This is a genomic window from Streptomyces sp. CA-249302, assembly GCF_050936785.1.
GTDB lineage: Bacteria > Actinomycetota > Actinomycetes > Streptomycetales > Streptomycetaceae > Streptomyces.
Genome location: NZ_JBNJMG010000001.1, coordinates 5,231,892 through 5,685,760, shown reverse-complemented (window position 1 = coordinate 5,685,760; position 453,869 = coordinate 5,231,892). Strand labels below are relative to the sequence as shown.

The 453,869-nt window shown below is 70.8% G+C and carries 396 protein-coding genes, 17 tRNA genes, 1 other RNA gene and 13 pseudogenes (2 of these 427 cut by a window edge); 198 read left to right on the top strand and 229 right to left on the bottom strand.

What is annotated here, in order from left to right:
- From ACQEWB_RS25590 to ACQEWB_RS25575, 4 genes are all read left to right on the top strand, one after another.
- On the top strand, positions 1–156 hold the 3' portion of the coding sequence (locus ACQEWB_RS25590; protein WP_432844009.1) for a zf-HC2 domain-containing protein. The gene continues 693 nt to the left of window position 1, outside the view; 156 of the gene's 849 nt are visible here — the last part of the coding sequence; its start codon lies beyond the left edge, outside the window; its stop codon occupies positions 154–156.
- A gap of 80 nt (positions 157–236) precedes the next feature.
- The gene (locus ACQEWB_RS25585) at positions 237–1,046 is read left to right on the top strand and encodes an ABC transporter ATP-binding protein (RefSeq protein WP_432834796.1); all 810 of its coding nucleotides are present in this window, start codon (positions 237–239) and stop codon (positions 1,044–1,046) included.
- Entirely contained in the window at positions 1,043–2,479 is a 1,437-nt protein-coding gene (locus tag ACQEWB_RS25580; protein WP_432834795.1) for a hypothetical protein, read from the top strand. The genes ACQEWB_RS25585 and ACQEWB_RS25580 overlap by 4 nt, the downstream gene beginning before the upstream one ends.
- 160 nt (positions 2,480–2,639) lie before the next feature.
- A complete protein-coding gene (locus ACQEWB_RS25575) occupies positions 2,640–3,242 on the top strand; it encodes a hypothetical protein (RefSeq protein WP_432834794.1) in 603 nt (200 codons plus the stop codon).
- 15 nt (positions 3,243–3,257) lie between these two features.
- Here ACQEWB_RS25575 and ACQEWB_RS25570 read toward each other — a convergent pair whose 3' ends face one another.
- Together ACQEWB_RS25570 and ACQEWB_RS25565 are read right to left on the bottom strand one after the other, a co-directional pair.
- Complete coding sequence (locus ACQEWB_RS25570) at positions 3,258–4,052, bottom strand: CAP domain-containing protein (RefSeq protein ID WP_432834793.1); 795 nt, start codon at positions 4,050–4,052, stop codon at positions 3,258–3,260.
- Between the two features lie 499 nt (positions 4,053–4,551).
- The gene (locus tag ACQEWB_RS25565; protein ID WP_432834792.1) at positions 4,552–5,046 is read right to left on the bottom strand and encodes a hypothetical protein; all 495 of its coding nucleotides are present in this window, start codon (positions 5,044–5,046) and stop codon (positions 4,552–4,554) included.
- A 267-nt stretch (positions 5,047–5,313) separates the two neighbouring features.
- On the opposite strand from ACQEWB_RS25565, the gene ACQEWB_RS25560 reads away from it, so the two are divergent.
- The 4 genes from ACQEWB_RS25560 to ACQEWB_RS25545 all read left to right on the top strand — a co-directional run bounded on the left by ACQEWB_RS25560 (position 5,314) and on the right by ACQEWB_RS25545 (position 9,815).
- Positions 5,314–5,631, top strand: coding sequence for a hypothetical protein (locus ACQEWB_RS25560; RefSeq protein WP_432834790.1), 318 nt, complete (start codon positions 5,314–5,316; stop codon positions 5,629–5,631).
- Positions 5,632–5,728: 97 nt separating this feature from the next.
- A complete protein-coding gene (locus ACQEWB_RS25555; RefSeq protein WP_432834789.1) occupies positions 5,729–6,433 on the top strand; it encodes a hypothetical protein in 705 nt (234 codons plus the stop codon).
- Between the two features lie 132 nt (positions 6,434–6,565).
- Positions 6,566–8,710, top strand: a complete 2,145-nt coding sequence (locus tag ACQEWB_RS25550; RefSeq protein WP_432834788.1) for a protein kinase domain-containing protein — start codon at positions 6,566–6,568, stop codon at positions 8,708–8,710.
- 82 nt (positions 8,711–8,792) lie between these two features.
- The gene (locus tag ACQEWB_RS25545) at positions 8,793–9,815 is read left to right on the top strand and encodes a PucR family transcriptional regulator (RefSeq protein ID WP_432834787.1); all 1,023 of its coding nucleotides are present in this window, start codon (positions 8,793–8,795) and stop codon (positions 9,813–9,815) included.
- Here the strand turns inward: ACQEWB_RS25545 and ACQEWB_RS25540 are convergent.
- From ACQEWB_RS25540 to ACQEWB_RS25495, 10 genes and pseudogenes are all read right to left on the bottom strand, one after another.
- On the bottom strand, positions 9,755–14,479 hold the full coding sequence (locus ACQEWB_RS25540) for a DNA repair ATPase (RefSeq protein ID WP_432834786.1): 4,725 nt from the start codon (positions 14,477–14,479) through the stop codon (positions 9,755–9,757). The two genes, ACQEWB_RS25545 and ACQEWB_RS25540, sit on opposite strands and share 61 nt — an antisense overlap.
- A gap of 109 nt (positions 14,480–14,588) precedes the next feature.
- Positions 14,589–16,601, bottom strand: coding sequence for a flotillin family protein (locus ACQEWB_RS25535; RefSeq protein ID WP_432834785.1), 2,013 nt, complete (start codon positions 16,599–16,601; stop codon positions 14,589–14,591).
- A gap of 66 nt (positions 16,602–16,667) precedes the next feature.
- A complete protein-coding gene (locus ACQEWB_RS25530; RefSeq protein WP_432834784.1) occupies positions 16,668–17,357 on the bottom strand; it encodes a hypothetical protein in 690 nt (229 codons plus the stop codon).
- A gap of 229 nt (positions 17,358–17,586) precedes the next feature.
- On the bottom strand, positions 17,587–18,531 hold the full coding sequence (locus ACQEWB_RS25525; protein ID WP_432834783.1) for an SGNH/GDSL hydrolase family protein: 945 nt from the start codon (positions 18,529–18,531) through the stop codon (positions 17,587–17,589).
- A 198-nt stretch (positions 18,532–18,729) separates the two neighbouring features.
- Positions 18,730–18,864 (bottom strand): hypothetical protein, encoded by a 135-nt coding sequence (locus ACQEWB_RS25520; RefSeq protein WP_432834781.1) that lies wholly within the window; start codon positions 18,862–18,864, stop codon positions 18,730–18,732.
- 36 nt (positions 18,865–18,900) lie between these two features.
- Positions 18,901–19,626, bottom strand: coding sequence for a DUF4232 domain-containing protein (locus tag ACQEWB_RS25515; protein WP_432834779.1), 726 nt, complete (start codon positions 19,624–19,626; stop codon positions 18,901–18,903).
- 190 nt (positions 19,627–19,816) lie between these two features.
- Positions 19,817–19,969 (bottom strand): annotated as a pseudogene (locus ACQEWB_RS25510) (VapC toxin family PIN domain ribonuclease); the annotation flags it as partial.
- 131 nt (positions 19,970–20,100) lie between these two features.
- Entirely contained in the window at positions 20,101–20,538 is a 438-nt protein-coding gene (locus ACQEWB_RS25505; protein WP_432834777.1) for an arsenate reductase ArsC, read from the bottom strand.
- A gap of 41 nt (positions 20,539–20,579) precedes the next feature.
- Positions 20,580–21,329, bottom strand: coding sequence for an aquaporin (locus ACQEWB_RS25500; RefSeq protein WP_432834775.1), 750 nt, complete (start codon positions 21,327–21,329; stop codon positions 20,580–20,582).
- Positions 21,326–21,706, bottom strand: coding sequence for an ArsR/SmtB family transcription factor (locus tag ACQEWB_RS25495; protein WP_432834773.1), 381 nt, complete (start codon positions 21,704–21,706; stop codon positions 21,326–21,328). The genes ACQEWB_RS25500 and ACQEWB_RS25495 overlap by 4 nt, the downstream gene beginning before the upstream one ends.
- A gap of 108 nt (positions 21,707–21,814) precedes the next feature.
- On the opposite strand from ACQEWB_RS25495, the gene arsM reads away from it, so the two are divergent.
- Together arsM and ACQEWB_RS25485 are read left to right on the top strand one after the other, a co-directional pair.
- Complete coding sequence (gene arsM / locus ACQEWB_RS25490; protein ID WP_432834771.1) at positions 21,815–22,513, top strand: arsenite methyltransferase; 699 nt, start codon at positions 21,815–21,817, stop codon at positions 22,511–22,513.
- Positions 22,514–22,658: 145 nt separating this feature from the next.
- Positions 22,659–23,315 carry a DUF1326 domain-containing protein gene (locus ACQEWB_RS25485; protein ID WP_432834769.1) on the top strand — a complete coding sequence of 219 codons (657 nt, stop codon included), beginning with the start codon at positions 22,659–22,661 and terminating at the stop codon, positions 23,313–23,315.
- A gap of 50 nt (positions 23,316–23,365) precedes the next feature.
- On the opposite strand, the gene ACQEWB_RS25480 is transcribed toward ACQEWB_RS25485, so the two are convergent.
- The 5 genes from ACQEWB_RS25480 to ACQEWB_RS25460 form a co-directional block, all read right to left on the bottom strand.
- On the bottom strand, positions 23,366–24,202 hold the full coding sequence (locus ACQEWB_RS25480; protein WP_432834767.1) for a DUF2182 domain-containing protein: 837 nt from the start codon (positions 24,200–24,202) through the stop codon (positions 23,366–23,368).
- A 96-nt stretch (positions 24,203–24,298) separates the two neighbouring features.
- Positions 24,299–24,772: a hypothetical protein gene (locus ACQEWB_RS25475; RefSeq protein WP_432834765.1), complete on the bottom strand. Its 474-nt coding sequence runs from the start codon at positions 24,770–24,772 to the stop codon at positions 24,299–24,301.
- A gap of 98 nt (positions 24,773–24,870) precedes the next feature.
- Positions 24,871–27,420, bottom strand: a complete 2,550-nt coding sequence (locus ACQEWB_RS25470; RefSeq protein WP_432834763.1) for an FtsX-like permease family protein — start codon at positions 27,418–27,420, stop codon at positions 24,871–24,873.
- 3 nt (positions 27,421–27,423) lie between these two features.
- Complete coding sequence (locus ACQEWB_RS25465) at positions 27,424–28,143, bottom strand: ABC transporter ATP-binding protein (RefSeq protein WP_432834760.1); 720 nt, start codon at positions 28,141–28,143, stop codon at positions 27,424–27,426.
- Complete coding sequence (locus ACQEWB_RS25460; protein WP_432834758.1) at positions 28,140–28,340, bottom strand: hypothetical protein; 201 nt, start codon at positions 28,338–28,340, stop codon at positions 28,140–28,142. Before ACQEWB_RS25460 ends, ACQEWB_RS25465 begins: the two co-directional genes overlap by 4 nt.
- Before the next feature lie 180 nt (positions 28,341–28,520).
- Here ACQEWB_RS25460 and ACQEWB_RS25455 point away from each other — a divergent pair, with 180 nt between their 5' ends.
- The gene (locus tag ACQEWB_RS25455; RefSeq protein WP_432834756.1) at positions 28,521–29,807 is read left to right on the top strand and encodes a sensor histidine kinase; all 1,287 of its coding nucleotides are present in this window, start codon (positions 28,521–28,523) and stop codon (positions 29,805–29,807) included.
- 28 nt (positions 29,808–29,835) lie between these two features.
- Complete coding sequence (locus tag ACQEWB_RS25450) at positions 29,836–30,495, top strand: response regulator transcription factor (protein WP_432834754.1); 660 nt, start codon at positions 29,836–29,838, stop codon at positions 30,493–30,495.
- A gap of 11 nt (positions 30,496–30,506) precedes the next feature.
- Here the strand turns inward: ACQEWB_RS25450 and ACQEWB_RS25445 are convergent, their stop codons facing one another.
- From ACQEWB_RS25445 to ACQEWB_RS25425, 5 genes are all read right to left on the bottom strand, one after another.
- Complete coding sequence (locus tag ACQEWB_RS25445; RefSeq protein ID WP_432834752.1) at positions 30,507–31,397, bottom strand: CU044_5270 family protein; 891 nt, start codon at positions 31,395–31,397, stop codon at positions 30,507–30,509.
- A complete protein-coding gene (locus ACQEWB_RS25440) occupies positions 31,394–32,023 on the bottom strand; it encodes an RNA polymerase sigma factor (protein ID WP_432834750.1) in 630 nt (209 codons plus the stop codon). The genes ACQEWB_RS25445 and ACQEWB_RS25440 overlap by 4 nt, the downstream gene beginning before the upstream one ends.
- An 82-nt stretch (positions 32,024–32,105) precedes the next feature.
- Complete coding sequence (locus ACQEWB_RS25435; protein WP_432834748.1) at positions 32,106–33,125, bottom strand: TAXI family TRAP transporter solute-binding subunit; 1,020 nt, start codon at positions 33,123–33,125, stop codon at positions 32,106–32,108.
- Positions 33,126–33,297: 172 nt separating this feature from the next.
- A complete protein-coding gene (locus tag ACQEWB_RS25430; protein WP_432834745.1) occupies positions 33,298–34,701 on the bottom strand; it encodes a sensor histidine kinase in 1,404 nt (467 codons plus the stop codon).
- 18 nt (positions 34,702–34,719) lie between these two features.
- Positions 34,720–35,391, bottom strand: a complete 672-nt coding sequence (locus tag ACQEWB_RS25425) for a response regulator transcription factor (RefSeq protein WP_432834743.1) — start codon at positions 35,389–35,391, stop codon at positions 34,720–34,722.
- A gap of 248 nt (positions 35,392–35,639) precedes the next feature.
- Between ACQEWB_RS25425 and ACQEWB_RS25420 the strand changes: the two genes are divergently transcribed.
- The 6 genes and pseudogenes from ACQEWB_RS25420 (at position 35,640) to ACQEWB_RS25395 (ending at position 40,749) form a co-directional block, all read left to right on the top strand.
- Positions 35,640–36,932, top strand: coding sequence for an MFS transporter (locus ACQEWB_RS25420; RefSeq protein ID WP_432844007.1), 1,293 nt, complete (start codon positions 35,640–35,642; stop codon positions 36,930–36,932).
- Positions 36,933–36,969: 37 nt separating this feature from the next.
- A pseudogene (locus ACQEWB_RS25415) lies at positions 36,970–37,086 on the top strand (amidohydrolase family protein); the annotation flags it as partial.
- A gap of 132 nt (positions 37,087–37,218) precedes the next feature.
- The gene (locus ACQEWB_RS25410; protein ID WP_432834741.1) at positions 37,219–37,740 is read left to right on the top strand and encodes a nuclear transport factor 2 family protein; all 522 of its coding nucleotides are present in this window, start codon (positions 37,219–37,221) and stop codon (positions 37,738–37,740) included.
- A 108-nt stretch (positions 37,741–37,848) separates the two neighbouring features.
- Positions 37,849–38,958, top strand: coding sequence for a hypothetical protein (locus ACQEWB_RS25405; RefSeq protein ID WP_432834739.1), 1,110 nt, complete (start codon positions 37,849–37,851; stop codon positions 38,956–38,958).
- 12 nt (positions 38,959–38,970) lie between these two features.
- Positions 38,971–39,909 (top strand): DUF3592 domain-containing protein, encoded by a 939-nt coding sequence (locus ACQEWB_RS25400; RefSeq protein ID WP_432834737.1) that lies wholly within the window; start codon positions 38,971–38,973, stop codon positions 39,907–39,909.
- A gap of 75 nt (positions 39,910–39,984) precedes the next feature.
- Entirely contained in the window at positions 39,985–40,749 is a 765-nt protein-coding gene (locus ACQEWB_RS25395; RefSeq protein ID WP_432844005.1) for a polysaccharide deacetylase family protein, read from the top strand.
- Here ACQEWB_RS25395 and ACQEWB_RS25390 read toward each other — a convergent pair.
- Positions 40,732–41,124, bottom strand: a pseudogene (locus ACQEWB_RS25390) (GtrA family protein); the annotation flags it as partial. The gene ACQEWB_RS25395 and the pseudogene ACQEWB_RS25390 overlap by 18 nt on opposite strands.
- Positions 41,125–41,394: 270 nt before the next feature.
- Here ACQEWB_RS25390 and ACQEWB_RS25385 point away from each other — a divergent pair.
- Positions 41,395–42,717, top strand: a complete 1,323-nt coding sequence (locus ACQEWB_RS25385; RefSeq protein ID WP_432834735.1) for a helix-turn-helix domain-containing protein — start codon at positions 41,395–41,397, stop codon at positions 42,715–42,717.
- Between the two features lie 119 nt (positions 42,718–42,836).
- Positions 42,837–44,189 carry a S53 family peptidase gene (locus ACQEWB_RS25380; protein WP_432834733.1) on the top strand — a complete coding sequence of 451 codons (1,353 nt, stop codon included), beginning with the start codon at positions 42,837–42,839 and terminating at the stop codon, positions 44,187–44,189.
- Positions 44,190–44,240: 51 nt separating this feature from the next.
- On the opposite strand, the gene ACQEWB_RS25375 is transcribed toward ACQEWB_RS25380, so the two are convergent.
- The 4 genes from ACQEWB_RS25375 to ACQEWB_RS25360 all read right to left on the bottom strand — a co-directional run bounded on the left by ACQEWB_RS25375 (position 44,241) and on the right by ACQEWB_RS25360 (position 49,357).
- Positions 44,241–45,437, bottom strand: coding sequence for an NAD(P)/FAD-dependent oxidoreductase (locus tag ACQEWB_RS25375; RefSeq protein WP_432834731.1), 1,197 nt, complete (start codon positions 45,435–45,437; stop codon positions 44,241–44,243).
- A gap of 113 nt (positions 45,438–45,550) precedes the next feature.
- Positions 45,551–46,495, bottom strand: coding sequence for an RNA polymerase sigma factor SigJ (gene sigJ, locus ACQEWB_RS25370; RefSeq protein WP_432834729.1), 945 nt, complete (start codon positions 46,493–46,495; stop codon positions 45,551–45,553).
- 44 nt (positions 46,496–46,539) lie between these two features.
- Positions 46,540–47,898 carry a cellulose-binding domain-containing protein gene (locus ACQEWB_RS25365; RefSeq protein ID WP_432834727.1) on the bottom strand — a complete coding sequence of 453 codons (1,359 nt, stop codon included), beginning with the start codon at positions 47,896–47,898 and terminating at the stop codon, positions 46,540–46,542.
- Between the two features lie 91 nt (positions 47,899–47,989).
- The gene (locus ACQEWB_RS25360) at positions 47,990–49,357 is read right to left on the bottom strand and encodes a pyridoxal phosphate-dependent decarboxylase family protein (protein WP_432834725.1); all 1,368 of its coding nucleotides are present in this window, start codon (positions 49,355–49,357) and stop codon (positions 47,990–47,992) included.
- Positions 49,358–49,463: 106 nt separating this feature from the next.
- Between ACQEWB_RS25360 and ACQEWB_RS25355 the strand changes: the two genes are divergently transcribed.
- Positions 49,464–49,961 (top strand): MarR family winged helix-turn-helix transcriptional regulator, encoded by a 498-nt coding sequence (locus ACQEWB_RS25355; protein WP_432834723.1) that lies wholly within the window; start codon positions 49,464–49,466, stop codon positions 49,959–49,961.
- Between the two features lie 58 nt (positions 49,962–50,019).
- Here the strand turns inward: ACQEWB_RS25355 and ACQEWB_RS25350 are convergent, their stop codons facing one another.
- Positions 50,020–50,817 carry an SGNH/GDSL hydrolase family protein gene (locus ACQEWB_RS25350; RefSeq protein ID WP_432834721.1) on the bottom strand — a complete coding sequence of 266 codons (798 nt, stop codon included), beginning with the start codon at positions 50,815–50,817 and terminating at the stop codon, positions 50,020–50,022.
- A gap of 158 nt (positions 50,818–50,975) precedes the next feature.
- Here ACQEWB_RS25350 and ACQEWB_RS25345 point away from each other — a divergent pair, with 158 nt between their 5' ends.
- Positions 50,976–53,015 (top strand): BTAD domain-containing putative transcriptional regulator, encoded by a 2,040-nt coding sequence (locus ACQEWB_RS25345; RefSeq protein ID WP_432834719.1) that lies wholly within the window; start codon positions 50,976–50,978, stop codon positions 53,013–53,015.
- Positions 53,012–53,932 (top strand): peptidoglycan-binding protein, encoded by a 921-nt coding sequence (locus ACQEWB_RS25340; protein WP_432834717.1) that lies wholly within the window; start codon positions 53,012–53,014, stop codon positions 53,930–53,932. Before ACQEWB_RS25345 ends, ACQEWB_RS25340 begins: the two co-directional genes overlap by 4 nt.
- Positions 53,933–54,005: 73 nt before the next feature.
- Here the strand turns inward: ACQEWB_RS25340 and ACQEWB_RS25335 are convergent, their stop codons facing one another.
- Complete coding sequence (locus tag ACQEWB_RS25335) at positions 54,006–55,559, bottom strand: carbohydrate-binding protein (protein ID WP_432834715.1); 1,554 nt, start codon at positions 55,557–55,559, stop codon at positions 54,006–54,008.
- 226 nt (positions 55,560–55,785) lie between these two features.
- Between ACQEWB_RS25335 and ACQEWB_RS25330 the strand changes: the two genes are divergently transcribed.
- Entirely contained in the window at positions 55,786–56,787 is a 1,002-nt protein-coding gene (locus ACQEWB_RS25330; protein ID WP_432834713.1) for an NAD-dependent epimerase/dehydratase family protein, read from the top strand.
- A gap of 86 nt (positions 56,788–56,873) precedes the next feature.
- Here ACQEWB_RS25330 and ACQEWB_RS25325 read toward each other — a convergent pair whose 3' ends face one another.
- Positions 56,874–57,539 carry a TetR/AcrR family transcriptional regulator C-terminal domain-containing protein gene (locus ACQEWB_RS25325; protein ID WP_432834711.1) on the bottom strand — a complete coding sequence of 222 codons (666 nt, stop codon included), beginning with the start codon at positions 57,537–57,539 and terminating at the stop codon, positions 56,874–56,876.
- Between the two features lie 51 nt (positions 57,540–57,590).
- Here ACQEWB_RS25325 and ACQEWB_RS25320 point away from each other — a divergent pair, with 51 nt between their 5' ends.
- On the top strand, positions 57,591–59,081 hold the full coding sequence (locus tag ACQEWB_RS25320) for an FAD-dependent monooxygenase (protein WP_432834709.1): 1,491 nt from the start codon (positions 57,591–57,593) through the stop codon (positions 59,079–59,081).
- Between the two features lie 45 nt (positions 59,082–59,126).
- On the opposite strand, the gene ACQEWB_RS25315 is transcribed toward ACQEWB_RS25320, so the two are convergent.
- The 3 genes from ACQEWB_RS25315 to ACQEWB_RS25305 are packed head-to-tail and all read right to left on the bottom strand — an operon-like array spanning position 59,127 to position 61,356.
- A complete protein-coding gene (locus tag ACQEWB_RS25315) occupies positions 59,127–59,492 on the bottom strand; it encodes a MarR family winged helix-turn-helix transcriptional regulator (RefSeq protein WP_432834707.1) in 366 nt (121 codons plus the stop codon).
- A 17-nt stretch (positions 59,493–59,509) separates the two neighbouring features.
- Positions 59,510–60,631: a sensor histidine kinase gene (locus ACQEWB_RS25310; protein ID WP_432834705.1), complete on the bottom strand. Its 1,122-nt coding sequence runs from the start codon at positions 60,629–60,631 to the stop codon at positions 59,510–59,512.
- 2 nt (positions 60,632–60,633) lie between these two features.
- Positions 60,634–61,356, bottom strand: coding sequence for a response regulator transcription factor (locus ACQEWB_RS25305; protein WP_432834703.1), 723 nt, complete (start codon positions 61,354–61,356; stop codon positions 60,634–60,636).
- 123 nt (positions 61,357–61,479) lie between these two features.
- On the opposite strand from ACQEWB_RS25305, the gene ACQEWB_RS25300 reads away from it, so the two are divergent.
- The 3 genes and pseudogenes from ACQEWB_RS25300 to ACQEWB_RS25290 form a co-directional block, all read left to right on the top strand.
- Positions 61,480–62,157 carry a glycosyltransferase family 2 protein gene (locus ACQEWB_RS25300; RefSeq protein WP_432834701.1) on the top strand — a complete coding sequence of 226 codons (678 nt, stop codon included), beginning with the start codon at positions 61,480–61,482 and terminating at the stop codon, positions 62,155–62,157.
- Between the two features lie 65 nt (positions 62,158–62,222).
- Positions 62,223–62,831 carry a TIGR04282 family arsenosugar biosynthesis glycosyltransferase gene (locus ACQEWB_RS25295; protein WP_432844003.1) on the top strand — a complete coding sequence of 203 codons (609 nt, stop codon included), beginning with the start codon at positions 62,223–62,225 and terminating at the stop codon, positions 62,829–62,831.
- Positions 62,828–63,490: pseudogene (locus tag ACQEWB_RS25290) on the top strand (class I SAM-dependent methyltransferase); the annotation flags it as partial. The gene ACQEWB_RS25295 and the pseudogene ACQEWB_RS25290, both read left to right, overlap by 4 nt.
- Positions 63,491–63,663: 173 nt before the next feature.
- Here the strand turns inward: ACQEWB_RS25290 and ACQEWB_RS25285 are convergent.
- Positions 63,664–64,128, bottom strand: coding sequence for a hypothetical protein (locus ACQEWB_RS25285; RefSeq protein ID WP_432834699.1), 465 nt, complete (start codon positions 64,126–64,128; stop codon positions 63,664–63,666).
- Positions 64,128–65,417 carry a molybdopterin-dependent oxidoreductase gene (locus ACQEWB_RS25280; protein WP_432834697.1) on the bottom strand — a complete coding sequence of 430 codons (1,290 nt, stop codon included), beginning with the start codon at positions 65,415–65,417 and terminating at the stop codon, positions 64,128–64,130. The genes ACQEWB_RS25285 and ACQEWB_RS25280 overlap by 1 nt, the downstream gene beginning before the upstream one ends.
- Before the next feature lie 65 nt (positions 65,418–65,482).
- Here ACQEWB_RS25280 and ACQEWB_RS25275 point away from each other — a divergent pair, with 65 nt between their 5' ends.
- Positions 65,483–66,802: a hypothetical protein gene (locus ACQEWB_RS25275; RefSeq protein WP_432834695.1), complete on the top strand. Its 1,320-nt coding sequence runs from the start codon at positions 65,483–65,485 to the stop codon at positions 66,800–66,802.
- A gap of 139 nt (positions 66,803–66,941) precedes the next feature.
- Positions 66,942–67,733, top strand: a complete 792-nt coding sequence (locus tag ACQEWB_RS25270) for an SAM-dependent methyltransferase (RefSeq protein ID WP_432834693.1) — start codon at positions 66,942–66,944, stop codon at positions 67,731–67,733.
- Positions 67,734–67,740: 7 nt separating this feature from the next.
- On the opposite strand, the gene ACQEWB_RS25265 is transcribed toward ACQEWB_RS25270, so the two are convergent.
- The gene (locus ACQEWB_RS25265; RefSeq protein ID WP_432834691.1) at positions 67,741–68,877 is read right to left on the bottom strand and encodes a sugar ABC transporter substrate-binding protein; all 1,137 of its coding nucleotides are present in this window, start codon (positions 68,875–68,877) and stop codon (positions 67,741–67,743) included.
- Positions 68,878–69,117: 240 nt separating this feature from the next.
- Here ACQEWB_RS25265 and ACQEWB_RS25260 point away from each other — a divergent pair, with 240 nt between their 5' ends.
- Positions 69,118–70,185: a chitinase gene (locus ACQEWB_RS25260; protein ID WP_432834689.1), complete on the top strand. Its 1,068-nt coding sequence runs from the start codon at positions 69,118–69,120 to the stop codon at positions 70,183–70,185.
- A 348-nt stretch (positions 70,186–70,533) separates the two neighbouring features.
- Positions 70,534–71,442 carry an SCO2400 family protein gene (locus ACQEWB_RS25255; RefSeq protein WP_432834687.1) on the top strand — a complete coding sequence of 303 codons (909 nt, stop codon included), beginning with the start codon at positions 70,534–70,536 and terminating at the stop codon, positions 71,440–71,442.
- A 33-nt stretch (positions 71,443–71,475) separates the two neighbouring features.
- Here the strand turns inward: ACQEWB_RS25255 and ACQEWB_RS25250 are convergent, their stop codons facing one another.
- Both ACQEWB_RS25250 and ACQEWB_RS25245 read right to left on the bottom strand, forming a co-directional pair.
- Positions 71,476–71,937 (bottom strand): DUF4328 domain-containing protein, encoded by a 462-nt coding sequence (locus ACQEWB_RS25250; RefSeq protein WP_432834685.1) that lies wholly within the window; start codon positions 71,935–71,937, stop codon positions 71,476–71,478.
- Positions 71,938–72,220: 283 nt separating this feature from the next.
- The gene (locus ACQEWB_RS25245) at positions 72,221–72,907 is read right to left on the bottom strand and encodes a TetR/AcrR family transcriptional regulator (protein WP_432834683.1); all 687 of its coding nucleotides are present in this window, start codon (positions 72,905–72,907) and stop codon (positions 72,221–72,223) included.
- Between the two features lie 131 nt (positions 72,908–73,038).
- Here ACQEWB_RS25245 and ACQEWB_RS25240 point away from each other — a divergent pair, with 131 nt between their 5' ends.
- From ACQEWB_RS25240 to ACQEWB_RS25225, 4 genes and pseudogenes are all read left to right on the top strand, one after another.
- Complete coding sequence (locus ACQEWB_RS25240) at positions 73,039–73,896, top strand: patatin-like phospholipase family protein (RefSeq protein WP_432834681.1); 858 nt, start codon at positions 73,039–73,041, stop codon at positions 73,894–73,896.
- Positions 73,897–73,959: 63 nt separating this feature from the next.
- Positions 73,960–75,100 (top strand): annotated as a pseudogene (locus ACQEWB_RS25235) (cytochrome P450 family protein).
- Positions 75,101–75,249: 149 nt separating this feature from the next.
- On the top strand, positions 75,250–76,245 hold the full coding sequence (locus ACQEWB_RS25230; RefSeq protein ID WP_432834679.1) for a hypothetical protein: 996 nt from the start codon (positions 75,250–75,252) through the stop codon (positions 76,243–76,245).
- 474 nt (positions 76,246–76,719) lie between these two features.
- On the top strand, positions 76,720–77,160 hold the full coding sequence (locus tag ACQEWB_RS25225; RefSeq protein ID WP_432834677.1) for a hypothetical protein: 441 nt from the start codon (positions 76,720–76,722) through the stop codon (positions 77,158–77,160).
- A 78-nt stretch (positions 77,161–77,238) separates the two neighbouring features.
- On the opposite strand, the gene ACQEWB_RS25220 is transcribed toward ACQEWB_RS25225, so the two are convergent.
- Positions 77,239–77,964, bottom strand: coding sequence for an SDR family oxidoreductase (locus ACQEWB_RS25220; RefSeq protein ID WP_432834675.1), 726 nt, complete (start codon positions 77,962–77,964; stop codon positions 77,239–77,241).
- 120 nt (positions 77,965–78,084) lie between these two features.
- On the opposite strand from ACQEWB_RS25220, the gene ACQEWB_RS25215 reads away from it, so the two are divergent.
- Complete coding sequence (locus ACQEWB_RS25215) at positions 78,085–78,924, top strand: LysR family transcriptional regulator (RefSeq protein ID WP_432834673.1); 840 nt, start codon at positions 78,085–78,087, stop codon at positions 78,922–78,924.
- A 4-nt stretch (positions 78,925–78,928) separates the two neighbouring features.
- Here the strand turns inward: ACQEWB_RS25215 and pstB are convergent, their stop codons facing one another.
- The 7 genes from pstB to pstC all read right to left on the bottom strand — a co-directional run bounded on the left by pstB (position 78,929) and on the right by pstC (position 89,505).
- A complete protein-coding gene (gene pstB / locus ACQEWB_RS25210; RefSeq protein WP_432844001.1) occupies positions 78,929–79,765 on the bottom strand; it encodes a phosphate ABC transporter ATP-binding protein PstB in 837 nt (278 codons plus the stop codon).
- Between the two features lie 116 nt (positions 79,766–79,881).
- Complete coding sequence (locus tag ACQEWB_RS25205; protein ID WP_432834671.1) at positions 79,882–80,772, bottom strand: sortase; 891 nt, start codon at positions 80,770–80,772, stop codon at positions 79,882–79,884.
- An 89-nt stretch (positions 80,773–80,861) separates the two neighbouring features.
- Positions 80,862–82,859 (bottom strand): Ig-like domain repeat protein, encoded by a 1,998-nt coding sequence (locus ACQEWB_RS25200; RefSeq protein ID WP_432834669.1) that lies wholly within the window; start codon positions 82,857–82,859, stop codon positions 80,862–80,864.
- 128 nt (positions 82,860–82,987) lie between these two features.
- Entirely contained in the window at positions 82,988–85,606 is a 2,619-nt protein-coding gene (locus tag ACQEWB_RS25195; protein WP_432834667.1) for a hypothetical protein, read from the bottom strand.
- Positions 85,603–87,249 (bottom strand): phosphate ABC transporter substrate-binding protein PstS, encoded by a 1,647-nt coding sequence (gene pstS, locus ACQEWB_RS25190; protein ID WP_432834665.1) that lies wholly within the window; start codon positions 87,247–87,249, stop codon positions 85,603–85,605. The genes ACQEWB_RS25195 and pstS overlap by 4 nt, the downstream gene beginning before the upstream one ends.
- Positions 87,249–88,511 (bottom strand): phosphate ABC transporter permease PstA, encoded by a 1,263-nt coding sequence (gene pstA, locus ACQEWB_RS25185; protein WP_432834663.1) that lies wholly within the window; start codon positions 88,509–88,511, stop codon positions 87,249–87,251. The genes pstS and pstA overlap by 1 nt, the downstream gene beginning before the upstream one ends.
- A 1-nt stretch (position 88,512) precedes the next feature.
- Complete coding sequence (gene pstC, locus ACQEWB_RS25180) at positions 88,513–89,505, bottom strand: phosphate ABC transporter permease subunit PstC (RefSeq protein WP_432834661.1); 993 nt, start codon at positions 89,503–89,505, stop codon at positions 88,513–88,515.
- A 276-nt stretch (positions 89,506–89,781) separates the two neighbouring features.
- Between pstC and ACQEWB_RS25175 the strand changes: the two genes are divergently transcribed.
- Both ACQEWB_RS25175 and ACQEWB_RS25170 read left to right on the top strand, forming a co-directional pair.
- Positions 89,782–90,180 (top strand): luciferase family protein, encoded by a 399-nt coding sequence (locus ACQEWB_RS25175; RefSeq protein ID WP_432834659.1) that lies wholly within the window; start codon positions 89,782–89,784, stop codon positions 90,178–90,180.
- A 92-nt stretch (positions 90,181–90,272) separates the two neighbouring features.
- Complete coding sequence (locus ACQEWB_RS25170) at positions 90,273–92,252, top strand: Ig-like domain repeat protein (RefSeq protein WP_432834657.1); 1,980 nt, start codon at positions 90,273–90,275, stop codon at positions 92,250–92,252.
- Here the strand turns inward: ACQEWB_RS25170 and ACQEWB_RS25165 are convergent.
- Complete coding sequence (locus ACQEWB_RS25165) at positions 92,249–92,809, bottom strand: GrpB family protein (protein WP_432834655.1); 561 nt, start codon at positions 92,807–92,809, stop codon at positions 92,249–92,251. The genes ACQEWB_RS25170 and ACQEWB_RS25165 overlap by 4 nt on opposite strands.
- Before the next feature lie 84 nt (positions 92,810–92,893).
- Between ACQEWB_RS25165 and ACQEWB_RS25160 the strand changes: the two genes are divergently transcribed.
- Positions 92,894–93,262 carry a DUF6479 family protein gene (locus ACQEWB_RS25160; RefSeq protein ID WP_432834653.1) on the top strand — a complete coding sequence of 123 codons (369 nt, stop codon included), beginning with the start codon at positions 92,894–92,896 and terminating at the stop codon, positions 93,260–93,262.
- 53 nt (positions 93,263–93,315) lie between these two features.
- On the opposite strand, the gene ACQEWB_RS25155 is transcribed toward ACQEWB_RS25160, so the two are convergent.
- The gene (locus tag ACQEWB_RS25155; RefSeq protein ID WP_432834651.1) at positions 93,316–94,002 is read right to left on the bottom strand and encodes a DUF6445 family protein; all 687 of its coding nucleotides are present in this window, start codon (positions 94,000–94,002) and stop codon (positions 93,316–93,318) included.
- Between the two features lie 282 nt (positions 94,003–94,284).
- On the opposite strand from ACQEWB_RS25155, the gene ACQEWB_RS25150 reads away from it, so the two are divergent.
- Entirely contained in the window at positions 94,285–95,019 is a 735-nt protein-coding gene (locus ACQEWB_RS25150; protein ID WP_432843999.1) for a DUF4142 domain-containing protein, read from the top strand.
- A 277-nt stretch (positions 95,020–95,296) separates the two neighbouring features.
- A complete protein-coding gene (locus ACQEWB_RS25145) occupies positions 95,297–96,214 on the top strand; it encodes an LAETG motif-containing sortase-dependent surface protein (protein WP_432834649.1) in 918 nt (305 codons plus the stop codon).
- A gap of 76 nt (positions 96,215–96,290) precedes the next feature.
- On the opposite strand, the gene ACQEWB_RS25140 is transcribed toward ACQEWB_RS25145, so the two are convergent.
- The 4 genes from ACQEWB_RS25140 to thrS form a co-directional block, all read right to left on the bottom strand.
- Complete coding sequence (locus tag ACQEWB_RS25140) at positions 96,291–96,761, bottom strand: hypothetical protein (RefSeq protein WP_432834647.1); 471 nt, start codon at positions 96,759–96,761, stop codon at positions 96,291–96,293.
- 88 nt (positions 96,762–96,849) lie between these two features.
- Complete coding sequence (locus ACQEWB_RS25135; protein WP_432834645.1) at positions 96,850–97,848, bottom strand: ArsR/SmtB family transcription factor; 999 nt, start codon at positions 97,846–97,848, stop codon at positions 96,850–96,852.
- A gap of 114 nt (positions 97,849–97,962) precedes the next feature.
- Complete coding sequence (locus ACQEWB_RS25130) at positions 97,963–98,937, bottom strand: nucleoside hydrolase (RefSeq protein WP_432834643.1); 975 nt, start codon at positions 98,935–98,937, stop codon at positions 97,963–97,965.
- A gap of 332 nt (positions 98,938–99,269) precedes the next feature.
- On the bottom strand, positions 99,270–100,538 hold the full coding sequence (gene thrS / locus ACQEWB_RS25125) for a threonine--tRNA ligase (protein WP_432834641.1): 1,269 nt from the start codon (positions 100,536–100,538) through the stop codon (positions 99,270–99,272).
- A 345-nt stretch (positions 100,539–100,883) separates the two neighbouring features.
- Here thrS and ACQEWB_RS25120 point away from each other — a divergent pair, with 345 nt between their 5' ends.
- The gene (locus tag ACQEWB_RS25120; RefSeq protein ID WP_432834639.1) at positions 100,884–101,732 is read left to right on the top strand and encodes a hypothetical protein; all 849 of its coding nucleotides are present in this window, start codon (positions 100,884–100,886) and stop codon (positions 101,730–101,732) included.
- Between the two features lie 44 nt (positions 101,733–101,776).
- Here ACQEWB_RS25120 and ACQEWB_RS25115 read toward each other — a convergent pair whose 3' ends face one another.
- The 5 genes from ACQEWB_RS25115 to ACQEWB_RS25095 all read right to left on the bottom strand — a co-directional run bounded on the left by ACQEWB_RS25115 (position 101,777) and on the right by ACQEWB_RS25095 (position 106,325).
- Positions 101,777–102,055, bottom strand: coding sequence for a ribosomal protein L7/L12 (locus ACQEWB_RS25115; RefSeq protein WP_432834637.1), 279 nt, complete (start codon positions 102,053–102,055; stop codon positions 101,777–101,779).
- A gap of 23 nt (positions 102,056–102,078) precedes the next feature.
- Positions 102,079–102,852 (bottom strand): GAF domain-containing protein, encoded by a 774-nt coding sequence (locus tag ACQEWB_RS25110; RefSeq protein ID WP_432834635.1) that lies wholly within the window; start codon positions 102,850–102,852, stop codon positions 102,079–102,081.
- 277 nt (positions 102,853–103,129) lie between these two features.
- Complete coding sequence (locus ACQEWB_RS25105; protein WP_432843997.1) at positions 103,130–103,879, bottom strand: TIGR03943 family putative permease subunit; 750 nt, start codon at positions 103,877–103,879, stop codon at positions 103,130–103,132.
- On the bottom strand, positions 103,876–104,862 hold the full coding sequence (locus ACQEWB_RS25100) for a permease (protein ID WP_432834633.1): 987 nt from the start codon (positions 104,860–104,862) through the stop codon (positions 103,876–103,878). Before ACQEWB_RS25100 ends, ACQEWB_RS25105 begins: the two co-directional genes overlap by 4 nt.
- Before the next feature lie 119 nt (positions 104,863–104,981).
- Positions 104,982–106,325 (bottom strand): helix-turn-helix domain-containing protein, encoded by a 1,344-nt coding sequence (locus tag ACQEWB_RS25095; RefSeq protein ID WP_432834631.1) that lies wholly within the window; start codon positions 106,323–106,325, stop codon positions 104,982–104,984.
- Between the two features lie 109 nt (positions 106,326–106,434).
- Here ACQEWB_RS25095 and ACQEWB_RS25090 point away from each other — a divergent pair, with 109 nt between their 5' ends.
- Positions 106,435–106,587, top strand: coding sequence for a hypothetical protein (locus ACQEWB_RS25090; protein WP_432834629.1), 153 nt, complete (start codon positions 106,435–106,437; stop codon positions 106,585–106,587).
- A gap of 16 nt (positions 106,588–106,603) precedes the next feature.
- On the opposite strand, the gene ACQEWB_RS25085 is transcribed toward ACQEWB_RS25090, so the two are convergent.
- Positions 106,604–107,260, bottom strand: coding sequence for a Uma2 family endonuclease (locus ACQEWB_RS25085; protein ID WP_432834627.1), 657 nt, complete (start codon positions 107,258–107,260; stop codon positions 106,604–106,606).
- Positions 107,261–107,355: 95 nt separating this feature from the next.
- On the opposite strand from ACQEWB_RS25085, the pseudogene ACQEWB_RS25080 reads away from it, so the two are divergent.
- Positions 107,356–108,207 (top strand): annotated as a pseudogene (locus ACQEWB_RS25080) (NACHT domain-containing protein); the annotation flags it as partial.
- A gap of 2,910 nt (positions 108,208–111,117) precedes the next feature.
- On the opposite strand, the gene ACQEWB_RS25075 reads toward ACQEWB_RS25080, so the two are convergent.
- Positions 111,118–111,687 carry a hypothetical protein gene (locus ACQEWB_RS25075; protein WP_432843995.1) on the bottom strand — a complete coding sequence of 190 codons (570 nt, stop codon included), beginning with the start codon at positions 111,685–111,687 and terminating at the stop codon, positions 111,118–111,120.
- A gap of 184 nt (positions 111,688–111,871) precedes the next feature.
- Positions 111,872–115,585 (bottom strand): hypothetical protein, encoded by a 3,714-nt coding sequence (locus ACQEWB_RS25070; protein WP_432834625.1) that lies wholly within the window; start codon positions 115,583–115,585, stop codon positions 111,872–111,874.
- A 282-nt stretch (positions 115,586–115,867) separates the two neighbouring features.
- Here ACQEWB_RS25070 and ACQEWB_RS25065 point away from each other — a divergent pair, with 282 nt between their 5' ends.
- The 4 genes from ACQEWB_RS25065 (at position 115,868) to ACQEWB_RS25050 (ending at position 119,153) form a co-directional block, all read left to right on the top strand.
- A complete protein-coding gene (locus ACQEWB_RS25065) occupies positions 115,868–116,632 on the top strand; it encodes an NPP1 family protein (protein ID WP_432834623.1) in 765 nt (254 codons plus the stop codon).
- Between the two features lie 75 nt (positions 116,633–116,707).
- On the top strand, positions 116,708–117,472 hold the full coding sequence (locus tag ACQEWB_RS25060; protein ID WP_432834621.1) for an NPP1 family protein: 765 nt from the start codon (positions 116,708–116,710) through the stop codon (positions 117,470–117,472).
- 116 nt (positions 117,473–117,588) lie between these two features.
- Positions 117,589–118,824, top strand: a complete 1,236-nt coding sequence (locus tag ACQEWB_RS25055) for an amidohydrolase (RefSeq protein ID WP_432834619.1) — start codon at positions 117,589–117,591, stop codon at positions 118,822–118,824.
- 104 nt (positions 118,825–118,928) lie between these two features.
- Positions 118,929–119,153, top strand: coding sequence for a hypothetical protein (locus ACQEWB_RS25050; protein WP_432834617.1), 225 nt, complete (start codon positions 118,929–118,931; stop codon positions 119,151–119,153).
- A 36-nt stretch (positions 119,154–119,189) separates the two neighbouring features.
- On the opposite strand, the gene ACQEWB_RS25045 is transcribed toward ACQEWB_RS25050, so the two are convergent.
- Both ACQEWB_RS25045 and ACQEWB_RS25040 read right to left on the bottom strand, forming a co-directional pair.
- Entirely contained in the window at positions 119,190–120,356 is a 1,167-nt protein-coding gene (locus tag ACQEWB_RS25045; protein WP_432834615.1) for a hypothetical protein, read from the bottom strand.
- A gap of 69 nt (positions 120,357–120,425) precedes the next feature.
- Positions 120,426–121,664: a PP2C family protein-serine/threonine phosphatase gene (locus tag ACQEWB_RS25040; RefSeq protein ID WP_432834613.1), complete on the bottom strand. Its 1,239-nt coding sequence runs from the start codon at positions 121,662–121,664 to the stop codon at positions 120,426–120,428.
- A gap of 120 nt (positions 121,665–121,784) precedes the next feature.
- On the opposite strand from ACQEWB_RS25040, the gene ACQEWB_RS25035 reads away from it, so the two are divergent.
- Positions 121,785–122,252, top strand: coding sequence for a hypothetical protein (locus ACQEWB_RS25035; protein WP_432834611.1), 468 nt, complete (start codon positions 121,785–121,787; stop codon positions 122,250–122,252).
- Positions 122,253–122,338: 86 nt separating this feature from the next.
- On the opposite strand, the gene ACQEWB_RS25030 is transcribed toward ACQEWB_RS25035, so the two are convergent.
- Complete coding sequence (locus ACQEWB_RS25030; protein ID WP_432834609.1) at positions 122,339–122,884, bottom strand: SH3 domain-containing protein; 546 nt, start codon at positions 122,882–122,884, stop codon at positions 122,339–122,341.
- 189 nt (positions 122,885–123,073) lie between these two features.
- On the opposite strand from ACQEWB_RS25030, the gene ACQEWB_RS25025 reads away from it, so the two are divergent.
- Positions 123,074–124,048 (top strand): hypothetical protein, encoded by a 975-nt coding sequence (locus ACQEWB_RS25025; protein WP_432834608.1) that lies wholly within the window; start codon positions 123,074–123,076, stop codon positions 124,046–124,048.
- A 55-nt stretch (positions 124,049–124,103) separates the two neighbouring features.
- A complete protein-coding gene (locus tag ACQEWB_RS25020; protein ID WP_432834607.1) occupies positions 124,104–124,694 on the top strand; it encodes an HAD family acid phosphatase in 591 nt (196 codons plus the stop codon).
- Here ACQEWB_RS25020 and ACQEWB_RS25015 read toward each other — a convergent pair.
- Positions 124,673–126,061 (bottom strand): PLP-dependent aminotransferase family protein, encoded by a 1,389-nt coding sequence (locus ACQEWB_RS25015; protein ID WP_432843993.1) that lies wholly within the window; start codon positions 126,059–126,061, stop codon positions 124,673–124,675. The two genes, ACQEWB_RS25020 and ACQEWB_RS25015, sit on opposite strands and share 22 nt — an antisense overlap.
- Positions 126,062–126,139: 78 nt before the next feature.
- Between ACQEWB_RS25015 and ACQEWB_RS25010 the strand changes: the two genes are divergently transcribed.
- Together ACQEWB_RS25010 and ACQEWB_RS25005 are read left to right on the top strand one after the other, a co-directional pair.
- Complete coding sequence (locus tag ACQEWB_RS25010) at positions 126,140–126,883, top strand: alpha/beta fold hydrolase (RefSeq protein WP_432834606.1); 744 nt, start codon at positions 126,140–126,142, stop codon at positions 126,881–126,883.
- 67 nt (positions 126,884–126,950) lie between these two features.
- On the top strand, positions 126,951–127,922 hold the full coding sequence (locus ACQEWB_RS25005) for an endonuclease/exonuclease/phosphatase family protein (RefSeq protein ID WP_432834605.1): 972 nt from the start codon (positions 126,951–126,953) through the stop codon (positions 127,920–127,922).
- A gap of 258 nt (positions 127,923–128,180) precedes the next feature.
- On the opposite strand, the gene snpA is transcribed toward ACQEWB_RS25005, so the two are convergent.
- Complete coding sequence (gene snpA, locus ACQEWB_RS25000; protein ID WP_432834603.1) at positions 128,181–128,843, bottom strand: snapalysin; 663 nt, start codon at positions 128,841–128,843, stop codon at positions 128,181–128,183.
- Between the two features lie 182 nt (positions 128,844–129,025).
- Here snpA and ACQEWB_RS24995 point away from each other — a divergent pair, with 182 nt between their 5' ends.
- Positions 129,026–129,964 (top strand): LysR substrate-binding domain-containing protein, encoded by a 939-nt coding sequence (locus ACQEWB_RS24995; RefSeq protein WP_432834601.1) that lies wholly within the window; start codon positions 129,026–129,028, stop codon positions 129,962–129,964.
- Positions 129,965–129,972: 8 nt separating this feature from the next.
- On the opposite strand, the pseudogene ACQEWB_RS24990 reads toward ACQEWB_RS24995, so the two are convergent.
- Positions 129,973–132,029 (bottom strand): annotated as a pseudogene (locus tag ACQEWB_RS24990) (PhoX family protein).
- Positions 132,030–132,261: 232 nt separating this feature from the next.
- Here ACQEWB_RS24990 and ACQEWB_RS24985 point away from each other — a divergent pair.
- From ACQEWB_RS24985 to ACQEWB_RS24975, 3 genes are all read left to right on the top strand, one after another.
- A complete protein-coding gene (locus ACQEWB_RS24985) occupies positions 132,262–133,665 on the top strand; it encodes a VWA domain-containing protein (RefSeq protein WP_432834599.1) in 1,404 nt (467 codons plus the stop codon).
- A 130-nt stretch (positions 133,666–133,795) separates the two neighbouring features.
- On the top strand, positions 133,796–135,511 hold the full coding sequence (gene metG / locus ACQEWB_RS24980; RefSeq protein WP_432834597.1) for a methionine--tRNA ligase: 1,716 nt from the start codon (positions 133,796–133,798) through the stop codon (positions 135,509–135,511).
- Positions 135,512–135,586: 75 nt separating this feature from the next.
- Positions 135,587–136,063 carry a hypothetical protein gene (locus tag ACQEWB_RS24975; RefSeq protein ID WP_432834595.1) on the top strand — a complete coding sequence of 159 codons (477 nt, stop codon included), beginning with the start codon at positions 135,587–135,589 and terminating at the stop codon, positions 136,061–136,063.
- A 3-nt stretch (positions 136,064–136,066) separates the two neighbouring features.
- Here ACQEWB_RS24975 and ACQEWB_RS24970 read toward each other — a convergent pair whose 3' ends face one another.
- Complete coding sequence (locus ACQEWB_RS24970; protein WP_432834593.1) at positions 136,067–137,416, bottom strand: pectate lyase family protein; 1,350 nt, start codon at positions 137,414–137,416, stop codon at positions 136,067–136,069.
- Between the two features lie 143 nt (positions 137,417–137,559).
- On the opposite strand from ACQEWB_RS24970, the gene ACQEWB_RS24965 reads away from it, so the two are divergent.
- On the top strand, positions 137,560–140,754 hold the full coding sequence (locus ACQEWB_RS24965) for an FG-GAP-like repeat-containing protein (protein WP_432834591.1): 3,195 nt from the start codon (positions 137,560–137,562) through the stop codon (positions 140,752–140,754).
- Between the two features lie 68 nt (positions 140,755–140,822).
- Here ACQEWB_RS24965 and ACQEWB_RS24960 read toward each other — a convergent pair whose 3' ends face one another.
- The 5 genes from ACQEWB_RS24960 to aspS all read right to left on the bottom strand — a co-directional run bounded on the left by ACQEWB_RS24960 (position 140,823) and on the right by aspS (position 146,750).
- Positions 140,823–141,764, bottom strand: a complete 942-nt coding sequence (locus ACQEWB_RS24960) for a dioxygenase (RefSeq protein WP_432834589.1) — start codon at positions 141,762–141,764, stop codon at positions 140,823–140,825.
- A 65-nt stretch (positions 141,765–141,829) separates the two neighbouring features.
- Positions 141,830–142,315 carry a hypothetical protein gene (locus ACQEWB_RS24955; protein ID WP_432834587.1) on the bottom strand — a complete coding sequence of 162 codons (486 nt, stop codon included), beginning with the start codon at positions 142,313–142,315 and terminating at the stop codon, positions 141,830–141,832.
- Positions 142,316–142,370: 55 nt separating this feature from the next.
- On the bottom strand, positions 142,371–143,777 hold the full coding sequence (locus ACQEWB_RS24950; RefSeq protein ID WP_432834585.1) for an MFS transporter: 1,407 nt from the start codon (positions 143,775–143,777) through the stop codon (positions 142,371–142,373).
- 144 nt (positions 143,778–143,921) lie between these two features.
- Positions 143,922–144,857 carry an intradiol ring-cleavage dioxygenase gene (locus tag ACQEWB_RS24945; protein ID WP_432834583.1) on the bottom strand — a complete coding sequence of 312 codons (936 nt, stop codon included), beginning with the start codon at positions 144,855–144,857 and terminating at the stop codon, positions 143,922–143,924.
- 129 nt (positions 144,858–144,986) lie between these two features.
- Positions 144,987–146,750, bottom strand: coding sequence for an aspartate--tRNA ligase (gene aspS, locus ACQEWB_RS24940; RefSeq protein WP_432834581.1), 1,764 nt, complete (start codon positions 146,748–146,750; stop codon positions 144,987–144,989).
- 172 nt (positions 146,751–146,922) lie between these two features.
- Between aspS and ACQEWB_RS24935 the strand changes: the two genes are divergently transcribed.
- Positions 146,923–149,073, top strand: coding sequence for a SpoIIE family protein phosphatase (locus tag ACQEWB_RS24935; RefSeq protein WP_432834579.1), 2,151 nt, complete (start codon positions 146,923–146,925; stop codon positions 149,071–149,073).
- On the opposite strand, the gene ACQEWB_RS24930 is transcribed toward ACQEWB_RS24935, so the two are convergent.
- The 3 genes from ACQEWB_RS24930 to ACQEWB_RS24920 all read right to left on the bottom strand — a co-directional run bounded on the left by ACQEWB_RS24930 (position 149,025) and on the right by ACQEWB_RS24920 (position 151,860).
- The gene (locus ACQEWB_RS24930) at positions 149,025–150,089 is read right to left on the bottom strand and encodes an AI-2E family transporter (protein WP_432834577.1); all 1,065 of its coding nucleotides are present in this window, start codon (positions 150,087–150,089) and stop codon (positions 149,025–149,027) included. The genes ACQEWB_RS24935 and ACQEWB_RS24930 overlap by 49 nt on opposite strands.
- A 109-nt stretch (positions 150,090–150,198) precedes the next feature.
- A complete protein-coding gene (locus ACQEWB_RS24925) occupies positions 150,199–151,170 on the bottom strand; it encodes a pirin family protein (RefSeq protein WP_432834575.1) in 972 nt (323 codons plus the stop codon).
- A 219-nt stretch (positions 151,171–151,389) separates the two neighbouring features.
- Positions 151,390–151,860, bottom strand: a complete 471-nt coding sequence (locus ACQEWB_RS24920; protein WP_432834573.1) for an SseB family protein — start codon at positions 151,858–151,860, stop codon at positions 151,390–151,392.
- 173 nt (positions 151,861–152,033) lie between these two features.
- Between ACQEWB_RS24920 and ACQEWB_RS24915 the strand changes: the two genes are divergently transcribed.
- From ACQEWB_RS24915 to ACQEWB_RS24905, 3 genes are all read left to right on the top strand, one after another.
- A complete protein-coding gene (locus ACQEWB_RS24915; protein WP_432834571.1) occupies positions 152,034–153,860 on the top strand; it encodes an acyl-CoA dehydrogenase in 1,827 nt (608 codons plus the stop codon).
- 142 nt (positions 153,861–154,002) lie between these two features.
- On the top strand, positions 154,003–155,295 hold the full coding sequence (locus ACQEWB_RS24910; protein WP_432834569.1) for a M18 family aminopeptidase: 1,293 nt from the start codon (positions 154,003–154,005) through the stop codon (positions 155,293–155,295).
- 104 nt (positions 155,296–155,399) lie between these two features.
- Positions 155,400–155,546 (top strand): hypothetical protein, encoded by a 147-nt coding sequence (locus ACQEWB_RS24905; RefSeq protein ID WP_432844412.1) that lies wholly within the window; start codon positions 155,400–155,402, stop codon positions 155,544–155,546.
- 137 nt (positions 155,547–155,683) lie between these two features.
- Here ACQEWB_RS24905 and ACQEWB_RS24900 read toward each other — a convergent pair whose 3' ends face one another.
- Entirely contained in the window at positions 155,684–156,076 is a 393-nt protein-coding gene (locus tag ACQEWB_RS24900; protein WP_432843991.1) for a cupin domain-containing protein, read from the bottom strand.
- Between the two features lie 67 nt (positions 156,077–156,143).
- Here ACQEWB_RS24900 and ACQEWB_RS24895 point away from each other — a divergent pair.
- Positions 156,144–157,144 (top strand): annotated as a pseudogene (locus ACQEWB_RS24895) (GlxA family transcriptional regulator).
- Positions 157,141–157,635 carry an LURP-one-related/scramblase family protein gene (locus tag ACQEWB_RS24890; RefSeq protein ID WP_432834567.1) on the top strand — a complete coding sequence of 165 codons (495 nt, stop codon included), beginning with the start codon at positions 157,141–157,143 and terminating at the stop codon, positions 157,633–157,635. The pseudogene ACQEWB_RS24895 and the gene ACQEWB_RS24890 overlap by 4 nt, the downstream one beginning before the upstream one ends.
- A 55-nt stretch (positions 157,636–157,690) precedes the next feature.
- Here ACQEWB_RS24890 and ACQEWB_RS24885 read toward each other — a convergent pair whose 3' ends face one another.
- Positions 157,691–158,464 carry a carbon-nitrogen family hydrolase gene (locus tag ACQEWB_RS24885; protein WP_432834565.1) on the bottom strand — a complete coding sequence of 258 codons (774 nt, stop codon included), beginning with the start codon at positions 158,462–158,464 and terminating at the stop codon, positions 157,691–157,693.
- 180 nt (positions 158,465–158,644) lie between these two features.
- Between ACQEWB_RS24885 and ACQEWB_RS24880 the strand changes: the two genes are divergently transcribed.
- The gene (locus tag ACQEWB_RS24880) at positions 158,645–159,469 is read left to right on the top strand and encodes a maleylpyruvate isomerase family mycothiol-dependent enzyme (protein ID WP_432834563.1); all 825 of its coding nucleotides are present in this window, start codon (positions 158,645–158,647) and stop codon (positions 159,467–159,469) included.
- A gap of 22 nt (positions 159,470–159,491) precedes the next feature.
- Here the strand turns inward: ACQEWB_RS24880 and ACQEWB_RS24875 are convergent, their stop codons facing one another.
- From ACQEWB_RS24875 to ACQEWB_RS24865, 3 genes are all read right to left on the bottom strand, one after another.
- Positions 159,492–160,271 (bottom strand): hypothetical protein, encoded by a 780-nt coding sequence (locus ACQEWB_RS24875; protein WP_432834561.1) that lies wholly within the window; start codon positions 160,269–160,271, stop codon positions 159,492–159,494.
- Between the two features lie 161 nt (positions 160,272–160,432).
- Complete coding sequence (locus tag ACQEWB_RS24870; protein WP_432834559.1) at positions 160,433–161,746, bottom strand: MFS transporter; 1,314 nt, start codon at positions 161,744–161,746, stop codon at positions 160,433–160,435.
- Complete coding sequence (locus tag ACQEWB_RS24865) at positions 161,743–162,405, bottom strand: GntR family transcriptional regulator (RefSeq protein WP_432834557.1); 663 nt, start codon at positions 162,403–162,405, stop codon at positions 161,743–161,745. The genes ACQEWB_RS24870 and ACQEWB_RS24865 overlap by 4 nt, the downstream gene beginning before the upstream one ends.
- A gap of 187 nt (positions 162,406–162,592) precedes the next feature.
- Between ACQEWB_RS24865 and ACQEWB_RS24860 the strand changes: the two genes are divergently transcribed.
- From ACQEWB_RS24860 to ACQEWB_RS24845, 4 genes and pseudogenes are all read left to right on the top strand, one after another.
- Positions 162,593–163,492, top strand: coding sequence for a D-alanyl-D-alanine carboxypeptidase family protein (locus ACQEWB_RS24860; RefSeq protein WP_432834555.1), 900 nt, complete (start codon positions 162,593–162,595; stop codon positions 163,490–163,492).
- 66 nt (positions 163,493–163,558) lie between these two features.
- Entirely contained in the window at positions 163,559–164,086 is a 528-nt protein-coding gene (locus ACQEWB_RS24855; protein WP_432834553.1) for an N-acetyltransferase family protein, read from the top strand.
- Positions 164,087–164,096: 10 nt separating this feature from the next.
- Positions 164,097–164,747, top strand: a complete 651-nt coding sequence (locus tag ACQEWB_RS24850; protein ID WP_432834551.1) for a class I SAM-dependent methyltransferase — start codon at positions 164,097–164,099, stop codon at positions 164,745–164,747.
- 19 nt (positions 164,748–164,766) lie between these two features.
- Positions 164,767–165,468 (top strand): annotated as a pseudogene (locus ACQEWB_RS24845) (DNA-binding protein); the annotation flags it as partial.
- Between the two features lie 91 nt (positions 165,469–165,559).
- Here the strand turns inward: ACQEWB_RS24845 and ACQEWB_RS24840 are convergent.
- The 3 genes from ACQEWB_RS24840 to pdhA (ACQEWB_RS24830) are packed head-to-tail and all read right to left on the bottom strand — an operon-like array spanning position 165,560 to position 169,246.
- On the bottom strand, positions 165,560–167,047 hold the full coding sequence (locus tag ACQEWB_RS24840; protein WP_432834549.1) for a dihydrolipoamide acetyltransferase family protein: 1,488 nt from the start codon (positions 167,045–167,047) through the stop codon (positions 165,560–165,562).
- Between the two features lie 11 nt (positions 167,048–167,058).
- The gene (locus ACQEWB_RS24835; RefSeq protein ID WP_432834547.1) at positions 167,059–168,066 is read right to left on the bottom strand and encodes an alpha-ketoacid dehydrogenase subunit beta; all 1,008 of its coding nucleotides are present in this window, start codon (positions 168,064–168,066) and stop codon (positions 167,059–167,061) included.
- A 1-nt stretch (position 168,067) separates the two neighbouring features.
- Positions 168,068–169,246, bottom strand: coding sequence for a pyruvate dehydrogenase (acetyl-transferring) E1 component subunit alpha (gene pdhA, locus ACQEWB_RS24830; RefSeq protein ID WP_432834545.1), 1,179 nt, complete (start codon positions 169,244–169,246; stop codon positions 168,068–168,070).
- 344 nt (positions 169,247–169,590) lie between these two features.
- Between pdhA (ACQEWB_RS24830) and ACQEWB_RS24825 the strand changes: the two genes are divergently transcribed.
- The 3 genes from ACQEWB_RS24825 (at position 169,591) to ACQEWB_RS24815 (ending at position 171,841) form a co-directional block, all read left to right on the top strand.
- Positions 169,591–170,256, top strand: a complete 666-nt coding sequence (locus ACQEWB_RS24825; RefSeq protein ID WP_432834543.1) for a response regulator — start codon at positions 169,591–169,593, stop codon at positions 170,254–170,256.
- A 49-nt stretch (positions 170,257–170,305) separates the two neighbouring features.
- A complete protein-coding gene (locus ACQEWB_RS24820; protein WP_432834541.1) occupies positions 170,306–170,728 on the top strand; it encodes a pyridoxamine 5'-phosphate oxidase family protein in 423 nt (140 codons plus the stop codon).
- Positions 170,729–170,830: 102 nt separating this feature from the next.
- The gene (locus ACQEWB_RS24815; protein ID WP_432843989.1) at positions 170,831–171,841 is read left to right on the top strand and encodes a phosphotransferase; all 1,011 of its coding nucleotides are present in this window, start codon (positions 170,831–170,833) and stop codon (positions 171,839–171,841) included.
- A 119-nt stretch (positions 171,842–171,960) separates the two neighbouring features.
- Here the strand turns inward: ACQEWB_RS24815 and ACQEWB_RS24810 are convergent, their stop codons facing one another.
- A complete protein-coding gene (locus ACQEWB_RS24810; RefSeq protein ID WP_432834539.1) occupies positions 171,961–173,568 on the bottom strand; it encodes a protein kinase domain-containing protein in 1,608 nt (535 codons plus the stop codon).
- Between the two features lie 352 nt (positions 173,569–173,920).
- Between ACQEWB_RS24810 and ACQEWB_RS24805 the strand changes: the two genes are divergently transcribed.
- Complete coding sequence (locus ACQEWB_RS24805) at positions 173,921–175,573, top strand: protein kinase domain-containing protein (protein WP_432834537.1); 1,653 nt, start codon at positions 173,921–173,923, stop codon at positions 175,571–175,573.
- Between the two features lie 91 nt (positions 175,574–175,664).
- On the opposite strand, the gene ACQEWB_RS24800 is transcribed toward ACQEWB_RS24805, so the two are convergent.
- Together ACQEWB_RS24800 and ACQEWB_RS24795 are read right to left on the bottom strand one after the other, a co-directional pair.
- A complete protein-coding gene (locus ACQEWB_RS24800) occupies positions 175,665–176,207 on the bottom strand; it encodes a bacterial proteasome activator family protein (RefSeq protein ID WP_432834535.1) in 543 nt (180 codons plus the stop codon).
- Positions 176,208–176,324: 117 nt separating this feature from the next.
- Complete coding sequence (locus ACQEWB_RS24795; protein WP_432834533.1) at positions 176,325–176,882, bottom strand: PadR family transcriptional regulator; 558 nt, start codon at positions 176,880–176,882, stop codon at positions 176,325–176,327.
- Positions 176,883–177,452: 570 nt separating this feature from the next.
- On the opposite strand from ACQEWB_RS24795, the gene ACQEWB_RS24790 reads away from it, so the two are divergent.
- Positions 177,453–177,758, top strand: a complete 306-nt coding sequence (locus tag ACQEWB_RS24790) for a hypothetical protein (protein WP_432834531.1) — start codon at positions 177,453–177,455, stop codon at positions 177,756–177,758.
- A gap of 40 nt (positions 177,759–177,798) precedes the next feature.
- Here the strand turns inward: ACQEWB_RS24790 and ACQEWB_RS24785 are convergent, their stop codons facing one another.
- The 7 genes and pseudogenes from ACQEWB_RS24785 to pdhA (ACQEWB_RS24755) all read right to left on the bottom strand — a co-directional run bounded on the left by ACQEWB_RS24785 (position 177,799) and on the right by pdhA (ACQEWB_RS24755) (position 185,901).
- Positions 177,799–178,779 carry an NAD(P)H-quinone oxidoreductase gene (locus ACQEWB_RS24785; protein WP_432834529.1) on the bottom strand — a complete coding sequence of 327 codons (981 nt, stop codon included), beginning with the start codon at positions 178,777–178,779 and terminating at the stop codon, positions 177,799–177,801.
- Positions 178,780–178,797: 18 nt separating this feature from the next.
- Positions 178,798–179,895 (bottom strand): potassium channel family protein, encoded by a 1,098-nt coding sequence (locus ACQEWB_RS24780; protein ID WP_432834527.1) that lies wholly within the window; start codon positions 179,893–179,895, stop codon positions 178,798–178,800.
- Entirely contained in the window at positions 179,892–181,268 is a 1,377-nt protein-coding gene (locus ACQEWB_RS24775; RefSeq protein WP_432834525.1) for a molybdopterin molybdotransferase MoeA, read from the bottom strand. Before ACQEWB_RS24775 ends, ACQEWB_RS24780 begins: the two co-directional genes overlap by 4 nt.
- A pseudogene (locus ACQEWB_RS24770) lies at positions 181,265–182,208 on the bottom strand (NTP transferase domain-containing protein). Before ACQEWB_RS24770 ends, ACQEWB_RS24775 begins: the two are co-directional and overlap by 4 nt.
- Positions 182,209–182,321: 113 nt before the next feature.
- Positions 182,322–183,764 (bottom strand): dihydrolipoamide acetyltransferase family protein, encoded by a 1,443-nt coding sequence (locus ACQEWB_RS24765; RefSeq protein ID WP_432834523.1) that lies wholly within the window; start codon positions 183,762–183,764, stop codon positions 182,322–182,324.
- The gene (locus ACQEWB_RS24760) at positions 183,764–184,768 is read right to left on the bottom strand and encodes an alpha-ketoacid dehydrogenase subunit beta (RefSeq protein ID WP_432834521.1); all 1,005 of its coding nucleotides are present in this window, start codon (positions 184,766–184,768) and stop codon (positions 183,764–183,766) included. The genes ACQEWB_RS24765 and ACQEWB_RS24760 overlap by 1 nt, the downstream gene beginning before the upstream one ends.
- Positions 184,768–185,901 carry a pyruvate dehydrogenase (acetyl-transferring) E1 component subunit alpha gene (gene pdhA / locus ACQEWB_RS24755; protein WP_432834519.1) on the bottom strand — a complete coding sequence of 378 codons (1,134 nt, stop codon included), beginning with the start codon at positions 185,899–185,901 and terminating at the stop codon, positions 184,768–184,770. The genes ACQEWB_RS24760 and pdhA (ACQEWB_RS24755) overlap by 1 nt, the downstream gene beginning before the upstream one ends.
- A 174-nt stretch (positions 185,902–186,075) precedes the next feature.
- Between pdhA (ACQEWB_RS24755) and ACQEWB_RS24750 the strand changes: the two genes are divergently transcribed.
- Positions 186,076–186,576 carry an Lrp/AsnC family transcriptional regulator gene (locus ACQEWB_RS24750; protein ID WP_432834517.1) on the top strand — a complete coding sequence of 167 codons (501 nt, stop codon included), beginning with the start codon at positions 186,076–186,078 and terminating at the stop codon, positions 186,574–186,576.
- 3 nt (positions 186,577–186,579) lie between these two features.
- On the opposite strand, the gene ACQEWB_RS24745 is transcribed toward ACQEWB_RS24750, so the two are convergent.
- A complete protein-coding gene (locus ACQEWB_RS24745) occupies positions 186,580–187,170 on the bottom strand; it encodes a TetR/AcrR family transcriptional regulator (RefSeq protein WP_432834515.1) in 591 nt (196 codons plus the stop codon).
- Positions 187,167–188,684, bottom strand: a complete 1,518-nt coding sequence (locus ACQEWB_RS24740; protein WP_432834513.1) for a 3-hydroxyacyl-CoA dehydrogenase — start codon at positions 188,682–188,684, stop codon at positions 187,167–187,169. Before ACQEWB_RS24740 ends, ACQEWB_RS24745 begins: the two co-directional genes overlap by 4 nt.
- Before the next feature lie 213 nt (positions 188,685–188,897).
- Between ACQEWB_RS24740 and paaN the strand changes: the two genes are divergently transcribed.
- On the top strand, positions 188,898–190,589 hold the full coding sequence (paaN, locus tag ACQEWB_RS24735; protein ID WP_432834511.1) for a phenylacetic acid degradation protein PaaN: 1,692 nt from the start codon (positions 188,898–188,900) through the stop codon (positions 190,587–190,589).
- Here the strand turns inward: paaN and ACQEWB_RS24730 are convergent.
- Genes ACQEWB_RS24730 through ACQEWB_RS24720 form a run of 3 tightly spaced genes read right to left on the bottom strand, consistent with a single transcriptional unit; the run spans position 190,586 to position 193,333 of the window.
- Positions 190,586–191,329: a TrmH family RNA methyltransferase gene (locus tag ACQEWB_RS24730; RefSeq protein WP_432834509.1), complete on the bottom strand. Its 744-nt coding sequence runs from the start codon at positions 191,327–191,329 to the stop codon at positions 190,586–190,588. The two genes, paaN and ACQEWB_RS24730, sit on opposite strands and share 4 nt — an antisense overlap.
- A 31-nt stretch (positions 191,330–191,360) precedes the next feature.
- Positions 191,361–192,584: an HTTM domain-containing protein gene (locus ACQEWB_RS24725; RefSeq protein ID WP_432834507.1), complete on the bottom strand. Its 1,224-nt coding sequence runs from the start codon at positions 192,582–192,584 to the stop codon at positions 191,361–191,363.
- Positions 192,581–193,333: a DUF5819 family protein gene (locus ACQEWB_RS24720; protein WP_432834505.1), complete on the bottom strand. Its 753-nt coding sequence runs from the start codon at positions 193,331–193,333 to the stop codon at positions 192,581–192,583. Before ACQEWB_RS24720 ends, ACQEWB_RS24725 begins: the two co-directional genes overlap by 4 nt.
- A 336-nt stretch (positions 193,334–193,669) precedes the next feature.
- On the opposite strand from ACQEWB_RS24720, the gene ACQEWB_RS24715 reads away from it, so the two are divergent.
- On the top strand, positions 193,670–194,803 hold the full coding sequence (locus tag ACQEWB_RS24715; protein WP_432834503.1) for an acyl-CoA dehydrogenase family protein: 1,134 nt from the start codon (positions 193,670–193,672) through the stop codon (positions 194,801–194,803).
- 24 nt (positions 194,804–194,827) lie between these two features.
- Here the strand turns inward: ACQEWB_RS24715 and ACQEWB_RS24710 are convergent, their stop codons facing one another.
- The 4 genes from ACQEWB_RS24710 to ACQEWB_RS24695 all read right to left on the bottom strand — a co-directional run bounded on the left by ACQEWB_RS24710 (position 194,828) and on the right by ACQEWB_RS24695 (position 198,058).
- Entirely contained in the window at positions 194,828–195,157 is a 330-nt protein-coding gene (locus ACQEWB_RS24710; protein ID WP_432843987.1) for a rhodanese-like domain-containing protein, read from the bottom strand.
- Between the two features lie 111 nt (positions 195,158–195,268).
- Positions 195,269–196,207, bottom strand: a complete 939-nt coding sequence (locus ACQEWB_RS24705) for a J domain-containing protein (RefSeq protein ID WP_432834501.1) — start codon at positions 196,205–196,207, stop codon at positions 195,269–195,271.
- A gap of 95 nt (positions 196,208–196,302) precedes the next feature.
- Positions 196,303–197,778: a DUF2252 domain-containing protein gene (locus tag ACQEWB_RS24700; RefSeq protein ID WP_432834499.1), complete on the bottom strand. Its 1,476-nt coding sequence runs from the start codon at positions 197,776–197,778 to the stop codon at positions 196,303–196,305.
- 193 nt (positions 197,779–197,971) lie between these two features.
- A tRNA-Leu gene (locus ACQEWB_RS24695) sits at positions 197,972–198,058 on the bottom strand.
- Between the two features lie 476 nt (positions 198,059–198,534).
- Between ACQEWB_RS24695 and ACQEWB_RS24690 the strand changes: the two genes are divergently transcribed.
- The 6 genes from ACQEWB_RS24690 to pknB all read left to right on the top strand — a co-directional run bounded on the left by ACQEWB_RS24690 (position 198,535) and on the right by pknB (position 206,721).
- On the top strand, positions 198,535–199,410 hold the full coding sequence (locus ACQEWB_RS24690) for an FhaA domain-containing protein (protein WP_432834497.1): 876 nt from the start codon (positions 198,535–198,537) through the stop codon (positions 199,408–199,410).
- A 10-nt stretch (positions 199,411–199,420) separates the two neighbouring features.
- Positions 199,421–199,933, top strand: coding sequence for an FHA domain-containing protein FhaB/FipA (locus tag ACQEWB_RS24685; protein WP_432834495.1), 513 nt, complete (start codon positions 199,421–199,423; stop codon positions 199,931–199,933).
- Positions 199,934–200,031: 98 nt separating this feature from the next.
- Positions 200,032–201,615: a Stp1/IreP family PP2C-type Ser/Thr phosphatase gene (locus ACQEWB_RS24680; RefSeq protein WP_432843985.1), complete on the top strand. Its 1,584-nt coding sequence runs from the start codon at positions 200,032–200,034 to the stop codon at positions 201,613–201,615.
- Positions 201,616–201,642: 27 nt separating this feature from the next.
- Positions 201,643–203,085 carry an FtsW/RodA/SpoVE family cell cycle protein gene (locus ACQEWB_RS24675; RefSeq protein WP_432834493.1) on the top strand — a complete coding sequence of 481 codons (1,443 nt, stop codon included), beginning with the start codon at positions 201,643–201,645 and terminating at the stop codon, positions 203,083–203,085.
- Positions 203,082–204,569 carry a peptidoglycan D,D-transpeptidase FtsI family protein gene (locus ACQEWB_RS24670; protein ID WP_432834491.1) on the top strand — a complete coding sequence of 496 codons (1,488 nt, stop codon included), beginning with the start codon at positions 203,082–203,084 and terminating at the stop codon, positions 204,567–204,569. Before ACQEWB_RS24675 ends, ACQEWB_RS24670 begins: the two co-directional genes overlap by 4 nt.
- Positions 204,570–204,738: 169 nt before the next feature.
- Positions 204,739–206,721 (top strand): Stk1 family PASTA domain-containing Ser/Thr kinase, encoded by a 1,983-nt coding sequence (gene pknB, locus ACQEWB_RS24665; protein WP_432834489.1) that lies wholly within the window; start codon positions 204,739–204,741, stop codon positions 206,719–206,721.
- Positions 206,722–206,813: 92 nt separating this feature from the next.
- Here pknB and ACQEWB_RS24660 read toward each other — a convergent pair whose 3' ends face one another.
- The 6 genes from ACQEWB_RS24660 to ACQEWB_RS24635 are packed head-to-tail and all read right to left on the bottom strand — an operon-like array spanning position 206,814 to position 211,058.
- Entirely contained in the window at positions 206,814–207,572 is a 759-nt protein-coding gene (locus ACQEWB_RS24660; protein WP_432834487.1) for a class E sortase, read from the bottom strand.
- 6 nt (positions 207,573–207,578) lie between these two features.
- A complete protein-coding gene (locus ACQEWB_RS24655) occupies positions 207,579–208,709 on the bottom strand; it encodes a class E sortase (protein WP_432834485.1) in 1,131 nt (376 codons plus the stop codon).
- Positions 208,706–209,344, bottom strand: coding sequence for an aminodeoxychorismate/anthranilate synthase component II (locus ACQEWB_RS24650; protein WP_432834483.1), 639 nt, complete (start codon positions 209,342–209,344; stop codon positions 208,706–208,708). Before ACQEWB_RS24650 ends, ACQEWB_RS24655 begins: the two co-directional genes overlap by 4 nt.
- Entirely contained in the window at positions 209,341–209,538 is a 198-nt protein-coding gene (locus ACQEWB_RS24645) for a hypothetical protein (RefSeq protein WP_432844411.1), read from the bottom strand. Before ACQEWB_RS24645 ends, ACQEWB_RS24650 begins: the two co-directional genes overlap by 4 nt.
- A 17-nt stretch (positions 209,539–209,555) precedes the next feature.
- Positions 209,556–210,254 (bottom strand): class E sortase, encoded by a 699-nt coding sequence (locus tag ACQEWB_RS24640; protein WP_432834481.1) that lies wholly within the window; start codon positions 210,252–210,254, stop codon positions 209,556–209,558.
- Positions 210,255–210,278: 24 nt separating this feature from the next.
- Positions 210,279–211,058, bottom strand: coding sequence for a DUF881 domain-containing protein (locus ACQEWB_RS24635; RefSeq protein WP_432834479.1), 780 nt, complete (start codon positions 211,056–211,058; stop codon positions 210,279–210,281).
- A 142-nt stretch (positions 211,059–211,200) separates the two neighbouring features.
- On the opposite strand from ACQEWB_RS24635, the gene crgA reads away from it, so the two are divergent.
- Entirely contained in the window at positions 211,201–211,455 is a 255-nt protein-coding gene (gene crgA, locus ACQEWB_RS24630) for a cell division protein CrgA (protein ID WP_432834477.1), read from the top strand.
- Between the two features lie 280 nt (positions 211,456–211,735).
- Here the strand turns inward: crgA and ACQEWB_RS24625 are convergent, their stop codons facing one another.
- Together ACQEWB_RS24625 and ACQEWB_RS24620 are read right to left on the bottom strand one after the other, a co-directional pair.
- Positions 211,736–212,623 carry a rhomboid family intramembrane serine protease gene (locus tag ACQEWB_RS24625; RefSeq protein ID WP_432834475.1) on the bottom strand — a complete coding sequence of 296 codons (888 nt, stop codon included), beginning with the start codon at positions 212,621–212,623 and terminating at the stop codon, positions 211,736–211,738.
- A 128-nt stretch (positions 212,624–212,751) separates the two neighbouring features.
- Positions 212,752–213,285 carry a peptidylprolyl isomerase gene (locus tag ACQEWB_RS24620; RefSeq protein ID WP_432834473.1) on the bottom strand — a complete coding sequence of 178 codons (534 nt, stop codon included), beginning with the start codon at positions 213,283–213,285 and terminating at the stop codon, positions 212,752–212,754.
- 249 nt (positions 213,286–213,534) lie between these two features.
- Between ACQEWB_RS24620 and ACQEWB_RS24615 the strand changes: the two genes are divergently transcribed.
- Positions 213,535–214,248, top strand: a complete 714-nt coding sequence (locus tag ACQEWB_RS24615) for a DUF5324 family protein (protein ID WP_432834471.1) — start codon at positions 213,535–213,537, stop codon at positions 214,246–214,248.
- Between the two features lie 291 nt (positions 214,249–214,539).
- Here ACQEWB_RS24615 and ACQEWB_RS24610 read toward each other — a convergent pair.
- Positions 214,540–214,612, bottom strand: a tRNA-Ala gene (locus ACQEWB_RS24610).
- A 182-nt stretch (positions 214,613–214,794) separates the two neighbouring features.
- Here ACQEWB_RS24610 and ACQEWB_RS24605 point away from each other — a divergent pair.
- Together ACQEWB_RS24605 and ACQEWB_RS24600 are read left to right on the top strand one after the other, a co-directional pair.
- Positions 214,795–215,343, top strand: a complete 549-nt coding sequence (locus tag ACQEWB_RS24605; RefSeq protein WP_361268038.1) for a helix-turn-helix domain-containing protein — start codon at positions 214,795–214,797, stop codon at positions 215,341–215,343.
- A gap of 142 nt (positions 215,344–215,485) precedes the next feature.
- Positions 215,486–216,874 (top strand): serine/threonine-protein kinase, encoded by a 1,389-nt coding sequence (locus ACQEWB_RS24600; RefSeq protein ID WP_432834468.1) that lies wholly within the window; start codon positions 215,486–215,488, stop codon positions 216,872–216,874.
- Between the two features lie 108 nt (positions 216,875–216,982).
- Here the strand turns inward: ACQEWB_RS24600 and ACQEWB_RS24595 are convergent, their stop codons facing one another.
- Positions 216,983–218,308, bottom strand: coding sequence for a hypothetical protein (locus ACQEWB_RS24595; RefSeq protein ID WP_432834466.1), 1,326 nt, complete (start codon positions 218,306–218,308; stop codon positions 216,983–216,985).
- A gap of 186 nt (positions 218,309–218,494) precedes the next feature.
- Positions 218,495–218,623, bottom strand: a complete 129-nt coding sequence (locus ACQEWB_RS24590; protein WP_003999697.1) for a DLW-39 family protein — start codon at positions 218,621–218,623, stop codon at positions 218,495–218,497.
- 291 nt (positions 218,624–218,914) lie between these two features.
- On the opposite strand from ACQEWB_RS24590, the gene ACQEWB_RS24585 reads away from it, so the two are divergent.
- Together ACQEWB_RS24585 and ACQEWB_RS24580 are read left to right on the top strand one after the other, a co-directional pair.
- Complete coding sequence (locus ACQEWB_RS24585; protein WP_432834463.1) at positions 218,915–219,283, top strand: DUF6344 domain-containing protein; 369 nt, start codon at positions 218,915–218,917, stop codon at positions 219,281–219,283.
- Positions 219,284–219,410: 127 nt separating this feature from the next.
- The gene (locus tag ACQEWB_RS24580; protein ID WP_432834461.1) at positions 219,411–220,163 is read left to right on the top strand and encodes a glycosyltransferase family 2 protein; all 753 of its coding nucleotides are present in this window, start codon (positions 219,411–219,413) and stop codon (positions 220,161–220,163) included.
- Positions 220,164–220,179: 16 nt separating this feature from the next.
- Here ACQEWB_RS24580 and ACQEWB_RS24575 read toward each other — a convergent pair whose 3' ends face one another.
- Positions 220,180–220,662, bottom strand: coding sequence for a hypothetical protein (locus ACQEWB_RS24575; protein ID WP_432834459.1), 483 nt, complete (start codon positions 220,660–220,662; stop codon positions 220,180–220,182).
- 144 nt (positions 220,663–220,806) lie between these two features.
- Between ACQEWB_RS24575 and ACQEWB_RS24570 the strand changes: the two genes are divergently transcribed.
- Entirely contained in the window at positions 220,807–221,292 is a 486-nt protein-coding gene (locus tag ACQEWB_RS24570) for a hypothetical protein (protein ID WP_432834457.1), read from the top strand.
- Positions 221,293–221,723: 431 nt separating this feature from the next.
- Positions 221,724–225,710 (top strand): AAA family ATPase, encoded by a 3,987-nt coding sequence (locus ACQEWB_RS24565; RefSeq protein ID WP_432834455.1) that lies wholly within the window; start codon positions 221,724–221,726, stop codon positions 225,708–225,710.
- 198 nt (positions 225,711–225,908) lie between these two features.
- Here the strand turns inward: ACQEWB_RS24565 and ACQEWB_RS24560 are convergent.
- From ACQEWB_RS24560 to dnaA, 9 genes are all read right to left on the bottom strand, one after another.
- A tRNA-Ile gene (locus tag ACQEWB_RS24560) sits at positions 225,909–225,985 on the bottom strand.
- A gap of 102 nt (positions 225,986–226,087) precedes the next feature.
- On the bottom strand, positions 226,088–226,936 hold the full coding sequence (locus ACQEWB_RS24555) for a DUF3566 domain-containing protein (protein WP_432834453.1): 849 nt from the start codon (positions 226,934–226,936) through the stop codon (positions 226,088–226,090).
- 18 nt (positions 226,937–226,954) lie between these two features.
- Positions 226,955–229,549, bottom strand: a complete 2,595-nt coding sequence (gene gyrA / locus ACQEWB_RS24550; RefSeq protein WP_432834451.1) for a DNA gyrase subunit A — start codon at positions 229,547–229,549, stop codon at positions 226,955–226,957.
- 42 nt (positions 229,550–229,591) lie between these two features.
- Positions 229,592–231,676, bottom strand: a complete 2,085-nt coding sequence (gene gyrB / locus ACQEWB_RS24545) for a DNA topoisomerase (ATP-hydrolyzing) subunit B (RefSeq protein ID WP_432834449.1) — start codon at positions 231,674–231,676, stop codon at positions 229,592–229,594.
- Between the two features lie 374 nt (positions 231,677–232,050).
- Entirely contained in the window at positions 232,051–232,575 is a 525-nt protein-coding gene (locus tag ACQEWB_RS24540; RefSeq protein WP_432834447.1) for a DUF721 domain-containing protein, read from the bottom strand.
- Complete coding sequence (gene recF / locus ACQEWB_RS24535) at positions 232,572–233,693, bottom strand: DNA replication/repair protein RecF (protein WP_432834445.1); 1,122 nt, start codon at positions 233,691–233,693, stop codon at positions 232,572–232,574. Before recF ends, ACQEWB_RS24540 begins: the two co-directional genes overlap by 4 nt.
- Positions 233,694–233,767: 74 nt before the next feature.
- Positions 233,768–234,643 carry a phosphogluconate dehydrogenase (NAD(+)-dependent, decarboxylating) gene (gene gnd, locus ACQEWB_RS24530; RefSeq protein ID WP_432834443.1) on the bottom strand — a complete coding sequence of 292 codons (876 nt, stop codon included), beginning with the start codon at positions 234,641–234,643 and terminating at the stop codon, positions 233,768–233,770.
- 190 nt (positions 234,644–234,833) lie between these two features.
- The gene (gene dnaN, locus ACQEWB_RS24525; RefSeq protein ID WP_432834441.1) at positions 234,834–235,964 is read right to left on the bottom strand and encodes a DNA polymerase III subunit beta; all 1,131 of its coding nucleotides are present in this window, start codon (positions 235,962–235,964) and stop codon (positions 234,834–234,836) included.
- A gap of 869 nt (positions 235,965–236,833) precedes the next feature.
- On the bottom strand, positions 236,834–238,855 hold the full coding sequence (dnaA, locus tag ACQEWB_RS24520) for a chromosomal replication initiator protein DnaA (protein WP_432834439.1): 2,022 nt from the start codon (positions 238,853–238,855) through the stop codon (positions 236,834–236,836).
- 384 nt (positions 238,856–239,239) lie between these two features.
- On the opposite strand from dnaA, the gene rpmH reads away from it, so the two are divergent.
- The 9 genes from rpmH (at position 239,240) to ACQEWB_RS24475 (ending at position 246,121) form a co-directional block, all read left to right on the top strand.
- Complete coding sequence (gene rpmH, locus ACQEWB_RS24515; protein ID WP_015659252.1) at positions 239,240–239,377, top strand: 50S ribosomal protein L34; 138 nt, start codon at positions 239,240–239,242, stop codon at positions 239,375–239,377.
- Between the two features lie 21 nt (positions 239,378–239,398).
- Positions 239,399–239,770, top strand: a complete 372-nt coding sequence (gene rnpA, locus ACQEWB_RS24510; RefSeq protein ID WP_242768410.1) for a ribonuclease P protein component — start codon at positions 239,399–239,401, stop codon at positions 239,768–239,770.
- Positions 239,767–240,144, top strand: a complete 378-nt coding sequence (gene yidD, locus ACQEWB_RS24505; RefSeq protein ID WP_432834436.1) for a membrane protein insertion efficiency factor YidD — start codon at positions 239,767–239,769, stop codon at positions 240,142–240,144. The genes rnpA and yidD overlap by 4 nt, the downstream gene beginning before the upstream one ends.
- A 3-nt stretch (positions 240,145–240,147) precedes the next feature.
- Complete coding sequence (gene yidC / locus ACQEWB_RS24500; RefSeq protein WP_432834434.1) at positions 240,148–241,419, top strand: membrane protein insertase YidC; 1,272 nt, start codon at positions 240,148–240,150, stop codon at positions 241,417–241,419.
- A 15-nt stretch (positions 241,420–241,434) separates the two neighbouring features.
- Positions 241,435–241,947 (top strand): protein jag, encoded by a 513-nt coding sequence (locus ACQEWB_RS24495; RefSeq protein WP_432834432.1) that lies wholly within the window; start codon positions 241,435–241,437, stop codon positions 241,945–241,947.
- Positions 241,948–242,064: 117 nt separating this feature from the next.
- Positions 242,065–242,781, top strand: a complete 717-nt coding sequence (gene rsmG, locus ACQEWB_RS24490; RefSeq protein WP_432834430.1) for a 16S rRNA (guanine(527)-N(7))-methyltransferase RsmG — start codon at positions 242,065–242,067, stop codon at positions 242,779–242,781.
- Between the two features lie 265 nt (positions 242,782–243,046).
- On the top strand, positions 243,047–244,120 hold the full coding sequence (locus ACQEWB_RS24485; RefSeq protein WP_432843983.1) for an AAA family ATPase: 1,074 nt from the start codon (positions 243,047–243,049) through the stop codon (positions 244,118–244,120).
- The gene (locus ACQEWB_RS24480) at positions 244,117–245,208 is read left to right on the top strand and encodes a ParB/RepB/Spo0J family partition protein (protein WP_432834428.1); all 1,092 of its coding nucleotides are present in this window, start codon (positions 244,117–244,119) and stop codon (positions 245,206–245,208) included. Before ACQEWB_RS24485 ends, ACQEWB_RS24480 begins: the two co-directional genes overlap by 4 nt.
- A gap of 295 nt (positions 245,209–245,503) precedes the next feature.
- Positions 245,504–246,121: a GNAT family N-acetyltransferase gene (locus tag ACQEWB_RS24475; protein ID WP_432834426.1), complete on the top strand. Its 618-nt coding sequence runs from the start codon at positions 245,504–245,506 to the stop codon at positions 246,119–246,121.
- 74 nt (positions 246,122–246,195) lie between these two features.
- Here the strand turns inward: ACQEWB_RS24475 and trxA are convergent, their stop codons facing one another.
- The 7 genes from trxA to ACQEWB_RS24440 all read right to left on the bottom strand — a co-directional run bounded on the left by trxA (position 246,196) and on the right by ACQEWB_RS24440 (position 255,963).
- Positions 246,196–246,525 carry a thioredoxin gene (gene trxA, locus ACQEWB_RS24470; protein WP_058924306.1) on the bottom strand — a complete coding sequence of 110 codons (330 nt, stop codon included), beginning with the start codon at positions 246,523–246,525 and terminating at the stop codon, positions 246,196–246,198.
- Positions 246,526–246,568: 43 nt separating this feature from the next.
- A complete protein-coding gene (gene trxB, locus ACQEWB_RS24465; protein ID WP_432834424.1) occupies positions 246,569–247,537 on the bottom strand; it encodes a thioredoxin-disulfide reductase in 969 nt (322 codons plus the stop codon).
- Positions 247,538–247,728: 191 nt separating this feature from the next.
- Positions 247,729–248,613: an anti-sigma factor family protein gene (locus ACQEWB_RS24460; protein ID WP_432834421.1), complete on the bottom strand. Its 885-nt coding sequence runs from the start codon at positions 248,611–248,613 to the stop codon at positions 247,729–247,731.
- Positions 248,610–249,335, bottom strand: a complete 726-nt coding sequence (sigM, locus tag ACQEWB_RS24455) for an RNA polymerase sigma factor SigM (RefSeq protein ID WP_432834419.1) — start codon at positions 249,333–249,335, stop codon at positions 248,610–248,612. Before sigM ends, ACQEWB_RS24460 begins: the two co-directional genes overlap by 4 nt.
- A gap of 31 nt (positions 249,336–249,366) precedes the next feature.
- Entirely contained in the window at positions 249,367–251,088 is a 1,722-nt protein-coding gene (locus ACQEWB_RS24450; protein ID WP_432834417.1) for a protein kinase family protein, read from the bottom strand.
- 138 nt (positions 251,089–251,226) lie between these two features.
- Positions 251,227–253,527 carry a murein biosynthesis integral membrane protein MurJ gene (gene murJ, locus ACQEWB_RS24445; RefSeq protein ID WP_432834415.1) on the bottom strand — a complete coding sequence of 767 codons (2,301 nt, stop codon included), beginning with the start codon at positions 253,525–253,527 and terminating at the stop codon, positions 251,227–251,229.
- Positions 253,528–253,572: 45 nt separating this feature from the next.
- Positions 253,573–255,963: a DUF6049 family protein gene (locus ACQEWB_RS24440; RefSeq protein ID WP_432834413.1), complete on the bottom strand. Its 2,391-nt coding sequence runs from the start codon at positions 255,961–255,963 to the stop codon at positions 253,573–253,575.
- Between the two features lie 216 nt (positions 255,964–256,179).
- On the opposite strand from ACQEWB_RS24440, the gene ACQEWB_RS24435 reads away from it, so the two are divergent.
- Entirely contained in the window at positions 256,180–257,622 is a 1,443-nt protein-coding gene (locus ACQEWB_RS24435) for a CCA tRNA nucleotidyltransferase (protein WP_432834411.1), read from the top strand.
- Positions 257,623–257,742: 120 nt separating this feature from the next.
- On the opposite strand, the gene ACQEWB_RS24430 is transcribed toward ACQEWB_RS24435, so the two are convergent.
- The 4 genes from ACQEWB_RS24430 to ACQEWB_RS24415 all read right to left on the bottom strand — a co-directional run bounded on the left by ACQEWB_RS24430 (position 257,743) and on the right by ACQEWB_RS24415 (position 261,567).
- Positions 257,743–258,258 carry an LppU/SCO3897 family protein gene (locus tag ACQEWB_RS24430; RefSeq protein WP_432834408.1) on the bottom strand — a complete coding sequence of 172 codons (516 nt, stop codon included), beginning with the start codon at positions 258,256–258,258 and terminating at the stop codon, positions 257,743–257,745.
- A gap of 125 nt (positions 258,259–258,383) precedes the next feature.
- Positions 258,384–259,646 (bottom strand): MFS transporter, encoded by a 1,263-nt coding sequence (locus tag ACQEWB_RS24425; protein WP_432834406.1) that lies wholly within the window; start codon positions 259,644–259,646, stop codon positions 258,384–258,386.
- 110 nt (positions 259,647–259,756) lie between these two features.
- On the bottom strand, positions 259,757–260,839 hold the full coding sequence (locus tag ACQEWB_RS24420; RefSeq protein WP_432834404.1) for an inositol-3-phosphate synthase: 1,083 nt from the start codon (positions 260,837–260,839) through the stop codon (positions 259,757–259,759).
- A 44-nt stretch (positions 260,840–260,883) separates the two neighbouring features.
- Entirely contained in the window at positions 260,884–261,567 is a 684-nt protein-coding gene (locus tag ACQEWB_RS24415) for a PadR family transcriptional regulator (RefSeq protein WP_432834402.1), read from the bottom strand.
- A 353-nt stretch (positions 261,568–261,920) separates the two neighbouring features.
- On the opposite strand from ACQEWB_RS24415, the gene ACQEWB_RS24410 reads away from it, so the two are divergent.
- Together ACQEWB_RS24410 and ACQEWB_RS24405 are read left to right on the top strand one after the other, a co-directional pair.
- Positions 261,921–264,599, top strand: coding sequence for a transglycosylase domain-containing protein (locus ACQEWB_RS24410; protein WP_432834400.1), 2,679 nt, complete (start codon positions 261,921–261,923; stop codon positions 264,597–264,599).
- Between the two features lie 130 nt (positions 264,600–264,729).
- Complete coding sequence (locus ACQEWB_RS24405) at positions 264,730–266,238, top strand: glycosyltransferase family 87 protein (protein ID WP_432834398.1); 1,509 nt, start codon at positions 264,730–264,732, stop codon at positions 266,236–266,238.
- Positions 266,239–266,314: 76 nt separating this feature from the next.
- Here ACQEWB_RS24405 and ACQEWB_RS24400 read toward each other — a convergent pair whose 3' ends face one another.
- The 3 genes from ACQEWB_RS24400 to ACQEWB_RS24390 all read right to left on the bottom strand — a co-directional run bounded on the left by ACQEWB_RS24400 (position 266,315) and on the right by ACQEWB_RS24390 (position 269,063).
- On the bottom strand, positions 266,315–267,346 hold the full coding sequence (locus ACQEWB_RS24400; RefSeq protein WP_432834396.1) for an alanine racemase: 1,032 nt from the start codon (positions 267,344–267,346) through the stop codon (positions 266,315–266,317).
- 101 nt (positions 267,347–267,447) lie between these two features.
- Entirely contained in the window at positions 267,448–268,569 is a 1,122-nt protein-coding gene (gene femX, locus ACQEWB_RS24395; protein WP_432834394.1) for a peptidoglycan bridge formation glycyltransferase FemX, read from the bottom strand.
- A 179-nt stretch (positions 268,570–268,748) separates the two neighbouring features.
- Positions 268,749–269,063 carry a hypothetical protein gene (locus ACQEWB_RS24390; protein ID WP_432834392.1) on the bottom strand — a complete coding sequence of 105 codons (315 nt, stop codon included), beginning with the start codon at positions 269,061–269,063 and terminating at the stop codon, positions 268,749–268,751.
- Positions 269,064–269,326: 263 nt separating this feature from the next.
- On the opposite strand from ACQEWB_RS24390, the gene rpsF reads away from it, so the two are divergent.
- From rpsF to rplI, 4 genes are all read left to right on the top strand, one after another.
- A complete protein-coding gene (rpsF, locus tag ACQEWB_RS24385) occupies positions 269,327–269,617 on the top strand; it encodes a 30S ribosomal protein S6 (protein WP_010353482.1) in 291 nt (96 codons plus the stop codon).
- A gap of 81 nt (positions 269,618–269,698) precedes the next feature.
- Positions 269,699–270,295 (top strand): single-stranded DNA-binding protein, encoded by a 597-nt coding sequence (locus ACQEWB_RS24380; protein ID WP_432834389.1) that lies wholly within the window; start codon positions 269,699–269,701, stop codon positions 270,293–270,295.
- Positions 270,296–270,352: 57 nt separating this feature from the next.
- Positions 270,353–270,589, top strand: a complete 237-nt coding sequence (rpsR, locus tag ACQEWB_RS24375) for a 30S ribosomal protein S18 (protein ID WP_006381652.1) — start codon at positions 270,353–270,355, stop codon at positions 270,587–270,589.
- Between the two features lie 18 nt (positions 270,590–270,607).
- On the top strand, positions 270,608–271,054 hold the full coding sequence (rplI, locus tag ACQEWB_RS24370) for a 50S ribosomal protein L9 (RefSeq protein ID WP_142153548.1): 447 nt from the start codon (positions 270,608–270,610) through the stop codon (positions 271,052–271,054).
- 176 nt (positions 271,055–271,230) lie between these two features.
- On the opposite strand, the gene ACQEWB_RS24365 is transcribed toward rplI, so the two are convergent.
- On the bottom strand, positions 271,231–272,568 hold the full coding sequence (locus ACQEWB_RS24365) for an MATE family efflux transporter (protein WP_432834386.1): 1,338 nt from the start codon (positions 272,566–272,568) through the stop codon (positions 271,231–271,233).
- A gap of 458 nt (positions 272,569–273,026) precedes the next feature.
- On the opposite strand from ACQEWB_RS24365, the gene dnaB reads away from it, so the two are divergent.
- Together dnaB and ACQEWB_RS24355 are read left to right on the top strand one after the other, a co-directional pair.
- Entirely contained in the window at positions 273,027–274,496 is a 1,470-nt protein-coding gene (gene dnaB / locus ACQEWB_RS24360; RefSeq protein ID WP_432834384.1) for a replicative DNA helicase, read from the top strand.
- Positions 274,497–274,560: 64 nt separating this feature from the next.
- Entirely contained in the window at positions 274,561–275,946 is a 1,386-nt protein-coding gene (locus tag ACQEWB_RS24355) for a serine hydrolase domain-containing protein (RefSeq protein WP_432834382.1), read from the top strand.
- 63 nt (positions 275,947–276,009) lie between these two features.
- Here the strand turns inward: ACQEWB_RS24355 and ACQEWB_RS24350 are convergent, their stop codons facing one another.
- A complete protein-coding gene (locus tag ACQEWB_RS24350) occupies positions 276,010–276,462 on the bottom strand; it encodes an N-acetyltransferase family protein (protein WP_432834380.1) in 453 nt (150 codons plus the stop codon).
- 36 nt (positions 276,463–276,498) lie between these two features.
- Positions 276,499–277,365, bottom strand: a complete 867-nt coding sequence (locus tag ACQEWB_RS24345) for a GNAT family N-acetyltransferase (protein ID WP_432834378.1) — start codon at positions 277,363–277,365, stop codon at positions 276,499–276,501.
- A 195-nt stretch (positions 277,366–277,560) separates the two neighbouring features.
- Here ACQEWB_RS24345 and ACQEWB_RS24340 point away from each other — a divergent pair, with 195 nt between their 5' ends.
- Positions 277,561–278,193, top strand: a complete 633-nt coding sequence (locus ACQEWB_RS24340; protein WP_432834376.1) for an HAD family hydrolase — start codon at positions 277,561–277,563, stop codon at positions 278,191–278,193.
- A gap of 338 nt (positions 278,194–278,531) precedes the next feature.
- On the top strand, positions 278,532–279,893 hold the full coding sequence (locus ACQEWB_RS24335) for a globin domain-containing protein (RefSeq protein WP_432834374.1): 1,362 nt from the start codon (positions 278,532–278,534) through the stop codon (positions 279,891–279,893).
- A gap of 27 nt (positions 279,894–279,920) precedes the next feature.
- On the opposite strand, the gene ACQEWB_RS24330 is transcribed toward ACQEWB_RS24335, so the two are convergent.
- The 5 genes from ACQEWB_RS24330 to ACQEWB_RS24310 all read right to left on the bottom strand — a co-directional run bounded on the left by ACQEWB_RS24330 (position 279,921) and on the right by ACQEWB_RS24310 (position 283,673).
- Entirely contained in the window at positions 279,921–280,403 is a 483-nt protein-coding gene (locus ACQEWB_RS24330; protein WP_432834372.1) for an NUDIX domain-containing protein, read from the bottom strand.
- Between the two features lie 99 nt (positions 280,404–280,502).
- Positions 280,503–281,408 carry a LysR family transcriptional regulator gene (locus ACQEWB_RS24325; protein ID WP_432834370.1) on the bottom strand — a complete coding sequence of 302 codons (906 nt, stop codon included), beginning with the start codon at positions 281,406–281,408 and terminating at the stop codon, positions 280,503–280,505.
- Between the two features lie 246 nt (positions 281,409–281,654).
- Positions 281,655–282,800 (bottom strand): cystathionine gamma-lyase, encoded by a 1,146-nt coding sequence (locus ACQEWB_RS24320; protein ID WP_432834368.1) that lies wholly within the window; start codon positions 282,798–282,800, stop codon positions 281,655–281,657.
- Complete coding sequence (locus ACQEWB_RS24315; protein ID WP_432834366.1) at positions 282,797–283,288, bottom strand: low molecular weight protein-tyrosine-phosphatase; 492 nt, start codon at positions 283,286–283,288, stop codon at positions 282,797–282,799. Before ACQEWB_RS24315 ends, ACQEWB_RS24320 begins: the two co-directional genes overlap by 4 nt.
- A 7-nt stretch (positions 283,289–283,295) precedes the next feature.
- Positions 283,296–283,673, bottom strand: a complete 378-nt coding sequence (locus ACQEWB_RS24310) for a phage holin family protein (protein WP_432834365.1) — start codon at positions 283,671–283,673, stop codon at positions 283,296–283,298.
- 59 nt (positions 283,674–283,732) lie between these two features.
- Between ACQEWB_RS24310 and ACQEWB_RS24305 the strand changes: the two genes are divergently transcribed.
- The 4 genes from ACQEWB_RS24305 (at position 283,733) to ACQEWB_RS24290 (ending at position 286,171) form a co-directional block, all read left to right on the top strand.
- Positions 283,733–284,050, top strand: a complete 318-nt coding sequence (locus ACQEWB_RS24305; protein WP_432834363.1) for a cupin domain-containing protein — start codon at positions 283,733–283,735, stop codon at positions 284,048–284,050.
- 228 nt (positions 284,051–284,278) lie between these two features.
- Positions 284,279–284,491: a DUF5326 family protein gene (locus ACQEWB_RS24300; RefSeq protein ID WP_432834361.1), complete on the top strand. Its 213-nt coding sequence runs from the start codon at positions 284,279–284,281 to the stop codon at positions 284,489–284,491.
- Between the two features lie 430 nt (positions 284,492–284,921).
- On the top strand, positions 284,922–285,635 hold the full coding sequence (locus ACQEWB_RS24295; protein ID WP_432843981.1) for an IclR family transcriptional regulator: 714 nt from the start codon (positions 284,922–284,924) through the stop codon (positions 285,633–285,635).
- Positions 285,636–285,733: 98 nt separating this feature from the next.
- A complete protein-coding gene (locus tag ACQEWB_RS24290; RefSeq protein WP_432834359.1) occupies positions 285,734–286,171 on the top strand; it encodes an SsgA family sporulation/cell division regulator in 438 nt (145 codons plus the stop codon).
- Positions 286,172–286,413: 242 nt separating this feature from the next.
- Here the strand turns inward: ACQEWB_RS24290 and ACQEWB_RS24285 are convergent, their stop codons facing one another.
- Positions 286,414–287,844, bottom strand: a complete 1,431-nt coding sequence (locus ACQEWB_RS24285; protein ID WP_432834357.1) for a YibE/F family protein — start codon at positions 287,842–287,844, stop codon at positions 286,414–286,416.
- Positions 287,845–288,097: 253 nt separating this feature from the next.
- On the opposite strand from ACQEWB_RS24285, the gene thiC reads away from it, so the two are divergent.
- Positions 288,098–289,930 (top strand): phosphomethylpyrimidine synthase ThiC, encoded by a 1,833-nt coding sequence (gene thiC, locus ACQEWB_RS24280; RefSeq protein ID WP_432834355.1) that lies wholly within the window; start codon positions 288,098–288,100, stop codon positions 289,928–289,930.
- A 63-nt stretch (positions 289,931–289,993) separates the two neighbouring features.
- Here the strand turns inward: thiC and ACQEWB_RS24275 are convergent, their stop codons facing one another.
- A complete protein-coding gene (locus tag ACQEWB_RS24275) occupies positions 289,994–290,563 on the bottom strand; it encodes a DUF4240 domain-containing protein (protein ID WP_432834353.1) in 570 nt (189 codons plus the stop codon).
- Between the two features lie 365 nt (positions 290,564–290,928).
- Here ACQEWB_RS24275 and ACQEWB_RS24270 point away from each other — a divergent pair, with 365 nt between their 5' ends.
- Both ACQEWB_RS24270 and ACQEWB_RS24265 read left to right on the top strand, forming a co-directional pair.
- Complete coding sequence (locus ACQEWB_RS24270) at positions 290,929–292,305, top strand: VWA domain-containing protein (RefSeq protein ID WP_432834351.1); 1,377 nt, start codon at positions 290,929–290,931, stop codon at positions 292,303–292,305.
- Positions 292,306–292,343: 38 nt separating this feature from the next.
- Positions 292,344–292,475 (top strand): annotated as a pseudogene (locus tag ACQEWB_RS24265) (thiamine biosynthesis protein ThiC); the annotation flags it as partial.
- 43 nt (positions 292,476–292,518) lie between these two features.
- Here ACQEWB_RS24265 and ACQEWB_RS24260 read toward each other — a convergent pair.
- Positions 292,519–293,457 carry an NADP-dependent oxidoreductase gene (locus ACQEWB_RS24260; protein WP_432834349.1) on the bottom strand — a complete coding sequence of 313 codons (939 nt, stop codon included), beginning with the start codon at positions 293,455–293,457 and terminating at the stop codon, positions 292,519–292,521.
- A gap of 94 nt (positions 293,458–293,551) precedes the next feature.
- Between ACQEWB_RS24260 and ACQEWB_RS24255 the strand changes: the two genes are divergently transcribed.
- Positions 293,552–293,959: a winged helix-turn-helix transcriptional regulator gene (locus ACQEWB_RS24255; RefSeq protein WP_432834347.1), complete on the top strand. Its 408-nt coding sequence runs from the start codon at positions 293,552–293,554 to the stop codon at positions 293,957–293,959.
- A 26-nt stretch (positions 293,960–293,985) separates the two neighbouring features.
- Here the strand turns inward: ACQEWB_RS24255 and ACQEWB_RS24250 are convergent, their stop codons facing one another.
- From ACQEWB_RS24250 to ACQEWB_RS24235, 4 genes are all read right to left on the bottom strand, one after another.
- Positions 293,986–294,192, bottom strand: coding sequence for a hypothetical protein (locus ACQEWB_RS24250; protein ID WP_432843979.1), 207 nt, complete (start codon positions 294,190–294,192; stop codon positions 293,986–293,988).
- 666 nt (positions 294,193–294,858) lie between these two features.
- A complete protein-coding gene (locus ACQEWB_RS24245) occupies positions 294,859–295,725 on the bottom strand; it encodes a hypothetical protein (RefSeq protein WP_432834345.1) in 867 nt (288 codons plus the stop codon).
- A gap of 193 nt (positions 295,726–295,918) precedes the next feature.
- Positions 295,919–296,998: a metallophosphoesterase gene (locus tag ACQEWB_RS24240; RefSeq protein ID WP_432834343.1), complete on the bottom strand. Its 1,080-nt coding sequence runs from the start codon at positions 296,996–296,998 to the stop codon at positions 295,919–295,921.
- A 200-nt stretch (positions 296,999–297,198) separates the two neighbouring features.
- Positions 297,199–298,311: a LacI family DNA-binding transcriptional regulator gene (locus ACQEWB_RS24235; protein ID WP_432834341.1), complete on the bottom strand. Its 1,113-nt coding sequence runs from the start codon at positions 298,309–298,311 to the stop codon at positions 297,199–297,201.
- A 397-nt stretch (positions 298,312–298,708) separates the two neighbouring features.
- Between ACQEWB_RS24235 and hisC the strand changes: the two genes are divergently transcribed.
- The 6 genes from hisC (at position 298,709) to ACQEWB_RS24205 (ending at position 308,956) form a co-directional block, all read left to right on the top strand.
- Entirely contained in the window at positions 298,709–299,788 is a 1,080-nt protein-coding gene (hisC, locus tag ACQEWB_RS24230) for a histidinol-phosphate transaminase (protein WP_432834339.1), read from the top strand.
- Between the two features lie 199 nt (positions 299,789–299,987).
- On the top strand, positions 299,988–301,496 hold the full coding sequence (locus tag ACQEWB_RS24225; RefSeq protein WP_432834337.1) for a cytochrome ubiquinol oxidase subunit I: 1,509 nt from the start codon (positions 299,988–299,990) through the stop codon (positions 301,494–301,496).
- An 18-nt stretch (positions 301,497–301,514) separates the two neighbouring features.
- Positions 301,515–302,519 carry a cytochrome d ubiquinol oxidase subunit II gene (cydB, locus tag ACQEWB_RS24220; RefSeq protein ID WP_432834335.1) on the top strand — a complete coding sequence of 335 codons (1,005 nt, stop codon included), beginning with the start codon at positions 301,515–301,517 and terminating at the stop codon, positions 302,517–302,519.
- Between the two features lie 35 nt (positions 302,520–302,554).
- Positions 302,555–306,055 (top strand): thiol reductant ABC exporter subunit CydD, encoded by a 3,501-nt coding sequence (cydD, locus tag ACQEWB_RS24215; protein ID WP_432834333.1) that lies wholly within the window; start codon positions 302,555–302,557, stop codon positions 306,053–306,055.
- A 52-nt stretch (positions 306,056–306,107) separates the two neighbouring features.
- Positions 306,108–307,793 (top strand): sensor histidine kinase, encoded by a 1,686-nt coding sequence (locus ACQEWB_RS24210; RefSeq protein WP_432834331.1) that lies wholly within the window; start codon positions 306,108–306,110, stop codon positions 307,791–307,793.
- A gap of 104 nt (positions 307,794–307,897) precedes the next feature.
- On the top strand, positions 307,898–308,956 hold the full coding sequence (locus ACQEWB_RS24205; RefSeq protein WP_432834329.1) for a M23 family metallopeptidase: 1,059 nt from the start codon (positions 307,898–307,900) through the stop codon (positions 308,954–308,956).
- Between the two features lies 1 nt (position 308,957).
- Here the strand turns inward: ACQEWB_RS24205 and ACQEWB_RS24200 are convergent, their stop codons facing one another.
- The 7 genes from ACQEWB_RS24200 to ACQEWB_RS24170 form a co-directional block, all read right to left on the bottom strand.
- Positions 308,958–309,845: a Cof-type HAD-IIB family hydrolase gene (locus ACQEWB_RS24200; RefSeq protein ID WP_432834327.1), complete on the bottom strand. Its 888-nt coding sequence runs from the start codon at positions 309,843–309,845 to the stop codon at positions 308,958–308,960.
- Between the two features lie 77 nt (positions 309,846–309,922).
- Positions 309,923–310,828: an LLM class flavin-dependent oxidoreductase gene (locus ACQEWB_RS24195; protein WP_432834325.1), complete on the bottom strand. Its 906-nt coding sequence runs from the start codon at positions 310,826–310,828 to the stop codon at positions 309,923–309,925.
- A gap of 42 nt (positions 310,829–310,870) precedes the next feature.
- Entirely contained in the window at positions 310,871–311,317 is a 447-nt protein-coding gene (locus ACQEWB_RS24190) for a hypothetical protein (RefSeq protein WP_432834323.1), read from the bottom strand.
- A gap of 28 nt (positions 311,318–311,345) precedes the next feature.
- A complete protein-coding gene (locus tag ACQEWB_RS24185) occupies positions 311,346–311,894 on the bottom strand; it encodes an RNA 2'-phosphotransferase (protein WP_432834321.1) in 549 nt (182 codons plus the stop codon).
- A gap of 121 nt (positions 311,895–312,015) precedes the next feature.
- On the bottom strand, positions 312,016–312,954 hold the full coding sequence (locus ACQEWB_RS24180; protein ID WP_432834319.1) for a MerR family transcriptional regulator: 939 nt from the start codon (positions 312,952–312,954) through the stop codon (positions 312,016–312,018).
- A gap of 79 nt (positions 312,955–313,033) precedes the next feature.
- Positions 313,034–314,788 carry an SDR family oxidoreductase gene (locus ACQEWB_RS24175; RefSeq protein WP_432834317.1) on the bottom strand — a complete coding sequence of 585 codons (1,755 nt, stop codon included), beginning with the start codon at positions 314,786–314,788 and terminating at the stop codon, positions 313,034–313,036.
- A gap of 2 nt (positions 314,789–314,790) precedes the next feature.
- A complete protein-coding gene (locus tag ACQEWB_RS24170; RefSeq protein ID WP_432834315.1) occupies positions 314,791–315,633 on the bottom strand; it encodes a M24 family metallopeptidase in 843 nt (280 codons plus the stop codon).
- Positions 315,634–315,886: 253 nt separating this feature from the next.
- Here ACQEWB_RS24170 and ACQEWB_RS24165 point away from each other — a divergent pair, with 253 nt between their 5' ends.
- The 6 genes from ACQEWB_RS24165 to ACQEWB_RS24140 all read left to right on the top strand — a co-directional run bounded on the left by ACQEWB_RS24165 (position 315,887) and on the right by ACQEWB_RS24140 (position 320,019).
- Positions 315,887–316,849 (top strand): ABC transporter ATP-binding protein, encoded by a 963-nt coding sequence (locus tag ACQEWB_RS24165; protein ID WP_432843977.1) that lies wholly within the window; start codon positions 315,887–315,889, stop codon positions 316,847–316,849.
- A complete protein-coding gene (locus tag ACQEWB_RS24160; protein ID WP_432834313.1) occupies positions 316,839–317,747 on the top strand; it encodes an ABC transporter permease in 909 nt (302 codons plus the stop codon). The genes ACQEWB_RS24165 and ACQEWB_RS24160 overlap by 11 nt, the downstream gene beginning before the upstream one ends.
- Positions 317,744–318,655: an ABC transporter ATP-binding protein gene (locus tag ACQEWB_RS24155; protein WP_360834873.1), complete on the top strand. Its 912-nt coding sequence runs from the start codon at positions 317,744–317,746 to the stop codon at positions 318,653–318,655. Before ACQEWB_RS24160 ends, ACQEWB_RS24155 begins: the two co-directional genes overlap by 4 nt.
- Positions 318,656–318,665: 10 nt before the next feature.
- Positions 318,666–319,385 carry an ABC transporter permease subunit gene (locus ACQEWB_RS24150; protein WP_432834310.1) on the top strand — a complete coding sequence of 240 codons (720 nt, stop codon included), beginning with the start codon at positions 318,666–318,668 and terminating at the stop codon, positions 319,383–319,385.
- An 80-nt stretch (positions 319,386–319,465) separates the two neighbouring features.
- Positions 319,466–319,669: a hypothetical protein gene (locus tag ACQEWB_RS24145; protein WP_432834308.1), complete on the top strand. Its 204-nt coding sequence runs from the start codon at positions 319,466–319,468 to the stop codon at positions 319,667–319,669.
- Positions 319,670–319,932: 263 nt separating this feature from the next.
- Positions 319,933–320,019: transfer RNA gene (locus ACQEWB_RS24140), tRNA-Ser, on the top strand.
- Positions 320,020–320,034: 15 nt separating this feature from the next.
- Here the strand turns inward: ACQEWB_RS24140 and ACQEWB_RS24135 are convergent.
- The 9 genes and pseudogenes from ACQEWB_RS24135 to ACQEWB_RS24095 form a co-directional block, all read right to left on the bottom strand.
- Positions 320,035–320,832 carry an HAD family hydrolase gene (locus tag ACQEWB_RS24135; protein ID WP_432834306.1) on the bottom strand — a complete coding sequence of 266 codons (798 nt, stop codon included), beginning with the start codon at positions 320,830–320,832 and terminating at the stop codon, positions 320,035–320,037.
- Positions 320,829–322,106 (bottom strand): serine--tRNA ligase, encoded by a 1,278-nt coding sequence (gene serS, locus ACQEWB_RS24130; RefSeq protein ID WP_432834304.1) that lies wholly within the window; start codon positions 322,104–322,106, stop codon positions 320,829–320,831. The genes ACQEWB_RS24135 and serS overlap by 4 nt, the downstream gene beginning before the upstream one ends.
- A 549-nt stretch (positions 322,107–322,655) precedes the next feature.
- The gene (pheA, locus tag ACQEWB_RS24125) at positions 322,656–323,588 is read right to left on the bottom strand and encodes a prephenate dehydratase (protein ID WP_432834302.1); all 933 of its coding nucleotides are present in this window, start codon (positions 323,586–323,588) and stop codon (positions 322,656–322,658) included.
- A 33-nt stretch (positions 323,589–323,621) separates the two neighbouring features.
- Complete coding sequence (gene efeB, locus ACQEWB_RS24120) at positions 323,622–325,016, bottom strand: iron uptake transporter deferrochelatase/peroxidase subunit (RefSeq protein WP_432834300.1); 1,395 nt, start codon at positions 325,014–325,016, stop codon at positions 323,622–323,624.
- Positions 325,017–325,024: 8 nt separating this feature from the next.
- On the bottom strand, positions 325,025–326,995 hold the full coding sequence (locus ACQEWB_RS24115; RefSeq protein ID WP_432834298.1) for a copper resistance CopC/CopD family protein: 1,971 nt from the start codon (positions 326,993–326,995) through the stop codon (positions 325,025–325,027).
- A 13-nt stretch (positions 326,996–327,008) separates the two neighbouring features.
- Positions 327,009–327,461: a copper chaperone PCu(A)C gene (locus ACQEWB_RS24110; protein ID WP_432834296.1), complete on the bottom strand. Its 453-nt coding sequence runs from the start codon at positions 327,459–327,461 to the stop codon at positions 327,009–327,011.
- Positions 327,462–327,468: 7 nt separating this feature from the next.
- Positions 327,469–328,110: pseudogene (locus tag ACQEWB_RS24105) on the bottom strand (SCO family protein); the annotation flags it as partial.
- A 40-nt stretch (positions 328,111–328,150) separates the two neighbouring features.
- Positions 328,151–328,894 (bottom strand): YcnI family copper-binding membrane protein, encoded by a 744-nt coding sequence (locus tag ACQEWB_RS24100; protein ID WP_432834294.1) that lies wholly within the window; start codon positions 328,892–328,894, stop codon positions 328,151–328,153.
- Between the two features lie 114 nt (positions 328,895–329,008).
- Positions 329,009–329,836 (bottom strand): hypothetical protein, encoded by an 828-nt coding sequence (locus tag ACQEWB_RS24095; RefSeq protein ID WP_432834292.1) that lies wholly within the window; start codon positions 329,834–329,836, stop codon positions 329,009–329,011.
- Between the two features lie 223 nt (positions 329,837–330,059).
- Between ACQEWB_RS24095 and ACQEWB_RS24090 the strand changes: the two genes are divergently transcribed.
- The 3 genes from ACQEWB_RS24090 (at position 330,060) to ACQEWB_RS24080 (ending at position 332,388) form a co-directional block, all read left to right on the top strand.
- Complete coding sequence (locus ACQEWB_RS24090; RefSeq protein WP_432834290.1) at positions 330,060–330,509, top strand: ATP-binding protein; 450 nt, start codon at positions 330,060–330,062, stop codon at positions 330,507–330,509.
- Positions 330,510–330,609: 100 nt separating this feature from the next.
- Entirely contained in the window at positions 330,610–331,545 is a 936-nt protein-coding gene (locus tag ACQEWB_RS24085; RefSeq protein ID WP_432834288.1) for an intradiol ring-cleavage dioxygenase, read from the top strand.
- A 9-nt stretch (positions 331,546–331,554) separates the two neighbouring features.
- A complete protein-coding gene (locus ACQEWB_RS24080; protein WP_432834286.1) occupies positions 331,555–332,388 on the top strand; it encodes a triphosphoribosyl-dephospho-CoA synthase in 834 nt (277 codons plus the stop codon).
- On the opposite strand, the gene ACQEWB_RS24075 is transcribed toward ACQEWB_RS24080, so the two are convergent.
- The 4 genes from ACQEWB_RS24075 to ACQEWB_RS24060 all read right to left on the bottom strand — a co-directional run bounded on the left by ACQEWB_RS24075 (position 332,363) and on the right by ACQEWB_RS24060 (position 338,196).
- On the bottom strand, positions 332,363–333,610 hold the full coding sequence (locus tag ACQEWB_RS24075) for an MFS transporter (protein ID WP_432834284.1): 1,248 nt from the start codon (positions 333,608–333,610) through the stop codon (positions 332,363–332,365). The genes ACQEWB_RS24080 and ACQEWB_RS24075 overlap by 26 nt on opposite strands.
- Positions 333,611–333,700: 90 nt before the next feature.
- Positions 333,701–335,071, bottom strand: coding sequence for a PLP-dependent aminotransferase family protein (locus ACQEWB_RS24070; RefSeq protein ID WP_432834282.1), 1,371 nt, complete (start codon positions 335,069–335,071; stop codon positions 333,701–333,703).
- Positions 335,072–335,137: 66 nt separating this feature from the next.
- Positions 335,138–336,601, bottom strand: a complete 1,464-nt coding sequence (locus ACQEWB_RS24065; protein ID WP_432834280.1) for an aminopeptidase P family protein — start codon at positions 336,599–336,601, stop codon at positions 335,138–335,140.
- 83 nt (positions 336,602–336,684) lie between these two features.
- Positions 336,685–338,196, bottom strand: a complete 1,512-nt coding sequence (locus ACQEWB_RS24060; protein ID WP_432834278.1) for a PP2C family protein-serine/threonine phosphatase — start codon at positions 338,194–338,196, stop codon at positions 336,685–336,687.
- Positions 338,197–338,648: 452 nt separating this feature from the next.
- On the opposite strand from ACQEWB_RS24060, the gene ACQEWB_RS24055 reads away from it, so the two are divergent.
- Both ACQEWB_RS24055 and ACQEWB_RS24050 read left to right on the top strand, forming a co-directional pair.
- Entirely contained in the window at positions 338,649–339,314 is a 666-nt protein-coding gene (locus tag ACQEWB_RS24055) for a bifunctional DNA primase/polymerase (RefSeq protein ID WP_432834276.1), read from the top strand.
- 56 nt (positions 339,315–339,370) lie between these two features.
- Positions 339,371–339,928 carry a hypothetical protein gene (locus ACQEWB_RS24050; protein WP_432834274.1) on the top strand — a complete coding sequence of 186 codons (558 nt, stop codon included), beginning with the start codon at positions 339,371–339,373 and terminating at the stop codon, positions 339,926–339,928.
- 244 nt (positions 339,929–340,172) lie between these two features.
- Here ACQEWB_RS24050 and ACQEWB_RS24045 read toward each other — a convergent pair whose 3' ends face one another.
- The 3 genes from ACQEWB_RS24045 to ACQEWB_RS24035 all read right to left on the bottom strand — a co-directional run bounded on the left by ACQEWB_RS24045 (position 340,173) and on the right by ACQEWB_RS24035 (position 342,866).
- Complete coding sequence (locus ACQEWB_RS24045; protein ID WP_432834272.1) at positions 340,173–341,138, bottom strand: DUF5926 family protein; 966 nt, start codon at positions 341,136–341,138, stop codon at positions 340,173–340,175.
- A 94-nt stretch (positions 341,139–341,232) separates the two neighbouring features.
- Positions 341,233–341,793, bottom strand: a complete 561-nt coding sequence (locus ACQEWB_RS24040) for an ATP-binding protein (protein WP_432834270.1) — start codon at positions 341,791–341,793, stop codon at positions 341,233–341,235.
- A 233-nt stretch (positions 341,794–342,026) separates the two neighbouring features.
- The gene (locus tag ACQEWB_RS24035; RefSeq protein WP_432834268.1) at positions 342,027–342,866 is read right to left on the bottom strand and encodes a glycerophosphodiester phosphodiesterase; all 840 of its coding nucleotides are present in this window, start codon (positions 342,864–342,866) and stop codon (positions 342,027–342,029) included.
- A gap of 256 nt (positions 342,867–343,122) precedes the next feature.
- On the opposite strand from ACQEWB_RS24035, the gene ACQEWB_RS24030 reads away from it, so the two are divergent.
- The 3 genes from ACQEWB_RS24030 to ACQEWB_RS24020 all read left to right on the top strand — a co-directional run bounded on the left by ACQEWB_RS24030 (position 343,123) and on the right by ACQEWB_RS24020 (position 345,822).
- Positions 343,123–344,598, top strand: coding sequence for a S1C family serine protease (locus ACQEWB_RS24030; protein ID WP_432834266.1), 1,476 nt, complete (start codon positions 343,123–343,125; stop codon positions 344,596–344,598).
- A 53-nt stretch (positions 344,599–344,651) separates the two neighbouring features.
- Positions 344,652–344,738: transfer RNA gene (locus tag ACQEWB_RS24025), tRNA-Ser, on the top strand.
- 184 nt (positions 344,739–344,922) lie between these two features.
- The gene (locus ACQEWB_RS24020) at positions 344,923–345,822 is read left to right on the top strand and encodes a hypothetical protein (protein WP_432834264.1); all 900 of its coding nucleotides are present in this window, start codon (positions 344,923–344,925) and stop codon (positions 345,820–345,822) included.
- A 16-nt stretch (positions 345,823–345,838) separates the two neighbouring features.
- Here the strand turns inward: ACQEWB_RS24020 and ACQEWB_RS24015 are convergent, their stop codons facing one another.
- Positions 345,839–346,270 carry a hypothetical protein gene (locus tag ACQEWB_RS24015; protein ID WP_432834262.1) on the bottom strand — a complete coding sequence of 144 codons (432 nt, stop codon included), beginning with the start codon at positions 346,268–346,270 and terminating at the stop codon, positions 345,839–345,841.
- A gap of 70 nt (positions 346,271–346,340) precedes the next feature.
- Positions 346,341–347,210: a bifunctional DNA primase/polymerase gene (locus ACQEWB_RS24010; protein WP_432834260.1), complete on the bottom strand. Its 870-nt coding sequence runs from the start codon at positions 347,208–347,210 to the stop codon at positions 346,341–346,343.
- Positions 347,211–347,559: 349 nt separating this feature from the next.
- Between ACQEWB_RS24010 and ACQEWB_RS24005 the strand changes: the two genes are divergently transcribed.
- From ACQEWB_RS24005 to ACQEWB_RS23980, 6 genes are all read left to right on the top strand, one after another.
- Positions 347,560–347,871 (top strand): hypothetical protein, encoded by a 312-nt coding sequence (locus ACQEWB_RS24005; protein ID WP_242768202.1) that lies wholly within the window; start codon positions 347,560–347,562, stop codon positions 347,869–347,871.
- 397 nt (positions 347,872–348,268) lie between these two features.
- Positions 348,269–349,189: a bifunctional MaoC family dehydratase N-terminal/OB-fold nucleic acid binding domain-containing protein gene (locus ACQEWB_RS24000; RefSeq protein WP_432843975.1), complete on the top strand. Its 921-nt coding sequence runs from the start codon at positions 348,269–348,271 to the stop codon at positions 349,187–349,189.
- An 11-nt stretch (positions 349,190–349,200) separates the two neighbouring features.
- On the top strand, positions 349,201–349,683 hold the full coding sequence (locus ACQEWB_RS23995; RefSeq protein ID WP_432843973.1) for a MaoC family dehydratase: 483 nt from the start codon (positions 349,201–349,203) through the stop codon (positions 349,681–349,683).
- Positions 349,680–350,846, top strand: a complete 1,167-nt coding sequence (locus ACQEWB_RS23990; protein ID WP_432834258.1) for a lipid-transfer protein — start codon at positions 349,680–349,682, stop codon at positions 350,844–350,846. Before ACQEWB_RS23995 ends, ACQEWB_RS23990 begins: the two co-directional genes overlap by 4 nt.
- Before the next feature lie 206 nt (positions 350,847–351,052).
- On the top strand, positions 351,053–351,610 hold the full coding sequence (locus ACQEWB_RS23985) for a SigE family RNA polymerase sigma factor (protein ID WP_432834256.1): 558 nt from the start codon (positions 351,053–351,055) through the stop codon (positions 351,608–351,610).
- A 138-nt stretch (positions 351,611–351,748) separates the two neighbouring features.
- Positions 351,749–353,428 (top strand): long-chain fatty acid--CoA ligase, encoded by a 1,680-nt coding sequence (locus ACQEWB_RS23980; protein ID WP_432834254.1) that lies wholly within the window; start codon positions 351,749–351,751, stop codon positions 353,426–353,428.
- 87 nt (positions 353,429–353,515) lie between these two features.
- On the opposite strand, the gene ACQEWB_RS23975 is transcribed toward ACQEWB_RS23980, so the two are convergent.
- Both ACQEWB_RS23975 and ACQEWB_RS23970 read right to left on the bottom strand, forming a co-directional pair.
- Positions 353,516–358,405 (bottom strand): PAS domain-containing protein, encoded by a 4,890-nt coding sequence (locus ACQEWB_RS23975; protein ID WP_432834252.1) that lies wholly within the window; start codon positions 358,403–358,405, stop codon positions 353,516–353,518.
- A gap of 391 nt (positions 358,406–358,796) precedes the next feature.
- Positions 358,797–359,339, bottom strand: coding sequence for an SSI family serine proteinase inhibitor (locus tag ACQEWB_RS23970; protein ID WP_432834250.1), 543 nt, complete (start codon positions 359,337–359,339; stop codon positions 358,797–358,799).
- Between the two features lie 193 nt (positions 359,340–359,532).
- Here ACQEWB_RS23970 and ACQEWB_RS23965 point away from each other — a divergent pair.
- From ACQEWB_RS23965 to ACQEWB_RS23955, 3 genes are all read left to right on the top strand, one after another.
- A tRNA-Ser gene (locus tag ACQEWB_RS23965) sits at positions 359,533–359,623 on the top strand.
- Between the two features lie 186 nt (positions 359,624–359,809).
- A tRNA-Arg gene (locus ACQEWB_RS23960) sits at positions 359,810–359,882 on the top strand.
- A 159-nt stretch (positions 359,883–360,041) separates the two neighbouring features.
- On the top strand, positions 360,042–360,263 hold the full coding sequence (locus ACQEWB_RS23955) for a hypothetical protein (protein WP_432834248.1): 222 nt from the start codon (positions 360,042–360,044) through the stop codon (positions 360,261–360,263).
- A gap of 181 nt (positions 360,264–360,444) precedes the next feature.
- Here the strand turns inward: ACQEWB_RS23955 and ACQEWB_RS23950 are convergent, their stop codons facing one another.
- The 3 genes from ACQEWB_RS23950 to ACQEWB_RS23940 form a co-directional block, all read right to left on the bottom strand.
- Positions 360,445–360,918, bottom strand: a complete 474-nt coding sequence (locus ACQEWB_RS23950) for a hypothetical protein (protein WP_432834246.1) — start codon at positions 360,916–360,918, stop codon at positions 360,445–360,447.
- 109 nt (positions 360,919–361,027) lie between these two features.
- On the bottom strand, positions 361,028–361,222 hold the full coding sequence (locus tag ACQEWB_RS23945; protein WP_432843971.1) for a hypothetical protein: 195 nt from the start codon (positions 361,220–361,222) through the stop codon (positions 361,028–361,030).
- A 62-nt stretch (positions 361,223–361,284) separates the two neighbouring features.
- The gene (locus ACQEWB_RS23940) at positions 361,285–361,482 is read right to left on the bottom strand and encodes a hypothetical protein (protein WP_432834244.1); all 198 of its coding nucleotides are present in this window, start codon (positions 361,480–361,482) and stop codon (positions 361,285–361,287) included.
- A gap of 177 nt (positions 361,483–361,659) precedes the next feature.
- On the opposite strand from ACQEWB_RS23940, the gene ACQEWB_RS23935 reads away from it, so the two are divergent.
- Entirely contained in the window at positions 361,660–361,959 is a 300-nt protein-coding gene (locus tag ACQEWB_RS23935; protein ID WP_432834242.1) for a zinc-ribbon domain-containing protein, read from the top strand.
- 115 nt (positions 361,960–362,074) lie between these two features.
- Here ACQEWB_RS23935 and ACQEWB_RS23930 read toward each other — a convergent pair whose 3' ends face one another.
- Positions 362,075–362,281 (bottom strand): hypothetical protein, encoded by a 207-nt coding sequence (locus tag ACQEWB_RS23930; RefSeq protein ID WP_432834240.1) that lies wholly within the window; start codon positions 362,279–362,281, stop codon positions 362,075–362,077.
- 245 nt (positions 362,282–362,526) lie between these two features.
- Here ACQEWB_RS23930 and ACQEWB_RS23925 point away from each other — a divergent pair, with 245 nt between their 5' ends.
- Positions 362,527–362,715, top strand: a complete 189-nt coding sequence (locus tag ACQEWB_RS23925; RefSeq protein ID WP_432834238.1) for a hypothetical protein — start codon at positions 362,527–362,529, stop codon at positions 362,713–362,715.
- A gap of 24 nt (positions 362,716–362,739) precedes the next feature.
- On the opposite strand, the gene ACQEWB_RS23920 is transcribed toward ACQEWB_RS23925, so the two are convergent.
- Positions 362,740–363,216, bottom strand: coding sequence for a MarR family winged helix-turn-helix transcriptional regulator (locus ACQEWB_RS23920; RefSeq protein WP_432834236.1), 477 nt, complete (start codon positions 363,214–363,216; stop codon positions 362,740–362,742).
- A 147-nt stretch (positions 363,217–363,363) separates the two neighbouring features.
- Between ACQEWB_RS23920 and ACQEWB_RS23915 the strand changes: the two genes are divergently transcribed.
- From ACQEWB_RS23915 to ACQEWB_RS23870, 10 genes are all read left to right on the top strand, one after another.
- Positions 363,364–363,747, top strand: a complete 384-nt coding sequence (locus ACQEWB_RS23915) for an HGxxPAAW family protein (RefSeq protein WP_432834234.1) — start codon at positions 363,364–363,366, stop codon at positions 363,745–363,747.
- Positions 363,748–363,806: 59 nt separating this feature from the next.
- Complete coding sequence (locus tag ACQEWB_RS23910) at positions 363,807–364,685, top strand: DUF2797 domain-containing protein (RefSeq protein WP_432834232.1); 879 nt, start codon at positions 363,807–363,809, stop codon at positions 364,683–364,685.
- A gap of 144 nt (positions 364,686–364,829) precedes the next feature.
- The gene (locus tag ACQEWB_RS23905; RefSeq protein WP_432834230.1) at positions 364,830–365,198 is read left to right on the top strand and encodes an antibiotic biosynthesis monooxygenase family protein; all 369 of its coding nucleotides are present in this window, start codon (positions 364,830–364,832) and stop codon (positions 365,196–365,198) included.
- A 10-nt stretch (positions 365,199–365,208) separates the two neighbouring features.
- Positions 365,209–366,084: an amidohydrolase family protein gene (locus tag ACQEWB_RS23900; protein ID WP_432843969.1), complete on the top strand. Its 876-nt coding sequence runs from the start codon at positions 365,209–365,211 to the stop codon at positions 366,082–366,084.
- A gap of 204 nt (positions 366,085–366,288) precedes the next feature.
- A complete protein-coding gene (locus tag ACQEWB_RS23895; protein WP_026179246.1) occupies positions 366,289–367,029 on the top strand; it encodes a response regulator transcription factor in 741 nt (246 codons plus the stop codon).
- On the top strand, positions 367,026–368,654 hold the full coding sequence (locus ACQEWB_RS23890) for a HAMP domain-containing sensor histidine kinase (RefSeq protein ID WP_432834227.1): 1,629 nt from the start codon (positions 367,026–367,028) through the stop codon (positions 368,652–368,654). Before ACQEWB_RS23895 ends, ACQEWB_RS23890 begins: the two co-directional genes overlap by 4 nt.
- Before the next feature lie 14 nt (positions 368,655–368,668).
- Positions 368,669–370,195, top strand: coding sequence for a glycosyltransferase (locus tag ACQEWB_RS23885; protein WP_432834225.1), 1,527 nt, complete (start codon positions 368,669–368,671; stop codon positions 370,193–370,195).
- Positions 370,192–372,444 (top strand): ArnT family glycosyltransferase, encoded by a 2,253-nt coding sequence (locus ACQEWB_RS23880; protein ID WP_432834223.1) that lies wholly within the window; start codon positions 370,192–370,194, stop codon positions 372,442–372,444. The genes ACQEWB_RS23885 and ACQEWB_RS23880 overlap by 4 nt, the downstream gene beginning before the upstream one ends.
- 50 nt (positions 372,445–372,494) lie before the next feature.
- Positions 372,495–373,886, top strand: coding sequence for an MFS transporter (locus ACQEWB_RS23875; RefSeq protein ID WP_432834221.1), 1,392 nt, complete (start codon positions 372,495–372,497; stop codon positions 373,884–373,886).
- A 43-nt stretch (positions 373,887–373,929) separates the two neighbouring features.
- A complete protein-coding gene (locus tag ACQEWB_RS23870; RefSeq protein WP_432834219.1) occupies positions 373,930–374,685 on the top strand; it encodes a TetR/AcrR family transcriptional regulator in 756 nt (251 codons plus the stop codon).
- A gap of 22 nt (positions 374,686–374,707) precedes the next feature.
- Here the strand turns inward: ACQEWB_RS23870 and ACQEWB_RS23865 are convergent, their stop codons facing one another.
- The 6 genes from ACQEWB_RS23865 to ACQEWB_RS23840 form a co-directional block, all read right to left on the bottom strand.
- Positions 374,708–375,274 (bottom strand): dihydrofolate reductase family protein, encoded by a 567-nt coding sequence (locus ACQEWB_RS23865; protein WP_432834217.1) that lies wholly within the window; start codon positions 375,272–375,274, stop codon positions 374,708–374,710.
- A gap of 57 nt (positions 375,275–375,331) precedes the next feature.
- Entirely contained in the window at positions 375,332–375,943 is a 612-nt protein-coding gene (locus tag ACQEWB_RS23860) for a DinB family protein (protein WP_432834215.1), read from the bottom strand.
- Positions 375,940–376,425 (bottom strand): PPOX class F420-dependent oxidoreductase, encoded by a 486-nt coding sequence (locus ACQEWB_RS23855; RefSeq protein WP_432834213.1) that lies wholly within the window; start codon positions 376,423–376,425, stop codon positions 375,940–375,942. Before ACQEWB_RS23855 ends, ACQEWB_RS23860 begins: the two co-directional genes overlap by 4 nt.
- 9 nt (positions 376,426–376,434) lie before the next feature.
- Positions 376,435–377,256, bottom strand: a complete 822-nt coding sequence (locus ACQEWB_RS23850) for a YceI family protein (protein ID WP_432834211.1) — start codon at positions 377,254–377,256, stop codon at positions 376,435–376,437.
- A gap of 113 nt (positions 377,257–377,369) precedes the next feature.
- Positions 377,370–379,901 (bottom strand): MFS transporter, encoded by a 2,532-nt coding sequence (locus tag ACQEWB_RS23845; RefSeq protein WP_432834209.1) that lies wholly within the window; start codon positions 379,899–379,901, stop codon positions 377,370–377,372.
- Positions 379,902–379,914: 13 nt separating this feature from the next.
- Positions 379,915–380,424: a MarR family winged helix-turn-helix transcriptional regulator gene (locus tag ACQEWB_RS23840; RefSeq protein WP_432834207.1), complete on the bottom strand. Its 510-nt coding sequence runs from the start codon at positions 380,422–380,424 to the stop codon at positions 379,915–379,917.
- Between the two features lie 195 nt (positions 380,425–380,619).
- Here ACQEWB_RS23840 and ACQEWB_RS23835 point away from each other — a divergent pair, with 195 nt between their 5' ends.
- On the top strand, positions 380,620–380,820 hold the full coding sequence (locus ACQEWB_RS23835; protein ID WP_432834205.1) for a hypothetical protein: 201 nt from the start codon (positions 380,620–380,622) through the stop codon (positions 380,818–380,820).
- A 9-nt stretch (positions 380,821–380,829) separates the two neighbouring features.
- Here the strand turns inward: ACQEWB_RS23835 and ACQEWB_RS23830 are convergent, their stop codons facing one another.
- The 9 genes from ACQEWB_RS23830 to ACQEWB_RS23790 all read right to left on the bottom strand — a co-directional run bounded on the left by ACQEWB_RS23830 (position 380,830) and on the right by ACQEWB_RS23790 (position 386,055).
- Positions 380,830–381,534, bottom strand: a complete 705-nt coding sequence (locus ACQEWB_RS23830; RefSeq protein ID WP_432834203.1) for a hypothetical protein — start codon at positions 381,532–381,534, stop codon at positions 380,830–380,832.
- 56 nt (positions 381,535–381,590) lie between these two features.
- Positions 381,591–382,478, bottom strand: a complete 888-nt coding sequence (locus tag ACQEWB_RS23825) for an RNA polymerase sigma factor SigF (protein ID WP_432834201.1) — start codon at positions 382,476–382,478, stop codon at positions 381,591–381,593.
- Between the two features lie 315 nt (positions 382,479–382,793).
- Positions 382,794–383,645: an RNA polymerase sigma factor SigF gene (locus ACQEWB_RS23820; RefSeq protein WP_432834199.1), complete on the bottom strand. Its 852-nt coding sequence runs from the start codon at positions 383,643–383,645 to the stop codon at positions 382,794–382,796.
- 174 nt (positions 383,646–383,819) lie between these two features.
- Complete coding sequence (locus tag ACQEWB_RS23815; protein WP_432834197.1) at positions 383,820–384,113, bottom strand: Dabb family protein; 294 nt, start codon at positions 384,111–384,113, stop codon at positions 383,820–383,822.
- A gap of 20 nt (positions 384,114–384,133) precedes the next feature.
- Positions 384,134–384,310: a hypothetical protein gene (locus tag ACQEWB_RS23810; RefSeq protein WP_242768096.1), complete on the bottom strand. Its 177-nt coding sequence runs from the start codon at positions 384,308–384,310 to the stop codon at positions 384,134–384,136.
- A gap of 167 nt (positions 384,311–384,477) precedes the next feature.
- Positions 384,478–384,562, bottom strand: a tRNA-Ser gene (locus ACQEWB_RS23805).
- Between the two features lie 65 nt (positions 384,563–384,627).
- The gene (tadA, locus tag ACQEWB_RS23800; protein ID WP_432834195.1) at positions 384,628–385,053 is read right to left on the bottom strand and encodes a tRNA adenosine(34) deaminase TadA; all 426 of its coding nucleotides are present in this window, start codon (positions 385,051–385,053) and stop codon (positions 384,628–384,630) included.
- A gap of 47 nt (positions 385,054–385,100) precedes the next feature.
- Positions 385,101–385,631 carry a hypothetical protein gene (locus ACQEWB_RS23795; protein ID WP_432843967.1) on the bottom strand — a complete coding sequence of 177 codons (531 nt, stop codon included), beginning with the start codon at positions 385,629–385,631 and terminating at the stop codon, positions 385,101–385,103.
- Between the two features lie 238 nt (positions 385,632–385,869).
- Complete coding sequence (locus ACQEWB_RS23790) at positions 385,870–386,055, bottom strand: hypothetical protein (protein ID WP_432834193.1); 186 nt, start codon at positions 386,053–386,055, stop codon at positions 385,870–385,872.
- Between the two features lie 163 nt (positions 386,056–386,218).
- Between ACQEWB_RS23790 and upp the strand changes: the two genes are divergently transcribed.
- Positions 386,219–386,854, top strand: coding sequence for a uracil phosphoribosyltransferase (upp, locus tag ACQEWB_RS23785; RefSeq protein WP_432834190.1), 636 nt, complete (start codon positions 386,219–386,221; stop codon positions 386,852–386,854).
- Positions 386,855–386,971: 117 nt separating this feature from the next.
- Here upp and ACQEWB_RS23780 read toward each other — a convergent pair whose 3' ends face one another.
- Both ACQEWB_RS23780 and ACQEWB_RS23775 read right to left on the bottom strand, forming a co-directional pair.
- Positions 386,972–387,616 (bottom strand): LytR C-terminal domain-containing protein, encoded by a 645-nt coding sequence (locus ACQEWB_RS23780; RefSeq protein WP_432834188.1) that lies wholly within the window; start codon positions 387,614–387,616, stop codon positions 386,972–386,974.
- 111 nt (positions 387,617–387,727) lie between these two features.
- Positions 387,728–388,024 (bottom strand): type II toxin-antitoxin system VapB family antitoxin, encoded by a 297-nt coding sequence (locus ACQEWB_RS23775; protein WP_003999914.1) that lies wholly within the window; start codon positions 388,022–388,024, stop codon positions 387,728–387,730.
- A gap of 105 nt (positions 388,025–388,129) precedes the next feature.
- Between ACQEWB_RS23775 and ACQEWB_RS23770 the strand changes: the two genes are divergently transcribed.
- Positions 388,130–389,734, top strand: a complete 1,605-nt coding sequence (locus tag ACQEWB_RS23770) for a helicase HerA-like domain-containing protein (RefSeq protein WP_432834185.1) — start codon at positions 388,130–388,132, stop codon at positions 389,732–389,734.
- 27 nt (positions 389,735–389,761) lie between these two features.
- Here the strand turns inward: ACQEWB_RS23770 and ACQEWB_RS23765 are convergent, their stop codons facing one another.
- The 4 genes from ACQEWB_RS23765 to ACQEWB_RS23750 form a co-directional block, all read right to left on the bottom strand.
- Positions 389,762–389,884: a hypothetical protein gene (locus ACQEWB_RS23765; protein ID WP_432834183.1), complete on the bottom strand. Its 123-nt coding sequence runs from the start codon at positions 389,882–389,884 to the stop codon at positions 389,762–389,764.
- 47 nt (positions 389,885–389,931) lie between these two features.
- Positions 389,932–390,246, bottom strand: a complete 315-nt coding sequence (locus ACQEWB_RS23760; RefSeq protein ID WP_432834181.1) for a hypothetical protein — start codon at positions 390,244–390,246, stop codon at positions 389,932–389,934.
- 66 nt (positions 390,247–390,312) lie between these two features.
- Entirely contained in the window at positions 390,313–390,981 is a 669-nt protein-coding gene (locus ACQEWB_RS23755) for an HdeD family acid-resistance protein (protein ID WP_432834179.1), read from the bottom strand.
- 60 nt (positions 390,982–391,041) lie between these two features.
- Positions 391,042–391,635, bottom strand: a complete 594-nt coding sequence (locus tag ACQEWB_RS23750) for an HhH-GPD-type base excision DNA repair protein (protein WP_432834177.1) — start codon at positions 391,633–391,635, stop codon at positions 391,042–391,044.
- 92 nt (positions 391,636–391,727) lie between these two features.
- Here ACQEWB_RS23750 and ACQEWB_RS23745 point away from each other — a divergent pair, with 92 nt between their 5' ends.
- From ACQEWB_RS23745 to ACQEWB_RS23700, 10 genes and pseudogenes are all read left to right on the top strand, one after another.
- Positions 391,728–393,893 carry a penicillin acylase family protein gene (locus tag ACQEWB_RS23745; RefSeq protein ID WP_432834175.1) on the top strand — a complete coding sequence of 722 codons (2,166 nt, stop codon included), beginning with the start codon at positions 391,728–391,730 and terminating at the stop codon, positions 393,891–393,893.
- Positions 393,886–394,479, top strand: a complete 594-nt coding sequence (locus ACQEWB_RS23740) for a GNAT family N-acetyltransferase (protein ID WP_432834173.1) — start codon at positions 393,886–393,888, stop codon at positions 394,477–394,479. The genes ACQEWB_RS23745 and ACQEWB_RS23740 overlap by 8 nt, the downstream gene beginning before the upstream one ends.
- Complete coding sequence (locus ACQEWB_RS23735) at positions 394,476–394,949, top strand: cupin domain-containing protein (RefSeq protein WP_432834171.1); 474 nt, start codon at positions 394,476–394,478, stop codon at positions 394,947–394,949. Before ACQEWB_RS23740 ends, ACQEWB_RS23735 begins: the two co-directional genes overlap by 4 nt.
- On the top strand, positions 394,946–395,707 hold the full coding sequence (locus ACQEWB_RS23730; protein ID WP_432834169.1) for an SDR family NAD(P)-dependent oxidoreductase: 762 nt from the start codon (positions 394,946–394,948) through the stop codon (positions 395,705–395,707). The genes ACQEWB_RS23735 and ACQEWB_RS23730 overlap by 4 nt, the downstream gene beginning before the upstream one ends.
- Positions 395,708–395,868: 161 nt before the next feature.
- Entirely contained in the window at positions 395,869–397,638 is a 1,770-nt protein-coding gene (locus ACQEWB_RS23725; protein WP_432834167.1) for a copper resistance CopC/CopD family protein, read from the top strand.
- A 224-nt stretch (positions 397,639–397,862) separates the two neighbouring features.
- On the top strand, positions 397,863–399,176 hold the full coding sequence (locus tag ACQEWB_RS23720) for an ABC transporter substrate-binding protein (protein WP_432834165.1): 1,314 nt from the start codon (positions 397,863–397,865) through the stop codon (positions 399,174–399,176).
- A complete protein-coding gene (locus ACQEWB_RS23715; protein ID WP_432834163.1) occupies positions 399,176–400,153 on the top strand; it encodes a carbohydrate ABC transporter permease in 978 nt (325 codons plus the stop codon). Before ACQEWB_RS23720 ends, ACQEWB_RS23715 begins: the two co-directional genes overlap by 1 nt.
- On the top strand, positions 400,150–401,037 hold the full coding sequence (locus ACQEWB_RS23710; protein ID WP_432834161.1) for a carbohydrate ABC transporter permease: 888 nt from the start codon (positions 400,150–400,152) through the stop codon (positions 401,035–401,037). The genes ACQEWB_RS23715 and ACQEWB_RS23710 overlap by 4 nt, the downstream gene beginning before the upstream one ends.
- A gap of 28 nt (positions 401,038–401,065) precedes the next feature.
- Positions 401,066–402,379, top strand: coding sequence for a glycoside hydrolase family 36 protein (locus tag ACQEWB_RS23705; RefSeq protein ID WP_432834159.1), 1,314 nt, complete (start codon positions 401,066–401,068; stop codon positions 402,377–402,379).
- A pseudogene (locus ACQEWB_RS23700) lies at positions 402,376–404,378 on the top strand (beta-galactosidase). The gene ACQEWB_RS23705 and the pseudogene ACQEWB_RS23700 overlap by 4 nt, the downstream one beginning before the upstream one ends.
- Before the next feature lie 27 nt (positions 404,379–404,405).
- Here ACQEWB_RS23700 and ACQEWB_RS23695 read toward each other — a convergent pair.
- On the bottom strand, positions 404,406–404,849 hold the full coding sequence (locus ACQEWB_RS23695; protein ID WP_432834157.1) for a hypothetical protein: 444 nt from the start codon (positions 404,847–404,849) through the stop codon (positions 404,406–404,408).
- Positions 404,850–404,983: 134 nt separating this feature from the next.
- Here ACQEWB_RS23695 and ACQEWB_RS23690 point away from each other — a divergent pair, with 134 nt between their 5' ends.
- The 5 genes from ACQEWB_RS23690 (at position 404,984) to ACQEWB_RS23670 (ending at position 412,545) form a co-directional block, all read left to right on the top strand.
- Positions 404,984–406,033: a response regulator transcription factor gene (locus ACQEWB_RS23690; protein WP_432834155.1), complete on the top strand. Its 1,050-nt coding sequence runs from the start codon at positions 404,984–404,986 to the stop codon at positions 406,031–406,033.
- 216 nt (positions 406,034–406,249) lie between these two features.
- Positions 406,250–407,323, top strand: coding sequence for a PEP/pyruvate-binding domain-containing protein (locus tag ACQEWB_RS23685; protein ID WP_432834153.1), 1,074 nt, complete (start codon positions 406,250–406,252; stop codon positions 407,321–407,323).
- Positions 407,324–407,374: 51 nt separating this feature from the next.
- Complete coding sequence (locus tag ACQEWB_RS23680; RefSeq protein ID WP_432834151.1) at positions 407,375–409,207, top strand: PEP-utilizing enzyme; 1,833 nt, start codon at positions 407,375–407,377, stop codon at positions 409,205–409,207.
- Between the two features lie 27 nt (positions 409,208–409,234).
- The gene (locus tag ACQEWB_RS23675; RefSeq protein ID WP_432834149.1) at positions 409,235–409,990 is read left to right on the top strand and encodes a hypothetical protein; all 756 of its coding nucleotides are present in this window, start codon (positions 409,235–409,237) and stop codon (positions 409,988–409,990) included.
- A 65-nt stretch (positions 409,991–410,055) separates the two neighbouring features.
- The gene (locus tag ACQEWB_RS23670) at positions 410,056–412,545 is read left to right on the top strand and encodes a SpoIIE family protein phosphatase (RefSeq protein WP_432834147.1); all 2,490 of its coding nucleotides are present in this window, start codon (positions 410,056–410,058) and stop codon (positions 412,543–412,545) included.
- Between the two features lie 77 nt (positions 412,546–412,622).
- Here ACQEWB_RS23670 and ACQEWB_RS23665 read toward each other — a convergent pair.
- Positions 412,623–412,710, bottom strand: a tRNA-Ser gene (locus ACQEWB_RS23665).
- Positions 412,711–412,782: 72 nt separating this feature from the next.
- Here ACQEWB_RS23665 and ffs point away from each other — a divergent pair.
- The 6 genes from ffs to ACQEWB_RS23635 all read left to right on the top strand — a co-directional run bounded on the left by ffs (position 412,783) and on the right by ACQEWB_RS23635 (position 421,883).
- Positions 412,783–412,881: signal recognition particle sRNA small type (ffs, locus tag ACQEWB_RS23660), an RNA gene on the top strand.
- A gap of 53 nt (positions 412,882–412,934) precedes the next feature.
- The gene (locus tag ACQEWB_RS23655) at positions 412,935–415,427 is read left to right on the top strand and encodes a DNA polymerase III subunit gamma and tau (RefSeq protein WP_432834145.1); all 2,493 of its coding nucleotides are present in this window, start codon (positions 412,935–412,937) and stop codon (positions 415,425–415,427) included.
- A gap of 239 nt (positions 415,428–415,666) precedes the next feature.
- Positions 415,667–416,926 (top strand): phosphoribosylamine--glycine ligase, encoded by a 1,260-nt coding sequence (purD, locus tag ACQEWB_RS23650; protein ID WP_432834143.1) that lies wholly within the window; start codon positions 415,667–415,669, stop codon positions 416,924–416,926.
- A 400-nt stretch (positions 416,927–417,326) separates the two neighbouring features.
- A complete protein-coding gene (locus ACQEWB_RS23645; RefSeq protein ID WP_432843965.1) occupies positions 417,327–419,348 on the top strand; it encodes a hypothetical protein in 2,022 nt (673 codons plus the stop codon).
- 15 nt (positions 419,349–419,363) lie between these two features.
- Positions 419,364–420,887: a N,N-dimethylformamidase beta subunit family domain-containing protein gene (locus tag ACQEWB_RS23640; RefSeq protein ID WP_432834141.1), complete on the top strand. Its 1,524-nt coding sequence runs from the start codon at positions 419,364–419,366 to the stop codon at positions 420,885–420,887.
- Positions 420,888–420,983: 96 nt separating this feature from the next.
- Entirely contained in the window at positions 420,984–421,883 is a 900-nt protein-coding gene (locus ACQEWB_RS23635) for a phosphoribosylaminoimidazolesuccinocarboxamide synthase (RefSeq protein WP_432834139.1), read from the top strand.
- A gap of 57 nt (positions 421,884–421,940) precedes the next feature.
- On the opposite strand, the gene ACQEWB_RS23630 is transcribed toward ACQEWB_RS23635, so the two are convergent.
- The 8 genes from ACQEWB_RS23630 to ACQEWB_RS23595 form a co-directional block, all read right to left on the bottom strand.
- A tRNA-Gly gene (locus ACQEWB_RS23630) sits at positions 421,941–422,013 on the bottom strand.
- Between the two features lie 23 nt (positions 422,014–422,036).
- The gene (locus tag ACQEWB_RS23625; RefSeq protein WP_432834137.1) at positions 422,037–422,651 is read right to left on the bottom strand and encodes a response regulator; all 615 of its coding nucleotides are present in this window, start codon (positions 422,649–422,651) and stop codon (positions 422,037–422,039) included.
- On the bottom strand, positions 422,648–423,973 hold the full coding sequence (locus ACQEWB_RS23620; protein WP_432834135.1) for a sensor histidine kinase: 1,326 nt from the start codon (positions 423,971–423,973) through the stop codon (positions 422,648–422,650). The genes ACQEWB_RS23625 and ACQEWB_RS23620 overlap by 4 nt, the downstream gene beginning before the upstream one ends.
- Positions 423,955–424,734 carry an ABC transporter permease gene (locus ACQEWB_RS23615; protein ID WP_432834133.1) on the bottom strand — a complete coding sequence of 260 codons (780 nt, stop codon included), beginning with the start codon at positions 424,732–424,734 and terminating at the stop codon, positions 423,955–423,957. Before ACQEWB_RS23615 ends, ACQEWB_RS23620 begins: the two co-directional genes overlap by 19 nt.
- Positions 424,735–424,772: 38 nt before the next feature.
- Positions 424,773–425,729, bottom strand: coding sequence for an ABC transporter ATP-binding protein (locus tag ACQEWB_RS23610; protein WP_432834131.1), 957 nt, complete (start codon positions 425,727–425,729; stop codon positions 424,773–424,775).
- A 130-nt stretch (positions 425,730–425,859) separates the two neighbouring features.
- Positions 425,860–425,932: transfer RNA gene (locus ACQEWB_RS23605), tRNA-Gly, on the bottom strand.
- A gap of 80 nt (positions 425,933–426,012) precedes the next feature.
- Positions 426,013–426,084: transfer RNA gene (locus ACQEWB_RS23600), tRNA-Gly, on the bottom strand.
- A gap of 136 nt (positions 426,085–426,220) precedes the next feature.
- Positions 426,221–426,538 carry a histone-like nucleoid-structuring protein Lsr2 gene (locus ACQEWB_RS23595; protein ID WP_432834129.1) on the bottom strand — a complete coding sequence of 106 codons (318 nt, stop codon included), beginning with the start codon at positions 426,536–426,538 and terminating at the stop codon, positions 426,221–426,223.
- A gap of 269 nt (positions 426,539–426,807) precedes the next feature.
- Between ACQEWB_RS23595 and purS the strand changes: the two genes are divergently transcribed.
- The 3 genes from purS to purL are packed head-to-tail and all read left to right on the top strand — an operon-like array spanning position 426,808 to position 430,027.
- A complete protein-coding gene (gene purS / locus ACQEWB_RS23590; RefSeq protein WP_360835218.1) occupies positions 426,808–427,071 on the top strand; it encodes a phosphoribosylformylglycinamidine synthase subunit PurS in 264 nt (87 codons plus the stop codon).
- Positions 427,068–427,772, top strand: a complete 705-nt coding sequence (gene purQ, locus ACQEWB_RS23585; protein ID WP_432834126.1) for a phosphoribosylformylglycinamidine synthase subunit PurQ — start codon at positions 427,068–427,070, stop codon at positions 427,770–427,772. Before purS ends, purQ begins: the two co-directional genes overlap by 4 nt.
- Positions 427,769–430,027 carry a phosphoribosylformylglycinamidine synthase subunit PurL gene (gene purL, locus ACQEWB_RS23580; protein ID WP_432834124.1) on the top strand — a complete coding sequence of 753 codons (2,259 nt, stop codon included), beginning with the start codon at positions 427,769–427,771 and terminating at the stop codon, positions 430,025–430,027. The genes purQ and purL overlap by 4 nt, the downstream gene beginning before the upstream one ends.
- A 69-nt stretch (positions 430,028–430,096) precedes the next feature.
- Here the strand turns inward: purL and ACQEWB_RS23575 are convergent, their stop codons facing one another.
- On the bottom strand, positions 430,097–430,639 hold the full coding sequence (locus ACQEWB_RS23575; RefSeq protein ID WP_432834122.1) for a DUF4232 domain-containing protein: 543 nt from the start codon (positions 430,637–430,639) through the stop codon (positions 430,097–430,099).
- A 185-nt stretch (positions 430,640–430,824) separates the two neighbouring features.
- Here ACQEWB_RS23575 and ACQEWB_RS23570 point away from each other — a divergent pair, with 185 nt between their 5' ends.
- From ACQEWB_RS23570 to purM, 4 genes are all read left to right on the top strand, one after another.
- On the top strand, positions 430,825–431,622 hold the full coding sequence (locus ACQEWB_RS23570; protein WP_432834120.1) for a sterol carrier family protein: 798 nt from the start codon (positions 430,825–430,827) through the stop codon (positions 431,620–431,622).
- Positions 431,623–431,684: 62 nt separating this feature from the next.
- Positions 431,685–432,131, top strand: a complete 447-nt coding sequence (locus tag ACQEWB_RS23565) for an META domain-containing protein (RefSeq protein ID WP_432834118.1) — start codon at positions 431,685–431,687, stop codon at positions 432,129–432,131.
- A gap of 61 nt (positions 432,132–432,192) precedes the next feature.
- Complete coding sequence (gene purF / locus ACQEWB_RS23560) at positions 432,193–433,722, top strand: amidophosphoribosyltransferase (RefSeq protein ID WP_432834116.1); 1,530 nt, start codon at positions 432,193–432,195, stop codon at positions 433,720–433,722.
- 34 nt (positions 433,723–433,756) lie between these two features.
- Positions 433,757–434,824: a phosphoribosylformylglycinamidine cyclo-ligase gene (gene purM / locus ACQEWB_RS23555; protein WP_432834114.1), complete on the top strand. Its 1,068-nt coding sequence runs from the start codon at positions 433,757–433,759 to the stop codon at positions 434,822–434,824.
- 87 nt (positions 434,825–434,911) lie between these two features.
- Here purM and ACQEWB_RS23550 read toward each other — a convergent pair whose 3' ends face one another.
- Together ACQEWB_RS23550 and ACQEWB_RS23545 are read right to left on the bottom strand one after the other, a co-directional pair.
- Positions 434,912–435,166, bottom strand: a complete 255-nt coding sequence (locus ACQEWB_RS23550) for a DUF3073 domain-containing protein (protein WP_432834112.1) — start codon at positions 435,164–435,166, stop codon at positions 434,912–434,914.
- A 291-nt stretch (positions 435,167–435,457) separates the two neighbouring features.
- Positions 435,458–436,570, bottom strand: coding sequence for a Leu/Phe/Val dehydrogenase (locus ACQEWB_RS23545; RefSeq protein ID WP_432834110.1), 1,113 nt, complete (start codon positions 436,568–436,570; stop codon positions 435,458–435,460).
- A gap of 222 nt (positions 436,571–436,792) precedes the next feature.
- Between ACQEWB_RS23545 and ACQEWB_RS23540 the strand changes: the two genes are divergently transcribed.
- Together ACQEWB_RS23540 and bldC are read left to right on the top strand one after the other, a co-directional pair.
- Entirely contained in the window at positions 436,793–437,635 is an 843-nt protein-coding gene (locus ACQEWB_RS23540; protein ID WP_432834108.1) for a hypothetical protein, read from the top strand.
- Between the two features lie 536 nt (positions 437,636–438,171).
- The gene (bldC, locus tag ACQEWB_RS23535) at positions 438,172–438,378 is read left to right on the top strand and encodes a developmental transcriptional regulator BldC (protein WP_003949541.1); all 207 of its coding nucleotides are present in this window, start codon (positions 438,172–438,174) and stop codon (positions 438,376–438,378) included.
- Between the two features lie 471 nt (positions 438,379–438,849).
- On the opposite strand, the gene ACQEWB_RS23530 is transcribed toward bldC, so the two are convergent.
- The 11 genes from ACQEWB_RS23530 to ACQEWB_RS23480 form a co-directional block, all read right to left on the bottom strand.
- Positions 438,850–439,044 carry a DUF6274 family protein gene (locus ACQEWB_RS23530; protein WP_432834104.1) on the bottom strand — a complete coding sequence of 65 codons (195 nt, stop codon included), beginning with the start codon at positions 439,042–439,044 and terminating at the stop codon, positions 438,850–438,852.
- Positions 439,045–439,474: 430 nt separating this feature from the next.
- Positions 439,475–439,549, bottom strand: a tRNA-Asp gene (locus tag ACQEWB_RS23525).
- Positions 439,550–439,643: 94 nt separating this feature from the next.
- Positions 439,644–443,597: an ATP-dependent RNA helicase HrpA gene (hrpA, locus tag ACQEWB_RS23520; RefSeq protein WP_432834102.1), complete on the bottom strand. Its 3,954-nt coding sequence runs from the start codon at positions 443,595–443,597 to the stop codon at positions 439,644–439,646.
- A gap of 58 nt (positions 443,598–443,655) precedes the next feature.
- A complete protein-coding gene (locus ACQEWB_RS23515) occupies positions 443,656–443,949 on the bottom strand; it encodes a hypothetical protein (RefSeq protein ID WP_432834100.1) in 294 nt (97 codons plus the stop codon).
- A 43-nt stretch (positions 443,950–443,992) separates the two neighbouring features.
- A complete protein-coding gene (locus ACQEWB_RS23510; RefSeq protein ID WP_432834098.1) occupies positions 443,993–445,618 on the bottom strand; it encodes a hypothetical protein in 1,626 nt (541 codons plus the stop codon).
- Between the two features lie 40 nt (positions 445,619–445,658).
- Positions 445,659–445,756 (bottom strand) — tRNA-OTHER (locus tag ACQEWB_RS23505).
- Positions 445,757–445,917: 161 nt separating this feature from the next.
- Positions 445,918–445,991: transfer RNA gene (locus ACQEWB_RS23500), tRNA-Phe, on the bottom strand.
- 24 nt (positions 445,992–446,015) lie between these two features.
- Positions 446,016–446,090: transfer RNA gene (locus tag ACQEWB_RS23495), tRNA-Asp, on the bottom strand.
- Positions 446,091–446,131: 41 nt separating this feature from the next.
- Positions 446,132–446,204, bottom strand: a tRNA-Glu gene (locus tag ACQEWB_RS23490).
- 80 nt (positions 446,205–446,284) lie between these two features.
- Positions 446,285–447,865, bottom strand: a complete 1,581-nt coding sequence (locus ACQEWB_RS23485) for a metallophosphoesterase family protein (protein WP_432834096.1) — start codon at positions 447,863–447,865, stop codon at positions 446,285–446,287.
- Between the two features lie 55 nt (positions 447,866–447,920).
- Positions 447,921–448,271, bottom strand: a complete 351-nt coding sequence (locus ACQEWB_RS23480; RefSeq protein WP_432834094.1) for a metallopeptidase family protein — start codon at positions 448,269–448,271, stop codon at positions 447,921–447,923.
- Positions 448,272–448,405: 134 nt separating this feature from the next.
- Between ACQEWB_RS23480 and ACQEWB_RS23475 the strand changes: the two genes are divergently transcribed.
- The 4 genes from ACQEWB_RS23475 to ACQEWB_RS23460 form a co-directional block, all read left to right on the top strand.
- Positions 448,406–448,810, top strand: coding sequence for a hypothetical protein (locus tag ACQEWB_RS23475; RefSeq protein WP_432834092.1), 405 nt, complete (start codon positions 448,406–448,408; stop codon positions 448,808–448,810).
- 188 nt (positions 448,811–448,998) lie between these two features.
- Positions 448,999–449,514 carry a hypothetical protein gene (locus tag ACQEWB_RS23470; protein ID WP_432834090.1) on the top strand — a complete coding sequence of 172 codons (516 nt, stop codon included), beginning with the start codon at positions 448,999–449,001 and terminating at the stop codon, positions 449,512–449,514.
- 387 nt (positions 449,515–449,901) lie between these two features.
- On the top strand, positions 449,902–452,034 hold the full coding sequence (locus ACQEWB_RS23465; protein WP_432834088.1) for a DEAD/DEAH box helicase: 2,133 nt from the start codon (positions 449,902–449,904) through the stop codon (positions 452,032–452,034).
- A gap of 182 nt (positions 452,035–452,216) precedes the next feature.
- On the top strand, positions 452,217–453,869 hold the 5' portion of the coding sequence (locus ACQEWB_RS23460) for an FG-GAP repeat domain-containing protein (RefSeq protein WP_432834086.1). 1,137 nt of this gene lie beyond the right edge of the window; the window shows 1,653 of its 2,790 coding nt (coding positions 1–1,653); it begins with the start codon at positions 452,217–452,219; its stop codon lies off the right edge, out of view.

Below are 453,869 nucleotides of genomic sequence, written 5' to 3'. Positions count from 1 at the left end.
GCCGCGGTGATCGTGGCGCCGACCCTGGCCACCAGCCGTACCTCCTTCGCCCTGCACTCGGGCGGTCTGCCCGTGTGGGGGCTGATCCTCGCGCTCGCCACCGGTGTCGTGATCGCCCGCAGGGGCGCGTACTCCGTGCTGGGAGCCCACCGTTGACCAGCGGAAAGACGATCGGAAAGTCAATCGGAAAGACCAGCGGAGAGACCATTGGAAAGATCGTTGGAAAGGACCAGCACATGACGCCCGCGGTGAGCGCGGCCGACATCGCGCCGACGGCCTACGCCTGGGAGATCCGGGCCACGGGGCTGAAGGTCAGGGTCGGCCGGAAACGGATGGCCGTCGACGGGCTCGACCTGTCGCTCGGCACCGGTGTGCACGGGCTCCTCGGCCCCAACGGGGCGGGCAAGACCACCCTCATCCGGACGCTGGCCACCGTGCTGCGCCCCACCGAGGGCAGCCTGGAGCTGCTCGGCGAGTCCGCGGGCGGCAGGGGTGAACACCGTGCGCTGCGCCGCCGTATCGGCTATCTGCCACAGGAGTTCGGCTACTACAAGCGCTTCACGGTGCGCGAGTTCGTCGAGTACATGGCGTGGCTGAAAGAGGTGCCCAAGGCGGACATCCCCGGGGCGGTGCAGCGCGCCGTGGAGCGGGTGGGGCTGGCGGACCGTGCCGACTCGCGGATGAAGACGCTGTCCGGCGGCATGGTGCGGCGGGTGGGCATCGCCCAGGCCATCGTCAACGACCCGACGATCCTGCTGCTGGACGAGCCGACGGTCGGTCTGGACCCGGCGCAGCGGCTCCGCTTCCGCGAACTGCTCCAGGAGTTGGGCACGGACACCTGCGTGGTCGTCTCCACCCACCTGGTGGAGGACGTCGCCGCCGCCTGCACCGACGTGGTGGTCTTCGCCGAGGGCCGGCTGGTCTTCCAGGGGCCGCCCGACGAGCTGGCCTCGGTGGGCGGCCCCGAGGACGTGGGCGACAGTCCGCTGGAGCGCGGCTACTCGGCGCTGCTCCAGTACCCCGGGCAGGCGAGGGGTACCTGGTGAACGTCCGTGTCCTGCGCATCGAGTTGCGGCGCTCCGTCGCCCCGTGGGCCGGCGCCGTCGTCCTGACCGGCGCGCTCGCGTTCCTGTACCTGGTGAACGGCGCGTGGGGCAGGGGCACCACGGCGTGGACGGCCCAGTGGACGTCCCTGGCGCTGTGGACCCGCGCCCTGCTGTTCTACCTGTGGCCGCTGGCCGTCGGGCTCGGGGCACTCCAGGGCCTGCGCGACCACCGCTCGAGGATGTCCGAGCTGCTGACCAGCACACCGAGGCCCGCCTGGCACCGCGCGGCCGCCTCGGCGGGCACGACGGCGACGACCCTGGCCTCGGCCTTCGCGCTGCTCGTCCTCGTGGGCGGGGTGCAGGTGCTCGCCAACACCGCCTACACGCACCTCGGTTGGCTGCCGATCTCGCTGGTCGGGGCGCTCTTCCTGGTCGCCGGGGCCGTGCTGGGCATGGGGATCGGGCGGGCCCTGCCGTCCGCGCTCACCCCGCCCGCGACGGCCATGGGCGCGTTCGCGTTCACGGCCCTCATGAACATGTCGCTGGGCCGGACGGAGACGGCCGCGGCGGACGGCCTCACGACGAGCGAGCCGAAACAGGTGTCCCTGCTGTCACCGACGGTGGACGAGGTGCACGACGTGTTCGTCACGCTCTCCGCCGCCGTGCACGTCGGGCAGACGATCTGGCTGCTCGGCATGGCCGCGACCGGCTTCGCGCTGCTCGTCGCCGCGACCCCGCGCGCCCGGCTGGTCGCCCTCACACCCGTCGTGGCCGGGGCAGCACTCGCCCTGCTCGTCCTCCCCTCCGACCCGCACCGGATGTACGTCGTCGACGCGGCCGCCGCCGAGCCGGTGTGCGACGGCCCGGTGTGCGTGGCCGGGGCGCACCGGGGTCGGCTCGCCGACCTCGCGGGTCCCGGTAAGGAGGTGCTACGTCTGCTGCACGGCGCCCTGGGCGGCGGGGCGCCGGTCTCGGTGCGGGAGAGCACCGCCGTACTGCCGGAAGGCTCCCTGCCGAAGTGGTCCCGCACGACCGTGCTCTTCGACTTCGACGACGACATCATCGCCGCGGCGAAAGGTGACGCGGAGGGTGGGGACGCGAAGGGTGGGGACGCGAAGGGTGGGGAGCTGATCCGGGCGCTGGTCGCCGAAGGCATCGCGCCGACGTGCTCTCCGAGCGGCTGGAGCGGTACGAGCGGGGATCTCGCCGCGCAGGACGTCGCGGCGGGCTGGGTCCTGGGGGACCTCCAGCCGCTGGCGGGCGCGTCCGACGCCATGCGGGACGACGCCGTCGAACTGGCCCGCCCGGTATGGAAGAAGCTCAGGGCACTGCCCCGGGCCGAGCAGCTCACACGCATCGAGGCGATGCGCGCCGCCGCGCTGTCCTGCGAGGGGGACGCGCTTGAGGCGCTGAAGGGGGGTGCGGCGCGGTGAGGTGGAACGGCGGAACGGTGGTGCGGCGAGGGCTGGACGGCGGTGCAGCACAGCGACAGCTGAACGACCGTCCGGCACGACGACGGCTGAACGATGGCGCGGCACGACGACGGCTGGACGACGGTGCGACGCGGCGGCGGCTGGACGGCGGTGCGGTGGGATGAGGTGGCTGGCGCTGTACTTGCGTTCGCGGCAGGTGCCGGCGGCGTTCGCCGTGGTGGTGATCAGTGCGGTGGCGGTGTGGGCGCTCGCCCGGGACGGGGGCGGGAGCGGAGGCGGGGGCGGGGGAGCCGGTGATCCGCGGTTGCCCGTGCTCGTGCTCGCCGCGGGGGCGATGGCGGTCTCGACCGGGCTCGGTGGGCAGGATCTCGCGTTGGACCGGACGGCCGCGATCCGCTGGGTGCCCCGGCGGGCCGCGCATGTGCTGCTCGCCGGGGCGGTCGTCGCCGGGGTGCTGCTGACCGTGCAGGCTATGGGCGGGGCGGACGGGGCGATGGGCACCACCGCGTTCGTCGTCCGGGACAGCGCGGGACTGACGGGGCTGGTCGCCCTGGGCGCGGCGCTGTCGGGTGGCCAGTACGCGTGGACCCTGCCCTTCGCCTGGCTGTCGTTCTCGTTCTTCGCCCCGCCCGCCACGAGTACGCCGATGCAGGTGGCGACCTGGATGTTGCTGCCCCCCGGCACGGCACCGGGCACCTGGACGGCCCTGGTCCTCACGGTCGCCGGCACCACGGCCTACGCCTTCGCCGGACCGAGACGGTAGCGAGTGCGGGTGCGGTTACGAGGTGGACCCGAAGTCCTGGGTCCAGTAGTTGCCGGGCTGTGCCAGGCCGATGCCGATCTCCTTGAAGGAGCAGTTGAGGATGTTGGCCCGGTGGCCGTCGCTGTTCATCCAGCCGTCCATGACGCTCTCGGGAGAGTCGTACCCGTAGGCGACGTTCTCGCCGGCCGTCCTGAACGCGTAGCCGACGCGCGCAAGTCGATCGCTCATGGACGAGCCGTCGGAACCGGTGTGGGACATGTTCTGGTGATCGGCCTGGTCCTGGCTGTGGTCCTGAGCGGCCTTGGTCAGCTTGGCGTTCTCGGTCAGCGCCGAGCAACCGGCCTTCGCACGTTCGGCGTTGACGAGGACCAGCACACGGTCCGTGGGGCTCGGGTCCGCGCTGCCGGCGGTGGCGGTGGGGCTGCTGCTGGACTTCGGCGCAGCCGAACTCGGCGCCGAAGTCGCCGAGTTCGACGGCTCGGCGGTGGCCGTGGCCGTGGCCGTCGGGCTGCCGGACGCCGAAGGCGACGCGCTGGGGGTGCCGGACGCGGCGGGCGTGGCCGAGGCGGACGCCGACGCGGACACCGCCGTCGACGCGACGGCCGAAGGCGACGGCGCCGGACTGGTTCGCGTATGCGATGTGCCCCAGCCCCACCAGGAGAACGAGACGATGCTCCAGCCCCCCGAGCCGCTGTCGCTCGCCTGGGCGACCGAGGGAACGACCACGGCGCCGGCAGCCACCACGAGGGCCGCGGCACCGGCTATCTTCCGGCGCTTCGAACGCTTCGGTTTCTGGCGATGCTTGGTCATATGTGACCCCATTCGGTGGTCCGTCGGTTGGCGGGAATCCGGATTATGGGGACCGCCCGGCGCAGGAGGCAACGAACACTCGTACGGCTGCCGCAGGGCTCACCCGGGATACGAAGGGCCGCGGATCCAGCCGTCCGCGCGCCCCTCCCGGACGTCCGAAGGGCAGCCGCGACCAGGGCGAGAACACCCTTTCGCAAATCCGATCACGGGCCGGAGAGGTCGCTTGAATTACCTGCCCGTGACGGCAAGCTCCCGATTCGGGTTCAAAAGAGAAGAGTTATTACCTTCGGTAATCCGCTACCTCGGCATCAACGCGGACAATCCCGGCGTGACACACATCACTTCAAATCGAGGTGTGGAAAGTCGCGGGTCTTCCGTGAATGCCGACCGCCGAATTTCTTGCCTCAACGCGGCAACCTGCCAAGGCCGAGCGGCAACCAGGAGGTAGTTCCGGCACAGCCCCTTCCAGGAGCCATCCATGAGTGCACATCCCCGCGACTCAGAGCGGGTCGGCGTGGCCGCGGCCCAGGCGCATCCTGTGGGGCCGGCCCTCCAGCAGGATCAGCGCGAGTGTGACGACCGGGTCGAGCGAGGGGTCGCTGTGCGTGTCGAAGGTGCGGGCGCCGTCGGCGGGTCTGAGCCGCTCGCGGGCCCGCAGCACGGTGCGTCCACCGGTGGTCACCGTGAAGCTCAGCTTCGGCCAGAGCCATTGGCGGTGGACGCGGTACTCCTCGGACCACAGCCGCACGGTGTTCCCGAGGCGCTCGCCCACCTGTCGCCGCTGCGCCCGGTCGGCGTACAGGAGGGCCGGCCCGCTGCTGAAGTCGACCTTCAGCCGGGGGTCGCCGCCCACCGACGGATCGGAGCCGCGCCAGATGGCCTGCCGCTGTTGGCCGTCCTGTAGCGAGACCACCGACGCCGGTTCGCCGGTGATGCGCAGTGTCGTGGTGAGCCTGTTCATCTCGGCGCGCCCCGGCCGCAGTTCACCCGCCATGAGAGCCGCCCTTCCGCCGGTGGACGAGGACCGTGCTCCGGTGCGGACGGACGATACAGGAGGCCGCCGGCTCAGCCCCCGAAAAGATCTCTCCGGTTTCGCGTAATAACTCCCGCCCCTCCGAACTCTCACTGGACGAACCCCCGACCGGGCCCCGAACCCACAGGAGGCATACGTCCATGCACACCGACTTCCCCGTCGCCGGCCGCCGCGACCCGCGCGACGGGAGACCTGCCCCGCGGGCATCCCGGGCGGGAGGCGCACCTCGTGAGCACCCATCGCCTGGACGTCCCCCGACTCCACCGCCGTCTCGACACCCGGCGCCGTGAACTCGGCCTCACCTGGCGCGGGGTCGCCCGGCAGACGCGGCTCGCTCCGGCCACGTTCAGCCGGATCGCCAACGGCCAGTCCCTGGAGGCCGACGCGCTCGTCACCCTCCTGGTCTGGCTCGACCTCGACACCACGATCGCGGCCCTGATCGAACCCGGCGACCAACCGCTCCCCTGCCCCGGCTGCGGACGGGTCTTCCAGCCGAAGCGCGACGGCAGCGTGCGTGCCCATCCCTGCCGACAGGCCGCCGGATGACCGCGGTTCACCTGCCGCCCGCCCGTCCCGCAACCACCGCGAACATCACCGCGAACATCACCGCGAACATCAACGCGAACATCACCGGAGCAAGGCCGTGATCCTGTTTCTGCTCATCGTCGGCGTGCTGTGCCTGTCCGGCTACTCCATCGTCTACAGCCTGAGCCCGCCGGGCCGCGCCACCGTGCCCGGTACGCCCGCTCAGGACGAGGCCGCGTTCCTCACGGCCGAACGCGACCGGTTCGACGAGCTGGTCGCGGGTCTCGGCCTCCCCCAACTCTCCGACACGGACGACGAGTTGACCGGCGTGTACCGGGAGCGAGCCCATCTCCTCGGCTGGCTCGCCGCCCTCCACCCCTACGACGCCTTCCGGACCGCCGCAACCGATGTCGACGAGCCCGGCTGGCAGCTGCTGTGCCTCGACATCGGGGGGCACAGGCTCCGCTGGCGGATCGCACCGCGCGACGCCGAGCTGTTCGAGCACGTGACGACCGTGCCGTTCACCGACCCGCACGTGCAGTGGGACGGCAGCTCCACCGACGAGAAGTACCAGCACATACGCTCGCTGACGCTCACTCGGAGGAGCGCTGACGTCCGCCCCACGACCAGCCGGTCGAACAACATCGACGCCCTCCTCGACGGCTACGCCCACCGAGGCACGGTCATCCAACAGGCCCTCCGCCTGGTCGACACGGTCCTCGACACCCCGTCCACCGGCGCCACCGAACAGCACCCCGTACACGAGTTCGCCCACAGAATCCGCCGCGCGCTCCTGGTTTCCTCACCGCGGACCGGCAACTGAGCGCCACCGTGGCGCAGACGGCGTGCGCACGGACGGCGGTGTGGCGACCGCGGCCCGAGCACGATGCCCGCCGACTCGAACACCTACCCTGATCCCCGTGACGCAGGCAGGCGCTGGGAAGGATGATCCGCGATGACGCCCCTGAACACCGGGGACCCGGAGTCCATAGGCGGGTACGCACTACGGCACCGGCTCGGCTCGGGCGGCATGGGCGTCGTCTATCTGGGCGTCTCCGCCTCGGGACGCCAGGTCGCGGTCAAGGTCGTGCACGGGCCGTATGCCCAGGAGGAGGAGTTCCGGACGCGCTTCCGGCAGGAGATCGCGGCGGCGCGCAAGGTGAGCGGCGCCTTCACCGCGCCGGTCCTGGACGCCGACCCGGACGCCGAGCGCCCGTGGATGGCGACGCTCTACGTACCGGGCCTCAGCCTCGCGGAAGTCGTCGCGAAGGACGGCCCGTTGAGCCTGCGGCAGCTGCGCACGCTCGGGCTGGGCCTCGCCGAGGCGCTGCGGGACATCCACCGGGCGGGTCTGGTGCACCGGGACCTCAAGCCGGGCAACGTCCTGATGACCGAGGACGGGCCGCGCGTCATCGACTTCGGCATATCGCGCGCCTCCGACAACCAGCAGCTCACCATGACCGGGAACATGATCGGGACCCCGCCCTTCATGTCGCCGGAACAGCTCGCCTCGCCCCGCGAGGTCACCCCGGCCTCGGACGTCTTCTCGCTGGGGTCGCTGCTGGTGTTCGCGGCCGTCGGGACGGGGCCCTTCGACGCCGACACCCCGTACATGACCGGCTACCAGGTGATGTACGAGCCCCCGGACCTCGACGGGGTGCCCGAAGAGCTCCTGGACGTGATCCTGCGCTGCCTGGACAAGGACCCCGCGGCACGGCCCCGACCGGCCGATCTGCACCGCATGTTCCTGGCGCTGCCCGAATCCGACGCCACCGCGCGTGAGCGGGCCGGGGGCGCCACGAGACCCCGGCCCCGACCCACCCCTCGGGGCGCGGCCACCACCGCCGCGACCGGCACCGGCAGGCGGCGGTTCCCCCGGATACTGCTCACCGGCGTCGGCGCGGTGCTGGCCGTCGCCGGGCTGGTCGCCGCGGTGGAGTTCCACCTGTCGACCGGGGACACCACCACCGCCTCCGCCGCGTCCGCCACCGCCACCGCCCGCACGGCGTCGCTGCCCACCGGCTGGCGACCGTGGACCACTGCCCTGCGGTACGACGTGAAGGGCGTCCCCCTCGAATACGACGGCCCCGGATGCGTCGCGGCGGGAACCGCCCTGTTCTGCGGCGGTACGGGCTTCACGGTCGCGAAGGTCGACGCGTCCTCGGGCCACGTCGACTGGCGGGCGGGCACCCGCCCGACGGAGGCGCAGCCGATCGGCGTGCGCGACGGGCTGGTCTACGTCTACGACGAACCGGACGGGACGAACAGACGCCTGGTGGCCCTCGACGCGGACACGGGGAAGCGGCGGTGGCAGCGCGACATCAGCGCGACCGAGCCGGCGGTCCCGTACGACGGCGGACTGCTGGCCCTGTCTCCGGACGCCTCGGAGTTCGTCGCCTACAGCCCCTCCGGCAGGGAACTGTGGCGGGCACCCTCGCTGGACGAGATCTGCACCCCGTCGGCGCTGGGCGGCAAGCCCTACGCCCTGTGCACGGCCGGCACCGAGCCCGGCGAGGCCCCGGTCGAACTGATGAAGCTCGGGCCCGGCAGCCTCACCTCGACCGTCACCCTGCCCGAGAAGTCGCCGGCACTCGGCGCCGTCGGCGGGCAGCCGCTGTTCCTCGCGCCGCAGACCGCGAAGGACGTGTACGACGGCGGGTACGAACGGCCGTACAACGCGCTGCTGCGCGTGGACCTGGAGAACAACAAGGTCGAACGGACACCGCTGGCCCGTCCGCTGACCGGCGCGGCCACCCTGGTGGACGGCGTCGTCTACTTCGTCCGGTCCGACGGGACGGTCACCGCGGTGTCGGCGGACAGCGGCAGGCAGCTCTGGCAGCGGACGACGGAGATGGAGAGCCTGTCAGCGCCGGCGGTGTCGGCCACGTACAAGCGGGTCTATTTCTCGAACCGCTTCGGCCGCCTGCTGGCGCTGGACAGCCGCACCGGGGCGGAGGTGTGGCGTACCTCCGCGCTGGACGACCCCGGGGACAAGGCACAGGACACCCCGCCGCGTGTGCTGCTCGTCAAGGACGCGATCGTGGCCCTGGCCGGAGACACGGCCTTCTCCCGCAACCCGGACGCACCCACCCGGCACTGATCGGCCCGAGTGTCCCGGCGTACGCTGGCGCGTCGCTCTCGCGGTGTGCGGGGGCCGCGGTGTGCGGGGGAGGAGACGGGAGTTGACCGAGGACGGCGCCTGGGCGCGGCTGTTGGCGGACGTGGCGCGGAGCGGACGGCGGCTGCGGCGCGAGGAGTTGGAGGCACTGCGCGCGTACGGAGACCGGGCCGCCGAGGAGGGGCGGGGGCTCGGCGAGCTGGTCGACGAGCGGCTCGCCGAGACCGGCCGGGTCTGGGAGGGGCAGCCGGTCGACGCCTCGTCGATGGCGGCGCTGCGGGCGGCGGTGGCCGCGCTCGCCGCGGGGCACGGGCGGGCGTACCGGGAGCGGCTGCACCGGGAGGAGACCGGGCGGCGGGAGTTCGTCGCGGACCTGCTGAGCAGCCGCAGCGACCTGGGCCGGCTGGCCGAGCACGCCGAGCGCTTCGGGCTCAACCTGGCCTGCGCGCATGTCGTCGCGGTCGCCGAGGGCGACGGCTACGACCCGGAGGATCCCTCGGTACGGGCGCTGGAGCGGCGGCTGCTCGGGCGGTTCGGCGAGCAGGAGATCCTGCTGGCGGTGAAGCACGGGCGGCTGGTGTGCATCGTGCCGTCGGGGCCGGGCGAGGACGCGGCGGTCAAGGCGTTCGCGGAGCTGACGCAGGGCCGCCGGGTCGTCGTGGGCCGTCCGCACGGCGGGCCCGGCGGGGTCGTCCACTCCTACGAGGAGGCCCGCACCGCGCTGGACCAGGCGGCCCAACTCGGGCTGCCCGGACCGCTGTTGCGCGCCGCCGACCTGCTGGTCCTGCCGGTGCTGCTGCGGGACCGGGAGGCCCTCGCCGAGCTGGTGCGCGGGGTGCTCGGCCCGCTGCGGACGGCCCGCGGCGGGGCCGGTCCGCTGCTGGAGACGCTGACCGCGTACGCCGATTCGCGCTACGTCGCCGCGGAGGCCGCCCGGCGACTGGGGCTGAGCGTGCGCGCGCTGGCCTACCGCATCGCACACGTCGTACGGCTGACGGGTCTCGATCCGGACGACGCACTCCAGCGCTACACCCTGGAGACGGCGGTGTTCGGCGCGCGGCTGCTGGGGTGGCCGGAGGAGACGTAGGCGGTGCGCAACTCGCCCCACCGGGCCGCCTGTTCGGGTGTGCTACGGCTGCGGAGCCGGGCGAGCTTCAGCAGGTTGGCCTCGGCCGCACTGCCCAGGGTCTGCGCCTCGGCGAGGTAGTGGTCGTCGAGCAGGGTCTCGACCTCGGCCTCGCTCTGCACGGGGTCGATCCGGGCGGCGAGCTGCGCCATGGTGCGGTACGAGCCCTGGAGCAGGAACGGCGGTTCGAGGCGGTCGGTGTCCTCCTGGGCGGCGGAGGCGATGTAGGCGCGGTTGACGGCGAGGACCGTCCGCTGGACGGCGCGCAGATGGGTGAGGGTGGCCAGCACCCGGTCCAACTCCCCTACTGGATGGGAGAGTTGGTCGGCCTGTGCCGCCGGGTCGCCGTCGGCGAGGGCGACCAGCAGGCGCAGGTCGGCCGGGTCGGCTCCGGCGAGCGGGGCGAGGACGGGGTTGGCGGCGAGGGCGTTCTCCAGGAAGGAGAGCGCGAACAGGTCCTCGTGACCGCCGAGCACCTCGCCGAGGTTCCAGACGTCGGCCCGGTTGGCGAGCATGTCGGGGATCCGGAAGCGCCGCCCGTTCGCGGTGTACGGGTTTCCCGCGAGGCAGACCGCGAAGCGGCGCCCGCGCAGGTCGAAGCTGCGGGCGACACCGTCGCCGACGGCCTCGATCCGGCGCTGGGCGTCGCACAACGGGATGAATTTCTGGAGGAGTTCGGCGGAGACGTGCTGGATGTCGTCCAGGTACAGCAGGACGTTGCTGCCCGCCTCCAGTGCGAACACGATCTTCTCGACCTCGCGCCGGGCCGCGGCGTCGGGGGCTCGGTCGGGGTCGAGCGAGGTGGTGCCGGTGCCGAGCGCGGGGCCGTCGACCCGGACCATGAGCAGTCCGAGCCGGTCGGCGACGTACTCGAGGAGGGTCGTCTTGCCGTACCCGGGCGGGGAGAGGAGCAGCAGCAGACCGCTGCGGTCGGCGGGGCCGGCGGGGTCGAGGGTGCCGAGCTGCTTGGCCAGGTTGTCGCCGACGAGGGGCAGGTAGACCTGGTCGATGAGCTGGTTGCGGACGAACCCGGCGAGCGGGCGGGGCCGGTGGTCGTCCAGCCGCAGCCGGGCCCGCTCGGCGGCCAGCACGTCCGCACGCCGCCGCTGGAATGCACGGAAGGCAGGGGCTCGCTCCTCCCTGAACTCCCTTGCCTTGTACGGCAGTTCGTCGATACGCACGGCCAACCGGCCACCGTGGACTCGCGGGTGGACGCCGAGGAGGCCGTCGACGGTCTCGGCGACGGACCCGGTGATCTCGTAACGCGGCAGGTCGGGCGCGCACAGCTGGGCCACCGCCTCCGGCACACCCTCCCCCTCCCCGTGCGCGTCGGCGTACGACCCCAGCCAGGCGGCGGCGAGTTGGCGGCGCGCGGGGAGGTCGGCGCCGAGGGCGTCCAGGTCCGCGGTGAGGGCGGGCGCGGCGTCCGTGTGACGGAAGCCGTCGAGGAGGGTGCGTACGGCGGTGCCGGTGGCGAACCCCTCGTGGGGATCGGCGAGTTCGGCCGCCAGGTACTCCCCCGCACGTGCCGCCGGCGGCAGCCCGGCGGAGGCGGTGAACTCGCCCACCGCGTACGCGAGTTCCGCCGCCAGCTCGGACCAGGCGGACGCGGCACCGGCGGGCCCGAACCGGGCGCGGGCCCGCGCCAGGGATCGGGCCCGGCGCTGCCAGGCTGCCCGCCGGGCGTCGGTCGTGGCGTGCGCCCAGAACAGCTGGGCGGTGGCGCGGACTTCGGCGGGGTGCTCAAGAAGCCCGGCCCCGGCCCGCAGCCGCAGCAGCGCGCCGAGGATGGCGGTGGCGTCGTGATCGTGGACGCCTCGCTCGTACCCCTCGTCGTAGGCGCTCTCGGCGGCTCGCCGGACCTGGTCGAGCAACTGCTCCTCGTCGGTGACCGCGGGGAGCAGGGAAGCGGCCAGGTACTCGGCACGGTAGAGCGTCGGTGACTCGCTGACCAGCGGCTGCGTCCAGAACTCGCGTCCGGCCAGCAGCTCGGGGAGGTGGGCGGACCGGCGGTATCCCGTGCCGGTGACGGCGAAGGCGAGGCCGTCCCCGTCCGGCTGGAGGGTGAGTTCCACCGGTTCGCGACGGACGGCGAACCGGTGCCGTCCCAGCCGTACGGCGGCCCCGCCGTCCTCGGTCAGATCGGCCCGGTCGCGCAGCTCGCGCAGGGCGGTGCGGACGGCGTCGAGCAGACCGTCCTCCAACTCCTGGGCGCGCACCTGGTCGTCGAGACCGCGCAGCTCCCCGGCGGCGGCCCGGACACGCAGCGCCATCGGGTCGGCGGCCTGCGCCGCGTGGATGTCGGCCGCCGAACCGAGCCCGGCGAGCCGGCGGCGCAGCGCCTCCAGGGCCCGTAGCGCGGAGGCGGCGACGCGCTCGGCGCGGGCGGCGGCCTCGTCCAGCAGGGTCTGGCGGCGGGCGGCGAACGCCTGCTGGATCTCCTCGCGGCGCAGGGCCAGGTCGGCGGCGAGGTCCTCGGCCTCGGCGAAACGGGCCTCCAGCGCGTCCAACCGCAGCAGCAGCCGGGCGAGTTGGTCGTCGCAGGCGCCCGGGGAGTCGGCGGCGGCCAGGGCGGCGGTCGTCGCCTGGGCCAGCAGGGCCGACTCGGCGGCGTGGGCGGCGCGGTGCTCGGCGTCCAGCAGGACCCGGCGGCGGCCCGCGAGCACCGCGCGGGCGCGGTTGACCGCGGCCAGGACCTCGCCGATGGCCAGCAGCACGGCCGTGGTCGCGCTCGGATCGGCGGTGACCGTGCCGGTGACCAGGTCGGTGACGGTGGCCAGGGCGTCCGCCTGCTCGGTGAGCCCGTCGGCCAGCCGCTCGGCCTCGGCGGCGGTGGCCACCGACCCGGCGTCCTCGGCGACGCGCACGGCGGCGGCGAGCGGAGCGGCGAAGGCGTCGGGACCGGCGAAGAACGCGAAGGCCCGCTCGGTCGCCGCGGCGAGCTCGTCGGCGAGGTCGGCCTCGACCCGGTCCAGCGCGGCCGGGTCGAGCTGGGGCAGTTCACGCAGGGTGCGGGTACGGCCCTGGGCGCGGCGGAGTTCGGCGAGCAGCGCGGTCCAGGCGTCCGCGTCGGCGGGCGGTTCGCCACGGGACCGGCGTACCAGCCCCGCGGCCTCCTCGCGCGCCCGGTCCAGCTCCTCGGCCGCCCGGGCGGCGAGCTGCCGGATCCTGCCCTGCTCGGCGGCCAACTGGTCGGCGGCTTCCCGGAGTTCGGCGAGCGGTTCGAGCAGGCCGGTGTCGGCGAGCCAGTAGTGGCGGTCCGCCGCCTTGGCGCAGATGTCGAGGATCAGCTCCGGTGCGGCCGTGGCCTGGTTCTCGGGCGCGGCGGCGGCCGCCGTACGCACGACATCGAGGCACTCGGCGATCCCGCGCACCAGGTCGGCGTTGCCGATCCGCTCCAGCGGGCCGTCGCCGACCGGCTGCGCTGCGGCGTACTCGGCGGACTGGAACGGCGTGTGCCACACCTGGAGTTCGTGCGTGCGCACCGGCTCGCGGTCGGGTTTCAGCAGTACGAGGGTGCCGTCGGGGAGGAGCGTGTGCGCGGCCGCGTGCAGGGCGCCGGCGGCCTCCCGGCGGACGGTGTTCCACGGGAGGAGCAGCACCTGGGCGCGGCCCGGGCGGCGCAGGACATAGAGGAGGTCCTCGCCGTTGGGGGCGGGGAGTACGGCGTCGAAGCGCAGGCCGTCGGCGGCGGTGTCGCCGTCGCCGTCGATGCGGAAGGCGCGGTGGGTGCCGTCCGCGAGTTCGTAGCCGCCGGGGAAGATCAGGCCCTGCTCGGCGGGGAGCAGCCGGGCGCCGCGGGCGAGCGAGTCGTGGCGGCGGACCGAGCCGGTGCGGGTGTTGACGACCAGATGGCGGTCGGTGGGTTCGTTGTAGGGGCGGATGCGGAGGAGCAGGAGGGGGCCGGTGGTCGCGTGGGCGACCGTGGCGTCGGCGAGGCTCTGGAGTGGCTCGTCGACGGGTTCCCGGAAGAGGGGGCGGTTGCCGGGTTCCGCGTGGACGGTGAGGTTGCCTCCGGTGGTGGCGACGGAGATCTTGCCCTCGCCGGCCTCGATCAGGATCCGGCCGTCGGCGTGGTTCTCGCGGCCGGTCGTCTTCCAGGGGAGTTCGGTGGCGGACGGCTGGGGGAGGTCGCGTTCGCCGTGGTTGCCCAGGTATTCGGCGCGGTCCTCGCCCAACTGCCAGCTCAGGACGCGTAGATCACCGTCGTTCTCGCCTGTACGGAAGACGGCGAGGAGGCGGTTCGCGGGGGTGCGGAGGAGGTCGGTGAGGTGGGCGTCCCGGTAGTAGCGGAGGAGTTCGGTCAGGTCGCGGTGGAAGCGGTCGTCGTCGAGGAGGCCGGGGACTTCGTCCGGGGCGAGGGGTGAGCCGTCGAGGGTGTGCAGGGACAGGGGGGTGGGGGCCGACGTCCCCAGGAGGAGGACGTCGGGGTTCACCGCGACGATTCCGCGGGCGATGCCTTCGGCGGCTGTGCGGGGCTTTGTGGAGCCGGTGAGCTTCAGTGGGCGTGAGCCGAAGGTCTGCTGGCGGCGGGTGTTCAACTCGGTTGTGCGGCGGGCGAGTTCCGCGGCCCGGTCGGAGAGGCGGGTCCGCAGGATTTGGTAGGTGCCGGTCTCGACGCCCATGTTTGCTCCTTTGTTGTCTGCGGCGCCGTCGTGGCTGGTCGCGCTCACGCGGCGGTAGCCGCAGATTCAATACAGCCCCGCGCCCCTGACGGGGCGCTGAGCCTCGCCCTTACTTCGTAGTGCCGTTGGCGAGCTGTATCGGGTCGCCGTTCGTCTGGCCGTTCAGGAGCTTCATCAGGAGGGCCAGGTTCCAGGGGCCGCCCGCCGCGAGCCCGCGCAGCACCTCCGTCGCGTCGTCGCTGAAGCTCTTCTCACCGTTCAGCCACTCCGCGGCCAGTGCTTGTACCGTCTCCGAGCCCTGGACCGCTCCGTCGATCGACTTGCCGAAGGACACGGCACCCACCAGGCGTTCCAGGAACACGCTGTCGCCGCCCACGATGTCGATGTCCGCGCTCTCCAGGCCGGCGGCCAGCACCGACGCCTGGGCCTCGGCGACCGTGCGCTGGACCTCCAGGGCGGCCATCCGGACCTCCTTGTCGGCGGCCAGGCGCAGGCGGAACTCCTCGTGGGACCGGGAGACCTCGTCCAGTGCGGCCATCGCCGCCGCCTTCTCCTTGAGGCCGGCGGCCTCCCCCAGGAGGCGTTCGCGGATGCCGGCCGCCTCGGCGTTCGCCTTGCTCTCGGCGACCGCGGCCTCGGCCAGGCCGACCTTCTCGATGGCGGCCGCCTTCTCCTTCAGGCCGGCCGCCTCGCCCTCCAGGCGGGCCCGTACGCCGGCCGCCTCGGCCAGCGCCTGGCGCTCCGCGACCTCGGCCTGTGCCAGACCGGCCGCACCGGCCATGGCGCGCTCGCCCTCCGCCCGGCGTACCTTGGCGGCGGCCTCCAGCTCGGCGCTCTTCTGCCCGGCCTCGGCCAGCACCAGCTGTTCCTTCGCCCGCAGATGCGCGGCCTGTTCGGCGGCCTCGGCCGCCTTGATGTCCTTGACCAGCTGCTCCTGCGCCTCCGCCTCGGCGGTGATGATGACCGCCTGCCGGCTGCGCTCGGCCTCCTGGACGACCCGGACCCGCTTGATCTCCTCCTCCTGCTCCGCGACCGTACGCTCGACGGCGACCCGCTCGCGTACGACGTCGGCCACGCCCCGGCGCTCGACCTCGACCTGCTTCTCCTTCTCGGCGCGGGCGAGTTCGACCTCCCGCTCCCGGTTGACGACCTCCAACAGCCGGTCCTTCTCGATGCGTTCGCCCTCCACCGCGAGGACCCGCTCCCGGTTCTTCTCGGCGACCGCGATCTCCCGCTGCTGGTTCTCCCGCTGGACGCCGAGGAGTTCCTCGGTGCGCAGCAGCGCGCTGTGCGCCTTGAGCCGCTCCTCCTCCTGGACCTGCGCGGTGGCCGCCTCCTCCTGGGCGCGCAGGGTCTCGATGCCCTTCCGCTGCCGGATCTCCGCCTCCGCGCGCCGCCGTTCCAGCTCCAGTACGGCCTCGCGGGCGTCCACGTCCTGGCGGGTGATCTCCATCTCCTCGTTGCGCTGGAAGTCGTTGGTGCGGATGTGCTCCAGCGCGGTGAGCTCGGTGATCTTCCGGATGCCCTGGGCGTCCAGGATGTTGGTCGCGTCGAGCTGCCCCAGCGGGGTCTGTTCGAGGTGGTCGATCGCCGCGTCCTCGAGGTGGTAGCCGTTCAGGTCGGTGCCGATGGCGGCGACGATGCGGTCCCTGAACTCCTCGCGCTTGGTGTAGAGGTCGGCGAAGTCGAGCTGCTTGCCGACCGTCCGCAGCGCCTCGGCGAACTTCGCGCTGAACAGGTTCTGGAGGGTCTCCTGGTGGCTGGCCCGCTCGGTGCCGATCGCCTGGGCCACCTTGACGACGTCCTCCACCGTCTTGTTGACCCGGACGAAGAAGGTGATCTGGATGTCGGCGCGGATGTTGTCCCGGCAGATCATGCCCTCGCGGCCGGTCCGGGTGATCTCGATGGTCTTCACCGAGATGTCCATGACCTCCGCGCGGTGCAGCATGGGCAGCACCAGGGCCCCGGTGAAGGTGACGTCGACGCTCTTGGGCCTGGAGACGATCAGGGCCTCGCCCTGGACCACCTTGCGGAACAGCCGGCCGAAGAGCAGCAGCGTGCCCAGGCCGATGAGCAGCAGGACGGCGACGAGCACACCGATTCCGATGGTGACGACAGACATGGCGGTTCCCTTGGAAGACCTTGCCGTGGATGAGGAGTTGGGACGGACGGGACTACGCGGGCGCGGTCACCCGGTGGCCGGCGGGGCGGGCATGACCCAGAAGAACTCGCCCTCGGCGTCGTAGTCGTAGATGAGTGCGGACGCCCCGGCGCGCAGTACGCCACCCGGTCCGGCCACGTCGTCGTGGCTCTGGCGTACCTGGATCGTCGCGGCGGAGCCGTCGACGGCGTGCACCTCGGCCTGCCCGAAGTCGGGGCCGACCCGGCCGGTGCGGATGACGCAGCCGAGACCGACGAAGTCGCGGCGCGAGGGCGGCGGGGCGGGAGCGGGCGTGAGCCGCCGCAACGGCCAGGCGAGCACGCGCGCTCCCGCCCATCCGCCGACCAGCGCGACCGGCAGCAGGACCCCGTGATCCCCACTGCCGAGCAGCACCCGGCCGGTCAGCGCGGTGAACCAGGCTAAGGCCACCACCAGCGACACCGCCACGGTGACCGGCACTCCCCCGAGTCCCAGCACCCGCTGCAAGGGCAGCCGCCCGTGCCGCCCACCGCCGTGTCCGTGCCCGTGCCCTTGTGCGTGGCCGTGGCCGTGACCGTGGTGTCCTGCACCGGGCCCATGGCCGTGGTGTCCCCCGCGCGCCCCGTGGAAGTGGGCGCCCCCGAGGAGCACCAACAGCCAGTAGGCGGCCACCACGACGAGCGCGAAGGTGAAGACCACGGTCGGATACGCCGTGACCGCCCCCAGAAAGTCCCCCACCTTGCTCGCCCGCCCCCCGCATCCCCCGAACGGCCACGCTTCGTGTGCCGCACGCGCAAGGGTGACACCGCGGCAACGGCCGCGCACTGCATGATCCCGGAAGTCTCGACGGCCCCTTCATGTCCCGGATCAGCTCACACGGACGACCGCCCGCCCACCGCCGCGGGCATACGTGCGCCCTGCCCGCGGACTCGGTGAAGTCGCGGGCAGGGCGGGGGTGTTCGGCCACTCAGCTGTTGAGCGCGGATTCCACCAGAGAGGCGGCGGCCTTCATGCCGGCCTCGTTCGGGTGGTACGAGGTGCGGCCCGAGGCCGGCTTGTACTTCTCCACCCACGGGACGGCCGCGCAGGCGTCGTGGCCGTGGCTGGCGGTGGCCATGCGGACCAGGGTCGCCCCCGTGGCGTTCGCGGCGTCGATACCGGCCTGCGACAGGCGGGTGGCGACGGTGCGCTCGAATATCCGCTGGTCGGCGGTGAGCGGTACGCCGTCGCAGCCGCCGGTGTCGGGCAGCAGGGTGGAGTAGCTCACCAGGAGGACGCGGGCCTGCGGGGCCCTGGCGTGGACGGCGTTCACGACGTTCTCGATCCGCTGGGTCACCGCACCGAGGGCGTTGTTCATCGCCGTCCGGTCCACGGTGCCGCAGTTGGTGCCACCGCTGTTCTGGCAGGAGTACGTGACCATGCTGCCCAGGTAGTTGACGTCGTTGCCGCCGATGGTGATCGTGACCAGGTCGGTCGCGCTGGTCACGGCGTTGATCTGCGGCGGCTGCGAACCCTGGTTGGTGGTGAGGATGTTGGCCGTCGTGGCGCCGCTGCAGGTGACGTCCGTGAGCTTCGCCCCGGTGTCGCGGGCGACGATGCTCGCGTAGTTGTTGCTCGACCGCATGCACGCGGCGGCCCCGCTGCCGGCCTGCACCGGCGGAATGCTCGGACCCGCGGCGAACGAGCTGCCCATCGCGACGTAGTCGAGCCCGGCGGCCGTGACCGAGGCGGTCCCCGCCGCCGCGCTCTTCGTGGTCACCGAGTCGGCGGCCAGGCCCAGTCGGGCCTTCGACCGCCCGCTGTCGCCGCCGTCCGCCGTGGCGCTCCCGCCGCAGGCCGTGAGGGTGAGGGCACCGACCACCAGGGCCGCGCAGGCCATCAGGGCGTTCCGTCGGGTCTTGTCCGCTGCCACAGGCTTCTCCTGACTTCTGTCTTCGTGACTTCTGTCTTCGTGACTTCTGTCTTCGTGACTTCTGTCGTCGTGGTTCATGAGGTGTGGTCCGCTCCGGCGCTGTTGAAGAAGAGCACGCGGTGACGCATGTGGCTCCTGGTGAGACCAGGTGATGGCCATTGCGTGACAGGACCTGGACATCCGGAGCGAGATGGTCTTTCAGACCGCGTGGCCGCGGCGGAGAACCCCCGCCTCCGCCGCCGCGTGGCCCGTGGTGCCCAGGACGATGACCTGGAAGGCCGCGCCGAGGTAGGCGGTGACGAAGCGGGAGATCCTGCGAGTGCTGCTGCGCATGGTGGTTGCCTGCCTTCCAGGGTCGTGAGGTGGGTGTCACCAGTTGGTGGCGTCGCTCATCTCCTGCTGCCAGTAGGTGACCTTGATCGAGTCGTCGATGTAGACGCCCTTGGCGGGCAGCGACGGGTGGGCGGCCTGGCCGACGCTCCCGCTCATGGAGCGGCCCGAGAACCAGACGTTCAGCGACTTCGCGGTGTAACCGCCCTCCGCGCTGCCGTCGGTGGCGGACAGACTGATCGCCGCGTACCCGGACTGACCCGGCTCCAGGGTGACGACCGCCTGGGGCTGCGACTCGGCGATCACCGGCGGCTCGGCCTGGGCATCGGTGAACTGGACGGCCGGGTAGCCGTACAGGAAGCAGGTCTTGCTGCCGGTGTTGGTCACCGTCAGCAGCATGTGATTCACCGGCCGGGTCAACGGGGCGGCGACCGTCTTGGTGTTGGACCCCTCGCAGGTGACCGTCTTCTCCGCCGAGCCGGCCGCCTGCGACGCGGAGGCGCCGCCGCCGGGCTTCGAACCGGCGGTGGTGGACCCGGCGGTGGACGTGCCGCCCGAGGAGCCCGTGGAAGCCGTGGCCGTGGAACCGGCACTCGGGGTCGGGGTCGCTGTCGCGTCGGACGAAGAGCTGATGGACGCGCTCGCCGCCGCGCCCTCGTCGTTGGTGCCCGTTCCGTCGTTGCACGCGGTCAGGGACAGCGCGGCGAGAACGGTGGTCGCGGCGGCGGCGACGAGACGGGTGCGGGAGGTACGGAACTTGGACATGTTGACGAGCCCCTTCGGTGTTCGGGTGGCGGTGCTGACTGGATGACCGAAGCTTGTGGGGCGATCCGTCCCAACCACCACGTCCAGCCGGGTGTTGGGGACACTGGAACACCGAAACGGCCTCTGACCAGGGCGAACACGAGGGGCCTGGAACGGGCGGATGGGACGCGGGAGTGGAAGCGAGGGCGTGTCAGAGCGGCAGGCCGTCGGGCAGGACCCGGAATGCCTTGTGGTGGCCCAACGGGCGTACGGCACGGAAGTCGCGTCGGTCGAGGGCGAGGATCGCGTCCGTGTCGTAGTCCGCGGCGAGTGCCACGTTCACCGCGTCGGCGAGGTCCAGCGCGCAGCTCTTCGAGTCTCCGCGGCACGCCTGGCAGCAGACCCTCGCCGAGAACCGAGCCCGAACACGTCGTACGCCACCGCCGGCGGCCGGGGGACGTCGCCCTCACCGTCCGCCAGACGGTGCCGGCGCCGTCACGCGTCGGGTGTCACGCCCAGGTCGGTGAGCAGGGTGCGGACGCGGTTCTCGATCTCGTCGCGGATGGGGCGTACGGCGTCGACGCCCTGCCCGGCCGGGTCGTCCAGCTTCCAGTCCAGGTACGTCTTGCCGGGGAAGACCGGGCAGCTGTCGCCGCAGCCCATGGTGATCACGACGTCGGACGTCCGGACGGCCTCGACGGTCAGGATCTTCGGGGTCTCGGCGGAGATGTCGATACCCGCCTCGTGCATCGCCTCGACGACGGCGGGGTTGACCGTGGCGGCGGGGGCCGAGCCGGCCGAGCGGACCTCCACCGCGTCCGGGGCGAGGTGGGTGAGGAAGGCGGCGGCCATCTGGGAGCGGCCGGCGTTGTGGACGCAGACGAAGAGGACGGAGGGGACGGAGGGGCGGCCTGCGGCGGGCGTGCTGCTCATGGTGATGTCTTTTCCTGGACGGTGGATCAGGGGACGGTGGATCAGGGGACGGCCGGGACGGGGGCGGCCGGTTCGGACTCGGCTTGCGTGGCCGGGGTCTCGTCCCGTGCGGCCGCCGGTCGTCCGAACAGCGCTGCCACCAGCGCCAGTCCGACCACCGCGCCGAGAACCTGTGCGGCCACGAACGGAGCGACCGAGCCGGGCGCGATACCGGCGAACGTGTCCGTGAAGGCACGGCCGATCGTCACCGCCGGGTTCGCGAACGAGGTCGAGGACGTGAACCAGTACGCCGCCCCGATGTACGACGCCACCGCGACCGGGGCGAGCTGGGCGCGGCCGACCCGGCCCAGGCCGAGGATCAGGAGGATCAGACCGGCGGTGGCGACGACCTCGCCCAGCAACAGGTGACCGGCCGAGCGGTCGTGCGTGGACCACCGGACCAGCGGCTCGCCGAACATGGCGTCGGCCAGGACCGCACCGGCCACCGCTCCCGCGATCTGGGCAGAGACGTACGCGGCCACGTCCCGCGCGGTCGGCCCATCGCCTGCGCGGCGGCCGGTGAACCAGGCCGCCAGCGTCACCGCCGGGTTGAAGTGGGCGCCGGAGACGGGCCCGAGCAGCACGATGAGCACGCCCAGGCCGAAGACGGTGGCCAGGGAGTTGGCGAGCAGTTGGACGCCGACGTCCCGTGAGAGTTCGGTGGCCTGGATGCCCGAGCCGACCACCACCGCGACCAGCGCCGCCGACCCCACCGCCTCGGCCAGCGCGCGCCGGCCCAGCGAGGCGCTCACGCGGGAGCTCCGACGGCCGCCGACGGCTTGAGGAAGCCGGCGAGCTGGTCGAGGGCCGCGGGGAGCGCCCAGTAGTAGACCCAGGTGCCGCGGCGCTCGCAGTCGATGAGGCCGGCCTGGCGCAGCAGCTTGAGGTGGTGGGAGATCGTCGGCTGGGACAGCTCGAAGGCCGGGGTCAGCTCACAGACGCACACCTCGCCGCCCTCGCCGCGCGAGGCGATCATCGACAGCAGCCGCAGCCGGACCGGGTCGCCCAGGGCCTTGAAGACCTTGGCCAGCTCCGCCGCCCGCTCGTCGTCGAGGGGCGCCGCGGCCACACCGGGGCAGCAGGCCGCCTCGGCGTCCTGGCCGAGCACCTCGAGCTCTTGTTTCGACATACCTCTATGTTGACGTCTATCGATACAAGGCGCAAGATTGCATCGACAGACTCCAATACAGCCAGTTCCAGGCAGCACAACAATGCCCCTTCACCCAGGAGTCAAGTGATGAGCGAGCAGTCCACAGAGCTACGCGAAACCGTTCGCCGGCGGTACGCCGCCGCAGCCCGCGAGATCGCCCAGGGCGGCACCGCCTGCTGCGGCGAACCGGCCACCGCCTCCCTCGGCTGCGGCAACCCCACCGCCGTGGCCGAACTCCGCGAGGGCGAGCGCGTCCTCGACCTGGGCTCCGGCGCCGGCCTCGACGTCCTGCTCTCCGCCCGCCGCGTCGGCCCCACCGGGAAGGCGTACGGCCTCGACATGACCGACGAGATGCTCGAACTCGCCCTGGCCAACGCGCGGAAGGCCGGCGCGACGAACGTCGAGTTCCTCAAGGGGACCATCGAGGCCGTCCCCCTCCCCGCCGGCACCGTCGACGTCGTCATCTCCAACTGCGTGATCAACCTGTCCGTCGACAAGCCCGCCGTCTTCGCCGAGACCTACCGCGTCCTCAGGCCCGGCGGCCGTATCGGCGTCTCGGACATCGTCGCCGACGACACCCTCACTCCCGGGCAGCGCGCGGAACGCGGTGACTACGTCGGCTGCATCGCCGGCGCGCTGTCCTTCGCCGAGTACCGGGAGGGTCTGGAGGCGGCCGGATTCACCGACGTCGAGGTGATCCCCACGCACTCCGTCGCCGACGGCATGCACTCGGCCACCGTCCGTGCCACCAAGCCAGCGTCCCCCGGGCAGGCGGGGACTGCCTGAGGGGCCTCCGGTTCCGCTGCCGGGGCGGGAGGTGCAAGCTGGGAGGGAGGCCGCTCGCCCGTCCCGGGTGCGAGCCCGGGTCTCGCCGTCTCGCGGTCTCGTCACTCCGAGTGGGCCCTTCCGGGCCCGGCAGGAGGGAAGCGCGATGACAGAGCAGGTCACCACCGGTACGCGCTGGCGCCTGACCGGTGACTGGTTCGACGTGTGCAAGTGCGCCATCCCGTGCCCCTGCACGTTTGCGCAGCCCCCGACCTACGGCGACTGCGAAGGCGTGCTGGTCTGGCACATCCGGGAGGGGAGTTACGGCGACGTACGGCTGGACGGTCTCAACGTCCTGATGCTCGGCTCCTTCGTCGGGAACCCGTGGGCCGGCACGCACACCGACCCGTACGCCGCGGTCTTCCTCGACGAGCGCGCCGACGAGCGGCAGCGGGGTGCGCTCGGGGCGATCTTCGGCGGTGAGGCGGGCGGCTGGCCGGCGGAGTTCGGGGAGATGTTCCACCCCGAGATGCGCGGCATGGACTTCGCGCCCGTCCACGTCGAGATCGACGAGGACCTCGGCGGCTGGCGGGCCGAGGTGCCCGGCCGGGTCACGGCCGCCGCGGAGGCGCTCACCGGCCCGACCACGCCGGACGGCGCCCGCGTCCAGGTCCTCAACGCCCCGGGCGCCGAGGTCGGCCCCGGCCAGGTCGCCACCTGGGGACGGGCCACCACGGACCGCGCGGACGCGTTCGGCTTCTCCTGGGAACGCTCGGGGAAGTCCAGCAAGCACTTCCCCTTCGACTGGAGCGGGCCCGACTAGGAAGGGCCGCCGGGAAGAGCCGCCGGGAAGGGGCGCCAGGCAGCGCCGCCTCACATGCCGCCCATCGCCGGCATCGACCCCTGCAGCCCCGGCAGCAGCCAGTCCTGGAACGGCGTCAGCGCGGCCAGCACGAGGAACGCGATGCCCACGGCCCGGCCGAGCAGCGGGCCGTGGGACCAGAGCTTCTCGACGAAGATCACCACGGCCAGTGCGGCCATCGCGGCAACGTTCATCACGCCGAGCGGGATCAGGACGACCATCAGTCCCGCGCAGCAGCCGACGCAGTAGGCGCCGTGGTGGATGCCGACCCGCAGGTCACGGGCCGGCGGCCGGAACCCGGCGTAACGCACCAGGTGGCTCATGGGGTCGCGGCAGTGCCGCAGGCAGACGTACTTGAGGGGGCCGAGCTGGTACAGGCCCGCGAGCAGGAAGGCCGCCGCGCCGATCCAGCGTCCCGCGGTCGGACGGTCGTCCACCAGGTTCCCGGTGAGGGCCAGGGCCGCGTAGGCGAGCAGTCCGAAGGCGGTCCACACCAGCAGATACCCGCCGACGAACTCGACGGTGCGCACGGTCCGGGTCCAGCCGGAGGACTGCCGGCCGATGCCCCGCGCCCAGGTGATGGCCACCGGCGCCATGGACGGCAGCATCATGGCCGCCATCATCGTCACCCACAGCAGCAGGAAGAGCGGGAGCGCCATCCCCATCGTGCCGGGCTCGACCCCCATGTCCCGGGCCTGCCCGATGGTCAGCGCCCAGGCGGGGACCGCGATCAGGACGATCAGGAACCAGGCGGCCGCGAGATCCCGGGCCGGCAGCAGCCCGCCACCCGCTCCGGTCGGCGCTGGCGACCGGGCGGACGCGAAGGCGGAAGTCCGGCTGTGACGCATCGGCGTGTACTCCTGCGACTCCTTCCAGCACAGCACGCATCACCCGGCGACGCTACCCGGGGGTCTGCCGTGGAACGCCCGTCGTGGAACGCGGGCTCAACCGCCGTTGAGCGGGCCGCCGATGGGGCGGACCGGCGCGCCTGGAAGCCCCCTGAGCGTCAGGACCGCGCACAGGGCCGCGAGCGGGAGTTCCGCGCCGACCGCCATGGCCAGGGCCGACACGAGGTCGCCGCCCGTCGCCGCCGTCGTCGTGTCGAACCAGGCGTCGGCGAGCAGGAGCACGGCGGTCGCCGAGGCCGCGAGGGTGTGCCGGGGGTCGCGCCGCAGGAACAACAGCCCCGTGGCGACCAGGCCGACGGCCTCCAGGCTGTCCAGTCCGACCCAGGTCAGGGATTCCTGGGCGGAGTTGACGACGTCCGCGAAGCCCGTGACCAGCACGACCAGCCAGGGCAGCAGGGCGAGGCCGCAGACGACGAGACCCCGGCCGATCCGCCGCCGGCTCCGCTCGTCCATGACGGACGCGCCACTGGTGGGCACGCCGGCACGGGGCGGGAGTTCGAGGACGGTCATGAGGCGGTCTCCTGGTCGGCGCCCGGAGCGGGCGAGAACGCCATCGTCCCTTCACGGTCTGAGCGTCCCCTGTGAGCCCCATGAGAACGGTCTTCCAGTCACTGCGCCCGGATGGCGTCCGCCGGTGGGGTGCGCAGCGCCTGGCGGGTGGGGAGTTCGATGGTGAGGAAGGCCGTCGCGGTGACCGTGAGGGCGAGGGCGGGGAGGAGCCAGACGGGGCCCGCGGGCCAGGGGTGGTCGAGGAAGCCCTGGCCCAGGAGGGCGAGGGGCGGAGCGGAGAGCAGGACGGACGTGGTGAGCGCGGTGGCGGCGGTCACCGCTGCCTCGCGGCGCATCATCGCGCGGATCTGGCGGGGTGTGGTGCCGTTGAGGCGCAGGGCCCCGAGTTCGACCCGGCGCTGGGCCGTGGCGGCTACCAGCTTGTTGGCGATACTGAGCAGCAGGTAGACGAGCAGCACCACGATGGTGGCCAGGTTGATCCACACCTCCGGCGGGGCGTTCCGCAGGCCGTCGGCGGCCTTGGGGGTCGCCTCCTCCAGCGCCAGGCCGGGATGGGACGCGGCGAGGGTGCTCAGGGCCTGCCGGGCCGTCGGCGAACCGTCCGTGCGGATCAGGATGCTCTGGTCGAGCCCCGTCGTGGTGTGGCCGGCCGCCAGGTCGTGGGAGAGCACCACCGTGCCGAAGCCGAGACCGCGGGCGTAGACGGCGACCACCCTGGCCGTCACCTTCGCGCCGTCGCCGAGGACGAGGCTCACCCGGTGACCGACTTCCGCGGAACGCGAGCGGGCGACCTCGCTGCTGACCGCGATCGTGGCGCCGGTGAGGCGGTCCAGGCTGCCGTCCCGCACGTCGAGGTCGAGGACGTCGGAGGCGTCCGGGGTGAGGATCATCGCGGAGCCGGAATCGGTCTCCGTCTCGCCGAACTGTCTGTACGGCCACACCACCGTGGTCGAGCCGACGGGAGCCGCCGCCCGTACCCCGGCCGTCCCGCGTACGTCCGTGAGCGTGCCGGCGGGCAGTCCGCCCAGGCCGGGTGCGCTCAGCCGCTGCTGGGCGAGGGTGCCGGTGCGGGTGTCGTCGGCGGTGGCGGCCAGCACGGTGGTCTGGGTCAGGGTGTACGTCAGCACGAACACGACCGCCATGGCCAGCGTGGAGACGATGCCCGCGTTGCGCAGGGCGTAGGCGCGGACGTTGGCCATCGCCAGCCAGGTCGCGGCGGAGCCTCCCCCGCGCGAGCGAAGCCGAGCGTGGGGGAGGGTGCGCCGGGCCGCCGCGTTCCCGACGGCCCGGACCAGAGCCGGTCCGGACAGGGCGAGGCCGATCGCCCCGAGGATGCCCGCGATGGAGGTGGCGCTCGCGCCGATGACCGTGCGGGAGAAGAGCGGCAGGGCCGACATGGTGGTCGCGGCGAGGATGACCAGCAGGCCGATACGGGTCCGGGTCCGCGACGGGTCGCGCGGCTCGCTGCGGGATTCGGCGACCGCCTCGGTGGCCGGCATGCGCGAGGTGCGCCAGGCCGAGCCGCGGGCCGAGATCTGCACGACCAGGGCCAGCAGGAGGACCGTCGCGAGGGCGGGCAACGGGCTGATGGTGAGGGGGAGTTCGGACGGTACGACACCCCGGTCGGCCAGCAGCCGGCGGAACTGCCCGGCCAGCAGATACCCCAGCCCCACACCCGGTACGAGCGCCACGGCCGCGACGACGGTCGACTGCCCGGCGGCAAGTCGCCTGATCTGCTTCGGAGTTGCGCCGACGGCCCGCATCAGCGCCAGGTCGCGGCGCTGCCCGGCGATCGACACGGCCAGCGCGCTCGCCATCACGAACCCGGTGATCAGCAGGACGATCCCGGCGAGGGAACCGGCCAGCAGGATCAGGAGGGACCGGGACGCGCCCGCTCCGGGGGACACCAGGTCCCCGCGTCCCGCGCCGGTGACCGTCCGAAGACCGGTGCCCGCCAGCTTCGTACGGACTTCGGCGGCGACCCGTTCCCCGGCACCGGGTGCGGCCCGCAGGCCGACGAGGTCGACGCGGTCACCGCGACCGGACAGCCGTACCGCCGTCGTATCGGCGAAGAGGACACCGGCGCCCGGCGCGTCGACGACGGCGGAGACGCGATACCCGGCGGCGGGGCGGGCGTCGGCGACGACCTGGACCCGGTCGCCGACCTCGATGCCGGCTGCGACCGCGGTGGCGCGGTCCACGGCGATCTCGCCGGAACCCGTCGGCGCCCGGCCCTCGATGTGCGGACCGGCCAGCAGCTTGGTCGAGGACCAGCCGTGTCCGGCCGTCCGGGGGTCCGCGGTCGGTACGGCCCGTCCGTGGGCGTCGACGAGTGCGGCGGGGAAGGCGAGGTCGCCGACCGTGGCGGTGACGCCGGGCAGGTCGGCCAGTTCGGCGGCCAGCCGGGCCGGGACCGTACGGCGTTCCGGGAGCGCGATCGGCAGGTCGCCGGGTGGGTGGTACTCCTGGTCGGCGGCGACCACGACGTCCGCTCCGGCGAGGCGGCCGGCGGGCAGGTGGGAGCGCAGGCCGGACTCGGCGAGCACGCCGGTGCCGGTGACGAGGGCCGCTCCGCCGAGGACCGCGCAGGCCACGGCGACCAGTGCGGTGATGCGGTGGCGGACCATCTGTATCGCGAGACGCAGCACGGCTCACACCTCTCCCAACGCGACGAGACGGCGGGCGAGTTCGGGGGCGGTCGGCGTGTCGAGGGCCTCGACGACCCGGCCGTCGGCCATGACCAGGACGCGGTGTGCGCGGGCCGCGGCGGCCGGGTCGTGGGTGACCATCACGACGGTCTGCCCGAGGTCGTCGACCAGGTCCCGGAGCAGGTCGAGTACCTCGTGGGCGCTGCGCAGGTCGAGCGCCCCGGTCGGTTCGTCGGCGAACACGACGGCGGGTCTGGCCACCAACGCCCGTACGACGGCGGCCCGTTGCTGCTGCCCGCCGGAGAGTTCGGCCGGGCGGTGGGTGAGCCGGTCGGTGAGGCCGACGCGTTCCACCAGGGTGCGCAGCCAGTCGTGGTCCGGGGTGCGGCCCGCGAGCCGCAGGGGCAGGGTGATGTTGTCCTCGATGCTGAGCGAGGGGATCAGGTTGTACGCCTGGAACACGAACCCGACGCGTTCCCGGCGCAGTTCGGTGCGGCGGGTCTCGTTCAGGCCGGCGATCTCGTGGCCGTCGATACGGACGCTGCCCGAGGTCGGGGAGTCGAGCCCGGCGGCGCAGTGCATCAGCGTGCTCTTGCCGGAGCCCGACGGTCCCATCACGGCGAGGAACGTGCCGCGTTCCACGGTCAGCGACACCTCGTCGAGGGCGCGGACGCCACCGGCGTACTCCTTGGCGACCCGGTCCAGGGCGATGGCGGGGCTCATCGACGGCCCCGCAGGTTGCGTACGACGAGGGTGCCGCCGCACAGCACGGTGACCGCGCCGCAGGCCAGGTGCACCCAGGTGTCCGCCTGGCCGTAGGAGGCCGCCATGTTGGCCACGGCGCTGAGCACCACCAGGATCCAGAGCAGGGCGCGGGCGACGTCCCCGCGGGTCAGGGCGGGCGATTCGGTGTTCTGCACGGGGGTTCCTCCCGAGGTCTGCTGTCGTCACCGACGCTATGGATCGGCACCCCCTCGGCCGATCCCGCAGGCCGCCCGGTTCGGGGTACAGCAGGCTGTACTTCCGGCTGTCATTCCGGGCCCGGCGCTGACGGTCAACCGGCGTGCGGCATAAGGTCCTTCGCGACGAAGGGAGGGCGCATGGCCGTCCAGCGCAACCCCCCGGCCGACGACCCGGCCGACGACCGGCGTGCGGGTCTCGGGGAGACCGTCGTTCGGACCCTGCGCGCCGCCGGCACCGCGGTCGGGGAGCTCGCCTCCGGGCTCGGCACCGCCTTCCTGGCCCTGGCCTTGCTGCTCTGGCTGGCCGTCGCCGCCGTGACCGGCGCGGTCGGCGTGGGCCTGCTCATGGCGCCCGCGTTCCTGCGCGCGCTGCACGCCCTCGCCGGCCGGGAGCGTGCCCGGCTCGGCCGCTGGGGACCCGAGGTCATCGCCCCGCAGCCGCCGCCGACGCGGCTGCGGGCCGCCCTCGTCGACCCCGTCACCCGACGCGAACTGCGCTGGCTGGTCCGACACGCCACCCTGGGCCTCCTGCTGGGCCTGCTCGGCGTCCTGCTGCCGCTCTCCGCCGTGCGCGACAGCGCCTTCCCGCTGTACTGGAAGTTCGCGCCCACGGACACGACCGCCACCTCCGTGGGCGTCGGCGTCGCGCACTCCTGGCCGGACGCGCTCGCCGTGGCCCTGCTCGGCCTGGGCTGGATCCTCATCGTCCTCGGGCTCGGCCCCGGCATGGCGCGGCTCCAGGCCCGCCCGGGACGCGAACTCCTCGCGGCCGGACAGGAGACGGACCTGTCCCTCCGTATCGCCGAACTCACCGCCACCCGCGCCGCCGCACTCGACGCGCACGCCACCGAACTGCGGCGCATCGAGCGCTCGTTGCACGACGGCACGCAGAACCGGATCGTCTCCGTGACCGTGCTGCTCGGCGCCGCCCGCCGCATGGTCGCGCGCGATCCGGCCGGCGCCGACGAGCTCCTGGAGCGCGCCCAGTCGGCCGCCGAACAGGCCCTCGCGGAGTTGCGCACGGTCTCCCGGAGCATCCTGCCCCCGGTGCTCGCCGACCGCGGACTCGCCGGGGCCCTGTCCGGTCTGGCCGTGAACTGCGCGGTGCCGTGCCGGGTCGACGTCGACGTGCCCGAACGCTGTGCCGCGTCCGTCGAGGCGACCGCCTACTTCGTCGTCGCCGAGGCCCTGACCAACATCGCCAAGCACAGCGGCGCCCGGCAGGCGACCGTCACGGCCCGCAGCCGCGGCGGCCGTCTTCTGCTGAGCGTCGAGGACGACGGGCGGGGCGGCGCCGACCCGGACGGCGGTTCCGGGCTCACCGGCATCCGCCGCCGTGTCGCCGCGCTCGACGGCACGCTCTCCCTGGCCAGCCCGCCCGGCGGCCCGACGACCCTGAAGGTGGACCTGCCCTGTGGATCATGACCGTACGGATACGGATACGGATGGCGCCATGCGCATTGTGATCGCCGAGGACGACCCCTTGCTGCGCGAGGGGCTCGCCCTGCTGCTGCGCGCCGAGTCCCTCGACGTGGTGGCCACGGCGGGCACCCCCGAGGAGGCGCTGGCCGCGATCGACGAGCACAAGCCGGACGTGGCGATCCTCGACGTACGGATGCCGCCGACGCACACCGACGAGGGGATCGTCGCGGCGGTCGAGGCCCGGCGCCGCCGCCCCGAACTGGCCGTCCTGGTCCTCTCCGCGTACGTCGAGCAGAGCTTCGCCACCGAGCTGCTCGGCGGCGGTGTCGGCGGCCTCGGCTATCTGCTCAAGGAACGGGTCGGCCGGGTCGAGGAGTTCCTGGACGCCCTGCACCGGGTGGCGGCCGGCGGCACCGCCATCGACCCCGAGGTCGTCGCGCAGCTCTTCACCCGCTCCCGCCAGGACACCCGCCTCGACCGGCTGAGCCCGCGCGAACGGGACGTACTCGCCCTGATGGCCGAGGGGTTGGGCAACACGGCGATCGCCGAACGGCTCGTCGTCACCGAGGGCGCCGTCCACAAACACATCCGCAGCATCTTCGCCAAGCTCGACCTGTCCCCGGCGGACCAGGTGGACCGCCGGGTGGCGGCGGTCCTGCGCTATCTGGAGGACCTGCGGCGACTGGCGTGAGCGGATCAGGATCAACCGGGCGGTGTCACACCGGCCTTGTCCGCGACCCCGACGTCGAGCAGTGCTTCCGTCCCGGAGCCCAGGTAGGTGAGATCCGCCTTGCCGAAGACCCACACCTCGCGGCCCTCGCTGCCCTTGAAGGCCAGGCCAACGCCCGAACGACCCGCGTAGTCCTCGGCGTTGGCGACGACCGAGACGCCCGGGACCTTCGCCGCGGCCCGGTAGAGCGCGGCGTCCAGCTCGGGGAGGAGGGTGGCGTCGGCGAGCAGGTCGCCGATCCTCTCCAGCGCCTGGCCCCTGTCGTCCTTCGTGTCGCCGTAGATCTTCCGCAGCAGCGCGTCCGGATCGGTGGGCAGGGCCTCCAGCTCACGGAAGGTGGTGACGTTCGGGTCGGGGTTCAGCCGCATCTCGTGCGTGCCTCTGGAGTACGAGGAGAAAGGGTCCCGGGGCCGGAACGGCGGCCCGTTCAGCACCGTGATCCGGCGCAGTCCCAGGCGTTTGCCGTCGACGGCGGTCCAACTGGACTCGCGCAGGGTCCGGACGTCCTGGTCCGAGAACTTCATGAAGCCCTCGGTACGCACGTAGAGGTACTGGTCGTCGCGGACGGAAACGGCCTTCCTGGTGGCGGCGACGGCAGCGATGCGGTTCAGGAGGTCCACCGCCTCCGGGTCGGTGGTGGCGGTCCCGGAGCCCTTGGTGCCGACGACGACGGCAGCGATCACGACGGCCGCGGCGACGGGTACGGCGATCACGGCGAACCGGCGGCGCGGTGACGCCCTTCGCGGGGCGGTGAGTTCGCGCATCAGGTGGTCCTTCAGCACGTCATGACGGTCGTCGGCCAGGACCGGCTCGCCCGGGCTCGGCAGCAGCAGGGCCAGCTCTTCGCGCTCTTCGGGATTCATCGGTTCCCCTCCTGTGTCGACCGGACCGTCTCGCGGTGGCCGCCCCGGGCCGCCAACTCCGCCTCCGCCAGGCGCCGCAGCCGCTGTCTGGCCCGGGAGAGCCGGGACCGTACGGTGCTGGCCGGTACGCCGAGCGCCTCGCCCGCGGCCTCGTAACTCAGCCCCGACCACACGCACAGGGCGAACACCTCGCGCTCGGCGCCGCGGAGCCGGCCGAGGGCGGTGCGGGCGGCGGCGAGCCGTTCGGCGTCCTCCATACGGCCGACGAGTGCGTCCGCGAAATCGGGCACGGTGTCGCGGTCCACGGGGCGTCCGGGGATCCGGGCCAGCGCGGCGCTGTGCCGACGGGCGGCCCGACGGGTGTTGCGCAGGACGTTGGAGGCGATGCCGTAGAGCCAGGGCCGCAGGCTGTCGCCCTCGGGCGCCGGGGAGTCCCCCTCCGGCCGCACCCTGTCCCGCAGCCGCCAGGCCTCCAGAAAGGTCAGGGACACCACGTCCTCCGCGGTGCCCGCGTCCCCGGTCAGCCGGGCGGCATGACCGTACACGGCACGGGCGTGCGCCCCGAACAACTCGGCGAAGGCTTCCGGGTCACCGGCCCGTATCCGCTCACGCAGGGAAAGTTCCACGACTGACCCTGTCCGCCCGGCGGGCCTCGTCTCTATGACGGGGCTCACATCTGTACGCCGGTCTCACCGACCGCCGCCGGGTTCAGCCGTGCAGCGAGCGGTACGCCGCCACCGCCCCGGCGTGCAGCGCGATGCTGCCCGTGCCGATCAGGCTGCCGACGTCGAGGAACCGGGTGCCGACCGCGTGGGCGGGGACGAGGGCGGTGGCGTGGCGGACCAGGACGCGGGTGAGGACGTCGGCCAGGCGGCGGGGGAGGTCGGGGCGGCACACCAGGAGGTTGGAGACGCCGATGGTGGCGACGCCGCCCGCCGCCCGGTACGCGCCCGCCGGCAGCCGTACCTCCGACAGGCCCGAACCGGCCAGCCCCACCCGGCCGCCGAGGCGGGGCAGCAGGCCCGCCAGCGGGAGGAAACGCAGGCCGGGTGAGTCGTCCAGCTCCGAGAGGGCCGGAATGGGTACGCCGCCCACGACCAGCACCGCCTCCACGGCACCCGACCGCACGGCCTGGGCCACGGCGTCCATCTGGAGGTGGCGTACCTGGACGTCGTCGCCGGGGGTGAGGCCCGCGGCGCGCAGGATCCGCTCGCCGAGGACCGCCCCGCCCGAGCCGGTCGCGCCGAGCCAGACCGTGTGACCGGCGAGGTCGGACACGGCACGCACGGGCAGGTCGGAGCGTACGGCGAACTGGAGGTACGTCTCGTAGACCCGGCCGATCGCCCGGAGCGGCACCGGGTCCGGGAAGGGGTCGCTGCCCTCGGCGGCGGCCCGCGCGGTGTCGGTGAGGGTGAGCGCGAGCTCGGCGTGGTGGTCACGCAGCAGCTCGATGTTGGCGACGCTGGCCGCGGTGGTGAGGACTCGGCAGCGCAGTCGGGGGTACTCCGCTTCGAGTTCGGCCGCGAGGAGATGCCCGAACGCGGCGTGCAGTCCCTCGGGTTCACCGGTCGCCAGCCGCAGCACACCGCTCAGCACCCCGGGACTCCGCCGCGAGGCGTCCCCGGCGAGCACACCGCCAAGACCACCGACGGCTGCCGCGCCGACCAGGGCACGCAGGGCGGTACGGCGGTCGGGCAGCGGCAAGGGCGGCGCGGGCAGGTGGGTCATGTCCCGCCCACCGCACACCACTTGCGGACCCGCCGACCCGCCACACGCCGACCCGCCGCACACCACTTGCGGACCCGCCGACCCGCCACACGCCGACCCGCCGCACACCACTTGCGGACCCGCCGACCCGCCGCACACCAGCTCACCGCACGCCGACCCACCACCCCCCGACTCACCGCACACCCCCGTCCACCAGCCCCCGGGGCAGCAACGCCCGCGCCCGCAACCCCCGCGGCTCCGCCACCGCCAGCTCCAGCCGCCCCCCGCGCCCCGCCAGCAGCTGTTCCGCGATGGCGAGTCCCAGCCCCGTACCCGTCGCCCCCGTCCGGCCGTCCGCGCGCCAGAACCTCGTTGTGGCCCGGGTGAGTTCCTCCGCCTTCAGGCCGGGGCCGTTGTCCGTCACCGTGAGGACCGCACTCCGGCCTTCCGTCGTGCAGGTGAGGGTGATCTCGGCGTTGCGGCCTGCGTACTTGATGGCGTTGTCCAGGAGGATGTCCGTGATCTGGGCGAGTTCGCGGTCCGTGCAGGCGACGGGGACCGGGGTGGTGGCACGGGTGGTGAGGCGGGCGCCCGCGTGGTGGGCGAGGGGTTCCCACAAGTGGTGCTGGGCGCGGGCGACCGCCGCCGCGTCGCAGTGGGCGTCCGTTGCGTCGGTGACGGCGAGTTCCCCAGCCCGGTGTTCGGCGGTGGCGAGGGCGAGCATGTCGTCCAACAGGGTTTCCAGGCGGTCGAGTTCGGTGGTCACGCCCGTGTAGGTGCGGTCGGCGGAGGGCGCGAGGTGGGTGTGCAGGGCGTCGACGCGCAGCCGGAGCGCGGCCATCGGGTTGCGCATCTGGTGGGAGGTGTCGGCGACGAGCCGGCGCTGCTGCTCCAGGGCGGCCGTGACCGTACGGGCCATGCGGTTGAAGCCGGCGGCCAGTTGACGGAGTTCCGGTGGGCCCCCGGCCCGGGTCTGCTCCGGCGGCAGCCCCGCGGCGAGCTGCCCGACCGCGCGGTCGAGGTGACGTAGCGGACGTACCACCCAATGGGTGGCCGCGCGGGCGAGGACCGTGCAGGCCAGCGCCACCAGAGCCGTACCCGCGAGGACCACCGCCCAGCGCCGGGCGACGTCGTGTGCCGCGACTCGTACCGAGGCCCGCAGCACCACCGCCCCGGACACCTGGGTCCCCGTGCCCGCGGGTTCCGCGAACATCGCGTACCCGTGCGACCAGGGCTGGAGCGTGCCGCCCGGCTTGGTGGTCGCGTTGCGCAGGGCCGCGTCGACGAGGCGGGCGACGGCCGGGTCCGCGGCCCGCATGCCGCCGGTCTCGACGACGGGCGTGCGGCGGGCGTCCGTGACGACGAGCGCCTCCCCGTACAGCAGGGTGTAGCGGCGCGCCTCGGCCGTGATCGCCGACGTGTCGCCGGTCGCCGCGGCCTGGTCCATGAGGGACGCGAAGCGGTCGAGGTCGGCGCTGCGGCCGAGGACCAGCTGCTGGGTGCGGTCGGACGCGGTGAACAGCAGCAGGGGTACGGCGAACGCGGCCACCGCGAGCACGGCGAAGGCGAGCAGCGCGGCCTGTACCCGGTTACGCATGCCGCGCCCCCACGCCTCTCACTCCCCTCGGTCCCCGAAGCGGTAGCCGAAGCCGCGGATCGTGGTGAGCAGTTCGGGCCGGCCCAGCTTGGCGCGCAGCTGGGTGAGATGGACGTCCAGGGAGCGGGACACGGCGTGGAAGGCGTCGCCCCACACCTCGTCCAGGAGCTGCTGGCGGCTGACCGCCGTACCGGCCCGGCCCGCCAGCGCGGCGAGTACGGCGAACTCCTTGGCGGTCAGCTCGACCTCCGCCCCGCCGACCCGGACCCGGTGCGCGTCGAGGTCCACCTCCACGTCACCGGCCCGCACCGTGCGTGCGGCCGGGCTGTCCGGAACGGCCGCCGCCCGCCGGGTCACGGCGTCGATGCGGGCCAGCAGCTCGGCCAGCCGTACCGGCTTGACCAGGTAGTCGTCGGCACCGAGCCGCAGGCCCCGGACGACCGAGCGCTCGTCGCCGCGCGCGGTGAGGACCACCACGGACATGCCGCTCACCGTCCGCAGCGTGCGCAGCACGTCCAGGCCGTCGGCGTCGGGCAGGCCGAGGTCGAGAAGGAGCAGGTCGGCGCTGCGGTGGTAGGTGAGCACGTCCCGGCCGCGCCGGACGCGCCGGGTGAGGTGTCCGTGGTCGTACAGGACCTCGACGAGGGCCGCCGCCACCCCGTCGTCGTCCTCGGCCAGCAGAATGTGCACGGCCCCAGTATCCAGCCAATCCTGTGAACGATTCTGTGAACAATCTCGGGGCAAGCGGGGTGGCGCCGATGTTAAGGAGCGGTTAGTTCTGCGTCCGGGAGTCCCGGTCCGCCGGACGGGCGCGGCGACGCTACAGCGATCCAGGCGATCCGAGCGACGTACGCGACGTACGCGACCCAGAGGAAGGACTCGCTGTGGCCACGACACCCACACTCCCCGCCCCCGCCGCCCGCAGCCCGTGGAAGGCGATGATCGGCGGCTCGGTCGGCAACATGATCGAGTGGTACGACTGGTTCGTCTACTCGACCTTCTCCGTCTACTTCGCCTCGGCGTTCTTCCCCGAGGGGAACTCCACCGCACAGCTGCTGCGCACCGCGGGCATCTTCGCGGTCGGCTTCTTCATGCGGCCGGTCGGCGGCTGGCTGCTCGGCCGGATCGGCGACCGCAAGGGCCGTAAGTCCGCGCTCACCACCACCGTGACGCTGATGTCGCTGAGCGCGATCCTGATCGCGATCGCGCCGACGTACGACCAGGTCGGCTACTTCGGCGCCGCGGTCCTGCTGATCGCACGGCTGCTCCAGGGCCTGTCGGTGGGCGGCGAGTACGCGGCCAGCGCCACCTATCTGACCGAGGCCTCGGCGCCCGGCCGGCGCGGCTTCTTCTCCAGCTTCCAGATGGTGTCGATGAAGCTGGGCCAGCTCGTCGGCCTCGCCATCCAGATCGTCCTCCAGCACTCCATGTCCGAGGCGACGCTCTCCTCCTGGGGCTGGCGCATCCCGTTCGTCGTCGGGGCGGTCGGCGCGGCGGGCATCTTCTGGCTGCGCCGCAACCTGCTGGAGACCGAGGCGTACGAGGAGCTGGACGACGAGGCCGACGGCTCCGTGCGCGCCAAGCGCGGCACGCTGCGCGGACTGCTCGAGTACAAGCGGGAGTTCCTGCTGATCATCGCGTTCAGCATGGGCGGCACGCTGTGCGACTACACGTACTCGACGTACATGACCAAGTACCTCTCCAACACGGCGGGCCTGAGCAGGACCGACGCGGCGCTGGTCAGCTTCGCCGCCATCGCGGTCATGATGCTGATCCAGCCGCTGGCCGGTGCGCTCTCCGACCGGGTGGGCCGCCGCCCGCTGCTCATCGCCTTCGCGATCGGCGCGGTCTTCGGCACCGTGCCGCTCATGACCTCCCTCGGCAACGTCACGACCGCCGGCGGGGCCTTCGCGCTCATGCTGACCGGGCTGGTCATCATCACCGGCTACACCTCGATCAGCGGGGTGGTGAAGGCGGAGATGTTCCCGGCCCATGTGCGCGCCCTCGGGGTGGCGCTGCCCTACGCGATCGCCAACGCCCTGTTCGGCGGCACCGCCGAGTACGTGGCGCTGTGGTTCAAGGACGCGGGCATGGAGTCCGGCTTCTACTGGTACGTCACCGCGTGCTCGGCGGTCTCCCTGATCGTGTACATCACCATGCGCGAGACGCGGGACGCCGTGTTCTTCCAGCCCGGGAAGGCGGACCGGGTCCAGGAGGCGATGGCGAAGTGATCATCGAGTCGAGGAGTTCGGCGCGGTGGCCCTGAACCTCAACGCCGACACCACCGCGTTCATGCAGCTCGTCCAGGGCGACCTGTTCGCCGACTTCCCGACCCCGCGGTACGTCCTGAGCAACGTCTGCTTCGACACCTGCGTCTACCGCCAGAAGGACCGGAGAGGCTTCCGTTGACCGGGACGGCGGTGCGGGAGCCCGTCGTCCCGTGGCTAGTTTGAGCAGCCGTGCGTCGTCTTGGCGTCCGATTCACGTCCGATTCATGTCCGAGAGGAGAGGGTGCGGGTGGCCGTCGAAGACCAACTCGCCGCCCTGCTGGCCAAGGACGCCATCAGGGACGTGCTGCACTCCTACAGCCGCGGGCTCGACCGCATGGACCGCGCGCTGGCCGACTCCGTCTGGCATGCCGACGGGACCGCCGACTACGGCCCCGGACACCGGGGCGGCGCCGCCGGTTTCCTCGACTTCGTGTGGGCCTTCCACGCCGGCTTCCGCAGCCACTCGCACCTGGTGGCCAACGAGTTGATCCGGCTGGACCTGCCCTCGGGGACGGCCACCAGCGAGACCTACGTCGCGGTGTGGCTCCAGACCGCGCCGGAGGACGGTTTCGTCACCGACCAGGTCCACCGCGGCCGCTATCTCGACCGCTGGTCCCTGCGCGCGGGGCGCTGGGCGATCGACCACCGCGACTACGTCGGCGACATGTTCCACGAGGCCCGGCACGCCGACCGCTCCCCGGGCCCCGACCTCGCCCGCTGGGGCACCCGCGACGCCACCGACCTGTCGTATCCGCTCTTCGCGTCCTGAACCCGCGGAAGCCCACCCGGAAGATGAACCGGAAGCCCACCCGGAAGACCGATCGGAAGATCACTCGGAGATCTTCCGGTTGTCCCCGGGGCGGACACAATCGCCCATATGACGATCACCCCGGTCGCACCGCCCGTGCGCAGCACCCCCGTTGGCCTCGCCCGGGGGTTTCTGACCGGCGGTGTGATCGGGACCTCGCTCGCCGCGCTCGTCGTCGGCACCGTCGTCGAGAGCGTGCCGCTGTTCGTCACGGGCCTGGTGCTGCCCGCGGTCCACGGCCTGCTCTTCTTCCTCGCCGGTGCGCCGCGGCGGGCCCGGGAGCGGGCCGTCGTACCCCGCACGGCCCTCGCGATGATCGAGAGCCGGGAGGCCGTCGGCGGCGAGTCGAGCGACGTTCCGGTGCGGTTCGAGGTCACCGTCGCGCCGGACGACGCGTCGGCGTTCCGCGTCGAGTTCCGGCAGGACATCAACATCGTCGACCTGCCCGACTACCGGCCGCGCGGGATCGTGGTGGTGCAGTACCCGCCGGACCGGCCGTGGCGGGTGCGGATCGTGAAGCGGCCGACGCCGGAGTGGGAGGAGCGGGCGGCCGGGGCCCGACTCGACTCGGCGCCCGGACCGGCCATGACCGACGATTCCCCCGAGGGCTGCGCCCCCGGCTTCCTCACGCTGCTGGGCCTGCTGCTCGGTGCCGCCGCCGTGATCCTGCTGTTCCGCGCCGACCTGTTCGACCAGGACAGCACCGCGCGGCCGCCCGCCTCCGCCGGGCCCTCCGTCTCCTCCAGGTCGTCGACGACCGTCGTGTCGTCGGCGTCCGGCACGGTCACCCTCGGCCCCGGCCAGTCGTTCCTCGACAAGGGCGAACTGCGCCGGGCCATCGACTCGTTGACCAAGGACAAGACGAAGGGCGCAGGCACGGGCACGGGCGAGGCGCTCACCCTCGTAGTACAAGACCGTGTGCTGTCGGTCGTGTTCGCCCCCACCGGCACCCAAGTCGCCGGCTTCGACCCGGCCTCCCTGCCCTACGAACGCTTCCCCGCCCTGGTCCAGGAGGCCAGGACCACCCTCGGTGCCGGCTCCCCGGGGAGCTGGCAGATCACCGCCGAGCATCTCTCCGGCTCGCTCACGGTCAGGGTCGGCGTGACCGGCCCGCAGGGCACGGCCGCGCTGGAGGCGGACGGCGAGGGCAAGGTCGTACGACGGATCCCGGCAGGCTGAGGAGCGAGGCGCATGGGCTGGCACGTGTATCTGGCGCTGTGGTGTGGGGTGTTCGCCGCGTTGGCGCTGGTCGGGTACGGGCTGTCGCTGGCCGGGGTGACCCGGGCGCAGCGGACGGTGCGGGTCCTGGGGCGGGTCGAGCGGGTCCGGGAGCCCCGGCACGGGAGCTCCCAGAAGGACGGGATAGCCGTGGTGGTCTCCTTCCGCGACCCGGCCACCGGGGAGGAGTTCACCGTGACCAACGACGGTGACCGCGGCGACAAGGTCACCAAGGCATGGACCGGCCGGGAGATCGGCATCCTCTACCCGCGCGGCCGACCGCACGCCTTCCGGTTCACCGACGACCTCTCCGCGGGCCGGCACGGACTCGGGCGGCCGAACTGCGCGGTCCTCCTGGTCTACGTCGGTCTGGTGACCGGCGCCGCGATCGAGTGGGGCTGGCCGTGGGCCCTGATCGGCGCCGGCGTTCCCTGGTCCGTCCTCGGCGTGATCTACGTTCCCGAGAACGCACGGCAGATGAGCCGCCGTATCGCCACGCTCTCCGCCGTGGCCCCGGTCCCGGGCAAGGTCGTCGCCGTGCTCAAGGACGTCAGCACCGACGCGGACGGCGACACCTTCACCAGCCACACACCGGTCGTCGCCTTCACCACCCACGAGGGCACGGCCGTCCTCGCCTACTGCGACTCGGGCCTCGCGGACCCCGTCCACTCCCACGGCCGGGACCTCACGATCCACTACGCCCCCGACGACCCGACGACCTTCTCCCCCGACCTCGCGGACGAACACCGCTCCCGGAGGTTCGACATCGTCGCCGGCGTGGTGGCCGTCCTCCTCGGGTGGCGGCGGTCGTCGTGGGGGCGGTCCTGCTCGCGCTCTGACGCCCGCCGCTCGCCGAGTTGTCCGCGAACTCCCCCGGAATTGTCCGCGATCGGTAACGGACGGATCCCATGAGCAACTTCCGTCGTCCTGCCAGGTGGTCACACGGTGATCGACGATCTGTGCGAACTACTCGAAAGCAGGACGGACATGGCGCGGCACAGCGGCGGGCGGGGCTGGTACGGCAAGGTGCTCGGTGCGGCCCTCGGGGTGACGATGCTCGCCGCCGGTGCCTCGGTGTGGACCGCGCAGGCCGGTGCCGTGGGCAGTTCCTCGCCGAAGGTGACCACGTCCAAGCCGGCCGTCAAGCCGGTCGACATCACCATCGCGCACGCCTCGGACAAGGGGGCGCACGGCGTCAACATCACCATCGACGACGGCCCCGACCCGACCTGGACCCCCCAAGTCCTCGCCGTGCTGCGGGAGTACGGGGTCAAGGCCACGTTCTGCATGGTGGGCACCCAGGCGCAGGAGTACCCGGACCTGGTGAAGCAGGTCGTCGCGGCCGGGCACCGGCTGTGCGACCACTCGGTGTCGCACGACACCACCATGGACAAGAAGTCCGAGGCCTACCAGTCGAAGGAGATACTCGACGCCGAGGCCATGATCACCAAGGCCTCGGGAGGCGTACGGCCCATGTACTACCGGGCGCCCGGCGGCGCGTTCACCCCGTACAGCCGCAAGCTGGCCGCCTCCCGGGGCATGCGCCCGCTGGGCTGGAACGTGGACTCCAAGGACTTCGAGCGCCCCGGCGTGGACGCCATCGTCGCCACGGTCCAGCAGGAACTCCCGGGCGGCCCGACGATCCTCTTCCACGACGCGGGCGGCGACCGCTCCCAGACCGTCGAGGCCCTGCGCCGCGTCCTCCCCTGGCTCAAGGAGCAGGGCTACACCTTCGGCTTCCCGGTGCGCTGAGGTGCCGAAGACGTACAGCCGCAGGACGACGAAGCGGCCGATGCCCGCGAGGGCGGAGGCGCTCAGGTAGACGGTCTGCTCGGTCAGCAGGCCCGGCGAGGACTGCACCAGGTGCAGGACGTACACGGCGGCGCCGGTCGCCAGATAGGCGCCGAGGGCGGATCCCGCGGACTGCCAGTGCTCCCGCCGGCCGGCACCGCGCCCCTTGCCGAAGGTGTACCGGGCGTGGAGTTCGGTGCACAGGAGGGTGGACGCGGCGGTGACGACCGCGTTCGAGACGGCCCACGGCACGAGCAGGGCCAGCAGCGGTACGGCGAGGCCGGCGAGGACTCCGACGCCGCCGCCGAGGAGCACGAACCGTATGAACTTCCGCATCGCGCGCTCCTTCGCCCCGTTGTTTCTGACGACGGAAACGCTACGTTGCGTTTACATATTCGGCAACAAGCCTGTTGCGTATTAACTACTACTTCGCAGGTGAACAGCTATAAATCATTGCAATGGAGTGAAGGCTAACGCAACAGCCTCCACCCCCCTTGCGTTGCAACAGCCTGGCGGCGACGAGACGGGTGCGGTGTTCGGGTGGCGGTGGTGATTGGATGACCGAAGCTTGCGAGGTGGATGGGACGCGGGGGTTGAGGGGAACGAGTGTCAGGGGCAACAGGGGTCGAGGAGACGGAGGGCTTCGCGCAGCTGTTGCGCGAGCTCAAGGACCGTTCGGGGCTGAGCTACGGCGCGCTGGCCAAACGCCTGCACATGAGTACGTCGACGCTGCACCGCTACTGCAACGGCACCGCGGTGCCGGTCGAGTACGCACCGGTGGAGCGCCTCGCACGGGTCTGCCGGGCGACACCGCAGGAGCTGGTGGAACTGCACCGCCGCTGGATCCTGGCGGACGCGGCGCGGCGGCGCAGGGTGGAGGCGGACGCGTCGACCGGCCCGCCCGCAGCGGCAGTTGACGGGAACGAGACGCCGGGCGCAGTCGCCGTGCCGGCCGCCGACGAGCCGATGACCGCCGCACACGAACCGGTCGTCGTAGACCTGCCGGGTGCGCCCACGTCACCGCGGCACCCGGGTCGTCGCCGTACCGTGCTCATCGCCGCCGTGGCGGTGGCCGCCGTACTCGGAGCCTCCGTGCTCGCCCTCGGCATGCCCTTCGGCGGGGACGGGACGGCGAAGCAGCGGGCGGGCGGTACGACGGAGACGACGGCCGGCGCCGCCGGTGCCGTGCAGCCCTCCGTGTCCACGAGCAAGAAGGCGACCAAGCCGTCCGCTTCGGTCTCCGCCACCCCCACCGGGTCCGCGAGCGCCGGGTCCGGCACCTCGAAGAGCGGTGGCGCCCAGGGCTCGGACAAGTCCAGCGGCGACAGCGACGCGGTGCCGCTCACCGTCGGCGTCCGGCCCTACGTCTACGACAACCCGTGCAGCCAGGAGTTCCTCGTCGACAGCGAGCCCGCGCAGGTCGGCCCGCCGGCGAACGAACCGGACGCCCCGCGCTGGGCCGCCGCCTACGGGGCCGTCTCCGCGGGGCAGCAGGAGGTCGCCCTCACCGTCCAGGGCACCGGCGCGGACACCGTCGTACTGGAGGCGCTGCACGTACGGATCGTCAGCAAGGGCGCGCCGCTGGCCTGGAACGACTACCACATGGGCGACGGCTGCGGCGGCGGTGTGGAGACCAAGGCGTTCGACGTCGACCTGGACCAGGGCAGCCCCACGGTGACCGTCAAGGGCGGTCAGCGCGACTTCCCGTACAAGGTCAGCGAGTCCGACCCCGAGGTCTTCTACGTCACCGCCCACACCGACGCGAGCGACGTCCGCTGGGACCTCAGCCTGGAGTGGTCCAGCGGCGACCGCCACGGCACGGTCCACGTCGACAACGACGGCACCCCGTTCCGCACCTGCACCGAAGCGGGCCGTACCAACTACGTCTACCCGCTGGGCGGCAGCGAGTGGATCAAGGAGGGCGGCTGACCTCGGACCCCGGAGGAAACACGGAGTAAAGGGTTCGGCATCGTCCCTCCAACAGTCTTGTTCTGGACATGACCCGTTCGATGGGATGCGCAGGACCACTCCGAACCACAGGGGGATCCATGCACATAGCCCGAACCGGGCTGGGCGTCGCGGCCGCCACGTCGGTCGCCGCCCTCGCGGCCACCGCGCTGACGGCCGCCGCGCCCGCCGCCGTACCGCACACCCTGGCGGTACCGGCCGTCGCCGGGCACACCCTGGTCCATGGCGTCAGCAGCCCGCTGAGCAGCGCGCAGTGCCAGGCCAAGTGGCAGATCAACTGCTACAACCCGCTCCAGTACCGCACCGCGTACGACCTCAACGCCCTGTACAAGAAGGGCGTCACGGGCAAGGGCCGCACCATCGTCATCGTCGACTCGTACGGTTCGCCGACCGTGCAGCACGACCTCGACGTCTACAGCAAGCAGTTCCACCTGCCCAGCACCAAGGTGAAGGTCGTCAAGTGGGGCCATGTGCCCGCCTTCGACCCCAAGAACGAGGACATGACCGGCTGGGCCGGCGAGACCACCCTGGACGTCGAGATGGCGCACGCGGTGGCGCCGGCGGCGAAGATCGTGGTCGTGGAGACGGCGGTCTCCGAGACCGAGGGCACCACCGGTCTCCCGGAGATGATGGACGCCGAGAAGTACCTGATCGACCACAACGTCGGCGACGTCATCAGCCAGAGCTTCGGCGCCACGGAGAACACCTTCCCCGGCTTCGACCAGGGCGACTTCTCCAGCATCAAGAACCTGCGGTACGCCTACAAGGACGCCGACAAGAAGCACGTGACCGTGCTGGCCGCCTCCGGTGACGGCGGCGCGACCGACCTCCAGGCGGACGGGAAGACGTACTACGACAAGCGCGTCAACTCCTGGCCGTCCTCGGACCCGTTGGTCACCTCGATCGGCGGCACCCAGCTGCACCTCGACGACAAGGGCAACCGCGTCAAGCCGGACAGCGTCTACAACGACTACGGCTCCGGCGGCGGCGGCCAGTCCCACGTCTTCACCCGCCCGTCCTTCCAGAACGGCCTGAAGAGCGTGGTCGGTTCGCGGCGCGGCACGCCCGACATCTCGATGGCCGCGGCCGTCAACGGCGGCGCCTGGATCTACTCCAGCTACGACCCGACCGCCGTCGGCTGGGACGTCAGCGGCGGCACCAGCGAGGCCACCCCGCTCTTCGCGGGCATCGTCGCGCTGGCCGACCAGGCGGGCGGGCACCGGGTGGGCAACATCCAGCAGGCCCTGTACGGCCTCGCCGCCCACCACGCCAAGGCCAACGGCGTCGTCGACGTCAACGACGGCACGAACAACAGCTACGAGGGCGTGACCGGCTACAAGGCGGTCAACGGCTACGACCTCGCGACCGGCGTCGGCACCCTGGACGCCCTGAAGTTCGTACCGGCCCTCGCGAAGGCGAGCCACGGCGGCTGACCCCCACGGCACGGAACGGGCGTCCTCAAGTCGAGGGCGCCCGTTCCCCGTTCAGGCCGCGGTCCGGACCGTCGACTCCGCCGGAGCCTGCTGCCGTACGGCCCTGCGCCGCCCCGGCATCCCGAGCGTCGGGTTGGCGACGCCCCAGGCCGCGCCCTTGCAGATCAGTTCCTTGTAGAAGGCGGCGAACCGGCCGGTCAGGGCCGCGCTGACCGCTCGGTCGTCGGCGGTGACGTACTGGATCAGGCCCTCCCCGCGGCCCAGCGAGACGCACTGGTTGAAGTAGCGCAGGGGCGCGTTCGGAAGCTTTCCGCCGGTCAGCCGGGCCGCGATGGAGTCGGCGGCCTGCCAGGCCATGGGGGTGCCCGAGGCGCAGGACATCCGCAGCGGCTTGTCGCCGGGGCCCATCGCCTGCGCGGCGTCGCCGACGGCGTACACGTCCGGGTGCGAGACCGAGCGCATGGTGCCGTCGACCACGATCCGCCCGGTGCCGGCGACCTCCAGGGTGGTGGCCCTGGCGATCGGGTGGACGGCGAAGCCGGTGGTCCACACGGTGACCGCGGCGGGGACCGAACTCCCGTCGGCGGTAGTCACCTTGTCGGCCGCTACGGCGGTGACGGCCGCGTTCTCGTGCACGGTGATCCCGAGCCGGTCGACGACCTTGCGCAGGTGCCGGCGGCCCTTCGGCGAGAGCCAGTCGCCGAGTTCACCGCGGGCGGCGAGGGCGACGTCGAGGTCCGGGCGGGCCTCGGCGATCTCGGTCGCGGCCTCAAGACCGGTGAGGCCGCCGCCGACCACGACCACCGCCTGCCCGGCGGTCAGCCCGGCCAGCCGCTCGCGCAGCCGGAGCGCTCCGGGACGGCTCGCGATCTGGTGGGCGTGCTCGGCGACGCCGGGAACGCCCTGGTCGTTCCAGCCACTGCCGAGGGCGTACACGAGGGTGTCGTACTCGACGGAGTCCTCGGTGCCGTCCGCGTCGAGGACGGTGACGGTCCTGCGGTCCACGTCCACGGCGGTGACCCTCGCGAGGCGGAGCCGCACGCCGGTGCCGGCGAACATCTCGGTGAAGGGCCGGGCCTTGAGGTCCTGGCCGGTGGCGAGCTGGTGCATCCGGACTCGTTCGACGAAGTCGGGCTCGGCGTTGACGAGGGTGATGGCGACATCCTCGCGGCGCAGCCGCCGGGCGAGGCGGCCGGCGGCGGTGGCGCCGGCGTATCCGGCTCCGAGGACGACGATGCGGTGCTGCATGTCCGTGCTCCTGTCAGCTGGCTCTTCAGCGGGCTCTTCAGCGGTTCGCCCCTTGAACCGGGCAGCCCGCCGTTTCCTGACAGGAACGCGGTGTGAAGCAGCTCACACAGTCGTCAGAACAGTCTCAGCAGCGGTTCTCCGTGCTCGGCGGCGGCCCACTGCCTCGTCGCCCGTTCGAGCTTGTCGGGGTTGACCTGACTGCGGCACGCGGCGATGCCGTCCTCGGTGATCTCCAGGCACATGACGCCGAAGACCCGGCCGTCGACGACCGCCACGAGGGCGGGACCGCCGTTGGCGTCCGAGGCGTACAGCACGACCGAGCCACCGGCCTGCGCCTGCTGCGCCTTGCCCGGCTTGAACAGACCCCGCATGAACTTCGCGACCGCGAGGGCCCCTTCGAAGGCCTTGGCCCGCGCCGGAACCTTCCCGCCGCCGTCGCCGATCGCGACCGCGTCCTGGGTGAGCAGCCGTACCAGCGGCTCGGTCCGGCCGCTGGTGGCGGCGGCCAGGAACTCGTCGATCACCCGCCGCGCGGTGGCCTCGTCGACCTCGGTCCGCGCCTTGCCCTCCGCGACGCGCTTGCGGGCCCGGTGCAGGAGCTGCTGGCAGCCGGCCTCGGTGAGGTCGAGGATCTCGGCGATCTCCCGGTGCGAGTAGGCGAACGCCTCCCGCAGCACGTACACCGTCCGCTCGTTGGGCGTGAGCCGCTCCAGCAGCGCCATCACGGCGTACGACAGGGATTCGCGCTGTTCCGCGGTGTCGGCGGGGCCGAGCATCGGGTCGCCGGCCAGCAGCGGTTCGGGGAGCCACTGGCCGACGTAGGTCTCACGGCGGGCGCGGGCCGAGGTGAGCTGGTTGAGGCAGAGGTTGGTGAGGGCCTTCGTCAGCCAGGCCTCGGGGACCTCGATCCGCTCGACCTCGGCCGCCTGCCAGCGCAGGAACGTCTCCTGCACGGCGTCCTCCGCCTCGCTCGCGGAGCCGAGCAGGCGGTAGGCGATGGCCTCCAGACGGGGCCTGGAGGCCTCGAACCGATCGACGTCGCTCATGGTCAGCGCCATGACGACGATCCTAACCGGCGGCGACCAGGCGCCACCGGGGCGCCTCAGTAGCCGTAGCGGCTCTTGATGTGGTGCCAGAAGTCGCGGAGCATCCACTGGTCGAACTCGGTGATCTCCGTCGCGCTGCCGGCGTTCATGATGAACCCGCCGACGCCGCTGGGGGTCCAGTCGTAGAAGTCGTCCAGGCCGAAGGTGTGGCCGACCTCGTGCAGATAGATGTGCAGGTTCTCGGAGTCGAGTCCGCCCGTGAAGTACTCCTGGTCGACCCGCTGCCCCCAGTCACCGCCCGCGCCGCCGAAGCCCATGCCCTTGGTCAGCCACAGCGACTGGTCGTAGTGGTGGGCCTCCTTGCCGGGGCACTGCGAGTAGTCGCCGTCCTGGTGGAAGAACCGGCCGCAGGGCTCGGCACACTGCGGGACGCCCCCGCTGTCGAGGTTGTTGACGTAGACGTCGACCGAGTCGTCGTTCCACTTCAGGGTCGCGCGGTCCTTCACCGCCCAGCCGACGACCTTGACCTTCACCGAGGAGTACGGCCAGTCGTCGTACCCCTTGCCGTTCTCGGTGAGGTCCGCCATCCACTTCCCGAACTGCTTCTGCAGGGTGGTCTGGATGCTGTCGCGCAGGGTCGCGGTGACGGGGTTGTCGGAGTCCCAGCGGACGCAGTAGTTGACGGTGCCCTTGTTGGCGATGATCTGGTCGAAGCCGTAGTTCTTGAAGCCGTAGATGTCCGGGTACGTCGAGGCCATGTGGTCCCAGACCTCACCGAGCGGCTTGACCAGGCCGGCGGGCGGGGCGTAGGCGGCGGCCTCGGTCGTCGGGGTGGCGGACGGGGTGGGCGTCGCGGTGGCCGTGGGGGTCGGCGTTTCCGTCGCCGTGGCAGTCGGGGTCGGCGTCGGACTGCTGGACTCGCTGAAGCTGGGGGCGACCGTCGGGTCGCCGGGGTCGGGGCTCGTGTCGGCGCCGGAGGAGCAGGACCTGCCGTTGAGCTGGAAGGCGACGGGCGCGGAGGTGGCCCCGGAACGCGAGCCGAGGAAACCGGCGGTGACGGTGTCGCCCTTCCCCAGCGAGCCGTTCCAACTCGCGTTGTTCACGGCGACGTCGGTGCCGGACTGCTTCCACTCACCGTTCCAGCCCTGGGTGACCTTCTCGCCGCCGGCGAACTCGAAGGTGAGCTTCCAACTGGTCAGCGCCGCGCCCTTGTTGGTGACGGCGACGCTGCCCTGGAAGCCGTTCGACCACTGGCCCGAGACCTGGTAGTCCACCGAGCAGGTGGACTCGGCGCCGTTCGCCAGCAACGGCACCAGCGCGCCGGTCCCGGCCACGAGCGCGGCGGCGACGGCGAGCGGCACCGGGCGCAGGAAGCGTCTGCGCAGTCGGTGGGTGGTCGTACGGGTCTGTCTCATCGCGTGGTTCCTTCACCGCGGGGATGGTGTCGGACCGCAGTGGTCACCGGCGGGAGATTGGTTGCCGCGCGATCGGATCGGACGTCGGGGGTCAGACGGCGCGGGCCAACTCCTCCAGCCGGTCGTGGAGATGGTCCACGTGGTGCTCGGACTCCGGCTTCATCAGGACGCTGCGCAGGACGCGGGCGCCGTCCGCGTCCGGGACGATCCCGGGGTGCCGGGCGGCGAAGGCGTCCCGCCCGGCCCGGAAGGTACTCAGGAAGACGGGATCGGGGTTGGCGGCCATGCCGTCCGCGAGGATGCGGGCCGATGCCGCGTCGATGGCGGTGAGGGCAGGCGGATCGAGGACCGGAAAGTACGTGACGATGTCCAACTCGGGCCGCTGGTAGAGCTCCAGGACATCGGACGCGTCGATGAGCTCCGCCCACCGCAGCGCCGCCCGCCGCCCGGCCGCGAGCACCGCGCCGAGCCCCTCACGGGTGGGCGGGAGCAGCTGGAAGGTGAGCCACAGGGCCGCGGCCGAGGCACCGGCCCGGGAACACTCCAGACTGATCTCGCCGAGGTGGAGGTCGGCGGAGGTGAAGTAGGTGTACGGCGAGTCGTGCAGGTAGAAGCGGCCGACCTCGGGGTCACGGAAGAGGACGGCTCCACAGCCGTAGGGCTGAAGCCCGTGCTTGTGCGGGTCGACGACGACCGAGTCGCACCGCGCGATGGCCCGCCACGGCTCCGGCGCCAGCCCCTCGCTCCCCTCCGCCCCGGCGAGCAGCGTGAAGAAGCCGCCGTAAGCGGCGTCGACATGGATCCGCACGCCGTACCGCTCGGCGATCGGAAGCACATCGTGCACGGGATCGACGGCGCCGAGCCCGGTGGTGCCGGTGGTGAGAACGACCGTGCCGACCTCCCCCGTGCGCAGCACGTCCTCCAGCGCGTCGAGGTCCATCCGCCCCCGGCCGTCGGTGCGGACGGGATGGCTGGCGACACCCAGGACGTGGCACATGCGCCCATGCGTGTAGTGGGCGTCGGCGCTGTGGGCGACGCCCCGGCCGGGGTGGAGTTCGCGGGCGACGAAGAGGGCTTCGAGGTTGGCGATCGTGCCGCTGGTGGTGAGGTGCCCGAGGTGGGTGTCGTAGCCGAACATCGCGGCGAGCCGGGCGACGGCCTCGCGTTCCATGGCGGCGGTTGCCGGGCCGCCGTCCAGGGCGTGGTTGTTGGGGTTGATGAGCATGGCGGTGAGGTGGCCGACGACGGCGGCGGGGTGCGGGGGCTTGAGCATCTGGCCCGCGTAGTGGGGGTGGAAGAAGGGGTAGTTGTCCTTCAGCCGGCCGGTGAACTCCTCGAAGGCGGCGGCGAATTGACGATCGTCCACCTGGAGGGACGGGTGCGGCTCGTAGGGGCCGAAGGTGTCGGCCCAGTCCTGTATCGCGCGGGTGGCCCGGCCGAGCCAGTGCTGAAGATCCATCGCTCACCTCGAGCTTTAGTTGACTACTCAGCAATTGCCTGGTCAGTAATTGTTGACGCGGGCTGCTGAGGTGGCAATAGGTGAGCGAGCAGTAAACTCGGCGCCGATGAACGCCACCCCGCCCCACCACCCCGACGACGAATCCGTCGCGCACGCCGCCAACAGCCGGCTGGTCCGGGACTTCGGCCTGCTGATCAGGTCCGCGACCCGCCTGGAACAGCGGATCGACAGCGCGCTGCGCCGCGAGTGCGGGATCAGCCACACGATGCTCGAGGTCCTGATACGGCTCTGCCGCCACCCCGGCGAGGAGGTCTCCCAACGCCAACTGGCCGACGACCTCACCCTCACCAGCAGCGGCACGACCCGCCTGATCGACCGCATGGAGGAGTCGGGACTGGTGGGCCGGGTCCCGGCCCCGGGCGACCGCCGGGTGATGCTGGTGGAACCGACACCGAAGGGCCGCACGGCATTCCTGCGCGCGGCGGCCGTCCACGCCGAGGTGGTGGAGAAGTACTTCGTGAGGCCGCTGCCGCCGGACGACTACGCGCGGCTGACCGGGGCGCTGGGGGAGATCGACCGGGCGCTTCGGGGGGAGCGGGAGTGAGCGGGAAGGCCGTGGCCCTGCGGACCACGGCAGGCAATACCCGCGGTAATGCGGGGGCTCAGCCCCAGGTCGCCTTGAACTTCGCGGCGTAGCCCAGCGTGTAGCCCGACAGGTTCGGGTGGAAGAGCGACGCCGCGTTGTTCAGGTCGTTGAACCATGAGCTGGAGCCGCAGGCGCCGTGGCCGGCGAACTGGTTGCGCATGTCGACGAAGTAGACCGACGCCTTGATCGCGGCGGCCTTGGAGCCCTCGGCCAGCGCGTCGGCGAAACCGTTCATGTAGGTGCGCTTGGCAGCGCTGAGGTCGATCACCGGGCAGGTGCCGGTCGACGAGAGGACCTGCGGGTAGCCGAAGACCAGGATCAGGGCGTGCGGCGCGCGGGCCCTGATGTCCGTGTACAGCGAGGCGAGGCTGTCGACCAGCTGGTTGCGGGCGTAGTACGACATCCACAGCGTCGCCGTCTGGCAGTAGCTGTCGCTCTGGGTCAGACAGCCCTGGACCACGCTGGAGAACTGGGCGTCGTTGCCGCCGACCGTGAGGGTGACCAGGTTGGTGCTGCTGCTCAGCGCGGAGAGCTGGTTGTCGCGCACGTCCGCTATGGTCGCGCCGCTGCAGGAGACGTCCTTCAGCGCGTAGTTCGGGTGCGCGGCCGCCCACTGGTGCGGATAGTTGAGCGGGCTGCGCTTGCAGTCGCCGCTCGCCGCGTCGTACGTTCCCGCGCCCACTCCGGACGCGTAGGAATCCCCGAGGGCCACGTATTCCGCATCAGTGGCCGCCTGGGCGGGGGCACTGGCCAGGGCCGTCATTCCGGCGAATGCCAGCACCGCACTGACGACAGCCGACGTCAATTTACGCATGAGCACCTTTGTTTTCCTTGTGGATCACGGGAGTTGCAGACTACGGGGGCCATTGCAACGGAATTGCCACAGACAACACAGGGACAACACGTGAGCAACGCATAATTGGTTGACTGCTTGACCAAGGCCCTTCAGCGCCGCCCAGGAGGGCCCACCCGGTGAACTCAGCTCAGGCACACGAGATGCGGTTCGGCGTGCTCGGACCCGTCGAAGTCCTCAAGGACGGTGCGCCGCTCGATCTGGGTCCCCGGCAGCGGCGGTTGCTGCTGCTCCGACTGCTCGTCGAGGACGGGCGCCCCGTCTCGCAGGACACGCTCCTGCGCGACCTGTGGCCGACGGACCGTCCCACCGGCGCCGCCTCCTCCGTCCGCGCCCACGTCAGCCGGCTGCGCGCGGTCCTCGATCCGGTACGGCAGGGACGCTCGACGATGCTGGTCAGCGGGCCGGCGGGGTACGCCCTGAAGGTGCCGCGCGAGGCCCGGGACACGGCCCTCTTCGAGGACTCGGTGGGCCGGGCCCGCGAGGCGCTGCGCGGCCGCCAACTCCCGCTCGCCCGCCAGGAGATCGAGACCGCGCTCGGCCGGTGGCGCGGCGAGCCACTGGCCGAGGCCACCGAGCACGCCTTCGCGATACGGGAGCGCTCCCGGCTCGACGGCGCCCTCCAGGACGCCAAGGAACTGCACGCCGCGATCCTCGTCCAGCAGGGCGAGACGGAACCGGCGATCGACGTCGCGGAGGGCCTCGTACTCAAGGCACCCCTGCGGGAGACCTCCTGGGCCCTGCTGATGCGCGCGCTGTACGCGGCGGGGCGTCCGGTGGAGGCGCTCAAGCAGTACGAGCGGTTCCGGGACATGCTGGCGACGGAGCTCGGCCTCGATCCGAGTCCGCAGCTGAGGGATCTGCACACGGCGGTACTGCGGCACGACATCGTTGTACTGGGGACGGGACTTGGTCCGTCGGGGGCTGCTCCGGCCGGTGCCCCGCTGTCCCCGGGCCCCGACTTCACCGCCGCGTGCCCGCATCCCGAACCCGGCTCCGCCGCCGCCCCCTTCGTGGGCCGGCGTGCGGAGATGGCGCAGCTCGGCGGGCTGTTGGCGGCCGCCGCCGGGGGGCGGCCCGGGTGGGCCGTGGTGCGGGGGGACCAGGGGTCGGGGAAGACGCGGCTGCTGGAGGAGCTGTGCGCGCAGGCCGCGGCCGCCGGGTTCACGGTCGCCCGCACCCGGGCCGGCCAGGCGCTCAGCGGCAACCGCGGGATATCCCAGACCTGTCCGACCGTCCAACTCCTCGACGCGCTGCGGCAGGACGGCAAGGACTCCGCCGAGGACGAGGTCGCCCGGAAGGACCCGCTCGGCACCGTCGTCCACGAACTCACCCAGGCGCCCACGCTGTGCGTCGTCGACGACCTCGACCAGGCACCCCAGGGCTTCCACCGCCTGCTGCGACGCCTCGCGAAGATCCTGCGGGAGGCCACGGTCGCCTTCGTGTGCACCCTGCGCGGCGACGCCGGCAACCCGGCCACCAGCAAGCTGCTCGCCGAACTGGCCCCGCTCGGCGCCACCTGGCTGACCCTGGAGCCGCTGGCCACCGAGGACGTGGCCGAACTCCTCGCGGCGGCCGGCGAGGAGACCCCGGCGGAAGAGGCCGCGGCCCTGCACCGGCGCGCGGAAGGCCAGCCCTTCGCCCTCGCCGAGCTGCTGAAACTGCCCGCCGACCGGCGCACCGGCCCGGAGGCCCAGGTCCCGGCCGCCGTACGGAACATCCTCCACGCCCGCCTGGTCGAACTCCCCGACCCGGCCCGCACCATGCTCACCTATGCCGCAGCCGACGGCGAGTGGCTGGACGTCGGCCTGCTCGCCGCCGTACAGGACCTGGCGGCGGACGAGTTGCTGCCGCTGATCGACGCGGCCGTCACCGCACGGATCCTCGTCTGGGACGCGACCGCGGGCGGGACGGGCCGCTACCGGCTGCCCGAACTGCCCCGGGACGTCGTACGGGACACGCAGACCCCGTCCTCCCGCCAGCTCCGACACGCGGCCCTGGCCCGCGAGTTGGCGACCCGCACCGACGCGGGAACCGACCTCGATCCCGGCACCGACACCGAACGGGCCCGTCTGGCCCGGCATCTGCGGGCGGCCGGGCCGATGGCCCCGGCGGCAGCGCCCGCCGCACACTCCACCCACCCCAGGAGCACGACATGACCACCAAGACGGGACCCCAGCGCTACCCCGGCGCGAGCCGGGCCAACTGGTACCAGGACGACTTCGGCGGCGACCCGATGGAGGTCAACGTCGTCGTCCTGCACACCACGGAGGGCTACACGCTGCCGGGTTACGACGGCGGCGCCACCGCCCCCAACCTGACGGCCGTCCCCGACTTCGCCGCCAAGAAGCTGAAGTGGTACCAGCACTTCGACATAGAGACCTCCTCCAGAGCCCTGGTCAACCTCAGGGGCGGCGTCGAGACCAACACCATGAACGTCTGCCAGGTCGAACTGACCGGCACCTGCGACCCGAAGACCCACTCGAAGTGGATGGCGTCCGGCCAGGCGCACATCTACTGGCCGGAGGCCCCCGACTGGGCCCTCCAGGGCGTCGCCACCTTCCTGGCCTGGATGCACGAGCAGCACGGCGTACCCCTGTCCGGCCCCAAGTCGTGGCCCGCGTACCCGGGTTCGTACGGCAGCGGCGGCCAGCGCATGACGGGCGCGCAGTGGACGGACTTCAAGGGCGTCTGCGGACACATGCACGTGCCGGAGAACGTCCACGGCGACCCCGGCGCGATCGACTTCGCGAGGATCGTGAAGTACGCGAAGGCGGACCTGGACGTGGACGACGACGGCGGCACGAGCACGGGAACGGGCACCGGCGCCCCGAAGGTCCCGGCCTTCCCGGGCCGCAAGTACTTCACGACCGGCGCCTCCAACGCCCACGTCCTCCAACTCGGCAAGCAGCTCGTCAAGCGGGGCTTCGGCGACCACTACAAGGTCGGCCCGAGCAGGACCTGGGGCGAGGCGGACCGCCTCAACGTCCGCGACTTCCAGAAGTCCCAGAAGCAGCTGCGCGGCGACGCGGACGGCAACCCGGGCCCACTGACCTGGCGCTTGCTGTTCGCCTGACGTCGGCGTCATCGCGTGTCACCGTGCCGGTCCCCGGGTCACCGACCCGGGGACCGGCCGCGTGTCGCCCCCGCTAGCCGAAGGTCACGACCAGCGAGCCGTTCGAGGCGAACGACCAGTGCAGGCCGCCGCTGTAGGAGGAGCAGCGCGAGCCGTTCGTGCCGGACCAGAACTGGTTCGAGGTGTCGGAGTCGCCGATGATCCGGTCGTTCGTGCCGCTGGTGCTGCGGCACGAGGTGTTGTCGCGGAAGACCGACGTACCGCCGTCGAAGTTGAAGTTGCGCTCGGTGTTGTCGATGGACACGTTGCCCGACACCGTCATCGTGCCGGGGTTGCTGTTGTAGGTGAACCCGTGCTTGCCGTTGTGGTAGGCGATGCTGCCGCGGACCACGTGGTTCACCGCGATGTCGTCGCCGCCGAGCTTGTAGCCGTTGCGGTCGCCGTTGCCCGCCTGGGAGCCGTCGGTGAGGGTGCCGTTGTCGTACGAGAGGGAGTTCTCGATGGTGACCGGGCCGATCGCTCCGGTGTCGGTCTTGGTGTAGAGGTCCCAGCCGTCGTCGATGTTGTTGTGCGAGACGTCGTACCGGAAGACGTTCCCGGTCCCGGTGGTGAGCTTGGCGGCGAAGCCGTCCGCGTCCTCGCCGTCGGAGTCGGCGTTGTCGTGCGACTCGGAGCTCACGATCAGGTTGTTCGCCGGCCACTGACCGCTCGGTGTGCTGGAGGAGATCCGCCCCAACTGGAGCCCCGTGTCACGGTTGTACGCCGTCACGGTCCGCTCGACGACGTTGTTGCTGCCGCCGACGTAGATCCCGTTGTCCCCGGCGTGCTCGACGGTCAGCCCGTACAGGTGCCAGTAGTCGGCGAAGAGCTGAAGCCCGCGGTTGGCCGAACTCTCGCTCTGGGACGAGAAGTCGAGCACCGGAGTCTCACCCGGATAGGCCGAGAGGGTGGTGCGCGCACTCGCCGTTCCGTCACTGCCCGCCGGGACGGTGACCGTCGAGGCGTAGTTGTACGTCCCGCCGCGCAGGTAGATCGTCCCGCCGGCGGCGATGCGGCTGATCGCCGAGGTGAGGGTGGTCGGGGCGGACTCCGTGCCGGCCGCGCCGTCGGTGCCGGCCGGCGAGACGTACAGGGCGCCTGCCGCCGGGGTGGTGGCGTCGGAGACGGTGGCGTCGAGGGCGTCGACGTTGGGCAGGCCGGCCGAGGTGGTCGGGCTCAGCCGGACGGTGTTGCTGCCCGAACTCACCGGCACGGTCAGGGTCTTGGTCGTCCAGCCGGTCCAGGTGCCCGTGCCCTCGAAGGACGCCGTGGCGACCGTCGTACCGTTCACGATGATGTCCGCGGGGCGTGCGGTGGTTGCGCCGTTGGCGAAGCGGACGGCCAGGGTCGCCGTGCCCGATGCGGGTGCGGTCACGGTGAACTGGGCATACGCGCCGGTGGCGTTGGTGCCGTTGCAGAAGCCGCTGCCGGAGTATCCGGTCCAGTTGGAGTCGATGGTGCCGGTGCAGACCGCGGGGGCGGTCTCGGCCTCGTATCGGCTGGTCGCGGCCTGCGCGTTCGTGCCGGACAGCGCGACGAGCGCGCCCAGCACGAGACTTGCGCTCGCGACGACGGGTCTCAGGTGCATCGTTGGTCTCCATCTCCAGGACGGTGTCGGGGCGTCTTGCGGAGGTACGGAGAAAGCGCTTTCCGGATCGGACCGTAAGAGGGTCGACGTGAGCACGTCAATAGACGGGTGGCGGTTTCTTGTTCACATGGGTGGACAAAGGTGAGGTCCGCCGTACCCCTTACGGAGTCATGACGTACCCGGCGGGTCACGCCGCCCGGCGCCCCCGCGGACCTAGCGTGGCGGTATGCGTGTGCTGGTCACCGGCGGTGCCGGGTTCATCGGGTCCCATGTCGTCGACGCGCTGCGGGCGCGCGGTCACGAGGCGGTGGTGTACGACGTCCGGGAGGATCCCGGCGCGGACGTGCGCAACCCCGCCGCCGTCGCCCGGGCGCTCGTCGGCGTGGACGCCGTATGCCATCAGGCGGCGATGGTCGGACTCGGCGAAGGGGTCGCCGACGCGCCGGAGTACGTCTCGCGGAACGACCTCGGGACGGCCGTACTCCTCGCCGGTATGGCCTCGGCGGGGGTACGGCGGCTGGTGCTGGCCGGGTCGATGGTCGTGTACGGCGAGGGGCGGTACGAGTGCCCGCGGGACGGCGTGGTGCGGCCCGGGCCGCGGGAGGTCGCCGACCTCGACGCGGGGCGCTTCGAGCCCGGATGCCCGTTGTGCGGGCGGGAGTTGGCGCCGGGGCTGGTCGGCGAGGACGCGCCCGTGGATCCGCGGAACGTGTACGCCACAACCAAGCTGACGCAGGAGCATCTGGCCGCGGCCTGGGCCCGTTCGACGGGCGGGGCTGCGTTGTCGCTGCGCTACCACAACGTGTACGGGCCCCGGATGCCGCGGGACACCCCGTACGCCGGGGTGGCCTCGTTCTTCCTCTCGAAGCTCGCCCGGGGCGAGGCGCCGCGGGTCTTCGAGGACGGGCGGCAGCGGCGGGACTTCGTACACGTACGGGACGTGGCGGCGGCGAACCTGGCCGCGCTGGAGGCCGGTGCGGTGGAGGGGGCGCTGGCCGTCTACAACACCGGGAGCGGGGAGGTGCACACCGTGGGCGAGATGGCCCGGGTGCTGGCCTCGGCGTGCGACGGGCCCGAGCCGGTGGTCACCGGGGAGTACCGCCTGGGGGACGTCCGGCACATCACGGCGGACTCGGCGCGGCTGCGGGCCGAGCTGGGGTGGAAGGCGGAGGTGGGGTTCGAGGAGGGGATGGGGGAGTTCGCGGCGAGTGGGCCGGCCAGCACCTGACCCGCCCCTCCCACCCCTGCCCCGGAGCCACGATCGGAGCGAATGTCCCGCAAGAACAGCGCGCGGGCAGCGCGTCGCTGAGACATTCACTTCAATCCGCGTCCTTTGATGGGGGGCGGCGGGCCGGGTGCACCCAGGATCCTCCCGAGGGCGAACTCGAAACGGTCGTCGAAGGCCGTGTCCTCCAGGTGGGATGCCACCCGGCTCAGTGCCGGGTACGCGCCCGGAGCGAGTTCGCGGGTCAGGGTGTGGGCGCCGGTCTCGGTCGCCAGGGCCTGTTCCTCCTGGGTGAGGCCGAGGGCCAGGTACTGGATGCTCCAGTAGGTCCAGGCCGCCCGGCGCTCGTCGAGCCCGCCGTCGAGGAGCGTCCCGATCATCGCGTCCGCGAAACGCAGGGTCGCCGGTTCCGCGGCATACGTGCCGGCGACGATGACCGCCCCGTCGCGGTGGGCCAGCAGACCGCGACGGTAGCGGCGCGCCAGCTCACCTGCGCGTGCCGCCCAGGCTCCGGGCAGCCCCTCCAGCGAGATCCCGGCGACGATCGCGTCGGCCATCAGCTCCAGCAGCCGCCCCTTGGTCTTGGCGTGCCACAGCACGGTGTTCATACGCACGCCCAGCCGCTCCGCGGTGCCCCGCACCGACACCGCGTCCGCGCCCTTCTCGTCCAGCAGGTCCAGGGCGGCCCGCACCACGGTGGCCGTGTCCAGTCGCTGCCGGGACGGAGCCGTCGACTCCGGTTGCCTCTTGGTCATTGACCTAGTTTACTGAGGGGAGATTATTGGTCAGTGACCAAGGAGGGGTTCGTGGAACAGGTCATCGTCGTCGGAGGCGGCCCGGTCGGCATCTGGCTCGCCGCCGAGCTGTGCCGGTACGGCATCGAGGTCACCGTGCTGGAGAGCAGGCCGGAGCCGGATCCGCACTCGCGTGCGCTCTCCCTGCATCCGCGCACCCTGGAGATGCTCGCGTGCCGGGGCGCGGCCGAACCCTTTCTCGCCGACGGACTGGCGATCCCCAGCGGGCACTTCGCCGCGCTGCCCTCCAGGCTGGACTTCGGTGGACTGGACACGCCGTTCCCGTTCAGCCTCGCCCTGCCCCAGGTCCGCACCGAGGAACTGCTGGCGCTGCACGCCCGGTCGACGGGGGTACGGCTGCTGCGCGGTCACCGGGTCGTCGGCCTGACGCAGGACGAGCGGGCGGTGACCGTGCGGGTCGAGGGGCCGCGGGGTTCGTACGAGAAGCAGGCGTCGTACGTCGTCGGGTGCGACGGCACCCGCAGTACCGTGCGGGAGGCGGCGGGCATCGACTTCCCCGGCACCCCGGCCACCGCCTGGGCCTGGATGGCCGACGTGGTACTCGACGAGCCGCCCCACCCGCCGTCCGTCTTCAACGAACGCGGCACCGTGATGGCCTTCCCCCTGCCCGGCGGCATCCACCGGGTGGTCGGCAACGACGCGGCGAGCGTCCGCACCCGCCCCGGCCCGCTGACCTTCGACGAGCTGCGGTCCAAGGTGTACGAGATCACCGGCACCGACTTCGGTATGCGCGACGCCCGTTGGCTCTCCCGCTTCGGCAACACCGCGCGCCAGGCCGCCGCTTACCGCGCGGGGCGGGTGCTGCTGGCGGGCGACGCCGCGCACATGCACTTCCCCTCGGGCGGCCCCGGCCTCAACGTGGGTCTCCAGGACGCGTTCAACCTGGGCTGGAAACTGGCGCGGACGCTGACCGGCACGGCCCCGCGGGGACTGCTCGACACGTACCACACCGAACGGCACCCGGTCGGTGCCGAACTGCTGCGCAGCACCCGGGCGCAGACCGCCCTCATGACCAACTACACCGCGGAGTCACTGGCCCTGCGCGACCTGATCGGCGAACTCATCCCCGCCGTCGGCGACTTCTCGGCCGAGCTGGCCCGCCGGGCGGCCGGGCTGTCGGTCGCCTACCCACCCGCCCCGGACACCCACGCCCACCCGCTGACCGGCCACCGCGCACCGGACCTGGCGCTCGGCACCGTCAGCCTCTTCTCCCTCCTGCGCGACGGCGACCACGTCCTCCTCGACCTCACCGGCCGCGCCGCGGACGCCCTCGCCCCCACCGCCCACGACGCCCGCCCCGGCCTGCGGGTGCACAGCGCGCGGGCGGCCGGAGACAGGGCCGAGTGGACCGGCGTCACCGCGGCCCTGGTCCGGCCGGACGGACACCTGGCCTGGCTGACGGAGGAGACCGACGGGCCGAAGATGATCGCCGAGGCCCGACGGGCCGCCGCGGGCACGGCCACCGGACGGCCCACCGCCTGAAGCCGGACCCGCAGGATCCTCGGACACGACAGGACTCAGGGCCCGTCAGCCCGTCGGGAGGCCGATCCGGTCGCGTTCGAGGGCGGCGCGGAGTTCCGCGAGGGTCCGTGCGGCGGACGCCAGGCGGGAGGGGGTGAGGGTGCCGCCGATCAGGTCGGTCAGTTGGCCGGTGAAGGTGTTCTCCGCCGCGTCGGCCAGTTCCACGCCGGCGTCGGTCAGTGCGAGCAGCGACGAGCGGCGGTCGGCGGGATGGGGCTGCCGTACGACCCAGCCCTGTTTTTCGAGGCGGTCGACTCCCTTGCTGGTCGCGCCGATTCCGACCGCGAACTCGGCGGCGAGGTCCGCCACCCGGGACCCGGGGTGGTCGCGGAGGTACCGGCACGTCCGGACGCTTTGACGGCCTCCGAGCACGGGCTCGAAACGCCGGCTCAGAGCGCCGACGGGCCCGCCGCCGGCAGCGTCACCTCGAAGCGGCAGCCGCCCGGGATGTTCCGTACGCTCGCCCGCCCCCGGTGCGCCTCCACGATGCCCCGCACGATCGCCAGGCCCAGCCCCGCCCCGGCCGGGGGTGTACGGGCGTCCGTGCCCCGCCAGCCCGTGTCGAAGACGCGGGGCAGGTCCTCGTCCGGGATGCCTCCGCAGCCGTCGGTCACCGACACCACCACGCCCTCCGGGGAGGACTCGGCGGCGACCGCGACCGTGCCGTCGGCGGGGGTGCGGCGGATGGCGTTGACCAGGAGGTTGCCGAGGACCCGGCTCATCTCCTTGCCGTCGACCTCCACCGGCACCGACTCCACCTCGCCGCCGACGAGGCGCACACCGTGTTCCCGGGCGAGGGCGTCCGCTCCGGCCAGCGCGTCGCCGATCAGGTCGTAGAGGGACATGCGGGAGAGGCTGAGCGGGAGGGTGCCGGCGTGGATGCGGGAGAGTTCGAAGAGGTCGCCGACCATGGTGTTGAGGCGCTCGACCTCGGTGCGGATCTGGCGCAGGTAGCGGTCGGGGTCGGCGGCGACCCCGTCCTCCAGGGCCTCGGACATGGCCCTGAGGCCGGCCAGCGGGGTGCGCAGGTCGTGGGAGATCCAGGCGACCAGTTCACGGCGGGAGGTCTCCAACGCGCGTTCCCGGTCCCGGGATTCGGCGAGCCTGGCGCTGGTCGCCGCCAACTCGCGGCTCAGCGCGTCGAGTTCGGCGGTGGTCGGGCCGTCGGGGGCGGTGAAGGCGCCGCCGTCGCCGAACGAGCGGGCCGCGCGGGCGAGTTCGCGGCTGCGGGCGACCACCCAGCGGCCGAGTATCAGCGCGGTGGCGAGGGAGACGACCGCCGCCATCGCGACGACCGTCGTCACCACGCTCAGGTCGTGGCCGGACAGGAACATCGCCTGCGCCACCGCGAGGGTGCCGGCCAGCATCGCGGTCACCGCGACGGCGGCCACCACGGTCAGCGAGGTGGTCAGCGAGCGGCGGCGCAGCAGCCACAGGGCGCCCGCGCCGAGGAGCCCGGCCGCCGCCGCACCGAGGAACGCGAACAGGGCGATGAGCAGGTTGTCGCGCATGCTCACTCGCCTCCCGGCTCGAAGCGGTAGCCCACGCCCCACACCGTCTGGATGAGGCGGGGACGCGCCGGGTCGTCCTCGACCTTGCCGCGCAACCGTCGGACATGCACGGTCACGGTGGACAGGTCTCCGAAGTCCCAGCCCCACACCTCGCGCATCAGGTCCTCGCGGGCGTACGCCCGTCCCGGATTCCGCAGGAGGAAGGCGAGGAGGTCGAACTCCCGTAGGGTGAGGGCGAGTTCGGTGCCGTTCTTGGTGGCGCGACGGGCGGCGGGGTCGACGGTCAGACCGGCCGCGGAGAGCGGCGTCACGGCGGCCCTGGCGGCCGACGGGCGGGTGCGGCGCAGGACCGACTCCACCCGCAGGACCAGCTCCCGCGGACTGAAGGGCTTGGTGACGTAGTCGTCGGCGCCGACCTCCAGGCCGAGGATGCGGTCGTCCTCGTCGCCGCGCGCGGTGAGCATGATGACCGGCACCGGGCCGGTCGCCCGCATCCGCCGGCACACCTCCAGGCCGTCCATGCCGGGCAGCATCAGGTCGAGGACCACCAGGTCCGGGCGGTGGGCGGCGGCCCGGGCCAGGGCGGCGGGGCCGTCGGCGGCCCGGTCGACGGCGTATCCGGCGCGGTCCAGGTATCCGGCGACCACCTCCGCGACCGTGGGGTCGTCGTCGACGACCAGGACCCGGGCGGGGGCCGGGCGCTCGGGCTCGTACGGCTGCTGCATGCCTCCAGCCTCGCACCGGGGCCGTTCTCCCGCGGCCCACGAGGACCTCCAGGGGCCCGACGTCCGCGTTTCGTAAGGAACAGAAGTCCGCTATGCCCTATTCGCGTTCGTAGGGTGAAAGCCGTGACCAACGACGTGGACGTGGATGTCGTCCTCCCCTGTCTCAACGAAGCCGCGGCCCTGCCCTGGGTCCTGGCCCGGATCCCGGCCGGCTGGCGGGCCCTGGTCGTCGACAACGGTTCGACCGACGGCTCGGCGGAGCTCGCGCGCTCGCTGGGCGCGACCGTCGTCGAGGAGCCCCGGCGGGGCTTCGGCGCCGCCTGTCATGCCGGGCTGCTGGCGGCCACCGCCGAGATCGTCTGCTTCTGCGACTGCGACGCCTCGCTCGACCCGGCGCTGCTGCTGCCGTTCGTGCGCGAAGTCCGGGACGGTGACGCCGACTTGGTGCTCGGCCGCAGGCGCCCACGCACTCGGGATGCCTGGCCCGCACACGCCCGGGCCGGCAACCTCGCCCTCGCCCGCCTGCTCCGCCGCCGCACCGGGCTGCGCCTGCACGACCTCGGCCCGCTGCGCGCCGCCCGCCGCGCCCCGCTGCTCGCCCTCGGCCTCACCGACCGGCGCAGCGGCTACCCCCTCCAGATGGTGGTCCGCGCGGCGGACGCCGGCTGGCGCATCACCGAACACGACGTCCCGTACCTGCCCCGCACCGGCGCCTCGAAGGTGACCGGCACCTGGCGGGGCACCTGGCAGGCGGTACGGGACATGAGCCGGGTGCTGGCGGACGGGAGGGTCGTACGTTGACCACGCACGGATGGGAGAACCACACGCCGAGCGGTCGCGGCCGGGGCGGTCGGACGCCGGTCACGCTGCTCGTCATCGCCAAGGAACCCCTCCCCGGCCGGGTGAAGACCCGGCTGACCCCGCCCTTCAGCCCGCAGGAGGCCGCAGCGCTCGCGGAAGCGGCGCTCGCCGACAGCCTGGCGGCCGTCGCGGCCACGCCCGCCGCCCGTCGCGTACTCGTTCTCGACGGCGCTCCCGGCCCCTGGCTGCCGCCCGGCTTCGAGGTCGTACGGCAGTGTCCCGGCGGCCTCGACGAGCGGCTCGCGGACGCCTTCGCGCACTGCGCCGGGCCCGCCCTGCTCATCGGCATGGACACCCCGCAGGTGGCCCCCGCCCTCCTCACCGTCGACTTCGCGGACTGCGACGCGTACTTCGGCCCGGCGGAGGACGGCGGCTTCTGGGCGCTGGGGCTCGCCGAGCCCGATCCCGCGCTGCTGCGGGGCGTGCCGATGTCGACGCCGGTGACGGGGGCCGTGCAGCGGGAGCGGCTGGTCGACGCGGGCCTGCGGGTACGGGACCTGCCCCGCCTCCGGGACGTCGACACCGCGGCCGACGCCCGCGCGGTCGCCGCACTGGCCCCGCACGGGCTGTTCGCGGAACGGCTGGCGCGGTGCGGGGCGGCGGCGCGGCGATGAGGATGCAGCCGATCCGCACGCCGGTGGACGGAACCGCCGTGGCCCAGTCGCGGCAGCACACACACCCGCCCGGCGCCACCACCGCCGCACCACTCACCACCACCGCCGCACCGCCCGGCGCCACCACCGCCGCACCGCTCGCCACCACCGCCGCACCGCTCGCCACCACCGCCGCGCCGCCCGGCAGGCCTTCGCGCACCCCGCTCGTCGAGGCACCCGCCGCCCAACCGGTCGGCGCCCGCGGCGCCACCCCGGCCTGGGCCACCGCCGACCCCTACTCCACCGCCCTCCGTGCCGGTCGCGGCCCCCTCTTCCTGCGCCGTGCCGACGGCTGGCTGCTCCCGCTGGACGTGGAGCGGTGGTGTGCGCGGGCCGACCGGGTCGACCGGGACGTGCTGGACCGGTGCGAGGGTGCCGTGCTGGACGTCGGGTGCGGGCCGGGGCGGCTGGTCGCCGAGCTGGCCGCCCGGGGGCGTACCGTCCTCGGGATCGACGTCAGTGAGGCCGCCGTCGAGCACACCGCGAAGCTCGGCGGGCAGGCGCTCAGGCGCTCCGTGTTCGAGCCGCTGCCCGGCGAGGGGCGGTGGGACACCGTGCTGCTCATGGACGGCAACATCGGCATCGGCGGCGACCCGCGCGGGCTGCTGGAGCGGGTACGCCAACTCCTCGCCCCCGGCGCCCTGTTGATCGCCGAGACCGCCCCCGTGGACGTGGACGAGCGCGCCCACGTCCACCTCACCGACGCCTTCGAGGCGACCGGCGCCCCCTTCCCCTGGGCCCGTCTCGGCACCCCGGCCCTGCTCCGTCACGCACGCGGCTGGGCGAGCGCCGCTCAGTGGACGGCGGGCGGCCGCCGCTTCGTCGCCCTGCGCACCCGCAGCGCGAGCAGCAGCGCGGAAGCACCGAAGAGTACGGCCGTGATCAGCAGCCAGCGGGTCAGGAAGCCGTCCGGCGGGAGCGCGGTGGCCGACCGGTAGCGCCGGTCGACCATCCCGCTGATCAGCGGGAACCACACCAGCAGGAGCAGTCCGGAGAGGGCGGCCGGTACGCGCACGTACATCGCCCACTCGCGGCGGCCGCCGGCCTCAAGACCCCGTACCACCGCCCGGTCCGCCAGTGCGTACAGCGGCAGCAGCACGAGGTCGTGCAGCAGCGCCGCGCCGACGAACCACAGCGCCACGGACAGCCAGTCGCCCGCGAGCAGTTGTACGCCCGCGTACGCGGCGAGCGCGAACGAGCAGGCCAGGAGCAGGAGTTGGAAGGGGCTGCCGAGCGGGAGCACCGGGAGTCGTCGCATCACAGGTCTCCGAAGGTCAGCCGGGCCACCCACTTGGTGTTCAGCACACCGGGCGCGGCCGGCACGATGACGCGGGCCGGGTGGCCGTGGTCGGGGGACAGGTCCTCGCCGTTGACGTAGAGGGCGAGCAGGGAGCGCGGGTCGGCGACCTGGTTGGCGCGCAGGGCCGCGCGGCGGAAGGCGCCGTGCCGTTGGAGGGACTCGACGAACAGGTCCGGCGGGTCGTCCCCCTCGCCGACCAGCGCGGCCAGGTCCCGCAGCCGTACACCCCGCCACCACTGGTCGGACGTCGACCAGCCCTCCACGCAGGCGATGGGCAACGCCGAGCTGTGCAGCGGGAGTCGGGCCAGGTCGGCGCGGCTGAGGCGGACCGTTCCCGTGCGTCCCGTGACGACCAGGCGCCAAGCCTCCGCACCCGTCTCCGCCGGGTCGATCCCGGCGTAGGCGGCGGTCTTGTTGATCTGGAAGCCGTTCGGGCCGCTCGCGGGATCGGCGCCGCCGTGCGGGGCGAGCAGGGCCGTGCGGCGCAGTCCGTCGAAGTCCTGCCCGACGGTGGTGGCGAAGAGCAGCGCCGAACCGCCGCCGACGAACCACAGGGCGCCGCGCCGGGAGACGGTCGGGGGCGCCGGGTCCGGGGACACCAACTCGCCCTCGGAAGAGGCCGGTTGACCGCCCCGCATCCGCCGCACGTTCCGCAGCGCCGCCGGCGTCTTCAGCACCGCGTGCGCGAGGAACGCGGCGAAGAACACCCACGCGCCGTAGAAGTGGAGGGGGTAGAAGGAGCCCGGGAAGACGTAGTCCAGCTGGACGTTGAGGGCGCCCGTCACGAACTCGAACAGGCCGCCGCCGACCAGCAGCAGCAAGGAGATCCGCTCCAGCGCGTGGGCGAGCGAGCGGGCCGGGGGCAGGGCGAACAGCCTCGGGATCACCGACCACAGCTTGGCCAGCAGGACCGGGATCAGGGTGATCCCCAGCGTCACGTGGACGCCCTGGGTGAGCCGGTACAGCCAGTGCGGGTCGGTCGGCCAGGCGAAGAGGTAGAAGCCGAGAAGGCCCTTGTTCGGGGTCTTGTCGTTCACGGGCGACAGGTCGGGGTTGTAGGCGGCGTACGAGAGCAGCCCGGTCACGAAGAGCACGGTGATGCCGACGAGCAGGACGAGGCCGAGGACCGAGGTGAAGCGGGGGCCTCGCAGGGGGCTGCGCCAGAAGCTCGGCGAGGTGGGAAGGCGTGGGGCGTCCATGCGGCGACGGTAGGTCGGGATCACCCCAAGAGAGGGTGCGCGACCCATGACGAAACGCTGACGTCCGGCCCCGGCACAGGTCAGAGGCCCGCCGTCCGGCCTAGCGTGCCGGTGTGAACCGCGCCCTGCTCCGCGATCTGTACGCCGTCCTCGCCGCCGCCCTCCTCGTCCTCACGGCCGCCCTGGTCGGCCGCCACATCCAGGACACCGAACACACCCTCTTCGTCGCGTGGCCGCCCCTCTTCGCCACCTGGGGCCCGCACCTCGGCCCCGGCACCCCGGCCGCACTGCTGGTCGCGGCGGCCGTGGTGGCGTACGGCCCGGTCCTCGCCGCCCGCCTGCCCTGGCGGACCCTGCTGGCGACGGCCTGGGCGACCGCGCTCGCCTGGACCGTCTCGCTCGCCCTGGTCGACGGCTGGCGCCGCGGCATCGCGAACCGGCTCACCACCCGCTACGAATACCTCCAGGTCATCGACCGTTTCCACGACATCCCCGGCACCCTGCGCGACTTCACCCACCACATCCTCCTGGGCACCCCGGCCCCCTGGCCCGCCCATGTCGCCGGGCATCCCCCGGCGTCGACCCTCACCTTCGTGCTGCTCGACCGGATCGGGCTGCGGGGCGGCGGCTGGGCCGGGATGTGGTGCATCACCGTCGGCGCGACGGCGTGCGTGGCCGTGCTGGTCGCCGTGCGGGCCCTCGCCGGGGAGGGGCTCGCACGGCGGGCGGCGCCGTTCCTGGCACTGGCCCCGGCCGCGGTGTGGCTGGGCACCTCGGCGGACGCGTACTTCGCGGCGGTCGCGTCCTGGTCGGTGGCGCTGCTCGCCCTCGCCGTCACCGGACGCTCCCTCTGGTGGGCGGCGGGCTCGGGCCTCCTCTTCGGCCTGACCTGCTATCTCTCGTACGGCCTGACGCTCTTCGCCCTAATCGGCGCGGCGGTCCTGCTGCTGGGCCGGGGCCGCGTCCGCGAGCGGCCGTTCCTGCTCGTGGCGCTGCTCGCCGGTGTCGCCGTCGTACCCACGGCGTTCACGCTGGCCGGCTTCGACTGGTGGGAGGCGTACCGCCTGCTCGTCACGCGCTACAACCAGGGTGCGGGCGGGATCCGGCCGTACGGATACTGGGTCTGGGCCAACCTCGCCTGCACGGTCCTGATCACGGGCCTGGCCACGGCGGCCGGCCTGCGCCGCACCGCCGTGGCTCTCGTCCGTCGGGACGACGGCAGCCGCCTCGCCGTCCTCGTCGCCGCCGCCCTGCTCGCCCTCCTGGCCGCCGACCTGTCCGGCATGAGCAAGGCGGAGACGGAGCGGATCTGGCTGCCGTTCGCGATGTGGCTGCTGCCGTCCTGCGCGTTCCTGACCCGTCCGCGGGCCTGGCTGGCGGCCCAGGCGGTGCTGGCGCTGCTGCTCAACCACCTTCTGCACACGGGCTGGTGAACCTCACCTCGGCCAGGGGCGTGGGTCGTGAACCCGACGACGATCAGGTCCTGGTGGCCTTCCGCGGCCACCAACACACAGGCATGGACAGGGAGTTGGCGACCCCATCGCGCCCAGGTCGGCGTGTTAGAAAGAACCCATGAGCTCTCCGATCGACACGAGCAAGCCTCATCCGGCGCGGATGTACGACTACTTCCTCGGCGGCAAGGACAACTACGAGGTCGACCGGGAGGCCGCCGAGCAGTTCATCAGGGCGGCGCCCGAGGTGCGGGAGGGCGTCCGCGCCAACCGGCGCTTCCTCCAGCGCGCGGTGCGGCACGTCGTCGGGGAGGGCGGGGTGCGGCAGATCCTCGACATCGGCACGGGGCTGCCGACCGAGCCCAACGTGCACCAGGTGGCCCGCGCCATCGCGCCCGACACCCGGATCGCGTACGTCGACAACGACCCGATCGTCAGCACCCACTCCATGGCGCTCCTGGACGACGCGGACACGGCGACCTCGGTCGTCCTCGCCGATCTACGGGACCCGCGTGCGGTCCTCGACCACCCCGAGATACGCGAGGTGATCGACTTCGACGAGCCGGTGGCGCTGCTGCTGGTGGCGGTCGTGCACTTCCTCTCGGCGGCGGACGACCCGTACGGCATCGTCACCACCCTGCGCGAGGCGCTGCCGACGGGGTCGTACCTGGTCCTGTCCCACGCGACGGGCGACGCCCACGAGGACGGCCGCGAGGACGCGGCGAAGGTCTACAACCGGGCGACGGCCACGATGAACCTCCGCACCCACGCCGAAGTCCAGGAATTCTTCGGCGACTTCACCCTCGTACCACCGGGCGTGGTGAAGGTGACGGACTGGCACCCGGAGGAGCCGCCGGCGCCGGACGCCCCGCCGATCGGCATCTACGGCGGGGTCGCACGCAAGGACCGCTGAACGGCGGTCACTTCAGTCCGATCGCCGAGCAGTCCGCCGCGTACTTCGCCGTGCAGATGTCCTTGACCGTGTAGACGCCGTCCTTGATCACGGTGTCCTCGATGTTGTCCTTCGTGAGCGCGACCACCGGCACCAGCATCGCCGGGATGTCCTTCTTCGTCGGGCTGTCCACCGTGTCCTGGGTCAGCGCGTCGAAGGCGATGTCACGCCCCTGCACCTTGTACACGGCCATGTCCGCCGCGTTGGTCGCCTCCAGCAGGAAGGACTTGTAGACCGTCATGGTCTGCTCGCCGGCCACGATCCGCTGCACCGCGTCGAGGTTGGCGTCCTGCCCGGTCACCGGCGGCAGCTTCGTCGCGCCGGCCTGCTCCAGCGCCTCGATGACGGCCCCCGCCATCCCGTCGTTGGCGGAGTACACCGCGGCGATGTCGTTCAGCCCGATGGACTGGATCGCCTTCTGCATGTTGGCCTTGGCGACCGACGGCAGCCACTCCTTGGTGTCGTACGACTTGGCGATGACCACCCGGCCCTTGAGCTCGCTGAGCGCGCCGTCCTTGAAGAGCTCGGTGTTGGGGTCGGCGGGCGAGCCGTTCATCATGACGACCTTGCTGGTCTCGGCCTTGGTGCCGAGCGCGTCGACGATCGCGCGGCCCTGCACCTCGCCGACGAGCTCGTTGTCGTGCGAGACGTACGCGTCGATCGGACCCTGCGCGAGCCGGTCGTAGGCGATGACCGGGATCCCGGCGTCCTTGGCCTTCTTCACGTCCGCCCCGATGGCCTTGGAGTCCACCGCGTCGACGAGGATCACGTCCACCTTGTCGGCGATCAGCTGCCCGAACTGCTTGCTCTGGGTGGCCGCGCTGGCCTCGGCGTTGGAGTAGACGACCTTGCCCTTGCCGCTGGTGAGGGAGGCGACCCGGGCCTTGATCAGGGGGTAGTCGAACCGCTCGAACCGCGCCGTGTCCTTGTCCGGCAGGAGCAGCCCCACCTTGATGTCCTTGCGGTTGTTCGGCGCCGAGGCCCCGCTGCTTCCGGTGACGCCGTCCACGACCCCGCAGGCGGTGAGCGACAGGGCCGACGCGCAGGCGAGGAGGGGGAGGGAAATGCGAACCGGGGTGGATCTGCGGGGGGTTCGAACGTTCACGTGCGGGTGCCTTCCGGGCGAAAGAACTGGCGGACGCGCTGCGGGGCCACCAAGAGACTGAGAGCCAACGGGCTCGTGGAGACCACGTCAAGACATCCGGTTGTCGTCCCCCACTTCCCTACCGAATCTCCTCATCCCGGGTCTGTTAACTGTAAAGAACCTTGACAGTTGAATGGTCTAGTCCAAAGATGGTCGCTGCTCGTCCCCACCCCCCTCCCTTCCGCCTCCCTGGGAGCGTCAATGAGACGACCTCGTCCGCTGCTTCGCGCGCTGCTGTCCTGTGTCACCGTCACCGGCCTGTCCGCTGGGCTGGTCGCCCTCGGCGGCGGTGGCGCCCTCGCCGCCGAGGCCACGGCCTCGCACCAGGCCCGGCCCCTCCCCGCCCACGTCTCCGCCCCGTACTTCGAGGCCTGGACCGGCGAGAGCCCCGCCCAGCTGGCCGCCGCCTCCGGCAACAAGTACCTGACCATGGCCTTCCTCCAGACGGACAAGCCGGGTTCGTGCACCGCCTACTGGAACGGCGACACCACCCTTCCCATCGACAGGTCCTCCTTCGGCGCGGACATCGCCGCCATCCAGGCCCGCGGCGGCGACGTCATCCCGTCCTTCGGCGGCTACGGCGCCGACACCACCGGCACCGAACTCGCCGACAGCTGCACCGACGTCGACGCGATCGCCAAGGTCTACGAGAGCCTGGTGACGACGTACGGCATCACCCGTATCGACCTCGACATCGAGGCCGACTCCAGCGGCAACACGGCCGCCATCGACCGCCGCAACAAGGCCATCGCGCAGGTGCAGCGCTGGGCCGAACGCACCGACCGGCACGTCCAGTTCTCGTACACGCTCCCGACGTCCACCACCGGCCTGGTCGCCAGCGGTGTGGCCCTTCTCCAGAACGCCGTCGACAACCACGCGCGCGTGGACGTCGTCAACATCATGACCTTCGACTACTGGGACGGCGCCACGCACGACATGGCCGCCGACACCAGGACCGCCGCCACCGGTCTGTACGGCCAACTCGCCGCCCTCTACCCGAAGAAGAGCCCGGCGCAGCTGTGGCGCATGGTCGGCGTCACCGAGATGCCCGGCATCGACGACTTCGGCCCCGAGGAGACGTTCACGACCGCGGACGCCGTGAAGGTCGAGCGGTGGGCCGAGGCCACGGGCATCAACACCCTCTCCTTCTGGGCCCTCCAGCGCGACAACGGCAACTGCGTGGGCACCGCCGGCGCCAACGACTGCTCCGGGATCGCCCAGGACACCTGGTACTTCAGCCACACCTTCGCCCGCTTCACGAGCCGCTAGGGGCTCAGCCCGGGGGGGACACCGCCCGTACCTCCCCGGGGCCGCGGCGGGCAGTTGGGTGCCGCCGCGGCCGTCGTCGGTGGCGTGCTCCGCAGTGCGCGCAGTCCATCGCAGTGCGGGCCGGGTGCACCAAGTGCACAATCCGGCCGTGATCAGGGTCACGGACACCTCGACCACCTGGAAATTCCGGCGCTGAGCTGGGAGTTCGCGGTCCGGGCACGTGGTGTGCAGAGAATCCGCGCAGGAGGCCCACACAGACCTCACACAGTCTTGCGAACCCACCGCTACCGTTGGCGCCCGTTCGATTCTCACGTGCGAACCGTCAGCTAACCGTCAGGAAGACAGCGGATGGACTACTGCTCCTCGTGCCGCCGGCACCTCAACGGCGCCCTGGTGTGCCCCGGTTGCGGTGCCTACGCCCCGGACATCGCACCGATGACCGGACGACATGGGCGTACGGCGCCCGCCACCGCGGCCATGTGGCCGGGATCGGGGTCGGGTCCGGCCGCGGCGCCCGCCTCCGGTGCGTACGGCCACGGGCGCGCCGAAGGCGGTGTCTTCACGGACGCCGACGACGAGGGATTCGCGGACCTCGGCGGTGACGTGGAGATCGGCGCCCCGGCGACCGTGCCCGCGGGCCGCGCGGCCCGGCGCCGGCAGCGGGCCCGCTGGAAGAAAAACCAGCGCCGAGCCGTCGTGGCGACCGCCGTCGCCCTGGTCGGCGGCGGCCTGACCGTCGCCTCGATGGACCGCGGCGGCAACGGCCAGCGCGCCGAGGCGACGACAGCCACGGACCTCTCCAGCATGGGCACCGACGAACTCCCGGCGGACCAGTCGACCCAGTCGATCGCCCCCGGCACCGGCAAGCACCGCAAGCCGGACACGACGGAGGCCTCCAACTCCGGCTCGGGGAAGCAGAGTTCGGCCACCGGCAGCGCGGCACACACGGAGTCGGCGAAGACGCAGCCCTACACGGCCGCGACCCCGAACTCGACCCCCACGACGGCGTCCGCCCAGCAGAGCACGACGACATCGACCACCGGCTCGACCTCGACATCGACTTCAGCGTCGACGGCGTCCTCGACGTCCACGGACACCACGGGAACGAGCACGAGCACGAGTTCAGGAAGCTCGACTTCGACCTCGACGTCCACCTCGGGCACGTCGGAATCCACCGGAACCGGATCCTCCGACACCAGCTCCGACTCGACGTCCCCGTCGGGCCTCTGCGTACTCAACCTGATCTGCGTGAGCTGACAGCCGGGGCGCCCGGTCGCCCGGGCACCCGGCTCAACCTGCCTGCCGCTGTACGGCGGTGACGGCACGCACCATGAGGATGCCGGCGACGGCCGCGCCGATGAGGGCCGCGTCGGCCGCCAGGAGCTGCCACACGTCGTCGTAGGCACGGGCGATGACCTTGTCGGTGGAGTCGGAGTAGACCAGACCGACGCCGCTTGCCAGGCCGACCAGCCACAGCCCCCACCACACGTTCAGCGACCACGGCAGCCGCGCACCGGGCGCGCTCGCCCGGTAGGCGTCGGCGATGATCCCGCGCGGGAACCACAGGTTCACGACGGGCACGATCCATCCGAGGTAGACCCAGATCCCCGCGTAACGCGGCCGGGTCCCGGACAGCGCGATCCCGTTGTCCCGAATCCGCCACACCCACCCCAGGAACGCGAACACGCACACCATCGCGGCGAGACCGGCCCCCGTACTGACGAGGTGGTACGAGTCCTCGAGCGAGTTCAACGGCCGATGGACCCCGCCCCCCTGATCCGGCGGCCCGGAGGCAGGCTCCCCCGCGACAGCGAGCCGTACCTCCCAGAGGGCCCGCAGCGCCCATCCGGCAGCGGCGAGCCCGAGGGCCCCCTGAGCGAACAGACCAGCCCGACGGACCGGACGGAGGGCGGGGGCCGCGGGAGGGGGAGCGGCGGCGGGGGATGCTATGTGCTCGTTCACCGGGGCATCCTCGCGGACACGAGGAGAGTCCCGCCAGGCCGACATGCACACGCCGAGGGCTTTCACGGCTCTTTCACGCGCCGTTTGATGTCCGGTGCGGACCCAGTTCCCGTAGCGCGTCGGCCAGTTGGTCGCCGTCGAGGGGGGAGCCCGGGAGGGGAACCGGTGCCCGGCGCAGGCTGTCGAGGAAGAGGGCGAGGGGCCGCTGCCAGGCGTCCGGCGTGGTCGCGGCGGTCAGGGCCGGCACGGCACGCCCGAGTGCGGCCAGGCCGAACAGGACGTCCTCCGTGCTGACGTCCGCCCGCACCGTGCCCTCCTCCCGCCCGCGCTCCAGCAGGATCTCCAGCGTCCGCCGGTTGTGCGCGTGCACGGAGTCCAGGGCCTCGACGCCCTGGATACGGGTGGTCATGAGGTCGTTGGTGCCACGGTCGGCGGCGAGCGTGCCGAAGACGGCTCGGAGGTAGACGTTCAGGCCGGTCCAGGCGTCCGGCGCGGTCCGGGCCAACTCGCCCGCGGCGGTCGTCCCGCCGAGTTGGTCACGGAAGACGGCGTCGACGAGGGCGGCGCGGGTCGGGAAGTGCCGGTAGAGCGTGGCGTTGCCGACGCCGGCTCGGCGCGCGATCACGTCGAACGGCGCCTCCAGTCCCAGCTCGGCGAACACCTCGTGGGCCGCCGCCACCAAGAGCCCCCGGTTACGCCGCGCGTCCCGCCTCAGCGGAGCCTCGTCCTCGCCCTTGTCCGCGCCATCGACGCCGGTCATTGCACCCTCCAGACAGCTTCCGAGACACCTCGCGAATGAAGTGGGGAGCACTCCCCGGTACTGATGTTATCGTCGACAGCTGAAACGGGGAGCACTCCCCACTTCACTTCTTTCCCTCGGAAGGCTGTGGCGTGAGCGAGAACGGGACGGCATTAGTACTTGGTGGCGGAGGTCCGGTCGGCGGCGCATGGCTGACGGGCGTGCTCGCCGGGCTCACGGACGCGGGCATCGACCCCGACCGCGCGGACGTGGTGATCGGCACCTCGGCAGGCGCGATCTTCGGCACCCGCCTGGCCTGCGGCCAACCCCCACGTGAGCTGTACGAGCGCCAACTGTCCGGCGCCGACGGCATCCACCTGAACGTCACCACCCTCCAGACCCTCCGCTTCCTCTGGGCCGTCCTCGGCTCCCGCGACCCCGAGCAGTCGATACGACGCCTGGGCCGCGCCGCACTGACGGCTCGCACCGCCACTCCGGCGACCGAAATGACCTCTGCGGTGCGGCAGTTGCTGCGCGGGGCGACGGAGTGGCCGACGCGGGCGCTGCGCATCGCGGCGGTGGACGCTCGCACGGGAGAGGTGGGGGCGTTCGAGGCAGGCGGCAAGGCGGGGCTGGTCGAAGCGGTCGCCGCGAGTTGTGCCGTCCCGCTGATCTGGCCCCCGATGGAACTGGCGGGCCGCCACTGGATCGACGGCGGCAGCCGCACCACCGCCAACCTCCAACTGGCCCGCGGATACGCCAGGGTACTGGCCATCGCCCCCGTCCCGACCGCAGTTGGCCCCCACCCGAGCGCGGCCCACCAGGCGGCAGACCTCACGGCCGAGGGAACCGCCGTATCCCTCCTGACCCCCGACCCCACCGCCCGCCGAGCGATGGGCCGCAACATGACCGCGAACTCCCACGTCCCGGCAGCGGCCCGCGCGGGCTACACCCAGGCGACGGCGGTGGCGGAATCGGTGGCCGAGGTGTGGCACGGGAGCGGGCGGTAGGCCCCACACCAGGCACCCCCTCCCAGTCACTCCACCCCTCGGCCACCCACGAAAGGCACTCCTATGCCCGCCGCCCCCACCCTCCAGGAACTGGCCCCCGCCGACCACGACTTCGCGGCCGACCCGTACCCCGTCTACGCAGCCCTGCGCGCCAAAGGCCCGTGCACCGTGTCCTCGTCCCCGAAAGCGGGGAGTGCTGGCTGGTGCTGACCCGGGACACGGCCCGCACCGCACTCACCGATCCTCGCCTGCGCAACGACATCCGGCACTCCTCGACCTGGCGTTCCGACGGCGGCCACGCCTCGGGCCACAACATGCTGCAGAGCGACCCACCCCAACACACCAGCCTGCGCGGCCTGGTGGCGCGGCACTTCACGCCGGGCCGCATAGCCGCACTACGACCGGGAATCGAAGCGACGGCAACCAAACCCCTCGCCGCCCTCCCCCTCCCGGTCACAGTGATCTGCGACCTACTGGGCGTCCCGCCAACAGACCGCGCCCCCTTCCACACCTGGTCGAACGAACTGGTCATGCCCACCACGCCGGAGGCGGCGACGGAGGCGTCCGCCGCACTGGCCGACTACCTCACCACCCTGACCACCCGAAAAGCCGCCGCCCCGGACGGCACCCTGCTGAGCGACCTGGCCTCGGCACAGCCCCCGACCTCACCCCGGACGAACTCCTGGGCATGGCCTTCCTCCTCCTGGTCGCGGGCCACGAAACGACGGTCAACCTGATCTCGGCGACGGTGCACGCCCGCCTCCTCCACCCGGACCAACTGGCGCTCCTGCGAGCGAACTTGAACCTCATCCCGGCAGCAGTGGAGGAGTCCCTACGCCACAGCACCCCCGTACACGCCACGGCATTCCGTTTCGCCGCCGAGCCCCTGAACCTGGCCGGCACCCACATCCCCGCCGGCGACACAGTCCAGATCTCCCTTGCCGCGGCCTCCCGAGACCCCCACCACTTCCCCGACCCCGACCGTTTCACCGTGACCCGCCGCTCCCAACCCCACCTGGCCTTCGGCCACGGCCTCCACCACTGCCTGGGCGCTCCGCTGGCCCGCGCGGAGGCGACGACTGCCCTGAGCCTGCTCATACGACAACGCCGGGTCATGGCCTTCGCCACGGACCCGACCCAACTCACCTGGCGAACCAGCCCCCTATTGCGGAGACTTACGCAACTACCGGTGATATACGACTAGTTGGAGGAACGACTTCGGCGGACTACAACGCGCCAGCAGGAATGTGACACGCAACACACCGGGGCCATCAAGATTTTTTGCCGGTGATACGGGCTCCCGGGCCTAGAGGTACGAGCCTTGTCCCGACCTCTCGCCAAGGAGCCGCACAGTTGATCACCATCTTCGTTGGAGTGGACGACGCAAGCGATCTGCATGAGTTCGCCATCTCAACAGCAAAACAGTTCGAGGAGGATCTCGCAGATCCGCGCGGCAGCGGCCGCATTCGCCCTCCCGCCCCTCTCCCCCCACTTGATCCATCGATGGCCCCAGAAGCACTTGTCATGCGAATCCTCAAGCGAATCCAGGACACCAGGGAGCGACTTGAGGAAGAGAACGTCTACCTTCGGTCCATGTGCCCCAGCTGTCCGACCAAGGGGAACAAGCAGTGCTCACGGCTTACGCGATACTCCCGTGACGACGCCGCCGATGTCGCACATTCGTCAGTGAACCTCATCTCCGAGGCTCTGCTCATGCTCGCCAATGCCTGCGGGCCGCAACTCACCCCCATCACTCGCGAAGCCCTGCTCGCCGCCCTGACAGCGCGCAACGCCGCCATCGAGGGCGATCACGAAGCGGTCGACGAGTTCAGCCGGATCTGGCTCGGCGTGAACCATCCAGAGCGATGGCGCGACGCGGTGGAAATGGCATTGCTGGGCGAATGGGTGAAGAGCCTCGGCAGGGGCACTCTCCGTGACCCGGCCGTAGTGGATCTCTTGAAGAGCCACACTCAGATCGAGCATCGGCACCTTCAACCGCTCTGGGAGCGCAAGGTGAACGGCAGACGGACCTCATTGCTCAGCCGGCCGGTGGGGGGCGACCTGACCGTGCGAGACCTGCTCGTTGAGCATCGAACTCCAGAGACGGAGGTCTTGCACAACGAGCACGAGAGTCGGGTCAATACTGTGCTGCACGGACTCGCACCCGACGAAGCGATCGTGGCGACGAGATGGGCCGAAGCACCGGATCTCAGCTGGCAACAGGCGGCGCTTTCCGAGCAGTTCCCCGAAACGTTTGGCGAACGGGTCCGACGTAAGTTGAAGCGCCTCGGAAAGGAGTACATCGCACGCGCACAAGCCGCATCCAATGCCGTGGCTGGTGTGTCATGACCTGCCAGGGGGAAATGTGCGACTTGCAACGGGTCACCCGAGGCATCCTGCCGAATGCACCCAGCGGTCCGGCGTTCACCGCAATGGCCAGCACGGGAATAGTCACCACCACCATGGTCGCCGGCGTCATTCCGCCCGACTCACTATGGCCGTTCGTGGTGCTGTGCCTTGGCTCCATGGCATATGACCTTGGCGTCCGAGCTGTGCCGCACGCCTAAATCGATGGGAGCCACACACGTTGAGGTGGCTCCCATGCCATGACAGCGACGGCGAACGATCAGTGCACCGATCGCGCGGTGGCTGGTGAGGAACTGTTCGAGACCCTCGCCCACCGCGTGGTCGCCCACAACGGGCGGTCGCGCCGGCGGGCCGAGTGGATCGCGGACCAGAGGGTCGCCTTCCTGGTCTCGGACGGCAGCCGCCCGCCCAGAAAGAGAGCAGACGTTGTCCGGGTCACCACCTGGGCTGCCGATCGTGGTGCTCGACGCGCTCATGCCGACGGCTCAGCACCACGTCGCCAAAGTCGGCCCTCCGATCGAGGCCACGGCTGAGTGGTCCGCCCAGCCCTGGACCGCCGTCGCCCCCACGCGCGAAGGAGCCGTGCTACTCCGCCTCGGACTGGTCAACCTCGCCGACCTGTACCGGCTGTGGGAGCCGTTTCGTCGGCCAGGATCGTCGATCGAACCGCAGCTCAGCGTGGCCTTGGGCGGCGTCCAGGCGCACACCGCATCGGCCTCGCCCTTGCCCTTGCCCAGGGCGGACGTGCATCTGAGGGCTACGACTTTCCGTACCGCGGCTGCCTCGTCCACGACGAAGCAGACGCCCCACGAGCCGTCCAACGAGAGGCTGAGGCCAGCGGTCGACGCAGACCGGCCAACCATCTACGAGGCGGGTAAGGCGCTCAGCCGCATCTGACGTCCAGTCGTCCTCGAGATTCCGAGGGCTGCCCGCTCGGGCTCCACACCAACTCCCCGGACACAGATAGGAGTTCAGTCACCAAGCCACCTCCCCCGCGTCCTCGAAGAAGCCTCCGGTCGGGCCGTCGTCGGGCAGGGTCGCGAGGTGGAGGGCTATCGCCGCGCCCTGCTCCGGGGTGCGGACGCCCCGGAAGCCGTTGAGGTCGGTTGCGCAGTAGCCGGGGCAGGCGGCGTTGATCAGGATGTTCGTGTCGTGCAGTTCCTTGGCGTACTGGACCGTCACCGCGTTGAGGAACGTCTTCGACGGGGAGTAGGCCACGGCGATCGGGCCCACCTCGGCGCCGGGGGTGGTCTGGAGGGTCAGGGAGCCGACGCTGCTGGACATGTTGACGATCCGGGGGGACGGGGAGCGGCGGAGCAGCGGCAACATCGCGTTGGTGACTCGGATTACGCCGATCACGTTCGTCTCCACGGCCGTTCGGACCGTCGAGACGTCGACCGTGGTGGGCAGCTGAGGTGCGTTGCCGGTGATCCCCGCGTTGTTGACCAGCACGTCCAGGCGTCCGGCGCGGGCCTCGATCAGCTCGGCCGCCGCGGTCACGCTCGCGTCGTCCGTCACGTCCAGCGGTACGGCGAACGCGTCGACGCCGGCCGCCCGCAGCTTCGCCACCGCGGTCGAGCGGCGCTCCTCGTCCCGGGCGCCCACGCCGATCCGCCGGCCGAGCGCGCCCAGGCCCGCCGCGATCTCGTATCCGATCCCCTTGTTCGCGCCGGTCACCAGCGCGACGGTCTGTTCGTTCATACCGTCGATCCTGGTCGGGCCCGGACCGGATCGGCCAACACCGATCGGGTGGGCATCGATACCGCCCGGGTATGGATCCTGGTCGGGTGTCGATACCGGTCGCCTCGGTAGCATGACGGTGTGGAGACGCGGGAGTTGCGGTACTTCGTGGCGGTCGCCGAGGAGCTGCACTTCGGGCGGGCCGCCGAGCGGCTCGGGATGGCGCAGCCCCCGTTGTCGCGGGCGATCAGTCGGCTCGAACGGCGCCTCGGGGCAACCCTGTTGGAGCGGACCAGCCGCGCGGTCGCGCTCACCGGTGCCGGGTCCGTGCTCCTGCGCGAGGCCCGCGCCGCACTGGACGCCGTAGAGGCCGCCGAGCGCCGTACCCGCCGTGCCGCCGCCGGCCACCCCGGCGTGGTCCTCGCCACCAAGGCCGGCGCCTCCGGCGAGCTGCTGGCGAAACTCCTCGACGCCTACGCCGCCGAACCCGACGCGGTCACCGTCGACCTGCTTCTGTGCGGGATCGGCGAACAGGAACGCATGCTGCGCGACGGCCGGGCCGACGTGGCGCTGCTGCACCTGCCGTTCGACTCGACGGCCGGCTTCGACACGGAGGAACTCCGCACGGAGAGGCAGGTCGTGATCCTGCCGGGCGGGCATCCCCTGACCGCCCGGCCCCATGTCCGCACGGCCGAGGTCACCGGCCTGCCCGGCCTGCCGCTGCCCCGCTGGCCCGGCCCCGACGGCACGTATCCGGACGGCCCCGGACCCCAGGCACGCGACCACGCCCAGCTCTTCCAGCTGATCGCACTCGGCCGCGCGTGCTGGATCGCGCCGGAGTCCTGCCGGTCCCAACTGCGTGACGGTCTCGTCGCCGTACCCGTGTCGGACGCCCCGCCCGTCACCACCGTCATCGCCTGGCCGCCCCACAGCCGGTCCCGGGCCGTCGCCGGGCTCGTCCGGGCCGCGACCGGTTTCTGACCCGTCAGCCGAAGCGCCCCGCCACATAGTCCGCCGTGCGCGGGTCGTTCGGGGTGCCGAAGATGTCCGTCGTCGGCCCTGACTCGACGATTCCGCCCGGCGTGCCCTGTTCGGCCAGGAAGAAGGCGCACTGCTGGGAGACCCGGGCGGCCTGTTGCATGTTGTGGGTGACGATGACGACCGTCACCTGGTCGGCCAGTTCGTGGATCGTTTCCTCGACGCGGCGGGTGGACGTGGGGTCCAGGGCCGAGCACGGTTCGTCCATCAGCAGCACCCGGGGGCGTACCGCCAACGCCCTTGCGATGCACAGGCGTTGCTGCTGGCCGCCGGAGAGGGCGCCACCCGGCTTGCGGAGGCGGTCGCGGACCTCCTTCCACAGGCCCGCCCGGGACAGGGACTCCTCGACCAGCTCGTCCTTCTCGCGACGGCCGGCGCGCGTTCCGGTCAGGCGCAGGCCCGCCACCACGTTGTCGTAGATCGACATCGCTGGGAACGGGTTCGGCTTCTGGAAGACCATGCCGATACGGCGGCGCGCGTCCGTCAGTCGCCACGACGGGTCGTAGATGTCCTCGCCCTCGAACAGCACCTCGCCGCCGAACTGCGCGGACGGGACCAGCTCGTGCATGCGGTTCAGCGTGCGCAGGAACGTCGACTTGCCGCAGCCGGACGGTCCGATCAGTGCCGTCACCCGGCCCGCGGGCATGGTCAGCGACACCTGGCTGAGCACCTGGTGGCTGCCGAACCAGGCCGAGACGGACCGCGCTTCGAGGGTGGCGGGAGCGGCGCCGGCGGTCCCCGCGGAAACGGTGGCCACCGGCGGCAGGACCACCGTGTCGGTCATGGGGTCGGTCGCGGCGGCCGCAGCGTCGGTCACCTTGGTCAAGGGCTGGGTCGCGTCGGCGGGCGAGCCGCTCGCGTCGGTCAGTTCGGTCACGTCGGTCACCTCGGGGGATGCGGTCACAGCAGGTTGGGGAGGAGTTCGGTCATGCGCGTGGCGACCTGGAGGCCGAGCACCGCGACGACCGGCGCGAAGACGATCCACGTCTGGTGGCGGCCCCAGCGGTGCCAGGCCCACACTGCGGCCACGGCGGCCAGCAGCAGCGCCTGAAGCCACATCACCAGCGGCCAGGGCACCCCCGAGGGGCGGGCGAGGGGCTCCTCGGAGTCCGGGAGCGTGCCGGAGCGGATCACCGCCGACGGCGTCTGGAAGGGCGCGGAGACCAGGTCGGCGTCGACACGGAGCACTCCGGCCGGCATGAAGCGGGCGCCGGTGGCGGTGACCAGGACCAGCCGGCCCTTGCCGGTGGCGAGCGGCGCGGGCGCCTCGTCGCCGGCCCGGCGGACGTCCAGGACCTGGTACGTCGCCTTGCCCTGCCCGGTGATCACGGTGAACTTGTCGCCCTCGGTCAGCGAACCCAGCTTCCCGAAAGGACCGCCGTAGGCCGCGGCGCGGCCCATCAGCACGCTGGTGCCGGCCTGGCCCGGCATCGGGGTGTCCCGGCGGTGGCCGGGCCCGTCGGTCAGGACGGACGAGTCCGTGCCCTCCAGGACCACCTGGCTCATCCCCAGCCTGGGGATGTCGACGATCGCGACCGGGGTGCCCGGCGCGAGCAGCTTCCCGTCCTGGTCGGTCTGCGCCACCGGGGCGGTCCCCAGGGCGAGTTGACCGCGCAGCTCGTCGAACGCGGCGTGCTGCGCGGAGTGTTCCTGGACGCCGCTGATCAACAGCAGCTGTGCGGTGATGCCGAGGAGCAGGGCGGCCAGGCTCAGCAGGCCGCCCCGGGCGAGATGGCGGACCACGGTGACGCTCGGCACGCGCGGCAGCGTGAGTGTTACGGCGACCGTCACGGCGGCCCGCCTCCTTCGCGAGGTTCGGGAGTTCCGAAGGGGGCTGCCGGGGAGGAGGGGCCCTCCCCGGCAGCCCGTGGGGAGATGGATCAGGTGGACTTGATGACGAAGTTCGCGCCGGTCTTGGCGTTCACCGTCGAGGAGCCCGTGTAGGTGGCGTGCAGGGTGTGCTTGCCCTTGGCCAGCTTCGGCAGCGTGATGGTGACCTTGCCGGCGCCCAGCGTGCCGGTGGCGATGACCTTGGTGCCGTCGTAGATCTTCACCGTGCCGCCGGGGGTGGTGCCGGTGGCCGTGACCTTGACGGTGACCTTGGCGTGCGCGGTGTGGCCGACCGTGGCGGGCGCGGTGCTGCTGACGGACGCGGTGGCCTTGGTGACCTTGAGGGTCGCGGTCGCCGAGGACGACAGCAGCTTGCTGGTACCGGGGTAGGAGACGGTCAGCGAGTGCGAGGCCACCTTGAGGTGGTTCGAGAGGGAGACCGTGACCTTGCCGGTGGTGGCGTCCAGCGTGCCCGTGCCGAGGACCGTGGAGCCCTCCTTCACGGTGACCTTGCCGGTCGGCTTCACGCCGTGGCTGCCGGTGACCGTGACGGCGACCTTCGGGGTCTTGCCGTAGGCGGTGGTGGAGACGGAGGCGGTGGTGGAGCTCTTGTACTTGACCGCGCCGGCCCAGTTGGCCGCCGCACCCGTGCCACTGAGGTTGTTGCCGGTGACCGTGGCCGTGTACTTGCCGATGGCCAGGCCCGTGAAGCTCACCGAGGTCGTGGTGGCCGGCAGGTCCTTGGCGGCCACGACGGCGCCGTCCGAGCCGTACAGCGTGACGCGGTAGTCGGTCAGCGGCAGCGCGGTCGCGTCGGGGGCGGTCCAGCTGAGCTTGACGCTCTGGTCGCCCAGCGAGGCCTTCACAGCCGGGGCGGCCGGTACGGCGGTGGAGATGCCGGTGCCCTCCAGGCCGCCCTGCTTGGCGTGCTTGGCCAGGTTGACCGAGCCGTTGTAGGACTCGTTGACGAAGCCGAAGGAGGAGATGACGCCCTCGGCGGCGTCGGAGGCCAGCGCGGCGGTGTGGCTGCCGCTGGTGACGAAGACGTCGTAGAGGTCCTTGTCGAAGAAGACGCTCGTCGGGTCCACCGCGCGGGTCGGGACGACGTTGTAGACGTCGCGGCCGAAGGTGGAGTTCTCGTAGTACGCGTTGACCGGCGCGAGCTTGCCGTTGACCGTGGTCACCGGGCTGGTGGCGCCGCTGTCGCCGGGCAGCTGGACGGCGGCCAGGTGACCGCCCGCGGCGGCCGAGGTCTTGGTGTAGTCGGGCGAGACGCCGTTGTTCTGGGCGATCCAGCTGCCGACGGAGAACGGGACGAGGGCGCCGTCCTCGGTGAGCGCGGCGTTGCCCTGGTTCTCCTGGACGACCGTGACGTTGGAGGTGAGCTCGGTCTCCTGGAGGCCGATCGCGTTCAGGAAGAACTTGCGGGTGCCGGAGCCGGACTGCGGGATCCGCGGGTGCACGGTCTGGCCGTTCACCGTGGTCAGGCTGCCGTTGTAGATGTCGTGCAGCTGCTGCACGGTGAGCGTGTCGAGCGCCGAGCCGCGCACCGCGACACCGACGGCGTCGCGCGCCATCGGGACGTAGGTGAGCGCGGTGCCCGACGCGGACGGGCCGCCGGAGGAGCGGGCGAAGTCGACCTGCCCCTTGACGGCGACACCGGAGGAGTCCGGGTACGCCTCGCCGGTCAGCGACTTCGTGAGGGCGATACGGCCGTTGCCGGAGCCGTTCGGCCGCGCGAAGGACGGCCCACCGGAGCGGGTGGTGATCTTCGACGTGGTCGAGCCGGTGCCGGGCTCGATCGCGTCGTAGGAGGCGACACCCGCGCCGGACGTCGACTTCACGGCGGTGGTGGCGTAGCTGATGCTGTTGACGGTGTCGCCGGCCAGCGCGTTGAGCACGTCCTGGGTGGTGTCGGAGCCCACGCCGACGAGCTGGCGGAAGGTCCCGGCGGGGGTGGGGTCGGCGTACGCCGGGCTCGACAGAGCCAGGCCGCCGGCCACCACGGCGGCGGCGACCAGCGTCGCCGTGTAGCGCGTAGTGCGCATGGAGAGTCTCCGTGACTGTGCGAAGGGGTTGATCTGGCAGGGTGGTACGGGCCGTCCGCCCCGACTGCCTTTCGGGGCGGACGGCCGTCTGTGGGGAGTTCTCGAACTCCGTGAGGTGCAGCGCCCCTTTAGGGGCGCGGGGAACTGCGCGACCAGCCACGACGCACTCGCAGACGGCGTAGAACCGTCTCCGACCCGCTTCGTAGCCGTGCCGGAACCCGAAGCCGACGCCCGCCCGCAAAGGGCGCCCCGGCCCCGGCCACCGCACCGAGCACCGCACCGACCGGCACGGCGTAACGCAGCGGATTGGCCGGGTCGGCCGGCGTCGTACCCGCGGCCGTGGTCTGCAGGGCCTTCCCACCGTCGTACGAGGCGGAGGCGCTCGGCGAGGCACTCGCACCGCCGTCGGCCCCCGCACCCGTACCACCGTCGGCCGCCGAACCGCTCGTACCGCCGTCGGCTCCCGTGCCCGACCCCGAGTCACCCCCGGTCGAGCCCCCGGACGACCCCGAACCGCCCCCCGCAGCGCTCCCCTTGTAATGGAGCACCGCGTCCGCCGCGGCGACCGTCCGCGCCCGCTGCTTGGCGGAGAGCGGGGCGTAACCGGCGGGCAGGCGGCCCGGGTCGGCGCCGCTGATTTGCCCGGAGTTGGCGGCGTACTTGAGCAGGGCCGCGTAGTCCTCGCGGGCGTCGGCCTTCAGCTTGGCCGGGCGTACGGCCGCGTAGACCAGCTGGGCCAGCGGGTAGGCGCCCTTCGCCCTGGCACCCGACGGGGTGATCTCGGCGGCGTTCTTGCCGGTGGCGCTGTTCGCGGCGGCGGTCAGGGAGGCGGTCGTCGGGGCGACGAACTTGCCCGCCGCGTTGCGGAGTCGGGCGGTCTGGAGGCCGTAGCGGGCCGCCGAGGCGGCGTCCGTGATGGTGACGACGAAGCGGGAGCCAACGTTCTGCGGACCGGGGCTCTTGAAGGCCGGCGGGCTGGCGAGGGCGTCCCAGCTGGACTTCCAGAGGGTGTCGGCGCGCCGGGTGTGCAGGGCGCCGGCGTGCATGTCCTCGACGTACGGGTGGAAGTCGGTCATGCACTGCTTGAGGGTGGCGCCGGTGCCGGGCGGGATCGTGCACCAAGGGTCGCTCTTCGGGTACTCGTCGAGGTTCGACGGGTCGAAGGCGGCGCCGGTCGGGTTCAGGTCGGCGTTGGTGCTGTAGTACGGGTTGACCCGCATCCCGTCGTCGTCGGGGACACCGGCGAGGAACTGCCGGGCCTCCTTGTCCGAGTCGATCCACTGCCACAGCGCGCGGGCGCTGTCGGTGTGGCCGAGGGAGGTCATCAGGTCGGTGTCGGTGGCCGGCGTCTCGGAGACCGAGAGGTACGCGAACTCCGGGTTCAGGGCGATGAACTCGGGGTCGCTCGCCATACCGGCCGGGTTGCTCCTCGCCCAGCCGTAGCCCTTGGCGGCGGTGCCGCTGATCACGGCGCCCCAGGCGGAGTTGCGGTACGACTCGGTGAGCAGCTTGGCGACCAGGCGCGGGGTCAGCCTGATCGACATGACCTTGGTGCCGGCGAGCTTCTCGACCGAGGCGGGTGCGTCGGCCTTCGGTCTTCGCTCGATGGTGAAGCCGATGACGGCTCCGGAGAGCGCGACGGGCGCGTACGTCGTGGTGTCCGAGGGCGCGGCCGAGCTGGCGTCGGCGCCCAACGCCCGGGTGGTGAAGGTGAGTCCGGAGGAGCCGTCGTTGCTCAGCCGGGAGCGGGCGTCGGGCTCGCCCATCTCGGTGTAGCTGTACACCTTCCCGGTCGGGCACAGGGCCGCCTGCCAGCTGGTCATCGCGTCGGCCGCCAGCTCGCTGCCGGTGGTCGCGCGCTCCTTCGCGCCGAGCGCGCAGTTGGTGCCGACGGAGTTGAAGTGGAGCGGGATCGCGACGCGGTTGGCCCAGTTGGTGGAGGAGACCGGGGAGCCCGCGTTGACCTGGCTGGTGTCGGCGTACGGCTTGCCGTCCAGGTCGAGGTGGCCCTGCGGGACGATCACCAGCCAGCAACTGCGCGGCTTGGTCACGCCGTTGGTCTTCACCGGGGCGCCGCAGCCGAGGTGCGGGGCCTCGTTCGCCGTCTGCACCTCGAAGAACTCGGAACCCGTGCCGTCGGCGCCGGTGCGGGCGAAGTCGACCTCGTTGGTGGTGTTGCGGTTGAAGAACTGGTTGTTCTGGGTGTTGGTGGTGATGGTCGTGCCGTCCACCGACTTGAAGGGGACCTCGCCGGGCGCGTTCGGGTTGGCGGCCCCGTACCGGTTGTCCTGGCCGTAGTTGGTGGGTTCGGCGCTGTAGAAGACCTTGCGGGTGTCGTCGTAGTCGTTGCCGGGCCAGCTGGAACGGTCGGTCGTCGGCGAGGCCCCGTACTGGCACTGGGTGCGCGGCGGGCCGGGGTTGGCCGCGACCGTGCCGTCGTCGTCGCCCCAGCACTGCATGATCTGCACGAAGTCGGTGTCGAACTGCGTGCCCGCGAAGCTCGTCGAGGCGCCACCGGTCCAGGAGACCGTGATCGCCTGGCTGGTGAGCCGGCTGGTCTGCGAGACCGTGAACCTCATGTCCTTGAACTCGCCCCGCCCGGAGACGGTGACGGCCGATCCGCTCGCCGCCGTGGCGGGCGGCGCGGACTGCGCGACCGCGAAACCGGCGAGCGCGCCGACGGTGGCACCGGCGACGACCCGGAGCAGCAGACGTCTGATCCGACGTACCGGAAGTACCTGATTCATCGCGAACTCCCGTCCGAGGCACGGCCGATGAGCCGCGAGACGATCGAGGGCAGCAGGATCAGCCCGAGGACCAGGAAGGCGGCCAGCAGCATCAGCGTCTGCGTGCTGGTCCAGCCGCTGCGACCCGCGACCGCGACCGGCTGGGCCAGGGCGATGGTGCCGCCGGTGGCCGTGGCCGCGCTGCCGCTGCCGCTGCCGTCCGGGGACAGGGTCTGGCCGGTGTCGGGGTCGACGGACGGCTGACCGCTGCCGCCGGACGCGCCGCCGGCCGCCGTACCGCCCCCGCCGCTCGCGCCCGTCCCGCCGGTCGACCCGCCCGTCGTACCGCTGCCACCGCCCGAACTCCCGCTCCCACTACCGGACTTGGCACCACCGCTGCCCGTCGTGCAGGGCGCGGCGCCCTTCTTGTCGCAGGCCTTGGGGTACGGGGCCGTCTCCGCGAGCCGGTTGCGGCCGCTCGCGGTGAAGGTCGGGTTGTTGCAGCCCTTGATGTTGATGTTCTGCGTCTTCACGCCCGGGATCCGGCGGATCTGGTCGAAGCCGGCCTGCACGAGGTTGATCGGCAGCGGCGAGTAGCCGAGGTCGGGCGCCTGCTGCTGGCCCTGGCACATGAAGTAGTACGAGAACGCGCCGAGCGTCTTGCCCTTGGCCTTGGTGAAGGTGCCCTGCTCCTTGAGCGGCAGGATCATGTACGAGTAGCTGGAGAGCGGGTAGTTGCGGCGGTCGCTGTCGTTGTAGACGCCGTCGAGCTGCTGGGTGAGGTAGTCCGCCGAGCTCTTGTTTGTGTTGATCTTCGCCTTGAGGAGGGAGACCGCCACGTTCTGCGGGGTGGGCTCGGTGTAGTAGCCCGCGTGGTTGAGGATCTTGGCGACCGGATAGTGCGCGTTGAGGGCGTACGAGTAGTTGACGTAACCGATCGCGCCCTCGCCGTAGTTCTGCGCGACGTAACCCGCGACGCCGAGGTCGCCGGACTGGGCGATCATGCCCGAGACGGTCGGGTAGTACGACGTCTGCCCGCACGCGCCCGAGCGGCCGACCTTGGCGCAGTACGCGTTCCACAGCGCCTTGTGCTGGTTGGCCATCCACATCGTGAACTGGGCGGTCGATCCCGAGCCGTCGGAGCGGACGACCGGGACGATCGTGCGGTGCGGGAGCTGGATGCCGGGGTTGTCGGCCTTGATCGCCGCGTCGTCCCAGGTCTTGATGACACCGGTGAAGATCTTGGTGACGACGTCGCCGGAGAGGCGGAGGTTGTCGACCCGCTTGCCGTTGACGGTCAGGTGGTACATGAAGACGGTGCCGCCGGCGACGATCGGCATGTAGGCGTAGCTGCCGGACGCCGGGCGTTCGGCCGCGCTGCCGTCGGTGGGGTGGGTCTGGAAGGGGATGTCGGAGACCGCGAAGTCGACGGTGCCGCTCAGGAACTGGCGGCGACCGTCCGAGGAACCGGTGCCGGCGTAGCTGATGCGCATGCCGTACTGGTTGACGGCGCGGCGCCATTCGTCGACGGCGTTCTCCGCCCAGGTGGAGCCGGCGCCGGCGATGGGGGTGTAGGAGTCGGCGGTGGCGACCGTGGGAGCGCCGACACCGAGGACGCTGAGCAGTACGGCCAGGATGCCGAGCCGTCTGAGGGCGTTGATCATCAGTGGCGGTCTCCGTTTTCGGGTGCGGGTTCGTTGTGGCTGGTCGCGCAGTTCCCCGCGCCCCTGGCGGCGTTGAGCTCGTCGAACCTTTCGAGGTCCTGTCGGGATGCCCTCGCCGCCCTCCGCGCCTGCCTCTTGCTCTGGTGGCCCGGCCCCCGGCCGCCGATGACCCGCGCGATCGCGAAGAGCACCAGCACCAGCGCCATCAGCACCGCCGCCGCCCCGAAACCCCGCGCGATCATCGTCGGCTCGGGGGAGCGGACGAAGTTGAAGACCGCCAGGGGGAGGGAGATCATCGGGCCGCTGGTCGGGTCCGCGTTCAGGGCTGCCGTGAAGCCTGCCGTCAGGAGGACCGGGGACGTTTCGCCGATGCCTCTCGCCGTGCCGAGGATGACCGCCGTCGCCAGGCCCGAGCGGGCCGTCGGCAGGACCACGTGCCAGACCGTGCGCCAGCGCGGTGCGCCGAGCGCCTCCGCCGCCTCGGTCAGGTTGCCCGGGACCAGGCGCAGCACCACGTCCGCCGCGCGGATCACGATCGGCAGCATCATCACGCTGATCGCGAAGCCCGCCGCGAGGCCCGACTTCTGCATGCCGAGGCCGAGGATCCAGGTCGCGTACACCATCAGACCGGCGACGATGGAGGGCAGCGCGGTCATCGCCTCGACGATCGTGCGGACGAAGCGGGGGAAGCGGCCCGGGATCTGGTTGAGGTAGACCGCGCAGGCCAGGCCCAGCGGGACCGTGATGGCCAGCGCGATGGTGATCATGATGAGCGTGCCGAGCATGGCGTGCGCGATGCCGCCGTTGGTCAGCGGGTCCAGCGGGCCCGCCGCCTGCATGTCCTGGGTGAAGAAGTTGCCGTGCGGCAGGGCCTCCCGGCCGCGCCAGGCGGTGAAGCCGACGACCAGGGCGAGCGCGGTGAACAGCAGCCCGGCCGCCGTCCACAGCACGACCGTCATCACCCGGTCCCGTACCGCCTGCCCGTCCTCCTCCAGGCCGGTCAGCACGGCGTAGACGAGCAGGAAGGCGGTGTACGCCGTGACGAAGAAGCCCAACCCGCCCGAGAACGGCGCGAGTTCGCCGAACAGCAGCACCGCCACGCACAGGCCGGAGGCCGCCGCGCCGAACAGGGACAGCACACCGGAGCGGGTGAGCCCGCCGATACGGCGTGGGCGGTCGGGGAGTTCAGGGGCTGCGGGAGCCGCCTCGACCGCGGCTTCCGCCTGGCCGGTTCGCACACCGGCCTCTTCCACGACGGTCATCTCATGCCTCGCTCTGCGCGCCGGACCGGGAACGGGCCACGATGGAGGAGGCGGTGAAGTTGACCGCCAGGGTGAGCAGGAACAGCGCCAGGCCCGCCGCCATCAGGGCCGACATGCCGAAGGTGGACGCGTCGCCGTAGTGCAGGGCGATGAGCGAGGAGACCGAGTTGGAGCCGGTCTGGAGGATGTGCGGCTGGATCACGAAGACCGGCGAGATGATCATGTAGACGGCGATCGTCTCGCCCATCGCCCGGCCGAGCCCCAGCATCGTGCCGCCGATGATCCCGCCCATGCCGTACGGCAGCACGACCGAGCGGATCATGCCCCAGCGAGTGGCGCCGAGCGCGTACGCGCCCTCCCGTTCGCCGGCCGGCGCCTGGGCGAACACCTCGCGCATCACCGAGCACTGGATCGGCGCGACCATCAGCGCGACGACCAGGCCGGCCACGAAGGTGGACGCCGTGTACACGCTGTCCGAGGCGAGCGGCTCGCCCGGCTGGGTGCCGTCCACCTTGAAGACGGGGATCCAGCCGAGCCAGTCGGACAGCCAGCGGGAGAGGCCGATGACGTGCTGCTGGAAGAAGAAGAGTCCCCACAGGCCGTACACCACCGACGGGACCGCGGCCATCAGGTCGACCATCGTGACCAGGGTGCGGCGCAGTCTGCGCGGGGCCACGTCGGAGATGAACAGGGCCGTGCCGACGGCCAGCGGTACCGAGACGACGACCGCGACGGCGGCGATCAGCAGGGTGCCGGTGAGCACGGCCGCGATGCCGAACCTGTGGACGTCCGGCTGCCATTGGGCGGTGGTGAGGAACTTGACGACACCCACCGCGCGCAGCGCCTGCGCGGCCCGCAGCAGCAGGAACAGTCCGACGGCCGCCATGATGCCGAGGACGACGACGCCGGTGGCCGTCAACTGGTGCCGGAAGAGCCGGTCGCCGAACCCGCGGGCCGACTGCGGCCTACGCGGTACGGCAGGATCGGACAGCACGTACGCCCCCCAAAGGAAACGGTTCACCCCCTGCGCGCCCCAGGTGGTGCCGCGCGGGGAGAGTCAATGGCCGGTTCCTGTCGCTGCGTGGCGTGATCTATGACCGGCGAATGAACGGTCCATGTCATTTCGGTGGGGTGACTGTGGAGGTCTCCGTGGAGGCCCCTGTGCGGCGCCCGCAGACAACACCCGTCCCGCTGCCCCGCATCCGTCTCCTACGGGTTACGAATCCCGCAATCTCTGGTGGCTGCGCGGTGAGCACCGCACTATGGGTTCATGACACCGGCCCAGAAAGCCATGAAGGCGCTGGAGGCATGGCCCGATCTCACGCCGTGTCCGACCAGTTGCGGCACGGGCCGTGCGCTGCGCCACGCCCGGAACGAGATCGTGCACTTCCATTCCGACCGTGACGTGGACCTCCACCTCACCACCCAGGCGATCCAGCGGCTGCACTACGACTTCGCCGAGTCGACGGCGATCCGCATGGTCCCGGGCTCCCGTTGGGTCACCGTGCACCTCGACTGCGACACCGACGTCGACCTGCTGCTCAGCCTGGTCAGCGTGGCCCTCAAGGCACACGCCGCCCACCCGGGCCGCCCCTCGCCCTCGGACGTGTCGACGGGGCTGTGCAACTTCCACCGGGTGACGGTGCTGCCGCGGGATGCCGACGTCTGAAATCCCTTTCCCGGCTGTCACAGGCATGACATAAGGTGCCTCTCACCTCCCCGGTTCCGTACCGGGGTTTCTTCGTGGGGGTATCAACAACTGTGCGCAGGCGCAGCATCTCGACCGCGACGGCGCTCGCGGTCCTCTTCGGTTCGGCGGCGCTCGCCGTCTCCTCGACCGGCACCGCGGCGGCCGACTCCGCCAGGGTCCTGCCGGTGAAGTCGGTCGGCGACATGGTCGTGGACGGCGTACACAAGCTCGTGTACATCTCCGACCCGACCAGCGGCAAGATCGTGATCGCCGACTACACGGGCACGGTGCGGGCGACGCTGGCCAACGAGCCCGGGGTGACCGGCCTCGCGCTGTCCGCCGACTCCTCGCAGCTGTACGCGGCCGTCAAGGGCGACAAGCGGATCGTCGCCATCGACACCCAGACGGGGACGCCCACCTCCAGCTACTCGCTGGGTACGACCGCTCCGGACGACCTGGAGGTGGTGGACGGCCGGATCTGGTTCTCCACCGCGACGAACTTCGGCTCGCTCGACATCTCCGGCGCCGAGCCCGTCGTGCACCTCGCCCAGAAGGGCGACGTGGACTTCTCCGGCGCGTACGGGACCTTCCTCGCCTCCGACCCGGCCGTCCCGGGCGTCCTGGTGGCGGGCAACGGCGGCGACCTCGCCGTGTACGACGTCACGGCCGACGGGGCCACGCTGCGCACCAAGGGCAGCATGGACACGAGCACGAAGCAGCTCGACCTGACGCCCGACGGCAAGCAGGTCCTCACCTCGTGGGGCGACCCGGAGACCGGCTACGGCATCGGTGCCTACTCGGCCACCGACCTGAGCAAGGAGACGGGCTACCCCATCGACGCGTACCCGAACGCGGTGCGGGTCGCGCCGGACGGAAACGTGGCGGGCGGCAGCGACTCCTGGTACGAGCCGGACGTGCACGTCTACCACCCCGGCGACCAGACCCCGGTGCGGGAGTACGACTTCCCCAACACCGGTACCAGCAGCGGCGCCGACACCCTCGTGCCGGGCGCGCTGGCCTGGGCGCCGGACAGCAGCCGGGTCTTCGCTGTCTCCGTGAACAACGGCGGCGTGTACACCCTGCGCGCGCTGACCGACCCCACCAAGGAGCTGCCGGTCGTCAAGGTCTCGGCGCCCGCGAAGGCGGACCGCGCGAAGAAGCTGACGGTCACCGGCAAGCTGACGTCGAAGACGCCGCTCCCGACCGGCACGAGCCTCACCGTGACCCGCACGGACCTCGACTCCCCGAACGGCAAGGCCCTGCCGGCGGTGAAGACGAAGGCCGACGGCAGCTACACCTTCACCGACACCCCGCCGGCCGGCGGCAAGGTCACGTACAAGGTGTCCTTCGCGGGCGACGCGAGCCACGCGGCCGCCGCCGGCTCGGACGCGGTGACGGTGTCCCGCAAGTCGACGTCGCTGAGCCTGAACAACAACGGCAAGGTGTACTCGTACGGCAAGGACGTGAAGTTCGCCGCGCACCTCGGTACGACGTACAAGAACCGCAAGGTCGAGATCTGGGCCGATCCCTTCGGCGCGGACAAGCCGAAGAAGCTGGTGAAGTCCGGCACGGTCAACTCCAGTGGCAACCTGACCGCGACCGTCGACATGACCCGCGACACGACCGTCTCCGCGGTCTTCGCCGGCGACTCCCGGTACGCGCCGAAGACGGTCAAGGTCACCGCCTACGCCAGGGTGAAGATCTCCACGGCGGTCTCGAAGCAGTACAAGAAGGCGAAGATCGGCTCGACGACGTACTACTGGTTCCACAAGAACACCGACCCGGTGCTCACCACGACCATGACCTACTACAAGGGCCGCAAGCACCGCCTCGACCTCCAGGTCTACTACGCCGGCAAGTGGTACGACGCCGACCTGGACCCGAACTACTTCGCCCTCGGCACGAACGGCAAGTCGGCCATCCAGCTCGGCGCCCCGGGCGAGTCCGGCATCAGGGCCCGGTTCCGCTCGGACTACATCAACAGCTCGTCGGGCGACTCCGTCAACTCGACGACGTACAGCGGGTGGAAGTACCTGTACTTCTCCAACTAACGGGACGGCGAAGGGCGATGGCGAGAGCCGTCGCCCTTTTCCCATACGGGCACGGAGGGCAGCCCCAGTTCGGCACGGGCGCGGTCGGTGAGCTCCTGCACGATGGCCGTCTTGGCCCGCGCGTAGTCACCGGCCGGGGTGCCCGCCTCCACCAGCGCACGCTTGAAGTGCCCGTAGCGGGCGGCCTCTTCGGGGTGGGCGCGCAGGTAGTCGCGGAGGATGCGCTGGTTCCGGCCCGGCCAGCTGTCGTACGTCACCACGTGCAGGATGTGACTGCGGACGCCGGCCTCGGTGCGGACGTACAGGAGCCGGTCGGTCATGCCGTTCTGGTGCGGACGGAAGCCGAGCCCGGTGAGGGCCGGCTCGTGCGGGCGTGCGTCGGAGAGGGCGTGGACGGCGGCCATGAGGTCGATGACGGGCTTGGCGGCGAGGCCCGGGACGGCGGTGGAGCCGATGTGTTCCAGCTCCACGAAGAGTCCGGGAGCCGCGGCCCGGAGCGCTGCCGCCGCCTCGGCCGCCCTGCGGGGCCACTCGGGGTCGTAATCACTGAACCGCACCACTGAACCGCATCACCGATCCACATCACCGATCCACATCGCCTCGATCTCCCCATTCTCCCCGTTTGGGTCGATAATCGAGTCATGAGTACGGCGACGTTTGTAGTAGCGGCCACGTCGAGCGAGGTACTCAACGTGATCGCCGCCTTTGTCGGTGGCCTGATCATCGCCGGTGCACTGATCTGGGCCGTGCAGTTCGGCATGAGGGTCCGCGACCGCGAGCTTCCGCGGCCGAATCCGGACGAGCAGCCCCACCTTCCCGCCACCGGCCCGGTGTGGGAGACGCGTGAGCTGCGGGAACCGGACGAGGTCCCGCGGGCGCAGGGCGGGGAGCGGCTCATGCCCTACGACCTCCACCACTCGGGCAGCAGGACGGGAAGGGACCAGCACCGCAAGCGCTGGCTGCCGGGCAGCAGCGGCGGCTTCGGCAGCGGCGGCCTCGGGCACAGGTAGCACCCCGAGCCCGCGCCTGTCCGTACCGCTCCGGCCATCCAGCCGTCGGAAACTCAGGCCATCCAGAAGAAGACCGCGGTCATCCGCTTCTCCTCCAGCGTCCTGCCGGTGTACCCGGTGGCGCTGTGCACGAGGTTGGCGTTGTAGAGGAGCAGCCGGTTGTACTTGTGCGGGACCCGCACGTCCTCCTCGAAGTGGTCCCCGGGCACGAACCGGGTGCCGAGGGCCTCGACGAGGTTGTTGTGCGGGGCCTGTACGACGTTGCCGCCGAGCCGGCCGCCGGGCAGGGACTGGCGGTAGAAGGCGGTGCCGCAGTCCTTGCCGACGTCCGGGTTGAGGTACAGCACGGCCGCGTACCGGCACAGCGCCCGTGAGTCGGTGTGCGGCCGCGGCTCGCTCTCGCCCTCGCCGACGACCTGGATGCAGTTGTGGTTGAGGGTGCCGCCGCCGGGCGCCTGCTGCACCCACAGCTTGTTTGCGCCGGTCGCCTTCCGCACCAGCCGTTCCACGGCGGCGAGTTCGGCGGGCTCGAGTCCGGGCATGGTGCGCAGGCCGGGCCAGGTCTCCGAGGTGTACGGATACCCCTGCACCCAGTCGTCCTTCGCCAGACAGCGCCCCCGCACGGCGTCCACGTCCGGCAGGACGTCGTCGAGGACCCAGTAGTCGCGGCCCTTGGTGGGCTTGCGGTAGGGCAGGACGGGAAGGGCCGTGGGGACCCTGGGCTGAGGCTGTGGGGGCATGGCCCGAATCTAGGTCGGGCGTTCCTCCCGACTCGCCCGCCAACTGGTCAACATTCCGTCAACCATTGTCATGAGCACAGTCAAGTGCACCTCACCAACCGCCCCCGGGGCACGGAATGACGTGCCTCACACCCACCGTTCTTTGCCAAATCAAAAGGTTTCCGGGCTCGTGTGATCCGTACTCCCCTCCGTCCGACCAACCGCCGTACGACGACAGGCGGTACCCCCGACCGGGCAGGAGGCACGGTGCGCTTTTCGCGGAACGCGACGGGAACGCTCTTTGTGGGCGGGGCCCTCAGTATCACTCTCGCCGCACTCGCCTATCCCGCGATGCTCGGGGTCAACACCGTGTCCAGTTCGGGAACGAGAGTCATCGAGCAGACCCAGTGGGGACCGCTGACGGAGGCGGACCGCGACTTCGTGGTCAAGGTGCGTGCGGCCGGCCTCTGGGAGTACCCGGTGGGCCAGTTGGGCCTGAAGAAGGGCCAGAGCAAGGCGGTCATCACCGCCAGCAAGCACCTGATCGACGGGCACGCGGCGCTGGACGCGAGCTGCCGCAAGATCTCCACGATGCTCAACATCACGATCCCCAACGTGGCCAGCCCCCAGCAGGTCGGCTTCGTCAACACCCTCAGCGCGGACACCGGCAAGCAGTTCGACACGGACTTCGCCAACATCCTGCGGGTGACGCACGGTTCGATCTTCAACACGATCGCGAAGATCCGCTCGACCACGAAGAACACCGTGGTGCGGGCGCTGGCCGACCAGGCCAACGCGACGGTCCTCGACCACATCACCGTCATGGAGAACACCGGGCTGGTCAACTTCGACCAGGTCCTCTTCCAGGAGACGACCCCGCCGAAGCTGCCCGCCAAGGACCTGACCCCGCCGCCCCCGGCCGCGGGCCAGCCGCAGATCGTGCTCACCCCGCCGGTGGACAGCACCACCCAACCGCCGGTCCTGCCGGGCGAGTCCTCCGCCGGTACGGGCGCGAGCCCGAGCCCGACCGTGAGGTGAACGGGCGGCAACCGAGCGACCATTGAGTGAACGGGCGGCAACCGGATACGGAGCCGCCCGTTCCTGCTGTGGCGAAATCGTGATGGCCCCTTGAACTATCCCCGCGTCACCGCAGGTTGACAGCGTTCGACCATGGCATCCACGATGTGATCGCACCTGAGGCCCATGTGACCAGTGAGCCCGGTGTTACTCAGACCATCATCCCCGGTACGGCCGGCTGCCGCATGCTGCCCTGCGCCGCCGTACCCGGGTCCTGCATGCCGAGATGGGGATCCGCATGTCCATAGCGAGCCGTGTCATCGTGCGACGCCTGCTGGGAACGGGCGCCGCGTCGCTCGCGATCTGCGCCGCCACCGCCTCCGTCGCCTGGGCCGGCGACTGCCCGGGCGGCGACGGCTGGGAGTCCGGCGGCCATTACAAGCCCGGAACCGGCGCCGGTTCGAAGACCGAGACCGACCGCTGCGAGTTCTCCCTCGACGGCAAGAACTTCTACGCCTCGGTCAAGGTCGACGACCTGAACCTCAAGCCGACGGACGACGGCAAGGTCCACGTCACGGTCCGCACCGCCGGTGACGCCTCCACCTGCACCGCCTCGCTCGCCTCCTACCTGGCCCACGGCGCCACCTTCGCCACCTCCGGCCAGCAGGTCTTCCACGACTTCGACACGGTGACCGTCAAGCCCGGCAAGACCGACACCCTCGACATCGCGGTGCCGGACGCGGGCTGCTTCGCGCAGATCGACCTCTACCGCGGCGCCACCAAGTTCGACGGCAAGCTGGACGCCAAGGACGGCTTCGAGCACGGCGACCTGCCCGCCGGCCCCGACCACGCGGTCATCAAGGACAAGCTGATCGCCTCCTGGAACGGCGGCACGAAGGACTGCACGACCACCGAGTCGCAGCCCCCGACCACCCCGCCCGCCACCACGCCCGCCACGGCCCCGCCGTCGACCCCGGCCGAGGACACGACCCCGCCGGCCACCGAGACGCCGTCGACGGAGTCCCCCACCCCGTCCGCCTCCGAGTCGACCGCGACCCCGGCCTCCTCGCCGTCCACCAACGGCGGCGGCGGTGACCTCGCGGAGACCGGCGGCGGCAGCGACAGCGGCATCATCGCGGGCGGCGCCGCGGCGCTCCTCGCGGCCGGCGCGGCCATCGTCGTCACGACGAGGCGCCGCCGCACGTCCCGCTCCTGATCCACACCCCTGAGGACGAACGCCCCGGAGACCCCCGCTCCGGGGCGTTCGTCATGACCGGGCCACTGGCGCGGGTTCAGCAGTTACGGATGGACCAGACCGGGCCCCAGTTGTAGGGGTGGTCGACTCCGCCGTCGGGCGTGAAGTGGGTCAGTTCGTTGCCGCTCTGCCCGTAAAAGTACGAGGTCACGCCGCCGGTCTGGGAGTCGGCGTAGTGCCCGTCACCGTTCCAGTAGGACACCGAGTACTTGGCGCAGGTGAAGAGGTAGAAGATCTTCCAGGAGTTGGTCGTCGGGTCCTGCACTCCGGCACAGAGGTTTCCGCTGGGGCAGGTGATGGTGCCGCCGTACGCCACATGCGTGGTGTTGACGGACGGCGAGATGGTCGGGGCGTTCGCCGCGGGCGCCAGCTTCTGGGCGGGTACCGGCAGCACCATGACCTTCCCGGCGGGACCGTCGGCGGCCTGGGCCGACCCCGCGAGGAACAGGGCCGCCAGCGCGATGGCCAGCGCACCGATGAGACCGAGGACGGATCGTTTGTCGCGCATGTGTGAAACCCCCTGTAATGGACGCGACTTGGTCGCCGCCAAGACTGTCCTCCGCCGCCACGGCCGGGCCACAGCCTGAAGCCGTGCCTTAAACGGAGGCCCGCGCGCCGGTGAGCAGGGCGAGGCCCGCGGGGGTGATGGTGTGCAGGACGTACCGCTTGCGCCGCACGCTCAGCAGCAGCCCCGCCCGCCGCAGCACCGCCGTGTGCTGACTGGCCGCCGCCCCCGATATACCGACCCGCTCGGCGAGTTCACCGGTGGTCCGCCCGGTGACGACGTCCTCCAGAATGGCCGCGCGGGTACGCCCGAGCAGCGCCCCGAGCTCCTCCCCGCCTCCCCCGCCACCACCCCCACGGACCCACCCGAGGGTGTGCTCGATGGGATGGACGAGAACCGGCGCCCGGTCGGCGGCCGGGTCGGCCAGCATGACGGGTCTTCGCGTACAGAAGAAGGAAGGCTGAAGCACCAACCCCCGCCCCCGCAGATGCACATCACGCTCCACGGGATAGTCGACCTCCAGCACCGGCGGCGCCCACCGCAGCGCGGGCGAGAAGCCGGAGAGCAGCCCGTCCACACCCCCCGCGAGCGCGGCCCGGGCACGGTCCGCCCGGTCGGCGTCCACCTGGGCCCGGATCTGCGGCCAGAACGGAGCCAGGGCACGCCGGTGATACCCGTGCAGGGCGGCCCCGAGCCGCCGCAACGCCTCGGGCTCACCGTCGGCGAGCGGCCGGACGTCCGGCAACGGCCGCCGCCGGTGCGGAGACCTCGCAAGCCGCGTCAGATCGACACGCAACCGGGCACGCGGCGTCACCAGCACGGTGTCGATCGCACCGGCCAGACCGGGCGCGCCGATCCGGTCGGGGGTCAGAAAGTCGGGGGAGTAACCGCGCGGCGGCAGCAGCGCGGTGAGCAGGGTGTCGGCCGGCCCGAGCAGCGGCCGTACCAGCCGACGCCACTGCCCGAACACGGGGGAGTCCTCGGGAGACGCCAGTAACTGGAAGCTGTTGGCGATCTCCCAGAGCGGATCGGGTACGGCGGCCACGCGCACGCGCGCGATGTCGTCCGCCGTGAAGTGCACGCGCAACATGGGGGGTTCTCCGAGCGGTGGAGTGTCGGACGATGCCCCCCGAGCGTTGCCCAGCCCCACGGACCCGGACAAGACGGCATTCGGACACCGCACTTCGCCATTCGGAGAATTCAGTCACCCGTCGCTTCCGGCCACGGTCTCCAGATACAGCTTCACGTACCGCTCGACGTCGACATCCAACGCCACATGCACCATGGCCTGCTGCCGACCGCCCTCATGGATCTCGGCCTCCCCGGGCCGGGTTCGCCGGTCGACGATCGTCTGCCCACGGGTCGGCCCGGGCGCCAGCGAGACCTCGACGGGCAGCAGACGAGTACTGATGCCACCCGGATCGATCACCGCACACACGGCACCCGCGTCCCCGAGCCCACCGGACGGATCGTCACCGTCGGGATCGGGCGCGGAGGGCCGATGGGCAAGCAGTTCCCCCGCCAACCGGGCACCCGGCTCCGCACTCGCGCGCAACCGCCGCACATCCGCCCCGGGCACCACGACCCGCGTGAACACATCCAGCCCGTACATGGTGATCGGCACCCCCGCGGTCAACAGCACGGCCGCGGCCTCGGGATCGTGCCAGACGTTGAACTCGGCGACGGGCGTGGCGTTCCCGGTGGCGACCGCACCCCCCATGAACACGATCCGCTCGATATTGCGGACCACCTCGGGATGCGTACGCAGCAACAGCGCGATGTTGGTCAACGGCGCGGTCGGAATCAACGTGACCGGCCGCGGCGAGGCAAGGATCTCGCGCCGCAGCAAGGTCACGGCATCGACATCGGCCACCGTGCGAGTGGGCGCGGGCAGCCCACCGATGTCCCCCATCCCGTCCTCCCCGTGCACATGCCGAGCCGACCGCGCCCGCTCGATCAGGGGCCGCTCGGCCCCCCGCCCGACCGGAACGTCCCCGGCCCCGGCCACCTCCAACACGGTCAGCGTGTTCCGCACGACACCGTCGACATCCGTGTTCCCGGCAACACAGGTGACAGCCCGCAGCTCCAACCCCGGATGCCGCACGGCGAGCAGCAGGGCAAGGGCGTCATCGACCCCGGTGTCACAGTCGATGATCACGGGAACAGGCAGACCGGCCATCACACAGCCTCCTCTCACCGGACCGCCCCACGCGACCCGGACGACAGCGACCTTACGGCGCCCACACCCACGGCCCCCCACACAGGAAGGCGAGTCGACACCGCCCCACAACCGCAAGACCACGGAAGCGGCTCGGGCCGCCCCCACGCACCCGCCAACGGGAACGGGCCGATGCCGACCCCAGCCGCCCACGCAGGGGAGCTGGCCGGTAGCCACGACGGGCCCGCAGCCGCGAACGCACCGGAAGCGGATCGGGCCGCCACCACGCACCCGCAGCCGCGAACGCACGGGAGCGGGTCGGGGCGGTACGGCGCAACCCGCCGCTTACGTGGCTAATTGGGCTCGTTCCCCTCCCGACCCACAGCAGTACCGTCGGCGGCGGGTTCGCCGTACCGCCCCGACCCCGACCCCACCACGCACCCCCGGCTGACCAGCTCCACCAACTCCACCCCACCCACGACCCCCACCCGCCGCCCACCCCGCAACCGCAACGCAGCCAGATCCGAGCCCCCCTCCCGCTCCCCGATCACCGCCTGATACGGCACCAGCCGAGCGGCCCGGACCCGCGCCCCAAGGGTCCCCACCTCCGGCCCGGCAAGTTCCGCCCGCACCCCCCGCGCAACAGCCCGCCGCACCAACTCCTCCCCCCGCACCCGCTGTTCCTCCGACACCGGCAACACCACCAACTGCACGGGCGCCAGCCAGGCCGGAAACGCCCCGCCATGCTCCTCGACGAGATGCGCGACCACCCTCTCGACGCTCCCGATGACACTCCGGTGCACCATGACCGGCCGATGCTTCGCCCCGTCCGCCCCGATGTAGTGCAGATCGAAGCGCTCAGGCTGATGAAAGTCGATCTGCACGGTCGACAGAGTGGCCTCCCGCCCCGCCGGATCAACGACCTGCACATCGATCTTCGGCCCGTAGAACGCCGCCTCCCCCGCCGCCTCCTCGTACTCCACCCCGGCCTCGCCCAGCACCTCCCGCAGCAACCCGGTGGCCCGCTCCCACAACCCCGGATCGGCGACGTACTTCCCGCCCTCACCAGGCAGCGACAGCCGGTACCGATGCGCCCGAATCCCCAGGTCGGCGTAAGCCCTGCCGATCAGCGCCAAGGCGTCGCGGGCCTCGTCGACAACCTGGTCCAGGGTGCAGAAGACATGCGCGTCGTTGAGCTGAATCGACCGTACCCGGGTCAACCCACCCAGCACACCGGACAGCTCGGCCCGGTACATACCGCCCAACTCCGCGATGCGGAGCGGCAGTTCACGGTAACTGTGCGACCGGGAGCGGTAGATGAGCGCATGGTGCGGACAAAGACTCGGCCGCAGCACAACCTCCTCCGCCCCCAGCCGCATCGGCGGGAACATGTCCTCGCTGTACTGGTCCCAGTGCCCGGAGATCTCGTACAGCTCCCGCTTCCCCAGCACGGGCGAGTACACATGCCGGTACCCGGCGGCCCGCTCGGCCTCCCGCACGTACTCCTCCAGGACGTGCCGCACGATCGCCCCGTCGGGCAGCCAGTACGGCAGCCCTGCCCCCATCAGGGGATCGGTGTCGAACAGGTCCAGCTCACGGCCGAGCCGCCGATGGTCGTACATGGTCGGTTCTCCTCGCGTCCAAAGAGCGAAAGGGCGAAAGGGCGAGCGACCAGGACAAAGCCCCGGGGCACTCACCCCGGGGCTTCCAGTACAGGATTCAGCGCGCCGGGACTCTCTCCGGCGTCGTCGTGAGGAACGACCGGGCGCGCTTCATACGGCGACGGTAACGCGCCCCGGCCCGGCGCCGCGAGCGGATTTCCGCCGGCGGGGGTGGCCGCCGTACCCCGGACGGCCCGGCTCGCTGGTGGGACCCGTCCTGTGGTGGTCCCTTGGAGACACAGCCGATCTTGTACGAGCCTGCCGCACCCCCTTCTCCCAAGTCGCCTGCACGCCCCAGGAGGCCCGATGCCCCGCACCACCCCCACCACCCGCCGCCTCCTGACCGCCGCCACTACCCGCCGCCTCCTGACCGCCACCACCACCCGCCGCCTCCTGGCCGCCACCGCCGTCTCCTCCGGCGTACTGCTGGGGACAAGCGCCTGTCTGTCGACCATGCCGCAGGCCGAGGCCCCGCTCCCCACCGTCTCCCCCACTGTTTCCCCCACCGCGAAGCCCTCGGCGAGCACCGCGGCCTCCCCCCGTTCGCTCACCCAGGCCCAGGCCCAGGCCGCACTGCTCACCGCGACCGACCTGGGCGACCCGTGGGCGCCGACCCAGGGCGCCGCGACCTGGCGGGACGGGCTCCTCAAGGCGACCACCGAGGCACCCGACTGCAAGCGCCTCCTCGACGCGCTCTACGCCGACGACCTGTTCGGCGGCGACTCGGGCACGAGGGCGGTGACCGGCCTCGACGACGCGATGGACCAGGCGCAGCTGCGCTACCAGGTCCTCGACCTCCCGGTCGCGGACGTGGACCGGACGCTGGCGTGGATGAAGACGCTGCCGAAGACATGCGGCACGTTCACGGCGGTGACCGAGCACGGCGCCGTACAGAACGTCCAGGTCACGGCCGCCGGACTACCGCAGGCCGGGGACGACCGCCAGGGCCTGCGGGTGACGCTGACCGGCGAGACCGCCGACGGCGAACAGACCGTGCTGACGCTGGACGTCGCCGCGGTCCGGATCGGCGACGACACGATCGCCCTCACGCACGGCGGCCTCGGCGACGTGTCCGCCGACGCGACGAACGGGGCGCTTCAGCTGGGCGTCCAGCGGCTGGCGGAGATCAGGAAGCAGGCGCGCGTACAGGTCTGACCGCGTGCCACGCGGCCGGCGCGAAGCAGCTGGCCCCGAAGCGGCTAACCGAGCTTCTCCACCGCGTCCTTGGCCTCCTTCAGCCCCACCCCGGTGGCCTCCCGGTACACCTTGATCGCCTCGATCTTCTTGCCGTCGCGCACCAGCTCGGCCACCTCGGCGCTCCACGGCTCGTCCTCCTGCAGCCCCAAGTGGCCGAGGATCAGGTCGAGTTTGCGCTCGACCCGGGCGACCCGTCTGTCCGCACGGGAGATCCGGTTCTCGATGCTGCCGACGCCGACGAAGAGGGCGGCGGCGGCCAAGACGTAACTCTGCGTGTCCATGACGCGGATCCTAGGCGGCGTACTCAGTCCCGGTCGAACCTCTCGCGCCGCGCGACGACGTCCCGTGCCACCTCCGTGACGGTCCGGTCCCGCGCGAAGGCGCGCGCCCGCAGCCGCGCCAGCGCCACGTCCGCGCCGACGCCCAGCTGGGCCATGACCACGCCGGTCGCCTGGTGGATCTCGTGGTCGGTGGCCAGATCCTCCAGCCAGAGGGCGGCCGTTCCCTCGCCGTTCTCGTCCCAGGGGAGTTCCATCAGAGCCACCGTCATGACACCGGCCACCAGCAACGCCACCCGCAGGGCGTCCTCGGTGAACTCGCCCGGGGTGTCGCGGTAGAGGTCGAGGGTGCCGACGCAGTCGGCCGCGGGACCGAGCGGCACCGAGTACGCCGCCTGCACACCGGCGGCCGTCGCCTGCTGCGCGAACACCGGCCAGCGGCGCACGTCCCGGCCCGCCGTCAGGTCGCCGGCGAGCACGGGTTCGCCGGTCCGGGAAGCGGTAACGCAGGGCCCGTCGCCGAGGGTCGCCTGGACCTCCGCGAGACGCGCGGCGGCCTCGCCGCTCGCGCCGATCCGCACGGAGATCCCGTCGCTCCGCAAGGACACGCTGGCCCCGTCCACCGGCAGCAGCCGCGCCGCCAGCCGGCACAGCCGCCCCGGCACGTCCTCGGGCCGGGCACCCCGCATCTCCTCGGCGATCACTTCGGCGGCCCGTACCCGGTCCGTCCCGCCGACCTGCCGCGGAGCCCGCGCATCACGACCGCCTCCAGGAGGCTCACCGCCCTCTGGACGACCCACGTCACCCTCGTCCGGACGTCCCGGACGACCCGTACGGCCCACGTCCCCGTCCAACCGGCCCCCGTCGCCACCGGACCGGGGCTCGTCTCCGGGGTAGCCGTGGCGATCGTCCTCGGGCCGCACTGCCACCGCCTCCTTCCGGCGCGGCTATACACCTCCGTGGACTCCCGTGACTCGGAAGCGCTGCCCGAGTAACCCCGCGCCGGGAGACGAAACACCTGGTGACGCCCCCTTAGCGCTACCCCCTACTGCCCTATTGCCCTACTGCCCTACCGCCCTACCGCTGCTCGTACGGATCCGCCGGCTCCCGCACCGTCTTCACCGACCCGGCGTCGAGCACCGGCGGCCACGCGGCATCGGTGCCGAGCTTCCCCTTCGGATGCCAGGTGCCGGTCACGGTCACCCACGTGTCGGTGACCGGCGCGTCGGCGCCCCGGATCTCGACCTTGCTGGTGGTGGCGTCGGCGGCACAGCAGGAGACGAGCAGCCGGGTGAGGTACCAGGTGCCGTCGTCGCCGTGCGTGACGAACCCGGTCATCCGGACCGTACGCCCCTTCAGCGACCGCCCGCTGTCGTACATCGCCCGCGAGCTGAACTGCGCGAGCGTCAGCTCCACCGGATCCCCCGCGGGCAACGCCGGAAAGGCCCCGACCCCCTGCGCGGCCACCTGCGCCGCCTCACGCGAGGCGCTGTAGGAACCGAGGGCGGGCGGCGGGAAAAGCAGCAGCGCGAGGGCGGGAAGGGCGAGCAGCCAGGCGCCCCGGGGGCCGTGGTGGGCATGTCCGTGCTCGTGCCCGTGCCCGTGTCCGTGCTCGCCATCGTCGCCCGCGTGCTCGTCATCGTCGTAGGACTTCCCGCGTACGACGACTGCCAGCACCCCCAGCCCGACCAGCACCACCCCCGACACTACGAGGTACGGCCGCAACCCCGCCTGCACGTACCGCAGATACAGCTCGCTCAGCAGCGAGATCCGCAGGATCGCCGCGCCGACGAGGACGAGGAGCAGTGCGGAGCCGTACCGCCTCACCACAGCCACCACCCCACCAGCACGCTGCTCGTGAGGGCGACCGCCCAGGTCGCGGACGAAAACCGTACGGCGAAGGAGCGGCCGAAGGTGCCGGTCTGGAGGGCGATCAGCTTCAGGTCGACCATCGGGCCGATCACCATGAACGCCAGCCGGGCGGTGGGCGGGAAGCCGCTGAGGGAGGCGGCGACGAAGGCGTCCGCCTCGCTGCACACGCACAGGACGACCGCGAGGACGGCGAGGAGCAGGACCGACAGCCAGGCGGAGCCGGTGAAGACGTCCAGGACGGAACGGGGGACGACGAGGTTGAAGGTGGCCGCGGCGGCCGCGCCGAGCACCAGGAAGCCGCCGGCGTGCAGGAAGTCGTGCTGGAGCCCGGCTCCGAAGGCGCGCAGGCCGGTGGCGGCGGCCGGGGCGTTCCGCTGCGGCGGGCGCAGCCACTCGTCGCGCCCGAACCTCGCCCACAGCCAGCCCATCACCACGGCGGTCGCGAGGGAGGCGACGAGCCGGGCGAGGACCATCTTCGGCTGGCCGGGAAAGGCGATGGAGGTGGCCACGAGCACGACCGGGTTGATGGCGGGCGCGGAGAGGAGGAAGGCGAGGGCGGCGGCGGGGGCGACCCCGCGCCGCATCAGGCTCCCGGCGACGGGCACGGAGGCGCACTCGCAGCCGGGGAGTACGACTCCGGCGGCGCCGGCGACGGGGACGGCGAGCGCGGGACTGCGCGGGAGCAGCCGGCTGAAGACGCGCTCCGGCACGAAGGCACCGATGGCGGCGGACACGACCGTGCCCAGTAGCAGGAACGGCACCCCCTGCACGGCGATCGCGGTGAAGACGGTCCACCAGGCGGCGACCGGCGGGGTGTAGAGGTCGAGCGCGAGCATCGGCCCGAGGACGGAGACGACGGTCGCGATGGCGAGCAGTGCGGTGCCGCCGACAACGGCGTACACCAGTGCCCGGACGACGAGCCGCAGCCCGTCGCCCACCGTCCGCCGCTCTTCCACACACCCGCCCCGGTCGTCCCGCTCCTGTCCCCGCGAAGGCTAACCGGCGGGGGCTGTGCGGGAGCCGGGAGCAGGCTCGGAGGAGGCTGTGGTCGCGCGGATCACAGGGGAGGCTGTGCCGGTGCCGGCCCCAGCGTGGTCGTGCCCGGCGCCGTTCGATGCCCCAGTCCCGTCCGGTACGCGTCCAGGGCGGCCTCCACCCTCCCCGTGCGGCGGAGCAGGTCGCCCAGGAGGCGGCACAGGTCGGCCAGGTCGCCTGCCGCGCCCGCCCGTTCCAGCAGGCTCAGCGCACGGACATAGTGCTCTTCCGCCGACTCCGTGTCGCGGGCGTCCTCGGCGATGATGCCGAGGAGGCGGTGGGCGGCGGCGGAGTGCAGGGCGCCGCGTTCGGGGCTGAGGTCGCTCAGGGTGTCGTGGAGGAGGGTGGCCGCCTCCTCGGACTTGCCGCGCCGGTGCAGTACGTCGGCGAGCTCGACCGCGGCCTGGCTGCCGTAGAGCGCGGCGCGCCCCTCGGCGAGCATCTTCAGCGCCTGCCGCAACTCGGCCTCGGCGCGCTCCAGTTCACCGTTCTGCGCGCACACGTACCCGCGCATCCAGTGGCAGTTGGCGAGCTCGGTGCGCAGCTGGAGCGTCCGGTACAGCTCGGCGGCCTTGGCGAGGGAGGCGTCGGCCTCGGCGATCCGGCCCTCGGCGAGCAGCGTGCGGGCGACCGAGCGGTGCATCCGGGCGACCAGGGCGGGGTCGGCGGACTGCGGCGCGAGGGCGAGGGCGAACTCGGCGGCCTGGGCGGCACGGGCGTGCGCACCCATGTCCATGTACGGCCCGATGATGCTGGCGTAGAGGAGCAGCAGCGCATCCGGGTCGTGCAGTCCGCCGCGATTCAGCTCGTCGAGGGCGGACTCCAGCAGGTATACGGCGTAACGGAGTTCACCGGCGAGGTAGTGGGAGACGGCGCGGCCGCGCAGGGCGGGGACGCGGGCGGGCAGCGGGGCGTCGGCGAGTGCCTGCTCGGAACGCTCGAAGTACTTGCGGGCGGCGCCCAGTTCACCGGTGTCGATGGCGCACTCGCCGAGGCCGAGCAGGGCGACGGCCTCGACGTCGGTGAGTTCGTTGACCTCGGCCTCGGCGAGCAGCGCGGCGTACTGCTCCGCGGCCCGCTCGGCCTCCCCGGCCGCGAGGGTCCGCTGCGCCTCGGTCAGCCGCAGCCGCAGGTCGGTGGCGAGCCGTGCCGGGCGCCCGGTGACGAGCTCCTCGTAAGCGACCCCGAGCCGCTCGGCGATGTGCCGCAGCGCCTCGTCGGAGGGCCGCACCCGCCCGGCCTCCAGGGTGGAGATGTAGGCGGGCGTGTACGCGGGCTCGGCCAACTGCTTCTGCGTCAGCCCCCGTTCCCCCCGCAACTGCTGGACTCTTCGCCCGATGGTCACCGGATCATCACGGTCCGACATCGCCAACTCCCCCTGCACCTCTTGCCGTTGCCCCTCACCGACCCCTAGGTTAAGCGGCGTCTTAAGTGCGCTTAATACATCTCTGTCTAAACGCTGTTGAGAGGTTGCCGTGCTCCGACACATCTCCGAGCGTTACGCCCGAGGTCTCGGCGCAGCCATCATCGCAGTGGCGGCCCTGCTCCTGGCCGCGAATGCCGTCCCGGCGAGGGCGGCGGACTCGACGCCGACCGGCCAGGTGCAGCAGGTCGGCCACAGGGGCTGACGGAACGGAACGCGGCTCAGAACTCCGCCGTGTCCAGCTCGAAGTCGAGGGGGGCGGGGAGGGGGATGGTGAGGCCGAGCTTGTACTTGGGGTTCTGGGTGTAGTCGTCGCCGGAGGGCTCGGAGTAGACGATGACCTCTGCTTCTTCGCGGTCGATGAGGAGGTAGACGGGGATGCCGGCGCGGGCGTAGCCGTGGATCTTCTTCTCACGGTCGCGGTCGGCGGTACTGGTGGAGGTGACTTCGGCGACGAGGAGGGCGGGAGAGGGGTCGTTCCACTTCTCGGGCCCGCGGAAGCTGTCCTTCGGGGCAATGACCAGGTCGGGAACGACATGTCCGGTCTTCGACGCTCCCGGGACGTTCAAACCGATGCCTGTCCAGTTGCGGAGAGACCGCTCGCGACGTCGCTCGCTGACTTGGTCGACAAGTTCCGACACGAATGCCTCATGATCCGCATCGGCGGGTGGTGTCACGTAGATGTCCCCTTCGATCAGCTCCACGCGCCAGCCATTGGGGGCCGCCGCACTGAAGAGCTCGAAGACCTGCTCCACGCTCGCACCCTCGTAATTGGGCACGCCGCCGTCCGCGTCACTGTCGCCGTCAGGGTCGTCGTAAGGACCGGTGATGGCCTCACCCTGGTACCCCGGCATGATGATCGGCTCCGCCGTCGCCATGACAGACCTCCTTCGCTCGACGCGACCCCCCCCCAGCGTAGACGGGAGGGCCGCCCGCGTAATCCGGAGTCGTTCACTCGAACGAGTGTGCTGTTATGTTTCGGCGGGGATATGCCGGTTCGGCGGCGAGGGTGGGCCGCGGTCGGGAAAATGCGTGGATGGCGAATTCGGGGGCGTCCTGGTCGGACCGGCTGCTGACCGGCGGAGCTGTGGTCGGCGGGCTTGTGATGGCCGGCTACGGGGTCTGGGCCCTGGGTAGCGGACACCGGAGCTTGACGGTCGTCGCGCTGACCGTGATGGGCCTGCTCGCCCCCTTCCTGGCCTGGCAGCTCCGCCGGCTCACCCAGCAGCTGCCCGTCCGGGCCCCGGCCGAGACCCTCTGGCGCAGTGTCCGCGCTGTCGCGTCCGAACACCTCCGGCGCCTGGGACCGACACCGCTGGAACCCCGGTTCACCCTGGAGCCCTCCGGGTCGGCCGACACCCCACCGAGTCAGGGTCTGATCGGTCTGAACGAGGCTCTGCACATCAGACGCCTCCTCATCATCGGCGAGCCGGGCACCGGCAAGACGACCGCCGCCCACATCCTCGTCAGGCGTCTCCTCTCCCTCGACCATGCCGACCCGGTGCCCGTCCTCGTCGGTCTCGCCTCCTGGGACCCGTCGTCGCAGGCGTTGGAGGACTGGTTCCTGCTGAGCATCACGGACCGCTACGGCGTCAGCCCGTCCTACGCACGGGAGTTGGTGAGGGATCGCCGGATCCTGCCGGTGCTCGACGGCCTCGACGAACTGCCGACGTCCCAGCAGGCCACCGCGGCAAGGCTGTTGGGGCGCTGGCTGGCCTCGTTCCCGGGGTCCGTGGTGACCTGTCGCTCGGCCGAGTACGGGGACTTGGCCCGGCACATGGCAGACGTCCTGGGTACGACCCTCAGGCTCCGTCCGCTCACCGCCCACGATATCGCCAGGCAGCTCGCCGCGATCGACGAGGAGCGATGGGGTCCCGTGATCCTGGAGGTCGAGAACAACAACGCCGGCCCCCTCGCCCTGGCCCTGTCGTCGCCGTGGTTCCTGTCCCTGGCCGTACGGGGCTACGAGGGAAACCTCCACCGTGACCCCGGCGAACTCACGGCTCTGCCCAACGCCATCGCCGTACAGCAGCGCGTCCTCGACACCGCGGACCCCACGGCGGACATCGAGGGCTGGGGCACGGTCGGCAGGAGCCGCCTGGCGCTGATCGCGGACGCCATGGGGTCGGAGAGCGACGGTCTGCTGCTGTGGTGGCGGATGGCCGAGAGGTACGGGCCGCGGCTGGGTCCGTTCTACGCGTCCGGCGTGCTGCTCGCCGTCTCCTGCTTGGTCGTACTGGCCCTGGACCCGGCGGCGGGCGTCAAAGTGCTGATCGCCTCCGCGGCGGTCGCGGGGAGCGTGGCGATCGCGTACGGCGGGGACTCCCACCGGCCGACGCGTTTCGCGCCGTCCCTGCCGTTGCGACTCGGCCACCTGCGCCGCCCCCTCCAACACGGCCTGGGCTTCGCCGTCCTGGTGTACGAGCTCCCCGTGCTCTGGGGACAGGACAGCACGTCTTTCTCGGCCGTCACGGACATCGTCGTTCCCACGGCGGCCCTCGTCACCGGCATGGTGCTCGCCCTGTCGCGGTCGACTGCCGAACCCGGCCCCCACCGGCGCGCCGGTGATCTGCGAGCCGACCTGCGGGCGGGGCTCATCGCGTCGGCCGCGGCCACCTGCCTGCTCTTTCTCACCCTGTACGACGTCACGCTGCCCTGGTACGCGTGGGCGGCCCCTGCCGCGGCGATGTTCACCGCGACCATGCTGTCCACCTCCGCCTGGGCCCGCTACCGCATCGCCCACCTGGCCCTCACCTTCGACGGAGACCTGCCCCTCCGTCTCGGCCGCCTGCTGCGCGAAGCCCAGGAGCACGGCCTGCTCACCCCGGCGGACGAATACGGCGCGGGCTGCTACGCGTTCCGCCACCTCCTGGTCCGCGACGCGCTGGTGGCCCAGGGTCCCGACCGCCGGGCGTGCGTCAAAGCCACGGAGCGGTGCTGGGACGAGATCCAGGAAGAGGTCATCGGCCTGCCCGAGTCCGTCGCCTACATCGCCCGCACCTCGGACATCGCCGCGCCGGCCGCCGGGCAGGAGGCGGAGCTCGCGCTGCTCGTGGAGCAGGTCAGGACCGGCAAACTGCGGGATGTGGCCGAAAAGGCCCTCGGCGCGTTCCAGGACTACCGAAAGGCCCGGGAGCGCATGGGAGACGCGATCGGGGTGCCCTGGTGGGCGGGCCCGGCGGCGGCGCGGACGTACGGGACCGCCACGCTGGCAACCGTGGTCATGGTGCTGGGAGCGATCTGCATCGCGGCCGGCGCGAACCTCGGCCTGCTGGCCCTGGGGCTGTGCGGCTCCCTCCCCGTCGCGGCCCGCATGAGGCCCATGCGCAGCGATTCGACGTCCGAGCCGCCGGGCTACTACTTCTCACTCATGTGGCGCTACCTCGGAACCTTGGCGTTCGGCTTCGCGGCGTCCACCGCCCTGGCCCGTTTCGTCCCCAAGCACGCGGCGCCGCTGCTGGCCCTCCTCCTGTCGTGCCTCGGCGTGCTCCTCCTTCTCCTCTGGTTCTACGCCCGCGCCCACCCCGCACGCGTCCGCGCCGCCCTGGCCGACAAGCCGGCCTCCTGGCCCGACCTCCCGCACCTGCGCACCCACCGGGAAGCCGCCCTCCAGGCCCGGCAGGCCTGGCTCAACACCGTCGCCCAGCAAGGCGTCATGCCGGAGATACGCGACCGGCTCACCGCGGGCCCGGACACCGGCACGGAACCCCTCCTCCCCGGCATCGACCCGTCCCGCCTCACCGGCTCCCAACGCTCCGACCAGTTCCTGAGCACCACCGCGGCCGACGAGATCGCCCACCACCTGGGCGCGTTGGAGAGCTTCAACATCGGCCTCAGCGGGCAGCGCGGCGTCGGCAAGTCCACTCTCATGCAGAGGTTCTGCACCCGCGGCCCCCTGTCCGCCGTCGACGAACTCCTCGTCATGGTCCCCGCGCCGACCTCCTACGACCCACGCGAGTTCCTGATCCACATGTTCGCCGAGGTCTGCCGCACCATCACCGGCGAGAACTCCGGCGACGACGGGCGCCCGGGCCACGACCCGGCCCGCCGCCGCGCCCTCAGCCGCGGTATCGGCCCCGTCGCGACCACGGTCACCGGCATCCTCCTGCTGCTCGGCACCCTCCTGTGGCCGCAACTCACCGCGGCGGCCCGGGCCATGACCGGGCAGCTTCGGATGCTGCTGATCATCGGGGCCTGCGTCCTCACCACCACCGGCACCGTCTGGGCACTGGTGCTGTCCGTCCGGGCGAGCGGACCCGTCCTGAGGCGCGGCGGGGTGGAGGCGATGGCCGCCCGGCATCTGCGCACGCTCCACTACCAGTTGACGGTCCAGCGCGGCCGTACCGCCCAGCTCACCCTGCCCGCCGGGGTCCAGGTGTCCGACGCGGGACAGGTCCAGCACACCAGGCAGGTCCTCACGTACCCCGAACTGGTCGCCCGTTTCCGCGACTTCCTCGACCAGGTCACGGGCGAACGGAACCCCCGCCGGCACGTCGTCATCGGGATCGACGAACTCGACAAGCTCGGCAGCCCGCAGGAGGCCGAGCGCTTCCTCAACGATCTCAAGGTCGTCTTCGGGGTCCGGGGCTGCCACTTCCTGGTCGCCGTGTCCGAGGACGCGCTCACCACCTTCGGCCGGCATGTGCTCGACGTGCGCACCGCGTTCGACAGCGCCTTCGACCGCGTGGTCGCCGTCCACCCGCTCGGCCTCGAACAGGCCCGTGAACTGCTGGAACTACGCGGTGTCTGGCTGCCCGACCCCTATCTGTGGCTCTGCCAGGTGCTGTCCGGCGGGCTGCCGCGGGACCTGCTGCGCGCCGTGACGAACCTGGCCACCGAGCGCGCCCTGCGCGGCACGGTGGACATGCGGTCGCTGACCCGCAAGCTGATCGAGGACGACGCGAGGTCCGTCCTGTCCGCGCAGAGCCGGTACGCCGCCACCCTCACCGGCACCGCCGCCCCGGCCGCGGCCCGCTGGATCGCGCAGGCCTCCCAGGCCCCGGTGACGGCGGACGGGTGGGAGGCCCTCCTCCCCGGGGCCCCCACCGACGTCCTGGGCGACTACGACAGCGCCCGCGCCGTGACGCAGGTACGCGCCTATCTCGCCCTGGGCGCCACGCCTCGAACGCGTCCGGCGAGAGGGTGCGGATGCCGTGGGCGGGCTTCTTGGAGTCACGGACGGCGACGCGGAGGACTTATGCCACCGCGCGTTCGTCAGGTCCAGGTGTATGCCCACGAGGCTGGCGTGTTGACCGGCGGCGAAGGGGAGCACCTGGATGCACACCTTGCGGTCGAGGAAGCCCATCAGGTGGGCGAGTTGCTCGCGCATGACCTCGTGGCCACCGATGCCAGGATGCGCTGGCGTTCCATGCGAGCGGCGACCGGCTCATCGAGCTTGTCGGGCATACCAGTTCCGCGGATGTTGGCCATGCAGCCGAGAGCAACCAGATGACTTCGCTCAGGTGGCGGGAATCATGAAACCCGCACGTTCAACTCCCGCACACCTTCCGATAGGGCGCCTCCCGCACGTAAGTCCGCCATTGGACGCGTGTCAGGCCCGAGCCACCCGCCCTCGCGCACACCTGCGCCACGGCCCGCGCCGGATCGACGACGTACCGCTGGAGCGGGACGTTCGCGCTGCCCGCGTACACCGTCGTGCCGTCGGGGCTGAAGGCGAGCGTGTCGATCTGTTCGCCGGGGGTGGTGAGGGGGCTGCCCAGGGGTTGTTGGGTGGCGACGTCCCAGAGCTGGAGGCTGCCCGCGTTGCCGCCGACGGCGAGGGTGCGGCCGTCGGGGCTGAAGGCGAGGGCCGTCACGCCCTCGGGGGTGGTGCCGAGCGGGCCCGGGAAGGTGTTGCGGAGGATGCCCTCGCGGTGCTTCAGCTCCCCGTCCCACAGCGCGACCCGGCCCGTCTGGTCGCCGGCCGCCAGCACCGAACCGTCGGCCGTGAAGCCCAGCGCGCCGATCTCGTCGCCCTGCACCAGGTCGTGCCCGGCGGCCCGCCCGGAGGGCAGTCGGGCCGCCCGGCCCTCGCCGACCAGCAGCCCGGCGTCCGGGCGGACGGCGAAGTGGGTGCCGGCGACACCGGCCAGCACCGCCGTCCGGTGCCGCCGGGCGACGTCCCACACCTCGTCGCTCAGCGAACCGACGTAGGCGGAGCGGACCGCGTACAGACTGCGGCCGTCCTTTCCCAGGCCGAGGTCGAGCACCGCGCCGCCCGGGAGGTTCAGCGGGGTCAGGGCGCGCCGGTGCGGCAGGTCCCAGACCGCGACCGGCTGCTCCCGCACGTCCCGGCCGGGCGCCGAGACGCCGTACGCGAACCGGGTGCCGTCGGAGCTGAACGCCGCCAGTGGGAGCGTGTCGGCGGGGACGACGGGGAGGGTCGGGTCGGCGGAGACGGGGATCGGGAGTTGGGGGAAGGTGTGCAGGAGGCGGCCGTCGGTGGTCGTGCGGAGCTGGAAGGTGTAGTGGCCGGCGGTGCGTCGGGCGGTCGCGTAGGTACGGCCGTCGGGGCTGATGCGGACCTCGTTCAGCGGGGCGGCGCGCCAGTCGGGGGTGACGGCCGCGCGGAGGTCGAGGGTGTGGGCGGTGCCGCCCTCCAGGTAGCGCAGGGTGCGGCCGTCGCGGTCCCAGACCAGGCCGCCGTACAGGTGCTGGTTGTTGAGCTCGTGGCGGAGGACGGGCGCTCCGGAGGAGGCGAGGCGCCACACCCGGATCTCGGAGCGGTCGGCGGTCGCGACGAAGTCGCCGTTCGGGCTTACGGAGGCGTAGAGCACGCCCGGGTCGTAGAGGTCGGCGAGCCTGCGGCCGGTGGCGGTGTCCCAGACGCGGACTCCGGTGGCGGTGGCGGCGGCCAGGCGGCCCGCGCCACCGAGTGCGAGGAACGCGGTGTCCTCGTCGCAGACCCGGTCGTGCTGCCAGGCGCCGGGCAGGGCGCGGTCGGCGGTCGTGTCCCAGAGTTGCGGGGTTCCGCCGGAGGGGCAGAGGGCCACGAACCGGCCGTCCCGGCTCACCTCGGCGATCCCGGTGTCCGGCGACCTGGTCTCGAACAGCACCCGGCCGTCGGTGACCGAGCGCAGCCGTATGTCGGCGCCCTCGGTGGCCAGGAAGGCGCGGCCGTCGCCGGTGAAACGGAGGTCGCCGACGTCCCGCAACAGGCCTGCCCCGCCGGTCCAGTGGCCGGTGGCGGTGTTCCACAGCCGTATGCCGTCGCCCTGGGTCACCGCGAGCACCCGCGCGTCCGGGCCGGCGTCGGTGACCGTGCCCTGCGGGACCTTGCCGGAGCCGACCGGGCGGTGGGTGGTCACGTTCCAGGTGCGCCAGTCGCGGCCGTCGGCGCTGAGCAGGACGCGGCCGGTGTCGGCCAGGGAGCGCCGGGTCCGGTCGCCGGGGGCGGGGTCGGTGAAGGTGTCCGTCTCGGGCTGGGCGAGGGAGCCGAGCAGGGCGCGGCGGGTCTCGGGGAGCTCGGCGACGCGCCAGGCGGCGGCGCCGAGCAGGAGGGCGGTGCGCGGGTCGGTCGTGCGGAGGGCGTCGGCCACGTCGGCGACCCGGCGGGCCGCGTTCTGGGTGCGCTGGGTGCGGTTGTCGTCGTACTCGCGCCAGACGGCGAAGCCGGTGAGCAGGGCGACGGCGAGGACGGCGGAGAGGGAGACGGTGAGGATGCGGTGGCGGCGGCCGGCGCGGGCGGCGGCCCGGCGCTCGGCCGCGCGGGCGTCGAGGGCGGCGGCGAGGAAGGTCCGTTCCGTCACCGTGAGCGCGGTGTCGGTGGCGTGGTCGGGGAACAGTTCCTCGGCGCGGGCGAGCCGGCTGCCCCGGTAGAGGGCGCCGGGGTCGCGGTCGTGCTCCAGCCAGCTGCGGGCGGCCTCGGTCAGGGCGCGGTGGTGGCGCAGCCGCTCGCGGTCCTGCTCGATCCAGCCGTGCAGCCGGGGCCAGCAGCCGATCAGGGCCTCGTGGGCGAGCTGGACGCCCTCCTCGTCGACGGTCAGCAGCCGGGCGGCGGCCAGCCGTTCCACGACGGGCGGTACGTCGGGGTCGGCCCACTCCGCCAGTTCGGCGCGGGTGAGCGGGCGGCGGGTGTCGGGGGTGCCGCGGCCGGGCTCGACCATACGGAGGAGCAGTTGCCGGGCGGCCCGGCGCCCGGCCGCGGTCAGCTCGCCGTACACCTCCTCCGCGGTGGCCGCGATCGCGCCGCGCACCCCGCCCGCCGCCTCGTACGCGGCGAGCGTCAGCATCCGGCCCTTGCGCCGCCGCCAGGTCTCCAGCAGGGCGTGCGAGAGCATCGGCAGGCCGCCGGGCTGGTCGAGGACCTCGTCGACGACGGTGGCGGTCAGCTCCCGCTCGACCAGGTGGCCGACGGCCTGGGCCGGCCGGATCACCGCCTGGCGCAGTTCGTCGGCGGTCATCGGACCGACCAGCAGGCCCGCGCCGCGCAGGGCGTCCGCGAGGCCCCGGTGTTCGCCGCAGCGGGCGTAGAAGTCGGCGCGTACGGCGATCAGCACCCGCAGCCGGCTGTCCGGGTCGCGGGCGGTGAGCAGCAGGTCGATGAAGCGGGCCCGTTCGGCGCGGTCCCGGCACAGGGTGAAGGCCTCCTCGAACTGGTCGACCACCACCCAGGCCTCCGGCTCGTCCTCGGCCGGGGCCAGCAGATGCCCGTAGGTGCTCGCGGGCCGGTCGCCGGGGGTGAGCACGCGCAGCACCGCCGGGCGTCCCCGTGCGGCGATCCCGTGTTGCAGGCCCGGTATGAGACCGGCCCGCAGCAGCGAGGACTTGCCGCTGCCGGACGCCCCGAACAGCACCGCGAAACGGTGGTCGCAGACCAGGTCCTGCAACTCCGCGACGAGTTCGTCCCGGCCGAAGAACAGCTCACGGTCGGCCGGTTCGAAGCGGGCGAGCCCTCGGTACGGGGGAGGTGTGTCCTCGTCCGGCCGGGCCGTGCCACCGGCCTCGGCCTCCGCCTCCTTCCAGCGCGGCACCCACTCCTCGGGGTCGGCGCCGCACGCGTGCGCGTAGCCGCGGACGACGTCGAGGGAGGGCAGCCGCTCACCGGCGGCGGCCTGGGAGAGCGTGGTCGCGGAGAAGCCGGCGGTCTTCGCCATCGTCCGGTACGACGGGCTGCCGGCGTCCTGCCGCAGCGCGCGCAGCTGATGGGCGAGGCGCTGGACGGGTCCGGCCTCGGGGTCAACAGGTCTCTCGGGTCGGCCCACGGGCGCGCCCACCTCCGTCCCACTGGTGGCTTTCACAACGTTCGTAGGCGTCTGAGGTGAAGGAAACCTAACGTCCGGACAAACCCCAGGGAAGGCGGTTATCCGGAATCGACGACTCCGATGACCGAAGTCACATTCCTGTGAACCCCAGTTGATCAATTGGGCAAAAAGCCGTCCCGCGTTCGTAGAAAAGCCTTTCCATCGAACCTCCGGCTTGCCAGTCTCCCGTCGACCCCCGGATGTCATGTCCGGGTCGAGTGGATCGTCGACTGGAGCCCCCCGATGTCCCGAACCAGCACCCTCCGCCTCGCTCGCGCCGCCGCCGTCATGGGCAGCGCCGCCGCCCTCACCGTCGCCCTGCCGTTCAGCGCCTCAGCGGGCGTGCTGCAGAACCTCCCCGAGAACGCGACGACGTACGAGAAGAACTTCGAGCCGCTGTACGACTACGACACGGACAGCTGCTACCCCGCCGCCGCCATCGACCCGGACGGCAACCTCAACGGCGGCCTCAAGCCGACCGGCTCGGTCACCGGCAGCTGCCGCACCGGTCACCTCGACCACGCCAACACCTACTCGCGCACCAAGTGCAACAACGGCTGGTGCGGGACCATCTACGCCAGCTACTTCGAGAAGGACGAGGCCTCCCCGGGCATCGGGCACCGCCACGACTGGGAGTGCATCGTCGTCTGGGTCAAGGAGGGCGACTCCACCCCGTCGTACCTGTCCGCCTCCCAGCACGGCGACTTCGAGACCGAGGCCGTCGCCGACGTGCCGATGGTCAGCCAGCGCGTCCAGGTCGTCTACCAGAAGGACGGCATCAGCACCCACGACTTCCGGTTCGCCAAGTGGGGCGAGACCCCGGAGAACGACGACGCCGCCTGGCACCAGGAGAACCTGCTCACCTGGGAGAACATGGCGTCCAACCTGCGCGACATCCTCAACGCCTCCGACTGGGGCGACGCGAACTTCCCGCTCCAGGACTCCAAGTTCGACGACCACCTGAACAAGGCCCTGCCGAGCGGGATCGGCTTCGACCCGTACGCCTGACCGACCCGGCCGGGGAATTGATCGCCCTGATCAAAGGGGGGTGCGGATCAATTCCCCGGTCGTCAGTCTCGGTGCATGTTCCAGCGAACCAAGTCACACGCCGCCAAGACCACCCTCGTCGCGCTCAGCGCCACCGCACTGGCCGTCGGCCTGGCGGGCAGCGCGAACGCCGCCATCCTGAACCCGCTGCCGCAGAAGGCGGGCACCTTCGAGCTCAAGTACATGCCGGAGTGGGACTACGACTCGGACAGCTGCTTCCCCGCGGCGGCCGTCGACGCGAGCGGGCACCTCAACGGCGGCCTGAAGAACAGCGGGTCGATCACCGGCGGCTGCCGCACGGACCACCTCGGCAAGGCGAACACGTACACCCAGGCCTGGTGCAAGAACGGCTGGTGCGCCTACATCTACGCCCTGTACTTCGAGAAGGACCAGACCCTGAACGGCGCGGACGCCTTCGGCCACCGCAACGACTGGGAGTCCGTCATCGTCTTCCAGAAGCAGGGTGAGGAGCGGCCCCGCTACCTGGCCGCCTCCCGGCACGGCGGCTACAGCACCCACCCGATCAACGAGGTGCCGATGGACGGCAACCACGTCCAGATCGTCTACCACAAGGACGGCGCGAGCACCCACGCCTTCCGCTTCGCCAAGTGGGGCGAGAAGCCGGTGGCCTGGGGCAACGGCGGCTGGGACAAGCCGGCCCCGGTCGACATCCAGCAGATGGCCGACGCACCGCGCAACGCCCTGTGGAACTCCAAGTGGGGCAAGGCGAACTTCCCGCTGACCGGCAACTTCCAGGACAACATCAACAAGGCCCGCCCCGCCGAGGTCCCCGCCTTCTGACCCCGGGCCCCGCAGACCGCGGCCGCCGACGCCCACTCCCCCCTCGCGTCGGCGGCCGCCCCTTTACGTCCAATCCTTTACGTCCGACCGGCGGCCGCTCTGCGTACGCTGCCGGGATGACCTCTGCCGCCGCCCGCACCGCCCTGGACCTCACCGCCGACCTCCCGGTCCCCGGTCTGGAGGACTTCTACCGGGACCTGCACCGCCACCCCGAGCTGTCCCTGCGCGAGCACCGCACCGCCGGGAAGCTGGCCGAGCGGCTCACCAAGGCCGGGTACGAGACCGCCGAGGGCGTCGGCGGCACCGGCGTCGTCGGCGTCCTGCGCAACGGCGACGGCCCGACCGTGCTGCTGCGCGCCGACATGGACGCGCTGCCGGTCGCCGAGGAGACCGGGCTGCCCTACGCCTCCGAGGTGCCCGGGGTGATGCACGCCTGCGGGCACGACATGCATGTGACCTGGCTGGTCGGCGCCGCCGAGGCACTGGCCGCCGGGCGGGCGGCCTGGCACGGCACGCTGCTGGTGGTGGGCCAGCCCGCCGAGGAGACCGGGCGCGGCGCGGCCGCGATGGTCGCCGACGGGCTGTACGAGCGTTTCCCGCGCCCCGACGTGCTGCTCGGCCAGCATGTGGCGCCCGGGCCGGTCGGCCTGTACGCCCACGTACCGGGTCTGATCATGTCGGCCACCACGGACGTCGAGATCGTGGTGCACGGCCGCGGCGGGCACGGCTCGCGCCCGGAGACGACCGTCGACCCGGTGGTGACGGCCGCGTACATCGTCACCCGCCTGCAGACGGTGGTCAGCCGGGAGATCGCGCCGCGCGACTCGGCCGTACTGACCGTCGGCCGGATCGAGGCGGGCACGGCGCCCAACATCATCCCGGCCACCGCCCGTATCTCCCTCAACCTGCGCACCCAGTCGGAGGCGGTACGGGACCGGATGGTCGCCGCGATCCGCCGGATCGCCGAGGGCGAGTGCCGGGCCGCGGACTGTCCGCGCGAGCCGGAGGTGACCCTCGGGGACGCGTTCCCGGTGACGGTGAACGACCCGGAGACCGACGAGCGGATCGCCGCCGTGCACCGCGAGGTGTTCGGCGCCGCGACCGTCTTCGACCCGGGCCCGGCGATGGGCAGCGAGGACTTCTCCCGGCTCGCGGTCGGCGAACTCCCGTACTCCTACTGGTTCGTGACCTCCACCTCCCCCGAGACCTGGGACGCGGCCCCCGGCACCGACCTGATGGAGAAGTTCCTGGCCGTCCCCAGCAACCACAGCCCCCACTTCGCCCCGGACCTGACGACGGTGGCACCGGGGGTACGGACGCTGGTGTCGGGGGCGCTGGCTTATCTGGTCTAGGGGCGGTGCGGGTTCGGATGGGCCGGTCCTGGACCGTGTGGCACTGGGCCAGTTCGCGGACACCTGGTGTCCTTGACGTCCGCGACGCTTCCTAAGCTCATCGGGTGAACAACTACAAGTGCACCTATTGCGGCACCGTCGGCCTGATGGACGGCTTCATCGAGGACGCCGGCGAGCACTCGCGCGGGTATGCGCGCTGGATCGAGGGCGCGTTGGAGCGAGGGCCCTTCGGAGGCGCCAAGCGGCTGGGCCGGCCCCGGCGGCAGATAGACGCCTTCCGCTGTCCCAAGTGCGGGCATCTGGAGCTGTTCGCCACCGGTGAGGTGTAGCCCGCCCTTCATCGTCCCGGGCGCGCATGCCGAGTCTCACACCTGCGTCTGCAACTGCCGCAACTGCCGCCGCACATGGTCCAGCGCACCCTGCCGACGCCCTGGCACCCGAGCCCGCAGCTCGGCCAGCCGGTTCCCGGTCTCCCGGGCGGCCTCGGGGTCCCTGATCCGCCCCCACTGGTGATGGGCCCGGTCCACGGCGGCCTCGACGGCGGGCGCGTCCACGGCCTGCCCCGCGGCCAGCCGAGCCGCGGCGACGCCGAGCCAGGTCCGGCAGCTGCGCACGGGGTCACCGGCGAACATCGCGAGATCGGCGCGGACTTCGGCCCAGTGCAGCGCCTGTTCGGAGCCGACGCCGTGGGTCCGGAGGGCGGTTTGTTCGTGCCTGGCGGCGATCGCGTCGGCATCGGGATGGCGACCCGATTGGACGGCGGCGGAGATAACGGCGTGAGGGTCGGCTTCCTGTTCTTTCAGCCCGTCTGGGGGTGCCCCCTCTGGGGGAGTTTGAGGACGAGGCCCTCCGGGCCGATAGGGGGGTCTGGGGGCGGAGCCCCCAGGGACACCGGCCCCGACACCACCCGCGGACAGCAACAGGTCCGCATACCCGTCCGCCCCCACCCTCCCCAACGCCTGCTGATGAAGGTCAACCGGATGCGGCCGCAGCCCACTCCGCAGAATCGTCGCGACCGCCTTCATATACGTCGGCACAGCCACCGCCCGTCTCCCCGACCGCGGCGGCGCGATCCGACCGTAGACCGCGTTGTTGTACCCGGAGTCGAGCCGATTCGCCCGCAACCACTCCCAGCTCTCCGTATCGGCATGCAGGTCGAGGAAGAGCGTCGTGGCCCCCACCGGCCGCAGCCGGAACTCCTCCCGGATCCACTGCCAGGGCAACCCCGTGTAGCGGACCGTCGCCGGCGTGGTCCGGGCCAGCGCGAGATGCGGCAGCCGCTGCCGCCGGTCGAGCTGCAACTGCCCAGTGACGAAAAGGGTCAGCGGTCCCGGAGCAACCGCCGCCGCCCGCAGGCGAGTCAGTACCGCCTGCGGTTCGAGCGGATCGGCGAGTTCGACGACGTTGGCCGTGTCCGTGCCGGACAGCACGGACGGCGGGACCGCGGCGAGGACGGGAAGGACGGACGCCGCGTCGACCATGCACCCCTTGCCCGCCGGCGCGGCGGCCAGCAGCAGCACGGTTCCGCTCATCGTTCCCTCCCCAGCCCCCGTCGATCACTTACGTCAGCACCGTAACCGCTGCGGCTGCAAAGGTGGGCCTCAGGACCGCAAACGCCCGTTTCGGCCCAACTCACCGGGAGCGCGCCGGCGTACCGCGAAGACGGTCGTGTCGTCGGCGAGCCGCCCGGCGCAGTGCCGCAGCGTGCGGTCCCGGACGTACGCGACCAGGCGCCGGGGTGCGGCGACCCGCGGCTCCGCCGCGACCGCGCGGGCCAGGTCCTCGGCGAGCGGATAGAACTCCCCGTCGCCGTCCCGGGCTTCGGTCACGCCGTCGGTGGTGAGCAGCAGCGTCTCGCCGGGCGCGAGCGGCACGCGGTGCACGGGCGGCGGGCCCTCGCCGGCGAGTTCGCCGAGGCCGAGCGGGAGGCCGTCGCCGGGCGGGAGTTGACGTACACCTTCGGGAGCGACGACGAGCGGAGGGTCGTGGCCGAACAGGACGACGTCCACCGCGGAGTCGTCGTCCTGCGGGAAGCCGATCAGCGCCGCCGTGGCGAAGCGGTCGCCGTCCTCGCGGCCCAGCGCGGTGGTGTGGAGCCGGTGCCGCAGCATCCGTACCTCCAGGCGGTCGGCGACCGTCGCGAGGTCGGCCTCGTGGTAGCCGGCCTCGCGGAAGGTGCCGAGCAGGGCCGCGGCCGCCTCGACCGCGCCGAGGCCCTTGCCCTGGACGTCGCCGACGAGGACGCGGGTGCCGTGCGGGCCGGGCTGGATGTCGTAGAAGTCGCCGCCGACACGGGCCTCGACGTCGGAGGGGAGGTAGACGGCGGCGTGTTCGAGGCCGCCCCAGTCCGGCGGGAGTGGACGCAGCACGGTACGGCGGGTGGTCTCGGCGACGTCCCGCATGTGCAGCATCCGGCGCTCGCCGCGGACCCGGACCGAGCAGGCCAGGATCGACAGGATGCCGCCGACGGCGACGAGGATGAAGTCGGGCAGGCCGGTCTGGTACTGGTGCGGCCAGGCGTGGTCGGCGACGACGTACGTCACCAGCGCGAGCACCGCGAAGACCGCCGTGCCCCACACCCCGCAGATCGCGGCGGCGATACCGGGCACCAGCACGATCCAGGAGATGATCCGGAACTCGCCGGTGGTGTTGAAGTCGACGTAGGTGATGCACAGGAGCAGCAGGAAGGGCGGCACCCAGGCGACGCTGCGCCCGCGTACCCGCAGCAGCTGGTGCCGCTGGAGGGCGTCCTCGTGTCCGGCCCGCGGCAACCGGTCGAGCGCCCCGCGCCGCCCCCGGCCGCCCGCAACCCACGCCCGCTCACCGCCCCAGCGAAACACGCCCCCGTACCCCCCGCATCCGGGCGTGGCCGCGCCGAATCACCCCTTCCGCCGACTTGCCATGGCCCTCCCCCAGGTGTGCTCTGGAAGGCGGGGGCGAGGAGAGAGAGGAGTCCTCTCATGGCTCAAGCGGCACCCGCGCACGGCGGCATGATGGCGAAGGTCAGGTCGAACCGGGCCGCCCGGCCCACCCGTACGCCCGACCTGTTCGACGACCGGGTCCACACGGTCGGGCGGTACGGCATTCCCGTCGTCCTCGGTCTCGTCTACGGCTTCTGGGCGGCCGCCAACCGCCGCGGCGGCGGTGAGATCACCGGCTGGAACATCCTGTTCGGCTTCGTCACCGCGATCGCGTTCATCGTGCTGTGCATCGCCGTCGCGACCTTCGCGCCGCTGCTCAAGCGCGAACTGCACTCGTTGGTGAAGTCCGGCTTCGCGGGCGCCGCGGTCGGGTTCCTGTACAGCCAGACCGGCGAGTCGATCTACCGGTCGGTGGCCCTGGGCGTGGCCGTCACGGCGGGCGTCTTCCTGGTGTTCTTCTACCGCTACTACACCCGCGAGGACGCCGCCGGAAACCGCGTCCGCTGAGCGCGCGGGCGGACGGAGCACGGGCGGACAGGTGTACGGCCCCGGCGGGCTGCCGGGGCCGTACACCCCCCTGTGTTTCCCTTCCCTCACCAACCCGGCAGCCAGTTCCACGCCCCTGACGAGGATCCGGCCGCGCTCCAGCTCCACGAGCCCGAGGCGCTCCAGGAGCCGGAACCCGAGGCGGCCCAGGAGCCGTCCCAGTTCGGGTCGTTCCAGTTGGCGTTGGACCAGTTGCCGTCCCGCCACTGCGGACACGGGTCCGCGCAGGTGGGCACCCACTGTCCGCCGGTGTCCACGAAGGCGGCGCTCGCCCAGCCCTGGGCGCCGACGAGCCAGTACCAGTACGGGTTGCCGTTGACGCTCTGCCCCTGGACCATGCACTGGACGCGGTCCTGACTGCCCGGCGAGAGCTGGTCGACGACGGGTGAGTTGACGGTGGGTCCCGACCGGACGTTGAGTGCGGTGCGGGAGACGATGGTGCCCCAGATCGGACTCCCGGATCCGCCGCCTCCATGACCGTCGACTGTTGTCGGCGTGGTGGCGGCCGCCGCCGTCCCCGCAGCCGCGGCGAACAGCGTGCCGCCGGCAAGCAGGGTCGCGGCCAGGGTCCGCAGGGCCGGAGTGGTGCGCATTGATCGGCCTCCTTCTCCCCAGCACCATGAGACACCCGTTCGGGTGAAGCCTCCACCGGAGAGCGGAGTGCCCAGTTCCGCCAAGGTCCCGGGCCCCGTCCCCGGACCGGCCCCCGTTCGGCTTGTCGTATGCGCCCATATGCAGTCAAACGAGTCGCGCAGCCCGCCCCCACGCCCTTGCCTGAAAGGGTGCCCACACGCCTCAGGAGCGTCCTGTCGGCCGCTCTGATCGCCCTCGCCTGCCTCCTCGCGCCCTGCGGCGCGCTCGCGGCCTGGGCGGCGTACGGGCTCGCCGACACGGGCCGGTACGTCACCGCCATGCAGCCGCTGGCCGCCGATCCCGCCGTACGCGACGCGGTCGCGGACACCGTCGGCGCCGGGATCATGGACGAGGTCGGCCGGCGGGCCGACGTCCGTCCCGTGCGCGGCAGCGTGCGCCCCTTCGTGCACGACGCGGTGCGGTCCTTCACCCGCACCGAGGCCTTCCGGCTGGCCTGGGACGCCGGCAACCGGGCCCTCGCCGACGCCGTGCTGCACGCCCTGCGCGACGAGCGCGAGCATGAGGTGACCGTCGACCTCGCGCCGGTCACCGCCCAGGTCAAGCGCCGACTCGCGGACGACCACGTGCCGTTGGCGGCCCGTATCCCGGTCGAGCACACCGCGGTCTCCGTCGTCCCGGCCCAGGACCTGGACCGGCTCCGGAAAGGGTTCCACGTGCTGGAAGTCGCCGGTTTCTGGCTCCCGCTGTCGGCCGTGGTCCTCGCGGTCGCCGGCATCGCGGTCGCCGCCTGCCGCCGCCGCGCGGTCACCGCGACCGGCCTCGGTACGGCGCTGGGCGGCGCCCTGCTCGGCCTCGCGGTGGCGATCGGCCGCCGCCTCACCCTGGACGACCTGCCGGAAGCGGCCCGCCGCCCGGCCGCGGGCGCCATCTACGACGCCCTGACCGAGACCCTCCGCCAGGCCTCCTGGCTGCTGGTCGCCCTCGGCCTGGCGGTGGCGGCCGGCGCCTGGCTGAGCCGCTACGTCCGGCTGCCCGGCCGGGCTCCCGCGCCGGCGCCGCTCAGGGCGGATCCACAGGCTTCTGACCTGAACATGACCGTCACGTCACCGGGTGATCCATCAGGAGTCACCCGTTCCACTCCCGGGGCCAGCAGCGTGGGATGACGACGGCCGCGGTACGGAACCCGCGGCTGCCGTACCCCCGAGGAGCCCGCAGCCCATGATGCGCCTGACCCCCCGCCGCGCCGCCGCGGCCGTCGTCACCGGCCTCGCCCTGTCGCTCGCCACCGCCATGACCGCGCAGGCCGCCACCGTCACCGAGGCCCAGTGGCTGTCCGACGTGGCCGCCGTGACCACGCCCGCGCAGTCCTACATCGACGGCCGCGTCGCCGCCAACACCTCCGGCGCCAAGCCGGCGATCGTGCTGGACATCGACAACACCGCCCTGGAGTCCTACTTCGAGGGCACCAGCACCGACACCCCCGCCACCCCGCCGGTGCTCGCCCTCGCCCAGGACGCGCACGCCGAGGGCGTCAGCGTGTTCTTCATCAGCGCCCGCAGCAACCTGTTCAACTCGATCACCAAGTCGAACCTGACGTCGGTCGGTTACCCGGTCGACGGCCTGTACGCGCGGACGGTCGCGCAGCTGCTGACCCAGTCGATCCAGACGTTCAAGACCAACTCGCGCAAGGCGATCGAGGCGGACGGCTACGACATCATCGCCAACATCGGCAACAACACGACCGACCTGGCGGGCGGTTACGCCGACACCACCTACAAGCTGCCGGACTACGACGGCCTGCTCGACTGAGCTCGGGCGATCGCAGCGAGCGTCCGCAGTGCCCGCGCCAGTTCGGGCACTGCGGCCGACGCGAGCCCGAGCCGTACGGCGTCCGGCGTGCGGTGCGGGTCCACTGCGAAGGCCCGCCCCGGGGTGACGGCGATCCCGTGCGCGGCCGCGGCGGCCGTGAAGGTGTCCGCCCGCCACGGCGCGGGCAGCTCCCACCAGGCGAAGTAGGCCCGCGGATCGCACCGCACCCGAAACCCGCCGAGACACTCGGCCACGAGCCGCTGCCGCGCGCCCGCGTCCGCCCTCTTGGCCTCGACCAGCCGCTCCACCGTCCCGTCCTCGATCCACCGCACCCCCGCCTCCAGCGCGAACCGCCCCGCGTTCCACCCCCCGGAGCGCACGGCCTCCGCCACCACCTCCGCCCGCCGCTCGGGTACGACGAGCATCCCGACCGTGAGCCCCGGCGCGACCCGCTTGGAGAGCCCGTCGACGACATGGGTGAGGTGCGGGACGAGGGCGGCCAGGGGATCCCGGCCTGAGTCGTCGAGAAAGGACCAGATGCGGTCCTCGACGACGGGCAGATTCAACTCGCGGACGATTACGGCAAGTTGGGCCCGCCGCTCGGCCGTCGTACTCACCGACGTCGGATTGTGCAGGGTCGGCTGGACGTACAGCGCGGACAGCCGCGCGCCACGGACGCTCTCCGGCCGTAGCCCCTCCTCGTCCGTCTCCAGCGGAACGAGGGTGATCCCCAGCCGGGCGGCGATCTCCTTCACCAGCGGATACGTCAGCGCCTCGACACCGACCCGGCCTCCCGGCCGTACCAGCGACGCGAGGGTGGCGGCGATGGCCTGGCGTGCGTTGCCGGTGAAGAGGAGCTGCCCGGGGGCGGGCCGCCAGCCCGGGGTGGCGAGGAGACCGGCGGCGGCCTCGCGGGCGGGCGCGGTGCCGGTGGCGGGGCGCAGGGCCTCGGTCAGCACGTCGGGCCGGAGGAGCGGCGCGAGGGCCGGGGCGAGGAGCTCGGACTGGCCGGGCGCTGACGGATAGTTGAGCTCCATGTTCACGGCGGCCACGGCACCCGACGACGCCGGAACGCCCACCACGCCGCCCGCCGCCGCGCCGCTCGTCACCCCGCCGCTCGTCGCCTCGGTGAGCGCCCGTCCCACCGGCCCTCCCTCCGCGGCCCGCACGAAGGTCCCCCGGCCGACCTCGCCCACCACCAGCCCGCGCCGCACGAGCTCGCCGTAGGCCCGTTCGGCCGTCGAGGCGGCGATGCCGTGCCGGCGGGCGAACTTCCTTTGCGGCGGCAGCCGTTCGCCGGGCCGGAGGCGGCCCGCGGTGATGTCGGCGGCTATGCGGTCGGCGATGCGCCGGTAGTCGTACGGCATGAGGACCCCGTCCGTGGATTGCACCGAGGGCAAAGATCTTATTGCACCGAGGAGTTGACCCGACCTAGGGTCGAATCCATGGCAGCAGCAGTCCCGTTGGTCCTGATCCACGGCCACCCCTTCGACCACACGATGTGGGGTCCCCAACTGGCGGCGTTCTCCGCCTCCCGCCGGGTCATCGCCCCCGACCTGCGCGGTTACGGCACCAGCCCGGCCGCCGTCACACACTTCGAAGAGTTCGCGCAGGACGTGGCGGCCCTGCTGGACGAGCACGGAGTGGAGGCCTGCGTACTGGCCGGCCTCTCCATGGGCGGGCAGATCGCGATGGACTTCTACCGTCAGTTCCCCGGCCGCGTCCGGGGCCTGGTCCTCGCGGACACGTTCCCGGCGCCGGAGACTCCCGAGGGCGTCCGCACCCGCCACGCCATGGCCGACCGCCTCCTCCGGGAGGGCATGCGGGGGTACGCCGACGAGGTACTGGAGAAAATGGTGGCGCCGTACGCGCCCCCCGAGGTGAAGTCCCACGTCCACCGCATGATGACGAACACCCGCCCCGAGTCCGCCGCGGCGGCCCTCCGCGCCCGCGCGGCCCGCCCCGACTACCGCGCCCTGCTGACGACCGTCACGGTCCCGACACTGGTCGTGGTGGGCGCCGACGACACGTACACGCCGGTGACGGACGCGGAGGCGATGCGCGCGGCGCTGCCGGATTCGACGCTGCGGGTGATCGAGGGGGCGGCCCATCTGCCGAATCTGGAGCGGCCGGGGGAGTTCAACGAGGTGCTGGACGAGTTTATGGCGCGCGTGGAGATACGCCCGTAATGTCTTGTCGGTGACGACACAGCCCGTCTGGGGGTCCCCCCTCCGGGGGAGATCGAGGACGAGGCCCGTGCAGGGACGAAGCGGGGGTCCGGGGGCCGCAGGTCCCCGGCGTTTCGGTGCCTGGGTCGCCGGGCTGCTGCTGGTCTGCGTGAGTGTCGTCGTCGGGTGCCGGGTCGGGGACACCGATGGGATCACTCCCGTGCCTCAGGTCCTCGCCTTCCTGCCCTGGCTGCTGGCGCCCGCCGGGCTCGCACTCGCACTCGCCCTGCTCGCCCGCTGGCGCCTCGGCATCGTGTGGTCGCTTGCCGTGCTCGCGCTGCTGGCGTGGTTCATCGAGCCGTACGGGAAGACGGACGAGCCCGGGGGGACGCCGGTCGCCGAGGTCAGGGTGCTTGCCTCGAACGTCGAGTTCGGGCGGGGGACGGGGGCGCTCGTGCCGGTCGTCCGGGCGCGGAAGCCGGACATCGTGTTCGTGGAGGAGTGCGAGTACACCTGTCAGAGCACGCTGCGGCGGGAGTTCGGGAGTCGGTACCCGTATCGGCAGGCCGTGGTGGCCGGGGGTTCGGAGGGGTCGGTCATCCTCAGCCGGTTTCCGCTGAAGGCCACCGCCGGGGTGGACGGGACCATGGGCATGCCCGGTGCCGTCGCCGACGTGCGCGGCCATGACGTACGGCTCCAGCTCGCGCATCCGATGCCCCCGCTGCCCGGGCAGGTCGGCGTGTGGAAGAGGGAGCTGGGGCGGCTCCGGGAAGTCGCCGACGCCACCCGCACGCCCCTGATCCTCGCCGGGGACTTCAACGCCTCCCAGGACCACGCCGCCTTCCGCCGCATCCTCGACACCGGGGTGCGCGACGCGGCCCGGCTCGCGGGGCACGACCGTACGCCGAGCTGGCCGGCCCGGCTCACGCCGACGTTCGGGGCGCAGATCGACCACGTGCTCGTGTCGAAGGACTTCTCGGCGAGCAGCGCCCGCTTCCTGCGGCTGGCCGACACCGACCACCGGGCCCTCGTCGTGGACATCACGCTTCACCAGCGCTGATGCCCGGGACCTGCAACCCCAGCGGGCCACTCCGATCAACCGGGCCGCCGTGGCCTCCGTGTCGGGGCTGCTCCTGCTGCTCGCGCTGCTCGCCTGGCCACTCAGGTCCGGGGTGCCGGAGCGGGCCGCGGTCGCGGGCACCTACCGCACGATCGCCGCGCTGATGGCGGCCTGCGGGAACGACGCGTACGACGCCGCCCGCCGCCCTCGATGCGGCCGCCCTGTGCAGGAGGGCGGCCGCATCCGGTGGGGGGCGGGTCAGCTCTTGGTGAGGGCCTTGTCGAGCGCCGCCTGGAAGCCGTTGGCCCACAACTGGTTCACGCGGGCCCGCTCGTTGGCGTCCGGCTGGGAGTTGGTGCAGGACGGGCCGGGCCCGCCGCCGGACATCAGCTCGCTGCACGGGCCCTCGTAGTGGTCCGGCAGACCGAGGACGTGCCCGGTCTCGTGGGCGGTCACGCGGGTGGAGTCGTACTCCTGGTTCTGCGCGTAGTCCAGGAAGACGTACCCGCTGCCGTGACCGTCGGTCGAGGCGTACGAGCCGCGCGAGTCGTTGCCCTCGCGGTAGCTGAAGTCGGCGTTGGAGCCCGACTGGAGCTTCACGTTCGACACGGCGCTGTTCCAGATCTGGGCGCTGCGCGCTATCTGGGCGCTGAACGTGGGGGCACGGGACGCGTCGTAGACCACGGTGACGGCGGCGGCGCTGTTCGGGTGGGCGGCGCGCTTCTCGGCGACGGACTTCAGGACCGCCTGGAAGAACGCCTGGTCGGCCTTGGCCTCGGCGGCCGAGCCGGTGTAGCCGGAGTACGCGGTGGGGGCGGCGGCGGCCGGAACCGCCGTACCCAGACCGAAGACCGCGAGACTCAGGCCGGCCGCGGCCGCCGCACGGGACATGGAAACGGACATGGAACTGGACATGCGCATCGAGGACTCCTGGGTGGGGGGTGAGTCGTCGATGCGAGTGTCGGCGCCCGTGGGGCGGCTGTGATGATGGCAACCGGCGATAGCGCGGCCGTATCACCGCGGCCGTTGCGCCCAATTCGCCTGTGGCGGGCGGGGTTTGTGCGTCTGGTGAAACCTTGGGTTCCGCTTTACGCTCCGAGGGCATGGACCTAGAGGTGAGGCACCTCCGCGCGCTGTGCGCCATCGCCGACACCGGCAGTCTGCACCGCGCCGCGCGCCAACTGGGCGTCGCCCAGCCGTCGTTGAGCACCCAGCTGCGCCGGATCGAACAGGAGCTGGGCGGTGAGCTGTTCGTCCGCGCCCGCACCGGCTGCCGCCCCACCCCGCTGGGCCGTCTGGTGCTCAGCCGCGCCCGCCCCCTGGTGGCCGAAATGCGCTCCCTGGTCAGCGAGGCGCGCGCCGCCGCGACCGGCGGCCCCGAACTGCGCGTCGGCTCCACCGCGAGCAAGGCCCTCGCGGGCTGGCTGCGCCGGCTGCGCACCGCCGGCCAGGACCCCACCCTCCATATGAACGTCTCCCCGAACGCCCTGCTCCGCATGGTCGCCGACGGTCAGCTGGACGTCGCCTTCGTGCACGAGGTCGAGGGCTGCCCGCTGCGCGTCCCCGAGGGCCTGCGCCTGCGCGTCCTGATGGACCGCGAGCCCCAGTTCGTCTCCCTGCCCGCCGACCACCCGGCCGCCGCGCACCCCGTGGTCCACGTCCGCGAACTGGCCGGGAACCGCTGGATGATCGACCCCACGGTGGACGGTGAGTGGGACGCGGTGCAGCGCATGTTCCGCGGGGCCGGCATCAGCCCGCACGTCCTGCACGGCGACTACCACACGGCCGCCGCCCTGGTCGCGACCGGCGAGGTGGTCACGGTCTGCCAGCCGACGGCCCTCTCCCGCCCCGACACGGCGGTCCGCCGCCTGCACGGCGACCCCTTGGTCGTACGCCTCCTGCTCGCGGCCCGCACCGAGACGGACCTCGACGGCGCACTGCCCGCGCTCCAGGAGGCGTACCGGGAGACGGCCCACCAGTCCCCGGCCTACCGGGAATGGCTGGAACACGAGGGCGTACCCCCGGCCCCGGCCCTCCCGTAGGCGGTGTTTCAGACGCCGATGTCGCCGCCGTCCTTCTTCCATACGGCGACCACGGCCGGCCGCGTGATCTTCCCGGGCCCGTCGGGCCACGTGCTGGCCGGCTTCTCCACCGACGCCCCGTCGACCTCACCCGGATGCTGCACGGCGACGAGCACGCGCCGTTCCTGGATGACGGGCCCGCAGGTCTCGGCCCCGGTCGGAACGGTCAGGAACTGCTTCAGCTCACCCCGCCGCTCGCCCTTGGTCGCGACCCCGAACAGGCCGTCGTGCGAACCGAGTTGGTTGCCGTCGGTGGAGATCCACAGGTTGCCGTACGGGTCGAAGGCGACGTTGTCCGGGCAGGAGATGGGACTGACCTCGTCCTTGGGGAAACCGGCGAAGTAGGTGGCGGGATCCTCCGGGTCACCGGCGACGAGGAAGAGGGACCAGGCGAAGGCCGTGCTCTCCGCCCGATTGTGACGCTCCGTCAACTCCAGTACGTGCCCGTGCTTGTTGGCGTTGCGCGGGTTGGCCTCGTCGGCCTTGGCGTTCGTACCGACACCGCGGTTGGTGTTGTTGGTGAGGACGACGTACACCTTGCCGGTGTGCGGGGAGGGCTGGATGTCCTCGGGCCGGTCCATCTTGGTGGCGCCGGCCTTGTCCCCGGCGAGCCGGGTGAAGACGAACACCTCCTCGGCGCTCATCCCGTCGACGTGCGAGACGGCCCCCTCGGAGGAGGCGGTGGCGAGCGGAATCCACTCGCCGCTGCCGTCGAACTCCCCGTCGGCGGGCAGCTTGCCCGTACCGTCGATCTCGCTCACCGGGGAGTCACCGGTGAGCCTGGCGACGTACAAGGTCCCCTCGTCCAGCAGCGAGAGATTGTGCTCCCGCACGGCCCGGGAGCCGCCGCGCCTCATCCGCTTGCTGCTCACGAACTTGTAGAAGTAGTCGAAGCGCTCGTCGTCCCCGGAGTAGACGACGGGCCGCCCGTCCTCGGTCAGCCGCACGGTGGCGGCCTCGTGCTTGAACCGCCCCAGCGCGGTGTGCTTGCGGGGAGTGGAATCCGGGTCGTACGGATCGAATTCGACGACGTACCCGAACCGATGCACCTCGTTGGGCTCCTGAGCGACATCGAAGCGAGCGTCGAACCGCTCCCATTTCCTCTCCGTCGCCCCGGTCCCGATCCCGTACCGCTTGTCCGTCGCACGGCTGCTGTTGGCGAAGTACTGATTGAAGTTCTCTTCGCCGTGCAGGGTCGTCCCCCATGGCGTCGTCCCCCGGAGCAGTTGTTGAGGGTGCCGAGGACCTTGGTGCCGCTGGGGTCGGCGGAGGTCTTGAGCAGGTCGCTGCCGGCGGCGGGCCCGGTGAGCCGGAACTCGGTGGTGGCGGTGACGCGCCGGTTGAGCGGATGCCGGGGAACGGCGACGAGCCGCCCGCTCTCCCGGTCCCCTTCAACCACCACCGCGGACAACCCATGAGCGGCCCAGGCAACCTCGACCTGCCGACGGGTCGGATCGGCGGCGTCGTACCCCCGGAACATCAGGATCTCATCGGTGTACTCGTGATTGGCGACGAGCACCTGCCGCCCCCGCTCGCCCGGCAGCGGCAGCAGCGCGAGGAAGTCGTTGTTGTACCCGAACTGCCCGGCCTGCGCGGCGGCGGTCTGGTTCTCCGGGTCGAAGGCGGGGGCACCGCGGAGGATGGGCTCGCCCCAGCGGATGACGACGTTCTGGCCGTAGCCGTCCGGGGTGACGACGGAGTCGAGGGTGTTGGGGGCGACGGAGGAGTAGCGGAGCCCGCGGGCGCCCTTGGGCGGTGTGGGTTTTGTGTACGGCTGTCGCCGGCCGACGGCACTCGCCGGCTGGGCCCCACCGACGGCCGCCGCGCCGGTCGCGGTCGCGACCGTCACGACCGCGGCGGCCCGCATCATCGAACGCCGGCCGATGGCACCGGCGATGACGTCGCCGGCGTACTCGTTGTCGCTGGTGTTGGGCACCTCGTGGAAGCAGGCGTCTCCGCAGCGGAACCGGCAGGTGAGGGCGGAGCGCCCACCCGGATGCGTGACGATCGGCAGCAGCTTGCGCACTTTGCTCTCCCCTTGCGATTCCTTGGTGTGGACGTGACGTTAGGGGCATGCGTGTGCGATGGCGCTGCGAACGAATGAACTGAAGGTGAACCCCGGGAAGCCGAGGGGGTGTTGACAGCGGGACGTTTCCCGTCCCCCGCCCCTGCCCAAGATCGCCATCCGGGGCCGCTAACCTTACGTGTCCGTCCTGGCCAGTGATTGACGGTTTCAACTCACGCGAAGGGTTGCGCACATGGGCATTCTCACTCTCCTGCGGAATGCGTTCGGGAGGTCACGCAAGGGGCGTGCCGCCGAAGCAGAGGGTGCGGACGTAACCCCTTCGCAGACGCCGGCACCTACGGTCCCGTCCACCGAGGCGACGCCGTCGGCCCAGGTCCCGGAGCCGCGGGCGGCTACGCCGTCGACGCCGGAAGCGAAGACGGGCAACGAGCACGAGCTGGTGTCGGCGGCCTTCAACAACGTGACCGTACCCAGGCCGGCTTCGCCGGTGGAGGGGGAGGTTGCGGGGGCCGCGGAGGCCGCGGAGGCCGCGGAGCAGACGCCGGTCGCGGAGGAGACGGAGCCGGCGGAGGAGCAGACGCCGGTCGCGGAGACGGAGGCGGCGGCTGAGGAGGCGCCGGTCGAGGAGGCGCCGGTCGCCGAGGTTGCTGCTGAGGAGGCGGCGGCTGAGGCGGAGACGGTAGTGGAGCCGGAACCGGTGGCCGAGGAGGTCGCTGAGCCTGAGCCCGTAGCCGAGCCGGTGGTCGAGGAGGCGTCGACCCCGGAGCCTGTCGCCGAGGCGGAGCCCGAGGCCGAGCAGGTCGCCGGTCCCGAGCCCGAGCAGGCCGCTGCCCCTGAGCCCGAGTCCGAGACGGTCGCTGCCCCTGAGCCCGAGACGGTCGTGGCCGCCGTCGACGAGCCCGCGGTCGCCGACGGCGAGGTCGCCCCACAGGGGCCACCCGCACCCGACGACGAAACTGTCACGGGTGGTGCGGGTGGGAACACGGCGGCCGAAGGCGCAGCCGAGGCCGGTGACGACGCCGCCGCAGCCGCCCTCGCCAAGGCCAACCTCACCGGCACCGCCGCCACCACCTACCTCGTCCTCGACCGCTCTGCGAGCATGCGCCCGTACTACAAGGACGGCTCGGCCCAGGCCCTCGCCGACCAGACCCTCGCCCTCGCCACCCACCTCGCCCCCGAGGCCCCGAGCGTCCACGTCGTCTTCTTCTCCACCGAACTCGACGGCACCACGGACCTCACCCCCGCCTCCCCCGAGAACGCCATCGACGAGGCCCACGCCTCCCTCGGCCGCATGGGCCGTACCAGCTACCACGCCGCCGTCGAAGCCGTCCTCGCCCACTACGACAAGCACAACGACAAGAACGCCACCCCGGCCGCCCCCGCCCTCGTCGTCTTCCAGACCGACGGCGCCCCGGACGCGAAGACCCCCGCCACCCAGGCCCTCACCGACGCCGCGAAGACCCACCCCACCGTCTTCTTCTCCTTCGTCGCGTTCGGCGACCACGACAACAAGGCCTTCGACTACCTCCGCAAACTGAAGACCGCCAACACGGCCTTCTTCCACGCGGGCCCCACCCCCCTGGAGCTCACGGACGCGGAGCTCTACGACGGCGTACTGATCGACTGGCGCCCGTAACCCCTGCGAGATCACCCCGCGTATGCCGTCCCCTTCTCACCTCGTAAAACGAGAAGCGGACGGCATACCCATGTCCGCTACCATTTCAAGGTTCGTAAAACAAGACGACCCGACCTGGGAGCAGCCCCCGATGGCTCGACACCTCATCACCAGCGCCCTTCCGTACATCAACGGAATCAAGCACCTGGGCAACATGGTGGGGTCCATGCTTCCGGCGGACGTGTACTCCCGGTACCTCCGCCAGCGCGGCCACGACGTCCTCTACATCTGCGCCACCGACGAGCACGGCACCCCCGCCGAGCTGGCCGCGAAGGAGCAGGGCATCCCGGTCGCGGACTTCTGCGCGCAGGCGCACGACGCGCAGAAGGCGGTCTACGACGGCTTCGCGCTGGCCTTCGACTACTTCGGCCGCAGCTCCTCGCAGCAGAACGTCGAGATCACCCAGCACTTCGCCCGCCGCCTGAACGAGAACGGCTTCATCGAGGAGCGGGCGATCCGGCAGGTGTACTCGCCCGCCGACGGCCGCTTCCTCCCGGACCGCTATGTCGAGGGCACCTGCCCGCACTGCGGCTACGACAAGGCCCGCGGCGACCAGTGCGAGAACTGCACCCGCGTACTCGACCCCACCGACCTGATCAACCCCCGGTCCGCGATCTCCGGCTCCACCGATCTCGAGGTCCGTGAGACCAAGCACCTCTTCCTGCTCCAGTCGAAGCTCCAGCACGAGGTCGAGGAGTGGGTCTCCCGGCACGAGGACGACTGGCCGCAGCTGGCCTCCTCCATCGCCCGCAAGTGGCTGACCGAAGGCCTGCACGACCGCGCGATCACCCGCGACCTCGACTGGGGCGTCCCGGTCCCCGCCGACACCTGGCCGGAGCTGGCCGCCGAGGGCAAGGTCTTCTACGTCTGGTTCGACGCCCCGATCGAGTACATCGGCGCGACCAAGGAGTGGTCCGACCTCGACCCGGAGAACCGCGACTGGAAGGCCTGGTGGTACGACGTCGACGCCGACGTCCGCTACACCGAGTTCATGGCGAAGGACAACGTCCCCTTCCACACCGTGATGTTCCCGGCCACCGAGCTCGGCGTGCGCGAGCCGTGGAAGAAGGTCGACTACGTCAAGGCCTTCAACTGGCTGACGTACTACGGCGGGAAGTTCTCCACGAGCCAGAAGCGCGGTGTCTTCACCGACCAGGCGCTGGAGATCCTCCCCGCCGACTACTGGCGGTACTTCCTCATCGCCAACGCCCCCGAGTCCGACGACTCCTCCTTCACCTGGGAGCACTTCACGGCGACGGTCAACAAGGACCTCGCCGACACCCTCGGCAACTTCGTCAACCGCGTCCTGTCCTTCTCGAAGAAGCGGTTCGGGGAAGAGGTTCCGGCGGGCGGCACCCCCGGTGAGGCGGAGACGAAGCTCGGTGCGCAGATCGCCGAGCTGCTCGCCGAGTACGAGGGCCACATGGAGTCCCTCCAGTTCCGTAAGGCGGCCGCCGCCCTGCGTGCCCTGTGGTCGGCCGGCAACTCCTACCTGGAGGAGAAGGCCCCCTGGCTGGAGATCAAGACCGACAAGGACGGGGCGGCCCTCACCCTGCGCACCGCGATGAACCTGATCCACCTCTACTCGGTGGTCTCGGAGCCCTTCATCCCGGCGACGGCGAAGGTCATGCGTGAGGCGTTCGCGCTGACCGACGACACGGCTGCCTGGGTCGGCGCGGACGAGGCCCGCGCCCTCACCGCCGTCCCGGCCGGCACCCCCTTCACGGTCCCGCCCGTGCTGTTCGCCAAGCTGACGGACGAGGACCTGGCCGCGTACAAGGAGCGCTTCGGCGGCGACTCCGAGTAGGCGGGAACGCGTAGGAACGGTGAGAGACGGGGCTCGGAAAGCCGAACAGCTTTCCGGGCCCCGTATTGTTCCGCCATGGCAGTACCCGAAGTCGTCCCGATCGCCTACGCGCCGAGGCAGCGGACCGAGTCCATCGGCCGGTACGCGGACGGTCAGTTCCTGGCGTCGATCACGTATGCCTTCCCGGCGGGTTTCCGTCTCGACCACGGCTGGGAAGAGCACAAACGTCTCTACACCGCGCTGCACACCTTCGATTCCGAGGGCCGCTACCGCGACTCGGAGATCTGGTGCGCCGGCACCTGGGCCGAGCAGCTGCGCAACCCGGACGGCGAGGACTCGGTCCTCCAGCGCGCCCGGGTGCACCTCGCGAAACTCCTGCGCAGCCTGCCCCGCCGGTCGTACACCGACATCGCGGTACGGCCTTTCCAGGTCACCGTGGACGGCGTGCTGTTCGGCCTGCTGACCGGCGAGGACGAAGAGGGCGGCTGGGCCGAGCTCTACCCGGACCGCCTCTTCTTCACCGCCCCGTGGGACGGCTCGTACGACACCTAGGTGCTACGACAGCACCCCGGCGCCGGTGGTCTTCGCCAGCGACGTCGGCAGGTCCTTGGCGCTCGACTCCAGGCCCGCCGTCAGGGTCGGCGTCCAGTTCACCGTCGTCTTGATCTTCTTGGAGTTGGCGGCGTTGTAGGCGGCGACCAGGTCGGTCGTGGTGCCGTTGACCAGGTTGCCGCTGCCCGCGATCGAGCCGGTGCCGTCGCCGCTGAAGATCTTGGAGACCTTGATGGAGCTGGGCACGGTCCAGTAGTTGTTCTGGGCCACGACCTGGGCCTTGGCGCGCGAGTTGATGCTGTACTGGAGCGCGTAGCCGTTGAGGGTCGTGACGTCGTAGTAGTTGTTGTAGAGGTGGACCTGGCCGACGCGGGTCAGCGGGGCACGCTGGACGATGCCCTTCCAGACGTTGTGGTGCAGGGTGACGCGCAGCTTGCCGCTGGGCTCGCTGTCGCTGCTGCCGATCAGCATCGTCTTGTCGTGGCTGGTGAACTGGTTGCGCTCGACGGTCACCAGGTCCGAGCTCTTGGTGATGTCCAGTTCGCCGTCGTGGACCTGGTACTCACGGCCGTAGTACTTCGGGTTGAGGCTGTCGAAGTGCCCGGCGTCGGAGAACGTGTTGTGGTCGGCCCAGACGTGGGTGGCGCCGCGCAGGGTGACCGCGTCGTACTCGGAGTTCCAGTTGCCGTCGTCGCCGTCGGTCGGGTCCCACTGCGGGAAGCAGTCCTCGGTGTCGGAGAACGTCATGTTGCGGACGATGACGTTGTCGACCTTCTGGATCTGCAGCATGCCGCCGGTGATGCCGGCCTTGGTGCCGGGGACGCCGACGATCGAGGTGTTGGCGGGCACCTTGAAGACGATGTTCTTCGCCTGCTTGGTCTGCGCGGCGGCCCGGGCCGTCTCCTGGGTGCCGGAGGGCAGCTTGGAGCGGCCGTAGGTCGAGGGGTCGAAGGCCTTGAGGTACGACGAGAGCGAGTATCCCGTCCCCGACGCGTAGTCCGCGCAGGTCAGCTTCTTGCCGGCGTCGTCGGTGTTGGCGTCGATCGTGCCCTTGACCTTGATGATCCGCGGGGTGGTGTCCGAGACCGAGCCGAGCGCCTTCACCAGCTGGGCGCGGGTGGAGACGGTGAAGGTGTGCGCGGCGTCGGCCTTCGCGCCGCCGGTCGTACCGGTGCCGGAGGACGCCCAGCCGTCCTTGGCGGCGAGCGTCTGGTGGTACAGGTCGACGGAGGTCGTCCCGGCGTTCGCGTTCATCACGATCACACCGGCACCGACGGCGGCGGCCACGGCCGCGGCGGAGACGACGAGGGTGCGCCGCGTGCGGAGGGACCGGCGGTGGGAGGCAGAGGCCACGGGGGAGTCCTTATGTGCGGAGGAAGCTTTCGACCGGTCAGTCGCCGCCGCGGGCGGCCGGGTTGCCGGTGACTACACCAAGTACTGGTAAAGTCCGCTCACTTGTGCGAGGGCAGGGGGCTCTCGCGGGGAGGGAACCTCACGTGGGCAGACACGCCCCGAGACGGGGCGGCCGCGCCGCGCTCGTCTCCGTGCTCGCGGTCGCCGTGGCGGCCGGCTCGATCACCCTGTTCTCCGGTACGGAGCACAGCAGCGCGGCACCTGCCGCCACCCCCGGCACCACCGAGCTCGTCCTGGACGACCCGAGCAGCACGACCCCGCGCGCCGAGCGGCTGCTCGCGGCCGGCGAGACCGGCTTCCTGCACCGCCAGTCGGACGTCGACGGACTGCTGTGGACGGACTACGCCGAGGGCACCACGGTCCCCGTGCGCACCGGCTCCGGCGACGTCTACGAGCCGGAGGGCGAGCCCTGTTACTCCGTCGCCGACATCTGCCCGTCCGGTCGCTACGGCCAGGGCACCGACACGGTGGTGCTGCCGAGCTACGACGACTACGACCTGTCTCTGTGGACCCCCGGCGCGGGCGTCTCGGACACCTTCCGCACCAGGTCGCGTGAGTACGTCGGCACGTACGGCGACACGATCGTCCTCGCCAAGGACGACGCCGTCATCGACGATACGACGGTCGACGGCACCACGCCCGAGCTCATCGACTATGTCGACGGCGAACAGCGTCAGCGCTGGGTCACCGGCTACCCGGCCGCCGAGAAGTGGTGGGCGTCCGGCATGTTCAAGCGCACCGGCGACAAGAAGGGCGCGCTGCTCGCCTACCCGGTCTACGCCGACGGGGCCCTGAAGTCGTACACGGTCGGCTACCTCGACTTCACCACCGCCCACTTCACGGTGGCGTTCACGGACGCGGGCGCCCAGCCTCAACTGGTCCTCACCGAGGACAAGGTGGGCTGGTACACCGAGGCCGCCGGCCTGCACCTCAAGCCGCGCACCGACCTGACCGCCGCGGAGACGACCCCGGTGCCCGGCGAGGACACCGCCGGCACGCCCGTCCCCGTCCTGGTCGGCGACTGGCTGGTCCTCGCGACCGACGGCGGCGCCGTACGGGCCGTCTCCCTGGCCGACGGCACCACCACCAAGACCCTGCTGGCCTGGTCCTACGGCACGCCCCTGGCCTCCCCCGACGGGACCGCCCTGGTCACCGGCGGCACCGGCGCGGCCGACTGGTGGGTCCGGCGGGTCGTCCTCGGCGCGGACGGCACTCCCGAGCTCGCCAAGGTGCTGAAGGTGGCGCCGCTGGAGAAGACCAAGACCGGCCTGGCGCTCAGCCGGGGCAGCCTGCGCGTGGCAAAGGTGAGCGGCAGCTCCGACGCGACCTCCGTCCGCACCCTCACCACCGACGGCAGCACCGAGCTGACCGCCTCCGCGGCCACCACCGGCGACTCGATCAGCCCCGAGTGCCCGTACGCGAACACCACTTGCGCCCCGCTGTGGGGCAACAGCGGCAGCGCCCCCGAGGACGTCTTCCTCAACACGTTCTACGACGGCGACGAGGGCGGCAGCGGTCTGGAGAACGCCGACCAGCTGGTCGCCATCGGCGACGCGTGGTCCTCCGACACCCTGACCTTCGGCACCGAGGGCGGCGAGATCGTCGACGTCTCCGACGGGTACGCCGTCTACAACTCGGGCGGCTCGACGCCGATGCAGTACGTCGGCGAGTTCGGCTACGGGCAGCAGCTGAAGCGCTCGGTCCGCGCCGCCGCCCTGAACGGCACGATCCTGTGGAGCGCCACCACCACGACCGGCAAGCTCACCTCGTACAGCCTGATCACGAAGAAGACCCTCGCCACGGTGACGGTCCCCGCGCTCGGCTGCGTCCCGAACGAGCTTCAGGCGACGGGCCGTTGGGTGTACTGGGCGTGCGGGACGGCCTCCGCGGGTGTGTACGACACCAAGGCGGGTACGTCGGTCGCCGTCACCCCCGGTGACGTGCTGCTCGGCGACGGCTTCACGGTCCGGCACGACCACGCCGCCGACCAGCTGGTGCTGACCGAGGCGGCCACCGGCACCACCCAGGTCGTCGCCTCCCACCTGCCGGACACGGGCCTCGCCACCGACCGCCGCTTCCGGTGGACGGTCGACGAGTACACGGGCCTGGTCGCCTGGTTCGACGCGTACGAGCAGACGCACGTGGCCACCACCGGCATCACCCCGTCGGCGACCACGGCCTTCCGCACCGAGTTCCCGAGCTACCTGGAGGCGGGCGCCGCCGACGCCTGGACCGGCGAGTGGCTGCTGTCCCGGCCGGTCAGCTCCTGGTCGCTCACCTTCACCTCCGTCCAGAGCGGCGCCAAGGGCAGGGCCACCCGCACGATCACCGGCGGAGCCCGCTCGGCGGGGCTGACGGTGAACTGGAACGGCAAGACCGCGAGCGGCGAGCGCTTCCCCAACGGCGACTTCACCTGGACCCTCAAGGCCACCGGCCTCGGCACCTCCGCCGCGGTCACGGTGGTCTCCGGTGACGGCTTCCTCGGCAGGGGCAGCCCGGTCCGCCACGACTTCGTCAGCGTGGACGGCCCCGACGGCCGCGGCGACCTGCTCACCCTCAACTCCTCGGGCGGTCTGACGTACCACCAGGGCACCGGCACCGGGAAGTTCAGCGAGAAGACCACCGGCAGCGGCTGGCCGACCAGCGCGCGGTTCGTCCCGTTCGGCGACCTCAGCGGCGACCGCTGCAACGACGTCCTGGTCCGGATGAGCAGCGGTGCCCTACGCCTGTACAAGCCGGGCTGCAACGCGACCCTGAAGCCGTCCACCTCGTACACCACCCTCGCGAGCAGCGGCTGGACGCAGTACGACGTCCTGACCTCGCCCGGGGACGTGAGCGGCGACGGGCGGCCCGACCTGGTCGCGCGCAAGGCGTCGACCGGTGCGGTCTACCTGTTCAAGGGGACCAGCACCGGCAAGCTGTCCGCCGCGGTGAAGCTCTACGACAACTGGAAGGGCTACAAGAAGATCGTGGCCGTCGGTGACGTCACCGGCGACGGCGTCGGCGACCTGATCGCCCAGGACAAGGCGGACAACCTCTACCGCTACAGCGGCAAAGGCAACGGCACCTTCGCGGCCCGCGTGAAGCTGTTCGCCGACTGGGGCGGCTCCTACAACGCGGTCGTCGGCGTCGGGGACATCACGGACGACGGGAGGCCGGACCTGGTCTCGCGGGACTCCTCCGGGAACCTGTACCGCAACTCCGGTGACGGCAAGGGGTCGTTCGGCTCGCGGGTGAAGATCGCGAGCGGTTACGGCTCGTACAAGTCCCTTTCCTGACCGGCCGGTTGGGGACACGCGGGCGCCCGGGACCTTGGTGGTCCCGGGCGCCTTCGTGTTCGTATGTGCTACTGGGTGTCCGTGCTGTCGTGCGTCTCGTCCGGGGCGACGCCCATGGTCAGGTGGGCGCGCACGCCCTTGGCGATGTGCTTCTTGTCGTACTTGAGGTAGAGCAGGCCGCCCTCGTGGCCGTTGTCGGGGTAGATCGTGTCCTCGTCGAGGGTGGTGCGGGTGGTGGTGTTGGTGGAGTAGGGGTCCACCTTCGCCGACGCCAGGACCGACTTCTCGTCGAAGAACAGCTGGCCCGTGTGGCAGGTGTGGCCGCCCTCGTAGCCGGCGTCGGTCCAGGTGCCGTCCACGTGCACCTTGACGTGGATGTGCACGCAGCGGCCCTGGTACCAGCCCGGGAAGACCGTCTTGAAGGTGACGTAACCGCGCTTGTCGGTCTTCCAGGTGCCGCGCAGATAGCGCTCGTCGTCGGTCGGCTCGGAGTGGCCGCCGCCCGTGCCGCCGGAGGGGGCGCCGGACGGGGGCTCACCCGTCGGGGTGCCCGAGGGGGTGTCGGTGGGGGTGCCGGACGGGGCGTCCGTGGGGGCGCCGCCTCCGCCGCCGCTGCCCATCGCCTCGTAACCGGAGTAGACGCCGAGCGCGGTGCAGTGCCAGATGTCGACGGCCGCGTTCTTCACCGGCTTGCAGGTCTCGGCGTCGATCACCTTGAGGGTGAGGGTGAGCGGGATGCCGTCCTGGTCCTCGGTGATGTCCTGGCGGATCTTGTCGGCGTCGATGTAGTACGGACCCTCGGTGGTCTCCGAGGTGAGCTGGTAACACGTGTCAGTAGTGCTGGACGCACTCGCGGAGGCGGTCGTGGTCGACTCGTCGGCGGAGGCGGTGAGGGCCAGGCCGCCACCCACGCCCACCGCGGCCACCGCGCCCGCGCCCACGACGACGACCTTGCGGCGCGTCAGGTCCTTCTTGTGCTTCGGCTCTTCAGCCGTCTGGTTTCCCGTCATGGTCCGCGAAACTAGGAACGCAGCCTGTCAGGAGCGTTGGAAAGCACTGTGGAACCCATGAATCCTTAAAGCCTGACCGAAATCACCGCCGCTTTTGCGCCTTTCTTCAGCAAAGGCTCTTGAAAGGCTTGCCTTACTTGTGCGGGCTCGACGACGGGCGCGGGAGCGGGCGCCTGGACCGGAGGGGCCGCCGGGTCCGCCGTGAGGCCGAGCGCCTCGCGGGCCGCGTGGACATGGCGGAGGCCCTCCTGCGCGGTCCGGCTCACCCGGTCGTAGTCCGCGGCCGTGTGCGCCTCGGCCAGCAGGGTACGGGCGGTGCGGTGGCACTCGGCCGCCTCGGTCAGGGCGCGGCCCGCGGCCTCGCCGCCGGTGGCCCAGGCGGCGGCGCCCGGCGGGATCAGGCTGCCGCTGAGCCGGACCAGCCAGCGGTTGGCCTCGGCCTCGGCGTCCAGCTGGGACGTGCCCCGGCCCGACTGCGAGCGGCGCAGCGCGAGGACCGCGCCGACCGAACCGGCGATCAACAGCGCCGAGAGCGCGATCGCGTACCCCATGGCTTCCTCCTTGCCCGCCGGCCCGGAAGGGGGCCCGCACCTGCGATGTCATCCCCTATGAGACGACACGCTTCTGTGCTCCCTCCTCGGGATTCCTGTGTGCCTCCCGTGAGGTTTCCAAGTCGGCGTCGGAGGTGGCGGAGGTGTCGGTGGCGGAGGTGGCGGAGGTGTCGGTTGCGCCGGCGGTCCGTGCGCCGCGGATGAACCAGGCGCCGCCCACCGCGAGCAGCGAGGCCGTGGAGAGGGTGTAGAGGCCGCCGGTGGTGGAGCCGGTCGTGTCCTTGAGGTAGCCGAAGAGGAAGGGGGAGACGAAGCCGCCCAGGTTGCCGAGGGAGTTGATGAGCGCCAGACCGGGCGCGGCGATCCTGAGGTCGAGGCCGGTCTGGGCCATGGGCCAGAACAGGGTGGCCGCGCACTTGGAGCCGACGCCGGCGAGGGTGATCGCGGCGAGGCCCCACCAGGGGTTGCCCAGGGTCGCCAGGAAGGTGCCCACCGCCGAGGCGACGAGCATGAACGCCAGCCAGGGGCGCCGGTCGGGGGCGCGGTCGGTGAAGTGGCTCATCGAGTACATGCCGATGATCGAGGCGACGGCCGGGATCGCGGAGAGCAGACCGACCTGGAAGGACGACAGCCCGCCGATCTCCTCGATCAGGCTGGGCAGCCAGAAGGTGATCGCGTAGCCGGTGAGGGTGGTGGCGAAGAAGACGGAGGTCAGCAGCAGCACCTGCGGGTGGGCGATGAGCCTGAGCCGGGAGACCTGCGGGGTGCGGTCGCGCTTCTCCTCGTCCCGCGCCACCGCCGCGCGCAGCGCCTGCTTCTCCTCCGCGGTCAGCCAGCGGGCGTCCTCGATGCGGGAGACCAGGAACAGCGCGGCGACCAGGCCCACGACGATCGAGAAGCCGCCCTCGATGCCGAACATCCAGCGCCAGCCGGATATGCCGCCCGCGCCGTGCAGTTCCAGCAGGGCGCCGGTGACCGGGCCGGTGATGACGCCGGCCGCGGCCGAACCGCCGAGGAAGATCGCGGTGGCCCGGCCGCGGTTGGAGTCGGGCAGCCACTGGGTGATGTAGAGCATGACGCCCGGGAAGAAGCCGGCCTCCGCGACACCGAGCAGGAAGCGCAGGGCGTAGAAGGTCGGGGTGTTGTGGATGAAGGTCATCGCCACGATCACCGCACCCCAGGTGACCATGATGCGGGTCAGCCAGACCCGGGCGCCGAAGCGTTCGAGGAGCATGTTGCTCGGCACCTCGAACAGGGCGTACCCGATGAAGAAGAGACCGGCCCCGAAGCCGTACGCGGCCGCGCTCACGCCGATGTCCGCGTGCAGTTCGTCCTGTACGAAGCCGACGTTCGTCCGGTCCATCTGGTTGACCAGCAGCATCAGGACCAGGATCGGCATCATCCGGCGCAGGAACTTGCCGACCGCCCGCTGCTGGGCCTCGGGGACGTCCGGTTCCGACATCGTTGTCTCCCCACTAGGTGGTTCACGTACGTGAATCGCTATCACCATCTTGAGTACCGGGAACCATATGGAGGCTTGAGTTCCGGGTCAATGGGGTGGGCGAATGACCACGTATGTGAACCACCGGTGGGTGACAGGTGATGATCAGCCGTCGTTGGTCTCGTCCGGCGCGACGCCGAGCGTCAGGTGGGCGTGGACGCCGCGGGCGATGTGCCTGCGGTCGTACTTGAGGTAGAGGAGACCGCCCTCGTGGCCGTTGTCGGGGTAGATCGTGTCCTCGTCGAGGGTGGTGCGGGTGGTGGTGTTGCTCGCGTAGGGCTCGACGTCGGCGGACGCCAGCACGGACTTCTCGTCGAAGAACAGCTGGCCGGTGTGGCAGGCGTGGCCGCCCTCGTAACCGGCGTCGGTCCACTCGCCATCCACATGCACCTTGACGTGGATGTGCACGCAGCGGCCCTGGTACCAGCCAGGGAAGACGGTACGGAAGCCGACGTGGCCGTGCCGGTCGGTGCGCCAGGTGCCGCGCAGGTAGCGCTCGTCGTCGGTGGGTTCCTGGTGACCGCCGCCACCGCCGGGCGGGGGACCGGTGGGGGTGTCGGTGGGCGTCGCGGTCGGGGTGTCCGTCGGTGTCCCCGAGGGCGGTGGGCCGGAGGGGCCGCCGCCTCCGCCGCCGCCGCTGCCCATCGCCTCGTACCCGGAGTAGATGCCGGTCGCGTTGCAGTGCCAGATGTCGACGGCCGCGTTCCGAACCGGCCGGCAGGTCTCCGCGTCGATCACCTTGAGGCGCAGATGCAGGGGGATGCCCTCCTGGTCCTCGGTGACGTCCTGGCGGATCTTGTCGGCGTCGATGTAGTACGGCCCCTCGACCAGCTCGGAGGTCAGCGTGTAGCACGCGTCCTCGTGGTCGGATACGTGGCCGGCTGCTTGGCCGGCTGCTTGGCCGGAGGCCTGGTCGGAAGCCTGTGCGCTGACCGCGAAGGCACCGCCCACGCCCACCGCGGTCACGGCCACACCACCGGCCGCGAGGACCGTCCGGCGGGCCAACTCCCGTCTTTCTTCAGGTGTCTGAGTGTCCGTCATGGCCAGGGACGCTAGGCGCGGGCCACCTGTCAGGAACATCGGAAAGAGCTGTGAATAGGGGTCCACGGGCGAAAGGGCTCGAAACCGACGCCGGTTTCGAGCCCTTCGTATCCGCCTGTGGCCTGTGCCTTACTTCGGCTGCGGCTTCCGCACCGTCAGGTGCAGTTCCTTCAGCCGGGCCTCCTCCAGCTCCGTCGGCGCGCCCATCATCAGGTCCTGGGCGTTGCCGTTGAGCGGGAAGGAGATCGTCTCGCGGATGTTGGGCTCGTCCGCGAGGAGCATGACGATGCGGTCGACACCCGGGGCGATGCCGCCGTGCGGCGGGGCGCCGAAGCGGAAGGCGCGGAGCATGCCCGCGAACTTCTCCTCGACCGTCTCGCGGTCGTAGCCCGCGATCTCGAAGGCCTTCAGCATGATGTCCGGCTCGTGGTTCCGGATCGCGCCGGAGGACAGCTCGACGCCGTTGCAGACGATGTCGTACTGCCAGCCCAGGATGTCCAGCGGGTCCTGGGTCTCCAGGGCCTCCAGACCGCCCTGCGGCATCGAGAAGGGGTTGTGCGAGAAGTCGATCGCGCCGGTCTCCTCGTCCTTCTCGTACATCGGGAAGTCGACGATCCAGCAGAACCGGAAGACGCCCTCCTCGAAGTGCCCGGCACGCTTGGCGGCCTCGACGCGGACCGCGCCCATGATCTTCGAGACCTCGTCGAACTCGCCCGCGCCGAAGAACACCGCGTGACCGGCGGCCAGCGACAGTCGCTTGGTCAGCTCGGCGACGTTCTCCTCGGTGAGGAACTTCGCGATCGGGCCGGACAGCGAACCGTCCTCGGCGACGCGCACCCAGGCCAGGCCCTTGGCGCCCTGCGAGACCGCGTAGTCACCGAGCTGGTCGAAGAACTTCCGGGGCTGCGCGGACACGTCCAGCACCGCCAGGGCACGCACGTGCTTGCCGGCGAAGGCCTTGAACTCCGAGCCCTCGAAGACGTCGGTGATGTCGACGAGCTCCAGCTGGGCCCGCAGGTCCGGCTTGTCGGAGCCGTACTTCAGCATCGACTCGCGGAACGGGATCCGCGGGAACGGCGAGGTGACGTGGCGGCCGCCGCCGAACTCCTCGAACAGCTCGGTCATGAGCTGCTCGATCGGCTGGAAGACGTCCTCCTGCTCGACGAAGCTCATCTCGACGTCGAGCTGGTAGAACTCGCCCGGCGAGCGGTCCGCGCGGGCGTCCTCGTCGCGGAAGCAGGGCGCGATCTGGAAGTAGCGGTCGAAGCCGGAGATCATCAGCAGCTGCTTGAACTGCTGCGGCGCCTGGGGGAGGGCGTAGAACTTGCCCGGGTTCAGGCGGGACGGCACCACGAAGTCACGCGCGCCCTCGGGGGAGGTCGCGGACAGGATCGGCGTGGCCATCTCGTTGAAGCCGAGGGCGACCATCTTCGAACGGATCGAGGCGATCACCGACGACCGCAGCATGATGTTCTTGTGCATGCGCTCGCGGCGCAGGTCCAGGAAGCGGTACTCAAGGCGCCGCTCCTCGTTGACCCCGTCCTCGGTGTTGATCGTGAACGGCAGCGGGGCGGCGGCGCCGAGCAGCTCGACCTCGCTCACCTCGACCTCGATCTCGCCGGTCGGCAGGTCGGGGTTCACGTTCTCGGTTCCACGTGAAACAACCCGGCCGTCGACGCGGACGGTCGACTCCTTGGTGACCTTGTCCAGGGCCTCGTACGCGGGCGTACCCGGCCGGGCGACGAGCTGCGTGATGCCGTAGTGATCGCGCAGATCGATGAAGAGGATGCCGCCCAGGTCGCGCCGATTGTGCAGCCAGCCACTCAGCCGGACGTCGGTGCCGACGTCAGAGGAGCGGAGCTCGCCGCAGGTGTGGGACCTGTACCGATGCATCGTCGTTCATCCAGTCTTCGCGGATCGGGGGCATGTTTCACGTGAAACTCCGCCCAAGCCTACCGGGGACCCCAAGATCGCCTCTCCAGGATTACCCGTGACCGGCGGGCGTGACCGAACAGACGGAGCTGATCGGTGGCACTCTTCGATCAGCTCTTCATAAAGTGGGGCAATGCGCACTGGCGAGCCGCTGCCGCCCGTGGGGGATGTCCTCGAAGCCCTCGCGACCGGCCTGTGGCACTGGGACACCGCCACCGAGCTGGTCACGGTCGACGCCGAGGCGGCACGGTTGCTCGGGCTGCCCGCCGTCGGGGTCACCCTCACCGAGGCCCAGGCCAGGGCCCGCCTCCACCCGGTCGACTGGAACGAGATCACCGGCGTGGTCGGCCTCGCCGTCGCCGAGGACACCCTCGCCGAGGTACGGATCCGGGTCATGGACGAACACGGACGGGTGATCCGCGTCGTCCGCTCCCGCTCCAAGCCGTCGTACGACCGTGAGAAGCGCTCCTTCCGGCTGATCGGCACCCTCCAGGAGGTCACCGAGCCGACCCCGGGCACCCCGGCCGGCCGCAGCGCCGTCACCGGGGACTGGCGGCGCTCCCGGGAGGCGTTCCTGCTGGACGCGGGCCGCGCGCTGGCCGAGGCGCGGTCGACGGAGGAGGTGCTGCGGGTCGCGTCGGGCCTGTCGATGCCGGGGTTCACCCCGGACGGGCTCGCGGTGTTCGGCGTGGAGGGCGACCGGGTCACGATCACCGGCCTGCACGGGTACCAGCCCGGCGACGGCGACCCGTTCTCCGCGATGCCGTTGGACATGGACTATCCGGCCGCCGAGGTCATACGCACCGGCCGCGCCGTCTACCTCTCCTCCCCCGGCTCCTACAAGTCCCGCTACCCGGTCATGTGGCAGCTGGTCGAGGCCCTCGGCCGGGAGTCCTGGGCGTTCCTGCCGCTGACCGTCGCCGGCCGCACCATGGGCGCCTGGATGGCGTCCTTCGCCTACCCCGTCGCCTTCACCCCGGACGAGCGCTCGGTCCTGACCACGGTCGCCCGCATGCTCGCCCAGGCCCTCTCCCGGGCCGGCGCCGCCGAGACCGAGCGCGCCCTCACCGACGGCCTCCAGCGCTCCATGCTGCCGACGCTCGGCCCCCAGATCCCGGGCATGAACGTGGCCGCCCGCTACGTCCCCACCGGCGGCGGCCTCCAGGTCGGCGGCGACTGGTACGACATGATCCCGCTGCCCAGCGGCCGTATCGCCCTCGCGATCGGCGACGTCCAGGGCCATGACGTGCGGGCCGCCGGTCTGATGGGCCAGCTCCGGATCGCCCTGCGCGCCTACGCCTCCGAGGGCCACCGTCCCGACGCGGTCCTCTCCCGCGCCTCCCGCTTCCTGCACGGCATGACGGACGGCACCCCGGACGAGGATGTCTCCGACCCGCGCTTCGCGACCTGCCTGTACGTCGAGGCCGACCCCGCCACCGGCACCCTGGACATCGCCCGCGCCGGCCACCCCGACCCGGCGATCCGGATGGCGGACGGCACGGTACTGATGCGGCCGACGGCGGGCGGCCTGCCGCTCGGCATCGACCCGGACGCCGACTACCCCACCACTCGCATCACGCTCGAAGCCGGCGAGACGCTGCTGATCTGCACCGACGGCCTGATCGAGACCGGTGGCCACGACCTGGAGAGCGGCTGGCGGCGCCTGCGCACCATCCTGGAGGACCACAAGGGCGATCTGGAGGAACTGGCCGACGCCCTGGTCCAGGGCGTGCACGGCCCGTCCTCCCACCACACGACCGGCCCGCTCGCGGACCGCCGCGAGGACGACATAGCGGTACTGCTGCTGTGCCGGCCGGGGGAGGGCTGCGGCTGCGGCGACACGGTGACCGAGCCGCCGACGGTCCGCCGCACGATGCTCTCCGTCGCCCAGGCCGAACCGGAGCGCGTCGCGGTGGCCCGCCAGCAGCTGCGCGAGCTCCTCCACGACTGGGCGAGCCAGGACCAGATCGACTCGGCGGTCCTGCTGCTCTCCGAGATGCTGACGAACGTCCTGGTCCACACCGACGCGGACGCCCTCCTCCAGGCCGAGGTCCGGGGCGGCCCCGGCGCCCGCCGGATGCGCGTCGAGGTCACCGACACCAGCGACGACCTGCCCCACAAACGCCGCCCCGGCGAGCTGGCCTCCTCCGGCCGCGGCCTGGTCCTCATCGAACTCCTCGCCGAGTCCTGGGGCGTGGACCCCCGGGGCGAGGGCAAGAGCATCTGGTTCGAGCTCTACGAGGACTCGGGCGCCGCGGCCTCCGACGGCTCGCCACCCTCGTAACGACTCCGCAGCTCGTGCACGACCCCGAAGGCGGCCGCGGTGAGCGGTACGGCGAGCAGCATCCCGAGGATCCCGGCCACCGACGCTCCCGCGGTGATCGCGAGCATCACCACGGCCGGATGCATCTGCACGGTCCGGCTCTGGATCATCGGTTGCAGCACGTGTCCTTCCAGGACCTGCACGGCGAGTACGACGCCGAGTGCCCAGAGCGCGATGACGAAGCCGCGGTCGGCGAATGCGACCAGTACGGCGACGGCGCCGGAGATGAAGGCGCCGAGGTAGGGGATGAAGGCGCCGACGAAGACGAGCGCGCCGAGCCCGACGGCACCGGGGACGTCGAGGACCAGCAGGCCGACGGTGATGCACACGGCGTCGATCAGCGCGATGATCGTCGTCCCCCGCATGAACCCTTCCACGGCGTCGAAGGCCCGTCGCGCCATGGCCTCCACCGTGTCGGCGGTGCCGCGGGGAGCGATGGCGCGCAGGGTGTCGGCGGCGAGATGCGAGTCCCGCAGAAAGAAGAAGACGAGAAACAGCGCGAGCACGGCAATGGCGATGCTCTCGCCGACGACGCTGACCCCGCTGATGACGTTGGAGGCGGCGGTGGCCCCGAACTTGGTGAGCAGCTCCTTGGCGTTGGCGGCGAGATCGTCGAGCGAGGTCCCGGCGGCCCCGAAGTGATCGGCGACCCCCTGGGCCGCGTCCTTGAGCGAGGCGACGATCTGGTCGCCGGTGTCGATGAGCGCGGCGACGACGATGTACACCGCCCCGCCGACCACGGCGACGACGGCGACGCAGGTGAGCCCGGCGGCGACGGACCGGTTGACCTTGGCCCGCACGAGCCGCCGGTGCAAGGGCCCGAGCAGCGCGGTCCCGAGCAGCGCGAGCAGCACGGGGACGACGGCGGTCCGCAACTCCGAGCACAGCCGGACGCCGACGTAGACGACTCCGGCGAACAACAGAATCACGGCACACCAGGCGGCGAAACGGCGGACGGGATCGGGGAGGATCTGCACGCGTCCAGCGGATCACAGCACGGACGGGGTGCGGCAGAAGACAGGGCCCGAAGCCGCGGACCGATGTCGCGGCTTCGGGCCCTGTCGTGCCGTACGGGCCGGTCTGCCCTTACAGGCCGCCCTCGGTCATTCCGTGCACCGCGGGGACGGTGCCCAGGCGGCCCTTCTGGAAGTCGTCGAACGCCTGCTGGAGTTCCTCGCGGGTGTTCATGACGAACGGGCCGTAGTGGGCCATCGGCTCACGGATCGGTTGGCCGCCCAGGAGGACGACCTCCAGGTCCGGGGTGTGGCTGTCCTGCTTCTCGTCCGCGCGGACGGTCAGGGAGCCGCCCGCGCCGAAGACCGCGGTCTGGCCCATGTGGACCGGGCGGCGGTCCGCGCCCACCGCGCCGTTGCCGGCCAGGACGTACGCGAGACCGTTGAAGTCCTCCCGCCAGGGGAGGGTGATCTCGGCGCCCGGCGCGAGCGTCGCGTGGATCATCGTGATCGGGGTGTGCGTGATGCCCGGGCCCGCGTGGCCGTCCAGCTCACCGGCGATGACGCGCAGCAGCGCGCCGCCGTCGGGGGTCGTCAGCAACTGCACGTTGCCACCGCGGATGTCCTGGTAGCGCGGCGCCATCATCTTGTCCTTGGCCGGCAGGTTCACCCACAGCTGGAGGCCGTGGAAGAGACCGCCGGACATGACCAGGGCCTCCGGCGGCGCCTCGATGTGGAGCAGACCGGAGCCGGCCGTCATCCACTGGGTGTCGCCGTTGGTGATGGTCCCGCCGCCGCCGTTGGAGTCCTGGTGGTCGAAGATCCCGTCGATGATGTAGGTGACGGTCTCGAAGCCGCGGTGCGGGTGCCAGGGCGTGCCCTTCGGCTCACCCGGCGCGTACTCCACCTCGCCCATCTGGTCCATCATGATGAACGGGTCCAGATGGCGGTAGTTGATCCCGGCGAACGCGCGGCGCACCGGGAAGCCCTCGCCCTCGAAGCCGCTCGGCGCGGTCGTGACGGCGAGCACGGGGCGTGCCACGGCGTCGGCCGGCGCGGTCACGCGCGGGAGCGTCAGCGGGTTCTCGACGGTCACTGCAGGCATGTCGGTACCTCCTTGTGCGGCCAGTTTAGTTGAGCATTGAACTTCCTGCCACCCCTAACGGCACCGACGCGCGGGACATTCCCAGCGGAGATCCGAGCCCGGACAGCAGAACGCCGCCAACCGGATGGGGTCGGCGGCGATGTGTCGGTGGAGGTCACGCGGGCACAGTAGGCGAGGTGGTTCACCGGAAGAGGTCATTCCGGCTCATGGAGCCAATGCTCAGCCATACATCCGGCGCATCGCGAACTCCACCATCTGCTCCACGGCCTTCGCGTCGAAGACCATGCGGTGCTCGCCCTCCATGTCGAGGACGAAGCCGTAGCCGGTGGGGAGGAGGTCGATCACCTCGGCGCCGGTGATCACGAAGTACTTGGACTCCTTGCCCGCGTACCGGCGCAGCTCCTTGAGGGAGGTGAACATCGGGATCACCGGCTGCTGGGTGTTGTGCAGGGCCAGGAAGCCGGGGTTGTCGCCGCGTGGGCAGTACACCTTGGACGTGGCGAAGACCTGCTGGAAGTCCTCGGCCGACACCTGGCCCGTGGTGAAGGCGCGCACCGCGTCCGCGAGGGACGGCGGGGACGGCTCGGGGTACAGCGGCGGCTGCTGGCCGTACCCGCCCGGCATCGGCTGCTGCGGCGGGACGCCGTACTGCTGCTGCTGGGCGCCAACGTTCTGGTCGTAGCCGTACATGCCCCACAGAGTACTGACCCCGCACGAGGGGTCGGTCACAGATGGCCGGATCGGGGTTGCTTCTTATTACCGACGGGTAGCATCATCGTAGCTACTTGTTGGTATGCGAACTAGAAGCAGCGCGAGGGGCCACAACCAGTGCCTCGCCGATATCTCTCAACGGAGCCGTCGCCATGGGGCACTACAAGTCGAATCTCCGCGACATCGAGTTCAACCTGTTCGAAGTCCTCGGACGGGACAAGGTGTACGGCGCCGGTCCGTTCGAGGAGATGGACACCGAGACCGCGAAGAGCATCCTCGAGGAGCTGACCCGGCTCGCGGAGAACGAGCTGGCGGAGTCCTTCGCGGACGCCGACCGCAACCCCCCGGTCTTCGACCCCGAGACGAACACCGCGCCGGTCCCGGCCTCCTTCAAGAAGAGCTACAAGGCCTTCATGGAGTCCGAGTACTGGCGGCTCGGGCTTCCCGAGGAGATCGGCGGCACCACCTCTCCCCGCTCCCTGATCTGGGCCTACGCGGAGCTGCTGCTCGGCGCGAACCCGGCCGTGTGGATGTACGCCTCCGGCCCGGCCTTCGCCGGGATCCTCTTCGACGAGGGCAACGACGTGCAGAAGCACATCGCCAAGCTCGCCGTGGAGAAGACCTGGGGCTCGACCATGGTGCTCACCGAGCCGGACGCCGGCTCGGACGTGGGCGCCGGCCGCACCAAGGCCGTGCAGCAGGAGGACGGGTCCTGGCACATCGAGGGCGTCAAGCGCTTCATCACCTCCGGTGAGCACGACATGGAGGAGAACATCCTCCACTACGTGCTGGCGCGTCCCGAGGGTGCCGGTCCCGGCACCAAGGGCCTCTCCCTCTTCCTCGTACCGAAGTACCTCTTCGACTTCGAGACCGGCGAGCTGGGCGAGCGCAACGGCGTGTACGCGACGAACGTCGAGCACAAGATGGGTCTCAAGGCCTCCAACACCTGCGAGATGACCTTCGGCGACCAGCACCCCGCCAAGGGCTGGCTGATCGGCGACAAGCACGACGGCATCCGCCAGATGTTCCGGATCATCGAGTTCGCGCGGATGATGGTCGGCACGAAGGCCATCTCCACGCTGTCGACCGGCTACCTGAACGCCCTCGAGTACGCCAAGGAGCGCGTCCAGGGTTCCGACCTCGCCGCCTTCGGCGACAAGACCGCTCCCAAGGTCACCATCACGCACCACCCGGACGTCCGCCGCTCGCTGATGACGCAGAAGGCGTACGCCGAGGGCATGCGCGCGCTGGTCATGTACACCGCCTCGGTGCAGGACACGATCCAGGTCAAGGAGGCGAACGGCGAGGACGCGAAGGCCGATCACGCGCTGAACGACCTGCTCCTGCCGATCGTGAAGGGCTACGGCTCCGAGAAGGGCTACGAGCAGCTCGCCCAGTCGCTCCAGACCTTCGGCGGCTCCGGGTTCCTCCAGGAGTACCCGATCGAGCAGTACATCCGCGACGCCAAGATCGACACCCTGTACGAGGGCACCACCGCGATCCAGGGCCAGGACTTCTTCTTCCGGAAGATCGTCCGCAACCAGGGCGCGGCCCTCAACTCCCTTGCCGAGGACATCAAGAAGTTCCTCGCGCCGGGCACCGGCGGCGAGGAACTCGCGGGCGCCCGTGAGCACCTGGCCAAGGCGGCCGTCGAGCTGGAGGCCATCGTCGGCCTGATGCTGACCGACCTCGCGGCCACCGAGCAGGACGTCAAGAACATCTACAAGGTCGGCCTCAACACCAGCCGCCTGCTGCTGGCCTCCGGTGACGTGGTCGTCGGCTACCTGCTGCTCAAGGGTGCCGCGGTCGCCGCCGAGAAGCTGCCGACGGCCTCCGCGAAGGACAAGGCCTTCTACACGGGCAAGATCGCGGCTGCGAAGTTCTTCGCGGCCAACGTCCTGCCGGGCGTCACCGGTGCGCGCAAGCTCGCCGAGGGCGTCGACCTGGACCTGATGGAGCTGGACGAGACCGCGTTCTAGTCCGCCCGGTCCAGGGTTCCGGCAGCCCGGATTCCTGGTTCCGGCATCCCGGGATCTGGGTAGCCACAACTCCACATCGCCCTCACGAGGGCCCGCTCCCCTTCACGCGGAGTGGGCCCTCGTACGTCGTTAAGGTGAACCCATGAGCGAACCCCACCGCTTCGACCGCGGCCACACCGACGACCTCATGTCCTTCCTGACGGCGAGCCCCTCGCCGTACCACGCGGTGGCGAGCGCCGCCGAGCGGCTGGAGAAGGCCGGGTTCAGGCAGGTCGTGGAGACGGACGCCTGGGACGGGACAAGCGGCGGCAGGTACGTGCTGCGCGGCGGCGCCATCGTTGCCTGGTACGTCCCCGAAGGCGCGGCGCCCCACACGCCGTTCCGGATCGTCGGCGCGCACACCGACTCCCCCAACCTGCGGGTCAAGCCGCTGCCCGACACCGGCGGGCACGGCTGGCGCCAGGTCGCCGTGGAGATCTACGGCGGACCGCTGCTGAACTCCTGGCTCGACCGCGACCTGGGCCTGGCCGGCCGGCTGACCCTGCGGGACGGCTCCACCCGCCTGGTGAACGTCGACCGCCCGCTGCTGCGCGTCCCCCAACTCGCCATCCACCTGGACCGTTCGGTGTCCGCGGAGGGCCTCAAGCTCGACAAGCAGCGCCATCTCCAGCCGATCTGGGGGCTGGGCAACGAGGTGCGGGACGGCGATCTGATCGCCTTCCTGGAGGAGAACGAGGGGCTGCCGGCCGGCGAGGTCACCGGCTGGGACCTGATGACGCACTCCGTCGAGCCGCCCGCCTACCTGGGCCGCGATCAGGAGCTGCTCGCCGGGCCGCGCATGGACAACCTGCTCTCCGTGCACGCGGGCGTGGCCGCGCTGACCGCGGTGGCCCGGGCCGACCTGCCCTACATCCCCGTACTCGCCGCCTTCGACCACGAGGAGAACGGCTCGCAGTCGGACACCGGCGCGGACGGACCGCTGCTCGGAGGCGTGCTGGAGCGTTCGGTGTTCGCGCGCGGAGGGTCGTACGAGGACCGGGCGAGAGCCTTCGCGGGCACGGTCTGTCTGTCCTCGGACACGGGGCACGCGGTCCACCCCAACTACGCGGAGCGGCACGACCCGACGCACCACCCGCGGGTCAACGGAGGCCCCATCCTCAAGGTCAACGTCAACAACCGCTATGCGACGGACGGTTCGGGCCGGGCGGTCTTCGCCGCCGCCTGCGAGAAGGCGGGCGTGCCCTTCCAGTCCTTCGTCTCCAACAACTCCATGCCCTGCGGCACGACGATCGGCCCGATCACCGCGGCCCGGCACGGCATCAGGACGGTCGACATCGGCGTCGCGATCCTGTCGATGCACAGCGCGCGCGAGCTGTGCGGCGCGGACGACCCCTACCTGCTGGCGAACTCACTGGTCGCGTTCCTGGAGGGGTAGTCCTGGAGGGGTAGTTACGACGGCAGGTTCCGACATCGGGCCCATGGGTACCCGCACTTGACCGGGAGTCCGGAACAACCGGACCGGACAGGGAGGCGGAACTCATGGGCCTCGGTGGATGCATCATCCTGATCGCCGCGGGAGCCATTCTCACGTTCGCGACCGACTGGCACATGAAGGGGGTCAACCTCGACCTGGTGGGGATCATCTTCGGCGCGACGGCTACAGCGACGGTTACGGCATCTGGCTGACGGTACTACACCTGACGTGACCGCCTGCGTTGCCGCGTCGAAGCCCGACTGTCTGCCTCTTGCCTCTCGATCGCGGCCTTGCCTTCGCGATCGAGTGACAGTCGAAGGTAGAGATCGGCGCTGGAACTCACTCCCGGTCAGGTCAGGGCGTGGCCCGTCGTCGCGTCCACATGGTCCGGGAGTTCCTCGTGATGGTCGCCGACCGTGAGGGTTCCGGTGGGTTCGAGGAGGAGGATCTGGGTGGGTACGGGCGCGTAGGGCTTGTGGTGGGTGCCGTGCGGGACCGTGAAGACCGAGCCCTTGGTGAGGACGACCGTGCGCTCGCCCGCCGGTTCGCGCAGGGCGATGTGCAGTTCGCCGTCCAGGACCAGGAAGAACTCGTCGGTGTGGTCGTGGACGTGCCAGACGTGTTCGCCCTCGACCTTGGCGACCCGGACGTCGTAGTCGTTGACGGTGGTGACGATGCGGGGGCTCCACTGGTCCGTGAAGGACGCGAGAGCCCCGTCGAGGGCGATGGGTTCGGTGGGCATGGGCTCGGTGGGCATGGGCTCATCGTGCGGGGTGGTGCGGGCGCCGGGCGAGTGCTAGGAATCGCATATGTCGCAAGGATCCTCGCAGCGCCGTCCGCACCGGGTCGCCGTGATCGTCGACGAGGGCACCAACCCCTTCGAGGTGGGCGTGGCGACCGAGCTGTTCGGGCTGCCGCGGCCCGAGCTGGGGCTGCCGACGCCGCTGTACGAGGTGACGCTGTGCACGCCCACGCGCGAGGTGCGGATGAACCACGGCTTCTTCACGCTGACCGGAGCGGCGGGCCTGGACGCGGTGGACGACGCGGACACCCTGGTCGTGCCCGGCCGCCCCGACAACGTCGTGCCGCGCGGCGCGGCCGTCCTGGACGCCATCCGGCGCACGCACGCGCGTGGAGCGCGCGTCCTGAGCTTGTGCACCGGGAGCTTCGCGCTCGCCGAGGCCGGGCTGCTCGACGGACTCAGGGCCACCACGCACTGGATGTGGGCCGAGGAGTTCCGCCGGCTGCACCCCAGGGTGCGGCTCGCGGCGGATGTCCTCTTCGTCGACGAGGGTGGCATCCTGACCGCCGCCGGCAGCGCGGCCGCGCTCGACCTGGGCCTGCACGTCGTACGGCGGGACTACGGCGCCGAAATCGCCAACGCGGTGTCCCGGCGTCTGGTGTTCGCCGCCCACCGGGACGGCGGGCAGCGGCAGTTCGTGGAGCGGCCGCTGCCGAGGGTGCCGGACGAGTCCCTCGCGCCGCTGCTGGCCTGGGCGCAGGAGCGGCTGGGGAGCCGCTGACGGTGGCCGACCTCGCCGCCCGCGCCTCCGTCTCCCCTGCCACCCTGCACCGCCGCTTCCAGGCCCAGCTCGGCACGACCCCGCTGGCCTGGCTGACGGGGGAGCGGGTGGCGCTGGCCTGTCGGCTGATCGAACGCGGGGAGCGGCGGCTGGACGTGGTGGCGGAACGCAGCGGCCTGGGGACGGCGGCGAACCTACGCGCGCGTGTACGGCGCGAGACAGGGCTCAGTCCGTCGGCGTACCGTCGGCGTTTCGGACCGGTCGGCGGGGAACGGGTGACGGTATGAGATTCCAAGTGCGCGACCGGCTCCTCGGCTTCGGTGAGGACTACTGGATCGAGGACCAGCACGGCGACAAGGTGTTCCTCGTCGACGGCAAGGCGATGCGGATCAGGGACACCTTCGAGCTGAAGGACACCCATGGGCGCGTCCTGATCGACATCCACCAGAAGATGTTCGCCCTGCGCGACACCATGGTGATCGAGCGGGACGGCGACGTCCTGGCCCGCATCAAGCGCAAGCGTCTGTCCCTGCTGCGCAACCACTACCGGGTCACCCTCGTCGACGGCACCGAGCTCGACGTCAGCGGCAAGATCCTGGACCGGGAGTTCGCCGTCGAGTACGACGGCGAACTGCTCGCCGTGATCTCGCGCCGCTGGCTGCACGTCCGGGAGACGTACGGCGTCGACGTGGTACGCGACGACGCCGACCCGGCGCTGCTGATCGCGGTGGCGGTGTGCGTGATCCACCTGGCGGAGAAGGAGCGGGAGGAGGACTGACCCCGCCAGTGCCGAGGGCTGCCCCCGCTCGTGCCGAGGGCTGCCCCCGCCCGCGCTAGAGCACCCGGTCCTTCAGGGCCGGGAACTGCTCCCGCGTCGTGGCGACCTTCGTCGGGTCGAACTCCACGGTGAGGACCTCCTCGCCGGCTCCCGCCTGTGCCAGCACCTCGCCCCACGGATCCACCACGATCGAGTGACCCGCCTGCGGAACTCCCGCGTGCGTCCCGGCCGTTCCACAAGCAAGCACGAACGCCTGGTTCTCGACCGCCCGCGCCTGGGCCAGCAGCGTCCAGTGCGAGCGGCGGCGCTCCGGCCAGCCCGCCGGCAGGACCAGGGTCTCGGCACCGGCGTCGACGAGACCGCGGAAGAGTTCGGGGAAACGGAGGTCGTAGCAGGTCCCGAGGCCCAGGGTGGTCTCGGGCAGACGGACCGTCACCAGGTCCCGCCCCGCGCCCATCAGTACGGCCTCGCCCTTGTCGAAGCCGAAGCGGTGGATCTTGCGGTAGGCGGCGACCAGGTCACCGGAGGGGGAGAAGACGAGAGACGTGTTGTAGAGAGGACCGTCAGGGTCCCGCTCGGGGATCGAGCCCGCGTGCAGCCACACGCCCGCGTCGCTCGCCGCCTTCGCCATCGCCTCGTGCGTCGGTCCCTCGATCGGCTCGGCCTCGTCGGTGAACCCCTCGTACGCGAACGCGCCCGTGGTCCACAGCTCGGGCAGCACCACGAGATCGGCCCCGGCCTGGTCCCGTACCAACGAAGCAACACGACGCCGACGCGATTCGACCGATTCGCCCTCGTTCACGTCGATCTGGAGCAGAGAGGCGCGCACACTACCACCGTCCTGGCATTCGAGCCGTTCACACGGGCCTACGATCGTCACACGAAAGCACTGCCGGGGTGCCTCACAGCAGCGTAACTTAGCGTCCCAAGACACCCGCCGACAGCAGCCACCTCCCACTGGCAACGCCGCCAACCAGCCCGTGTACCGACCGCCGAGGGGTCCCGTTCCGTGAGTCTGCATCCCACCCTCCAGCCCTACGCCGACGCCTGGACCCACTCCATCGAAGCGATATCCGAGCTGGTGGGGCCGCTTGTGGAGGGAGAGTGGAACCGGCGCACCCCGTGCCCGGGCTGGTCGGTCCGTGACGTGGTGTCCCATGTCATCGGCCTGGACTGCGAGATGCTCGGCGACCCGCGGCCCATCCACACCCTGCCGCGCGACCTGTTCCACGTCACCAACGACCACCAGCGCTACATGGAGATGCAGGTCGACGTCCGCCGCCACCATACGGCGCCGGAGATGACCTCCGAGCTGGAGTACGTGATCATCCGCCGCAACCGCCAGCTGCGGAACGAGTCACGGGACCCGGGCACCAAGGTGCGCGGCCCGCTCGGCACCGAGCTCACCCTCGAAGAGGCCGTGCGGAACCACGCGTTCTGCGTGTGGGTGCACGAGCAGGACCTGCGCGCCGCCCTCGGTCGCCCCGGCAACCTCGACTCCCCCGGCGCGCACATCGCCCGTGACGTGCTGCTCGCCGCGCTGCCCGCGGTGGTGGCGGAGAAGGCGAACGCGCCCCGCAGTTCGGCGATCGTCTTCGACGTGCACGGCCCGATCGAGTTCCTGCGCACCATCCGCGTCGACATCCAGGGCCGCGGCACCCTGGAGACGGCCCCCGCGCTCGGCCCCGCCGCCACCCTCACCCTGGACTGGGAGACCTACGTCCGCCTGGCCTGCGGCCGGATCACGCTGGAGGCGGCCGCGGACCGGCTGAAGGCGGAGGGCGACCCGGAGCTGACGGCGGCGATCCTGCGCAACTTCACGGTCACGCAGTAGGACACCGGTCCGGAACGTCCGTTCAGTGGTCCTCGGTGACCGAGGTCGCGATGCCGTTCGCGATGACGACCTTGGCGTCGAGGCCCTTCTTCGCGGCGGCCTCCAGCTGGTCGAGCGTGCACGTCGACGCGGACGTGGAGCTGCCGCAGATGGTGCCGTAGCCCTTGATGACGGTGTCGTCGGCGATGTAGAAGGCCTGCTCGGCGCCCTTCTGGCCGGAGACGGTGAACTTGCCGGGCGCGAGGTAGGAGACCTGGCCGAGCCAGGTGCCGTTGACGCCCTTCGTGCCGGAGCCCGTCCCCGCGGCGGCACGCTCGCGGACAACGGTGGCGATGCCCTTCTCCAGCGTCACGTCTGCGGGGACGGCCGCCTTCTCGGTGGCCGTCTCCAGCTGGTCGAGGGTGCAGCTCGCGCTGGAGCAGATCGTGCCGGCGCCGTGCACCTGGGTGCCGTCGGCGACGAAGAACACCTGGTCGGTCCTGCCGGGGACGGAGAGCGTGTACTTGCCGGGGGCGAGGTAGCTGACGGTGCCGCCGGTGAAGGTCCCGGTGACGCCCTGCCCGGACTTCGAGGCGTTCTGGGCGGTCGTACCAGAAGAACCGGAGGAACCGGAGGAACCAGAGGAAGTGGACTGCTTGGACGTCGTGGACTTCCCAGCCGTACCGGAGGTCTTGGACGTCGACTGGTGCTGGCCGGTGCTCGAAGTACTGCCGCTCGTGGAGCCGTTCTGACATGCCGTCATCAGCAGGCCGGCCGAGACCGCGGCGGTGACGACGACGGCCTTGCGCAGGTGGCGGTTCATCAGGGAAGTCCTTTCGGAAGCGAGTACTTCGTTCGATCACTATGAGCGCCCGCAGGCCTCGAAGGTCACGTCCGTCCTCGCTTCACGACACCCCTGTCACACTCCTATGACAGAGCAACACCTGCGCTGTGAAGGCCGGTTGGCGGTGAACCGCCCCCTCCTCAGGCCGGCACGTGCACCGTCTCCACCCGGCTCGCCACCAGCCGTTCCCGCTCGCGCCGGGCGACCCGGCCGCGCAGCCGCAGGATCTGGCTCACGCCCAGGGCCTGGAGGAAGAACACCCCGGAGAAGGCGATCGTGTAGTCGTCGCCGGTCGCGTCCAGCAGGACGCCGATCAGGAACAGGGTCGTCATCGAGGCGACGAAGCCGCCCATGTTGGTGATGCCGGAGGCCGTGCCCTGGCGCTCCGGCGGGTTGGCCGGGCGGGCGAAGTCGAAGCCCAGCATCGACGCCGGGCCGCAGGCGCCGAGCACCGCGCAGAGTACGACCAGCAGCCACATCGGCGCGTGCTCGCCGGGGTAGGCCAGCGTGGCCGCCCACACCAGCGCGGTCGCGCCCACCGTGCCGAGCGCCAGCGGCAGCCGGGCCGCGTGGTGCCGGGCGACGATCTGGCCGTAGACGAGCCCCACGACCATGTTGGACAGGACGACCAGGGTGAGGAGTTCGCCCGCCGTGGCGCGGGACAGGCCCTGCGCCTGGACCAGGAAGGGCAGACCCCACAGGAGCAGGAAGACCATCGCCGGGAACTGGGTGGTGAAGTGCACCCACAGGCCGAGCCGTGTCCCCGGCTCGCGCCAGGAGGCCGCGATCTGGCGGCGCACGTAGGCCGCGCCCTGGTGCGGGAAGGGCTCCGGCTCGTGGCCCTCGGGGTGGTCCTTGAGGAACAGCAGCATCAGGACGAGTACGACGACACCGGCGAGCGCGCTGCCCGCGAAGGCCGCCGTCCAGCCGACGCCGTGCAGCAGCCGGGCCAGGACCAGCGTGGAGACCAGGTTGCCCGCCATGCCGGCCAGGCCCGCGAGCTGGGCGACCAGCGGCCCGCGGCGGGCCGGGAACCAGCGGGTGCCGAGCCGCAGCACGCTGATGAACGTCATCGCGTCGCCGCAGCCGAGCAGCGCGCGGGAGGCGAGGGCGGTGCCGTAGGAGGGCGAGAAGGCGAAGCCGAGCTGGCCCGCCGTGAACAGCACGGCGCCGATGGCCAGCACCTTCTTGGTGCCGAGCCGGTCCACCAGCAGGCCGACGGGTATCTGCATGCCGGCGTAGACCAGCAGCTGGAGGATCGAGAAGGTCGACAGCGCAGAGGCGTTGACGTGGAAGCGGTCGGCGGCGTCGAGGCCGGCGACACCGAGGGACGTACGGAAGATCACGGCGACGAAGTAGACGGAGACGCCGATGCCCCACACGGCCATCGCGCGCCGGCCGCCCGGCGGATCACCCGGCAGGGTGACGGCGGAGGACGAGGAGGCGGAACTCATCGGACCTCACCCCGCGCGAGGTGCGAGAACCAGCCGACGTGCCGGTGTACGACGCCCACCGCCGCCTCCGCGTCCCCGGAGCGCAGCGCCTCCAGGATCTCCTCGTGCTCGACGAGGGTCTTGGCGATGCGGTCGGGGTGCGAGTGCATGATCGCGACGCCCATCCGCAACTGGCGGTCGCGGAGCTGGTCGTAGAGGCGGGAGAGGATCTCGTTCCCGCCGCTGCGGACGATCTCGGCGTGGAAGCAGCGGTCGGTGACGGCGGCTCCGGCGAGGTCACCGTCGGCGGCCTGCTGCTTCTGCCTGGCGAGCAGTTCCTCGAGGCGCTCGACGAGTCCGGCGGGAGCGGGTACGGCCTTGCGCGCCGCGTGCTCCTCGACCAGCAGCCGGGTCTCGACGACGTCCGCGATCTCCTGGGCGGAGACGGGCAGGACCAGGGCGCCCTTCTTGGGATAGAGCCTGATCAGCCCCTCCACCTCGAGCCGCAGCAGCGCCTCGCGCACCGGCGTCCGCGACACCCCGACGGCCTCCGCGAGCTCGCCCTCGGTGAGCAGGATCCCGCCCTCGTAACGGCGCTCCAGGACGCCCTGCTTGACGTGGGCGTAGACACGGTCGGCGGCTGGTGGTTGCTTGGCGGTCAGGGTGCCGGGGCTGGTCATGCCGACAGCATAGATACAACACGTACGCATGAGGGCTGTCGTCCACCATGCGGACGGGGGCCGACCCCGCCTCAGCAAGCGCACAACCATCTGTGCTAGTTACGTGTCACACACGTGCGGCCCCACTTGCTCCCCCCTTGAACTCGGCCGCACCTCAGGGGCATTCGACGTATTCGGGGTATTTGTGTTGAAAACCGCCATCAAGGGTTCCCGTGCTCGCAGAGCCGCAGCCGTCGCCGTCACGGCCGGCGCAGTGCTCGCCACCGGAGCTCTCACCGCGGCACCGGCGCAGGCTGTCACCACGCCCACCATCACCGCCAAGGGCGGATTCCTGATGAACAGCGCCACCGGCAAGACCCTCTTCACCAAGGCCGCCGACACGAAGCGGCTCACGGCCTCCACCACCAAGGTGATGACCGCGAAGGTCGTGCTCTCGCAGTCGAACCTGAACCTGGACACCAAGGTCACCATCAAGAAGGCGGTCAGCGACTACATCGTCTCCAAGGGCGCCTCCTCGGCGGGCCTGATCGTCGGTGACAAGGTCACCGTCCGTCAGCTGCTCTACGGGATGATGCTCCCGTCCGGCTGCGACGCCGCGATGGCCCTGGCCGACAAGTTCGGCTCCGGCTCGACGGTCTCGGCCCGCACCAAGAACTTCATCTCCAAGATGAACACCATGGCCAAGAGCCTGGGCATGACGAACACGCACTTCGACTCGTTCGACGGAATAAGCAATGGCTCGAACTACTCGACGCCGCGCGACCTGACGAAGGTCGCCCGGAGCGTGATGAAGAGTTCGACGTTCAAGACCGTCGTGAAGACCAAGAAGTACACGGCGAAGACCATCACGAAGACCGGCTCCACCCGGACCATGGCTGCCTGGAACAACACCAACACGCTGCTCGGCTGGAACGGCACGCTCGGCATCAAGACCGGCTCGGGCACCGAGGCCAAGTACTGCCTGGTCTTCGCCGCCACGCTGAACGGCGAGTCGGTCATGGGCGCCGTCATGACCGCCCCCAACGCGACCGACCGCACGGCGGACGTGAAGAAGCTCATCAACTACGGCTACGCCAAGATCAGCTGACCTCGCACGTCACGCCTACGGCAAAGGGCCCGACGCCACCGGCGCCGGGCCCTTCACCATGTGGGCATGCCGATCATCCTGCGCACCGCCACCACCGCCGACGTGGACACCATCACGGACATCCACACCCTCGCCCGCACCGCGTACTACCGCGCGGGCGGCCACTCGGACCCGGACCTCACGTCCGCGGAATCCCGCGCGGCCCGGCGGGAGGCATGGTCACGGGCCGTCGAGTCCGCCGACCGCGAGGCGCTGTGCGCGATACACGAGGGCGAGATCACGGGTGTGGTCCTGATGGGCCCACCACACGACCCCGACCCCGACCTCGATCCGGCGACGACCGGCCAGCTGTACCAGATCCATGTCCGGCCGGGCAGTTGGGGAGCGGGCGTCGGCAGTCGGCTGCACGAGGGGTTCGTACGGTTCCTGCGCGAGCGCTCGCTGAGCACGGGCGTACTGGAGGCGTGGGAGCGCAACAGCCGGGCCCGGGCCTTCTACGCCCGGCACGGGTGGCGGCCGGACGGGCACCGTCGTCCGGGCCCCTGCGGTGCCGAATACGTGCGGCTGCGCCTGGAGTTGGGGAAGGAAGCCTAAAGTCGGGCGGGTGGCCCTGGAACCAACGTATCTCTCCGCGATCCGTCAGTCGTACGACACCGTCGCCGCCGACTACGCCGAACAGGTGCCGAGGCCTGCGCGACTGGACCCGATGTCGCGGGCGATGCTGGGGGTGTTCGCGGAGATGGCCCTTGCCTCGGGCCTCGGGCCGGTCGCGGACCTGGGATGCGGCCCGGGCTTCGTGACGGCGTATCTGGCCGGGCTGGGCGTCCCCGTGTCCGGCGTCGACCTGTCACCGAGGATGGTCGAGATCGCCCGCCGGACCCACCCCGAACTGACCTTCTCCGTGGGCTCGATGACAGCCCTGGACGCCGAGTCCGACTCCCTCGGCGGCATCCTCGCCTACTACTCCACCCACCACACCCCACCCGAGATGCTCCCCCTCATCTACGCCGAGTTCCACCGAACCCTCGCCCCGGGCGCCACCCTGATGCTGGCCGGCTATGTGGGCAACGACGAACGCCTCCGCCCGACACAGGGCTACGGCGGCCACCCGGTGTCGTACGAGTCCCATCTACTGCCCGTGGAACAGCTCGTGGAGCTGTTGGGCGAGGCGGGGCTGGTGGTCACGGCGCGGGGGGTGCAGGAACTGGAGACGGCGAGGAAGCGGACTGTGGTGACGCTGTTGGCGAGGAAGTGACCAACTCTGTCTGCAAGGAGAGAAGCATCGAGAGATTCGCGGGACAGTGACCGGAGGTCACGTTCTCAGCATTCCTGCAGCTAAGGGCGGGCGTCGAGACCTGAATCTCATCGACCTCCAGGGCCTGATCCTTCTCGTCAGCGCCTGCACCAAGCAGGAGTGCGCAGCCTTCAAGGAGTGGGCCGCCGAGGTGATCGCGACCATTCAGCGCGAGGGTTCCTACACCCTCGAAGAGGCCGAGGTGCAACCCGCCGAGGCCGGTGCGCCGATCGCCTACGCCATGCCGTTGCAGGTCGCGGAGGCCATCGTCCGGCAGATGGTCACGCTGCAAAGGGAGATGGCGGACATGCAGCGCCAGACCCTCGCCGCCCAACTGGCCATCGCCCAGGTCATGGAACGCATCGCGGACCGGCTGGACACGCTGGCCCTCCAGCATCCCGCACCCACCGCCAGCCTCTCCCCGCGGCCCACCACGGAGTCCGTCCTGGCCGACTGGCGGCGGAGGCTCTCCGTGACGGAGGACGTCTGGACGGTGGCCGTCGTCATCGCGCCGGTGCTGGTCGAAGACGGTGAGCTCCGTCAGCCGCTCGAAGCGATCGCCGCCCGTACGGGGCTGTCCGTCCACCGCGTGAACGAGTGCCTGCGGCTGCTGCGCAAGCACGCCTGCATCCGTTCGCAAGGAGCGACGGAGGACGGGGCGCCGGTCTACGTGCTCAACTGATCCGGTGATCCCTGCGGGATGAACGAAGGGGCGGCCGCAACTGGAACTTGCGGCCGTCCCTTCACGGTTAAAGCTATCCAACCTCCGGACATCACGCCCAGCTGATCAGCCGCTTCGGCTGCTCCAGGATCGCCGCCACGTCCGCCAGGACCTTGGAGCCCAACTCCCCGTCCACCAGGCGGTGGTCGAAGCTCAGGGCCAGGGTCGTGACCTGGCGGGGCTTCACCTTGCCCTTGTGGACCCACGGCTGGAGCTTGATCGCGCCGATCGCGAGGATCGCCGACTCACCGGGGTTGAGGATCGGCGTGCCGGTGTCGACGCCGAAGACGCCGACGTTGGTGATGGTGACGGTCCCGCCCTGCATGGCGGCCGGAGACGTCCTGCCTTCCCGCGCCGTGGAGACCAACTCGCCCAGCGACTCGGCCAGTTGCGGCAGCGTCTTGGCGTGCGCGTCCTTGATGTTCGGAACGATCAGGCCGCGCGGGGTCGCCGCCGCGATACCGAGGTTGACGTAGTGCTTGAGCACGATCTCCTGGGCCGCCTCGTCCCAGGACGCGTTGACGTCCGGGTTGCGACGGATGGCGACCAGGAGGGCCTTCGCGATCAGGAGCAGCGGGTTCACACGCAGGCCCGCGAACTCCTTGTCCTCCTTCAGCTCCTCGACCAGCTTCATCGTGCGCGTCACGTCCACCGTCACGAACTCCGTGACATGCGGCGCCGTGAAGGCCGAGTTGACCATCGCCTGGGCCGTGGCCTTGCGGACACCCTTGATCGGGATGCGGGTCTCCCGGGCCGAGTCGTACGTCGGCACGGGCGCCGCCGCTGCCACGGTCGGCGTCTCCACGGGCGCGGGGGCCGCCGTCGGCGGAGCCACCGCCGCGTGCACGTCCTCGCGCGTGATGATGCCGTCGGGGCCGGACGCGACCACCGTCGCCAGGTCCACGCCGAGATCCTTGGCCAGCTTCCGCACCGGCGGCTTGGCCAGCGGGCGGGGCTTGTCGGCCGGTGCGGCGGGAACGGCGGGGGCGACCGGAGTCACCTGGGCCGCCGGAGCGGACGGGGTTGTCGGCCCGTGTCCGTTCAGCTCCGTCTGGATCGCCGTCGACGCCTGGGCGCCCGTGACCTCGGGCCCCTTGCGCGGCCGGCGCCTGGTGGAGGACGCGGCCACGCCGTAGCCGACGAGCACCGGCTGGCGCCCCTCGGGCTTCTTCTCCTCGGCCGGAGCAGTCGCAGCAGCCGGAGCAGCCACGGCAGCCGGAGCGGCCTGAGCGGCGGGAGCCGCCGCCTCGGTCGCCGGCTCCGCCGGAGCCGCGGTCCCGCCCGACACGTCCACCGCGATGATCGACGTGCCCACGTCCACCGTGGTGCCCTCGGGGAAGTGCAGGTCGCGGACGACCCCGTCGTAGGGGATGGGGAGTTCGACGGCGGCCTTCGCCGTCTCGACCTCGCACACCACCTGGCCGTCGGTAACCGTGTCGCCGGGCTGGACGTACCACTTGAGGATCTCGGCCTCGGTGAGCCCCTCGCCCACGTCCGGCATCTTGAACTCGCGTACGGACGCTTCCGTCATCGTCGTCACGAACCCTCTCCTCAGTACGCCAGGGCGCGGTCGACGGTGTCGAGCACCCGGTCCAGGCCCGGCAGGTACTCCTCCTCCAGGCGGGCCGGCGGGTACGGGGCGTGGTAGCCGCCGACCCTGAGCACCGGAGCCTCCAGGTGGTAGAAGCAGCGCTCGGTGATCCGGGCGGCGATCTCCGCGCCCGAGCCGAAGAACACCGGTGCCTCGTGGACCACGACCAGGCGGCGGGTCTTCTCCACCGAGGCCTGGATGGAGTCGAAGTCCATCGGGGAGACCGAGCGCAGGTCCAGGACCTCAAGCGACTTGCCCTCTTCAGCCGCCGCGTCGGCGACCTCCTTGCAGAGCTTCACCATCGGGCCGTAGGCGACGAGGGTCAGGTCGGTGCCCGCGCGGACGGTCTGCGCCTTGTGCAGCGGGCCGGGGATGGCGTCGGCGTTGACCTCGCCCTTGTCCCAGTAGCGCCGCTTCGGCTCGAAGAAGATCACCGGGTCGTCGCTCTGGATGGCCTGCTGCATCATCCAGTACGCGTCCGACGGGTTGGACGGCGAGACCACCTTCAGGCCCGCCACGTGCGCGAAGAGCGACTCCGGGGACTCGGAGTGGTGCTCGACCGCGCCGATGCCGCCGCCGTAGGGGATGCGGACGACCACGGGGAGCTTGACCTTGCCCAGGGAGCGCGCGTGCATCTTCGCGAGCTGGGTGACGATCTGGTCGTAGGCCGGGAAGACGAAGCCGTCGAACTGGATCTCGACGACCGGGCGGTAGCCGCGCAGCGCGAGGCCGATCGCCGTGCCGACGATCCCGGACTCGGCGAGGGGGGTGTCGATGACCCGGCTCTCGCCGAAGTCCTTCTGGAGGCCGTCCGTCACCCGGAAGACACCGCCGAGCTTGCCGACGTCCTCGCCCATGACGAGGACCTTGGGGTCGGTCTCCAGGGCGCGGCGCAGCGACTCGTTGATCGCCTTGGCGAGAGCCATGCTCTTAGATGTCGCGGCCTTGGCCGCCACAGCCTCAGTCATCTCAGTGACCCCCTTCATCGGCGAACGACGCCTGGTAGGCGGCGAACTGGGCTCGCTCCTCGTCGACGAGCGCGTGCCCGTCCGCGTACGCGTTCTCGAAGATGGCGAAGTGGTCCGGGTCCGGCATGGCACGGACCGCTTCGCGCACTCGTTTGCCCAACGCCTCGGACTCGGCCTCGAGTTCCGCGAAGAATCCCTCGTCCGCGTGGTTTGAGGCCTCCAGGTACCGGCGAAGGCGCAGGATCGGGTCCTTCGCCTCCCAGGCCTCACGCTCCTCGTCGGCCCGGTACTTCGTCGGGTCGTCGGAGGTGGTGTGGGCGCCCATCCGGTAGGTGTACGCCTCGACGAGCGTCGGTCCCTCGCCGGTGCGGGCCCGCTCCAGCGCCCACTTGGTCACCGCGAGGACACCGAGGACGTCGTTGCCGTCGACGCGGACGCCCGGGAAGCCGTAGCCCTGTGCGCGCTGGTAGAGCGGCACGCGGGTCTGCTTCTCGGTCGGCTCGGAGATCGCCCACTGGTTGTTCTGGCAGAAGAACACGACCGGGGCGTTGTAGACCGCGGAGAAGGTGAACGACTCCGCGACGTCGCCCTGGCTGCTCGCTCCGTCGCCGAAGTAGGCGATCACCGCGCTGTCCGCGCCGTCCTTGGCGATGCCCATGGCGTAGCCGGTGGCGTGCAGCGTCTGGGAGCCGATGACGATCGTGTAGAGCTGGAAGTTGTTGGTGTTGGGGTCCCAGCCGCCGTTGTTCACGCCGCGGAACATGCCCAGCAGATTGGTCGGGTCGACCCCGCGGCACCAGGCGACGCCGTGCTCGCGGTAGGTCGGGAAGACGTAGTCGTCCTCGCGGGTGGCCCGGCCCGATCCGATCTGGGCGGCCTCCTGGCCGAGCAGCGAGGCCCACAGGCCCAGCTCGCCCTGGCGCTGCAGGGAGGTGGCCTCGGCGTCGAAGCGCCGGGTGAGGACCATGTCCCGGTACAGCCCGCGGAGATCGTCGGGGGTGATGCCGGCGACGTACTTGTCGTACTCGGCGTTCTTGACGCGTTCGCCCTCGGGCGTCAGCAGCTGTACGAGCTCGGGCTCGGCGCCCGGCCTGTTCTTTTCGGTCGTGCGCTTGCCGGCCGTGCTCTTGGTTCCGGCGCTGCGTCGCGGTTTGCGCGCGGCAGTGCTCTCCACGGTCACGTGTGCTCCTCCGTCGGTCCGGCATCCCGGGTTCGCCGGGTGCCAGTGCGGCTCACCTGCACCCCTACGGACGCACAGGGTGGGTGCGCTCGGTCGGGAACAGGCGTGACAGGTGCCCCGGCGAGCGCCCTGCAAAAGGCACGTTACCCAGTGCTCCACATTTCTGTGAAACCCCTCCTGACCTGCGATTTTGCTTGGATTTCCAAGTAAATCGGCAAAGTCGGGAACATCTCCTGGTCACAGCCTTGCAGGGGGCCGGAACAACGGCACGTTATCCCGGTGACCCAGGTCACGGGAAGAGCCCACCTCGGGCGGGACGCGAACCCCTGTGTGAGACTGCCTACGTGCGCGAAGACGGAAAAATCAGGGTATTTCTGCTCGACGACCACGAGGTGGTCCGGCGCGGGGTCCATGAGCTGCTGTCGGTCGAGGACGACATCGAGGTGGTCGGCGAGGCCGGCACGGCGGCCGACGCACTGGTACGGATTCCGGCCACCCGGCCCGACGTGGCGGTGCTCGACGTACGCCTCCCGGACGGCAGCGGCGTCGAGGTGTGCCGGGAGATCCGGTCCCGGGACGAGTCGGTGAAGTGCCTGATGCTGACCTCGTTCGCGGACGACGAGGCCCTGTTCGACGCGATCATGGCGGGCGCCTCCGGCTACGCCCTCAAGGCCATCCGGGGCAACGAGCTGCTGACGGCGGTCCGGGACGTCGCGGCCGGCCGGTCCCTGCTCGACCCGGTGGCCACCGCGCGCGTGCTGGAGCGGCTGCGCGACGGCGGCAAGGACAAGCAGGACGACCGGCTCGCGCAGCTGACCGAGCAGGAGCGCAGGATCCTCGACCTGATCGGCGAGGGCCTCACCAACCGGCAGATCGGCGAGGAGCTGCACCTCGCCGAGAAGACGATCAAGAACTACGTATCGAGTCTGCTTTCCAAACTCGGTATGCAGCGGCGGTCGCAGGCGGCGGCCTACGTGGCCCGCATGCAGGTCGAACAGCAGCGCCACTGAGGACCAAAGACCTCTTCCCGGGGAGGGCCCTTCGTCCGACATTGGATGCATGCCCTCCGACGAACGTCTCGCCGTCGAGCTGCTCGCCCGCACCGACTACGGCCGGGTCGCCACCAGCATGCGCGCCCTGCCCTTCCTCGCCTTCGCCCGGCACATCGTGCAGGACGGCCGGGTCCTGCTGCGGCTGCCCCGCAGCTGCGGGTACCACCGGGCGTGCGCCGGGAGCGTGGTCGCGTACGGCGCGGACAACCTGAGCTCGGCCCGGCCCGGGGAGAGCCTGTGGTCGGTCCAGGTCGTGGGCGAGTGCGCGGCACACGAGCCGTCGGCCGCCGAGCTGGAGCGGTTCGGGGCGGCACCACTCCTCGTGGACGGCGAGCCCTACGAGCCCGTCTACCTGAGCGTCGAGCCACAGCTCGGCACGGTCCATTCCACCGACGATGGCCTGGAACGCCACTTCGAGCACATCCCGTGACCGAAAGCGACTGACGACGACTGTCTGCGACAACGCCCAGCTCACGGGCCCGGCTCGTGCCCTAGCATCTGGCGCGTGCCGCGCTCCCATGTACCACCCCATGTGCCCCACGCGCCCCCGCTGGGCGCCCTGCTGCGCCAGTACACCGCCGGTTCCCCGGTCGCCTGCGAGCCCGTCGACCAGGGCCTGCTCAACCGCGGCTACCGCCTGTGCACCACCCGGGGCCACTACTTCCTCAAGCACCACTTCGACCCCGAGACCGCCGACCCGGCCGCCATCGCCCGCCAGCACCGGGCCACCCAGCGCCTGGCCGACCTGGGCGTCCCGGTGGCGCCCCCGCTGCCCGGCCGGGACGGGCGCACGGTCGCCGTCGTCGGCGGGCACGCATACGCCCTGCACCCCTGGATCGACGGCCGGCACCGGCACGGCGGCCAGCTCACCGCAGGGCAGTGCGAGCGGCTGGGGGCGCTCCTGGGCGTCGTACACGCGAGTCTGGAGCGGGTGATGCCGGAGCACGCGCGGGCGCGCGCCGCGGATCCGCGCGCCGAGAGCGCGGACCCCGCGGACACGTTCACCCTCATCGACGAGCTGCTGGGGCGGGTACGGCGGCACCGCCCGGCCGACTCCTTCGACGAGCTGGCCCGGCACCGGCTCCTGGAGCGGCGCGCGCTGCTGGAGCAGCACTCCGGGCGGCGGCCCGCGCGCGGGGGCTCGGTGGGCTGGGTGCACGGGGACTTCCACCCGTTCAACCTGCTCTACAAGGGCGACGCCCCGGCCGCGATCGTCGACTGGGACCGGCTCGGTCTGCGCCCGCGCGCGGAGGAGGCCGTACGCGCCGCCGCGATCTTCTTCGTACGGCCCGTGGGGGCGCTCGACCTGCCGAAGGTGCGGGCGTACGCGCGCGCGTACCGGCGCACGGCCGGCGCCACGCCCTCCCAGCTCGCGGCGGCCGTACACCGGGTGTGGTGGGAGCGCCTCAACGACTTCTGGATGCTGCGCTGGCACTACGAGCGGGGCGACACCCGCGCGGACTGCCAGTTCCCGGCGACGTCGGCACTCGCGGTGTGGTGGACACGGGAGTACGACGCGGTGTGCGAGGCGTTCGCGGACTGAGCAGACCGAGTGGACCGAGCAGACCGAGCGGATGAGACGGCGGCCCGGAAAAGCAGCACGCGCGCGTGGAGGCGTTCTACGGCCCTACGCGCGCGTGCGGTCGATCAGTGCGATCCGGGTCAGCCCCCGAGGCCGGCCGTGATGCCGGTCGTGCCGCCGTTGTCGGCGCCGCCGTCCGCGGGGTCGGTCGTGCCGCTCGACGGGTTCGCGGTGGTCGGGTCACTGGTCGTCGGGTCGCTGGTCGTCGGCTCGTCCGTCGGCTCGTCCGTCGGCTCGCTGCTCGCGCTCTGGGACGGCGTGTACGACGGGGTGGAGGACGGGGTGTAGTCCCCCGACCCCGAGGTCGTGCCGGAGGTGTCGTCCGTCGACGTGTCGGTGGACGTGTCGCTCGCCTCGTCGCTCGGCGTCTCCGAGGCCGTGTCGTCCTTGCTGGTCTGCGAGGTGGTCGGGGACTGCGTGGTGCCGTCGCTGCCGCTGTCTCCGTTGCCCTTCTGCAACGCCAGGGCGACGCCCGCCGCGATGGCGATCACCGCGAGGACGGCCAGGATCCACAGCTTGCCGCGGCCGCTGCCCCGGTTGCCGTGCCCCTCGAAGCCGCCGTCGTCCCCGCCGCCGTAACCGCCGGGCAGGATCGGCTGCGGGATCTGCGTGGTGCCGGAGCCGTCGCCGGGGTGCGGGAGCACCGTCGTGCCGGCGAAACCGGACGCCGGGGTGTGCCGGCCCTCGTGCATGTCGACCGGGCCGGTGTTCCAGGTGCCGGTGTGCCCGCCCTGGTCGTAGAGCATCTGGAGGCCGTACTGGACCAGCCCGCGCATCTCCTCGGCCGTCTGGAAGCGGTCGTCGGGCTCCTTGGCGAGCGAGCGCATGACGAGGCCGTCGAGCTCCGGCGGGGCGACGCCCTCGGAGACCTGGGACGGCGGGACCGGGATGTCCTGGACGTGCTGGTAGACCACCGACAGCGGGGTCTCGCCGATGAACGGGGGCCGCAGCGCGAGGAGTTCGTACAGCAGGCAGCCGGTCGCGTACAGGTCGGAGCGGTGGTCGACGGCCTTGCCGAGCGCCTGCTCCGGGGAGAGGTACTGCGGCGTGCCCATGACCATGCCGGTCTGCGTCATCGTGGTGGACGCGCCGTGCAGGGCACGCGCGATGCCGAAGTCCATCACCTTGACCGCGCCGTTGTGGGTGATGATGACGTTCGCCGGCTTGATGTCGCGGTGCACGATGCCGTGCTGGTGCGAGTAGGCGAGCGCCTCCAGGACACCGGAGACGATGATCAGGGCCTGCTCGGGGCCCGGCGCCTCGGCGTTGATGAGGAGGTCGCGGATGGTGCGCCCCTCGACGATCTCCATGACGATGTACGGCACCGACTGGCCGCCGCCCGCGGCGTAGCCGTTATTGGGCAGCGTGTCCTCGCCGGAGTCGTACACGGCGACGATCGCATGGTGGTTGAGGCCGGCCACGGACTGCGCCTCGCGCGTGAAGCGGGCCTTGGAGACCGGGTCCTCGGCGAGATCGGCTCGGAGCAGCTTGACCGCGACGGTGCGCCCGAGACGCACGTCCTCGGCGGCGAACACCTCTGCCATGCCGCCCCGGCCGAGTCTGCGGGTCAGCCGGTACCGGCCGTCCCCGACCAGCCCGCCGTTACCCCACAGCTCCGGCGCATCTGACATACCGCCGCCAGTCGCCTCGGGGTCGGACGGGCCCTGGGCGCGCTGCTGCTGTGCCATCAGTCCTCGCCGTCGTTTCTGCCCGCGGTGCGCGCGGTGTTGTTACGGTCTCCGTCGGCCACGCTACAGCCTCGGCGCAAGCCGCCGGTCCGAGAAGGAAGCCGGAACCGACACGAGACGGACCGGCCATCAAACCGTCACCCCCGGCCGTCGTGCAAATTCTGTGTACCGCGAGTACAACCTCTGTAACGCTCCCACGACGCTTCTTTCGCGTACGGTCACGGAACGGGCATCGCGCTTGACGTGTCAGTGCCCTCGGGCAGACTTGGCCGGGATTAACACATTCGATCACTGACTTTCAGCCCGGCGATGACGGTCTACGGCGCCTGAAGGCCTATGGGGGACGCGGAAGATGAGCCAGGACGGCGCACAGGGCCGGTATGCGGGGCGGGCGCTGGCCGGTGGCCGCTATCAGCTGCGCGACTTGCTCGGCGAGGGCGGCATGGCCTCCGTACACCTCGCCTACGACTCCGTGCTGGACCGGCAGGTCGCGATCAAGACCCTGCACACCGAGCTCGGCCGCGAGCAGGCCTTCCGCGAGCGCTTCCGCCGCGAGGCCCAGGCCGTGGCCAAGCTCACGCACACCAACATCGTCTCGGTCTTCGACACCGGCGAGGACAGCGTCGACTCGATGACGACGCCGTACATCGTCATGGAGTACGTCGAGGGCCGCCCGCTGGGCTCGGTGCTGGACCAGGACGTACGGCAGTTCGGCGCGATGCCCGCCGACAAGGCGCTGAAGGTCACCGCGGACGTACTGGCGGCGCTGGAGATCAGCCACGAGATGGGGCTGGTCCACCGGGACATCAAGCCGGGCAACGTGATGGTGACCAAGCGCGGTGTCGTCAAGGTGATGGACTTCGGCATCGCGCGTGCCATGCAGTCCGGCGTCACCTCGATGACGCAGACCGGCATGGTCGTCGGCACCCCGCAGTACCTGTCGCCCGAACAGGCCCTGGGCCGCGCCGTGGACGCCCGCTCCGACCTGTACTCGGTCGGCATCGTGCTGTTCCAACTGGTCACCGGGCGGCTGCCGTTCGACGCGGACTCGCCACTGGCGATCGCGTACGCGCATGTCCAGGAGGAGCCGGTGGCGCCCTCCTCGATCAACCGGGCGCTGCCGCCGGCCGTGGACGCGCTCATCGCCCGCGCGCTGAAGAAGAACCCGAACGAGCGCTTCCCGAGCGCCGAGGCCATGCGCGACGAGTGCCTGCGGGTGGTCTCCTCCCTCCAGGCCGCCCCGCCGAGCATCGTCCCCGGCGCACCCACCGCGAGCGGCGCGGGCGTCGGTGCCGCGGTGTTCCCGCCGGTCAACCACGCGACCCCGCCGCCGCTCCCGGTCCAGCAGCCGTACCAGCCGGCCCCGACCCCGAACCCGTACGGCACACCGGCGCCTTCGCCGACCCCTTCTCCCTCCTACGGCTATCCGCAGCAGGGCGGCTACCAGACGCCGCCGCCGTTCCCGCAGCAGCCGCAGACCCCGGCGCCGTACAACCTCTCGCCGCAGCCCGCGACGCCCCCGCCCTCGCGGGCCGGCGACCGGGGCAACAGACCGGTGGTCGTCATCATGGTGATAGTGGCGATCATCGCCGTGACCGGGGTACTGGCGGCGATCCTGCTCAACAGCGGCAAGAAGAGCAGCGACGACAGCAGTGGCAGCAGCAGCAGCGGTGGCACCACGGACGTGAGCACCTCGGCGACACACGCGGAGGGGTACCGCGGGCCGGACACATCCAAGGTGATCGACTCGACGGAGTGCACCGAGCCGCAGGAGTCGTACACCGACGAGAACAAGATCCGGATCCCCGACTTCCGGTTCAAGTACATCGACTCGGTCAAGGACTGTCTGACGGCCGCCGGGTGGTCGGTCAAGGTCGAGGACATCGACGAGAACACCTACGGCGAGGGCTCGGTGATCGAGCAGTCGCCGGAGGCCGGGGAGGACGCCGACCCGGACGACGTCCAGGTCACCCTGAAGGTCTCGACGGGCAACCCGGCCAGCTGACGCGCATACGAAGGGCCCGGCGGTCTCGGCCGCCGGGCCCTTTCGTGTACGTCGCTACGGGACCGTTACGCCGCTACGGGTCCGTCCCGGCCTACAGGTACGGCCCGCCGGTGCGGCCGGCCGCCTGGCCGCCGTCCTCGCCCATCTCGTGCCCGACCCCGGGCGGCAGCGCGCGGCGCATCTGCTCCAACTGCGCCCGCGCGGCCATCTGCTGGGCGAACAGCGTGGTCTGGATGCCATGGAAGAGGCCCTCCAGCCAGCCCACCAACTGGGCCTGCGCGATACGCAGTTCCGCGTCGCTCGGGGTGCCCTCGTCCTGGAACGGCAGGGACAGCCGCTCCAACTCGTCGACCAGCTCCGGCGCCAGACCGTCCTCCAGCTCCTTCACCGAACTGCGGTGGATCTCCTTCAGCCGGGCCCGGCTCGCCTCGTCCAGAGGAGCCGCCCGCACCTCCTCCAGCAGCTGCTTGATCATGCTGCCGATCCGCATCACCTTGGCCGGCTGCTCGACCTGGTCCGTCACCGGGATCTCGCGGGAGTCCTCGTCTGTGCCGCCGCCAATCGCCATGCCGTCCTGGCCAACGACCAGGATCTGGGGATTCTCCGGCGACCGTTCGTTCCTCGGCATCTCCATGCCGCCATTCTCTCGCACCCGTGCATCTCATCACCGTGGTGCCCCCCGTGGAAGGTGATCCACCGTTTACGGTGCGGAAGATTGTGCGCGGGAGATTCTGTGCGGGTGGGGATGGCGTCACTCCTCGGGGCGCGCCCTGGTGACGGTGATCAGCCGCAGCAGGCGGGCCTCGCAGTGGTCCAGCCAGCGGATCTCCGCCTCCGCGTGGCAGATCAGCTGCTCCAGGACCAGCAGCCGCGCCACCTCGTCGGGGTGCTCGGGCGTCCTGGCCAGCGCCTGCGCCCGCTGCCGTACGTACTCGTGCAGCGCGTCCGCCACATGCCGGCGCTGCGCCTCCACGACCGCCCGCACGTCCACGCCGGGCGCGCCGACGGCCAGCGCCAGCTTGATCGCCAGCTCGTCGCGGGGCGGGCTCGCCCGCTCCACGGGCGTCCCGAACCACGCCCGCAGCTCGTCCCGCCCGGCCCGCGTCAGCACGTACAGCGCCCGCCCCGCCTCGTCCTCGCCGTCCTGCACGACCATCCCGTCCCGCTCCAGCCGGCCGAGGGTCGTGTAGACCTGCCCGATGTTCAGCGGCCAGGTCCCGCCGGTACGCGCCTCGAACTCAGTGCGCAGCCGGGAGCCGTAACGGGGGCCGTGTTCCAGCAGCGCCAGCAGGCCGTGACGTATCGACATACCCGGATTGTGCAGCCGCTCCGGTTATTTGGCGGAACCCGAAATGCCGGACGTGCGACACGGGGCGACGCTTGGGACGTGACTTCATGGCTGCGTGCTTTGAGGGGGGCGGGAGTGGTGGTGGGGGTGGGTGTCGGGGTGACGGTTTTCGGGGTGCCGGTGGGTGGAGGTGCGACGGCGTACGGGGGTGCTTCGTCGTACGGGGGTGCTTCGTCGTACGGGGGTGCTTCGTCGTACGGGGGTGCTTCGTCGTACGGGGGTGCTTCGTCGTACGGGCGCGTATCGACGGACGGGCGTGCATCGAGGGACGGGGGCGTTTCGTCGTACGGGGGCGTTTCGTCGTACGCGATCGGTTCGTCGTACGCACCCGTTTCGTCGTACGGCGGCGTATCGACGTCCGCTCCCGTATGGACGTCCGGCGCCGTCCCGTCGGACGCCCCCGTATCGACGCACGGTGTCGGGCGGGCACCGGCTCCCGGGCCCTCCGGGTCCGCTTCTCCCCATGATCGTGAGCCGTCGCGGGCCGGGAGTGTGGCCGGGGAGGGGCGGGAGCGGCCGGGGCGGGCGGAGGTGTCGACGCCTGCGGACGACGCCAGTGACGAGGCGGTGGGCGAGGAGGCCGGCGGCGACGGCGGTGACGTCCCGGAGGGCGACGCGGACGGCGGCGGCGACGGCGAGAGCCCGGAGGCCGACCGGTCGGCGCAGGCCGCGCGGGTCAGTCCCGTGCCGCCCGCCCCGCCGGTACGGCAGACCGTCACGCGGGCCGAGGCGCCGGCCGAGCCCGTGCTGCGGATCCTGCCGCTGGGCAGCGGGCTGGTCCTGATCGGGCTCGGCCTGGGACTCGCGTTCATCGGGCTTCGGTTGCGGCGGAGTTAGTTCACCGCCGAGGTGCCCGTCCCCTCGGCGGCCGGACCCGTCAGGGCACGACCAGCAGCACCTTGCCGATGTGCCCGCTCTCCTCCACCACCCGGTGCGCGGCGGCCGCGTCGCTCATCGGGAGTTCGCGGTCGACGACCGGGCGGACGTGGCCGCCGGCCAGCAGCGGCCAGACGTGTTCGCGGACGGCCGCCACGATGGCCGCCTTCTCCTCCAGCGGACGCGCCCGCAGCGAGGCGGCCGTGACCGCGGCACGCTTGCCCAACAGCGCGGCGAGGTTCAGCTCGCCCTTGATGCCGCCCTGCATGCCGATGACGGCGAGGCGGCCGTTGACGGCGAGGGTCTGGACGTTGCGGTCCAGGTACTTGGCGCCCATGTTGTCGAGGATGACGTCGGCGCCCGCCCCGCCCGTGGCCTTCTTGACCTCCTCGACGAAGTCCTGCTCCCGGTAGTTGACGAGGATCTCGGCGCCCAGTTCGGCGCAGTAGTCCAGCTTCTCCTTGGTGCCCGCGGTGACGGCGACCTTGGCGCCGACGGCCTTGGCCAGCTGGATCGCCATCGTGCCGATGCCGCTGGAGCCGCCGTGCACGAGCAGGGTCTCGCCAGGGCGCAGGTGAGCGATCATGAAGACGTTGGACCAGACCGTGCAGACCACCTCGGGCAGCGCCGCTGCCGTCTTGAGGTCGACGCCCTCGGGAACGGGCAGCAGCTGGCCCGCCGGTACGGCGACTTTCTCGGCGTAACCGCCGCCCGCGAGCAGCGCGCACACCTCGTCGCCGACGGCCCAGCCGGAGACGCCGGGGCCGAGCGCGGCGATCCGGCCGGAGCACTCCAGGCCGGGGTATCGGGACGCGCCGGGCGGTGGGTCGTAGAAGCCCTGCCGCTGGAGGATGTCGGCGCGGTTGACGGCGCCGGCCACCACCTCGACCAGGACCTCGCCCTCGCCGGGCACGGGATCGGGAACCTCGTCCCACACCAGCGCCTCGGGCCCACCAGGTTCGGGAATCGTGATCGCATACATGAAAGGGACGCTACTCCGTCAGTTCTGCTGGAGGCGCTTGGCATCGGGGGCGATCTGCGTGCCCGGCGTCGCCCGCACGATCGTGATCAGCCGGTCCGTCAACTGGAGCTCGCCGACGGCCGGATCGTCGTATCCGAGCACCCGGTGCCCGCGTACGACGCTCACCACCAGGTCCTCCGTCTCGCGCGGGCCCTTGCCCGTCTCGGCCCTGGTCACCGGGCGTTCGACGATGTCGAGCCCGCTGCCCTGCTGGATCAGGTCCTCCATCACCATGCCGACCGCGGGGCTGAGCACGGACAGTCCGAGGAGGCGGCCGGCCGCGCTGGCGCTGGTGATGACCGCGTCGGCGCCGGACTGCTGGAGCAGCGGCGCGTTCTCCTCCTCCCGCACCGCGGCCACGATCTTGGCGGTGCGGTTGAGCTGGCGGGCCGTCAGGGTCACCAGGACCGCGGTGTCGTCGCGCTGGGTCGCGATGATGATCTGCCGCGCCCGCTGCACCTCGGCCCGCTTGAGCACCTCGCTGCGGGTGGCGTCCCCTATGACACCGGCGTAGCCGTCGGCCGTCGCCGCGTCGATCACCTTGGCACTGGGGTCGACCACGACGACCTGCTCCTTGTTCAACCCGGTCGCACACACGGTCTGGATCGCCGACCGCCCCTTCGTCCCGAAGCCGACGACGACGGTGTGATCCCGCAAGGTGGACCTCCAGCGGTTGAGGCGCCATTCCTCCCGGGTGCGCTCGGTGAGGACCTCGAGCGTGGTGCCGACCAGGATGATCAGGAACAGCACGCGCAGGGGCGTGACGACGAGGATGTTGGTGAGCCGGGCGGCGTGGCTGACGGGGGTGATGTCGCCGTAGCCGGTGGTGGAGAGCGTGACGGTCGCGTAGTAGAAGGAGTCGACGAGGTCGACCGAGCCGTCCGCGTTGTCGTTGTAGCCGTCGGCGTCCGCGTAGACGATGAGGGCGGTCGCGACCAGCACCAGCAGCGCCATCAGCAGCCGTTTGCCGACCTGCCGGATCGGCCGCTCCACCACCTTCTTGGGGAGTTTCACCCGATGGGTCACGAGGTGTTCGTCCGCCTGCCGGGCGATCGCGTCATGGCCCGGAAGTTTCACGTGAAACACACCCCGATTCCGGCGGACGCCCAGGGCAGGTCGAGGAGTTCGAGCTCCTGACCCGCCCGGGCACCACCGGGTGGTACGACGGCGAGGGCGTCGGCCGCCGCGATGCCACGCAGCATGGCCGGGCCGTTGTAGTGCAGCGGCACGGCGACCTCGCCGCGCAGCACGACGGGGATGAGCCGGGTGTCGTACGGGTGCCCGTGGACCGTGTCCTGCAAGGGCAGCGCGTACGGCTCCGGCGCGGGGTGCGCGGCGAGGGTGCGCAGCAGCGGCTCGGCGAGGGTGAGCAGGCCGGACACGGCGGCCAGGGGGTTGCCGGGGAGGCCTACGAGGTGCTGGTTCTCCTTGGTGCGGGCCAGCAGCATGGGGTGGCCGGGGCGCACCTTGACGCCGTCCACGAGGAGTTCGGCGCCGATGCGCTTGAGGGTGGGGTGGACGTGGTCGACGGGGCCGGAGGCTGTGCCGCCGGTGGTGACGATCAGGTCGGCGCCGGAGCCGGTGACCGCCTTGTGCAACGCCTTGGCGTCGTCGCCGAGCCGGCGTACGGCGGTGACCTCGGCGCCGAGCGCACGCAGCCAGGGCGGCAGCATCGGGCCTAGCGCGTCCCTGATGAGGCCGTCGTGCGGCCGACCCGCGGTGAGCAACTCGTCGCCGAGGACGAGGACTTCGACGCGGGGGCGGGGGACGGCGGTGAGGGTGTCGTAGCCGGCGGCGGCCGCGAGCCCGAGCACGGCCGGGGTCACCAGGGTGCCGACGGGGAGGAGCTGGTCGCCGGAGCGGCACTCCTGCCCGCGGGGCCGGATGTCCTGGCCGTGCTGCATGTCCCGGGTGGCGTGCAGGCGGTCCTGGGCGTCGGTGCGGCCGTGCTCGGCGCGCAGCACGGCGGTGGTGTCCGGGGGGATACGGGCGCCGGTGGCGATCCGGACGGCCTCGCCGTCGGTCAGCGGCTCCGGCTCCCCGTGCCCGGCCAGCACGCCTTCGTCGCGTACGTCCCAGGGGCCGGGTCCGGCGACCGCCCAGCCGTCCATCGCCGAGGTGTCGAAGGAGGGCAGGTCGGTGAGGGCGTCGAGGGGGGCGGCGAGGGTGAGGCCGAGGGCCGCGTCCAGGGGGACGGAGACGAGGGCGCGCCGGGCGGACCGGGTAGCGGTACGGGCGGCGCGGGCGGCGATGGCACGGGCCTCGGGCCAGGGGGTGGCGCGGTGGTGCGCGTCGGGCTTGTGAGCCGCGGCGCCCTCCGCGGCGGCGGCCCGCGGGGCGGGGGTCTGGTCTGCGGGGCCACGGCGGCCCGGGTCGTTCACCAGCGCGAGCACCTCCTCGACGTCGAGGTCCTCTGCGTCCTCGCCCGTCCGGGTGGGGTGGGCGGTCATCCGGCGTCCGTATCGGGCTTGGCCTCGGCGGCCTCCTGCTCCCAGCGCAGGGCGAGGGCGGCGGCCTTGCGGGCGGCCTCGGCGACGGCCTCGGGACCGCCACCGGCCTGCGCGGCGGCGTACCCGACGAGGAAGGTGGTCAGGGGCGCCGCGGGCCTGGCCACACCGTGGGCGGCGTCCCGGGCGAGGTCGAGCAGCACCCCGGTGTCGACGTCGAGGTCGATGCCCAGCTCGTCCTTGGCAGCGGAAATCCATTCATCCAACACGTGCCCATGCTCCCTGATACGTGCCCTGGCGGCGGCGATGTCGTCCCAGGTGTCGCAGTCGAAGGACGCGACGGGGTCGGGGACGCGGGTGAGTGCGAGACCGGCGGTGAGCCGCCGGAGGGGGAGGCCGGTGAGGCCGGTGGGGGTGGGGGCGCGGCGGTGTCGCCGGCTGTGTCACGCCGGCCTGTCGCCCCGCCCGAAGCCAGTGCGGCGAGTTCGCGGTGCAGGGCCGCCGTGCGGTACGCGGCGACCAGTGGCTGGTCCCGGTTGTCGGCGTCGGTGAGCAGGGCGCCGTCGGCCTCGCTCGTGTGCAGGGCGGTCAGCAGTCGGCGCACGGTCGCCGCTTCGAGGAACGGCAGATCCGCGGAGAGTACGACGACCTGCTCGGCCGTGGTGTGCCGCAGCCCGGCGGCCAGCGCGGCCACGGGCCCCGCGCCCGCCGGTTCCTCGCGCGCCCAGCGCACGGGCCGCGCGGTCGGCCGGGCGTCGGCGACGACCACGGTCGTACGGGCATCGGCGCAAGCGGCGAGCACCCGGTCGAGCAGGGCCCGCCCGCCGACCCGCACGCCCGGTTTGTCGGCACCCCCGAGCCGCCGGGCCCCGCCCCCGGCGAGCACGACAGCGTCGTACACCGGTCCGCTGCCGGCTCCGTCCGAGGGCTCGTACGAGGTCACCCCATGAGTATGCGTGCCGCCACGATCACAGGGAACGTGCGGTCGGCCGCGCAGTCACAGGGTGCGCGGCCGGCACGGTACGGCGGCTTGATGGCCCGGCCCGCCCGCCCGCGTCACAGCGTCCGCAGCAGCACCGTCGGCTGTTCCACGCAGTCCGCCACGTACCGCAGGAAGCCGCCCGCCGTGCCGCCGTCGCAGACCCGGTGGTCGAAGGTGAGCGAGAGCTGGACGACCTGGCGGACCGCCAGCTCGCCCTCGTGCACCCACGGCTTGGGGACGATGCGGCCGACGCCCAGCATGGCCGCCTCGGGGTGGTTGATGATCGGCGTGGAGCCGTCGACGCCGAACACCCCGTAGTTGTTCAACGTGAAGGTCCCGCCGGTGAGTTCCGCGGGCGTGAGGCCGCCCGCCCGGGCCGCCTCGGTCAGCCGGGCGAACTCCGCGGCCAGCGCCTCGGCGTCGCGCGCGTGCGCGTCCCGGACGACCGGTACGACGAGGCCCCGCTCGGTCTGCGCGGCGAAGCCCAGATGCACGTGGTCGAGCTGGACGATCTCCCTGGCCGCCATGTCGACCGTGGAGTTGAGCTCGGGGAAGCGCGTGAGGGCGGCCGTGCAGATGCGGGCCAGCAGGGCGAGGAGCGAGATCTTCGGCCCGCCCGCCGCGTTCATCGCCGCCCGCGCCCGCATGAGCTCGGTCGCGTCGGCGTCCACCCAGCAGGTCGCGTCCGGTATCTCGTGCCGGCTGCGGGAGAGCTTGTCGGCGACGACACCGCGGATGCCCTTGAGGGGGATGCGGGTCCCCTCGGTCAGCGCGGGCGCGGGGGCCGCCACCGGTGTCGCGGCCTGGTGAGTGGCCGAGGCCCGAAGGGCGTACTCGACATCGGCCCGCAGAATCAGCCCCTCGGGCCCGGATCCGGTCAACTCCCTCAGGTCCAAGCCGTTTTCACGGGCGATCCGCCGTACGAGGGGCGAGATCACCGGCACCGGACCCCCACCGCGGACCGGGTCCCGCACGTCGGTCACCGCCCCGGAAGCCGTCGTGCCCGTGCCGTTCGACACCGTGCCGTTCTGCCGCAACGGCCCCCGCCCGACAGCGGGCGCGATCCTCCCGTCGCCCCCGTCGTCCGCAGGACCCGGCCGCCGTCCAGACGCCGCCGGACCGCCACCCGAACCCGAAGGCACCGCCGCACCGGCCCCCGGACCGCCCCCCGGCCCCGCCGGCCGCACCCGTCGCCTGCGCGCCGGTGGCGCCCCCGTGCCGTAGCCCACCAGCACGTTCCCCGACCCCTCGGCCTCTCCGACGGGGGCCTGCGGGCCCACCGCGACCGTCAGCAGCGGTGCCCCGACGGGCAGTTCCGTGCCCTCCTCGCCGAAGCGGGCCGTGACGACGCCGCCGTAGGGGCAGGGCACCTCGACCATCGCCTTGGCCGTCTCGACCTCGACGACCGGCTGGTCGATCGCGACGACGTCGCCGACCTGGACCAGCCAGCGCACGATCTCCGCCTCGGTGAGCCCCTCCCCGAGGTCGGGGAGCTTGAACTCCAGCACGTGTGCCATCAGCTCTCGGCCTCCCACTGCAGGCGCCCGACGGCGTCCAGGATCCGGTCCACGCCGGGCAGGTGGTGCCGCTCCAGCATCGGCGGCGGGTACGGGATGTCGAACCCGGCCACGCGCAGCACCGGCGCCTCCAGGTGGTGGAAGCAGCGCTCGGTGACGCGGGCCGCGATCTCCCCGCCCGGTCCGCCGAAGGAGCCCGACTCGTGCACGACGACCGCGCGCCCGGTCCGCCGTACCGAGGCCGCGACCGTCTCGTCGTCGAACGGCACCAGGGAGCGCAGGTCGACGACTTCGAGGTCCCAGCCCTCGGCCCGCGCGGCCTCGGCGGCTTCGAGGCAGACAGGGACCGACGGCCCGTATGTGATGAGCGTGGCGCTCCGGCCCGGGCGCCGCACCACCGCACGGCCTATCGGATCAACGGGCGAGGGCTCGTCCGGGTTCCAGGAATCCTTCGACCAGTACAGGCGCTTGGGCTCCAGGAAGACGACCGGGTCGTCGGAGGCGATGGCCGCGCGCAGCAGGCCGTATGCGTCGGCGACCGTGGCGGGCGTGACGACATGGAGCCCCGGAGTCGCCATGTAGTACGCCTCGGAGGAGTCGCTGTGGTGCTCGACACCGCCGATGCCGCCGCCGTAGGGGACGCGGATGGTGATCGGGAGAGGCATCGCCCCGTGGGTGCGGTTGCGCATGCGCGACACATGGCTGATCAGCTGCTCGAACGCGGGGTACGCGAACGCGTCGAACTGCATCTCCACGACCGGCCGCAGGCCGTACATCGCCATGCCGACCGCCGTGCCGAGGATGCCGGCCTCGGCGAGCGGTGTGTCGGTGCAGCGGTCCTCGCCGAACTCCTTGGCGAGCCCGTCGGTGACGCGGAAGACGCCGCCGAGGGTGCCGACGTCCTCGCCCATGACGTGCACGGTGGGGTCGGCGGCCATGGCGTCGCGCAGTGCGCGCGTGAGGGCCTGTGCCATGGTGGCCGGCTTGAGGGCGACGGTGGTCATCAGTGGCCGCCTTCCTGCTCCGCCGCGAGCTCGGCCGCCAACAAGGCTTGCTGCTCGCGCAGTTGCGGGGTGGGCTCGGCGTAGACGTGGGCGAACAGGTCCATGGGGTCGAGGACCGGGTCCTGGTTCATGCGCTCGCGCAGGTCGGCGGCCATGGTCTCGGCGGCCTCGCGCGCGTGCCGCATGCCGTCCTCGTCGATGAGGCCGCGCTCGGTCAGCTCGTGCTCCAGGAGCGCGATCGGGTCGTGCGCGCGCCAGGCCTCGACCTCGGCGTCGCCTCGGTAACGGGTCGCGTCGTCGGCGTTGGTGTGCGCGTCGACGCGGTAGGTGATCGCCTCGATGAGGGTGGGACCGCCGCCCTCGCGCGCGTGCCGTATCGCGTCGGTGAGGACCTCGTGCACGGCGACCGCGTCGTTGCCGTCGACCAGACGGCCCGGCATGCCGTAGCCGACGGCCTTGTGGGCCAGCGACGGGGCCGCGGTCTGCTTGGCGAGCGGGACGGAGATGGCGAAGCCGTTGTTCTGGACCAGGAAGACGACCGGCGCCTGCCATACGGCGGCGAAGTTCAGCGCCTCGTGGAAGTCGCCCTCGCTGGAGCCGCCGTCGCCGACCATGGCGAGCGCGACCACGTCGTCGCCCTTGAGGCGGGCGGCGTGGGCGAGGCCGACGGCGTGCGGGAGCTGGGTGGCGAGGGGGGTGCACAGGGGGGCGACGCGGTGCTCGTGCGGGTCGTAGCCGGTGTGCCAGTCGCCGCGCAGGAGGGTGAGCGCCTGGACGGGGTCGAGGCCGCGGGCGACGGCGGCGAGGGTGTCGCGGTAGCTGGGGAAGAGCCAGTCGCGCTCCTGAAGGGCCAGCGCGGCGGCGACCTCGCAGGCCTCCTGGCCGGTGCTGGAGGGGTACACGGCGAGGCGGCCCTGCTTCGTGAGCGCGGTCGCCTGCGCGTTGTACCGACGGCCGCGCACCAGCTCGGCGTAGAGGCGGCGCAGCAGGGCCGGATCGGCCTGTGCGGCGGCCTCGGTGCCGAGGACGCGGTAGGGCTCCGCGTCCGGCAGCAGCGGCGCGGGGTCCGTGCGGGGCTGCCAGGCGGGCGGCGGCGATGGCCGGTACGCGCCCCGCTGCTCCATGACCGTCATGACGGCACCTCCTCGTGGGAGCGGCTGTCGGCGGGCCACGGTTGCGACTCGCCTCACCTACCGATTGTTCGGTCGTCGGCACATTTTGGCTACAGGCGCCTTCAGGCTGTGGACAAACGGTTCTCCACAGCCTCAAATGAACGCAGTACGTCCATGGTAGGGAGGCGGGGGGACATGGCACCTGAACAAATGGCCGAAGGGCCGGAGAGCGTCGGTCCGCTGCCGCCCGCTCGTCCCCTCGACGCCATCGATCTGGACATCCTTCAGATGCTCCAGGCGGACGGCCGCGCCTCGATAAGGTCGGTCGCCGAACGGGTCCATGTCTCGCGCGCCAACGCCTACGCGCGTATCAACCGCCTCATCGAGGACGGTGTCATCCGTGGCTTCGGCGCCCGCGTCAACCACGAACGCGCAGGTCAGGGCACCTCGGCGTACATCACCTTGAAGATCGTCCAGAACTCCTGGCGGACGGTGCGCGAGCAGCTCAGAGAGCTGCCCGGGGCGTCCCACATCGCCCTGGTGGGCGGCGACTTCGACGTGCTGCTCCTGGTGCACACGCCGGACAACAAGGCGCTGCGCGAGCTGGTGCTGACCCGGCTGCAGGCCATGCCGGAGGTGCTCAGCACGCGCACGCTGCTGGTGTTCGAGGAGGAGGACCTGGAGCCGCAGGGCTGAGGCTCAGGCCTGGTCGCGCAGTCCGGAGAACACCAACTGAGTTACCGCGTCCGCCACTTCGCGCTCGTTCATGCCGCGTCCGTCCGGTCGGTACCACTCCACGATGGAGTTGATCATCCCGAAGACGAGCCGGGTCGCGAGGCGTACCTCCACGTCGCCGCGCACGTCCCCCTCGGCGGCCGCCGCCTTCAGCAGCTCGGCCACCCGGTGGTCGAAGTCGCGGCGCCGCTCCAGCGCCCACCGCTCGGTGTCCGTGTTGCCGCGCACCCGCAGCAGCAGCGTCACGTACGGCAGTTCGGCGATCAGCACCTCGACCATGCGCCGGACGACGTACTCCAGGCGGCCGGAGGCGCGCCCCACGCGCGCGTGCTCCTCGTCGAGGATCCCGAAGAGGCCGTCGAGGGCCCGGCTGACGGCCCGGCGCAGCAGCTCCTCCTTGCCGGCCACGTGGTGGTAGATCGACGACTTGGAGATGCCGGCCGCCTTGGACAGGTGCTCCATGGAGGTGCCGTCGTAGCCGCGCTCGTTGAAGACCTGGACGGCGACGGACAGCAGCGTCTCCGGGGTGTACGTGTCGCGCTTGGCGGTGGTCATGAGGTGCTGCCCTCCCGCTTGTCGGTGGCGTACGCGTGGCGGTACAGCGCCAGGGACGGCGCGTAGCGGCCGGAGGGATCGCGCAGGTGCAGGTCGTCCAGGAGGGCGTAGGCCCAGTTGCGGCCGAGTTTGCGGCTCCACTCGAAGGGGCCGAGCGGGTAGTTGACGCCCAGGCGCATCGCCGTGTCGATGTCCTCCTCGGTGGCCACGCCCTTGGCGACGGCGTCGTGCGCCAGGTCGACGATCCGGGCGACCGTGCGCGCGACGATCATGCCGGGGACGTCACCGATGACGCTGACGTCCTTGCCGAGCGCCTGGAAGAGCCCCGTCGCCTCGGCGAGGGTCTGCTGCGAGGTGTCCTGGGAGGCGGACAGGGCGATGCGGGTGGCGCGGCGGTAGTCGAGGGCGAGGTCGAAGTAGACGACGTCCCGGAACTCCACCGAGGTCTGCCCGTCCGCAAGGGCCAGCTGGCCGCCGCCCGGCAGCACCAGGCGGGTGCCGTGGTCCTCGTCCTCCTCGCGCACCGGGATGCCCGCCTCGCGGATCAGCGTGAGGAGTTCGCCGGCCGGGCCCAGATCGCCCTCGACGACCACGTACGCGGGCCGCTGCTGCTCCTCCGCGGTGTGCGGCTCGGCGCTCTCGGCGTCGTCCGCGTAGTCGTACCAGCCCTGCCCGCTCTTGCGCCCGAGCCGGCCCGACTCGACCAGGCGGCGCTGGGCGAGCGAGGGCGTGAAGCGCACGTCCCGGAAGAAGGACTCCCACACGGAGTGCGTGACCGACTCGTTGACGTCCTGGCCGATGAGGTCGGTGAGCTCGAAGGCGCCCATCCGGAAGCCGCCCGACTCGCGCAGGATCGCGTCGATGGTGGCCGGGTCGGCGCCCTGGGCCTCGTAGACCGCGAAGGCCTCGGCGTAGAAGGGCCGGGCGATGCGGTTGACGATGAAGCCGGGGGTGTCCGCGCAGGCGACCGGCGTCTTGCCCCAGGCGCGCGCCATCTCGTACGCGCGCGTGGCCGACGTGACGTCGGTGGCGAACCCGGAGACGACCTCGACCAGCGGCAGCAGCGGGGCGGGGTTGAAGAAGTGCAGGCCGACGAAGCGGCCCGGGTTGCGCAGGGCTCCGCCGATCGCGGTGACCGACAGGGACGAGGTGTTGGTGGCGAGCAGACAGTCCTCGTCGACGAGGTCCTCAAGGGCCCGCAGCAGCTCCTGCTTGGCGTCCAGGCGCTCCAGGACCGCCTCCACGACCAGGGAGCAGTCCGCGAGGTCGGCGAGGTCCGTGGCGGGCAGCAGGCGCTCGCGTGCGGCGTCCCGCTCGGCGGCCGTGAGCCGGTCCTTCTCGACGAGCCGGTCGAGCCGGGCACCGATGGATTCGGTCGCTTCCAGGGCGCGCCCCGGTACGGCGTCGTACAGCCGTACGCGATGGCCGGCGACCAGCGCGACCTGGGCGATGCCCTGGCCCATGGTGCCGGTGCCGACGACGGCCACGGGGCTGCTGAGGTCGAGTGCTGTCATGTGCGCGATCCTCCCGCACGGGGTTTTCCACAGATGCGGCGGACCCCCTTGTCCCGACCGATCGTTCGGTTACTCTAACCCTGTCTGGCCCACCCGTCACCCGCCACCACCCTGCTCGAGGCGCTTCGCGCCGCACCCCTGATGTTCCTGCCCATGTTTCTGCCCAGGTCAAGAACTCGACGAAGAGTTCGAAAGACGAGGAGTTGGTCCCGCATGGCCGCCGAACTGACCGCGCACGAGCTGATCGCCAAGCACCGGCCCACCCTCGACCAGGCGCTGGAAGCGATCCGCACGCGCGCGTACTGGTCCCCGCACCCCGAGCACCCCAAGGCGTACGGCGAGAACGGCAGCCTGGACATGGCGGCGGGCAAGGCCGCCTTCGACGCCCTCCTGGGCACCCGCCTCGACCTCGGCCAACCGGGCACGGACGGCTGGACGGGCGGCGAGGTCTCCCCGTACGGCATCGAACTGGGCGTCGAGTACCCGCACATGGACGTCGACGTGCTGCTGCCCGCCATGAAGGAGGGCCAGAAGGCGTGGCGGGACGCGGGCGCGGAGGCGCGCGCGGTGGTCTGTCTGGAGATCCTCAAGCGGATCAGCGACCGGACGCACGAGTTCGCGCACGCGGTCATGCACACCTCCGGCCAGGCATTCATGATGGCGTTCCAGGCGGGCGGCCCGCACGCGCAGGACCGCGGCCTGGAGGCGGTGGCGTACGCGTACGTGGAGCAGGTCCGCACGCCCGACACCGCGGAGTGGACCAAGCCGCAGGGCAAGCGCGACCCGCTCGCCCTCACCAAGCAGTTCACGCCGGTCCCGCGCGGGACCGCGCTGCTGATCGGCTGCAACACCTTCCCGACGTGGAACGGCTATCCGGGCCTGTTCGCCTCCCTGGCGACCGGCAACGCGGTCCTGGTCAAGCCCCACCCGCGCGCGGTGCTGCCGCTCGCGCTCACCGTGCAGGTCGCGCGCCAGGTGCTCACCGAGGCCGGCTTCGACCCGAACCTGGTGGCGCTGGCCGCCGAGCGCCCCGGCGAGGGCATCGCGAAGACCCTGGCCACGCGCCCGGAGATCCGGATCATCGACTACACGGGTTCGACGGCGTTCGGCGACTGGCTGGAGGCCAACGCCCGCCAGGCGCAGGTCTACACGGAGAAGGCCGGCGTCAACACGGTGCTCGTGGACTCGACGTCGAACTACAAGGGCATGCTCTCCAACCTGGCCTTCTCGCTGTCCCTGTACAGCGGCCAGATGTGCACCACCCCGCAGAACCTGCTGATCCCGCGGGACGGCATCCGCACCGACGAGGGCCCCAAGACCTTCGACGAGGTGGTCGCCGACCTGGCCCGCTCCGTCGACGGCCTGCTCGGCGACGACGCGCGCGCGAACGCGCTGCTCGGCGCGATCGTCAACCCGGACGTGAAGGCCCGCCTGGAGGCCGCGGCCGGTCTGGGCGAAGTCGCCCTCGCCTCGAGGGAGATCGGCAACCCCGAGTTCCCGGACGCGGTCGTGCGCACCCCCGTGATCGTGAAGCTGGACGGTGCCAAGCCGGACGACGAGGCCGCCTACATGAGCGAGTGCTTCGGCCCCGTCTCCTTCGCCGTCGCCGTCGACTCCTCGGCCGACGCGGTGGAGCTGCTGCGGCGCACGATCCGCGAGAAGGGCGCGATGACGGTCGGGGCGTACACGAGCGACGAGGAGGTCGAGCAGGCGGTCCAGGAGGCCTGCCTGGAGGAGGCGGCCCAGCTGTCCCTGAACCTCACGGGCGGGGTGTACGTCAACCAGACGGCCGCGTTCTCCGACTTCCACGGGTCGGGCGGCAACCCGGCGGCGAACGCCGCGCTCACCGACGGCGCGTTCGTCGCGAACCGCTTCCGGGTGGTGGAGGTCCGCCGGGAGGCCTAGAAGGCGGCCGTGACGCTCCAGTGGTAGAGCGTCATCGCCACGCTGGTCGCCAGGTTGTAGCTGGAGACCTGGGGGCGCATCGGCAGCCGGAGCAGGTGGTCGGCACGCGCGCGTAGTGCGCCGGACAGGCCGCTGCGCTCCGAACCGAACGCGAGGACGGCGTCGTCCGGGAGCTTCGTCCCCCGGATGTCGTCGCCCTCCGGGTCGAGGGCGAACACCGGCCCCGGGGGCAGCTCCTCGACGTCCAGCCGCTCGACGGCGGTGGCGAAGTGCAGGCCCGCCCCGCCGCGCACGACCGTGGGATGCCAGGGGTCGAGCGTGCCGGTGGTGACCACGCCGGTCGCGCCGAAGCCGGCGGCCAGGCGGATCACCGCGCCCGCGTTGCCGAGGTTGCGCGGGTTGTCGAGGACCACCACGGGGGCGGTGCGCGGGGTGTGCGCGAGCCGCCCGAGATTGGCCGCGCGGGACGGTCGTACCGCCAGAGCCGCCACCGCCGTGGGATGCGGGCGCGCCACCAGACTCCGGTACGTCGGCTGCGGCACCTCCGTCAGGAGCGCCGCGAGCCGGTCGCGTACGTCGGGGGCCAGTTCGTCGGCGAGGGCGAGCGTGGCCTCCCGGTCGGCGGTGACCGCGACCGGGACCTCGGCGCCGAAGCGCACGGCGTGCTTGAGGGCGTGGAAACCGTCGAGCAGGACGGCGGAGTCGGCGAGCCGGTGCCAGGCGCTCACGGGGTCGGTCATGGCCTGCAGCCTACGTGCGGGCGCGCGCCCCTCACGCCGTGGAGTTCGCCGGCGCCGGCTCGGGGTTGTCCGGCGTCCGTGGTTCGGGGATCTCGGTGCGTCCGCCGCGGGTGAGGCGGGTGAGGACGCGGTCACGCGCGCGTGCCGCCAGGTCGCCGAGGCGGCGCAGGAACGGCGTCGGCAGGAAGACCGAGTCCGCCGCGATCATCGCCAGCGAGAAGAACGGCAGCCCGAGGACGACGGCGATCACGGCGTGCTCGGTCATCATGACCGCGAGGAGCACGTTCTTGACCCGCCGGTTGAACAGCGTGAACGGGAAGGCGACCTGCACGATGACGGTCCCGTACGTCACCAGCATCACCATCGTGCCGCTCGCGGAGAGCAGGTCGGCGAGGGCGGGCCAGGGCGAGAAGTAGTCCAGGTGGAGCGGGTAGTAGACCGCGGTGCCGTCCTGCCAGCGGGTGCCCTGGATCTTGTACCAGCCGGCGGTCGCGTAGATCATGCAGGCCTCGACCATGACGACCAGCAGGGCGCCGTTGTGCGCGATGTTGGCTACGACGTCCAGCATGATCCGCGGCTCCGCGGACTTCGCCCGCAGCCCCACGACCCACCACACGGCCTGCCCGACCCACACCAGCCACAGGATGACCGGAACGGTCGGGTCGGTGCCGTCGAACCGGCCCCCGGCCGTCACCGCGACCAGCGCGAACCCGAGCACGGCCCACAGCGCCGGACCGACCCGGTCCACGACCCGCTCGCCACGCGCGCGTGCCTCGTCCGCGAGCCGCGCCCGCCGGGCGTCCAGCGACCACACCTGGCCGCAGCGCGTGAAGACGAGGTAGATCGACATCAGGTGCAGGACGTTGTCGCCGCCGTCCCCCATGAAGACACTGCGGTTCTGCAGCGACAGCACACCCACCATGAACAGCACCGACATGGTGCGCGTGCGCCAGCCGAGCAGCAGCAGGAGGCTCGCCAGCAGGGCGAGCACGTACACGAGCTCGAACCACACCTGCGTGTCCGACCACATCAGGGCGGAGAACGCGCTGTTGGACGAGATCAGCTGCTGCGCCAGATTCCAGCTCCACGGCCCGTCGGGGCCGTACATCTCCTGACGGTGCGGGAGCTCGCGGAGCAGGAACAGCAGCCAGGTCGCGCTGAAGCCGATACGGATCACGGCACTCTGGTGCGGGCCGCGCGCGGCCTCGGTGACGCGGGCGATACCGGCCGAGACCGACAGGGAGAATCGGTTCACTGGGCACCCCCGACGATGTCGGCGGCCGAGACCGGCCACCAGGGCAGCACGCGGTACATCGGCTTGTCCGAGATCCTCTCCGCGCTCCACTTGGGCGGCGTCACATTGGTGGTACGGGAACGGACCTGGACCCGCGCGACGGTGCCGCCCTTGTCGGCCGCGTCGTCACGGTCCAGCCGCATGACCACGATGCGCCGCAGATACGACTCCGACAGCGAGCCCCGCATGCCCGTCGAGCGGTTGTTGCCGTCGTGTGTGGCGACGAAGAAGTCCCAGGCCCGGCGCAGCTCGTTCTGCTGGGTGTGGCTGGGCACCAGATTGCCGTCGATGGCCCGGCCGTCCTCGGCGGACAGGTCGTACCAGCCGGTGGTGCGCACCCCGCCGTCCGACTCCTTCACCTCGGCGCGCACCTGGACCGCGATGTTCTGCTGGAGCGGGTTCGGCGCGAACAGCTTCCAGTTCTGCTCGAACTCCGGATACACCCAGTCCTCGATCGCCTTGCCGTGCTTCTTGGTGACCGTGTTCGCCGGCGCGACGTGCAGGAAGACCATGCCTATGTGCACGCAGACGACGACGCCGACGACGGCGAGCGCCAGCGCGGCACCGATCTGGTAGCGCAGCGAGAGGGCGGCGACGCCGGTACGGGCGTCCGGTGGCCCATGCGACTCAGGCGTATCGGCCGGCTCGGGCGCAGCGCCCGGTCCGTCCGGCCCACCCCGGGCGTCCGTGCCTGTGTCGTACGCGTCCATTCCGCCCCGTTCCCCGATCCCGATCCGTCACTCGAACGCGAACGGTACTCAGGCCCGTCCGCGCCGCACAGTCCCCGCCCCGCCATCCCCGTTGTCCACAGGTAACGCCCGCAGGTTATCCACAGCGGTTGACACCTTACGGCGCCCGGCCCACCACGGAACCGCACGGCCCGAACGATCGGTCGGGAGGCGACTGCGGACGAAGCCGGGCCGAGGGGACCTCGTGGAGACACCGCCGGTATCGCGTCCGGTCACCGGCGGCCCGTTCCCTTCTTCTAGAACCTGTTCTATCTTGACGGTCCGTCAGATCAGCGGACCCTCCGGAGGGACAGGACCGTGGACTTCACCTTCACCGAGGAGCAGCAGGCGGCGGCCGAGGCGGCACGAGGGGTGTTCGCCGGGGTCGCGCCGGACGCGGTGCCCTCTCCCTCGCTCGTCCCGGGCGCAGTCGCCGAGGACTTCGACCGCGCACTGTGGGCGAGGCTCGCCGAGGCGGACCTGCTGAGCCTGCTGCTGGACGCCGAGTACGGCGGGGCGGGCCTGGACGCCGTGGCCTTGTGCCTGGTGCTGCGGGAGTCGGCGAAGGGGCTCGCGCGGGTACCGCTCCTGGAGACGTGCGCGGCCGCCGCGGTCATACAGGCTTACGGCGGTGCGGAGTCGAGGTCGGCGCTGCTCGCGCGCGCGGGCCGGGGCGAGGTGGTCCTGACCGTCGCCGCCAACGGCCGCACCGGCCACGACCCCGCCGAACTCGCCGTGTCCGCGCGGCAGGACGGGGCCGACTGGATCCTGGACGGGGTGCAGACGGCGGTGCCGTGGGCGCACAACGCGGACTTCGTCCTCGTACCCGCCCGGACGGCCGCGGACCGGACGCTCCTCGCCGTGGTCCCCCGCGTCCACGACGGTGTCGTACTCGGCGAGCAGATCTCCACGACCGGTGAGCGGCTCGGCGAACTGCGCCTGGAATCCGCCCGGATCGCGGCCCGGGACGTCGTCGAGGCCGACGGCGCGTGGGAGTGGCTGCGGGAGCTGCTGGCCACCGGCACGTGCGCGCTGGCGCTCGGGCTCGGCGAGCGGGTGCTCGGGATGACCAGTGAATACGCGGGCAAGCGGGAGCAGTTCGGGCATCCGATCGCCACGTTCCAGGCAGTGGCCGTGCAGGCCGCCGACCGTTACATCGACCTGCGCGCGATGGAGGCCACGCTCTGGCAGGCCGCCTGGCGGATCGCCTCGGGGGCGCCCGGCGCCCTGCCGGCCTCCGGTGACGTGGCCGTCGCCAAGGTCTGGGCCTCGGAGGGTGTACGGCGGGTCGTGCAGACGGCACAGCATCTGCACGGCGGGTTCGGGGCGGACGTCGAGTACCCGCTGCACCGGTACCACGCCTGGGCCAAGCACCTGGAGCTGTCGCTCGGTCCGGCGGCCGCGCACGAGGAGGCACTGGGCGACCTGCTGGCGGCCCACCCGCTGGGCTGACCGCCCGCCGGGCCCCGGCCGGCCCTACAGAACGAACCCGGGCTCGCCCGCGTCCGTCACCACGGGCCGGCCCACGGCCGCCCACACCTGCATGCCGCCATCGACGTTCACGGCCTCGATGCCCTGCTGGACCAGGTACATCGTGACCTGGGCGGAACGGCCGCCGGAGCGGCAGATCACGTTGACGCGGCCGTCCTGCGGGGCGGCCTCGGTCAGTTCGCCGTAGCGGGCGACGAACTCGCTGATGGGGATGTGCAGCGCCCCTTCGGCGTGACCCGCCTGCCACTCGTCGTCCTCACGGACGTCCACCAGGAAGTCGCCGTCCTTGAGGTCCGCGACCTCGACCGTGGGCACACCAGCTCCGAAGTTCATGCCCCGACGCTATCGGACACTGCGGAATGCGAATCGGGCACTGCCGAATGCGAATCGGGCACTGCGGAATGTGACATATTATTGCCCATTCAACTACCCCCCGAGCAGCTCCGCCAACTCCCGCTCCCGCCGCTCCACATCGACCAGAAGCTGCTCGGCGATCTCGTCCAGCAGCGTGTCCGGGTCGTCCGGCGCCAGCCGCAGCATCGAGCCGATCGGGCCCTCCTCCAGCTCCTTGGCCACCAGGGAGAGCATTTCCTTGCGCTGGGCGAGCCATTCGAGGCGGGCGTACAGCTCCTCGCTGCGGCTCGGAGCACGCTCAACCGGCACCGGGCCCTTGGCCCACTCCTCGGCGAGCTCGCGCAGCAGGAGCTCGTCGCCGCGCGCGTAGGCGGCGTTGACCCGGGTGATGAACTCCTCACGGCGGGCCCGCTCGGTCTCGTCCGGGGCGAGGTCGGGGTGGGCCTTGCGGGCCAGCTCGCGGTAGAGCTTGCGGGCCTCGTCGCTGGCACGCACCCGCTGCGGGGGCCGCACCGGCTGTTCGGTGAGCATCGCGGCGGCCTCCGGGAACAGCCCGTCCCCGTCCATCCAGCCGTGGAAGAGCTCCTCGACGCCGGGCATCGGCATGACCCGGGCCCGCGCCTCGTCCGCCTTGCGCAGGTCCTCGGGGTCGCCGGTGCGGGCGGCCGTGGCCTCGGCGATCTGCGCCTCCAGCTCGTCGAGGCGGGCGTACATCGGGCCGAGCTTCTGGTGGTGCAGCCGGGAGAAGTTCTCGACCTCGATGCGGAAGGTCTCCACGGCGATCTCGTACTCGATCAACGCCTGCTCGGCGGCCCGCACGGCCCGCTCCAGCCGCTCCTCGGGCCGCGGCGCGGCGCCGTCGTCCGACTGCGGCGCACTGCTCTCGTCCGTCCGCGGCACGCTGCCGTCCGGCGCCGCCGCACCGCCCTCCGGCCGCACCGCACCCTCCTCGGGCGTCACCTGCGTCTCACCGGCCGCACCGGCACCCTGCTCAGCTTCCGGGCTCGTCACCCGACCAGCCTAGGCCACGCAGGGGCCGACCCTTCCGGCACCGGGTCAGCGCCTCCGCGACCCGACCGACGCCAGGCGCACCCCCCTGCCTCTCCTCACACTCCCATCTCCGCCGCGACCCGCCCCGCCCGTACCTCCGCCACGAACTCCGCGTGGTCGGCCTCCGTGCGGTCGGCGTAGGTGACGGCGAAGTCGGCGATCGCCTCGTCCAGTTCCTCGTTCTTGCCGCAGTACCCGGCCACCAGGCGCGGGTCGGCGCTGTGGGAGTGGGCGCGGGCCAGCAGGGCGCCGGTCATGCGGCCGTAGTCGTCGATCTGGTCGGCGGCCAGGGCGGCCGGGTCGACGCTGCCCTTGCGGTTGCGGAACTGGCGGACCTGGAAGGGCCGTCCGTCCACCGTGGTCCAGCCGAGCAGGATGTCGCTGACGACCTGCATCCGCTTCTGCCCGAGGACCACCCGCCGCCCCTCGTGCTCGACCGCCGGCGCCTCGAAGCCGGCGGTGACCAGGTGCGGCACCAGCACCGAGGGCCGGGCCTCCTTCACCTGGAGGACGAGCGGTTCCCCGCGGTGGTCGAGGAGCAGCACCACGTACGAGCGGGTGCCCACGCTGCCCGTGCCCACGATCCGGAACGCCACGTCGTGCACCGCGTGCCGGGCCAGCAGCGGGAGCCGGTCCTCGGAGAGCGTCTCCACATAGCTCTCCAGGGCCGCCGCCACCGCCCCGGCCTCCTCGTCCGTCACCCGCCGCAGCACCGGCGCCGCGTCGACGAAGCGGCGCCCGCCGTCCTCGGTGAGCTCGGTCGACTTCGCCGCGAACTTCCCGCTGGTGTTGGCCCGCGCCTTCTCCGAGACCCGCTCCAGGGTGCCGAGCAGGTCATGGGCGTCGGTGTGGGAGACGAGCTCCTCGTCCGCGATCGCGTTCCACGCGTCCAGCACCGGCAGCTTGGCCAGCAGCCGCATGGTGCGGCGGTAGGCGCCGGTCGCGTCGTAGGCGGCCTTGCGGCACTGGTCCTCGTCGGCGCCGGCCTCCCGGCCCGCGAGCACCAGCGAGGCCGCGAGCCGCTTGAGGTCCCACTCCCAGGGGCCGTGCACGGTCTCGTCGAAGTCGTTCAGATCGATGACCAGGTCGCCACGGGCGTCGCCGTACAGGCCGAAGTTGGCGGCATGGGCGTCTCCGCAGATCTGCGCACGGATCCTGGTCATCGGCGTACGCGCGAGGTCGAAGGCCATCAGGCCCGCCGAGCCGCGCAGGAAGGCGAACGGCGTGGCCGCCATCCGGCCCGCCCTTATGGGGGTGAGCTCGGCGATCCGGCCGAGGTTGGACTCCTCGACCGCGTCGACCACCGCGGGCCGGGCGGCGTCGAGGTCGAGGGAGGCGTGGGTGGCGCGCGGGACCACCTTGCGCAGGGCCCTGCCCTCTTCCTTGGGGGAGCCCTCGACGGGCCACCGGGCGAAGCCCGGCACCCGCGGCACCCGCCGCACTCCGGACTGAGCCGATCCCGATCCGGCCTCGGTCACAGCGACCGCCTCCCCCGCACATCTGCGCAACGCGCCCCTGGGCAGGGGCGCCATGAACATCAACTCGTGGAGACCGTACAGCCGGTGGCCGGAACGCGTCAGACCCTGTGGACAACTCCGCGCCTGTGGAAAACCCCGCGCTCATGCCGCCCGTCGGGGCCGTGTGATTGTCCTCACCGGGTAATACGCCTCACACGGGCCCGGACAACGCGGAAGCCCCCAGGTCCGAGACCTGGGGGCTTCCGGCTGGTGCGCGAGGGGGGAGTTGAACCCCCACGCCCTTGCGGGCACTGGAACCTGAATCCAGCGCGTCTGCCTATTCCGCCACCCGCGCATTGGGTGTGTCCTCGGGCCCCTTCCCCCTTGGGGCCGGCGCCTTCCGACATCCAGAACATTAGCACGGTGGCAGGGGTGGGTTCACATCGCTTATCCCGGGGCAGCCGCTCACCTGCGGGGTCTCCCGATCCGGCCGGCCGGCGGCTGATCAACGACTCCGTCCGCTCCGTATCAACACGTGCCTGTTCACGTATCAACCTCGTACCGGTACGGCCCGTCTCCCCAGGAGCCGGGCAGGGTCCACAGTCAGGTGCGGGACACTTGTCTGCGGCCGCCTCTACGATCCTGGGCAGAAGGAGTTCGAGGGACGAGTTCGAAGGGGAGCTTCGAAGGGAACTTCCGAAGCGAACTTCGAGGGGCGTCGACACCTGTCGACGGGGCCGACAGGGGGAACCAGCCGATTCAACGGCGCGTGGATACGATCAGTAAGCAGTACCAGGCACGACACAGTGGCAACGACGGAGGAGGTGCCCCATGGGAGTCCTGAAGAAGTTCGAGCAGCGTCTCGAAGGTCTGGTCAACGGCACCTTCGCCAAGGTGTTCAAGTCAGAGGTCCAGCCCGTGGAGATCGCGGGCGCGCTGCAGCGCGAGTGCGACAACAACGCGACCATCTGGAACCGCGACCGGACCGTCGTACCCAACGACTTCATCGTGGAGCTGAGCACGCCGGACTTCGAGCGGCTCAGCCCCTACTCCGGCCAGCTCGGCGACGAGCTCGCCGGCATGGTGCGCGACTACGCCAAGCAGCAGCGCTACACCTTCATGGGACCCATCAAGGTCCACCTGGAGAAGGCGGACGACCTCGACACCGGTCTGTACCGGGTGCGCAGCCGTACGCTCGCCTCCTCCACCAACCAGCAGGCTCCCGGCAGCGCCCCTCCGGCGGCGCCGGCCGCTCCGGCGGCGGGCCGACCCGGCGGGTACGGCTATCCCCCCGCGGGTGGTCCGCAGGCCGCCGCCCCGGCGGGCGCCCCGCCCATGCCGGCCGCGCCGCCGCCCGGCGGGCGCCCCGGTGCCGCGCCGTTCGGCCAGCGGCCCACCGCGGCTCCCGGCCCCGCGGCCGGCGGCCGTACCCGCTACTGGATCGAGATCAACGGCGCCCGCCATCAGATCTCCCGCGCAACGCTGGTGCTGGGCCGCAGCACCGAAGCCGACGTGCGGATCGACGACCCCGGCGTCTCCCGCCGGCACTGTGAGATCCGGACCGGAACGCCCTCGACGATCCAGGATCTCGGGTCCACCAACGGCATCGTGGTGGACGGGCAGCACACCACCCGCGCTACGCTCCGCGACGGCTCGCGGATCGTCGTGGGCAGCAGCACCATCATTTACCGGCAAGCCGAAGGGTGAAGCGGGGGCAATGTCAGAGCTGACCCTCACGGTCATGCGGCTGGGTTTCCTGGCCGTACTGTGGCTGTTCGTGATCGTGGCCGTGCAGGTCATCCGCAGCGACCTGTTCGGTACGCGAGTCACCCAGCGCGGGTCGCGCAGGGAGGCCGGGCGCCAGCAGCAGCCCGCCCGGCAGCAGGCGGCACCTCCGCAGCAGCGCCAGCAGGCCGGCGGCCGCCAGCGCCGTAACGCCCCTTCCAAGCTGGTCGTGTCCGAGGGCACACTCACCGGCACCACCGTCGCGCTCCAGGGCCAGACGATCACCCTGGGCCGGGCGCACGACAGCACGATCGTGCTGGACGACGACTACGCCTCCAGCCGCCATGCCAGGATCTACCCGGACCGCGACGGCAACTGGATCGTCGAGGACCTGGGCTCCACCAACGGCACGTACCTCGACCGGAGCCGGCTGACGACCCCCACGCCGATTCCGCTGGGCGCGCCGATCCGCATCGGCAAGACAGTCATCGAGCTGCGGAAGTAGTGCTACGTCATGAAAGAGCGCGAGCGGAGCGAGCACGCAGCGGCGGCCCCCACGACGGGCCCCGGCGCGCTCCCGACCGGAGGGTGGGCACCGTGCGGATGTACCCGGAGCCGACGGGCGAGGTGCGCATGAGTCTGTCACTGCGCTTCGCCGCCGGATCGCACAAAGGCATGATCCGCGAGGGCAACGAGGACTCCGGATACGCCGGCCCACGCCTGCTCGCGATCGCCGACGGCATGGGCGGCGCCGCGGCCGGTGAGGTGGCCTCCTCCGAGGCGATCTCCACGATCGTCGCGCTCGACGAGGACGTGCCCGGCTCGGACCTCCTCACCTCCCTCGGCACCGCGGTGCAGCGCGCCAACGACCAGCTGCGCGCCATGGTCGAGGAGGACCCGCAGCTGGAGGGCATGGGCACCACGCTCACCGCCCTGCTGTGGACCGGCCAGCGCCTCGGTCTGGTGCACGTCGGCGACTCGCGCGCGTACCTGCTGCGGGACGGCGTCCTCACCCAGATCACGCAGGACCACACCTGGGTGCAGCGCCTGGTCGACGAGGGCCGCATCACCGAGGAAGAGGCCACGACCCACCCCCAACGCTCCCTGCTGATGCGGGCGTTGGGCAGCGGCGAGCACGTCGAGCCCGACCTCTCCATCCGCGAGGTCAGGGCCGGCGACCGCTACCTGATCTGCTCCGACGGTCTGTCCGGGGTCGTATCGCACCAGACCCTCGAGGACACCCTCGCCAGCTACCAGGGCCCGCAGGAGACCGTGCAGGAGCTGATCCAGCTCGCGCTGCGCGGCGGCGGTCCCGACAACATCACGGTCATCATCGCCGACGTCCTGGACCTGGACACCGGGGACACCCTCGCCGGGCAGCTCTCCGACACCCCGGTCGTGGTCGGCGCGGTCGCCGAGAACCAGAACCACCTCCACCACGATCCCGGGATCATGCAGACGCCCGCGGGGCGCGCCTCGCACCTCGGTCGCCAGGTGCCCGGACAGGGCGGCGGCGAGTTCGGCCCGCCCGGCTCCGGCGACACCACCGGCTACATCCCGGCGGGCAACTTCGGCGACTACACCGACGAGGACTTCGTCAAACCCCGCAAGGGACGCAGGTGGCTGAAGAGATCCCTCTACGGCGCCCTCGCGCTCGCCGTCATCGGCGGCGGCCTGTACGGCGGTTACCGCTGGACGCAGACGCAGTACTACGTCGGCACGAACGACCAGCACGTGGCCCTGTACCGCGGCATCAGCCAGGACCTCGCCTGGGTCTCGCTCTCGAAGGTGGAGAAGGACCACCCCGAGATCGAACTCAAGTACCTGCCGCCGTACCAGCAGAAGCAGGTCAAGAACACGATCGCCGAGGGCGGACTCAAGGACGCCCAGTCGAAGGTCGACGAGCTGGCCGTGCAGGCGTCCGCGTGCAAGAAGCAGGCCGAGAAGCAGGCGGCGGAGAGCGCGAGCAACTCCAAGACCGGTCAGGGCCAGGCCGGCGGCACCACGGGAACCACCAGCACCTCCCTCACGTCCAAGGCCACGTCGTCACCGACACCGTCCTCGACGCCGTCGAAGCCGTCCACGTCCCCGACCCCGAACCCGTCGGCGACCACCGCCACTCCGAGCACCGGCCCCAGCTTCTCGCCGGAGGAGGAGAAGGTCGTCTCGATGTGCGGTAAGCAGTAGGCAAGCCGTGAGAGGCCCCGTCACACGATGAGCAGTACTACCAACACACCGACGCACCATACGTCCACGATCGGCGCCATCGGCGCCCCGAGCAGACGCAACACCGAGCTCGCGCTCCTGCTGTTCGCGGTCGTCATCCCCGTGTTCGCCTATGCCAACGTGGGGCTGGCCATCGACGACAAGGTGCCGGCCGGGCTGCTGAGCTACGGCTGCGGACTCGGCCTCATCGCCGGCGTCGCCCATCTCGCCGTACGGAAGTTCGCCCCGTACGCGGACCCGCTGCTGCTGCCCCTGGCCACGCTCCTCAACGGCCTCGGGCTCGTCGTCATCTGGCGCCTCGACCAGTCCAAGCTGCTGCAGTCGCTGCCCAACTACTTCAAGGCCGCGCCCCGCCAGCTGCTGTACACCGCGCTCGGCATCGCCCTGTTCGTCGTCGTGCTGGTCTTCCTGAAGGACCACCGCGTCCTGCAGCGCTACACGTACATCTCCATGTTCGGCGCCCTGGTGCTGCTCGTCCTGCCGCTGGTCCCCGGTCTCGGAGCCAACATCTACGGCGCCAAGATCTGGATCAACATCCCCGGCCTCGGCTCCCTGCAGCCCGGTGAGTTCGCGAAGATCGCCCTCGCCGTCTTCTTCGCCGGCTATCTGATGGTCAAGCGCGACGCCCTGGCCCTCGCCAGCCGCCGCTTCATGGGCCTCTACCTGCCGCGCGGCCGCGACCTCGGACCCATCCTGGTCGTCTGGCTGATGTCGATCCTCATCCTGGTCTTCGAGACCGACCTCGGCACCTCGCTGCTGTTCTTCGGCATGTTCGTCGTCATGCTGTACGTCGCCACCGAGCGGACCAGCTGGATCGTCTTCGGTCTGCTGATGTCCGCGGCCGGCGCCGTCGGCGTGGCCAGCTTCGAACCGCACGTCCAGCAGCGTGTCCAGGCCTGGCTCGACCCGATGAAGGAGTACACGCTCAGCCAGAAGGGCGTGGTCGGCCACTCCGAGCAGTCGATGCAGGCACTGTGGGCCTTCGGCTCCGGCGGCACCCTCGGCACCGGCCTCGGCCAGGGCCACTCCGACCTCATCCGGTTCGCCGCCAACTCCGACTTCATCCTCGCCACCTTCGGCGAGGAACTGGGCCTGGCCGGCATCATGGCGATCCTGCTCGTCTACGGCCTGATCGTGGAGCGCGGCGTCCGCACCGCCCTCGCCGCCCGCGACCCCTTCGGCAAGCTCCTCGCCGTCGGCCTCTCCGGCGCCTTCGCCCTCCAGGTCTTCGTCGTCGCCGGCGGTGTCATGGGCCTCATCCCGCTGACCGGTATGACCATGCCGTTCATGGCGTACGGCGGTTCGTCCGTGCTCGCCAACTGGGCCCTGATCGGCATCCTGATCAGAATCAGCGATACGGCGCGCCGACCGGCGCCCGCCCCCGCCGCCAACCCCGACGCCGAGATGACCCAGGTGGTCCGCCCGTCATGAACAAGCCCCTGCGACGGATCGCGATCTTCTGCGGCCTCCTCGTCCTCACGCTGCTCATCCGTGACAACTGGCTCCAGTACGTCAAGGCCGACAGCCTCAAGGACGACCCCAAGAACCGCCGGGTCACCATCGCGCGCTACTCCACCCCGCGCGGCGACATCATCGTCGACGGCGACCCGATCACCGGCTCCACCAAGACCAGCAAGAGCGGCCTCAACGACCTCGAGTACAAGCGGACGTACAAGAACGGCCCCATGTGGGCGCCGGTCACCGGGTACGCCTCGCAGGCCTTCGGCGCCAACCAGCTCGAGTCCATCGAGGACGGCATCCTCACCGGCACCGACGACCGGCTCTTCTTCCGCAACACCCTCGACATGATCACGGGCAAGCAGAAGTCGGGCGGCAACGTCGTCACCACGCTCAACGCCGCCGCGCAGAAGGCCGCCTACGACGGCCTGAAGGCGCAGGGCGGCAAGGGCGCGGTCGCCGCGATCGACCCGTCCACCGGCAAGATCCTGGCGCTGGCCTCGTACCCCTCGTACGACCCCTCGACCTTCGCCGGCAACTCGACGTCGACGGACTCCAAGAACTGGACCGCGCTCCAGAAGAAGAACAACGCCGCCGACCCGATGCTCAACCGGGCGCTGCGCGAGACCTACCCGCCTGGCTCCACCTTCAAGGTGGTCACCGGCGCGGCCGCGCTGGAGAACGGGCTGTACACCTCGGCCGACGAGAAGACGGACTCGCCGCTGCCCTACATCATGAAGGGCACCACGACCGAGCTGAAGAACGAGGGCAACATCCCCTGCAAGAACGCGACGCTGCGGGTCGCGCTCCAGTACTCCTGCAACACCGTCTTCGGCAAGATCGGCTCCGACCTCGGCAACGACAAGATGCTGGCCGAGGCGAAGAAGTTCGGCTTCGACGCCGAGCAGTTCACCCCGGTCCGCTCCAGCGCCTCGGTCTTCTCCGACGACATGAACTCCTCGCAGACCGCGCTGTCCTCGATCGGCCAGTTCAACACCGCCGCGACCCCGCTCCAGATGGCCATGGTCGCCTCCGCGGTCGCCAACAACGGCAAGCTGATGAAGCCGTACATGGTCGACAAGCTCCAGTCGTCGAACCTCGACACCATCTCGCAGACCGAGCCCGAGGAGCTGAGCCAGCCCCTCTCCGCGAAGAACGCGCAGATCATGCAGTCGATGATGGAGACGGTCGTCAAGGAGGGCACCGGCAAGAACGCGCAGATCAGCGGCGTGACCGTCGGCGGCAAGACCGGTACCGCGCAGCACGGTGTGGAGAACAGCGAGAACCCGTACGCCTGGTTCATCTCCTACGCCAAGCTCGCCGACGGCAGCTCCCCGGTCGCCGTGGCCACGGTGATCGAGGACGACAACGCCAACCGTGACGACATCTCCGGCGGCGGCCTCGCCGCCCCGATCGCGAAGAGTGTGATGGAGGCGGTCATCAACTCCAAGAAGTGACCCCGCTCACGTCGCCTTCACATCGGTGCACGTTGCGATACCGGTCCTGTATCGGGTGACGCAGTTGGACAGGTCACACAAAGCCAGCCGGGTACGGTAGGCCCGGACGGCAGCCGCCGACCGCACACCCGTGCCGGTCGGGACCGACTGAGAGGGCTGGTAGGAAGCTATGGAAGAGCCGCGTCGCCTCGGCGGCCGGTACGAGCTGGGCCAGGTGCTCGGCCGTGGTGGCATGGCGGAGGTCTACCTCGCCATGGACACGCGCCTCGGCCGCACCGTCGCGGTGAAGACGCTGCGCGCGGACCTCGCGCGCGACCCGTCCTTCCAGGCCCGGTTCCGCCGGGAGGCCCAGTCGGCCGCCTCGCTCAACCATCCCGCGATCGTCGCGGTCTACGACACGGGCGAGGACTACATCGACGGGGTCTCGATCCCGTACATCGTCATGGAGTACGTCGACGGGTCCACGCTCCGCGAGCTGCTGCACTCCGGCCGCAAGCTGCTGCCGGAGCGCACGCTGGAGATGACCATCGGCATCCTCCAGGCCCTGGAGTACTCCCACCGGGCCGGCATCGTCCACCGCGACATCAAGCCCGCCAACGTCATGCTGACGCGCAACGGCCAGGTCAAGGTCATGGACTTCGGCATCGCCCGCGCCATGGGCGACTCCGGCATGACGATGACGCAGACGTCCGCGGTCATCGGTACGGCCCAGTACCTCTCCCCGGAGCAGGCGAAGGGCGAGCAGGTGGACGCCCGGTCCGACCTGTACTCGACCGGCTGTCTGCTGTACGAGCTGCTGACGGTACGTCCGCCCTTCGTGGGCGACTCACCGGTCGCGGTCGCCTACCAGCACGTCCGCGAGGAGCCGCAGCCGCCGTCCGTGTTCGACCCCGAGATCACGCCCGAGATGGACGCCATCGTCCTGAAGGCGCTGGTCAAGGACCCGAACTACCGCTACCAGTCCGCCGACGAGATGCGCATGGACATCGAGGCCTGCCTCGACGGCCAGCCCGTCGCGGCCACCGCGGCGATGGGTTCGGTCGGTTACGGCGGCTACCCCGACGACCAGCCGACGACGGCCCTGCGCTCCACGGACGCCGGCGCCACGTCGATGCTGCCGCCGATGAACCCGGACGACGGTGGCTACGGCTACGACGACCGCGTGGACCGGCGGCGCCAGAAGAAGTCCAACACCTCGACGATCCTGCTGGTCGTGGCGGGCGTCCTGGTGCTGGTGGGCGCGATCCTGATCGGGAAGTGGGCGTTCAGCGGGAACAACGCGGGCAACGACACCGTCGCCGTGCCGAACCTGATCAGCCTGAGTCAGTCCGACGCCACGAAACAGCTGACGAACAGCGACCTCAAGCTGGGGACGGTCAAGAAGCAGCCCTGCGAGGACCAGAGCAAGGGCACGGTGTGCTCCACGGATCCCACTAAGGACACCAAGGTCGAGAAGGGCTCCACCGTCAACCTCGTGGTCTCGACCGGCGCCCCGAAGGTGGCCGTGCCGAACGTCACCGGGAAGACCCTCGACGAGGCCACGCAGATCCTGGAGGGCGACGACTACAAGTTCGTCGTCAAGACGAAGACGGAAGAGTCGACGACGGAGGACGAGAACACCGTCCTCGCCCAGGACCCGAAGCTCGGCAAGGAAGTCGAGAAGGGCTCCACGATCACCCTGACCATCGCCAAGGCTCCCGAGACGGTCGCCGTCCCCGATGTCACCGGCAAGAGCTGTGACGACGCCAAGTCCGCACTCCAGGACGTCGGCCTGACCGGCAACTGCGTCAACACGGCCACCACCGACGACAACCAGGTGGACAAGGCCATCTCGACGAACCCGACGATCGGCACCCAGGTCAAGAAGAACTCCGCGGTGCAGATCAACATCGGCGAGAAGCAGGACACCCAGGTCCAGGTCCCGAACATCCAGGGCCAGACCCTCAAGAACGCCAAGCAGGCGCTCCAGCAGGCGGGCCTCCAGGTCGGCAACATCAACGGCTCGCAGGACGACAACGCCATCGTCCTCACCTCGGACCCGAGCCAGGGCAGCACGGTCGACCAGGGCACCTCGGTCAACCTGACGACCATCCAGAACGGCAACGGCAACAACAACGGCGGCACCAACTTCTTCGGCGGCGCGAACGGTTAACCGCCGACGGTCCCCGTCGAGACGTACGAAACGAATGGGCCCCTGCCGGGAAACCTCCCGGCAGGGGCCCATCGCCTTGGCCTACGGCCGTGTCAGCGCAGTTCCTTCGGCGGTGTCCGCTCGCTGTCCACCTTGTCGACCCTGACCAACTCGCCCCAGACCACGTACCGGTAGCGGCTGGTGTACACGGGCGTGCACGTCGTCAGCGTGATGTAGTGGCCCGCCTTGGTCTTGCCCGACTCCTTCGGGATCTGGGCGAGGACCTTCACGTTGTACTTCGAGGTCTCGTCGAGGACGGCGTACACCTTGTAGACGTACCACTTGTCCTTCGTCTCGAAGACGATCGGGTCGCCCTTCTTGAGCTTGTCGATGTTGTGGAACTTCGCGCCGTGGCCGTCCCGGTGGGCGGCGAGGGTGAAGTTGCCCTTCTTGCCCGTCATCGGGAGCGCCGCCTTGGCGGGGTCGGTGTAGTAGCCGGCCACGCCGTCGTTGAGGACCTTCGTCGACGTGCCCTTCTCCACCAGCACCTCGCCGTTCTTCATGGCGGGGACGTGCAGGAAGCCGATGCCGTTCTTGGTGTTCAGCGCGCCGGGGCCGGTGTCCTGGTGGGCCCAGGTGTCGCGGACCTTGTCGGCCTGTCTGTCCGCCTTGCGGTCGGCGACGACGTTCGTCCACCAGAGCGAGTAGACGACGAACAGACCGAGGATCAGGCCCGCCGTGATGAGGAGTTCACCGAAGAAGCTCACCGCCATCGCGATCCGGCCCGGGCGGCGCCGGGCCTCGGACGGCACGGATTCCCCCGTGTGCTCTTCGTGCTGCGTGTCGTCGGCGGTCGCTGCCACGTTCTTCATCTGCCCTTAGTTGACGAGCGCATCCGGCTTGCCCTTGCTGCGCGGCCGTTCCTCGACCATCTTGCCCCAGACGATCAGCCGGTACTTGCTGGTGTACTCCGGCGTGCAGGTGGTGAGCGTGATGTACCGGCCGGCCGTGGTGAAGCCGGAACCCTTCGGAATCGGCGCGATCACACTCGTGTTGCTCGGCGAGGTCACCGGCAGCATCGACGTCATCTTGTAGACGTAGTACTCGTCCTGCGTCTCCACGACGACCTCGTCGCCCGCCTTGAGCCGGTTGATGTACCGGAACGGCTCCCCGTGCGTGTTGCGGTGCCCCGCGAGCGCGAAGTTGCCGGTCTTCGCCGACGGCATCGCCGTCTTCAGCGCGCCCTCGCTGTAGTGGCCCACCATGCCCTTGTCGAGCACCTTCTTGTTGCTGACGCCCTCGGCGATCGGCACGACCACGTCCAGCTTGGGGATGTGGAGGATCGCGAAGCCCTGCCCGGGCTCGAACTCCCCGGGCGCCCGCTTCCCGCTCGCCCAGTCCTGCTGGAGGCTGTTGGTCTCCTTGTCGGCCTGCGCGTGCGCCCGCACGTTCGTCCACCACAGCTGGTAGGACACGAACAGCAGCATCAGCACACCGGTGGTGATGAACACCTCACCGATCGCCCGGCTCGCCAGAACTCCCGCGCTGGGCTTGCGCGCACGGGCCTGCCGGCGCGCCTCTACCCGGGACAGCGGCGCCCCGGAGGCGTCCTCCGAGCCCTCCTCGGTGCTCTCCGGATCCAGCCGCGCGCCCCCATGACGGCCGTGACGGCTCTTGGCGGCCTTTCTGCGGGCCGCCCGGCCACCCGTGGGGGTTCCAGTGGCGGATGTGGCTGCTGAGGCGGCAGACGGCGATATGGACGCGCCGGGCGGCGGATCCGGTATCCGCAGCGCCACCGTCTCCTCGTCGATGGGCGGCAGATACTGCGGCTGTGCGTGATGCCGCGGCTCGGCGCGATGCCGCGGCTGCTCCTGATGCTCCGGATGCTGATACGCCTGCTGCCCGACCGACCAGTCCTCCTCGTACGCACCGGACGATGCCTCGTACGCCTCGTACGACTCCTGCTCGTACGAGGCGTCGGACTCGCGCTCCGGGCGCAGTGCGGTCACGCCGTGGCCCTGCCCACCACCGGGGCGAGCCCCGCCGACCTCGCCACCGCGTCCTGGTAGCCGCACTCCACCAGCCAGTTGGCCAGCATCCGGTGCCCGTGCTCGGTCAGCACCGACTCGGGGTGGAACTGCACGCCCTCGACCGGGAGTTCACGGTGCCTCAGGCCCATGATGATCCCGTCGTGCGTCCGGGCCGTGACCTCCAGCTCGGCCGGGACGGTCGCCGGCTCCGCGGCGAGCGAGTGGTAGCGGGTCGCGGTGAAGGGCGAGGGCAGACCCGCGAACACACCCTTGCCCTCGTGCTCGACCGGCGAGGTCTTGCCGTGCAGCAGCTCCGGCGCGCGGTCCACCACACCGCCGTACGCCACCTGCATCGACTGCATGCCGAGGCACACACCGAACACGGGGACACCGGTCGCGGCACAGTGGCGGACCATGTCGATGCAGACGCCGGCCTCCTCGGGCGTACCCGGACCCGGCGACAGCAGTACGCCGTCGAAGCCGTCCTGCGCATGGGAGGTGGACACCTCGTCGTTGCGCAGCACCTCGCACTCGGCGCCCAGCTGGTACAGGTACTGGACCAGGTTGAAGACGAAGCTGTCGTAGTTGTCCACGACCAGAATGCGCGCGCTCACTGGTTGTCCACCGTCACATCGTTGAAGGGCAGCAGCGGTTCGGCCCACGGGAAGACGTACTGGAAGAGGACGTAGACCACCATCAGCACCAGGGCGAGCGAGAGCAGCGCCTTGACCCACGCGTTGCCCGGCAGATGCCGCCAGATCCAGCCGTACATGCCGTCCCTTCCGTTCCACCACGGCACCAGACTCACGCCGTACCCGCACCAGACTAACGGCGCAGCGCCGCCGGCTTGCCTTCGTCCACAGGCTGTGTGGAGTCCAGGTGCGCCCACACGATCAACCGATGGCTGTGCCCCCACTCCGGATCGCACGTGGTCAGCGTGAGATAACGGCCCGGCTGCGCATACCCCGACTTACGTGGCACAGGGTCGATCACCTCAACATCGGTGGGCACGGTTTTGTAGGGGCCTTTGTCGATCCGATACGTGAACCACGTCGTCCCGTCGGTCAGCACCACCGCGTCCCCGCGCCGCAGCTTCGGGAAGTCCACGAAGGGATCGCCGTACGTCCGCCGGTGCCCCGCCACCGCGAAGTTCCCCACCTGCCCGAGCTGCGCGGTGTTCGCGTAGTGCCCGAGCCCCTTCTTCAGGGTGTTCACCGCGGTGTTCTCCAGCACGGGCTTGTTCCACGTGAAACCAAGCCGCGGGATGTACATGATCGCGAACGGCTTGCCCTGCGCGTACGGCGCCGGCTTCTTCGGAGCGGCACTGCTGCCGTTCGTGCTCCCGGCCGTCGACTTCGGCTGCGCGGTCTGCTTCGCCCACTGGTCGTGCAGCACGTCGATCTGGTGGTTCATCGCGCCGTCCGCCCGCACCCCGGTCCAGAACAGCACGTACACGACGAAGAGGCAGATCAGGGCGCCGACCGTGATGCACAGCTCGCTGACGGTCCTGACGACAACACGCACCGGCAGCTCCCGAACGGCTTCAGTTCACTCCACGGGCTGGGCGTAGTGCAGATCCACTGTGCCCGAGTAGCCGGGCAGAGTCACCGTCCCGTCTTGAGTGACTTTCCAGCCGAGCCCGTACACATTCACGTAGACCATGTAGTTCTGGATGGCCTTCGAATCCGACAGCGCCCGGTTCAGCTTGTCGGGGTCCCCGACCGCCGTGATCTTGTACGGCGGTGAGTAGACCCGGCCCTGGAGGATCAGCGTGTTGCCCACGCAGCGCACGGCACTGGTGGAGATCAGCCGCTGGTCCATGACCTTGATCCCCTTGGCGCCGCCCTGCCACAGGGCGTTCACCACGGCCTGGAGGTCCTGCTGGTGGATGACCAGGTAGTCGGGCTGCGGCTCGGGGTAGCCGGGGAGCTTGGCGGTGGCGTTCGGCGGGGCGTCGTTGAGCGTGACGGTGATCGCCGTGCCCTTCACCGGCTGGGTGCCGGCGCTCTTCTCCAGACCGGCGAGCTTCTTGTCCTGCGCCGTGGTGCTGCCGTCGTCCCGCTCGGCCAGCGCCTCGACGTCCCGGCGCAGCGAGGCACTGGAGTCGTCCAGCTCCTTGTTCTTGTGGCTGCGCTCCTGGATGAGGTCGGAAAGCTTCAGCAAGGACGTGTCCGTGCGGATATTGGTGCCCTTGGCCGTATTGAAACTGGTGAAGAAAATGAGCCCCGCGAGGGCGAAGACGGCCACCGTGAGGATCCGCACGGGCCGGAACCGGCGTTCTCGGGCAGGACTGGATCCGGCCTGGGGGGAGTCGGCAGAATTGCTCAACGTACCCTTATCTCCTTCGGCGCCGCGGAAGCACTACGCTAACGGACGCCCGGGGGAGCGCTAAGAGTCCCCTTGTACGCTGCTCCGGAGCCAGCCACAGTTCCCTGCGCGGCCACGCAGCGCATCGACAGGAGAGACCCTCGTGCCGAAGTCACGTATCCGCAAGAAGGCCGACTACACGCCGCCGCCCGCGAAGCAGGCGACCAGCATCAAGCTGAACAGCCGCGCCTGGGTCGCGCCCGTGATGCTGGCCATGTTCCTCATCGGGCTCGCCTGGATCGTCGTCTTCTACGTCAGCGACGGCTCGCTGCCCATCGACAAGCTGGACAACTGGAACATCGTGGTGGGATTCGGCTTCATCGCCGCCGGATTCGGCGTCTCCACGCAGTGGAAGTAGCGGTCGAAGCAACGGCTACGGGCCGGTGAACTCAGCTCTGCCCACGGCTATCCGCTGAGTTATCCACAGCCTGGAGGAAAATCCACAGAACCCCTGGGGAAAAGACGACGATCTGTGGATAACCCCTAGCCGGTTGACGCCGATACGACTGTCACACCCATCTTCGCAAGCCTGTTCGCCCCCTGCCTGACCTGCACAAATACTGGTCGGTGACAGGGGGCACAGCTGTTCCCGCACGCCATGCACAAGATTCGCCACCCGCTGTGGACAACCGGGTACGTCAGGTGAGCTGAGTGGTCCTGACCAGGGTGAGCACCACCACGACGACCAGGACGAGCGCGCAGGTGCCGTACTGGACGAGGGCGCGGCACTCGCGTGGGGCGTGGACCATCGCGTAGCCGGTGATGACTCCGGCGACGAGGCCGCCGATGTGGGCCTGCCAGGCGATGTTGCTCCAGCCGAAGGTGAAGATGAGGTTGATCACCAGCAGGGCGATGACCGGCCGCATGTCGTAGCGCAGTCGGCGCATCAGTACGGCGGTGGCGCCGAAGAGGCCGAAGATCGCGCCGGAGGCGCCGAGCGAGGGCTGGTTCGGGGCGGCGAGCAGGTAGGTGAGGGCGCTGCCCGCAAGGCCCGAGACGAAGTAGAGCGCGGTGTAGCGGGCTCGGCCGAGGGCCGTCTCCAGGGGGCCGCCGATCCACCAGAGGCTGAGCATGTTGAAGATGATGTGGATCGGGCTGGCGTGCAGGAACATCGCGGTCAGCAGCCGGTAGTACTGCCCCTCGGCGATGCCTTCGTAGGGCGGGAAGCCGTTGGCGGAGGCCTTGCCGAGCAGCTCGAAGTGGTTGGTGAAGCTGTCGCCGACGGACAGCTGGACCAGGTAGACGGCTACGCAGATGCCGATGAGGAGCTTGGTGACCAGGCGGGGGTCGGCCGTGATGGTGCCGCCGGCGATGGTGCGGGGCCGGGCGGCGGCGGGGGCGTGGCCCGTGCCGGAGTCGCCGCGGGCGCACTCGGGGCACTGGAAGCCGACGGAGGCGTTGACCATGCACTCGGGGCAGATCGGGCGTTCGCAGCGGGTGCAGCTGATGCCGGTCTCGCGGTCCGGGTGGCGGTAGCAGCCGGGCACGCTCCGGGCGTCCTGCGAGCTGCCTGCCGCTTGGTCCATGACATCCCCTTGGTCGTCGTGCCGGTGCCGTGCCGAAAAGCACCGCCCCGCCCATCTTTACGGATGGGCGGGGCGTTTGGTTCCTGCTGTGCGGGCACTCGGTCCCTGCGGGCCGGGTCTCGCTGTGGTCAGCCCTCGCGGGTCTCGACGACGACCGACTCGATGACCACGTCCTTGACGGGGCGGTCGGTGCGCGGGTTGGTCGGGGTCGCGATGATGGCGTCGATGACCTTCTGGCTGGCCGCGTCGGTGACCTCGCCGAAGATGGTGTGCTTGCGGTTCAGCCACGTCGTGGGCGCGACGGTGATGAAGAACTGCGAGCCGTTGGTGCCCGGGCCGGCGTTGGCCATGGCCAGCAGGTAGGGCTTGTTGAAGGAGAGGTCCGGGTGGAACTCGTCCTCGAACTGGTAGCCGGGGCCGCCGGTGCCGTTGCCCAGCGGGTCGCCGCCCTGAATCATGAAGCCGCTGATCACCCGGTGGAAGACCGTGCCGTCGTAGAGCTTGTCCGTGGACTTCTGGCCGGTGGCCGGGTTGGTCCACTCACGCTCGCCGTTGGCGAGCTCGACAAAGTTCCGGACCGTCTTGGGCGCGTGGTTCGGCAGAAGCCGGACTTCGATGTCGCCATTGTTGGTCTTCAGGGTGGCGTAAAGCTGCTCAGCCACGATCTGCCTTCCGTTGTCTTCTTGTGACCCCCAGATCCTCCCACGCCCAGGGAAAACCGGCCGCATACCCCCGGGTACCGGAGCGCTGGGCGGCGATCCGTGGCATTGTCGACGACAAGCTCTCGTTGCCCCGTATTCATCCTCATGACCCGGATGCCCGCCCTCACATGCCTGGGGATCTGTTGGCAGGCATGATCCGTAAAAGGGTGGAAAGTCGAAATACCGTACGCCACCGAGGAGGAGGAACCCGTGACCCGCATCGACAGCGTGCGCGCCGCGACCGGTTCGGCGAAGGACAGCGTGCTGCACGCCGCGGAAGTGGTGGCGCCCTACGCCGAGACGGCCAAGGACAGGACCGCGCAATACGCACACGAGGCCCGCGTACGGCTCGCGCCGAAGGTGTCGCAGGCCGCCGATCAGGCCCGCGTCCAGTACGACGCCCGTGTCGCGCCACGGCTGGAACAGGCCCTTACGCATGTGCCGCCGAAGGTCGACCAGGCCGCCCACGAGGCCGCCGCCCGTACCCGCAAGGCGGCCCGGCAGGCCGCCGACTACTCCCGGCCGAGGCTGGAGCAGGCGGTGGCCGCGGCCGGACCCATGAAGGACGAGGCCTCCGCGCGTGGTGCCGCGGCGCTGGCGGCGCTGCGGGGTCAGGTCTCGCCGAAGGAGATCCAGAAGCTGGTCCGTAAGCACGAGCGGCGGGCGCGGGCGGGCCGGGCGGCGAAGGTGCTGCTGGTGCTCGGTGCACTCGCGGGTGGTGCGTTCGCCGCGTGGAAGTGGTGGGACAAGCAGGCGAACCCGGACTGGCTGGTCGAGCCGCCTGCCGCGACGGAGGTTCCGGAGTCGAACCGGCTGTCGTCGGTGGACGGCAGCGGTCAGTCGGTGCTCGACCCGGAGGTCCAGGCCAAGGAGGCCGAGGAGGCCGAGGAGGCCGCCAAGGGCAAGGGCGACAAGCGCCGGTGACCTGAGTTCCGGCGGTCCGAACTGCGCTGTGGGGCGGGAGACTTGCGGGTCTCCCGCCCCACAGCGATGTTTCACGTGGAACATCGGCGATATTTACACGATCTCCACATGGTGACGTTTGCAACGGCCCCTGACCGCGCAGGCCGGGCGCGACCTGCGGGGCAGCCTCAGACGACTGGACCGCCTCACCTACTTTGCGCAAATAAGTGCAACGGCCCGACACCAGAGCCCGTGACGCAGGTCACAAAAGACCCCTCCGACCAGTTCTCTCAGGTCGGAGGGGTTCCGTTGTGGAGCCTAGGGGAGTCGAACCCCTGACATCTGCCATGCAAAGACAGCGCTCTACCAACTGAGCTAAGGCCCCGGAGGCGACGCGTCCGCCGGGATCAAGCAGACACCGGCGGGCGTCGCAGACCAGAGTACCGGGTCATACCCGGGATCTCGCAAAAAGATTAGGGGTCCCCGCGGGCGACCACTCTCCGTAAGATGCTCGGCGTGGTTCGCTGTCGCGAACCACAGTACTTGGGGAAGCGATGGGGAGACGCAATGGACGCCGCACAGCAGGAAGCGACCGCAAGAGCGCGGGAACTGCAGCGGAACTGGTATGGGGAGCCGCTGGGGGCGCTCTTCCGTAAGCTGATCGACGATCTTGGCCTCAACCAGGCTCGTCTCGCGGGGGTACTGGGCCTGTCCGCGCCGATGCTGTCGCAGCTGATGAGCGGTCAGCGGGCGAAGATCGGCAATCCGGCGGTGGTACAGCGGGTGCAGCTGCTTCAGGACCTCGCGGGGCAGGTCGCGGACGGCAGCGTCAGCGCGGCCGAGGCCACCGACCGCATGGAGGAGATCAAGAAGTCTCAGGGGGGATCCGTGCTCAGCAACACCACGACCACGACGAGCAGTTCGGGGGCGCCGACGGTCAAGCGGGTGGTCCGTGAGATCCAGTCACTGCTGCGCTCGGTGGCCGCCGCGGGCGACATCATCGAGGCCGCGGACACCCTCGCCCCGAGCCATCCGGAGCTGGCAGAGTTCCTCCGGGTGTACGGCGCGGGCCGCACCTCCGACGCGGTCGCGCACTACCAGTCCCACCAGAGCTGAAGCCGCGGCCCGGTTCGCCGAAGGGGGTTCGGCGGCCGGGCCTCGGTCCCAGTGAGGGACCAGGGGGCGCGAGGGGGAGTCGTATCGCTCATCGCGGGGGAAGCAAGGGGGGTAGCCGAAGGGGGAGGAGCGACGTACTGCCATGGGTGAGGTCTTCGCCGGCCGGTACGAACTGGTCGACCCGATCGGACGCGGCGGGGTGGGTGCCGTGTGGCGTGCCTGGGACCACCGAAGGCGCCGGTACGTGGCCGCCAAGGTGCTCCAGCAGCGCGACGCGCACTCACTGCTGCGGTTCGTCCGTGAGCAGGCGCTGCGGATCGACCACCCCCATGTGCTCGCGCCGGCCAGCTGGGCCGCCGACGACGACCAGGTCCTGTTCACGATGGACCTGGTCGGCGGTGGCTCGCTGGCCCACCTGGTCGGCGACTACGGTCCCCTGCCGCCGCCCTTCGTCTGCACACTGCTCGACCAGCTCCTGTCGGGGCTGGCCGCGGTGCACGGGGAAGGCGTCGTGCACCGTGACATCAAGCCGGCCAACCTGCTCCTGGAGGCCACCGGTACGGGCCTGCCGCGGCTGCGGCTGTCCGACTTCGGGATCGCCATGCGGCTGGGCGAGCCGCGGCTGACGGAGACCAACCTCGTGGTGGGGACGCCCGGTTATCTCGCGCCGGAGCAGATGACGGGCGCGGAGCCGGACTTCCCGGCGGACCTGTTCGCCGTAGGTCTGGTCGCGCTGTATCTGCTGGAGGGCGCCAAGCCCGATGCCAAGGCGCTGATCCAGTACTTCGCGGCGCACGGGACGCCGAGTGCGCCCAAGGGGATTCCCGAGCCGCTGTGGCAGGTCGTAGCGACGCTGCTCCAGCCGGATCCGGTCGCGCGGTTCCGTACCGCCACGGGGGCGCGCAAGGCGCTTGCCGCGGCCGCGGAGCTCCTGCCGGAGCCGGGTCCCGACGACGAGTTGATCGAGGTGTTCGACCAACTCGGGCCGCTGCCACCGGGGTTCACCGAGACGGGGCCACTGAAGCGCGCGCCGGGCGTGGAGGTGCGGGCGGCTTCGGGTTCGGGGACGGGTACCGGGACGGCTTCGACCACGGGGGTGGTCACGGGCGTCGGGTCCCCCGGCACCACAGGCGCAGGCACCGGCACCGGGTCGTCCGGATCGTCCGGGTCGAGACCAGGCACCGGCCCGTCGGTGCCCCCCGTACCGCCGCACGACCCCCGCCAAGTCACCGGCCCCCGGCCGGAGCCCTCCGTCCCCACGCACGTCCTGTCCTCCCCTCCGCCCTGGCCCCCGGCGCCACTCCATCGCGACGATGCCTCTACTGCTTCGTACACCGCCCAGGACCCGCAGGTTCCACCTCCCGCGCAGGAATTCGCACCGGGATTCACGCCGGACCCCGCCCCCCGCGACCGCCGCGCCGGCCACCGAGCCCGCCGCCGCCCCGGCCCACCGGCGAAGGTCGCGGTCCCGCTCCTGCTGCTGGCGCTGGCCTGCTACGCCGTGGGCTTCTGGGCTCTGACCCGGATCTGAACCACCGATCCGCCACCGTCCACGGATCCGCCGGCCCACATATCACCGACCCATAGATCACCGACCTATGGATCACCGATCCGCCGAAGCCCTCCAGCCACCCGCCCCTCACAAGACCCCCGCCCGCCTCCGCCCCGCCACCGTCCAGACCCCCAGCACGATCAGCACCACCGTGCCAGCGCCGAGGCCGCCCACCGCGAGGGCCTCCATCCCGGTGTCGTCGCCCCCGGTGTCGCCCGAGGCGGCCGCCGCCCGGTCCGCTGCCGTGACCGTGAAGAGGTTCCGCGGGACGGGCTGTCCCGCGTACCCGGGGCCCGTCTGTACCGTGCCCGCCACCCGTACCCGCAGCGTCAGGTCGAACGGGCCGTCGCCGAACTCGTCGGACACCCCGGCCGACAGGTGCACCGCGAGGTAGTACGAGCCGGCGAACCGCATGCCGTTGACCTTGGTGTTGTTGCGGGCGTAGCGGTTGGCGTAGTCGACGGCGGGCAGCGGGGCGAGGGAGGCCGACTGCTCGGTGCCGTCGTAGCCGGTGTTGGCGTTGTCGACCTCGGCGCGGACCGGGTTGTAGAGGGTCATGTTCAGGGCGTCGACGGCGTAACCGGACGTGCCACCGCCGCTCGTGCCGCCCAGGTCGGCGGTGGCGGAGAGCCGGCGGCCCCAGTCGACGGGGACCCGGTAGTACAGGGTCTGGCCGGGCGAGATGCCGGTGCGCCAGACGCCCTGGTCCACGGCAGCCGCCCGGGAGAACCCGGCGCCCCCGGAGCGGCTTCGGGCCTCGCCCGTGAGGGGCTCCGGCGAGGCCGGGTCCGAAGTGCCGGGCGCGGTCGTGGGGCCGGCCTGGGTCAGGGCCGGTTCGGTCGCGGTGGTGAGCTCCAGATCCCAGGTGGAGGCCGCGGAGTCCGCCGTACCGACGCGCTCGACGACCACGTAGTACGGGCCGCTGCCCGTGCACAGAGGGGTCGGCGGGGTGGTCGTGCGGGCGCCCCAGGCCGTGATGGGGCGTGGGCTGCCGGAGGTGCCGAAGTTGGCGCTCTGGTAGGAGCAGGGGTGGCTGTCGGCGTTCTGCACGGACACCCTGATGCCGTCGCTCACGGAGAGCGTGCCGCCGCCCGGGCGCGGGACGGCGGTGACGGAGACATAGGAGTTGGAGGTGTCGTCCAGGTCCAGGCGGTAGTAGAGCTTCGCGCCCTTGGGGAGGGAGCTGCGGTAGCTCCTGCCGGGGTCGAGGGGCTGGGCGTCCGTGGTGCCGGTCGCGCCGTCGACGGAGGTGGCGTCCGCCGCGAAGGCGTAGGAGGGGCTCGCCGCCGCGGCCGGCCAGGACGCGGATGCCGCCGACGCGCACAGTGCCGCCGCCACGGCCGTCCCGCGCCACCACGCCGTACGCCGCCCCATCACGCGCCACCCCTCGTCGTCGCCCGGACCGTGGCCCATCCTGCCCTGTGGGGCGGAGGCTCATCCGTGCATCGGGGGCGAGCGTCCGAAACGCCCGGGTCCGCTACCGCTACGGCAGCACTCGCGCAACCGGGGAACGCGGGAGACCCCGATAGGCCGGCCGTAGGAACGCGAAACCCCGACCGTGAGGACGGCCGGGGTCTGTTCAGAATCGGATGTCGGTACTCACGAACCCGTGGGCACGGAGTCGGTCGCCTCCGTCCACAGATCCTGCTCGGCGCGATCCGCCTGGATCTGGCGGTACACGAGGAGCCCGCCGATGGCGGCCAGTGCGACCAGGAGAAGCTTCTTCACCGTGCGACCTCGTCTTTCCTTGACGTAGGGGACCTCTGGCGCCCGACTATACACACCGACCGATACCGATCGGTGACCTGTGTGGAGCCCAACTCCCGCCTCCCACAACGCAGTCGAAGCGGAAGCAGTTACTCCAACTTATCCCTTTGGCGGCTTTCTTTCCGCCTTGCACCCATCCGGGTGGTGTTCATCTGAAGATCGACGCGCCACGGGCGTCGGTCCACCACTTCCGGGCCGCCATACACATCATGAGGAAAGTACGCAAATCGCCCAACCCGAAAGTGAGGGGCCATGGCCCGGAACCAGGTCGTGAAGCTGTGGACCGCGATCGTCACCGCCTTCCTCGCGCTGTGCACGGCGCTCGGACTCGTCACCACGACGGCCGCCGTGGCCGTGGCGCAGAGCGAGACCGGCGGCAGCAGCACGAGCGCCGCAGCACACCACGTGACGATGCCCACGCCGTCCGGCTCCTGGTACTGGTCCTGCGTCCGCGACCTGCCCCCCACGATGAAGCAGCGCATCCGGGCCGAGGCCCACGGCAAGTCCCCCAACTGCCGCCACCGCCCCGCCGACGACTCGGAGGCGACCACGGACCCGGCCCTGGAGGCGGCCACCGACGCCGTCCTGTCCGAGCCGGCCGCCGCTCCCCTTCAGCGCTGAGCCCTTCTCCGCACCTCCGACGCACCTGACGTAACGGCGAACTTGCGTACCCGACGTCCGCGCGCACGACCCCTGGCCCCGACGGGCCGGGGGTCTTCGCGTTCCGGTGCGGTCGTAGCCTGGCGCCATGACCCGGCGCATCATCATCGTCACCGCGGTGCACGCCCCGTCGGCCGAGTTCCTGGGGGACGCGTACAAGTCGTTGTGCGCGCAGGAGCTGCCCGCCGGGTGGGCGTGGCAGTGGGTGATCCAGGAGGACGGGACGACGGATCGCGTACGTCCGTACGTCCCCGACGACGAGCGGGTGACCTTCCGGCAGGGCCGGCCCGGTGGGCCCGGTGTCGCCCGCACGATCGCGCTCGCCGGCACGGACGGCCCGTACGTGAAGGTCCTGGACGCCGACGACCGGCTGACGGAGGGGGCGCTGGCGCGCGACCTGGCCGTCCTCGAGGCCGATCGGGGCATCGGCTGGACGACCTCACGGGTGCTCGACCTCCTGCCGGACGGCTCCACCGTCGGGTTTCCGGGCGACCCCGACGAGGGTCCGATCGAGCGCGGCACCGTCCTCGGCTCCTGGCGGACGAACGATTTCCTCGCCCCGGTGCATCCCGCGACCCTCTTCGTCCGACGGGACCTGCTGCTGGCGCTCGGCGGCTGGATGGCGCTGCCGGCCTCCGAGGACACCGGGCTGCTGCTGGCGCTGAACGCCGTGAGCCGGGGCTGGTTCACGCGCGAGGTGGGGCTGCTCTACCGGAAGTGGGAGGGCCAGGTCACCGGCCAGGCGGCGCACACGGCCACGGCCGAACGGGAGGCCAGGATGGCGGTGGTCGAGGAGCGCGCCCGCGCACTCGCCGCCCTGGGCTGGCGCTACCCGGCCTGACCGCAGCGCCCTGACATCACCCGGCCCGACCGCCCTCCGCGCCGCTCGCCGAGGCCAGCCACTGCGCGACCCTGCGCACGGTCGTCTCGTCCAGGCTCTCGACCAGTGCCTCCACGGCCGCCAGGTCGTCCGGTGCGAGGTCGTAGAGGCCCGCCTTGGTGAGGCCCGCGACGAGCACCTGTCGCCGGCGGCCGTTCATGCGCTCGGTGTGCGTGCTCGCCTCCTCGGGGGCGGCGGCAGCCTGGGGCGCGGCCACGACAGAGGGTGCGGCGGAGACGTCGTATCGCTCCCAGGCGCCCTCCTTCGGGCCCCACAGGCCGACCGTGAAATCGCCGCCACGCGCGCGTACCGTGCTCGCCATCTCGCCGAGCGCGTACTGCACCGGCGAGCGGTGGGGCGACTCCGCGCACACCCGCCAGGAGGCCGAGGACGGCTCGTGGACCATCGCGACCCAGCGCGGGTCCCCTTGCGGCTGCGGACTCTGGGGACGCGTCTCCACAGGAATCACCCCTTACGGAAGCGGCTTGGCAAGGGGACGATAACTGACGGCCCGTCAGATAACCAGGGCGCTCCCGGCCACACCCCTGTTCTCTTCGAGCCCGCCGTGCCACCCTGCCCCCCGGCCGTGGACGAGGAGGCGGGGATGAGCGGACCCGATGAGGTGGGCACGGACGTCGATACGACCGCTTCGGCGCAGGCGCTGCGGAGAACGCACGGCACGCGCGCGCGTAGTGCGTACGACCGTGCCGTGGCCGCCTGCCGGCACGCCGGTGTCGACGAGTCGTCCGCCGAGCCCGTGCCGACCGGCCCCGTGGGCCGGGCCGCGCAGGCGCTACGGCTGTCCGCGCGTTCGATCGACGCCCTCGGCACCGGCTCCCCCGACCCGGCCGCGGACGCCCGCTGTGCCCGCAACGCCGCCGCGACGGCCGCCCTGGCCGCCCAGCTGGCCCGGTCGCAGAACGGCGGCGCGGGCTCCCAGGAGGCGTTGCGCGCCGCCCTCACCGCCTCCCAGGCCGCGGCGGCGGCCGCCGCGGGCACGGCGGCGGGCAAGGACACCTCATTGAACACCGCCGCGGACGAGGCGGAGGCACACGCGGTCGAAGCCGCTCGCGAGGCGGGCTGGATGTAGACCGGCGAAGGACCGCGTCGTTCGGCTCCGGTCCCTCCCCTCGTGGGGACCGGCGCCGAACGCTGCGGCAGCCTCCCTCCGCGCCTTGGAGGCGGGGAGGGAGGGGGGCCCGATCCGTGGTTCGGCGTGGAAGCTGTCCCGATGGGACGTTCCCCACGGATCGCTACGGCTCAGACGATGAGACCGTCGCCGCCGTCCCGCGCCTCGCACCGAAGCTGACCGAGAACGTACGGCGTCATGAGCTGTCTCCCCGAGCGCTGAGCCGATGGCCTGCATGGACGAAGCGTGATGGGTTGGCTACTGGGTCGGGATCCTGCCAGTTCGGACCGCTCCCGAGGAGATTCCGGTCCCCCTCCGGACCCTTAACCCGCAGGTCAGCCGTATAAGGTGAGTTTTCCGGTCCGGATGTTCCAACGCGGGGGAAGTAAGGGGTGGAGGCCTTGAGTTCCGACTCAGGGGCACGCACGGCCTTCGCGGAGCGCCTCGCGTTGCTTTACAGGGAGGCCGGCAACCCTCCCCTCACGCGCGTGGCCGAAGCGGTCGTACAGCTGCAGCGGGTGGACGAGCGGGGGCGGCCGGTACGGGTCTCCGCGCAGCGGATCAGCGACTGGCGGCGGGCGAAGAACGTGCCCGCGCAGTTCGCCGCGCTCGCCGCGGTGCTGCACATCCTCATCCCCCAGGCCCGGCGCGCACGGCCCGTGGCGGTGTCCACCGGGCTGTACGACCTGGGGCACTGGCAGCGGCTGTGGGAGCGCGCGGTGGCCGACCCGGTCGGCGACCCCAAGGTGGCGGAGGAGATCCCGCCGGCCGAGAGCCCGGCCGCGGCCGGCGTGTGCCCGTACCGCGGGCTGGCCTCCTACCGACAGGAGGACGCCCGCTGGTTCTTCGGCCGGGAGCGCAGCACGGACGCCCTCGTCGCGCAGTTGCGCGCGGCGGAGAAGACGGGCGGCCTGGTGATGCTCGTGGGCGCCTCCGGAGCCGGAAAGTCCTCGCTCCTGAACGCCGGCCTGGTGACCGCCCTGCGCGACGGCGCCCTGAGCGACGGGGACGCCCCGGCGGCCGAGGTGCTTCAGTTCGTGCCGGGCGCCGATCCGCTGGCGGAGCTGACCGGACGTATCCCCGCACTGGCCGACGCCGTCTCCGCCGGCGAGCCCGGGAGCCCGGAGTTCGCGCAGGCCGTCCGGGACACCGTCACCGCGTGGGCGCAGCGGGACGGCAACGGCGCCGCGCGGCCGGTCCTCATCGTGGACCAGTTCGAGGAGGCCTTCACTCTCTGCGCCGACGAGACGAGCAGGCATACGTTCGTCCAGGCCCTGCACGCCGCCTGCTCGCCGACCGGACCGGGATCCCTCGCCCCGGTGCTGGTGGTACTGGGCATCCGCGCCGACTTCTACGAGCAGTGCCTGGGCTATCCCGAGCTGGCCGACGCGCTCCAGCACCGGCATATGGTGCTCGGCCCGCTGACCACGGCGGAGCTGCGCGAGGCGGTGACCGGTCCCGCCAAGGCCGTGGGGCTCGAACTGGAGCCGGGGCTGGCCGAGCTGATCGTCCGCGAGGTGAGCGCCGACGGGCCGCGCGGGGCGCACGACGCCGGCGCGCTGCCGCTGCTGTCGCACGCCCTGCTCGCCACCTGGCAGCGGCGCAAGGGGGTACGGCTGACGCTGGCCGGCTACCGGGCGGCGGGCGGCATCCAGGGCGCGGTGGCGGCGACCGCGGAGCGGGCCTGGTCCGACCTCGACCCGGCGGCACGGACGGCCGCCCGGCTGCTGTTGCTGCGCCTGGTGCGCCTCGGCGAGGACACCCAGGCCACCCGCCGGCGCGGGACCCGGCGCCAGCTGGCCCAGGAGTCGGCGGACCCGGGCAAGACCGAGGAGTCCCTGGAGGCGCTGGTCCGCGCCCGGCTCGTGACGCTGGACGCGGAGACCGTGGAGATCACCCACGAGGCGCTGCTGCACGCCTGGCCGCGGCTGCGCGACTGGATCGACGAGGACCGCGGCGACCATCTGCTGCGCCAGCGCCTGGAGGAGGACGGCCGGGCCTGGGAGAGCTCGGGGCGCGACTCCTCGCTGCTCTACCGCGGCTCCCGGCTGGGGCAGGCCCACGCCTGGGCGAAGTCCGCCGGCGACACCTTCCTGACCCGCAGCGCGGTGGAGTTCCTGGCCGCCTCGGTCCGGCTGCGCCGCCGGATGGTCTGGATCGGCCGGAGCGCGGTGGCGGCCCTGGTGGCGCTCGCCGTGCTCGCCGGCGGGGCCGCGGTGGTGGCGTGGCAGCAGCGGGACGACGCCGTGTTCGAACAGGTGCTCGCGGAGGCGGACCGGGTGCAGTACACCGACCCGTCGCTGTCCGCCCAGCTCGACCTCGTCGCCCACGGGCTGCGCAAGGGCGACGCGGGCACCGACAACCGGCTGATATCGATCGTCAACGCCCCGCTGGCCACCCCGCTCTCCGGCCACAAGGGCGCCGTCTACCTGACCACGTTCAGCCCGGACGGCCACCTCCTGGCGACCGCCAGCGCAGACCGGACCGTGCGCCTGTGGGACGTGCGGGACCGCACCCGCCCGAAGGCGCTGGGCAAACCGCTGACCGGGCACACCAGTTGGGTCAGCAGCGCGGTCTTCAGCCCCGACGGCAAGACCCTCGCCAGCGCCTCCGACGACGGCACGGTCCGGCTGTGGGACGTGAGCGACCCGAGCCGTCCCAAGTCCCTGGGCGCCCCCCTGGACGGCCACGACGGCACCATCTACCTGATCGCCTTCGGCCCCGACGGCCACACCCTCGCCACGGCGAACGAGGACCACACCGTCCGCCTCTGGGACATGCGGGACCTCACCCACCCGAAGTCGCTGTCCACCCTGACCGGCCACACCGCGGCCGTGCGCTCCCTCGCCTACAGCCCGGACGGCAGGACCCTCGCCGCGGGCGGCGACGACAACACGGTCATGCTGTGGAACATCGCCGACCCGGGCAACCCGAAGCGGACCGGCCCGACCCTGACCGGGCACTCGGCCACGGTGCACTCCGTGGCCTTCAGCCCGGACGGAAAGACGCTGGCCAGCGGCAGCGCGGACGACACCGTACGGCTGTGGAACGTGGCCGACCCGGCCACCGCCGGGCCCATCGGCTCCCCGCTGACCGGCCACACCGGCCTGGTCTGGTCGGTCGCCTTCAGCCCCGACGGCCGGACGCTCGCAGCGGCCAGCGCCGACAGCACGGCGAGCCTGTGGAACGTCGGCGACCCCGCCTACCCCTCCCAGATCGGCGAACCGCTCGCGGGCGGCAGCGGCGAGATGTACGCCCTCGGCTTCAGCCCCGACGGCAGAACCCTCGCGACCGGCAGCGGCGACAGCAAGGTCCGCCTGTGGTCGCTGCCGACCGGGGACATGATCGGCGGGCGCGGAACCTTCCGCCCGGACGGCAAGGTGCTGGCCACGGCCGCGAGCGACGGACGCCTCCGCCTGCGGGACGTACGCGACGCCGCCCGGCCGGTGCTGCTCGGCAAGCCGTTCATGGCCGCGGGCAACGGCGACCCGTCCCCCACCTTCTCGCCCGACGGCAGGACCCTCGCCGTCCTGACCGGCCAGCGCACGGTGACCCTGTGGAACGTCACCGACCCGGCCCACCCGGTCCCCGCCGGACCGGACATCATCCTCAAGACCCGCTTCATGGGCCCCGAGGCGATCACCTACAGCCCCGACGGCCGCATCCTCGCCACCGCCTACGAGGACCGCACGATCCGGCTCTGGGACGTCTCCGACCCGGCCCACGCGAAGCCCTTCGGCAAGCCCCTCACCGGCCCCGGCGGCTTCGTCGACTCCCTCGTCTTCACCCCGGACGGCCACACCCTCGCCGCCGGCAGCGAGGAGGGCGCGATCCGTCGCTGGGACGTCACCACCCCGGCCGACGCGAAGCCCATCGGCAAGCCCCTCACCGGCCACCAGGGCCCGGTCAACGCCCTCGCCTTCACGCCGGACGGCCACACCCTGGCCAGCGGCAGCGACGACGACACGGTCCGCCTGTGGGACCTGACCGACCCGGCGAAGGCGAGCCCCCTGGGCTCGCCGCTCACCGGCCACTCCGAGGCGGTCGTCTCCCTGACGTTCAGCCGCAACGGCCGCACCCTGGCCAGCGGCGGCAACGACAACACCGTCCGCCTGTGGAACGTCGCCGACCCCTCCGACGCGGCCCCCATCGGCCAGTCGATGAGCCCCAACGCCAGGACCGGCCACTTCCTCGCCTTCAGCCCCACCAGCCACCTCCTCGGCGTCTCCAGCGGCTCCGACACGGTCCGCCTCTGGAACCTCGACGTCGACGCGGCCATCACCCGCATCTGCTCGACCACGCGGGGCGTCCTGACGCCGGGCAAGTGGCACGAATACCTGCCCAGACTCTCGTACGACCCCCCGTGCGAAAGCGACTGACCGCCGGAGCCCGGTGATCCGGATCACAACTCCAGGACCCGCCCGAACAGTTGGCTCCCGCCGAGCAACCGACCTTGTTACCCTTGGCCATAGCCCGACCGCTGGTGCATCCCCCGTCGCCAGCGGTCGGGCGTTCTCATATCCCCGCGCAGACAATGCAAAAGACCCCCGATCCAAATGGACCGGGGGTCTTTTCGCTGGTGGGGCTAACAGGATTTGAACCTGTGGCCTCATCCTTATCAGGGATGCGCTCTAACCAACTGAGCTATAGCCCCGCCGCGCTCTGCGGTGTGTGTCCCGCGCGCTGACTCCTGAAGATTAGCGCACGACGTGGGCAGTCCCAAAATCGGTAATCCGGAGCTGATCGGCGACGTCCGTCACTCGTCCTCGGCGAGCGTCAGCTCGATGCCTCCGACGAAGCCGGCGGACAGGTTGTAGATGAACGCGCCGAGGGTCGCCAGGGCCGTCGCGAGGACGACGTCGATGACCGCGATGACCGCCGCGAACGTCAGGACGTGCGGGAGGGACAGGAAGGACTGCAGGTCGAAGCCGTTGGACTCGTTCGAGCCGGTCGCCTCGGAGATGGTGCCGCCGACCGAGGAGAAGACGCCCATCGCGTCCATGACCATCCACAGCACGGCGGAGGCGACGACCGTGCAGATGCCCAGCGCGATGGAGAGCAGGAAGCTGACCTTCATCACCGACCACGGATCGGCCTTGGCCACCCGCAGCCGCGCCTTGCGGATCCGGGGCGTGGTGCGGGCACCGGTGCGCGGCCTGCGGACCGCTCCGGTGGGCGCGGCCGCCGGGGCCTGGCTCGGGTAGGCCTGCGGCGGGTGGTACGGCCCGGCCGGCTGCTGCGGCTGCCGCTCACCGGGGAGCGGGGAGGCCGTCTGCTGCTGCGGTGGCGCGGGCTGCGCCGGTGGCTGCGGCGGCGCGCCCGCGGCGGCCGGGCCGGCCGCCTGCTGGGTCTGCGCGCCTCGGGTGTCCGTCACGGTTCCCCCCGGTGATCCCTGCTGGGATCCCTGCTTGTCGGATCCCTGCTTGCCGGATCCCTGCCGGTCGGCCGAGGACGGACTGGTCGGGTCCGCCTCGACCTTGCGAAGTTGGGTCGTGTGCGGGTCCGCCGCACGCGCGGCGGAGCCACGGCCGCCGCCGTCCGTCTCCGTACCCGGGGAGGACCCGGTGGAGGTACCGGCCGGTCCGGCGCCCGTGGCTCCGCTCACGATGACTCACTCCTCGTGCTACTCGGCCGAGGGCGCCTCACCCTCGTCCGTGCCGGTGGTCGCGGCACCCTCGGCGGTCTCGTCCACGGCCACATCGCCGTCGACCTCCTCCGCCTCGCGTCCCGCCTCGGCGTTACGTGCGATACCGACGACGGCATCGCGCTTGCCCAGGTTGATCAGTTGGACGCCCATGGTGTCACGGCCCGTCTCCCTGACCTCGCTGACTCGCGTACGAATCACACCGCCCGACAGCGAGATGGCGAGGATCTCGTCGCTCTCCTCGACCACCAGCGCGCCGACCAGCGAACCGCGGTCCTCCACGATCTTGGCGGCCTTGATACCCAGGCCGCCGCGGCCCTGGACGCGGTACTCGTCGACGGCGGTCCGCTTCGCGTACCCGCCGTCTGTGGCAGTGAACACGAACGTACCGGGTCGAACAACATTCATCGACAGAAGTTCATCGCCCTCGCGGAAACTCATGCCCTTGACACCGGAGGTGGCCCGGCCCATGGGGCGCAGTGCCTCGTCCGTGGCGGTGAACCTGATCGACTGTGCCTTCTTGCTGATCAGAAGCAGATCGTCCTCGGCCGAAACGAGCTCGGCTCCGATCAGTTCGTCATCGGAACCGTCCTCCGTCTCCCGGAGGTTGATGGCGATCACGCCTCCGGCACGCGGCGAATCGTAATCCTTCAGAGGCGTCTTCTTGACCAGACCGCCCTTGGTGGCCAGGACCAAGTACGGCGCCGCCTCGTAGTCGCGGATCGCGAGGATCTCGGCGATCGCCTCGTCCGGCTGGAAGGCCAGCAGGTTGGCGACGTGCTGACCGCGCGCGTCCCGGCCGGCGTCCGGCAGCTCGTACGCCTTCGCCCGGTACACCCGGCCCTTGTTGGTGAAGAACAGCAGCCAGTGGTGCGTGGTCGACACGAAGAAGTGGTCGACGATGTCGTCTTCCTTGAGCTTCGTGCCGCGTACGCCCTTGCCGCCGCGCTTCTGCGCGCGGTAGTCGACGGTCTTGGTGCGCTTGACGTAACCGCTGCGCGAGACCGTGACGACGATGTCCTCCTCGGCGATCAGGTCCTCGATGGACATGTCACCGTCGAAGGGCACCAGCATCGTCTTGCGGTCGTCGCCGTACTTCTCGACGATCGCGGTCAGTTCCTCGCTGACGATGCCGCGCTGGCGAACCGGGGAGGCCAGGATCGCGTTGTACTCGGTGATCTTCGCCTGGAGTTCGTCGTGCTCCTGGATGATCTTCTGGCGCTCCAGGGCGGCTAGGCGCCGCAGCTGCATCTCGAGGATCGCGTTGGCCTGGATCTCGTCGATCTCCAGGAGCTGCATCAGGCCCGTGCGCGCGATGTCGACGGTCTCACTGGCCCGGATCAGGGCGATGACCTCGTCGATCGCGTCCAGCGCCTTGAGCAGACCGCGCAGGATGTGCGCCCGCTCCTCGGCCTTGCGCAGCCTGAAGCGCGTACGGCGGACGATGACCTCGATCTGGTGCGTCACCCAGTGGCGGATGAACGCGTCCAGGGAGAGCGTGCGCGGCACCCCGTCGACCAGCGCCAGCATGTTGGCGCCGAAGTTCGACTGGAGGTCCGTGTGCTTGTAGAGGTTGTTCAGTACGACCTTGGCGACCGCGTCCCGCTTGAGCACGATGACGAGGCGCTGGCCGGTACGGGAGCTGGTCTCGTCCCGGACGTCCGCGATGCCGCCGACCTTGCCGTCCTTCACCAGGTCGGCGATCTTCTGCGCGAGGTTGTCGGGGTTGGTCTGGTACGGCAGCTCCGTGACCACCAGGCACTGGCGGTTCTGGATCTCCTCGACCTCGACGACCGCCCGCATGGTGATCGAGCCGCGGCCCGTGCGGTACGCCTCCTCGATGCCCTTGCGGCCCACGACCAGCGCGCCGGTCGGGAAGTCGGGGCCCTTGATGCGCTCGATCAGCGCGTCCAGGAGCTCCTCGTGCGAGGCCTCCGGGTTGTCCAGGTACCACAACGCACCGGCCGCGACCTCCCGCAGGTTGTGCGGCGGGATGTTGGTGGCCATGCCGACCGCGATGCCGGCCGAGCCGTTGATCAGCAGGTTCGGGAAGCGGGCCGGCAGGACGGTCGGCTCCTGGGAGCGGCCGTCGTAGTTGTCCGTGAAGTCGACGGTCTCCTCGTCGATGTCGCGGACCATCTCCATCGACAGCGGCGCCATCTTGCACTCGGTGTAGCGCATGGCGGCCGCCGGGTCGTTGCCCGGGGAGCCGAAGTTGCCGTTGGAGTCGACGAGCGGCATCCGCATCGACCACGGCTGTGCGAGGCGCACCAGCGCGTCGTAGATCGAACTGTCGCCGTGCGGGTGGTAGTTGCCCATGACGTCGCCGACCACGCGCGCGCACTTGTAGAAGCCGCGCTCGGGGCGGTAGCCGCCGTCGTACATCGCGTACAGGACGCGGCGGTGGACGGGCTTGAGGCCGTCCCGGACGTCCGGCAGCGCGCGGGCCACGATGACGGACATCGCGTAGTCGAGGTACGAGCGCTGCATCTCGGTCTCGAGCCCGACGGGCTCGATCCGCATGACGACGTCGCCGCCCTCTTCAGGGGTGACAGGAGTGTTCTCGTCGGCCATTGCTGGTGAAGATCCTTCCTGGTGCGGTCAGCTGAGACCGACTCAGATGTCGAGGAAGCGGACGTCCTTGGCGTTGCGCTGGATGAACTGGCGCCGGGCCTCGACGTCCTCGCCCATGAGAACCGAGAACAGGTCGTCGGCCTGCGCGGCGTCGTCGAGGGTGACCTGGCCGAGGACGCGGTGCTCGACGTCCATGGTGGTCACGCGCAGCTCCTCGGCGTTCATCTCACCGAGACCCTTGAAGCGCTGGATCGAGTCCTCGCGCACCCGCTTGCCCCGCTGCCGGCCCATCTCGAGCAGCGCGTCGCGCTCGCGGTCCGAGTACGCGTACTCCACGTCGTCCCGGCCCCACTTGATCTTGTAGAGCGGGGGACGCGACAGGAACACGTGCCCGGCCTCGACCAGCGGCCGCATGAAGCGGAACAGGAAGGTCAGCAGCAGGGTGTTGATGTGCTGGCCGTCGACGTCGGCGTCCGCCATCAGGATGATCTTGTGATAGCGGAGCTTCTCGATGTCGAAGTCCTCGTGCACGCCCGTGCCGAAGGCGGAGATCAGCGCCTGGATCTCCTGGTTCTGCAGGATCTTGTCGATCCGCGCCTTCTCGACGTTGAGGATCTTGCCTCGGATCGGGAGGATCGCCTGGTACTGCGGGTTGCGGCCGGACTTGGCCGAGCCGCCGGCGGAGTCACCCTCGACGATGAAGATCTCGCACTTGGTGGGGTCGTTCGACTGGCAGTCGGAGAGCTTGCCCGGCAGCGAGGCGCTCTCGAGGAGGCCCTTGCGCCTGGTGAGGTCCCGCGCCTTGCGGGCCGCCACGCGCGCGGTGGCCGCCTGGATGCCCTTGCGGACGATGTCCGCGGCCTCGTTCGGGTTGCGGTCCAGCCAGTCGTTCAGGTGCTCGTAGACCGCCTTCTGCACGAAGGTCTTGGCCTCCGTGTTGCCCAGCTTGGTCTTGGTCTGGCCCTCGAACTGCGGCTCGCTCAGCTTCACCGAGATGATCGCCGTCAGACCCTCGCGGATGTCGTCACCCGTGAGGTTGTCGTCCTTCTCACGCAGCAGCTTCTTGTCGCGCGCGTACTTGTTGATCAGCGAGGTGAGCGCCGCCCGGAAGCCCTCCTCGTGCGTACCGCCCTCGTGCGTGTGGATGATGTTGGCGAACGAGTAGACGCCCTCGCTGTAGCCGCTGTTCCACTGCATCGCGACCTCGAGGGACAGGCTCTTGTCCTTGTCCTCGCCCTCCAGGTCGATGACGGTCGGGTGCACCACGTCTCCCTTGCGGGAGTTGAGGTACTTCACGAAGTCGACGATGCCGCCCTCGTAGTGGTACGTGACGGTCTTGACCTCGGCCTTCTCGTCGGCGCCGGCCTCGTCCGCCCCCGCGACCGCCATCGCGGACTCGCGCTCGTCGGTGAGTTTGATCGTCAAACCCTTGTTGAGGAACGCCATCTCCTGGAAACGCCGCGACAGCGTCTCGAAGGAGTACTCCGTGGTCTCGAAGATGTCGGCGTCGGCCCAGAAGGTGACCGACGTACCGGTCTCCTCGGTGGCCTCGTGCTGCACGAGCGGCGCCGTGGGGACGCCCATCTTGTAGTCCTGCGTCCAGCGGTGGCCGTCGGTCCTCACCTCGACGGCGACCTTCGACGACAGCGCGTTGACGACGGAGACGCCCACGCCGTGCAGACCGCCGGAGACCGCGTAGCCGCCACCGCCGAACTTGCCGCCCGCGTGCAGCACGGTCAGCACGACCTCGAGGGCCGGCTTGCCCTCGGACGGGACGATGCCGACCGGGATGCCACGGCCGTTGTCGACGACGCGCACGCCGCCGTCGGCCAGGATCGTCACGTCGATGGTGTCCGCGTGGCCGGCCAGCGCTTCGTCGACCGAGTTGTCGACGACCTCGTACACGAGGTGGTGAAGGCCGCGCTCACCGGTCGAGCCGATGTACATACCGGGGCGCTTGCGGACCGCGTCCAGGCCTTCGAGGACGGTGATGGCGCTGGCGTCGTACGAGGCGGTGACCTCGCCGTTCGACGAGGTCACCGCGTCGCTCTCGCCGGCGTCGGTGGACGGGATGTTCTCGTTGGGGTTGCCGGAATCGGCCACGAAGCGCCCTTTCTGGCACAGCACGAGCCGGGCTTCACGGCGGGTTGCCGGAGCGGCTGCGGCATGTTGCGTTGGTAAGCCTTGATCAGCGTTGCTCAGCTTGTCCCGGGCGGTCCCCACGAGTGGGGCGGGATTGGCTTCCAGTCTACCGGTAGCGCCGACAGTGATGGGGGTTTGCCGGTACCTGAGTCCGCATGTGGCGCCCTCAACCGGTCTCTCCCGACTCCCCATATGCGGAGCGGGGCTCCAAGAGGCTCACGGAGGCACTCAGCGCTTCGGGCTGTCAACCCTTGGCTACTTGGGAGTCAGGTCGCGATTCGCAACCGCGTGCAGTCGTACGACACGAAGGCCGCCGGCGGTTGTCCAAGACCGCCGACGGCCTGCAGATGTGAGGTCTGTCACCCGTACGTATCGCCGGGTCCGGTGGAGCCCGGGGCGCGCAGGGGACCGTAGCGGCGGGCGGGACCGGCGGGACCGTTCACCTTGATCATCCGTACCGCGCCGTGTCCGAGATCCTCGTTGAGCCGCGCCACCAGCGTGGGCGCCAGCAGCCGCAGATTCGTCGCCCAGGCCGTGGAGTCGCAGCGCACCACGAGCACCCGCTCGTCCTCGTCGTACTTCTCCGGCTCGCAGTGCTTGGCCACGTCCTCGCCGACGATCTGCGGCCAGCGCCCCATCACCCCGCCGACCGCCGCCGGCGTCTCCCAGCCCCGCTCGGTGATCAGCCGGTTGATCGCCGCACCGAAGGCCATGGGGTCGCGCCCGTCCGCGCCCGCGCCGGAGCGCAGACCCCCGCGCCGCGCCTGCTTCTTCTGCTGCGCCGCGTCCCCACGCGCGCGTGCCGCTTCCTTCGCCGCCCTGAGCGCCACGCGCGCGAGGTCGACTCCGGAGGGCTCGGGGGTGTCCTTCGGCTGCTCGCTCATACCCGCTCCACCGTCCCGCCGGACACGGAGTACCGCGTCCCCGCCAGTACATGCGGTACGTCGTCGTCGACCGCGGCCGTCACCAGCACCTGCTCGCCGGGCGCGACCAGCTCGGCCAGCCGCTCCCGCCGGCGCGTGTCCAGCTCGGCGAAGACGTCGTCCAGCACCAGCACCGGCTCGTTGCCCTCGGCCCGCAGCAGGTCGTAGGAGGCCAGCCGCAACGCCAGCGCGTACGACCAGGACTCCCCGTGCGAGGCGTACCCCTTGGCGGGCAACTGACCGAGTTTGAGCAGCAGATCGTCCCGATGCGGGCCCACAAGGGTCACACCCCGCTCGATCTCCTGCTTGCGGGCCTCCGCGAGCGCCGCCATCAGCTGCTCGTACAGATCCTCACGCGTGTGCGCCTCCCCGGGCGCCGACGGCTTGTAGTCGAGCGCGATCGGCCCACCGCCGGGCGCGAGTTGCTCGTACGCCTTGTCCGCAAGGGGCTGGATCGCGGCGATCAGGTCGAGCCGCTGGGCGAGCAACTCGGCACCCGCGCGCGCCAGATGCTGATCCCATACGTCGAGTGTGGACAGGTCCATCGAGCGGCCGCCGTGCCTGCGCGCGAGCGCGGCCGACTTCAGCAGGGTGTTGCGCTGCTTGAGGACGCGCTCGTAGTCGGAACGCACGCCGGCCATCCGCGGGGAGCGCGCGGTGATCAGCTCGTCGAGGAACCGCCGCCGCTCACCGGGGTCGCCCTTGACCAGGGCGAGGTCCTCGGGCGCGAACAGCACGGTGCGTACGATGCCCAGCACGTCACGGGGTCTGACCTGCGAGGACCTGTTGATGCGGGCGCGGTTGGACTTGCCGGGGTTCAGCTCCAGCTCGACCAGCTGCTGCCGCTCGCCCTGCTTGACCTGCGCCCGGATGATCGCGCGGTCGGCGCCCATGCGGACCAGGGGGGTGTCCGAGGCAACGCGATGGCTGCCGAGGGTGGCGAGATAGCCGACGGCCTCGACCAGGTTCGTCTTGCCCTGGCCGTTGGGGCCGACGAAGGCGGTGACGCCCGGGTCGAGCGGGACCTCGACCCGGGCGTACGAGCGGAAGTCGGCCAGCGACAGATGCGTGACGTGCATGGTCGGTCGCCGACCTCCCCCAAGTCGTGGGCCGTTCTCAACAGCCCTGTGGATTACTGCCTCAGCCCTGTGGCCTACTTCGTCTCGACCGCGTGGCCGCCGAACTGGTTGCGCAGCGCCGCGATCATCTTCATCTGCGGAGAGTCCTCCTGGCGCGACGCGAACCGCGCGAAGAGGGAGGCCGTGATCGCCGGGAGCGGCACGGCGTTGTCTATGGCGGCTTCCACGGTCCAGCGTCCCTCGCCGGAGTCCTGTGCGAAACCCTTCAGCCTGTCCAGGTGTTCGTCCTCGTCGAGGGCGTTCACCGCGAGGTCAAGGAGCCAGGAGCGGATCACGGTCCCCTCCTGCCAGGAGCGGAACACCTCCCGGACGTCGGTCACGGAGTCGACCTTCTCCAGGAGCTCCCAGCCCTCGGCGTACGCCTGCATCATCGCGTACTCGATGCCGTTGTGGACCATCTTCGCGAAGTGGCCGGCGCCGACCTTGCCCGCGTGCACCGCGCCGAGGTCGCCCTTGGGCTTGAGGGCGTCGAAGACCGGCCGCACCTTGGCGACGTTCTCCGCGTCGCCGCCGTACATCAGCGCGTAGCCGTTCTCCAGGCCCCAGACTCCGCCGGAGACACCGCAGTCGACGAAGCCGATGCCCTTGGCCGCCAGCTCCTCGGCGTGCCGCTCGTCGTCCGTCCAGCGGGAGTTGCCGCCGTCCACGACGACGTCGCCCGCCTCCAGGAGCTCGGCCAGCTCGTCGATCGTCGACTGGGTGGCGGCACCGGCCGGGACCATCACCCAGATCACGCGCGGTCCGCCGAGCTTGCCCACAAGCTCTTCCAGGCTGTGGACGTCGGCGAGGTCCGGGTTGCGGTCGTATCCGATCACGGTGTGGCCTGCGCGGCGGATCCGCTCGCGCATGTTGCCGCCCATCTTGCCGAGGCCGACGAGACCGAGCTCCATCAGTGGTTCCTTAGGTTGCTGTGTGGCGAGTGGGGCACTGTTCGCACCCATGTCCGAGCCTAAACCCGGACGCTCGCGCACACCTGTGGGCATACGCGCTCAAACGCACACCCCCACCTGCGGCTTTCCCCGGCGGATGTCCCCAGGGCCGGGGAGTTTCCTCCACGGCCTGTGGACAACTTCCGCTCGCTCAGCCGCTCAGGCGCACCGGCATGATCAGGTACTTGTAGGCCTCGTCCGCCTCGGCGTCCAGCGCCGGCTTGCCGCTGAGCAGCGCGGGCTTGGTGGACGTCGTGAAGGAGAGCTGGGCGACGGGGGAGTCGATGGCGCTCAGGCCGTCCAGCAGGAAGGTCGGGTTGAAGGCGATCGACACGTCGTCGCCCTCCAGATTGGCGTCGACCCGCTCCACAGCCTGTGCGTCGTCGCTGGAACCGGCCTCCAGGATCAGCACGCCCTGCTCGAAGCTCAGCCGCACCGGGGTGTTCCGCTCGGCGACCAGGGCCACACGCTTGACGGCCTCCACGAAGGGGGCGGTCTCGATCACGGCCACGGAGTTGAACTCCGTCGGGAACAGCGAGCGGTACTTCGGGAGGTCGCCCTCCAGCAGGCGGGTCGTCGTACGCCGCCCCGCACCCTCGAAACCGATCAGACCCTCGCCCGCACCCGAGCCGGAGAGCGCCAGGGTGACGCTGTCGCCGCTCGTGAGCGCCTTGGCGGTGTCCAGGAGCGTCTTGGCGGGCACCAGGGCCACCGCGGACGTCTCCGGGTTCTCCGGCTTCCACAGGAACTCACGGACCGCGAAGCGGTAGCGGTCGGTGGAGGCCAGCGTGACGGTGTCGCCCTCGATCTCGATGCGCACACCGGTCAGCACGGGCAGCGTGTCGTCACGGCCGGCCGCGATGGCCACCTGGGAGGCGGCGGAGGCGAAGACCTCACCGGGGACGGTGCCCGTGGCGGTCGGCATCTGCGGCAGCGCCGGGTACTCCTCCACAGGCAGGGTGTGGAGTGTGAACCGCGAGGAGCCGCAGACCACGGTCGCCCGTACACCGTCTGTGGAAATCTCCACCGGGCGGTTGGGCAGGGCACGGCAGATGTCGGCGAGCAGCCGGCCCGAGACGAGGACCGTGCCCTCCTCCTCGACCTCCGCCTCGACGCTCACCCGAGCGGAGACCTCGTAGTCGAAGCTGGAGAGGCTGAGAGCCCCGTCCTCGGCCTTCAGCAGAAGGCCGGCGAGGACAGGCGCCGGCGGACGGGCCGGGAGGCTGCGCGCCGCCCAGGCCACTGCCTCCGCGAGTACGTCGCGTTCCACCCGGATCTTCACTGTTGCCGCCTCCTGCTGTTGCCGGCGCTTCTCGGCCTGCCTGGCTTCGTCGTCTGTCTCGGTGTCGTCGGCCCCTGTGATGGGAAGGACACCGGGGAACAGTCTGACGCACGGCACTGACAGTAGGTGCCTCTCGGGGTCAAGTCGTGACGAGGGGCAGCCGGGAGCCGGACGGCGAGTTGTGCACAGGACCCCCTTCGAAACGGATTCCCAGCTCTCTCTAGTTGGTCTTAGTAGTAGGGGCTGTGGAAACCGTGGATAACCCCGTTTGCGCAGGTCAGGCTGGAGATTTTGTCCACGGACCCTGTGGGCGACACCGGTGGACAACTCAGGGGTTCTGTGGAGAACGGAAAGTTCTGCACACCCCGTGCACAGCCTGAGGCGACTTCTCCCCAGGACCGTCCCCAGCTTTACCCGTCTTTCCCACAGCCCAACCCGGCACCTTCGTGTGACGCCTTTCACTCGGGGCGGTGATCAGGCGCGTCGCGTTGCCGAACAGTGGACAGGGATGTGGAGAAGCTCTTGATCGCTGGGGACAACCGGGCCTCGCCTGTGGGTTGCCGGTGGACAACTTGATGCACAGCCTGTGGATCTTCGCTCTGTCCACAGTCTGTGGAGATCGTTCGTCCACGAATCCACAGGCACCTGACCTGCTCTGATGGCCCATCAACAGGCGGCCTGTGGATCGCGATCTGGACAACTTCGCAGTCCCCAGGATGTGGACGGCAGAAAGTCCCCGAATCTGTGGAGAGAGGCCGTAACCCGGCGGCTAATCGAACAGCCGGCTACGGCCGCATGACGAAGGGCGCCCTCGGGATCTCGTCCCCAGGGCGCCCTTCGGTGCCGAAACCGTCGTAACTTTGCTGCTGTCAGCCGTTCTTGATGCGGTTCGTCAGCTCGGTCACCTGGTTGTAGATGGAGCGCCGCTCGGCCATCAGATTGCGGATCTTGCGGTCCGCGTGCATGACGGTCGTGTGGTCGCGGCCGCCGAACAGCGCGCCGATCTTCGGCAGCGAGAGGTCCGTGAGCTCGCGGCACAGGTACATGGCGATCTGGCGGGCGGTGACGAGGGCGCGGCCGCGGGAGGTGCCGCAGAGGTCCTCGACGGTCAGGCCGAAGTAGTCGGCGGTCGCGCTCATGATGGCCGTCGACGTGATCTCGGGGGCCGAGTCCTCGCCGCCGGGGATCAGATCCTTGAGGACGATCTCCGTCAGGCCCAGGTCCACCGGCTGGCGGTTGAGCGAGGCGAAGGCCGTCACCCGGATCAGCGCGCCCTCCAGCTCGCGGATGTTGCGCGAGATCCGCGAGGCGATGAACTCCAGGACCTCCGGCGGGGCGTTGAGCTGCTCCTGCACCGCCTTCTTACGGAGGATCGCGATACGCGTCTCCAGCTCGGGCGGCTGGACGTCGGTGATCAGACCCCACTCGAAACGGTTCCGCAGCCGGTCCTCCAGCGTGACCAGCTGCTTGGGCGGCCGGTCGCTGGAGAGCACGATCTGCTTGTTCGCGTTGTGGAGCGTGTTGAAGGTGTGGAAGAACTCCTCCTGCGTCGACTCCTTGTCCGCGAGGAACTGGATGTCGTCGACGAGAAGGATGTCCATCTCGCGGTACCGCTTGCGGAAGCTGTCGCCCTTGCCGTCGCGGATGGAGTTGATGAACTCGTTGGTGAACTCCTCCGAGCTCACATATCGCACGCGCGTGCCCGGGTACAGGCTGCGCGCGTAGTGCCCGATCGCGTGCAGCAGGTGTGTCTTGCCGAGCCCGGACTCCCCGTAGATGAAGAGCGGGTTGTACGCCTTCGCGGGCGCCTCGGCGACGGCGACCGCGGCCGCGTGCGCGAAGCGGTTGGAGGCGCCGATGACGAAGGTGTCGAAGAGGTACTTCGGGTTCAGGCGCGCGGTGGGCTCACCGGGACCGGAGGCCGGCGCGGGCTTGGCCGCCAGTGGGCCGGGGGCGCCGCCGGTGGGCAGGTTGGAGCCGACGGGTCCGCCGCGGTGCACATGCCCCGAGCCGGGCTCGTGCGACTCCCGGCGGGCGTCGCGCTGCTCGTAGTCGGAGCGCCCCTGGTCGTAGTCCGACCGAGACTGCTCGTAGTCGCGGCGCGGGCCGTCGTAGGGCGGGCGCTCCATCGACTGCGGGCGGTAGTCCTGGGACGGCGGCGAGTACGAGTCCTGGACCGGGGGCTGGTACGAGTCCTGCGGCGGGCCGTAGGAGTCCTGGGAGGGCGAGGCGTAGGGGTCGCGCTCGGGGAAGCCGAGGCGCTGCTGCTGCCAGCTGTACTCGTCCTGGGACGGGCGCGGCCAGGCGCCGGGCTCGGGGCGCTGGTACGCGGGCCGGGCGGTCGGGAGCTGGTCCGTGCGCGGGGGCGGCAACTGGTCGCCGGGGCCGCCGGGGAGCTGCTCGCCGCGGCCGGGGCGCTGGTCGTCGGCGCGGTGGCGGCCGTAACCCTCGTACGGGCCCTGGTTCTCGTACGACCCCTGCCGCTGGTTCTCGTACTGGTCCTGGCGCTGGTTCTCGTACTGGCTCTGCCCGTCGTACTGGCCGGAGGGGAGCTCGGGCTCCTCGTAGCGCGACTGGGGGCGGGACGGTGGGGCCGGGGGTGCGGGGGGCTCGCCGGCGGAGTCGTCCACGGTGATCGCGATGCGGATCGGGCGGCCGCACTCGCGGCTCAGCGTCTCGCTGACGATGGGGGCGAGGCGGCCTTCGAGCACGCCCTTCGCAAACTCGTTCGGTACGGCGAGCAGGGCGGTGTCGGCGACCAGCGCGAGCGGCTGGCAGCGCCGGATCCAGTGCTCGTCCTTCGTCTCCACGCCTTGTCCGCGGCCCTCGCCGAGAAGTTGCTCCAGTACTCGTGGCCACACTGCGGCAAGATCGGCAGGTACGTCAGCCACAGGGCACGCTCTCTCACGGGTCCCACGAACGTGTGATGGTGGGACGGGTCGGGATTCGACTGGGGTGGAGCCATGAACAAGGGTTCAAGGGAAACGAATCGGAGTTCAGCCACGGTAGTCAGGGCGACGGGTGCGGTTCAAGTTGTTGTCCCCAGCCTGTGGATAGTGTCTCTCAGTGACCGCTGGTTTGACCGGATGGCGTAGCCCCGCGTACCGTGACCAGGTCGAGTTGTCGATGGCTGCTGCCGCCTGCCTCCGATGGGCACAGATCGCGTCAGGTGATCGGGAAGCGGTGCACTCGGGCGTAACGAGAGCTACTCGTGGGCGCACGGTGACAGCCAGGACGGCACCCGCAACCAACGATTTGATTTCTGGAGCCCCCGAGTGAGCAAGCGCACCTTCCAGCCGAACAACCGTCGTCGCGCGAAGACCCACGGCTTCCGCCTGCGGATGCGTACCCGTGCCGGCCGCGCGATTCTCGCGAACCGTCGTGCCAAGGGCCGCGCGAGCCTGTCCGCCTGATTCCGGTCAGGTCATGCCGTCGTGCTGCCCACCGAGAACCGGCTGAGGCGGCGCGAGGACTTCGCGACCGCAGTACGACGAGGGCGCCGGGCAGGTCGCCCGTCCCTCGTCGTCCATCTTCGTAGCGGTGCCACGGACCCGCACGCGCCTGGGGAGAGCGCTCCCCCGACGCGTGCGGGTTTCGTCGTGAGCAAAGCCGTGGGCGGAGCGGTCGTACGCAACAAGGTGAAGCGCAGACTGCGTCATCTGATGCGGGACCGGGTGGCCCTGTTGCCCCCCGGTAGCCTGGTAGTCGTACGAGCGCTGCCCGGAGCGGGCGACGCCGACCATGGACAACTGGCCCAAGACCTGGATGCCGCCATCGAGCGGCTGCTGGGAGGGGGCGCGCGATGAAGTACCCGCTGCTGGCGCTGATCAAGCTGTACCAGTGGACGATCAGTCCGCTGCTCGGGCCGGTGTGCAAGTACTACCCGTCGTGTTCCCACTACGGCTATACGGCCATCGACCGGCACGGCGCGATCAAGGGCACGGCGCTCACCGCCTGGCGCATCCTGCGGTGCAATCCGTGGTCGCTGGGCGGTGTGGACCATGTCCCGCCGCGCAAGCGCCCGCGGTGGCACGAAATGCTGCGTGACGCGTGGCGTGCACGCAAGGGCGGGTCCGCCGCCGCCGAACCGGCCCCCGAAGAGAATCCTGTTTCGAGCACCGAAGAGAATCCTCCTTCGAGCCCGGCCGCAGAGACCTCGTCCCATGCCCAAGGAGCATGATTAGTGGACACGATTGCCAGCCTCTTCAGCTTCATCACGACACCCGTCTCGTGGGTCATCGTCCAGTTCCACTCGATGTACGGGAAGATCTTCGGTCCCGACACGGGCTGGGCCTGGGGCCTGTCCATCGTGTCCCTGGTGATCCTGATCCGAATCTGCTTGATCCCGCTCTTCGTGAAGCAGATCAAGTCGACCCGGGCGATGCAGACGCTCCAGCCCGAGATGAAGAAGATCCAGGAGCGCTACAAGAACGACAAACAGCGTCAGTCCGAAGAGATGATGAAGCTGTACAAGGAGACGGGTACCAACCCGCTCTCCTCGTGCCTTCCCATCCTGGCGCAGTCGCCGTTCTTCTTCGCCCTGTACCACGTGCTCAACGGCATCGCGACGGGCTCCACGATCGGTGTCATCAACGACTCGCTGCTCGCCAGTGCCCGTAAGGCGCACATCTTCGGCGCGCCGCTGGCCGCGAAGTTCACCGACAGCTCGTCGAAGGTGGAGGCGCTCGGCGCTTCCCTGACCGACGTCCGTGTGGTCACCGCGATCATGATCGTCCTGATGTCGGCGTCGCAGTTCTACACGCAGCGCCAGCTGATGACGAAGAACGTCGACACCACGGTGAAGACGCCGTTCATGCAGCAGCAGAAGATGCTGATGTACGTCTTCCCGGTCATGTTCGCCGTCTTCGGCATCAACTTCCCGGTCGGTGTCCTCGTCTACTGGCTGACCACCAACGTGTGGACCATGGGCCAGCAGATGTACGTGATCCACAACAACCCGACCCCGGGTTCCAAGGCCCAGGCCGCCTACCTGGAGCGCCTGACCAAGCACGTCACGAACCACGGCAAGGCCCGTAAGCGCAGCGAGCGCACCATCATCAAGGCGATCGTCGCCAAGGGCCGGGACCGCAACGAGTTCGAGCGCAAGTTCATCAACGGTCTGAACAAGGCGGGCCTCGCGGCCCAGACCGACGGCAGCGTGGTGAAGGGCGACGGTGCCGTGGCCACGCAGACCGAGGACGGCACGCCGACGACCGGCACGCCCGCCGCCCCCAAGCGCCAGCAGCCCAAGCGTCAGACGAAGTCCCAGCGTCAGACCGGCACCGCCAAGCCGGCCGGTGAGCCCACCTCGCTGAGCAAGTCCGACGAGCCCGAGGACGCCAAGCCTGCCTCCGCCAGCAAGCCCGCTCAGCAGCCGGGCACCGGCACTCGCAGCAAGGCCCAGTCCGGGCAGCGCAAGGGCCCGCAGCGCCCCAAGTCCCCGTCCAAGAAGTAAGAAGGAGCCCATCCCGTGACGGAAGGCACCACCTCCGCCGCCGCCGAGGGTGCAGACACCCTTTCCCGCCTGGAGCAGGAGGGCGAGATCGCGGCGGACTACCTCGAGGGTCTGCTGGACATCGCCGATCTCGACGGCGACATCGACATGGACGTCGAGGCCGACCGCGCCGCTGTCTCGATCATCAGCGACTCGGGAGGCCGAGACCTGCAGAAGCTGGTCGGCCGCGACGGTGAGGTGCTGGAGGCGCTCCAGGAGCTCACGCGCCTGGCCGTGCACCGGGAGACCGGGGACCGCAGCCGGCTGATGCTGGACATCGCGGGCTACCGTGCCAAGAAGCGCGCCGAGCTCTCCGAGCTGGGTGCGAAGGCCGCCGCCGACGTCAAGAACACCGGCGAGCCCGTGAAGATGAAGCCGATGACGCCGTTCGAGCGCAAGGTCGTGCACGACGCGGTCAAGGCCGCGGGTCTGCGCAGCGAGTCCGAGGGCGAGGAGCCGCAGCGCTTCGTCGTCGTGCTTCCCGCCTGATCGGTTCATACGTTCCTCCGGCCCCGTCTGTAGCGCAGACGGGGCCGGTCTTTGTCAGCCTGATAGTTCTGGTGGTCGGCGTTCGGTGCGCCGATGCGGTACGGAAGGACGGTCCCCGTGACGGAGGCAGCGGAGCTCCCCCCTGCGCCCGAGCAGGCGCGCGAGGTGTTCGGCGATCGCTTCGCGGACGCGGTTCGCTATGCGGAGCTGCTTGCCGAGGCTGGTGTGCAGCGTGGTCTGATCGGCCCACGCGAAGTGCCCCGTCTGTGGGAGCGGCACATCCTGAACTGCGCGGTGCTTTCGGAGGTCGTGCCCGAGGGCGTGACGGTCTGCGACGTCGGCTCGGGAGCCGGGCTACCGGGCATTCCCCTGGCGCTCGTCCGTGAAGACCTGAAGATCACGCTCCTGGAGCCCCTGCTCCGCCGCACGAACTTCCTCACCGAGGTCGTGGAACTGCTGGGCCTGGACCATGTGACGGTGATGCGTGGCCGGGCCGAGGAGGTCATGGGGAAGCTGCCGCCGGTGCACGTCGTGACCGCCCGGGCCGTCGCTCCGCTGGACCGGCTGGCCGCCTGGGGCATCCCGCTGCTGCGTCCGTACGGGGAGATGCTGGCCCTCAAGGGGGACACCGCCGAGGAGGAGCTGAAGGCGTCCGCCACGGCCCTGAGCAAGCTCGGCGCGGTGGAGACGTCCATCCTGCATGTGGGTGAGGGAGTGGTGGATCCCCGGTCCACAGTCGTGCGGGTGGAAGTCGGGGAGAGCCCGGGCGGTGTGCGGTTCGCGGCCAAGCGCGCCAAGGCGGCGCGCACCGGGCGTACGCGTCGGCGTCGCTGATCCGTCCTGACGACGAGACGTACTCCACACAAGCTGCCAAACCTACGCATGCCGGAGTGTCGCGACAGTTCGGCCGCCGTCGCTGTGCATCGTGTTTCACGTGAAACGTCGCTCACTGCTCCACGGCATCATCGGCCGCGGCCGCGCCGCGGCCGAAACCCGCGACCGCAAGCCTCTTGGATCACTCGATGAGGGAACCGAGTTGTCCACAGAGGTGGATTTCTCCACAGAACACCAGGCCTCACTGGTTCACGACCCCGAAGGCATGGGAGGCTCTGTTCATTGCGAGCCTGAAGTCGAGGAGAGTGAATCCTTGCGGTCCGACGCCAACATCGCGGGACCGATGACCGATCCGGTCCCCGGTCCCCGTACCGAGTCGTTGGGGGAGGATGTTTCACGTGAAACACCGCCCCCGATGGACGACACTCCGATCGGTCGTGCCGCCCAACTGGCGGTGGAGGCTCTGAGCCGAGCCGGCGAGGGCCTGCCACGGCCCGAGCAGACCCGTGTCATCGTGGTCGCCAACCAGAAGGGTGGCGTGGGTAAAACGACGACGACGGTCAACCTCGCCGCTTCGCTGGCTGTCCACGGTGGCCGCGTCCTCGTGGTCGACCTCGACCCGCAGGGCAACGCGTCCACAGCCCTGGGCATCGATCACCACGCCGAAGTCCCATCGATCTACGACGTTTTGATCGACAGCAGGCCGCTGGCCGAAGTCGTTCAGCCGGTCCCGGATGTCGAGGGACTCTTCTGCGCACCCGCCACGATCGATCTCGCCGGTGCGGAGATCGAGCTGGTGTCCCTGGTGGCACGTGAGAGCCGACTGCAGCGGGCCATCCAGGCGTACGAGCACCCGCTGGACTACATCCTCATCGACTGCCCGCCCTCTCTCGGACTGCTGACGGTCAATGCCCTCGTCGCCGGTGCCGAGGTTCTCATCCCGATCCAGTGCGAGTACTACGCGCTGGAGGGCCTGGGGCAGCTGCTGCGCAACGTCGATCTGGTGCGGGGTCACCTCAACCCCAACCTGCATGTATCGACGATCCTGCTCACCATGTACGACGGCCGGACGCGGCTCGCGTCCCAGGTCGCGGACGAGGTGCGCACCCACTTCGGCGACGAGGTGCTGCGGACGAGCATTCCCCGCTCGGTCCGTATCTCCGAGGCGCCGAGCTATGGACAGACGGTTCTCACCTACGATCCGGGATCGAGCGGTGCCCTGTCCTATCTTGAGGCGGCACGAGAAATCGCGCTGAAGGGTGTCGGTGTCAGCTACGACCCGACGCAGGCCCATATCGGCGCCCAGAACAACGCGAGCATGGTGGAGGGTCTCCAGTGAGCGACCGACGGAGGATTGGCCTGGGCCGTGGTCTCGGCGCACTGATCCCTGCTGCCCCGACCGAGCCGACGGTGGCTCCGGCCGCCGTGGGGACGTCCCCCACGGCTGTCCCGACACTGCCCAGCGAGCGCGGTATCGCCGCGGCGAAGGTGACAACGCTGCCGCCGGTTTCACATGAAACCGAGGAGCCCTCGCCGAACGGTGTCGCGGACACCCCCGCGCCCCCCATGGGCGCCCACTTCGCGGAGCTCCCCCTCGACTCCATCACGCCGAACCCCCGCCAGCCGCGCGAGGTCTTCGACGAGGACGCGCTTCAGGAACTGGTCACCTCCATCAAGGAGGTCGGCCTCCTCCAGCCGGTCGTCGTACGGCAGTTGGGTCCCGCCCGCTACGAGCTCATCATGGGCGAGCGGCGCTGGCGGGCCTGCCGTGAGGCCGGCCTGGAGGCGATCCCGGCGATCGTGCGGGCCACGGACGACGAGAAGCTTCTCCTGGACGCCCTGCTGGAGAACCTGCACCGCGCGCAGCTGAACCCGCTGGAAGAGGCAGCCGCCTACGACCAGCTCCTGAAGGACTTCAACTGCACGCACGACCAGCTGGCCGACCGCATCGGCCGGTCCCGCCCGCAGGTCTCCAACACCCTGCGTCTGCTGAAGCTTTCGCCGGCGGTCCAGCGCCGGGTCGCCGCCGGAGTCCTCTCCGCCGGTCACGCGCGGGCGCTGCTCTCCGTGGACGACTCGGAGGAACAGGACCGGCTCGCCCATCGCATCGTGGCCGAGGGCCTGTCGGTGCGGGCCGTCGAGGAGATCGTGACCCTCATGGGTTCGCGTCCCCAGACGGCGCAGCGCTCCAAGGGCCCGCGGGCCGGCACCAGGGTCTCGCCGGCACTGAGCGACCTCGCGACCCGTCTCTCGGACCGCTTCGAGACGCGGGTGAAGGTCGACCTCGGCCAGAAGAAGGGCAAGATCACCGTCGAGTTCGCCTCCATGGAAGACCTGGAGCGGATCCTCGGCAGCCTGGCTCCCGGCGAGGGACCGGTCCTGCAGAAGAGCCTTCTGGAGGGCGACTCCGAGGACGACGAGGCATAGCGAGTCTGTGAGCGGGCCGTGTCCGGTGTGTACCGGAACACGGCCCGCTCTTTGCTTTCAGGCGGTATCGATGCAATCGCTTGGTGGATACGATGCGTTCGGGTATGGCGCATCCACCCGGCAGTACCTCTGAGAGGGAGACAGGGGCCATGCGAACGATGAGCCGCACCGGACTGGTGAGCGCGGGCCTGGGGCTGGGCGCGGTCGGCGGCTTCGTCGGCAGCCTGCTGAAGGAACGGAACGCTCTGACGGCCGCCCGCGACGCGGCGGGCGAAGGAAGCGAGGAACAGCCTTCATGGGGCGCCGGCTCGTACCGCTCACGCTGGACAACCTTCAGGACCTTCCCCAGCGCTGTCGCTCGTGCGTCTTCTGGGAGCTGGACCCCGTCAGCGGTGAAGCCGCGGTAAGGGCGGGCACGGCCGCCCTGGAGAAGGAATCCTGGATCTCGGCCGTCCTGCTCGACTGGGGATCCTGCGGCCGGGTCGTCTACGTCGACGACGTACCGGTGGGCTTCGTCCTCTACGCCCCTCCGGCCTACGTTCCCCGCTCCACGGCTTTCCCCACGAGCCCGGTGTCGCCGGATGCGGTACAGCTGATGACGGGCTTCATCCTGCCGGGCTACCAGGGGCAGGGGCTCGGCCGGGTGATGGTGCAGACGGTCGCCAAGGACCTGCTGCGTCGGGGCTTCAAGGCCATCGAGGCGTTCGGGGACGCCCGCTGGAAGGAACCGGCCTGCGTGCTGCCGGCCGACCATCTCCTGGCGGTGGGCTTCAAGACGGTACGGCAGCACCCCACCTATCCCCGGATGAGGCTGGAACTGAGGACCACACTCTCCTGGAAGGAAGACGTGGAGATGGCCCTGGACCGGTTGCTGGGGGCCGTGCAGAAGGAGCCGGTGCTCCGGCCCCTCTAGCGGCTACGACGGATGCCACCAACGCGAAGGGGCCGACCCGTCCGGGTCGGCCCCTCGATGTTTCACGTGAAACGTCACTCGGCGATGAAGTCCTCAAGGTCGCGGACGATCGCGGCCTTCGGCTTCGCACCGACGATGGTCTTGGCGACCTCGCCACCCTGGTAGACGTTCAGTGTCGGGATGGACATGACGCCGTACTTGGCGGCCGTACCCGGGTTCTCGTCGATGTTGAGCTTCACGACCTCGATCTTGTCGCCGTACTCCTTGGCGATCGCCTCGAGCGACGGAGCGATCTGGCGGCACGGACCGCACCAGGCGGCCCAGAAGTCCACCAGGACAGGCTTGTCGCTCTTGAGGACGTCCTGCTCGAAGGAGTCGTCGGTCACGTTCTTCAGGTCGGCCACGGCTGGGGCTCCTTTTACTGGTGTGCGGTGGGGCGGGAGGGGGTCAGACAGAGGTCTTCTCGGGCTCGGCCTGCTCCTCGTCCGCGAGGGCGGCGAGGTAGCGCTCGGCGTCGAGAGCGGAGGAGCAGCCGGTGCCGGCCGCGGTGATCGCCTGGCGGTAGGTGTGGTCGACCACGTCACCCGCGGCGAACACACCCGTCACGTTGGTGCGGGTCGAGGGGGCGGCGACCTTGAGGTAGCCCTCCTCGTCCAGGTCGAGCTGGCCCTTGAAGAGCTCGGTGCGCGGGTCGTGGCCGATCGCGATGAACAGGCCGGTGACCGCCAGGTCTGAGAGCTCGCCGGTCTTGAGGTTGCGCAGCTTCAGGCCCGACAGCTTCGGGTCGCCCTGGATCTCGGCGACCTCGCTGTCCCACACGAACTTGATCTTCGGGTCGGCGAAGGCGCGCTCCTGCATCGCCTTGGAGGCGCGCAGGGTGTCCCGGCGGTGGACGATCGTCACGGACTTGGCGAACCGGGAGAGGAACGTGGCCTCTTCCATCGCGGTGTCGCCGCCGCCGATCACGGCGATGTCCTGGTCCTTGAAGAAGAAGCCGTCACAGGTGGCGCACCACGAGACACCGCGGCCGGAGAGGGCGTCCTCGTTCGGCAGGCCGAGCTTGCGGTGCTGCGAGCCGGTGGCGACGATGACGGCCTTCGCCTGGTGCACGGTGCCTGAGGTGTCCGTGACGGACTTGATCTCACCGGCCAGGTCGACGGAGACGATGTCGTCCGGGACGAGCTCGGCGCCGAAGCGCTCGGCCTGGGCGCGCATGTTGTCCATGAGCTCGGGGCCCATGATGCCTTCCTGGAAGCCGGGGAAGTTCTCCACCTCGGTGGTGTTCATGAGCGCGCCACCGGCGGTGACGGCGCCCTCGAACACCAGCGGCTTCAGCGACGCGCGCGCGGTGTAGAGCGCCGCCGTGTAGCCGGCGGGCCCGGAGCCGATGATGATCACGTTACGGACGTCGCTCACGGCTTGGTTCCTCGTCTCTGGACTGCGTCGTCGGACCGGTGGGAGCCCACTCGGAACTCTCACCCCACCCAACGGATCCTAAGGGGCGTGCATTCCCGCTGTGTCCGGGCACACGGGGAGGCGACACCGTACGGGATACCACGGAGGGAGACGCTGAACCGTGCGCGCTCTCAGAGCGGCCGCGTGTGCGCTCAGGAGCGGTTGTAGGTGTGCTTCAGAAGGACCTTGGCGTCGCCGGCCGACGGGTGCGTGGCACAGGTCGCGTCCATGATGTATGCGGTCACCTTGGTGCTGTCCGACGTGTCGGTGAGAACGACGAGCAGGGCGTCCGTTCCCTCGAAGGTGCCCTTCTTGGTTGCCAGCGCTGCGTCGTCGCTGCCGATTCCCCTCTGGACGCAGGTGGGGACCGTGGGCGCCTTGTCGATCTTGGGTGACACGACCCCCGGGTCGTCGCCGCCGCCCAGCGCACCGACGCTGCTGTTGTGGGGGGCGGTGGATCCGCGTCCCGAGGTCTGCTTCTGGACGAGAAGGTCGGCGACGTCCTTCTCCAGCTTCTTCTCGGAGAAGGTGTCGGCCGCGGTGGTCTGCCGCCCGTTCGCCTCCGTTCCGGAGGGCTTGCCGTCGTTGAACGTGGCGATCAGTACGGAGCCGAGGCCCAGAGCGGCGACTGCGAAGACACTGCCGAGGACGGCGACCCTGCGGCGTCCGGCCCGCTTGCGGTTCTTGCGGCCGGGGCCGGTGCTCGAACCACGTGCATGACCGGAGGGGCGGTCTGCCGGTGCCGATGTTTCACGTGAAACATGCGCGTCGTCGGGTGCCGTCGCGTTCAGCAGGGCCTCCGCGGCGAGGGCGGCGTCGATCCGGCCGGCCACATCCGCGGGCATGTGAGTGGGCCCCGGAAGAGTGCCGAGCAGCCCCCGGATCTCCTCCAGCGACGTGTAGACGTCTGCGCAGAGCTCGCACTCGTCCAGATGCTGCCGAACGTCGGTGGTCCGGGACGGCGTGAGCAGTCCCTCGGTGAGGTCGGAGATCTCGGCGACGTCCGGGTGTCCGGTCATGTCCGTCGTGGATGTCACGCTCGCCCACCTCCGCCCTTCACAGCAGCTGAATCACTTGGCCCGGTATCGCGCGGACCGGCATTCGGCGGTCCCGCTGCCGGTGGGACGGATGTCCCCTGCGCCCGGTTCCGCCCCTCACCCTGTTCCTTTCCACCACCGGCATTTTCCGGCCGCAGATGGGTGAGCAGCGGCAGCAGTCTGGCTCTGCCCCGGGCGCAACGGCTCTTCACCGTGCCGGTCGGGACGTCGAGCATCCGGGCGGCCTCGGCGACGGGATAGCCCTGCATGTCCACGAGGACCAGCGCGGCCCGCTGGTCCGGCGGGAGCGTGCCGAGCGCCTCCAGCAGCTGGCGGTGCAGATCGTTGCGCTCGGCCGGAGCCGATGCCTCCTCGTGGGGCTCCAGGAGCTGCTCCAGCCGCTCCGTGTCGTCCACCGGAGAGGTCTTGCGTGAGGCGGCCTTCCGGGCACGGTCGAGGCAGGCGTTCACGGTGATCCGGTGCAGCCACGTCGTGACGGCCGACTGGCCGCGGAAGGTGTGGGCGGCCCGGTAGGCAGAGACGAGGGCGTCCTGGACGGCGTCAGCGGCCTCCTCGCGGTCGCCCAGCGTCCGCAGGGCCACGGCCCACAGTCGGTCGCGATGACGCCGTACAAGCTCGCCGAAGGCGTCCGGGTCGCCCTCTACGTGGCGGGCCAGGAGGTCCTGATCGCTCGTGTCGCCGTATGCGGTGTCATCTGCCATCGGACCCCCTCCCCTGGGATGCGGTGTCTTGTCAGCCCTTGAACGTGACGTCGGTGATGGCCTGTTTGTAGCCGGCGCCCGTGTACGCGCTCGGGTCGGCGCCCGAGTACGGCACCGCGGTGATCCACACCAGGACGTACTGCGTCTTCACCGACTTCTTGAGCGTCACCGTGGCGGTGTTCCCGCTCGTGGTGATGCTGCCGATCTTCGTCATGTCACCCAACGAAGAAGGCGTCAGCGAGTCGGAGGAGTACAGGTCCACCGTGGTGTGGTCGCCCGCGTACCGGAGGCCGACGGACGCGGTGTCGAGCTGCTGCGCCGAGCCGAGGTCGTAGATGATGCCCACACCCGGCTTGTACGGCGCGAGGGTCGGACCCTTTATGAAGGTGTTGGTCTTCCAGAAGGTCGAGCTCTTGCCGTCGTACGTCTTGGCGACGTCGCCCGGGTGCTGAGCATCTCCCTTGGCGACGAACTCCTGGGCCCCCTGGACCGAGAGCTTCTTGACCGGCTTCGTCTTGTCGCCGTTCTTGTCGTTCCCGTCCGTCGTCTGGCTCTTGTTGGTGTCGTCGGACTTGTTGCCGTTGTCCATGAGGACTTCCGCGAGCTGCCAACTGCCCAGCCCCAGCGCGGCGATGAGGAGGGCGGAGACAGCCCACTTCAGTGCCTTGCCGGTACGGCTCTGCAGGGGAGCGGGCGGGGGCGGCACGGGCTGGGTGACACCGGGGCGCGGCGCCGGGCGGCCGTAGCTGCCCTGCTGGTACGTCGTGCGCTGGTACTCCGGCGGCGCGGTGTACGCCGGCTCCGGCGGGCGGATGCGGGGCATCTCGCCGATCGCCTTCACCAGCTCCTCAGGCGTGGTGCACGGAGCCTCGTGCCGGGAGGCGGTCGCGCCGTCGTTGGCGAGCGCGCGCATCGACAGCTCGGACAGGCCCCGGTGGACCCCGGCCCGCACCTGGTCGGGCGCGATCAGACCGACGTCCTTGGGCAGCCCCGCCAGGCCGTAGGCGTCGCTCTCGTACGGCCAGCGCTGGGTGAGCGCCGCGTACAGAAGCGCACCGATGGACTCCGTGTCCGTACGCTGCGGGGTCTCGGAGTTGATGCCACGCAACGCCGCGTTCACGGCGAGACCGCGGATGCGCCACTGGCCGCTGGAGGTGCGCAGCACGGCGTTGGGGTTCAGCCGCAGATGCGCCAGACCCTCACGGTGCGCGGCAGCCATCGCCGAGGCGATCTGACTGACCATCTGGTACGCCTCGTGTGGCTCCAGCGGGCCCGGGTCGATCAGGGTGGTCAGCTCGACCGCGTCGGGCAGCCACTCGTGAACGACGTAGACGAGGTCGTTCTCCTCGACCGCGTCGAGTACCTGGACGAAGCGCGGGTCACCGAGCAGCGCCGAGGATCGAGCCGCGGCCAGCACGGAGCGCGCCCGTGCATGGTCCGCCGGCAGGATGTGGACGCCGACGGCACGCCGGAGTTTCTCGTCCACCGCGCGCCAACTGCTGAATCCGTCCAGTCGGGTGACGCACTCCTCCAGCCGGTACCGTCTGGCCAGCTTGTGGCCGCTGTGCAGCTCGGGTGGTGAGGCCTTCTCGGGACCCTCGGCCCCGCCACTCCCCTGTGCCTCGTCGATGTCCGTGTCCCGCTCCCGGTTCTGGGCCACCCCGTCGGCCGTGGACTGGTCCGCCTGTGCGGTCAGCGGCTCGTCGCCGCTGTTGTCTGCCACGTCGACGGCAGCCGTGCTCCGTTCCGCCACCGTCGTTCCTGCCTCCCCATTCATTGCGCGCCGACCGACTTCCGTGCGCGCCGTCCGACGCCGAAACCAATTGTGCCCACAGTCCGCCGCTATGCACGACACACGGTGGCGGACGATGGTTGTGCGCATACCCCCCTGTCAGCGGCCCAGCCGCCCGCGGACCATGCCGACCAGTGAATTCAGCTCCTCGATCCGCATCTTGCGCGCGGCGACGAAGAAGATTCCGAGCAGTACCGCCCCGCCCGCGAGCAGGGCCGCGAAGGAACCGATCACACCCTGGCCGAGCGTGTGGCCGATCCCGTAGCAGGCCGCACCGCTGAGGGCGGCAGCCGGTACCGATGCGATGCAGAGTCTGGCGTACGTTCGCAGGACACGCGCACCGTCCAGGTCGCCGCCCAGCCGCTTGCGCAGCCGGTTCCAGGCGACGCCGACGCCGATCGCGTAGGCGAGACCGTACGACGCGGCCATGCCGGCCACGGCCCAGCGCGAGGGCAGCACCAGGTAACACAGCACCGAGGCGCCCGCGTTGACCGCCGCCACGATGACCGTGTTGTAGAAGGGCGTCCGGGTGTCCTCGTAGGCGTAGAACGCGCGCAGGACGACGTACTGCACGGAGTACGGAATCAGGCCCAGCGCGAAGGCCATCAGCATGAAGCCCATGTTCGTGGCCTCGCTGATGCCCGAGGAGCCGAAGATCAGCGTGCACATCGGGATGCCGAGGGCGAGGAAGCCGAAGGAGATCGGGACGATCGCGACGGCCGTGGTGCGCAGGCCCTGGGAGATGTCGTCGCGCACGGCGCCGGCATCGTCCTCGGCCGCCGAGCGCGAGATCCGCGGCAGCAGGGCGGCCATCAGCGAGACCGTGATGATGGCCTGCGGCAGGCCCCAGATCAGCTGGGCGTTGGCGTAGGCGGCGAAGCCGGTGCCGTCGACGGGCGAGGCCTTGCCGGCCGAGGTGGACAGCTGCGAGACCACGATCGCGCCGGCCTGGTTGGCGAGGACGAACAGGACGGTCCACTTGGCGAGCGTCACGGCCTTGCCGAGGCCGTGGCCCTTCCAGTCGAACCGCAGCCGCAGCCGGAACCCGGTCTCGCGCAGGTACGGGATCATCGCCAGGGACTGGACGACCAGTCCGAGCAGCACGCCGATGCCGAGGAGCCGCTGGCCCTCCGGCGGGATGTTGGTGACCTTCATGCCCGAGGTGGCGGCGGTGCCGTACACCCACATGAACATGCCGAGCGTCACGATGATGACGATGTTGTTCAGGACCGGTGTCCACATCATCGCGCCGAACTTTCCGCGGGCGTTGAGGATCTGCCCCATCACCACGTGGACGCCCATGAAGAAGATCGAGGGCAGGAAGTAGCGGACGAAGGTGACGCCGACCTCGTTGGCCGCCGGGTCGCTCGCCACAGAGTCGGACAGCAGGCGGATCAGGAGGGGCGCGCCGAGCACCGCGAGGACCGTGAGCGCGCCGAGCGCGACCATGACCAGGGTCAGCAGACGGTTGGCGTAGGCCTCGCCGCCGTCCTCGTCCTCCTTCATGGCGCGCACCAGCTGCGGCACGAAGACGGAGTTGAGGCCGCCGCCCACGGTCAGGATGTAGATCATCGTCGGCAGCTGGTAGGCGACCTGGAAGGTGTCACCGAGCAGGCCGACGCCGAGCGCGGAGACGATCAGCGCGGAGCGGATGAAGCCGGTGAGGCGGGAGACCATGGTGCCGGCTGCCATCACGGCGCTGGACTTCAGCAGGCCGCCGGCCCGCCCGCCCTTCTTCGCCGGGGCCACCGGCGCAGCGACGGGGGCCGTACCGAGGTTCATGGTCTGATCGGCGGCGGGCGTGGCGGCGAGGTTCATCGTCCGGTCGGCCGCGGGCACGGGAGCCGTCGGCTGCGGGTACTGCGACGCCGGGGGCGGCCCGCCGGGGGCGGCGGCGGGGCCCGGTACCGACGGGGGATCCGTGGGGCGGCCGCTGCCCTGCTGCTGGTCCCGGAAGAGATGCGCGAAGGCGTCCGGCTCGTGGCGCTCCTCGCCGGCCTGGGTCACCAGGTCGTCGACGCCCACGAACTGGGTCGTGCGGGGGTTGTCGCCGTAGGGCAGGTACTGGGTCGGCCCCTCCGGCTCCGGCGCCGGGGTCTGGGCCCACATCTGCGGGTCGGGGGCGTACGCGGACTGCTGCGGCCGGCCGTACAGGGGCTGCTGCGGCTGGTACGTGCCCGGGGGCGGCGGGGGGTGTGCGGCGCGGTCGTAGAGTGCCTCGGCGACCGGGTCCTGGGCCGACAGGTCCTGTGCGCGGTAGGGGTCCTGGGCGTACGCGTCCTGGAGGTACATGTCGGCGGGCGACTGCGGCGGCACCTGGCCGGGCTCGGGCGGCAGGCCCTCGGGGTCACCCGAGGGACCTGCGGCCTGGCCGCGGTCACCGTCGTACGGCGCGTTCATGGCTACCCCACCTCATCGTCCCGGGCCCACCGGCCACGACATCGCTCAACGGTCCACTCTCTCACCCGTGCCGGACGGGTCGGCGCTTTCCGCTGCGGTGTCCGCTGAAGGGTCACTCGGCTGCTCCGGGTCGCCTGCCCGGGCTTCCGTGCCCGACTCCTCCTCAAGACGGTCCGCGGGGCCCTCGGGGTTCTCCGGCCCGCCGGCTGACTCGCCCGCCTCGTCCGGACCGTCCCCCTCGGCCTCACGGGCAGCGGCCCGCTTGCGCTGGGTGTACATCCGGAAACCGGCCAGGACGAGCAGCAGGAAGCCGCCGCCGATGACCAGCATCACCGTGGCCGTGAACTCGGTGACCTTGACGTCGAAGTCGACCTCGGCGCCGTACTTCTGGCCGTCCTGTGTGTACAGCTGGGCGACCACCGTCGCCTGGCCGTTGGCCTTGGCCGAGGTGGTGAACTTCACCGTCTGGCTGTGCCCGCCGGAGACCTCGACGGGCTGCTCGTAGTAGTCGTGGCCGCCGATCTGGAGGCGGTTGGGGCTCTTCGAGGTGAGCCGCAGGGTCAGGTGCTCGACGCCCTGCACCAGGTTGTTCTGGACGGTGACGGGGATCGTGGCGCTGCGTCCGGAGAGCTTGGTGTCGGACTTGTCGATCAGCTTGACCTGGCTGGTCAGGCCGGAGAGATAGCCCTGCACGCTGTCACGGAAGCTCTGCGCGGCGACGGCCCGGCCACGCCAGGACGTGGACATCTCGCGGTTCATGGCCCGCCCGAAGGGGGTCACCACCCGGGACTCGTCGGTGAGGATCACCCGGAAGTTGTCGAGGCTGTCCTGCGTGGCCGCGATCTCCTCGAACGCCGACCGCGGCAACTCCTGCTTGCGCAGCGAGGAGGGATACGCGGACGACGACGGCACCTTGGTGGTGGCACCGGAGTCGGGCTTGGCCTTGGCGGCGGCCGTGAGCTTCTGGGTCTGGGACCAGTTCCCGCCCTGGAGGGCCGTCACCGCCTCCGCCATCGCCTGGGCCTGGCGGGCCGTCGGCATGCGCTGTGGGGCGACGACGATGCTGCGCTGCTTGTCGGTCTGGACGTTCAGCGCCAGGCTCTGGGCGAGGAACTGCTGCACGGCGAGCGTGGTGGCGTTGGCCTTCGTCAGGTCGCCCTGGAAGGCCGTCGACAGCCGGGCGTCCGCGACCACCGCCGTCGTACCGCCGCCGACAGGGCGGGCCGCGGAGGGCGTGTAGGGCAGGCCGCCGGTCTCCTGGAGGCTGTCGCTGCGGGCGATGATCTTGTCGGCGCCGGCCGAGGTCGCGACCTTGACGATCGACGGGTCGACGGCGCCGTCCACGGGCCAGGCGAAATCGGTGCTCGGCGTCACGTGCAGCACCGTCTCCACCGTGGTGGCGGCGACATCGGTGGCCTCGTTGAGATGGCTCAGGGAGCCGGTGACGCCGGTGCCGTTGTGGGCCAGGGAGGCCAGGTCCGGGTCGGCGAAGGGCAGGGCGACGACTTCGTTGCCCGCGACCGCCGACTGCAGCTCGTCGAGCCACTCCTTGGCGACAGCCTGGTGCGTGCCGGTCGTGGTGGTGCCGTCGTCGTTCCGGATCTTGTAGCTGCCGGTCATCGCGTCGACGGAGGCCAGCAGGTCCGGGTCGATCACCCAGGTGACGTCCAGGTCCTTGCCGAGCGAGAGCATCTCGTCCAGGCGGCCGCCGGGGGCGATCTCCGCGGCGAGGTCGTCGTTGCGGAAGACCGGCGTCTGCTGTTCGTTCGACCCCGTCTCGGCCGTCATGTGGACCGTGGAGACGAGCGGCCACAGGAACGTCGTTTTCGTCTTGGTGTCCGCCCCTTCCGGCTGCCACGGCAGGAAGGTCCGCTGGACGCCGAGAACCTGGTCCCACGGCTGTGCGGAGGTCTCGCCGGACAGGGAGACGGCGAACTGGTAGACCCCGTCGTCGCCCAGGTCCAGCTTGTCGACCGGTACGGAGATGCTGAAGTGCTCGGCGACCCCCGGGGTGAGCTTGCTGAACTTCTCGACGTACTTCCCGCCGACCACCGGACCGGTCGCGCCCTGGACGCTGTCGCTGTTCTTGGCGGCGCTCTCGATGCCCGAGCGGGTGCTCAGCTCGGGGCCGACCCGGAGGTCCACCTGGGCGCCGGTGACGTTCTGCTTGCCGTTGTTGGTCACCGTGCCCGAAACGGTCAGCGTGTCGCCGTCGGTCGGAGCGTTGGGACTCAGGGAGTCGAGGGCGACGGCCACCGTGCCGGCGCCCGAGGCGTCTTTCAGTGAGGCCTGACCGGCCGCTGCCGCCGGCGCGGCGGCGGGCAGCTGTAGCAGGCCTGCCAGCAGAGGCGCTCCGGCGAGCAGTGCTCCGGAGCGCCGCAGCCAGCGGCGGGCAGGTGAGGGACTCGTCCCCTGGAGGTCTGCCGCTTCGGCCACGCGCTAGCCCGTCCCGTCGTCGTCAGTGGTCGTCGCAATGTGCGTCCACGCATGGTAACGATGCGCGCCGAGGGGAAGTGCCGCGGTCTGCTCCACAAGATCGGGTAGCAGGGTCGGGGCGTCCTTTATGTGTCGGTGTAAAGGCGCGTCCTCGGTGGAGTGTGGACGTTTAATGGAGGCGCTCGCGGTCGCCGGGGCCACGTACCCTCTTCTGTTGTGCCGAACGCCAACGAAGACACTTCCAGTGCCCTGAGCCAGGTGCCGCACCCCGCGTCGAGTGAGGCGCTCCGGGTGGCCCCTGTCGCCGACGACCTCGCCCGCCGTTTCCAGGAGGCCGGGTTCTCACTCGCCCTGGTTGGCGGCTCGGTCCGGGACGCGCTGCTCGGGCGGCTCGGCAACGACCTCGACTTCACGACCGACGCGCGCCCCGAGGACGTCCTCAAGATCGTCCGGCCCTGGGCGGACGCCGTCTGGGAGGTCGGGATCGCCTTCGGCACGGTCGGTGCGCAGAAGGATGGATACCAGATCGAGGTCACTACCTACCGCTCCGAGGCCTACGACCGGACCTCGCGCAAGCCCGAGGTGTCGTACGGCGACTCCATCGACGAGGACCTCGTCCGGCGCGACTTCACCGTGAACGCGATGGCTCTCGCGCTTCCGGAGAAGAAGTTCATCGACCCGCACGGCGGCCTCGACGACCTCGCGGCACGTGTGCTGCGGACCCCGGGCACGCCCGAGGCGTCCTTCTCCGACGACCCGCTGCGGATGATGCGCGCGGCCCGCTTCGCGGCCCAGCTGGACTTCGAGGTGGCTCCCGAGGTCGTGACGGCCATGACGGAGATGTCGGGGCGTATCGAGATCGTCTCCGCCGAGCGGGTCCGGGACGAGCTGAACAAGCTGATCCTTTCCGCGAACCCGCGCAAGGGCCTGACGCTCCTCGTCGACACCGGTCTCGCGGACCACGTGCTGCCCGAGCTGCCGGCCCTGCGACTGGAGAGCGACGAGCACCACCGCCACAAGGACGTCTACGAGCACACGCTCATCGTCCTGGAGCAGGCGATGGCACTGGAGGAGAACGGTCCCGACCTGGTTCTCCGGCTGGCCGCGCTCCTCCACGACATCGGCAAGCCGCGCACCCGCCGCTTCGAGAAGGACGGCAGGGTCTCCTTCCACCACCACGAGGTGGTCGGCGCGAAGATGACGAAGAAGCGCATGACGGCGCTGAAGTACTCCAACGAACTGGTGAAGGACGTCTCGCAGCTGGTCGAACTCCACCTGCGTTTCCACGGATACGGCACCGGCGAGTGGACGGACTCGGCGGTCCGCCGCTACGTCCGTGACGCGGGCCCGCTCCTCGACCGCCTCCACAAGCTGACCCGCTCGGACTGCACGACCCGCAACAAGCGCCGGGCGGCGGCCCTCTCGCGGGCATACGACGGCCTGGAGGAACGCATCGCCCAACTCCAGGAGCAGGAGGAGCTGGACTCGATCCGCCCGGACCTCGACGGCAACCAGATCATGGAGATCCTGGGAGTCGGCCCCGGCCCGGTCATCGGCAACGCCTACAAGCACCTGCTGGAACTTCGTCTGGAGAACGGCCCGATGGAGCACGACGCTGCGGTGGCTGCCCTCAAGGAGTGGTGGGCCGAGCAGAGCTGAGGTCATGAAGCGGGGTCATGTTTCACGTGAAACACGACCCCGGTGCGGTGGAGACTCAGGCCCGGACGCGCTGTGTGGCGTTGTTTCACGTGAAACAACGCCACACAGCGCGTCTTCTCTTTACTTGTAGTCCTTCAGGCAGAGCAGGAAGTCGCTGCCGTCACCGGACTCGGTGTACGTGTACTGGAAGTCCTTGGCCGCGGCCTCGCACTTCGATGACGCGGTGATCTCGGTGGTGTACGAGCCCTTGATCTTGGCCAGCACTACGTACTGGGCCTTCGCGGAGCTGCACTCGACGACCTCGAGGTCCGGGTTGGTGTCGGAGGTGCTGCCGCGGTGCATGCAGTCGCCGACCTTCGCCGTGTCGGCGTCGTCCTTGCTGGCTATGTAACCGCCGATGGCCGCGACGACGGCGATCACGAGGACGATGACGAGTCGTATCGCCTTGAAGCTGAACCGGCGGCGGGGCTGCTGCGGGACCGGGGCGTACGGCGCTCCACCCGGAGGGAACCCGGGCTGGCCCGGCTGCTGAGGGTAGCCGCCCTGCGGAGGGTAGGGGGCCTGGGGCTGCGGCTGGCCGTAGGGCTGCTGGCCCTGAGCGAACGGGTTCTGGCCCTGGGGCGGCGGAGTGGTCACTTGGGGGTCCCCCTAGAACAAGTAGATGAGCTGCGCACATAAGAGGTGCGTAAGACGCAGGTAAGTTACCGGCCCCCACTGACACTGATGTGCTTCAGAGGGACTCTGTGGCTTTGATGTGACACTTACCGGCGTTCAAAGCGGGCCATAGCCCCAGCAACCGCCCCGTAGACAACGGAGACTGTGACCACCAGCGTTACCGAGCGGCCGTCCGGCGGGAGCATCAGGGCGGCCACCGCGGCGGCGCCGACGAAGGCGATGTTGAACAGGACGTCGTAGACGGAGAAGATCCGGCCGCGGAACCCGTCGTCGACCGAGGACTGCACCAGCGTGTCCGTCGCGATCTTCGCGCCCTGGGTGGTCAGGCCGAGGACGAAGGTGGCGACGAGCATGGGGGCGACGGCGAACGGGAGGCCGAGGGCGGGCTCCAGTACCGCCGCAGACGCGGCGCAGACGACGATCCAGTGGCCCGGTCCGAGCCGTCCCGCCGCCCAGGGCGTCACCACGGCCGCCGCGAAGAAGCCTGCCGCCGATGTGCCCAACGCCAGCCCCAGCAGCCGTAGTCCGTCGTCCGTGTTCGAGGAGAAGGAGTACCGGCAGAGCATCAGCAGCATGACCAGCAGGGCGCCGTAGCAGAACCGCATCACGGTCATCGTGAGGAGCGCCCAGGCGGCCTCCCGGCGTGCCGGTGCCGCGAGATGGCGTACGGCCGCAGACAGGGCGCGTGCCGTGCCGGAGAGCGCGGCCCCCAGGCTCGGCTGGACCAACTCACGGTCGGGGCCCAGCTGTTCGGGCGTGAAGCGCAGGGACGCGAACGCCGCGCACAGGTACAGGACCGCACCCAGCAGCACCACGGCCGCGTCGGAGTCCGCCACCACCAGCCGTACGACGAAGGCTAGTCCGCCGCCGGCGGTCGCGGCGAGCGTACCGGCGGTCGGGGAAAGGGAGTTGGCCATCACCAGGCGCTCGGCGTCGACCACGCGCGGGAGGGCGGCGGACAGGCCGGCGAGGACGAAGCGGTTGACGGCGGTGACGCACAGCGCGGAGACGTAGAAGAGCCAGTCCGGCACCTGGGCGAGGATCAGGACGGCGGTCGCGCAGGCCATCAGGGCGCGCAGCAGGTTGCCGTAGAGGAAGACCTGGCGGCGGCGCCAGCGGTCCAGGAGGACGCCGGCGAACGGGCCCACCAGGGAGTACGGGAGCAGCAGGACCGCCATCGCGGAGGCGATCGCGGCGGCCGAGGTCTGTTTCTCGGGCGAGAAGACGACGTAGGCGGCGAGCGCGACCTGGTAGACGCCGTCCGCGCCCTGGGAGAGCAGTCGTACCGCGAGCAGGCGTCGGAAGTTCCGGAAGCGGAGCAGGACGCGCAGGTCACGGACGACGGCCATGGGGCACAGCCTCACATACGGAGAGGGTCCCCGGGTCGTGGAACCCGGGGACCCTCACAGCCCTGGCAGGAGCGTTTTCAGCGAGCCTTGGCGCGTGGCGAGGGGTCTCGCTAGCGCTCGACTTCCCCCTTGATGAACTTCTCGACGTTGTCGTACGCCTCGTCGTCGAAGTACTGGACCGGCGGGGACTTCATGAAGTAGCTCGACGCCGACAGGATCGGGCCGCCGATACCGCGGTCCTTGGCGATCTTCGCGGCGCGCAGGGCGTCGATGATGACACCCGCGGAGTTCGGGGAGTCCCAGACCTCGAGCTTGTACTCCAGGTTCAGCGGGACGTCGCCGAAGGCGCGGCCCTCGAGGCGGACGTACGCCCACTTGCGGTCGTCCAGCCAGGCGACGTAGTCCGACGGACCGATGTGGACGTTCTTCTCGCCCAGGTCGCGGTCGGGGATCTGCGAGGTGACGGCCTGCGTCTTCGAGATCTTCTTGGACTCGAGGCGGTCGCGCTCCAGCATGTTCTTGAAGTCCATGTTGCCGCCGACGTTGAGCTGCATGGTGCGCTCGAGACGGACACCGCGGTCCTCGAACAGCTTCGCCATCACACGGTGCGTGATGGTCGCGCCGACCTGCGACTTGATGTCGTCACCGACGATCGGGACGCCCGCCGCGGTGAACTTGTCCGCCCATTCCTTCGTGCCGGCGATGAAGACCGGAAGGGCGTTGACGAAGGCGACCTTGGCGTCGATGGCGCACTGGGCGTAGAACTTCGCCGCGTCCTCGGAACCGACGGGCAGGTAGCAGACGAGGACGTCGACCTGGCGGTCCTTCAGGATCTGGACGACGTCCACCGGCTCCTCGGTGGACTCCTCGATGGTCTCGCGGTAGTACTTGCCGAGACCGTCGTGGGTGTGGCCGCGCTGGACCGTGACGCCCTTGTTCGGGACGTCGCAGATCTTGATGGTGTTGTTCTCGCTGGCGCCGATGGCGTCCGAGAGGTCGAGGCCGACCTTCTTCGCGTCGACGTCGAAGGCGGCGACGAACTCGACGTCACCCACGTGGTAGTCGCCGAACTGGACGTGCATCAGGCCGGGGACCTTGGACGCCGGGTCGGCGTCCTTGTAGTACTCGACGCCCTGCACCAGCGACGCGGCGCAGTTGCCCACGCCGACGATGGCTACGCGAACCGAACCCATTCCGGTTGCTCCCTGTGTGTACGAGTGAGGCCCTGACCGGGCGCTCACGTGGCGGTGTCGTCGGGCGTATCCGTCCCGGGGATGTCCCCGGGACGGGGCAGGACGCCCGGCGCTCCAGATGTGTTGTTCTGCTGAGCGGGCCCCCCGGAGGTGGGTCCCTTGAGGTCCCGTCCGGCCCGCTCGCTCTCGATGAGCTCGTTCAGCCAGCGCACTTCGCGCTCCACGGACTCCATTCCGTGGCGCTGGAGCTCGAGCGTGTAGTCGTCGAGGCGCTCCCGTGTGCGGGTCAGCGAGAGGCGCATCTTCTCCAGACGCTCCTCCAGCCGGCTGCGGCGGCCCTCCAGCACGCGCATGCGCACGTCTCGCGACGTCTGCCCGAAGAAGGCGAAGCGAGCGGCGAAGTGCTCGTCCTCGTACGCGTCGGGGCCCGTCTGCGAGAGCAGCTCCTCGAAGTGCTCCTTACCTTCCGCCGTCAACCGATAGACGATCTTGGCGCGACGCCCTGCGAGTGGAGCTGCGAGGGCGTCCTCGGGGGTGTTCCCCGATTCCTCGATCAACCAGCCGTTGGCGACCAGCGTCTTGAGGCAGGGGTAGAGCGTCCCGTAGCTGAAGGCGCGGAACACGCCCAGCGACGTGTTGAGCCGTTTGCGCAGCTCATAGCCGTGCATCGGGGACTCGCGGAGCAGGCCGAGTACGGCGAACTCGAGGATCCCGGAACGCCGGCTCATCCGCTCGCCTCCTCGCCTTTATCTCGCTCCGATGTATCGACTCGATACATCCAGACGATAGAACGGCCTTCCGGATGCGACAAGTGGGGAGACGGTGAACGGGATCACATCACTTATTCATCCGAGGCAAGTTGCCTGATTTGGGGTGAACTTCGGGGCTCGGAGGGTTTTGACGGTGCGTAGTCTGTGCGCCATGCACACCACCGGGAGCCGAGTGACGCAGGGGGGCGTCGTCGTCCTGGATGCGGTACGGATGAATGCGCGATCGACCGCATCCGTACTTCGGGGGGACCGGAAACCAGCCGTCGTCTCCAGGCGCACAGACGTGCGCCTGCCCGAGGAGTAGTCCTTCGATGAGCGAGCACCGTCGCAAACCGCCGCAGCCGCAGGGAGGCGGACGTGCCGAGGCCCGACGTGGCCAGTCCGGCTCGTCCTCCGGCCGCCGCGCGGCACCGCGAGGCGCCACCGGGTCTCCTTCCGACGCGTACGGGTCGAATTCATACGGATCGGCAGGCGAGGAACCGTCGTACGGCGGTCGCGCCGAGGCCCGCCGCGCGGCCCAGAGAAGCGGAGGCGGCCGACGCAGAGCGGCCGAACCGGGCCGCGGAGGCCGCCGCGGCATGCCCGACGGTCCCACCGGACCCGGGCGGGGACGAGGTCGCGCCGCCGTCCCCGGAAAGAAGCGGTTCATCGACTACCCGCGCTCCGGCAAGTACGGCGTGGCACGCTGGCTGCCCTCGTGGAAGCTGGTGGCCGGCCTGTTCATCGGGTTCTTCGGCAGCATGGTGGCCGTCGCGGGCATCGCGTACGCCATGGTGGGCGTCCCGGACATAGCGAAGACCGCCGAGGCCCAGAACAACGTCTTCTACTGGTCCGACGGCAGCGAGATGGTCGCCACGGGCGGTGAGACGAACCGTCAGATCGTCAACCTCTCGCAGATCCCCAAGGCGATGCAGTACGCCGTGATCTCGCAGGAGAACAAGACCTTCTACACCGACAGCGGCATCGACCCGAAGGGCATCGCGCGCGCCGTGTTCAACATGGCCAGGGGCGGTGAGACGCAGGGTGGCTCCACCATCACCCAGCAGTTCGTGAAGAACGCGATGCTGGACGACCAGTCCCAGACGGTCTCCCGCAAGTTCAAGGAGATCTTCGTCTCGATCAAGGTGGGCACCACGGTCTCGAAGGACGAGATCATGGCCGGCTACCTGAACTCCGCGTACTACGGTCGCGGGGCCTACGGCATCCAGGCGGCCGCGCGTGCGTACTTCAACAAGGACGCCGTCGATCTGAACCCGGGCGAGTGCGCCTTCCTGGCGGCGATGCTCAAGGGCGCCACGTACTACGACCCCGCGGGCGCCACCTCGCTCGACTCGTCGGCCACTCCCGAGGCCAACAGCAGGCGTGCCCTGGTGCAGATGCAGAACACCCTCGACAAGATGGTCGAGTACGGCCACCTCAGCGCCACGGACCGGGCCAAGTACACCAAGCTCCCCACGTGGCAGAACCCCCGCTCGAACAACAAGCTGAGCGGCCAGGTCGGCTACCTCGTCGACCTCGCCAAGGCGTACCTGGTCAACAACACCAACATCTCCGCCGACGACCTGCAGAAGGGCGGTTACTCGATCTACACGACCTTCGACAAGAAGAAGGTCAAGGAGCTCGAGACCGCGGTCACCAACGTCCAGAAGGCCAACATCAAGCCGAAGCAGCGCCCCAAGACGGACACTCACGTCCAGTTCGGCGCCGCTTCGGTGGAACCGTCGACCGGTGCCATCAGGGCGATCTACGGCGGTGAGGACGCGACCAAGCACTTCACCAACAACGCGGACGTGACCGGTGCCCAGATCGGTTCGACCATGAAGCCGTTCGTGCTCGCGGCGGCGATGCAGTGGGGTGTGCGCGACAAGAGCCTCGGTGCGGAGCAGGCGCAGGACGAGCGCACCCAGATCTCCCCGAAGAGCCTGTACAGCGGCAAGAACAAGCTGAAGATCAAGGACTACGACGGGACGATCTGGAAGAACGAGAAGGGCGAGGAGTGGCTGCAGACCAACGACGGCAACGAGTCGTACGGCTCTCCTCCCAAGTACCAGATCGACCTGCGTGAGGCGATGCGGGAGTCGGTGAACTCCGCCTTCGTGCAGCTCGGCATGGACGTCGGGCTGGACAAGGTGAAGGAAGCGGCGATCGCGGCTGGCCTCAAGAAGGACAGCCTGGCCGGCACGAGCTTCCCGTCCTTCTCGATCGGTATCTCCGACCCGAGCGCGATCCGTATGGCCGGTGCTTACGGCACCTTCGCCTCCAGCGGCAAGCAGCGTGATCCGTTCTCCGTCACCAAGGTGACGAGCAAGGACGGCACGGTCTTCACCCACGAGGACAAGGTCACCCAGGCGTTCACCGCGCCTGTGGCCGACAACGTCACCGACGTGCTGAAGACGGTGGTCGAGAAGGGCACGGGTACCAACGCCCAGCTGCCCGGGCGCCAGGTGGCCGGCAAGACCGGTACGACCGACGGCAACAAGTCCGCCTGGTTCGTGGGTTACACCCCGCAGCTGTCCACGTCGATCACGATGTTCCGGTACGACGACGACGAGTCCCAGAAGAACCGCACCTTCCTGGAGATGTACGGAACGGGTGGCCAGGAGAAGATCCACGGTGCCTCGTTCCCGTCCGAGATCTGGCACGACTACATGACGGAGGCGCTGAAGGGTACGGAGGCGGAGGACTTCCCGACGCCTGAGCAGATCGGCGAGGTCGTCAACGACGTGCCCAGCCCGACGCCGACTCCGACGCCGAGCGAGACGCTGACCAGTCCGACGCCGAGCCCGACGCCCAGCGAGACGCTGACCAGCCCGAGTCCTTCGGCGAGCGAGTCGTGCCAGTTCAGCTGGCAGTGCACGGACACCGGTGGCACGGACACGGGCGGGACCGACGGCGGTGTGACCTCCACCCCGACGGCCACTGAGACCAGTGGCAACGGCAACAGCAGAGGCAATGGCAACGGAGGCCTCTTCGGAGGGTCGAGCGGCTAGCGCCAAAGCACCCGGCACGGGTGTTTCACGTGAAACGTCCACATGTTTCACGTGAAACAGGGGCCGTCGCACCTGAGTGGGTGCGGCGGCCCTCGGCGTATTCCTAGGCATGTACGGCAGGATGTGCGGCATGCCCAGCGCAGAATCGACGCAAGAGAGCGTGCACGAGCCGGATACGGTGCGGCCGACCAAAGAGGACAAGGTCGCCACGTCCGGCAGTGAGCTGATCGGCGGCCCCCTCGGGCGGCGCGCCCTGCTCGGGACGTCCTGGTGGACTCCCGTCAGAGTCATCGCGCTCGTCGCGATCGGCATGTTCGCCCTCGGCCTGATCCAGAAGGCGCCTTGCTACAACGGCGCCTGGTTCTTCGGTGCCAGCTCGCAGTACACGAAGGCGTGCTACTCGGACATCCCGCACCTCTATCAGGGGCGCGGTTTCGCCGACGGGCTCGTGCCGTACTTCGACAAGATCTCCGGCGACATGCCGTACCTCGAATACCCGGTGCTCACCGGCGTGTTCATGGAGGTCGCCGCCTGGCTCACACCGGGCAGCGGCAGCATCCAGGACCAGGAGCAGTGGTACTGGATGGTCAACGCCGGGATGCTGATGGCGTGCGCGGCCGTCATCGCGGTCTGTGTGACCCGGACGCACGCCCGCCGGCCCTGGGACGGTCTCTTGGTCGCCCTGGCGCCGGCCTTCGCGCTGACCGCCACCATCAACTGGGACCTGCTGGCGGTCGCTCTGACGGCCGCGGCGATGCTGATGTGGTCCCGTAGCCGCCCCCTCGCCTTCGGCGTCCTCCTGGGGCTCGCCACGGCCGCCAAGCTGTATCCCGTCTTCCTGCTCGGCCCCCTGTTCCTGTTGTGCTGGCGGGCCGGCAAGTGGCGGGACTTCGGCAAGGCGCTCGGCGGCACGGCCGTCGCCTGGATCGTCGTGAACCTGCCCGTGATGCTCTTCGCCTGGGACGGCTGGTCGCAGTTCTACAAGTTCAGCCACGACCGGGGCGTGGACTTCGGCTCGTTCTGGCTGATCATGGCCCAGAACTCGTCCGACCCGCTGACCACCGACACCGTCAACAACCTGGCCACCGCACTGGTGGTGCTCTGCTGTGTGGGCATCGCGGTACTCACCCTGACCGCTCCCCGCCGACCCCGCTTCGCCCAGCTCGCGTTCCTGATCGTCGCGGCGTTCATCCTCACCAACAAGGTCTACTCGCCGCAGTACGTCCTGTGGCTGGTCCCGCTGGCCGTGCTGGCCCGGCCCAAGTGGCGGGACTTCCTGATCTGGCAGGCGTGCGAGGTCGCGTACTTCCTGGGTATCTGGATGTACCTCGCGTACACGACCAGCGGCGACGCCCACAAAGGACTGCCGCAGGACGGCTACCACTGGGCCATCGGCGTGCACCTGCTGGGGACGCTGTACCTCTGCGGCGTCATCGTGCGCGACATCCTGATGCCGGAGCGGGACCCGGTGCGCAGGTCCGGCGACGACGATCCATCCGGAGGCGTGCTGGACGGCGCGGAGGACGTCTTCGTCGTCGGTCCGGCGGCCCATCCGCCGCGGCACGCGGCCTACTTCGAGGGGCCCCAGGTGGAGTGGGGCAGCGGTGGAACGGCATCCTCCAGGGACAGTTCGCTCTGAGCGAACAGGGCCTGCGAGGCCCAAGCAGAAGGCCGTACACGGAGTTCCGTGTACGGCCTTCGGTCTGTCCGCTGCCTCAGCGGTCGACGATTCGGTCGAACTGCGTGGTGGTGTGCCGCAGATGGGCCACCAGCTCCTCGCCGACCTTCGGCTCCGGCGCGTCCGACGGCACGAAGAGGATCGACACCTGCATGTGCGGCGGCTCCGCGAACCAGCGCTGCTTGCCGCCCCAGACGAACGGAGAAAGGTTCCGGTTGACCGTGGCGAGGCCGGCCCGGGCGACGCCCTTGGCGCGCGGCATGACGCCGTGCAGGGCCTTCGGGGCCTCCAGGCCCACCCCGTGCGACGTGCCGCCCGCCACGACCACCAGGTAGCCGTCCGAGGCCGCCTTCTGCTGGCGGTAGCCGAAGCGGTCACCCTTGGCGACCCGCGTGACGTCCAGGACGGCTCCGCGGTACTCGGTGGCCTCGTGGTCGCCCAGCCACAGCCGGGTGCCGATACGGGCGCGGAAGCGGGTCTGCGGGAACTGCTGCTGCAGCCGGTGGAGTTCCTCGGCCTTGAGGTGGCTGACGAACATCGTGTGCAGCGGCAGCCGGGCCGCGCGCAGGTGGTCCATCCAGCCGATGACCTCCTCGACGGCGTCCGAGCCGTCCGTGCGGTCCAGCGGCAGGTGGATGGCGAAGCCCTCCAGGCGGACGTTCTCTATGGCGGCGTGCAGCTGGGGCAGGTCCTGGGCGCTGATGCCGTGCCGCTTCATCGAGGACATCACCTCGATGACCACGCGGGCGCCCACCAGGCCGTACACGCCGTCGATCGACGACACCGAGCGAATGACCCGGTCGGGCAGCGGGACGGGCTCCTCGCCGCGCCGGTACGGCGTCAGCACCAGCAGGTCACCGCCGAAGTAGTCCTTGATCCGCGCGGCCTCGTACGTGGTGCCAACGGCGAGGATGTCGGAGCCCAGCCGAGTGGCCTCCTCCGCCAGCCGCTCGTGCCCGAAGCCGTAGCCGTTGCCCTTGCAGACCGGGACGAGCCCCGGGAACTGCTCCTGCACGTGCTTGTGGTGCGCCCGCCAGCGCGCGGTGTCGACGTAGAGCGTGAGCGCCATGGCCGGACCTGGAACCTTTCTGGTGGCTGCGGTGTATCAGAGGTATGGAAGCGAACGAAGCTGTCGGACTTATCGAAGCAAACGGCCGGGGCCGATGGGGCTCAGCGGCGCGACATGTAGATGTCGAGCGCCTTGTGGAGCAGCTTGTTGAGCGGGAAGTCCCACTCGCCGAGGTACTCGGCGGCCTGGCCGCCCGTGCCCACCTTGAACTGGATCAGACCGAAGAGGTGGTCGGTCTCGTCCAGCGAGTCGGAGATGCCGCGCAGGTCGTAGACGGTCGCGCCGAGCGCGTAGGCGTCGCGCAGCATCCGCCACTGCATCGCGTTCGAGGGCCGGACCTCACGGCCGATGTTGTCGGAGGCGCCGTAGGAGTACCAGACGTGCCCGCCGACGATCAGCATCGTCGCCGCCGACAGGTTCACGCCGTTGTGGCGGGCGAAGTACAGCCGCATCCGGTTGGGGTCCTCGGTGTTGAGGGCCGTCCACATGCGCTGGAAGTACGACAGCGGGCGGGGCCGGAAGTGGTCGCGCACGGCCGTGATCTCGTACAGCCGCTGCCATTCCTCGAGGTCCTGGTAGCCGCCCTGGACGACCTCGACCCCGGCCTTCTCGGCCTTCTTGATGTTGCGGCGCCACAGCTGGTTGAAGTTCTTGTGGACCTCTTCCAGAGACCGGTTCGCCAGCGGCACCTGGTAGACGTAGCGGGGCTGCACGTCGCCGAAGCCGGCCCCGCCGTCCTCGCCCTGCTGCCAGCCCATCCGGCGCAGCTTGTCGGCGACCTCGAAGGCGCGCGGCTCGATGAAGTCGGCCTCGATGTCGCGCAGGCGCTTCACGTCCGGGTTCTGGATGCCGGCCTTGATGGAGATGGCCTCCCAGCGCCGGATGATCACCGGCGGGCCCATCTTCACGGAGAAGGCGCCCTGCTGCTTGAGGTGCGCGAGCATCGGTTCCAGCCACTCGGTCAGATTCGGCGCGAACCAGTTGATGACCGGGCCTTCGGGCAGATAGGCCAAGTAGCGCTTGATCTTGGGGAGTTGGCGGTAGAGGACGAGGCCCGCGCCGACCATCTCACCGTTGCGGTCGTCGAACCAGCCGAGGCTCTCGGAGCGCCACTCCGCCTTGACGTCGGCCCAGGCCGGAACCTGCATGTGGCTCGCCGAGGGCAGGCTCTGGATGTACGCCAGATGCTGCTCGCGGCTGATCGTCCTCAGGGTCAGGCTCATTCGGGGCGCTCCTCGGGCTGGTGTGTCCCCATGGGTACAGGGGCTCCGGCTCTCGCGCCGAAGCCTACTGCGCCTTGCGAGCGCCCCGACTGGGCGTACGGAACCTGCACCCCGGCTCATGGGCCGCCGAGGTGTTCCGCGGTGCTTTGTGTGGAGTTAAAGGGACGGTGTCCCTGGCATCAGCTGATGACCCCGCCGAAGAGGCCGCCGTGCGCCATGCCGAGGAAGAAGCCGACACCGGCGGCGCCGAGACCCAGGATGAGTCCGAAGCGCTCGCGGGTCGTCTCCGAGATCCACTGGCCGTACGCGCCGGTGAGGATCCCCACCAGGCCGGTCCAGGAGCTGAGCAGGTGCAGGCTGTGGAAGAAGCCCGTCACGAACGCCGTCAGACCGAGCACCAGGGTCACCGCGAGCAGCGTGTCCTGGAGCGGGTGGGGCTTTCCGTCGGTGGCGAAGAGGCCTCCGACGGTGTTGGGTCGCAATGCTTGTGCCATGGGGCACCTCCTGCGAAAGGCGGCGCATCGTAGCGCCATACACACCCGATGTGTACAGATTGACGGTCCCCCGGGCCGGATTTCAACCGGAAGCCGGTGTGCGGGTACTCTGTACTCTCTGCACCGGTGTCTGCCCAGGCCAGCACGGGCGAACCGCGAGGTCAGCCCGATTGTCAGTGGCGGCCGATACCGTTGCGTACGCATCACAACCCTCCTGCCACGGAACGACCGTGGCCGCTGAGTCCAAAGGAGGTGGGTTCCACATGCGTCACTACGAGGTGATGGTCATCCTCGACCCCGATCTGGAGGAGCGCGCTGTCGCCCCCCTGATCGAGAACTTCCTCTCCGTCGTCCGTGAGGGCAACGGCAAGGTCGAGAAGGTCGACACCTGGGGCCGTCGTCGTCTCTCGTACGAGATCAAGAAGAAGCCCGAGGGCATCTACTCGGTCATCGATCTGCAGGCTGAGCCCGCGATCGTCAAGGAGCTCGACCGCCAGATGAACCTGAACGAGTCGGTCCTCCGGACCAAGGTCCTCCGCCCCGAGACCCACTGAGCTCTCCCGCTCAGCTGATCTCGGGATTCGAGTAGCAGCAACCAAGCAGCCAGAGCAGCAAACCCGCCGAGAGGTTCCCCCATGGCAGGCGAGACCGTCATCACGGTCGTCGGCAATCTTGTCGACGACCCCGAGCTGCGCTTCACCCCCTCCGGTGCGGCGGTCGCGAAGTTCCGTGTCGCGTCCACTCCCCGCACCTTCGACCGCCAGACGAACGAGTGGAAGGACGGCGAGAGCCTGTTCCTGACCTGCTCGGTCTGGCGTCAGGCGGCGGAGAACGTCGCGGAGTCGCTCCAGCGAGGCATGCGCGTCATCGTGCAGGGCCGGCTGAAGCAGCGGTCCTACGAGGACCGTGAGGGCGTCAAGCGCACGGTCTACGAGCTGGACGTCGAGGAAGTCGGCGCCAGCCTGCGGAACGCCACGGCCAAGGTCACCAAGACCGCCGGCGGTGCCGGCCGCGGTGGCCAGGGTGGTTACGGCGGTGGCGGTGGCGGCCAGGGTGGCGGCGGCTGGGGTGGAAACTCCGGCGGCGGCCAGCAGGGCGGCGGCGGTGCTCCCGCCGACGACCCGTGGGCGACCGGCGCTCCCGCCGGTGGCAACCAGGGCGGCGGTGGCGGCTGGGGTGGAAACTCCGGCGGCAGCGGTGGCGGCGGCTACTCGGACGAGCCCCCCTTCTAGACCTCACGGTCGAGGGCGGGTCGTACCCAAACTTCTTGATCACACAGGAGAAACACCATGGCGAAGCCGCCTGTGCGCAAGCCGAAGAAGAAGGTCTGCGCTTTCTGCAAGGACAAGGTCCAGTACGTGGACTACAAGGACACGAACATGCTGCGGAAGTTCATTTCCGACCGCGGCAAGATCCGTGCCCGCCGCGTGACCGGCAACTGCACGCAGCACCAGCGTGACGTCGCCACGGCCGTCAAGAACAGCCGTGAGATGGCGCTGCTGCCCTACACCTCCACCGCGCGATAAGGGAAGGGTGACCGACTAATGAAGATCATCCTCACCCACGAGGTCTCCGGCCTCGGTGCCGCGGGCGACGTCGTCGACGTCAAGGACGGTTACGCTCGCAACTACCTGATCCCGCGGAAGTTCGCTATCCGCTGGACCAAGGGTGGCGAGAAGGACGTCGAGCAGATCCGTCGTGCTCGCAAGATCCACGAGATCCAGACCATCGAGCAGGCCAACCAGGTCAAGGGCCAGCTCGAGGCCGTCAAGGTCCGTCTGGCTGTCCGCTCCGGCGACGCCGGTCGTCTCTTCGGTTCCGTCACCCCGGCCGACATCGCCTCGGCGATCAAGGCTTCCGGTGGCCCCGAGGTCGACAAGCGCCGCATCGAGCTGACCGCTCCGATCAAGACCCTGGGCGCCCACGAGACGTCCGTGCGTCTGCACCCCGAGGTTGCCGCCAAGGTCAACATCGAGGTCGTCGCGGCCTGATCGCTGCGCTCGGCTTGAACAGCTTCGGCTGAAGAGCTGAGAAGGGGCCGCACCCCCAGCGGGTGCGGCCCCTTCTGCGTGCCGCGAGGGGCGGCCAGGCGGCCATGTTTCACGTGAAACGATCAGTCCGACCGACCGGACGTGTTTCACGTGAAACCGTCAGCTGGTCGCCCCCGTCAGCGGGTCGCTCCCGTCACCAGCCAGCGGCCCGAACGGGCGCGGAGCCAGAGGGTCAGCATCCGCACGGTCATCATCAGCGTCATGGCGGCCCAGAGAGCGGTCAGACCACCACCCAGCGCGGGAACGAGCAGGGCGACCGGTGCGAAGACCGCGAGGGTGACGAGCATCGCCCCTGCCAGGTACGGTCCGTCGCCCGCGCCCATGAGGACACCGTCGAGGACGAAGACGACTCCGCAGATGGGTTGTGAGAGGGCCACCATCAGCAGGGCGGGCAGGGCCGCGTCCTTCACCACCGAGTCGCTCGTGAACAGAGGCAGGAACACCGGGCGGGTGAGCACGACGAGCACGCCCAGGACAACGCCGACCGCGAGGCCCCACTCCACCATCCGGCGACATGCCTGTCGGGCTCCACGCGTGTCACCGGCACCGAGATAGCGCCCGATGATGGCCTGCCCCGCGATGGCGATGGCGTCGAGGGCGAAGGCGAGCAGGCTCCACAGGGACAGGATGATCTGATGGGCCGCGATGTCGGCATCGCCGAGCCGGGCCGCGACCGCTGTCGCGATCATCAGGATCGCCCGCAGCGAGAGCGTGCGGACGAGCAGGGGTACACCGGCCTGGGCGGAGGCCCTGATCCCGGCGGCGTCGGGGCGCAGGGACGCACCGTGCTTACGCGCTCCTCGGGTGACCACCACGAGGTAGACGGCGGCCATGCCCCACTGGGCGATGACGGTGCCCCAGGCCGAGCCCGCGATGCCCAGGTCGGCGCCGTAGACGAGGCCCGCGTTGAGGATGCCGTTGGCGACGAAGCCGGCGACGGCGACGTAGAGGGGTGTCCTCGTGTTCTGGAGGCCGCGCAGGACGCCGGTCGCGGCGAGGACGACGAGCATGGCCGGGATGCCGAGGGCCGAGATGCGGAGGTAGGTGATCGCGTAAGGGGCCGCGGTGTCGGAGGCGCCGAAGAGGCTCACCAGGGAGGGTGCCGCGGGGAGCACGACGGAGATGACGGCGGCGCCGAGCAGGAGAGCCAGCCAGATGCCGTCGATACCTTGACGGATGGCGGACTGAAGGTCGCCGGCGCCGACGCGTCGGGCGACGGCCGCCGTGGTCGCGTAGGCGAGGAAGACGAAGACGCTGACCGCTGTCGTGAGGAGGGCGGAGGCGACGCCGAGTCCGGCGAGTTGTGCTGTGCCGAGATGGCCCACGATCGCGCTGTCGGCCATGACGAAAAGGGGCTCGGCGACAAGCGCGCCGAAGGCCGGGACGGCCAGTGCGACGATCTCTCGATCGTGCTGTCGCCGGGCGGCCCTGGGGGCCGCGGGAGCCTGTGTCATGTGCACCAATCTAATCGTCCACAGGTAAGAGATGCAAAGCTTTTCTGACCCTTACCGTTTCACTCGGGGTGTGTACTTTCGCGTGGCGTTCGAAGCGATCTTGGTCCGAGTGGGGAAGTTTTTCTTCTGCACAGCCGGTGGATGGGAAAGGGGCAGGTCAGAGTGGGTCTGACGGAAGTCGCCCGGGCTTGTTCACAGGGCTGTCCACCGTGTCGTGCACAGGTTTTGCGGAGTTCTCCACAGCATCCGGGCCGTCGTCCACATGGCCTGTGGATAACCAGATTGGCTGACGGTGCCCACAGGCCTACCGTGGTCCGGCGCCCACTCCGTCCGGCGGCCGGGAAATCATCACAAAACCGACGCGCCCGTACCGGAGTTGGGCCTCTCATTTGTCAGTGCCGTGCCGTAGAAATGAGGGCATGGCTAGGTCCGCTCGGCGGACGGGAGGAGGTGGCTCGGTGAGCGTTTCCGAGCCCTTGGACGACCCCTGGGCCGACAGCGGGCCCAGCGACCGTCTGCCTGCCTCCCGCCGACGCGGCGACGGGGGCCGGGGCCGCGACGAACAGCACGACCGAGGCCGGGAGAACGGCGAGTGGGACGGCGGCGCCGCCTTCGAGCGCGTGCCGCCCCAGGACCTCGACGCCGAGCAGTCCGTCCTCGGCGGCATGCTGCTGTCCAAGGACGCGATCGCCGACGTCGTCGAGGTCATCAAGGGCCACGACTTCTACAAGCCGGCCCACGAGACGATCTTCCAGGCGATCCTCGACGTCTATGCCAAGGGCGAGCCGGCCGACCCCATCACGATCGGCGCCGAACTCACCAAGCGCGGTGAGATCAACAAGGTCGGCGGCGCATCGTATCTGCACACCCTCGTCCAGACGGTGCCGACGGCGGCCAACGCCGAGTACTACGCGGAGATCGTCCACGAGCGCGCGGTCCTGCGAAGGCTGGTCGAGGCCGGCACGCGGATCACTCAGATGGGATACGCGGCCGACGACGACGTCGACGAGATCGTCAACCGCGCCCAGGCCGAGATCTACGCGGTCACCGAGCAGCGCACCAGCGAGGACTATCTGCCGCTCGGCGACATCATGGAGGGCGCGCTCGACGAGATCGAGGCGATCGGCTCGCGTAGCGGCGAGATGACCGGCGTACCCACCGGCTTCACAGACCTCGACTCGCTCACCAACGGGCTGCACCCGGGCCAGATGATCGTCATCGCGGCCCGTCCCGCCATGGGTAAGTCGACGCTCGCACTGGACTTCGCGAGAGCGGCGTCGATCAAGCACAACCTGCCGAGCGTCATCTTCTCCCTCGAAATGGGGCGCAACGAGATCGCGATGCGTCTGCTGTCCGCCGAGGCCCGCGTCGCCCTGCACCACATGCGGTCCGGCACCATGACGGATGAGGACTGGACCCGGCTGGCGCGCCGCATGCCCGAGGTCTCATCCGCCCCGCTCTACATCGACGACTCCCCGAACCTGTCGATGATGGAGATCCGCGCCAAGTGCCGTCGGCTGAAGCAGCGCAACGACATCAAGCTCGTGATCATCGACTACCTCCAGCTGATGCAGTCCGGAAAGCGCTCCGAGAGCCGCCAGCAGGAGGTCTCGGACATGTCCCGTAACCTCAAGCTGCTGGCCAAGGAGCTGGAGGTCCCGGTGATCGCGCTCTCGCAGCTGAACCGTGGTCCCGAGCAGCGCACGGACAAGAAGCCGCAGGTGTCCGACCTGCGTGAGTCGGGTTCCATCGAGCAGGACGCCGACATGGTCATCCTGCTGCACCGCGAGGACGCCTACGAGAAGGAGTCGCCGCGCGCGGGCGAGGCGGACATCATCGTCGGCAAGCACCGTAACGGCCCTACGGCGACGATCACGGTCGCCTTCCAGGGCCACTACTCGCGGTTCGTGGACATGGCGCAGACCTGATCCGCCACCGTCCCCGGGACAAATGAGCTCGACGATCGCGCGTCCCGCGGGATGGACTGGGGGCATGACGACACCTCAGGAAGAGTTGCTCCCCGGTACCCGCAGGGCACTGCTGCACCGGATCGCCGTGGCCCAGGCCGAGGGGCGGGCGCCGTCGATGGTCGCGGCGGTCGTACGGGGCGGGGAGACGGTGTGGCACGGCTCGCGGACCTCGGTGGACGGGCACGGCCCGGACGAGAACGTGCAGTACCGCATCGGCTCGATCACCAAGACCTTCACGGCCGTTCTCGTCATGCGGCTGCGCGACGAGGGCGCGCTCGACCTCGGCGACCCCCTGGAGAAGTACCTGCCGGGCACCGGTGCGGGGGAGGCCACCATCGCCCAACTGCTCGCGCACACCGCCGGGTTGGCGGCCGAGTCACCCGCACCGTGGTGGGAGCGGACCCCGGGCGTGCTGCGTCCCGGTCTCGGCGACGTCCTCGGCGAGCAGCCGCTGGTGCATCCCGTCGGCCGGAGGTTCCACTACTCCAACCCCGGGTTCACCCTGCTCGGCGCTCTGGTCGAGGAGCTACGCGGTGCCCCGTGGGAGGAAGTTCTTCGGCGGGAAGTGCTCGAACCCCTCGGCCTCGACCGCACGAGCGGGCGACCGCAGGCACCGCACGCCGGCGGCTGGGCGGTGCATCCGTGGGCGGACGTGATGCTGCCAGAGCCCGCGGAGGACTTGGGCCGGATGGCTCCCGCCGGTCAACTCTGGTCCACCACAGGGGACTTGGCGCGGTTCGCGGTCTTCCTGGCCCAGGGGGACCCCCGCGTTCTGAGCGCCGAGTCGCTGCTGGAGATGCGGACCCCGGCGGCACCTCCGGAGGCCCCGGACGTGGCCGACGGCTATGCGTACGGCCTGGGTCTGGAGGTCCGGCGTCAGGGTGAGCGGCTGCTCGTCGGGCACTCGGGGTCCCTGCCGGGTTTCCTGGCCTGTCTCACGATGAGTGTCGAGGACGACGTCGCAGCGGTCGTCCTGGCCAACTGCACCTCCGGCCCGCTGCTCGCCACCGCCGCCGCCGACCTCGTCCGGATCGTCGCCGAGGCCGAGCCCCGCATTCCAGAGCCATGGCGGCCGATGCGCGAAGTCGACCAGGCCGTACTGGAGTTGGCCGGCCAGTGGTACTGGGGTACATACGGCTTCGCGCTGCGCCTGACGGCCGACGGGCTCGTCTCACTGGAGCCGCTGTCCGGGAAGGGACGCCGCTCGCGCTTCAAGGCCAACGGCGACGGCAGCTGGACCGGGCTGGAGGGCTATTACGCCGGAGAGCTCCTGAAGGCCGTACGACGGCCGGACGGGACCGTGAGCCATCTGGACCTCGGGTCCTTCGTGTTCACGCGTCAGCCGTACGGCGAGGAGGCTTCTGTGCCGGGTGGAGTGGACCCGGACGGATGGCGGGGGATCGGCTGACCCTCAGCTGGTGCGGCGGGCGTCCTGTTTCACGTGAAACAGGACGCCTCGCTCTCACCGGTCTCAGAGCTGGAGCTTGAAGCCCACGTGCGAGGCCGTGAAACCGAGCCGCTCGTAGAAGCGGTGGGCGTCGGTGCGGGTGCTGTCGGAGGTCAGCTGGACCAACTGGCAGCCTGCGCGCCGGGATGCGTCGATCGCCCACTCGATGAGCTGTGTTCCCAGGCCGCTGCCTCGCTCGTCCGCGTGGATCCGGACGGCTTCGATGATCGACCGGGTGGAACCGCGTCGCGACAGCCCGGGAATGATTGTGAGCTGAAGCGTGCCGACGACGCGGTCCTCCCGAGTGGCGACGATCAACTGCTGGTTCGGGTCGGCCGTCAGGCGCTCCAGGGCGGCCAGATAGGGCGTCAGATCGCCCGGAGACTCACGCTGGGCGCCGAGGGGGTCGTCGGCGAGCATCGCGACGATCGCGGGCACGTCGTCCGCCGTGGCGGGCCGCATCTCAAGATCTCCCATGCCGGCCACCCTATGCACCGGTGCTTCGGAGCACGCTCAGCCGGCCGCCACCGTGACAGGGGCGATGCGCCTGGTCCAGTCGCCGGGCAGTTCCGGGATGCCGTAGGTCATGACCGAGTTGAACGCCACGGACTCCAGCCCGCGCTCCTTCGCCCACAGCAGTAGTTCCTCGTGCCGTACGTCGATGTCGGTGCGCAGCGGGCGGTCGGTGTGGGCGGCGAGCGAGGCGATGAGTGCCTTGGCCGTCTCCGGGTCCCGGGCGACCAGCGGGCCGATCACATGGGTATCCATGTTGGGCCAGGCGCCCGCGTATCCGATGAGCCGCCCGCCCTCCTCGGCGACGCACAGGCGGTCGGCGAAGGCCGGCAGCCGCGTGACGATGTGCGTGCGGTCGGCGCCGAACACCTCCTCGTCGAGGCGGACGATCGAGGTGAGGTCCTCGGCGGTGGCGGCCCGCGTGGCGACGCCGGTCGTCGGTCCACCGGGGGTGAAGTGCCCGCGGAGCATCTCGGCCCGGCCGGTTACCTTGAAGCCGAGTTCCTCGTAGAGAGGGCGGCCGTTCGGGGTCGCGTGCAGTGTCAGCGGGGTGGTGCCCATCGCCGAGACGATGTGCCGCATGAGGTGGCGTCCGATGCCTTGGCGGGCGTGCCGCTCGGCGACCAGGACCATGCCAATGGCGGCGAGGTCGGGCCGGTCCTGGGGTCCGTACTCGGTGACGACACAGGCGCTGACGAGACCGCCGTGGGGGTCGTCAATGCCGTAGCCCTTCCCGGCTGTGAGGAGGAAGCCCCACTTGTGCTCCTCACGCGGCCACCCCCGGTCCTCGGACAAGTCGGCGCAGGCGGTGAGATCGCGGAGCGTCAGACGGCGGATGGGAAGAGCGCTGAGGTAAGGAGTCGCCACGCAGGTCAGGCTGTCTGACGGGCACCCTCGGCGTCCACCTCTTTCCGCTGAGACGCGGGAGCTTTTGGCCATGTCGTGGTCAACCGCACAGGGCGCCGACAGGTGGCGGGTGTTTCACGTGAAACATGGGCGAACTGCGAGCGTCCGGTGGGCTCATCAGGGAGTCTGCGAGGTGTCCCGTTAGCCTCGGGTCCCATGGCGAGACTTCATCTCTTCGACCTCGACGGCACATTGCTGCGCGGCACCACGTCGCCCGTGGAGATCTCACGGCAGCTGGGACTCGAAGCCGAGGCGGTGGCCCTGGACGAGGCGATCTCGGCGGGCCTCATAGGGCCACCGGAGTACGCGGATCGGGTACATGCCCTCTGGGCGGATCTCACCGAGGCGCATGTGATGGCCGCCTTCGAAGCAGCGCCATGGCTGGAGCGGATCCGCGAAGTCTGGGCGGAGATCCGGCAGCGGGGCGACTACTGCGCCGTCGTGTCGCTCTCACCTTCCTTCTTCGTGGAGCGCCTCATCGGCTGGGGTGCGCACGCGGCACATGGGTCGCGTTTTCCGGCCCTGCCGTTCACCGAGCCCGTGGATCCGGCCGGCGTTCTCAGCGCGGCGGCGAAGGTCGAGATCGCCGATCGCCTGTGCACGGAGTTCGGGGTGGCACGGGCCGACTGCATCGCCTATGGCGACTCGCTGTCGGACCGGGACCTGTTCGGCGCGGTGCCGGTCTCCGTCGCGGTCAATGCGGACCGGCATCTCGCAGGTCTCGCGACCCACTCCTACTTGGGCGGCGATCTGTGGGAAGCCTATGAATTGGTGCGCCAAGCCCGGTAGTTGAGGGAACTGACGGTTCGTTCCCCGTCACAGTCGTGGTGGAGCAAGGGGGGACTTGTGATCGGGTCGGCGACCGGTAGGGTCGACTCCGGTTCGCCCTCGGGATGGCACACATCCTGGGCTGATCGTGAGCTGGGCAGTGAAGCCTAACGGGACGGGGAGATCGAGAACCCGCATTTTCGGTTTTGCGGTCAGGCCGTCCGAGTGGGATGCGATGCTGCGGTGCGGGCACTGCGGCCAATGTCACACTCTCGCCTTACTTGTCCGTACGAAAGTAAGCCGTCTGCGGGGGAAAGCAGGCACCTTCCGACCGAGGAAGTGCGCAGACCGACCGAAAGATGTTCGAGGCGAGGCACACCATGGACGCTCCGACCACCGCGTCGGCCGACAACGGCACTTCCGGCGGCGGGAGCGGCTGGTTCACACCGCACGGGCAGCCGGCGACCCATCCGAGCGGTGAGCAGGAAGCGCCCGAGCCGGCTAAGGAAGCCGCAGCGCCGCCCGCCGACCTCCGTATCCCGGTCCAGCGTCCAGCCCCGTCCGCCCCGCCGCAGCAGTCCCCGGTCCAGGCGCAGACCCCGCAGGCGTCACCGGACGCCGTCCTCATCCGGCGGACCATGACCGAGGTGGCGCCGATCGCCGACAAGGTCACCTCGTACTTCTACGCGCTGCTCTTCGTCCGCCACCCCGACCTGCGGTCTCTGTTCCCGGCCGCCATGGACACCCAGCGGGACCGGCTGCTCAAGGCGCTGCTCACCGCCGCCGAGCACATCGACAACACCGAGGTCCTCGTCGCCTACCTGCAGAACCTCGGCCGTGGCCACCGCAAGTACGGCACCCGCCCCGAGCACTACCCGGCGGTCGGCGAGTGCCTCATCGGGGCGCTGCACAAGTACGCCGCGGGCATCTGGGACGCGGAGACGGAGGCGGCCTGGGTCCGGGCGTACACCACGATCTCGCAGGTCATGATCGACGCCGCGGCGGTGGACGAACTGCGCGCCCCCGCCTGGTGGTACGCCGAGATCGTCGCGCACGACCTCAGGACCTCGGACGTCGCGGTCGTCACCGTCCGCCCGGACCAGCCCTATCCCTTCCTCGCCGGGCAGTACGCGAGCGTGGAGACGCCGTGGTGGCCGCGTATCTGGCGGCACTACTCCTTCGCCTCGGCGCCCCGCTCCGACGGTCTGCTGACCTTCCATGTGAAGGCCGTCCCGGCGGGCTGGGTCTCGAACGCCCTGGTGCACCGAGCCCGGCCCGGCGACATTATCCGGCTCGGCCCGTCGGCGGGTTCGATGACCGTGGACCACACCACCGACAGCGGGCTGCTGTGCCTGGGCGGCGGCACCGGCATAGCGCCGATCAAGGCGCTGGTGGAGGACGTCGCCGAGCACGGTGAACGCCGGCCGGTCGAGGTGTTCTACGGCGCCCGCACCGACCACGACCTGTACGACATCGACACCATGCTCCGGCTCCAGCAGACCCACCCCTGGCTCTCGGTCCGCGCCGTCATCGACCAGCAGGCGAACCTCCAACTTCCCGACGCCATACGCCAGTACGGTCCGTGGCACGAGTTCGACGCCTATCTGTCGGGCCCGCCCGGCATGATCCGCAAGGGTGTCGACGCCCTCAGGAACATCGGTATCCCCTCGGCGCGGATACGACACGACTCGGTCGAGGAACTGGTCGCTGCAGGGGACTGAACCGGCCGGCGGTAAGGCAGCGGGAGTTCAGCCCAGGTCCGGGGCGTGCATGGCCCGTACACCCTCGATGTTGCCGTCCAGGTAGTGCCGCAGCGACAGCGGGACGAGATGGACGGAGGCGATCCCGACCCGCGTGAACGGCACCCGGACGATCTCGTACTCGCCGATCGGTTCGTCCATCTCCGGGCCGTGCCGCAGGGACGTGTCCATGGACTCCAGGTGGCAGACGAAGAAGTGCTGCACCTTCACGCCGGTCGCGCCACCGTCCGCACCGATGTGCTCGACGGTGTCGACGAAGCACGGCACCACGTCGGTGATCTTGGCGCCGAGTTCCTCGTACACCTCTCGGTGCAGGGCGTCGACGACGGTCGTGTCCGCCGGCTCCACCCCGCCACCGGGAGTGAGCCAGTAGGGATCCACACCGGGTTTGGTGCGCTTGATCAGGATCAGGTCGTCTCCGTCCAGGAGGACGGCGCGTGCGGTGCGCTTGACCACGGGTCGGACGGTCATGGGTGGAATGTGGCCCGGATGGTTCCACGTGAAACATCGCGAGGTGTCATCGGCCGAGCTCAGCCCGTGACGACCGAAAAAGGGCGGGAAAACCCCAGGTCAACACCAGTCGCCCGAGGCCCGCAGCAGCCACTCGTGGGCCCGCGCGATGTGTGGCATCGCGAGGGTGCCGGTGCGGACCACGAGAAAGTACGTACGCAGGGGTGGCACCGCGGGATCGTGCAGGGCGACGACGTCACCGCGCTTGAGGGCGGCCGCGCACAGATATCGGGGCAGCACCGCCAGGCCCGCGCCCGCGACGGCACAGGCGAGGACGGCGCGCAGGTCGGGGACGATGACGGTGCCCGGGGCGGCGGGGCGGGTGTCGAAGACGGAGGCCCAGTAGCGCGAGACGAAGGGCAGCGACTCGTGCACCTCGACCACGGGGACGTCCTCGAGGGCGGGAGCCCCCTTGCGCCGTGGCTTGTCGGGGCCGATCTGGCCGGCCCGCGCCGGGGAGGCGACCAGGACGTGTTCCTCGTCGCAGAGCGGAGTCGCCGTGAGCAGAGCGCCGCGCGGACGGGCCGTGGTGATGGCCAGATCGTGATGCCCGGCGGCCAGCCCCTCCAGGGTCTCCTCGGCGTTCCCGAAGGAGGCGCGCAGCGCGAATCCCTGGCCGTCCTCGCCGGTCAGCTCCGTGAGGGCGGGCAGCGCGCGTTCCGCGGTGAACTCCGGAGGGCCGGCGAGGTGCAGGGTCCGTAACGAGGATTCGTCGTCGAGGCCTGTCTCGGCGATCTCCACCAGGGCGTCCAGGTGCGGGGCGGCCTTGTGGGCGAGCTCGTCCCCGATGGTCGTCGGGGTCACGCCACGGGCCTGCCGCAGGAAGAGGGGCCGGCCCAACTGCCGTTCCAGCGTGCGGATCTGTGAGGTCACAGCCGGCTGCGACAGACCGAGCAGGGCGGCGGCGCGGGTGAACGAACCGGCCCGATGCACGGTCACGAACGTGCGCAGCAAGGCCAGATCCATGGTTCGCCCTCCCCGGTTGCCTGCTCCTTCTCCCCACCCCCGAGGCGCAGGGCCCAACTATAAATAAGTCGATAGGTCTCTGTCGCTACTGTGATTGGACACTGACACAGAGTCAACTAGCCTTGTTCGCGCGGTTCTTCGCGCGCGGAACCGAGGACGGTCCGAGCCACGAGGGGGGAGGCTCGGACCGTCCGTTGTGCGTAGCGGAACACCGGTCGGGTGTCCGTAAAGCAGGCTTCGAAGCGGTCATCGCCCCGACTCGTCCAGCGCGCGCAGCACATCCGCCACCAGGTCCTCGGCGTCCTCGGCGCCGACCGAGAGCCGGATGAAACCCTCCGGGACCGCGTCCCCGCCCCAGCGTCCGCGGCGCTCGGCCGTGGACCGCACACCGCCGAAGCTCGTCGCGTCGTCGACCAGTCGCAGCGCGTCGAGAAAACGGTCGGCACGCGCGCGCGTGGGCAGCGTGAACGACACCACGCACCCGAAACGGCGCATCTGCTGCGCGGCGACCTTGTGCGCGGGATCGTCGGGCAGTCCGGGATAGCGCAGCCCGGTCACCTCGGGCCGCCCCCGGAGCGCCTCGGCGACGGTCAGGGCAGTGGCGCACTGCCGGTCGACACGGAGCTGGAGTGTGGCGATCGAACGGTGCGCGAGCCAGGCCTCCATGGGCCCGGGAATCGCCCCGACGATCTTCCGCCAGCGCCGTACGGCGGCCATGGCCTCGGCGTCCCGCCCGACGACGTAACCGAGCAGCACGTCCCCGTGACCCGTGAGCTGCTTGGTGCCGCTGGCCACCGAGAAGTCCGCGCCGAGCTCCAGTGGGCGCTGGCCGAGCGGGGTGGCGAGGGTGTTGTCGACGGCGACGAGCGCGCCACGCGTGTGTGCCGCCTCGGCGAGCCGCCGGATGTCGCAGGTGTCGAGCCCGGGGTTGGACGGCGTCTCGATCCACAGCAGCTTCGCCCCGTCGAGGACGTCCAGCTGGGCGTCGTTCGCCGTCGGCGCCGTGCGCACTTCGATGCCGTACGCCTCCAACTGGGCCCGTATCAGGGGCAGCACCTGGTAGCCGTCGTTCGGGAGTACGACGGCATCCCCGGCGCGCACCTGGGAGAACAGCACCGCCGAGGCGGCGGCCACGCCCGAGGCGAGGACGAGCGTCTCGACGCCGTCCTGCCCGGGTGCCTCCAGCTCGCCGATGGCCCGCTCCAGCAGGGTCCAGGTGGGGTTGTCGTCGCGGCCGTAGGTGTACGGGCCGCTGACCTCGCCCGGCAGGTGGTAGTGGGCGGCGAACACCGGGCCGGGCAGGGTCGGTTCGTTCTTGACCGCCTCGGGCAGCCCCGCCCGCACCGCGCGCGTGCCGTCACCGCCACCCACGGACGTACCCGAATCACTCATGCCACTCGTCCCTTCACCTGCTCGCGAACCGCGGCGAGCAGACCCTCGCTCGCCGCCTCCACCATCTCAAGGCACTCCTCGAAGCCGTCCATGCCCCCGTAGTAGGGGTCAGGGACGTCGAGGTCGTCGCCGGCCGCGGGGTCGTAGGAGCGCAGCAGCCGGACCTTCGCCGCGTCCTCCGGGGTGGGAGCGAGGCGGCGAAGGGCGTTCAGATGGCCGGTGTCGAGGGCGATGACGAGGTCGAGGCGGGAGAACCACGACGGCAGGAACCGACGGGCCGTGTGGGCGCCGTCGTAACCGCTGCTCTCCAGGACGGAGACGGTGCGCGGGTCGGCACCGTCTCCCTCGTGCCAGCCGCCGGTGCCGGCGCTGTCGACCTCGACCCGGTCGTCGAGCCCCGCCTCCGCGATGCGGGCGCGGAACACCGACTCAGCCATCGGCGACCGGCAGATGTTGCCGGTGCAGACGAAGCAGACGCGATAGGTCATCGCCTGATCAGTCCTCGTCGGGCAGGACCATGTGCAGCGCCCAGGAGACGATCGAGATGATCAGGCCGCCCAGGACCGCGGTCCAGAAGCCCTCGACGTGGAAGCTCAGGTCCAGCTTGTCGGCCAGCCACGAGGTGAGCAGCAGCATCAGGGCGTTGACGACGAGCGTGAACAGACCGAGCGTCAGGATGACGATCGGGAAGGACAGCAGCTTCACGATCGGCTTGACCAGGAAGTTCACCAGGCCGAAGACCAGGGCGACGAGGATCAGGGTCCAGGCCTTCTTGCCCGTGCTGTCACCGGTCAGGGTGATCTTGTCCAGCAGCCATACTGCGACCGCCAGGGCGCCCGCGTTGGCGATCGTCTTGACTACGAAATTCTTCATGTGTCTGATCGTGGCAGACGAGATCGGGTACGAGCAGTGGGACGAGGGCGACAACGGCGATGAAGGCATTCCGGCTGGACGAACTGGAGGCGGAGCGCGCCGCCAATGACGGCGCCTACCTGCAGTTTCTGCGGGAGCGCAATATGTCGGTCGGGTTGTACGCGCTCGACGCCGGCGGACATGATCCACAGAAGCCGCACAACCAGGACGAGGTCTACTTCGTTGTGAGCGGCCGCGCCTCCATCACCGTCGGCCTGGAGACCACCCAGGTGGCGCGCGGCAGCGTCATCTACGTGCCGGCCGGCGTCGCCCACAAGTTCCACCACATCAGCGAGGACCTGCGGGTGCTCGTGGTGTTCTCACCCCCGGAGAGCTGAGTCTCGGAGGGCTGGGTCTCGGAGGGCTGGGTCTCCACCGCGAAGCCGATCCACCGCCTCGGGGTTCCCTAGGGGTTCGATCAGGGGAGGACCGGGGGTGCGAGGCCCCCGCCGGGCACCCGGTCGGCCCTAGCATCGAGTGCAGGACATCAGACCGATCCGGGATCAAGATCCGGGTCATCGACGGACCCGGCACGAGCGACGGGCGGAGAGGTAAGGACGAGAGCAATGGGAGAGATCTTCGCGGGACTGCCCTGGTGGGTGAAGTGGATCGCGGTGCCGGTCATCGCCCTGGTCGTGTTCGGCGGGCTGATAATGAGCGTGGTCAGCATCGTCATCGGGCTGCTCTTCAAGGTGCTGGTCTTCGTGGCCCTGGTCGGCGGACTCGTCTACGTGGTGCGGAAGTTCACGTCGAGCTCCTCGTCGCGCAGCGACTGGTGAGGGTGTCGGGAATCGGTGATCGGTAACAGGAATCACCGGTTCCCTCGCGCGAGGGAAGTTTTCCGGGCAGGCCGTCTCAGGACGGTCGAGGGCCGTTAGAGTCCGGAAATCGACGCGGGGACGACCCCGCGGGCGGCGTACACCCCCTCCCGTGTTCCCCCGCACGGGCTGCCCCCTCGCGCTTCGGGAGTGACCCTTGGCCACGGTAGACACCGCGCTCACCGACCCTCACGCACTCCCCACCCCGGCCCAGGCCGCGGCACCACCCCAGGGACGCCTCCGGCCTCCCGAGCAGCCCGGCCCCTCGACGAAAGAGCGTGCGACGGCCACACCGGCGCCGTCGCACCCGGACTGCTCCGGCGCGCAGCCTCGGACAGCGCCTCAGTCAGCACCCCAGACGGCGACCCTCATCGGTTCTGTGCAGCGCGCGATGCGCCTCCTGGAGTGCGTCGCCGGCCATGCGCACGGCGCTCCCGCCAAGCAACTGGCCCGCGAGACCGGCCTGGCCCTCCCGACGGCCTACCACCTGCTGCGCACTCTGGTGCACGAAGGCTATCTGCGCCGGGACAAGGGCCTGTTCTTCCTCGGCGACGCGGCCGAGCGGCTGGGCAGTAGCGGAGCCCAGCAGAAACGTCGCAGCACGGTGGTCGAGGCACTCGCCGGCTGGCGGGACGCGATCGGCGTGCCCGTGTACTACGCCGTGTACCGGGACGGCGAGATCGAGGTCATGTGCGTCTCCGACACCCCGGGCAACCCGGCGGTCGAGGAGTGGGCCGACTTCCGTGAGACCGCGCACGCGCACGCGATCGGACAGTGCCTGCTCTCCCAGCTGGACGAGGACGCCCGGCGCGACCATCTCGACCGTTACCCCGTGCAGTCCATCACCCCGTACACGGTGCGTGACGACCACACCCTGCTGCGGCGGCTGGAACGGATGCCGCGGATGGAGCCGGTCCTGGAGCGGCAGGAGTACGCGCTGGGCACGATCTGCGCGGCGATTCCGATCACTCTGGGCACCACGGCCGCGACGATGGCCATCTCCCTGCCCGTCCATCAGGCCGATCGGCTGGTCTCGGCGGCGCAGCAGCTACAGCGCGAGATCGGGCGCCTGCTGGGGTCGCTGGCGATCTCTATCAGTATCTGAAAACTCACTCCTTGTGATCTGTCGTGCACTTTCAGCAATATTTCATCAGTGTCAGGGGATGATTCCCAGCCAGTGGGCTTCACAAGACGGGGTAGGCGATGCGCGAGTCCGTACAGGCAGAGGTCATGATGAGCTTTCTCGTCTCCGAGGAGCTCTCCTTCCGTATTCCGGTGGAGCTGCGTTACGAGACCGGTGATCCGTATGCCGTGCGGCTGACCTTCCATCTGCCGGGGGATGCCCCGGTGACCTGGGCGTTCGGCCGGGAGCTGCTGATCGACGGCGTGGGCCGGCCGTGCGGGGACGGGGACGTGCGCGTCGAGCCCGTCGAACCGGACTCGCTGAGCGAGGTCCTGATCCGGCTTCAGGTCGGCCGCGACCAGGCGCTGTTCCGCTCCTCGACCGCGCCTCTCATCGCCTTCCTCGACCGCACCGACAAGCTGGTGCCGCTCGGTCAGGAGGGCGCGCTCGCGGACTTCGACGCCCACCTCGACGAGGCGCTGGACCGCATCCTGGCGGAGGAGCAGAGCGCGGGCTGAAGCGAGTCGCGAGCAAGGCCGAAGGAACGCTTCGGCGTGGGCAGCGCTCGAACCCGCGGATGGAGAGGTGCAGTAACGCTTCTGCTCCGAGGCGGGCGCCCTGCGGCGGGTGGCTCTCCGGTTGGCAGCTCTCTGGCAGCTCTCTGGCCGGTGGCTCTGCGACAGGTGGCTCTGCGACAAGTGGCTCTTCGGCCGGCGGCTCTGCGGCAGGCCGAAGCGGGCCGGAGTCGGCCGCCCCCGCCTCAGTGCTTACGGCGCCTGCCCCTCCCCGCGCGTGCGGGTGCCGGCGCCGGTACCGCGCCTGCCGTCGCCGGGGCCGCCCCCATTTCGGGCCGGTCGGCCGCGACCACCAGCGCCGCGAGCAGCGTCGTGACCGGCACCGAGGCGACCAGGCCGATCGAGCCCACCAGCGTGCGCACGATCTCCTCGGCGACCAGCTCGCTGTTCGCGACCGTGCCCACACTGCTCTGGGCGATGGAGAAGAGCAGCAGCAGCGGCAGCGCGGCGCCCGCGTAGGCGAGGACCAGGGTGTTGACCACGGAGGCGATGTGGTCGCGGCCGATCCGGATGCCCGCGCGGTACAGCCCGCGCCAGCCCATCGACGGGTTGGCCTCGTGCAGCTCCCAGACGGCCGAGGTCTGGGTGACCGTCACGTCGTCCAGGACGCCGAGCGAGCCGATGATGACGCCCGCGAGCAGCAGACCACTCATGTCGATCGACGGATACAGGCCGTGGATCAGGCCGGTGTTGTCGTCGGTGTTGCCGGTGAGGGCCGCCCAGTCGATGAACTCCGAGCCGAGGAGGCCGATCAGCACCAGGGAGAGCAGCGTGCCGAGTACGGCGACCGATGTGCGGGCCGAGAGGCCGTGGCACATGTAGAGGGCGATCAGCATGATGGCGCTCGACCCGATCACCGCCACGAGCAGCGGGTTCGAGCCCTGGAGGATCGCGGGCAGGATGAAGAAGTTCAGGATCAGGAAGCTGATGGCCAGCGCGACCAGGGCCATGACGCCCCGCAGCCGTCCCACCACCACGACGGCGAGCGCGAAGATGCCGGCGAGCAGGGCCATCGGGAACCGGCGGTTCACGTCGGTCACCGAGTACTGCAGGTCCTTCGGCGCCGAGGGCTCGTAGGCGGCCACGACCTTCTGGCCCTGGTGCAGCTGCCGCGATTGGTCCGGCTGCACGATCTCGGTGAACGTACGGCCCTTGTCCTTGCCGGTGTCGACCCGGATAGTCGCCTTCTTGCAGGTGGCGTTCGCCTCCTGCTGGGTGGCGGAGCCGCCGGTGGTGGAGGTGTCGCCGGTCGACGTCCCGCCCGAGGCGTTCACCGACTTGCAGCTCACGCTCACGACCTTGGTCACGGTCGCCTGCTGGGTCTGCCGGTCGAAGCCCACGCCGGTGCGCTCGTGCGCCGGGGCGCCACCGGGCCAGAGCACCGCGAGGCCCACGACCACGGCCGCGGCGAACGGGATGAGGATCGCCGCGATGACCTTGCGGAGATGCTTGGAGACGGGGGCCGCCGGACCATGGCTGTGACTGTGGCCGTGTCCGCCACCCGGCGCATGCCCGTGCGATCCAGTCGACCCGTGCCCGCCACCGTGGTCGTGCTCACGGTCGTGGCCCGGCCCATGAACGTGCGGCGGCTCCGGGGGCTGATGTGTCGTGGTCACCGCCCGATCATCGCAAGAACGACAGGGGCCCCCTGTTCACCGCGCCCGAATTGACGCTAGCGTGGAGGCACCTTTGCACACGCGGGAGCTCGGAGCACCGGGCTGAGAGGGCGCTGACCTCCGTCCCAGCGATGTTTCACGTGGAACATCACCGAAATCGAGTGATGTTCACCACGAGGCATCGACAGACGGAAGCCGCTGCGTCGACCGCCGAACCTGTTACCGGGTAATGCCGGCGTAGGGAGTAGGTCTCATGACCATCAAGGACGCACGCACGCCTGCCTCCAGCCAGGACGAAGCGCCCATTCAGGGCGAACCGTCCCAGGAGGCCGGGAAGTCCATCGGCTGGCACAAGGGATACGTGGCGGGCCCAGCGGCTTCACGCCCCGATCTGCGGGTGCCGGTCCGTCAGGTGCACCTCACCAACGGGCAGTCGGTCACGCTGTACGACACCTCCGGCCCGTACACCGATCCGCTCATCGAAACGGACGTCCGCAGGGGGCTCGCACCGCTACGGGAGAACTGGATCATCGCCCGCGGCGACACCGAGGAGTATGCGGGCCGGCCTGTCCGCCCCGAGGACGACGGGATCAAGCACACCTCGCCGCGTGGGGGGAACCTGCGCAACCTGGACGCGGTCTTCCCTGGGCGGCCCCGGCTGCCGCGCCGCAGCCGTGACGGCGGGGCGGTCACGCAGCTCGCCTACGCACGCCGGGGTGAGGTCACGCCCGAGATGGAGTACGTGGCGATCCGGGAGAACGTGTCCCCCGAGGTCGTCCGCGAGGAGATCGCGGCCGGCCGCGCGGTGCTGCCTGCCAACGTCAACCACCCGGAGATCGAGCCGATGATCATCGGCAAGCGGTTCCTGGTGAAGGTCAACGCCAACATCGGCAACTCCGCGGTCACCTCCTCCATCGAGGAAGAGGTCGAGAAGATGACCTGGGCGACCCGCTGGGGCGCCGACACGGTCATGGACCTGTCCACCGGCCGCAACATCCACACCACCCGCGAGTGGGTGCTGCGCAACTCCCCCGTCCCCATCGGCACGGTGCCGCTCTACCAGGCGCTGGAGAAGGTCGACGGCCGCGCCGAGGAGCTGACCTGGGAGATCTACAAGGACACGGTCATCGAGCAGGCCGAGCAGGGCGTGGACTACATGACCGTCCACGCGGGCGTCCGCCTGCCGTTCGTCCCGCTCACCGCGAACCGCAAGACCGGCATCGTCTCCCGCGGCGGCTCGATCATGGCCGCGTGGTGCCTCGCGCACCACAAGGAATCGTTCCTGTACGAGAACTTCGAGGAGCTCTGCGAGATCCTCGCCGCCTACGACGTCACGTACTCCCTGGGCGACGGCCTGCGGCCCGGCTCGATCGCGGACGCCAACGACGAGGCGCAGTTCGCGGAGTTGCGCACGCTCGGGGAACTCAACACGATCGCCAAGCGTTTCAACGTACAGACCATGATCGAGGGCCCGGGACATGTCCCGATGCACAAGATCAAGGAGAACATCGACCTTCAGCAGGAGATCTGTGATGAAGCTCCGTTCTATACGCTCGGCCCGCTGACCACGGACGTCGCCCCGGCGTACGACCACATCACCTCCGGCATCGGTGCCGCGATGATCGCCTGGTGGGGCACGGCGATGCTCTGCTACGTAACGCCCAAGGAGCACCTGGGCCTGCCCAACCGGGACGACGTCAAGACCGGCGTCATCACCTACAAGATCGCCGCCCACGCGGCCGACCTCGCCAAGGGCCACCCCGGCGCGCAGGACTGGGACGACGCCCTCTCCGACGCCCGCTTCGAGTTCCGGTGGGAGGACCAGTTCAACCTGGCCCTCGACCCGGACACGGCACGGGAGTTCCACGACGAGACCCTGCCGGCGGAGCCCGCCAAGACCGCCCACTTCTGCTCGATGTGCGGGCCGAAGTTCTGCTCGATGAAGATTAGCCAAAGCATCACAGCGCAGTTCGGCGGTACGGCGGCTGCGGGGGCGACGGCTGAGGAGGTCGCCGAGGGGATGCTGCAGAAGTCGAAGGAGTTCGCGGCGAGCGGGAACAGGGTGTACCTGCCGTTGGCGGAGTAACCCGGACCTACGGAACGGCCCGCGGCTCATGCGGCAGTCGCGGGTCGTCCTGTTTCGCTCCAACTAGTCGCCGGCTTCGATGTAGAGCCTTGCCAGACGGGGCAGTCGCCGATGCATCTCATCTGCGTCGTCGAAGTCGAAGTCTTCTCCCATGTCCGCAGCGTCGCTGTCCTGCTCGTCCGTTGGCCGGTACCCGGCCCAGGCCTCGTAGAAGGAGTCCGGGTCACCTGTGAGGCGGGCAAAAGCTCCACTTGCCGCGTAGTTCACGTCCTCGTAGAACAGCGCCTCGTCGCCGCGTGCGCCCGCGGCTTCGATGACAGCCGGGTGCCCAGCGAGGCTGTCCGGATCCAGAGCTAGGCGCTCGTACCAGTCCCGCCCCAGTGCGATCACCCCCGCTCGAAAGTCCATGAAGCTGTCGTCGGAGCAGCCGCCGCCTATGAGATACGCCGCAGCCCAGACATCCCACCGGTACAGAGCGTCGTGTACCTCATCGAATCGCTCGGCGTACTCAAGGATCTCCTTCGGAGGGCACTCGGTGAGGAGGTCCACCAAGGCCTCGTCAAAGCGCACTCCGGAGACGGCGGCCGAAGAGCGCGCGGATTCGATGATGCTCCAGAACCGATCAATGTTCATGATGCTGCACTGTGCCATCTCGGTATGACAGTGGGCCGATCCTCGGCATAGCTTCATCGTCCTCACGCGGCCCGGCGGTCTGCGGCCTTCTTTGCGGGTTGGCCATACTCCGGACTGAAGTCGTCCTCGATGAAGATTAGCCAAAGCATCACAGAGCGGTTTGGTGGCGCGGCGGCCGAGGAGGCGTCTCCCGAGGAGGTCGCTGAGGGGATGCTCCAGAAGTCGAAGGAGTTCGCGGCTAGCGGGAACAAGGTCTATCTCCCGATCGCAGACTGAGAACAGGACGCGGTGCCCCGGCTCTCCGGGGCGCCGTTTCCCTCTCAGAAGGCACGCTTTCGGCACTCCGGGCTGTGCAGACTAGCTTCATGACAGCGAGAGCACTGAGCAAGGGCGCCAACCTCCCCGTCGACTCTCGCGCGGTGCGCGTTGAGCTGACTTGGTCCGAAGGACCTGGTGTGCCCGATGTCGACGCCTCGGCGTTGCTGCTCACTGCGGCAGGCCGCGTTCGTGACGATGGTGACTTCGTCTTCTACAACCAGCCGCGACATGCATCGAACGCGGTGACGCATCTCGGAAAGCAGAGTGCCGGGGGTGTCCTGACCGACGCGATCGAGGTGGAACTGAGCTCGCTAGAACCGGCCGTCGAACGGGTCGTGCTGGGTGCGTCGGCCGACGGCGGAACCTTCGGTCAGGTGCCTCGACTCACCTTGAGACTGCTGGACACCGCGACGCGGACCGAGATCGCGCGGTTCCACATGGAGGCTGGGACGGAGACCGCGTTCATCGGCGGTGAGCTGTACCTACGGGCGGGGCGGTGGAAGTTCCGCGCAGTCGGGCAGGGCTATGCCTCTGGGCTTGCTGGGCTGGCCACCGATTTCGGCATCACTGTTGACGATGCCTCTCCGGGCACGTCCGCTTTTCCGACGGCACCTGTTCCCCCACCACCCCTCCCTGCCAAGACGCCTGCCAGCCCGCACCTTGGTAAGGGCGAAGAGCAGTTGCCCGTCGACATGCGCAAACGTCTCTCCCTGCGCAAGGAGCAGGTGGCTGTCAGTTTGAGAAAGTATGGAGCAGCCGGGGTCACCGCACGCGTCATCTTGGTCCTGGACGCCTCCGGTTCCATGACCTTCCTGTACTCCAAGGGCGTCGTGGCCGACGTAGTCGAGCGTATGGCAGCTGTTGCCGCGCAGCTTGACGATGACGGTGAGATGCAGGCTTGGACGTTCGCTTCGAACGCGGCACGGCTGCCTGACCTGCGTCTGAGAGACCTTCCCGAATGGCTGCGGCTTCACGTCCGGGTAGGAGAACTGAGCCTTTTCCGCAGAAGCAAGAAACCCCGTAAGGGACTGGAAGCCGGTCAGGTCGACATGCGCACGGTCGGCATCCAGAACGAAGAACAGAAGGCGATCGCCGAGGTCCGTGCGTATGTCCGGGAAGAACCGGTCCCTGTCCCCACCCTGGTGTTGTTCTTCTCTGATGGCGGCGTATACCGCAACTCCGCTATCGAGCAGGAGCTCCGAGAAGCGGTTGAGGAACCGATCTTCTGGCAGTTCGTGGGTTTGGGACGGTCCAACTACGGAGTCCTGGAACGCTTCGACACCCTACCCGGCCGCCGCGTCGACAACGTGGGGTTCTTCGCCGCTGACGACATCAGTTCAGTCCCCGACCAGGACCTCTACGATCGGCTTCTGTCCGAGTTCCCGACCTGGATTGCTGCTGCCGGTCGGGCAGGCATTCTTTGATCCTGTGGCCCCCGGATATCTCAGGCGTGTGGTTGTCATCGATGAAGATCTCCCAGGACATCCGCCGCGAACACGGTGGCAGCCGGACGGAGATCGAGCAGGGCATGGCGCTCAAGTCGAAGGAGTTCGCGGCAAGCGGGAACCGGGTGTATCTGCCGATGGCGGACTGAGGTCCTTGTAGCGAGGCACGGGTGGGCGCCGCCGGCGGGATGGTCAGGGGACCAGGACGATCTTGCCGGTGGTGCGTCTGGCCTCGATGGCGCGGTGGGCCTCGGCGGCTTCGGACAGGGGGTAGGTCCGCTGGACCTGGACGCGCAGGCGGCCGGAGTCGATGCGTTCGGTGACCTGTTGCAGCAGCTCACCGGAGGGTTCGGCGGTGACCCAGGTGTAGCGCAGCCCGCGGGCGGCGGCCTGCTCCTCGTCCGTTCCGGGGTCGATCGACGCGCCGATGAGGAGGCCGCCGGGGCGGAGCACATCGAGGGAGCGCGGTCCGTAGGAGCCGCCGACCAGGTCGAGGACCGCGTCCACCGGAGCCACGGCGGTCTCGAAGTCGGTGGTGGTGTGGTCGACCAGTTCGTCGGCGCCCAGCTCGCGCAGGCGGTCGTGGTTGGCGGCCCGGGCGGTGCCGATGACGTACGCCCCCAGCTCCTTGGCCAGCTGCACGGCGACATGGCCGACGCCGCCCGCCGCCGCGTGGATCAGTACCCGGTCGCCGGGCCGGACCCGCGCCAGCACGGCCAGCGCCTGCCAGGCGGTGGCGGCGACCAGCGGCACGGCTGCGGCGTGCGCGAGACCGAGGTTCTCGGGCGCGAACGCCAGCGCGTCGGCGGGCACGGCGGTGAACTCGGCGTACGCACCACGTGGGTTGACGGCGAGCATGCCGTACACCTCGTCGCCCGGGACGAACCGCGTCACGCCCTCGCCGACCCGCTCGACGACGCCGGACACGTCGTTGCCCGGCGTCCACGGCAAGGTCACCAACTCCGGCACGCGCCCGGCCCGCAGCACCGCGTCGCCGGGGTTGACCCCGGCCCCGGCGACCCGCAACAGGACCTCGCCGGGGCCGGGTTCGGGGATGTCGGTCTCGGTGTACGTCAGCACCTCGGGACCGCCGAACGCGGACTGGACGATGGCATGCATACGGGCGGACATCGGGACTCCTCCTCGGTCGGGCGCGATGCGTCCCATCGTCGGCCCGGGTGATCGCCCCACGGAAGAAGGCACTTTTCTGATATCGAGGTTCCTCATGGATACCGGCTTCGACCTGAGAGAACACGGTGGCGTGGACGTCTTCCTGCGGGACTGTCCCACCCGAGCCGTGCTGGAGCTGATCGCGAGCAAGTGGACCATGCTGGTGCTGGTCGCCCTGGAGGACGGCCGCCCGATGCGGTTCGCCGAACTCCGCCGGCGGCTGGACGGCGTGACGTCGAAGGTCCTGACGCAGACGCTGCGTGCCCTGGAGCGCGAGGGACTGCTGACCCGTCAGGTGTATCCGACCGTCCCGCCGCGCGTGGAGTACCGGCTGACCGACCTGGGCCGGGAGGTGGGCGGCCTGCTGCAGAGCATCACCGACTGGTCGCAGGCGAACATCACCACGATCCAGGCCGCACGCAAGGACTTCGACGAACGCGTCGCCGCCGGTCCGGGGGCCTGACCGGACTCGAGCGGGCCCGGGCGGGCTCAGGCCGCGGCATCCTGCCGGTACCACCGCAGTTCCACCGTGTTGCCGTCCGGGTCCTGGACGTGGTTGGGCTCGCCGCGGGGACGGGCCGTCAGGTCGACGATGGTCTCCGGGGTGATCCGCACCGAGGCGAAGGGAACCTTGCCGGCCTGCCATTCGGCGACGCGCACCGGCTTCAGGCCGCGCCGGCCGACGTAGAAGTCCAGGGATCGTCAGACGTCCCGGACGTTGAGGACCAGGCGGTCGGATCGGTGAGGGCGAGGCCCAGCTGTTCGACTCCCGCGCGAGCCTGCTCGGCGGCTCGGTCGACGTGCTCGTCGCCTCGTACCCCTTCGACGGCATGGCGTGAGGTCCCGTACTGCTCAGGGAGCGTCGGGTGCTCGCCGTGGCTGCCGGGCCTCCGCCGGCCTGTGAGGGTCGGTGTCGCTGGAGGTGCTCGTGGAGCACCCCGTGGTGCAGTACCCCGAGGTGAGGTGACCTCGGTGGGCTTCAAGAGCGACCGCACGCCGTCGGGCCGCCCGGTGCCGAAGGGGCCGGCCGGAGGGTCGTTCTGCGAGATGCTCACGCTCGTGGCGATGGCCAGGGGGGGTGCTGCCGGTCGGCGAGCACGCCCGGCGTTCCTGCCCGAGGCCGGATGTCGCCCATGTGCCGCTCAACGACGCGCCGTTCGTCGAACGGAGACCCGTCTGGCCGGAGGGCAACACCACAGAACGCGTACGCGAATTCGTACGGGCGACCGCGGACGTCGCCGACACACTGCCGTCGGCCTGAACACGGGCCGGGGCGGTGTGCGCGGACGTCCGACGGAATTGCCCGGTACTCGGCTTGCGCTCCCCCGCGGGAATCCGTACGCGGAAGGCGCAAGCCGTCGATCATTCCAACTGGTGGTCCGGGCCTCCGAAGTCCGGGCTGGTGTAGTCCGGACTCGTGAAGCTCGGGCGCGGGCCGGCGGCGGGGCCGTCGTCCGGGCTGGTGAAGCCCGGGCGGTCGTAGCCGAGGTGGGGCATACGGCTCGGCCCCGCCGGTGCCGGGCGGTGCAGAGCCGCAGCGGTACCGGGGTCGGCGAGGGCCTCCCGCAGGAACGGCAGGACCCCGCGCTCCAGCAGCGCCTCGCGCCAGGCTTCCCTGGCCCGGGCCACCTCTCCGCTCAGTTCGCCGTACGGTCCCGACTCCAGCGAGGGCCGGTTGCGCAGTGCGGTGAGCAGCAGCCCGACCGCGGCCACCAGGATCGCGGCCGCCGTCATGGCACCGAACACCCAGCCGGCCATGAGCATGGTCTTGCCGAACGCCTGTTTGGGGGCGAGCGACCTGAGGATGTAGCCGACGAGCAGGAAGATCGCCGCGGCCGTTCCGGCGAGGACGGGGGTGAGGACGGCGGCGACGGCGACGGCGCCCGCGCCGGCCGGCTCGGCGGCCTCGCCGAGGGTGGTCGCGAGCCCCAGCGCACCCGTGCCCGGCTCGACCGAGCCGGAGTCGCGGGTGGACGACGGGGTGGACGGCGCCGGCTGGCGCAGTTCCTCGCGGACCTTCACGTAGTGCTGGTACTCGGTCGCCGCGGCCGCCGTGATGAGTGCGGTGGCGTTCAGCGCCATGGTGCGCAGCTGTTCGGGGTTGAGCCGCTGACCGACAGCGGCCAGTTCCGGGCGGTGTGGGGCGGAGCGCAGCGCCTCATCGAGGACCCGCTCGTACTCCTGGCGGTCCTCGCTCAGCAGGTGCTGCGGAACGCTGTTCATGTGCATCCCCCGATGCTCCGTAGGGCTTGGGGCTCGCATGCCAACGAGCCGTCGGGCAGAAACGGAGGGGAGCCTGCTACGGATAAGCCGATGGTAGAGCGGGGACGGCACGCGGTGACAGGGGGTTTCCGGAAATTGGGCCCTGGCCTGCGCCGTTTGTCGTCATTCCTCCGAAAGGGGACGCCTTCCCGGTGAACGTTCAGATATCCAGGGGAAGTTGTCGGACCAGCAGCTTTCCGGCCATGGTCACTCCGCCGTCCATGGCGATGGCCAGGCCGTCCGCGTAGACGTGCGGTCCCTCGACCACCGGGCCGGAGCTGTCCTCCCCGTCGTCCTCGGAGCCCACTTCGCCCAGCAGATAGGGAATCGGGCTGTGCCCGTGAACGATGCGGGTGCCGCCGTACGTATCCAGCAGGGAGCGTACGGCGTCTGCACCGCCCTCGTCGCGGAAGGAGAAGCGCTTGGTGAACTTGCGGAACAGGTCCCAGCACTCGTCGGCGTCGTTGCGCGTGAGGGTCTCGCGCACGGTGTCGTTGACCGCCTCGATCGAGTCGCCGTAGTCGAGGTAGGCGGTGGTGTCGGAGTGGACGAGCAGGAAGCCGTCGACCTCCTCGACCGCGTCCAGGCGCGCCATCCACTGCAGGTGGTGGTCCTGGAGCCGGTCCATGTCGGACTTCTGACCGCCGTTGAGCAGCCAGGCCGCCTGGAAGGTGGCGGTGCCCGCGCCGGAGTTGACGGGGGTGTCGCCGAACCGCTTGGCGCCGAGCAGCAGCAGCTCGTGGTTGCCCATGAGCGCCTTGCAGTAGCCGCCTGCCGCGGCCGCCTCCGCGGACAGCCGCATCACCAGGTCGATGACGCCGATGCCGTCGGGCCCGCGGTCGGTGAAGTCGCCGAGGAACCACAGCCGGGCGGTGCCCGCGCTCCAGTTCCCCTCGGCGTCGATGAGGCCCTGGGTCCGCAGCGCGGCCACCAGTTCGTCGAGGTAGCCGTGGACATCGCCGACGACGTAGAGCGGACCCGCGCCGTCCGTGTCCTGCGCGGCGGCCAGGTCCGCCGGGTCGACGGCCACCTGGAGCGTGTCACCGCGGTTGATCACGGGCAGGTCGCGCTCGGTCGGGGTGTACCCCTCGGGATACGTCTCCTCGTGCGCCGGCGCGACGTCACCGGGGTGCGTGCTCTGGCCGTACGGGCCGGTCTCGTGGACGTACGCGGGTACCCGGAAGTCGCGCAACGTCGCCGTTCGCTCCACCTCGGGTCCCTGACCGGCCCCCTGAGTCATCAGACCCCTCCACCATCACGCCGCATCTGCACCGCTTCGGACTGCCTGGTCGCAGCGGCCCGCGGTGTCGTGGGCCCATCATAGGAATGCGGATCGCGCCATGTGATGACCCAGGGGTGGTGAATCGGAGCAAGAGTCCAGTTCACCGCGGCTTTCGCCCCGATTGGGCAGAGCTTGGGCCGCTGCTGACAGCGCTTGTTCTACTCCTCTTCGGGCGAACGCGGTGGGCTGACCGTCGTGCGCGGGGGACGTCGCTCGGACGAGGTGCGCACGATCAGCTCCGTCGGTATCACCTGCTCGACCGGTTGGTCCGATTCGACCCCCTCGATCGCGTCGATGAGCAGCTGTACGACGGCCGTGCCGATCCGGCGCGGCTTCAGTGAGAGTGTCGTGACGGGCGGTTCGGTGTTGGCGTACACGGTGGATTCGCTGCAGCAGACCAGAAGCAGGTCGTCCGGTACGCGCAGGCCGTAGCGACGGGCGGCGGCCAGCAGATCGGTGCCGTTCGGGTCGAACAGGCCGTAGACCGCGTCCGGTCGGTCGGGCCGGGCCAGCAGCCGGTCGGCTGCGACGGCGCCCGCGCACGGGTCGTGTGCCGGGTAGGCCTCGTACACCGGGTCCTGGCCGACCCGCTCGCACCAGCGCAGGTACGCCGTGGTCGACAGATGGGTGTACGTGTCCGTCGTCGTCCCCGTCAGCAGACCGATGCGGCGGGCGCCGGCGGCGGCCAGGTGGTCCAGGATGCCGAGCACGGCGGCCTCGTGGTCGTTGTCGACCCACGCGGTGACCGGCAGGGCGCCGGCCGGACGGCCGTCGGAGACCACCGGTAAACCCTGCCGGACCAGCTCGCTGACCACCGGGTCCTGGTCGGACGGGTCGATGACCACGGTCCCGTCCAGGGCGACGTTCGACCACACGTCGTGGCGCGAGGTCGCGGGCAGGATCACCAGCGCGTAGCCCCGGGCCAGCGCGGCCGAGGTGGCGGCGCGCGCCATCTCCGCGAAGTACGCGAACTCGGTGAAGGTGAAAGGTTCATCCCCGTACGTCGTCACGGTCAGGCCGATGAGGCCCGACTTGCCGGTACGGAGCGTTCGGGCCGCGGCCGACGGGCGGTAGCCCAGCCGGTCGGCGACCTCGCGGACATGGCGGCGGGTGGCGTCCGGGAGCCTGCCCTTGCCGTTCAGGGCGTCGGAGACGGTCGTGATGGAGACTCCGGCGGCGGCGGCCACATCCCTGATGCCCGCCCGGCCCGGCCGGCTGCCTCGACGGGAGGTTTCCGCGCGGCTCACCTGGTGCTTCCCTGCTGCTGTCATGGCGAGCCGATAGTAGGGCTCATGCGGTGGGGTAGGGCGGACGCATATGCACGCGTTGACAGGCACGTTTCTGCAAGGTCAAACCACGTCAACTACCTTTGAAACAGTGTCAGTTGAACGATCCAATGGCACTACGTGACTTGTCGGCACGCATGAGCCTGCCAAGTGCTCGATGTTTCGAAGAGGTCTCAACTCACCTGCACGGGTGATGCGCGCCAGGGCGTGAGCCACCGGCGCACAGATATATGCGACAGCGCCCCTCGATTCGTCTGCGTTCGTACGGTGATGCGCCTGATGCCTGTGGGGCTGATGGGGTTGGCCCCCACCGGTACGCAGCGGCGCCCAATCCTCATAAGGTGAGCAGTATTGGAAGCCGGTGGTCATGAGGAGGACTGCGGTGAGTGAGACGAGCCCCAAGCTGCGCGCCGAGCTGGAGGGTATTCCCACCTACAAGCCGGGCAAGCCGGCTGCGGCGGGTGGCCCGGTGGCCTTCAAGCTGTCCTCCAACGAGAACCCCTATCCGCCGCTGCCCGGCGTGATGGAGAGCGTCACGGCCGCGGCCTCCTCCTTCAACCGCTACCCGGACATGGCCTGCACGGGCCTGATGAACGAGCTGTCCGACCGCTTCGGCGTCCCGCTCGCCCACCTGGCCACCGGCACCGGCTCGGTGGGCGTCGCCCAGCAGCTGATCCAGTCCACGGCCGGCGTCGGCGACGAGGTCATCTATGCCTGGCGGTCCTTCGAGGCGTACCCGATCATCACGCAGATCAGCGGAGCCACCTCGGTGCGGGTGCCGCTGACGCCCGGCGATGTGCACGACCTGGACGCGATGGCGGACGCGATCACAGACCGCACGCGCCTGATCTTCGTCTGCAACCCCAACAACCCGACCGGTACGGTCGTACGGCGCGCCGAGCTGGAGCGCTTCCTCGACCGTGTGCCGACCGATGTGCTGGTCGTGCTGGACGAGGCGTACCGCGAGTTCATCCGCGACAACGAGGTCCCGGACGGCGTGGAGCTGTACCGCGAGCGCCCCAATGTCTGCGTGCTGCGCACCTTCTCCAAGGCGTACGGCCTCGCGGGTCTACGGGTTGGCTTCGCGATCGCCCATGAGCCGGTGGCGGCGGCGCTGCGCAAGACGGCGGTGCCGTTCGGGGTGAGCCAGCTCGCGCAGGACGCGGCGATCGCCTCGCTGCGTGCGGAGGACGAGCTCCTCGGCCGGGTCGGCTCGTTGGTGTGCGAGCGCAACCGGGTCGTCGAGGCGCTGCGGGCCCAGGGCTGGACGGTGCCCGAGTCCCAGGCCAACTTCGTGTGGCTGCGGCTGGGGGAGCGCACGGTCGACTTCGCCCAGGCCTGCGAGCAGCACGGCGTGGTGGTCCGGCCGTTCCCGGGCGAGGGCGTCCGGGTGACGGTCGGGGAGACCGAGGCGAACGACATCTTCCTGAAGGTGACGGAGGCGTTCCGCAAGGAACTGTGACGGCAGCCGTGAGTACGCAGGGCGCGTCGGTTTCACGTGAAACCGACGCGCCCTGCGTACTAGAGGCCGACTGGTCCTGTACAGGTGTGACCTATCGGACCCGCTTAGGGACCCCCCGCCCATCCCGGGTCGAACAGGCATGGTCCATAATTGCTTGTGAATGTGAACGCTTTCACAAGCGTACGTAAGGAGCGGCGACGTGCATCTGGCTTTGGCGCCGGAGACCCTGGCGCGATGGCAGTTCGGTATCACCACCGTCTACCACTTCCTGTTCGTCCCCCTGACGATCTCGCTCGCTGCTCTCACGGCCGGCCTGCAGACGGCCTGGGTGCGCACGGAGAAGGAGAAGTACCTCAGGGCGACCAAGTTCTGGGGCAAGCTCTTCCTGATCAACATCGCGATGGGCGTGGTCACCGGCATCGTGCAGGAGTTCCAGTTCGGCATGAACTGGTCCGACTACTCGCGCTTCGTCGGTGACATCTTCGGCGCCCCGCTCGCCTTCGAGGCGTTGATCGCCTTCTTCTTCGAGTCGACCTTCATCGGTCTGTGGATCTTCGGCTGGGACAAGCTGCCCAAGAAGATCCACCTGGCCTGCATCTGGATGGTCTCGATCGGCACGATCCTGTCGGCGTACTTCATCCTCGCGGCCAACTCCTGGATGCAGCACCCCGTCGGCTACCGGATCAACAAGGCCAAGGGGCGCGCCGAACTCACCGACTTCTGGCACGTGCTGACCCAGAACACGGCGCTGGCCCAGGCCTTCCACACGCTCTCCGCGTCCTTCCTGACCGGCGGGGCGTTCATGGTCGGCATCGCGGCCTTCCACCTGTTCCGCAAGAAGCACGTCACCGTGATGAAGAGCTCGCTGCGGCTGGGCCTGATCACCGTGGTCATCGCCGGCCTGCTCACCGCGATCAGCGGCGACACCCTCGGCAAGGTCATGTTCAAGCAGCAGCCGATGAAGATGGCCGCCGCCGAAGCCCTGTGGGACGGCCAGAACTCGGCACCGTTCTCGATCTTCGCCTACGGCGACGTCAGCAAGGGCCACAACACCGTCGAGCTGTCCGTCCCCGGCATACTGTCGTTCCTCGCCGACGACGACTTCAACTCGTACGTCCCCGGCATCAACGACACCAACAAGGCCGAGCAGCAGAAGTACGGCCCCGGCGACTACCGGCCCAACATCCCGGTCGCCTTCTGGGCGTTCCGCTGGATGATCGGCTTCGGCATGGCCTCCTTCGCCATCGGCATCGTCGGACTCTGGCTGACCCGCAAGAAGTTCATGCTGCCGCAGCATCTGAGGGTCGGTGACGACGAGGTGCCGAACCTGGTCCTCTTCAGGAACAAGGCGCTCAGCCCGAAGCTCGGCCGGCTCTACTGGCTGGTGGCCATCTGGACCCTGGGCTTCCCGCTGATCGCCAACTCCTGGGGCTGGATCTTCACCGAGATGGGCCGCCAGCCGTGGGTCGTCTACGGCGTCCTGCAGACCCGGCACGCGGTCTCCCCCGGCGTCTCCCAGGCCGAGGTCCTCATCTCGATGATCACCTTCACCGCGCTCTACGCCATCCTCGCCGTAGTCGAGGTCAAGCTGATGGTGAAGTACGTCAAGGCCGGCCCGCCCGAGCTCACCGAGGCCGACCTCAACCCGCCCACGAAGATCGGCGGCGACGCCCGTGACGCCGACAAGCCGATGGCCTTCTCGTACTAGGCCGAGGGAGATCGAGTCATGGAACTTCACGACGTCTGGTTCGTGCTCATCGCCGTCCTGTGGACCGGCTACTTCTTCCTGGAGGGCTTCGACTTCGGGGTCGGCATCCTCACCAAGCTGCTCGCCCGCGACCGGCCCGAGAAGCGGGTGCTGATCAACACCATCGGCCCGGTCTGGGACGGCAACGAAGTGTGGCTGCTCACGGCGGGCGGCGCGACCTTCGCCGCCTTCCCCGAGTGGTACGCCACCCTCTTCTCCGGCTTCTACCTGCCGCTGCTGGTCATCCTGGTCTGCCTGATCGTGCGCGGTGTCGCCTTCGAGTACCGCGCCAAGCGGCCCGAGGAGAACTGGCAGCGCAACTGGGAGACCGCGATCTTCTGGACCTCGCTGATCCCGGCGTTCCTGTGGGGCGTGGCCTTCGGCAACATCGTGCGGGGCGTGAAGATCGACAAGAACTTCGAGTACGTCGGCAGCCTCTGGGACCTGCTCAACCCCTACGCCCTGCTCGGCGGTCTGGTCACGCTGACGCTGTTCACCTTCCACGGAGCGGTGTTCACGGCACTCAAGACCGTCGGCGACATCCGGGTCCGGGCGCGGAAGCTGGCCACACGGGTCGGTCTCCTCACCGCCGTACTGGCGCTGGTCTTCCTGCTCTGGACGCAGGTCGACAGCGGTGACGGCAAGAGTCTGGTCGCGCTGGTCGTGGCCGTCGTCGCTCTGGTCGCGGCGCTGGTGGCGAACCAGGCCGGGCGTGAGGGCTGGTCGTTCGCGCTGTCCGGGGTCACGATCGTGGCCGCGGTGGCGATGCTCTTCCTGTCGCTCTTCCCGAACGTCATGCCGTCGTCGCTCAACGGGGACTGGAGCCTCACGGTCACCAACGCCTCGTCGAGCCCGTACACCCTGAAGATCATGACCTGGCTGGCGGCGATCGCCACGCCGCTCGTCCTGCTCTACCAGGGCTGGACCTACTGGGTGTTCCGCAAGCGGATCGGTACGCAGCACATCGCCGAGACCGTGCACTGAACATCGCTGAGACCGTGCACTGAGGTGTGTTTCACGTGAAACCAATCGATCCGCGTCTGCTCCGATACGCCCGGGCCACCCGCCTCTTCATGGTGGCCGTGGTCGGCTTGGGCGTCCTCGGTGCCCTCCTGGTCATCGCACAGGCGATGCTCATCGCCGAGGTCGTGGTGGGCGCCTTCCAGCACGGGATGTCGGTCAATGAACTCCGCACTCCCCTGATGCTCTTGGTGGCCGTCGCCGGCGGCCGGGCCCTGGTCTCCTGGCTCACCGAGCTCGCCGCCCACCGGGCGAGCGCCGCCGTGAAGTCGGAGCTGCGGGGGCGGCTGCTGGAGCGGGCCGTCGCGTTGGGGCCCGGGTGGCTGAGCGGGCAGCGGACCGGATCGCTGGTCGCCCTGGCCACTCGGGGAGTCGACGCGCTCGACGACTACTTCTCGCGCTATCTGCCGCAGTTGGGGCTCGCGGTGGTGGTGCCGGTGGCCGTGCTGGCCCGGGTCGTCACCGAGGACTGGGTCTCGGCGGCCATCATCGTCGGCACGCTGCCGCTCATCCCCGTCTTCATGGTGTTGATCGGCTGGGCCACGCAGTCCCGGATGGACCGGCAGTGGCAGTTGCTCTCGCGGCTGTCCGGGCACTTCCTGGACGTCGTCGCGGGGCTGCCGACCCTGAAGGTGTTCGGGCGGGCCAAGGCGCAGGCCGAGTCGATCAAGCGCATCACCGGCGAGTACCGCCAGGCCACCATGCGGACCCTGCGGATCGCCTTCATCTCCTCCTTCGCGCTGGAGCTGCTGGCGACGCTCTCGGTGGCACTGGTCGCCGTGACGATCGGCATGCGGCTCGTGCACGGCGAGATGGACCTGTACGTCGGGCTCGTCATCCTGGTGCTCACGCCCGAGGCGTACCTGCCGCTGCGGCAGGTCGGGGCGCAGTACCACGCGGCGGCGGAGGGGCTCGCGGCCGCCGAGGAGATCTTCGCGGTGCTGGAGACGCCGGTGCCGGCGTCCGGGACCGGTGCCGTGCCGGCGGGCGGTGTGGCCTTCGAAGGGGTCTCCGTCCGCTACCCGGGGCGGGCCGAGGACGCCGTCTCGGACGTGTCCTTCGCCGTCGAGCCCGGCGAGACGGTGGCCCTGGTCGGGCCGAGCGGCGTGGGCAAGTCGACGCTGCTGAACGTGCTGTTGGGGTTCGTCACGCCGGCCGAGGGCCGGGTGCGGGTCGGGGGAGTCGATCTCGGTGAGGTCGACCTGGAGCAGTGGCGGTCGCGGATCGCCTGGGTGCCGCAGCGGCCGCATTTGTTCGCCGGGACCATCGCGGAGAACGTACGGCTGGCCCGTCCCGACGCCGACGACGCCGCCGTACGGCGGGCGTTGGGGGACGCCGGGGCCCTCGAGTTCGTGGACGCGCTGCCCGCCGGGGCCGGCACGGTGCTCGGCGAGGACGGTACGGGCCTCTCCGCAGGGCAGCGGCAACGGCTCGCGCTGGCCCGGGCGTTCCTCGCGGACCGTCCCGTACTGCTGCTCGACGAGCCGACGGCCGCGCTGGACGGGGCCACCGAGGCGGAGGTCGTGGCGGCGGTACGGCGGCTGGCGGTGGGGCGGACGGTGCTGCTGGTAGTGCATCGGCCCGCGCTGCTGGGGGTGGCGGATCGGGTGGTGCGGTTGGACGGGGCGGTGGGGGCTGGGGCGGCTGGGGAGGGGCGGGGGTCTGTGGGGGCCTCGGCCGGGCAGGCAGTGGTATGTGACATAGCACTGGCAGGACCCACGCCCACGCCCACCGAGCCGACCAGCACAACCAACAACCCCCTGACCCGAGTCCGCGCCATGTCCGGCCCCCGCCGCAGCCGCCTCGCTCTCGCCCTCCTCCTCGGCGCCCTCGCCCTCGGCAGCGCCGTAGGGCTCATGGCCACCTCCGGCTGGCTCATCTCGCGGGCCTCGCAGCAACCCCCCGTGCTGTACCTCATGGTTGCCGTGACGGCGACGCGGGCCTTCGGGATCGGGCGGGCTGTGTTCCGGTACGGCGAGCGGCTCGTGTCGCACGACGCCGTGCTGCGGATGCTCGCCGATACGCGGGTGGCCGTATACCGGCGTCTGGAGCGGCTGGCGCCCGCCGGACTGCGCCGTACCCGCCGCGGCGACCTGCTCTCGCGCCTGGTCGCCGACGTGGACGCCCTCCAGGACTACTGGCTGCGCTGGCTGTTGCCCGCCGGTGCCGCCGCGCTCGTGTCGGCCGCCTCCGTCGGTTTCACGGCGTGGCTGCTGCCCGAGGCCGGAGTCGCCCTCGCCGTCGGCCTGCTCGCGGCCGGCGTCGGTGTCCCGCTGGTCACCGGTGCCGTCGCCCGGCGCGCCGAGCGCAGGCTGGCCCCCGCCCGAGGGGTGCTGGCGACGCGGGTGACCGGCCTGCTCACCGGCACCGCGGAGTTGACGGTCGCCGGCGCCCTGCCCGCCCGTACGGCCGAAGCCCGCCGGGCCGACGGCACGCTCACCCGGATCGCGTCCCGTGCGGCCACCGCCACCGCGCTCGGCGACGGGCTCACCGCGTTGGTCTCCGGCCTGACCGTCGCCGCCACCGCCCTCGTGGGCGCCCAGGGCGTCGCCGACGGGCGGCTCGGCGGTGTGGCGATGGCGGTCGTCGTCCTCACTCCGCTGGCCGCCTTCGAGGCCGTACTCGGGCTGCCCCTCGCTGTGCAGTACCGGCAGCGGGTGCGCAGGAGTGCCGAGCGGGTGTACGAGGTGCTGGACGCGCCGGTGCCGGTGCGGGAGCCGGAGCGGCCCCGGCCGGCGCCCGCCTCCCCCTTCCCGGTCGCCCTCAAGGGGTTCACGGCCCGGCACGCGGGGCAGGACCGGGACGCGCTCGGTGGCCTCGATCTGACGCTCGACCAGGGGCGCCGGATCGCCGTGGTCGGACCGTCCGGGTCCGGCAAGACGACCCTCGCGCAGGCGCTGCTGCGGTTCCTGGACGCGGACGCGGGCTCGTACACGCTGGCCGGCGTCGACGCGTACGCGCTCGACAGTGACGACGTACGAAGGCTGGTCGGGTTGTGTGCGCAGGACGCGCACCTGTTCGACAGTTCGGTGCGCGAGAACCTGCTGCTGGCGAAGAAGGACGCCACCGAGGAGCAGCTGCGCGACGCGCTCGCCGGGGCCCGGCTGCTGGACTGGGCCGAGGGCCTGCCCGACGGGCTCGACACGCTGGTCGGCGAGCACGGGGCGCGGCTGTCCGGCGGGCAGCGGCAGCGGCTCGCGCTGGCCCGCGCGCTGCTCGCCGACTTCCCGGTGCTGGTGCTCGACGAGCCCGCCGAGCACCTCGACCTGTCCACGGCGGACGCGCTGACGGCCGACCTGCTGGCCGCCACCGAGGGCCGTACGACGTTGCTCATCACCCACCGGCTGGCGGGTCTTGAGGTCGTGGACGAGGTCGTCGTACTCGATGAAGGGCGGGTCGTGCAGCGGGGGACGTATGCGGAGCTGGCCGCTGTGCCGGGGCCGTTGCGGGAGATGGTGGCGCGGGAGGCGGAGACGGAGGCGCTGGTGGGGGCGCCGTAACGGATGACGGTCTCGAGTTTCCGTAACAAATGGGACTAATTACGCTCGGAGCATGTCGGTCGCACCTTCTTCCGGGCCCGAGCCGGGCTCCCCGGGGCTCTCCGCCGAGCTGGCCGCGCGTGTGCCGCAGTTGCTGGAGGCGATGCGGTCCGTCGGGAGTGGGCTCGAACTGCACTCCACGCTGGACCGGATCTGCGAGACCGCGGCCGATCTGACGGGCGCGCGGTACGCGGCGATCGGGGTCGTCGACGAGGAGGGTGACGGCCTGGCCGACTTCGTCTTCCACGGGGTCGACACGGAGACCGCGCGGCGGATCGGGCGGCTGCCCGACGGGCACAAGGGGCTGCTCGGGGCGCTGATCCGGGATCCGGAGCCGGTGCGGCTCGCGGATCTGACGCGGGATCCGCGGTCCTGCGGATTTCCCGAGCACCATCCGCCGATGCGCAGATTTCTGGGGCTTCCGATCCGGGTGCAGGGGGAGGTCTACGGCAATCTGTATCTGACGGAGAAGCGCGGCGGGGGGCCGTTCGACGACTACGACCTGGACATGGTCCGGGTGCTGGCGACCGAGGCCGGTATCGCGGTGGGCAACGCGCGGCTGTACGAGGCGGCCAGGCAGCGGGAGCAGTGGATCGACGGGTCGGTCGCGGTCACCACGGCGCTGCTGTCGGGCGGGGACGCCGACGACGCGCTCCAGGTCGTCGCCGAGCAGGCGCGCCGGCTGTCCGGGTCCGCGGCCGGGATCGTGCTGCTGCCCGCCGACGAGGGCGGCCTGGAGATCGTGGCCGTCGCCGCGGATCGGCCCTCGACGATGCTGGGCTCCGTCGTCCCGCCGGAGAGCGAACTGGTCGCCGAACTCCTCGACGGACAGGCCGTGTTCGTCGACGACGCGGCCACCGACCGGCGCATGCTCACCCCGTACGGGCGGGTGTACGGGCCGGTCATGATGCTGCCGCTGCAGAGCGACGGGCGGGTCCTGGGGGCCCTCGTCACCCCGCGCGCACAAGGTGGGCGTCCCTTCACGGAGGCCGAGCGGACGATGGCGGTCCAGTTCGCCTCGCAGGCGGCGCTCGCGCTGATGATGGCCGAGGCGCAGCGGGACCGGGAGCGGCTCGCGGTGTACGAAGACCGCGACCGGATCGCCCGTGACCTGCACGATCTCGTCATCCAGCGGCTGTTCGCGACCGGCATGATGCTGGAGAGCGCCCAGCGCGGGTCGGTGGTGCCCGAGGTGCAGGAAGGCGTCGGCAAGGCGGTCGACGAACTCGACGTCACCATCCAGGAGATCCGCACCGCGATCTTCGCGCTCCAGCAGGGCCCGGCCGAAGTGCCCTCCGGGCTGCGCACACGCGTGCTGCGCGAGATCAACATGGCCGCCGTGCCCCTCGGCTTCAGACCCTCGCACCGCTTCGTCGGCGCGGTCGACGCCCTGGTCGGCGACCTCACCGGCAAGAACCTCATCGCCGCCCTGCGCGAGGCCCTCTCCAACGCCTTCCGGCACGCCGGGGCATCCCGGATCGACGTGGTCGTCGACGCGACGGCGACCCTGTCGGACGGACGTTCGGGCGTACGCCTGACGGTCGCGGACGACGGCGTCGGGATCCCGGCGGGCGGCCGCCGCAGCGGCCTGCGGAACCTCAAGCGCCGCGCCGAGTCCCTGGGCGGCGACAGCGGGCACGGACCGGGCATCGGGGCGGACGGAGGGGGTACGGCGGTGGTCTGGGAGGCGCCGTACTGAACCGGGGCACACCACGGCCCCTGTGCCCCGGCCGCAGCAACGGGTCCCCCAGGTGTACGAGTTGAACAGGACCGGGGCGGTGGGGCCGGGACACGATCGCTGATATGCGCTCACCTCGCCGTCACCCGCTGCTTCTTCCGGCGCTGCTGTGCGCTCTGGCCGTGCTGGCGGCCCGGCCGACGGCGGCCGACGGGGAGTCGGGCGACGAGGGCGGTGACCCGGACGTCAGTGCGCAGGTGGCGCGGCTCTACCAGGACGCGGCCGTCGCGACGCAGCGGTACGAGGCGGGCCGGCTGGCGGCGGAGGCGCAGCGGGCGCGGGCCGGGCGGGCCGAGACGCTGCTGGACCGCGAGCGGCGGGAGATCGCCGTCATGCGCGAGGACCTGGGGCGCATCGCCCGCGCCCAGTACCGCACCGGCGGCGGGCTGCCGCTGACCGCGCAGATCATCCTCGCGAAGAGCCCGGACCAGCTGATGCGCGGTCAGCATGTCTTCTCGCAGGCGAATCTGGCGTTGGAGAACGCGGTCGGCAAGAGCCGGCGGGCCGAGGCGCGGCTGGCCGCCGACGAGGCGAAGGCGGCGGGCGAGTGGCGGGCGCTGGAGAAGCGGAACGCCGGGCTCGCGGCCATGAAGGACGGTGTCCAGCGCAGCCTCGAACAGGCGCGCTGGGAGTTGCAGGGCCGGGCGGACGCCTCGGTGGCGGCGGGCAGTTGCCGTGGCGCGGTCCGGCTGGACCAGCCGAACGCGCAGGTCACGCAGGCGTGGGTGACGCCCGTCGAGACGTACGAACTCTCGGCCGGCTTCGGCAGCGGCGGTGACCGGTGGGCGAACCGGCACACCGGGCAGGACTTCGCGGTGCCGATCGCGACGCCGGTGCGGGCGGTCGGCGCGGGGCGGGTGGTGAAGGTGTCCTGCGGGGGCTCCTTCGGGATCGAGATCGTGATCGAGCACCCCGGCGGCTACTACACGCAGTACGCCCACCTGGCCGCCGTGACGGTCGACCAGGGCGACCGTGTGAACACCGGCCAGTGGATCGCCCAGTCCGGCACCAGCGGCAACTCCACCGGCCCGCACCTGCACTTCGAGGTACGGGTCACACCGGAACTGGGCTCGGCGGTGGACCCGGTGCCGTGGCTCGCGGCGCGGGGTGTGCCGGTCGGCTGAGTCAGCCGCGCTCCGCCAGCATCCGCTCGATCACGACGGCCACCCCGTCTTCGTTGTTGGCGACCGTCCGTCCCGAGGCGGCGGCGATGACGTCCGGGTGGGCGTTGCCCATCGCGTACGACCGGCCCGCCCAGGTCAGCATCTCCACGTCGTTCGGCATGTCGCCGAAGGCGACGACCTCCTCGTGCGAGATGCCGCGTTCGGCGCAGCACAGGGCGAGGGTGCTGGCCTTGGAGACGCCGGGGCCGCTGACCTCCAGCAGGGCGCTGGGGCTGGAACGGGTGACGTTGGCGCGGTCGCCGATGGCGAGGCGGGCGGTGGTGAGGAAGCCGTCCGGGTCGAGCGACGGGTGGTAGGCGAGGATCTTGAGCACCGGCTCCCCGGCCGCGCGCCCGTCCGGCGCCAGCAGCTCCTCGGCGGGCAGCAGGTGGTCCGGGGTCTCCATGTGCAGCTTGGGATAGTCGGGCTCCTGGTGGAAGCCGTACGTCTGCTCGACCGCGTACACCGTGCCCGGCGCCGCGTCCCGCAGGAGTCGTACGGCGTCCAGCGCGTTGTCCCGGGCCAGCTCCCGCACCTTCACGAAGCGGTGGGCGCCGGGGCCGCCGTGCAGGTCGACCACTGCCGCGCCGTTTCCGCAGATGGCGAGGCCGTGGCCGTGGACGTGGTCGCTGACGACGTCCATCCAGCGGGCCGGGCGGCCGGTGACGAAGAAGACCTCGATGCCCGCCTCCTCGGCGGCGGCGAGGGCGGCGACCGTGCGCGGGGAGACCGACTTGTCGTCCCGCAGGAGGGTGCCGTCGAGATCGGTGGCTATGAGCCGGGGCGCTGCGGCGGCGGCCGGGGTCTCGGGCTGTCGAGTCGCTGAGGTCACCGGGCCATTCTCCCGCATATGCCCGCACGCCCGTGCGGGACTCCGCGCAGGTGAGTGATTACCGTCCTCATCAGCACCGTCACCCTCCGTCGTTCTCATCCGAGTTGCGCCGACGTCTCCATGGCGATCTGTTCGAAGACCTTCTCGTCGGCGGCGAACATCGTGTCCTGGATGGGCCAGTGGACGACGATCTCGGTGAAGCCCAGCTCGCGGTGGCGGCCGGCGAAGTCCACGAACGCGTCGAGCGACTCCAGCGGCCGGGCCCGGTCCGGGGTGAACCCGGTGAGCAGGATGCGGTCCATTCCGGCCAGGTCCCGCCCGATCTCGGCGCACGCGTCGGCCAGCTTCTCGGCCTGCCCGCGAATGGCTTGAATCGACTGTTCGGGAGTGCCGTTCTCGTACAGCTTCGGGTCGCCGGTGGTCACCCAGGCCTGCCCGTACCGTGCGGCCAGCCGCAGTCCGCGCGGGCCGGTGGCGGCCACCGCGAAGGGCAGCCGGGGCCGCTGCACGCACCCGGGGATGTTCCGCGCCTCGTGCGCCGAGTAGTAGTTCCCCTCGTACGACACCGAGTCCTCGGTCAGCAGCCGGTCCAGGAGCGGCACGAACTCGGCGAGCCGGTCGGCCCGCTCGCGCGGCGTCCAGGGCTCCTGCCCGAGCGCGGTGGCGTCGAAGCCGGTGCCGCCCGCCCCTATGCCGAGGGTGACGCGGCCGCCGGAGATGTCGTCGAGGGAGATCAGCTCCTTGGCGAGGGTCACCGGGTGCCGGAAGTTCGGCGAGGTCACCAGCGTGCCCAGGCGCAGCCGCTCGGTGACGCCCGCGGCGGCGGTCAGCGTCGGCACGGCGCCGAACCACGGGCCGTCGCGGAAGGGGATACGCCAGGACAGGTGGTCGTAGGTGTAGGCGGTGTGGAAGCCGAGTTGCTCGGCCCGCTGCCATGCCGAACGGCCGCCCTCGTGCCAGCGGCGGTGCGGAAGGATCACGGTGCTCAGACGCAGACTCATGCATCCGAGACTAAGCGCACCCTCCGACAACGGACGAAACGGTCACCGTACGCGGCTGCTCAGCCACGGCGTGAGGTGGAGCTGCGTCAGGTGCTCGCGGTGGGTGCGGTCGCCGGGCAGCGGCACGATCAGGGTCCGGGCGGACGGGAAGCGGCGGGCCTTCACGAAGGCCCGGTCGTCGAAGAGGGAGCGCACGAAGGCGGGCACGTCGTCGCGGTCGATGTCGGGGCACTCGACGCCCTCGACGGTGATCAGCGCGTCGTCGTCGGGGTAGAGCCGCACGCTCACCCGGGGCAGGCCGCCGAACTCGAGGTAGGCCTCGTGCGGCAGGGTGCCGTCCGGGTCGGTGGTGACGCCGACGCCCGCGGCGGTGCGGCGGGAGGTCCGGTCGGCGCCGATCTCGTGGCTCACCTCGACCACGCGCGCGTACTCCGCGGCGAGCTCACGGAGCGCGGTGACGGCGGCCTCGGTGCTGGGAAGGTGGTCCATACCTTTGATCCTGCCGCGAGCCGGGGGGTCAGTGCGACTCGGGGAACCGCAGGTACTTCGGGGGCACACCCTGTGTCAGCCACACCCCGTTGGCGCTGACGTGGAAGACGTGTCCGTCCCGGTGCATCGCGCCCGCGTCCACGGAGAGCACGACGGGCCGGCCGCGCCGCGCGCCCACGCGTGTGGCCGTCTCACGGTCGGCCGAGAGGTGCACGTCGTGCCGGTTCATGGGGCGCAGCCCCTCGGTGCGGATGGCGTCCAGGTAGCGGGCCACGGTGCCGTGGAAGAGGTACGGCGGCGGGGTCGCCGGGGGCAGTCCCAGCTCGACCTCGATGCTGTGGCCCTGGCTGGCGCGGATCCGGCTGCCGTCGATCGCGAAGCGCTGTTTGTCGTTGGCGGCGACCACATGGTCCAGTTCGTCCCGGGTGAACCGGAAGTTGTGCTCCGCGGCCGCGGCGATCAGCTCGTCGATCTCGACCCAGCCGGCCTCGTCGAGGGTGAGCCCGATCCGTTCCGGTTGGTGCCGTAGGTGTTTCGAGAGGTACTTCGACACCTTTACGGTGCGTCTTTCGTCCATCCGATCAGCATGAGGGGAGAGACGTGCGTCACGCTAATTTTTTTGTTCCGAGGTTTGATCCACAACCAACTGTAGTTATCCACAGGTTACTTGGCGTTTCTGTGGACAACTCCCCGACATGTCAGCCCCCTTCGTCAAGATCGCCTGGGGGGCCTCCCCTTGACACGAGCACGTCCAACGCCCTTGCCCGCACCTCCCGTTCAGCCGCGAGCCCCACGAACTCCGCCACCCGTTCAACACCAACCAGCTCCTCCACCGCCCGAATTGTCGCCTCGGGCAGGATCACCGAGCGTGATGTCGGCTGGCTCGGCGAAGAGTCCTGTCCTCCGAGGTGCTGCCGCAGATGCCGCACCGCCAACAACCGCATCGCCCGGGCGAGTTCCGCGTCCACCGTCTGCTGCGCGAGCGGCCGCAGCCGCCGTACCAGCGAGGCCGCTTCCGTGGCGTCGGCGTCGGTCGGAAGGTGCGGGCCTTCCAGGTAGCGGGCGAAGACGTGCTCGGTGGTGAACTCCAGGAAACGGGCCGCGATGTGCTCGACCTGACCCCTCAACTCCCGCAGATGACCGGAGATCGCGGACAGTGGCACGCCCGCCGAGTGCAACTCCACGGCCACGGCGAGCTCTTGGGGACTCGGCACGAGGAAGACGTCGTCGTCCCCGGGGACCGGCTCCAGCACGCCCAGCTGCACGGCGTCGGCGACCGCCGCGGCGTCCGGGGAGCCGCCGAAGCGCTCGTCGAGTTCGGCGCGTGAGATCCGTACCGCCTCCTCGTCGGTCCACGGGCCGTCCACCTCGGCGACCAGGCCGAGCACCCCGCCGAGCCCGCGGCCCGCGTCCCAGGCCTCCAGGAGCTCCTTGATGGAGGCCAGGGTGTAGCCGCGGTCGAGGAGGTCGGCGATCCGGCGCAGCCGGGCGAGGTGGGCGTCGGAGTAGAGGTTGGCGCGGCCGCGGCGCTCCGGTCGGGGGAGCAGACCGCGGTCCTGGTAGGCGCGGATGGTGCGGACGGTGGCGCCGCTCGCGTGGGCCAGGTCCTCTATCCGGTACACGGCGGCCTCGCTCATGCCGTCGCCCTCACCGCGCCGAGGTCTTCCCACGCCGCCCGCGTCGCGCCGAGGTCTCTCCACGCGGCCGTCGGCGAGGTCACAGCGGTGGCTCCAGCCGGGCTATCGCCCGCAACGCGCGCGGGGTGAAGCGGGACATCAGGTGGGCGCCGCGGGCCTCCGGGGTCACGGGTACGACGGCCTGGTTGCGGACGACGGCCTTCAGGATCGCGTCGGCGACCTTCTCCGGCGGGTAGTTGCGCAGCCCGTACAGCCGTGCCGACCTCTTCTGGCGCCGCTTCTCCTCCTCGGCGTCCACGCCCGCGAAGCGCGCGGTCGAGGTGATGTTGGTGTTGACGAAGCCCGGGCAGATGGCGCTCACGCCGATGCCCTGGCCTGCCAGTTCGGCGCGCAGGCACTCACTGAGCATGAGTACGGCCGCCTTGGAGGTGCTGTAGGCGGGCAGCGCCTTGGAAGGCTGGTACGCGGCCGCCGAGGCGGTGTTGACGATGTGGCCGCCCTGTCCGCGCTCGGCCATCTGCTTCCCGAAGAGCCGGCAGCCGTGGATGACGCCCCACAGGTTGACGTCGAGGACCTTCTTCCAGTCCGCCGGGGTGGTGTCGAGGAAGGAGCCGCCCAGGCCGATCCCGGCGTTGTTGACGAGGACGTCCACCACGCCGTACTCGGCGGCGACCTTGTCGGCGAGTTTCTCCATGGCCTGTTCGTCGGAGACGTCGACGGTCTCCGCCCAGGCCTCGGGGGCGCCGACCAGGCGGGACAGTTCGGCGGTGCGGGCGGCGGCCTCCGCGTCCCGGTCGACGGCCACCACGCGCGCGCCGGCCTCGGCGAAGGCGAACGCCGTGGCCCGTCCGATGCCGCTGCCCGCGCCGGTGACCAGGACGAGCTGTCCGCCGAACCGGTCGGCGTACTTGCCGGTCGCCGTCGTCGTCCCGGTCCTGCCTCCTTCCGTCGTCGTCACGAACTCGGCGATCCAGGCCGTCAGTTGGTCGGGACGGGTGCGCGGTATCCAGTGCTTGGCCGGGAGCGTGCGGCGGGTCAGCCGAGGGACCCAGGTGTCGAGGTCGTCGTAGAGGCGCTCCGACAGGAACGCGTCCTCCAAGGGCGTGATGAGCTGCACGGGAGCGTGCGCGTACGCGTCGGGGCGCGGCCTGCGCAGCCTCGCCCGCACGTTGTCGCGGTACAGCCATGCCCCGTGGGCGGCGTCCTGGGGCAGCGAGGAGGTCGGGTAGCCGTCGGCGGGGACCTTCTCGAAGCGGCGCAGGACGGCCGGCCAGCGCTTGCCGAGCGGGCCGCGCCAGGCCAGTTCGGGCAGCACGGGTGTGTGCAGCGCGTACACGTACCAGGACTTGGCGCCCTGCCCCAGGAGCTGGCCGACCCGGCGTGGAGTGGGCTTCTTCAGGCGGCTGTTGATCCAGTGGCCGAAGTGGTCGAGGGACGGTCCGGACATCGACGTGAAGGAGGCGATGCGTCCCTCGGTGCGCTTCACGGTGACGAACTCCCAGGACTGCACCGAGCCCCAGTCGTGCCCCACCACGTGCACCGGCCGGTCCGGGCTGACCGCGTCGATCACCGCCACGAAGTCGTCCGTGAGCTTCTCCAGGGTGAAGCCGCCGCGCAGGGGCTGCGGCGCGGACGAGCGGCCGTGGCCCCGGACGTCGTACAACACGACATGGAAGCGCTCGGCCAGCCGCCCGGCGACCTCGGACCAGACCTCCTTGCTGTCCGGATAGCCGTGCACCAGGACGACCGTCGGCTGCCCGGCCTCGCCCAGCTCGGCGACGCACAGTTCGATGCCGCCGGTCCGCACCCGGCGCTCCCGTGCCCCCTTGAGCATGCTCACTTCTCCTCCGCCCAGCGCCGCACGTGCGGCAGATCGTCGTCCAGCCAGAAGGCGCTCTGCTCGGGGTCCCTGGAGTCGGTGACGACCAGGATCTCCTCGAACTTCGCGCCGGTGCCGCGGAATCCGAGGTGGGGTTCGACCGCCCACAGGCCCGGCTGCGGCGGATGGTCGGAGAAGCGGTACGGCGACCAGAGCGGGGACCAGCCCTCGCGGTGGCCGTGCAGCGCGTCGGCGGCCAGGCCCTTGAGGGACTGGGTGCCGAAGCCGAACAGGTGGGGTGAGAAGCGGCGTTCCTTCACCCGGTCGACCTTGTGGGCGATCACGCCGAAGGGGTAGGCGCGGTGCCGGTTGGCGTAGCCCTGGCGGACCATGAGGCGGTCCACGTCCTCGTAGATCGTGCGCAGCGGGCGCCGCTCGCGGACCTCGCGCAGGATCAGCTCGCGGTGCGCCTCCAGGTCGGCCATCAGCCGGTCCTGCACGGGGTTGACGCCGAGCGAGCCCGAGTAGCCGATGTCGGCCGTGCAGCCGTCGTACACCGGGGCCAGGTCGAGGATGAACGGCATGCCGGGCTCCAGGCGGCGGTCGGTCGGGAAGAACTGGAGCGGGACACGGAAGTTCACGAAGGCCGTGCGGTCGCCGAACCAGGCGAAGGGCAGGTGGAACCAGTCCCGCACCCCGCGCTCGCGCAGCCACGCCCGCTGCATCCGGGCCGCCTCGCGCTCGGTCACCCCCGGTTGCAACTGGGCGGCGACCGCCTCCGCGCATTCGTAGGCGAGGCGCTGCACCTGCCTGAAACCCCGCAGTTCCACGGAGAGTTCGCCTGTCACTGCCGTCGTCATGCCACCGCCCCACCCTCGTCCACGCCGACTGCGGTACGTGCCCGTAACTTGACACCAGCGAATGTGACAGTTGTTAGAGGCTGCGTCAATAGGCGGGGTTCGGGCTGTGGATAACCCTGGGTGACGGATAACTGTCCGTAGCTCTCAGGTAGGGGTCTCCCCTACGGACCCGTACATCTGGAGTCTGAGACGAAGACAGCTCTGCGGTCTGACGACCGCCGTGGTCCAGGTCACTACCTTCGAATGCGTGACTGTGATCGCGACCGAAAGCCTGAGCAAGCGGTTCCCCCGGGTGACCGCGCTTGACCGGCTCTCCGTCGACGTCGGACCCGGTGTGACCGGGCTCGTCGGAGCGAACGGGGCCGGCAAGTCCACCATGATCAAGATCCTGCTGGGTCTGTCTCCCGCCTCCGAGGGCCGCGCCGAAGTGCTCGGGCTCGACGTCGCGACCAAGGGTGCCGCCATCCGCGAGCGGGTCGGCTACATGCCGGAGCACGACTGCCTGCCGCCGGACGTCTCGGCGACCGAGTTCGTCGTCCACATGGCCCGCATGTCCGGCCTGCCGCCGACGGCCGCGCGCGAGCGCACCGCGGACACGCTGCGCCACGTCGGCCTGTACGAGGAGCGCTACCGCCCCATCGGCGGCTACTCGACGGGCATGAAGCAGCGCGTGAAGCTCGCCCAGGCCCTCGTCCACGACCCGCAGCTGGTCTTCCTGGACGAGCCGACCAACGGCCTCGACCCGGTCGGGCGCGACGAGATGCTCGCGCTGATCCGGCGCATCTACACGGACTTCGGCATCTCCGTGCTGGTCACCTCCCACCTCCTGGGCGAGCTGGAGCGCACCTGCGACCACGTGGTCGTCATCGACGGCGGCAAGCTCCTGCGCTCCAGCTCCACCACGGACTTCACCCAGACCACGACCACCCTCGCCATCGAGGTCACCGACACCGACGAGCACCCGGACGGCACGCGCGTGATGCGCGAGGCGCTGCACGCGCGCGGGGTGACCGTCGAGGCCGGCAGCGGACTCCCCGGCGCCGGCCACATCCTGCTGCTGACCGCGCAGGGCGAGGAGACGTACGACCTGGTGCGCGACGTCGTCGCCGACCTGGGCCTCGGCCTGGTGCGCATGGAGCAGCGCCGCCACCACATCTCGGAGGTCTTCACCACCGAGGACGAGCAGAGCAAGGAGGCGGTCGTCCATGGCAGTTGAGCACCCTGTGGCTGCTACGCCGGGTGACCAGACCCGCATCCACAACATCGGCTACCGCAACTACGACGGCCCCCGCCTCGGCCGCTCGTACGCGACCCGCTCGCTCTACTCGCAGTCCCTGCGCGGTGCCTACGGCCTCGGACGTTCCATCAAGTCCAAGGTGCTGCCGATGCTGCTCTTCGTGGTGATGTGCGTGCCCGCGGCCATCATGGTCGCCGTCGCGGTCGCCACCAAGGCCAAGGACCTGCCCGTCGACTACACGCGCTACGCGATCATCATGCAGGCCGTCATCAGCCTGTACGTCGCCTCGCAGGCGCCCCAGTCGGTCTCGCGCGACCTGCGCTTCAAGACCGTGCCGCTGTACTTCTCGCGGCCGATCGAGACCTCCGACTACGTGCGCGCCAAGTACGCCGCGCTGGCCTCGGCGATGTTCGTCCTGACCGCCGCGCCGCTGCTCGTGCTCTATGTGGGCGCGCTCCTTGCCAAGCTCGACTTCGCCGACCAGACCAAGGGATTCGCTCAGGGGCTGGTCTCCGTGGCACTGCTCTCACTGCTCTTCGCCGGCATCGGCCTGGTCATCGCCTCGGTGACCCCGCGGCGCGGCTTCGGTATCGCCGCCGTCATCGCCGTGCTGACCATCTCCTACGGCGCGGTCTCCACCCTCCAGGCGATCGCCGACGCCCAGAACAGCACCGGCGCCATCCCCTGGATCGGCCTCTTCTCGCCCGTCACGCTCATCGACGGCGTCCAGTCGGCCTTCCTCGGCGCGAGCTCGGCGTTCCCCGGAGCGGTCGGCCCGAGCAACGGCGAGGGCGCGGTCTACGTCCTGGTCGTCCTCGGCCTGATCGCCGCCTGCTACGGCCTCCTGATGCGTCGCTACCAGAAGGTGGGACTGTGACCACGCTCAACATCGACCACGTCTCCCGCTGGTTCGGCAACGTGGTCGCCGTCAACGACATCACCATGACCATCGGCCCCGGCGTCACCGGTCTGCTCGGCCCCAACGGCGCCGGAAAGTCCACCCTCATCAACATGATGGGCGGCTTCCTGGCCCCCTCCACCGGCACCGTCACCCTCGACGGCCAGCAGGTGTGGCGCAACGAGGCCATCTACAAGCACATCGGCATCGTCCCCGAGCGCGAGGCGATGTACGACTTCCTCACCGGCCGCGAATTCGTCGTCGCCAACGCCGAGTTGCACGGCCTCGGCGCCAAGGCGGCCCAGAAGGCGCTCGCGACGGTCGAGATGGAGTACGCGCAGGACCGCAAGATCTCGACGTACTCCAAGGGCATGCGACAGCGCGTGAAGATGGCGAGTGCCCTGGTGCACGACCCGTCCCTGCTCCTGCTCGACGAGCCCTTCAACGGCATGGACCCGCGCCAGCGCATGCAGCTGATGGACCTGCTGCGCCGCATGGGCGACGAGGGCCGCACGGTCCTCTTCTCGTCCCACATCCTCGAAGAGGTCGAGCAACTCGCCTGGCACATCGAGGTCGTGGTGGCCGGACGGCACGCGGCCAGCGGCGACTTCCGCAAGATCCGCCGCCTGATGACCGACCGGCCGCACCGCTACCTGGTGCGTTCCAGCGACGACCGCGCGCTCGCGGCCGCGCTGATCGCCGACCCGTCGACGTCCGGCATCGAAGTCGACCTCCAGGAAGGCGCGTTGCGCATCCAGGCCGTCGACTTCGGCCGCTTCACCGCGCTGCTGCCCAGGGTCGCCCGCGACCACGGCATCCGGCTGCTCACGGTCTCGCCGTCCGACGAGTCCCTTGAGTCCGTCTTCTCGTATCTGGTCGCGGCGTAGGAGGCCGAAGATGTACGACCCCACAGTCGCCCGGCTCACGTACCGGGCCCTGCTCGGCCGCCGCAGGGCCCTCATCCTGGGCGCCCTGCCCCTGCTGCTGATCGCCATCTCCGTCGTCGTCCGCGGCCTGGCAGGCGCCGACGACCAGACCGCCGCCGACCTGCTGGGCGGGCTCGCGCTCGCCACCATGGTGCCGATCATCGGTGTCATCGCCGGCACCGGCGCGATCGGCCCGGAGATCGACGACGGCTCGGTGGTGTACCTGCTCTCCAAGCCGCTGAAGCGGCCCACGATCATCTTCACCAAGCTGATCGTCGCGATCGCGGTGACGATGGTGTTCTCGGCCCTGCCGACCTTCATCGCCGGGTTGATCCTGAACGGCAACGGCCAGCAGATCGCGGTGGCCTACACCGTGGCCGCACTGGTCTCCTCCATCGCCTACGCGGCGCTCTTCCTGCTCCTGGGCACGGTGTCCCGGCACGCGGTGGTCTTCGGGCTGGTGTACGCGCTGGTGTGGGAGGCGCTGTTCGGCTCCCTGGTCTCCGGGGCGCGCACGCTCAGCGTCCAGCAGTGGTCGCTGGCCGTCGCGCACAAGGTGGCCGGCGGCGACCTGGTGACCTCGGACGTCAGCCTGCCCACGGCGACGGTGTTCCTGGTCGTGGTGACGGTCCTGGCCACCTGGTACGCCGGGCAGAAGCTGCGGTCGCTGACGCTGGCCGGCGAGGAGTAGACACCGCCCTTATTGACAGGGACTTCACCTCTGTCCGGGCACACTGGGCAAAAGGGAACGCTGGGCTGAGAGGAACGGGGATGGCAGACAACTGGGACGACCTCGTCCTGGACGAGGACTTCATACGGTCCGCCGAGACGGCCGAGCCCTCAGCCCGCGCCCGCATGCTCGCCGCCCGGTGGCGCCAGGAGGAGCCCGAGCCGCAGCCCTGGCGCTCCGACGAGCCGCCCGCCGGCTGGTTCTTCAGCAAGGGGCGTCGGCGCAGGTGGCGACGGCGTTCCTAGCACGGCTGCCCGAATAATTCGGTGGCGTCCAACTCGTCGTACAGGCACAGTGGTTGTGTCCACACCGCCGGAGGACGAATCCGGCGCCACGGTCTGGGAGAGGAGCCGGACGATGTCCATGCACGACAGTACGTCCAGCTCCCTTCAGGGCAGTTCGCGGAGGACTCCGGTGTAGTTACCCCACCGTCGAGTACGACCGCAAGGAACTGCCCGGGGCGGCCGCTTCGAGCACGCGATGTCGCTCTCGCGTGGGCCGCCCACCCGGAGGATTGGCCGAGTGGTAAGGCACCGGTTTGCTAAACCGTGGTCGGGTCGAAAGGCCCGCGCACGTTCGATCCGTGCATCCTCCGCAAGAAAACGAAGGTTCAGCCGAGCAACCGCTCCAGCACCACCGCGATCCCGTCCTCCTCGTTGGAGGACGTCACCTCGTCGGCCACCGCCTTGAGTTCCTCGTGGGCGTTGGCCATCGCCACCCCGTACGACGCCCATGCGAACATCGGGACGTCGTTCGGCATGTCGCCGAAGGCGATCGTGTCCGCGGCCTTGATGCCCAGCCGGCGGGCCGCCAGGGACAGTCCCGTCGCCTTCGACAGGCCCAGCGGCAGCAGCTCGACGATGCCCGCGCCCGCCATCGCGACGGTCACGAAACCGCCCGCCGCCTGCCGCGAGGCCTCCGCCAGCTCGTCGTCCGTCAGCTCCGGATGCTGTATGTAGATCTTGTTCAGCGGCGCCGCCCAGAGGTCCGACGCGTCCGTCAACGGGGTCGCGGGGAGCTCGCCGGTGAGCGCGTAACCCGGACCCACCAGCACCTCGCCGTCCAGCCCGTCCCGGCTCGCCGCCAGATGCAGCGGGCCGACCTCCGCCTCGATCTTGGCCAGGGCCACCCCCGCCAGCTGCCGGTCCAGGGTGACCGAGGTCAGCAGGCGGTGCGCACCGGCGTCGTACACCTGTGCGCCCTGGCCGCAGACCGCGAGGCCCTCGTAGCCTAGGTCGTCGAGGATGTGCCGGGTCCACGGGACCGCGCGGCCGGTGACGACGATGTGCGCGGCGCCCGCCGCGGTGCCGGCGGCGAGGGCGTCGCGGGTGCGCTGCGAGACCGACTCGTCGGAGCGCAGGAGCGTTCCGTCGAGGTCGGTCGCGATCAGCTGGTACGGGAAGGTCACTTGGCGACCGGCTCCAGGACCTCGCGGCCGCCCAGGTACGGGCGCAGCACCTTGGGTACGACGACCGAGCCGTCGGCCTGCTGGTGGTTCTCCAGGATCGCCACGATCGTGCGCGGTACGGCGCACAGCGTGCCGTTCAGCGTCGCCAGCGGCTGCACCTTCTTGCCGTCGCGCTGGCGCACGGAGAGGCGGCGGGCCTGGAAGCTGTCGCAGTTGGAGGCCGAGGTCAGCTCGCGGTACTTGCCCTGGGTGGGGATCCACGCCTCGCAGTCGAACTTGCGGGAGGCGGAGGCGCCGAGGTCGCCGGAGGCCACGTCGATGACCTGGAAGGGCAGTTCGAGGCCGGTCAGCCACTGCTTCTCCCAGTCCAGGAGCCGCCGGTGCTCGTTCTCCGCGTCCTCGGGGGCGACATAGGAGAACATCTCGACCTTGTCGAACTGGTGCACCCGGAAGATGCCTCGGGTGTCCTTGCCGTACGTGCCGGCCTCGCGGCGGAAGCACGGCGAGAAGCCGGCGTAGCGCAGCGGCAGCTTGTCCGCGTCGAGGATCTCGTCCATGTGGTACGCGGCGAGGGGGACCTCGGAGGTGCCGACCAGGTAGTAGTCGTCCTTCTCCAGGTGGTACACGTTCTCCGCGGCCTGGCCGAGGAAGCCGGTGCCCTCCATGGCGCGCGGGCGGACCAGCGCGGGGGTCAGCATCGGGATGAAGCCGGCCTCGGTGGCCTGCGCGATCGCCGCGTTGACCAGGGCCAGCTCCAGCAGGGCGCCGACGCCGGTGAGGTAGTAGAAGCGGGAGCCGGAGACCTTCGCGCCGCGCTCGACGTCGATGGCGCCGAGCGCCTCGCCGAGCTCCAGGTGGTCCTTGGGCTCGAAGCCCTCGGCGCCGAAGTCGCGGATCGTGCCGTGCATCTCCAGGACGACGAAGTCCTCCTCGCCGCCGACGGGCACGTCGGGGTGGACGAGGTTGCCGAGCTGGAGGGCGAGGCGCTTGGTCTCCTCGTCGGCCTCGTTCTGCTCGGCGTCGGCCGCCTTGACGTCGGCGGCCAGCTGGCCGGCCTTCTTCAGCAGCTCGGCCTTCTCGTCGCCGGAGGCCTTGGGGATGAGCTTGCCGAGCGACTTCTGCTCGTTGCGCAGCTCGTCGAAGCGGACGCCGGACGACCTGCGCCGCTCGTCGGCAGACAGGAGAGCGTCGACGAGCGCGACGTCCTCTCCACGGGCGCGCTGGGACGCGCGCACACGGTCGGGGTCCTCACGGAGCAGGCGAAGGTCAATCACGCGGTCAAGGCTACCGGTGCGGGACAGGGCCCACGACTCACCTTTCCCACTGCTTGGCGAATTGCGGCTTACATTCCGTTATGGGGTAATTGCCCAGCGTGTCAATGAAAAGTGTCCCACTCCCTGGGACGGGGCAGGGCGCGGGCGCCTGGTTGACTCGAATCCCTTGTGCGGAACGGGACTTGGGGTTCGGTTGTCCACAGCGGTCCACACCCTCCGAAGAGTTATCCACAGGCTGTGTGGATGATCTGTGGACGTCGGAATTGATCAATCCGAAACGCGGCCGTGAACCCGAGGATTCCCAGGGCAAACCACATTTACCCCCACTTTCGAGTGGAAATGGGTCGCCCCAAAGGATTGCCCAAAGGAAAAGAGTGGACGAAGGGTGATGTGCGCGATGGTGAACCCGGGAGGGGCCTGTAGAGCGATTTGTCGACTGAGTGGTGCTCCACTGTCGACTTGTCCCCAGGTCGAGAAGCCAACCTGTGGATAACTCCTGTGGATAACTAAAATCAGCAGGTAGGACAGGTGTGACTGGCCGGAAACGGGCTAGAAACGACCGTCCTGGCAGCGGGCCACCCAGTCCGACGCGGAGACGAACTCCTCGTCCGAGGTGCCGAGGCGCGGCGCGCTCACGTCCGCCACGCCCACGTCGGCCCGCGGGTACGAGCCCAGGAACCGCACCTCCAGGCAGATCCGCTTGAGGCCCATCAGCGCCTCGGCCACCCGGCGGTCGGAGATATGGCCCTCGGCGTCGATGCAGAAGCAGTAGTTGCCGATGCCGGCGCCGGTCGGGCGGGACTGGAGCAGCATCAGGTTGATGCCACGGGTCCCGAACTCGCCGAGCAGGTCGCGCAGACCGCCGGGGTGGTCGTCGCGCTGCCACAGCACGACGGACGTCTTGTCCGCGCCGGTCGGCGCCGCGGGCCGGGCGGGCCGGCCGACCAGCACGAAGCGGGTCTGCGCGTTCTCCGCGTCGTGGATCCCGGTCTCCAGGGCCTCCAGGCCGTACCGGGCGGCCGCGAACTCACCGGCGAAGGCGGCGTCGTACTGGCCCTCCTGGACCAGCCGGGCGGCGTCCGCGTTCGAGGCGGCGGACTCCCAGTGGGCGTCCGGGAGGTTCGCCTTCAGCCAGTTGCGGACCTGCGGCTGGGCGGCCGGGTGCGCGGAGACCGTCTTGATGTCGGAGAGCTTGGTGCCCGGCCGGACCAGCAGCGCGAAGGTGATCGAAAGGAGCACCTCGCGGTAGATCATCAGCGGTGCGCCCGCGACGAGCTCGTCGAGGGTCGTCGTGATGCCGCCCTCGACGGAGTTCTCGATCGGCACGAAAGCGGCCTCGGCCTCGCCGGCGCGGACCGCGTCCAGCGCGGACTGCACGGACACGTACGGGATCAGCTCCCGGGTGGCCGTCTCGGGCAGCGTTCGCAGGGCGACTTCGGTGAAGGTGCCCTCGGGACCGAGGTAGGCATAGCTCGCTGGCATGCCCTCACCCTAATGGCCCCAGGGGAACCCGGCTCACGCTTCCAGCAGCCGCTGCCCGACGTACTCGCCCTTCGCCGCGCCGCCCGGCACCGCGAACAGGCCGCTGGCCTCGTGCCGGATGTACCTCGACAGGGCGTCGCCGCGGTCGAGCTTGCGCTGGACCGTGACGAAGCCGCGCAGCGGGTCCGCCTGCCAGCACACGAACAGCAGACCGGCGTCCGGCACCCCGTCCGCGTCGAAGCCGTCGTGGTACGAGAACGGCCGCCGCAGCATCGCCGCACCCCCGTTCTGGTCGGGGCGCGTGATCCGGGAGTGGGCGTTGACCGGGACGACGTACTCGCCCTTGGCGTCGGTCTTGTCGAGGTTCATCGCGGTCGTCTCGGAACCGCCGGACAGCGGCGCCCCGTTCGACTTCCGGCGCCCGATGACGTTCTCCTGGGCGGTGAGCGAGAGCTTCTCCCAGTCGTCGAGGAGCATCCGGATCCGGCGTACGACGGCATAGGAGCCGTTCGCCATCCACGACGGGTCCTTCGAGCCGGACGAGGGCACGAAGATCCGCTGGTCGAAGTCGGACTCCGTCGGCTTGGGGTTGCGGGTGCCGTCGAGCTGGCCCATGAGGTTGCGGGCCGTCATGGGGTGGGCCGTGGCGCCCGGCGTGCGGTTGAAGCCGTTCATCTGCCAGCGGATACGGGCCGCTGCGCCGGCGTCCTTCTGGATCGCGCGCAGGGCGTGGAAGGCGACCAGGCCGTCGTCGGCACCGATCTGCACCCACAGGTCGCCGTTGCTGCGCGCCTTGTCGAGGTGGTCGGAGGAGAAGTCGGGCAGCGGGTCGAGGGAGACCGGGCGCTGCTTCTCCAGGCCGGTGCGGGCGAAGAAGCTGTGCCCGAAGCCGAAGGTGATCGTCAGGGACGACGGTCCGGCGTCCCGCGCCACATCCGTGTCGTCACTCCCGACCGCCTCGCCCGCCATCAGCCGCTCGGCCGTCGCCGACCAGCGGCGCAGCAGCGCGGCCGCCTCCTTGCGGCCCGCGCCCGCCGCCAGGTCGAAGGCGACGAGGTGGCCCTTGGCCTGGAGGCCCTCGGTGATCCCGGGCTGATGTTTCCCGTGAAACATTGCCATGTCCGCGCCGAGGGAGGAGAGCGGTGTGGCCTCGGAGGGCGCGGCGGCGTAGCCCACGGCGCCGCCGGCCGCGCCGAGCACGAGGCCGGTGGCGCCGGCGGTACCGAGCAGGGTGCGCCGGGAAATACCGGCTCCGGAGGTGCCGTTCCCGGAAACGCCCTCCTTGGGGGCGCCGTTTTCGGAAACGCCCTGCCCGGTGCCGCTGTCTTCGGAAACGCCCTCCCTAAGGGGGCCGTTTTCCGAAACGGCCCCCTCCGGGCCGGGCGGCGCCTTGGACGTGCGGGCCTCGGGGATGGACTGGTCAGCCATGGTGCGATTCAGCCGATCTGCGCGTTCTTGGAGACGGTCGCCTGGTCGATGTCGGAGGTCCGCACGGTCACGGCGACCTTCCAGTCGCCGGCCATGGGGATCTGGATTCCGGTCGCCGCCCAGTGGCCGGTGGTGACGTGGTCGGGTGCGACCGGGAGGGGCCCGATCTTCTTGGCCTCCAGGGTGAAGGAGACCTTCACCTCGGGGATGTCGAAGGCGCGCCCGTTGGGCCGGGTGACGTAGACGTGCATCTCGTTGCCGCCCACGCGCGCGGGGTCGAGGTCGACCGAGACGACGCCCTTGCCGTCCGTGCCGCCGGTGTCGAACGGCATGGTCAGCGTCAGCGCCCCGGACGACGAGTCCGACGCGGAGGAAGAGGAGGACGCGGCCGTCTTGGCCGCGTTGGCGTCCTCTTCGGTACGGCCCGGCTCGGTCTGCGTCAGCACGGTGGTCACGGCGAGCAGCACGACGGCCACACCGGCCTCGGCGAGCACGGAGCGCCGCAGCCCGAACCGGTCGGGATCGGCGTCCCGCTGCCGCTTCTGCCGGGCGGTGTCCGCGGCGGCCCGCTGCCGGGCGAGCTGGGCGCTGCGCTTGGCGTCGGTGGAGGACTTGGAGCCCTCGGCCGCGGAGCCGCCGCCTGCCGCGGTCTTGGCGGAGGCGGAGCCGGCCCGGGCGGCCGCGGGCTCCTTCTCGCCCTCGGTCACGTCGGAGTCTTCCGTCGCCTCGGCCTTGCGCGGCTTGAGCACGGCCGTGTCCGCCAGCCGCGCCGTCCACCGCCGCGAGATCCACGCGATCCCGACCAGCAGCGCCACCAGCCCGATCTTGACCAGCAGCAGCTGGCCGTAGGCCGTGTCCGTGAACGCCGACCAGGAGCCCAGCTGGCGCCAGGACTGGTAGACGCCCGTCGCGACCAGCGCGCAGACGCTGCCGAAGGCGACGGTCGAGAAACGTCGTACCGCCGAGGCCTCGATCGGTGTCTCCGAGCGGTACAGCGCGACGAGCAGTGCGCACAGACCGCCCAGCCAGGCCGCGACGGCCAGCAGATGGACCACGTCGACCGGCATCGCGATGCCCGGCTGGAGCCCGGTCGAGGCGTGCTCGGCCATCGCCCAGCTCGCCGCGAGCCCAGCCGACACCACGAACCCGCCGATCGCGAGCCCGAAGGTGAGGTCCCGCTTCTCCTCGTCCTCCCGCTTGTCGTACGCCCCGAACAGCACGGCGATGAACAGCGCCGCGGCGGCGAGCAGCAGCAGTCGGGAGACGAGCGCCGCGCCTGTCTTGGTCTGCAGCACCTGCCCGAGCAGGCTCAGGTCGAAGACGTCGCCGACCTTGCCGGAGCTGGTGTAGGAGCCGCGCAGGAGCAGCAGCAGAAGGGTCGCCGAGGTCAGCGCGAGCCAGCCGGAGACGACGAGCCGCTGTAGCGGCCGTACCCCCGAACCGCGCTGCCAGCAGGCGAGGACGAAGGCGGCGCCGCCCACCATGACGATGAAGCCGGCGTAGGAGACGTACCGCCCGAAGCCGTAGAGCCAGCCGACCACCCCGCCGCCGGCGGTGTCGCCGGAGACCGAGACGGTGGTCTGGGAGGGGGCGCCGATGGAGAAGGTGAAGGCGCCGGCCACGGGGTGGCTGTCGGCCGAGACGACCTGCCAGGCCACCGTGTAGGTGCCGTCGGGCAGGCCGCTGTGCAGGGGCACGGAGTACGTGGTGCCGCTGACGTCGGTCGGCTTGCCGGTGTCGACCCGCTTGCCCTTGGGGTCGAGGACACGCAGGGAGTCGCTGTTCGTGGCGACCTTCTCGGAGAAGGTCAGCGCGACCTCGGTGGGCGCCTTGTCGACCACCACCCCCGAGGCGGGGTCGCTGCCGGTGAGCGCCGCGTGCGCGGAGGCCGGTCCGGCGCCGGCGAGCAGCGCCCCGGCGACGGCCAGGAACAGCAGCACCAGGGTCCGCACACGGCGGGGGGTGATGGTCGGTGTCACGGTCGTGCCCTCCTCAGTGGCCGGTCGCAGGGTTGTACGTGGCCGACTCCACCGGCATCTCGACCGTGATCGGGTCGGACTTGGCGAAGTGCAGTTCGACGGTCACCTTCTCGCCCTGCTTCGGCTTGCGCTTCAGCTTCTCGAACATCAGGTGATTGCCGCCGCTCTTGAACACGAGTTGACCGTGTGCGGGCACATCGAGGGACTTGACCTCCTCCATGGACTGCCCGACGGTCTCGTGCATGGTGACGCTGCCCGCCGCGTCGCTGGTGACCGAGGTCAGCTCGTCCTTCTCGCCGCCCTTGTTGGCGACGGTGAAGTAGCCCGCGGCCATCTCGCCGGTGACCGGCTGGGGCATGTAGGAGGCGGAGACGGACAGTTCGGCCTTGGCGTCGCCGGAGCCGCCGCAGCCGGTCAGGGCCAGCGCGCCCGCTATCACCGCCGCGGGCACGACGAGGTGCCTCACGGGTTCTCCCCTTGATGATCTTGGGGAGGTCCTTGGTGTAGTCGTCGACGGTGGCGTCCTCGCCGTAGAGGACGTAACCGCCGTCGGTCTTCGGTGAGAACGCGATGACCTGGGTGCCGTGCACGGAGACGGTCTTGCCGGTCTTCTTGTCCTTGTGGGTCGGCTCGATGGAGATGCCCAGGGTGCGGGCGCCGGCCTGGATGGTGGCGAAGTCGCCCGTCAGGCCGACGATCTGCGGGTCGATGCCCTTGAGCCACTTGCCGAGCTCGGCCGGGGTGTCGCGCTTGGGGTCGGTCGTGACGAACACGATCCGCAGCTTGTCCTGGTCGGCCTTTGACAGCTGCTTCTTGGCGACGGCGAGGTTGTTCATCGTCAGCGGGCAGATGTCGGGGCAGTGGGTGTAGCCGAAGTAGATCAGCGTCGGCTTCCCGGCCGTCTCCTTGCGGAAGTCGTACTTCTTGCCCTGGGTGTCGGTCAGCACCAGGTCCGGCTTCTCGAACGGCTGGTCGAGCAGGGTCGCGGCCTTCTGCGTGCCGTCCTCGGAGACCACGGCGACCGGTGAGTCGTCGCCGCCACCGCTGCCGCAGGCGGAGAGGGTCAGGGTGGCGGCGGCGAGCAGTGCCGCCGCGGCGAACGTCTTCTTGCGCATATGAAAATGTCCCAGATGTTGTGAGGGCGGATCGAAGACCTCAGGCGTTGGTACGCCGACGGCCGGCCAGCACGCCGTACGCCACGCCCAGTCCGCCGACGACGATGCCCACCACGCCCAGTACGCGCGCGGTGGTGTCGCTGCTGTCGGCGGAGGCGGTCGTGTCGGCCGCGGTGTTCTCGGCGGACCCGGAGTCCGTCTCGTCGGAGGCGTCCTCGGCGGTGGCCGAGCCGTGGTGCCCCTCCTCGGTGGCGGCGGACAGGGTGAGCACGGGGGCCGGGTTCTCGGGCTCCTCCTGGCCGTCCTGCTGGACCTCGATCCAGCGCACGACTTCCTTGTTCGAGTACGTCTGGACGGCCTTGAAGACGAGTTCGTCGGCGTCCTCGGGCAGCGCGCCCACGGAGACCGGGAACTTCTGGAAGTAGCCCGGCTCGACGCCCTTGCCGGTGGCGGTCCAGGTGATCTTCGAGACGGCCTCGGTGATCTTCTCGCCGTGCATCTCCAGCGGCTTGGCCAGGTTTGTCTTGGTGACCGCGATCTTCCAGCCGTTCATCGGCTCCGGCATGGCGGAGGCCAGCGGGTGGTCGGTGGGGAAGATGACCTCGAGTTTGGTGGTCGAGGCGTCGTCGCGCTCGTTGGGGACCTTGAAGTCGACGACCGCGTAACCGCCCTTGGCGGCGGTGCCCTCGGGCTCCACGCTGACGTGCGCGAACGCGGGGGCGGACAGGGCGAGTACGGCGGTGCCGGCGAGGGCGCCGGAGGCGGCGAGACGAGAAGCCTTCATGGCAGGGAGCACTCCACTTCGAGTGAGTTCCGGTGAGGGACGCGCGCACGCGCACGTGTGCGCCGCACGACGGCGGCCGGCCCCTCGAGGGAACGGAGTGCTGGTCGCGTCGCGTCAGGCGGCGAGTTCGAACCCGGCGGCCGGGGGGCCGCGCCTGATCACCGAGTGCTGGAGTGCGGTGGTACGGGGCTTCCGCGGCGCGAGGAGCGCGGTGCGCGGCGGACGCGGACCGGTCCCGGGCGCGGCCGGCAGCCCGGCACGCAGGGCGCGCACCAGGGCGAGGGCCGCGCGCAGGGACCGTACGACCGCCCCTTCCGCCAAGGAGTCCGCGGACTGCTCGGACAGATGGATCAGCCGCAACAGGGCCAGGTCGCCGCGGCGCAGCAGCCAGCCGGCGGCGATCGCCGCGAGGACGTGGCCGAGCAGCATCGGCAGGGATGGCAGCAGCGCGGCCGGTGAGGCGGTGCCGGACAGCGCGTCCGGCGAGTGGTTCATGGAGCTCATGTCCATGGCCGTGTCCGGGCTGAGCCGGGCGTCGGCGAGGATCCGGCGGGCGTGCGCGGGGGTGATGGCCGCCGCGGTGGTCCCGCAGACGAGGCGCGCGGCCCGTTCGACCAGCGAGGCGTCGGACATCGAGGCCATCGACATACCGCCCGAGGCGGCCCGGTGCTGCCCGAGCCCGAACAGCGTGTGCAGCACGGTCTGTCCGGCGGCGAGCAGCGTCACGATGCCCGGCAGCGAGCGCGCCCGCCCGGCGAGCGGCGCCGCGACCAGGAAGGCCCCCAGGAATCCCGCGCCCAGCGTCCACAGCGGAACGGTCGCGCAGGAGGCCAGCGTGTGACCGGCCGCGGCCAGCACGACGCAGACCGCGGCGAACACCGCGGCCCGCAGAATCCGGACGTCTGCTCCGGAGCGCGCCCTGCGCTGGTGGGGGGCAGTCATGGCGGGCCCATCATCGCACTGCGCTTACCGGGCCCATACGGCAGGTCCGCAAGGTGAAGTACGAACCGGAACATCACCCTCTGGTGTGAGCCGCCCACACATACACCGATTCCGATTTGGATGCATCGCCCATATGGGCGGCATCACGTCAACTCCGTGCTTACACCCGGGTACTGGCGGCAATAAGAAACGGTATGTCGAGCCGCGGCCGGGAGGCTGGAGCATGAGCATCTGGTGGTCACTCCATTTGCGGCGGGAAGCTGCGAGCGTTCCGCTCGCCCGGCGGCTGCTGCTCGGCACGATGGAGACGGCGGGCGTCGACCCCGATGTCTCCTACGACCTGGGGGTCGCCCTGAGCGAGGCCTGCGCGAACGCCGTCGAACACGGCGGCGACACCGCGCCCGGCCGGTCCTCGGAGGCGTACCGGGTCACCGCCTACCTGGACGGCGAGAAGTGCCGGATCGAAGTCACCGACTCCGGCCCGGGGTTCGCGGGCGGCACCCCCACCACCCGCCCGGCCCGCACGGACGCCGAGCACGGCAGAGGCCTGTGTCTCATCCGGGAGCTCGCCGACCACGTCCACATCGGCGACAAGCCCGGGCGCGGGGGCACGGTGGTGAGCTTCGACAAGATCCTCAAGTGGCGGGAGGACGCGCCGCTGATCGCGGTGTGAACCGCCGGGATCCGGACGGACTTCAGCATCCTCAGCATTCACAGCTCGTTCTCAGCCCGGCCCTACATCCCTGACGGTCGGCGTCCCTACGTTCCCGATCATGACGGGAAACCACAGAAACTCCATCACCCGGCGCCGCGCCATCGCGGTCACCGGCGGCACGGTCGCGGCGGGCGGGCTCGCCGTCGCCGGCTACCAGTCGGCGTTCGCCGACACCACCACCGACGCCACCGACGACGCGACCGCGTCGGCCACCTCGACCGGCGAGTGCGCGACGCTGATGGCCAGCGTCACCGAGGGCCCCTACTACCTGGACGGCGCGCTGGTCCGCAAGGACATCACCGAGGGCAAGGCGGGCGTCCCGCTGACCCTGCGCCTGACCGTCGTCGACGCCACCGACGGCTGCACCCCGGTCAAGGGTGCCGCGGTCGAGATCTGGCACTGCGACGCCTGGGGCTACTACTCCGGCTACACCACCGCCAACCCCGGCGGCTCCGCGCCCGCGGAGAGCGAGGAGGGCGACTCCGCCAACGACAGCACCTACCTGCGCGGCTACCAGGTCGCCAACGCCAACGGGGTCGTCAAGTTCGAGACGATCTTCCCCGGTTGGTACACCCCGCGCACCTGCCACATCCACGTGAAGGTGCACACGGGCGGCGAGAAGGAGGACGGCACCTACGAGGGCGGCAAGGTCAACTACACCGGCCAGCTCTTCTTCGCCGACGACATCGCCGAGGAGATCTTCACTCTCGACCCGTACTCCAAGCACACCGGCAGCTACACCACGCTCGACAACGACATGGTGTACGACGGTGGCGGCGCCGCCAGCGGTCTGCTCACCCTGAAGGCCGTGCACAAGAAGGACCCGTCCAAGGGCTACAAGGGCTTCCTCACCCTCGGCATCGACCCGGACGCGGAGAACACCGGTGCGGGCAGCGGCGGCGGTGGCACTCCGCCGAGCGACGCGCCGACCGGGACGCCGCCGAGCGACGCCCCGAGCGACAGCGCCAGTCCTTCGGCCTCGGCGTCCTCCTAAGGTGCGGTTATGAGCAGCCGCGAGGACGAGACGCTTGCGCAGGCCGCGGTGGCGGCGCTGACCGGGCAACTGGCACTGGCTCCCAAGCCGGGCCTGCCCGACCCGCGTGACCTCGGTGTACCCGCCGGACGCCGAGACCACTGTTCCCTGCGCTGGTCGGCCAAGGCGCTCGCGCCCGGCCTCGCGGCGATGGCCGCCGCCGCCCGCCGCACCGGCGAACCCAGCCCGCAGCTGCGCGCGGAACTGGGCGCGATCGGACGGTCCACCGAGCACTCGGTGGGCCTGACGGGCGGCGGACACCGGGGCGCCCTGTGGGCGCTCGGCTTCCTGGTCGCCGCGGCCGCGCTGCAACCCCGGGCAGGCGCCCGGGACGTGGCCGCCGCGGCCAAGAAGCTCGCCGCCCTCAACGACAAGGGCGCCCCACGCCGGCCCTCGCGCGGCTCGACGATCTCCGCGAAATACGGCGCCGCAGGTGCCCGCGGTGAGGGCCGCGCCGGATTCCCGCATGTGCGGCGGGCGTTGGACACCCTCACCACGGCCCGCTCGGCCGGCGCCACGGAGACGCAGGCCCGGCTGGACGCGCTGCTCACGGTGATGTCCACGCTTCAGGACACGGAACTCCTCTACACCGCTGGCCCGTTGGGCCTCCGGCACGTCCAGGCGGGCGCCCGCGCCGTCCTGGAGGCGGGCGGTACGGCGACGGAGGCGGGACACGACGCGCTGACGGCCCTCGACGCCGACCTGTACGAGCGTGGGTGGAGCCCGCGGGGGAGTGCGGGGCTGCTGGCGGGGGCGCTGTTCCTGGACTCGTTGCCGGTCAGCGCGCGAGTACCGGTGGGCTGACCTCGGTCACCATCCGGCCGGCGGCCCTGCGGGTCGCCGGCCCCATCGCGTACGACGCCACCACGGTCACCCCGCCCAGCAGCAGCCACCCCGGTGTCCCCCACCCCACCAGCAGCGAGGTCAGCACCAGTGGGCCGAGGGTCCGGGCCACCGTCACCCCGGTGCCGAAGAAGCCCTGGTACTCGCCGACCCGGTCGGCCGGGGCCAGGTCGAAGGAGAGCTGCCAGGAACCCGCCGACTGCCCCATCTCGGCGACGACCTGAAGCACGGCCCCGGCCACCAGGGCCCCCACCGCCACCCACGGCGACGCCCCGGACGACAGCGCGAACACCGCGCACGCCCCGAGCATCGCCCACCCCGACCGCCGCACCGCGCGCGCGGCCGACGCGACCCCGGTGACGCCCCGCGCCGTGTGGACCTGGAACAGCATCACCGCACCGGTGTTGAGCACGAACAGCGCGGAGACCACCCAGGTGGGCGCGGTCGTCCGCTCCGCGATCCACAACGGCAGCCCGAGGCTGAGCAGCGGCATCCGCAGCAGCAGAACGGTGTTGAGGAGCGCGAGCACGGCGTAGGGCCGGTCCCGCAGCACCCCGAGCCGGTCGGGCCGTGCCACCGAGTTGTCCGGTCGCCTCACCGAGACCGGCGCCACCCCCGGCAGCCGCGACAACACCCCCGCACACACCAGGAAACTCACCGCGTCCAGCGCGAACACCCCGAGATACGCACCCCGAGTCCCCGCCTGCAACGCCAGCCCACCGAGCCCCGCCCCCACCGCCAGCCCGGCGTTCAGCGTCGCCTGCAGATGCGCGAGCAGCCCCGTCCGCTCCCCGGCGGTCACCAACCCCGCGAGCAGCGCCTGCCGGGCCGCCGCCAGCCCCGACTGCGCCGTCGCGTAAGCACAGGCCGCGAGGACGAACGGCACGAACCCCCGCACCACCAGGAACGAACCGACCGCCGCCCCGGTTCCCAGCGCCAGCAGTACGGCCGTCCCCCGCGGCCCGCGCCGGTCGGCGAGCCGCCCCAGCGGCACCCCGGCAAGCGACCCGATCGCCCACGCCACGGTGAGCCCGAGTCCCACGCGCGCGGGGGCGAGCCCGACGACATGGGTGAAGTAGAGCGCCGAGGTCACGTAGTAGGCGCCGTCACCGATGGAGTTCGTCAACTGGGCGAGCGCCAGGACGCGTTGGGGACCCGCGGGCGGGACGAGGCGAGATGTCATACCCACGAAACTAGACCTGCAGTGGACCCATCCACAGACCCAATCAGCGCGCCTTTTGATGGCCCAATTACCGGCCGTCCGGCACCCCGCTCAGCCCCCGTCCAGCACCTTCCCCAGCACCGCCAACGCCTCCGGATACACCCGTTCCCGAGGCGTCCCGTACCCCACGACCAGCCCCTGCGGCCGCCCCTCGCCCGACCCGTGCCAGTGCTCCCCCAGGCGTCCCAGCGCGAGCCCCTCCGCCTCCGCCCGCTCCAGTACCTCCGCCTCGTCGGCGACCTCCACGAGCGCGTGCAGCCCGGCCGCGATGCCGCGCACCGTGTGCCGGTTGCCGAGCCGGTCCAGGAGCTGGTCGCGTCGGCGCCGGTATCGGAGCCGGCACGCGCGCACATGGCGGTCGTACGCATGGCTGTCGATGAGTTCGGCGAGCGCCAACTGGCCGATGGACTCGGTGTGGTGGTCGCTGTGCAGCTTGGCGTCGGCGACCGCGTCGACCAGGTGCGGCGGCAGCACCATCCAGCCGAGGCGGAGGGCCGGCCCGAGCGTCTTGGACGCCGTACCGAGATAGACGACCTGTCCGGGCGCCATGCCCTGCAAGGCGCCGACGGGTTGGCGGTCGTAACGGAACTCCCCGTCGTAGTCGTCCTCGACGATCAGCCCGCCACGCGCGCGTGCCCAGTCGGTCAGTGAGCGCCGCCGCTCGGGGCGCAGTGTCACGCCGGTCGGGTACTGGTGGGCGGGCGTGACGACGACGGCCCCGCAATCCTCCCCGAGCTCCTCGGCGCACGCCCCTCGTTCGTCGACGCGCACCGGCACCACGGTGCCCCCGTTGCGCCGCACGACCTCCCGGTGGAACGGCAGCCCCGGGTCCTCCATGGCGACCGTGCCGCCCTCCAGCACGCGCGTGAGGAGCGCGAGCCCCTGCACGTACCCGGAGGTGATCACGATGCGCTCGGGCGGCGCGATCACGCCCCGCGCGCGCCCCAGGTACCCCGACAGCGCCGTCCGCAGCTCGATGCGCCCGCGCGGATCCCCGTAGTCGTACGCCAGCAGGGGCGCCGTCGCGATGGCCCGCCGCAGCGCCCGCAACCAGGCGGCGGCGGGGAAGGCCCCTACGTCCGGACTCCCCGGCCGCAGATCGAAACGCGGAGTACGCGCGCGTGCGGCCGTGTTGGGAGCCTCGGCGTCGGCCGACGGCAACGAGGCGACCTGGGTCCCCGACCCCTGCCGAGCGGTCAGATACCCCTCGGCGACGAGCTGGTCGTAGGCGGCCTTGGCTGTTCCACGTGAAACACCGAGCTCGGTCGCGAGCCGCCGAGTGGCGGGCAGCCGCGTCCCGGGCGTCAGCCGGCCGTCCCGCACGGCATCACGGAGCGCCCGCTCCAGGCCGACCCGCCGACCGTCTCCCGCATCGGGTTCCAGATGCAGATCGACGCCGACTCCGGACCAGAAGTCGTTCACGAAAACCCTCCCCCTAGGCACGTGAATGGCCGGGCACCCCACAGGTACCCGGCCATCGGTCTCGTATCAGTGCTTGAGCTCCGCCATCCACGCCTCGACCTCGTCGGACCGCCGGGGCAGCCCGTCGCTGAGGTTCCGGTTGCCGTCCTCCGTCACCAGGATGTCGTCCTCGATGCGGACGCCGATCCCCCGGTACTCCTCCGGCACCGTCAGGTCGTCGGCCTGGAAGTACAGCCCCGGCTCGACGGTGAGGCACATCCCGGGCTCCAGCGTCCCGTCGACGTACGTCTCCACGCGCGCGGCCGCGCAGTCGTGCACGTCCATGCCGAGCATGTGCCCGGTCCCGTGCAGCGTCCAGCGCCGTTGCAACCCGAGCTCCAGCACCCGCTCGACCGGCCCCTCGACCAGGCCCCACTCGACGATCTTCTCGGCCAGCACCCGCTGCGCCGCGTCGTGGAAGTCCCGGTACTTGCCGCCCGGCTTGACGGCCGCGATACCGGCCTCCTGGGCCTCGTAGACGGCGTCGTAGATCTTCTTCTGGATCTCGGTGAAGCGGCCGTTGATCGGCAGCGTGCGCGTGACGTCGGCGGTGTAGTACGTGTGCGTCTCGACGCCCGCGTCCAGGAGCAGCAGGTCACCGGCGCGCACCGGCCCGTCGTTGCGCACCCAGTGCAGCGTGCAGGCGTGCGGACCGGCGGCGGCGATGGTGCCGTAACCGATGTCGTTGCCCTCCACGCGCGCGCGGAGGAAGAAGGTGCCCTCGATGTAGCGCTCGGAGGTGGCCTGCGCCTTGTCGAGGACCTTCACCACGTCCTCGAAGCCGCGGACCGTCGAGTCGACGGCCTTCTGCAGCTCGCCGACCTCGAACTCGTCCTTGACCAGTCGCGCCTCGGAGAGGAAGACCCGCAGTTCGTCGTCCCGCTCGGCGGTGACCTTGTCGGTCAGCGCCGCCTCGATCCCGGCGTCGTACCCGCGTACGACCCGCACCGGACCGCTCGCCTCGCGCAGCGCGTCCGCCAGCTCGCGGACGTCGGAGGCGGGGATGCCGTACAGCTTCGCGGCCTCGGTGAGCGAGTGCCGGCGGCCGACCCACAGCTCGCCCTGGCCGGAGAGCCAGAACTCGCCGTTCTCGCGGTCGGAGCGCGGCAGCAGGTAGATCGTCGCCACATGGCCCTCGGCGGCCGGCTCCAGAACGAGGACGCCGTCCTCGGTCTGGTTGCCGGTGAGGTACGCGTACTCGACCGACGCGCGGAAGGCGTACTCGGTGTCGTTGGAGCGGGTCTTCAGGTTGCCCGCGGGGATCACCAGACGCTCGCCCGGGAAGCGGGCCGACAGCGCGGCACGGCGGGCCGCGGTCTCGGCGGCCTGGGCGATCGGCTCCAGGTCGTGCAGCTCCGTGTCGGCCCAGCCGGACTTCATGCTCTCGGCCAGCTCGTCGGAAACGCCCGGGTACAGGCCGTTCTTGCGCTGCTTGATCGGCTCCTCGGTCTCCTCCGGGGTCTCCGGTGTGAGCTCGTCGGCCACGGTCATCCTCCTCGATACGGCACTGGACCCCCTCCATCGTACGGTCGTACGGAAGGGGGCCCAGGGCCGGAAGACCTCTTACCGGTCGCCTACTCGAAACGCGCCGCGAGCAGTACGACGTCCTCCTCGCCGTCGGCCTGGTCCAGCCCGTCCGGCAGCACCGTCCGCAGCACGTGGTCGGCGATCGCGTCGGGGTCGTGCCGCAGCGCCTTGGGCACACCGGCCGCCGCCGAGTGCAGCCGGGCGAAGGCGCGGTCGGTGGGGTCGCCGGTGCGGTGCAGCAGGCCGTCGGTGTAGAGCAGCACCGTCTCGCCGGGCTCGGCCTGCAACTCCACGCTGGGCGCCTCCCAGCAGGCGAGCATGCCGAGCGGCGCGGAGACCGAGGTCTCCACGAACTCGGTGCGCCGCTCGCCCACCAGCAGCGGCGGGCAGTGTCCGGCCCCCGCGAGGGTGATCTTGCGCAGCGCAGGTTCGCAGTAGGCGAACAGGGCGGTGGCGGAGCGGGCGGGCTCGGTGAGGCGCAGCAGCAGCTCCAGGTCGGAGAGGACGGCCACCGGGTCCTCGCCCTCCATCACGGCGTACGCGCGCAGCGAGGCGCGCAGCCGGCCCATCGCGGCGACCGCGCTCGGCCCGGACCCGGTGACCGAGCCGACCGCGAGCCCCAGCGCGGCGTCCGGCAGCGGCAGCGCGTCGTACCAGTCGCCGCCCCCGCGCGGCCCGGTGCGATGACGGACGGCCAGCTGCACTCCGGCGACCCGGGGGAGCCGGGACGGCAGCAGCTCCTCGGCCATCGTCGCCATGCACGCGCGCGTGCGCTCCACTTCGACCAGCCGCGCCAGGTGCTCGCCCGCGTAACGCGCGTACAGCCCGACCAGGTGGCGCTGGCGCTCGACCGGCTCGGCGGGCTCGTCGTAGAGCCACACGGCGGCGCCGATCCGGCCGCCGCCCTCGGTGGTCAGGGGCAGCGCGTAGCAGGCGGCGTAGCCGAGGCGGGCGGCGACCTCGCGGTGGCGCGGGTCGAGGCCGTCCTCGGCGAGCAGGTCCGGCTCGGCGATCTCGCCGTCGGCGCCCGGCAGTCCGTCCAGGATGCGGCCGTACGACATCGCGCTGCGGGGCACGGTCTCGATGTGACCGAGGTCGGCGCGGGCGAGGCCGAGGCCGATCGTGGTGTCCGGGCCCAGGCCGTCGCCCGGCTCCAGTACGACGAGACCGCGCCGGGCGCCCACCAGGGCGGCTCCGGCGCGCAGCAGTTCGGTCAGGGCTTCCTGGAGTGCGTCCGTGCGGGCCAGGCGTTCGGTGAGTTCGTGGAGTGTCGTGAGGTCCGAGACCCAGCCGGCGAGACGGTCCTGGAGCAGCGCGCCCGGTGGGTTCGGCGGGGGGACCGGAGAGGTGTCCGGGGCCACGGGCGCGGGCGCGACAGTGTGTGCGGGCGAGGGAACCGTTGAATCGATTCCGGCCACTTTCGGAGGGTGAGGGGCGTTCATGGCGTCCGGCTTTCCGACCGGTGCGTATTGCTCAAAAGCATCGCAAACCCCCATGTCATTCTGCGCCGCTAGCAGTGTCTCCACATGTACACGCACTCGTAAGGGGATGTCCAGCATTGTCCTGCTGGGATTCCTGGTGTCCGTGAGTCACCGGTGCTCCCCTTGCCATAAAGCAAAGTTGGCTTAAAACTGACTCGGGTAACGGGGTATTGCGGTCGACTGGCCTTGCTCCACAGAGCGTCACAGCGGTCGTGATGGGTACGTACTCGGAGAAGGCCAGGGGTGGTTGACAGTCACCCGGAACCTGGTGACCGACCCCGGCGTCCTATCCACCGACGACCGCGCCCCATCCTCCCGTGGCGGAGGCGAAGAGAAATACGCGGAACGGTAAAACGCCAGACTTCGCCACCCCGCGCCACGCCCATGCTTTTGATAGACGCAGTATGGGGATCCCCGTGTTCAGGACACGGGTGTGATGCGCCAACAGGTACGCACAGTGAAGTGATCGACACATGGTGTGATGTGGCCCACGGTGTTGCCAGCGGTGCAACGGAAAGGAACGAGCGCTCATGCGCGAGATCCTCGGAAGGCGACGCAGGCTCCTGTCCCAGCGCAGCGACGGGAGGCCTGAGTTGATCAGCGCGGCCCTGACCTTCGCGGCGGAATGGCAGTGGCCCGTACTCCCGGGTGTGGTGGCGGACCCGCAGGGGCGTTCCCGCTGCGCTTGCCCCGACCCGGAGTGCACGGTGCCCGGTGCACACCCCTTCGACCCCGGCCTGCTCGCGGCCACCACCGACCCCCGCATGGTGCGTTGGTGGTGGACCAACCGCCCCGGTGCGCCGATCGTCATGGCCACCGGTGGCAAGGCCCCCTGCGCGGTGAGCCTGCCGGCCCTCGCGGCCGCGCACGCCCTCACCGCCCTCGACCGCATGGGCATGCGCCTCGGCCCGGTCGTGGCCTCGCCCAGCCGCTGGGCGATCCTGGTGAAGCCGTACTCGATGGAACAGCTGGGCGAACTGCTGTACGCCAAGGACTTCGTCCCCGGCTCGCTCCGCTTCCACGGCGAGGGCGGCTACCTCGCCCTGCCCCCGTCCGAGACCGGCGAGGGCGAGATCCGCTGGGAGCGCGCGCCGCTGCCCGGCTCCGCCTCGCCCTGGGTCCCCGACGTCGAGGCCGTGGTGGACGCCACGGTCGAGGCCCTCACTCGTACGGGTGTGAGCGCGCCCGAGTTGTAGGGGTGTCGAGCGCGCGCGTGACGGTACACGCGCGCGTGGTCGTTATCTTCCGCACTATGAACCTCCGTCTGCTCGCCCTCGCGGGCGTCGTGGCATGCGCGGTCGCGCTGCCGCTGGCCGTGGCGTCCGCGGGACCGGCGGGTGACGAGGGCCGCGCCGTCGTACGCGCCCCCGCGCGCGAGCCCGTACGTTCCTCCCCGTCCGCCGACGCCAAGGCGCCCACCGCCCAGCCCACCGAATCGCCCCTGCTGCTCGGCCTGGGCCTGGCCACCGCCGCCCGCTGCGGTCCCGAACTCACCTCGCGCGACGGCATCGAGGCGCAGACCTGTGTGCTGACCCAGGGGGCGGAGACCTGGGCGCGCACCTACTACCGCAACGCGAGCGGCGACGCCCTGGACTCCGTGCTGAGCCTCATGGGCCCCGAGGGCCGCACCGTGCAGATCAACTGTGCCGTGGGCGCCGGGGACGAGCCGGGGACGTGCGAGACGCCGCGTGAGCGGACCAGGGGCGGTTCGGACGCCTACTCGGCGGTATCGGAGTTCGCGGCGCGTGGCGGGCGTGGGCCGCTGCTGCTGCGGTCCGGGAGCAACTCCGGGGTGCCTACCGGCAGTTGACGCCGGGCCGTGTTCCGTAAAAGGAACGCGGGCATGAAAAGACCCGGTTGCTGGCGACGGGGGATGCACCAGCAACCGGGCTACTCGAACGGTAACAAGAGATCGGCGGTTCGCAAATTCGATCCGGGGTTTCCGGTCACGTATTTGCTTGTCCCTGACGGGACTTGTGAGCGGAGTCACCGGTTCCGGAAGATCGGGCGGGGCTGACCGGCCGGTCAGCCCCGCCCGATTTCGTCACAGCCTGTCAACTGAGCGTGACCTGGCGGTTGGTGAGACCGCCGCGCGCCCGGCGCTCGTCCGCGGTCAGCGGCGCGTCCGTGGCGAGGGCGCCGGCGAGCCGCTCGGCGAACTCGGCGGCCGGCTTCTCGATGTCCTCCGCGGTGACGCCGCTGGGCAGGTCCCAGACCGGCACGGTGAGCCCGTGAGCGCGGAAGGAGCCCACCAGACGGGTGCCTTCGCCGAGGTTGGAGCGGCCCGCCGCGTGCAGCCGGGCGAGGGCGTCCAGAAGCTGCTCCTCCGGGTGCGGCATGACCCAGCGCAGGTGGTTCTTGTCCGGCGTCTCGCACCAGTAGGCCGCGTCCACGCCCGTCAGCTTCACAGTCGGGATCGCCGCGGCGTTCGCCCGCTCCAGGGAAGCGGTCACATCAGGAGTCGCGTTCTCCGCGTCCGGCACCCAGAACTCGAAGCCCTCGTGCACAACTGGCTCGAACGCGCCTTCGGGGTCGAGCAGATCCTGCAGCCGCGGCCCCTCGGCGGGAGCGCGGCGGCCCTCGACCGGCGTGCCCGGCTCGGCGGTCAGGGCGCGCTGGAGGGTGTCGGCCAGGTCGCGGCTGATGTCGCCGGACGCCGTGTCGTTCTGCAGACCCAGCAGCACCGAGCCGTCGTCGCGGCGCAGCGCCGGCCAGGCCATCGGCAGCACGGTCGCGAGTGTGACGGACGGAATCCCCTCGGGCAGGCCGCCCTTGAGGGGAAGTTCGACGGTGGCCGCCGGCACCAGCTCGCGCAGCGCCACCCAGTCGCACTCGCCGGCCAGCCCCTCGAAGGGCCGGTGCACCAGCTCGGTGGAGGCCTGCGCGGCGGCCCTGCCGTGGCAGGCCTTGTAGCGCCGGCCGCTGCCACAGGGGCAGGGCTCGCGCGCACCGACGACCGGGACCTCCCCGTCCGTGATCTGGGGCTGCTTGGCCTTCGTCTGAGGTCGCTTCTTGGCCATCGTGGGTGTCTCCCGGTTACGGCTCGTCTCGTACGGCGGGAGCCTAGCCGTTCACGCCATGGACGACGGGAGCCTGTGGACAAGGTCCGGCGACTCAGTCCAGGTCGTCGAACGCCTCCACGTAACCGAGCCCCGGCATCCCGGGCACCCTGGAAACCGTCGGTGCCGTGACGCGCGTAGCGAAACCGTCGCGACAGTGCCCCGCGTCAGGATCATGAACGTCCTCGTGCACCACGACCCACACCGTCACCTCGCCGCGCGCGTCGTCCCGTACACCCCAGTCGTCGGCCAGCGCGGTGATGATGTTCAGCCCGCGGCCGCCGTGCGCGGTGACCGAGGGGGTGGACGGAGCCGGACGGGTGGGTCCGCCACCGTCCGTCACCTCCACCGTGAGCGTGCCGCCGCCGTCGACCCGCCAGGCCGCCCGGACGTCGCCGTCCCCGGCCAGGGCGTCGCCCAGCGGCCGGCCGTGCTTGCACGCATTGCTCAGCAGTTCGGAAAGAATCAGTACGGCATCGTCGATGACCGTCTCCGACACACCGCCGCTGCGCAGCTGCTCGCGCATACGGTGTCTCGCCTCCCCCACGCCCGCAGGGCCATGGGGTACGGCCATGCTCGACGACGTGGGCACCTCCTGTGCCACCACCAACGCCACCCCCGAGACCTCCTTTGCCCCACGCCACGGTGTGGATGCCCCATTGGCCTGTACCGGAAACCGGCCAATCCACGTTCAGTGACGCATTCGCAACGATCGAATACGGACCGAACGCGCCGGAGCACTCCCCGTAGTCGCGTGGCTTGATTTCGACGGTGTCCAGAAAGGGAGAATGGTGCCAGAGGTGCGGAAGGGTCAAGGGTTCTTCACAGGTCTTTACCAGTGACACATCGTCAACGCCCGGGTTCGCGCCCCAGCTGACGCAGCACCGCACGCGGGCGGTTGGTGATGATGGCGTCGATGCCCAGCTCGACGCAGAGATCCACGTCCTCGGGCTCGTTCACCGTCCACACGTGCACCTGGTGGCCGGCCCGCTTCAGCCGCTGGATGTACGCGGGGTGGTTGCGCACGATCCGGATCGAGGGGCCTGCGATCCGGACACCCGCCGGCAGCCGCCCGTCCCGCAGCCGCGGCGACAGGAACTGCAGCAGGTAGACCGTCGGCAGCGCCGGCGACGCGGCCCGCACGCGATGCAGCGACCGCGCCGAGAAGCTCATCACGCGCACCGGCGACTCCGCGGCCGAGGCCGGAGCGTCCAGCCCGAACCGCTTCAGCAGCACAAGGAGCCGCTCCTCCACCTGCCCCGCCCACCGCGTCGGGTGCTTGGTCTCGATGGCGAGCTCCACCCGCCGCCCCGCGTCCGCGACGAGCTCGAGCAGCCGCTCCAGGGTCAGTACGGAGGTGTCCGCCCGGTCCTCCGGCCCGAACTCCCAGTCGGGCTCCTCGTCCCGCCCCTTCCACGCGTCCCGCGACTTCCAGGAGCCGAAGTCCAGGGCGGCCAGCTCGGCGAGCTCCAGCGCCGAGACCGCGCCGCGGCCGTTGGACGTACGGTTGACGCGACGGTCGTGGACACAGACGAGATGGCCGTCCGCCGTCAGGCGTACATCGCATTCGAGGGCGTCGGCACCGTCCTCGATCGCCTTCTTGTACGCGGCCAGGGTGTGCTCCGGGGCCTCTTCGGAGGCGCCCCGGTGGGCGACGACTTGGATCGTGTGCTGCCGTGCGTGGGTCACCGCGTCATGGTGCCACCGCACGGGGGTAGTCGTGCGGTCGGAGGGGCAGAGATTGCACCCCTTTTGCGTGTCATGACCTATATAAGGAACTGAAGAAGACCCACAGGCACCGCTTATGGTGCCCTGACGGCTCATGGGAAAAGCTGACGGCATACAAAAGGACATGCACAGCTGCAGCGCGCCGGACCGTCGACAACGAGAACGGGCGTGACCGAGTGCGACCCAGAAGAACAGCCGTGGACCGAGGAGAGAAGCTGTGAGCACCGAGAACGAGGGCACCGCGGTACCCCCGGCCCCGTCCGCACCCCCCGTGCCGGTGGACGCTCCCGCTCCCTCGGCACCCCATGCCTCCGAGGGGAGCGCCCCGACGGCTCCGCTCCCGCCGGTGCCCCCGAGCGCCCCCGGCGCCCCGGAGCAGGACCTGGTGCACGCGGGCCACGCGCCCGTGTACGCGTCGTCCGAATCGAACGCCCCTCAGGGGAGCAGCGGTTCGGCTCCCGACGCCTCCTGGCCGCCCCCGCCCCCCGCGACCCCGTCCTACTCCGACGGCGGCGCCGGTTCGGGCGACGGCTGGGGATCCTCGTACCAGCAGCAGCCGCCGCCGTCCCCGAAGTCCCGCCGCGGCGGACTCGCCGCCGCGGTCCTGGTCGCCGCGCTGGTCGCCGGCGGCCTGGGCGGCGGTCTCGGCTACACGCTGGCCAAGAACAACGACGACAACTCCGGCTCCACGACCGTCTCCGCGTCCACCAGCGGCGGCCAGGTCAAGCGCGACGCCGGCACGGTCGCGGGCGTCGCCGCCAAGGCGCTGCCGAGCACGGTCACCATCGAGGCCGAGTCGACCAGCGGCGAGGGCGGCACCGGCACCGGGTTCGTCTTCGACACCGAGGGCCACATCGTCACCAACAACCACGTCGTCGCGGACGCCCTCGACGGCGGCAAGCTGACGGCGACCTTCCCGAACGGCAAGAAGTACGACGCCGAGGTGGTCGGCCACGCGCAGGGTTACGACGTAGCGGTCATCAAGCTCAAGAACCCCCCGTCGGACCTCAAGCCCCTGACGCTCGGCGACTCCGACAAGGTGGCCGTCGGCGACTCCACGATCGCCATCGGCGCCCCCTTCGGCCTCTCCAACACGGTGACGACCGGCATCATCAGCGCCAAGAACCGCCCGGTCGCCTCCAGCGACGGCACGAGTTCGGCCGCCTCCTACATGAGCGCCCTCCAGACGGACGCCTCGATCAACCCGGGCAACTCCGGCGGTCCGCTGCTCGACGCCCAGGGCAATGTGATCGGCATCAACTCCGCGATCCAGTCCACCGGCAGCGGCGGCCTGGGCGGCACCAGCCAGTCCGGCTCGATCGGCCTCGGCTTCGCCATCCCGATCAACCAGGCCAAGTACGTCGCCCAGCAGCTGATCCAGACCGGCAAGCCGGTCTACGCGAAGATCGGCGCCTCGGTCTCCCTGGACGACTCCACCAGCGGCGCCAAGATCACCGAGTCGGGCGCCGGCGGTGCCTCCGCGGTCGAGTCCGGCGGCCCCGCCGCCAAGGCCGGCCTCAAGCCCGGTGACGTCATCACCAAGCTCGACGACCGGGTGATCGACTCCGGCCCGACCCTGATCGGCGAGATCTGGACCCACAAGCCGGGCGACAAGGTCACGATCACCTACGAGCGCGACGGCAAGTCCCACACGGTCCAACTCACACTGGGCTCCCGCACCGGCGACAGCTGACCCCGCCGGACCGTTACTCTTGTCCCCGCGCCGCCGATCTCCGGCCGGCGCGGGGAGGCGTGCCCGAGCGGCCGAAGGGAACGGTCTTGAAAACCGTCGTGGCAGCGATGTCACCGTGGGTTCAAATCCCACCGCCTCCGCACAGGGCGTAACCGTGCTCGTCAGATGGGGTGTCTCTCACCGGGAGGCACCCCATCGGCGTTCGTCCGTGCCCGCCACGGGATTGATTGCCCTGGTGGAAGGGGGGTGAGGATCAATTCCCGGTGCGCCAGATTCGGTTCGGTCAGGCCGGTTTCCGGCGGACCGAACACTGGAGAAGCACGCATGTCCCACACCAACGCCGGATCGTTCCGGCGCCATCTGACCGGACCATGGGCGACTCGCAGGATACCGACGCCCGTTCTCGTCGTCATGCAGCTGCTGCTCGTCGCGATCGTCGCCGCCGGCGCGCTCGTGACGAACACCGGGCGGGCGAGCGCGCAGGACGAGCCCGGGGCCGCGCTGTCCCAAGGGTCGCTGCCCGGGGTGATGTACCGCGGCGACTCCCGGTACCCGAACGACATCTTCGCCAACGGGTTCGTCTCGCGTGGTACGAACTACGACCTCGTGGCGCACGTCCGCGGCGACCGGGCGAACAACAGTGGCTACATCTCCACGACGGGTACGCAGAGCGTGGCCGAGCAGTTCGCGCGCAGCCAGGGGATGCGCAACCTCGCCGCGTCCGCCAGTGAGCCGCGCTGTCAGGGGGTGGGGTGGTCGATCGGCCAGTCCATCCCGGTCATCGGCTGGCTCATCACGTCCAGCTGCCAGCACTCGGTGGTCACCGACCGGACCTTCGTCTACACGATCAACCCGCAGTTCGCGCAGTTCATCCTGCACGTCCCGGAGCAGCTGCGGGGCGACCGGTCGCTGCACGACCACTACGCGAGCCAGGACGAGTGGGCCTTCTTCCGCCGGATCCCGCCGCAGGCGATCACCGGCGTGCACATCTACACCATGGAGGGGCGCGCCAACGGCTCGATCCTGATGCCGCAGAGCATCACCTTCCGCCACGACCGCTGGGTGGCGAACCCCAACTACAACCGCAACTTCCGCTACAACCCGATCACCGACCGGGACGCCCACTTCTCCTGGGACACCGGTCTGAACATCCCGCCGATCCAGGCGAACCCGCCCAACCGGGGCTGCGAGGCGATCGAGCGGTGCAGGGGCGGCAACGGCTGAGCCACCGCCGTACCCGCTAGAGCTCGTAGTCCTCGGCCAGCCCCTCCCAGTCCACGTCCCGCAGTGCCGTGACCGCGTCGCGGTCCTCCGGCACCCGGGTCGTGGACTGGAACCATATGACCGTCAGGGCCGAGCGGTAGAGCACCGGGTCGTGGGCCGGGTCGAGGGCCGTGGAGCGGAAGGCGCCGACGCAGGCCACCGGCGGCAGCACCTCGACCGGTCCGAACGCGCCGGCGTACTGGTCCGGGTATTCGCGCGGGGGCGGCACCAGGTGGACCGGACCGGTCGGGAAGGTGCGCCGGGCGTTGTGCAGCAGACCCTTGATCTTCAAGTCGTTGACCGGCTTGCAGGGGTAGCCCTCCAAGAGCCCGCCGTACGTCGACGAGAACCGCACCTCGGACAGGTCGACGGAGCGGCCGGAGGTGAGGATCACGCGGGCAAGCGACATGATCCGCACTCTAGGGCGGTCGTGCATCTGGTTCCTTCTGTTTTCCGGCGCCTTTCCTGGTGCCTGGGTTTCAGGGCCGGTGCCCCGTCATCCGCGCCGCCGACGCGATCGTGGCCCGCGCCTCCCGCTCCGACAGCCCGGTGTTTACGGCCGCGTCGACCAGCGGAGCGACGAGCGCCGGGCCGATGCCGTTCTCGTAGGCACGGCAGGCGGCCCAGAAGAGACGGGTGTTGCGCTGTCCTTCGTGCGCGGCGAGGACGAACTGGACCAGGCCCTGCCCGTGGTCGCCGGCCGAGGGGTGCGTCGCGGGGTGGACGGGGCGCGGCGGCGGCAGGAGCAGGCGGAGCAGGGCGGGCGGGCAGACGGCCGGGGCGAGGTGGGCGGTGCCCGGGGCCGTCGTATAGGCGCCGTGGTCGGTACGGGAGCCGGGGCCGACGAGGTAGCCGCCGGCGCCGCGGATGTCGATGCCGGGGGCGAGGCGGCCGGCCGAGTTGGGGACGGCGGCGTCGGACGGGCCGGTCAGCCATAGGTGGCGGCCGCCGCTGGGCGTGAGCACGACGACCGTGTCGGGGATGGTGAACAGGTGCCGCAGGGCCAGTTCGCGCAGGGCGGTCGAGGAGTCGGTGCCGGTCTTGGTGTCGAGGTCGATGCCGATCAGGTGGTGCGGGGGCAGCCCGCAGGCGATGCCGTAGCCGCTCGCCCAGGGAGCGGCCGCGAACAGTTCGCGGATGCGCGCCGGGTCGGTCGAGGCGTCGTACACCCCGTGGCCGAGGCGGCCGCACTCGCCGTGGCAGCGGTGCGGGTCGGGTTCGTGGCGGTGGGGGGAGCGGAGGGCCGGAAGCTTCGTCCGGGACAGGGGGATGACGGCCAGTCCGCGCTCGGCGGCTGACAGGGCGTGTGCGAGGGCCAGCGTCGTGGCCTGCCGGTCGGTGGTGGCCATGCCTCTATGTTCGTACGCATGTTCGAAAAAGGGAAGGGGAATCGGATGCGACTCGCCGGGCCGAAACGAATTGGCCGGAAATCTGCCGGAACGCTTCACCGCCTGCGGCGCCTGGGGCGGCTTTGCCGTCAATGCCCTGACCTGGGCAGCAGAAGTGGTGAAAGGGGTTTATCGACTTGTCGTAGCACTTGAGTGGGAATCATGGCTTCCGGGCTGGTTCGCCGGGGATTCGGTGGGCAACTCTGGTCTCGCGACGTTGTGCACAGCACCGAGGCGGTCGGCCAACTGCCCTGGTAACAGCCTGACTTGACGTAGTTCCGGCAAGAAGCCGGGTTCTGGAGGAAGAAACATGGCAAGCATCCGTACCGCCCGCGTCATCGCCGCCGTCTCCGCCCTTCCGCTGGCAGCCGCCCTGTTCACCGGCGTCGCGGCGGCGGACAACGGCGGCTTCGCGGACGACGGATCGAACGCGGGTGTCGCGAGCATCGTCGGCAGCGGCGTCGGCCACGACAACAACGGCAACTCGTCCACCACGCAGCAGAACGCGGTCGGCTCCGGCGCCTCGAACCAGAGCAACACCGCCCAGGTCAACGGCTCCGCGTTCACGGCCATCAACCAGGGAAACGAGAACGTCGCCGTCAACTTCACCAACCTCTGGTGAGTCGGCGTCCCTGACTCCCGGCGGCCGGAGAGTCCGGCAGTCGGAGGATCCGGCAGTCGGAGGATCCGGGAGTCGGAGAGCCCGGGAGTCGGAGAGCCCGGGAGTCGGGGGCCCGAGGGGTGTGCTCCGTGGGGTGCAACGCGTCTGCGCGGCGGTGCTTCGGCATCGCCGCGCAGGCGTTTTCGCATGTGGCGGACGCGCCAGCCGGCCGGTCGGGTCCTTGTCCGGCAGGTCATCGCCTTGACAGTGCAAGCTATCTGACGGACAGTCAGAAACTCTCGCGGAGGTCGTGGGAACCCGGACGGCGGCTGCGGTGTACCAGAAGTGTCAATGCAATGCGGCGCGGGACGAGGGGGCGACGGTGGGCGGTGAGCCGGAGGTGAGCGATGAGCTGGGGATGCGGCTGAAGGCGTACGAGGGCCGCGCGGCCGCCGTCGCCGGAAAGGGCAAGGACCCGGTCAACCTGCCCATGATCCGGCACTGGTGCGAGGCGATGGGCGACACCGGTCCGGCGTACGAGGGCCCGGACGCCATAGCCCCGCCCACCATGCTCCAGGCCTGGACGATGGGCGGCCTCTCCGGCCACACGGGCCGCTCCGCGGCGTTCGACGAGCTCCTCGGCCTGCTCGACGAGGCGGGCTGCACCTCGATCGTCGCCACCGACTGCGAGCAGGAGTACGTCAGACCCCTGCGCCCGGGCGACGAGGTCACCTTCGACACCGTGATCGAGTCGGTCTCGGAGCGGAAGACGACAAAACTCGGCACGGGCTACTTCGTCACGACCCGCACGGACGTCCACGCGGGCCCGGACCGGGCCCTGGCCGGCACCCACCGCTTCCGCATCCTCAAGTACGCCCCCGCGGGCCGGAGTCGGCAGCAGGAGCGGCCCCGCCGCCCCCGCCCGGTCGTCAACCGCGACAACGCCGGCTTCTGGGAAGGAGTCGAACAGCACCGCCTCCTCATCCAGCGCTGCACGGCCTGCGACACCCTCCGCTTCCCCTGGCTGCCCGGCTGCAACGCCTGCGGCGCCCCGGACTGGGACACGCTGGAGGCGAGCGGCGAAGGCACGGTCTTTTCGTACGTCGTCATGCACCACCCGCCCTTCCCGGCTTTCACGGCATCTGATCATGCCGCTGACGCGGCGGGTCCCTACGCGGTCGCCCTGGTCGAACTGGCCGAAGGCGTCCGGATGATCAGCAACGTCACAGGACTGCCCTACGACAAGGTCCGCATAGGCCTGCCCGTCCACCTCGAATTCCGGCGGTACGACGACGAGTTGGTGCTGCCCGTGTTCCGCGCCCGGGAGGAGGTCGCATGAGCAGTGAGTACCTGAGGGCCGGCGAGAAGCTGCCGCCCCTGGAGATCCCGATCACCCGCACCCTGATCGTCGCCGGAGCCATCGCCTCCCGCGACTACCAGGACGTGCACCACGACGCCGAGCTGGCCCGGCAGAAGGGCTCTCCGGACATCTTCATGAACATCCTCACGACGAACGGCCTGGTCGGCCGCTACATCACCGACCACTTCGGCCCGACGGCCGTGCTCCGCAAGGTGGCCATCCGGCTCGGGGCGCCCAACTACCCGGGAGACACGATGGTGTTGACGGGCACGGTCGAGGAGGTGGCCGAGGAGCCCGACGCGGCGACGGCGACCGTGCGGGTGGTCGGGGCGAACGGCATCGGCAGACATGTCACGGGCACGGTGACGGTGAGCGTGCCGTCGGTCGGTGATCCGTCGCTCGGCGATCCGGCGGCCACTGAACCGTCGCTCGGCGATCCGTCCAGCGGCATCCCGGCGGGAGGCGACCGGTGAGTGTGCGGACGCGGGACGTACTCGGCGGGCGGGCCGCGATCGCCGGCATCGGGGCCACCGAGTTCTCCAAGGACTCCGGGCGCAGTGAGCTGCGGCTGGCCGTGGAGGCGGTGCGGGCCGCGCTCGACGACGCGGGGCTGACACCGGGGGACGTGGACGGGATGGTCACGTTCACGATGGACACCAGCCCGGAGATCACCGTCGCCCAGGCGGCCGGTATCGGCGAGCTGTCCTTCTTCTCCCGGATCCACTACGGCGGCGGCGCGGCCTGCGCGACGGTCCAGCAGGCGGCGCTCGCGGTGGCCACGGGGGTCGCGGAGGTGGTCGTCTGCTACCGCGCCTTCAACGAGAGATCGGGCCGCCGCTTCGGCTCCGGGGTCCAGCACCGGGAGCCGTCGGCGGAGGGCGCCGCGCTCGGCTGGTCCCTGCCGTTCGGGCTGCTCACCCCGGCGTCCTGGGTGGCGATGGCGGCGCAGCGCTATCTGCACACCTACGGGCTGACCCCGGAGGTCTTCGGGCATGTGGCGGTGGTCGACCGGAAGTACGCGGCGACGAACCCGGCGGCGTACTTCCACGGCCGCCCCATCACCCTCGCCGACCATGCGGCCTCACGCTGGATAGTCGAGCCGCTCAGGCTGCTGGACTGCTGCCAGGAGACCGACGGCGGCCAGGCGATCGTGGTCACCTCGGTGGAGCGCGCCCGGGACCTGCCGAATCCGCCGGCCGTCATCGCGGCGGCCGCCCAGGGCGCGGGCCGCGGCCAGGAGCAGATGACCGGCTTCTACCGGGACGACCTGACCGGCCTGCCGGAGATGGGCGTGGTCGCCCGCCAGCTGTGGCGGACGGCGGGCCTGGGACCGGAGGAGGTGGACGTGGCGATCCTGTACGACCACTTCACGCCGTTCGTGCTGATGCAGCTGGAGGAGTTCGGGTTCTGCGGGAAGGGGGAGGCGGCGGAGTTCGTGGCGGAGGAGAGGGTGCCGATCAACACGCACGGAGGACAGCTCGGGGAGGCGTACCTCCATGGGATGAACGGGATAGCGGAGGGGGTGAGGCAGCTGCGCGGGACGGCGGTGAACCCCATACCCGGGGCGGAGCGGGTCCTGGTCACGGCCGGCACCGGAGTGCCCACGTCCGGCCTGGTCCTGACCTCGGACGACTGACCGGAGGGCCGTCCGCCCGGACGTCCGCTCAGGCGCCCGCCCGCTCGGACCCCGGTGCCTCCCCCAGGGGTCATCCCGCAGTACTCCGGCCCTGTCCGTCCACCTTCAGGAGGTGGAGTCAGCCCCACCCCTACAACCTGAGGCGGAGTCGCCTTCGGGACCTGCGGCCGATGAGCCGGAGGTGCCCTCGCTCATAGCGTGGAGCCATGACCACACCCGTCTGCACCAGCGCTTCGACCGCCGCCGGCCCGGCGACGCAGACCCTGCCGTACCCGTCGTTCGCCTCGTACGTCAGGGCCCGGCAGCCCGTGCTGCTGCGTACCGCCCGGTCGCTGACCGCGAACCCGAGCGACGCCGAGGACCTGCTGCAGACCGCGCTCACCAAGACGTACGTGGCCTGGGAGCGGATCGAGGACCACCGGGCGCTGGACGGCTATGTGCGTCGGGCGCTGCTGAACACGCGCACCTCGCAGTGGCGCAAGCGCAAGGTGGACGAGTTCGTGTGCGAGGAGCTGCCCGAGCCGGAGCCGCTGCCCGGCGGGGAGGACCCGGCCGAGCAGCAGGCGCTGCACGACGCGATGTGGCGGGCGATCATGAAGCTGCCGGACCGGCAGCGGGCGATGGTCGTGCTGAGGTACTACGAGGACCTCAGCGAGGTCCAGACGGCCGAGGTGCTCGGGGTGTCGGTGGGCACGGTCAAGTCGGCGGTGTCGCGGGCGCTCGGGAAACTGCGCGAGGATCCTGAGCTGGTCCTTGTGAGGTAATGCGCCGACCTGGGGGCGGGCGAGGGCCGAGCTGGTGGCAATTGGGGACCGGCGTGACGCGATCGATCACCGGCACCTAGTGACATACCACGCGGTATGTGAGCAGAATCAGCGCCAACCCCTACTACCGCGTAGGCAATGTCGCCCCGGGAGGACGCCGTGCTGAGCACCATGCAGGACGTACCGCTGCTGATCTCGAGGATCCTGACCCACGGGTCACGGATCCACGGCACGTCACAGGTGATCACCTGGACCGGGGAGGGCGGACCGGACCGGCGTTCCTACGCCGAGATCGGGGAGCGCGCGGCGCGGCTGGCCAACGCCCTGCGCGACGAACTGGGCGTCCAGGAGGACGACCGCGTGGCCACGCTGATGTGGAACAACGCCGAGCACGTCGAGGCGTACTTCGCGATCCCGTCCATGGGCGCGGTGCTGCACACGCTCAACCTCCGGCTGCCTCCCGAGCAGTTGGTGTGGATCGTCAACCACGCGGCCGACAAGGCCGTGATCGTCAACGGTTCGCTGCTGCCGCTGCTCGCGCCGCTGCTGGACAAGTTCCCGACGCTGGAGCACATCGTGGTCTCCGGGCCCGGCGACCGTTCCGTCCTCGCCGGGGCCCGTGCGCGGGTGCACGAGTACGAGGAGCTGATCGCGGGGCGGCCGACGACGTACGACTGGCCGGAGCTGGACGAGCGGCGGGCCGCCGCCATGTGCTACACGTCCGGGACGACGGGTGATCCCAAGGGCGTGGTGTACAGCCACCGTTCGATCTACCTGCACTCCATGCAGGTCAACATGGCCCAGTCGATGGGGCTGACGGACCAGGACACCTCACTGGTCGTGGTCCCGCAGTTCCACGTCAACGCCTGGGGCCTGCCGCACGCCACCTTCATGACCGGCGTCAACCTGCTGATGCCGGACCGCTTCCTTCAGCCCGGCCCGCTCGCCGAGATGATCGAGAGCGAGCGGCCGACCCACGCGGCCGCCGTCCCCACCATCTGGCAGGGCCTGCTCGCCGAGCTCACCGCCAAGCCGCGGGACGTCTCCTCCCTCACCCAGGTCACCATCGGCGGCTCGGCCTGTCCGCCCTCCCTCATGGAGGCCTTCGACAGGCTGGGCATGCGGGTCTGCCACGCCTGGGGCATGACGGAGACCTCCCCGCTCGGCACCATCGCCCGCCCGCCGGCCCATGTGGTGGGCACGGACGAGGAGTTGGCGTACCGCCTGACCCAGGGCCGTTTCCCGGCCGGTGTCGAGGCGCGGCTCAGCGGTCCCGGCGGCGAGCGGCTGCCCTGGGACGGTGAGTCGGCCGGCGAGCTGGAGGTGCGCGGCCCCTGGATCGCGGGCGCGTACTACAACGGCCCCGACGGCGAACCCCTGCGCCCCGCCGACAAGTTCAGCGAGGACGGCTGGCTCAAGACCGGCGACGTCGGCACCATCTCCGCCGACGGCTTCCTCACCCTCACCGACCGCGCCAAGGACGTCATCAAGTCCGGCGGCGAGTGGATCTCCTCGGTCGACCTGGAGAACGCGCTGATGTCCCACCCGGACGTCGCCGAGGCCGCGGTGGTCGCCGTACCGGACGAGAAGTGGGGCGAACGCCCGCTCGCCACGGTCGTGTTGAAGGAGGGCTCCACGGCCGACTTCGAGACCCTGCGCGCCTTCCTCGCGAGCGACGTCTGCAAGATCGCCAAGTGGCAGCTCCCGGAGCGCTGGACGATCATCGAGGCGGTGCCGAAGACCAGCGTGGGCAAGTTCGACAAGAAGGTGCTGCGCAGGCGGTACGCGGAGGGTGAGCTGGACGTCACCAAGCTCTGAGCGGGTGCTCTGAAGGAGCGTCACGTCATTGCCGTACGGCGGCCGTCACCGCCGTACGGCAATGACGCTTGACGCTTCTCTGAGACCTCAGTTGGTGCCGATCCGGGCCAGCAGGTCGACGATCCGGGCCTGCACCTCGTTACTCGTGGAGCGTTCGGCGAGGAAGAGCACGGTCTCGCCGGAGGCCAGCCGTGGCAGGTCGGCCTGGTCGACGGCGGCGGTGTAGACGACGAGCGGGGTGCGGTTGAGCTGCCCGTTCGCCCGCAGCCAGTCGATGATCCCGGCCTGCCTCCGGTGCACCTGCATGAGGTCCATGACCACCAGATTGGGCCGGAGCTGCCCCGCCAGCGTCACCGCGTCCGCATCACTCGCGGCCCGCGCCACCTGCATCCCGCGCCGCTCCAGCGTCGCGGTCAACGCCAGCGCGATCTCCGCGTGCTCCTCGATCAGCAACACCCGCGGCGGGTGCTGCTCACTGTCACGCGGCGCAAGCGCCTTCAGGAGTACGGCGGGGTCGGCGCCGTAAGCCGCCTCGCGCGTCGCCTGTCCGAGCCCGGCCGTGACCATGACCGGCACCTCGGCGGCCACGGCGGCCTGCCGCAGCGACTGCAGAGCCGTGCGCGTGATGGGCCCGGTCAGCGGGTCCACGAACAGCGCGGCGGGGAAGGCCGCGATCTGCGCGTCGACCTCCTCGCGCGAATGCACGATCACCGGCCGGTAGCCGCGGTCGCTCAGCGCCTGCTGGGTCGTCACGTCCGGCGCGGGCCACACCAGCAGCCGGCGCGGGTTGTCGAGCGGCTCGGGCGGCAGCTCGTCGTCCATCGGCTGCGGCCGCGGCGGATCGGCGACCTCGATCGCCCCGCCCGGCCCGTCCAGCGGCTCGGGCCCCTCGGCGGCATTCTCGTCCGGTGCGCCTATGGCGTACGACCGTCCGGCGCCCTCGGTCATCGGCGCCAGCCGCGACTGACCGGCCAGCGAGGGCTGCGGCTGCGCCTGCGCCTGCGCGGGCACCTGCTCCCCGGTCGGATGCGGCCGCGCCGCCTGCTCCGGACCCGCCGCGTCGGTCCGCTGGCCCAGCTTGCGACGCCGACCGGAACCGCTCGGGTTGTGCGGCGCGGGAGTCGCCGTCGGCTGCTGCACCTGCGCGGCCTGCCGCGTGAACGGCACGCCCTGCCCCAACGTCCGCACACTGATCGCCCGCCCCTGCGTCGAGTTCGGGTCGACGGCCGCGGCCTCCGCCTCGGCGGGCAAGGGCTGCGCGACCCGCGCCTGAGCCTGAGTGTCGGCGGGCTGTGGGGTTACGGGGGTGCCGGCGCCGTCGACCGTCGGTACGGGTGTGCCCGCGCCGGGGGTGAGCTGGGCGGCACCGGCCTCGTTGGGCAGGGGGTGGCCGGGGGTTTCCGGGCCACCCGGCGCCGGAAGCGGTCGGCCGGTGTTGACCGACGCGGCCTGCCCGGCCGGGGTCTGACCGGGGACGCCCGGGGCCTGGGCCGCCGGTGCGAGACCGGGCTGCGCCGGGACCGGCTGGCCGGGCGCCGGCTGCCCGCCCGGGGCGACGGCACCCTGCGCGGGGACGGCGGCGGTCGCGGGCTGCGGAAGTTGAGGGACGGCCTGACCGGCCGCCGTACCACCCTGGACAGCGGCCTGCGCAACGCCCTGCGCCCCTGCCTCCTGCGCCGGAACCCCCTGCGCGGGCGTCCCGGTCACCGCTCCCGGCTGCGCCACGGCACGGCGACGGCGGCCGGTCGGGGCGGTGGTGGGGTGCGGCTGGGGCGGAGTGTGATCGCCGGACTGATCGTGCGGAACGGCGTCGTGCCGCCCGTCCTCGACCAACCCGTCCCCGGCCCCGGAGAGACCCTGACCGCTCTGGCCGGGGAGCTGAGGCTGGCCGGGGAGTTGGGGCTGGCCCGGGAGTTGCGGCTGCGCCGGGACCGGGGACTGTCCCTGGGCCGCAGGCTGGGGCTGGCCCTGGAGCTGGGGCCGGCCTGCGACCTGGGCCTGCCCACCCGGAAGCTGAGGCTGCCCGGAAACCTGTGCCTGGGCCGGCAGCTGGGGCTGACCCGCAACCGGCGTCTGCCCGAGAACCTGAGCCTGCGCCGGGAGTTGAGGCTGCCCGGGAAGCTGCGGCTGACCTGGCACCTGGACCTGACCGGGGAGCTGGGGCTGGCCCGGCACCTGGACCTGACCGGGGAGCTGGGGCTGGCCCGGCACCTGGATTTGGCCCGCCACCTGCACTTGGCCCGGCAGCTGAGACTGGCCCGGCAGCTGAGACTGGCCCGCCACCTGTACCTGGCCCGGCAGCTGCGGCTGACCTGGCACCTGCGCCTGACCTGGCACCTGCACCTGACCCGGCAGCTGAGGCTGCCCGGCGACCTGGCCCTGAGGCGGAACCGGCGACTGCCCCGGAACCTGCCCCTGCGTGCCCACCGCCTGAGCCTGCCCCTGCACGCCGACCGCCTGTGCCTGCCCCGGAATCTGCGGCTGCGGTTGCCCGTCCGCTCCAACCGGCGCCCCAGGTACGCCACCCGGCGCCCGGTCCGCCTCCGCCGGCGGCAGGGCGAACACCGTACGGGGTCCGGCCTCCTGCGCGGCGGCGCGCTCACCCGCGGCGGCCAGCGCACGGCGACGGCGCCCCGTCGGCTGGCCGTTCTCGACCGGGACAGGCTGGTTGGCCAGAACGGGTTGGTTGCTCGGCACCGGCTGATTGGCGAGGACACCCTGCTCTGCCGAAGCCGAAGCCGAAGCCGAAGCCGAAGCCGAAGCCGACCCCGGACCCGAAGCCGACCCCGGACCCGAAGCTGGAGTCATCGACTGGTCGGTGGCGGACGCCGACCCGGCCGGCAGCGCCGCAGGCAACGCACGCTGTTCGCCGCCGTGCCGCGCCCGCCGCCCCGCGGCCGGTGCCGCCACACCCTGCGCCGGCGCCGGAACACCCTGCGGCGGTACGGTGCCACCGAGCCCCGTACCAACCGCCGCCGCCCCCGCCGCATGCTCGGCGGCAGTCACCACGGCACCCTCGGAGACCCCGCCACCGGCCCCCTCGGCCGACCGCCCGCGCCGTCGCCCGGTACCGCCGGCCACCTCCAGTGCGGCCCCCGTCGCCGCCGCGGCCGCCGCGGACTCCTCGACCGCGCGCCTTCTGCGCCGTCCGGTGGGCGCACCGCCCTCGCCCTCCGGCGCCGTAAAGCCGTCCGAGTCCTCCCCCGGAACCTCGCTCTCCAGGAAGGCGTCGACGGAGGACCGCCGTGCCCGCCGCCCACCGGACGTCTCCCCGGCCCCGGCGTCGGGAACCTCGGCGGGGGCCGCGACGGCCCCGGCCCCGCCCCCGATCGGCACCTCCAGGACATACGCGTTGCCGCTCATGCCCGGCACTTCGTGCGTCTGCAGCACGCCACCGTGGGCGCGCACGATCCCGCGCACGATCGGCTCGTGCACCGGGTCTCCCCCGGCGTACGGCCCGCGCACCTCGATCCGTACGACCTCACCGCGCTGCGCCGCCGCCACGACGACCGTGTTGTCCATGTAACCGCCCGCCGACACGGGCGCGTTGCCGGTCGCGTCGACGCCGGCGACGTCCGCGACGAGGTGCGCGAGCGCGCTCGCGAGCCGCTGCGGATCGACCTCGGCCTCGATGGGCGGCGCGTGCACGGCGAACTGCACCCGCCCCGGCCCGATCAGCTCGACAGCCCCGTCTACACCCGCCGCGACGACGGCGTCGAGCATCACCTTCGTACGACTGATCTGCTCGCTGCCGGTGTCCAGCCGCTGGTACCCGAGGACGTTGTCGATCAGAGTCGTGATCCGCGAGTAGCCGGCGGAGAGATGGTGCAGCACCTGGTTGGCCTCGGGCCACAACTGCCCGGCGTCGTCGGCGGCCAGCGCGGCGAGCTCGCGCCGCAGTTCGTCCAGCGGCCCGCGCAAGGAACGCCCGAGCAGCGTCGACAGCTGGTCGTACCGCCCGGCCAGCGCCTCGTACCGGTCCGCCTCGCGCTCCCCGAGCGCGGCGTACCGGTCCTCGCCGGCGGCGATCTCCTCGTCGTGCTGCTCCTGGAGGTCCTCGACCTCGGTGACGTGCTTCTGGCGCAGCGCGGTCAGTTCGGAGGCGTGGTCCTCGTCGAGCCGCTCCAGTTCCGCCGCGTGCCGCTTCTCCAGCGCGGACTTCTCGTCGACCAGGGCGTCGTACGGCCGCCGGTCGGTGAAGGTCATCACGGCGCCGACGAGCTGGTCGCCGTCGCGCACGGGTGCGGTGGTGAGGTCGACGGAGACCTTCTGCCCGCCCTTGGCGAACAGCACCTGCCCGCGCACCCGGTGCTTGCGCCCGGAGCGCAGGGTGTCGGCGAGCGGCGACTCCTCGTACGGGAACGGGGTGCCGTCGACGCGCGAGTGCAGCACGAGGTCGTGCAGGGCCTTGCCGCCGAGGTCGCTGGCCCGATAGCCCAGTATCTGAGCGGCGGCCGGGTTGACGAGCACGATCCGCCCGTCGGTGTCGGTCCCGACGACCCCCTCCGCCGCAGCCCGCAGAATCATCTCGGTCTGCCGCTGCGACCGCGCGAGCTCGGCCTCGGTGTCGACGGTCCCGGTCAGGTCGCGCACGACGAGCATCAGCAGCTCGTCGCCGCTGTAGCCGTAACCGTCGTAAGCCTGCTGAGGGTTCTCGAGATTGGCGCTGGTGACCTCGACCGGGAACTCGACGCCGTCGGTCCGCCGCGCGATCATCCGCGTCGGCTTGGTCCGCCCGACGGGGTCCATGTGGTCGGGCCGTCGCATGGACCCGGGGATCAGCTTGGAGTCGAACTGCGGCAGCAGATCGAGCAGCCCGCGCCCGACCAGCGCCGTCCCCGGCGCCTCGAACGCCTCAAGTGCGATCGTATTGGCATTTACGACGGTCCCATTGGCGTTGACCAGCACCAACGCGTCGGGCAGCGCGTCGAGTATGGCTGCGAGGCGAGCAGCGCCTCGGGATGGCCTGCTGCTCACGAGACGCTTCCTCCCTGTTACCGCACCTTGCCGACCGCTCGGGCCATCTTGCCAACCGGCCCGCGACGTGTCACGCGAGGGAGTCTAAGCGCAGTGCCCGCACCGGCGACGCCGGATGAGAGGGAGGTCGCACGACGAAGTGAAGCAGAACGTGTGACCGCATCACCGCCCCACCACGTGGCCTGCACACCACCACGCTCCCGACCTGCCCCGGACTCCCCGAGACCTTCGCGGGACCTTTACGGAGCCGGTGTCAACACGGTGCGGAACCTGTGCGCGGAGCCACGTGCCCAGACGGTCGCCCCCCGTCTCCTCCGCCCCCCGTCTCCTTCGTTGTTCTCCTCCGTTCCCGTTCGTTCCCGTTCGTTCCTCTTCTCGTTCGTTCTTTTCGTTACGACTGTCCGTGCGGACGCAGATCGGGGAGCAGCGGGACGAGTCGGTCCCAGCGCCCGATCTGGCATCCGTCGCTCCGGTCGTACGACGCGTCGACGCGCCGCCCGGCCCAGACGCCGGTGACGTGCGCGGTGGCGGGGCCGCCGTACTGCATGGTGCAGATGCTGCCGCCCGGCACGGGGGCGAAGGTGTCGGTGCCCCACCGGGTCCGGCGATCGAGGGAGGCACAGGCGCCGGCCACGTCCGGGTGATCGCCGCTGCCGGGGTGGCAGTACAGCTGGTACGTCCCGTCCCTGCCGGCGCCGGCGTTGCGCACGGTGACGGTGAGGTGGTCGCCGGGGCGGTCCTCGTCTCGGGCGGGCGGGGGTGCGAGGGGGAGGGCGACGGGGGCGAGGTCCGGGCGGGTTGCGCCGGTGCGCGCGACGTCGGCGTGGGCGACCCCGGGCACGAGGGAGGAGGCGGCGGTGGCGGCCGTGGCGAGGAGGAGGAGCCGGACGAGGCGCGGGCGGGGCCGAGGACTGCTCTGGGTGACCTGCAACATGACCTTACTAACGCGGGGCCGGGCGGGACGTTGCGGACGCCGCCCCGGCACGGCCAGGGCCGCCGCTCGCCCCCCGACAAGGCCTTTGCTCTGCGGCCCGGCTGCCTAGTACCGTGGAAGCCGATTGGTGACAGCACGCTCGACTGTGTCATCATCTGCACGCACCACTCGCGCTCGCGCGGGCGGCTGTGCTGGAGGCGTCGCCTAGTCCGGTCTATGGCGCCGCACTGCTAATGCGGTTTGGGACTTCAATCCCATCGAGGGTTCAAATCCCTCCGCCTCCGCGCTTGATCACCGAAGCCCCGGTCCACCCGACCGGGGCTTCGTCGTTCGCAAGGGCCCATAGAGGCGTCTCCGCAGGTCACAAGGGGTAGACCAAACGGATTTCACATGGCGGCGGCAGTCATGTAATGTTCTTCCTGTCGCCGCGAGCGGCCGAAAGGTCACGGAGCGGCGGGAAAACAAAACAAGCACTCGTAGCTTAACGGATAGAGCATCTGACTACGGATCAGAAGGTTGCAGGTTCGAATCCTGCCGAGTGCACAGCAGGTCGGAAGCCCCGGGTCACTCCGGGGCTTCCGGCGTTTCGGGGTGTCCGTGCCTCGGTCGGCTCGTGCCTCCGGTCGTCACGGTTGGCTCTCGATGCCGATCTGTGCCCTCGGCCACAGCCAACGGGTCGCGCGTGGGCGCATACTAAGGACGATGACAAAGCCTGCAGCACCGAAGCGTCACTTGCCCACCAGCCCCTTCAAGGCCCCGGCCACGCTGGTCCCCAAGCACTTCGCCGTGGGCGACCAGGTCACGCACGACATGTACGGTCTCGGCCGGGTGATCGGCATCGAGGACGGAATCGCGGCACTCGTCGATTTCGGCTCCTCGCAAATGCGGATCTTGAGCCCGTACTCCAAGATGACCAAGCTGTAGAACCACGGAAGAGAGTCCTCTCATCGACCAGACGTCGCTGTTCTCCGCTCTGGAAGGGCAACCCCGCCTTTCCACCGCGGCGTCGCCGCTACCCACGACAAACCCTTTCCAGGCCCCGGACTTCGGGGATGACGAGAGCTTCCCGCTCGAAGACTCGGGAACGACGGGTCAGGCCGGTCGTTCAGTTTCCTGAAACAGGGTTTGCCTCCGGGTTCGCCGCCCAATGATCCACGAGCGCCGGCCACCATTCCGGGTGCTCGTTCACGACCTGGACGAGTGCGGGGCACGTGCCCCGCATCGCCAGAGCGAAGCTCTCCCAGCCGCCGTAGCCCCGCACCTCGGGGTTGCGTGAGGAGATCACGAGACCGTAGGACAGCACGTCGGCGAGCATGCGCGCCAGACAGAGAACCCGGATCCGCCGTTTCTCGTCCGACGGAATACCGGCGTTCTCGTAGAAGTGGGCGTGCAGCCAGTGCTCTGCGGCGAGGCAGTTCTCGAAGTACTGGATCCGCTCCATTCCGTTGTAGATGGCGGTCGCGGCGGCTATGCCGTTGTTGATGGTGGTCTGCCGCGTGAGTTCCCGGGTCTGCCAAGCCGCGACAAGCAACGACACCACCACGCCCACGGACGCGATCAGCCCGAATATGTTGGTCACTTGGCCCCCCCGGGCGCAGAGTAACGATGCTCTACCCCTGGCCGGTGATCCATTAACGGCCACATCGGTCAGGCGAGGACGCCGACCCCGGGCGTGACCAGGAACGTACTCACGGACCCCACCGGTCCGGCCCCACTCCCCGCCAGTCGATCCACTGCACCCCCGCCACCTCGGCCGGGTCGATCTCCAGGCCGGCCCGGCGGAGGAACTCGGACAGGTCGGTCGGGTTGTGGGCCAGGCCGAGGATCTCGCCGTCGACGCGGACGCGTCGGCCGCCGGCCGGTGCGGGCGGGTGGACGATCACGCGTATCGGGCCGGAGGCGCCTTCGGGGTCGTCCGGGAGGTACGGCTCCGCGTTCCCGCGCGTCACGGGAGGACCTTCAGTCGCCGCCAGGCCGCGGGGCTCGGCCGGCGTTGCTGCCAGTAGGGGTGGAAGAACAGCTCGGACGACAGACGGTGCAGCCGCCGACGCAGCTCGGTGCGGTCGGGCTGCTCCGCGAGCCGGTGGTAGGTGGCGCTCCACTCCTGCTGCGCCCGGACGAGGTCGGCGGGGAACGGTCGCATGGCTGAATTCAAGCATGTGTTCGATTTATGCGTCCATCGAGGAGGACGGTGCGCGTGTCCGGGGCGCCGGCGGACGTCGCCGACCACGATGCGAACGTCGTCCGTCCGCTGGATCGCCATACTGGACCTCCTCCGCCCGGAACCGTGCTCGACACCGACCTGAGAAGGACCGATCTCGTGATCATCTTTGGCACCAAGGGATACCTGTACCAGCTCGCGATACTCACGCTGGTGTGCGGCGGCTGCGGCAACCCCGCCGCGCACACGCTCAGGAAGCGCGTCACGAAGTTCACGCTGTTCTTCGTGCCGCTGTTCCCCTTCTCCACGAAGTACGCGACGCAGTGCACCTTCTGCGGCACGGAGCAGAAGGTGACGAAGGAACAGGCCGAGCAGTTGCAGGCGCAGGCCGCGGGCGCGCCCGGCGCCCAGGCGTACGGACAGCAGCCGCAGCAGCCGTATCGGCATCCCGGGGTCTGAACGGTCGGACGAGGACGTCGAAAAGGCCCCGGGAGGACATTCCCGGGGCCTCTTGCGTCGGCGTTCGATGGGCGGTTGTTCGATGGGCAGTTGAGAGCAACGGTCGGGTACGGGATCAAGCCGCCGCCTCCGCCAGGCGGTGGAACGCCTCCGTGGTGTGCGGGTGGGCGATCTCGTCCAGGAGGTGGCGCCAGTCGGGGTCGGCGAGGGACGGGTGGGCCTGGTCCCAGGCGGCGAGGAGCGGGGCGAGGTCGTTCTCGCGCGGGGCCGTGGCCGCGGGGGAGGGGGAGGCGCTCGACCTGGTGGGCTTCAGCGGCTTCATCGGGATTTCCCTTCGAGTGGATCCGACGGGGGCAGGTTCGATGCTTCTACGATGCCGCCATCCGGCCGCCGCCACCATGAAGCGTCCTACCGGATCGGGGGTGTAGCTGGCCGTACTCCGAGGGGGGCTGCCCTCCCCCCTGAGGTTTCCCCGGTAGGCGAAACAACTCGCGCGCGTTGCCCCCTGCCGCATGCGTATCGTCGGGCGTGGGACGGCGTGGGACGGCGTGGGAGGGGGCGGAGGCGGTGGGGCGGAGGCGTTACGTCGCCCGAGGGGTGCCCGGGGGATACCGCATCTGGGACAACCATGGGCGGCGCTGGTGGGGCGATCTCTACGAGCTGTGCCCCGACGACCTTCTGACGGAGCTCAACGGCCAGGCCGACGGCGAGCGGATCACCGCGCTGCTGAAGCGGTACCGGGCCCTCAGACGGTGAGCCCGGCCGGCCGGATTCCTCGCCTCAGTCCGTCCGGCGATGCTCCTCCAGGTACCCAGCCGCCAACGGGCTCGCACGGGTGAACCAGTCGGTCAGGACCGCGATCTCGGCGGGCGAGTAGTCGGCGAAGAGTGCCATCAGGCGGGCGTAGTACGGCTCGTAGAGCTCGCGGACCCTCGCCTCCGCGTCCGGCAGGGCCGCCACGCGGACCCGGCGGCGGTCGGTCGGGTCGGGGCGGCGGGTGACGTAACCCGCGCGTTCGAGGCGGTTGAGGATGCCGGTGACCGCGCCCGTGGTGACATGCGCGCGGGCCGCCAGGTCGCCGGCCGTGAGGAGGTTCTGGCCGGCCTCGATGACGTAGGCGAAGCAGGTCAGGTCGGTGACGTTCAGGCCCACCCGCTGGGCCATCTCCTGCTGGCCGATCATGCTGGTCGCGATGAGGTGGTCCATGGCCGACAGCGCCTGGGCCGGTGTCGCGGGCGGGCGCGGCTTGGCTTGCATTCCGGATTCCCGATTCCCTTAGCTCGTGAGAGTTTTCTGGGCTAAATTTCTTAGATGGTGAGAGATTCCCGGGCGGGGAGTCTCGTGTGGAGTCTCGCGGGGAGTCCCTCGAAGGGTCTCTTCCGGCCGTGATCTGGAGGCGGGCACATGAGTGCACATCAGTATGACGAGGGGCATACGGTCGCCGGGTGGACCGGTTTCGCGGTCGCGACCGTCGGGACGGTGGTGCTCGGGCTGGGCGTGTGTACGGTCTCGGTCGCGATCCTGGCCGCCGGGCTCGGGATCGTGGCGGTGAGCCTCCTGGTCACCTGGGCCCTGCACCTCGCAGGGTGGGGCAAGCCGCCCGGGCGGCGGCCGCGGGAGCAGTGGGGATGGCGGGCGCGCGATCTGACGGCCCGGGAGGGGCATCCCGGGTGCGTGGGGTGCCGCCTGGCGGGGCGCCGGGTTCGTACGGTCGTGTCGTACGGGGGTGAGGTCGCCGCCGGTGCCGGGTCCCCGGCGCCTGCCCGCGCCACCGAAAACGTGCGCTGACCTGCGCGAATGCCTGCCTCTTCGGCCGTTGTCAGTGGCGCCCTCTACTCTCGGGAGCAATGGCACAGGCATGGAAGTGCTCGGGGCTGCGGTGGGCGGCAGGTGGTCCCGCGCTGGTGTGGGACGGTGGTCGGCGCAGTGCGCTGACCTGGGGGAAACGGGTGGCCTTCGGGGTCGCGGACGGGGGTGTGCGGACGTGTGTGGGAGCGCGGGGGAATCCGTGTCCGGTACGGGCGGTGGTGCCGGGGCGGAGCACGGGGGCGCGGTGCGAGGAGTGTGCGCGGCTGGACCGGGCGCACTCCGTGGCCGCCGACACGATCGCGGACGATCCACGGCCGTACCACGTGTATCTGGCGTGGTTCGGGCCCGGCATGATCAAGGTTGGGATCACCGCCGAAGAGCGGGGCTCGGCGCGGCTGCTTGAGCAAGGTGCCGTCTGCTTCAGCTGGTTGGGACTCGGGCCACTGATGGCCGCCCGGCGCACGGAGGAGCTGCTGCGGGCCGCGCTCCGGGTGCCGGACCGGATTCCGTACGGCGAGAAGCGGGCCGTGCGGTCCCGGTTGCCGGGGTCGGCGGCGGAGCGGGCGGCCGAGGTGGAGGCGTTGCACGGGCGGGCCGCCCGGCTGGCCGAGTGGCCGGAGTCGCTGACGCGGGAGCCGTGCCAAGTGGTCGATCACGTCGGGGTGTTCGGGCTGGCGGGGCTGCCGGGGGCGGTCGGGGAGGTGGGCGAGCTGGTCGCGGGCTGCTGGGTGAGCGGGGAACTGGTCGCGGCGGCGGGACCCGATCTGCACCTCGCGACCGGGCGCGGGGTGGTCGTGCTGGACACCCGGCTGATGACGGGGTGGGACCTTGTGCCGGCGGCCGAGGGGGAGGCCGGATTCACCGTCCCGGTAAGGGAGTTCAAGGAGGCCGCGGGGGTTCAGGACGGGCTGTTCTGACCGGGCGGGGTCCAGGTTCGAGGGGGGATGTCGATGAGCATGGGCCGGTCCGTCAGCCGGGGTCGGTCAAGAGTTGGATCCCTTGTGGATCCCTTTCGGTAAGGAGGTGGACGTGGGGTCGCGGCGGGGGCGATCGTGAGGGACATGAGTGATCACCGGATGGCACCTGTCAGCCTGCCCGTAGCCGCCCATGAGCCGCCCTACTACGCCGTTGTCTTCACGTCCGTGCGGAGCGAGGCGGAGGGGGACGACGGTTACGACCGGGCCGCCGAGCGGCTCGGGGAGCTGGTGAAGGACATCCCGGGATTTCTGGGCGAGGACGCCGCGCGGACGCCGGGTGGGCTCGGGGTCACCGTCGCCTACTTCCGGGATCTGGCCGGGATCGAGGAGTGGCGTCGGCACCAGGAGCACCGGGCGGCCAAGGAGTACGGGCGTGAGCACTGGTACGAGCGGTACTCCCTGCACATCGCCAGGGTCGAGCACAGCCACGGGTTCGAGCGGGCCCGTGGCTGAGGGCGAGGGCATGGCCGAGGCCGAGGAGATCCGGCGGTTCTGGGGGCGGCTTGGGTTGCCCGGGCTCGTGGACGTGCACACCCACTTCATGCCCGAGCAGGTGCTGCGGAAGGTCTGGGGGTATTTCGACGCGCTCGGGCCGCTGACCGGAGGCGTGGAGTGGCCGATCACGTATCGGAAGGAGGAAGAGGAACGGGTCGCGCTGATACGGGAGTTCGGGGTGCGTGGCTTCACCGCCATGCTCTATCCGCACAAGCCGGGGATGGCGCGGTGGCTCAACGGCTGGGCGGTCGAGTTCGCCGGCCGTACGCCTGACTGCCTGCACACCTCAACCCTCTTTCCGGAGGCGGGAGTCGAGGCCTATGTGCGGGAGGCGGTCGATGCCGGGGCCCGCGTGTTCAAGGCACATGTACAGGTGGGGGCGTACGACCCGGCGAGTGAACTCCTGGACCCCGCCTGGGGGTTGCTCGCCGAGGCCGGGGTGCCCGTGGTGATCCACTGCGGGTCCGGGCCCGCGCCCGGCAAGCACACCGGGCCCGAGCCCATCGCGCGGGTGCTGGCCCGGCATCCCCGGCTGCGGCTGGTGATCGCCCACATGGGGATGCCGGAATACGAGGACTTCCTCGATCTGGCCGAGCGGTACGGAGAGGTGCGGCTGGACACGACCATGGCCTTCACGGACTTCAGCGAGCGGTTCGCGCCGTTCCCACGGCGGGCGCTGCCGCGGCTGGCGGGGCTGGGGGACCGGATCCTGCTCGGCAGCGACTTCCCCAACATCCCGTATCCGTACGTGCATCAACTGCACGCCCTGGAGCGGCTGGACCTCGGGGACGACTGGCTGAGGGCCGTCTGCCATGACAACGGGGCGCGGCTGTTCAGCCTGTGAGGCCGGCCCCAGCCCCCTCACAGCCAGGCTTTACGCCCTGATCACCTTGACCCGCACATGATGGATCCAGAGCCCCAGAAGCACCACGTGGGGCCGCTGGGGTAGAGATTCCCAGGGGTTCCCTGAGAGGTCCCTGTGCGTTTCTTAGGGAAATCACAGGTTGTCGAAAGGGTGCTCTCAGAGGATCCAGACAGTGTGTCCACCATGACCACGACCTCGCCCCAGGGGCGCACCGAACTGCTGAGGCCGGACGGGAGCCCCGTCCGAGTGCTTGTGGTGGACGACGAGCTGTCGATCACCGAACTGCTGTCCATGGCCCTCCGCTACGAGGGCTGGCAGATCCGGAGTGCGGGGGATGGCACGGGTGCCATCCAGACCGCCCGGGAGTTCCGGCCCGACGCCGTCGTTCTCGACATGATGCTGCCGGACATGGACGGCCTCACCGTCCTCGGGCGGCTGCGGCGGGAGCTGCCGGATGTGCCGGTGCTGTTCCTGACCGCGAAGGACGCCGTCGAGGACCGTATCGCCGGCCTCACCGCCGGTGGCGACGACTACGTCACCAAGCCGTTCAGCCTCGAAGAGGTCGTCGCCCGGCTGCGCGGTCTCATCCGCCGCTCCGGTGCCGCCGACCGCCGCTCGGACTCCGTGCTCGTCGTCGGCGACCTGACGCTGGACGAGGACAGTCACGAGGTCAGCCGGGCCGGCGAGGGCATCCACCTCACCGCCACCGAGTTCGAGCTGCTGCGCTTCCTGATGCGCAACCCGCGGCGCGTGCTCAGCAAGGCGCAGATCCTCGACCGGGTGTGGTCGTACGACTTCGGCGGCCAGGCCAACGTGGTCGAGCTCTACATCTCGTATCTCCGCCGGAAGATCGACGCCGGCCGGGAGCCGATGATCCACACCCGGCGTGGCGCCGGTTACCTGATCAAGCCCGCAGCCTCATGAGCGGGCGACGACGGCCACGTCCGCAGAAGCGACGAGCGGGACAGCCGCGCACCCTGCGGACGCGGCTCGTCGTCGCTTCCGTGGTGCTGATCGCCGTGGTGTGTGCGGTGATCGGCACGGTGACGACGCTGGCCCTGCGGTCGCATCTGTACGACCAGCTCAACGGCAAGCTGGGCGAGGTCGCGGCCCGGGTGGCGCCCCGCGACTTCGGTGGGCCGCCCCAGGGCAACAACGCACCCGGCGAGGACGCGAGCAAGAAGAAGACGTTCCCGGAGACCAACCTCACCGACTTCGTCATCAAGGGCCCGCAGCCGGACGGCACGATCGCGGCCAAGATCGTGAAGGGCACCATCACCGATGCCAAGCGCGGTGTGAAGTCCGGGTCCTCGGACAACTACTCCATGAGCCCCAAGACGCTCACGGACGAGCAGAAGAAGGTACTCAACACCGTCCCCCAGGACGGCAAGATCCACACCGTCGACCTGCCCGGACTCGGCACCTACCAGGTGACGTCCGCCAGCAACGACAAGTACTCCTACTACGTCGCCCTCCCCACCAGCGAGGTCGACAGCACCATCAACACGCTGATCCTCGTCGAGGTCAGCGTCACCGCCGCCGGTCTAGGCGCCGCGGTCATCGCCGGTTACGTCCTCGTCGGCGTGGCCACCCGCCCCCTCCGTCGCGTCGCGGCCACCGCGACCCGCGTCTCCGAACTCCCCCTGCACACCGGCGAGGTCAACCTCAGCGAGCGTGTGCCCGAGTCCGAGACCGACCCGCACACCGAGGTCGGCCAGGTCGGCGCCGCGCTCAACCGGATGCTGAACCACGTCCACGGCGCCCTGCACGCACGCCAGCAGAGCGAGATGCGAGTACGGCAGTTCGTCGCCGACGCCAGCCACGAGCTCAGGACCCCGCTCGCCTCCATCCGCGGGTACGCCGAGCTGACCCGGCGCGGCAGAGAGCAGGTCGGACCGGACACCCGGCACGCCCTGGGCCGTATCGAGTCCGAGGCGGGCCGGATGACGCTGCTGGTCGAGGACCTGCTGCTGCTGGCCCGGCTGGACGCCGGACGGCCGCTGCAGTTCGAGCAGACCGACCTCATCCCGCTGGTCGTCGACACCGTCAGCGACACCCGCGCGGCCGGCATGGAGCACAACTGGCGGCTCGACCTGCCCGACGAGCCGGCGCTGGTGTCCGCGGACGCGGCCCGGGTGCAGCAGGTGCTGGTCAACCTGCTCGGCAACGCCCGCAAGCACACCCCGCCCGGTACGACCGTCACCGCCCGCATCCAGCGGCGCGGCCCGTGGATGTGCGTGGACGTCGAGGACAACGGGCCCGGCATTCCGCCGGAGCTGCTCCCGCACGTCTTCGAGAGGTTCGCGCGCGGTGACTCGGCGCGCTCCCGGGCGACCGGCTCCACCGGACTCGGGCTGGCGATCGTGCAGGCCGTCGCGACCGCGCACGGCGGTGCCGTGACCGTGGACAGCGTTCCGGGGTGCACCGTGTTTACCGTGCATTTGCCGGCGCTTGCCCCGGCGATTCCGCAGCCGGCCCCCGAAACGAATTGGCAATCGCACTCACAGGTACAGCACAGTGCCACCACATGGGTGCAACAGGGCACTTGACCAGAGTCGTTGTCATGCGAACCGACTCTTCTCCCGGCACCCTGCCGGCGCGGGAGCACCTCCCGGCCGGCGACGCCGGTACGCCTGTCCTGGACGTAGTGATCCCCGTCTACAACGAGGAGAAGGACCTCCAGCCGTGTGTGCTGAGACTGCACGAGCACCTCAAGCGCACGTTCCCGTACGCGTTCCGCATCACCATCGCGGACAACGCGTCGACCGACGCCACCCCGATGGTGGCGTCGCGGCTGGAGTCGGAGATCGCCGAGGTCAGCAACTTCCGGCTGGAGCAGAAGGGCCGCGGTCGCGCCCTGCGCACCGTGTGGTCCGCCTCGGACGCCCCGATCCTCGCCTACATGGACGTGGACCTGTCCACCGACCTCAACGCCCTGCTCCCGCTGGTGGCCCCGCTGATCTCGGGCCACTCCGACCTGGCGATCGGATCCCGGCTCGCACGCTCCTCCCGTGTGGTGCGCGGCCCCAAGCGGGAGTTCATCAGCCGCTCGTACAACCTGATCCTGCGCGGCTCGCTGCAGGCCCGCTTCTCGGACGCGCAGTGCGGCTTCAAGGCGATCCGGCGTGACGTCGCCCAGGTGCTGCTGCCGATGGTCGAGGACACCGGCTGGTTCTTCGACACCGAGATGCTGGTCATCGCCGAGCGCGCGGGGCTCCGTATCCACGAAGTGCCCGTCGACTGGGTCGACGACCCGAACTCCACCGTCCACATCGTGAAGACCGCGACCGAGGACCTCAAGGGGGTGTGGCGCGTGGGCAAGGCCCTGGCCACGGGTTCGCTGCCGCTGGACCGGATCACCCGGCCCTTCGGCGACGACCCGCGCGACCGCGAGATCCAGGACGTACCGAAGGGGCTGGCCCGCCAGCTCGTCGGGTTCTGTGTCATCGGCGGTCTGTCGACCCTCTTCTACCTCCTCCTCTACAGCGGCTTCCGGACCTTCTCCGGCTCGCAGATCGCCAACGCGCTCGCGCTGCTGGTCTCCACGATCGCCAATACGGCGGCCAACCGGCGCCTCACCTTCGGGGTGCGCGGCAAGGGCGGCGCCGTCCGCCACCAGGCGCAGGGCCTCGTCGTCTTCGGCATCTGCCTCGCCCTGACCGCCGGTTCGCTCGCCGCCCTGAACGCGGCGAGCAGCGACCCCGCGCACTCCACCGAGCTGGCGGTGCTGATCGCCGCCAACCTCGCCGCGACCGTGCTGCGCTTCCTGCTCTTCCGCGCCTGGGTCTTCTCCGACCGCAGGGACGGCGAGCCGTCGACGGTGGTCGCCTCGCACAACCCGTCCTCGCCGACCTACGCGACGACCGCGCCCGCACACCCGCAGTACCAGTACCAGGACCAGTTCCAGCAGCCGTACCGCCCGCAGCCCCCGCTGCCGCAGCGGCCGGCCGGCCGTCCGAACGGCACGCACCAGAACCACGAGACGACCCAGTTCCGCGCCGGTGAAGTCGCGGACCGCCGCTGGGAGGACGCCACCATGCATCTGCAGCCGGTGCGCCCGACCGACACCGATCCGAGGGACTCCCGATGACCACCCACTACGACCAGACGACCTACGAGGGAGGGTCCGGGCCCGGTCCGTCCTCCTGGGGACCGTCGCAGACGATCGACTCGCCCGTGCAGGAGCCGGCCCTTCCCGCCGAGCCCCAGTCCGGTGAGCCCAAGCAGCCCTTCGTGCAGAGACTGTGGCGTGGCCGCCCCGAGGACCCCCGCTGGGCACGCCCCGCGTTCTGGGGCCTGCTCCTGGCCACCGCGGCGCTGTACTTCTACAACCTGAGCGCCTCCGGCTACGCCAACTCCTTCTACTCGGCGGCCGTCCAGGCCGGCACCAAGAGCTGGAAGGCGATGTTCTTCGGCTCGCTGGACGCGGGCAACGCGATCACCGTCGACAAGCCCTCGGCGTTCATGTGGCCGATGGAGATCGCGGCCAGGATCTTCGGGCTCAACTCCTGGACGATCCTCGGCCCCGAGGTCCTCATGGGCGTCGGCACGGTCGCGGTCGTCTACGCCTCGGTCCGTCGCCGGTTCAGCCCCGGGGCAGGTCTGATCGCGGGTGCGGTGCTCGCGCTCACTCCCGTCGCGGCGCTGATGTTCCGGTTCAACAACCCGGACGCGATGCTGGCCCTGCTGATGTCGCTGGCCTGCTACTTCGTGGTCCGCGCGGTTGAGGACGGCAAGACCAAGTGGCTGGTGTACGCCGGTGTGGCGATCGGTTTCGCCTTCCTCGGCAAGACCCTCCAGGCCTTCCTGATCCTGCCGGCCCTGGCCATCGTGTACGCGGTGGTCGCGCCGGTGAGCGTGAAGAAGCGGTTCGGTCAGCTGGCCCTGGCCACCGTCGCACTGGTCGTCTCGGCCGGCTGGTGGGTCGCGATCGTCGAGCTGTGGCCGGCCTCCTCCCGCCCCTACATCGGCGGTTCGCAGGACAACTCCTTCCTGTCCCTGACCTTCGGCTACAACGGCTTCGGCCGCCTCAGCGGCGACGAGACCGGCAGCGTCGGCGGCGGTGGCGGCGGCACCGGCTCCGGCCAGTGGGGCGCGACCGGCTGGGACCGGATGTTCAACTCCGAGATCGGCAGCCAGATCTCCTGGCTGATCCCGGCCGCGCTGATCCTGCTGGTCGCCGGCCTGGTGGCCACCCGCAGGCTGAAGCGGACCTCGGTGACCCGGGCGTCGTTCCTGGTCTGGGGCGGCTCGCTGCTGATGACCATGGTCGTCTTCAGCTACATGGCGGGCATCTTCCATCAGTACTACACGATCGCCCTCGCCCCCTACATCGCCGCCGTGATCGGCATGGGCGCGGGTCTCCTGTGGGAGAAGCGCGCCGAGCTGTGGGCCTCGATCACCCTCGCGTCCTCCGTGGTCGCGGCCGCGGTCTGGGGCTACGTCCTCCTCAACCGCACCTCCAGCTACCTCCCCTGGCTGAAGTACCTGGTCCTGATCGGCGGTCTGGCCGCCGCGCTCGGCCTGATCTTCGCCGGCCGTATCAACCGGCAGCTCGCCCTCACGGCGGCCTCGGTCGGTCTGGTCGCCGCGCTGGCGGGCCCGGCCGCGTACACCGTGAGCACGGTCAACTCGGCGCACACCGGCTCCATCCCGACGGCCGGTCCGGCGGGCGCGGGCATGGGCATGGGCGGCGGCCCCGGTGGCGGTGGCAACCGCGGCGGCTTCGGCGGCGGCGGAATGCCGGGCCAGCAGGGCCAGAACGGCACCGGCGGCACCACCCAGAACGGCAACGGCTTCCCGGGCGGCGGCACGGGCGGCAATGGCAACACCAACGGCGGCTTCGGCGGCGGAATGCCCGGCCAGAACCAGCAGAACGGCAACGGCAGCACCCAGAACCAGCAGGGTGGCCCAGGCGGTCAGACGGGCGACGGCGGCGGCATGGGCGGCGGCGGTGGCGTCGGCGGCCTGCTGAACGGCGCGAGCGTCAGCTCCGCGGCCAAGAAGCTGCTGGAGACGGACTCCTCGAAGTACACCTGGGTCGCCGCGGCCATCGGTGCCCAGAACGCCGCGAGCTACCAGCTCGCCACCGACCAGTCGGTCATGGCGATCGGCGGCTTCAACGGCACGGACCCGTCCCCGACGCTGGCCCAGTTCAAGCAGTACGTCGCCGACGGCAAGATCCACTACTTCATCTCGTCCGGCACGGGCGGCGGCATGGGCGGCAGCAGCAGTGGCACGTCCTCGCAGATCAGCTCGTGGGTCGAGAAGAACTTCAAGAAGGTGACGGTGGGTTCGTCCACCTTCTACGACCTGACGCAGAAGGCGAGCAGCAGCTGACGTAAGAACATGCCTTACACCGTATAGCTGACTGCTATACGGTGTAAGGCATGTCTACGTCCCCCCAGGGCCATCCCCAGCGCTGGCTGATCCTCGGTGTCATCTGTCTCGCCCAGCTCACCGTGCTGCTCGACAACACCGTCCTGAACGTGGCGATCCCCTCCCTCACCCGGGAGCTGCACGCCGAGACCTCCGACATCCAGTGGATGATCAACGCGTACTCGCTCGTCCAGTCCGGTCTGCTGCTCACGGCGGGCAGCGCGGCCGACCGCTACGGCCGCAAGAAGATGCTCCTCGCCGGACTCACCCTGTTCGGTCTCGGCTCGCTGGTCGCCGGATTCGCGGGCACCACAGGGCAGTTGATCGCCGCGCGGGCCGGCATGGGCGTCGGCGGTGCGCTGCTCCTGACCACCACCCTGGCCGTGGCCATGCAGATCTTCGCGCCCGCGGAGCAGCCGAAGGCGATCGGCATCTGGGCCGCGGTCAACGCGCTCGGCTTCGCCGCGGGCCCCCTCATCGGCGGCTTCATGCTGAACCACTTCTGGTGGGGCGCGATCTTCCTGATCAACCTGCCGGTGGTGGCGCTGGGCCTGGTGGCGGTCGTGACCCTGGTCCCGGAGTCCAAGAACCCGACCGGCGACCGCCCCGACCTCCTCGGCGCCCTGCTCTCCACGATCGGCATGGCCTCGCTGGTGTTCGCGATCATCTCCGGCCCGGAGCACGGCTGGCTGTCGGGCCGGGTCCTGCTGACGGCAGCGGTAGCCGTGGCCGTCCTCGGCGCCTTCGCGTACTGGGAGAGCCGGATCCCGTACCCCATGCTCGACCTGAACTTCTTCCGGGACCGCCGTTTCACCGGCGCGGTCACCGGAGCGGTCCTGATCACCTTCGGCATGGGCGGCGCGCTCTTCCTGCTCACCCAGCACCTCCAGTTCGTCCTCGGATACGGCCCCTTGGAGGCCGGCCTGCGCACGGCACCCCTGGCACTGACCGTCGTGGTCCTGAACTTCTCCGGCCTGTCGGCGAAGTGGGCGGGAAAGCTCGGGACGCCGGTGTCCATCGCGCTGGGGATGGTGCTGATGGCGGGCGGCCTGGTGTCGATCGCCGTGTTCGACACCAGCGGTTACGGCGGCACACTGCTGGGCCTGCTGCTGATCGGCGGCGGCTGCGCGATCGCCAACCCCGCCATGGCGCACGCCATCATGAGCTCGATCCCGCCGGAGAAGGCGGGGGTGGGGGCCGGGATCAACGGCACGCTCGCGGAGTTCGGGAACGGGCTCGGGGTAGCCGTCCTCGGTGCGGTGCTGAGCTCCTCCGGACGGCTGGCCGAAGGGCTGAAGGCGGGTCAGCTCGTCGGGGCCGTGGCCGTGTTGCTGGGCGGGTTCGTGGCCGCGGCGTTGCTGCGCCGCGCCCAGAGGGCAGACTCCGAGATGGCCGCGGCCTAGCATCTTGATCAGAGAACCAGGTGAAGTCGAGGAAGGTGCGCCAATGGTGAGGGCAGCCGAGCGGGCGGCGCGGACCAGCGTGTGGCTGGAGGGGAAGGTACGGCGGGGAGGCCGCGGAGGCCAGCCGTCCGGGCTCGACCGGGATCGGATCACCGAGGTCACCGTTGGCCTGCTGGACTCCGAGGGGCTGGCCAAGTTCTCCATGCGGCGGCTGGCCGGTGAGCTGAACGTCACCGCGATGTCCGTCTACTGGTACGTCGACACCAAGGACGACCTCCTCGAACTCGCCCTGGACGCGGCCTACGGCGAACTCGCCCTGCCCGACCCGGAGACCGACGAGGACTGGCGGGACCAACTGCGCACCCTGGCAAGGGAGTACCGAGCCCTGCTGGTCCGCCACCCGTGGCTCTCCCCGCTGGCCGGCACCTTCCTGAACATCGGCCCGAACAGCCTGGCCTTCTCCCGGGTCGTCCAGCAGGTCATCCGCGGGACGGGCCTGCCGGTGCACGGCCTCTCGGGCGCCATCTCCGCCGTCTTCCAGTTCGTCTACGGCTTCGGCACGATCGAGGGTCACTTCATCGCCCGCTGCGCCACCGCCGGCATGTCCCAGGACGAGTACTTCCAGCACGCGATGAGCGCGGTCACCCAGGCCCCCGAGGCCGCCGCGATCATCGAGGAGAACGCGGACATCATGGCGGCCCGGGGCGGCGACACGGTGGAGGAGATGCGGGAACGGGACTTCACCTTCGCCCTGGACCTGCTGATCGCGGGCATCGAGGCGATGGTCCGACGCTCCTGAGCACATCCAGGACTACTTGCTCTCAGCGCCTCGTCTCGTAACGGGTGAGGATCACGCCGCCGGGAAACGTCCGCGTCTCCAGCAGGTTCAGGTTCACCCAGCTGTCCAGCGCGGTGAAGAACGGTGTGCCGCCGCCCACCAGGACGGGCGCGGTGGCCAGCAGGTACTCGTCGATCAGCCCGGCCCGCATGGCCGCCCCGGCGAGCGTCGCGCCGCCGATGTCCATCGGGCCGCCGTCCTCGGCCTTGAGCCGGGTGATCTCGGCGACCGCGTCGCCGGTGACCAGGCGGGTGTTCCAGTCGACCTTGTCGACCGTCGAGGAGAACACCACCTTCGGCATGTCCCGCCAGCGGCGCGCGAACTCGATCTCCGCCGGGGTGGCGCCCGGCTGCTGGTCGCCGGTGGGCCAGAAGGAGCTCATCGTGTGCCACAGCCTGCGCCCGTACAGCGACAGCTCGGTCGCCTGCAACTGGTCGGACCAGAACTGGAACAGCTCGTCGCTCGGCGGCCCGCCCCAGCCGATGTCGTCGCCGGGCGCGGCGATGTAGCCGTCCAGGCTCAGGTTCATGCCGTAGATCAGTTTCCGCATGGCATCGGCCTTCCGTGAGTCGGTCTCACGCGTACAGACCGGCGCGGCACGGGAAACTCATCGTTCCGCCGGGGAAACGGCGTCGATCCGCGACCGGTCCGCGGCCGACCCGGCGGCCTGCTCGATCTTCGCGCGGTAGGCCGCCCGGGCTTCCTCGTCGATCTGCCTCTCGTGCTCGGGGCGCAACCCGGTCCGGCCGTCGAGACCCTCGCGCAGGATGTCGGCGTGTCCGGCATGCCGGACGGTCTCGCCGAGGACATGGACCATGACGGCGAACAGGTTCGTGTCGGTATGAGGCTCCGGCCACCACGGCACATGGCCGGGGGCGTCGAGGGGAAGTTCGTCGATCGTCGCGTCCGAGTGGTCCCAGGTGCGCAGGCAGAACCCGGTGACCTGATCGCGGGTCTCGTCCGCGGCCGCCCACAGATCGCTGCCGTCGTAGTCCTGCCACCGGGACAGCGGCTCCGGGGACGGGCGGCCGAAGACCTCACCGAAGTACCTGGCCTCGACGGTGGCCACATGCTTGACCAGGCCGAGGAGGTTGGTCCCGGTCGCCGTCAGGGGCCGCCGGGCGTCGTATTCGGACAAGCCGTCGAGCTTCCAGAGCAGCGCCTCGCGGTCCCGCCGCAGTCTCCCGTGCAGATGGGCCTTCGCGAACTCGTCGATCACGGGAGGTCCTGGGCTTCAGGCGAAGCCAACCGTGCGGGGAAGCCCCCGGTCGCCACCGGGCCCCACTTCACCGGCGTGACCCGGATGATCGACTTCCCCTGCTTCACCATCGCGGCCCGGTACTCGTCCCAGTCCGGGTGCTCCCCGGAGATGTTCCGGAAGTACTCCACCAACGGCTCCACGGACTCCGGCGAGTCCACGACCTCGGCCGTCCCGTCGACCTGGACCCACGGCCCGTTCCACTCGTCGCTCAGCACGACGAGGCTGACCCGCTCGTCCCGCTTGGCGTTACGCGTCTTGGCCCGCTCGGGATACGTGGAGACGACGATCCGCCCCGAGTCGTCGACCCCACAGGTCAGCGGCGAGGCCTGCGGGCTCCCGTCGGCCCGCCGCGTCAGCAGGATCGCGCGGTGCCGGGGCCGTACGAAGTCCAGCAACTCTTCCAGGGACACGGTCGTGTTCGTAGCGATGTAGGGTGCCATGCCCTCAGCCTAGGCCTGCGGCAACGACTCCCCCTGCACCGCCTGAACGTTCAGTTCCACCCTCAGCGTCGTACCGATCGCCGCGATCCCCGCCTGCACCACCTGGTTGTAGTTCATGGCGAAGTCCTCGCGCCGCAACTCCGTCGTGGCCCGGAAGGCCGCCCGGGTCCCGCCCCACGGGTCCGACCCGGTCCCGAGATACGCCAGATCCAGATCCACCGGCCGCACGACCCCGTGCAGCGTCAACTCCCCGTGCACGGTCCACCGGTCGGACCCCGCGGCCGTAAGACCGCTCGACCGGTACGTGATCTCCGGGAACCGCTCCACGTCCAGGAAGTCCGCCGACCGCAGGTGCTGGTCCCGCATCCCGTTGCCCGTGTCGATGGAGTCCGCCCGGATCACGGCCTCCACCCGCGACTTCTCCACCTCGTCCGGCGCGATCTCGATCCGCCCCGCGAAGTCGGTGAAACGGCCGTGCACACTCGAGATCCCCAGGTGCTGGGCCACGGCCCCCACGCTCGAGTGCGCCGGGTCGATGGTCCAAGGCCCCGGCGGCGGCAGCTCGGTGCCGCCCTGCCGGGCCAGTGTCACGTTCCCGACCTCGGCCCGCCCGCTCATGGTGACGATGGCCGTGGAGGCGGCGGGCGCGTACCCGACGGCGGTGACGATGACGACGTACGGCCCCGGCGCCAGCGAGGTCGCGTCCCGTACCGCCCCGTCACCGTCCGCCTCGGCCCGCAGCACCTGGTTGCCGGCCATGTCGGTCACCGTGACGACCGCGTGCGACACGGCCCATCCGTCCCGCGTACGGATCTTCGCGGTCAGTCCCATCCCGTTTTCTCCCTGCGTGCAGCACATGGTCGTGAAAAGAACCGGCCCGTGGCGCCGGGCGCGCGCCTCCGCTCAGAGCGCGCACACACCGGACACCACGGGCCGGAGTCCAACTACTCGCCCGGATGGGCCAGTTCGATGTCGTGGTCGTCGACGCCGCGGCCGTTCACCGTCAGCGCCGTCGCCACCGGCGGGTAACCCGTGGCGATGACCGTGTAGTCGCCGCCGTTCAGGTCGGTGAAGGCGTACGCCCCGTCCGGACCGGTGGTGGCGGTGCCGACCACGTTGCCCGCGGCGTCCACCAGCGTGACCCGCGCGTCGGCCAGCGGACCGTGCGGTGCCTTCACGACGCCCTGGAGCTGGGACCCGGAGTCCAGGTCGATCTCGATCCGGGTGACCCCGGCGCCGCCGACCTCGACGGGCAGCGCGCGCGGCCGGTACCCGGCGGCGTTCACCGCGACGGTCACCGCACCCGGCACCAGCTCGGCGAAGCCGAACTCGCCCTGCTCACCGGTGGCCTGGGTGGCCAGCAGATCCCCGCGCACATCGGTCACGACGACCATCGCGTCCTTGACCGCCAGCCCGGTCTCCGCGGCCCGCACCAGCCCGTTCAGCCCGCTGGTGCCGCTCAGGAGGACGTCGTACGAGACCGGCTCACCGCCCACGACGACCGTGGACGCCTGGGGCTGGAAGCCGTCCGCCGCCGCGATCAGGACGTACGACCCGACGCTCGGCGCGTCCACCGCGTACGAACCGTCGGCCTGTGTCACCGACCGCCCCAGCTGACGTCCGGCCAGCGAGATCAGGGTGACGGCGGCCTGCGGGACCGGCGCGCTCTCGTTGCCGCGGACGAAGCCGCGTACCGGAATGCCACCCGTACCCGCGGACTCCTCGGGCCGCGCGATGGTGGCCACCGCGGCATGCCGCTGCGTCCCGTCGCCGGCGGTCTCGGACTCGGAGGAGGTCACGGCCCAGCTCGGGACGTGCTCGACGGCCGGAGCCTCCGCAGCCGCGGTTGCCGCCGGAGCTTCCGCCCCGTCCACCGTGCTCGCGGCCTGCGCCAGCGCGCCCTTGGTCCTCAGCGGGACCTCCTTGATGAACAGGGTGATCAGGAACGCGACGGCCGCGAGGCCACCGGCGATCAGGAAGACGTCGGCGATGCCGTGGCCGTACGCGCTCTCCATGAGCGTGCGGATCGGTGCCGGCAGCTTCGCGAGGTCCGGGATGCTGTCGGTCGAGGAGCTCGAACCGGCCAGCGCTGCCCGGTACTTGGGGTCGAGGGCGGCGATGCCGTCCGTCACGTAGTGCGTGATCCGGTGGGACATCACCGCGCCGAGCGCGGAGACGCCGACCGCACCACCGAGGGAACGGAAGAAGGTGACCGTGGAGCTGGCGGAGCCGAGGTCGCTCGGGTCGACCTGGTTCTGCGTGCAGAGCACCAGGTTCTGCATCATCATGCCGATGCCGAGACCCAGCAGCGCCATGAAGATCGACATCTTCCAGTACGCCGTGTCGTACCGGATGGTCCCGAGCAGCCCGAGCCCGGCCGTCACCAGCACGCCACCGCTGACCAGCCACGCCTTCCAGCGCCCGGTGCGGGTGATGAACTGCCCGGAGACGGTGGAGGAGACGAAGAGCCCGCCGATCATCGGGATCGTCATGACACCCGACATCGTCGGGGACTTGTCGCGGGCCAGCTGGAAGTACTGGCTGAAGAACACCGTGCCGGTGAACATCGCGATTCCGACGAACAGCGAGGCCAGCGAGGCCAGCGTGATGGTGCGGTTGCGGAACAGCCGCAGCGGGATGATCGGTTCGCGCACCTTGGACTCGACCAGCACGAAGACCAGCCCGAGGACGATCGAACCGCCGACCATCGCGTACGTCTGCCAGGAGATCCAGTCGTACTTGTCACCGGCGAAGGTGACCCAGACCAGCAGCAGCGAGACGGCCGCGGCGATGAAGAACGCGCCGGCCCAGTCGACCTTCACGTCCCGCTTCACGACCGGCAGGTGCAGCGTCTTCTGGAGCACGATCAGCGCGATCACGGCGAAGGGGACCCCGACGTAGAAGCACCAGCGCCAGCCCAGCCACGAGGTGTCGGTGATGACACCGCCGAGCAGCGGGCCGCCGACGGTCGCGACCGCGAAGGTGGCGCCGAGGTAGCCGGAGTAACGCCCGCGCTCACGCGGCGAGATCATCGCCGCCATGACGATCTGGGCGAGGGCGGACAGACCGCCGACACCGATGCCCTGCACGACACGGCAGGCGATGAGCATCCCGGCGTTCTGCGAGAGTCCGGCAGCCGCCGAACCCAGCACATAGATGACCAGGGCTATCTGGACGAGGGCCTTCTTGCTGTAGAGGTCCGCGAGCTTGCCCCACAGCGGGGTGGCCGCGGTCATCGACAGCAGGGCGGCGGTGACGACCCAGGTGTAGGCGGACTGGCCGCCGCCGAGGTCGCTGATGATGTGCGGCAGGGCGTTGGTGACGATCGTGGACGACAGGATCGCCACGAACATGCCGAGCAGCAGACCGGAGATGGCCTCCATGATCTGCCGGTGCGTCATCGGGGCGTACTCGGCGGCGGAGCCTCCCCCGTGCTTGGCATGAGCCCGCACACCGGCTGGTGTGGTCGTTGCCATGAGCTTCCTTCTCTTATGTGTTCGCGGGTGTACGGGTGGTCGGTACTGGTTCTTCGAGTGCGGGAGGCGGCAGCCGGGGCGGCAGGGCGGTGACCCGGCTGTCGTCGAAACTGGAGCGCAGGCGCGCCATCAGCCGGGTGAGCTGGGCGACCTCCTCGTCGCTCCAGTCGGCGAGCCGCTCGGCCAGTAGCTGGGTGGTCCGCTCGGAGAGCGCCTCGAGCCGGGCCGTGCCGGTCGCCGTGAGGTGCAGGATCCGGGATCGCTTGTCCGCGGGGTCGGGGGAGCGGTCGATCCAGCCGCGCTCGGCGAGGTGCGCGACATGGCGGCTGGTGACCGACATGTCCACGGCGAGCAGCTCCGCGAGCCGGCTCATCCGCATGTCGCCGTGGCGGCCCAGCAGCGTCAGCACGGCAGCGCTGCCGCTCGGGCAGTCGGAGGGCAGGATCCGCCCCAGCTCCCGTTTCACGGCACCGAAGGCGCTGAACTGACGTACCAACTCCTCGTACTGCGCCCGCTCGGCCATCACACCTCCCGCATTCGTTGCTTGGGGCAACCATAGGATTGGTTGGTTGCTGCAGGCAAACAGTTTGGGGTGCGGGCGGCATAAAAACTTGGCAAAGACAAGTATTGCGAGTGTAAATACGCAGGTGAGGGCCACTGCGGAGGCGGGCGGACCCCCACTTGGGCAGCACACGCGTATTCGCTAGGGTCTCCACCTATGGCGAACCCCCAGAACCCCCAGGGCAACCACGACCCCGCCGGCAGCACCCAGATGTTCCGCGCGTTCGTGGACGAGGGCCCGCAGGGCCGGCAGCAGCAGGCCCCCGCCCCGGCCGCCGGCCCCCGCATCGGCCTGATCGTCGGCATCGTGGTCGCCGTGGCGGTCGTCGCCGCCGTGGCCTGGCTCGCCCTCAAGTAAGGCGCGCCACTACTTCCACCGGACGGCGACGTCCCGCGTCTCGATGTGCATGCCCAACGGCACGCGCCAGGCGTCGACGCACACCGTCCAGGTCTTCTTCTTCCCGGCGCCGCCCTCGATCGGCACCGGCAGGTCGACGGTCGACTCGACCGTCCCCCAGTCGAGCCCGAGCGCTCCGATGACGTGCGTCCCGAAGGTCACCGTGCCCGAACGTACCGCGGTGCCCCCGGAGTTGCTGAAGCCCAGCGTCACGTCCTCGCACCACCGCTGGTCCGTGGCCGTGCGGACGGGGCCGCTCCAGGAGAGGGCCGCGGGTCCGGCAGGTGCCGTACCACCGCCGGGAGTCGGCGTGGCGGACGGCGACCTCACCGTCGTAGAACCGGACTTGACCGGAATCCCGGTGGTGGCGGAAGCCCCTGGTGTACGAGGTGAACCGGCCGCCGGTCCCGATGCACTGCCCGAACCCCCAGCCCCGGCAGGGCTGTTGGAGGAGCCGTCGGCTCCGTCCAGGGGCACTAGTGTCACCCTGCCCGTGGGTGCCGCGCCGGACGCCGTGGGCGCGCCGCCCACCACCCCCGTCGCGACGTAGCCCTCCCGGGCTCCGCCCCCGCACGCGGCCAGTGCCGCGCCCAGGCAGACGACGGCCGCCGACGCGCCGATCGCGGCGCCTCGACGGCCATGTGTCCATGTCGTCCCGGGAGTTCCACGCAGCATCGCGCCATGGTGGCTGACACTCCGTCAAATAGGAACCCCTGGACGGGGTTTCCGGCTCAGTCGGAGATGAGACCCTCGCGCAGCTGCGCCAGCGTGCGGGTCAGCAGGCGGGAGACGTGCATCTGCGAGATGCCGACCTCCTCGCCGATCTGCGACTGGGTCATGTTGGCGAAGAAGCGGAGCATGATGATCTGCCGCTCGCGGGGCGGGAGTTTGGCGAGCAGCGGCTTCAACGACTCGCGGTACTCGACGCCTTCGAGCGCCGTGTCCTCGTAGCCGAGCCGGTCCGCCAGCGAACCCTCGCCGCCGTCGTCCTCCGGAGCCGGCGAGTCGAGGGACGAGGCCGTGTACGCGTTGCCGACCGCGAGGCCGTCGACCACGTCCTCCTCGGACACGCCGAGCACGGCGGCGAGTTCGGGGACGGTCGGGGAGCGGTCCAGCTTCTGCGAGAGCTCGTCGCTGGCCTTGGTGAGGGCCAGGCGCAGCTCCTGGAGGCGGCGCGGGACCCGCACCGACCAGGAGGTGTCGCGGAAGAACCGTTTGATCTCGCCCACGACCGTCGGCATCGCGAACGTCGGGAATTCCACGCCCCGTTCGCAGTCGAAGCGGTCGATCGCCTTGATCAGGCCGATCGTGCCGACCTGGACGATGTCCTCCATCGGCTCGTTGCGCGAGCGGAAGCGGGCCGCCGCGTAGCGCACCAGCGGGAGGTTGAGCTCGATCAGCGTGTCCCGGACGTACGCGCGCTCGGGGCTGTTCTCGTCCAGTGCGGCGAGCCGCAGGAACAGGGAGCGGGACAGGGTGCGGGTGTCGATGGCTCCCGAGGTCGGGAGGGCCGGGGCCGGTACGGCCTCCAGGGCCGGGACGTCGTCGATGACGGCGTCGGGCGCGGAGTCGCTCTTCGTGAGCGTGAGCACCTTGGAGCTGCCCTGGTCTGCGGACATGCCACCCCCTCTGGGTCGCGGGACGGTCGTGGCCGACGCTCCCCTGGCGAGGAGTTCAGCCTTCACCTGAATACCGGAGCCGAAGCCACGGCAAACGCGTTGGCGGAAGAATGTCACATGTCGGCAACACGCTGTAGTGACATGTCGACATGAGAGATGCGAATCGGCCCTGGAAAGAGGGGGTCTGAGCCTTTTTCAGCGCAGAACTGTCGGGAACCGCCCTGGTGAGCGATTCGCTCGCGGCGGTGACAACTCGATCCTGCTTGCGAACTGCGGTGTTCCGCGCGTGATTCCGCGTGTGCGCCCGTGCGCCTCTTATGCCTCGATCCGATTCGCGGATCGCAGCCGCTGGAAGCTACGCGCGAGTAGCCGCGAGACATGCATCTGCGAGACGCCGAGTTCCGCGCTGATCTGCGACTGGGTGAGATTGCTGTAGTAGCGCAGCAGCAGGATCCGCTGTTCGCGTTCCGGGAGTTGGACCAGGAGATGGCGGACCAGATCGCGGTGCTCGACCCCGTCCAGGGCCGGGTCCTCGTAGCCGAGCCGGTCCAGCAGCCCCGGCAGCCCGTCGCCCTCCTGGGCGGCCTCCAGCGAGGTCGCGTGGTACGAGCGGCCGGCCTCGATGCAGGACAGCACCTCGTCCTCGGAGATGCGCAGCCGCTCGGCGATCTCGGCGGTGGTCGGGGTGCGCCCGAAGGCGGTGGTCAGGTCCTCGGTCGCGCTGTTCACCTGCACCCACAGCTCGTGCAGCCGGCGCGGTACGTGCACGGTCCGTACGTTGTCCCGGAAGTACCGCTTGATCTCGCCGACGACGGTCGGCATCGCGAAGGTCGGGAACTGCACGCCCCGGTCCGGGTCGAAGCGGTCGATGGCGTTGATGAGGCCGATGGTGCCGACCTGGATCACGTCCTCCATCGGCTCGTTGCGGGAGCGGAAGCGGGCGGCCGCGTAGCGCACGAGCGGGAGGTTGGCCTCGATGAGCGCCCCGCGCACCCGGTTGTGCTCCGGAGTGCCCGGCCGGAGCGCCTTGATCTCGGCGAAGAGCACCTGGGTGAGGGCCCGGGTGTCGGCGCCGCGGCTGCGCGGCGCGGCCGCCGGGGGCTCGGCGACTTCCTGGGGAGGCGCAGTACTGGCCGACACCGTCAACGCCACCTCTTCATCGGTCACCCATCGGTCGACTCATCGGTCAAAAGCGGTCATAGCATCACAAGACATGTGCACTGTGTGCAAGCACCGCATAGTGCTGTGTTCAACGTGTTCACCGTGTTGATGGGCAAGTTGGGGCATAAGACGCACGAAAGCCCCCCGCCGTTCCCGGCGAAGGGCTTCGATGTGGATCTCTCAGTACTCGTAGTCGGCGATCACCCAGGTGGAGAACTCCTTCCACAGGGTGACGCCCGCCTGGTGCTCCGGGTGCTCGACGTAGGCGCGGAGCGCGGCCGCGTCCTCGAACCCGGAGTTGATCGCGAAGTCGTAGGCGATGGGCCGGTCGCTGAGGTTCCAGCCGAGCTCCCAGAAACGGATCTCGGGGATCTTCCCGTCCAGCGAACGGAAGGCGTCGACGCCCTCCAGGACCCGCGGGTCGTCGCGCCCGACGCCGTCGTTGAGCTTGAAGAGGACGAGGTGGCGGATCATGTGGGCTCCTGGGCTCCTGGCTAGTGGGCGCCGTCGGCGATCCAGCTGAAGAAGTCGCCGATGGCCTTGGCGGCGTCCGAAATGCCCTCGAACCCTATCTGGACGTAGTCGGCGGCCTTCGCCGGGTCCTTGATGATCACGTACATCACGAAGACCACGAGCAGATAGACGGCGATCTTCTTCGCGTTCACCGCCATCGCGGCCTCCTATGTGACTGATGTGCCCTTAGGGCCCCCTGTTGCCGGGCGCGAGTGTAACCTTCACGGCCCCTTATATGACCAACGGCCCGCAGGTGAAGGGCCTTCGGCGGCCGCGGGGCCGGAACGCACGAAGGGCCCCGTCGTCGGACGGGGCCCTTCTCAAGCGGTAGCGGAGGGATTTGAACCCTCGGTGACTTGCGCCACACTCGCTTTCGAGGCGAGCTCCTTCGGCCGCTCGGACACGCTACCGAGAGAGACCTTACAGCAAGCCGGGCCATGCTTTGAAATCGGTATTCGGGGAAGCGGGAACGGGGTCAGCGGTCCCGGAAGAAGTCGGTGAGCAGGCGGGCGCCCTCGTCGGCGAGCACGCCCTCGATCACCTCGGGCCGGTGGTTGAGCCGCCGGTCGCGTACGACGTCCCAGAGGGAGCCCGCCGCGCCGGCCTTCTCGTCGCGGGCGCCGTAGACGACCCGGTCCAGCCGGGACTGCACGATCGCGCCCGCGCACATCGTGCACGGTTCGAGGGTGACGACGAGCGTGCAGCCCGAAAGCCGCCACTCGCCGAGGTCGGCCGCGGCCCGGCGGATCGCGAGGACCTCGGCGTGCGCCGTCGGATCGCCGGTGGCCTCGCGCTCGTTGTGACCGGCCCCGAGCACGGTCGTACCGTCCGCGGCCAGCACGACGGCACCGACGGGGACGTCCCCGCCGGCCCGCTCGGCCTGGTCCAGGGCGAGCCGCATCGCGGCCCGCCAGCGGTCACGTACCGGGTCCGCGGGGCCTTCCGCCGTCAGCGGACGGTCTCCAGGACCTCCGAGGCACCCAGCGCCTCGGCGATCGCGCTCAGGGCGTCCTCGTCCAGGGAGCGCAGCTCCTTGGCGCTGACGCCGAGGTCGTCGAGGATCCCGGCGTCGCCGACGGGGCTGTGCGGCACGGACTCGGCGGACGGGGCGTCCTCGTCGCCGTCGTCCTCCTCGTCCTCGCCGTCCTCGGTCCCGTCGAGGTCGAGGGCGTCCAGGTCGGGGCCGTCGTCACCGGGCTCCCGGCCGAGCAGTTCGTCGGTGAGCAGGATCTCGCCGTAACTGCTGCGGGCAGCGGCGGCGGCGTCCGAGACGTAGATACGGGGGTCGTCCTCACCGTCGATGCGGACGACGCCGAACCACGTCTCTTCCTGCTCGATGAGTACGAGCACCGTGTCGTCCTGGTCCGAGGCCTCACGGGCGAGATCGGCCAGGTCCGACAGGGTCTCCACATCGTCGAGCTCTGTGTCGCTCGCTTCCCACCCGTCTTCGGTGCGCGCGAGCAGTGCGGCGAAGTACACCGTGACTCTCCCACTGGTCATAGGCGTGCCGGTTGGGGGTCCCCCCGGCGGAGGCTTGGGCGGGGAGAGCTGTGCTCCGAGCCCCACCCACTCGGAATCGTGGCAGAAACAAGGCGTTCAGGGGACGTCTTCGGCTCCCTGTGTCCGCCCGTTTTGATCGACCACCAGCGGGATCGTACGCGGCAAACGTAATGCGCACGCACCGGGTTGCCCTTACGGGGCCTTCGGAGCGGCGGCGCTACCAGCGGAAGGTGCGCATGCGCATGGCGTGACGCAGCCGGGCGGTCTTGGCGCGCCGCGGCTGGACCCGGTCGCGCAGTTCACGCGCCTCGGCGAGTTCGCGCAGGAACTGGGCCCGGCGGCGCCTTCGCTCGGCGTCGGTCTCGCGCCGTGACGTGTCCGCCGGTGACTCAGGCTCTGGCATAGGCTCACCACCCCGTTACGTCCCTCCCACTTTCCCTCTGACGGGCGGTTTGATGCCAGCGGGCGGGTGATACGGGGTTTGGGGACCGCCTGGGCGCCCGGGGCCGCGGGCTTCGTGGATGACCGGGACGCCGGGGGCTGCGGGCCCGGTTACTGTTGTGGACATGCGTCTCCACGTCGTCGACCACCCCCTGGTCGCCCACAAGCTCACCACGCTGCGCGACCAGCGCACCGACTCCGCGACCTTCCGCCGGCTCGCCGACGAGCTGGTCACCCTGCTCGCCTACGAGGCCACGCGTGACGTGCGCACGGAGCAGGTCGACATCACGACGCCGGTCGCCTCGACGACGGGCGTCAAGCTGTCCTACCCCCGTCCGCTGGTCGTCCCGATCCTGCGCGCGGGCCTCGGCATGCTGGACGGCATGGTGCGGCTGCTGCCGACCGCCGAGGTGGGCTTCATGGGCATGGTCCGCGACGAGGAGACGCTCCAGGCGTCGACGTACGCCACCCGCATGCCCGAGGACCTCTCCGGCCGCCAGGTGTACGTCCTGGACCCGATGCTGGCGACGGGCGGCACCCTGGTGGCGGCGATCCAGGAGCTGATCAAGCGCGGCGCGGACGATGTGACGGCCGTGGTGCTGCTCGCCGCCCCCGAGGGCGTCGAGGTCATGGAACGCGAACTGGCGGGCACCCCGGTCACGGTGGTGACGGCGGCGATCGACGACCACCTCAACGAGCACGGCTACATCGTGCCGGGCCTGGGGGATGCAGGCGACCGCCTCTACGGCGCCGCTGAGTAGAACGCCCCGAGGGGCGCGGGGCTGCTACCTCATGCGGCTCCGCCGCGCGGGCGCGATCAGCCACATCGGACCGGTGAGCCGCTCCACGACCGCGCCCCGACGGCGAGCAGGCGACTCTCAGCAGGTCTTGGTCGAAGAAGTAGGCGTCGGCCGTGGCTGCCCCAGCGCGGCCAGCGCCTTGTCGGCCGCCCCCTTCGCCGTCAGGTTCTTGAAGTCCGTGCCGATGATCAGGTCGATGTCGGTCCCCTTGCGGGCCGCGTCCGTACGGCGTTCCGCGGACGCCAGTTGCGTCCCCAGCACCGGCAGCGAGGTGTTCAGGGAAGAGGCGGGGCCCAGCAGTATCCCGGCACCCTTGACCTTCTTGTCGAACTGCTTGCTCGCGTTCCCCACGTCGCCGATCTTGAAGCCCCGCTTCTCCAGCTCGTCCGCGGTGTCCTTGGCCAGCCCGCTGCGGGGCGTGGCGTTGTAGACGTTGACGGTGATCTGGGCCGGCTTGGGCAGCGCCGCCGCGGAGGCGGTCGCCGAGGGGCTCGCCTTCGTCGCGCAGTCCGCCTTGGGACCGGCCGCCGAGGCCTTCTTGCCGCCGCCGGTGAAGACGTCGATGAGCTGTAGCGTGCCCCAGCCGATCACGCCGAGTGCGACGACGGAGGCCACCATGGCGAGCACGAGCCTGCCGCGCCGCCGACGCCGGCGCATGCGCGGGTACTTGTCCCCCGTGATCCGGTATTTGCCGCCCATGCCTGGGGGAGTCAGCATGCTCATGGGCGCAGCGTAGTGCGCCCGAGCGGCGATGCCTACTAGATGATCATTCGACGCCACGCAGGTGAACCCGAAAGGGCCAAGCCTTTGCCGACCGGCCTCGAAGGGGGCGGGTCAGTCCAGTTCGAGCACGCGCGCGTGCAGCACCTGGCGCTGCTGGAGGGCCGCCCGGACCGCCCGGTGCAGACCGTCCTCCAGGTACAGGTCGCCCTGCCACTTGACGACGTGTGCGAACAGGTCGCCGTAGAAGGTCGAGTCCTCGGCCAGGAGCGTCTCCAGGTCGAGTTGCCCCTTCGTCGTCACGAGCTGATCGAGGCGGACCGGGCGCGGCGCGACGTCCGCCCACTGCCGGGTGCTTTCCCGGCCGTGGTCGGGGTACGGCCGGCCGTTTCCGATGCGCTTGAAGATCACACGGAAAGCCTACCGGTCAAGACGTTCCGGGCGCAGCCATGGAGACGGAGTGCGACGCTGGAAAAGATGCCGTAAATACGGGCAAAAAGGGAACAGGGGTCTGACATGAGCGACCGCGAGACCATGCCACCGGCAACCGCGCCCGAGGCTTCGGGCAGTGCTCCGGCCCTCCCGCAGGGGGCGCTGGAGATCGCGTCCGGGTATGCCTTCACCGGTCCGGCGCTGGATCTCGGCGCCCTGATGTGGGCCGAAAACTGCCTGCCCGACGCGCAGATCCGCATCCCCCTGCCCATGCTCAACCGGCACGGCCTGGTCGCCGGCGCCACCGGCACCGGCAAGACCAAGACGCTCCAGCTGATCGCCGAACAGCTCTCGGCGCAGGGCGTGCCGGTCTTCCTGGCCGACGTGAAGGGCGACCTGTCCGGGATCTCGGCGGCCGGGCAGCCGAACGACAAGGCCGAGGGGCGTGCCGCCGAGGTCCACCAGGAGTGGACGCCGACCGGGTTCCCGGCCGAGTTCTACGCGCTCGGCGGGCTCGGCCACGGCATCCCGCTGAGGGCCACGATCACCAGCTTCGGCCCGGTCCTGCTCTCCAAGGTGCTCCAGCTCAACCAGACCCAGGAGCAGTCCCTCGGCCTGATCTTCCACTACGCGGACACCAAGGGCCTGGAGCTGGTCGACCTCAAGGACCTGCGGGCGGTCGTGGCCTTCCTCACGTCGGACGAGGGGAAGGCGGAACTGAAGAACATCGGCGGCCTGTCCACCGCCACCGCCGGGGTGATCCTGCGTTCCCTCACCGCCTTCGAGGCGCAGGGGATGGCCGGCTTCTTCGGGGAGCCGGAGTTCGACACGAGCGAGTTCCTGCGTACGGCGGCCGACGGGCGGGGCGTCGTCTCCGTCCTCGAACTCCCCGCCGTACAGGACAGACCGCAGCTGTTCTCGACCTTCCTGATGTGGCTGCTCGCGGATCTCTTCCACGACCTGCCGGAGGTCGGCGACGCGGACAAGCCGAAGCTGGTCTTCTTCTTCGACGAGGCGCATCTGCTCTTCAACGACGCGTCCAAGGCCTTCCTGGACTCGATCACGCAGACCGTCCGGCTGATTCGCTCGAAAGGGGTCGGCGTCTTCTTCGTCACACAGACCCCGAAGGACGTACCGTCCGACGTCCTCGCCCAGCTCGGCAACCGCGTCCAGCACGCCCTGCGGGCCTTCACACCGGACGACCAGAAGGCCTTGAAGGCGACCGTGAAGACCTTCCCCAACTCCGCCTACGACCTGGAGGAACTCCTCACCGCCCTCGGCACGGGCGAGGCCGTGGTGACGGTCCTCAGCGAGAAGGGCGCGCCCACCCCGGTCGCCGCGACCCGCCTGCGCGCACCCGAGTCCCTCATGGGCCCCGTCGAGGCCGCCACGCTCGACCGGGCGGTGAAGTCCTCGCAGCTGTACGGACGTTACGCACAGGCTGTGGACAGAGAATCGGCGTACGAGAAGCTGACGGCGGCGAAGCCCGCCGGCGGCAAGGGGCCCGACGAGTTGAAGGCCCCCGCCGAACCCAAGGCCGCTCCCCGTCCCAAGTCGGCGGAGGACCGCTCGATGGTCGAACAGGTCGTGGGGAGCGGCATGTTCAAGTCGCTGGCCCGGTCGGTGGGCACGCAGATCGGGCGCGAGATCACCCGCTCCCTCTTCGGGACGGCCCGGCGGAGGCGTTAGGGCCTGGCCCGCCGGGCCGCCGCCGGGTCAGCGGGCCGGTTTCTCGGGGTTCCGCTTCGGTTGGGGCTGCTTCGTCTGCGGCTTCGGCGCGCTGCGCGCCGCCTCCGCGCGCAGCAGGGCGCGCAGGACCGCGTAGGGGTCGATGGGCATGGCTGTGTTCCTCGCGTCGTGACTGACCTTGTCCGGAGCGGGCTCGGTCAGCAGCGCAGGACCACGGTGCGCAGGGCGCGCAGGGTGTACGGGGGCACGGGCGGCGCCTGCCGGGGGCGACCCCGGGTGGCGGTTGGCGCCGGGGCCGGGACGGCCGCGGGGCGCAGGGGTACGGCGGCCCGGCGGACGGCGTCGGCCGGTGGCCGTACGGCCACGTCCAGGACGTCGTACTCGACGGTCTCCACGGACGCGACCGGCGTCGCGTGCACCTCGGTGTGGACGCCCGGCAGCAGCAGGGCGAAGAGCAGCACGAGCACCCGCAGCCAGACGCGGCTGGGCGGGAGACGGCGTGCGGTGCTCACGGGAGGTGGTCTGCCCCCGACACGCCCGTCGTCAGGCACGCCGGGGGCGAGATCCGCCCGAACGGGCTACAAGGGCCGGGGAACCAGCCGTTCGGCCCGGCCCCGCATGCGGATCGCCGTGATGATCTCGACCACGCCGACCGCGACCAGCCAGATGCCGCCGACCAGGGTGAGGACGGCGACGGACTCGAAGGGGGAGTCGATCAGCACGATCCCGGCGACGAAGGTGAGGACGCCGAGGAAGATCTGCCAGCCGCGGGCCGGCATGGAGCTGTCGGAGGCGGCGGCCAGGGTCTGGGTGATGCCGCGGATCAGCCAGCCGATGCCGATCCACAGGGCGAGCAGCAGGATCGAGCGCATCGGGCCGCGCAGGCAGAACAGGCCGAGCAGGATCGACAGGGCGCCGCTGATGAACGCCAGGACGCGCAGGGAGGTCGTCCGGTGCGTGCCGAAGGCGGCGACCAGCTGGAAGACGCCGCTGAAGAGGAGGTAGAGGCCGAAGAGGACACCGGCCGCGAGGAGCGAGGCGCCCGGCCAGACGAGGACCAGGATGCCGAGGATCAGGGAGGCCACGCCGGTGAGCAGGACGACCTGCCAGGCGGCCTTGGACAGTGCGTGCAGGGGGCCCTCGAAGGGCGGCTCGGGCGGGGGAGCGCCTGTGGCATGTCCGGCTGCGTGGACCTTGCGGTCATCGGACTCCGGACTCCAGGACGAAGCGTTCGGAGAGTCGGTCATGTTCCATGCTTGGACCCGCGAGCGCCCCGGCGCCACCCCTGGGACCCACCCGGCTGACGGCTACTTCCCGGTCGCCTTCGCCGCCTTGGCCGCCGCCTTCATCTCCTGCTTGTGGGCGCGCACCTTGGCCAGCGACTCCGGGCCCGTGATGTCGGCGACCGAGCGGTGGCAGTCCTTCTCGCCGTAGGCGCCGGCGGCCTCCTGCCAGCCCTTGGGCCGTACGCCGAGCTGCTTGCCGAGCAGCGCGAGGAAGATCCGCGCCTTCTGCTTGCCGAAGCCGGGCAGTTCCTCCAGGCGGCGCAGCAGCTCCGGTCCGTCGGCGACGCCCTTCCAGACGAGTTCGGCGTTCCCGTCGTAGTGCTCGACCAGGTACTGGCACAGCTGCTGGATCCGCTTCGCCATGGAGCCCGGGTAGCGGTGCACGGCCGGCTTCTGCGAGAGCAGCGCGGCGAAGGTCTCCGGGTCCTGGGCGGCGATCTCGTGCGCGTCCAGGTCGTCCAGACCGAGCCGGTCCGCGATCGTGCGCGGTCCCTTGAACGCCCACTCCATCGGAACCTGCTGGTCCAGCAGCATCCCGGTGAGCGCGGCGAGCGGGGAGCGCCCGAGGAGCTCGTCGGCCTCGGGGTCCTGGGCGAGGTGCAGGGTGACGTCCATGACCCCGATCATCCCTCTTTCACGCCTCGCGTACGATTCCACCACCATTTACTAAGGCAAGGCTAACCTTAAGATGCAGGGAGGGTCGCAGCGTGACGACCGAGATCCACCGGGACGCCTGGGGCATCCCGCATCTGCGGGCCGACGGCGCCCTTGAACTCGCCCGCGCCCAGGGCGCCGTCACCGCCCGCGACCGCGCCTGGCAGCTGGAGGTCGAGCGGCACCGCGTCCAGGGCACCTCGGCCGCCTTCCTCGGCACCGAGGCCCTCCCCTGGGACCTGCTCGCCCGCCGCGCCCGCCTCGACGACACCGCCCGCCGCTGCTGGGCGGCGCTTGCGGAACGGGACCCCGAGACGGCGGACTGGATACGGGCGTACGTCGACGGCATCAACGCGGAGCTGCCGGGCAGCGCGGCCCCGGAGTTCGAGCGCGTCGGCCTGACCCCCGGCCGCTGGGAGCTCTGGACCCCGCTCGGCGTCTGGCTCGCCACGCACATCCTCTTCGCGGGCTTCCCGGCCAAGCTCTGGCGGGAGCAGGCGATCCGGCACCTGGGCGAGGAGGCCGTCGGGCTCTTCGCCACCGACGGACCCGGCACCTCCGGCAGCAACGGCTGGCTGGTGAGCGGGGGTCGGACCATCACCGGGCACGCCCTGATTGCCGGCGATCCGCACCGCTTCATCGAGGATCCCGGCGTCTACCAGCAGATCCACCTCTCCTGCCCGGAGTTCGACGTCGTCGGACTCGCCGTCCCCGGCGTCCCGGGCATCGCCCACTTCGGCCACACCGGCACGGTCGCCTGGGCCATCACCAACGCCATGGCCGACTACCAGGACCTGTACCGGGAGCGGCTGCGGCGCACGGGCGCGGGCGTGGAGGCCCTCGACCCCGACGGCAGCTGGCGCCGCGCCTCCCGGCACACGGAGACCGTGGAGGTGGCGGGGGAGCCGCCGGTCGAGGTCGAGGTGATCGAGACGGAGCGGGGGCCGGTGATCGTCGGAGGGCCGGAGGGGCTGGACGGCGGGGTGGCGGAGGTGGACGGGGCGCTGCCGGGCGGCGGCACGCCCGCCGCCTCACCTGCCGGACAGGCCGGGAACCCGGCCGCCGTCCCCCTCGCCCTCGCCCTCCGCCACCCACCCCGCGTCAGCTCCGACCTCGGCTTCAGCGCGCTGCTCCCCCTGCTCCGCGCCCGCCGCGTCGCCGACGTCGACCGGGCCCTCGACCTGTGGGCCGAGCCCGTCAACGTCGTGCAGGCCGCCGACACCGAGGGCGGCCTGCTGCACCGGGTCGCCGGGCGGGTGCCGGTGCGGGCCGGGGTCAACCGGGTGCGGCCGGTGCCGGCCTGGGAGCCGGGGTACGAGTGGCGCGGCTGGGAGGAGATGCCGCACGCCGGACTGGCCGACGGCGTCGCTGTGATGGCCAACCAGCGCGGCCCGGCCACCCCGTTCGGCGTGGAGTTCGCCCCGCCGCACCGCGCCGACCGCATCGCCGCCCTGCTCGCCGAGAAGGACCACTGGTCGGCCGGCGACATGCCCGCGATCCACACGGACACCCATCTCGCCTCCGCCGCACCCCTGTTGGACCACCTCGCGGCCCTGCCCGGCCTGTCCCCCGAGGCCACCGTCCTCCGCGACCGCCTCCTGCGCTGGGACCGCCGCATGGACGCCGCTTCCACGGACGCGGCCGCCTACGCGGCGGTGCGCGGCGCGGTCGTCCGCCGACTCGCGGCCCACCCGGCCTTCGCCGCCCTCGCCGTCCCGCCCGCCTACCCCGAGGTCCTCCTCCCCTGGCTCGCGCTGCTCCCGCGCATCGCCTTCGCCCTCGAACACCTGCTGCGGGCCGAGGAGTTGTACGGCATCGACCGGCCGGACGTCGTACGGGCCGCCCTGGAGGAGGTGGCGGCGGAGCCTCCCGCCGGCACCTGGGGCGACACCCACCGCCTCGTGCCCTGGCGGGCGCTGCCGCAGCCGTCGTACCAAGGACCCGGTCTGTCCGGCGACCACGACTGCGTGCTGTGCACTTCGAGCGTGCCCGGGCTGACCGACCTGAGCGCGCGCGGTCCGGCCGCCCGCTATGTGTGGGACCTGGCCCGGCGCGAGGACAGCCTGTGGGTGGTGCCGCTCGGGGCGTCCGGTGTCCCCGGCTCGCCCCATCACACCGATCAACTCCCCTTGTGGCTCAAGGGAGATCTCGTCCCGGTCGTCACCGACTTCGACCGGCTCGGCAAGGAGAGCAAGGAAAGCAAGGAGAGCGATGTCTGACCTGTACGACACCCGTACCGCCGTCCACACCACCGGCGCCGTCCGCGTGCTGCCCCTCGACGCGCACGCCGACGCGGACGTGCTGCACCGCTGGGTGCGCGAGGAGCGGGCCGTCTTCTGGGGGATGAACGGTCTCACCCGGGACCAAGTGGCCGAGATCTACGCCCACATGGACACCCTCGACACCCACCACGCCTTCCTGCTGGTCAGGGACGGCGAACCGGTCGGGCTCCTCCAGACCTACGAGCCCGAGGCCGACCGCGTGAGCGAGTGCTACGAGGTGCGCGACGGCGACATCGGCATCCACCTCCTGCTCGCGCCCGCACGGGAGGGCGGCGCGCGGTCCGGCTGGTCGGCGGCGCTGCTCACCGCCGTGACCTCGTACGTCCTGTTGGGGCTGGACCGGCGCCGGGTGGTGGTCGATCCGGATGTGCGGAACGAGAGGGCGGTCGACCGTTTCCTGCGGCAGGGCTTCGTGGCGGGCGAGGTCGTGGTGCTGCCGGAGATCGACATCCCGGACGTGTACCTGCCCGAGAAGAAGGCCCAACTGGCTTTCCTGGAGCGGGAGATAGCCTTCCCGGCGTGACCCCTGAAGATCTCGTCGCCCATTACGGACTGCAGCCGATACCCCGCGAAGGAGGCCTCTACCGCCAGACCTGGGCGGGTCCGGACCACCCCGACGGGCGCCCGGCGGGCACGGCGATCGTCGCCCTGCTGACGGCGGACGACTTCTCCGCCCTGCACCGCCTGCCGAGCGATGAGATCTGGCACCACTACCTCGGCGACCCGCTGGAACTCCTGCTCCTCGCCCCCGACGGCACCTCGACGACGGCCGTCCTCGGCCCGGAGGTCCTCAGCGGTCAGCACGTCCAGCTGACCGTCCCGGCCGGGACCTGGATGGGCGGACGGGTGCTCGCGGGCGGGGCGTGGACGCTCTTCGGCTGCACGATGGCGCCCGGGTTCACCTTCGAGGGGTACGAGCACGGGGACGCGGGCGAGTTGGCGGCGCGGTATCCCGACCGCGCCGACCGCATCCTGGGACTCTCCCGTCCATGACACTCCTCGAAGGACAGGTCGCGCTGGTCACGGGCGCGGGTGGCGGTATCGGCCGGGGGATCGCGCTGCGGTTCGCCGAGGAGGGGGCCGCGGTCGCGCTGCACTGCCGTACGGCGGTGGCGGCGGCGCGTGAAGTGGCGGGACGGATCCAGGAGTCGGGCGGCCGGGCCGTCGTACTCCGGGCGGATCTCCGCGACGAGGACGCGTGTGCTCGGGTGGTGCGGGAGGCGGCCGAGTGGGGTGGTGGGCTGGACGCGGTGGTCAACAACGCGGGGGTGCAGCCGGTTCGGGAGCTGCCCGGGATGACGGCGGGCGAGTGGCGGGCGGTCCTGGACGCCAATCTGACGGGTGTGTTCGCGTGTACGCAGGCTGCCGCCGAGGTCATGCGGGAGCGGGGGCGCGGGGGATCGGTGACGCACATCGCCTCCGTCGAGGGACGGCAGCCCGCGCCGGGGCACGCGCACTACAGCGCGTCCAAGGCGGCCGTCGTGATGCACGCCCGGTCGGCGGCGCTGGAGTACGGGCCGTACGGGATCCGCGTCAACTCGGTCTCGCCGGGCCTGATCGGGCGCGAAGGGCTGGCGGAGGACTGGCCGGAGGGGGTGCGGCGGTGGCGGGCGGCGGCGCCGCTCGGGCGGCTGGGGCGGCCGGAGGACGTGGGGGACGCCTGCGTGTTCCTCGCCTCACGGCTCGCCTCCTGGGTGACGGGACACGACCTTCTGGTGGACGGTGGGGTCTCGGCCCGGCCGACGTGGTGAGCCCCACGCGGTGAGCACGGAGGCGCTCGCGTCCGTACGTACCGGGAAGGCGGCGAGTCCGACGACGGAGATACGACGTGGGGTGTGACGGTTCGGATGGCGGACGGCGAGGGCGTCGAGGGTGCCGCGGACTCCGCGGACAGCGCGGAGTTCAAGGGCTGGTGCTGCTGGGCGCCGTGCTGGTCCTGCTCGTCCTCGGCGGCGCGGGGCCCGCGTCGGCCCACGCGGCCCTCAAGTCCAGCGACCCCGCCGACGCCGCCGTCCTCAAGTCGGCACCCCGCTCCGTCACCCTGACCTTCACCGAGTCCGTCGGCCTGCTCGACGACTCCTTCCGCGTCCTGAACCCCGAGAACCGCCGGGTGAGCACGGGCGAGGCCCGGCACGCCTCCGGCCGCTCCGACACCGCGCAGGTGAGGCTGCCGGCGAAGCTCGCCGAGGGCACCTACGTGGTGGCCTGGCGGGTCGTGTCGGCCGACAGCCACCCGGTGTCGGGCGCGTTCACCTTCTCGGTCGGCAAACCCTCGGCGACGGTCGCCTCGGTGGACACCGGCCCGGTCGAGAACCCGGCCACCGCCAGCCTCTACAACATCGCCCGCTACCTCGCCTACCTCGCCGCGGCCCTCCTGATCGGCACGGCGGCCTTCGCGGCCCTGTGCCGCCCCACGGACCGCGCCCCGCTCCGCAGGCCCCTGCTGACGGGCTGGTGGACCCTCCTGGGCACCTCGGCCGTCCTGCTGGTCCTGCGGGCCCCCTACGAGACCGGCACGGCCCCTGGGACGGCCTTCAGCGCGTCGGCCTTCACCCGCACCCTCACGGGCCGCCCCGGGCTGGTCCTGCTCGCCCGCCTCGCCCTGCTGCTGATCGCCGCGGTGGCCTTCGTGACCCTTCGCAAACGATCGGTCTCCCCCGGCCGCCCCCTGCTCCTCGCCGGCACCGCCTTCTCCGTCGCCCTCGCCCTCACCTGGGCCCTCGCCGAGCACGCCTCCGCCGGTATCCAGGTGCCCGTGGCCGTCGTCTCCTCGGTGCTGCACCTGCTCGCGATGGCGGTCTGGCTGGGCGGGCTCACCGCGCTGCTGATCCTGCTGCGCGCCACCGACGTGGCCGCGGCCGTCGTGGCCCGCTTCTCCCGGCTCGCCTTCGCCTCGGTGACCGTCCTGGTCGTCACCGGCGTCTACCAGTCCTGGCGCGGCCTCGGCTCCTGGAGCGCGCTCACCGGGACGACGTACGGCCGTCTCCTGATCGCCAAGATCGCCGCCGTGGTGCTGCTGGTGGCCCTGGCGGGGCTCTCCCGGCGGTGGACGGCTCGGCTGGTGGCGGCCCCGGCCGAGGCGGTCGTACGGGAAAGGGTCCCGGAGGCGGTGGGCGGGCCGGCGCTGCCCGTGTCGGGGGAGGCGGCCGACTCCGCTGCGGACCCTGCGACAGACGGCCCCACCACCGGCGACGTACACCGCCGGGCCCTGCGCCGCTCCGTGCTCGCCGAAGTCGCCGTGGGCGTCCTCGTCCTGGTGATCACGACCGTGCTCACCGGCACCCTCCCCGGCCGCGCCGCCGCCGAGGCGGCCGGGCAGCCCGCGTCCGCCGTCGGGCTGCCCGCGGCGTCCGTGACCACGATCCCGTTCGACGTCGGCACCCCGAACGGCCACGGCAAGGTGCAGATCACCCTCGACCCCGGCCGGGTCGGCGAGAACAACGTCCAGGCGGTGGTCTTCGGCCCCGACGGCGGCATCTCCACCGTCCCTGAGCTGCGGCTCTCCTTCACGCTCGAGGAGCGGAAGATCGGCCCGCTGGACGCGGGGATCAAGAACCTGGGCGGCTACTGGGGCACCAACAGCCTCACGCTTCCCATCGCCGGAACCTGGACGATGAAGGTCACGGTGCGGACCTCCGACATCGACCAGGTGAGCGTGACCAAGGCCGTGCACATCCGGTAGGACGCATTCCGGCACATTCCGTAACCGTAGGTTCGAACGCTCGAACGAGAATGATCACAATCGTGACGGTTACGTTTCCACAAAGCTCTTGGGTGGCTATTGACCCATGACCGGACATGGGGCTGTTATTACCGCCACGATGTTCGGTCGAGTTGATTTCTGGTCGGTTTCGACTTTTTTCGACGTGGCGCAGCCGTGACCGAACCCTGCCCTCAGGAGCCGTTATGACAGACCTCTCCCCCTCGGGTCTCTCCCTTCCCTCCCCGAGCCGCCGCAGCCTGCTGCGGGGAGTCGGAGGCGCCGCCCTCGTCGCCGGTGCGGGAATCCCCCTGCTGTCCGCCTGCGGCAGCAGCACCAGCTCGTCCGACACCAAGACCGTCAGCGTCGGCTCCAACGACTCGGACGCCGTGCCGAAGAAGGCGTACGCGGCCGTGTACTCGGCCTTCCAGAAGCAGTCCGGCCTCACCGTCAAGGTGAACACGAAGGACCACAACACCTTCCAGGAGCAGATCAACTCCTACCTCCAGGGCACGCCGGACGACGTGTTCAAGTGGTTCGCCGGGTACCGGATGCAGTTCTTCGCGCAGAAGGGCCTCGCCTCCCCGATCGACGACGTGTGGGCGAAGATCGGGGACAACTTCCCCGACGCGATGAAGAAGCTCAGCAAGGGCGCGGACGGCAAGTACTACTTCGTCCCGATGACCACGTACCCCTGGGCGCTCTTCTACCGCAAGAGCGTCTTCCAGGCGAAGGGCTACGAAGTCCCCACCACCTGGGACCAGTTGATCACCCTGTGCAAGCAGATGAAGAAGGACGGCCTGGTCCCGATCGCCTTCGGTGACAAGGACGCCTGGCCCGCGATGGGCACCTTCGACCAGATCAACTTCCGCCTCAACGGCTACGACTTCCACGTCGAGCTGATGGCCGGCAAGGCCGCCTGGACCGACGCCAAGGTCAAGGCCGTCTTCGACCACTGGTCCGAGCTGCTCCCCTACCACCAGGACGGCTTCATGGGCCGCACCTGGCAGGACGCCGCCCAGACCCTGGTGTCGAAGAAGGCCGGCATGTACCTCCTCGGCACCTTCGTGGCGCAGCAGTTCACCAACAAGGCCGACCTCGAGGACCTCGACTTCTTCGCCTTCCCGGAGATCAACTCCGCGTTCGGCCAGGACACGGTCGAGGCGCCCACCGACGGCTTCATGGTGAGCAAGTCCCCGAAGAACAAGGACGGCGTCGCCAAGCTCATGGAGTACCTGGGCACCCCGGCCGCCGAGGAGCTCTACCTCAAGGGCGACCCGAGCGTCGTGGCCGCCTCCAACAAGGCCTCCACCGCCGCGTACTCGACGCTCCAGAAGAAGGCGTTCGAGATGATCGGCAGCGCCAAGAGCCTGACCCAGTTCATGGACCGCGACTCCCGCCCGGACTTCACCTCCACGGTGATGCAGCCCGGCCTCCAGAAGTTCCTCCAGAACCCCAAGGGCGTCGACAGCCTGCTCTCCTCGATCGAGCGCCAGAAGAAGACGATCTTCGCGTCCTGATGAGCTCCGAGACCCCCACGAAGAGCCCGGAGACGGCCGAGCCGTCTCCGGGCCCCGCGCCTGTCGTCACGCGGGTCCCGCAGGGCCACAAGCGCCTGCTGACCCGCCGTGACCGCGTCACGCTCGCCTTCATGGCGGGCGTGCCCACCGTCCTGCACGTCGCCCTCGTCTGGCTGACCGCGATCGCCTCGATCGCCCTCGCCTTCACGACCTGGGACGGCATCGGCTTCGACTCCATCAAGTGGGTCGGCCTGGACAACTTCCGTCAGTTGTTCACCGACAACCCGCAGTTCTGGCCCGCCGTCCAGCACAACGTCATCTGGTTCGTCGTACTGATCCTGATCCCGACGCCCTTCGGCCTGTTCCTGGCCGTGCAGCTGGACAAGAACATCCGCTTCAGCCGCGTCTACCAGACCGCGTTCTTCCTGCCGGTCGTGATGTCGCTCGCGGTCACCGGCTTCGTCTGGCAGCTGGTCTACAACCCCGACACCGGCCTGATCAACAGCCTCATCGGGGCCAACAAGCCCGGCCACTACATCGACTGGATCGGCGACCCGAAGCTGAACCTGTGGGCCGTGCTGGTCGCCGCCTCCTGGCGGCACACCGGCTACATGATGATCCTCTACCTGGCCGGCCTGAAGGGCGTCGACCCCTCCCTGCGGGAGGCCTCCGCCCTCGACGGCGCCAACGAGTGGCAGACGTTCAAGAACGTCATCTTCCCCACCCTGCGGCCCACGAACACCGTGGTGCTCGTGGTGACGATCATCGAGGCGCTGCGCGCCTTCGACCTGGTGTGGGTCTTCAACAAGGGCGCCCAGGGCACCGAGCTGCTGTCGATCCTGATCACCAACAACATCATCGGCGAGTCCAGCCGGATCGGTTACGGCTCCGCGATCGCCGTAGTCCTCCTGGTGATCTCCCTCGCGGTCATCATCCCGTACCTGATCGCGACCTTCCGGAAGGAGCGGCGCGCATGAGCACCCTGACCGCGCCGGGCAAGCAGCGCACCCCGGTCCGACCGGCCCGCGTCCTGCTGCACACGTTCCTGGTCGTCACCTCGCTGGCCTGGCTCGCCCCGCTGCTCTGGGCGGTCTTCGCGGCCCTGCGGCCGTACTCGGAGACCAGCAACAAGGGTTACGTGTCCTGGCCGGACAAGCTGACCTTCGACAACTTCAAGAACGCGTTCGTGCAGTCGGACATGATGCACTACTTCGGCAACACGCTGATCATCGCGGTGCCGGCCGTGCTCGTGACCCTGCTGTTCTCGTCGATGGTCGCGTTCTACGTCAGCCGCTTCGACTTCCGGCTCAACATCGCGCTCCTGCTGGTGTTCACCGCGGGCAACCTGCTCCCGCAGCAGGTCATCATCACCCCGCTGTACCGGATGTACCTCCTCATCGACCTGCCCGGCATCACCGCCAGCGGCAAGCTGTACGACTCCGCGCTCGGCCTGGTGCTGATCCACGTGGCGTTCCAGTCCGGCTTCTGCGCCTTCGTGCTCAGCAACTACATGCGGATGCTGCCGCACGAGCTGACCGAGGCCGCGCTGGTCGACGGCGCCTCGGTGTGGCGGATGTACTGGCAGATCGTGCTGCCGCTGTGCAAGCCGGCGATGGCCGCCCTGGCGACGCTGTTGTCCATCTGGATCTACAACGACTTCTTCTGGGCCATCGTGCTGATCTCGACCGGCGAGAACATGCCGATCACCTCGGCCCTGAACAACCTCTCCGGCCAGTACTTCACGGACCCGAACCTGGTCGCCGCGGGCGCCCTGCTGACCGCGATCCCGACGCTGATCGTGTACTTCGTGCTGCAGCGGCAGTTCGTGAGCGGTCTGACGCTGGGCGCCAACAAGGGCTGACGCCCTCCTTTTCCGAGAGAGAACGACCGTGCCCCACCCCTTCACTCCCGTCGCCTCCCTCCTCGTGGACCCGCGCAACGCCCGCGTCCACGAGGAGGGCTGGCAGTCCTGGAGCCCCAGCGGCGCCTACGCCCTCGGCGACAAGCCGTACCGCCCGACCAACGACAACTGGGCGACGGTCTGCTACCGCCCCGGCGTCACCGTCCCCGAGGGGACCTTCCAGGGCGAGGGACTGCTCGCGCTCGACCCCGGAGACGGCTCGGCCGTGCGTCTGTGGGCGGCCGTCGACCCCACCGCCAAGGTCCCGTCCATCCGCCTGACCGTGACGGGAGACCGGGCCGAGGTCGGTGCGGACGGCCCGGTGAAGGAGTGGACCGGCCCCGACATCCAGTCGGTGCTGGCGAGTTGGGCCACCTCGCAGGAGGTGCCGGCGCCGCGCCCGGCCCCGACCGTGTGGTGCTCCTGGTACGAGTACTTCACCGACGTCACCGAGGACGACATCCACGAGAACCTCCGTGCGATGGACACCCTCGACCTGCCCATCGACGTCGTCCAGATCGACGACGGCTACCAGAAGGCCCTCGGCGACTGGCTCACCCTCTCCGGCCGCTTCCGCTCGCGCGCGGGCATCGCCGACGCCATCCGCGCCCGCGGCCGCCGCGCCGGCATCTGGACGGCCCCCTTCCTGGTCGACCCGGCGAGCGACCTGGCCACCGAGCACCCCGACTGGCTGGTCCGCGACCCCGACGGCGGCTTCACCCACGCCGGCCGCAACTGGGGCCACGACCTGCGCGTCCTGGACACCACCCACCCCGAGGCGGCGGCCTGCCTGACCGAGGTCTTCCGCACCCTGCGCGCCGAGGGCTACGACTACTTCAAGGTCGACTTCCTCTACGCGGGCGCGCTGGACGGCGTACGCCACGCGGATGTCGACGCGCTGACGGCGTACCGCGAAGGGATCTCGTCGATCCGCGCGGCTATCGGCGAGGACGCCTACCTCCTCGGCTGCGGCGCACCCCTGTTGGCGTCCATCGGCCTGTTCGACGCGATGCGGGTGAGCCCCGACACGGCCCCGCACCGCCGTTCCGAGGCCGACGACTACAGCCAACCCGGGCAGGACCCGGCCGAGTTCACCGGTGTCGGCCGCCAGTGGCAGCACGGCCGTTTCTGGGTCAACGACCCCGACTGCCTGATGGCCCGCCCCGCGGTGGAGACCCGGGAACGCTGGGCCGCCCACGTCGAGGCCACCGGCGGCCTGATGGCGTCCAGCGACCGCCTGCTGTCCCTGGACGAGTGGGGCGTGACCACAACACGCCGTCTCCTGTCTGGAGTTGACGAATGAGCCTGCCCCTGAACGTGCCGGGCATCGCGTACGGCGGCGACTACAACCCCGAGCAGTGGCCCGAGGAGGTCTGGGCCGAGGACATGCGCCTCATGGCCGAGGCCGGGGTCACCATGGTCAGCGTCAACATCTTCTCGTGGGCGCTGCTCGAACCCGCCGAGGGCGAGTACGACTTCTCCCGCCTGGACCGCATCCTCGACCTGCTCCACTCCCACGGCATCGCGGCCGACCTGGCGACCCCGACGGCGGCCCCGCCGGCCTGGTTCTTCGTCAAGCACCCGGAGGCGCTGCCGGTCGACAAGGACGGCCGCGGACTGTCGTACGGCAGCCGCCAGACCTTCTGCCCCTCCAGCCCCGCCTACCGCGAGGCGGCCCTCCGGATGGCCGGCGAACTGGCCCGCCGCTACGCCGGCCACCCCGCCGTGGTGATGTGGCACATCCACAACGAGTACGGCTGCCACAACGCCGAGTGCTACTGCGACACCAGCGCCGAGGCCTTCCGCGGCTGGCTGCGCGACCGCTACGACAGCCTGGCCGAGCTCAACCACGCCTGGGGCACCGCCTTCTGGAGCCAGTGGTACTACGACTGGGACCAGGTCCTGCCCCCGCGCGCGACGGGCGCGGTCCCCAACCCGACCCACCAGCTGGACTGGCGCCGCTTCTGCAGCGACGCCCTGCTCTCCTTGTACGAGGCGGAGCGCGACGTCCTGTCGGAGGCGGCCCCGGCGACGCCCGCGACCACCAACTTCATGGTGATGCACAACTTCGACGCCCTGGACTACTGGCGCTGGGCCCCGAGCTGGACATCGTCTCCAACGACCACTACCTCCAGTCCACCGACCCCGAGTCCCACATCGACCTGGCGCTCAGCGGCGACCTGGTCCGCTCGCTGGCCGGCGGCCCCTGGCTGCTGATGGAGCACTCCACGGGCGCGGTCAACTGGCAGCCGGTCAACCGGGCCAAGACGGCGGGGGAGTTGCGCCGCAACGCCCTCGCGCACGTGGCCCGCGGCGCCGACGGCATCGCCTACTTCCAGTGGCGGGCCGCCAAGGCCGGCGCCGAACAGTGGCACTCGGCGATGCTCCCGCACGCCGGCACCGACAGCCAGATCTGGCGTGACGTGGTCCAACTCGGCGCAGACCTGCGGGCGTTGGCGGAGGTGCGCGGCAGCACCGGCACCGCCGAGGTGGCCGTCGTCTGGGACTGGAACGCCCGCTGGGCGCTGGAACTCCCCTCCCAGCCGAGCGGCGAACTGAACTTCCACGACCTGGTCCGCGCCTGGTACGAGCCCCTGTGGCGGGCGGGCGTCGCGGTCGACTTCGTCCGCCCCGACGCGGACCTGTCGCCGTACCGCCTGGTGCTGGCTCCCAGCCTCTACCTGGTCGACGACGAAGGCGCCGCGAACCTGGCCGACTTCGCCGCGTCCGGCGGCACCCTCGCGGTCGGCTTCCACAGCGGCATGGTGGACGCCAACTGCCACGTCCGGCTGGGCGGTTACCCGGGAGCCTTCCGCACGGCCCTGGGCGTCCGCACGGACGAACTCTTCCCGCTCCTGCCGGGCCGGTCGGTGGCCCTCGACGGCGGCGGCAAGGGATCGCTCTGGTCGGAGCGGCTGCGCCTGGAGGGCGCGGAGGCGGTGACGTCGTACACGGACGGCCCGTTGTCCGGCGTCCCGGCGGTCACCCGCAACTCCCATGGCGAGGGCGCCACTTGGTACCTGGCGACCCAGCCGGACACGAAGACCCTCACCACGCTCCTCGACCGCATCCGCACGGAGGCGGGCGTCGAGCCGGTACGCACCGCCCCGGAGGGCGTCGAAGTGGCGCTCCGGCGCGGCCCGGAGGCGGACTACCTGTTCCTGATCAACCACACGGACCGCGCCGCGGAGGTCACGGTGGCCCCGGACGCGACCGAACTCCTCACCGCACAGCCGCTGTCGGGCTCGGCGACCGTACCGGCGGGCGGGGTTTCGGTGATCCGGGAGCCGCGCGGCTCCTGACCGGGCTCGAAGAATCCGGGAATCCGCTCACCAACTGGAGCACAGTCCGTCGTTCGGGCAGAACATGGCCCACACGCTGTTGTACCCGGACCGGACGGTCAGCGAGGCCGGGTCCGGGCCGCCGTTGACGGAGGACCCGGGGTCCGGGGTGGCGGTGAAGGTGACCACCGTCCCGACCGGGAAGCTCGCGTAGCAGGGCCCGGTCGGGTTCGGCTGCGACTCGCCGCTGCCGTACGGGTCCCAGGCCGTCGTGTGGCAGCTGATCCCGGCCGGGCTGCTGGTGACGGTGCCGCCGCCCCAGCCGTCGATCCATGCGGACACGGTGCTCTGCTGGGTCACCGCGACGGTCCGGGCACCGGCCGGCCCGGCGGTGGTGAGGGCGGCCGCCGCGGCGAGGGCGAGCGCGGCCCCGGCCACGACCACCCGCCGCCGGCCACCGCCGGTGGTGGAGAGGTTCGGATTGCTGTTCATGTTCCGGCTCCTAGATCCGCCCCCTCTTCGCTCACTCCCTTTTCCTCCCCTCCCGCCCCCTCTTCCCATGCTTGACCTGGTCCGGAGCCCGGCCCATCCCAGAAATCTGGGGATTTGCGACGTACGCTCGAATCATGGCGGTTCCTGTGGTCCCGTACGCGCGGTCGTACGACCGTGTGGTCCGCCTCTGCGAGACCGGCGCCGACTCCCGGACCCTGCGGGTACGCCTCCTCGCCGAACTGCGCACGGCGACCCCGTTCGACGCGTACGACTTCCTCCTCACCGACCCCGAGACCACGGTGGGCTGCTCCCCGATCACGGAGGTCCCCTGCCTCCCCGAACTCCCCCGGATGACCCGCCTCAAATACCTGACCGAGGTCCACCGCTGGACGTCCCTGGACGGCGTGGCCCTGCTCAGCGACCTCCCCGACCCGGCCGCCAGCCTCCTCTGGCGCGACCTGCTCCGGCACCACGGCGTCCGGGACATCGCGTCGATGGCGTTCAAGGACCGCCACGGCTGCTGGGGCCGCCTGGACCTCTACCGCTACGCCCGCGACTTCACCGCCGAGGAGTCGGCGTACCTCACCCGCCTCACCGCCCCGGTCACGACGGCGCTCCGCCGCAGCCAGGCCCACACCTTCGTCGTACGACCGCCACGCCCGCGAGGCTCCAGCCCCCTGGCCCTCCTCCTCGCCCCCGACCTGCGGGTCCTCGCCCAGACCCCGGCCACCCACGCCTGCCTGACCCGCCTGGCCCCCGCCGCCCACGGCCGCGGGACGATCCACGCGAGCGTCTACGACGTAGCAGCCCAGCTCCTGGCCGTCGAGGCGGGCGTCGACACGCACCCAGCCCGCTCCCGGGCCCACCTGGGGGACGGCCTCTGGCTCACTCTGAGCGCGGCCCGCATAGCCGACGCGACCGCCACCCACCGCCGCGACACGATCGCCGTGACCCTGGAGGAAACCTCGCCACCGGACCGCCTCACCCTCTTCACCAGAGCCTTCGCACTGACCCCCCGAGAGTCCGACGTCCTGTCCCACGTGGCAAAGGGCAACGACAGCCACACCGTGGCCCACGCCATGTCGGTCTCCGAACACACGGTCCAGGACCACCTGAAATCGATCTTCGCGAAGACGTCGACGAACAACAGGGTGATGCTGCTGGCGCGGGCACTGGGGGCATGAACGCCCCGGATCCGCCGGGGTACGCCGGACCAGCCGCCGGTCTCGGCACCCGGCGGATGCGGAAGTAGGCTTTCTTCGTTGCTGCGGTGCAGCGCCGCATCGATCGGCCGGGGTGCGATGCCCGCCGTGCCGCCGGATCTGCCGCCACGGTGAGGAACCCGTAGGCTCGGTGGAGGGGCGGGCAACGGCAGCCGTTTCAGTGCGGAGGTCCGTGCCATGACGTGCCTGTACACCGTCACATTCGACTCCGGCGCCGATCCGGTCGCGGTCCGGGTCGGTGGCAAGTGCGCCGGTCTGCTGGCGATGACCGGCTCCGGGCTGGCGGTGCCGCCGGGGTTCGCGTTGACCGCCGACGCCTTTGACACGCTGCTCGACGGCGACGGCCTGCGCGCGGAGATCGACGCCCTCCTCGCCCGGCTCGACGGCTCCGACACGGCCGACACCGAGGCACGCGCCGCCGAGGTCCGCCGACTGGTCACCGAACGGCCCGTGCCGGCCACGGTCGCGACGGCCGTCACCAGTGCCTACCAGGCCCTGGGGGACGTCCCGGTGGCCGTGCGATCCAGCGCCGAGACGGAGGACCTGGCGGGCGCGAGCTTCGCCGGGCAGTACGACACGTACCTGTGGGTGCGGGGAGCCGACGCCGTCCTCGACGCCGTACGCCGCTGCTGGGCGAGCCTGTGGACAGCCCGTGCGATCAGCTATCGCCTTGCGGGCGGTGTGCCCGAGCGGGGGCTGAGCATGGCGGTCGGTGTGCAGCGGATGGTCGATGCCCGTACAGCGGGCGTGGCCCTGACCCTGAACCCGTCCGACGGCGACCGCTCGAAGATCGTCATCGATGCCGTGTGGGGGCTCGGTGAGCCGATGGTGTCCGGGGAGATGACCCCCGACCACTACGTCGTGGACAAGGTACTGCTCGTCCCCGTACGGACGGCGTTGGCCCCCAAGCACCATGAACTCGTCGCCGCGCCGGACGGAGCCGGCCTCGTCCGGCGCACGGTCGCCGAAGCCCGCCGGGACGCGGCCTGCCTGACCCCCGCTGAGGTCGTCGCCGTCGCCCGGCTGGCGAAGACCGTCGAGCGCCGCTGCGGCTGCCCGCAGGACATCGAGTGGGCCATCGACCGTACTCCCGTCCCGCTTCCGGACGGCGTTCCTCGGGTGCTGTTGCTCCAGACGCGGCCCGAGACGGTCTGGAGCAACAGACAGCGCACCGCCGCCGCGGTGGTGTCCGGAGCGGGTGTGTCCAGCATCGCCGACACCATGCTCGGCCTCGGGACCCGCCCGACCTGAGACCCGGTTGCACGCCCCGGTTCACCGCGGGCTCGACGAAGGGATCCAGCCATGGCGACCCAGCCGCGAACGGCGCCCGGACGGACACCCGGATCGCGCAGGTCCTTCCCCAGCCCCTACGAGCAGCCGACGCCCGCCGGGGCCGAGGGCTGGCGGAGCCTCTACCCCTATCACGTCCTCTTCCAGCCCGAGCGGCGCGCCGAGGACGAGGCGAAGTTCTGGTTCTGCGACAGCCAGCACTGGCCCGCGGTGCTCAAGCCGTTCGAGACGGTCGGACCCGAGCTGGCGGCCAAATGCCTGGGCCAGTTCAACACCCGGTACTTCCTCGTGCCGCCCGCGTCCGGCATCGAGTCCCGAGTCCATCTGGGCTATGTCTATCTCAGCCCGGTCGTCGTGCCACCGGACGAGGCCGCGGCGCGCGTACCGGAGTTCCTCAGGCGCGCGGGGTACTACTTCGAGCACTGGGACGAGCTGCTGGACAACTGGAAGCGCAAGGTCCGCACCACGATCGAGGAGCTGGAGGAGATCCGGTTCACCGCTCTGCCCCACGCGCAGCCGTACGAGGAGATCGAGCGCGGTACCGGGCTGGACGCGACCGACGCCCTGCTCGACGGATACGACCGGCTCCTGGCGCTGTGCCACCGGGCCTGGCAGTACCACTTCGAGTTCCTCAACCTCGGCTACGCGGCCTACCTGGACCTCTTCCGCGCGTGCCGACAGTGGTTCCCCGACATCCCCGACCAGGGGATCGCGACCATGGTCCAGGGCGTGGACATGGAGCTGTTCCGCCCGGACGACGAGCTGAAGAGGCTGGCGAAGCTCGCCGTCGAACTGGGCCTGGAGCACCCGCTCACCGCGCCCGACCCCCTTGCCGCCATCACCCGGGCACCCGGAGGCCGCGAGTGGCTGGCCGCCTGGGAGGCGGCCCGCGACCCATGGTTCAACTTCACCTCGGGCAACGGCTTCTACAGCGACGACCGTTACTGGCGAGACGACTCCTCGCTGCCCCTGGGGTACGTGCGCGACTACGTCAGGCGGCTGCTGCGCGGTGAGGACATCGACCGGCGGGTGGCCGCGCTCGTCTCCGAACGAGACCGGGTCACCGCCGAGTACGCCGCCCTGCTCGACTCCGGGCAGCGCGCGGACTTCGAGGCCAAACTGCGGCTCGCCCGCCAGGTCTACCCGTACGTGGAGAACCACAACTTCTACATCGAGCACTGGACCATGGGCGTCTTCTGGCGCAAGGTCCGGCAGTTGTCCGCGCTGCTGCACCGGGCGGGTTTCTGGCCCGGCGAGAACGACCTGCTCTACCTCACCCGCGACGAGGTGCGCGGTGCGCTGTTCGACTTCGCGGCCGCCTGGGCGCAGGGCTCCGTCCCGGCCGGCACCTCCTACTGGCCGCCCGAGACGCAACGGCGGCGGCGGATCGTGGACGCCCTCGCGTCCCGGCGCCCGGACCCGGCGCTGAACCGGCCGCCGGAGGCCGTGACGGAACCGTTCAGCATCATGCTGTGGGGCATCACCAGCGAACGCGTCCAGTCCTGGCTGACCGACCCCGCCGCCGGCGACCTGACCGGCATGGCAGCCTCGCCGGGAGTCGCGGACGGTGCCGCCCGGATCATCCGCAGCCCCGCCGAACTGGACCTCGTACAGGACGGGGAGATCCTCGTCGCGCCCGTCACCGCGCCGAGCTGGGCCCCGGTGTTCGGCCGGATACGGGCCATCGTGACCGACATCGGCGGGGTGATGTCGCATGCCGCCATCGTCTGCCGTGAATACTCCCTCCCCGCGGTCACGGGGACGGGGACGGCATCCACTGTTATCAGGACGGGACAGCGGATCCGGGTGGACGGCACCGCCGGCACGGTCACCCTCCTCGACTGAGCACACCCGCAGGGACAGGAGACCGTCATGCCCCGCGAACCGCTCGACGCCCTTCCCCTCGACGCGTACCGGGTCCCGGCGGCGGACGAGGTGACCGCACTGGTGAGCCTGACCGGCACCGAGCACGAGATATGGGACCGCGCCCTGCCGTATCTCGACGTGCGTGACAACGACCTGCACTCGCTCTACGCGTACGGACTCGCCACCGCGTTGCTGAGCGCGGTGCCGGGAGCCCGCGCCGAGGTCGTGCTCCCGGCGATCCTGCTGCACGACACCGGCTGGAAGGCCGTGGACCCCGCACGCATCCTGCCGGCCATCGCCCCCGGCTCCCACGACGCCGCGACGATCCGCCGGCACGAGACCGAAGGAGCCGCCATCGCCGCCCGCATCCTCGCCGACATCGGATACCCCCGGGAGGAGACCGCGCGGATCACCGCCATCGTCGACGGCCACGACACCCGGCGGCACGCCCTGAACGCCGACGACGCGGTGGTCAAGGACGCCGACAAGCTGTGGCGGCTCACCCCGCACGGGTTGCGGACCATCGGCTCCTGGTTCCGTCTCGACGCCGAGCCGACGCTTCGGCTGGTCCTGTCCGGGACCTACGACCGGCTGCTCACCGAGCCGGCACGCGCGGTCGCCGGTGCGCTGGCCGCCATCGCCGGGCTCGGCCACAGCCCGCAGGCGCGAGCGCTCCGGGGCCGGACCCCGTTGACGACCAGCGACCACGACCAGGGATGCGATCAGGGATCCGATCAGGGATACGACTGGGGATACGGCTGAGGATACGGCTGAGGCCACGACCATTCGGATTGACCATGGGTACACCGCGCACCACGCTGGATGCCATGGACTGGTCCCCCGTCTCCGGGCTGGCCGTGACCGACCGGCAGGGTCTGGTCATCGGGTGGGACCCCGGTGCGGAACGCCTGCTGGGACACACGGCCGCCGAGGCTCTGGGACGGCCCGTCGCGGAGCTGCTGGGACTGGGCGACACCGAAGGACCGCAGGAGGACCGGCACACGATGCTGCCGGTCCCACAGGAGGACGGCAGCCTGCTGATGCTGCCCGTTACCCGCTATCCCCTGACCGATCCCCTGACCGATCCCGATCCCTTGGCCGATCCCTTGGCCGATCCCTTGGTCGATCCCTTGGTCGATTCCCTGGTCGCCGACGGAGACCGGACCGAGCCGGGTTCGGTCCTGGTGATCGGCCCGGCGCCGAGCCCGCCCGCGCTCCGGCAGCGGGAGGCGCTGTCGACGTGGGCCCTGGAATCAGCTCCGATGGCGTTCACCGTCTACGACGCCGAACTGCGCTGCGTGTGGCAGAGCGAGCGGATGCGACGCCTCAGCGGCATCCCGGACGAACAGCGGCGCGGGCGCCGCCTGACCGATGTCCTGGCCGGCCCGGACGCCGCCGAATGGGAGGAACGGATGCGGCTCGCCATGCACACGGGTGAGGAGCAGACCGGCGAGATCAAGGGCAGCATCCTGGGCGAGCCCGCCTCCCGGGTACTGAGCGTCTCGGCGACACCGCTGCGGGACGGCCAGGGCCGGACGCTCGGCGTGTGCGCCACCGTGACCGACGTGACCCAGGCCAGTCGGGACCGTATGCGCCTGGCGCTCCTGAACGATGCGAGCGTCCGTATCGGCAGCACCCTGGACGTGGCCCAGACCGGCCGGGAACTCACCGAGGTGGTGGTACCCCGGTTCTCCAACTTCGCCCGCGTCGATCTGCTGGAGGTCATACTGCGGGGCGAGGAGCCCGCCCCCGGGCCGCTGGCCGGGGCCGTCCGGCTGCGCCGGATCGCCGAGCTGAACCTGTTCGAGGGCGTGACGGAGGTACAGGACGCCGCCGACGACTCCGACGTATACCTCGCCAACTCACCCGCGGCGCTCTGTCTGGCCAGCGGACGTTCCGCCGTGTACCGGACGGAGGACCCGGTGATCCGCGCCTGGGTGGCCTCGAGCCCGGCCCGGCAGGCGAAGGTCGCCCGCTACGACACGCACTCGTGGATGCTGGTGCCGGTCAGGGCACGGGGCACGACGCTGGGCGTGGTGATGTTCGTCCGCAACCGGGAGACCCCGGACCTCTTCGAGCCCGAGGACCTGTCCCTGGCCGAGGACCTGGTGGCCCGGGCCGCGGTGTGTCTGGACAACGCGCGCCGGTTCACCCGTGAGCGCACGGCGGCGCTGGCGCTCCAGCGCAGTCTGCTTCCGCAGCGGCTGCCGCGTCACTCCTCGGTTCGGATGGCCTCGCGCTACCTCCCCGCGTCACCGAGTACGGGGGTGGGGGGTGACTGGTTCGACGTGATCCGCCTGTCGGGCGAGCGGGTGGCCCTGGTCGTCGGGGACGTGGTGGGGCACGGGATATACGCGGCGGCGGCGATGGGGCGGCTGCGGACCGCCGTGCGGACCCTCGCCGACGTCGATCCGACCCCCGACGAGCTGCTGACCCGGCTGGACGACCTGGTGATCCAGATGTCCGCGGAGTCGGAGGACGACCCGAGCGGCGATCTGGCTTCGGACATCGGCGCGACCTGTCTGTACGCGGTGTACGACCCGGTGTCGGGCCGCTGTTCGCTGGCCCGGGCCGGTCATCCGCCTCCCGCGCTCCTGGCACCGGACGGGACGGCCGGGTTCCTCGAGGTTCCGTCCGGCCCGCCGCTCGGCCTCGGAGGCGTGCCGTTCGAGTCGACCGAGGCGACGCTGGAGCCCGGGACGTTGCTGGCGCTGTACACCGACGGTCTGATCGAGTCCCGGCAGCACGACGTGGACGAGGGAGCGGAGGCGCTGCGACAGGCACTGACCAGGCCGGCCGATTCACTGGAGCACCTGTGCGACCAGGTGGTACTGACCCTGCTCCCGGACGGCCCCGCCGACGACGCGGCGCTGCTGCTGGTGCGCACCCAGGTGCTGGACCCGCGGCGAGTCGCGGTGTGGGACGTGGCCGCGGACACCGCGGCGGTGCCTCGGCTGCGTGCCGAGAGCGTACGCAGACTGGCGTCCTGGGGCCTGGAGGAAGCCGCGTTCGTGACCGAGTTGGTGGTCAGCGAACTGGTGACGAACGCCATCCGGTACGGCGGCTCCCCGATCCAGCTGCGGCTGATCTACGACCAGGTGCTGACCTGCGAGGTCTCGGACGCGAGCAGTACCGCGCCGCACATGCGGCGGGCGCGGACCTTCGACGAGGGCGGCCGCGGCCTGCTGCTGGTCGCACAGCTGACGCAGCGGTGGGGAACTCGGCAGACCCGGTCGGGAAAGACGATCTGGTGCGAGCAGACCCTACCGACCGAGACCGGTCGGGACGAGGGGCCGGAGCCGGTCGACCCGGTGTGACCCGGCCTGCAACCACACACGTCGAAGGGCCCCACCGCGAACGATGGGGCCCTTCGACAACGTGCCCGGTGAGGCACTGGCGGAGGATACGAGATTCGAACTCGTGAGGGGTTGCCCCCAACACGCTTTCCAAGCGTGCGCCCTAGGCCTCTAGGCGAATCCTCCGCCGCAAACAATACAAGACGTTGAGGAGTGCTCGCGAACTCGTTCCCGCCCCCTGCCATCGGGTACTGTTTGGGCAGCCCCTCACGCGGCGCTATCTGACTGAACTCCCCCAGGGCCGGAAGGCAGCAAGGGTAGGTTGGCTCTGGCGGGTGCGTGGGGGGCGCTTGCGTTCCCGGGGAGTGCGCGGGGTCGGGTTGTCAGTGGGCGCCTATAACCTCGTATGCGTGTCGTCTCTCGCGCTGTACCGCCGCTATCGCCCGGAGTCGTTCGCCGAGGTCATCGGGCAGGAGCATGTCACCGACCCGCTGCAGCAGGCGCTGCGGAACAACCGGGTCAATCACGCGTACCTGTTCAGCGGGCCGCGCGGGTGCGGGAAGACCACCAGCGCGCGGATCCTGGCGCGGTGCCTGAACTGCGAGCAGGGCCCCACCCCGACCCCCTGCGGCGAGTGCCAGTCCTGCCAGGACCTGGCCCGTAACGGCCCGGGCTCCATCGACGTCATCGAGATCGACGCGGCCTCCCACGGTGGCGTGGACGACGCCCGTGAGCTGCGCGAGAAGGCCTTCTTCGGCCCCGCCGCCAGCCGCTACAAGATCTACATCATCGACGAGGCCCACATGGTCACGTCGGCCGGTTTCAACGCGCTGCTGAAGGTCGTCGAGGAGCCGCCGGAGCACCTCAAGTTCATCTTCGCCACCACCGAGCCCGAGAAGGTCATCGGGACGATCCGCTCGCGGACCCACCACTACCCCTTCCGGCTCGTGCCGCCCGGCACCCTGCGGGAGTACCTCGGTGAGGTGTGCGGCAAGGAGAACATCCCCGTCGAGGACGGGGTGCTTCCGCTTGTCGTTCGGGCCGGTCAGGGCTCCGTGCGTGACTCCATGTCCGTCATGGACCAGCTCCTCGCCGGTGCGCGCGAGGAAGGTGTGACGTATGCCATGGCCACCTCCCTCCTCGGCTACACCGACGGCTCCCTCCTCGACTCCGTCGTCGAGGCCTTCGCCACCGGTGACGGCGCCGCCGCCTTCGAGGTCGTCGACCGCGTCATCGAGGGCGGCAACGACCCGCGCCGTTTCGTCACCGACCTGCTGGAGCGCCTGCGCGACCTGGTGATCCTCGCCGCCGTCCCGGACGCCGCCGAGAAGGGCCTCATCGACGCCCCGGCCGACGTCATCGAGCGCATGCAGGCCCAGGCCGGCACCTTCGGCGCCGCCGAGCTCAGCCGCGCCGCCGACCTCGTCAACGAGGGACTGACCGAGATGCGCGGCGCCAACTCCCCGCGCCTCCAGCTGGAACTGATCTGCGCGCGCGTGATGCTCCCGGCCGCGTACGGCGACGAGCGCTCGGTCATGGCCCGCCTCGACCGCTTGGAACGGGGTGTGAACTTCTCGGCGGGCACCGGCGGCATGCCCGCGATGGGGTATGTGCCGGGGCCCGAGGCACACGGGGGCGGGGGAGCGACGATGCCGGGCGCGCCGGGAGGTGGCCCGGGTGGCGGCCTTGGCGGCGCCCCGGTTCCGCCCGGCGGCGGCCCGGCCGCGGCACGTGCGGCGGTACGGGCTTCGGGGGCGCCGGGTGGGCAGGGGGGTTACGGCGGCCAGGGGAGCCAGGCGGGTCAGGGGGGTTACGGCGGGCAAGGCAACCAGGCCGGTCAGGCAGGCCACGTCGGCCCAGGCAGCCAGGTCGGCCAGGGCCTGCCGGCAGCGGCGGAGCCTCCCGCCCAAGCACCGGCCCAAGCACCGGCCCAGGCGCCGCAACAGGCACCGGCTCAGGCGCCGTACCAGGCACCGGCCGTGGCTGAACCCGCCCAACCCGCCCAACCCACCGCTCCCGCCCCTTCCACGCCTTCTGCCCCTGTCGGCCACCAACCGCAGCAGCCGCACCAGCCCCAGTCGCCCTCGTCAACGCCCGCCGCTCCCCCCACCGCAGCGGCCCCCGCCCCCGGCGCCTGGCCCACAGCCGCCCCCGCAGGCGGCGGCCGACGTCCCGGTGGCTGGCCGACGGCGACCCCGGCGGGCGGCGGCGGACAGCCCTCGTCCACCCCCGCGGCACCTGCACCGACACAGGCCCCCGCCCCGGCAGCCACGCCCCCCGGCACCGGCCCGGCCCCGGCGGCCTACGCACCCCCGAGCGGCGGCCTCGACCCCCGCATGCTCTGGCCGAACATCCTGGAAGCGGTCAAGAACCGCCGTCGCTTCACCTGGATCCTGCTCAGCCAGAACGCCCAGGTGGCCGGCTTCGACGGCACGACCCTCCAGCTGGGCTTCGTCAACGCGGGCGCCCGGGACAACTTCGCGAGCAGCGGCAGCGAGGAGGTCCTGCGCCAGGCGCTGGCCGAGCAGTTCAGCGTGCAGTGGAAGATCGAGGCGATCGTCGACCCGTCGGGCGGCGGCTCGGCCCCCGCCCCGACCGGCGGCGCACCGGGCTTCAACGGCGGCGGAGGCGGCGCCCCGGGCGGTTACGGCAGCGGCGGCTACGGCGGCGCGGGCAACGCCGGTGGCTACGGCACCGGTACGCCCGCCCAGCGCCCGGCGCCCGCACAACCGACCCCGTCGACACCGACACCCCCCACGGCCTCCCAGCCCTCCGCCCCCACACCCACCCCGGCCCCCGGCCCTCCGCTCCCGACCCCGCCCCTCCCGTCAACATCGAGGACGACATCCCCGAGGACGACGACCCCGACCTCAACGAATCGGCCCTCTCCGGCCACGAACTGATCGTGCGGGAGCTGGGAGCGACGGTGATGGAAGAGTTCACGAACGAGTAGGAGGGCCCCTTTCAGGAGGTCCCCTTTCCAGTGCCGGTCCGCACCATCAGCCTGTCCGGCGTTTGAGGACAAGGCCCCTTGAGGGCCGAAGCGGGGGTCCGGGGGCGCAGCCCCCAGATACACGGCCGCCAACGCCGCCGCACCCCTTGGAGGAACCTCCAGCACAGCCACCCGGCTACGCTGACCCCCGTGAAGGTCCTCGTCATCGGAAACGGCGCCCGCGAACACGCCCTGTGCCACTCCCTGTCCCTCGACCCCGCCGTCGCCGCCCTGCACTGCGCCCCCGGCAACGCGGGCATCGCCGAGGTGGCCGAGCTGCACCAGGTCGACCCCCTCGACGGCACGGCCGTATCCGCGCTGGCCACCGAACTCGGTGCCGACCTGGTGATCGTCGGCCCGGAGGCCCCCCTCGTGGCCGGGGTCGCCGACGCCGTGCGCGAGGCCGGGATCCCGGTCTTCGGCCCCGCCGGGGACGCCGCGCAGATCGAGGGCTCGAAAGCCTTCGCGAAGGACGTCATGGCGGGCGCGGGGGTCCCCACCGCGCGTTCGTACGTATGCACAAACCCCGACGAGGTCGAGGAGGCCCTCGACGCCTTCGGCGCCCCCTACGTCGTCAAGGACGACGGCCTCGCGGCCGGCAAGGGCGTCGTGGTGACGTCCGACCTCGACGCTGCCAGGGCACACGCGAACTCCTGTGAGCGCGTCGTCATCGAGGAGTTCCTGGACGGCCCCGAGGTCTCCCTCTTCGCCATCACCGACGGCGAGACGGTCGTCCCCCTCCAGCCCGCCCAGGACTTCAAGCGCGCCCTGGACGACGACGAGGGCCCCAACACCGGCGGCATGGGTGCGTACTCCCCGCTGCCCTGGGCCGACCCGAAGCTCGTCCAGGAGGTCCTGGACACGGTGCTCCAGCCGACCGTCGACGAGATGCGTCGGCGCGGAACCCCGTTCTCCGGTCTCCTCTACGCCGGCCTCGCGATCACTTCCCGAGGCGTACGGGTCATCGAGTTCAACGCCCGCTTCGGCGACCCGGAGACCCAGGTCGTGCTGGCCCGTCTGAAGACCCCGCTGGCCGGCGTGCTGCTGGCGGCCGCCACCGGCGACCTCGCCGACCTGCCGCCGCTGCGCTGGAGCGACGAGGCCGCGGTCACCGTGGTCGTCGCATCCCACAACTACCCCGGCACCCCGCGCACCGGCGACCCGATCACCGGCCTCGACGAGGTGGCCGCCGAGGACGCCCCGCACGCATACGTCCTGCACGCCGGCACCAGGCGGGACGGCGATGCGATCGTCAGCGCCGGCGGCCGCGTCCTGTCCGTCACGGCGACCGGCAAGGACCTCACCCAGGCCCGCGACCGCGCCTACCGGGCGGTCGCCCGCATCCGTCTCGACGGTTCCCAGCACCGCACGGACATCGCGGCGAAGGCGGCGCGGGAGGCGGACGCCTGACCCGGTGCCGCAAGCAGGCCCGCAGTGAACCCCGCAGGCCCCGTATCCGTCTTCGGATGCGGGGCCGACTGCTGTGTCCACCCAGTCGAAGACGCCCGGCCGAAGACATCGGACATCGCAGGACCGATTCTCTTAGAACCCGAGTCAAAAACAGAGGCCTGATCCTCGCGATCCGTCATCCACCTCTGACCAAAGCCATTCCATCGAGTGACCGGTCCCCCATCCGGATGACGGGGCCCCGGACCCCAACTAGGGTGCGGCGCAAGCGTTCCGGCACTTGGCCCACCGGCATTGCGATGTCAGTGGCGGGTGCCACAGTGGGGGAGTGAGCAACGCCAGGACAGCCAGGCACTCGGCACAGCCGGGGAGGGGGTGAGGACCGGTCGTGACCGGTACCGGTATGGGAGTGGAGGCGGGCGCGCAGGCCGCGCGCTCCAGGGCCCTCGCCGTGCTGCGGATCCGCAGCCGCGCGCTGGCCGTGGCGCTGCTGCCCGCGGCGGCCGCCGTGATCCTGCTGGCGGGCGGTTCCACCGGGCATCTCGTGGGCCCGTTCTGGCATGTGGCCCGGTGGGTGATGAGCCCCGTCGCCGTCCTCGTGCTGCTCGCCGCCGGCGCCGTCGCCCTGGTCGTCGCCCGCGCCCGCCCGGCCGTGAGCCCGACGGTCCAGATCGCGGAGGAGTCCGCCCCGGACCTGTACCGGATGGTGCGCGACCTCGCGGACCGCCTGGACGTTCCGGCGCCCTCCGCGATAGCCCTGACCCCCGACTGCGACAGCTGGCTCGAGGACCGCACCCACCCGGCCCATGGCCCGCCACCGGCCGAGGACCGCCACGACGAGATAGCGGGCGCCCGAGCCCCGCACCGCCGCGGCTCCGCGGCCCCGGTGCTGGTCATCGGCTCCCCGTTCCTGTGGTGGATGCGCGTCGGCGAGCTGCGCGCCGTCCTCGCCCCGGTCGTCGCTGGTACGGGACCTTCGGCGCACCCGGACATAGCCGCGGCCCGCCGTTTCGTGCGGGGTCTGGACGCGGCGGTGGCCGTCGCCTCGACGCGGGGCCGCTGCCCGCTGACCCGCGCCGTCTGCGCCGGCATCGGCGCGGTGGCCCGCCTCCTCCTGCGCAGCTGCCGTGAGCATGCGGCGCTGATGGAGCGCGGGGTGGCTGCCGCGGCGGCGGAGCGTGCACAGGCTGTGGATTACGGACTGCGCATCGTCGCCCAGGAACAGGTCGGCCTGGCCTACGCCGGCTGGGACCGCCTCCTGACCAGGGTCGCGCTCCCCGCCTGGCGCATGGGCCGCTGGCCCTCCCGCCTGTCCGCGGGCGTCGTCGCAGCCCTCACGGAGCTCTCCCGCCGAGACCGCCTGGCCGAGGGCTTCGCCTCCCGCCTGGGCGAACGCCCCGCCTGCGACCTCCTGGAAGAACCCGGCGTGATCGACGAGGCGACATCCCTCCTGGCCGCCCGCCTCTTCCACGGCGGCCCCGCCGAACAGGGCCCCGACTGGTCCCCGGTCGACTGGCAGGAGTACCCGGAGGAGGTGGTCGACCGCAAATGGCGCACAGACGCGGCCCGCCTCCACAAGGTCCTGGACACCATGGGCGTAAGCCGCACAACAAACCCCACAACCCCGGACTCCGACGCCCCGACCTTGTCCCGAATCCTGGACCACCTGTCGTCCACCACCCAGGACTCCACCACCCCCAGGGCGAACGAACCCGCAGCGACGCACGCGGACGAACCCGCAGCCGCCGACGGCGGATCCGCCCCACAGGGGCCACCCGCACTCGACGACGAAACTGTCATGGGTGGTGCGGGTGGGAACGAATCGTTCGATGGCGAAGCCGAGAACGAACAGGCCACGACCCTCGCCGCAGCTCTCACCGCCGAGCTAGCCCGCGAGGAAGCCACCCCCACCCCCACCGACCCCCCGCCCCCGACCCCGCCCTCTGGGACGACACCCCCTCCCCCTCTTCCCGCTCCAACCACCCCGCACAGCCCGCGAGTTGCTCACCGACCACGTCACCGCGATGGTCTGCTGCGCCGCCATGGACACCGCAGGCGCCACCCCCGGCCTCGACTGGCTGGACGGCCCCTCCCTCCTCCTCAACGGCGAACGAGCCGCCGACCTCACCCCCCGAGTCCTCAGCCTCGTGGAGGACGGCGACCCCGCCCCCCTCCGAGCCTGGCTCCTCGACTCCGGCATACGCCCGGAGAAGCCGGTCCGCCTCGTCTGACGTCACGCAAGAGCCCCCACCGACCGGAACCCCTGATTCCACTTTCGGCCAATTCGCAACGAAGTGTGACCAGTCGCGTGCGTAATGTGATGTGCTGGGACCGATCGCGCACATGGCAAGGGCTTACGGCACAGGCACAGGCACCCGCACAGAACAGACACACCGCACGCGACCACGCGACCACGGGGGCATGAGGGAGGGGAGCAACCATGGGGTCGGACCAGATCCGCCGCTGGGAGTCCGGAGCGCTGGCACACGCCGTGACCGACCCCTTCGGCCAGGGCCCCGTCCCCTGGCTCCGCGGCACGGAGACGTACTTCGGCGACACCGGCCAGGTCGTCCCCTGGTACCTGGAGGGCACCCAGCAGCCGCCCCACGACCAGTCCCACAGGGCCCACCAGCCCCCCGGCGACGCCCCTCGAGTCCCCGCCCCCCGAGCCTCCGGCGGCCCCCGCTCCGCGGACGACGTCGGCCGCCAGATCAAGGGCTTCATCTCCACCGGCGCGGTCGCCCCCGGCGACGCCGTCGACTTCCACATCACGGTCGACCCGCCCCAGGAATTCGCCGTCGACATCTACCGCATCGGCCACTACGGCGGCGACGGCGCATCGAAGATCACCACCAGCCCCCGCCTCTCCGGCATCGTCCAGCCCCCGCCCCTCACCGCGGACCGCACGGTCTCCTGCCACCACTGGTGGCTGTCCTGGCGTCTGCAGATCCCGAGCTTCTGGAGCATCGGAGCGTACGTCGCCGTCCTCACCACCGCCGACGGCTACCGTTCCCACATCCCCTTCACGGTCCGCGACAACCACCCCGCCGACCTGCTGCTCCTGCTGCCCGACGTGACCTGGCAGGCGTACAACCTCTATCCGGAGGACGGCCACACGGGCGCGAGCCTCTATCACGCCTGGGACGAGGACGGCCGTCTCCTCGGCGAGTCCGATGCCGCGACGACGGTCTCCTTCGACCGCCCGTACGCCGGCGCCGGCCTGCCGATGCACGTCGGTCACGCCTACGACTTCATCCGCTTCGCCGAGCGTTACGGCTACGACCTCGCCTACGCCGACGCCCGCGACCTGCACGCGGGCCACGTGGACCCCACCCGCTACCGCGGCCTGGTCTTCCCCGGGCACGACGAGTACTGGTCGGCGAACATGCGCCGCACCTGCGAACTCGCCCGCGAGCACGGCACGTCTCTGGTCTTCCTCTCCGCCAACACCATGTACTGGCAGGTGGAGTTGGGCCCGTCCCCGTCCGGCGTCCCCGACCGCCTGCTCACCTGCCGGAAGCGCAGGGGCCCCGGCCGCCCGGTCCTCTGGCGTGAAGTCGACCGGCCGGAGCAGCAGTTGGTGGGTATCCAGTACGCCGGAAGGGTCCCCGAGCCCCACCCCCTGGTCGTCCGCAACGCCGAGCACTGGCTCTGGGAGGCGACCGGCGCGCACGACGGAGACGAGATCGAGGGTCTGGTAGCCGGTGAGGCGGACCGCTACTTCCCGCGCACCCCGCTGCCGGAGCACGAGGACCGCATCCTGCTGGCCCACTCCCCGTACACCGACTCCGAGGGCGCCCTCCGCCACCAGGAGACGTCCCTCTACCGGGCCCCTTCCGGCGCCCTGGTCTTCGCGTCCGGAACCTTCGCCTGGTCGCCCTCGCTGGACCGCCCGGGCCACGTGGACACCCGGGTCCAGCGCGCCACCGCGAACCTCCTGGACCGCATCTGTAAACGTGACTGAGCCCGCAGGCCCAAACCCTTCATCGCACCCCCACCAAGACCGATTCCCGCCATAAGCGAGAATCGACCCACTTGGACAGAACCACGGGGAGGAACCGTGTCCGGATTCGTAGAAAAGCCCGAGCCGATTCAGGTTCCGGGCCTGGTCCACCTCCACACCGGCAAGGTGCGTGAGCTGTACCAGAACGAGGCCGGCGACCTCGTGATGGTCGCCAGTGACCGTATCTCCGCCTATGACTGGGTGCTGCCGACCGAGATCACCGACAAGGGCCGTGTCCTCACGCAGCTGTCCCTGTGGTGGTTCGACCAGATCGCCGATCTGATGCCCAACCACGTGCTGAGCACGGAGCTGCCGGCGGGTGCCCCCGCCGACTGGGCGGGCCGCACCCTCGTCTGCAAGTCGCTCCAGATGGTCCCGGTGGAGGCCGTCGCCCGCGGCTATCTCACCGGCTCCGGCCTGCTGGAGTACAACGAGTCCCGCACGGTCTGCGGCCTCGCCCTCCCCGAGGGCCTGGCCGACGGCAGCGAACTCCCCGCTCCGATCTTCACCCCGGCCACCAAGGCCGCGGTCGGCGAGCACGACGAGAACGTCTCCTACGAGGAGGTCGCCCGCCAGGTCGGCGCCGACACCGCCGCCCAGCTGCGCCAGGCGACCCTCGCCGTCTATTCGCGAGGCCGGGACATCGCCCGGGACCGCGGGATCATCCTCGCGGACACCAAGTTCGAGTTCGGCTTCGACGGCGAGACCCTGGTCCTCGCGGACGAGATCCTCACCCCGGACTCGTCCCGCTTCTGGCCGGCGGACCAGTGGGAGCCGGGGCACGCGCAGCCGTCGTACGACAAGCAGTTCGTGCGCGACTGGCTGACCTCGCCGGAGTCCGGCTGGGACCGGAAGAGCGAGCAGCCCCCGCCGCCGCTGCCGCGGGAGATCGTGGACCGGACGCGCGCCAAGTACGTGGAGGCGTACGAGCGTCTGACGGGCACGAGCTGGTCGTAACCCCGCTCGCAACGAGAGAAGCCCCCCGGTTTCCACCGGGGGGCTTCTCTCATACGGAGCGAACGACGAGGTTCGAACTCGCGACCTCAACCTTGGCAAGGTTGCGCTCTACCAACTGAGCTACGTTCGCACTGCGCCGAAGCGCGATGCCCACTATACCCAACCCCGCTCGCGGGCGAGCCGCACCGCCGAGTGGCGGTTCTCCGCCCCGAGCTTCGAGACGGCCGAGGACAGGTAGTTCCGGACGGTCCCCTGGGACAGCGCGGCGCGCTCGGCGATCTCCGCGACGGGCGCCCCGTCGGCGGCGAGTTCCAGCACCTCGGCCTCCCGCGCGGTCAACGGGGAGTCGCCGGAGGCGATCGCGTCGGCCGCCAACTCCGGGTCCACGTAACGCTGTCCGGCGTGCACCGTGCGGATGATCTCCGCGAGCCGCTGCGCGCTGACGGTCTTGGGGACGAACCCGCGCACACCTGCCGCAAGCGCCCGCTTCAGATGTCCCGGACGGCCGTGGCTGGTGACGATCAGGACCTGGCAGCCGGGCAGTTCGGCACGCAGGGATGTGGCGACCTTCACACCATCCGCGCCGGGCATCTGGAGATCCAGTACGGCGACATCCGGTTCGTGGGCCCGTGCCATCGCCAGCGCCTCGGGTCCGGACGCCGCCTCGGCGACGATCACCAGGTCGTCCTCCAGCGCGAGCAGCGCGGCGAGCGCACCCCGGATCAGATGCTCGTCGTCGGCGAGCAGCAGCCGCACGGGCGTGGTCATGCCGTGACCTCTCTCACGCTCAGCGGCACCTCGGCCGTAACCCGGAAAACGTCCGCACCGACCGGCCCCGCTTCAAGGCTCCCGCCCACGGCGGAGAGCCGCTCCCGCAGCCCGGCGAGGCCGGAGCCGGCGCCCGCCACCGGACCGGAACCGGTGTCTCCAGGCGGGTCGGCCGCTTCGGAACCGGCGCCTCCGACGGGGTTCGTCGCGCCGTCGTTCTCCACGGTCAGCACCACCCGGTTTTGATGCACGTGCAGTGATATGTCACATTGCACCGCATCCCCGTGCCGCAGCACATTCGTCGTGGCCTCCCGCACCACCCACCCCAGAACCGACTGCACCTCCCCCGCCAGTCCCCCGACCTCCCCGGTGACCCCGCACCGAATCCCTGCCGCGCTCAACACCCCCTGCGCACCCGCGAGTTCGACCCCCAGATCCGCCTCCCGATACCCCCGTACGACCTCCCGCACCTCCCGCTGCGACTCCTGCGCGATCCGCTGCACCTCGATCATCTGGTCCACCGCCTCGGGCCGTCCGCGCCGGGCGAGCTGCACGGCGAGCTCGCTCTTCAGGGCGATCACGGCGAGGTTCCGCCCCATCACGTCGTGCAGATCCCGCCCGAACCGCAGCCGTTCCTCGGCGACGGCGAGCCGGGCCTGGACCTCCCGGGACCGTTCCGCGTCCCACAGCACGGACAGGGTCCAGGCGCCGCAGCGGCCGGTCAGCAGCGAGATGAGTGCGGAGAACCCGGCCACCACTCCGGCCATGGCGATCCCGGCCGGATCGGGGTCGACGACGGCGAACGCCGCCATCAGCGCCACCGTGAGCAGCGCGGACCGGCGCAGAAACAACCCCATCGGCGCGACCAGCCCGTACAGCAGCCCGAAGGGGAGCAGTACGGCGCCGACGGCGAGTCGGGCCGTGAACTCGTCGGTGCCGCCGAGCATGGCGAGCACCAGGGCCAGCGTCAGTGCGAGGGCGAGCAGGGCGGTGGCGGGGCGCAGGGCGCGCGGCGGGAGTTCGGCGCGGCCCAGATAGTGGTCGAGCACGGGCCGGGTGAGCCGGTTGGCCTCCACGCACTGGAGGGCAGCGACCAGGAGCAGCAGCCCGCCGACGACCAGCGCCGCGGGCCGCCGGTGCAGCTCGCCCACGAGCGGCAGCGCCAGCCAGAACAGCGAGAACGACCAAGTGGTGAAGTACCAGGTGACCACCGACTGCATCTCGACCCGCTGAGCCTTGCTCAGATCCCGCCAGTGCCGCCGCTGCCACCCCTTGATCCGCCCGAACACAGCGCCCCCGTCACCTACCTCCGCGGCTCCCACCGGAACCACCTCCGCACAGCAAACACCGCGAGCACGGTCCAGGCCAGCGCGGTGGCGACGGCGCCCAGTGCCTCGTAACCGCTCAACTCGCCGGTCAGACCGCCCCGGACCAGCCGGATCGCGGGGGAGAACGGGAGCAGTTCGCAGACGGAGGCGAGGCGGTCGGGCAGGACGTCCGTCGGGAGCGCGATGCCGGAGCCCACCATGGACAGGAGCACCAGTGGGAGCGCGGTGACCTGCGCGCTCTCCACGGTCCGCGTGACGGACGCGGTGACCGCGGCGAGCGCCGCGCTGAGCACCAGGCCGGACAGGACACCGAGGACGGTGAGATACGGCGCCTTGGGCGCGTCCATGTCGAGGAGCAGCGCGCAGCCCACGCTCAGCACGACGGTCTGCGCGAGGCCGATGCACACGGCGGGCAGCGCGGTGCCGACGAGGATCTCGGGGTCGCCGAGCTCTCCGGTGCGCAGCCGCTTGAGGACGAGTTCCTCGCGGCGGGCGACGAAGGCGCTCACCAGGGAGGTGTACACCGCGAACAGGAGAGAGAACCCGACGGCCGCCGTCACCATCAGCGTCCCGACGCTCAGTCCCTCCGCCTTCAGATCGATCTGATCGGCGGTCGGCCGCACACTGAACGGCAGCACCAGCGGCACCAGCAACACCGTGACCACGGCACTCCGATTACGCCCGAGCAACGTCAGCTCGGCCCGCGCCAGCGCCCGCAGCCGCCGCCCGACAGGGACCCGTGCCGCTCCCCTCACGCGCCCACCCCCGACAACCGCCCGCTCCCCGACCCCGCTCACGCCGCCGCCCCCTGCTCCCACGTGCTGCCCTGCTCCCGCGCGATCCCCAGAAACGCCTCCTCCAGCGAGGCCGACCGCACATCCAGCCCGTGCAGCTCCACCCGCGCCCCCGCCGCCCACACCAGCAGTCCGGTCGCCGCCCGCTGCAACTCCCGCGTCCGCAGCCGTACGACCTCCCCGTCCACCTCGTGCCCGCACACCCCCAGCTCGCCGAGCGGCGGCAGGTCCCCGAGGAAGTAGCCGTGCGGCAGCCGGAAGGAGATCCGCGAGGGCTGCCCGGCCGTCACCTCGGCCGGTGTCCCGGTCGTCGCGATACGCCCCTCGTGCAGGATCGCCAGCCGGTCGGCGAGGCCCTCCGCCTCCTCCAGATAGTGCGTGGTGAGCAGCACCGTCGTCCCCGCGTCGCGCAGCGCCCGCACCAACTCCCAGGTGTCCTGGCGCCCTTCGGCGTCGAGCCCGGTCGTCGGCTCGTCGAGGAACAGCACCTCGGGCTCGCCGAGCAGGGCGAGCGCGAGATCCAGGCGCCGCCGTTCACCGCCGGACAGCTGCTTCACCCGTACGTCGGCCCGCCGTTCGAGCCCGACCAGCGCGAGCGCCTCCCGCTCCGGCCGCGCGCCGCTCACGCATCCCGCCCACATCCGCGCGGTCTCGGCGACGGTCAGCTCGGACGGAAAGCCGCCCTCCTGGAGCATCACGCCCGTGCGCGGTCGTACGGCGGCCCGCTCCTCGTAGGGGTCGTGCCCGAGCACCCGCACCCGCCCCGCGGCCGGCCGGGCGAGCCCCTCCAGCAGTTCGACGGTCGACGTCTTGCCCGCGCCATTGGTGCCGAGCAGCGCGAAGATCTCGCCGCGGCCCACGGAGAAGGTGATTCCGCGTACCGCCTCGAACCCGCCCCCGTACACACGCCGCAGGTCAGTGACCTCAATCACGTGTCCGTGTTCGTTGTTGTCCATGGCTCAAGCGTCCCGGCGCTCCGGGCGCGGAAGCAGTGCGCGGTGTCATCGCCCGGCATGACAAATGTCAGGCGAGCGCTCGCGGGGGAACGAAAAGACCCCGGTCCAGTGGACCGGGGTCTGATTCCCGAGCGGACGACGAGGCTCGAACTCGCGACCTCAACCTTGGCAAGGTTGCGCTCTACCAACTGAGCTACGTCCGCATTGCCTCCGACCGGCTCCCACCGATCGGCGCGAGCACCAGCCTACCTGATCCACTAGGTGGTCAAGACCGGCGGTGCAGAGCGGGTGACAGGAATTGCACACTGCGCCTTCCCCCTGGAAGGGGGATGTTCTGCTACTGAACTACACCCGCATGTACTCCGTGGGCTGGGCTTTTCCGTCCCCGCCCCTCGGCGTGCTCCAGACTCTAGCTGACCAGGTGGGGTGCAACGCAAGTCGGTTGTCCCGAGGGGCGGGTGACCCGGCGTCGGCAGTGACTGCCGTGCCGCCTACTGGGCCGCGGCGAACGCCTCGTAGACCTTCTTGGGGATGCGTCCGCGGGCCGGGACGTCCATCTTGTTGGCCTGGGCCCAGGCGCGGACGGCGGCCGGGTCCGGGGCGACCTCGGTCTGCCGGTACGTCTTGCCCGACTTCGACCGCTTGCGGCCGGCCTCCACGTAGGGCTCGAGTGCCTTACGCAGTTTCTTGGCATTGGATTGATTCAGGTCGATCTCGTACGACTTGCCGTCGAGCCCGAAGGCGATCGTTTCCGCCGCTTCCGAGCCGTCGATGTCGTCAAAGAGAGTGACCACGACCTTCTGCGCCACGAATATCGGTCCCTTCGTACGGCACGTTGCCAATTCATTTGTACAGTGCCCGACAATGCAATGTGAAGCCCGACTAAATCCTTTGGCGTGTCCGAGCGCAATAGGTATCGGGTGTCGATCGCGGATCTTTCCCGGAAATTTTCGCGAACGCGCTCGTCGAGGCCGGATCGTGACAGCGGTCACGTAGTTTCCTACAAGTCGACGCGCGTAGAAATTTTGTACGGGTAGTCTGAAGGAACCTGCTCAGCACCACACCACCGGGAGTGCCAGTGGCACGCGTCGTAGTCGACGTCATGCTCAAGCCGGAGATCCTCGACCCCCAGGGCCAGGCGGTGCAGCGCGCACTGCCGCGTCTGGGTTTCGAAGGCATCTCCGACGTACGTCAGGGAAAGCGATTCGAACTGGAAGTTGACGGGCCGGTCGACGAGGCCGTCCTGGCCCGCATCCATGATCTTGCGGAATCCTTCCTCGCCAACACCGTGATCGAGGACTTCACGGTTCGGGTGGATGAAGTCGCGGAGGCCGCGAAGTGACCGCTCGTATTGGCGTCGTCACTTTCCCGGGAAGTCTCGACGACCGGGACACCCAGCGCGCGATCCGCCTCGCGGGCGCCGAACCGGTCGCCCTCTGGCACAAGGACAAGAACCTCCACCAGGTGGACGCGGTCGTCCTCCCCGGCGGTTTCTCCTACGGCGACTATCTCCGCGCGGGCGCCATCTCCCGCTTCTCGCCGGTGATGGAGTCGGTCATCGAGCAGGCCAAGGCAGGGCTCCCGGTCCTGGGTATCTGCAACGGCTTCCAGATCCTCACCGAGGCCCACCTCCTCCCGGGCGGGATGCTCGGCAACGATCACCTCCACTTCATCTGCCGCGACCAGAAGCTGCGGGTGGAGAACGCCTCCAGTGCGTGGACGGTCGACTACAGCGCGGGCCAGGAGATCCACATCCCGCTGAAGAACATGGACGGCCGGTACGTCGCCGACGAGTACACGCTCGACAAGCTGGAGGCGGAGGGGCGGGTCGCGTTCCGGTACGTCGTCCGTGGCGAAGCCACTGATGGATGCGGCAACCCGAACGGCAGCCTCCGCGACATCGCCGGCATCACCAACGAGGCCGGCAACGTCGTAGGCCTCATGCCGCACCCGGAGCACGCCGTCGAGCCGCTCATCGGCTCCGGCCGCACCGACGGCCTCCCCTTCTTCACCTCGATCCTCAAGAAGCTGGTCAACGCATGAGCCGGACGCCTCTGGACACGGTCGAGCACGCGGCCGCGACCCCCGACGTCGAGCTGCCCTGGGCCGAACTCGGTCTGAAGAAGGACGAGTACGAGCGCGTCGTGGAGATCCTCGGCCGCCGGCCCACCGGCGCCGAGCTCGCGATGTACTCGGTCATGTGGTCCGAGCACTGCTCGTACAAGTCCTCCAAGGTCCACCTCCGCCAGTTCGGCGAGAAGGCCCCGCAGAGCGACGCGCTGCTCGTCGGCATCGGCGAGAACGCGGGTGTGGTGGACGTCGGTCAGGGCTACGCCGTGACCTTCAAGGTCGAGTCGCACAACCACCCGTCGTACGTCGAGCCCTACCAGGGCGCGGCCACGGGTGTCGGCGGCATCGTGCGCGACATCATCGCGATGGGCGCGCGGCCGGTGGCCGTGGTCGACCCGCTCCGCTTCGGCGCGGCCGACCACCCCGACACCAAGCGCGTCCTCCCGGGCGTCGTCGCGGGCATCGGCGGCTACGGCAACTGCCTGGGCCTCCCGAACATCGGCGGCGAGGTCGTCTTCGACTCCTGCTACCAGGGAAACCCGCTGGTCAACGCCGGTGCCATCGGCGTCATGCGGCACGAGGACATCCACCTCGCGAAGGCGTCCGGCGCTGGCAACAAGGTCATCCTGTACGGGGCCCGGACCGGCGGCGACGGCATCGGCGGCGCCTCGATCCTGGCCTCCGAGACCTTCGACGACGCCAAGCCGAGCAAGCGCCCGGCGGTTCAGGTCGGCGACCCGTTCCAGGAGAAGCTGCTCATCGAGTGCACGCTCGAAGCCTTCGCCGAGAAGCTGGTCGTGGGCATCCAGGACCTGGGTGCGGCGGGCCTGTCCTGCGCCACGTCCGAGCTGGCGTCGAACGGCTCCGGCGGCATGCGCGTCACCCTGGACGACGTACCCCTGCGCGACTCGACGCTCTCGCCCGAGGAAATCCTCATGAGCGAGTCGCAGGAGCGCATGTGCGCGGTCGTGGAGCCGGCGAAGGTCGAGCGGTTCCTGGAGATCTGCGACAAGTGGGACGTCATCGCCACGGTGATCGGTGAGGTCACGGACGGCGACCGGCTGGAGATCTTCTGGCACGGTGGCAAGATCGTCGACGTCGACCCGCGCACGGTCGCGCACGACGGCCCGGTCTACGAGCGCCCGTACGCCCGACCGGAGTGGCAGGACGCCCTCCAGGCCGACGACGCCAACAAGCTTGCGCGGCCCGCGAGTTCGGAAGAGCTCAAGCGGCAGGTGCTCCAGCTGGTGAGCTCTCCCAACCAGGCCTCCAAGAAGTGGATCACCTCGCAGTACGACCACTTCGTGCAGGGCAACACGGTGCTGGCCCAGCCCGAGGACTCGGGCATGATCCGCATCGACGAGGAGAGCGGCCTCGGTGTCGCCATCGCGACCGACGGCAACGGCCGTTACGCCAAGCTGGACCCGTACGCGGGCGCGCAGCTGGCGCTGTCGGAGGCCTACCGCAATGTGGCGACGACCGGCGCCAAGCCCCTCGCCGTCTCCGACTGCCTGAACTTCGGCTCGCCCGAGGACCCGGCCGTCATGTGGCAGTTCGCCGAGGCCATCCGCGGACTCGCCGACGCCTGCCAGCAGTTGGGCACTCCGGTGACCGGCGGCAACGTCTCGCTCTACAACCAGACGGGCGAGGTCGCCATCCACCCGACGCCGGTCGTGGCCGTGCTGGGCGTCATCGACGACGTCGCCCGCCGCACGCCGGTCGCCTTCCAGGAGGAGGGCCAGCTGCTCTACCTCCTCGGCGACACGCGTGAGGAGTTCGGCGGTTCGGCCTGGTCGCAGGTGGTGCACGACCACCTCGGCGGTCTTCCGCCCAAGGTCGACCTGGAGCGTGAGCGCCTCCTCGGCGAGATCCTGATCTCCGCCTCCCGCGACGGCATGATCGACTCCGCGCACGACCTGTCCGACGGCGGTCTGATCCAGGCCGTGGTCGAGTCGGCACTGCTCGGTGGCAAGGGCGCGCGTCTGGTCGTACCGGACGGGCTCGACGCCTTCACCCTCCTCTTCTCCGAGTCGGCGGGCCGCGCGGTCGTCGCCGTCCCGCGCTCCGAGGAGGTCCGCTTCAACGACATGTGCGGTGCACGGGGTCTCCCGGTCACCCGGATCGGTGTCGTGGACGGCGACACGGTCGAGCTCCAGGGCGAGTTCGAGCTGTCCCTGGCGGAACTGCGGACGGCGCACGAGGAGACGATCCCGGCGCTGCTCGCGTAGGCGCCTTCGGCCGTACGACAGTGAGGGCCCCGTCCGCCGACCGGCGGGCGGGGCCCTCATCCAACTCGGTTACAGGCCGACCGGGTTGACGTAGGTGCCCGGGTGGGTGGCGCCGTCCTGCTTGAGGATCTGGCCGCCGAAGGGCCACTTGAGGGTGAAGTGCTTCGTCTCGTTCGGCGGGGTGACCAGGAACTTCGCCGGGACGAACTTCTCCTTCTTCGGCGTGGACTTCGCCACCGGCAGCAGCTCGATGCTGAAGTCCACGGTGGCGCCCCGCTCCAGGGTCACCTTCACGGGCTTCTTCGAGGAACGCGCCAGCGACCAGGTGCCGTCGGTCGTCTGGGCGCCGACCATGTCGACCCCGGCGAAGCCGGACAGCGTGCAGGTGCGGCTGCTCTTGTTGGTGAACCAGATGTACGCCTGGGTCTGCTTCTTGGCCTGCCCCATCTCCGGCTTCGCGTCGCCTCCCGTGGCGAACCCGGCCTTCAGGTCGGCGGTGTGGCAGCGGGTCGGCGCGGCCTTGGCAGTGGCGGCGGAGGCCGGGACGGCGGAAACGGCAGCGCCGGCGGCGACGACGCCCGCGACGGCAACGGCGATGAGCTTGCTGTTCATGGAGTTTCGGGTCCCCTCGTGTACCGATCGGCGCGTTAGGTCGGTGCGCGCCTGCGCCTCTGAAGAGGTACGGGGCCCGGGGGGAGGTTCGGTGGTCCGCCGGACCTTTTCTCGACAGTCGCGTAACCGATGTCACCGCTTGATCACCGGCGTCGGGTACGCCGCGAAGGCATAGGCTCGCCGCCATGTCACCGGCCAAGAAGCGCGCCCGCGCCTACGACCCCGTCAAGATCCGTGCGGCCGTGCAGGGCCAGTTCGGGAACGTACGGGAGGCCGTGCGCACGCTGGCCCCGGAGCAGCTCGCGCTGCCGACGCGGCTCGGGGAGTGGACCGTACGGGAGCTGGTCGCGCACATCGGGATGGCGCTCACCGCCGTGCACCGGGCCCTGGACCGGCCCGCGCCCGCGCGCCAGGACGCCGTGCTGCTCGACTGGCCGTTCGCCACCGCCGCCAGTTCCTCGGCCATCGACGACTTCACCCGCGGCCTCGCGGAACACCACCCCGACCTCGACGCCTACCTCGCCGACATCGACCGGACCCTGGCAGACCTGCTCGACGCCCACCCCGGCACCCGCCTGCTGGAGACCAACGCCGGCGCCCTGCCCCTCGCTGACTACCTGGTCACCCGTACCGTCGAACTGGTCGTCCACACCGACGACCTGAACGCCGCCGTCCCCGGCCTCGACGTCACGTACGACCGCCAGGCCCTCGCCGCCTGCACCCGGCTGCTCGCCGACGCGCTCGCCGTCAAGGCACCCGGCGGCTCGACCGAGGTGCGGATCCCGCCGTACGCCGTGGTGCAGTGCGTCGAGGGGCCGCGGCACACCCGTGGCACCCCGCCGAACGTCGTCGAGACCGACCCGCTGACCTGGATCCGGCTCGCGACCGGGCGGGTGGCCTGGACGGACGCCGTCGCGGAGGCCAAGGTCAGCGCCAGTGGCGAGCGGGCGGATCTGGGTGCGCTGCTGCCGCTGATGGGCTGAGCGGGAGCCTCCGCCGCGCCGGGCCGGGGGAACCGGTCCCGCGTCCCTCCCGTCCCAACGGCATGGACAAACAGCGATTCACCCTCGCCGTCCTGACCGTCCTTCCGCTCGTGGTGGCCTGCGGCAGCGAGAAGGCCGACAGCGGGAGCGGCTCGGTCGACGCCGAGCGGCCCGTCACCGGCGTCGACTGGAGCGTCAAGGACATCACCGCGGACGGCACGACCGGCGCCGCGCACGGCAAGCCGTACCTCGCCTTCGACGCGAAGACCCACAAGGTGGGCGGCAGGCTCGGCTGCAACCACGTGAACGCCACGGCGACGGTACGCGGCGGACACATCACGCTCGGCCGACCGATGACCACCCGAATGATGTGCGACGCCTCACTCATGGAGACCGATCGGGCCCTGCTCGGCCTCTTCGACTCCACCGTCAGCTACCGAGTCGATCACGACACCCTCACGCTGACCAGCGAAAACGGCACGAGCGTGCGGGCCGTCGCCGCCGAATGATCCACTACCGGTGAGTAACCCCAATTCGGACCAGTGGTCGATCTCGCCTACACTCGGGGTCGTGCCACGTGGTGACGGTCGACTCAATCATGATCTGCTCCCCGGTGAGAAAGGCCCCCAGGACGCCTGCGGCGTCTTCGGAGTCTGGGCTCCGGGCGAAGAGGTCGCCAAGCTCACTTACTTCGGGCTCTACGCCCTCCAGCATCGGGGCCAGGAATCCGCGGGTATCGCGGTCAGCAACGGCTCCCAGATCCTCGTCTTCAAGGACATGGGCCTCGTCTCCCAGGTCTTCGACGAGACCTCGCTCGGTTCGCTCCAGGGTCACATCGCGGTCGGACACGCCCGCTACTCGACCACCGGCGCCTCCGTGTGGGAGAACGCCCAGCCGACGTTCCGTGCCACCGCGCACGGCTCCATCGCGCTCGGCCACAACGGCAACCTGGTGAACACCGCCCAGCTCGCCGAGATGGTCGCCGACCTCCCGAAGAAGGAGGGCGGCCGTACGCCTCGCGTGGCGGCCACCAACGACACCGACCTCCTCACCGCGCTGCTCGCGGCCCAGGAGGACACCGAGGGCAAGCCGCTGACCATCGAGGAGGCCGCCCACACGGTCCTTCCGCAGGTCAAGGGCGCCTTCTCCCTCGTCTTCATGGACGAGCACACCCTGTACGCGGCCCGCGACCCGCAGGGCATCCGCCCGCTGGTCCTCGGCCGCCTCGAGCGCGGCTGGGTCGTCGCCTCCGAGTCCGCCGCCCTCGACATCTGCGGCGCGAGCTACGTCCGGGAGATCGAGCCGGGCGAGTTCGTGGCCATCGACGAGAACGGTCTGCGCACCTCCCGGTTCGCGGACGCGAAGCCCAAGGGCTGTGTCTTCGAGTACGTGTACCTGGCCCGCCCCGACACCGACATCGCCGGGCGGAACGTCTACCTCTCCCGCGTGGAGATGGGCCGCAAGCTCGCCAAGGAAGCCCCGGTCGAGGCCGACCTGGTGATAGCGACTCCGGAGTCCGGAACCCCGGCCGCGATCGGCTACGCCGAGGCGAGCGGCATCCCGTTCGGTGCGGGTCTGGTGAAGAACGCCTATGTCGGCCGGACCTTCATCCAGCCGTCACAGACCATCCGCCAGCTGGGCATCCGCCTCAAGCTGAACCCGCTCAAGGAAGTCATCAAGGGCAAGCGCCTGGTCGTCGTCGACGACTCGATCGTGCGCGGCAACACCCAGCGCGCCCTGGTCCGGATGCTCCGTGAGGCGGGCGCCGCCGAGGTCCACATCCGGATCTCCTCCCCGCCGGTCAAGTGGCCCTGCTTCTTCGGCATAGATTTCGCCACCCGCGCCGAGCTGATCGCCAACGGCATGACGATCGACGAGATCGGCACCTCGCTGGGCGCCGACTCGCTGTCGTACATCTCCATCGACGGCATGATCGAGGCGACCACCATCGCCAAGCCGAACCTCTGCCGCGCCTGCTTCGACGGCGAGTACCCGATGGAACTCCCGGACCCCGAGCTGCTCGGCAAGCAGCTCCTGGAGACCGAACTGGCCGCGGGTCCGGCCGCCACGGCCGCGGCCGACGCGATCCGTCGCCCGTAACACCTGCCGTACGACACGAAGGTTCTCACTAGCCATGTCTGAGACAACTGGTGCCAGCTACGCAGCTGCGGGCGTCGACATCGAAGCGGGAGACCGCGCCGTAGAGCTCATGAAGGAGTGGGTGAAGAAGACGCAGCGCCCCGAGGTCCTCGGCGGCCTCGGCGGTTTCGCCGGCCTCTTCGACGCCTCGGCCCTCAAGGGTTACGACCGTCCGCTGCTGGCCTCCGCCACGGACGGCGTCGGCACGAAGGTCGACATCGCGCGCCGGCTGGGCGTCTACGACACGATCGGCCACGACCTGGTCGCGATGGTCATGGACGACATCGTGGTGTGCGGCGCCGAGCCGCTGTTCATGACCGACTACATCTGCGTCGGCAAGGTCCACCCCGAGCGGGTCGCCGCGATCGTCAAGGGCATCGCCGAGGGCTGTGTGCTGGCCGGCTGCGCCCTGGTGGGCGGCGAGACGGCCGAACACCCGGGGCTGCTCGGCCCGGACGACTTCGACGTCGCCGGCGCCGGTACGGGCGTCGTGGAGGCCGACCGGCTCCTTGGCGCGGATCGCATCCGTACGGGTGACGCGGTGATCGCCATGGCGGCCTCCGGTCTTCACTCGAACGGGTACTCGCTGGTCCGGCACGTCCTCCTCGACCAGGCCGGCCTCGACCTGGACGCGCGCGTACAGGAGCTCGGCCGCACGCTCGGCGAGGAACTGCTCGAGCCCACCAAGATCTACTCGCTGGACTGCCTGGCGCTGACCCGCACCACCGATGTGCACGCCTTCTCGCACATCACGGGCGGCGGCCTCGCCGCGAACCTCGCCCGGGTGATCCCGGACGGCCTGCACGCGATCGTCGACCGCTCCACTTGGACGCCGGCCCCGATCTTCGACCTCGTCGGCAGGACGGGTCAGGTCGAGGGCTTGGAGCTGGAGAAAACCCTCAACATGGGCGTGGGCATGATCGCCATCGTCCCCGAGGAGTCGGCCGACGTGGCACTGGCGACGCTGGCGGACCGCGGGGTCGAGGCGTGGGTGGCCGGCGAGATCACCGACCGCGGCGAGCACACCACGGGTGCGGAACTCGTCGGCACGTACTCGGCCTAGGACGGTCACCCGGGACCGCGACAGGCAGCGCAAAACCCGGTCCGGTGGTGGGAACCACCCCGGACCGGGTCGAGCACAGCAAGTGCGTCAAGCGCCGCGGCGTTGAGACGTCGGACCGGACTCGTCGTCCTCGTCCTCGTCGTCGTTGTAGAGATCCGCGTACTGGGCGTACGGGTCGTCTTCCTCGTCGTCGTCGTCCTCGAACGGCTCGCCATTCGGCGGCTGGCTCGAAGTCGAAGCGCCCAGCTCATTGGCCAGACGCGAGAGGTCAGTCCCGCCGCTGCTGTACTTCAGCTGGCGGGCGACCTTCGTCTGCTTGGCCTTTGCCCGGCCGCGCCCCATGGCTCGACCCCCTCGGATACGGGGCTCGGTGGCCCCAGAGTCTTGACACGCGTTCATGATCTGGAACGGGCTCTCCGCAGAGAGACCGGTCCGTAGGGCTTCCACGGTACCTGAGCCCGCGCCCATACGGTACGTCGCCCGCAGGACGGGCCCGGGTCCAGGACCCTCGGGGCGCCCCGTCCCCGCTGGTCAACCGCGATTTTAACCACTTCTCGGCAGGCGACCCGCCGACGAACGTGAGAGTTCTCTCTAAGTGCCCGTCGGCGGGTACCGGCCAAACCTCTTCGAGGGTCAGCGACCGTGCCCCGCGGCCGCCTCGTGCATCCGCTGTTCCGCGATCCGGTCGGCCGCGGCGGCCGGCGGAATCCCGTCCGCCTTCGCACGTGCGAATATGGCGAGCGTGGTGTCGAAGATCTTCGCCGCCTTGGCCCTGCACCGGTCGAAGTCGAACCCGTGCAGCTCGTCGGCGACCTGGATGACCCCGCCGGCGTTCACCACGTAGTCCGGCGCGTAGAGGATCCCGCGGTCGGCGAGGTCCTTCTCCACACCCGGGTGCTCGAGCTGGTTGTTGGCCGCCCCGCAGACGATCCTCGCGGTCAGCGCGGGCACGGTGTCGTCGTTCAGGGCGCCGCCGAGCGCGCAGGGGGCGTAGATGTCGAGACCCCCGACATCACTGCCGCGGATCAGGGTCGCGGTGTCGGCGACGGCCCGCACGCCCTCCGGGTGCGCGGCGAGGATCCGGCCCACGGCCTCCTCGCGCACATCGGTGATGACGACCTCGGCGCCCTCGTCCCGCAGATGCCGGACGAGGTGGTGGCCGACCTTGCCGACGCCGGCGATGCCGACCTTGCGGCCGCGCAGCGAGGGGTCGCCCCACAGGTGCTGGGCGCTGGCCCGCATGCCCTGGTAGACGCCGAAGGCGGTGAGCACGGAGGAGTCGCCGGCGCCGCCGTTCTCGGGGGAACGTCCGGTCGTCCAGCGGCACTCACGTGCGACGACGTCCATGTCGGCGACGTACGTGCCGACGTCGCAGGCGGTGACGTAGCGCCCGCCGAGGGAGGCGACCATGCGGCCGTAGGCGAGGAGCAGCTCCTCGGTCTTGTCGCGGTCCGGGTCGCCGATGATCACGGCCTTGCCGCCGCCGTGGTCGAGACCGGCCATGGCGTTCTTGTACGACATCCCGCGCGCGAGGTTGAGCGCGTCGGCGACGGCCTCCGCCTCGGTCGCGTACGGGTAGAAGCGCGTACCGCCGAGGGCCGGGCCCAGAGCGGTGGAGTGGATGGCGATCACGGCCTTGAGGCCGCTGGCGCGGTCCTGGCAGAGCACGACTTGCTCATGTCCGCCCTGGTCCGAGTGGAACAGGGTGTGCAGTACATCAGCAGGTGCGCCGGTTACGTCGGTCACTGTGGTGACTCCTGAAGTAAGAAGCGGCGGGTGGATCCAGCTCCCGTGTGGGTGGCGGGTGCTGTGAGCACGAATTTAGACCCTCGCGGCCCCGCCATCCGCGCAGTGCTCAGGATCACCTACCACCGGAGGACGTCCGTGCGACGATTTGCATAGATTTCCCGCACGTTTGTGAGCGGGTTCCGCAGGTTTTCCCGGTGGTGGGCGGGGGAGGGAGCAGGCGTGCCCAAGGTGTCCTCGGTGATCGTCCCGTACGCGACGTACCTCCGCGTCTACGAACCGCTGGCCGCCTTCCCGGAACCGGAGCGCACCCACTGGGCGCGCTACGCCCGCCGCCCCGACCGGCCGACGTACCAGGACGAACTGCGGCGCTCCCTGGCCGACTTGCTGCCCACCCCGCCGATCCCGGTGCCGGTGCACGAGAGCGGCGACGCGTTCGTGCTCGACGTGGACGGTGTCGTGTGCGTGTGCCCCTGGCGGACCCGGCTGCGCGGCTGGCAGGCCCTTCAGGAGCTGCCCGAGGAGCTGCCGAGGGCGGTCCTGGACGCGGCCCTGCCGGAGTTCGTGCGGCGCCAGGCGACCGGCGACTACGAGCGCTGGCTGGTCCGGAACCCGGACGCCCGGCCCTGGATCCGGACCGGGACCTGGCAGGTGCCGCTGCACTGGTTCGTGCTCGTCTCCGATCAGGAGCGGCGCTTCGACAAGGGCTCGGGCGAGATCCCCGCGGCGCTGCGCTACCGGACGCCGATGGTGCAGGCCCGGCGGCGGGTGGCGCGGGCGTTGCGGGCCCTCAAGGACGCCATGGACGAGGGGCCGCTCATCGACGGTCTGGTGGACGTGGGGCGCTGGCTGGAGGAGTTCCACCCGCGCTCGCTGGTCGAGCTGGACTACGGCGGCCTGGTGCACGCGCTGTCGGCCGGCGAGCTGGAGGACGACCACTCGGCGGCGGACGTGGCCGAGGGGATCGAGGCCCTCCGGCAGGGCGACGGGGCCGCCGCGGGGGAGGCGTACGCGCGGCTGGTGGAGCGCTGGCGGTCCGTCAGGGACCGGCGCTCGGCGAACTAGGGCGAGCCGGGGCCACGGCCTGGCCCCAGGTAACGAACTGGCGTTTGACGAATCGCCCGTTTTGGGGTTTCGTCCTCGCACGTCCTCGCATCGCGGTTCCTGAGGTTTCGTCAACATCGGACGTAGGCCCCGATCCGGGCTTATGTGTCGAGCGTGACGGAACGCACGTACCCGGCCCTTGCGTCTCTTGCCCCTCCTCATGCCAAAATAGGACAAGGAGTCCGGGGGAGGACTCCGTCCGACGCACGCTTTGGGGGGTCTGGTGACTCCTGATCGCTCTGTGACTGATCGTCACAGTGGCGTGACTGTCCGCTATGGCATGGTCCATCGGCTTCCGTCGCTGATGAACACCTGGAGGGGCAATTCCATCGGTTTGGCCCGAGCGGCTGGACAGATGGTGTAGTTGTAGTGCCGAGGACAAGCCGTTCGTCCTATAACCGACTCGACTCGCGTCCGCCATTTCGGGCAACGCGGGTCAAGGTGCAGAATTTAGAGGAAAGAACCGAGAAGGTTCGGTTCTCCCGAGGAGGCCGCTCATGACCGCTCGCACCCCTGATGCCGAGCCGCTGCTGACCCCGGCTGAGGTCGCCACGATGTTCCGCGTTGACCCGAAGACGGTCACGCGGTGGGCGAAGGCCGGCAAGCTCACGTCGATCCGTACGCTCGGCGGGCACCGCCGCTACCGCGAGGCGGAGGTCCGTGCTCTGCTCGCGGGCATCCCGCAGCAGCGCAGCGAGGCCTGAACAACTGCATAACCGGGCAAACCGGCAGGTCCCCCAACTTGCCGCGGCGCCCGAACCCTAGCTCCAAGCGACGCGGGTTCTGCCCCAACAGGGCCCACGCCCAAGCCTTCAGAGGCTTTTCAAGCAAGTGACACAGGGTGCGTCGTAGATCGCGCTGGACTCCGCCGGGTCCAGTGCGATCTTTTTTGTGCGCGTCGCGTGTCGGACCAGCGCCTCTGTGAGCGGGCTTGTCGGAGTCTGGGGAGGGCTGTCGGATCTCCTGTGGACCGGCTCGGGGCGGGTGTCGAGACTGGTGCAATTGCACATATTAAATTGACCAGTTGTAGGTGAGGGGTAAGTACCGCGGTTTCAGAAACTCATGCGGTGACACCCGTCACATGCCAGGGTCCTTGTTGCCGTCGGTATACGTGCGCTAGAGGAGGCACGTGTTCCAGCGTCCCGCGGAGGGACGGGTGTTGGGGCCGCCGATGGTCACGCATCGGCGGGACTTTCGTCCTCCAGGACCTCGTCCGGCGCCTGGGCGGCTCCCGGTGGGGAGTCCATCGCCAGCCGCAGCAGGTGGTGGCAGATCGGGCAGTGGCGGGTTCGGTGCCCGTAGGACGACGACGCGGCCGACAGGTGCGCGCGGAGCAGGGCCCGCGTCTCGTGCCTAGCCGATACCGCCATACCCCACCTCCAAGGGCCGCACGGAAAGCGGCCCTGTCTTCTGGGTACCGAGCGAACGGGACGCCGTCAAGACGGCGGTGGGCTTCGCCGGGCGCGGTGTCTGTCGTGCCGCCCCTTGTGCCCCACCCGGCGTTGGTGTGGCCGTAGCCGGGGGCTGTCGCCCCCAGACCCCCGCTCCGGCCCTGAAGGGGCCTTGTCCTCAAACGCCGGACGGGCTGAGAGGCGCTGGGCGGCGCCGAGACGTGAAGAGGGCCCGCTTCCCTTGATGGGATAGCGGGCCCTCTTATTACTGCGGTCCTGACGGGATTTGCTGTGCCTGATTGCGGCTGCGCCGCGGGCGCGGCCTCCATCTTGACAGGGTGGCGAGGGGGAGTGTTGGGCATGAAGAAGGCCCGCCATCCCTTGACTGGGTGCGGGCCTCTTCTTGTTGCGGTCCTGACGGGATTTGAACCCGCGGCCTCCACCTTGACAGGGTGGCGAGCACTCCAAACTGCTCCACAGGACCAGGTTTCGCGGCGCTATCTGTGCGTTGCGCTGCGAGAAGAGACTGTACAGGAGGGGTGGCCCACCAGTCGAACTCACTCAGGGTGCGGGGGCGGTTACGGTACGGCCGCGTCGATCGCCTTCACGATCCGCTTGTCCGAGACGGGGTACGCCGTGCCGAGGGCGTGGGCGAAATAGCTGACCCGGAGTTCCTCGATCATCCAGCGGATGTCCGTGACGGTGGACGGGACCGGGCGGCCCTGCGGGAGTTGCTCCAGGAGCCAGGCGTACTCGTCCTGCATCTCGTGGACCTTGTCCATGCGGGTGGTGTCCCGTTGGACGTTCGTCGGCATCTGCTGGAGCCGCCGGTCCACCGCGACCAGGTAGCGCATCAGGTCGGGCAGGCGGCGGATGCCCGTCGCCGTGACGAAGCCCGGCCGTACGAGCGCGTCCAGCTGCTTGCGTACGTCCTGGAGGTTGGCGAGGAGCACGGGGCTGCGTACGCCCTTCAGGCGGCGCTCACAGGCCTGCCAGGCCGCCAGCACCTGCTGCACCTGCCCCACCGCACGGACCGTCGTGTCCACGATCTCCGCGCGCACCTTGTCGTACAGCTTCCGGTACGACTCCTCGTCCCACGCCGGCCCCCCGAAGTCCCCGACCAGCTTGTCCGCCGCCGCCATCGCGCAGTCGTCGAACAGTGCCTGGATCGAGCCGTGCGGGTTGGCGGAGAGCGCGAGCTTCTGGGCGTTCGTCAGCTTCTCGGACGCGAACTTCGCCGGATTGACCGGGATGTTGCGCAGGATCAGGCGGCGCGTGCCCTTCCACATCGCCTCCGCCTGTTCCGCCTCCGTGTCGAAGAGGCGGACGGAGACCGTGTCGCCGTCGTCGACCAGCGCCGGGTAGGCCTTCACCGGCTGGCCGGCCCGGCGGGTCTCGAAGACGCGGGTGAGGGAGCCGATCGTCCAGTCGGTCAGGCCCCTGCGCTCCAGGGACTCGCCGCCCTCACGGGAGGCGGTGGCGGCCGCGGCCTGGGAGAGGGCCTCGCGCGCCTTCGGCTTCAGGCGCAGCCGCAGCGGCTCCAGCTCCTTGTCCTCCGCCAGCTTCCGGCGCCGTTCGTCGACGATCCGGAAGGTGATGCGCAGGTGGTCCGGGACCTTCGCCCAGTCGAAGTCCTCGGCGGTGAAGGGGACTCCGACCATGCGCTTCAGTTCGCGGGCCATGGTCGTGGTCACAGGCTCCTGGAGCGGGACTGCCGTATCCAGGAAGCGTTTCGCGAAGTTCGGCGCCGGTACGTAGTTGCGGCGGATCGGCTTCGGGAGGGAGCGGATGAGCTCCGTCACCAGTTCCTCTCTCAGGCCCGGGATCTGCCAGTCGAAGCCCTCGTCCGTGACCTGGTTGAGGACCTGGAGCGGGATGTGCACCGTCACGCCGTCGGCGTCCGCGCCCGGCTCGAACTGGTACGTCACACGGAACTTGAGCTGCCCCTGCCGCCAACTGTCCGGATAGTCGGCCTTGGTGACCGCCTCCGCCGACTCCCGGATGAGCATCTCCCGCTCGAAGTCCAGGAACTCGGGCTGCTCGTGCCGCTTCCGCTTCCACCAGGAGTCGAAGTGGGCGCCGGAGACCACGTGTTCGGGCACTCGGGCGTCGTAGAAGTCGAAGAGCGTGTCGTCGTCGACGACGATGTCCCGGCGCCGGGCGCGGTGTTCGAGCTCCTCGACCTCGCTCAGCAGTCTGCGGTTGTCGGCGAAGAACTTGTGGTGCGTACGCCAGTCGCCCTCGACCAGCGCGTTGCGGATGAACAGCTCGCGGCTGACCTCCGGGTCGACACGGCCGTAGTTGACCTTGCGGTCGGCGACGATCGGTACGCCGTACAGCGTGACCTTCTCGTACGCCATCACCGCTGCCTGGTCCTTCTCCCAGTGCGGTTCGGAGTACGTGCGCTTCAGGAGGTGCTCGGCCAGGGGCTCGACCCACTCCGGCTCGATCTTCGCGTTGACGCGGGCCCAGAGGCGACTCGTCTCCACCAGCTCCGCCGACATCACGAAGCGCGGGGGCTTCTTGAAGAGGGCCGAGCCCGGGAAGATCGCGAACTTGGCGTTGCGGGCGCCGAGGTACTCGTTCTTCGCGCCGTCCTTCACGTCCTTCATGCCGACGTGGGACAGGAGTCCGGCGAGGAGGGAGACGTGGACGCTCTGGTCGGGGGCGTCCTCCTCGTTGAGGTGGATGCCCATCTGCTTGGCGACGGTGCGGAGTTGCGTGTAGATGTCCTGCCATTCGCGGATGCGCAGGAAGTTCAGGTACTCCTGCTTGCACATCCGGCGGAAGGAACTGGAGCCCCGCTCCTTCTGCTGCTCGCGGACGTACCGCCAGAGATTGAGATACGCGAGGAAGTCGCTCGTCTCGTCCTTGAAGCGGGCGTGCTGCTGGTCGGCCTGGGCCTGCTTCTCGGCCGGGCGCTCGCGCGGGTCCTGGATGGAGAGCGCGGCGGCTATGACCATGACCTCGCGGACGCAGCCGTTCTTGTCGGCCTCCAGGACCATGCGGGCCAGGCGGGGGTCGACGGGAAGCTGGGCGAGCTTGCGGCCGGTCTGCGTGAGCCGCTTGCGTACGTCCTTCTCGGCCGGGTCCAACGCGCCCAGTTCCTGGAGGAGTTGGACGCCGTCGCGGATGTTGCGGTGGTCCGGCGGGTCGATGAAGGGGAACTTCTCGATGTCGCCGAGGCCGGCCGCGGTCATCTGGAGGATGACGGAGGCGAGGTTCGTACGCAGGATCTCCGCGTCCGTGAACTCCGGGCGGGCGAGGAAGTCGTCCTCGGAGTAGAGGCGGATGCAGATGCCGTCCGAGGTACGGCCGCAGCGGCCCTTGCGCTGGTTGGCGCTGGCCTGGGAGACCGCCTCGATCGGCAGCCGCTGGACCTTGGTGCGGTGGCTGTAGCGGGAGATCCGGGCGAAGCCTGGGTCGATGACGTACTTGATGCCCGGGACGGTCAGCGAGGTCTCGGCGACGTTCGTAGCCAGAACGATCCTGCGCCCGGTGTGCTGCTGGAAGACGCGGTGCTGCTCGGCGTGGGAGAGGCGGGCGTAGAGGGGGAGCACCTCCGTGAAGCGGTACGCCTTCCTCGTGAGCGCGTCGGCGGTGTCCCGGATCTCCCGCTCGCCCGAGAGGAAGACGAGGATGTCGCCCTTGCCCTCGCCCTGAAGCTCCTCCACGGCGTCGCAGATCGCGGTGATCTGGTCGCGGTCGGAGTCGTCCGAATCCTCTTCCAGGAGCGGGCGATACCGCACCTCCACCGGATACGTCCGGCCGCTCACCTCGATGATCGGGGCGTCGCCGAAGTGCCGGGAGAAGCGCTCGGGGTCGATGGTCGCGGAGGTGATGACGACCTTGAGGTCGGGCCGGCGCGGCAGCAGCTGTGCCAGGTAGCCGAGCAGGAAGTCGATGTTGAGGGACCGCTCGTGGGCCTCGTCGATGATGATCGTGTCGTAGGCGCGCAGCTCGCGGTCGGTCTGGATCTCGGCGAGCAGGATGCCGTCCGTCATCAGCTTGATGAACGTCGAGTCCTGGTTCACCTGGTCGGTGAAGCGGACCTTCCAGCCGACGGCCTCGCCGAGCGGGGTGTCCAGCTCCTCGGCGACGCGCTCGGCGACGGTTCTGGCCGCGATACGGCGGGGCTGGGTGTGCCCGATCATGCCCTTGACGCCCCGGCCGAGCTCCAGGCAGATCTTGGGGATCTGCGTGGTCTTGCCGGAGCCGGTCTCGCCCGCGACGATCACGACCTGGTGGTCGCGGATCGCGTCGGCGATGTCGTCCTTCTTCTGGCTGACCGGGAGCTGTCCGGGATAGGTGATCGCGGGCAGGCGGCCGCGCCGGGTGCCGATCCGCTCCTCGGCCTTGGCGATCTCCGCCTCGATCTCGACGAGGACGGCGGCGCGCGCCTCCGGCTTGCGGATCTTGCGCGCGCCTTCGAGCCTGCGCCCGAGCCGCTGCGCGTCGCGCAGGGAGAGCTCGGTCAGGCGGGGGGCGAGATCGCCGAGGGCGGGGGTGCCGGGGGCAGGATGCGTAGACATACGCGATCCAGGATCTCATCCCCGGGAAATCCGTGGCGAACGATTTGTGCGGGGTGGATCAGGGGGTGCGCTGGGCCGGCGGCGCGGCGGGCGCCGCCGGCTGCTGCCGGGCGGCGCCGTCGCCCAGCGCGATGGACTTGGCGGTGTTGGACACGGCCTTGATGCCCAGGTAGGCGGTGGTCATGCTGCTCACCGCGGTGAACGCGGCGGTGAGCACGCCGACGATCACCGACTTGTCCCCGCCGAGTCGCCACACGCCGAAGATCGCGACCCCGGCGATGGCCAGGTTGCTGATCACCACGGCCAGCAGCCCGTACCGAGCCCGGCTCTTCTCCAACTCGGAGTCCCCCATGGCCCTGGAAGGTAGCGCTCGGCGGGGCGCGGTGCCAAGCCGGTCACCGGACGTCGACGTAGTCCTCCCGGCCGTCGCCGACGAAGTGCTTGCTGTCGGGGTACAGGAAGACGGGCACCCAGGTGCCGTCCTGCGTCGCCTTGAAGCCCTTGCTGAAGGAGCCGCTGGTCCCCGTGGTGACGGTGGCCATCAGGTACCAGGTCGTCTTGCCCTTGGGGCGGAAGAGGATCTGCACCTTCTTGCCGCCGTACGCCTTCCAGGTCGTGCTGCCGACCTTGCGGTCCTGGAGTACGCCCTTCACGGTGATCGTCCGGCCCTTGGTCACCGGCTCGGGGGACGCGTTGGCGTCCTTGATCCGGGTGAGGGCGCGGTTGCGGCGCAGGCTGCTGCTGACGGTGCCCTTGATGTCCTTGGTGGAGGAGCCGCCGTAGTGCAGGCGCCAGTAGCCGTCGGTGTAGCCGGGCAGCTTCTCGACGGTGAACTGTGAGCCGAAGCTTGCCTTGACGGTCTTCTCGGTGCTCCAGCCCGTCTTGCCGTCGGCCGAGTACTGGATGTCGACGGCGGCCTGGTCGCTGGTGTCGCGGCCGATCAGGCCGAGCGTGCCGTTGACGGTCACCTCGGCGTACTTGTCCAGCGAGGCCGTGAACCCGGTGAACTTCGTCGTCGCCGTGACCGCGACGGTGACGTCGGCGGTGTTGTGCACGATGTAGGGGTTGTACGGGCTCACCTGGACGGCGATCTCGTAGACGCTCTTGGCGCCGTACGGGTACCGCTGGAAGGAGAAGCGGCCGTTCGCGTCGGTCGTCGCGTCCACGGGGCTGCAGGTGCTGCAGTCCTTGTAGTCCATCTCCAGCGGGACGCCGGCCAGCGGCTTCCACTCGTCGCCGTACTGGTACTGGAGGGTGCCGGTGACGTCGACCTTGTCGCCCGCGGTGACGTGGAAGTCGCTCTTGTCGAGGACGTACCGGGTCGGTGCGGCCTGCGGCCAGACCTGGACCACGTCGGTGGTGAAGAAGCCGAGGTCGCCGTTGTACGTGGCGCGGGCCCAGCCGCCCGTCGTCTCCCGGGTCGCGGAGAAGTGGCCGGCGTCGTCGGTGACGGTGGGGGTGTCCTTGTTGCCGTTGTCGAAGGCGGCGTCCACGGTGGCACCGGGCAGCGGCACCGTCTCGCGGGTGCTGGGGTCGCGGACCACCAGGTCACCGCTGGCGGTGACCGTCCGGTGCTCGATGTCGGGCTCGGTCGGCGTCACGGCGTAACCGGTGATGACGGGCTGCTTCTGGTAGTGCAGGGTGCCCGCGTTCTGCTGGACGGTGGTCTCGCCGGTGCTGTCCGTGGCCTCGACGTCGACCGTGTAGTCGCCCAGAGCGTCCAGGTGGATGGGCTGCGAGGCCCAGATCCCCTCCCATGAGCTGACGTAGTACTTCTGCGTGAAGTCGGTGATCGTGGCCACCGGCGCGTCCGACTCACTGGCACCGACCGGACGGAGCGTCGCGGTCACCTTGCTGATGTCGCCGCTGTAGTTGAGCCGCACGTCGAGCACCGACCAGTCGGCCGAGTCGCTGTACGCGTCCTCCACGTTCGGCCCGGCGGCGTACGCGGTACCGGGCAGCGCGACCGTGCCGACCAGCACGGCCCCGGCAGTGACCAGCCCTCTGGCGATGTGTCTCAAGAACCCCCCTCAGGTCCCCTGCGAACGACGGACTGCCCTCCCGCCGGGGCCGGGTTCGAACCGGCGACCTTCCGCCCTGGGCGCAGCCGCTGCCAGGCAGGGCCGGGCGATCGCTCGTACCAACTGAGCTACCCAGCCACGAGGCTTCCGGGGAAACCTCAGCGGTCCTGACGGGATTTGCTGTACCTGATTGCGGCTTGCGCCGCGGGCGCGGCCTCCACCTTGACAGGGTGGCGAGCCGAGGTGGGACAGTAAACGAAACCCCCCTCCGGATGTCCGGGAGGGGGGTTTCGTTCTTGTGGCTGGGGCCGGGGTCGAACCGGCGACCTATCGCTTTTCAGGCGATCGCTCGTACCAACTGAGCTACCCAGCCACGAGGCTTCCGGGGAAACCTCAGCGGTCCTGACGGGATTTGAACCCGCGGCCTCCACCTTGACAGGGTGGCGAGCACTCCAAACTGCTCCACAGGACCAAGCTTTGTGGGCGACCACAAGTGTCGCACACGGTTTTGCGTGCCCCCAACGGGATTCGAACCCGTGCTACCGCCTTGAAAGGGCGGCGTCCTAGGCCGCTAGACGATGAGGGCTATCGGCCCGCCTGGGCGCCTCTCAGCGCGTCGGGGACGTGAGAAGCATATGGGATGGGGGGAGGTATCGCCAAAACGGTTTACGGGCCCGAGGACGACGGGGTGGACGGGGAAGAGGGGGCGGAGGAGGAAGGGGTGGCTCCCGGCTGGTTCTCCTTCGGGAGGTGGCGGGTGACCTCGGCCGTCGTCTCGCCCAGGCCGCCCAGTTTGATCGCGTCCCAGGCCTGGAGGCGCCGGGTGTCCCGGTCGAAGTAGAGGATCGAGGCCTCGATCGGCGCCGGGTACTTGTGCTCCAGGGCGCGCAGACCGCTGCCGCCCGTCGAGCCCTCCATGCGCAGCCGGGTGCCGTACTTCAGGATCTCGTCGCCCTCGTGGTGCAGGTGGCCGCAGAGGACGAGTGGCACCTCGCCGTCGACCTCCCGCGCTGCGGACGGCTCGTGGGCCATGGCCACGTCGACCGGGGTGCCCGCCGTTCGCTGGTCGTGCAGGGCCGCGGCGAGGCGGTCGCCGGCCAGTTCCTCGGACGCGTCGGCGCCCTCCGGGTTCGAGCGGTCCGGGGTGAACTGGGGGTCGCCGATGCCGGCGAAGCGCAGGCCGGCGACGGTCTGGGCGCGGCCGTCGTCGAGGACGTGCACGTTCTTCATGCGGGAGAGATAGCGCTGGGTGGTGGCGGAGTCGTGGTTGCCGCGGACCCAGACGTACGGCGCCCCGAGGTCGGCGATCGGGTCCAGGAAGCCGTTCTCCGCCGCCGTGCCGTGGTCCATCGTGTCGCCGGTGTCGACGATCACGTTCACCTTGTACTGCTCCACCAGCGAGGCGATGATCTTCCAGCTCGCCGGGTTGAGGTGGATGTCCGAGACGTGCAGGACGCGCACGGTGGTGGGGTCCGGCTGGTAGGCGGGGAGCGTGGACGTGACGTCGTACAGCTTGGTCACGTTCGTCACCAGGCGCGCCAGCTCCTTCTGGTAGACGTCGAACTCGGTGACGATGTTGCGCGCGTTGCCGACCAGCGAGGGGGCCGAGGAGAGCAGGCCCGAGTACTTCGGTTCGAGGACGGAGTTCGGGTTCCAGGTGGCGTACGCCGTCGCGCCGGAGGCCATGAGCAGGGCGAGGGCGGTGCCGCCGGCGGCGAGGGCGCGGCGGGGGCGGCGGTAGACGGCCAGGCCCAGGGCGGTGGCTCCGGAGACGACCGCTATGCAGGAGCGCAGGGCCAGGTCGAGGGTGCCCTGCTCGACGTCGTGGGCGACCTCGTCCTGGAGGCCGGAGAGGCGCTCGGGGTGGTCGACCAGGGCCGAGGCGCGTTCCGGGTCGAGTTGGTCGACGTTGACGTCCAGGCGGACCGGGCCGCGGTGGCTGTTCAGCTCCAGGGCGCCGAGCGGGGAGACGTTGATCTTCGTGCCGCCGGTGAGGGAGGGGCGCAGGGTCATCGTCGTGTTCATCGGGCCGACCGGGACCCGCACGTTGCCGACGGCCAGCAGTCCCAGCCAGGCGCCGAGCAGCACGACCGCGACCAGGCCGAGGCCGCGGACCCAGGGGCTGGGCCGGGCGGCGAGTTCGAGGGCCGGGAGCGGGCGGCGGGTGCGGTGGCGGCGGGCGAGGAGGTGCGGGGACCTGCGCAGGCGGTTCAGAGCGGTTACGGCGATGGCGGGGACGCGGGCCATTGGTCCCGTATGCCCAAGTGCGGGGTCGGATATGCGCCGGACGGGAGCGGGCCGGTCAGCCCCAGCCCAGTTCGTGGAGCCGCTTGTCGTCGATGCCGAAGTGGTGGGCGACCTCGTGGATGACGGTCACGGCGACCTCGTGGACGACGTCCTCGGCCGTCTCGCAGTAGCGCAGGGTCGGGCCCATGTAGATGGAGATGCGGTCGGGCAGCACTCCGGCGTACCACTCGCCGCGGTCGGTGAGGGGGGTGCCCTCGTAGAGGCCGAGGAGTTCGGGGTCGTCGGCGGGCGGCTCGTCCTCGACGAACACGGCGACGTTGTCCATGACCCGGGTCAGCTCGGGCGGGATCCGGTCCAGGGCCTGGCTCACGAGTTCCTCGAACGATTCGCGTGTCATCTCCAGCACAGAGCCATTGTCGGGGAAGAGGCGCTCGGGACGGAGGTACGGAGAGGCCCTGTCTCCCGGATGTCCGATGTACTCGGGTGCGACTGAGTACCTGCGCTCTGCCCGGAGCCTGCGCGAGCCGGAACGCTGGAGCCATGAGCCAAGGACTTCTCGAACGCGTTCGCCGGCTGGGGCCGGCCCTCCTGCTCGCCGCGGTCTCCCTGGGGATGTGGGCCGCCTGGCTGGGCTGGGACCAGCACAAGGACGTGCACGCCGACGGTACGACGACCGGGCCGTACCAGGCCTGGCAGGTGATCGGGCTGGTGCTGACGCTGCTGGCGGCGGTGTACTGGGCCGCCTCCCGGCACCATGTCGCCGGCGCCGTGCTCGGCACCACGGCGGGCCTCACCCTCGCCGCCTACTACGACTGGTCGGACGACTCCAGCGGCCTCTACGCGATCGGCGTCGGGCTGGTCATGGTCGGCAGCCTCGTCGTGACGACCGTCGCGTCCAACGTCATCGCCTCGGCGACGCGGGGCGGGGGACGGGTCACGGCCTGATCTTGCGGGGTGCGGGGTGCGGGGTGCGGGGTGCGGGGTGCCGGGTGCCGGTTGCCGGGCGCGGGCCGGGGTGGTGGACGGCTGCGGCCCGATCGTCCCCGGGGCCCGGCGGCACCCGCGCGTGTCCTCTTGCGGGCGGCGGGAGTTGAGGAGGTTGACTCCTTTCCCGCCCTCGGAGGTGGCTTCCCGTGCGCCCCATGTACGTACCCGTCCGTCTGGCCGTCACGGTCATGGCGGTCGCCGCCGCAGCCGGCTGTATGAGCGTGGGCGACGACGGAGGAGGCGGGGGCGCGAAGCCCTCGCATTCGGCGGGGCAGAAGGGCGGTGAGGCGCCCGACGGGGGGTCGGCCGTCTCCGGCGGCGGGTTCGGGGTGGCCGCCGACGGCAAGCACGGCGGGAAGAAGGGCAAGGGGGAGGCGACGGAGTCGGCCTCCCCTTCCGCGTCGCCGTCGGCGGACGCGAGCGCGTCCGCTCCCGTGAAGGGCAAGCCGGACGTGAGCGGGAAGCCCGGGGCGCCGACGCCGACCAAGGCGACGCCGACACCCACGCACACGGCCGAGCCGCCGCCCACCCCGAGCGACCCGCCACCGTCCGCGACACCGGAACCACCGCCGTCCGCCGAGCCCTCGTCCTCGGCCCACGGCGAGACCACACCACAGCTGGCCGAACGCGAGCCCGCACCGACGGCCGGTGAGCCGGTCTGAGGCGAGCGCTCCCCACCCCGGCGGGGTGAGTCGGTCTGCGGCGGGTGCGCTCACCCTCGCGGGGGAGCTGATCCGAGGTGGGTGACCTCCCCCCCCCCGCGGGGAAGCTGGTCCGAGGTCGGTGAGTTCGCCTCGGCTGGGTGGAGGGAGCGGCGGAGGTGTTGGGCGAGTGACCTTGCCTACACCGGTCGGGGCTGGTTTGCCTTCGGGGGTGGGGGGTGCGTATGGTGGTAGATCGTTTGATCCCATTGCCCGGCGCCATTGCAGAGAGCGCCGCGTGGCGCGTTCTCTCCCTTGCCGTGGCTGACCGCATAGAGGCGGTCGTATTGCGAAATCACGGAGTTGACGGGCGCGTGCCGACGAGACTCCGGAAGGTTTCGCTTACGCATGTCCATTTCCAGTACTGATCACGCCGTCATGCCCGAGAACGAGGGCACCGAAGGCGCTCCCGAGGTCACCTTCGCGGACCTCGGTCTCCCCGAGGGCGTCGTCCGCAAGCTCGCCCAGAACGGCGTGACCACCCCCTTCCCGATCCAGGCCGCGACCATCCCGGACGCCCTGGCCGGCAAGGACATCCTCGGCCGTGGCCGCACCGGCTCCGGCAAGACCCTCTCCTTCGGTCTGCCGACCCTGGCGCGTCTCGCCGGCGGCCGCACCGAGAAGCACAAGCCCCGCGCGGTCATCCTCACCCCGACCCGCGAGCTCGCGATGCAGGTCGCGGACGCCCTCCAGCCGTACGGCGACGTCGTCGGCCTGAAGATGAAGGTCGTCTGCGGCGGCACGTCGATGGGCAACCAGATCTACGCCCTCGAGCGCGGCGTCGACATCCTCGTCGCCACCCCGGGCCGCCTGCGCGACATCATCAACCGCGGCGCCTGCTCCCTGGAGAACGTCGAGGTAGCCGTCCTCGACGAGGCCGACCAGATGTCCGACCTGGGCTTCCTGCCCGAGGTCACCGAGCTGCTCGACCAGGTCCCGGCCGGCGGCCAGCGGATGCTCTTCTCCGCCACGATGGAGAACGAGATCTCCACGCTGGTCAAGCGCTACCTGGTCGACCCGGTCTCGCACGAGGTCGACGCCGCCCAGGGCGCGGTGACGACCATGTCGCACCACATCCTCATCGTGAAGCCCAAGGACAAGGCGCCGGTCACCGCCGCCATCGCCTCCCGCAAGGGCCGCACCATCATCTTCGTCCGCACCCAGCTGGGCGCGGACCGCATCGCCGAGCAGCTGCGCGAGGCCGGCGTGAAGGCCGACGCGCTCCACGGCGGCATGACCCAGGGCGCCCGCACCCGCACGCTGGCCGACTTCAAGGACGGTTACGTCAACGCGCTCGTCGCCACCGACGTCGCCGCCCGCGGTATCCACGTCGACGGCATCGACCTGGTCCTGAACGTGGACCCGGCCGGCGACCACAAGGACTACCTGCACCGCGCGGGCCGTACCGCCCGCGCCGGCCGCACCGGCACCGTCGTCTCCCTGTCCCTCCCGCACCAGCGCCGCCAGATCTTCCGGCTCATGGAGGACGCGGGCGTCGACGCCGGGCGGCACATCATCAACTCCGGTACGGCCTTCGAGCCCGAGGTCGCCGAGATCACCGGTGCCCGTTCGATGACCGAGGTCCAGTCCGAGTCCGCGGCCAACGCGGCCCAGCAGGCCGAGCGTGAGGTGTCCCACCTCACCAAGCAGCTGGAGCGGGCGCAGCGCCGCGCGACCGAGCTGCGCGAGGAGGCCGACCGCCTGGTCGCCCGCGTCGCCCGCGAGCGCGGCGAGGACCCGGAGGCCGCGGTCGCCGAGGCGCAGGCCGCGGTGGCCGAGGCAGCCGTCGAGGTGACCGAGCCCGAGCAGTCGCCGGCGCAGGAGACCGAGGCGCCGGCGTACGAGCGGCGCGAGCGTCGGGACGACCGTGGCGGCCGTTCCTTCGAGCGTCGGGACAACGACCGTGGCGGCTTCCGTCGCGACGACCGCCGTGACGACCGTGGCGGTCGCTCCTTCGAGCGTCGTGACAACGACCGTCCCGGTTTCCGCCGTGACGACCGTCGGGACAACGACCGCGGCGGCTTCCGCCGTGACAACGACCGTCGGGACGACCGCGGTGGCCGTTCCTTCGAGCGTCGGGACAACGACCGTCCCGGCTTCCGCCGTGACAACGACCGTCGGGACGACCGTGGCGGTCGCTCCTTCGAGCGTCGGGACAACGACCGTGGTGGCTTCAACCGCGACCGCGGCGACCGTGGCTTCGAGCGTCGTGACAACAACGACCGCGGTGACCGTGGCGGCTTCCGTCGCGACGACCGTCCGGCCGGGCGTTCCTTCGAGCGCCGGGACGAGCGCGGCGGCCACCGTGGCAGCGACCGTCCCTTCAACCGCGACCGCCGCGACGACCGTCCGGGCTTCCGCTCCGGCGGCCACGAGCGTCCGTACGGCCGCCGCGACGACCACCGTGGCACCGGCACCGGCACCGGCGGCTCCTCCTTCGGCCGCCGCGACGACAAGCCCCGCTGGAAGCGCAACGGCTGACGCCGGGTGACGGCCGAGTGAACTGACGGAAGGGCCCGTACGACATGTTCGTACGGGCCCTTCCGCGTGCCCGGAAACCCCACCGGCCCCGGAACTTCCCGCTGATACGCTCCCGTTGCCCGCTCAGGGCATGCACATTTCACGCACAGACCCATGCACGGGTCGACGGGCCGGGGGGTTCCGTGAAGGGCCGCACGTTCGTACGGCGGCTGCTCGGGGGCGCGGCGCTGACCGCCGTTCTCGCGCTCGCCGTGAGTTCGCCGGAGGTTGCCGGGACGGCGGGGGCGGCGCCGGCCGCCGCTTCGTCGGGCGGGACCGTACTCCCCGCCGGGGTCCGAACCGTCCCGCGCTATGCGGGGCTCGAGGGTTACGGCGACACCGGGCTGCTGTCGCAGCCGGAGGGCGTCGAACACCAGCAGTGGACCGACTACGCGACCGGACAGTCGCGGGACCTCACCGACTTCTCGCGCTGGGACGGGATCCAGGGGCACCTCGGCCTCGCCTCCTCCGACACGGCGTACGAGGTGCTGAGCCGGACCCCGGACACCATCCGGTTCCGTGACGTGGCGACCGGCGCGGACCGGGGCACGGTCACCGTGCCGGACAACCTGTACTCGGCCGGCGTGGCGGGTGTCGCGGTCATCGGCTACGAGGGGGCAGGCCCCCAGGACATGACCGCGCTGCACGTGCTCAGGCCCACCGCCGGCGGCGGCACCTCCGACACGGTCGTGACCGGCTTCCCCGCGGGCGTGCGGATCCAGGGGCCGGTGGTGCGGGACGCCCGTTCGCTGGTGCTGCACTACCTCGTGCCCACGGACGACCCGGGGACCTTCCTCGCCCAACTCGCCGTCGTCGACCTGAAGGACGCGACGGTCACGCCCGTCTTCGAGCCGTACGAGCCGAACCTGGCCTGGAAGCCTCTCCTCACCCACGACTACGTGGGCTGGTGGCTGCCCAACCTGGGCGCCCGCCTGGTCCGTCGGAACGACCCGCGGGGACCGGCCGTCGACATCCCGGTGTCCACCACGGCCGGAAAGCTCGCGCTCACCGCCGTCGGGGACCAGCTGGTCGCCGTAGAAGACCACACCCGTGCACTGCTGGCGAAGCCGCTGAGCGGCGGCGACTGGAAGCAGCTGGTCCCGCAGGCGGAGATCTCCCTGACGCAGGCGCCGGACGGGTCGGCCGTCGTCACCGGCGGCTCGGGTGCCGAGGACTGGGGCGTGCAGCGGGTGACGCGGTCGGCCGGGGGCGACCTCACGGTCACGAAGATCGTCGACCTGCCGCCGGTGCCGGCCCCCGTCGACGGCGTGGCCCTCGCCGGCGGCGCGCTCACCTACACCGACCAGACCGCTTCCGCGTCGGCCGACGTCATGTGGAACTCCCGTACGGTGTCGGCGAGTTCGCCGCCGCAGGTCGGTCCGGTGCGGCAGGGCGGCGGCGGGGTGAAGCCGTGCACCGTCGACCGGGCGTGTCTGCGTCTCTTCGGCCTCGGGGACGGCTCCGTCGTGTACGACGACCTCTTGGGAGGCAGCGGGGCCATCCACCGGCGTCTGCCGTCCGGTCTGGTGGACACGGTCACGCTCGGCGGCCCGGACAGCCGGGTGGTGGCCGCGGACGGCCGGTACACGGTCGTGGCCGACGGCACCAAGCAGTACGTCTACGACTGGACGCGGATGACCGTGGCCGCGACGCGCACGGCCGCCGCCGCCACCGTCTGGGGCGGCCGGCTGTGGACGACCGCCGCCACACCCGGCCACCTGACCCTGACCCGGCTCGGCACGAGCAACCCGGCCGTGGACGTCAACGTCGGCTCGGGCTGCGTCCCCGACGAGGTG

Bases quoted from the DNA above. Each gene is read 5' to 3' on its own strand.
- ACQEWB_RS25175 (WP_432834659.1), top strand. From the start codon at position 89,782: ATGACACCGGCCCAGAAAGCCATGAAGGCGCTGGAGGCATGGCCCGAT.
- ACQEWB_RS25130 (WP_432834643.1), bottom strand. From the start codon at position 98,937: ATGGCCGGTCTGCCTGTTCCCGTGATCATCGACTGTGACACCGGGGTC.
- ACQEWB_RS23625 (WP_432834137.1), bottom strand. From the start codon at position 422,651: ATGACCACGCCCGTGCGGCTGCTGCTCGCCGACGACGAGCATCTGATC.
- ACQEWB_RS24410 (WP_432834400.1), top strand. From the start codon at position 261,921: ATGAGCGAGCACCGTCGCAAACCGCCGCAGCCGCAGGGAGGCGGACGT.
- ACQEWB_RS25450 (WP_432834754.1), top strand. From the start codon at position 29,836: ATGCGCATTGTGATCGCCGAGGACGACCCCTTGCTGCGCGAGGGGCTC.
- ACQEWB_RS23475 (WP_432834092.1), top strand. From the start codon at position 448,406: ATGAGCCAAGGACTTCTCGAACGCGTTCGCCGGCTGGGGCCGGCCCTC.
- ACQEWB_RS24810 (WP_432834539.1), bottom strand. From the start codon at position 173,568: ATGGCACAGCAGCAGCGCGCCCAGGGCCCGTCCGACCCCGAGGCGACT.
- ACQEWB_RS24890 (WP_432834567.1), top strand. From the start codon at position 157,141: ATGAGATTCCAAGTGCGCGACCGGCTCCTCGGCTTCGGTGAGGACTAC.
- sigJ (WP_432834729.1), bottom strand. From the start codon at position 46,495: ATGGCGCTGACCATGAGCGACGTCGATCGGTTCGAGGCCTCCAGGCCC.
- ACQEWB_RS25540 (WP_432834786.1), bottom strand. From the start codon at position 14,479: ATGGGCGTCGAGACCGGCACCTACCAAATCCTGCGGACCCGCCTCTCC.
- ACQEWB_RS25335 (WP_432834715.1), bottom strand. From the start codon at position 55,559: ATGCACCTGAGACCCGTCGTCGCGAGCGCAAGTCTCGTGCTGGGCGCG.
- ACQEWB_RS24475 (WP_432834426.1), top strand. From the start codon at position 245,504: ATGGGGCGCCGGCTCGTACCGCTCACGCTGGACAACCTTCAGGACCTT.
- ACQEWB_RS24100 (WP_432834294.1), bottom strand. From the start codon at position 328,894: ATGAAGGCTTCTCGTCTCGCCGCCTCCGGCGCCCTCGCCGGCACCGCC.
- ACQEWB_RS24210 (WP_432834331.1), top strand. From the start codon at position 306,108: ATGTCGGTCGCACCTTCTTCCGGGCCCGAGCCGGGCTCCCCGGGGCTC.
- ACQEWB_RS23770 (WP_432834185.1), top strand. From the start codon at position 388,130: ATGAGCGACCGCGAGACCATGCCACCGGCAACCGCGCCCGAGGCTTCG.
- pstB (WP_432844001.1), bottom strand. From the start codon at position 79,765: ATGACCGACACGGTGGTCCTGCCGCCGGTGGCCACCGTTTCCGCGGGG.
- hrpA (WP_432834102.1), bottom strand. From the start codon at position 443,597: ATGTCTACGCATCCTGCCCCCGGCACCCCCGCCCTCGGCGATCTCGCC.
- ACQEWB_RS24745 (WP_432834515.1), bottom strand. From the start codon at position 187,170: ATGACCACCGCCAAGCGCGACACGTACACCCCGGAGACGCTGCTGTCC.
- ACQEWB_RS24700 (WP_432834499.1), bottom strand. From the start codon at position 197,778: ATGGCGCCCCTGCCCAGGGGCGCGTTGCGCAGATGTGCGGGGGAGGCG.
- ACQEWB_RS23900 (WP_432843969.1), top strand. From the start codon at position 365,209: ATGGCCGAGGCCGAGGAGATCCGGCGGTTCTGGGGGCGGCTTGGGTTG.
- ACQEWB_RS24415 (WP_432834402.1), bottom strand. From the start codon at position 261,567: ATGAGCCGGCGTTCCGGGATCCTCGAGTTCGCCGTACTCGGCCTGCTC.
- gyrA (WP_432834451.1), bottom strand. From the start codon at position 229,549: ATGGCCGACGAGAACACTCCTGTCACCCCTGAAGAGGGCGGCGACGTC.
- ACQEWB_RS24685 (WP_432834495.1), top strand. From the start codon at position 199,421: ATGTCAGAGCTGACCCTCACGGTCATGCGGCTGGGTTTCCTGGCCGTA.
- upp (WP_432834190.1), top strand. From the start codon at position 386,219: ATGCGTCTCCACGTCGTCGACCACCCCCTGGTCGCCCACAAGCTCACC.
- recF (WP_432834445.1), bottom strand. From the start codon at position 233,693: ATGCACGTCACGCATCTGTCGCTGGCCGACTTCCGCTCGTACGCCCGG.
- ACQEWB_RS24905 (WP_432844412.1), top strand. From the start codon at position 155,400: ATGGGCCTCGGTGGATGCATCATCCTGATCGCCGCGGGAGCCATTCTC.
- ACQEWB_RS24675 (WP_432834493.1), top strand. From the start codon at position 201,643: ATGAGCAGTACTACCAACACACCGACGCACCATACGTCCACGATCGGC.
- ACQEWB_RS25120 (WP_432834639.1), top strand. From the start codon at position 100,884: ATGCCCCGCACCACCCCCACCACCCGCCGCCTCCTGACCGCCGCCACT.
- ACQEWB_RS24365 (WP_432834386.1), bottom strand. From the start codon at position 272,568: ATGACACAGGCTCCCGCGGCCCCCAGGGCCGCCCGGCGACAGCACGAT.
- ACQEWB_RS23715 (WP_432834163.1), top strand. From the start codon at position 399,176: ATGAGCTCCGAGACCCCCACGAAGAGCCCGGAGACGGCCGAGCCGTCT.
- ACQEWB_RS24325 (WP_432834370.1), bottom strand. From the start codon at position 281,408: ATGGATCTGGCCTTGCTGCGCACGTTCGTGACCGTGCATCGGGCCGGT.
- ACQEWB_RS23755 (WP_432834179.1), bottom strand. From the start codon at position 390,981: ATGACCGACTCTCCGAACGCTTCGTCCTGGAGTCCGGAGTCCGATGAC.
- ACQEWB_RS23790 (WP_432834193.1), bottom strand. From the start codon at position 386,055: ATGCCAGAGCCTGAGTCACCGGCGGACACGTCACGGCGCGAGACCGAC.
- ACQEWB_RS25480 (WP_432834767.1), bottom strand. From the start codon at position 24,202: ATGCGTCACAGCCGGACTTCCGCCTTCGCGTCCGCCCGGTCGCCAGCG.
- ACQEWB_RS23840 (WP_432834207.1), bottom strand. From the start codon at position 380,424: ATGGCCGAGCGGGCGCAGTACGAGGAGTTGGTACGTCAGTTCAGCGCC.
- ACQEWB_RS23940 (WP_432834244.1), bottom strand. From the start codon at position 361,482: ATGCGACCGTTCCCCGCCGACCTCGTCCGGGCGCAGCAGGAGTGGAGC.
- ACQEWB_RS24080 (WP_432834286.1), top strand. From the start codon at position 331,555: ATGAGCAGCCGCGAGGACGAGACGCTTGCGCAGGCCGCGGTGGCGGCG.
- ACQEWB_RS25135 (WP_432834645.1), bottom strand. From the start codon at position 97,848: ATGTTGCGCGTGCACTTCACGGCGGACGACATCGCGCGCGTGCGCGTG.
- ACQEWB_RS24200 (WP_432834327.1), bottom strand. From the start codon at position 309,845: ATGCGGGAGAATGGCCCGGTGACCTCAGCGACTCGACAGCCCGAGACC.
- ACQEWB_RS23645 (WP_432843965.1), top strand. From the start codon at position 417,327: ATGGGAGTGGAGGCGGGCGCGCAGGCCGCGCGCTCCAGGGCCCTCGCC.
- thrS (WP_432834641.1), bottom strand. From the start codon at position 100,538: ATGTACGACCATCGGCGGCTCGGCCGTGAGCTGGACCTGTTCGACACC.
- metG (WP_432834597.1), top strand. From the start codon at position 133,796: ATGGCTCGACACCTCATCACCAGCGCCCTTCCGTACATCAACGGAATC.
- ACQEWB_RS23905 (WP_432834230.1), top strand. From the start codon at position 364,830: ATGAGTGATCACCGGATGGCACCTGTCAGCCTGCCCGTAGCCGCCCAT.
- ACQEWB_RS23570 (WP_432834120.1), top strand. From the start codon at position 430,825: ATGTCACCGGCCAAGAAGCGCGCCCGCGCCTACGACCCCGTCAAGATC.
- ACQEWB_RS24235 (WP_432834341.1), bottom strand. From the start codon at position 298,311: ATGACAGCAGCAGGGAAGCACCAGGTGAGCCGCGCGGAAACCTCCCGT.
- ACQEWB_RS25145 (WP_432834649.1), top strand. From the start codon at position 95,297: ATGTCCATAGCGAGCCGTGTCATCGTGCGACGCCTGCTGGGAACGGGC.
- ACQEWB_RS23930 (WP_432834240.1), bottom strand. From the start codon at position 362,281: ATGAAGCCGCTGAAGCCCACCAGGTCGAGCGCCTCCCCCTCCCCCGCG.
- ACQEWB_RS25305 (WP_432834703.1), bottom strand. From the start codon at position 61,356: ATGCAGCAGCCGTACGAGCCCGAGCGCCCGGCCCCCGCCCGGGTCCTG.
- purL (WP_432834124.1), top strand. From the start codon at position 427,769: ATGAGCCGGACGCCTCTGGACACGGTCGAGCACGCGGCCGCGACCCCC.
- ACQEWB_RS24315 (WP_432834366.1), bottom strand. From the start codon at position 283,288: ATGACCTATCGCGTCTGCTTCGTCTGCACCGGCAACATCTGCCGGTCG.
- ACQEWB_RS25475 (WP_432834765.1), bottom strand. From the start codon at position 24,772: ATGACCGTCCTCGAACTCCCGCCCCGTGCCGGCGTGCCCACCAGTGGC.
- ACQEWB_RS24335 (WP_432834374.1), top strand. From the start codon at position 278,532: ATGTTCGAGGCGAGGCACACCATGGACGCTCCGACCACCGCGTCGGCC.
- ACQEWB_RS24795 (WP_432834533.1), bottom strand. From the start codon at position 176,882: ATGTCGATACGTCACGGCCTGCTGGCGCTGCTGGAACACGGCCCCCGT.
- pheA (WP_432834302.1), bottom strand. From the start codon at position 323,588: ATGCCAGCGAGCTATGCCTACCTCGGTCCCGAGGGCACCTTCACCGAA.
- ACQEWB_RS25485 (WP_432834769.1), top strand. From the start codon at position 22,659: ATGACAGAGCAGGTCACCACCGGTACGCGCTGGCGCCTGACCGGTGAC.
- ACQEWB_RS25200 (WP_432834669.1), bottom strand. From the start codon at position 82,859: ATGCGCACTACGCGCTACACGGCGACGCTGGTCGCCGCCGCCGTGGTG.
- tadA (WP_432834195.1), bottom strand. From the start codon at position 385,053: ATGCGGCTCGCCCTGGACCAGGCCGAGCGGGCCGGCGGGGACGTCCCC.
- ACQEWB_RS23870 (WP_432834219.1), top strand. From the start codon at position 373,930: ATGGTGAGGGCAGCCGAGCGGGCGGCGCGGACCAGCGTGTGGCTGGAG.
- ACQEWB_RS25400 (WP_432834737.1), top strand. From the start codon at position 38,971: ATGGGCTGGCACGTGTATCTGGCGCTGTGGTGTGGGGTGTTCGCCGCG.
- ACQEWB_RS24625 (WP_432834475.1), bottom strand. From the start codon at position 212,623: ATGGACCAAGCGGCAGGCAGCTCGCAGGACGCCCGGAGCGTGCCCGGC.
- ACQEWB_RS25550 (WP_432834788.1), top strand. From the start codon at position 6,566: ATGACGCCCCTGAACACCGGGGACCCGGAGTCCATAGGCGGGTACGCA.
- ACQEWB_RS23640 (WP_432834141.1), top strand. From the start codon at position 419,364: ATGGGGTCGGACCAGATCCGCCGCTGGGAGTCCGGAGCGCTGGCACAC.
- ACQEWB_RS24355 (WP_432834382.1), top strand. From the start codon at position 274,561: ATGACGACACCTCAGGAAGAGTTGCTCCCCGGTACCCGCAGGGCACTG.
- ACQEWB_RS24870 (WP_432834559.1), bottom strand. From the start codon at position 161,746: ATGAGTTCCGCCTCCTCGTCCTCCGCCGTCACCCTGCCGGGTGATCCG.
- ACQEWB_RS25575 (WP_432834794.1), top strand. From the start codon at position 2,640: ATGAGGTGGCTGGCGCTGTACTTGCGTTCGCGGCAGGTGCCGGCGGCG.
- ACQEWB_RS25035 (WP_432834611.1), top strand. From the start codon at position 121,785: ATGGCTCAAGCGGCACCCGCGCACGGCGGCATGATGGCGAAGGTCAGG.
- ACQEWB_RS23685 (WP_432834153.1), top strand. From the start codon at position 406,250: ATGACGTGCCTGTACACCGTCACATTCGACTCCGGCGCCGATCCGGTC.
- ACQEWB_RS23890 (WP_432834227.1), top strand. From the start codon at position 367,026: ATGAGCGGGCGACGACGGCCACGTCCGCAGAAGCGACGAGCGGGACAG.
- ACQEWB_RS23690 (WP_432834155.1), top strand. From the start codon at position 404,984: ATGGCGGTTCCTGTGGTCCCGTACGCGCGGTCGTACGACCGTGTGGTC.
- thiC (WP_432834355.1), top strand. From the start codon at position 288,098: ATGACCATCAAGGACGCACGCACGCCTGCCTCCAGCCAGGACGAAGCG.
- ACQEWB_RS24255 (WP_432834347.1), top strand. From the start codon at position 293,552: ATGGATACCGGCTTCGACCTGAGAGAACACGGTGGCGTGGACGTCTTC.
- ACQEWB_RS25435 (WP_432834748.1), bottom strand. From the start codon at position 33,125: ATGACCCACCTGCCCGCGCCGCCCTTGCCGCTGCCCGACCGCCGTACC.
- ACQEWB_RS23855 (WP_432834213.1), bottom strand. From the start codon at position 376,425: ATGGCACCCTACATCGCTACGAACACGACCGTGTCCCTGGAAGAGTTG.
- ACQEWB_RS25365 (WP_432834727.1), bottom strand. From the start codon at position 47,898: ATGAGACAGACCCGTACGACCACCCACCGACTGCGCAGACGCTTCCTG.
- ACQEWB_RS25515 (WP_432834779.1), bottom strand. From the start codon at position 19,626: ATGTCCAAGTTCCGTACCTCCCGCACCCGTCTCGTCGCCGCCGCCGCG.
- ACQEWB_RS23830 (WP_432834203.1), bottom strand. From the start codon at position 381,534: ATGCTGCGTGGAACTCCCGGGACGACATGGACACATGGCCGTCGAGGC.
- ACQEWB_RS23550 (WP_432834112.1), bottom strand. From the start codon at position 435,166: ATGGGGCGCGGCCGGGCAAAGGCCAAGCAGACGAAGGTCGCCCGCCAG.
- ACQEWB_RS23565 (WP_432834118.1), top strand. From the start codon at position 431,685: ATGGACAAACAGCGATTCACCCTCGCCGTCCTGACCGTCCTTCCGCTC.
- ACQEWB_RS24400 (WP_432834396.1), bottom strand. From the start codon at position 267,346: ATGGCGCTCACGCTCTACGTCGACACCGCGCGCTGGCGGGCGCACCAC.
- ACQEWB_RS25280 (WP_432834697.1), bottom strand. From the start codon at position 65,417: ATGGGTCGCGCACCCTCTCTTGGGGTGATCCCGACCTACCGTCGCCGC.
- ACQEWB_RS25505 (WP_432834777.1), bottom strand. From the start codon at position 20,538: ATGAGCAGCACGCCCGCCGCAGGCCGCCCCTCCGTCCCCTCCGTCCTC.
- ACQEWB_RS23885 (WP_432834225.1), top strand. From the start codon at position 368,669: ATGCGAACCGACTCTTCTCCCGGCACCCTGCCGGCGCGGGAGCACCTC.
- ACQEWB_RS25375 (WP_432834731.1), bottom strand. From the start codon at position 45,437: ATGCAGCACCGCATCGTCGTCCTCGGAGCCGGATACGCCGGCGCCACC.
- ACQEWB_RS24340 (WP_432834376.1), top strand. From the start codon at position 277,561: ATGGCGAGACTTCATCTCTTCGACCTCGACGGCACATTGCTGCGCGGC.
- ACQEWB_RS23970 (WP_432834250.1), bottom strand. From the start codon at position 359,339: ATGTTGCAGGTCACCCAGAGCAGTCCTCGGCCCCGCCCGCGCCTCGTC.
- ACQEWB_RS25060 (WP_432834621.1), top strand. From the start codon at position 116,708: ATGTTCCAGCGAACCAAGTCACACGCCGCCAAGACCACCCTCGTCGCG.
- pdhA (WP_432834519.1), bottom strand. From the start codon at position 185,901: ATGACGGTCATGGAGCAGCGGGGCGCGTACCGGCCATCGCCGCCGCCC.
- ACQEWB_RS23515 (WP_432834100.1), bottom strand. From the start codon at position 443,949: ATGGGGGACTCCGAGTTGGAGAAGAGCCGGGCTCGGTACGGGCTGCTG.
- ACQEWB_RS23910 (WP_432834232.1), top strand. From the start codon at position 363,807: ATGGCACAGGCATGGAAGTGCTCGGGGCTGCGGTGGGCGGCAGGTGGT.
- purM (WP_432834114.1), top strand. From the start codon at position 433,757: ATGTCTGAGACAACTGGTGCCAGCTACGCAGCTGCGGGCGTCGACATC.
- ACQEWB_RS24275 (WP_432834353.1), bottom strand. From the start codon at position 290,563: ATGAACATTGATCGGTTCTGGAGCATCATCGAATCCGCGCGCTCTTCG.
- ACQEWB_RS23980 (WP_432834254.1), top strand. From the start codon at position 351,749: ATGTCGCCCCGGGAGGACGCCGTGCTGAGCACCATGCAGGACGTACCG.
- ACQEWB_RS24760 (WP_432834521.1), bottom strand. From the start codon at position 184,768: ATGACCACCGTCGCCCTCAAGCCGGCCACCATGGCACAGGCCCTCACG.
- ACQEWB_RS25565 (WP_432834792.1), bottom strand. From the start codon at position 5,046: ATGGCGGGTGAACTGCGGCCGGGGCGCGCCGAGATGAACAGGCTCACC.
- cydB (WP_432834335.1), top strand. From the start codon at position 301,515: ATGGAACTTCACGACGTCTGGTTCGTGCTCATCGCCGTCCTGTGGACC.
- ACQEWB_RS25270 (WP_432834693.1), top strand. From the start codon at position 66,942: ATGAGCTCTCCGATCGACACGAGCAAGCCTCATCCGGCGCGGATGTAC.
- rplI (WP_142153548.1), top strand. From the start codon at position 270,608: ATGAAGATCATCCTCACCCACGAGGTCTCCGGCCTCGGTGCCGCGGGC.
- ACQEWB_RS23875 (WP_432834221.1), top strand. From the start codon at position 372,495: ATGTCTACGTCCCCCCAGGGCCATCCCCAGCGCTGGCTGATCCTCGGT.
- ACQEWB_RS24785 (WP_432834529.1), bottom strand. From the start codon at position 178,779: ATGTATGCGATCACGATTCCCGAACCTGGTGGGCCCGAGGCGCTGGTG.
- ACQEWB_RS24805 (WP_432834537.1), top strand. From the start codon at position 173,921: ATGAGCCAGGACGGCGCACAGGGCCGGTATGCGGGGCGGGCGCTGGCC.
- ACQEWB_RS25445 (WP_432834752.1), bottom strand. From the start codon at position 31,397: ATGAATCCCGAAGAGCGCGAAGAGCTGGCCCTGCTGCTGCCGAGCCCG.
- ACQEWB_RS24855 (WP_432834553.1), top strand. From the start codon at position 163,559: ATGCCGATCATCCTGCGCACCGCCACCACCGCCGACGTGGACACCATC.
- ACQEWB_RS25285 (WP_432834699.1), bottom strand. From the start codon at position 64,128: ATGCGACGACTCCCGGTGCTCCCGCTCGGCAGCCCCTTCCAACTCCTG.
- ACQEWB_RS24010 (WP_432834260.1), bottom strand. From the start codon at position 347,210: ATGGCCACCACCGACCGGCAGGCCACGACGCTGGCCCTCGCACACGCC.
- ACQEWB_RS25420 (WP_432844007.1), top strand. From the start codon at position 35,640: ATGATCGGCGGCTCGGTCGGCAACATGATCGAGTGGTACGACTGGTTC.
- sigM (WP_432834419.1), bottom strand. From the start codon at position 249,335: ATGGCAGATGACACCGCATACGGCGACACGAGCGATCAGGACCTCCTG.
- ACQEWB_RS24720 (WP_432834505.1), bottom strand. From the start codon at position 193,333: ATGGACGCGTACGACACAGGCACGGACGCCCGGGGTGGGCCGGACGGA.
- ACQEWB_RS23880 (WP_432834223.1), top strand. From the start codon at position 370,192: ATGACCACCCACTACGACCAGACGACCTACGAGGGAGGGTCCGGGCCC.
- ACQEWB_RS24920 (WP_432834573.1), bottom strand. From the start codon at position 151,860: ATGTACGGCTACGACCAGAACGTTGGCGCCCAGCAGCAGCAGTACGGC.
- ACQEWB_RS24900 (WP_432843991.1), bottom strand. From the start codon at position 156,076: ATGCCCACCGAACCCATCGCCCTCGACGGGGCTCTCGCGTCCTTCACG.
- ACQEWB_RS24835 (WP_432834547.1), bottom strand. From the start codon at position 168,066: ATGACTGAGGCTGTGGCGGCCAAGGCCGCGACATCTAAGAGCATGGCT.
- ACQEWB_RS25495 (WP_432834773.1), bottom strand. From the start codon at position 21,706: ATGTCGAAACAAGAGCTCGAGGTGCTCGGCCAGGACGCCGAGGCGGCC.
- aspS (WP_432834581.1), bottom strand. From the start codon at position 146,750: ATGCATCGGTACAGGTCCCACACCTGCGGCGAGCTCCGCTCCTCTGAC.
- ACQEWB_RS24240 (WP_432834343.1), bottom strand. From the start codon at position 296,998: ATGACTCAGGGGGCCGGTCAGGGACCCGAGGTGGAGCGAACGGCGACG.
- ACQEWB_RS24420 (WP_432834404.1), bottom strand. From the start codon at position 260,839: ATGGGTTCGGTTCGCGTAGCCATCGTCGGCGTGGGCAACTGCGCCGCG.
- ACQEWB_RS24085 (WP_432834288.1), top strand. From the start codon at position 330,610: ATGACGGGAAACCACAGAAACTCCATCACCCGGCGCCGCGCCATCGCG.
- ACQEWB_RS25520 (WP_432834781.1), bottom strand. From the start codon at position 18,864: ATGCGCAGCAGCACTCGCAGGATCTCCCGCTTCGTCACCGCCTACCTC.
- arsM (WP_432834771.1), top strand. From the start codon at position 21,815: ATGAGCGAGCAGTCCACAGAGCTACGCGAAACCGTTCGCCGGCGGTAC.
- murJ (WP_432834415.1), bottom strand. From the start codon at position 253,527: ATGAACGCGCCGTACGACGGTGACCGCGGCCAGGCCGCAGGTCCCTCG.
- ACQEWB_RS23710 (WP_432834161.1), top strand. From the start codon at position 400,150: ATGAGCACCCTGACCGCGCCGGGCAAGCAGCGCACCCCGGTCCGACCG.
- ACQEWB_RS24175 (WP_432834317.1), bottom strand. From the start codon at position 314,788: ATGCTCAAGGGGGCACGGGAGCGCCGGGTGCGGACCGGCGGCATCGAA.
- ACQEWB_RS24600 (WP_432834468.1), top strand. From the start codon at position 215,486: ATGGGTGAGGTCTTCGCCGGCCGGTACGAACTGGTCGACCCGATCGGA.
- ACQEWB_RS23610 (WP_432834131.1), bottom strand. From the start codon at position 425,729: ATGGACAACAACGAACACGGACACGTGATTGAGGTCACTGACCTGCGG.
- ACQEWB_RS23485 (WP_432834096.1), bottom strand. From the start codon at position 447,865: ATGGCCCGCGTCCCCGCCATCGCCGTAACCGCTCTGAACCGCCTGCGC.
- ACQEWB_RS24050 (WP_432834274.1), top strand. From the start codon at position 339,371: ATGAACCTCCGTCTGCTCGCCCTCGCGGGCGTCGTGGCATGCGCGGTC.
- ACQEWB_RS23730 (WP_432834169.1), top strand. From the start codon at position 394,946: ATGACACTCCTCGAAGGACAGGTCGCGCTGGTCACGGGCGCGGGTGGC.
- pstS (WP_432834665.1), bottom strand. From the start codon at position 87,249: ATGATCAACGCCCTCAGACGGCTCGGCATCCTGGCCGTACTGCTCAGC.
- ACQEWB_RS24020 (WP_432834264.1), top strand. From the start codon at position 344,923: ATGTCCCACACCAACGCCGGATCGTTCCGGCGCCATCTGACCGGACCA.
- ACQEWB_RS23765 (WP_432834183.1), bottom strand. From the start codon at position 389,884: ATGCCCATCGACCCCTACGCGGTCCTGCGCGCCCTGCTGCGCGCGGAG.
- ACQEWB_RS24320 (WP_432834368.1), bottom strand. From the start codon at position 282,800: ATGAGTGATTCGGGTACGTCCGTGGGTGGCGGTGACGGCACGCGCGCG.
- ACQEWB_RS25095 (WP_432834631.1), bottom strand. From the start codon at position 106,325: ATGTCGGACCGTGATGATCCGGTGACCATCGGGCGAAGAGTCCAGCAG.
- ACQEWB_RS25330 (WP_432834713.1), top strand. From the start codon at position 55,786: ATGCGTGTGCTGGTCACCGGCGGTGCCGGGTTCATCGGGTCCCATGTC.
- ACQEWB_RS23780 (WP_432834188.1), bottom strand. From the start codon at position 387,616: ATGAGCATGCTGACTCCCCCAGGCATGGGCGGCAAATACCGGATCACG.
- ACQEWB_RS24260 (WP_432834349.1), bottom strand. From the start codon at position 293,457: ATGTCCGCCCGTATGCATGCCATCGTCCAGTCCGCGTTCGGCGGTCCC.
- ACQEWB_RS25360 (WP_432834725.1), bottom strand. From the start codon at position 49,357: ATGGATCTTCAGCACTGGCTCGGCCGGGCCACCCGCGCGATACAGGAC.
- ACQEWB_RS25045 (WP_432834615.1), bottom strand. From the start codon at position 120,356: ATGAGCGGAACCGTGCTGCTGCTGGCCGCCGCGCCGGCGGGCAAGGGG.
- pknB (WP_432834489.1), top strand. From the start codon at position 204,739: ATGGAAGAGCCGCGTCGCCTCGGCGGCCGGTACGAGCTGGGCCAGGTG.
- ACQEWB_RS25030 (WP_432834609.1), bottom strand. From the start codon at position 122,884: ATGCGCACCACTCCGGCCCTGCGGACCCTGGCCGCGACCCTGCTTGCC.
- ACQEWB_RS23670 (WP_432834147.1), top strand. From the start codon at position 410,056: ATGGACTGGTCCCCCGTCTCCGGGCTGGCCGTGACCGACCGGCAGGGT.
- ACQEWB_RS24145 (WP_432834308.1), top strand. From the start codon at position 319,466: ATGGCAGACAACTGGGACGACCTCGTCCTGGACGAGGACTTCATACGG.
- ACQEWB_RS24270 (WP_432834351.1), top strand. From the start codon at position 290,929: ATGACAGCGAGAGCACTGAGCAAGGGCGCCAACCTCCCCGTCGACTCT.
- ACQEWB_RS23530 (WP_432834104.1), bottom strand. From the start codon at position 439,044: ATGGCGGTATCGGCTAGGCACGAGACGCGGGCCCTGCTCCGCGCGCAC.
- ACQEWB_RS24190 (WP_432834323.1), bottom strand. From the start codon at position 311,317: ATGGACCACCTTCCCAGCACCGAGGCCGCCGTCACCGCGCTCCGTGAG.
- ACQEWB_RS24670 (WP_432834491.1), top strand. From the start codon at position 203,082: ATGAACAAGCCCCTGCGACGGATCGCGATCTTCTGCGGCCTCCTCGTC.
- ACQEWB_RS25155 (WP_432834651.1), bottom strand. From the start codon at position 94,002: ATGCCCCCACAGCCTCAGCCCAGGGTCCCCACGGCCCTTCCCGTCCTG.
- ACQEWB_RS23985 (WP_432834256.1), top strand. From the start codon at position 351,053: ATGACCACACCCGTCTGCACCAGCGCTTCGACCGCCGCCGGCCCGGCG.
- ACQEWB_RS25535 (WP_432834785.1), bottom strand. From the start codon at position 16,601: ATGTCTGTCGTCACCATCGGAATCGGTGTGCTCGTCGCCGTCCTGCTG.
- ACQEWB_RS25350 (WP_432834721.1), bottom strand. From the start codon at position 50,817: ATGCGTAAATTGACGTCGGCTGTCGTCAGTGCGGTGCTGGCATTCGCC.
- ACQEWB_RS23740 (WP_432834173.1), top strand. From the start codon at position 393,886: ATGTCTGACCTGTACGACACCCGTACCGCCGTCCACACCACCGGCGCC.
- yidD (WP_432834436.1), top strand. From the start codon at position 239,767: ATGAAGTACCCGCTGCTGGCGCTGATCAAGCTGTACCAGTGGACGATC.
- ACQEWB_RS23815 (WP_432834197.1), bottom strand. From the start codon at position 384,113: ATGATCCGCCACCTCGTCCTCTTCAAGCTCAACGACGGCGTCGGGCGC.
- ACQEWB_RS24730 (WP_432834509.1), bottom strand. From the start codon at position 191,329: ATGACCGACCCCGTGAGCGCCTGGCACCGGCTCGCCGACTCCGCCGTC.
- ACQEWB_RS25260 (WP_432834689.1), top strand. From the start codon at position 69,118: ATGAGACGACCTCGTCCGCTGCTTCGCGCGCTGCTGTCCTGTGTCACC.
- ACQEWB_RS24185 (WP_432834321.1), bottom strand. From the start codon at position 311,894: ATGGACGAAAGACGCACCGTAAAGGTGTCGAAGTACCTCTCGAAACAC.
- ACQEWB_RS23825 (WP_432834201.1), bottom strand. From the start codon at position 382,478: ATGTCCGCAGACCAGGGCAGCTCCAAGGTGCTCACGCTCACGAAGAGC.
- ACQEWB_RS24055 (WP_432834276.1), top strand. From the start codon at position 338,649: ATGCGCGAGATCCTCGGAAGGCGACGCAGGCTCCTGTCCCAGCGCAGC.
- ACQEWB_RS24045 (WP_432834272.1), bottom strand. From the start codon at position 341,138: ATGGCCAAGAAGCGACCTCAGACGAAGGCCAAGCAGCCCCAGATCACG.
- gnd (WP_432834443.1), bottom strand. From the start codon at position 234,643: ATGGAGCTCGGTCTCGTCGGCCTCGGCAAGATGGGCGGCAACATGCGC.
- ACQEWB_RS24150 (WP_432834310.1), top strand. From the start codon at position 318,666: ATGTACGACCCCACAGTCGCCCGGCTCACGTACCGGGCCCTGCTCGGC.
- ACQEWB_RS25585 (WP_432834796.1), top strand. From the start codon at position 237: ATGACGCCCGCGGTGAGCGCGGCCGACATCGCGCCGACGGCCTACGCC.
- ACQEWB_RS24390 (WP_432834392.1), bottom strand. From the start codon at position 269,063: ATGGCACAAGCATTGCGACCCAACACCGTCGGAGGCCTCTTCGCCACC.
- ACQEWB_RS24925 (WP_432834575.1), bottom strand. From the start codon at position 151,170: ATGCCTGCAGTGACCGTCGAGAACCCGCTGACGCTCCCGCGCGTGACC.
- paaN (WP_432834511.1), top strand. From the start codon at position 188,898: ATGGCCGCCGAACTGACCGCGCACGAGCTGATCGCCAAGCACCGGCCC.
- ACQEWB_RS23465 (WP_432834088.1), top strand. From the start codon at position 449,902: ATGTCCATTTCCAGTACTGATCACGCCGTCATGCCCGAGAACGAGGGC.
- ACQEWB_RS24350 (WP_432834380.1), bottom strand. From the start codon at position 276,462: ATGGGAGATCTTGAGATGCGGCCCGCCACGGCGGACGACGTGCCCGCG.
- ACQEWB_RS24170 (WP_432834315.1), bottom strand. From the start codon at position 315,633: ATGACGACGGCAGTGACAGGCGAACTCTCCGTGGAACTGCGGGGTTTC.
- ACQEWB_RS24570 (WP_432834457.1), top strand. From the start codon at position 220,807: ATGAGCGGACCCGATGAGGTGGGCACGGACGTCGATACGACCGCTTCG.
- ACQEWB_RS25115 (WP_432834637.1), bottom strand. From the start codon at position 102,055: ATGGACACGCAGAGTTACGTCTTGGCCGCCGCCGCCCTCTTCGTCGGC.
- ACQEWB_RS24095 (WP_432834292.1), bottom strand. From the start codon at position 329,836: ATGACTGCCCCCCACCAGCGCAGGGCGCGCTCCGGAGCAGACGTCCGG.
- ACQEWB_RS24750 (WP_432834517.1), top strand. From the start codon at position 186,076: ATGGCACCTGAACAAATGGCCGAAGGGCCGGAGAGCGTCGGTCCGCTG.
- ACQEWB_RS25340 (WP_432834717.1), top strand. From the start codon at position 53,012: ATGACCACCAAGACGGGACCCCAGCGCTACCCCGGCGCGAGCCGGGCC.
- ACQEWB_RS24160 (WP_432834313.1), top strand. From the start codon at position 316,839: ATGGCAGTTGAGCACCCTGTGGCTGCTACGCCGGGTGACCAGACCCGC.
- ACQEWB_RS24985 (WP_432834599.1), top strand. From the start codon at position 132,262: ATGGGCATTCTCACTCTCCTGCGGAATGCGTTCGGGAGGTCACGCAAG.
- ACQEWB_RS24310 (WP_432834365.1), bottom strand. From the start codon at position 283,673: ATGAAGAATTTCGTAGTCAAGACGATCGCCAACGCGGGCGCCCTGGCG.
- ACQEWB_RS25075 (WP_432843995.1), bottom strand. From the start codon at position 111,687: ATGGGCTTCCTCGACCGCAAGGTGTGCATCCAGGTGCTCCCCTTCGCC.
- ACQEWB_RS24585 (WP_432834463.1), top strand. From the start codon at position 218,915: ATGGCCCGGAACCAGGTCGTGAAGCTGTGGACCGCGATCGTCACCGCC.
- femX (WP_432834394.1), bottom strand. From the start codon at position 268,569: ATGAGCCTGACCCTGAGGACGATCAGCCGCGAGCAGCATCTGGCGTAC.
- ACQEWB_RS24950 (WP_432834585.1), bottom strand. From the start codon at position 143,777: ATGTCGGAACCGGACGTCCCCGAGGCCCAGCAGCGGGCGGTCGGCAAG.
- snpA (WP_432834603.1), bottom strand. From the start codon at position 128,843: ATGCGCATGTCCAGTTCCATGTCCGTTTCCATGTCCCGTGCGGCGGCC.
- ACQEWB_RS25405 (WP_432834739.1), top strand. From the start codon at position 37,849: ATGACGATCACCCCGGTCGCACCGCCCGTGCGCAGCACCCCCGTTGGC.
- ACQEWB_RS23835 (WP_432834205.1), top strand. From the start codon at position 380,620: ATGGCGAACCCCCAGAACCCCCAGGGCAACCACGACCCCGCCGGCAGC.
- ACQEWB_RS25220 (WP_432834675.1), bottom strand. From the start codon at position 77,964: ATGAACGAACAGACCGTCGCGCTGGTGACCGGCGCGAACAAGGGGATC.
- ACQEWB_RS24680 (WP_432843985.1), top strand. From the start codon at position 200,032: ATGTACCCGGAGCCGACGGGCGAGGTGCGCATGAGTCTGTCACTGCGC.
- ACQEWB_RS24205 (WP_432834329.1), top strand. From the start codon at position 307,898: ATGCGCTCACCTCGCCGTCACCCGCTGCTTCTTCCGGCGCTGCTGTGC.
- ACQEWB_RS24775 (WP_432834525.1), bottom strand. From the start codon at position 181,268: ATGACCGCCCACCCCACCCGGACGGGCGAGGACGCAGAGGACCTCGAC.
- ACQEWB_RS24915 (WP_432834571.1), top strand. From the start codon at position 152,034: ATGGGGCACTACAAGTCGAATCTCCGCGACATCGAGTTCAACCTGTTC.
- ACQEWB_RS24195 (WP_432834325.1), bottom strand. From the start codon at position 310,828: ATGAGTCTGCGTCTGAGCACCGTGATCCTTCCGCACCGCCGCTGGCAC.
- ACQEWB_RS25085 (WP_432834627.1), bottom strand. From the start codon at position 107,260: ATGGCGACGGCGGAGCCGATCATCATGCCGGGGTACCAGGGTGAGGCC.
- pstA (WP_432834663.1), bottom strand. From the start codon at position 88,511: ATGACCGTCGTGGAAGAGGCCGGTGTGCGAACCGGCCAGGCGGAAGCC.
- ACQEWB_RS25010 (WP_432834606.1), top strand. From the start codon at position 126,140: ATGGCAGCAGCAGTCCCGTTGGTCCTGATCCACGGCCACCCCTTCGAC.
- ACQEWB_RS24290 (WP_432834359.1), top strand. From the start codon at position 285,734: ATGCGCGAGTCCGTACAGGCAGAGGTCATGATGAGCTTTCTCGTCTCC.
- ACQEWB_RS25020 (WP_432834607.1), top strand. From the start codon at position 124,104: ATGATGCGCCTGACCCCCCGCCGCGCCGCCGCGGCCGTCGTCACCGGC.
- ACQEWB_RS23680 (WP_432834151.1), top strand. From the start codon at position 407,375: ATGGCGACCCAGCCGCGAACGGCGCCCGGACGGACACCCGGATCGCGC.
- ACQEWB_RS24955 (WP_432834587.1), bottom strand. From the start codon at position 142,315: ATGGGGTACGCGATCGCGCTCTCGGCGCTGTTGATCGCCGGTTCGGTC.
- ACQEWB_RS24305 (WP_432834363.1), top strand. From the start codon at position 283,733: ATGAAGGCATTCCGGCTGGACGAACTGGAGGCGGAGCGCGCCGCCAAT.
- ACQEWB_RS24300 (WP_432834361.1), top strand. From the start codon at position 284,279: ATGGGAGAGATCTTCGCGGGACTGCCCTGGTGGGTGAAGTGGATCGCG.
- ACQEWB_RS24960 (WP_432834589.1), bottom strand. From the start codon at position 141,764: ATGACGGGAAACCAGACGGCTGAAGAGCCGAAGCACAAGAAGGACCTG.
- ACQEWB_RS23575 (WP_432834122.1), bottom strand. From the start codon at position 430,639: ATGAACAGCAAGCTCATCGCCGTTGCCGTCGCGGGCGTCGTCGCCGCC.
- ACQEWB_RS23750 (WP_432834177.1), bottom strand. From the start codon at position 391,635: ATGGACGTCACCCTGCACCTCGCCCAGGACCCCGAGGCCGACGAGCTC.
- ACQEWB_RS24005 (WP_242768202.1), top strand. From the start codon at position 347,560: ATGGCAAGCATCCGTACCGCCCGCGTCATCGCCGCCGTCTCCGCCCTT.
- ACQEWB_RS24740 (WP_432834513.1), bottom strand. From the start codon at position 188,684: ATGACAGCACTCGACCTCAGCAGCCCCGTGGCCGTCGTCGGCACCGGC.
- ACQEWB_RS25160 (WP_432834653.1), top strand. From the start codon at position 92,894: ATGAGTACGGCGACGTTTGTAGTAGCGGCCACGTCGAGCGAGGTACTC.
- ACQEWB_RS24000 (WP_432843975.1), top strand. From the start codon at position 348,269: ATGCGGCTGAAGGCGTACGAGGGCCGCGCGGCCGCCGTCGCCGGAAAG.
- ACQEWB_RS24060 (WP_432834278.1), bottom strand. From the start codon at position 338,196: ATGCTGGACATCCCCTTACGAGTGCGTGTACATGTGGAGACACTGCTA.
- ACQEWB_RS25065 (WP_432834623.1), top strand. From the start codon at position 115,868: ATGTCCCGAACCAGCACCCTCCGCCTCGCTCGCGCCGCCGCCGTCATG.
- ACQEWB_RS24580 (WP_432834461.1), top strand. From the start codon at position 219,411: ATGACCCGGCGCATCATCATCGTCACCGCGGTGCACGCCCCGTCGGCC.
- ACQEWB_RS24995 (WP_432834601.1), top strand. From the start codon at position 129,026: ATGGACCTAGAGGTGAGGCACCTCCGCGCGCTGTGCGCCATCGCCGAC.
- ACQEWB_RS24405 (WP_432834398.1), top strand. From the start codon at position 264,730: ATGCCCAGCGCAGAATCGACGCAAGAGAGCGTGCACGAGCCGGATACG.
- ACQEWB_RS23865 (WP_432834217.1), bottom strand. From the start codon at position 375,274: ATGCGGAAACTGATCTACGGCATGAACCTGAGCCTGGACGGCTACATC.
- ACQEWB_RS24295 (WP_432843981.1), top strand. From the start codon at position 284,922: ATGCGCCTCCTGGAGTGCGTCGCCGGCCATGCGCACGGCGCTCCCGCC.
- ACQEWB_RS23850 (WP_432834211.1), bottom strand. From the start codon at position 377,256: ATGGGACTGACCGCGAAGATCCGTACGCGGGACGGATGGGCCGTGTCG.
- ACQEWB_RS24875 (WP_432834561.1), bottom strand. From the start codon at position 160,271: ATGAACCGCCACCTGCGCAAGGCCGTCGTCGTCACCGCCGCGGTCTCG.
- ACQEWB_RS25455 (WP_432834756.1), top strand. From the start codon at position 28,521: ATGGCCGTCCAGCGCAACCCCCCGGCCGACGACCCGGCCGACGACCGG.
- ACQEWB_RS24485 (WP_432843983.1), top strand. From the start codon at position 243,047: ATGGGAGGCTCTGTTCATTGCGAGCCTGAAGTCGAGGAGAGTGAATCC.
- ACQEWB_RS23720 (WP_432834165.1), top strand. From the start codon at position 397,863: ATGACAGACCTCTCCCCCTCGGGTCTCTCCCTTCCCTCCCCGAGCCGC.
- ACQEWB_RS25055 (WP_432834619.1), top strand. From the start codon at position 117,589: ATGACCTCTGCCGCCGCCCGCACCGCCCTGGACCTCACCGCCGACCTC.
- ACQEWB_RS25380 (WP_432834733.1), top strand. From the start codon at position 42,837: ATGCACATAGCCCGAACCGGGCTGGGCGTCGCGGCCGCCACGTCGGTC.
- ACQEWB_RS24330 (WP_432834372.1), bottom strand. From the start codon at position 280,403: ATGACCGTCCGACCCGTGGTCAAGCGCACCGCACGCGCCGTCCTCCTG.
- ACQEWB_RS24945 (WP_432834583.1), bottom strand. From the start codon at position 144,857: ATGACGGACACTCAGACACCTGAAGAAAGACGGGAGTTGGCCCGCCGG.
- ACQEWB_RS25325 (WP_432834711.1), bottom strand. From the start codon at position 57,539: ATGACCAAGAGGCAACCGGAGTCGACGGCTCCGTCCCGGCAGCGACTG.
- ACQEWB_RS24800 (WP_432834535.1), bottom strand. From the start codon at position 176,207: ATGGAGATGCCGAGGAACGAACGGTCGCCGGAGAATCCCCAGATCCTG.
- efeB (WP_432834300.1), bottom strand. From the start codon at position 325,016: ATGGCTGACCAGTCCATCCCCGAGGCCCGCACGTCCAAGGCGCCGCCC.
- ACQEWB_RS25395 (WP_432844005.1), top strand. From the start codon at position 39,985: ATGGCGCGGCACAGCGGCGGGCGGGGCTGGTACGGCAAGGTGCTCGGT.
- ACQEWB_RS24660 (WP_432834487.1), bottom strand. From the start codon at position 207,572: ATGAAGAACGTGGCAGCGACCGCCGACGACACGCAGCACGAAGAGCAC.
- rpsF (WP_010353482.1), top strand. From the start codon at position 269,327: ATGCGTCACTACGAGGTGATGGTCATCCTCGACCCCGATCTGGAGGAG.
- ACQEWB_RS24865 (WP_432834557.1), bottom strand. From the start codon at position 162,405: ATGACCAGCCCCGGCACCCTGACCGCCAAGCAACCACCAGCCGCCGAC.
- ACQEWB_RS25245 (WP_432834683.1), bottom strand. From the start codon at position 72,907: ATGACCGGCGTCGATGGCGCGGACAAGGGCGAGGACGAGGCTCCGCTG.
- ACQEWB_RS25140 (WP_432834647.1), bottom strand. From the start codon at position 96,761: ATGCGCGACAAACGATCCGTCCTCGGTCTCATCGGTGCGCTGGCCATC.
- ACQEWB_RS24690 (WP_432834497.1), top strand. From the start codon at position 198,535: ATGGGAGTCCTGAAGAAGTTCGAGCAGCGTCTCGAAGGTCTGGTCAAC.
- bldC (WP_003949541.1), top strand. From the start codon at position 438,172: ATGACCGCTCGCACCCCTGATGCCGAGCCGCTGCTGACCCCGGCTGAG.
- ACQEWB_RS25015 (WP_432843993.1), bottom strand. From the start codon at position 126,061: ATGCCGTACGACTACCGGCGCATCGCCGACCGCATAGCCGCCGACATC.
- ACQEWB_RS24540 (WP_432834447.1), bottom strand. From the start codon at position 232,575: ATGAGCGAGCAGCCGAAGGACACCCCCGAGCCCTCCGGAGTCGACCTC.
- ACQEWB_RS24015 (WP_432834262.1), bottom strand. From the start codon at position 346,270: ATGTCGCTTGCCCGCGTGATCCTCACCTCCGGCCGCTCCGTCGACCTG.
- ACQEWB_RS23895 (WP_026179246.1), top strand. From the start codon at position 366,289: ATGACCACGACCTCGCCCCAGGGGCGCACCGAACTGCTGAGGCCGGAC.
- rpsR (WP_006381652.1), top strand. From the start codon at position 270,353: ATGGCGAAGCCGCCTGTGCGCAAGCCGAAGAAGAAGGTCTGCGCTTTC.
- ACQEWB_RS24910 (WP_432834569.1), top strand. From the start codon at position 154,003: ATGAGCGAACCCCACCGCTTCGACCGCGGCCACACCGACGACCTCATG.
- ACQEWB_RS25570 (WP_432834793.1), bottom strand. From the start codon at position 4,052: ATGACCAAGCATCGCCAGAAACCGAAGCGTTCGAAGCGCCGGAAGATA.
- ACQEWB_RS23915 (WP_432834234.1), top strand. From the start codon at position 363,364: ATGAGTGCACATCAGTATGACGAGGGGCATACGGTCGCCGGGTGGACC.
- ACQEWB_RS24245 (WP_432834345.1), bottom strand. From the start codon at position 295,725: ATGCACATGAACAGCGTTCCGCAGCACCTGCTGAGCGAGGACCGCCAG.
- ACQEWB_RS24380 (WP_432834389.1), top strand. From the start codon at position 269,699: ATGGCAGGCGAGACCGTCATCACGGTCGTCGGCAATCTTGTCGACGAC.
- ACQEWB_RS25355 (WP_432834723.1), top strand. From the start codon at position 49,464: ATGAACGCCACCCCGCCCCACCACCCCGACGACGAATCCGTCGCGCAC.
- ACQEWB_RS24090 (WP_432834290.1), top strand. From the start codon at position 330,060: ATGAGCATCTGGTGGTCACTCCATTTGCGGCGGGAAGCTGCGAGCGTT.
- ACQEWB_RS24425 (WP_432834406.1), bottom strand. From the start codon at position 259,646: ATGGCCGTCGTCCGTGACCTGCGCGTCCTGCTCCGCTTCCGGAACTTC.
- ACQEWB_RS23695 (WP_432834157.1), bottom strand. From the start codon at position 404,849: ATGAACAGCAATCCGAACCTCTCCACCACCGGCGGTGGCCGGCGGCGG.
- ACQEWB_RS24975 (WP_432834595.1), top strand. From the start codon at position 135,587: ATGGCAGTACCCGAAGTCGTCCCGATCGCCTACGCGCCGAGGCAGCGG.
- ACQEWB_RS24765 (WP_432834523.1), bottom strand. From the start codon at position 183,764: ATGGCACACGTGCTGGAGTTCAAGCTCCCCGACCTCGGGGAGGGGCTC.
- ACQEWB_RS23845 (WP_432834209.1), bottom strand. From the start codon at position 379,901: ATGGCAACGACCACACCAGCCGGTGTGCGGGCTCATGCCAAGCACGGG.
- ACQEWB_RS23675 (WP_432834149.1), top strand. From the start codon at position 409,235: ATGCCCCGCGAACCGCTCGACGCCCTTCCCCTCGACGCGTACCGGGTC.
- ACQEWB_RS24820 (WP_432834541.1), top strand. From the start codon at position 170,306: ATGCCCTCCGACGAACGTCTCGCCGTCGAGCTGCTCGCCCGCACCGAC.
- ACQEWB_RS24935 (WP_432834579.1), top strand. From the start codon at position 146,923: ATGCGCACTGGCGAGCCGCTGCCGCCCGTGGGGGATGTCCTCGAAGCC.
- ACQEWB_RS24180 (WP_432834319.1), bottom strand. From the start codon at position 312,954: ATGAGCGAGGCCGCCGTGTACCGGATAGAGGACCTGGCCCACGCGAGC.
- ACQEWB_RS23955 (WP_432834248.1), top strand. From the start codon at position 360,042: ATGACAAAGCCTGCAGCACCGAAGCGTCACTTGCCCACCAGCCCCTTC.
- ACQEWB_RS25465 (WP_432834760.1), bottom strand. From the start codon at position 28,143: ATGAGCCCCGCCATCGCCCTGGACCGGGTCGCCAAGGAGTACGCCGGT.
- ACQEWB_RS23920 (WP_432834236.1), bottom strand. From the start codon at position 363,216: ATGCAAGCCAAGCCGCGCCCGCCCGCGACACCGGCCCAGGCGCTGTCG.
- ACQEWB_RS25255 (WP_432834687.1), top strand. From the start codon at position 70,534: ATGGACTACTGCTCCTCGTGCCGCCGGCACCTCAACGGCGCCCTGGTG.
- ACQEWB_RS24605 (WP_361268038.1), top strand. From the start codon at position 214,795: ATGGACGCCGCACAGCAGGAAGCGACCGCAAGAGCGCGGGAACTGCAG.
- ACQEWB_RS25430 (WP_432834745.1), bottom strand. From the start codon at position 34,701: ATGCGTAACCGGGTACAGGCCGCGCTGCTCGCCTTCGCCGTGCTCGCG.
- ACQEWB_RS23810 (WP_242768096.1), bottom strand. From the start codon at position 384,310: ATGGCGGTGAACGCGAAGAAGATCGCCGTCTATCTGCTCGTGGTCTTC.
- ACQEWB_RS25195 (WP_432834667.1), bottom strand. From the start codon at position 85,606: ATGAATCAGGTACTTCCGGTACGTCGGATCAGACGTCTGCTGCTCCGG.
- ACQEWB_RS24595 (WP_432834466.1), bottom strand. From the start codon at position 218,308: ATGGGCCACGGTCCGGGCGACGACGAGGGGTGGCGCGTGATGGGGCGG.
- ACQEWB_RS25310 (WP_432834705.1), bottom strand. From the start codon at position 60,631: ATGCGCGACAACCTGCTCATCGCCCTGTTCGCGTTCCTCGGTGCGGCG.
- ACQEWB_RS24065 (WP_432834280.1), bottom strand. From the start codon at position 336,601: ATGACCGTGGCCGACGAGCTCACACCGGAGACCCCGGAGGAGACCGAG.
- ACQEWB_RS24075 (WP_432834284.1), bottom strand. From the start codon at position 333,610: ATGACATCTCGCCTCGTCCCGCCCGCGGGTCCCCAACGCGTCCTGGCG.